General features: G+C 55.4%; 405 protein-coding genes, 12 tRNA genes, 2 pseudogenes and 1 riboswitch (1 of these 420 only partly in view). Of the genes and pseudogenes, 190 read left to right on the top strand and 229 right to left on the bottom strand.

The annotated features are described in order from the left end of the window. The 8 genes from VF709_RS09865 to VF709_RS09830 all read left to right on the top strand — a co-directional run. Nucleotides 1-154: the 3' portion of an ORF6N domain-containing protein gene (locus VF709_RS09865; protein WP_440231430.1), read on the top strand. The gene continues 590 nt to the left of window position 1, outside the view; the window shows 154 of its 744 coding nt (coding positions 591-744); its start codon lies beyond the left edge, outside the window; it ends in the stop codon at nucleotides 152-154. A gap of 2 nt (nucleotides 155-156) precedes the next feature. Then, nucleotides 157-528, top strand: a complete 372-nt coding sequence (locus VF709_RS09860; protein WP_044158718.1) for a hypothetical protein — start codon at nucleotides 157-159, stop codon at nucleotides 526-528. Next, nucleotides 512-769 (top strand): excisionase family protein, encoded by a 258-nt coding sequence (locus VF709_RS09855; RefSeq protein ID WP_013097283.1) that lies wholly within the window; start codon nucleotides 512-514, stop codon nucleotides 767-769. The genes VF709_RS09860 and VF709_RS09855 overlap by 17 nt, the downstream gene beginning before the upstream one ends. Before the next feature lie 44 nt (nucleotides 770-813). Then, nucleotides 814-2106 carry a tyrosine-type recombinase/integrase gene (locus tag VF709_RS09850; protein WP_045347153.1) on the top strand — a complete coding sequence of 431 codons (1293 nt, stop codon included), beginning with the start codon at nucleotides 814-816 and terminating at the stop codon, nucleotides 2104-2106. Between the two features lie 184 nt (nucleotides 2107-2290). Then, nucleotides 2291-3493: a nicotinate phosphoribosyltransferase gene (gene pncB / locus VF709_RS09845; RefSeq protein WP_062729855.1), complete on the top strand. Its 1203-nt coding sequence runs from the start codon at nucleotides 2291-2293 to the stop codon at nucleotides 3491-3493. Between the two features lie 165 nt (nucleotides 3494-3658). Continuing rightward, on the top strand, nucleotides 3659-5059 hold the full coding sequence (asnS, locus tag VF709_RS09840; RefSeq protein WP_029882977.1) for an asparagine--tRNA ligase: 1401 nt from the start codon (nucleotides 3659-3661) through the stop codon (nucleotides 5057-5059). Nucleotides 5060-5664: 605 nt separating this feature from the next. After that, entirely contained in the window at nucleotides 5665-6720 is a 1056-nt protein-coding gene (gene ompF, locus VF709_RS09835) for a porin OmpF (protein ID WP_020689704.1), read from the top strand. Nucleotides 6721-6904: 184 nt separating this feature from the next. After that, on the top strand, nucleotides 6905-8095 hold the full coding sequence (locus VF709_RS09830; RefSeq protein ID WP_029882979.1) for an amino acid aminotransferase: 1191 nt from the start codon (nucleotides 6905-6907) through the stop codon (nucleotides 8093-8095). 57 nt (nucleotides 8096-8152) lie between these two features. On the opposite strand, the gene VF709_RS09825 is transcribed toward VF709_RS09830, so the two are convergent. From VF709_RS09825 to cmoM, 7 genes are all read right to left on the bottom strand, one after another. Further along, nucleotides 8153-8800 (bottom strand): MBL fold metallo-hydrolase, encoded by a 648-nt coding sequence (locus VF709_RS09825; protein ID WP_013097289.1) that lies wholly within the window; start codon nucleotides 8798-8800, stop codon nucleotides 8153-8155. A gap of 20 nt (nucleotides 8801-8820) precedes the next feature. Next, nucleotides 8821-9372 carry a YcbK family protein gene (locus tag VF709_RS09820; protein WP_013097290.1) on the bottom strand — a complete coding sequence of 184 codons (552 nt, stop codon included), beginning with the start codon at nucleotides 9370-9372 and terminating at the stop codon, nucleotides 8821-8823. A 174-nt stretch (nucleotides 9373-9546) separates the two neighbouring features. Continuing rightward, nucleotides 9547-11370: a L,D-transpeptidase gene (gene ldtD, locus VF709_RS09815; protein ID WP_149896595.1), complete on the bottom strand. Its 1824-nt coding sequence runs from the start codon at nucleotides 11368-11370 to the stop codon at nucleotides 9547-9549. A gap of 179 nt (nucleotides 11371-11549) precedes the next feature. Continuing rightward, on the bottom strand, nucleotides 11550-15998 hold the full coding sequence (gene mukB, locus VF709_RS09810) for a chromosome partition protein MukB (RefSeq protein WP_038419030.1): 4449 nt from the start codon (nucleotides 15996-15998) through the stop codon (nucleotides 11550-11552). Continuing rightward, complete coding sequence (gene mukE, locus VF709_RS09805; RefSeq protein ID WP_013097294.1) at nucleotides 15998-16702, bottom strand: chromosome partition protein MukE; 705 nt, start codon at nucleotides 16700-16702, stop codon at nucleotides 15998-16000. Before mukE ends, mukB begins: the two co-directional genes overlap by 1 nt. Further along, nucleotides 16683-18005, bottom strand: coding sequence for a chromosome partition protein MukF (mukF, locus tag VF709_RS09800; RefSeq protein ID WP_013097295.1), 1323 nt, complete (start codon nucleotides 18003-18005; stop codon nucleotides 16683-16685). The genes mukE and mukF overlap by 20 nt, the downstream gene beginning before the upstream one ends. 3 nt (nucleotides 18006-18008) lie before the next feature. After that, nucleotides 18009-18788 carry a tRNA uridine 5-oxyacetic acid(34) methyltransferase CmoM gene (gene cmoM, locus VF709_RS09795; RefSeq protein WP_013097296.1) on the bottom strand — a complete coding sequence of 260 codons (780 nt, stop codon included), beginning with the start codon at nucleotides 18786-18788 and terminating at the stop codon, nucleotides 18009-18011. Nucleotides 18789-18912: 124 nt separating this feature from the next. Between cmoM and elyC the strand changes: the two genes are divergently transcribed. Further along, nucleotides 18913-19692, top strand: coding sequence for an envelope biogenesis factor ElyC (gene elyC / locus VF709_RS09790; protein ID WP_020689709.1), 780 nt, complete (start codon nucleotides 18913-18915; stop codon nucleotides 19690-19692). Here the strand turns inward: elyC and VF709_RS09785 are convergent. The 13 genes from VF709_RS09785 to VF709_RS09725 form a co-directional block, all read right to left on the bottom strand. Next, nucleotides 19669-20562: a YcbJ family phosphotransferase gene (locus VF709_RS09785; RefSeq protein WP_013097298.1), complete on the bottom strand. Its 894-nt coding sequence runs from the start codon at nucleotides 20560-20562 to the stop codon at nucleotides 19669-19671. The two genes, elyC and VF709_RS09785, sit on opposite strands and share 24 nt — an antisense overlap. Before the next feature lie 142 nt (nucleotides 20563-20704). Further along, the gene (gene kdsB, locus VF709_RS09780; protein WP_038419029.1) at nucleotides 20705-21451 is read right to left on the bottom strand and encodes a 3-deoxy-manno-octulosonate cytidylyltransferase; all 747 of its coding nucleotides are present in this window, start codon (nucleotides 21449-21451) and stop codon (nucleotides 20705-20707) included. Continuing rightward, the gene (gene ycaR / locus VF709_RS09775; RefSeq protein WP_013097300.1) at nucleotides 21448-21630 is read right to left on the bottom strand and encodes a protein YcaR; all 183 of its coding nucleotides are present in this window, start codon (nucleotides 21628-21630) and stop codon (nucleotides 21448-21450) included. The genes kdsB and ycaR overlap by 4 nt, the downstream gene beginning before the upstream one ends. Before the next feature lie 45 nt (nucleotides 21631-21675). Next, nucleotides 21676-22905, bottom strand: a complete 1230-nt coding sequence (locus VF709_RS09770) for a winged helix-turn-helix domain-containing protein (protein WP_440231424.1) — start codon at nucleotides 22903-22905, stop codon at nucleotides 21676-21678. Nucleotides 22906-22949: 44 nt separating this feature from the next. Then, complete coding sequence (gene lpxK / locus VF709_RS09765) at nucleotides 22950-23927, bottom strand: tetraacyldisaccharide 4'-kinase (protein ID WP_023621028.1); 978 nt, start codon at nucleotides 23925-23927, stop codon at nucleotides 22950-22952. Beyond that, nucleotides 23924-25672: a lipid A ABC transporter ATP-binding protein/permease MsbA gene (gene msbA / locus VF709_RS09760; RefSeq protein ID WP_038419027.1), complete on the bottom strand. Its 1749-nt coding sequence runs from the start codon at nucleotides 25670-25672 to the stop codon at nucleotides 23924-23926. The genes lpxK and msbA overlap by 4 nt, the downstream gene beginning before the upstream one ends. A 36-nt stretch (nucleotides 25673-25708) precedes the next feature. Next, nucleotides 25709-27973, bottom strand: a complete 2265-nt coding sequence (locus tag VF709_RS09755; RefSeq protein WP_149896594.1) for a ComEC family protein — start codon at nucleotides 27971-27973, stop codon at nucleotides 25709-25711. 214 nt (nucleotides 27974-28187) lie between these two features. Beyond that, complete coding sequence (gene ihfB, locus VF709_RS09750) at nucleotides 28188-28475, bottom strand: integration host factor subunit beta (protein WP_003858233.1); 288 nt, start codon at nucleotides 28473-28475, stop codon at nucleotides 28188-28190. A 170-nt stretch (nucleotides 28476-28645) separates the two neighbouring features. After that, entirely contained in the window at nucleotides 28646-30319 is a 1674-nt protein-coding gene (gene rpsA / locus VF709_RS09745; protein ID WP_008499966.1) for a 30S ribosomal protein S1, read from the bottom strand. Nucleotides 30320-30430: 111 nt separating this feature from the next. Further along, nucleotides 30431-31114, bottom strand: a complete 684-nt coding sequence (cmk, locus tag VF709_RS09740) for a (d)CMP kinase (RefSeq protein WP_149896593.1) — start codon at nucleotides 31112-31114, stop codon at nucleotides 30431-30433. 185 nt (nucleotides 31115-31299) lie between these two features. Next, complete coding sequence (gene aroA, locus VF709_RS09735; protein WP_023621032.1) at nucleotides 31300-32583, bottom strand: 3-phosphoshikimate 1-carboxyvinyltransferase; 1284 nt, start codon at nucleotides 32581-32583, stop codon at nucleotides 31300-31302. A gap of 68 nt (nucleotides 32584-32651) precedes the next feature. Further along, nucleotides 32652-33740: a 3-phosphoserine/phosphohydroxythreonine transaminase gene (gene serC, locus VF709_RS09730; protein ID WP_048972468.1), complete on the bottom strand. Its 1089-nt coding sequence runs from the start codon at nucleotides 33738-33740 to the stop codon at nucleotides 32652-32654. 162 nt (nucleotides 33741-33902) lie between these two features. Next, nucleotides 33903-34595: a DUF421 domain-containing protein gene (locus VF709_RS09725; RefSeq protein ID WP_013097308.1), complete on the bottom strand. Its 693-nt coding sequence runs from the start codon at nucleotides 34593-34595 to the stop codon at nucleotides 33903-33905. Between the two features lie 127 nt (nucleotides 34596-34722). Between VF709_RS09725 and ycaO the strand changes: the two genes are divergently transcribed. The 4 genes from ycaO (at nucleotide 34723) to pflA (ending at nucleotide 41020) form a co-directional block, all read left to right on the top strand. Further along, entirely contained in the window at nucleotides 34723-36483 is a 1761-nt protein-coding gene (ycaO, locus tag VF709_RS09720; RefSeq protein WP_038981416.1) for a 30S ribosomal protein S12 methylthiotransferase accessory factor YcaO, read from the top strand. 406 nt (nucleotides 36484-36889) lie between these two features. Further along, nucleotides 36890-37747 (top strand): formate transporter FocA, encoded by an 858-nt coding sequence (focA, locus tag VF709_RS09715; RefSeq protein ID WP_013097310.1) that lies wholly within the window; start codon nucleotides 36890-36892, stop codon nucleotides 37745-37747. A gap of 51 nt (nucleotides 37748-37798) precedes the next feature. After that, nucleotides 37799-40081, top strand: a complete 2283-nt coding sequence (gene pflB / locus VF709_RS09710) for a formate C-acetyltransferase (RefSeq protein ID WP_013097311.1) — start codon at nucleotides 37799-37801, stop codon at nucleotides 40079-40081. A gap of 198 nt (nucleotides 40082-40279) precedes the next feature. After that, nucleotides 40280-41020, top strand: coding sequence for a pyruvate formate lyase 1-activating protein (gene pflA, locus VF709_RS09705; protein ID WP_149896592.1), 741 nt, complete (start codon nucleotides 40280-40282; stop codon nucleotides 41018-41020). Between the two features lie 36 nt (nucleotides 41021-41056). Here the strand turns inward: pflA and VF709_RS09700 are convergent, their stop codons facing one another. The 10 genes from VF709_RS09700 to lrp all read right to left on the bottom strand — a co-directional run bounded on the left by VF709_RS09700 (nucleotide 41057) and on the right by lrp (nucleotide 55082). After that, nucleotides 41057-41584 (bottom strand): anti-virulence regulator CigR family protein, encoded by a 528-nt coding sequence (locus tag VF709_RS09700; protein WP_149896591.1) that lies wholly within the window; start codon nucleotides 41582-41584, stop codon nucleotides 41057-41059. A gap of 123 nt (nucleotides 41585-41707) precedes the next feature. Beyond that, complete coding sequence (locus VF709_RS09695) at nucleotides 41708-42856, bottom strand: MFS transporter (protein WP_013097314.1); 1149 nt, start codon at nucleotides 42854-42856, stop codon at nucleotides 41708-41710. Nucleotides 42857-43130: 274 nt separating this feature from the next. Further along, nucleotides 43131-43994 (bottom strand): dimethyl sulfoxide reductase anchor subunit family protein, encoded by an 864-nt coding sequence (locus VF709_RS09690; RefSeq protein ID WP_149896590.1) that lies wholly within the window; start codon nucleotides 43992-43994, stop codon nucleotides 43131-43133. Nucleotide 43995: 1 nt separating this feature from the next. Continuing rightward, the gene (gene dmsB, locus VF709_RS09685) at nucleotides 43996-44613 is read right to left on the bottom strand and encodes a dimethylsulfoxide reductase iron-sulfur subunit DmsB (RefSeq protein WP_029882994.1); all 618 of its coding nucleotides are present in this window, start codon (nucleotides 44611-44613) and stop codon (nucleotides 43996-43998) included. A gap of 10 nt (nucleotides 44614-44623) precedes the next feature. Beyond that, nucleotides 44624-47068, bottom strand: a complete 2445-nt coding sequence (gene dmsA / locus VF709_RS09680; RefSeq protein WP_149896589.1) for a dimethylsulfoxide reductase subunit A — start codon at nucleotides 47066-47068, stop codon at nucleotides 44624-44626. A gap of 210 nt (nucleotides 47069-47278) precedes the next feature. Continuing rightward, nucleotides 47279-48571: a serine--tRNA ligase gene (serS, locus tag VF709_RS09675; protein ID WP_008499983.1), complete on the bottom strand. Its 1293-nt coding sequence runs from the start codon at nucleotides 48569-48571 to the stop codon at nucleotides 47279-47281. 92 nt (nucleotides 48572-48663) lie between these two features. After that, nucleotides 48664-50007 (bottom strand): replication-associated recombination protein RarA, encoded by a 1344-nt coding sequence (gene rarA / locus VF709_RS09670; protein WP_038419023.1) that lies wholly within the window; start codon nucleotides 50005-50007, stop codon nucleotides 48664-48666. A 9-nt stretch (nucleotides 50008-50016) separates the two neighbouring features. Next, a complete protein-coding gene (gene lolA / locus VF709_RS09665; protein ID WP_013097319.1) occupies nucleotides 50017-50628 on the bottom strand; it encodes an outer membrane lipoprotein chaperone LolA in 612 nt (203 codons plus the stop codon). Between the two features lie 128 nt (nucleotides 50629-50756). Then, complete coding sequence (locus VF709_RS09660) at nucleotides 50757-54452, bottom strand: DNA translocase FtsK 4TM domain-containing protein (protein WP_149896588.1); 3696 nt, start codon at nucleotides 54450-54452, stop codon at nucleotides 50757-50759. Nucleotides 54453-54587: 135 nt separating this feature from the next. Then, nucleotides 54588-55082, bottom strand: a complete 495-nt coding sequence (gene lrp, locus VF709_RS09655; RefSeq protein WP_000228469.1) for a leucine-responsive transcriptional regulator Lrp — start codon at nucleotides 55080-55082, stop codon at nucleotides 54588-54590. 544 nt (nucleotides 55083-55626) lie between these two features. Between lrp and trxB the strand changes: the two genes are divergently transcribed. The 5 genes from trxB to infA all read left to right on the top strand — a co-directional run bounded on the left by trxB (nucleotide 55627) and on the right by infA (nucleotide 61450). Further along, nucleotides 55627-56595 (top strand): thioredoxin-disulfide reductase, encoded by a 969-nt coding sequence (gene trxB, locus VF709_RS09650; protein ID WP_013097321.1) that lies wholly within the window; start codon nucleotides 55627-55629, stop codon nucleotides 56593-56595. Between the two features lie 114 nt (nucleotides 56596-56709). Beyond that, entirely contained in the window at nucleotides 56710-58476 is a 1767-nt protein-coding gene (gene cydD / locus VF709_RS09645) for a heme ABC transporter permease/ATP-binding protein CydD (protein ID WP_013097322.1), read from the top strand. After that, on the top strand, nucleotides 58476-60197 hold the full coding sequence (gene cydC, locus VF709_RS09640) for a heme ABC transporter ATP-binding protein/permease CydC (protein ID WP_013097323.1): 1722 nt from the start codon (nucleotides 58476-58478) through the stop codon (nucleotides 60195-60197). Before cydD ends, cydC begins: the two co-directional genes overlap by 1 nt. A gap of 45 nt (nucleotides 60198-60242) precedes the next feature. After that, nucleotides 60243-60947, top strand: coding sequence for a leucyl/phenylalanyl-tRNA--protein transferase (gene aat, locus VF709_RS09635; protein ID WP_013097324.1), 705 nt, complete (start codon nucleotides 60243-60245; stop codon nucleotides 60945-60947). A 284-nt stretch (nucleotides 60948-61231) separates the two neighbouring features. Further along, nucleotides 61232-61450 (top strand): translation initiation factor IF-1, encoded by a 219-nt coding sequence (infA, locus tag VF709_RS09630; RefSeq protein WP_002211347.1) that lies wholly within the window; start codon nucleotides 61232-61234, stop codon nucleotides 61448-61450. 287 nt (nucleotides 61451-61737) lie between these two features. Here the strand turns inward: infA and clpA are convergent, their stop codons facing one another. Next, the gene (clpA, locus tag VF709_RS09625) at nucleotides 61738-64017 is read right to left on the bottom strand and encodes an ATP-dependent Clp protease ATP-binding subunit ClpA (protein WP_023622164.1); all 2280 of its coding nucleotides are present in this window, start codon (nucleotides 64015-64017) and stop codon (nucleotides 61738-61740) included. Nucleotides 64018-64044: 27 nt separating this feature from the next. Further along, on the bottom strand, nucleotides 64045-64365 hold the full coding sequence (gene clpS, locus VF709_RS09620) for an ATP-dependent Clp protease adapter ClpS (protein WP_006174393.1): 321 nt from the start codon (nucleotides 64363-64365) through the stop codon (nucleotides 64045-64047). A 267-nt stretch (nucleotides 64366-64632) separates the two neighbouring features. Here clpS and cspD point away from each other — a divergent pair, with 267 nt between their 5' ends. Then, the gene (cspD, locus tag VF709_RS09615) at nucleotides 64633-64854 is read left to right on the top strand and encodes a cold shock-like protein CspD (protein WP_008499993.1); all 222 of its coding nucleotides are present in this window, start codon (nucleotides 64633-64635) and stop codon (nucleotides 64852-64854) included. A gap of 70 nt (nucleotides 64855-64924) precedes the next feature. Here the strand turns inward: cspD and macB are convergent, their stop codons facing one another. Next, nucleotides 64925-66865 (bottom strand): macrolide ABC transporter ATP-binding protein/permease MacB, encoded by a 1941-nt coding sequence (macB, locus tag VF709_RS09610; protein WP_029883000.1) that lies wholly within the window; start codon nucleotides 66863-66865, stop codon nucleotides 64925-64927. After that, nucleotides 66862-67977, bottom strand: coding sequence for a macrolide transporter subunit MacA (gene macA / locus VF709_RS09605; RefSeq protein ID WP_023622163.1), 1116 nt, complete (start codon nucleotides 67975-67977; stop codon nucleotides 66862-66864). The genes macB and macA overlap by 4 nt, the downstream gene beginning before the upstream one ends. Nucleotides 67978-68136: 159 nt before the next feature. On the opposite strand from macA, the gene VF709_RS09600 reads away from it, so the two are divergent. Further along, nucleotides 68137-69093, top strand: coding sequence for a VirK/YbjX family protein (locus tag VF709_RS09600; RefSeq protein ID WP_038419018.1), 957 nt, complete (start codon nucleotides 68137-68139; stop codon nucleotides 69091-69093). On the opposite strand, the gene VF709_RS09595 is transcribed toward VF709_RS09600, so the two are convergent. Continuing rightward, complete coding sequence (locus VF709_RS09595; RefSeq protein ID WP_013097329.1) at nucleotides 69090-70748, bottom strand: ATP-dependent endonuclease; 1659 nt, start codon at nucleotides 70746-70748, stop codon at nucleotides 69090-69092. The two genes, VF709_RS09600 and VF709_RS09595, sit on opposite strands and share 4 nt — an antisense overlap. 371 nt (nucleotides 70749-71119) lie before the next feature. Between VF709_RS09595 and aqpZ the strand changes: the two genes are divergently transcribed. From aqpZ to hcr, 4 genes are all read left to right on the top strand, one after another. After that, nucleotides 71120-71815: an aquaporin Z gene (gene aqpZ, locus VF709_RS09590; protein WP_013097330.1), complete on the top strand. Its 696-nt coding sequence runs from the start codon at nucleotides 71120-71122 to the stop codon at nucleotides 71813-71815. 157 nt (nucleotides 71816-71972) lie between these two features. Beyond that, a complete protein-coding gene (locus tag VF709_RS09585) occupies nucleotides 71973-72872 on the top strand; it encodes a lysine exporter LysO family protein (RefSeq protein WP_013097331.1) in 900 nt (299 codons plus the stop codon). Between the two features lie 144 nt (nucleotides 72873-73016). After that, nucleotides 73017-74669, top strand: a complete 1653-nt coding sequence (gene hcp / locus VF709_RS09580) for a hydroxylamine reductase (RefSeq protein ID WP_149896586.1) — start codon at nucleotides 73017-73019, stop codon at nucleotides 74667-74669. Between the two features lie 10 nt (nucleotides 74670-74679). After that, on the top strand, nucleotides 74680-75648 hold the full coding sequence (gene hcr / locus VF709_RS09575; RefSeq protein ID WP_440231350.1) for an NADH oxidoreductase: 969 nt from the start codon (nucleotides 74680-74682) through the stop codon (nucleotides 75646-75648). A gap of 97 nt (nucleotides 75649-75745) precedes the next feature. On the opposite strand, the gene VF709_RS09570 is transcribed toward hcr, so the two are convergent. Further along, nucleotides 75746-76180 (bottom strand): DoxX family protein, encoded by a 435-nt coding sequence (locus tag VF709_RS09570; RefSeq protein ID WP_149896584.1) that lies wholly within the window; start codon nucleotides 76178-76180, stop codon nucleotides 75746-75748. 152 nt (nucleotides 76181-76332) lie between these two features. On the opposite strand from VF709_RS09570, the gene poxB reads away from it, so the two are divergent. From poxB to VF709_RS09550, 4 genes are all read left to right on the top strand, one after another. Next, on the top strand, nucleotides 76333-78051 hold the full coding sequence (poxB, locus tag VF709_RS09565) for a ubiquinone-dependent pyruvate dehydrogenase (RefSeq protein WP_023343670.1): 1719 nt from the start codon (nucleotides 76333-76335) through the stop codon (nucleotides 78049-78051). 38 nt (nucleotides 78052-78089) lie between these two features. Further along, nucleotides 78090-79091, top strand: a complete 1002-nt coding sequence (gene ltaE / locus VF709_RS09560) for a low-specificity L-threonine aldolase (RefSeq protein ID WP_440231348.1) — start codon at nucleotides 78090-78092, stop codon at nucleotides 79089-79091. Nucleotides 79092-79101: 10 nt separating this feature from the next. Then, entirely contained in the window at nucleotides 79102-80538 is a 1437-nt protein-coding gene (locus VF709_RS09555) for an SDR family oxidoreductase (RefSeq protein WP_149896582.1), read from the top strand. A 92-nt stretch (nucleotides 80539-80630) separates the two neighbouring features. Continuing rightward, nucleotides 80631-81644 (top strand): NAD-dependent epimerase/dehydratase family protein, encoded by a 1014-nt coding sequence (locus VF709_RS09550; protein ID WP_013097338.1) that lies wholly within the window; start codon nucleotides 80631-80633, stop codon nucleotides 81642-81644. A 96-nt stretch (nucleotides 81645-81740) separates the two neighbouring features. Here VF709_RS09550 and VF709_RS09545 read toward each other — a convergent pair whose 3' ends face one another. From VF709_RS09545 to gspC, 15 genes are all read right to left on the bottom strand, one after another. After that, complete coding sequence (locus VF709_RS09545) at nucleotides 81741-83582, bottom strand: glycoside hydrolase family 19 protein (RefSeq protein ID WP_440231346.1); 1842 nt, start codon at nucleotides 83580-83582, stop codon at nucleotides 81741-81743. A gap of 137 nt (nucleotides 83583-83719) precedes the next feature. Continuing rightward, nucleotides 83720-84172: a type III secretion system invasion protein IagB gene (iagB, locus tag VF709_RS09540; RefSeq protein ID WP_029883008.1), complete on the bottom strand. Its 453-nt coding sequence runs from the start codon at nucleotides 84170-84172 to the stop codon at nucleotides 83720-83722. Between the two features lie 136 nt (nucleotides 84173-84308). Then, on the bottom strand, nucleotides 84309-87011 hold the full coding sequence (locus VF709_RS09535; protein ID WP_149896580.1) for a glycosyl hydrolase family 18 protein: 2703 nt from the start codon (nucleotides 87009-87011) through the stop codon (nucleotides 84309-84311). A gap of 264 nt (nucleotides 87012-87275) precedes the next feature. Continuing rightward, nucleotides 87276-88073 carry a prepilin peptidase gene (locus VF709_RS09530; protein WP_013097342.1) on the bottom strand — a complete coding sequence of 266 codons (798 nt, stop codon included), beginning with the start codon at nucleotides 88071-88073 and terminating at the stop codon, nucleotides 87276-87278. After that, a complete protein-coding gene (locus VF709_RS09525) occupies nucleotides 88070-88555 on the bottom strand; it encodes a type II secretion system protein M (RefSeq protein WP_023621352.1) in 486 nt (161 codons plus the stop codon). Before VF709_RS09525 ends, VF709_RS09530 begins: the two co-directional genes overlap by 4 nt. Next, nucleotides 88552-89682, bottom strand: coding sequence for a type II secretion system protein GspL (gene gspL / locus VF709_RS09520; protein ID WP_440231344.1), 1131 nt, complete (start codon nucleotides 89680-89682; stop codon nucleotides 88552-88554). Before gspL ends, VF709_RS09525 begins: the two co-directional genes overlap by 4 nt. A gap of 15 nt (nucleotides 89683-89697) precedes the next feature. Beyond that, nucleotides 89698-90714 (bottom strand): type II secretion system minor pseudopilin GspK, encoded by a 1017-nt coding sequence (gene gspK / locus VF709_RS09515; RefSeq protein WP_013097345.1) that lies wholly within the window; start codon nucleotides 90712-90714, stop codon nucleotides 89698-89700. Further along, entirely contained in the window at nucleotides 90711-91382 is a 672-nt protein-coding gene (gene gspJ / locus VF709_RS09510; protein ID WP_149896578.1) for a type II secretion system minor pseudopilin GspJ, read from the bottom strand. The genes gspK and gspJ overlap by 4 nt, the downstream gene beginning before the upstream one ends. Then, entirely contained in the window at nucleotides 91379-91753 is a 375-nt protein-coding gene (gene gspI, locus VF709_RS09505; RefSeq protein WP_013097347.1) for a type II secretion system minor pseudopilin GspI, read from the bottom strand. Before gspI ends, gspJ begins: the two co-directional genes overlap by 4 nt. Continuing rightward, nucleotides 91746-92231, bottom strand: a complete 486-nt coding sequence (gene gspH / locus VF709_RS09500) for a type II secretion system minor pseudopilin GspH (RefSeq protein WP_020689911.1) — start codon at nucleotides 92229-92231, stop codon at nucleotides 91746-91748. The genes gspI and gspH overlap by 8 nt, the downstream gene beginning before the upstream one ends. After that, nucleotides 92231-92680, bottom strand: coding sequence for a type II secretion system major pseudopilin GspG (gene gspG, locus VF709_RS09495; protein ID WP_013097349.1), 450 nt, complete (start codon nucleotides 92678-92680; stop codon nucleotides 92231-92233). Before gspG ends, gspH begins: the two co-directional genes overlap by 1 nt. 2 nt (nucleotides 92681-92682) lie before the next feature. Further along, the gene (gspF, locus tag VF709_RS09490) at nucleotides 92683-93891 is read right to left on the bottom strand and encodes a type II secretion system inner membrane protein GspF (RefSeq protein ID WP_020689910.1); all 1209 of its coding nucleotides are present in this window, start codon (nucleotides 93889-93891) and stop codon (nucleotides 92683-92685) included. Then, entirely contained in the window at nucleotides 93891-95369 is a 1479-nt protein-coding gene (gene gspE, locus VF709_RS09485) for a type II secretion system ATPase GspE (RefSeq protein ID WP_038419010.1), read from the bottom strand. The genes gspF and gspE overlap by 1 nt, the downstream gene beginning before the upstream one ends. Nucleotides 95370-95382: 13 nt before the next feature. Further along, nucleotides 95383-97311: a type II secretion system secretin GspD gene (gene gspD / locus VF709_RS09480; protein ID WP_187170967.1), complete on the bottom strand. Its 1929-nt coding sequence runs from the start codon at nucleotides 97309-97311 to the stop codon at nucleotides 95383-95385. A gap of 12 nt (nucleotides 97312-97323) precedes the next feature. Continuing rightward, nucleotides 97324-98055 (bottom strand): type II secretion system protein GspC, encoded by a 732-nt coding sequence (gspC, locus tag VF709_RS09475; RefSeq protein WP_040022860.1) that lies wholly within the window; start codon nucleotides 98053-98055, stop codon nucleotides 97324-97326. Between the two features lie 299 nt (nucleotides 98056-98354). On the opposite strand from gspC, the gene VF709_RS09470 reads away from it, so the two are divergent. Both VF709_RS09470 and VF709_RS09465 read left to right on the top strand, forming a co-directional pair. Continuing rightward, complete coding sequence (locus VF709_RS09470; RefSeq protein ID WP_095439961.1) at nucleotides 98355-99908, top strand: ExeA family protein; 1554 nt, start codon at nucleotides 98355-98357, stop codon at nucleotides 99906-99908. After that, nucleotides 99908-100534 carry a hypothetical protein gene (locus VF709_RS09465; protein ID WP_013097356.1) on the top strand — a complete coding sequence of 209 codons (627 nt, stop codon included), beginning with the start codon at nucleotides 99908-99910 and terminating at the stop codon, nucleotides 100532-100534. The genes VF709_RS09470 and VF709_RS09465 overlap by 1 nt, the downstream gene beginning before the upstream one ends. Here VF709_RS09465 and VF709_RS09460 read toward each other — a convergent pair. The 3 genes from VF709_RS09460 to VF709_RS09450 form a co-directional block, all read right to left on the bottom strand. Further along, nucleotides 100531-101154 (bottom strand): helix-turn-helix domain-containing protein, encoded by a 624-nt coding sequence (locus VF709_RS09460; RefSeq protein ID WP_013097357.1) that lies wholly within the window; start codon nucleotides 101152-101154, stop codon nucleotides 100531-100533. The two genes, VF709_RS09465 and VF709_RS09460, sit on opposite strands and share 4 nt — an antisense overlap. Nucleotides 101155-101417: 263 nt before the next feature. Beyond that, nucleotides 101418-102248, bottom strand: coding sequence for an N-acetylmuramoyl-L-alanine amidase (locus VF709_RS09455; protein WP_013097358.1), 831 nt, complete (start codon nucleotides 102246-102248; stop codon nucleotides 101418-101420). Further along, nucleotides 102245-102568: a heavy metal-binding domain-containing protein gene (locus VF709_RS09450; RefSeq protein WP_006174327.1), complete on the bottom strand. Its 324-nt coding sequence runs from the start codon at nucleotides 102566-102568 to the stop codon at nucleotides 102245-102247. Before VF709_RS09450 ends, VF709_RS09455 begins: the two co-directional genes overlap by 4 nt. Nucleotides 102569-102675: 107 nt before the next feature. On the opposite strand from VF709_RS09450, the gene VF709_RS09445 reads away from it, so the two are divergent. The 6 genes from VF709_RS09445 (at nucleotide 102676) to artJ (ending at nucleotide 107179) form a co-directional block, all read left to right on the top strand. Next, nucleotides 102676-103194: a lipoprotein gene (locus VF709_RS09445; protein ID WP_013097359.1), complete on the top strand. Its 519-nt coding sequence runs from the start codon at nucleotides 102676-102678 to the stop codon at nucleotides 103192-103194. 226 nt (nucleotides 103195-103420) lie between these two features. Then, on the top strand, nucleotides 103421-104149 hold the full coding sequence (gene artP, locus VF709_RS09440; protein ID WP_013097360.1) for an arginine ABC transporter ATP-binding protein ArtP: 729 nt from the start codon (nucleotides 103421-103423) through the stop codon (nucleotides 104147-104149). Nucleotides 104150-104169: 20 nt separating this feature from the next. Further along, nucleotides 104170-104901, top strand: coding sequence for an arginine ABC transporter substrate-binding protein ArtI (artI, locus tag VF709_RS09435; protein WP_020689903.1), 732 nt, complete (start codon nucleotides 104170-104172; stop codon nucleotides 104899-104901). Between the two features lie 6 nt (nucleotides 104902-104907). Next, nucleotides 104908-105624 carry an arginine ABC transporter permease ArtQ gene (gene artQ, locus VF709_RS09430; RefSeq protein WP_013097362.1) on the top strand — a complete coding sequence of 239 codons (717 nt, stop codon included), beginning with the start codon at nucleotides 104908-104910 and terminating at the stop codon, nucleotides 105622-105624. Continuing rightward, nucleotides 105624-106292 carry an arginine ABC transporter permease ArtM gene (artM, locus tag VF709_RS09425; protein ID WP_013097363.1) on the top strand — a complete coding sequence of 223 codons (669 nt, stop codon included), beginning with the start codon at nucleotides 105624-105626 and terminating at the stop codon, nucleotides 106290-106292. The genes artQ and artM overlap by 1 nt, the downstream gene beginning before the upstream one ends. 155 nt (nucleotides 106293-106447) lie before the next feature. Continuing rightward, nucleotides 106448-107179, top strand: coding sequence for an arginine ABC transporter substrate-binding protein ArtJ (gene artJ, locus VF709_RS09420; protein ID WP_013097364.1), 732 nt, complete (start codon nucleotides 106448-106450; stop codon nucleotides 107177-107179). Between the two features lie 86 nt (nucleotides 107180-107265). Here the strand turns inward: artJ and VF709_RS09415 are convergent, their stop codons facing one another. The 11 genes from VF709_RS09415 to nfsA form a co-directional block, all read right to left on the bottom strand. Next, nucleotides 107266-108735 (bottom strand): sensor histidine kinase, encoded by a 1470-nt coding sequence (locus VF709_RS09415; RefSeq protein WP_187170966.1) that lies wholly within the window; start codon nucleotides 108733-108735, stop codon nucleotides 107266-107268. Then, nucleotides 108719-109426, bottom strand: coding sequence for a response regulator transcription factor (locus VF709_RS09410; protein ID WP_029883196.1), 708 nt, complete (start codon nucleotides 109424-109426; stop codon nucleotides 108719-108721). The genes VF709_RS09415 and VF709_RS09410 overlap by 17 nt, the downstream gene beginning before the upstream one ends. 105 nt (nucleotides 109427-109531) lie before the next feature. Then, the gene (gene rlmC, locus VF709_RS09405) at nucleotides 109532-110671 is read right to left on the bottom strand and encodes a 23S rRNA (uracil(747)-C(5))-methyltransferase RlmC (protein ID WP_149896574.1); all 1140 of its coding nucleotides are present in this window, start codon (nucleotides 110669-110671) and stop codon (nucleotides 109532-109534) included. Nucleotides 110672-110711: 40 nt separating this feature from the next. Further along, entirely contained in the window at nucleotides 110712-111185 is a 474-nt protein-coding gene (locus tag VF709_RS09400) for a YbjO family protein (RefSeq protein WP_020689898.1), read from the bottom strand. Nucleotides 111186-111250: 65 nt separating this feature from the next. Then, the gene (potI, locus tag VF709_RS09395) at nucleotides 111251-112096 is read right to left on the bottom strand and encodes a putrescine ABC transporter permease PotI (RefSeq protein ID WP_013097369.1); all 846 of its coding nucleotides are present in this window, start codon (nucleotides 112094-112096) and stop codon (nucleotides 111251-111253) included. Then, nucleotides 112093-113046 carry a putrescine ABC transporter permease PotH gene (gene potH, locus VF709_RS09390; protein ID WP_020689896.1) on the bottom strand — a complete coding sequence of 318 codons (954 nt, stop codon included), beginning with the start codon at nucleotides 113044-113046 and terminating at the stop codon, nucleotides 112093-112095. Before potH ends, potI begins: the two co-directional genes overlap by 4 nt. A gap of 10 nt (nucleotides 113047-113056) precedes the next feature. Then, entirely contained in the window at nucleotides 113057-114190 is a 1134-nt protein-coding gene (gene potG, locus VF709_RS09385) for a putrescine ABC transporter ATP-binding subunit PotG (protein ID WP_013097371.1), read from the bottom strand. A 143-nt stretch (nucleotides 114191-114333) separates the two neighbouring features. Next, the gene (gene potF, locus VF709_RS09380; RefSeq protein ID WP_013097372.1) at nucleotides 114334-115446 is read right to left on the bottom strand and encodes a spermidine/putrescine ABC transporter substrate-binding protein PotF; all 1113 of its coding nucleotides are present in this window, start codon (nucleotides 115444-115446) and stop codon (nucleotides 114334-114336) included. Nucleotides 115447-115797: 351 nt separating this feature from the next. Continuing rightward, complete coding sequence (locus VF709_RS09375) at nucleotides 115798-116274, bottom strand: YbjN domain-containing protein (RefSeq protein ID WP_003858385.1); 477 nt, start codon at nucleotides 116272-116274, stop codon at nucleotides 115798-115800. A gap of 63 nt (nucleotides 116275-116337) precedes the next feature. Next, a complete protein-coding gene (gene rimK / locus VF709_RS09370; RefSeq protein ID WP_013097373.1) occupies nucleotides 116338-117240 on the bottom strand; it encodes a 30S ribosomal protein S6--L-glutamate ligase in 903 nt (300 codons plus the stop codon). 51 nt (nucleotides 117241-117291) lie between these two features. Next, nucleotides 117292-118014, bottom strand: coding sequence for a nitroreductase NfsA (gene nfsA, locus VF709_RS09365; protein ID WP_013097374.1), 723 nt, complete (start codon nucleotides 118012-118014; stop codon nucleotides 117292-117294). A gap of 184 nt (nucleotides 118015-118198) precedes the next feature. Here nfsA and VF709_RS09360 point away from each other — a divergent pair, with 184 nt between their 5' ends. Further along, nucleotides 118199-118468: a GrxA family glutaredoxin gene (locus tag VF709_RS09360; protein ID WP_006809455.1), complete on the top strand. Its 270-nt coding sequence runs from the start codon at nucleotides 118199-118201 to the stop codon at nucleotides 118466-118468. A 345-nt stretch (nucleotides 118469-118813) separates the two neighbouring features. Here the strand turns inward: VF709_RS09360 and VF709_RS09355 are convergent, their stop codons facing one another. Further along, nucleotides 118814-119197 (bottom strand): inner membrane protein YbjM, encoded by a 384-nt coding sequence (locus tag VF709_RS09355; RefSeq protein WP_013097375.1) that lies wholly within the window; start codon nucleotides 119195-119197, stop codon nucleotides 118814-118816. Between the two features lie 269 nt (nucleotides 119198-119466). On the opposite strand from VF709_RS09355, the gene VF709_RS09350 reads away from it, so the two are divergent. From VF709_RS09350 to arsC, 4 genes are all read left to right on the top strand, one after another. Beyond that, entirely contained in the window at nucleotides 119467-121152 is a 1686-nt protein-coding gene (locus VF709_RS09350; RefSeq protein ID WP_014831222.1) for an aspartate:alanine antiporter, read from the top strand. Between the two features lie 255 nt (nucleotides 121153-121407). Next, the gene (locus VF709_RS09345; protein WP_038418999.1) at nucleotides 121408-121728 is read left to right on the top strand and encodes a metalloregulator ArsR/SmtB family transcription factor; all 321 of its coding nucleotides are present in this window, start codon (nucleotides 121408-121410) and stop codon (nucleotides 121726-121728) included. A gap of 35 nt (nucleotides 121729-121763) precedes the next feature. Further along, a complete protein-coding gene (locus tag VF709_RS09340) occupies nucleotides 121764-123053 on the top strand; it encodes an arsenic transporter (RefSeq protein ID WP_038418998.1) in 1290 nt (429 codons plus the stop codon). Between the two features lie 12 nt (nucleotides 123054-123065). Next, on the top strand, nucleotides 123066-123497 hold the full coding sequence (arsC, locus tag VF709_RS09335; protein WP_038418997.1) for a glutaredoxin-dependent arsenate reductase: 432 nt from the start codon (nucleotides 123066-123068) through the stop codon (nucleotides 123495-123497). Between the two features lie 15 nt (nucleotides 123498-123512). Here the strand turns inward: arsC and VF709_RS09330 are convergent, their stop codons facing one another. Then, on the bottom strand, nucleotides 123513-124064 hold the full coding sequence (locus tag VF709_RS09330; protein WP_038418995.1) for a TetR/AcrR family transcriptional regulator: 552 nt from the start codon (nucleotides 124062-124064) through the stop codon (nucleotides 123513-123515). Between the two features lie 82 nt (nucleotides 124065-124146). On the opposite strand from VF709_RS09330, the gene VF709_RS09325 reads away from it, so the two are divergent. Both VF709_RS09325 and VF709_RS09320 read left to right on the top strand, forming a co-directional pair. Further along, nucleotides 124147-125361 carry an MFS transporter gene (locus VF709_RS09325; RefSeq protein ID WP_023620242.1) on the top strand — a complete coding sequence of 405 codons (1215 nt, stop codon included), beginning with the start codon at nucleotides 124147-124149 and terminating at the stop codon, nucleotides 125359-125361. After that, nucleotides 125351-126163 (top strand): Cof-type HAD-IIB family hydrolase, encoded by an 813-nt coding sequence (locus VF709_RS09320; protein WP_020689886.1) that lies wholly within the window; start codon nucleotides 125351-125353, stop codon nucleotides 126161-126163. Before VF709_RS09325 ends, VF709_RS09320 begins: the two co-directional genes overlap by 11 nt. A gap of 58 nt (nucleotides 126164-126221) precedes the next feature. On the opposite strand, the gene VF709_RS09315 is transcribed toward VF709_RS09320, so the two are convergent. Beyond that, complete coding sequence (locus tag VF709_RS09315) at nucleotides 126222-127454, bottom strand: MFS transporter (protein WP_013097422.1); 1233 nt, start codon at nucleotides 127452-127454, stop codon at nucleotides 126222-126224. A gap of 167 nt (nucleotides 127455-127621) precedes the next feature. Here VF709_RS09315 and VF709_RS09310 point away from each other — a divergent pair, with 167 nt between their 5' ends. From VF709_RS09310 to deoR, 3 genes are all read left to right on the top strand, one after another. Next, on the top strand, nucleotides 127622-128350 hold the full coding sequence (locus VF709_RS09310; protein WP_440231330.1) for a phosphatase PAP2 family protein: 729 nt from the start codon (nucleotides 127622-127624) through the stop codon (nucleotides 128348-128350). Between the two features lie 7 nt (nucleotides 128351-128357). Then, nucleotides 128358-128966 carry an undecaprenyl-diphosphate phosphatase gene (gene ybjG / locus VF709_RS09305; RefSeq protein WP_020689884.1) on the top strand — a complete coding sequence of 203 codons (609 nt, stop codon included), beginning with the start codon at nucleotides 128358-128360 and terminating at the stop codon, nucleotides 128964-128966. A 67-nt stretch (nucleotides 128967-129033) separates the two neighbouring features. Then, on the top strand, nucleotides 129034-129792 hold the full coding sequence (gene deoR, locus VF709_RS09300) for a DNA-binding transcriptional repressor DeoR (protein ID WP_013097425.1): 759 nt from the start codon (nucleotides 129034-129036) through the stop codon (nucleotides 129790-129792). A gap of 66 nt (nucleotides 129793-129858) precedes the next feature. On the opposite strand, the gene dacC is transcribed toward deoR, so the two are convergent. Beyond that, nucleotides 129859-131064, bottom strand: coding sequence for a serine-type D-Ala-D-Ala carboxypeptidase (dacC, locus tag VF709_RS09295; protein WP_014831210.1), 1206 nt, complete (start codon nucleotides 131062-131064; stop codon nucleotides 129859-129861). A 241-nt stretch (nucleotides 131065-131305) separates the two neighbouring features. On the opposite strand from dacC, the gene VF709_RS09290 reads away from it, so the two are divergent. Further along, nucleotides 131306-131932, top strand: coding sequence for a glutathione S-transferase family protein (locus VF709_RS09290; RefSeq protein ID WP_013097428.1), 627 nt, complete (start codon nucleotides 131306-131308; stop codon nucleotides 131930-131932). Here the strand turns inward: VF709_RS09290 and VF709_RS09285 are convergent, their stop codons facing one another. From VF709_RS09285 to VF709_RS09275, 3 genes are all read right to left on the bottom strand, one after another. Beyond that, nucleotides 131933-133051 carry a PQQ-dependent sugar dehydrogenase gene (locus VF709_RS09285; RefSeq protein ID WP_414759925.1) on the bottom strand — a complete coding sequence of 373 codons (1119 nt, stop codon included), beginning with the start codon at nucleotides 133049-133051 and terminating at the stop codon, nucleotides 131933-131935. A gap of 106 nt (nucleotides 133052-133157) precedes the next feature. Continuing rightward, entirely contained in the window at nucleotides 133158-133541 is a 384-nt protein-coding gene (bssR, locus tag VF709_RS09280; protein ID WP_013097430.1) for a biofilm formation regulator BssR, read from the bottom strand. 371 nt (nucleotides 133542-133912) lie between these two features. Continuing rightward, a complete protein-coding gene (locus tag VF709_RS09275; RefSeq protein ID WP_207771119.1) occupies nucleotides 133913-134134 on the bottom strand; it encodes a DUF2188 domain-containing protein in 222 nt (73 codons plus the stop codon). Between the two features lie 303 nt (nucleotides 134135-134437). Here VF709_RS09275 and VF709_RS09270 point away from each other — a divergent pair, with 303 nt between their 5' ends. Together VF709_RS09270 and VF709_RS09265 are read left to right on the top strand one after the other, a co-directional pair. Beyond that, nucleotides 134438-135433 carry a hypothetical protein gene (locus VF709_RS09270; protein ID WP_440231325.1) on the top strand — a complete coding sequence of 332 codons (996 nt, stop codon included), beginning with the start codon at nucleotides 134438-134440 and terminating at the stop codon, nucleotides 135431-135433. Nucleotides 135434-135702: 269 nt separating this feature from the next. Continuing rightward, nucleotides 135703-136850, top strand: a protein-coding gene (locus VF709_RS09265; protein ID WP_127348419.1) for an IS3 family transposase whose coding sequence is annotated in 2 segments (ribosomal slippage) — nucleotides 135703-135940 and nucleotides 135940-136850 — 1149 coding nt in all. Because the reading frame shifts where the segments join, the coding sequence is not laid out codon by codon here. 466 nt (nucleotides 136851-137316) lie between these two features. Here the strand turns inward: VF709_RS09265 and VF709_RS09260 are convergent. Further along, nucleotides 137317-137982 (bottom strand): hypothetical protein, encoded by a 666-nt coding sequence (locus VF709_RS09260; RefSeq protein WP_335264523.1) that lies wholly within the window; start codon nucleotides 137980-137982, stop codon nucleotides 137317-137319. A 202-nt stretch (nucleotides 137983-138184) separates the two neighbouring features. Further along, complete coding sequence (locus VF709_RS09255; protein ID WP_262820451.1) at nucleotides 138185-138760, bottom strand: recombinase family protein; 576 nt, start codon at nucleotides 138758-138760, stop codon at nucleotides 138185-138187. Between the two features lie 547 nt (nucleotides 138761-139307). Between VF709_RS09255 and VF709_RS09250 the strand changes: the two genes are divergently transcribed. Continuing rightward, nucleotides 139308-140186 carry a retron St85 family effector protein gene (locus VF709_RS09250; RefSeq protein ID WP_262820450.1) on the top strand — a complete coding sequence of 293 codons (879 nt, stop codon included), beginning with the start codon at nucleotides 139308-139310 and terminating at the stop codon, nucleotides 140184-140186. Nucleotides 140187-140499: 313 nt separating this feature from the next. Then, nucleotides 140500-141429, top strand: a complete 930-nt coding sequence (locus tag VF709_RS09245; protein ID WP_262820449.1) for a retron St85 family RNA-directed DNA polymerase — start codon at nucleotides 140500-140502, stop codon at nucleotides 141427-141429. 38 nt (nucleotides 141430-141467) lie between these two features. On the opposite strand, the gene VF709_RS09240 is transcribed toward VF709_RS09245, so the two are convergent. From VF709_RS09240 to VF709_RS09220, 5 genes are all read right to left on the bottom strand, one after another. Continuing rightward, nucleotides 141468-141824: a hypothetical protein gene (locus VF709_RS09240; RefSeq protein ID WP_440231454.1), complete on the bottom strand. Its 357-nt coding sequence runs from the start codon at nucleotides 141822-141824 to the stop codon at nucleotides 141468-141470. Between the two features lie 26 nt (nucleotides 141825-141850). Beyond that, nucleotides 141851-142414: a hypothetical protein gene (locus VF709_RS09235; RefSeq protein WP_440231323.1), complete on the bottom strand. Its 564-nt coding sequence runs from the start codon at nucleotides 142412-142414 to the stop codon at nucleotides 141851-141853. Between the two features lie 728 nt (nucleotides 142415-143142). After that, entirely contained in the window at nucleotides 143143-144657 is a 1515-nt protein-coding gene (locus VF709_RS09230) for a type III restriction endonuclease subunit R (protein WP_440231321.1), read from the bottom strand. 75 nt (nucleotides 144658-144732) lie between these two features. Then, complete coding sequence (locus VF709_RS09225) at nucleotides 144733-145107, bottom strand: hypothetical protein (protein ID WP_335264518.1); 375 nt, start codon at nucleotides 145105-145107, stop codon at nucleotides 144733-144735. 344 nt (nucleotides 145108-145451) lie between these two features. Further along, a complete protein-coding gene (locus VF709_RS09220; protein ID WP_440231319.1) occupies nucleotides 145452-147344 on the bottom strand; it encodes a recombinase family protein in 1893 nt (630 codons plus the stop codon). Nucleotides 147345-147387: 43 nt separating this feature from the next. Between VF709_RS09220 and rimO the strand changes: the two genes are divergently transcribed. After that, the gene (gene rimO, locus VF709_RS09215) at nucleotides 147388-148695 is read left to right on the top strand and encodes a 30S ribosomal protein S12 methylthiotransferase RimO (protein ID WP_139937386.1); all 1308 of its coding nucleotides are present in this window, start codon (nucleotides 147388-147390) and stop codon (nucleotides 148693-148695) included. A 63-nt stretch (nucleotides 148696-148758) separates the two neighbouring features. Here rimO and gsiD read toward each other — a convergent pair whose 3' ends face one another. The 5 genes and pseudogenes from gsiD to iaaA form a co-directional block, all read right to left on the bottom strand. Continuing rightward, nucleotides 148759-149670 carry a glutathione ABC transporter permease GsiD gene (gsiD, locus tag VF709_RS09210; protein ID WP_029882874.1) on the bottom strand — a complete coding sequence of 304 codons (912 nt, stop codon included), beginning with the start codon at nucleotides 149668-149670 and terminating at the stop codon, nucleotides 148759-148761. A 1-nt stretch (nucleotide 149671) separates the two neighbouring features. After that, complete coding sequence (gene gsiC, locus VF709_RS09205; protein WP_047024161.1) at nucleotides 149672-150592, bottom strand: glutathione ABC transporter permease GsiC; 921 nt, start codon at nucleotides 150590-150592, stop codon at nucleotides 149672-149674. A gap of 5 nt (nucleotides 150593-150597) precedes the next feature. Further along, complete coding sequence (gene gsiB / locus VF709_RS09200; protein ID WP_013097435.1) at nucleotides 150598-152136, bottom strand: glutathione ABC transporter substrate-binding protein GsiB; 1539 nt, start codon at nucleotides 152134-152136, stop codon at nucleotides 150598-150600. A 23-nt stretch (nucleotides 152137-152159) separates the two neighbouring features. Beyond that, nucleotides 152160-154031 carry a glutathione ABC transporter ATP-binding protein GsiA gene (gene gsiA, locus VF709_RS09195; RefSeq protein ID WP_038418983.1) on the bottom strand — a complete coding sequence of 624 codons (1872 nt, stop codon included), beginning with the start codon at nucleotides 154029-154031 and terminating at the stop codon, nucleotides 152160-152162. Continuing rightward, a pseudogene (iaaA, locus tag VF709_RS09190) lies at nucleotides 154018-154981 on the bottom strand (beta-aspartyl-peptidase). Before iaaA ends, gsiA begins: the two are co-directional and overlap by 14 nt. 189 nt (nucleotides 154982-155170) lie before the next feature. Here iaaA and moeA point away from each other — a divergent pair. Continuing rightward, nucleotides 155171-156403 carry a molybdopterin molybdotransferase MoeA gene (gene moeA, locus VF709_RS09185; protein ID WP_038418981.1) on the top strand — a complete coding sequence of 411 codons (1233 nt, stop codon included), beginning with the start codon at nucleotides 155171-155173 and terminating at the stop codon, nucleotides 156401-156403. A 1-nt stretch (nucleotide 156404) separates the two neighbouring features. Then, nucleotides 156405-157157 (top strand): molybdopterin-synthase adenylyltransferase MoeB, encoded by a 753-nt coding sequence (moeB, locus tag VF709_RS09180; RefSeq protein WP_038418979.1) that lies wholly within the window; start codon nucleotides 156405-156407, stop codon nucleotides 157155-157157. 87 nt (nucleotides 157158-157244) lie between these two features. Here the strand turns inward: moeB and fsa are convergent, their stop codons facing one another. Then, entirely contained in the window at nucleotides 157245-157907 is a 663-nt protein-coding gene (gene fsa / locus VF709_RS09175) for a fructose-6-phosphate aldolase (RefSeq protein WP_028027952.1), read from the bottom strand. Between the two features lie 128 nt (nucleotides 157908-158035). Here fsa and VF709_RS09170 point away from each other — a divergent pair, with 128 nt between their 5' ends. The 4 genes from VF709_RS09170 to VF709_RS09155 all read left to right on the top strand — a co-directional run bounded on the left by VF709_RS09170 (nucleotide 158036) and on the right by VF709_RS09155 (nucleotide 163761). Next, nucleotides 158036-158935: a glycyl-radical enzyme activating protein gene (locus VF709_RS09170; protein WP_038418977.1), complete on the top strand. Its 900-nt coding sequence runs from the start codon at nucleotides 158036-158038 to the stop codon at nucleotides 158933-158935. Nucleotides 158936-158939: 4 nt separating this feature from the next. Beyond that, a complete protein-coding gene (locus VF709_RS09165; RefSeq protein ID WP_045901360.1) occupies nucleotides 158940-161372 on the top strand; it encodes a formate C-acetyltransferase/glycerol dehydratase family glycyl radical enzyme in 2433 nt (810 codons plus the stop codon). A 165-nt stretch (nucleotides 161373-161537) separates the two neighbouring features. Then, entirely contained in the window at nucleotides 161538-162353 is an 816-nt protein-coding gene (locus tag VF709_RS09160) for a Cof-type HAD-IIB family hydrolase (RefSeq protein WP_029882866.1), read from the top strand. A 151-nt stretch (nucleotides 162354-162504) separates the two neighbouring features. After that, entirely contained in the window at nucleotides 162505-163761 is a 1257-nt protein-coding gene (locus VF709_RS09155) for a DUF1479 domain-containing protein (protein WP_129327607.1), read from the top strand. On the opposite strand, the gene VF709_RS09150 is transcribed toward VF709_RS09155, so the two are convergent. Next, nucleotides 163758-164831, bottom strand: a complete 1074-nt coding sequence (locus VF709_RS09150; protein WP_038984957.1) for a LacI family DNA-binding transcriptional regulator — start codon at nucleotides 164829-164831, stop codon at nucleotides 163758-163760. The genes VF709_RS09155 and VF709_RS09150 overlap by 4 nt on opposite strands. A gap of 286 nt (nucleotides 164832-165117) precedes the next feature. Between VF709_RS09150 and VF709_RS09145 the strand changes: the two genes are divergently transcribed. After that, nucleotides 165118-166419 carry an MFS transporter gene (locus VF709_RS09145; protein WP_023621974.1) on the top strand — a complete coding sequence of 434 codons (1302 nt, stop codon included), beginning with the start codon at nucleotides 165118-165120 and terminating at the stop codon, nucleotides 166417-166419. 17 nt (nucleotides 166420-166436) lie between these two features. Continuing rightward, on the top strand, nucleotides 166437-168800 hold the full coding sequence (locus VF709_RS09140) for a glycoside hydrolase family 31 protein (RefSeq protein WP_058679302.1): 2364 nt from the start codon (nucleotides 166437-166439) through the stop codon (nucleotides 168798-168800). A 92-nt stretch (nucleotides 168801-168892) separates the two neighbouring features. On the opposite strand, the gene VF709_RS09135 is transcribed toward VF709_RS09140, so the two are convergent. After that, a complete protein-coding gene (locus VF709_RS09135; protein WP_013097447.1) occupies nucleotides 168893-170488 on the bottom strand; it encodes an ABC-F family ATPase in 1596 nt (531 codons plus the stop codon). Between the two features lie 221 nt (nucleotides 170489-170709). On the opposite strand from VF709_RS09135, the gene ldtB reads away from it, so the two are divergent. Next, on the top strand, nucleotides 170710-171630 hold the full coding sequence (gene ldtB, locus VF709_RS09130; RefSeq protein ID WP_020689864.1) for a L,D-transpeptidase: 921 nt from the start codon (nucleotides 170710-170712) through the stop codon (nucleotides 171628-171630). A gap of 43 nt (nucleotides 171631-171673) precedes the next feature. Here ldtB and VF709_RS09125 read toward each other — a convergent pair whose 3' ends face one another. From VF709_RS09125 to mntR, 9 genes are all read right to left on the bottom strand, one after another. After that, on the bottom strand, nucleotides 171674-172390 hold the full coding sequence (locus tag VF709_RS09125) for a GntR family transcriptional regulator (protein WP_013097449.1): 717 nt from the start codon (nucleotides 172388-172390) through the stop codon (nucleotides 171674-171676). A gap of 15 nt (nucleotides 172391-172405) precedes the next feature. Beyond that, complete coding sequence (locus VF709_RS09120) at nucleotides 172406-173728, bottom strand: PTS sugar transporter subunit IIC (protein WP_095455632.1); 1323 nt, start codon at nucleotides 173726-173728, stop codon at nucleotides 172406-172408. 51 nt (nucleotides 173729-173779) lie between these two features. Beyond that, entirely contained in the window at nucleotides 173780-175156 is a 1377-nt protein-coding gene (locus VF709_RS09115; protein WP_440231313.1) for a glycoside hydrolase family 1 protein, read from the bottom strand. 148 nt (nucleotides 175157-175304) lie between these two features. Next, the gene (locus VF709_RS09110; RefSeq protein WP_040020693.1) at nucleotides 175305-176345 is read right to left on the bottom strand and encodes an aldo/keto reductase; all 1041 of its coding nucleotides are present in this window, start codon (nucleotides 176343-176345) and stop codon (nucleotides 175305-175307) included. A gap of 106 nt (nucleotides 176346-176451) precedes the next feature. Continuing rightward, nucleotides 176452-177975 (bottom strand): efflux transporter outer membrane subunit, encoded by a 1524-nt coding sequence (locus tag VF709_RS09105; RefSeq protein ID WP_440231312.1) that lies wholly within the window; start codon nucleotides 177973-177975, stop codon nucleotides 176452-176454. Next, the gene (locus tag VF709_RS09100) at nucleotides 177975-179546 is read right to left on the bottom strand and encodes a DHA2 family efflux MFS transporter permease subunit (protein WP_029882858.1); all 1572 of its coding nucleotides are present in this window, start codon (nucleotides 179544-179546) and stop codon (nucleotides 177975-177977) included. Before VF709_RS09100 ends, VF709_RS09105 begins: the two co-directional genes overlap by 1 nt. Continuing rightward, nucleotides 179543-180637, bottom strand: coding sequence for an HlyD family secretion protein (locus VF709_RS09095; RefSeq protein ID WP_038418967.1), 1095 nt, complete (start codon nucleotides 180635-180637; stop codon nucleotides 179543-179545). The genes VF709_RS09100 and VF709_RS09095 overlap by 4 nt, the downstream gene beginning before the upstream one ends. Before the next feature lie 101 nt (nucleotides 180638-180738). Further along, complete coding sequence (locus VF709_RS09090; protein ID WP_038418965.1) at nucleotides 180739-181848, bottom strand: anion transporter; 1110 nt, start codon at nucleotides 181846-181848, stop codon at nucleotides 180739-180741. After that, nucleotides 181845-182318 (bottom strand): manganese-binding transcriptional regulator MntR, encoded by a 474-nt coding sequence (mntR, locus tag VF709_RS09085; RefSeq protein ID WP_013097457.1) that lies wholly within the window; start codon nucleotides 182316-182318, stop codon nucleotides 181845-181847. The genes VF709_RS09090 and mntR overlap by 4 nt, the downstream gene beginning before the upstream one ends. 183 nt (nucleotides 182319-182501) lie before the next feature. Here mntR and mntS point away from each other — a divergent pair, with 183 nt between their 5' ends. Continuing rightward, nucleotides 182502-182630: a manganase accumulation protein MntS gene (gene mntS / locus VF709_RS09080; protein ID WP_013097458.1), complete on the top strand. Its 129-nt coding sequence runs from the start codon at nucleotides 182502-182504 to the stop codon at nucleotides 182628-182630. Between the two features lie 283 nt (nucleotides 182631-182913). Further along, nucleotides 182914-184497: a phosphoethanolamine transferase gene (locus tag VF709_RS09075; RefSeq protein ID WP_187170962.1), complete on the top strand. Its 1584-nt coding sequence runs from the start codon at nucleotides 182914-182916 to the stop codon at nucleotides 184495-184497. A 537-nt stretch (nucleotides 184498-185034) separates the two neighbouring features. On the opposite strand, the gene ompX is transcribed toward VF709_RS09075, so the two are convergent. Beyond that, nucleotides 185035-185553 (bottom strand): outer membrane protein OmpX, encoded by a 519-nt coding sequence (gene ompX / locus VF709_RS09070; protein WP_013097460.1) that lies wholly within the window; start codon nucleotides 185551-185553, stop codon nucleotides 185035-185037. 354 nt (nucleotides 185554-185907) lie between these two features. Between ompX and rhtA the strand changes: the two genes are divergently transcribed. The 6 genes from rhtA to ybiO all read left to right on the top strand — a co-directional run bounded on the left by rhtA (nucleotide 185908) and on the right by ybiO (nucleotide 192518). Further along, complete coding sequence (rhtA, locus tag VF709_RS09065) at nucleotides 185908-186795, top strand: threonine/homoserine exporter RhtA (RefSeq protein ID WP_149896570.1); 888 nt, start codon at nucleotides 185908-185910, stop codon at nucleotides 186793-186795. Between the two features lie 299 nt (nucleotides 186796-187094). Then, nucleotides 187095-187598 carry a DNA starvation/stationary phase protection protein Dps gene (gene dps / locus VF709_RS09060; RefSeq protein WP_013097463.1) on the top strand — a complete coding sequence of 168 codons (504 nt, stop codon included), beginning with the start codon at nucleotides 187095-187097 and terminating at the stop codon, nucleotides 187596-187598. Nucleotides 187599-187959: 361 nt separating this feature from the next. Beyond that, nucleotides 187960-188703: a glutamine ABC transporter substrate-binding protein GlnH gene (glnH, locus tag VF709_RS09055; protein WP_013097464.1), complete on the top strand. Its 744-nt coding sequence runs from the start codon at nucleotides 187960-187962 to the stop codon at nucleotides 188701-188703. Nucleotides 188704-188796: 93 nt separating this feature from the next. Further along, on the top strand, nucleotides 188797-189456 hold the full coding sequence (gene glnP / locus VF709_RS09050) for a glutamine ABC transporter permease GlnP (protein WP_149896569.1): 660 nt from the start codon (nucleotides 188797-188799) through the stop codon (nucleotides 189454-189456). After that, nucleotides 189453-190175: a glutamine ABC transporter ATP-binding protein GlnQ gene (glnQ, locus tag VF709_RS09045; protein ID WP_013097465.1), complete on the top strand. Its 723-nt coding sequence runs from the start codon at nucleotides 189453-189455 to the stop codon at nucleotides 190173-190175. The genes glnP and glnQ overlap by 4 nt, the downstream gene beginning before the upstream one ends. Before the next feature lie 129 nt (nucleotides 190176-190304). Beyond that, nucleotides 190305-192518 carry a mechanosensitive channel protein gene (gene ybiO, locus VF709_RS09040; RefSeq protein ID WP_149896568.1) on the top strand — a complete coding sequence of 738 codons (2214 nt, stop codon included), beginning with the start codon at nucleotides 190305-190307 and terminating at the stop codon, nucleotides 192516-192518. Nucleotides 192519-192563: 45 nt separating this feature from the next. On the opposite strand, the gene rlmF is transcribed toward ybiO, so the two are convergent. Next, nucleotides 192564-193472, bottom strand: a complete 909-nt coding sequence (gene rlmF / locus VF709_RS09035; RefSeq protein WP_128310865.1) for a 23S rRNA (adenine(1618)-N(6))-methyltransferase RlmF — start codon at nucleotides 193470-193472, stop codon at nucleotides 192564-192566. Between the two features lie 243 nt (nucleotides 193473-193715). Between rlmF and mcbA the strand changes: the two genes are divergently transcribed. From mcbA to ybiJ, 3 genes are all read left to right on the top strand, one after another. Beyond that, nucleotides 193716-193982 carry a DUF1471 family periplasmic protein McbA gene (gene mcbA / locus VF709_RS09030; protein WP_013097469.1) on the top strand — a complete coding sequence of 89 codons (267 nt, stop codon included), beginning with the start codon at nucleotides 193716-193718 and terminating at the stop codon, nucleotides 193980-193982. A 117-nt stretch (nucleotides 193983-194099) separates the two neighbouring features. Next, nucleotides 194100-194366: a DksA/TraR family C4-type zinc finger protein gene (locus tag VF709_RS09025; protein ID WP_097533673.1), complete on the top strand. Its 267-nt coding sequence runs from the start codon at nucleotides 194100-194102 to the stop codon at nucleotides 194364-194366. A gap of 285 nt (nucleotides 194367-194651) precedes the next feature. Then, complete coding sequence (gene ybiJ / locus VF709_RS09020) at nucleotides 194652-194912, top strand: DUF1471 family protein YbiJ (protein WP_013097471.1); 261 nt, start codon at nucleotides 194652-194654, stop codon at nucleotides 194910-194912. Nucleotides 194913-195026: 114 nt separating this feature from the next. On the opposite strand, the gene ybiB is transcribed toward ybiJ, so the two are convergent. Beyond that, on the bottom strand, nucleotides 195027-195989 hold the full coding sequence (gene ybiB / locus VF709_RS09015) for a DNA-binding protein YbiB (RefSeq protein WP_148790849.1): 963 nt from the start codon (nucleotides 195987-195989) through the stop codon (nucleotides 195027-195029). 225 nt (nucleotides 195990-196214) lie between these two features. Between ybiB and VF709_RS09010 the strand changes: the two genes are divergently transcribed. The 5 genes from VF709_RS09010 to VF709_RS08990 all read left to right on the top strand — a co-directional run bounded on the left by VF709_RS09010 (nucleotide 196215) and on the right by VF709_RS08990 (nucleotide 201569). Next, nucleotides 196215-196748, top strand: coding sequence for a fimbrial protein (locus tag VF709_RS09010; protein WP_029882477.1), 534 nt, complete (start codon nucleotides 196215-196217; stop codon nucleotides 196746-196748). 61 nt (nucleotides 196749-196809) lie between these two features. Continuing rightward, nucleotides 196810-197484: a fimbrial biogenesis chaperone gene (locus VF709_RS09005; RefSeq protein ID WP_058679309.1), complete on the top strand. Its 675-nt coding sequence runs from the start codon at nucleotides 196810-196812 to the stop codon at nucleotides 197482-197484. A gap of 71 nt (nucleotides 197485-197555) precedes the next feature. Further along, nucleotides 197556-200051 (top strand): fimbria/pilus outer membrane usher protein, encoded by a 2496-nt coding sequence (locus VF709_RS09000; RefSeq protein ID WP_440231306.1) that lies wholly within the window; start codon nucleotides 197556-197558, stop codon nucleotides 200049-200051. Between the two features lie 23 nt (nucleotides 200052-200074). Continuing rightward, nucleotides 200075-201058 (top strand): fimbrial protein, encoded by a 984-nt coding sequence (locus tag VF709_RS08995; protein WP_072200411.1) that lies wholly within the window; start codon nucleotides 200075-200077, stop codon nucleotides 201056-201058. Between the two features lie 10 nt (nucleotides 201059-201068). Continuing rightward, on the top strand, nucleotides 201069-201569 hold the full coding sequence (locus VF709_RS08990) for a fimbrial protein (protein WP_038984985.1): 501 nt from the start codon (nucleotides 201069-201071) through the stop codon (nucleotides 201567-201569). Here VF709_RS08990 and dinG read toward each other — a convergent pair. Both dinG and rhlE read right to left on the bottom strand, forming a co-directional pair. Next, entirely contained in the window at nucleotides 201556-203733 is a 2178-nt protein-coding gene (dinG, locus tag VF709_RS08985; protein WP_047352104.1) for an ATP-dependent DNA helicase DinG, read from the bottom strand. The two genes, VF709_RS08990 and dinG, sit on opposite strands and share 14 nt — an antisense overlap. A gap of 97 nt (nucleotides 203734-203830) precedes the next feature. Continuing rightward, a complete protein-coding gene (gene rhlE / locus VF709_RS08980; protein WP_038418948.1) occupies nucleotides 203831-205183 on the bottom strand; it encodes an ATP-dependent RNA helicase RhlE in 1353 nt (450 codons plus the stop codon). A gap of 207 nt (nucleotides 205184-205390) precedes the next feature. Between rhlE and cecR the strand changes: the two genes are divergently transcribed. From cecR to VF709_RS08955, 5 genes are read left to right on the top strand one after another with little or no spacing between them, the layout of a single operon-like run. After that, on the top strand, nucleotides 205391-206068 hold the full coding sequence (gene cecR, locus VF709_RS08975; RefSeq protein WP_047352103.1) for a transcriptional regulator CecR: 678 nt from the start codon (nucleotides 205391-205393) through the stop codon (nucleotides 206066-206068). Further along, nucleotides 206065-207060, top strand: coding sequence for a secretion protein HlyD (gene hlyD, locus VF709_RS08970; RefSeq protein WP_013097481.1), 996 nt, complete (start codon nucleotides 206065-206067; stop codon nucleotides 207058-207060). The genes cecR and hlyD overlap by 4 nt, the downstream gene beginning before the upstream one ends. Continuing rightward, nucleotides 207053-208792, top strand: a complete 1740-nt coding sequence (locus VF709_RS08965) for an ATP-binding cassette domain-containing protein (protein WP_013097482.1) — start codon at nucleotides 207053-207055, stop codon at nucleotides 208790-208792. The genes hlyD and VF709_RS08965 overlap by 8 nt, the downstream gene beginning before the upstream one ends. Beyond that, a complete protein-coding gene (locus VF709_RS08960) occupies nucleotides 208782-209915 on the top strand; it encodes an ABC transporter permease (protein ID WP_130626488.1) in 1134 nt (377 codons plus the stop codon). Before VF709_RS08965 ends, VF709_RS08960 begins: the two co-directional genes overlap by 11 nt. 9 nt (nucleotides 209916-209924) lie before the next feature. Next, nucleotides 209925-211031, top strand: a complete 1107-nt coding sequence (locus VF709_RS08955; RefSeq protein ID WP_038984991.1) for an ABC transporter permease — start codon at nucleotides 209925-209927, stop codon at nucleotides 211029-211031. On the opposite strand, the gene VF709_RS08950 is transcribed toward VF709_RS08955, so the two are convergent. Continuing rightward, the gene (locus VF709_RS08950; protein ID WP_014831155.1) at nucleotides 210993-211403 is read right to left on the bottom strand and encodes a YbhQ family protein; all 411 of its coding nucleotides are present in this window, start codon (nucleotides 211401-211403) and stop codon (nucleotides 210993-210995) included. The two genes, VF709_RS08955 and VF709_RS08950, sit on opposite strands and share 39 nt — an antisense overlap. 133 nt (nucleotides 211404-211536) lie before the next feature. Here VF709_RS08950 and VF709_RS08945 point away from each other — a divergent pair, with 133 nt between their 5' ends. Genes VF709_RS08945 through VF709_RS08935 form a run of 3 tightly spaced genes read left to right on the top strand, consistent with a single transcriptional unit; the run spans nucleotide 211537 to nucleotide 214495 of the window. Continuing rightward, complete coding sequence (locus VF709_RS08945; RefSeq protein WP_013097486.1) at nucleotides 211537-212298, top strand: endonuclease/exonuclease/phosphatase family protein; 762 nt, start codon at nucleotides 211537-211539, stop codon at nucleotides 212296-212298. After that, on the top strand, nucleotides 212295-213533 hold the full coding sequence (clsB, locus tag VF709_RS08940; RefSeq protein ID WP_149896565.1) for a cardiolipin synthase ClsB: 1239 nt from the start codon (nucleotides 212295-212297) through the stop codon (nucleotides 213531-213533). Before VF709_RS08945 ends, clsB begins: the two co-directional genes overlap by 4 nt. Beyond that, nucleotides 213533-214495, top strand: a complete 963-nt coding sequence (locus VF709_RS08935) for a lysylphosphatidylglycerol synthase domain-containing protein (RefSeq protein WP_013097488.1) — start codon at nucleotides 213533-213535, stop codon at nucleotides 214493-214495. Before clsB ends, VF709_RS08935 begins: the two co-directional genes overlap by 1 nt. Nucleotides 214496-214577: 82 nt before the next feature. On the opposite strand, the gene VF709_RS08930 is transcribed toward VF709_RS08935, so the two are convergent. From VF709_RS08930 to moaA, 6 genes are all read right to left on the bottom strand, one after another. Further along, entirely contained in the window at nucleotides 214578-215285 is a 708-nt protein-coding gene (locus VF709_RS08930) for a Bax inhibitor-1/YccA family protein (protein ID WP_014831151.1), read from the bottom strand. Nucleotides 215286-215343: 58 nt separating this feature from the next. Then, the gene (gene moaE, locus VF709_RS08925) at nucleotides 215344-215796 is read right to left on the bottom strand and encodes a molybdopterin synthase catalytic subunit MoaE (RefSeq protein ID WP_013097490.1); all 453 of its coding nucleotides are present in this window, start codon (nucleotides 215794-215796) and stop codon (nucleotides 215344-215346) included. 1 nt (nucleotide 215797) lies between these two features. After that, nucleotides 215798-216043 (bottom strand): molybdopterin synthase sulfur carrier subunit, encoded by a 246-nt coding sequence (gene moaD / locus VF709_RS08920; protein ID WP_013097491.1) that lies wholly within the window; start codon nucleotides 216041-216043, stop codon nucleotides 215798-215800. Then, nucleotides 216036-216521 carry a cyclic pyranopterin monophosphate synthase MoaC gene (gene moaC, locus VF709_RS08915; protein WP_440231298.1) on the bottom strand — a complete coding sequence of 162 codons (486 nt, stop codon included), beginning with the start codon at nucleotides 216519-216521 and terminating at the stop codon, nucleotides 216036-216038. Before moaC ends, moaD begins: the two co-directional genes overlap by 8 nt. 3 nt (nucleotides 216522-216524) lie before the next feature. After that, nucleotides 216525-217037 (bottom strand): molybdenum cofactor biosynthesis protein B, encoded by a 513-nt coding sequence (gene moaB / locus VF709_RS08910; RefSeq protein WP_013097493.1) that lies wholly within the window; start codon nucleotides 217035-217037, stop codon nucleotides 216525-216527. Nucleotides 217038-217061: 24 nt separating this feature from the next. Then, entirely contained in the window at nucleotides 217062-218051 is a 990-nt protein-coding gene (moaA, locus tag VF709_RS08905) for a GTP 3',8-cyclase MoaA (protein WP_013097494.1), read from the bottom strand. Further along, a riboswitch (molybdenum cofactor riboswitch) is annotated at nucleotides 218039-218173 on the bottom strand. It overlaps the preceding gene by 13 nt. A gap of 226 nt (nucleotides 218174-218399) precedes the next feature. Between moaA and yvcK the strand changes: the two genes are divergently transcribed. Next, nucleotides 218400-219308: a uridine diphosphate-N-acetylglucosamine-binding protein YvcK gene (yvcK, locus tag VF709_RS08900; RefSeq protein ID WP_013097495.1), complete on the top strand. Its 909-nt coding sequence runs from the start codon at nucleotides 218400-218402 to the stop codon at nucleotides 219306-219308. A gap of 74 nt (nucleotides 219309-219382) precedes the next feature. Here yvcK and uvrB read toward each other — a convergent pair whose 3' ends face one another. Then, nucleotides 219383-221398, bottom strand: coding sequence for an excinuclease ABC subunit UvrB (gene uvrB / locus VF709_RS08895; RefSeq protein WP_013097496.1), 2016 nt, complete (start codon nucleotides 221396-221398; stop codon nucleotides 219383-219385). Between the two features lie 751 nt (nucleotides 221399-222149). Between uvrB and VF709_RS08890 the strand changes: the two genes are divergently transcribed. Beyond that, nucleotides 222150-222872: an ABC transporter ATP-binding protein gene (locus VF709_RS08890; RefSeq protein WP_149896564.1), complete on the top strand. Its 723-nt coding sequence runs from the start codon at nucleotides 222150-222152 to the stop codon at nucleotides 222870-222872. Here the strand turns inward: VF709_RS08890 and bioD are convergent. Genes bioD through bioB form a run of 4 tightly spaced genes read right to left on the bottom strand, consistent with a single transcriptional unit; the run spans nucleotide 222835 to nucleotide 226462 of the window. Continuing rightward, nucleotides 222835-223536 (bottom strand): dethiobiotin synthase, encoded by a 702-nt coding sequence (gene bioD / locus VF709_RS08885; RefSeq protein WP_072207891.1) that lies wholly within the window; start codon nucleotides 223534-223536, stop codon nucleotides 222835-222837. The genes VF709_RS08890 and bioD overlap by 38 nt on opposite strands. After that, entirely contained in the window at nucleotides 223529-224284 is a 756-nt protein-coding gene (gene bioC / locus VF709_RS08880; protein WP_038986061.1) for a malonyl-ACP O-methyltransferase BioC, read from the bottom strand. The genes bioD and bioC overlap by 8 nt, the downstream gene beginning before the upstream one ends. Then, on the bottom strand, nucleotides 224268-225425 hold the full coding sequence (bioF, locus tag VF709_RS08875; protein ID WP_440231294.1) for an 8-amino-7-oxononanoate synthase: 1158 nt from the start codon (nucleotides 225423-225425) through the stop codon (nucleotides 224268-224270). Before bioF ends, bioC begins: the two co-directional genes overlap by 17 nt. Further along, nucleotides 225422-226462 (bottom strand): biotin synthase BioB, encoded by a 1041-nt coding sequence (bioB, locus tag VF709_RS08870; RefSeq protein WP_014831141.1) that lies wholly within the window; start codon nucleotides 226460-226462, stop codon nucleotides 225422-225424. The genes bioF and bioB overlap by 4 nt, the downstream gene beginning before the upstream one ends. A gap of 68 nt (nucleotides 226463-226530) precedes the next feature. Here bioB and bioA point away from each other — a divergent pair, with 68 nt between their 5' ends. After that, nucleotides 226531-227838 carry an adenosylmethionine--8-amino-7-oxononanoate transaminase gene (gene bioA, locus VF709_RS08865; protein WP_047024379.1) on the top strand — a complete coding sequence of 436 codons (1308 nt, stop codon included), beginning with the start codon at nucleotides 226531-226533 and terminating at the stop codon, nucleotides 227836-227838. A 48-nt stretch (nucleotides 227839-227886) separates the two neighbouring features. Then, entirely contained in the window at nucleotides 227887-228363 is a 477-nt protein-coding gene (locus tag VF709_RS08860) for a kinase inhibitor (RefSeq protein WP_013097504.1), read from the top strand. 105 nt (nucleotides 228364-228468) lie between these two features. Here VF709_RS08860 and hutH read toward each other — a convergent pair whose 3' ends face one another. The 5 genes from hutH to hutI form a co-directional block, all read right to left on the bottom strand. Next, the gene (gene hutH, locus VF709_RS08855; protein WP_149896562.1) at nucleotides 228469-229989 is read right to left on the bottom strand and encodes a histidine ammonia-lyase; all 1521 of its coding nucleotides are present in this window, start codon (nucleotides 229987-229989) and stop codon (nucleotides 228469-228471) included. Continuing rightward, entirely contained in the window at nucleotides 229986-231674 is a 1689-nt protein-coding gene (hutU, locus tag VF709_RS08850) for a urocanate hydratase (RefSeq protein WP_029882491.1), read from the bottom strand. Before hutU ends, hutH begins: the two co-directional genes overlap by 4 nt. Nucleotides 231675-231801: 127 nt before the next feature. Further along, complete coding sequence (locus tag VF709_RS08845) at nucleotides 231802-232536, bottom strand: histidine utilization repressor (protein WP_013097507.1); 735 nt, start codon at nucleotides 232534-232536, stop codon at nucleotides 231802-231804. A gap of 19 nt (nucleotides 232537-232555) precedes the next feature. Next, the gene (hutG, locus tag VF709_RS08840; protein WP_058683711.1) at nucleotides 232556-233491 is read right to left on the bottom strand and encodes a formimidoylglutamase; all 936 of its coding nucleotides are present in this window, start codon (nucleotides 233489-233491) and stop codon (nucleotides 232556-232558) included. Continuing rightward, nucleotides 233488-234708, bottom strand: a complete 1221-nt coding sequence (hutI, locus tag VF709_RS08835; RefSeq protein WP_097533700.1) for an imidazolonepropionase — start codon at nucleotides 234706-234708, stop codon at nucleotides 233488-233490. Before hutI ends, hutG begins: the two co-directional genes overlap by 4 nt. 224 nt (nucleotides 234709-234932) lie before the next feature. On the opposite strand from hutI, the gene VF709_RS08830 reads away from it, so the two are divergent. After that, nucleotides 234933-236216: a putative acyl-CoA thioester hydrolase gene (locus VF709_RS08830; protein WP_038986074.1), complete on the top strand. Its 1284-nt coding sequence runs from the start codon at nucleotides 234933-234935 to the stop codon at nucleotides 236214-236216. 106 nt (nucleotides 236217-236322) lie between these two features. Here the strand turns inward: VF709_RS08830 and pgl are convergent, their stop codons facing one another. Further along, nucleotides 236323-237318, bottom strand: a complete 996-nt coding sequence (gene pgl, locus VF709_RS08825; protein ID WP_013097511.1) for a 6-phosphogluconolactonase — start codon at nucleotides 237316-237318, stop codon at nucleotides 236323-236325. 140 nt (nucleotides 237319-237458) lie between these two features. Here pgl and VF709_RS08820 point away from each other — a divergent pair, with 140 nt between their 5' ends. Next, a complete protein-coding gene (locus VF709_RS08820) occupies nucleotides 237459-238277 on the top strand; it encodes a pyridoxal phosphatase (protein WP_062934963.1) in 819 nt (272 codons plus the stop codon). On the opposite strand, the gene modC is transcribed toward VF709_RS08820, so the two are convergent. The 4 genes from modC to VF709_RS08800 all read right to left on the bottom strand — a co-directional run bounded on the left by modC (nucleotide 238278) and on the right by VF709_RS08800 (nucleotide 241129). Next, a complete protein-coding gene (gene modC, locus VF709_RS08815) occupies nucleotides 238278-239336 on the bottom strand; it encodes a molybdenum ABC transporter ATP-binding protein ModC (protein WP_029882496.1) in 1059 nt (352 codons plus the stop codon). A gap of 2 nt (nucleotides 239337-239338) precedes the next feature. Beyond that, nucleotides 239339-240028 (bottom strand): molybdate ABC transporter permease subunit, encoded by a 690-nt coding sequence (gene modB, locus VF709_RS08810; protein ID WP_013097514.1) that lies wholly within the window; start codon nucleotides 240026-240028, stop codon nucleotides 239339-239341. Then, nucleotides 240025-240801 (bottom strand): molybdate ABC transporter substrate-binding protein, encoded by a 777-nt coding sequence (gene modA, locus VF709_RS08805; RefSeq protein WP_038418921.1) that lies wholly within the window; start codon nucleotides 240799-240801, stop codon nucleotides 240025-240027. The genes modB and modA overlap by 4 nt, the downstream gene beginning before the upstream one ends. Before the next feature lie 178 nt (nucleotides 240802-240979). Then, nucleotides 240980-241129, bottom strand: a complete 150-nt coding sequence (locus tag VF709_RS08800; protein ID WP_013097516.1) for an AcrZ family multidrug efflux pump-associated protein — start codon at nucleotides 241127-241129, stop codon at nucleotides 240980-240982. Between the two features lie 129 nt (nucleotides 241130-241258). Between VF709_RS08800 and modE the strand changes: the two genes are divergently transcribed. The 7 genes from modE to gpmA all read left to right on the top strand — a co-directional run bounded on the left by modE (nucleotide 241259) and on the right by gpmA (nucleotide 249023). After that, nucleotides 241259-242047, top strand: a complete 789-nt coding sequence (gene modE / locus VF709_RS08795) for a molybdenum-dependent transcriptional regulator (protein WP_013097517.1) — start codon at nucleotides 241259-241261, stop codon at nucleotides 242045-242047. Nucleotides 242048-242114: 67 nt separating this feature from the next. Further along, nucleotides 242115-243587, top strand: a complete 1473-nt coding sequence (modF, locus tag VF709_RS08790) for a molybdate ABC transporter ATP-binding protein ModF (RefSeq protein ID WP_023622344.1) — start codon at nucleotides 242115-242117, stop codon at nucleotides 243585-243587. Between the two features lie 201 nt (nucleotides 243588-243788). Continuing rightward, nucleotides 243789-244805 carry a UDP-glucose 4-epimerase GalE gene (gene galE / locus VF709_RS08785; RefSeq protein ID WP_023622345.1) on the top strand — a complete coding sequence of 339 codons (1017 nt, stop codon included), beginning with the start codon at nucleotides 243789-243791 and terminating at the stop codon, nucleotides 244803-244805. Nucleotides 244806-244814: 9 nt separating this feature from the next. Beyond that, complete coding sequence (gene galT, locus VF709_RS08780; protein ID WP_013097520.1) at nucleotides 244815-245861, top strand: galactose-1-phosphate uridylyltransferase; 1047 nt, start codon at nucleotides 244815-244817, stop codon at nucleotides 245859-245861. Nucleotides 245862-245864: 3 nt separating this feature from the next. Beyond that, a complete protein-coding gene (gene galK / locus VF709_RS08775; protein WP_040020652.1) occupies nucleotides 245865-247013 on the top strand; it encodes a galactokinase in 1149 nt (382 codons plus the stop codon). After that, complete coding sequence (galM, locus tag VF709_RS08770) at nucleotides 247007-248050, top strand: galactose-1-epimerase (RefSeq protein ID WP_149896560.1); 1044 nt, start codon at nucleotides 247007-247009, stop codon at nucleotides 248048-248050. The genes galK and galM overlap by 7 nt, the downstream gene beginning before the upstream one ends. 220 nt (nucleotides 248051-248270) lie before the next feature. Then, nucleotides 248271-249023, top strand: coding sequence for a 2,3-diphosphoglycerate-dependent phosphoglycerate mutase (gpmA, locus tag VF709_RS08765; RefSeq protein ID WP_008501111.1), 753 nt, complete (start codon nucleotides 248271-248273; stop codon nucleotides 249021-249023). A gap of 61 nt (nucleotides 249024-249084) precedes the next feature. Here the strand turns inward: gpmA and aroG are convergent, their stop codons facing one another. Further along, complete coding sequence (aroG, locus tag VF709_RS08760) at nucleotides 249085-250137, bottom strand: 3-deoxy-7-phosphoheptulonate synthase AroG (RefSeq protein WP_013097523.1); 1053 nt, start codon at nucleotides 250135-250137, stop codon at nucleotides 249085-249087. A 304-nt stretch (nucleotides 250138-250441) separates the two neighbouring features. Here aroG and VF709_RS08755 point away from each other — a divergent pair, with 304 nt between their 5' ends. Beyond that, nucleotides 250442-250819, top strand: coding sequence for a YbgS-like family protein (locus VF709_RS08755; RefSeq protein WP_020685076.1), 378 nt, complete (start codon nucleotides 250442-250444; stop codon nucleotides 250817-250819). Between the two features lie 106 nt (nucleotides 250820-250925). Further along, nucleotides 250926-251858 carry a CDF family zinc transporter ZitB gene (gene zitB, locus VF709_RS08750; RefSeq protein ID WP_013097525.1) on the top strand — a complete coding sequence of 311 codons (933 nt, stop codon included), beginning with the start codon at nucleotides 250926-250928 and terminating at the stop codon, nucleotides 251856-251858. Here zitB and pnuC read toward each other — a convergent pair. The 20 genes from pnuC to mngA form a co-directional block, all read right to left on the bottom strand. Next, entirely contained in the window at nucleotides 251855-252574 is a 720-nt protein-coding gene (gene pnuC, locus VF709_RS08745) for a nicotinamide riboside transporter PnuC (protein ID WP_058650392.1), read from the bottom strand. The two genes, zitB and pnuC, sit on opposite strands and share 4 nt — an antisense overlap. A 22-nt stretch (nucleotides 252575-252596) precedes the next feature. Then, nucleotides 252597-253640: a quinolinate synthase NadA gene (gene nadA, locus VF709_RS08740; protein WP_058650391.1), complete on the bottom strand. Its 1044-nt coding sequence runs from the start codon at nucleotides 253638-253640 to the stop codon at nucleotides 252597-252599. Between the two features lie 191 nt (nucleotides 253641-253831). Then, nucleotides 253832-253907, bottom strand: a tRNA-Lys gene (locus tag VF709_RS08735). 22 nt (nucleotides 253908-253929) lie between these two features. Further along, nucleotides 253930-254005: transfer RNA gene (locus tag VF709_RS08730), tRNA-Lys, on the bottom strand. 146 nt (nucleotides 254006-254151) lie between these two features. Then, nucleotides 254152-254227 (bottom strand) — tRNA-Lys (locus VF709_RS08725). A 3-nt stretch (nucleotides 254228-254230) separates the two neighbouring features. Continuing rightward, nucleotides 254231-254306, bottom strand: a tRNA-Val gene (locus tag VF709_RS08720). A 27-nt stretch (nucleotides 254307-254333) separates the two neighbouring features. Beyond that, nucleotides 254334-254409 (bottom strand) — tRNA-Lys (locus tag VF709_RS08715). A gap of 161 nt (nucleotides 254410-254570) precedes the next feature. Continuing rightward, nucleotides 254571-255365, bottom strand: coding sequence for a cell division protein CpoB (gene cpoB / locus VF709_RS08710; RefSeq protein ID WP_013097528.1), 795 nt, complete (start codon nucleotides 255363-255365; stop codon nucleotides 254571-254573). Between the two features lie 9 nt (nucleotides 255366-255374). After that, nucleotides 255375-255896: a peptidoglycan-associated lipoprotein Pal gene (gene pal / locus VF709_RS08705; RefSeq protein ID WP_006177214.1), complete on the bottom strand. Its 522-nt coding sequence runs from the start codon at nucleotides 255894-255896 to the stop codon at nucleotides 255375-255377. A gap of 35 nt (nucleotides 255897-255931) precedes the next feature. Continuing rightward, nucleotides 255932-257224 (bottom strand): Tol-Pal system beta propeller repeat protein TolB, encoded by a 1293-nt coding sequence (gene tolB, locus VF709_RS08700; RefSeq protein WP_013097529.1) that lies wholly within the window; start codon nucleotides 257222-257224, stop codon nucleotides 255932-255934. 130 nt (nucleotides 257225-257354) lie between these two features. Beyond that, a complete protein-coding gene (gene tolA / locus VF709_RS08695) occupies nucleotides 257355-258638 on the bottom strand; it encodes a cell envelope integrity protein TolA (protein ID WP_440231285.1) in 1284 nt (427 codons plus the stop codon). 28 nt (nucleotides 258639-258666) lie between these two features. Then, the gene (tolR, locus tag VF709_RS08690; RefSeq protein WP_003858589.1) at nucleotides 258667-259095 is read right to left on the bottom strand and encodes a colicin uptake protein TolR; all 429 of its coding nucleotides are present in this window, start codon (nucleotides 259093-259095) and stop codon (nucleotides 258667-258669) included. Between the two features lie 3 nt (nucleotides 259096-259098). Further along, the gene (gene tolQ, locus VF709_RS08685; protein ID WP_013097532.1) at nucleotides 259099-259791 is read right to left on the bottom strand and encodes a Tol-Pal system protein TolQ; all 693 of its coding nucleotides are present in this window, start codon (nucleotides 259789-259791) and stop codon (nucleotides 259099-259101) included. Continuing rightward, nucleotides 259788-260192, bottom strand: coding sequence for a tol-pal system-associated acyl-CoA thioesterase (gene ybgC, locus VF709_RS08680; RefSeq protein ID WP_003858593.1), 405 nt, complete (start codon nucleotides 260190-260192; stop codon nucleotides 259788-259790). Before ybgC ends, tolQ begins: the two co-directional genes overlap by 4 nt. 147 nt (nucleotides 260193-260339) lie before the next feature. Then, a complete protein-coding gene (gene ybgE, locus VF709_RS08675; protein WP_013097534.1) occupies nucleotides 260340-260630 on the bottom strand; it encodes a cyd operon protein YbgE in 291 nt (96 codons plus the stop codon). Then, entirely contained in the window at nucleotides 260630-260743 is a 114-nt protein-coding gene (cydX, locus tag VF709_RS08670; protein WP_003858598.1) for a cytochrome bd-I oxidase subunit CydX, read from the bottom strand. The genes ybgE and cydX overlap by 1 nt, the downstream gene beginning before the upstream one ends. 14 nt (nucleotides 260744-260757) lie before the next feature. Further along, the gene (gene cydB, locus VF709_RS08665; protein WP_013097535.1) at nucleotides 260758-261897 is read right to left on the bottom strand and encodes a cytochrome d ubiquinol oxidase subunit II; all 1140 of its coding nucleotides are present in this window, start codon (nucleotides 261895-261897) and stop codon (nucleotides 260758-260760) included. Between the two features lie 15 nt (nucleotides 261898-261912). Next, the gene (gene cydA, locus VF709_RS08660) at nucleotides 261913-263481 is read right to left on the bottom strand and encodes a cytochrome ubiquinol oxidase subunit I (protein WP_013097536.1); all 1569 of its coding nucleotides are present in this window, start codon (nucleotides 263479-263481) and stop codon (nucleotides 261913-261915) included. A gap of 670 nt (nucleotides 263482-264151) precedes the next feature. Continuing rightward, nucleotides 264152-266782: a mannosylglycerate hydrolase gene (mngB, locus tag VF709_RS08655; RefSeq protein ID WP_149896848.1), complete on the bottom strand. Its 2631-nt coding sequence runs from the start codon at nucleotides 266780-266782 to the stop codon at nucleotides 264152-264154. Between the two features lie 23 nt (nucleotides 266783-266805). After that, complete coding sequence (mngA, locus tag VF709_RS08650) at nucleotides 266806-268722, bottom strand: PTS 2-O-a-mannosyl-D-glycerate transporter subunit IIABC (protein WP_062934965.1); 1917 nt, start codon at nucleotides 268720-268722, stop codon at nucleotides 266806-266808. Between the two features lie 171 nt (nucleotides 268723-268893). Here mngA and VF709_RS08645 point away from each other — a divergent pair, with 171 nt between their 5' ends. After that, entirely contained in the window at nucleotides 268894-269610 is a 717-nt protein-coding gene (locus VF709_RS08645; RefSeq protein ID WP_013097539.1) for a GntR family transcriptional regulator, read from the top strand. Nucleotides 269611-269691: 81 nt separating this feature from the next. On the opposite strand, the gene sucD is transcribed toward VF709_RS08645, so the two are convergent. The 8 genes from sucD to sdhC form a co-directional block, all read right to left on the bottom strand. Beyond that, entirely contained in the window at nucleotides 269692-270561 is an 870-nt protein-coding gene (gene sucD / locus VF709_RS08640) for a succinate--CoA ligase subunit alpha (RefSeq protein WP_008501094.1), read from the bottom strand. Next, complete coding sequence (gene sucC / locus VF709_RS08635) at nucleotides 270561-271727, bottom strand: ADP-forming succinate--CoA ligase subunit beta (RefSeq protein ID WP_006809579.1); 1167 nt, start codon at nucleotides 271725-271727, stop codon at nucleotides 270561-270563. Before sucC ends, sucD begins: the two co-directional genes overlap by 1 nt. A gap of 95 nt (nucleotides 271728-271822) precedes the next feature. Continuing rightward, nucleotides 271823-273043, bottom strand: coding sequence for a 2-oxoglutarate dehydrogenase complex dihydrolipoyllysine-residue succinyltransferase (gene odhB / locus VF709_RS08630; protein WP_013097540.1), 1221 nt, complete (start codon nucleotides 273041-273043; stop codon nucleotides 271823-271825). Nucleotides 273044-273057: 14 nt separating this feature from the next. Beyond that, complete coding sequence (gene sucA, locus VF709_RS08625; protein ID WP_040020635.1) at nucleotides 273058-275865, bottom strand: 2-oxoglutarate dehydrogenase E1 component; 2808 nt, start codon at nucleotides 275863-275865, stop codon at nucleotides 273058-273060. Nucleotides 275866-276088: 223 nt separating this feature from the next. Continuing rightward, nucleotides 276089-276805: a succinate dehydrogenase iron-sulfur subunit SdhB gene (gene sdhB, locus VF709_RS08620; RefSeq protein ID WP_008501090.1), complete on the bottom strand. Its 717-nt coding sequence runs from the start codon at nucleotides 276803-276805 to the stop codon at nucleotides 276089-276091. A gap of 15 nt (nucleotides 276806-276820) precedes the next feature. Further along, a complete protein-coding gene (gene sdhA / locus VF709_RS08615) occupies nucleotides 276821-278587 on the bottom strand; it encodes a succinate dehydrogenase flavoprotein subunit (protein WP_440231283.1) in 1767 nt (588 codons plus the stop codon). Beyond that, the gene (gene sdhD, locus VF709_RS08610) at nucleotides 278587-278934 is read right to left on the bottom strand and encodes a succinate dehydrogenase membrane anchor subunit (RefSeq protein WP_008501088.1); all 348 of its coding nucleotides are present in this window, start codon (nucleotides 278932-278934) and stop codon (nucleotides 278587-278589) included. The genes sdhA and sdhD overlap by 1 nt, the downstream gene beginning before the upstream one ends. Further along, the gene (gene sdhC, locus VF709_RS08605) at nucleotides 278928-279332 is read right to left on the bottom strand and encodes a succinate dehydrogenase cytochrome b556 subunit (protein ID WP_020684965.1); all 405 of its coding nucleotides are present in this window, start codon (nucleotides 279330-279332) and stop codon (nucleotides 278928-278930) included. Before sdhC ends, sdhD begins: the two co-directional genes overlap by 7 nt. A gap of 639 nt (nucleotides 279333-279971) precedes the next feature. On the opposite strand from sdhC, the gene VF709_RS08600 reads away from it, so the two are divergent. After that, a complete protein-coding gene (locus VF709_RS08600) occupies nucleotides 279972-281255 on the top strand; it encodes a citrate synthase (RefSeq protein WP_013097545.1) in 1284 nt (427 codons plus the stop codon). Between the two features lie 99 nt (nucleotides 281256-281354). On the opposite strand, the gene nei is transcribed toward VF709_RS08600, so the two are convergent. From nei to VF709_RS08565, 7 genes are all read right to left on the bottom strand, one after another. Then, nucleotides 281355-282146, bottom strand: coding sequence for an endonuclease VIII (nei, locus tag VF709_RS08595; protein ID WP_040020634.1), 792 nt, complete (start codon nucleotides 282144-282146; stop codon nucleotides 281355-281357). Between the two features lie 19 nt (nucleotides 282147-282165). Next, the gene (pxpA, locus tag VF709_RS08590; protein ID WP_020684961.1) at nucleotides 282166-282903 is read right to left on the bottom strand and encodes a 5-oxoprolinase subunit PxpA; all 738 of its coding nucleotides are present in this window, start codon (nucleotides 282901-282903) and stop codon (nucleotides 282166-282168) included. Beyond that, nucleotides 282890-283822, bottom strand: coding sequence for a 5-oxoprolinase subunit PxpC (pxpC, locus tag VF709_RS08585; protein WP_013097548.1), 933 nt, complete (start codon nucleotides 283820-283822; stop codon nucleotides 282890-282892). Before pxpC ends, pxpA begins: the two co-directional genes overlap by 14 nt. Next, nucleotides 283816-284472 carry a 5-oxoprolinase subunit PxpB gene (gene pxpB / locus VF709_RS08580; RefSeq protein ID WP_040020633.1) on the bottom strand — a complete coding sequence of 219 codons (657 nt, stop codon included), beginning with the start codon at nucleotides 284470-284472 and terminating at the stop codon, nucleotides 283816-283818. Before pxpB ends, pxpC begins: the two co-directional genes overlap by 7 nt. A 14-nt stretch (nucleotides 284473-284486) precedes the next feature. Then, nucleotides 284487-285230, bottom strand: a complete 744-nt coding sequence (locus VF709_RS08575) for a type 2 GTP cyclohydrolase I (protein ID WP_023621132.1) — start codon at nucleotides 285228-285230, stop codon at nucleotides 284487-284489. 10 nt (nucleotides 285231-285240) lie between these two features. Then, nucleotides 285241-286653, bottom strand: coding sequence for a deoxyribodipyrimidine photo-lyase (gene phrB / locus VF709_RS08570; RefSeq protein ID WP_040020631.1), 1413 nt, complete (start codon nucleotides 286651-286653; stop codon nucleotides 285241-285243). A 236-nt stretch (nucleotides 286654-286889) separates the two neighbouring features. After that, entirely contained in the window at nucleotides 286890-287096 is a 207-nt protein-coding gene (locus VF709_RS08565) for a YbfA family protein (RefSeq protein ID WP_013097552.1), read from the bottom strand. Nucleotides 287097-287405: 309 nt separating this feature from the next. Here VF709_RS08565 and kdpF point away from each other — a divergent pair, with 309 nt between their 5' ends. The 9 genes from kdpF (at nucleotide 287406) to potE (ending at nucleotide 299339) form a co-directional block, all read left to right on the top strand. Next, nucleotides 287406-287495 (top strand): K(+)-transporting ATPase subunit F, encoded by a 90-nt coding sequence (kdpF, locus tag VF709_RS08560; RefSeq protein WP_014069365.1) that lies wholly within the window; start codon nucleotides 287406-287408, stop codon nucleotides 287493-287495. Further along, a complete protein-coding gene (kdpA, locus tag VF709_RS08555) occupies nucleotides 287495-289174 on the top strand; it encodes a potassium-transporting ATPase subunit KdpA (RefSeq protein ID WP_440231281.1) in 1680 nt (559 codons plus the stop codon). Before kdpF ends, kdpA begins: the two co-directional genes overlap by 1 nt. Nucleotides 289175-289191: 17 nt before the next feature. Beyond that, nucleotides 289192-291240 carry a potassium-transporting ATPase subunit KdpB gene (gene kdpB / locus VF709_RS08550; RefSeq protein WP_029883015.1) on the top strand — a complete coding sequence of 683 codons (2049 nt, stop codon included), beginning with the start codon at nucleotides 289192-289194 and terminating at the stop codon, nucleotides 291238-291240. A gap of 12 nt (nucleotides 291241-291252) precedes the next feature. Continuing rightward, entirely contained in the window at nucleotides 291253-291828 is a 576-nt protein-coding gene (gene kdpC / locus VF709_RS08545; RefSeq protein WP_040020627.1) for a potassium-transporting ATPase subunit KdpC, read from the top strand. After that, complete coding sequence (kdpD, locus tag VF709_RS08540) at nucleotides 291829-294516, top strand: two-component system sensor histidine kinase KdpD (protein ID WP_013097556.1); 2688 nt, start codon at nucleotides 291829-291831, stop codon at nucleotides 294514-294516. After that, on the top strand, nucleotides 294513-295190 hold the full coding sequence (gene kdpE / locus VF709_RS08535; RefSeq protein WP_040020625.1) for a two-component system response regulator KdpE: 678 nt from the start codon (nucleotides 294513-294515) through the stop codon (nucleotides 295188-295190). Before kdpD ends, kdpE begins: the two co-directional genes overlap by 4 nt. 279 nt (nucleotides 295191-295469) lie before the next feature. After that, the gene (speFL, locus tag VF709_RS08530; RefSeq protein WP_003858645.1) at nucleotides 295470-295574 is read left to right on the top strand and encodes a leader peptide SpeFL; all 105 of its coding nucleotides are present in this window, start codon (nucleotides 295470-295472) and stop codon (nucleotides 295572-295574) included. A 256-nt stretch (nucleotides 295575-295830) separates the two neighbouring features. Continuing rightward, entirely contained in the window at nucleotides 295831-298029 is a 2199-nt protein-coding gene (speF, locus tag VF709_RS08525; protein ID WP_013097558.1) for an ornithine decarboxylase SpeF, read from the top strand. Continuing rightward, nucleotides 298026-299339, top strand: a complete 1314-nt coding sequence (gene potE, locus VF709_RS08520; protein ID WP_013097559.1) for a putrescine-ornithine antiporter — start codon at nucleotides 298026-298028, stop codon at nucleotides 299337-299339. Before speF ends, potE begins: the two co-directional genes overlap by 4 nt. A gap of 103 nt (nucleotides 299340-299442) precedes the next feature. Here the strand turns inward: potE and pgm are convergent, their stop codons facing one another. Then, nucleotides 299443-301083, bottom strand: coding sequence for a phosphoglucomutase (alpha-D-glucose-1,6-bisphosphate-dependent) (gene pgm, locus VF709_RS08515; protein ID WP_013097560.1), 1641 nt, complete (start codon nucleotides 301081-301083; stop codon nucleotides 299443-299445). Between the two features lie 24 nt (nucleotides 301084-301107). Then, the gene (gene seqA, locus VF709_RS08510; protein ID WP_020684949.1) at nucleotides 301108-301656 is read right to left on the bottom strand and encodes a replication initiation negative regulator SeqA; all 549 of its coding nucleotides are present in this window, start codon (nucleotides 301654-301656) and stop codon (nucleotides 301108-301110) included. A gap of 183 nt (nucleotides 301657-301839) precedes the next feature. On the opposite strand from seqA, the gene ybfF reads away from it, so the two are divergent. The 4 genes from ybfF to fur all read left to right on the top strand — a co-directional run bounded on the left by ybfF (nucleotide 301840) and on the right by fur (nucleotide 304452). After that, nucleotides 301840-302613, top strand: coding sequence for an esterase (gene ybfF, locus VF709_RS08505; protein WP_013097562.1), 774 nt, complete (start codon nucleotides 301840-301842; stop codon nucleotides 302611-302613). A gap of 128 nt (nucleotides 302614-302741) precedes the next feature. Continuing rightward, entirely contained in the window at nucleotides 302742-303029 is a 288-nt protein-coding gene (gene ybfE, locus VF709_RS08500) for a LexA regulated protein (RefSeq protein ID WP_013097563.1), read from the top strand. A gap of 155 nt (nucleotides 303030-303184) precedes the next feature. Further along, on the top strand, nucleotides 303185-303715 hold the full coding sequence (gene fldA, locus VF709_RS08495) for a flavodoxin FldA (protein ID WP_008501067.1): 531 nt from the start codon (nucleotides 303185-303187) through the stop codon (nucleotides 303713-303715). 290 nt (nucleotides 303716-304005) lie between these two features. Beyond that, nucleotides 304006-304452: a ferric iron uptake transcriptional regulator gene (gene fur, locus VF709_RS08490; protein WP_010428651.1), complete on the top strand. Its 447-nt coding sequence runs from the start codon at nucleotides 304006-304008 to the stop codon at nucleotides 304450-304452. Nucleotides 304453-304558: 106 nt separating this feature from the next. Here fur and chiQ read toward each other — a convergent pair whose 3' ends face one another. The 4 genes from chiQ to nagE form a co-directional block, all read right to left on the bottom strand. Next, nucleotides 304559-304888, bottom strand: coding sequence for a ChiQ/YbfN family lipoprotein (chiQ, locus tag VF709_RS08485; protein WP_062934968.1), 330 nt, complete (start codon nucleotides 304886-304888; stop codon nucleotides 304559-304561). Nucleotides 304889-304932: 44 nt separating this feature from the next. Further along, entirely contained in the window at nucleotides 304933-306330 is a 1398-nt protein-coding gene (chiP, locus tag VF709_RS08480) for a chitoporin ChiP (RefSeq protein WP_038418907.1), read from the bottom strand. Between the two features lie 446 nt (nucleotides 306331-306776). Beyond that, nucleotides 306777-308444, bottom strand: coding sequence for a glutamine--tRNA ligase (glnS, locus tag VF709_RS08475; protein ID WP_013097566.1), 1668 nt, complete (start codon nucleotides 308442-308444; stop codon nucleotides 306777-306779). 169 nt (nucleotides 308445-308613) lie between these two features. After that, nucleotides 308614-310563, bottom strand: a complete 1950-nt coding sequence (gene nagE, locus VF709_RS08470; RefSeq protein ID WP_058650379.1) for a PTS N-acetyl glucosamine transporter subunit IIABC — start codon at nucleotides 310561-310563, stop codon at nucleotides 308614-308616. Nucleotides 310564-310892: 329 nt separating this feature from the next. Between nagE and nagB the strand changes: the two genes are divergently transcribed. The 12 genes from nagB (at nucleotide 310893) to VF709_RS08410 (ending at nucleotide 317758) form a co-directional block, all read left to right on the top strand. After that, nucleotides 310893-311693 carry a glucosamine-6-phosphate deaminase gene (nagB, locus tag VF709_RS08465; protein WP_013097568.1) on the top strand — a complete coding sequence of 267 codons (801 nt, stop codon included), beginning with the start codon at nucleotides 310893-310895 and terminating at the stop codon, nucleotides 311691-311693. Between the two features lie 55 nt (nucleotides 311694-311748). Further along, the gene (nagA, locus tag VF709_RS08460) at nucleotides 311749-312897 is read left to right on the top strand and encodes an N-acetylglucosamine-6-phosphate deacetylase (protein ID WP_149896847.1); all 1149 of its coding nucleotides are present in this window, start codon (nucleotides 311749-311751) and stop codon (nucleotides 312895-312897) included. Between the two features lie 8 nt (nucleotides 312898-312905). Further along, complete coding sequence (gene nagC, locus VF709_RS08455; protein ID WP_440231278.1) at nucleotides 312906-314126, top strand: DNA-binding transcriptional regulator NagC; 1221 nt, start codon at nucleotides 312906-312908, stop codon at nucleotides 314124-314126. Between the two features lie 45 nt (nucleotides 314127-314171). Next, nucleotides 314172-314924: a ribonucleotide monophosphatase NagD gene (gene nagD, locus VF709_RS08450; RefSeq protein ID WP_013097571.1), complete on the top strand. Its 753-nt coding sequence runs from the start codon at nucleotides 314172-314174 to the stop codon at nucleotides 314922-314924. 249 nt (nucleotides 314925-315173) lie between these two features. Continuing rightward, nucleotides 315174-316838: an asparagine synthase B gene (asnB, locus tag VF709_RS08445; RefSeq protein ID WP_013097572.1), complete on the top strand. Its 1665-nt coding sequence runs from the start codon at nucleotides 315174-315176 to the stop codon at nucleotides 316836-316838. 227 nt (nucleotides 316839-317065) lie between these two features. After that, nucleotides 317066-317142, top strand: a tRNA-Met gene (locus VF709_RS08440). 8 nt (nucleotides 317143-317150) lie between these two features. Beyond that, a tRNA-Leu gene (locus tag VF709_RS08435) sits at nucleotides 317151-317235 on the top strand. A gap of 23 nt (nucleotides 317236-317258) precedes the next feature. After that, nucleotides 317259-317333 (top strand) — tRNA-Gln (locus VF709_RS08430). Nucleotides 317334-317365: 32 nt separating this feature from the next. Further along, nucleotides 317366-317440 (top strand) — tRNA-Gln (locus tag VF709_RS08425). A gap of 17 nt (nucleotides 317441-317457) precedes the next feature. Beyond that, a tRNA-Met gene (locus tag VF709_RS08420) sits at nucleotides 317458-317534 on the top strand. 39 nt (nucleotides 317535-317573) lie between these two features. Then, nucleotides 317574-317648: transfer RNA gene (locus VF709_RS08415), tRNA-Gln, on the top strand. A gap of 35 nt (nucleotides 317649-317683) precedes the next feature. Next, nucleotides 317684-317758 (top strand) — tRNA-Gln (locus VF709_RS08410). Between the two features lie 105 nt (nucleotides 317759-317863). Here VF709_RS08410 and ubiF read toward each other — a convergent pair. Then, nucleotides 317864-319039 (bottom strand): 3-demethoxyubiquinol 3-hydroxylase, encoded by a 1176-nt coding sequence (gene ubiF / locus VF709_RS08405; protein ID WP_149896846.1) that lies wholly within the window; start codon nucleotides 319037-319039, stop codon nucleotides 317864-317866. 135 nt (nucleotides 319040-319174) lie between these two features. On the opposite strand from ubiF, the gene miaB reads away from it, so the two are divergent. The 10 genes from miaB (at nucleotide 319175) to rihA (ending at nucleotide 329448) form a co-directional block, all read left to right on the top strand. Next, nucleotides 319175-320599 carry a tRNA (N6-isopentenyl adenosine(37)-C2)-methylthiotransferase MiaB gene (gene miaB, locus VF709_RS08400; protein ID WP_013097574.1) on the top strand — a complete coding sequence of 475 codons (1425 nt, stop codon included), beginning with the start codon at nucleotides 319175-319177 and terminating at the stop codon, nucleotides 320597-320599. A 163-nt stretch (nucleotides 320600-320762) separates the two neighbouring features. Next, nucleotides 320763-321809, top strand: a complete 1047-nt coding sequence (locus VF709_RS08395) for a PhoH family protein (protein ID WP_020684942.1) — start codon at nucleotides 320763-320765, stop codon at nucleotides 321807-321809. Beyond that, nucleotides 321806-322273 (top strand): rRNA maturation RNase YbeY, encoded by a 468-nt coding sequence (ybeY, locus tag VF709_RS08390; protein WP_003858677.1) that lies wholly within the window; start codon nucleotides 321806-321808, stop codon nucleotides 322271-322273. The genes VF709_RS08395 and ybeY overlap by 4 nt, the downstream gene beginning before the upstream one ends. Nucleotides 322274-322362: 89 nt before the next feature. Next, the gene (corC, locus tag VF709_RS08385; protein WP_013097576.1) at nucleotides 322363-323241 is read left to right on the top strand and encodes a CNNM family magnesium/cobalt transport protein CorC; all 879 of its coding nucleotides are present in this window, start codon (nucleotides 322363-322365) and stop codon (nucleotides 323239-323241) included. Nucleotides 323242-323246: 5 nt separating this feature from the next. After that, nucleotides 323247-324785, top strand: coding sequence for an apolipoprotein N-acyltransferase (gene lnt / locus VF709_RS08380; protein WP_058650498.1), 1539 nt, complete (start codon nucleotides 323247-323249; stop codon nucleotides 324783-324785). A 400-nt stretch (nucleotides 324786-325185) separates the two neighbouring features. After that, nucleotides 325186-326091, top strand: coding sequence for an amino acid ABC transporter substrate-binding protein (locus VF709_RS08375; protein WP_014883004.1), 906 nt, complete (start codon nucleotides 325186-325188; stop codon nucleotides 326089-326091). A 155-nt stretch (nucleotides 326092-326246) separates the two neighbouring features. Then, nucleotides 326247-326987, top strand: a complete 741-nt coding sequence (locus tag VF709_RS08370; RefSeq protein ID WP_013097579.1) for an amino acid ABC transporter permease — start codon at nucleotides 326247-326249, stop codon at nucleotides 326985-326987. Further along, nucleotides 326987-327661 carry a glutamate/aspartate ABC transporter permease GltK gene (gene gltK, locus VF709_RS08365; RefSeq protein ID WP_013097580.1) on the top strand — a complete coding sequence of 225 codons (675 nt, stop codon included), beginning with the start codon at nucleotides 326987-326989 and terminating at the stop codon, nucleotides 327659-327661. The genes VF709_RS08370 and gltK overlap by 1 nt, the downstream gene beginning before the upstream one ends. Next, the gene (locus VF709_RS08360) at nucleotides 327661-328386 is read left to right on the top strand and encodes an amino acid ABC transporter ATP-binding protein (protein ID WP_014831084.1); all 726 of its coding nucleotides are present in this window, start codon (nucleotides 327661-327663) and stop codon (nucleotides 328384-328386) included. Before gltK ends, VF709_RS08360 begins: the two co-directional genes overlap by 1 nt. Nucleotides 328387-328506: 120 nt before the next feature. Next, entirely contained in the window at nucleotides 328507-329448 is a 942-nt protein-coding gene (gene rihA / locus VF709_RS08355) for a pyrimidine-specific ribonucleoside hydrolase RihA (RefSeq protein ID WP_139936171.1), read from the top strand. Between the two features lie 149 nt (nucleotides 329449-329597). Here rihA and VF709_RS08350 read toward each other — a convergent pair whose 3' ends face one another. Further along, nucleotides 329598-330080, bottom strand: coding sequence for a zinc ribbon-containing protein (locus tag VF709_RS08350; RefSeq protein WP_014831082.1), 483 nt, complete (start codon nucleotides 330078-330080; stop codon nucleotides 329598-329600). 214 nt (nucleotides 330081-330294) lie between these two features. On the opposite strand from VF709_RS08350, the gene leuS reads away from it, so the two are divergent. The 14 genes from leuS (at nucleotide 330295) to lipA (ending at nucleotide 345255) form a co-directional block, all read left to right on the top strand. Next, entirely contained in the window at nucleotides 330295-332877 is a 2583-nt protein-coding gene (gene leuS / locus VF709_RS08345; RefSeq protein WP_020685667.1) for a leucine--tRNA ligase, read from the top strand. A gap of 14 nt (nucleotides 332878-332891) precedes the next feature. Beyond that, the gene (gene lptE / locus VF709_RS08340; protein ID WP_028028133.1) at nucleotides 332892-333461 is read left to right on the top strand and encodes an LPS assembly lipoprotein LptE; all 570 of its coding nucleotides are present in this window, start codon (nucleotides 332892-332894) and stop codon (nucleotides 333459-333461) included. After that, nucleotides 333461-334492: a DNA polymerase III subunit delta gene (gene holA, locus VF709_RS08335; protein ID WP_440231275.1), complete on the top strand. Its 1032-nt coding sequence runs from the start codon at nucleotides 333461-333463 to the stop codon at nucleotides 334490-334492. Before lptE ends, holA begins: the two co-directional genes overlap by 1 nt. Beyond that, complete coding sequence (nadD, locus tag VF709_RS08330) at nucleotides 334485-335150, top strand: nicotinate-nucleotide adenylyltransferase (RefSeq protein ID WP_020685664.1); 666 nt, start codon at nucleotides 334485-334487, stop codon at nucleotides 335148-335150. Before holA ends, nadD begins: the two co-directional genes overlap by 8 nt. 268 nt (nucleotides 335151-335418) lie before the next feature. Continuing rightward, nucleotides 335419-335736, top strand: coding sequence for a ribosome silencing factor (gene rsfS, locus VF709_RS08325; RefSeq protein WP_003858696.1), 318 nt, complete (start codon nucleotides 335419-335421; stop codon nucleotides 335734-335736). Nucleotides 335737-335739: 3 nt separating this feature from the next. Beyond that, a complete protein-coding gene (gene rlmH / locus VF709_RS08320) occupies nucleotides 335740-336207 on the top strand; it encodes a 23S rRNA (pseudouridine(1915)-N(3))-methyltransferase RlmH (protein WP_003858701.1) in 468 nt (155 codons plus the stop codon). Nucleotides 336208-336235: 28 nt separating this feature from the next. Next, on the top strand, nucleotides 336236-338137 hold the full coding sequence (gene mrdA / locus VF709_RS08315) for a peptidoglycan DD-transpeptidase MrdA (RefSeq protein ID WP_013097589.1): 1902 nt from the start codon (nucleotides 336236-336238) through the stop codon (nucleotides 338135-338137). A 2-nt stretch (nucleotides 338138-338139) separates the two neighbouring features. After that, nucleotides 338140-339252 (top strand): peptidoglycan glycosyltransferase MrdB, encoded by a 1113-nt coding sequence (gene mrdB / locus VF709_RS08310; RefSeq protein ID WP_013097590.1) that lies wholly within the window; start codon nucleotides 338140-338142, stop codon nucleotides 339250-339252. A 16-nt stretch (nucleotides 339253-339268) separates the two neighbouring features. Further along, on the top strand, nucleotides 339269-340381 hold the full coding sequence (gene rlpA, locus VF709_RS08305) for an endolytic peptidoglycan transglycosylase RlpA (protein ID WP_020685663.1): 1113 nt from the start codon (nucleotides 339269-339271) through the stop codon (nucleotides 340379-340381). A 139-nt stretch (nucleotides 340382-340520) separates the two neighbouring features. Continuing rightward, the gene (gene dacA / locus VF709_RS08300) at nucleotides 340521-341732 is read left to right on the top strand and encodes a D-alanyl-D-alanine carboxypeptidase DacA (protein ID WP_013097592.1); all 1212 of its coding nucleotides are present in this window, start codon (nucleotides 340521-340523) and stop codon (nucleotides 341730-341732) included. A 105-nt stretch (nucleotides 341733-341837) separates the two neighbouring features. Continuing rightward, nucleotides 341838-342101: a DUF493 family protein YbeD gene (gene ybeD, locus VF709_RS08295; RefSeq protein WP_003858718.1), complete on the top strand. Its 264-nt coding sequence runs from the start codon at nucleotides 341838-341840 to the stop codon at nucleotides 342099-342101. Nucleotides 342102-342195: 94 nt separating this feature from the next. Beyond that, nucleotides 342196-342837, top strand: coding sequence for a lipoyl(octanoyl) transferase LipB (gene lipB, locus VF709_RS08290; protein ID WP_013097593.1), 642 nt, complete (start codon nucleotides 342196-342198; stop codon nucleotides 342835-342837). A 291-nt stretch (nucleotides 342838-343128) separates the two neighbouring features. Further along, complete coding sequence (locus VF709_RS08285; protein WP_013097594.1) at nucleotides 343129-344082, top strand: YbeF family transcriptional regulator; 954 nt, start codon at nucleotides 343129-343131, stop codon at nucleotides 344080-344082. A 207-nt stretch (nucleotides 344083-344289) separates the two neighbouring features. Then, nucleotides 344290-345255 carry a lipoyl synthase gene (gene lipA, locus VF709_RS08280; protein ID WP_013097595.1) on the top strand — a complete coding sequence of 322 codons (966 nt, stop codon included), beginning with the start codon at nucleotides 344290-344292 and terminating at the stop codon, nucleotides 345253-345255. A gap of 81 nt (nucleotides 345256-345336) precedes the next feature. Here the strand turns inward: lipA and tatE are convergent, their stop codons facing one another. After that, nucleotides 345337-345540 carry a twin-arginine translocase subunit TatE gene (gene tatE / locus VF709_RS08275; protein ID WP_013097596.1) on the bottom strand — a complete coding sequence of 68 codons (204 nt, stop codon included), beginning with the start codon at nucleotides 345538-345540 and terminating at the stop codon, nucleotides 345337-345339. Nucleotides 345541-345665: 125 nt separating this feature from the next. Further along, complete coding sequence (locus tag VF709_RS08270; protein ID WP_058683846.1) at nucleotides 345666-346454, bottom strand: deaminated glutathione amidase; 789 nt, start codon at nucleotides 346452-346454, stop codon at nucleotides 345666-345668. A 67-nt stretch (nucleotides 346455-346521) separates the two neighbouring features. On the opposite strand from VF709_RS08270, the gene crcB reads away from it, so the two are divergent. Beyond that, nucleotides 346522-346905 carry a fluoride efflux transporter CrcB gene (crcB, locus tag VF709_RS08265; protein WP_029882131.1) on the top strand — a complete coding sequence of 128 codons (384 nt, stop codon included), beginning with the start codon at nucleotides 346522-346524 and terminating at the stop codon, nucleotides 346903-346905. Between the two features lie 219 nt (nucleotides 346906-347124). Here crcB and cspE read toward each other — a convergent pair whose 3' ends face one another. Both cspE and pagP read right to left on the bottom strand, forming a co-directional pair. After that, nucleotides 347125-347334, bottom strand: a complete 210-nt coding sequence (gene cspE, locus VF709_RS08260) for a transcription antiterminator/RNA stability regulator CspE (RefSeq protein ID WP_002439184.1) — start codon at nucleotides 347332-347334, stop codon at nucleotides 347125-347127. A gap of 190 nt (nucleotides 347335-347524) precedes the next feature. Beyond that, nucleotides 347525-348142, bottom strand: a complete 618-nt coding sequence (gene pagP, locus VF709_RS08255; RefSeq protein ID WP_155687007.1) for a lipid IV(A) palmitoyltransferase PagP — start codon at nucleotides 348140-348142, stop codon at nucleotides 347525-347527. Between the two features lie 580 nt (nucleotides 348143-348722). Between pagP and dcuC the strand changes: the two genes are divergently transcribed. Next, nucleotides 348723-350090, top strand: a complete 1368-nt coding sequence (gene dcuC / locus VF709_RS08250; RefSeq protein ID WP_020685657.1) for an anaerobic C4-dicarboxylate transporter DcuC — start codon at nucleotides 348723-348725, stop codon at nucleotides 350088-350090. Between the two features lie 93 nt (nucleotides 350091-350183). Beyond that, nucleotides 350184-350993 carry a ribonuclease I gene (gene rna, locus VF709_RS08245; RefSeq protein WP_058683847.1) on the top strand — a complete coding sequence of 270 codons (810 nt, stop codon included), beginning with the start codon at nucleotides 350184-350186 and terminating at the stop codon, nucleotides 350991-350993. On the opposite strand, the gene VF709_RS08240 is transcribed toward rna, so the two are convergent. Beyond that, nucleotides 350987-351604, bottom strand: coding sequence for a flavin reductase family protein (locus VF709_RS08240; protein WP_139937078.1), 618 nt, complete (start codon nucleotides 351602-351604; stop codon nucleotides 350987-350989). The two genes, rna and VF709_RS08240, sit on opposite strands and share 7 nt — an antisense overlap. Nucleotides 351605-351871: 267 nt before the next feature. Here VF709_RS08240 and rnk point away from each other — a divergent pair, with 267 nt between their 5' ends. Continuing rightward, a complete protein-coding gene (gene rnk / locus VF709_RS08235) occupies nucleotides 351872-352282 on the top strand; it encodes a nucleoside diphosphate kinase regulator (RefSeq protein ID WP_013097604.1) in 411 nt (136 codons plus the stop codon). Nucleotides 352283-352389: 107 nt separating this feature from the next. Here rnk and VF709_RS08230 read toward each other — a convergent pair whose 3' ends face one another. After that, nucleotides 352390-353628, bottom strand: a complete 1239-nt coding sequence (locus tag VF709_RS08230) for a zinc-dependent alcohol dehydrogenase (protein WP_139937079.1) — start codon at nucleotides 353626-353628, stop codon at nucleotides 352390-352392. A gap of 180 nt (nucleotides 353629-353808) precedes the next feature. Here VF709_RS08230 and uspG point away from each other — a divergent pair, with 180 nt between their 5' ends. Further along, nucleotides 353809-354237: a universal stress protein UspG gene (gene uspG / locus VF709_RS08225; RefSeq protein ID WP_013097606.1), complete on the top strand. Its 429-nt coding sequence runs from the start codon at nucleotides 353809-353811 to the stop codon at nucleotides 354235-354237. 59 nt (nucleotides 354238-354296) lie between these two features. Here uspG and ahpF read toward each other — a convergent pair whose 3' ends face one another. Further along, the gene (gene ahpF / locus VF709_RS08220; RefSeq protein ID WP_029882129.1) at nucleotides 354297-355862 is read right to left on the bottom strand and encodes an alkyl hydroperoxide reductase subunit F; all 1566 of its coding nucleotides are present in this window, start codon (nucleotides 355860-355862) and stop codon (nucleotides 354297-354299) included. A gap of 187 nt (nucleotides 355863-356049) precedes the next feature. After that, entirely contained in the window at nucleotides 356050-356613 is a 564-nt protein-coding gene (gene ahpC, locus VF709_RS08215) for an alkyl hydroperoxide reductase subunit C (protein ID WP_008501015.1), read from the bottom strand. A gap of 638 nt (nucleotides 356614-357251) precedes the next feature. On the opposite strand from ahpC, the gene citR reads away from it, so the two are divergent. From citR to VF709_RS08200, 3 genes are all read left to right on the top strand, one after another. Continuing rightward, nucleotides 357252-358151 (top strand): DNA-binding transcriptional repressor CitR, encoded by a 900-nt coding sequence (gene citR / locus VF709_RS08210; RefSeq protein WP_038980994.1) that lies wholly within the window; start codon nucleotides 357252-357254, stop codon nucleotides 358149-358151. 171 nt (nucleotides 358152-358322) lie between these two features. Beyond that, nucleotides 358323-359546, top strand: coding sequence for a phosphoadenosine phosphosulfate reductase (locus tag VF709_RS08205; RefSeq protein WP_029882127.1), 1224 nt, complete (start codon nucleotides 358323-358325; stop codon nucleotides 359544-359546). Then, a complete protein-coding gene (locus VF709_RS08200; protein WP_013097610.1) occupies nucleotides 359531-360157 on the top strand; it encodes an IbrB-like domain-containing protein in 627 nt (208 codons plus the stop codon). Before VF709_RS08205 ends, VF709_RS08200 begins: the two co-directional genes overlap by 16 nt. Here the strand turns inward: VF709_RS08200 and VF709_RS08195 are convergent, their stop codons facing one another. Continuing rightward, nucleotides 360158-361318: a pyridoxal phosphate-dependent aminotransferase gene (locus VF709_RS08195; RefSeq protein ID WP_038980997.1), complete on the bottom strand. Its 1161-nt coding sequence runs from the start codon at nucleotides 361316-361318 to the stop codon at nucleotides 360158-360160. It abuts the gene before it with no gap. A gap of 122 nt (nucleotides 361319-361440) precedes the next feature. On the opposite strand from VF709_RS08195, the gene VF709_RS08190 reads away from it, so the two are divergent. The 3 genes from VF709_RS08190 to VF709_RS08180 are packed head-to-tail and all read left to right on the top strand — an operon-like array spanning nucleotide 361441 to nucleotide 363280. Continuing rightward, the gene (locus tag VF709_RS08190) at nucleotides 361441-362055 is read left to right on the top strand and encodes a methylthioribulose 1-phosphate dehydratase (protein WP_013097612.1); all 615 of its coding nucleotides are present in this window, start codon (nucleotides 361441-361443) and stop codon (nucleotides 362053-362055) included. Then, nucleotides 362052-362741 carry an acireductone synthase gene (gene mtnC, locus VF709_RS08185; RefSeq protein WP_038980999.1) on the top strand — a complete coding sequence of 230 codons (690 nt, stop codon included), beginning with the start codon at nucleotides 362052-362054 and terminating at the stop codon, nucleotides 362739-362741. The genes VF709_RS08190 and mtnC overlap by 4 nt, the downstream gene beginning before the upstream one ends. Beyond that, nucleotides 362738-363280, top strand: coding sequence for a 1,2-dihydroxy-3-keto-5-methylthiopentene dioxygenase (locus VF709_RS08180; protein ID WP_029882124.1), 543 nt, complete (start codon nucleotides 362738-362740; stop codon nucleotides 363278-363280). Before mtnC ends, VF709_RS08180 begins: the two co-directional genes overlap by 4 nt. Before the next feature lie 63 nt (nucleotides 363281-363343). On the opposite strand, the gene VF709_RS08175 is transcribed toward VF709_RS08180, so the two are convergent. Both VF709_RS08175 and mtnA read right to left on the bottom strand, forming a co-directional pair. After that, complete coding sequence (locus tag VF709_RS08175; RefSeq protein WP_020685647.1) at nucleotides 363344-363814, bottom strand: SRPBCC family protein; 471 nt, start codon at nucleotides 363812-363814, stop codon at nucleotides 363344-363346. 43 nt (nucleotides 363815-363857) lie between these two features. After that, complete coding sequence (mtnA, locus tag VF709_RS08170) at nucleotides 363858-364874, bottom strand: S-methyl-5-thioribose-1-phosphate isomerase (protein ID WP_038418891.1); 1017 nt, start codon at nucleotides 364872-364874, stop codon at nucleotides 363858-363860. 104 nt (nucleotides 364875-364978) lie between these two features. On the opposite strand from mtnA, the gene mtnK reads away from it, so the two are divergent. After that, complete coding sequence (mtnK, locus tag VF709_RS08165; protein ID WP_057072251.1) at nucleotides 364979-366178, top strand: S-methyl-5-thioribose kinase; 1200 nt, start codon at nucleotides 364979-364981, stop codon at nucleotides 366176-366178. 29 nt (nucleotides 366179-366207) lie between these two features. Here the strand turns inward: mtnK and VF709_RS08160 are convergent, their stop codons facing one another. From VF709_RS08160 to VF709_RS08140, 5 genes are all read right to left on the bottom strand, one after another. Continuing rightward, complete coding sequence (locus VF709_RS08160; RefSeq protein WP_193144466.1) at nucleotides 366208-370365, bottom strand: Ig-like domain-containing protein; 4158 nt, start codon at nucleotides 370363-370365, stop codon at nucleotides 366208-366210. A 131-nt stretch (nucleotides 370366-370496) separates the two neighbouring features. Beyond that, on the bottom strand, nucleotides 370497-371738 hold the full coding sequence (locus VF709_RS08155; RefSeq protein WP_028028043.1) for an LVIVD repeat-containing protein: 1242 nt from the start codon (nucleotides 371736-371738) through the stop codon (nucleotides 370497-370499). Between the two features lie 83 nt (nucleotides 371739-371821). Continuing rightward, entirely contained in the window at nucleotides 371822-372886 is a 1065-nt protein-coding gene (locus VF709_RS08150; RefSeq protein WP_139937083.1) for a sugar ABC transporter substrate-binding protein, read from the bottom strand. A gap of 19 nt (nucleotides 372887-372905) precedes the next feature. After that, nucleotides 372906-373901, bottom strand: a complete 996-nt coding sequence (locus VF709_RS08145) for an ABC transporter permease (protein ID WP_139937084.1) — start codon at nucleotides 373899-373901, stop codon at nucleotides 372906-372908. Further along, on the bottom strand, nucleotides 373898-375400 hold the full coding sequence (locus VF709_RS08140) for a sugar ABC transporter ATP-binding protein (RefSeq protein ID WP_057072254.1): 1503 nt from the start codon (nucleotides 375398-375400) through the stop codon (nucleotides 373898-373900). The genes VF709_RS08145 and VF709_RS08140 overlap by 4 nt, the downstream gene beginning before the upstream one ends. Nucleotides 375401-375559: 159 nt before the next feature. Here VF709_RS08140 and VF709_RS08135 point away from each other — a divergent pair, with 159 nt between their 5' ends. The 4 genes from VF709_RS08135 to VF709_RS08120 all read left to right on the top strand — a co-directional run bounded on the left by VF709_RS08135 (nucleotide 375560) and on the right by VF709_RS08120 (nucleotide 378314). Beyond that, complete coding sequence (locus VF709_RS08135; protein WP_038981009.1) at nucleotides 375560-376648, top strand: oxidoreductase; 1089 nt, start codon at nucleotides 375560-375562, stop codon at nucleotides 376646-376648. A gap of 57 nt (nucleotides 376649-376705) precedes the next feature. Further along, entirely contained in the window at nucleotides 376706-377449 is a 744-nt protein-coding gene (locus VF709_RS08130) for an SDR family NAD(P)-dependent oxidoreductase (protein ID WP_013097624.1), read from the top strand. A 183-nt stretch (nucleotides 377450-377632) separates the two neighbouring features. Beyond that, entirely contained in the window at nucleotides 377633-377929 is a 297-nt protein-coding gene (locus VF709_RS08125; RefSeq protein ID WP_139937085.1) for a type II toxin-antitoxin system RelE family toxin, read from the top strand. After that, complete coding sequence (locus tag VF709_RS08120) at nucleotides 377910-378314, top strand: helix-turn-helix domain-containing protein (RefSeq protein ID WP_023621328.1); 405 nt, start codon at nucleotides 377910-377912, stop codon at nucleotides 378312-378314. The genes VF709_RS08125 and VF709_RS08120 overlap by 20 nt, the downstream gene beginning before the upstream one ends. Here the strand turns inward: VF709_RS08120 and VF709_RS08115 are convergent. Then, nucleotides 378311-378508: a YbdD/YjiX family protein gene (locus VF709_RS08115; protein ID WP_013097627.1), complete on the bottom strand. Its 198-nt coding sequence runs from the start codon at nucleotides 378506-378508 to the stop codon at nucleotides 378311-378313. The genes VF709_RS08120 and VF709_RS08115 overlap by 4 nt on opposite strands. 103 nt (nucleotides 378509-378611) lie before the next feature. Further along, nucleotides 378612-380720, bottom strand: coding sequence for a pyruvate/proton symporter CstA (gene cstA, locus VF709_RS08110; RefSeq protein WP_440231245.1), 2109 nt, complete (start codon nucleotides 380718-380720; stop codon nucleotides 378612-378614). 292 nt (nucleotides 380721-381012) lie between these two features. Here cstA and VF709_RS08105 point away from each other — a divergent pair, with 292 nt between their 5' ends. Beyond that, entirely contained in the window at nucleotides 381013-382125 is a 1113-nt protein-coding gene (locus VF709_RS08105) for a M20 family metallopeptidase (protein ID WP_058650501.1), read from the top strand. A 67-nt stretch (nucleotides 382126-382192) separates the two neighbouring features. On the opposite strand, the gene entH is transcribed toward VF709_RS08105, so the two are convergent. The 5 genes from entH to entC are packed head-to-tail and all read right to left on the bottom strand — an operon-like array spanning nucleotide 382193 to nucleotide 387018. After that, nucleotides 382193-382606: a proofreading thioesterase EntH gene (entH, locus tag VF709_RS08100; protein ID WP_020684615.1), complete on the bottom strand. Its 414-nt coding sequence runs from the start codon at nucleotides 382604-382606 to the stop codon at nucleotides 382193-382195. Next, nucleotides 382606-383358 carry a 2,3-dihydro-2,3-dihydroxybenzoate dehydrogenase EntA gene (gene entA, locus VF709_RS08095; RefSeq protein WP_058650485.1) on the bottom strand — a complete coding sequence of 251 codons (753 nt, stop codon included), beginning with the start codon at nucleotides 383356-383358 and terminating at the stop codon, nucleotides 382606-382608. The genes entH and entA overlap by 1 nt, the downstream gene beginning before the upstream one ends. Next, the gene (locus VF709_RS08090; RefSeq protein WP_020684613.1) at nucleotides 383358-384212 is read right to left on the bottom strand and encodes an isochorismatase; all 855 of its coding nucleotides are present in this window, start codon (nucleotides 384210-384212) and stop codon (nucleotides 383358-383360) included. The genes entA and VF709_RS08090 overlap by 1 nt, the downstream gene beginning before the upstream one ends. A gap of 10 nt (nucleotides 384213-384222) precedes the next feature. Continuing rightward, nucleotides 384223-385833 (bottom strand): (2,3-dihydroxybenzoyl)adenylate synthase EntE, encoded by a 1611-nt coding sequence (gene entE / locus VF709_RS08085; RefSeq protein WP_139937087.1) that lies wholly within the window; start codon nucleotides 385831-385833, stop codon nucleotides 384223-384225. 9 nt (nucleotides 385834-385842) lie between these two features. After that, nucleotides 385843-387018, bottom strand: a complete 1176-nt coding sequence (gene entC / locus VF709_RS08080) for an isochorismate synthase EntC (RefSeq protein ID WP_038418883.1) — start codon at nucleotides 387016-387018, stop codon at nucleotides 385843-385845. Nucleotides 387019-387206: 188 nt separating this feature from the next. Here entC and fepB point away from each other — a divergent pair, with 188 nt between their 5' ends. Further along, nucleotides 387207-388166: a Fe2+-enterobactin ABC transporter substrate-binding protein gene (gene fepB / locus VF709_RS08075; protein WP_058650483.1), complete on the top strand. Its 960-nt coding sequence runs from the start codon at nucleotides 387207-387209 to the stop codon at nucleotides 388164-388166. Nucleotides 388167-388212: 46 nt separating this feature from the next. Here the strand turns inward: fepB and entS are convergent, their stop codons facing one another. Continuing rightward, the gene (gene entS / locus VF709_RS08070) at nucleotides 388213-389460 is read right to left on the bottom strand and encodes an enterobactin transporter EntS (RefSeq protein ID WP_058650482.1); all 1248 of its coding nucleotides are present in this window, start codon (nucleotides 389458-389460) and stop codon (nucleotides 388213-388215) included. A 108-nt stretch (nucleotides 389461-389568) separates the two neighbouring features. On the opposite strand from entS, the gene fepD reads away from it, so the two are divergent. From fepD to fepC, 3 genes are read left to right on the top strand one after another with little or no spacing between them, the layout of a single operon-like run. After that, nucleotides 389569-390576, top strand: a complete 1008-nt coding sequence (gene fepD, locus VF709_RS08065; RefSeq protein ID WP_058650481.1) for a Fe(3+)-siderophore ABC transporter permease — start codon at nucleotides 389569-389571, stop codon at nucleotides 390574-390576. Beyond that, nucleotides 390573-391565 (top strand): iron-enterobactin ABC transporter permease, encoded by a 993-nt coding sequence (fepG, locus tag VF709_RS08060; protein WP_044158800.1) that lies wholly within the window; start codon nucleotides 390573-390575, stop codon nucleotides 391563-391565. Before fepD ends, fepG begins: the two co-directional genes overlap by 4 nt. Then, a complete protein-coding gene (gene fepC, locus VF709_RS08055; protein ID WP_058650480.1) occupies nucleotides 391562-392362 on the top strand; it encodes an iron-enterobactin ABC transporter ATP-binding protein in 801 nt (266 codons plus the stop codon). The genes fepG and fepC overlap by 4 nt, the downstream gene beginning before the upstream one ends. 82 nt (nucleotides 392363-392444) lie before the next feature. On the opposite strand, the gene entF is transcribed toward fepC, so the two are convergent. From entF to fes, 3 genes are read right to left on the bottom strand one after another with little or no spacing between them, the layout of a single operon-like run. Then, a complete protein-coding gene (entF, locus tag VF709_RS08050) occupies nucleotides 392445-396305 on the bottom strand; it encodes an enterobactin non-ribosomal peptide synthetase EntF (RefSeq protein ID WP_440231242.1) in 3861 nt (1286 codons plus the stop codon). Then, on the bottom strand, nucleotides 396302-396514 hold the full coding sequence (locus tag VF709_RS08045; RefSeq protein WP_013097641.1) for an MbtH family protein: 213 nt from the start codon (nucleotides 396512-396514) through the stop codon (nucleotides 396302-396304). The genes entF and VF709_RS08045 overlap by 4 nt, the downstream gene beginning before the upstream one ends. 10 nt (nucleotides 396515-396524) lie before the next feature. Beyond that, on the bottom strand, nucleotides 396525-397802 hold the full coding sequence (gene fes, locus VF709_RS08040) for an enterochelin esterase (RefSeq protein WP_257739785.1): 1278 nt from the start codon (nucleotides 397800-397802) through the stop codon (nucleotides 396525-396527). A gap of 67 nt (nucleotides 397803-397869) precedes the next feature. Between fes and VF709_RS08035 the strand changes: the two genes are divergently transcribed. Then, nucleotides 397870-400110: a TonB-dependent siderophore receptor gene (locus VF709_RS08035; protein ID WP_013097643.1), complete on the top strand. Its 2241-nt coding sequence runs from the start codon at nucleotides 397870-397872 to the stop codon at nucleotides 400108-400110. A gap of 82 nt (nucleotides 400111-400192) precedes the next feature. Further along, on the top strand, nucleotides 400193-400840 hold the full coding sequence (gene entD, locus VF709_RS08030) for an enterobactin synthase subunit EntD (protein ID WP_114519077.1): 648 nt from the start codon (nucleotides 400193-400195) through the stop codon (nucleotides 400838-400840). 92 nt (nucleotides 400841-400932) lie between these two features. Here entD and betT read toward each other — a convergent pair whose 3' ends face one another. Then, entirely contained in the window at nucleotides 400933-402966 is a 2034-nt protein-coding gene (gene betT / locus VF709_RS08025; RefSeq protein ID WP_038981034.1) for a choline BCCT transporter BetT, read from the bottom strand. 128 nt (nucleotides 402967-403094) lie between these two features. Here betT and betI point away from each other — a divergent pair, with 128 nt between their 5' ends. Genes betI through betA form a run of 3 tightly spaced genes read left to right on the top strand, consistent with a single transcriptional unit; the run spans nucleotide 403095 to nucleotide 406846 of the window. Next, nucleotides 403095-403682, top strand: a complete 588-nt coding sequence (betI, locus tag VF709_RS08020; RefSeq protein ID WP_013097647.1) for a transcriptional regulator BetI — start codon at nucleotides 403095-403097, stop codon at nucleotides 403680-403682. Nucleotides 403683-403695: 13 nt separating this feature from the next. Further along, nucleotides 403696-405168: a betaine-aldehyde dehydrogenase gene (betB, locus tag VF709_RS08015; RefSeq protein WP_149896841.1), complete on the top strand. Its 1473-nt coding sequence runs from the start codon at nucleotides 403696-403698 to the stop codon at nucleotides 405166-405168. 13 nt (nucleotides 405169-405181) lie between these two features. Then, on the top strand, nucleotides 405182-406846 hold the full coding sequence (betA, locus tag VF709_RS08010) for a choline dehydrogenase (protein WP_013097649.1): 1665 nt from the start codon (nucleotides 405182-405184) through the stop codon (nucleotides 406844-406846). A gap of 44 nt (nucleotides 406847-406890) precedes the next feature. Here betA and VF709_RS08005 read toward each other — a convergent pair whose 3' ends face one another. The 4 genes from VF709_RS08005 to budA form a co-directional block, all read right to left on the bottom strand. Further along, entirely contained in the window at nucleotides 406891-407364 is a 474-nt protein-coding gene (locus VF709_RS08005; RefSeq protein WP_038418872.1) for a cold-shock protein, read from the bottom strand. Nucleotides 407365-407502: 138 nt separating this feature from the next. Continuing rightward, complete coding sequence (locus VF709_RS08000) at nucleotides 407503-408273, bottom strand: (S)-acetoin forming diacetyl reductase (RefSeq protein WP_013097651.1); 771 nt, start codon at nucleotides 408271-408273, stop codon at nucleotides 407503-407505. A gap of 20 nt (nucleotides 408274-408293) precedes the next feature. Further along, the gene (alsS, locus tag VF709_RS07995; protein ID WP_176601416.1) at nucleotides 408294-410015 is read right to left on the bottom strand and encodes an acetolactate synthase AlsS; all 1722 of its coding nucleotides are present in this window, start codon (nucleotides 410013-410015) and stop codon (nucleotides 408294-408296) included. Further along, complete coding sequence (budA, locus tag VF709_RS07990) at nucleotides 409987-410766, bottom strand: acetolactate decarboxylase (RefSeq protein WP_187170845.1); 780 nt, start codon at nucleotides 410764-410766, stop codon at nucleotides 409987-409989. The genes alsS and budA overlap by 29 nt, the downstream gene beginning before the upstream one ends. 105 nt (nucleotides 410767-410871) lie before the next feature. Here budA and VF709_RS07985 point away from each other — a divergent pair, with 105 nt between their 5' ends. The 3 genes from VF709_RS07985 (at nucleotide 410872) to VF709_RS07975 (ending at nucleotide 412586) form a co-directional block, all read left to right on the top strand. Beyond that, a complete protein-coding gene (locus VF709_RS07985; protein ID WP_038418871.1) occupies nucleotides 410872-411753 on the top strand; it encodes a LysR family transcriptional regulator in 882 nt (293 codons plus the stop codon). Between the two features lie 243 nt (nucleotides 411754-411996). Further along, nucleotides 411997-412104 (top strand): ash family protein, encoded by a 108-nt coding sequence (locus tag VF709_RS07980; protein ID WP_157843337.1) that lies wholly within the window; start codon nucleotides 411997-411999, stop codon nucleotides 412102-412104. Between the two features lie 26 nt (nucleotides 412105-412130). Then, the gene (locus VF709_RS07975) at nucleotides 412131-412586 is read left to right on the top strand and encodes a hypothetical protein (protein WP_038418870.1); all 456 of its coding nucleotides are present in this window, start codon (nucleotides 412131-412133) and stop codon (nucleotides 412584-412586) included. A gap of 314 nt (nucleotides 412587-412900) precedes the next feature. Here the strand turns inward: VF709_RS07975 and VF709_RS07970 are convergent, their stop codons facing one another. From VF709_RS07970 to VF709_RS07930, 9 genes and pseudogenes are all read right to left on the bottom strand, one after another. Beyond that, on the bottom strand, nucleotides 412901-413602 hold the full coding sequence (locus VF709_RS07970; protein ID WP_038418869.1) for an HNH endonuclease: 702 nt from the start codon (nucleotides 413600-413602) through the stop codon (nucleotides 412901-412903). Beyond that, nucleotides 413599-414957, bottom strand: coding sequence for an ATP-binding protein (locus VF709_RS07965; protein WP_038418868.1), 1359 nt, complete (start codon nucleotides 414955-414957; stop codon nucleotides 413599-413601). The genes VF709_RS07970 and VF709_RS07965 overlap by 4 nt, the downstream gene beginning before the upstream one ends. Before the next feature lie 309 nt (nucleotides 414958-415266). Further along, nucleotides 415267-415508, bottom strand: a pseudogene (locus VF709_RS07960) (transposase); the annotation flags it as partial. 722 nt (nucleotides 415509-416230) lie between these two features. Beyond that, on the bottom strand, nucleotides 416231-416617 hold the full coding sequence (locus tag VF709_RS07955; protein WP_440231240.1) for a hypothetical protein: 387 nt from the start codon (nucleotides 416615-416617) through the stop codon (nucleotides 416231-416233). Between the two features lie 13 nt (nucleotides 416618-416630). Further along, on the bottom strand, nucleotides 416631-420815 hold the full coding sequence (locus tag VF709_RS07950) for an RHS repeat-associated core domain-containing protein (protein ID WP_038418865.1): 4185 nt from the start codon (nucleotides 420813-420815) through the stop codon (nucleotides 416631-416633). Nucleotides 420816-420832: 17 nt separating this feature from the next. Beyond that, on the bottom strand, nucleotides 420833-421270 hold the full coding sequence (locus tag VF709_RS07945) for a DcrB-related protein (protein ID WP_038418864.1): 438 nt from the start codon (nucleotides 421268-421270) through the stop codon (nucleotides 420833-420835). Between the two features lie 72 nt (nucleotides 421271-421342). Then, nucleotides 421343-422206: an efflux RND transporter periplasmic adaptor subunit gene (locus VF709_RS07940; RefSeq protein WP_038418863.1), complete on the bottom strand. Its 864-nt coding sequence runs from the start codon at nucleotides 422204-422206 to the stop codon at nucleotides 421343-421345. Beyond that, nucleotides 422203-422418, bottom strand: a complete 216-nt coding sequence (locus VF709_RS07935) for a DUF1656 domain-containing protein (protein ID WP_023620412.1) — start codon at nucleotides 422416-422418, stop codon at nucleotides 422203-422205. Before VF709_RS07935 ends, VF709_RS07940 begins: the two co-directional genes overlap by 4 nt. Beyond that, complete coding sequence (locus tag VF709_RS07930) at nucleotides 422408-424384, bottom strand: FUSC family protein (protein WP_187170838.1); 1977 nt, start codon at nucleotides 424382-424384, stop codon at nucleotides 422408-422410. Before VF709_RS07930 ends, VF709_RS07935 begins: the two co-directional genes overlap by 11 nt. Before the next feature lie 76 nt (nucleotides 424385-424460). Here VF709_RS07930 and VF709_RS07925 point away from each other — a divergent pair, with 76 nt between their 5' ends. Beyond that, nucleotides 424461-425255 (top strand): AraC family transcriptional regulator, encoded by a 795-nt coding sequence (locus VF709_RS07925; protein WP_023620414.1) that lies wholly within the window; start codon nucleotides 424461-424463, stop codon nucleotides 425253-425255. Here the strand turns inward: VF709_RS07925 and VF709_RS07920 are convergent. Next, complete coding sequence (locus VF709_RS07920; RefSeq protein ID WP_149896837.1) at nucleotides 425252-426142, bottom strand: oxidoreductase; 891 nt, start codon at nucleotides 426140-426142, stop codon at nucleotides 425252-425254. The genes VF709_RS07925 and VF709_RS07920 overlap by 4 nt on opposite strands. A 105-nt stretch (nucleotides 426143-426247) precedes the next feature. Here VF709_RS07920 and VF709_RS07915 point away from each other — a divergent pair, with 105 nt between their 5' ends. Next, the gene (locus VF709_RS07915) at nucleotides 426248-427369 is read left to right on the top strand and encodes a YbdK family carboxylate-amine ligase (protein ID WP_013097673.1); all 1122 of its coding nucleotides are present in this window, start codon (nucleotides 426248-426250) and stop codon (nucleotides 427367-427369) included. On the opposite strand, the gene VF709_RS07910 is transcribed toward VF709_RS07915, so the two are convergent. The 3 genes from VF709_RS07910 to VF709_RS07900 all read right to left on the bottom strand — a co-directional run bounded on the left by VF709_RS07910 (nucleotide 427320) and on the right by VF709_RS07900 (nucleotide 434342). Further along, nucleotides 427320-430454 (bottom strand): efflux RND transporter permease subunit, encoded by a 3135-nt coding sequence (locus VF709_RS07910; protein ID WP_149896836.1) that lies wholly within the window; start codon nucleotides 430452-430454, stop codon nucleotides 427320-427322. The genes VF709_RS07915 and VF709_RS07910 overlap by 50 nt on opposite strands. A 9-nt stretch (nucleotides 430455-430463) precedes the next feature. Beyond that, entirely contained in the window at nucleotides 430464-431528 is a 1065-nt protein-coding gene (locus VF709_RS07905) for an efflux RND transporter periplasmic adaptor subunit (RefSeq protein ID WP_038418855.1), read from the bottom strand. Between the two features lie 105 nt (nucleotides 431529-431633). Beyond that, nucleotides 431634-434342: a cation-transporting P-type ATPase gene (locus VF709_RS07900; protein WP_038418853.1), complete on the bottom strand. Its 2709-nt coding sequence runs from the start codon at nucleotides 434340-434342 to the stop codon at nucleotides 431634-431636. Nucleotides 434343-434831: 489 nt separating this feature from the next. On the opposite strand from VF709_RS07900, the gene VF709_RS07895 reads away from it, so the two are divergent. Further along, a complete protein-coding gene (locus tag VF709_RS07895; RefSeq protein ID WP_013097677.1) occupies nucleotides 434832-435080 on the top strand; it encodes a DUF1158 domain-containing protein in 249 nt (82 codons plus the stop codon). Between the two features lie 47 nt (nucleotides 435081-435127). Here the strand turns inward: VF709_RS07895 and VF709_RS07890 are convergent, their stop codons facing one another. Next, on the bottom strand, nucleotides 435128-435469 hold the full coding sequence (locus VF709_RS07890) for a RamA family antibiotic efflux transcriptional regulator (RefSeq protein ID WP_014830972.1): 342 nt from the start codon (nucleotides 435467-435469) through the stop codon (nucleotides 435128-435130). A gap of 32 nt (nucleotides 435470-435501) precedes the next feature. Next, nucleotides 435502-436605, bottom strand: a complete 1104-nt coding sequence (locus tag VF709_RS07885; RefSeq protein WP_048972183.1) for an MBL fold metallo-hydrolase — start codon at nucleotides 436603-436605, stop codon at nucleotides 435502-435504. A 190-nt stretch (nucleotides 436606-436795) separates the two neighbouring features. Here VF709_RS07885 and VF709_RS07880 point away from each other — a divergent pair, with 190 nt between their 5' ends. The 3 genes from VF709_RS07880 (at nucleotide 436796) to nfsB (ending at nucleotide 438518) form a co-directional block, all read left to right on the top strand. Continuing rightward, a complete protein-coding gene (locus tag VF709_RS07880; RefSeq protein ID WP_013097680.1) occupies nucleotides 436796-437386 on the top strand; it encodes a TetR/AcrR family transcriptional regulator in 591 nt (196 codons plus the stop codon). Beyond that, nucleotides 437376-437744: an MmcQ/YjbR family DNA-binding protein gene (locus VF709_RS07875; protein WP_013097681.1), complete on the top strand. Its 369-nt coding sequence runs from the start codon at nucleotides 437376-437378 to the stop codon at nucleotides 437742-437744. Before VF709_RS07880 ends, VF709_RS07875 begins: the two co-directional genes overlap by 11 nt. Nucleotides 437745-437864: 120 nt before the next feature. After that, nucleotides 437865-438518, top strand: coding sequence for an oxygen-insensitive NAD(P)H nitroreductase (nfsB, locus tag VF709_RS07870; protein WP_013097682.1), 654 nt, complete (start codon nucleotides 437865-437867; stop codon nucleotides 438516-438518). Nucleotides 438519-438554: 36 nt separating this feature from the next. Here nfsB and VF709_RS07865 read toward each other — a convergent pair whose 3' ends face one another. The 3 genes from VF709_RS07865 to VF709_RS07855 form a co-directional block, all read right to left on the bottom strand. Then, nucleotides 438555-438842, bottom strand: a complete 288-nt coding sequence (locus VF709_RS07865; RefSeq protein WP_149896835.1) for a helix-turn-helix domain-containing protein — start codon at nucleotides 438840-438842, stop codon at nucleotides 438555-438557. 256 nt (nucleotides 438843-439098) lie between these two features. Then, nucleotides 439099-440133: a hypothetical protein gene (locus tag VF709_RS07860; protein ID WP_044158814.1), complete on the bottom strand. Its 1035-nt coding sequence runs from the start codon at nucleotides 440131-440133 to the stop codon at nucleotides 439099-439101. Beyond that, nucleotides 440130-440999: a helix-turn-helix transcriptional regulator gene (locus tag VF709_RS07855; protein WP_013097685.1), complete on the bottom strand. Its 870-nt coding sequence runs from the start codon at nucleotides 440997-440999 to the stop codon at nucleotides 440130-440132. Before VF709_RS07855 ends, VF709_RS07860 begins: the two co-directional genes overlap by 4 nt. A gap of 107 nt (nucleotides 441000-441106) precedes the next feature. On the opposite strand from VF709_RS07855, the gene VF709_RS07850 reads away from it, so the two are divergent. Together VF709_RS07850 and VF709_RS07845 are read left to right on the top strand one after the other, a co-directional pair. Continuing rightward, nucleotides 441107-442543, top strand: coding sequence for an MFS transporter (locus VF709_RS07850; protein ID WP_149896834.1), 1437 nt, complete (start codon nucleotides 441107-441109; stop codon nucleotides 442541-442543). A 64-nt stretch (nucleotides 442544-442607) separates the two neighbouring features. Beyond that, nucleotides 442608-443852, top strand: a complete 1245-nt coding sequence (locus VF709_RS07845) for a mechanosensitive ion channel family protein (RefSeq protein WP_020689363.1) — start codon at nucleotides 442608-442610, stop codon at nucleotides 443850-443852. Here VF709_RS07845 and VF709_RS07840 read toward each other — a convergent pair whose 3' ends face one another. The 4 genes from VF709_RS07840 to VF709_RS07825 all read right to left on the bottom strand — a co-directional run bounded on the left by VF709_RS07840 (nucleotide 443853) and on the right by VF709_RS07825 (nucleotide 448314). After that, nucleotides 443853-444824, bottom strand: a complete 972-nt coding sequence (locus tag VF709_RS07840) for a LacI family DNA-binding transcriptional regulator (protein WP_023620419.1) — start codon at nucleotides 444822-444824, stop codon at nucleotides 443853-443855. 75 nt (nucleotides 444825-444899) lie between these two features. Further along, nucleotides 444900-446042 carry a Gfo/Idh/MocA family protein gene (locus VF709_RS07835; RefSeq protein WP_095452959.1) on the bottom strand — a complete coding sequence of 381 codons (1143 nt, stop codon included), beginning with the start codon at nucleotides 446040-446042 and terminating at the stop codon, nucleotides 444900-444902. Next, complete coding sequence (locus tag VF709_RS07830) at nucleotides 446035-447060, bottom strand: sugar phosphate isomerase/epimerase family protein (protein ID WP_130626548.1); 1026 nt, start codon at nucleotides 447058-447060, stop codon at nucleotides 446035-446037. The genes VF709_RS07835 and VF709_RS07830 overlap by 8 nt, the downstream gene beginning before the upstream one ends. 15 nt (nucleotides 447061-447075) lie before the next feature. Further along, on the bottom strand, nucleotides 447076-448314 hold the full coding sequence (locus tag VF709_RS07825; protein ID WP_058651677.1) for an MFS transporter: 1239 nt from the start codon (nucleotides 448312-448314) through the stop codon (nucleotides 447076-447078). 204 nt (nucleotides 448315-448518) lie between these two features. Here VF709_RS07825 and VF709_RS07820 point away from each other — a divergent pair, with 204 nt between their 5' ends. Next, on the top strand, nucleotides 448519-448881 hold the full coding sequence (locus VF709_RS07820; protein ID WP_013097692.1) for a type II toxin-antitoxin system RelE/ParE family toxin: 363 nt from the start codon (nucleotides 448519-448521) through the stop codon (nucleotides 448879-448881). Further along, nucleotides 448869-449168, top strand: coding sequence for a helix-turn-helix domain-containing protein (locus VF709_RS07815; RefSeq protein ID WP_149896833.1), 300 nt, complete (start codon nucleotides 448869-448871; stop codon nucleotides 449166-449168). Before VF709_RS07820 ends, VF709_RS07815 begins: the two co-directional genes overlap by 13 nt. A 125-nt stretch (nucleotides 449169-449293) precedes the next feature. On the opposite strand, the gene pheP is transcribed toward VF709_RS07815, so the two are convergent. The 8 genes from pheP to VF709_RS07775 all read right to left on the bottom strand — a co-directional run bounded on the left by pheP (nucleotide 449294) and on the right by VF709_RS07775 (nucleotide 460555). Further along, nucleotides 449294-450682 (bottom strand): phenylalanine transporter, encoded by a 1389-nt coding sequence (gene pheP, locus VF709_RS07810; protein ID WP_013097694.1) that lies wholly within the window; start codon nucleotides 450680-450682, stop codon nucleotides 449294-449296. A gap of 102 nt (nucleotides 450683-450784) precedes the next feature. Next, nucleotides 450785-452758 carry a PhoX family protein gene (locus VF709_RS07805; protein ID WP_149896832.1) on the bottom strand — a complete coding sequence of 658 codons (1974 nt, stop codon included), beginning with the start codon at nucleotides 452756-452758 and terminating at the stop codon, nucleotides 450785-450787. 126 nt (nucleotides 452759-452884) lie between these two features. After that, nucleotides 452885-455068 (bottom strand): TonB-dependent receptor, encoded by a 2184-nt coding sequence (locus VF709_RS07800; protein ID WP_013097696.1) that lies wholly within the window; start codon nucleotides 455066-455068, stop codon nucleotides 452885-452887. Nucleotides 455069-455291: 223 nt separating this feature from the next. After that, nucleotides 455292-455567, bottom strand: coding sequence for a DUF1471 family periplasmic protein YahO (yahO, locus tag VF709_RS07795; protein WP_013097697.1), 276 nt, complete (start codon nucleotides 455565-455567; stop codon nucleotides 455292-455294). Between the two features lie 150 nt (nucleotides 455568-455717). Further along, nucleotides 455718-456749 carry an ABC transporter ATP-binding protein gene (locus VF709_RS07790; RefSeq protein ID WP_149896831.1) on the bottom strand — a complete coding sequence of 344 codons (1032 nt, stop codon included), beginning with the start codon at nucleotides 456747-456749 and terminating at the stop codon, nucleotides 455718-455720. Nucleotide 456750: 1 nt separating this feature from the next. Further along, nucleotides 456751-458325: an ABC transporter permease gene (locus VF709_RS07785; protein ID WP_187170836.1), complete on the bottom strand. Its 1575-nt coding sequence runs from the start codon at nucleotides 458323-458325 to the stop codon at nucleotides 456751-456753. Between the two features lie 24 nt (nucleotides 458326-458349). Next, nucleotides 458350-459366 carry an iron ABC transporter substrate-binding protein gene (locus VF709_RS07780; RefSeq protein WP_038982837.1) on the bottom strand — a complete coding sequence of 339 codons (1017 nt, stop codon included), beginning with the start codon at nucleotides 459364-459366 and terminating at the stop codon, nucleotides 458350-458352. 358 nt (nucleotides 459367-459724) lie between these two features. Continuing rightward, the gene (locus VF709_RS07775; protein WP_038418833.1) at nucleotides 459725-460555 is read right to left on the bottom strand and encodes a CPBP family intramembrane glutamic endopeptidase; all 831 of its coding nucleotides are present in this window, start codon (nucleotides 460553-460555) and stop codon (nucleotides 459725-459727) included. Nucleotides 460556-461373: the final 818 nt, after the last annotated feature.

The raw sequence follows: 461373 nt of genomic DNA, 5'->3' as shown, positions 1-461373 counted from the left end.
GACTCCAGACGGGCTTTTGTCACGTAGGGCTATCGTCGAACTGGAGCCGTTTATGGCCGCGTTTCGCCAGATGATGTCAGAAGCTGAACCGCGCGGCACCCGCTGGTATCACCCTAAAATGGGCCTGTTCCAGGCGATTGGGTGGGAGGGTTAAGAATGCACAAATTCTTCGTGGAGACAAACAACCTGAACACTATCAGCGATTGCCTGCAGCAGCTTGTTAACGCAGAAGAAGCGCAGCTCAGTATTGAAGAGCAACTGGCGAGATCGAACAGCAGTAGTGACTGGAGCACATGGCGCAAAAAGGCAGAGAACGCGCTGCGGCTGATCAAAGGGAAGCGTCGAATCATCACAGCTCGTTTGGCAGTTCTGCGTCATGAGGAAAAAGAGCGCAACCTGGAGCTGCACCAGCAGCACAACGACTTCCTGGTTCAGGCTCTGCGCGAAATCGTAACGCCCTCCTCTTTTGCGCGTTGCGTGCGTCTGGCTAAAGAGAAAATGGAGGAGATCCATGCAAACCAGTGCTGAAATCGTTCTTCTGGTGCCGAATGACTGGGTTAGCGAAAAGGTTCTGATTGCGGTTACCGGGCTCAAGCCCGGAACCATCACCCGCGCCAGAAAAGAATCCTGGATGCTGGGCCGCGAGTACCTGCACATTTCACCAGATGGTAATCCCAAGCCTTCGAGCGAATGCATGTACAACAGGAAAGCCGTTGATCAGTGGATCGAAGCTCAGAAAAAAAATCAACCTGGTGCGAAAACGGCATGAAAAGCAGTACACTCGTCAACGCTCCTGGACGTCAGGAGGGATTAATGGCTAATGCATCATACCCGACAGGCGTTGAAAACCACGGCGGTTCACTCCGCATCTGGTTTCTGTATAAAGGTAAACGTGTCAGGGAAAACCTCGGTGTCCCTGACACTGCAAAGAATCGCAAGATAGCTGGTGAGCTGCGTTCTTCGGTTTGTTTTGCGATAAGAATGGGGAATTTTAACTATGCAGAAAAATTCCCAAACTCACCGAACCTTGCCCGGTTCGGTCAGGATAGAAAGGAAATTACTGTGCTGGAGCTTACCGAAAGATGGTCTGAGCTGAAGAGAATGGAGATCAGCTCTAATACCATGAGTAGGTACGAGTCCATCATAAAAAACATGCTTCCGCGTATCGGCGAAAATAAAATGGTTTCTGCGGTTACCACTGAGGATTTGCTGTATGTCAGGAAGGAGTTGCTGACGGGTTTCCATGTAATGAAGAAGGATCACCGGACACAGGTAAAAGGCCGGAAGTCGTCCACGGTGAACAATTACATGATGTTGATGGCCGAGATCTTCCAGTTTGGAGCTGATAATGGCTACGCAAAGGAGAACCCGTTTAGCGGAATTAACCGTCTCAGGAAGGCAAAAGACGAACCAGATCCACTCACGACAGACGAGTTTATCAGATTCATCCAGGCATGCGGCCACCAGCAGATGCGAAACCTCTGGACCGTTGCCGTTTATACCGGAATGAGACATGGGGAATTATGTGGTCTTGCATGGGAAGATATTGATCTCACCGCGGGCACCATTACGGTTAAGCGTAACCTGACCCAAACGTATGAGTTCACCCTGCCAAAAACCGAGGCAGGAACTGACAGGGTGATTTATCTCATACAACCAGCTATTGATGCCCTGAGGAATCAGGCCCAGTTGACACGCCTTGGCCGGCAGTTCGAGGTTGAAGTGAAGTTACGGGAGTATGGACAATCAGCCATTCAACCCTGCACTTTCGTTTTCAGCCCTCAATGCGTCAAACGTGGACCTCGCACAGGATATCACTACGCGGTTAATTCGATTAATAAAATTTGGGCCCCGATAATCAGGCGCGCCGGTATTCGGTACCGCAACGCGTATCAGTCACGACATACGTATGCGTGCTGGTCATTGTCAGCTGGTGCGAACCCAAACTTTATAGCAACTCAGATGGGGCATACAGATGCTCAGATGGTTTACAAGGTGTATGGAAAGTGGATGTCAGAGAAGAGTGCCGAACAGGTTTCTCTGCTCAACCAGGCGCTTTCAAACTTTGCCCCATCACTGCCCCAAAGCATGAAAGTAGCGCAGTAGATAACATTAAATTCAAGTGGTTAGCAGCACTATTGCTACATTTGTATAACACGGGGCACAAAATGCCCTCGACCATAAAGAGCGCTTATGTTGTGATCGGGGTTCAATAAATCACTAAACAAGGTATACTCCGGAGTTGTTTATTGTACTAAACGCTCCTGTGAGAGGATGCTACTGCGCACCTATGACTCGATTCGCTTCTCCTGTTCTGCATACGTTGCTGGATACCGACGCGTATAAACTGCACATGCAGCAAGCCGTTTTCCACCATTACTATGATGTTGATGTTGCGGCGGAATTCCGCTGCCGTGGCGACGACTTGCTCGGTATCTACGCAGATTCCATTCGTGAACAGGTCGATGCTATGCAGCATCTGACGTTGCAGGACGACGAATACCAGTGGCTTTCCGGCCTGCCTTTCTTTAAAGCAGACTATCTGAACTGGCTGCGCGACTTCCGTTATAAGCCAGAGCAGGTCACCGTCACGAATGATAACGGCAAGCTGGATATTCGCCTTGAAGGCCCATGGCGTGAAGTGATCATGTGGGAAGTTCCGCTGCTGGCCGTGATCAGCGAGCTGGCTCACCGCTACCGTTCGCCGGAAACCGGGGTAACTCAGGCACTGGCCGCGCTGGAAAACAAACTCGCGGGGTTTGCCACCCTGACGGATGGGCTGGATATGTCCCGCTTCCGTCTGATGGACTTTGGCACGCGTCGCCGTTTCTCCCGCGACGTTCAGCAGGCCATTGTTCAGCGTCTGCAGCAAGAGTCGTGGTTCGTGGGCACCAGTAATTACGATCTGGCACGTCGTCTGAACCTGACACCAATGGGTACCCAGGCACACGAATGGTTCCAGGCGCATCAGCAGATCAGCCCTGATCTGGCCAACAGCCAACGCGCCGCACTGGCCGCGTGGCTTGACGAGTATCCGAATCAACTCGGCATCGCCCTGACCGACTGCATCACGATGGATGCGTTCCTGCGTGATTTCGGCCCTGAGTTCGCTGAGCATTACCAGGGGTTACGTCATGACTCCGGGGATCCGGTTGAATGGGGTGAGAAGGCGATCGCGCATTACGAAAAACTCGGCATCGACCCGATGAGCAAGGTGCTGGTCTTCTCCGACAACCTCGATCTCGCGAAAGCGGTTGAACTCTATCGCCATTTCAGTACCCGAGTGAACCTGAGCTTCGGGATTGGCACCCGTTTAACCTGCGACATCCCTCAGGTAAAACCGCTGAATATCGTGATAAAACTGGTGGAATGTAACGGCAAGCCGGTAGCCAAGCTCTCCGATAGCCCGGGTAAAACCATCTGTCATGATAAAGCGTTTGTCCGCGCGTTACGCAAAGCTTTCGATCTCCCTCAGGTCAAAAAAGCCAGTTAAGCGCTTAAGGGAGCCAAATGGCTCCCTACTTCTTATTTATTTCTTAATTCTTCTCTTTTGACTGCGAAATTTACTTGTCTGATAGCGGATGGCAGGTAACATAGATATCCCCCCATTTGGGTGGACAAGTGTTTATTTTTTCCGACTATTAACAGAGAGAATATTATGAGCGTTGTGCCTGTAGCCGACGTACTCCAGGGCCGTGTCGCCGAAGACCTAGAAGTCACCGTGCGCGGATGGGTGCGTACCCGCCGAGATTCTAAAGCTGGCATCTCCTTCCTTGCCGTCTATGACGGTTCCTGCTTTGATCCTGTACAGGCCGTCATTAATAATTCTCTGCCCAATTACAATGATGACGTTCTGCACCTGACAACCGGTTGTTCCGTAATTGTTACCGGCGTGGTTGTCGCATCACCGGGTCAGGGTCAGAGTTTCGAAATTCAGGCCACTGCCGTTGAAGTGACCGGCTGGGTTGAAGATCCTGATACCTACCCGATGGCCGCAAAACGTCACAGCATCGAATATCTGCGTGAAGTGGCTCACCTGCGTCCACGCACCAACCTGATTGGTGCGGTGGCCCGTGTCCGCCACACGCTGGCGCAGGCACTGCATCGCTTCTTCGATGAGCAGGGTTATTTCTGGGTATCTACCCCGCTGATCACCGCCTCTGATACCGAAGGCGCTGGCGAGATGTTCCGCGTTTCTACGCTGGATCTGGAAAACCTGCCGCGCACGCCAGAAGGTAAAGTGGACTTTGACAAAGACTTCTTTGGTAAAGAAGCCTTCCTGACGGTATCCGGCCAGCTCAACGGCGAAACCTACGCCTGTGCGCTGTCTAAAATCTATACCTTCGGCCCAACCTTCCGTGCGGAAAACTCCAACACCAGCCGTCACCTGGCAGAATTCTGGATGCTGGAGCCTGAAGTGGCTTTCGCAGATCTGAACGATGTCGCTGGCCTGGCGGAAGCCATGCTCAAGTACGTCTTCAAAGCGGTACTGGAAGAACGTGCTGATGACATGAAATTCTTCGCTGAGCGTGTCGATAACGAAGCGATTGCACGTCTGGAGCGCTTTGTTTCCTCCGACTTTGCCCAGGTGGATTACACCGATGCGGTCGCTATTCTCGAGAAATGCGGTGAGAAGTTTGAGAACCCGGTTTATTGGGGCGTGGATCTCTCTTCCGAGCATGAGCGTTACCTGGCTGAGAAGCACTTCAAAGCACCGGTTGTTGTGAAAAACTACCCGAAAGACATTAAGGCGTTCTATATGCGCCTTAACGAAGACGGTAAAACCGTTGCCGCAATGGACGTACTGGCGCCGGGCATTGGTGAAATTATCGGTGGTTCCCAGCGTGAAGAGCGTCTGGATGTGCTGGATGCGCGCATGCAAGAGATGGGGCTCAATCCGGCGGATTACAGCTGGTATCGCGATCTGCGCCGTTACGGTACTGTGCCACACTCAGGCTTTGGTCTGGGCTTCGAACGTCTGATCGCCTACGTCACAGGTGTTCAGAACGTACGTGACGTTATTCCGTTCCCACGTACGCCGCGTAATGCCAGCTTCTAAGTAACCAAAATCATAATGGCCAGCATTTGCTGGCCATTATTTTATTCTGCTCTGTCAATTTTCGTCAGCGTAAAGTAAGCACCTTTCAACTTTGACCCCGTCACAACCACTAGTTGTTACGTTTTGTTTCCACGAAATATCTACGAACAAAAAATAAACCCTATTCTTATTGCGATTATTTAATCCTCAAGCAATAGCACAAATTTCAACCAAAATCACAGCCATCCAGAAGTCCTTTTTGGGTCATAAGAAAAAATGAGTCGTTGAAGGTGCGCGTATACGAATTGCCTTTATCTAAATTAATTATAAGGAATTCATATATATAGGAATCTGCCTGCCGTTTAATTCGCCAGGTCTTTCTGAAATTTGAGGTGGTTCACAAAGTTCCGAAAAATACACATTTAGTTACATATAATTTCTTTTTGTTACTCAATCTTGAAAACTGTAGCACTTTCAGGCTAGCGAAACGCTTCTATGAATGGAAAGATGCCTGACAGATACATAAAGACACCAAACTCTCATCAATAGTTCCGGAAATATTTATTGACGGAATTTATTGGCGGCAGTGGCGAGTGTCATAAAAAAACCAATGAGGGTAATAAATAATGATGAAGCGCAATATTCTGGCAGTGGTAGTCCCTGCCCTGCTGGTAGCCGGTGCAGCTAACGCTGCAGAAATCTATAACAAAGACGGCAACAAACTGGATCTGTACGGGAAAGCAGTTGGCCTGCATTACTTCTCTGATAATGACGGCAACGATGGCGACAAAACTTATGCTCGTCTGGGCTTCAAAGGCGAAACCAAAATCAACGACCAGCTGACCGGCTATGGGCAGTGGGAATATAACTTCCAGGGTAACAACTCTGAAGGCGCTGATGCTCAGTCAGGTAACAAAACCCGTCTGGCATTCGCAGGCCTGAAATTTGGTGACGCAGGTTCCTTCGACTACGGTCGTAACTATGGCCTGGTTTATGATGCAATCGGTATCACCGATATGCTGCCTGAGTTCGGTGGTGACACCGGCGTGAGCGATAACTTCTTCTCTGGTCGTACCGGTGGTCTGGCGACTTACCGTAACAGCGGCTTCTTCGGCCTGGTTGATGGTCTGAACTTTGGCGTTCAGTACCTGGGCAAAAATGAGCGTACCGATGCGTTGCGTTCCAACGGTGACGGCTGGGCAACCTCTCTGAGCTATGATTTCGATGGCTTCGGTATCGTCGGTGCTTACGGCGCGGCTGACCGCACCAATGCCCAGCAGAATCTGCAATGGGGTAAAGGCGATAAAGCTGAGCAGTGGGCAACCGGTCTGAAATATGACGCGAATAACATCTACCTGGCAGCACTGTACGGTGAGATGCGTAACGCGGCTCGTCTGGACAATGGTTTCGCTAACAAAACTCAGGACTTCTCTGTTGTAGCTCAGTATCAGTTCGACTTCGGTCTGCGTCCATCCATCGCTTACTACAAATCTAAAGCGAAAGACGTAGAAGGCATCGGTGACGAAGACTACATCAACTACATCGACATCGGCGCGACTTACTACTTCAACAAAAACATGTCCACCTATGTTGACTACCAGATCAACCAGCTGAAAGACGACAACAAGCTGGGCATCAACAACGATGATACCGTTGCTGTAGGTCTGGTTTACCAGTTCTAATCAGTACACCACTTTGTTATATGCTTAATGAACAGGGCTTCGGCCCTGTTTTTTTATGCCTGACAGAAAATAATGGCGACTTTTGAAAAGCCGCACGCTTTTCGTCGCAAACGGTTGGCATTTTGTAAATCTACCGTTAACCTGATAGCGGATTTCACTTCTGTAATCACAATGGAACTTCGTCATGTTTGAGAACATTACCGCCGCTCCTGCCGACCCTATTCTGGGCCTGGCCGATCTGTTTCGTGCCGACGACCGCCCTGGCAAAATCAACCTGGGTATTGGTGTATATAAAGATGAAACCGGCAAAACCCCGGTACTGACCAGCGTAAAAAAAGCTGAGCAGTATCTGCTGGAAAATGAAACCACCAAGAACTACCTCGGTATTGATGGTATCCCTGAGTTTGGTCGTTGCACGCAGGAGCTGCTGTTCGGTAAAGGTAGTACAATTGTGAGCGACAAACGCGCGCGCACAGCACAAACGCCTGGCGGTACCGGCGCACTGCGCGTGGCGGCGGATTTCCTTGCAAAAAATACCGCTGTTAAGCGCGTATGGGTAAGCAACCCAAGCTGGCCGAACCATAAGAGCGTCTTTAACTCTGCGGGTCTGGAAGTGCGCGAATATGCCTACTACGACGCCGCAAATCACGCTCTGGACTTCGACGGTCTACTGGCGAGCCTGAGTGAAGCCCAGGCGGGCGATGTGGTACTGTTCCACGGCTGCTGCCACAACCCAACCGGCATTGATCCGACGCTTGAACAGTGGGAACAACTGGCGAAACTGTCTGTTGAAAAAGGCTGGCTGCCGCTGTTTGACTTCGCTTACCAGGGCTTCGCCCGTGGTCTGGAAGAAGACGCTGAAGGTCTGCGCGCTTTCGCAGCCGTCCATCAGGAGCTGATTGTTGCTAGCTCCTACTCCAAGAACTTTGGCCTGTACAATGAGCGTGTTGGTGCCTGCACGCTGGTCGCAGCAAACGAAGAGACTGCCGATCGTGCGTTCAGCCAGATGAAATCAGTTATCCGCGCTAACTACTCTAACCCACCAGCACACGGTGCCTCTGTCGTTGCCACCATCCTGAGCAACGATGCGCTCCGCGCGATTTGGGAGCAAGAGCTCAACGATATGCGTCAGCGTATTCAGCGCATGCGCCTGCTGTTTGTGAACACCCTGGCAGAGAAAGGTGCAGACCGTGATTTCAGCTTTATTACTAAGCAGAACGGTATGTTCTCTTTCAGTGGCCTGACCAAAGAACAGGTTCTGCGTCTGCGTGAAGAGTTTGGCGTGTACGCCGTGGCCTCTGGCCGCGTGAACGTTGCAGGTATGACCCCTGACAACATGGCGCCACTGTGCGAAGCGATTGTCGCCGTACTGTAATGTAATTAGCGCCCACAAAAAAGCCTGCACTATGCAGGCTTTTTTTATTATCCGGATTTACCAGACAGGCATTTCATCCTGAAGGAAGGGGTTATGCACCCGCTCGTAGCCCAGCGTCGACATCGGGCCGTGTCCAGGGATAAACGTCACGTCATCACCCAGTGGCAATAACTTCTGTTTAATCGACTGGATCAGCTGTCCGTGGTCGCCACGCGGGAAATCGCTGCGTCCTACGCCACCTTTGAAGATCACATCGCCGGAAATCAGCAGACGGGACTGGTCATCAAAGAAGACAATATGGCCTGGCGTATGCCCAGGACAATGCAACACCTGTAAAGTCACATTCCCTACGTTCACACGCTCTCCTTCGTTTAACCAGCGATCGGGCGTCAATGGCTGACACTCATCGAGGCCAAACATGCGGCTTTGGGCTGGCAAACCCTGCAGCCAGAACTCATCTTCTTTTTCCGGACCGATCACCGGCACTCCATAGTGCTGTGCCAGCTCCGCCGCTGCGCCGACATGGTCAAGGTGACCATGCGTCAGTAAAATCTGCATCAGCGTCACACCGCTTTCTGCAACTTCCTGTTTGATCTTCTCAGCGTCACCGCCGGGATCGACAAGCGCGGCCAGTTTGGTTTGCTCACACCAGATCAATGAACAATTCTGGGAGAACGCCGTAACCGGAATAATACGATAGTTCATACTGCTCCTGTGTTTCGTTATTACCAGTGCCGAACTGGACCGGTATCAATATGCACAAAGTTACTACTTGGGTAATATCCTACACCACCTGCGCGCATAGATAACGCAGCTTTGCGAATATTGGCTAACGAAACGCCTTCAATATGGAAATCCATTGCCTGTCCCCTGGTGTGATAGCTTTTTTTCGCTACCCCACGGCTGCGGGCGCGCAATTCATTATTGGTATCAATGGAACGATAACCCGAAATGAGTTGCACCGGCTTGCTGGTACCCAGCAGGCCCTGAAGGCGGAACAACTGGTCAAATAATCCTGGGTCGATGGCTTTTACTTTATTCGCGCGGAAATCACGGAAAAAATGGTTAAGTCTTGCTAATTCATCCTGAATATAGCCTCTGCCATCGAAGAATTCCGCTTTTAGCGACTCACCAGTATGCAGATTGTTGAGCGTTAAAATACGCGGACGAGGTGTCGAGAGGGTGGCAAATGCTGGCGTCGGCAGGATGGCCGCTGCGCCGAGCGCAACGCCACCTAACGCCAGCAGTTTGCGGCGATTAGCGTCAAATTTGTCCATGATAATCAGGTCTACAGGTCAAAGAAATCGTAATATGCTTAGCGCACGAAGGGCACCTTAACTGGCAAAGCCGACGACGTCAAGGCACCCAACCCCAGCAAACACGCGGCTTCCAGCCATATCGCCACGTATTTGCCCTAACTTACGACAACCTATTTTCCCGAACTGCTTCATTTACCTGATTAATTGTTCAGCTTTTGGCAAAATTTGTGCGCCGGATCGCGCCGTGAGATCATAATTGTAAATATCTGTACGATACTGGGTACGTCCATCTTCACCAACAAACGCCGTCAGATAGTAAAGATTGACCGGTATATTGTGTCGAATGTTAACGTAACGGGTGTCCCCCTGCTTGAGGGCATCGGAAATCCGCGTGTCGTTCCAGCCCGCATCCTGCAACAGCATATTCGCCAGTTCCGATGCCTTATTCACACGAACGCAGCCTGAGCTGAGCGCGCGGGCATCTTTCTGGAACAGGTTATGGTTCGGCGTATCATGCAGATAGATAGCGTCCGAACTTGGCATGTTGAATTTATAGCGCCCCAGCGAGTTATGCGCACCCGGTGCCTGCTGGAAACGGAATGGCAGGTTCGACGGTGTAATTGTTGACCAGTCAACCATCCACGGATCGATCGTCTCTTTGCTGTTCCAGCCGCGGATCACCGTATAGTTATGACGCTCCAGATAGCCAGGATCGTTCCAGACCTTAGGCAGAATATCCTTGCGCGCCAGCGTCGGTGGCACGTTCCACGGCGGGTTTACCACCACGTTATTCAGGGCACTGCTCATCATCGGCGTTTTACGGTCAGGACGTCCGACAATCACACGCGACGCCAGCACTTCGCTACCGTTCTGATAATAAACCAGCGAATACGCTGGAATATTCACCATAATCCCGGTCGACAGTGTTCCCGGCAGCAGACGTAAACGCTGGATATTCAGCGCCAGCACCCCAGCACGCTGGGCAGGCGAGACGTTCAGCCAGTCGCGGGTGGATGGACCGATCACCCCGTCTGCGCCCAGCCCCTGCGCGGCCTGGAACTGCTTAACCGCCGCGACCAGTTCGCGATCGTAGGCGGCGGGTTTGTTGCTCTGTGCAACAGCCTTTTTCTCTTTTACCGGGGCCGACGGGCTGACGACCGCGCTTTGCGTATCGTCGCCGGGCAGCGCAATCTTAGGACCGCTTTCGAGAATGCCGGAGCGTTTCATAATTTCGCGGATCGCCGGGACATCGCTGCTCCACTGTCCCGGACGAAGCGTGGTTGTGCCACGCACCTGAGGCCACGGGCGGGAATCGGCAACCAGCTCAAGCAGCGACTGATGCATGGTGGCATACTGCGGATGGGCAGGCGCCAGGCTTGCGATAAAGCGCGGCAGGTCACCGTTGTCCAGCGCCAGTTGCCACTGGTTAATGACCGACAGCGCCGGCGTCGCCAGCTTGTACGGTTTTTGACTGTATAACCAGCGGTTGCCATTGACCGGAATGCCCGCCACGAACTGGAGGTAGCCCATCATGGCATCAGACAGCACCACGTCACGCGCCTGACCGGTAACGGCCGGATCGGTCAGAAGCTCAACCCAGGTGGTGAATTGCGGCTGAAAACCTGCAATGGCGACTTCCGCCAGCTGCTGCTGAAAAGCGCGCACGGCGTCCCGGTTTTCCCACATCGGCTTCATATCACGCGCGGCATAAAGCAGCGTAAGCTGGTTAATGTAGGCAGGCGTGTATCCTGCTGGAAGCCCGGTTAGAAGCTGCTGGCGGAGCGCGCCGGTGTCGATACCTTCGGGTAGCGGTCTGATACCCGCTAAAATGGCCGTCGCCGGAGATTGATCCAGCGGTTGTGACAGCGACGTCGGCTGCGCACCCATCGTCGCGGAACTGTCTGACGGTACAACTTCAGGCTCATCGGCCTGAGCGCTTAACAGTGGAGCAAACATCACCGCCAGACAAAAACTCAACGCTGACAGCTGATGACCACGATTTTTCTTTAGCAACATCCCTTGCCCCCTGTTTTCTCACGACATGCCCATCACACTGGGGCTTTTATTCATTATAGGAAGGCACAAACGCAGTTGCCTTACCTTATGTAAAGAAGTTTAAAGATAACGCAGCCGTAAGCATAAGTTAAGCGTAAAAAAAAGCGGCGCTAATGCGCCGCACTTTGTAACAACACGCTTCAGGAGGCGTCTGCTGTGCCCGGTAAGGACTCCGGCGGCTGCGGAGCAAAGCCACGCAGGCCTACAACATGAACGTGCTCGCTGTTCTGGAACACTTTACGCACCAGTTTATAGGTTGTGCCTTTTTCCGGACTAATATTTTCTGGTGCCGCAATAATGAGCTGCATATCCAGACGTTCGCAGAGCTCAAACAGCGTGGCGATAGAGCGGGCATCCAGACGCGCTGCCTCATCAAGGAACAGCAGACGGCATGGGGAAATATCTTTGCCGCGCAGACGACGCGCTTCATCTTCCCAGCTCTGCACCACCATCACCAGAATCGACATCCCGGTACCGATAGCTTCACCGGTCGACAGCGCCCCGGATTCCGCACGCAGCCAGCCATCTGAACCACGGTTAACCTCAACTTCCATCTCCAGGTAGTTACGGTAATCCAGCAGCTCTTCACCGATGGTTTGCGGCGTACGTTGCCCCATATCAATCTGCGGATTCAGACGCTGATACAGCTTCGCCAGCGCTTCGGAGAAGGTCAGACGGTTGCTGTTAAACAGATCCTGATGCTGTTCATGCTGCTCAGAGAGCACATCCAGCAGCGTAGAGTGCGCTTCACGGACGTTTACATTCAGACGTACGCTGTTCACCTGACCAAACGATACGCTCTGCAGACCCTGGTTCAGCTGGCGAATACGGTTCTGCTCGCGCTGAATGGTCTTGCGGATGATGTTCGCCACGCTACGGGAGCTGATAGCCAGCTTCTGTTCACGGGAGGTCAGCTCTTCCGTCAGGCGCCCCAGTTCAATTTCCATTTGTTCAATGGCTTCGACCGGATCGTCGGTACGGATGATGTCCTGACGAATACGCTCACGCAGATGCTGGTATACCGCCACGAAGAACTGAATTTTACGCTCAGGACGCTTCGGATCTTCAGACATACGCAGCACATCGCGCAGATGTTCGTTATCTGCCACCGCCAGACGCAGCGCACCCAACGCCTTATCCGACATCGATCGCAGTTCATCCGCAGAGAGGTACGCCAGTTCACGACGATGCAGACGGCGTTCAACATTATTATCTTTCACCATGCGCATCACCGCGCACCAGCCTGCCTTCGCAGATACCACCTGCTCGCGCATTTCGTGATAGTCGCGCTCCAGCTTGCGCAGGCGGCGGGTCAGGTTATCCATCTCCGCTTCACAGAAGGTCAGCGCTTTTTCCAGCTGATTACGACGCGCACGGTTATTGCTCAGCTGGGCATGCAGCTCATCACGACGAACACGCGCCCGCTCTTCTGCCCCGCTGTCGGCACGGACGCCGATGTCCTGCAGCTCTTTTTGCAGATCGTTTAACAGCTCTTTCTTGGTATCAAAGGAGCTTTTTAGCGAGGCCAGAACCTGGTTGTACTGGTTCAACTGGGCCGCGTGGCTACGCATCGCTTCACGGGCACGCGTACGTTCCGCTTCAGCCTGCTCAAGGCGCTGGCGTAATTTCTCGTTCAGATCGCTGTTACCGCTCAGCATTTCCGCCGAGTCAGAGTAGCCGAAGTGAGCGCGACGCTGCACCACTTCCGTCAGGGCAAACGCCTGCTGGCGTGCTTCACGCTGCACCTGCTGGGACCAGGCATAATCTTCTTTTAGCTGCTCAAACTGCTCTGGATCGCTCTGAAGCACCGAAACGACCGGCTCCAGCTTCGCCAGCTGATTACCGTGTTGCTGCACGAAGCGCGCAGCCTCCTGCGCTTCATCCAGACGTTCCTGGATTTCATCCACACGGTCAGCGAGCGTATCATCCGCCAGCAGATTCAGACGCGGCAGAATGCGGTTCAGGGCAGCAACGCCCTCTTTCGCCTGTTCAAACTGAACGCGGCTCTGCTGGTTGTCATTTTCATGGCTGGCAATTGCGCGCTCAAGCTCGCCACGGCGGGTGTTGAGCTTGCGAATTTCCGCTTCCGGGTCAGCCTCAAAGGCCACTCCCAGATGGCTACCGATAAAGCGGCTAAATGCCTGATGCAGGCGCTGGGTTTTCTGCACGTCAAACGACAGCGTCGCAAAACGTTCAGACAGCGTTTCACGCTCAGCGTGCAGGCTCTCAATACGGCTTTCACGCGCGGCGCGGCCAAACAGAGGAAGTTCCGGGAAGCGCGAGTAACGCCACTGACGGTCAGCGATTTTCACCACTACCGCTTTTTCCAGCTCGTCAACGCTGAACACGCTGTCATCGAACGATTGCGGATCCCCTTCGATCAGATAGAGATCTTCCGGGCAATCTTCCAGCCCTTCGAGCTGTTCGGCAATCTGAGACAGATCCGGCACCACAATCGCGTTACGCGACGGGCCATACAGCGCGGAGAAATACGGCGCATCGTCCAGACCCACGTCATCATAAATTTCTGACAGCAGTACGCCACCGAAACGCTCCGCCAGCGTATTCAGGCGGGCATCTTCCGCACCGCCCGGCTGGCTTAAGCGTTCAATCTCTTCGTCAACCTCGCGCTTGCGCGCGCCAACTTCATCACGCTCAACAATCGCCTCGCGCTCGCGCTCCAGCAGCTGTTGCAGATATTCGGTCACTTCCTGGCTGGATTCGAACGTTTCACCGCACTGTTCGCTGAGCTGGTTCAGGCTGCTTTGCGCCGCCAGCCAGACGGGTGCGCGTTGCAACAGCGTCTGCGAGCGGGACTGAAGCTGCTCCAGCTCCTGACGCAGCGTCATCCGCTGTTCGCTGGCGCTGGATACTGTATCGGAAAGGGCGGCGATACGGGCTTCAAGCTCCTGGTGCAGAGCCTCAAGATCGTCAATATCATAATGTTTACCCTGACGCTTACAGAACTCGGCCAGCAGACGCTCGGCCTCCTGCTGCTCGCGCAGACGCTGCTCCAGCTCGTTCAGACGCATACGCAGCGGTTGCACCTGCTCAGCCAGATGACGCTGGTTGACGCCGTCGCGCAGCAACTCGCGGGCTACGTCCCACGCTTCGTTTCGCGCCAGCGGGCCGTTAATCGCCACCACCAGCTGATAAGCTTGTTCAAACTGGCTGTGCGCGGTCTGCGCGACGCTCATTTTCTGTTCCAGAGAGAGCAGTTTTTCCGTGGCTTCCTGCTCTTTCGCCTGGAAGGTGTCCAGCCATTCATCGGCGCTGTCCGGCGTCAGGTCAGGCAGATGGCATAGCTCTTTCGCACGCTGCAATGCCTGCAGGGCCTGGTTGTACTGAATCGCTCGCGTCTGCTGCACGTCCAGCGCCTGCTGGTAATCGGCGAGCTGGCTTTTCAGTTCATCCACTTCCAGTTCGGCGGCTTCGGCACGCGCTTCGTTCTCTTCCTGCATGTCGGCAGCTTCGGCCACCACTTCGTTTTGCTCTTCGAGACGAATTTGCAGTTCATCGAGATCGGCTTCGTAGCGCTCGATTTTTTCCTGCTGACGCAGCGCGGTCTGAACCAGGTTCAGATGATCGCTGGCGGCCTGATAATCGGCTTCCAGATCGCCCTCAGCCCCGTTGTGTTCGCCCAGTTCACGGGCCATTTCAACGTGCTTATACTGCTCGGCCACCAGCTGTTTACGGGAGGTGAACAGCTCGCGGCGGTACTCTAATGCCTGATCGAGATGCACGCGGCGCTCGTTGGCGTGACGCATATAATCCGCCGCCACATAGTTGGTGGCTTCACTGATCAGGTGTTTAAACAGATCGCGGTCAGACTGGGTAACGCGAATCGCTTCCAGCGTCATGCGGTTTTCACGCAGCGCGGCTTCCATGTCCTGGAAGGCCTTACGCACTCCGCTGTTTTCCGGCAACAGGTAGTCGCGCAGGGAGCGGGTAATGGCGCTGGAGATCCCACCGTACAGGGAGGCTTCAATCAGACGGTAATATTTGCTGCGGTCGGATGCGGTACGCAGACGACGCGCCACCACCCCCAGATCGAACATCAGGGAGTGGTAATCGGTAATTGAGTTGAACTGCTTGAACTGCACGCCTTCGATAGCTTCGAGCTTGTCTTTCAGCTCCTGCAGCGTCAGTACGCGCGCCTGGCGCTCATTGAGCGTTTCCGTCAGCAGCGCCGTTGGCTGCATTGAGGTTGGCAGCCCCTGAATCGCGAACGGTTTGATATCCACTTTTCGATCGCGACCGGCGACCTGCTGCAGACGCACGCCCACCACCACTCGCTGGTGACGGGAGTTGATCACATCCAGCACCGAATAACAGACGCCAGCTTTGAGCTTACCGTGCAGGCCTTTATCGCGGGAGCCGCTTGTCGCGCCCGCTTCGGTGGTGTTACGGAAGTGCAGCAGCGTCAAATCAGGGATCAGCGCCGTCACAAAGGCCGCCATGGTGGTGGATTTACCCGCACCGTTACCGCCGGAGAGCGTTGTCACCAGCTCATCGAGATCAAAGGTTCGGGCAAAAAAGCCGTTCCAGTTAATCAGCGTTAGTGAGCGAAATTTACCGCGTTCAATCATTACTCTTCCTCCCCGCTATCCGGCTGATTGTCTTCAGGCTCGTCATTGAGCTGCAAATGGTTTTCCACCGGCATCGCCTCACCGTCGCGGATCATGCGAAGCTGCGCTTCACGCGCGTCGTCGCCCGCACGCACGTCGGCACCGAAGCGGAAAACAGATTCCGTAATGCGGAATTTGCTGCTGTCGTGGCCCATAAACCAGACCATCCCCAGACGACGCAGACGGTTCAGAGAAGAGCGAACTTTTTCCTGCAATTTCTGACGATCGAGATCCGACCCTGTTGAACGGTTGTTCACAAGCTTCAGTAGCTTGCTTTCGTCTGCCAGCGTCAACAGCTCATCGTAAAGCTCCTGCTGGGTGAAGATCCCTTCATTTGCCAGACGTTCCGGGCTGAGGTAGAGGTAGCACAGAATTTTGCCGACCATCATATCCAGCTCGGAAAGCACGGAGCGCGGAATAAGCGTGGTGGAACGCGGACGCAGGTAGAAGAAACCTTCCGGCGCGCGGATAAGCTCAACGTTATAGCGTGCGTAAAACTCTTCCAGATACTCCTGGAAGTCCATCAAAAAGGCGTGATTATCCAGCTCGTCGAGGCCAATATGACGACCGGCACGCAGCTGGCTGTCCAGCGCCGGAAATAACGGATTCGCCAGCGCCTGTGCCAGCTTTAATGGCATCACTTGTTCAATATTTGTCAATGACATGCGCCTGTACCTTGGCTCCGTAATCGTTAATCGGCTGCCACTTCGGCGGCAGTCCGGTGAAATCTGCTTGCGCGATACCCAGGCGAACCGCCTGGTCTACCACAATGCGGGCAACGTCGAAGTGGCGCGCGCGAGGATATTGCGCCAGATAGTCGCGCACCACGAGACCAAGATCCAGCGGTACCTGTCTGGTTTTGTAGACAGCGAGCTGTTCTTCGATCATGGCCGCAAGTTGCTCACGAATTTCGTTGAATTCTTCGTACTCCAGATCCGGTGGCAGCTCACCGGTTACCTCTTCATCACGCAGCGCCATCTCTTCGTCACGCATATCGAGCAGACGATCGGCATTGGCATAGGTTAGCGCCCACGGCGCATCGAAGTAGGTTTGAACAGACTGACGCAGACGCTGAGCAAAGACGCGGTTTTTATCCATATCGATAGCGGTACGGATAAATTTATGTACATGACGATCGTAACCGATCCACAGGTCAATCGATTGCTGGCCCCAGCTAATGATGCGATCGAGCTTGCTCTGCAAATCAAAGACCAGACGGTCGATAAAATGCAGATCGTCATGTGCCATGGTCGCATCTTGAATGCGCAGCAGGTTGGCCTGGAGCTTATCGCCTGCGGCTTCCAGCGTATCCTGCAGTTCACGCAGCGTGCCGGAAGTTTCCGACAGCAGCAGTTCACAGCTGGAGATGGCCGCACGCCAGTCTTTATTCAGCAGCTGCGCGATATCATCTTTCACCTGCTGCTGCTGTTCGTCCATCAGACGTTGGGTCAGATCGATACTGTCAAAAATCTCCGCTACCGAATATTTCAGCGGCGCGTAGACGTTGCGGTGCCAGTGGAATTCATCACCGTTTTCATCCGCGGCATCGGCTGCACGCTTGAGTTCACCCGCCACAATCGAGAGCTGCATGGAAAGACGCAGCGTGGAAAACTCACGCTGGCGGATGTAGTAATCGGTAATGCCGATGCCCAGTGGCGTCAGTCGATAAATGGCGTTACCTTCCGCCTGCTCGCTGGTAAAGCGGTTCAGCAGACGTTGACGCACCATATCGTTGATTGCGTTGTTGGCACGCACGCTAATGGTTTCGCTGGTTTGCTCAAACGCATCACTCACATGGCGGAACGCATCCACCAGTTCACCCTCGCTCATTTCGCCATCGAGCCGTTCGCCGTTCAACGTGGCAACCGCCAGCAGGAAAGAGAGTCTGTCTACCGGCAGCGAGATGGAGAAATCATTTTTCCTGGCCCAGGCAACCAGTTCGGGGACTGTCTGGGAAAATTCACTCATAGGTTATCCTTGCATCTGCGGCTTGTGCGCGGTGACGTGAATATAGCGGCCAAGACTGATAAACGGTTCCTGACGGCAATACCGCGTTTCTAATTCTGTTAAGGTGTCAAAACAGTCACGCTGTTTGTGTTTTTCACGCAGATAATCATGAAACACCCTGACGCCCGTCTTCCCGGTTATCTGCCAGCCAATCTCTTCCAGCCAGCCGTAAACCTGCTGGGGATCGCGCGGATAGTCCGGGGAAAGCGTGCGCTTTTTCTTTTTCGGCATTCCGACCTGAACATAGTCGAAGTTGCCCGCAACCATGTTGTGCATCAGGAAGCCGTTAGCATTGTAGAACATCAGCGACAGCGTACCGCCCGGGCGTAGCATCGACCACAGGGTTTGTAACACGCTTAACGGATCGGCTACCCATTCCAGCACCGCATGAAACAATATCAGATCAACCTGGGTTTCCAAATGCTGTGCGATGTCCTGAGCGGCGCATTGTACAAAATGCATGTTGTCGCTCACACCTTTCTCCTCTGCTGCACGCGTGGCACGCGCAACCATCTCAGCAGAAAGATCGCAAAGTGTGACGTGATGACCGCGCTCAGCCATTTTTATGGCCGTCTGCCCTTCACCGCCTCCGGCGTCAAGCACGCGCAACGTTTGACCGCCATACGTGGCCAGAATGGTGTCCAGATCCTGCCAGAGGATCGTCTGACGTAACTGCCCTTTTGTGGTGCCGTATATGTTGCGCGAAAACTTTTCCGCGATGTCATCAAAATTGCGATCCCGCATTGGGAGAGTTCCACTCGCTAACTGCAAAACCGCTATTTTGTCACACCCGCGCGGAGAATGAACCTCTCTGGTGTAATATCACGGGTATTCGCCTGCTATATGGTTAAAAAAGGAACCAAAAAGGATGCTTTTTACCCTGAAGAAATACATTGGAGGCATGATGCTTCCCCTTCCGCTACTGCTGCTCATCATCGCGCTGGGGCTGGGGCTGGTGTGGTTTAGTCGCTTTCAGAAAAGTGGCAAAACGCTGATCACCTTCGGCTGGCTGGTACTGCTGCTGCTGAGCCTGCAACCCGTCGCAGACAAACTGTTACGTCCCATCGAAAACACCTACCCAACCTGGCAGGGAAACCAGAAGGTCGAGTACATCGTGGTGCTGGGCGGTGGGTATACCTGGGATCCAAACTGGGCCCCCAGCTCTAACCTGATCAATAACAGCCTGCCGCGCCTGAACGAAGGTATTCGCCTGTGGCTGGCTAATCCGGGATCGAAAATGATCTTCACTGGCGCGCCAGCCAAAACCAACCCGGTCAGCACGGCTGAAGCCGGCGCCAGGGTGGCGGAATCCCTCGGTGTGCCGCGCTCCGCTATTATCACGCTGGACAGTCCGAAAGATACCGAAGAAGAAGCCGCGGCGGTGAAACAGGCTATTGGCGATGTTCCGTTCTTACTGGTTACATCTGCTTCGCATCTGCCAAGGGCAATGATTTTCTTCGAAAAACAAGGTCTGCACCCGCTTCCCGCGCCGGCGAACCAGATGGCCATCAACGCCCCGCTAAACCCATGGGAACGGGTGATCCCGTCCCCGATGTGGTTGATGCATAGCGATCGCGTCGGCTATGAGACGCTGGGACGCGTCTGGCAGTGGCTGAAAGGCTCCTCAGGCGAGCCAGGGCAGGAGTGATTTTGTCGCAAGGTCAAAGTTGGCGCGGTTGAAACGTCCGGTATTCACCAACTGCGCCACTTCATCCCACAATAAATAAAGCCAGCGCCGCCAGAGAAACGCCTCCGCAACGGGCGCGCGCTGCAGATAGTGCCACAGCAAGCCTTCAGCGGCCGCGCTATCGCTGAGCCTGAACAGGTCATACTCGCGCGGAGCCCAGAGCATGACCCCTGGCCCCAGCATCGCCAGAAGCTGATCGCTACGAGAATCTTTAAGCATGCTACGCAGGGTAAAATTACCGTGTATCAACACGCAGTTGTCGTTAAAGCCCTCAAACAGCGCCGGTAAACACTCCCGGGTGCGGAACAGGATACGTTTATCCTGCATGGTCAAGCCGGTGTTGTTGAACTGATTAAGCGTTCCCCACAGCACCTCCACCCGCTGGCGATACCACAGCGGCCAGAGATTTTCCTGAGTGCTGTCGACGGGTCCCACAAGGCCACGGCTATCCTGCCGGTGCCAGGCCAGCAGAGCCTCCACAATCTGGTCTTTCAGCTGTTCCCAGCGCTCCGGTGTACGCGCCGGGGCTTCAACGGATACTCCGCGTAAACGCTCAATCAGCAGAACATCCGGACCGGGGTGCTCTTCATGCGTCATCACCCCATAAACCGTCGGCATACGCACGGTTCCTTGCCGCGCGAGCATTGAAATTTTCCAGGCGAGCTGCCTGGCTACACCCGGCGAGGTAAAGCTTCGGGCCATCAGCGGCATTGGGTTTCCCTGACTGTCGTACAACGACCAGAGCGCGGTATCTGCCTTTTCACTTACACATTCCACCCGGCTTAACTTCTCGCCAAGCAGGTGACTCAGTTCGGCACGCAGCTGTTCCATATGAGATTACCCCCATTAAGACTACTGCTTTTATAATGAGCGCGCAGGACGCAGATGTCACCCTTCGGAGATCAATTATGGAAAAGATAAGAGAAAATAAACGGCGGAGTGCATCCCTCCCAAAAGAGGGATGCCGCAAGGATTAACGCAATTCAGCGCGAACGCGCTCAAGATCTTCTGGGGTGTCTACGCCTGTACCAGGCACCTCTTCGGCGACGGCAACGTGGATCTTTTCGCCGTACCAGAGCACACGAAGCTGTTCCAGCATTTCAATATGCTCCAGCGGACTCGGTGTCCAGGTTACATACCGGCGAATAAAGCCCGCGCGATAGCCGTAGATGCCAATATGGCGCAGGAAGGTATCGCCAATGGTCTCTTTGGACACCGCAAAGCGATCGCGATCCCACGGGATGGTGGCACGGGAGAAATAGAGCGCATAGCCCTCCGCATCCGTCACAACCTTCACCGCGTTCGGGTTGAACGCTTCTTCCGCGTGGTGGATAGGTACCGCGAGAGTTGCCATGCCAACCTGACGCTGCGCCAGGTTTTCCGCCACCTGACGAATAATCGCCGCCGGGATCATCGGCTCGTCGCCCTGCACGTTAACGATTACCGTATCGTCGCTGAATGCGCATTTCTCAACCACTTCAGCCAGTCGTTCAGTACCAGACTGGTGATCGGCGCGGGTAATGCATACTTCCCCGCCTGCGGCTTCAACCGCACGCGCAACATCAGGATGATCGGTGGCCACGATAATACGGTCAGCGCCGGACTCACGGGCGCGTTCAAGGACATGCACAATCATTGGCTTGCCGTTGATATCTACCAGCGGCTTACCCGGCAGGCGCGTTGAGGCGTAACGGGCAGGAATAATGACAACAAAGCTCATGGTTTGCTCTCTTCAGCCACCAGGGAGCGGGCTTCGTTTTCCAGCAGTACCGGAATCCCGTCACGCAGCGGGAAAGCCAGGCTGTCCGGTTTGCAAATCAGCTCTTGTTTGTCCTGGCTATAGTAGAGTTTGCCGTTGCACACCGGGCAGGCAATAATTTCAAGTAAACGGTGATCCATAGTTCCTCCGTATGGGTAATCGCTAAAGCTTATCACATTCCCTTTTCAGGGCGTGCCTGTTTCCCAGCCACTTCGACAGGATGTAAAGAGCCCGTCAGGCACCCGGCCCAGCGTCACTTCGCAGGCCTTCTGCCAGCAGGCGAAATCATTGATGGCGGATGTTAACCCTTTTTCCAGGGTCACGGTTATCCTGACGCCCTCTTCCAGATACAGCGCAATGACCTCTAGCGTGCCGGTTTTACGGTGCATTTTGGCATCCATGCGCCCTACCAGTTGTCCCTTGTGCAGCAGGGGCAAAACAAAGTAACCGTACTGGCGCTTTGGCGCGGGAGTGTAGCACTCCAGCCGGTAGCTGAAATCAAACAGCTGCTCGGCCCGTTTTCTGTCCCAGACCACCGGATCAAAAGGTGACAGCACCGCGCTATGGGTTGCCTGAAGTTTACCTGCTTCAGCTTGTGGCAGCAGCGCGAGTAAATCCGCATGCAGCCACATATCGCCCAACTTCTCTACAGAGACCGGGATAACCCGCTGTTCACGCTGCCAGTTATCCAGCAACGGTTTCAGCGCGGGCTGTCGGAGACGGTAATAATCGGCCAGCCATTGCGGACGGAAAATACCCAGACTGCGGGCGCTGTTTTCAAGCATGACGGCTTCGGCTGCCTCCTGTGTGAGCAGGTCGCGCTCGTCGTCCCAGTGAGGCATCACCCGCTGCGTCAGGTCGTACACCCGTTGAAAATTACGCCGCTCGACTACCATCACCTTGCCTGATGTAAACACCCCTTCGAGATGACGCTTGTGCGGCTTCCATTCCCACCAGCCGCTTGCCCCTTTTCGCGGATGTTCAAAATCCGCGGAACGTACTGGCCCCTTTTCCGCGATATGGGCAATGAGTTGCTCAATCTCAGCCGCATGCTCGTGCATCCACGCCTGCCGGTATTTCCAGCCCATTTTTTCCGGGGCGAGCATACGGTGGCGAACCAGGGCAAAATCGCTGCGGGGCAGGAAACAGGCTTCATGTGCCCAGTATTCCATCAGCTCTCCCTTGCTGAGCGCATCATCGAGCCACTGAGGCGGATAATTGCCCAGCCGGCTGAACAGCACCAGGTAGGGGCTACGAGCCACAATGTTGATGGTGTCGATTTGCAACAACGACATGCGTTGCACGGTAGTGAGGATATCGGCAGGCTGCGCGCGGCGACGGGGCTTTTTAAGAAGTCCTTGCGCGGCAAGGTGCAAGTTACGTGCGGCTGAAAGCGAGAGTTGCGGTAAAGACATGCGTTTTCCTGTCAGTCAAAGCGCCACCAGAACCGCGTAAGCTCTTAATGCACCAACGCAATCAGTTCCTGGAGCAAGTGTTCCGGCTGCTCGCCGCTGAGTTCAGCGTCAACCGGCAGATACCACCAGTTTTCTTTCGCAAAAGCGCGGCATTTCACCGCATCTTTTTCGGTCATGATTAATGTCTGACCGGATGTTGTCAACGCGTCTACCTGCTCCGCCACCAGCGCCTGGTGATCGGCCAGCGGAACACGTTTATCAAGGCGGGCACCACACTGTTCCAGCGTTGCGAAGAAACGCGGAGGATGACCAATACCTGCCATCGCGACCAGCGCGGGTAGCCGGGAAACGGCCTGTCGTTCACCGGTCAACAGGTTAATTGCCATGCCTGGCTGGAGTTGCATCGGGATCTCCCCCGGCTGTGCCGCACCGCCGTTAACAATCACCGCATCCACGGACTTCAGGCGCGAAGCGCGTTCACGCATGGGGCCTGCAGGCAGCCACCAGCCGTTGCCAAAACGGCGGACGCCATCAATGACCACAATCTCTTTATCACGCGCCAGCGCGTAATGCTGCAGACCGTCATCGGTAATAATTATTTGCACGTCGTGTTCGGCAAGCAGCGCCTGAACAGCATCACTACGCACCGGAGAGACTGCGACAGGCGCGCCAGTACGCTGATAAATCAATACCGGCTCATCCCCCGCCTCGGCGGTCGTCGTGTCCGGCGTCAGGAGCAGTGGATAGTGCGCCGCTTTGCCGCCGTAACCTCGCGACACCACGCCGGGGCGGATGCCGCGCTTTTGCAGTTGCTCAACCAGCCAGATGACCACAGGGGTTTTACCGTTCCCCCCTGCCGTGAGGTTACCCACCACGACAACCGGCACCGGCGCACGCCACGCCCGCTTTAGCCCCAGACGGTAAAGCAGACGAATAATGCCGCTCACCAGACCATACAGCCAGGAGAGCGGCAGAAGCAGCAGCCACAGCGGGGACTCACCGGACCAGATGCGGGCAATCATTCGCCGAACTGCATCTTATGGAGCTGAGCGTAAACACCACGCTGTGCCAGTAAATCGGTATGGCTACCGCGTTCTACAATGACCCCATCCTCCACAACGACGATTTCGTCAGCCTGTTCAATCGTTGACAGGCGGTGCGCAATCACCAGTGATGTACGGTTCTTTTGCAGTTCATCCAGCGCAGACTGAATTGCACGTTCAGATTCTGTATCCAAAGCAGAGGTTGCTTCGTCAAGGATCAGAATAGGGCTGTTACGCAGCAGTGCACGGGCGATGGCGATACGCTGGCGTTGACCACCGGAGAGCAGAACCCCATTCTCACCGATGATGGTATCCAGGCCGTTGTCCATCTTGTTAATAAAGTCCATGGCATAGGCCATGCGAGCGGCTTCTTCAATCTGATCGCGGCTGTACTCTTCAGTGCGCGCATAGGCAATGTTGTTCGCAACAGTATCGTTGAACAGATGCACGTTCTGAGACACCAGCGCAACCTGGTTACGCAGCGACTGCAGGGTGTATTCCCGCAGGTCGTGACCGTCTAACAAAATTTCACCCTGATCGATGTCGTAGAAACGGGTAATCAGGCTGGCAATCGTCGATTTACCCGAACCAGAACGGCCGACCAGCGCAACGGTTTTGCCTGCCGGAATGGTCAGGTTGATGTTACGTAATGCTGGAACTTCACGGCCAGGGTAAGTGAAGGTCACGTTGCGGAATTCGACATCGCCCTTTGCGCGCTCAATGACGCGAGTACCTTCGTCTTTCTCTTGCTCAGAATCCAGGATGCTGAACAGCGTCTGGCATGCTGCCATCCCGCGCTGGAACTGGGCGTTAACGTTGGTCAGCGACTTCAGCGGACGCATCAGCGCAATCATGGAAGAGAACACAACGGTGATGGTCCCCGCCGTCAGCGTTTCCATTACGCTCGGGAAGCTCGCCGCATACAGGACGAATGCCAGAGCCAGAGAGGCAATCAGCTGAATAATGGGATCAGAGATTGAAGAGGCCGAGACCATTTTCATCCCCTGCAGACGCATTTTGTTGCTGACTTTATCGAAGCGTTTTGTTTCGACCTCCTGCCCGCCGAAAATCAACACCTCTTTATGTCCTTTCAGCATCTGCTCAGCGCTGGTGGTCACCTGCCCCATCGTATTCTGCATATTCTTACTGATATTGCGAAAACGCTTTGAGACGACGCGGATCGCGACAGAAACAACCGGCGCCAGCACGATGAGGATCAGCGACAGCTGCCAGCTGTAATAGAACATCATCACGAACAGACCGATAATTGACGCACCTTCACGCACAACGGTAATCAGTGCGCTGGAGGAAGAAGATGCCACCTGCTCTGAGTCATAGGTGATACGTGACAGCAACGTACCTGTCGATTGTTTGTCAAAGAAGGCCACCGGCATGCCCATCATGTGGCTGAACAGCCGACGGCGCATTGTCATGACCACTTTTCCTGACACCCAGGAGATGCAATAACTGGAAATATAGCTGGTGATACCGCGTAAGATCATCAGTCCGATCACCACCAGAGGCATCCATAGCAACACTGAGCGATCCGTTTTACCAAAACCGTCATCCAGTAACGGTTTGAGGAGCGATAACATAAAAGTATCGCTGGCTGCGTTGAGAACTAACGCTATACCCGCCACGATTAAACCTGCTTTAAAAGGTGCAATCATCGGCCAGAGTCGGCGGAAGGTTTGCCACGTGGAGAGATCTTTGTCGTTATGCATTCAAAAAACCAGCATCTGTTGAAATAGCCGCATATTCTACCCGTTATCGACGGGCGCGCCAAACCACTGATGATACCAACGCGGTAAATATTGCTCCCGCAACCGGCGGATTTGCCAGGCATGTTGCGAAAACGTCACCGATATTTGGCCCGAATGTGGGGTATCGTGCCAGACATAGCCCTCTTTTCGATAACGCTTCACCACCTTCACTGACGGGAATCGCCACGCATTGTAACGGGCCGCAGAATCCAGCGCGATATCGCCTCCCACCCGTTGTACCAGCGGCAACGATGAGGAGGTATTACTGCCATGGTGCGGCACCTGTATCACCGTTGACGTCAGATAACGCCAGTAATGGCTAAGCATAGCCTGTTCCGCTTGCGCTTCAATGTCCCCTGTCAGCAAAACACTCTGCTCACCGTCATCAATTTTAACCACGCAGGAGCGATTGTTACCCTGGGCAGTGGATCCAGCCGGTGGCCAGTGAACGGTCAATGTTAGCCCCTGCCATTTCCACTGCTGCCCGCGAAAGCAGGAAAGATGCTGCGCCCACCCCAGCGGGCTGCGTACCCATAAGCCGGGCCATGCCGCCTGCAGCGATGCCAGACCACCTGCATGGTCCAGGTGCTCGTGACTGAGAATAACGCCCTCTGGTTGCAGGTGATGCCAGCGTAACCAAGGAATGATCAACTGCTGCGCACTGTCTCCCCCAGGCCAGCCGGGACCGGTGTCGTATAGAAGCGCTTTACCCTGCCGCTCAATAACCATTGATAGCCCCTGCCCCACATCCAGCATATGCAACGTCCAGCTATCGGTTTTCTCCGTTCGCATGAATGGGGATGCCAGCACGACAGTTCCTGTCAGACACACCGCCGGCATGCTTTTCCAGGAGCGAAAACGCCAGCCGATAATGGCCAGCCAGGGCAGTAATGTCAGGTACTGCCAGCGCTCATCGACGTCCTGCCAGCCATCAGGCAGACGCTGCAGCAGCCAGAACAAACCGGCCAGGGACTTATCTGCCGCAAACCATACGCCAGTTTCCAGAGAGACCAGCGGGAGCAGGTGCAGTAGCATACCGAGCAGGATCAGCGGAACCGAGATAAAGGTCACCAGCGGAACGGCAAAGAGATTGGCCACCAGCGAAGAGACGCTGAAGCCATGGAACATCGACACCTGCAAAGGCAGGAGCAGCAGCAACATCCCAACCTGCAGATAGAGTAAATTTACCAGGGGTCGCACCCGGCGAGTCCAGCGCCAGCTGGGGAGTGGCAGCCACTGAAACCAGAAAATCAACGCCGCGACAGCAAACGCTGACAACGCCAGGCTTTGAGAAAGCACCGCCAGCGGATCAACGATGAGTATCGCTGCAATACAGCTACACCAGACCTGCCATGCAGACCACTGACGCGCGCCGATCCGCAGAGCGGCCAGCACCGCAAGCGCGATGACCGTGCGTAATGCAGGCGGCTGCAGACCCGTCAGCCATGCGTAGAAGGCCGCAAAAAACAGTCCCGCAAGCAGTGGCATCTGCCAGCGGATCCACTGACACGGCAATAAAAACTGTAAACCCCTGGCAAGCAACCAGACGATGGAGGCCGCCAGTGCAATGTGCAAACCCGAGATCGCCATCAGATGCGACGTGCCGGTCTCACGCATCAGTGTTTTTATTTCCCGGGGCACATCCAGGCGCTCGCCCATCCCCAACCCCAGGATCACCGCTCCCCAACGATAGGCTGAAAGCGTGTCGTGCAGCGATGACAGATAGTGGGCACGCAAGCTACAGCGTTCATCAATGATTTCTGCCCGTGTAAAACGTCCGCTCAACGTTTGATGCCGGGCAAAAGCATTTCGCTGAGGATCATATCCCCCGTCGTTCAGTTCACCGTGTACAGGCCTGAGCCTGAGCGTCATGGCCCAGCGCTGACCCGCGCAGGCCTTTTGCGGCAGGTAATTGCCATACAACACTATGCCCGTCGATGCCCACCAGCGTTTGCCATTAAGTGCAACGAGTTTCCCCTGATGGACTGTTGCGCCATCGGTGGCGGTGATCTCTACCTCAGCCTTGACTGCACCGGTGGTTAGATGCTGCATCGGCCAGACGCTTTCCTGCGCTGCCAGAATGCCCCACGCGCAAAATAACAACCCCATACCGATACACTTCACACTGAAGCTTCGCTGTAAGCCCAGCACCAACCCACCGGCAACCATGATCCATACAGTATGCCGTGCAGGTAGTTCAGGTAACCAGAGTAGCGGCACTATCGCCAGAATGGCGCACAGACTTAGTGTGGGAATTCCCATTACGACCTCCCTGTTTCAGGGCGGCAGTATGTAAGAAGAGGAAGAGAGGCGTCAGTTGAATAAAATGCAGGTTACAGCGCGCACTGCACTGTTTTTGTCGGTTTGCAGAAAACGACACGGGGATTGCGGCACAGCTTCAGAATAAAAACGATAAGTACAAAAAAAGCACCCGGAGGTGCTTTCTTTTGAACCCAGTTTAACCTGATGGCTAAACTCAGTTGCCGTAAATATTGGCGCGATCGCGCAGTTCTTTACCCGGCTTAAAGTGTGGAACGTACTTACCTTCCAGCTCGACTTTATCGCCAGTCTTCGGGTTACGCCCGGTACGTGGAGCACGATAGTGCAGAGAAAAACTACCGAAACCGCGGATTTCAATGCGCTCGCCCTGGGCAAGAGTGGTGGCCATATGCTCCAGCATCTCTTTTACGGCATCTTCCACTGCTTTAGCTGGGATATGCGGTTGCTGACTGGCAAGTCTTTCAATCAATTCTGACTTGGTCATGATTCCTCCGGTTCCTTTCAAACCAATTAGCTGAACAGCTCATTAAACAAGGGCGGCCGTAGCCGCCCTTTGTTATTGATTACAGGACGAATCCTGCAATCTGTCAAGTTTGCTCCTCATCCTTCGCGCGATAAATGCGTTACCGCTCAAAGGATGCTGAGGACTTGATATTACTCGCCTTTAGCTGCTTTGAAAGCTTCAGCCATTGCGTTATTAGAGAAGTTTGCATCTTCCTGTTTGTTAACAGTAGCGATTGCATCTTTCTCGTCAGCTTCGTCTTTCGCACGAACAGACAGGCTGATTGCACGGTTCTTACGGTCAACACCGGTGAACTTAGCTTCAACATCGTCGCCAACGTTCAGAACCAGAGTGGCATCTTCAACGCGGTCACGTGAAGCTTCAGAAGCGCGCAGGTAACCTTCAACGCCGTCAGCCAGTTCTACGGTTGCGCCTTTAGCGTCAACTGCAGTCACTTTACCGTTTACGATTGCGCCTTTCTTGTTCAGTGCAACCCAGTTGTTGAACGGATCTTCTGCGAGCTGTTTAACGCCCAGAGAGATACGCTCACGCTCTGCGTCAACCTGCAGAACAACTGCTGCGATTTCGTCGCCTTTTTTGTATTCACGAACTGCTTCTTCGCCTGCAACGTTCCAGGAGATGTCAGACAGGTGAACCAGGCCGTCGATGCCGCCGTCCAGGCCGATGAAGATACCGAAGTCAGTGATAGACTTGATTTTACCTTCAACACGGTCGCCCTTGTTGTGGGTTTCCGCGAACTGCTGCCATGGGTTGTTTTTGCACTGCTTCAGGCCCAGGGAGATACGACGACGTTCTTCGTCGATATCCAGAACCATAACTTCCACTACGTCACCAACGTTAACAACTTTGGATGGGTGGATGTTTTTGTTGGTCCAGTCCATTTCGGAAACGTGTACCAGACCTTCAACGCCTTCTTCGATTTCAACGAAGCAGCCGTAGTCAGTCAGGTTGGTCACGCGGCCAGTCAGTTTGGTACCTTCTGGGTAACGCTTAGCGATAGCTACCCATGGATCTTCGCCCAGCTGTTTCAGGCCGAGGGATACACGAGTACGCTCGCGGTCGAACTTCAGCACTTTAACAGTGATTTCGTCGCCCACGTTCACGATTTCGCTTGGGTGCTTAACGCGTTTCCACGCCATGTCGGTGATGTGCAGCAGGCCATCAACGCCGCCCAGGTCAACGAATGCGCCGTAGTCAGTGAGGTTCTTAACGATACCTTTGACTTCCATGCCTTCCTGCAGGTTTTCCAGCAGCTGATCGCGTTCTGCGCTGTTTTCGGATTCGATAACGGCACGACGGGAAACAACAACGTTGTTACGCTTCTGGTCCAGCTTGATTACTTTGAACTCAAGCTCTTTGCCTTCGAGGTGCAGGGTGTCACGGACTGGACGAACGTCTACCAGAGAACCTGGCAGGAACGCACGAATACCATTCAGCTCAACAGTGAAGCCACCTTTAACTTTGCCGTTGATAACACCGACCACAGTTTCAGCTTCTTCGTAAGCTTTCTCCAGCGTGATCCATGCTTCGTGACGTTTAGCTTTTTCACGAGACAGCAGGGTTTCGCCGAAGCCGTCTTCTACTGCGTCCAGAGCAACGTCAACTTCGTCACCTACCTGGATTTCCAACTCGCCCTGGGCGTTTTTGAACTGCTCTGCCGGAATGGCGGACTCAGATTTCAGACCGGCGTCAACCAGTACTACGTCTTTGTCGATAGCAACAACAACACCGCGAACGATGGAACCCGGACGGGTTTCGATTTCTTTTAAGGATTCTTCAAACAGTTGAGCAAAAGATTCAGTCATGTTTAATCTTCAGGTTAATATTAACGTCCACCTGGCTCCGTGCCGGATGGGGTTGTTTCACATACCCGCCGTCAATCCATTGCAGCGGGGGTACTGCTAAATCGGTCGCAATTACGCGAGTGCCAGTTTTTGGCGCGCATATTGTAGCGCTTTTTCAATCACTTGCTCAATAGTTAAACTGGTGGAATCCAGAACTAATGCATCTTGTGCAGGAACAAGTGGGGCGACGGCGCGGTTACGGTCGCGATCATCGCGCTCTTTTATCTCGGATAAAAGGCGATCAAAGTTAACACTAAACCCCTTCTCCTGCAACTGAAGCATGCGGCGTTGAGCCCGTTCTTCCGAGGAGGCGTCAAGGAAAATTTTCACTGGCGCATCAGGGAAAACCACCGTTCCCATATCTCGCCCGTCAGCGATCAGGCCGGGTGCTTCACGGAAAGCACGCTGACGGCGTAACAGGGCCTCACGAACGCGCGGGAAAGCCGCCACCTGAGAGGCCGCGTTAGCAACCTCCTGCGTACGAATTTCGCCGCTCACATCTTCCCCTTCCAGGATCACTTCGAGGTTGCCATCGGTCGAGACAAAACGCACATCCAGATGCGCAGCCAGCGGAACCAGCGCCTCTTCAGACGCAACATTCACATGGTGATGCAGCGCTGCCAGCGCCAGCACGCGATAGATAGCTCCCGAATCTAAAAGATGCCATTGCAATGCTTCCGCCATCGCCTTGCACAGAGTTCCTTTCCCTGCGCCACTAGGCCCATCAATGGTGATTACCGGGGCAACTGCCGTCATCTTTTTCTCCTTAATAAAGGCATACCGTTAACATGAACGCCGCGCATTATACGCGCCAACGTGCGCAACTGTTACCTTTGCGTGCAAATTACGGAATTAATGAAGCAGAGTGTAGAAGAAATGTGCGGGAACAAACGTCAGAAAACGTAAGGAAATGCCGCATCGGGTGATGCGGCATCTTGTCATCAGGCCAGTGTACTGATGCTGGCCAGCTGTTCGAAATAGTCCGGGAAGGTTTTCGCCGTACATTTCGGATCGAGGATCGTGACAGGTGTATCGGACAAGGCCACCAGCGAGAAGCACATCGCCATACGGTGATCGTTGTAAGTTCCGATTTCCGCGAACTGCAGTTTTGCCGGAGGCGTTACGCGAATGTAGTCTTCGCCCTCTTCCACTTCGGCACCCACTTTACGCAACTCGGTGGCCATCGCGAACAGACGGTCGGTTTCTTTCACGCGCCAGTTGTAGATGTTACGCAGCGTCGTGGTACCTTTTGCAAAGAGCGCAGCGGTGGCAATGGTCATTGCCGCGTCAGGAATGTGGTTCATGTCCATATCGATGGCGTTGAGTTCACCACGTGTACAGGCGATGAAATCCTCCCCCCAGGTCACTACCGCACCCATTTTCTCCAGCACATCAGCAAAACGAATATCGCCCTGCACGCTGTTACGGCCAATACCGGTCACTTTCACCGTACCGCCTTTAATAGCACCTGCCGCCAGGAAGTAAGACGCAGATGAGGCGTCACCTTCAACCAGATAGTTACCCGGAGACTGATACTGCTGCGCACCGCGAACCACGAAGCGCTGATACGCTTGGTTTTCCACCTCCACACCAAAGGTTTTCATCAGATGCAGGGTGATATCAATGTACGGCTTAGACACCAGGTCGCCCTTGATGGTGATGACCGTATCCTGCGGTGCCAGCGGTGCAGTCATCAGCAGTGCCGTCAGGAACTGGCTGGAGACGCTGCCGTCCACCTCGACGTTGCCGCCGGTAAAGCCACCGCGAAGGCGCAGTGGTGGGTAATTTTCTTGCTCCAGATAGTCAATCTGGGCACCGCCCTGACGAAGGGCATCCACCAGATGGCCGATCGGACGCTCTTTCATGCGCGGTTCGCCGGTGAGAACAATATTGTTGCTGCCCAGGCACAGAGCTGCCGCCAGTGGGCGCATGGCGGTTCCCGCGTTACCCAGAAACAGTTCCAGTTCCTCGGCTGAACGTAGCGCACCGCCATTCCCCGTCACTTCACAGCGGGTACGGTCGTCAGACAGCGTGTAGTGAACTCCCAACGCTTTCAGCGCATTGAGCATATGGCGCACGTCATCGCTGTCCAGCAGGTTCGTGAGGACGGTGGTGCCGTTTGCCAGAGCTGCCAGCAGCAGAGCGCGGTTCGAGACACTTTTTGAACCAGGCAGATTGATGGTGCCATCTACCCGCGCGATAGGTTGTAACGTCAGGGATTCCATGAAACTTAACTCTCAACTCAACATAATAAAAACCCCGCAGCAGGGCTACGGGGGTGAAAACAGCGCAATCAACCGTGGCGACGTTCGAAGTCAATCATGAAATCGGTCAGGGCTTTAACGCCTTCCAGCGGCATGGCGTTATAGATGGAGGCGCGCATGCCGCCTACCACACGGTGACCTTTCAGCGCATGCAGACCTGCGGCGAAGGACTCTTCCAGGAAAACTTTATCCAGGTTGCTGTCCGCCAGCTGGAATGGCACGTTCATGCGGGAACGATTGGCTTTCGCCACATCGTTACGATAAAAATCACTCTTATCAATGACGCCGTACAGCAGTTCAGCTTTCTGCTGATTGATCTTGTCCATCTGCGCCACGCCGCCGTTTTGCTTCAGCCATTTAAAGACCAGGCCGGAGAGATACCAGGCAAACGTCGGTGGGGTGTTGAACATGGAGTCGTTATCGTTCAGCACAGTGTAATCAAGAATCGACGGGCAGGATTTATGCGCTTTACCCAGCAGATCGTCACGTACGATGACGATAGTCAGGCCTGCAGGGCCGATATTTTTCTGCGCACCCGCATAGATGACACCGTAGCGGCTGACGTCAATCGGCGCAGAGAGAATGGTGGAGGAGAAGTCAGCGGCAACCACCACGTCTTTACCGAAGTCCGGCGTCTCGTCGATGGCAATCCCGTCAATGGTTTCGTTCGGGCAGTAGTGCAGATACGCGGCGTTGTCAGAGAGCTGCCACTCGCTCATTGGCTTCACGGCACGCAGGCCATCAACGGTCACTTTGGCGTCGATGACGTTTGGCGTGCAATACTTGTGCGCCTCCTTCACCGCGCTGGCAGCCCAGTAGCCAGCGTCAACATAGTCTGCCGTGGTTTTGTCACCCAGAATATTCAGCGGTACGCCAGCAAACTGGCCGCGTCCACCACCGTGGCAGAACAATACTTTGTAGTTCGAGGGAATGTTCAGCAGATCGCGAAAATCCTTTTCTGCCTCTTCCGCCACCTGAATAAACTCTTTACCTCGGTGGCTGATTTCCATCACCGACGTACCCAGACCGTTCCAGTCACAAAGTTCCTGTTGAGCCTGTTTAAGCACGTCTGCCGGTAACATTGCCGGACCTGAACTGAAATTAAAGACTTGAGCCATTTCCCCTCACCACGCTAAAAGCCATAAGTTATAACTGTGGATATCGGTTTTATCATTCAGTGACACGCGCCGCAATGTCTAAAACTTATGACCGGTGAAATGTGCCCTTCGTCACACAATACAATCTGTCGCCTCGCTGTCACAAAACCGACAAAATGGCTGTCAGACAAGGCGTTTGGCCCGGCTAACCTTCGACCATTCCGGATTTGTACAACGGGGACATAATTGATGATCGCCCACGTGCATGGCAACAACATGGCTACATCTTACACAGGCATATTCGCCGGATTCCGGTACCGTTTTAAACCGCTCGATCAACATATCCGGCAGAATACAGAGCCCTGGCTTAACCTCGTCGTCAGGATAGTAATACACGCTGATTTGCCCATTCGTTTCCATTATCGCCAGACGCACTTGCCCAAGCTGCTCCACGCTGTTCAGCCGCAACTCCATAAAGAACTCAAATTCGGTCATATTGGCGCTTTGGACATTTTCCCAGGCCAGCTGTCCGTTCTCAACGATAACGACGGGTTTCCCTTCAAGCATGTCTTCCAGCTTTTCGCTTTTCGACATCAGCCACATGACCAGCCGGTAAAGCAGCGCCAGCGTGACGAAGACAATAAACACCGGCACCATTGGCACATCATCGTAAAAAGCGACATCCCCCGCCGCTGAACCCAGCGTCAGAATGATCAGCACCTCAAACAGCGACATCTGCCGTACGCCACGCCGACCGGTGATTTTAAGAAACAGGAAGACCAGGACGAAGGTATACAGACTACGCAGCGCCACTTCGCCTAAAAATTCGGGTGGGACTTTATCAAACGCCATCCTTTGCAGATCGAATGCTTTCATTTTTTTATGCCTTAACAGTCAGTTACTGACAGTAAGCATAGCCCAGTCTTTTATTTTCGCCGGAGATAGCACCCGTCACGCAAAACCCGTATCATTGCGCGCTTTACGTACGATAAAAGTGAACGCCATGACTCAAACGTTTATCCCCGGCAAAGACGCCGCCCTGGAAGATTCCATCGCTCGCTTCCAGCAGAAACTGACCGACCTGGGCTTTAATATCGAAGAAGCCTCCTGGCTTAATCCAGTGCCTCACGTCTGGTCCGTGCATATTCGCGATAAAGACTGTGCACTGTGCTTTACCAACGGTAAAGGCGCGACGAAAAAAGCGGCGCTGGCTTCTGCGCTGGGTGAGTATTTTGAACGTCTGTCGACCAATTACTTCTTCGCCGATTTCTGGCTGGGTGAAACCATTGCTAACGGCCCGTTTGTTCACTATCCCAATGAAAAATGGTTCCCGTTGACCGAAGACGATGAACTGCCGGAAGGCATTCTGGATGCGCGTCTGCGTGCGTTCTACGATCCAGAAAATGAACTGACCGCCAGCATGCTGATCGATCTGCAGTCGGGTAATGAAGAGCGTGGGATCTGCGCCCTGCCGTTCACCCGTCAGTCTGATGAACAGACCGTGTACATCCCGATGAACATTGTCGGTAACCTGTATGTGTCTAACGGCATGTCCGCCGGTAATACCCGCAATGAAGCGCGTGTGCAGGGGCTGTCAGAAGTGTTTGAGCGCCACATTAAAAACCGCATCATTGCTGAATCCATCAGTCTGCCTGAAATTCCGGCCGACGTGCTGGCGCGCTATCCGGGCGTGGTGGAATCCATTGCTAAGCTGGAGGCAGAAGGCTTCCCTATCTTTGCGTATGATGGCTCGCTGGGCGGTAAATACCCGGTTATCTGCGTTGTGCTGTTTAACCCGACGAACGGCACCTGCTTCGCCTCCTTCGGCGCGCATCCTGACTTCGGCGTGGCGCTGGAGCGTACCGTCACCGAGCTGCTGCAGGGCCGTAGCCTGAAAGATCTCGATGTATTTACTCCACCAACCTTTGACGACGAAGAAGTGGCCGAGCATACCAACCTCGAAACCCACTTCATCGACTCCAGCGGTTTGATCTCCTGGGATATGTTCAAGCAGGACGCAGACTATCCATTCGTCGACTGGAGCTTTGCCGGTACGACCGAAGAAGAGTTCGCTACCCTGATGGCCATCTTCAACGCGGAAGATAAAGAAGTCTACATTGCTGACTACGAACACCTGGGTGTTTACGCCTGCCGTATTCTGGTGCCGGGCATGTCCGATATCTATCCGGCTGAAGATCTGTGGCTGGCAAACAACAGCATGGGTGCGCACCTGCGTGAAACGCTGCTGGCCCTGCCGGGCAGCGAGTGGGAAAAAGAGGATTATCTGAACCTGATCGCCCAGCTGGACGACGAAGGCCATGATGACTTCACGCGCGTACGTGAACTGCTGGGTCTGGCTACCGGTAAAGACAACGGCTGGTATACCCTGCGCATCGGCGAGCTGAAAGCGATGCTGGCGCTGGCTGGCGGCGATCTGGATCAGGCCCTGGCCTGGACCGAGTGGACCATGGAATTCAATCAGTCAGTGTTCTCTGCCGAGCGCACCAACTACTACCGCTGCCTGCAAACCCTCCTGCTTCTTGCGCAGGAAGAGGATCGTGAGCCACTGCAGTACCTGAATGCCTTCGTGCGCATGTACGGTGCCGAGGCGGTAGAAGCCGCCAGCGCGGCCCTGAGCGGCGAAGCGCCATTCTACGGACTGCAGGCGGTCGACAGCGATCTGAAAGCCTTCCCTGCGCATCAGTCGCTGTTGAAGGCCTATGAAAAGCTGCAGAAAGCAAAAGCCGCTTACTGGTCAAAATAAGCGCATATAACATTATCAGCAGTAGGCGTATTTAATCGTCTGGGCTATATTACGGGGCAATTTCATTGCCCCGTTTTTTATTTTTTTCGGCAATGAACGTTGAATGTAATAATAAAGTTAAATATGGGTAAATATAATAATATTTACCTGGGCTTTACTGTTACTTTTTATGGCAAATACTCCATATTAATTAACTGTTTCAGAGGTGGCCGACCGAAAAAATTCAACTCTTTTCATAACTTTTAAAATTTATTTTTATACGGATAATCAAAAACTTACACCGCATTTGTCGTAAAACCATACACACTGCGGGCCTATAAGCCAGGCGAGATATGATCTATATCAATTTCTCTTCTATAATGCTTTGTTAGTATCTCGTCGCCGACTTAATAAAGAGAGAGTTAGTGTGAAAGCTGACAACCCTTTTGATCTTTTACTCCCTGCTGCGATGGCCAAAGTGGCCGAAGAAGCAGGTGTCTATAAAGCAACGAAACACCCGATGAAGACGTTCTATCTGGCGATCACGGCTGGTGTGTTCATCTCTATCGCGTTCGTCTTCTACATCACCGCCACCACCGGTACTGCCGCGATGCCTTACGGCATGGCCAAACTGATTGGCGGCATTTGCTTCTCACTGGGTCTGATTCTGTGCGTTATCTGCGGCGCCGACCTCTTCACCTCAACGGTGCTGATTGTCGTAGCAAAAGCCAGCGGAAGAATTACCTGGGGTCAACTGGCGCGCAACTGGCTTAACGTCTATGTTGGTAACCTGATTGGCTGTCTGCTCTTTGTTTTGTTGATGTGGCTCTCTGGCGAGTATATGACCGCCAACGGTGGCTGGGGACTGAACGTCCTGCAGACCGCGGACCACAAAATGCACCACACATTTATCGAAGCGGTTGCACTTGGCATCCTCGCGAACCTGATGGTCTGTCTGGCGGTATGGATGAGTTACTCCGGCCGTAGCCTGATGGACAAAGCCATGATTATGGTTCTGCCGGTTGCGATGTTTGTTGCCAGCGGCTTCGAGCACAGTATCGCGAACATGTTTATGATCCCAATGGGTATTGTAATCCGCAACTTTGCGAGCCCGGAGTTCTGGACTGCAGTTGGTTCAACCCCGGAAAGTTTCTCTCACCTGACTATTATGAATTTCATTACTGATAACCTGATCCCTGTCACTATCGGGAACATTATCGGTGGGGGTCTGTTAGTTGGGTTGACATACTGGGTCATTTACCTGCGTGGCGACGATCATCATTGATGGTTATCTCAGGCAGTAAATAAAAAATCCACTTAAGAAGGTAGGTGTTACATGTCCGAGCTTAATGAAAAGTTAGCCACAGCCTGGGAAGGTTTTGCAAAAGGTGACTGGCAGAATGAAGTAAACGTACGTGACTTCATTCAGAAAAACTATACCCCGTATGAAGGTGACGAATCCTTCCTGGCTGGCGCAACTGAAGCGACCACCAAGCTGTGGGACAGCGTAATGGAAGGCGTAAAACTGGAAAACCGCACTCACGCGCCAGTTGATTTTGACACCTCCGTTGCTTCCACCATCACTTCTCACGATGCTGGTTACATCAACAAAGCCCTTGAGAAAATCGTTGGTCTGCAGACTGAAGCACCACTGAAACGTGCGATCATCCCGTTCGGTGGTATCAAAATGGTTGAAGGTTCCTGCAAAGCGTACAACCGCGAGCTGGACCCAATGCTGAAAAAAATCTTCACCGAATACCGTAAAACCCACAACCAGGGTGTATTCGATGTTTACACCAAAGACATTCTGAACTGCCGTAAATCCGGTGTTCTGACTGGTCTGCCAGATGCCTACGGCCGTGGCCGTATCATCGGTGACTACCGTCGCGTTGCGCTGTACGGTATCGACTTCCTGATGAAAGACAAATACGCGCAGTTCGTTTCCCTGCAGTCCGATCTGGAAAACGGCGTAAACCTGGAAGCCACCATCCGTCTGCGTGAAGAGATCGCTGAACAGCACCGTGCGCTGGGTCAGATCAAAGAGATGGCTGCTAAATATGGCTGCGATATCTCTGGTCCTGCAACTAACGCTCAGGAAGCTATCCAGTGGACCTACTTCGGCTACCTGGCCGCAGTTAAGTCTCAGAACGGTGCAGCAATGTCCTTCGGTCGCGTATCCACCTTCCTGGATGCGTACATCGAACGTGACCTGAAAGCAGGTAAAATCACCGAGCAAGACGCTCAGGAAATGATTGACCACCTGGTCATGAAACTGCGTATGGTTCGCTTCCTGCGTACCCCAGAGTATGATGAACTGTTCTCTGGTGACCCAATCTGGGCAACCGAATCTATCGGTGGTATGGGTGTAGATGGCCGTACTCTGGTTACTAAAAACAGCTTCCGCTTCCTGAACACCCTGTACACCATGGGTCCTTCTCCGGAGCCGAACATTACCGTTCTGTGGTCTGAAAAACTGCCTCTGAACTTCAAGAAATTCGCCGCTAAAGTGTCCATCGACACCTCTTCTCTGCAGTATGAGAACGATGACCTGATGCGTCCGGACTTCAACAACGACGACTACGCTATCGCATGCTGCGTAAGCCCAATGGTTGTTGGTAAACAAATGCAGTTCTTCGGTGCGCGTGCAAACCTGGCGAAAACCATGCTGTACGCTATCAACGGCGGCGTTGATGAAAAACTGAAAATGCAGGTTGGTCCTAAGTCTGAACCAATCAAAGGCGATGTGCTGAACTATGACGAAGTCATGGATCGCATGGATCACTTCATGGACTGGCTGGCGAAACAGTACGTTACTGCACTGAACGTTATCCACTACATGCACGACAAGTACAGCTACGAAGCCTCTCTGATGGCGCTGCATGACCGTGACGTTATCCGTACCATGGCGTGTGGTATCGCAGGTCTGTCCGTTGCTGCTGACTCCCTGTCTGCTATCAAATATGCGAAAGTTAAACCAATTCGTGACGAAGACGGTCTGGCTATCGACTTCGAAATCGAAGGCGAATATCCGCAGTTTGGTAACAACGACGCTCGCGTTGATGACATGGCGGTTGACCTGGTTGAACGTTTCATGAAGAAAATTCAGAAACTGACTACTTACCGTAACGCTATCCCGACTCAGTCTGTTCTGACCATCACCTCTAACGTTGTGTATGGTAAGAAAACCGGTAACACCCCAGACGGTCGTCGTGCTGGCGCGCCATTTGGCCCAGGTGCTAACCCAATGCACGGTCGTGACCAGAAAGGTGCGGTTGCCTCTCTGACTTCCGTTGCAAAACTGCCGTTTGCTTACGCGAAAGATGGTATCTCTTACACCTTCTCTATCGTGCCAAACGCGCTGGGTAAAGACGACGAAGTGCGTAAAACCAACCTCGCGGGTCTGATGGATGGTTACTTCCACCACGAAGCGTCCATCGAAGGTGGTCAGCACCTGAACGTGAACGTCATGAACCGTGAAATGCTGCTCGACGCGATGGAACACCCTGAGAAATATCCTCAGCTGACCATCCGTGTATCTGGCTACGCAGTACGCTTTAACTCCCTGACTAAAGAACAGCAGCAGGACGTTATCACCCGTACTTTCACTCAGTCCATGTAACTGGAATTGACTGAAATCACGCGTTAAAAAGCGTACAATAAAGGCTCCACGTCAGTGGGGCCTTTTTCTTCCCCACCCCAGTCTCTTTTGGCCGCTATCTATACTGAATGGATAACAGCCAAAACAGACTCGACATAGCCTTTGAGCTGTGCATCAACACAGGCCCCGGGATGGGCCAAATTCGGAGATATCACCGCAATGTCAATTATTGGTCGCATTCACTCCTTTGAATCCTGTGGCACTGTTGATGGCCCGGGCATCCGTTTTATCACCTTTTTCCAGGGCTGCCTGATGCGCTGCCTGTACTGCCACAACCGTGACACATGGGATACGCACGGCGGCAAAGAAGTGACCGTTGAAGATCTGATGAAAGAGGTGGTGACTTACCGCCACTTTATGAACGCGTCCGGCGGGGGCGTCACCGCATCCGGTGGTGAAGCCATTCTTCAGGCGGAATTTGTGCGCGACTGGTTTCGCGCCTGCCACAAAGAAGGCATACACACCTGCCTCGACACGAACGGGTTTGTGCGCCGCTACGATCCGGTCATCGATGAATTGCTTGAAGTCACCGACCTGGTCATGCTCGATCTCAAACAGATGAATGATGAGATCCATCAGAACCTGGTTGGCGTATCCAACCACCGTACGCTGGAGTTCGCCAAATATATTTCAGCCAAGGGCATCAAAACCTGGATCCGCTATGTCGTCGTTCCAGGCTGGTCTGATGATGATGATTCCGCACATCGCCTGGGCGAATTTACCCGCGATATGGGCAACGTCGAGAAAATTGAGCTTCTGCCCTACCATGAGCTGGGTAAACATAAATGGGTGGCGATGGGTGAAGAATATAAGCTTGATGGCGTTAAGCCGCCGAAGAAAGAGACGATGGAGCGCGTGAAAGGTATTCTGGAACAATACGGACACAAGGCCATGTATTAAAGAAGAGGCCCGGTGAGAACCGGGCCTTTTTGTATTTTATTTAAAGACACCATTAATAATGGAAGTCACAATCGCAGTACTCAGCGCAACCAGGACCAGATCGTCACCGACCACGCGCCATTCATAGCCAGGATAGTTAGGGAGCTGGCCCAGCATGGAGGCTGGCACGGTTTTCTTCGCAATACCTGGAGGCAGTGGTTTGCCGCGTGCGAGGTTTTTAGCGATGCCCGGAGGCAGCGATTCATACCCCGTTAATCCATAGTTCACTGCCAGATGGCGAGCATGATCGAAGCTCACGCGAGCATCGACATCATCGCTGACGCTTTTATTCGATTTACCCGGGTTGTCCAGACTACTTTTTTTATTGCCATGAGTATCGGACATTCCGTTGCCATGATTGCCGGAATTCCCGTTGCCGTGATTACCGCCATTACCTTGTCCGCCACTATTACCGTGACCACCACCGCCATTCCCGTTTCCAGGGTTAGCCATGACAGGTGCTGTAGCAAACGTTAAAGACAACACTACTGCCAGTGCGGTAGTGGTTAAACGACGTGTAGCCATGATTGCTGCCTTTTAGTGTTAGAACTCACCTGAATTATCGCCTGGCGTGATAAACAAACAATGCGTAAAATTCTTATATGTGATGGGGACAAAAAAGCCAGTCAATGACTGGCTTTTAATTCATCAGGCATGCGCCACTGGCGTGGGATGTTCGCCCGCTTTGCGCAGCAGCATTAAGAGATAAATAAACGACACGCTGGCAATCATGATAAACAGCAAATTGTCGGAATAATTCTGCATCAGCATCGCGGTGAATGTCGGCCCCAGCAAACTCCCAATGGTATAGCTTAATAACAGCGCCTGGTTCATTGCCACCAGTTGGTGATGTTCTACTTTTTCACAGGCCCAGGCCATTGCGACCGGATAAAGTGTGAAGCCTGCCGCTCCCAGAATAAACAGCGCTGGCGCCATCGCGGCATTGCTGAGCATGGCAAGGCAACCCATGATCACCACGAAGACCTGAACGCGCAACACCAGCAGACGCCCAAAACGGTCTGCCAGACGGCCAATCGGCCACTGTCCGACGATGCCCGCGCTGACCATTACCGCCATCCAGAAGCCGATCCCGGAATCACTGACGCCCTGATGGTTCAGGTAGAGCGGCATCAGACCATAAAGCGACCCCAGAACAATCCCGGAGATGATACAGCCGTTCACGCCCAGACGCGCCTGTCGCAGTCTCAGCATCGGCCAGACGTGGGTCGCTTCCTGATGCTCACTGTTCTGATTCACAATGCGTGTAAAGAGCAGCGGCAGGATCGCCGCCAGGACCATGCCCGTTACCCACGGCAGAACGCTCATCAGGTCGGTCGGCAGTTTGCTGACCATTAATTGCCCAAGCACGGTTCCGACGTAATAGACCATCATATACGCTGCCAGCAGACGTCCCCGGTTGCGCGAGGTACCGCTGCACATCAGCGCACTTTCCACCACGACCCAAATCATCGCGCAGCCTACGCCAGCGATAAAGCGCCAGATCATCCAGCTCCAGAAGCCGACCATCAGGCCCAGCCCGGCACATCCGGCAGCGAAAATCAGCGAGGCCAGATAATAGCTACGGTTAAAGCCAACGCGTTTAATCAGGCTCCCCGTCATTAGGGTGCCCAGCAGGTTCCCCGTGAAAAAGGACGAGCTGACCATACCCACCTGCCAGGTTGGTAAGTTTTCATGGGCAAGCCATAGCGGGACGAGCGTATTCAACACTGCGATCGCTAGGGTCAACAAAAGCAGGCCACAGAGCAACAGGAGCACTGGCCGGGTATAGATGGTCATGGATTAAAAACCGTGAGGAAGTTCAGATTTCGTGCGCATCATGCCACTGGCAAAAACAAAGTCAATCCACCGATTCAGGCATCACGCACGATATGTGCCATGTCGATTTAAAAAACTCATCCTGCTAATGCAAAGTCTGCTACTGATATTAATTATCTGGTTGTTTTTATTTATTTCAGGGGATTTTTAATACCAAACATCAGTCGAAAAATTTCATGATGGAAAAAAGAAAAGCCGGGCGCTATGTCCCGGCTTTTTATAACGAAAAATCAAATCAGCTGGCGATAGCCATGCCTACCGTCATATGCAGGCCGTAAAACACACCGCGACCGATCAACTCCCCTGCCAGCACCAGCACAAAGGCCACTGACAGTAACGGCAGTGCAGGCTGATAACCTTTAAGCTGAGGGGCAATCCAGCATACCAGCGCAACAGCCAGCAACACCACTCGCCAGGCCATCAGAGAACCGTACTCCGGCACCAGGGCTGAGGCCTGCTGAATAGAGCTGTGAATGGTTGCCAGCTCAGCGCCCTGCATCAGCGCAACCATCGTGCTCACCACCAGCGCCAACAGCGAAACGGCGGGAAGCAGACGCATCGCCCAGCCGTCCACACCCGCCACGCGCAGCAGCAGGTAGCCCAGCAGCGGCCCGCCGATAAACATCGTCAGGAAGAAACTCATTGGCGTCCAGACACTATACCAGGTGGGAACGGTATCGATGGTGTTATAAACCCGCACCATCATCCACACGAAGACCACGCCCAGCACCATTGTCACGATCAGCCACACGTTGCGCAGCCCCACAGGAAGCTTTTTCAGGGCTGCCAGCAGCCAACCCAGCCCACCGACGGCAAAGAAGATCGCCCCGCTGGCAATTTCGTTACTCAGTGAGGATGCCCCCACGCGATTGAGAGAGTTGAACGCGCGCATTGGCGAGCCGAGGTGCAGCGTAGAGGCAATAAAACCGATCCCCATCAACACCCACAGACCAAACATACTCAGCACCACGCGCTGCTGCTGTTCAGCTTTCAAATCGCCTTTCAGTAACGCCAGCGCGAGCACAATAAAGCCCCCCGCCACGCACTGCCCAAAGACCGTGAAGCTCATCAGCGGCCATTCATGCCATCCACTTCCCATCTCACACCTCCTTCGGGTTTGCCAGATAGCCGGTGGTATCTCCCGTCGGGCGGCTGTTGGCGTTAGGTTTAATCACAATGCTCGGCTTGGTGAAGTGCGCGGACGGCAGTGGCGCGACGGCCGCAAGCTGGCCGTGTTTTTTACGCAGCTCGTCAATCGGGCCGAAGTCCAGCGCGCGCAGCGGACAGGACTCCACGCAAATCGGCTTTTTGCCTTCCGCCACGCGGTCATGGCAGCCGTCGCACTTGGTCATGTGGCCTTTGGCAGCGTTGTACTGCGGCGCACCGTACGGACAGGCCATATGGCAGTAGCGGCAGCCGATGCAGACATCCTCATTCACCACCACAAACCCGTCGTCACGCTTGTGCATTGCCCCGCTCGGGCACACTTTGGTGCAGGCCGGATCTTCACAGTGGTTACAGGCAATCGACAGGTAATAGGCAAAGACGTTCTGATGCCAGACGCCGTTATCCTCCTGCCAGTCGCCGCCCGCGTATTCGTAGATCCGGCGGAAGCTGACGTCCGGGGTCAGGTCTTTATAATCCTTGCAGGCCAGCTCGCAGGTTTTGCACCCGGTGCAACGGCTGGAATCAATAAAAAATCCATACTGGGTTGTCATCGGTTACTCCTTACACCTTCTCAACCTGAACAAGGTTTGTGTGGGACGGGTTGCCTTTCGCCAGCGGCGATGGGCGCTGCGTGGTCAGTACGTTAATACTGCCAGCCTGGTCGATGCGGTTTGCATCCGGGCTGTACCACGCGCCTTCCCCCAGCGCGACAACACCAGGCATCATGCGGGGCGTCACTTTGGCTTCGATATGCACCTCGCCGCGATCGTTAAAGATACGCACACGATCGCCATTGCTGATGCCTCGCGCTTTCGCATCCGTCGGGTTAATCCACATCTCCTGGCGGCAGGCGGCTTTCAGCACATCAACGTTGCCGTAAGTGGAGTGAACGCGCGCTTTGTAGTGGAATCCGGTCAGTTGCAGCGGGAATTTTGCGGTCAGCGGATCGTTATAATTTTCAAACCCGGGCGTGTAGATCGGCAGGGGATCGATAACATCCCCTTCCGGCAATTCCCAGGTTGCGGCAATGTTTGCCAGCTCTTCGGAGTAAATCTCGATTTTGCCCGATGGCGTGGTCAGCGGATTCGCCTGCGGATCGTCGCGGAAGGCTTTGTACGCCACGTGGTGCCCTTGCGGATCGCGCTGTTTATAGATGCCCTGCTTGCGGAAGGTATCGAAATCCGGCAGGTCAGGGATCGCTTTACGGGAAAGTTCATGCAGATGACGCATCCACTCTTCCTGAGTGCGGCCTTCTGTGAACTGTTGTTCGACACCAAGACGTTTCGCCAGCTCAGAGGTCATCTCATAGATGGTTTTGCACTCGAAACGCGGTTTGATGGCCCGGTCGGTGAAGATCACGTAGGACATGTTGCCGCAGGAGGCATCCAGCGCGAAATCCATCTGCTCCGAGGCAGTGCAATCCGGCAGCAGAATATCCGCATATTTCGCCGATGAGGTCATGTGGCAGTCGATCACCACAATCATCTCGCACTTCTTGTCATCCTGCAGGATTTCGTGGGTGCGGTTGATCTCCGAGTGCTGGTTAATAAGGCAGTTACCGGCGTAGTTCCAGATCATCTTGATCGGCACATCCAGCTTGTCTTTGCCCCGTACGCCATCGCGCAGGGCGGTCATCTCCGGCCCGCGCTCAATGGCGTCGGTCCACATAAACATGGAGATACTTGTCTGAACCGGGTTTTCCAGGGTTGGCATCCGTTCAAACGGCAGCGAATAGGAACCTTCGCGCGCGCCACTATTCCCACCATTAATACCCACGTTACCGGTCAGAATGGACAGCATCGAAATAGCACGAGTGGCGATTTCGCCATTCGCGTGACGCTGTGGCCCCCAGCCCTGGCTGATATAGGCCGGTTTCGCTGAACCGATTTCACGCGCCAGCTGGACAATACGTTCCGCCGGTATCCCGGTGATTTTTGATGCCCACTCCGGGGTCTTCGCCACGCCGTCACTGCCCTGGCCCAGAATATACGCCTTGTAATGCCCGTTGGCAGGCGCACTGGCGGGCAGGGTTTTCTCGTCATAGCCGACGCAGTATTTATCGAGGAATGGCTGATCGACAAGGTCCTCGGTGATCATGACCCACGCCAGCGCGCTGACCAGCGCCGCATCGGTACCCGGGCGAATAGGGATCCACTCATCTTCCCGGCCTGCCCCCGTATCGGTATAACGCGGATCAATGATGATCATCCGGGCGTTAGATTTGGCGCGAGCCTGTTCAAGGTAATAGGTTACCCCACCGCCGCTCATCCGCGTTTCACCAGGGTTGTTACCGAAAAGCACCACCAGTTTACTGTTTTCGATATCGGACGGGCTGTTACCGTCTGCCCAGCCACCGTAGGTGTAGTTCAGGCCGGCAGCAATCTGTGCAGAAGAGTAGTCACCGTAGTGATTGAGATAACCGCCGCAGCAGTTCATCAAGCGCGCCACCAGCGTTTTGCCCGGTGGCCAGGAGCGGGTCAGCGTTCCCCCGAGCGTTCCGGTGCCGTAGTTCAGGTAGATGGATTCGTTACCGTACTCTTTTATCAGACGCTGCATATTGCTGGCGATGATATCGTAAGCTTCATCCCAGCTGATGCGCTCGAACTTCCCTTCCCCGCGCTTACCGACGCGTTTCATCGGGTACTTCAGACGGTCCGGGTTATAAACCCGGCGGCGCATTGAGCGGCCACGCAGACAGGCGCGAACCTGATGCAAGCCGTCGTAGTTATCGTCACCGGTATTGTCGGTTTCGACGTATTTGATCTCGCCATCCACCACATGCATACGTAATGGACAACGGCTACCACAGTTTACGGTACAGGCGCTCCACACCACGTTTTCCGGGGCCGTAGCCGGGGACAACGCATCCGCCGCCGACGCCAGTCGGCTAAAAGGGAGAGTGAAGGCACTGCTGGCAACGGCGAGACCGCCAATTGCCGTGGTTTTCATCAACCCACGGCGAGTGACCTCGGCAGCCATTAACGCTTCAGGCGCTTTGATTTTCATAAAGACTCACTTTGGTTGCTCACAAAGAATAAGGGGCGGAATTAACCGCGATATAGTTTTATATATAACGAGCTAATGCATTATGCGTGTTTTATGCTGGCTTTCATTCGCAGGAGTATTACTACTTTAGAGGGAGGGGGTATTGCGTCGTATCAAACCGAGGGTATAAAAAAAGCGCCAAAAGGCGCTTTTTTGTTGTTAGGCAAAGAATTAGCCGATGTACTGCTGGCCTTTCATGTATGGGCGCAGAACTTCAGGGATCTCAATACGCCCGTCTGCCTGCTGATAGTTTTCCAGCACGGCAACCAGCGTACGGCCAACAGCCAGACCAGAGCCGTTCAGGGTATGCACCAGACGGGTTTTCTTGTCGGACTTGCTGCGGCAGCGTGCCTGCATACGACGCGCCTGGAAATCCCAGACGTTAGAGCAGGAGGAGATTTCACGGTAGGTGTTCTGCGCAGGTACCCACACTTCCAGATCGAAGGTTTTGCAGGCGCCAAAGCCCATATCACCGGTGCACAGCGCCATACGACGGTACGGCAGACCGAGCAGCTCCAGCACTTTCTCCGCGTGGCCGGTCATCTCTTCCAGCGCGTCCATGGACTCTTCCGGACGAACGATCTGTACCATTTCAACTTTATCGAACTGGTGCATACGGATCAGACCACGCGTGTCACGGCCGTAAGAACCCGCTTCAGAGCGGAAGCACGGAGAGTGCGCCGTCAGTTTGATTGGCAGGTCGTCTTCGTCGATGATCTCATCACGCACGAGGTTGGTCAGCGGCACTTCCGCGGTTGGGATCAGCGCGTAGTTGCTGCTGTCGGCTTCCTCGTCCAGCGGACGGGTATGGAACAGATCGCCGGCAAATTTCGGCAGTTGTCCGGTACCGTACAGAGTATCGTGGTTAACCAGATATGGAACGTAGGTTTCGCTGTAACCGTGCTGCTCGGTGTGCAGATCCAGCATGAACTGTGCCAGCGCACGGTGCAGATGAGCAATCTGACCTTTCATCACCACGAAGCGAGAACCGGTCAGCTTCACGGCTGCCGCAAAGTCCAGGCCCGCGTGCATTTCGCCCAGAGTAACGTGATCGCGAACCTCGAAGTCGAACTCACGAGGCGTACCCCAGCGTTTCACTTCAACGTTGTCGTTTTCGTCTTTACCGACAGGAACGCTGTCGTCAGGAATGTTCGGGATAGCCAGGGCGATATCACGAATTTCGGCCTGAAGAACGTCCAGCTCAGCTTTCGCCTGGTCCAGCTCTTCACCCAGTTTGTTCACTTCCAGGCGTAATGGCTCAATATCTTCCCCGCGCGCTTTCGCCTGGCCGATGGACTTCGATCGAGAGTTACGCTCTGCCTGCAGATTTTCAGTTTGTACCTGCAGAACTTTACGACGCTCTTCAAGAGCGCGCAGCTTATCTACATCCAGCTTAAAGCCCCGGCGTGCCAGTTTTTCAGCGACTGCGTCTGGCTCATTACGCAGCAGATTGGGATCGAGCATGCTTATCCTGTGCTTATCGAATTAAAATAGGAAAATGTGGCCACAGCCTGCAGCCACAGGGATACAATGCCAACATTACCGCAACGACTGAACTAACGGTAGCGTTTTATAGGGCTATTTTGATCCTGTCCGGCGAGCCAGGCGAGCTTTTCGCCAATCTTGCCTTCAAGACCTCTGTTTGTGGGGTGATAATAGCGGGTTTGTGCCATTTCCTGCGGGAAATACTCCTCTCCGGCCGCGTAAGCGTTGGGTTCATCGTGAGCGTAACGATACTCCTGCCCGTACCCCATCTCTTTCATCAGTTTCGTTGGCGCATTACGCAGATGCACCGGCACATCGTAGTCCGGGCGCTCACGCGCATCCGACATGGCCGCTTTGAATGCGGTATAGACGGCATTACTTTTCGGCGCGCAGGCCAGATAGACAATCGCCTGAGCAATAGCGCGCTCACCTTCTGCCGGCCCGACGCGAGTAAAACAATCCCAGGCCGAAAGCGCCACCTGCATGGCGCGCGGATCGGCATTGCCAACATCTTCTGAGGCAATCGCCAGACAGCGACGCGCGACGTACAGCGGATCGCCACCGGCAGTGATAATGCGAGCGTACCAGTAAAGCGCGGCATCCGGCGCGCTGCCGCGTACCGACTTATGCAGCGCCGAGATCAGATCGTAAAAGCGATCGCCTTTGTTATCAAAACGGGCGCTACGCTCACCGGCAATTTCGGTCAACAGTTCCGGTTTTAATACCCGTTTGCCGGCGTCGTCGACTTCGGCCATATCGGCCATCATTTCCAGGGTATTCAGCGCCCGCCGCGCATCGCCGTTAACCAGTTCCGCAATTGCCCGACGCGTGTCGTCAGGCAGGACAATGTCCTGTCCGCCATAGCCGCGGGCTTTGTCGTCCATCGCCTGGGTGAGAACTTTTTCAATATCCTCGATGGTGAGCGATTTAAGCAGGTAGACGCGCGCCCGGGAAAGCAGTGCCGAGTTGAGTTCAAATGACGGGTTTTCGGTGGTGGCACCGATGAAGAAGATGGTGCCATCTTCGATGTGCGGCAGGAATGCATCCTGCTGACTTTTATTAAAGCGATGGACTTCGTCCACAAAGAGGATGGTTCGTCGCCCGGCGTTACGGTTCTGACGCGCGCGCTCAATTGCCTCGCGGATCTCCTTCACACCGGATGTGACGGCCGAGATGCGCTCGACGTCCGCGTTAGCGTAGCGGGCGATCACTTCAGCAAGTGTGGTTTTACCGGTACCGGGTGGTCCCCAGAGGATCATCGAGTGCAGATGCCCGGCTTCAATGGCCCGCGGCAACGGCTTCCCCGCAGCCAGCAGGTGCTGCTGGCCAATATACTGAGCTAAATTTTCTGGCCGCATACGCGCGGCCAGAGGTTGAAACGCATTATCTGAAAAATCGAGCGACAGGTTGCCCACTCATGCCTCTTACTTACGTTGGTCGTCCACCGTTACGCCCTGCGGCGGGGTAAAGGTAAATTTAGATGCATCGACAGCGCCATTTTGCTGAGATTTGAGCTGATAGCTGCTGCGCTGATCGTCCTGCTCAACGGCGCCGAACTGATTGATGGTACCGTTGGTGCTTACATTGATGGTGAACTGCTTCAGGTTGCCGTTGCTGCCTTTTGGCGTCAGGACAAACTCATCACCGTTCTGCTTAATATTATACTGCTGCCAGTCGCTGGCCTGGTTACGGGCAATCAGCATAAAGGGCGTGTTGCTGGTCGCATCTTTCAGCCAGGTGGCGGTTGCCTGCTCAACAAACGGGTTGAAGAACCACAGGGTTTTGCCGTCAGAGACCAGGATGCTCTCATCAGGCTGAGTCATGTGCCAGTTGAAAAGATTTGGGCGTTTTACCCACAGATCGCCCTGGCCTTCCTGCACCGCATTACCGCTGCCGTCAGTCACTTTTTGCGTGAAGCTGGCGTGGAAGCTGCTCACTTTATCCAGGCGGCTTTTAAGGTCGCTGGCCGCATCAGCCCAGACGCTGCTGGCGACAAAACTGGTGAGTAATGCACAGGCGATTGCGATTTTTTTCATTGTTGTTCCTTAAAATACGTCATCCCGAAATGGGGTTTCCGTTTTCTATTCTGGACCTGCCCGCAGGCAGGTGACAGAAGAAAATGCTTAAATTTGGCTGATTTACCCTTCTTTGCACACGCTGAAGATCAATCAAACGGCGGCGGAGCCAGCACCTCACGGTTACCGTTATGCCCCTGCTCACTGACAATGCCCTGGGCTTCCATCTGCTCAATGATGCGCGCCGCGCGGTTGTAGCCAATACGGAACTGACGCTGAACGCCGGAGATCGAGGCTTTGCGTTTTTCGGTAACAAAATTAACCGCCTGGTCGAATAACGGATCCAGCTCTTCGCCGCCGTCAAAACCACCGCCGCCGCCTTCGCTTTCGCTGTCGGAGGTAATGCCGTCAACGTATTGTGGACGACCGCGCGCTTTCCAGTCCTGCACCACGGCATGCACTTCCTGGTCGCGAACGAATGCGCCGTGAACGCGCACCGGAGAGGTGGAGTTCGGGCCGGAGTAGAGCATATCCCCCATCCCCAGCAGCGATTCAGCACCGCCCTGATCAAGGATGGTACGCGAGTCAATTTTGCTTGATACGGTAAAGGCGATACGGGTCGGAATGTTGGCTTTAATCAGACCCGTAATGACGTCCACAGAAGGACGCTGCGTCGCCAGGACGAGGTGAATACCGGCCGCACGCGCTTTCTGTGCCAGACGGGCAATCAGCTCTTCCACTTTCTTACCGACGGTCATCATCAGGTCGGCGAACTCATCCACCAGCACGACGATGTAAGGCAGTTTTTCCAGCACCGGATGTTGGGCATCCATGCTATCGCCCGGTTTCCAGTATGGATCGGGAATTGGACGACCCATCCGCGCCGCCTCGGCGATTTTCTCGTTATAACCGGCAAGGTTACGCACGCCCAGAGCCGACATCAGCTTATAACGGCGCTCCATCTCGTTGACGCTCCAGCGCAGGGCGTTGGCCGCGTCTTTCATGTCGGTCACAACTTCCGTCAGCAGATGCGGGATCCCCTCATAGACCGACAGTTCCAGCATTTTCGGATCGATCATGATGAAACGGACATCTTCCGGCTGCGCTTTGTAGAGCATGCTGAGGATCATGGCGTTCACACCTACCGACTTACCGGAACCGGTTGTACCCGCGACCAGCAGGTGAGGCATTTTCGCCAGATCGGCTACCACCGGCTCACCCGCGATATCTTTACCCAGCACCACGGTCAGTGGTGAAGGGTTGTCGCGGAATTTGGTGTTGTCCAGCACTTCACGCAGGTAAACGGTCTGACGTTTTTTGTTCGGCAACTCAAGACCGACATAAGGTTTACCAGGAATGACTTCAACCACACGAACCGCAACGGTCGACAGAGAACGCGCCAGGTCGCGGGACAGGTTTGAAATACGCGCAGCTTTAACGCCAGGCGCCAGGTTGAGTTCGAAACGGGTAATGACAGGGCCTGGAGAGTAGTTGACCACGTCCGCTTTAATGCGGAAGTCAGCCAGACGCGCTTCTACCAGACGGGCCATTTGCTCCAGCGCGAAGGTATCGACCGGCTCAACTTCTGCTGGCGGCGGCGTTAACAGATCCAGCGACGGCAGAGGCGTGCTCGGACGTTGCAACGGACGGCTGTCACCGTTACGCATCAGCAGCGGATGAATGAGACTTTCCTGCGGCTGTGCCTGAGGCTGCTGGAATTGTGGCTGCTGTGGCTGCTGTGGCTGCGCATAAGATTGTGGCGCAGGCTGCTGCGGCTGGGCGTAAGCCTGTGGCGCTGGGGCCGGCTGCTGACGCACCGGCTCGGCTTCCGGCATGACGCTCGGCGTGAACAGCGGTTCGCTCGGACCATCATCCACCAGATCTTTCATCGGTGAGAATTCGAAATCCGACAGCGAGAACGGGTTCGCACCAGCAGGTTGCTCACCTGAATAGCGTTGCTGCTGGGTGGCCGCAAACTGGCGTGCTAATTCTGCCTCTGCTGCATCATCATCGTCCGCCTGAGCAGGATGATCGTGCTGATACTCCTCGCCATAGCGCTGATGCTGCTGTGCGGCGAACTGACGCGCCAGTTCGTCCTGCTGCATTTCATCTGCATCATCGTCGTAATCAGATTCACGGGCTTTCTCCTCAGCCATACGCTGAGAAGGCAGTTTAATGCCATAGGATGCCAGCTCGCGGCGGGTTGGCACACGCACGCGGTTAGGACGCGGCAACTGCGGGCCAATCCCCTCTTTTACCTGAGGACGTGGTGTTCCACCTGTCGCCAGGCTAAAGACCGGCGCCGCAGCCGAAGCGGCTGCGGTGGCCTGTTTCACACTCTCTGCCACTGGTGCAACCGCAGGCGTTGGAGTAACCGGCGGTGGGGAGACAGAAGGTGTATTCACAACAGGCTCCTGCACCGGCTCAGGAACAGGCTGATACCATGCTGCCAGTTGCTCGCGCTCACGGGCACGGCGCTCTTCAACCTCTTCGAAATAGTACATTGGCGGACGAGACGGTTTGACCTCTTCCACAACCTCAGGTTCTGGTTGAGGAGCGACATAAGGCTCAGCAGGCGGAACAGGCTCAGGGACATACTCCTGATACGGTTGCGCGACGGGCTGCTCGTCGTACGGGTACCCCTGCGGCTCATGAACGGGCTCAGGCTGATAAGGTTGCTGCCACGGTTCCTGCTGGACCGGCGCATAGCTTTCTGGCTCTGGTGCGATAACCGGCTCTGGCGTATGCACGCCAGGCGCCGTTTGCCACTCTACCTGAGGCTGTTGAATAGCGGACTCGGGAGCGGGAACCGACGCAGACGGCATAACGGCTTCCGCTGGTGCTGCATAAGCCTGCGCCGCCGTGGTCGCGGCTGCCGCGGCGGCAACCGGTGCGGTAACAGAGTGACCGTTTAGCAGTGGATCGTATTCATCAAAATCGCCCGGCGTGGCGCGACTGCCAGAGAAAAGCACATCATCAGGATCGACGGCGGCACCGGCTGAACGGTACTCAACATGATCGTCTTCGTCCATGCGTTTACCGGAGAAGAGCGCCGCATCGGTTTTACGGCCCAGCGGGTTGGCAAATTTCTCGGCGACGCGCTGACGGCGTGCCAGTGCTCCACGCAAAATACGTGCACGACGAGATTCACGACGCTGTACTGGCGCATCGTCTTCCTCTTCGTACTCATCTTCATATTCGTCTTCATCGACCCATGTGTCGTCACGACGGGTACGGTTGCTGGCAAAGGTCAGAATAGTGAGGACAAAACTGCCGATCTTCTCGGCAATGCTCACCCACGACCAGCCGGTGAACAGCGTTAATCCTGCCGCCCAGATACACAGCAATGCCAGGGTACCGCCGCTGCTGTGAAGCATAGGCTGTAACGCAGAGCTCAGCAGGCTACCGATGACCCCGCCAGAGGCGAAATACCAGATGTCATCGGCGTTGATGGCTGCCAGCCCGCAGGAGGTGAGGATCAACGCCAGTGCGCCTATCAGGCGCAGCGAAACCGCGAAATAGTCGATGTAGTCGTCGTTCTGACGATGGCGCCAGGCAAACCAGCATCCGCCAATAATAATGACGGGAATGGTATAGGCCATCACACCGAAAATGAAAAACAGGGTGTCCGCAAGCCAGGCACCGGGAACGCCGCCTAAATTATGGATAGGCTCATGCCATGCAGTTTGTGACCAGCTGGGATCTGAGGGGTTGAAACTGAGTAAGGCTGCCATCAGCCAGACGGCAAAAAGGGCAATAACAATCAGCAACGCCTCAAGGAGCCGACGTCCGCTGCTTAGCTTCGATAATGTGACTTCTTTGTCTTCAGTGTATTCCTGGCTCAAGAAAGGCTCTCCAGGTATCAGGCATATCCTGCCTGTTTGCTAAAACGGACAACAGCGCCGGGACACCCCGGCACTGTTGCTGTATGGATTAACAGGAGTGTAATCAAACTACACTGATTTTGCACCTGTTCCGTGTTAGCGCGTCTTAATAACCAGACGATTGCTCTGTTTGACCTCTTCCATCACCACATAGGTACGGGTGTCGTTCACGCCTGGCAGACGCAGCAGGGTTTCACCCAGCAGCTTACGGTAGGCGGACATATCTGGTACGCGGGTTTTCAACAGGTAGTCGAAATCGCCAGAAACCAGATGACACTCTTGAATTTCTTCAAGTTTTTGTACAGCGGCGTTAAATTGCTCAAACACATCCGGTGCACCACGATTCAGAGTAATCTCAACAAATACCAGAAGTGAGGCATCCAGATAATGCGGGTTCAGCAGAGCCGTATAGCCCTGAATAAAACCCTGTCTTTCCAGTCGGCGCACACGCTCAAGGCACGGCGTCGGGGAAAGTCCCACACGTTTTGAAAGCTCGACGTTGGAAATACGCCCATCCTTTTGCAATTCATTAAGAATGTTACGATCGATACGGTCGAGATCTTTGCCAGGGCGCTTCTTGCTATCTACCATTATTATTGTCTCTCTGTATTCCTTCCCTACTCCTGCCTGGACCCTGTGCACATCACTGTTCAGAGCCTGTACCCGTTAGTCATCACATCGCCTGGTTATCTATTAGACGCGATGCGGATTCGGGTTCTGTTGGTAAGAAGACCGTTGCCCGAAGGCAGTCACCGACATCACGTATGGCGTCTGTCCACGCCATGCGTAGATTTCACTGACCCGGTAAAAATGGCATTTACGTGCATGCCTATGCGGCACACGGTTAACGCGGTTTTTTTTCTTCCTTGAATGTTTTCGCAAAAGCGCAGGGGATTGTCAAAGCAAAACATCGATTTTTAGTACAACATGCCGGATATTCATTTCGGTGGGGTATTAATCCTCATTTTATTGCCTTATAAACAAGCGAATTTAAGAAGTAAGCCTGATGTTATAGCGCTCAATTTATCGTCATCGCCTATCGTACAGATTGAGATCAACATTGCTGTGCTCTTTTTTTACGGCAACAAATTCCCTACAATCCAGCCAACTGTCTGCCAACAACAATGGGGATCTCATGGGCACGGCCAAACACAGTAAGCTGCTAATTCTTGGTTCTGGACCTGCGGGATATACCGCGGCGGTCTATGCTGCGCGCGCTAACCTGCAACCGGTTTTGATTACCGGTATGGAAAAAGGCGGTCAGCTGACCACCACCACTGAAGTGGAAAACTGGCCAGGCGACCCTAACGACCTGACCGGGCCGCTGCTGATGGAGCGTATGCACGAGCATGCGGCTAAATTCGAAACCGAAATTCTGTTCGACCATATTAACAAGGTCGATTTGCAGAACCGTCCGTTCCGCCTGACGGGCGACAGCGGCGAGTACACCTGCGATGCGCTGATCATCGCAACGGGCGCTTCTGCCCGCTACCTCGGCCTGCCGTCAGAAGAGGCGTTCAAAGGTCGCGGCGTTTCTGCCTGCGCAACCTGCGACGGTTTCTTCTACCGCAACCAGAAAGTCGCGGTCATCGGCGGCGGTAACACTGCCGTAGAAGAGGCGCTCTATCTGGCGAACATCGCTTCTGAAGTGCACCTGATCCACCGTCGCGATACCTTCCGCGCCGAGAAGATCCTGATCAAACGTCTGATGGATAAAGTGGCGAGCGGCAACATTGTGCTGCACACCAACCGTACGCTGGAAGAAGTGACGGGCGATCAGATGGGCGTTGCCGGTCTGCGTATTCGTGATACCCAGAACACCGACAACGTCGAAACGCTGGAAGTGGCGGGCCTGTTTGTGGCTATCGGTCACAGCCCGAACACGGCGATCTTCGAGGGGCAACTGGAGCTGGAAAACGGCTACATCAAAGTGCAGTCCGGTATTCACGGCAACGCGACCCAGACCAGTATCCCGGGTGTGTTCGCTGCTGGTGACGTAATGGACCATATTTACCGTCAGGCGATCACCTCCGCAGGCACCGGTTGCATGGCCGCGCTGGACGCTGAACGCTACCTTGATGGGCTGGCTGAACAAGGTAAATAATCTTTACAAGTCAGTAACAAACGTAAATAAAGGCGGCGATAAGTCGCCTTTATTGTCTCCTCGTTGTAACATTGCGCTGCCCACTTTCTAATAACATCACCTGCAAAGCACGCAATGGAAAAAACCCGTCAACAAGAGTTAACACGCTGGCTAAAACAGCAGAGCGTTCTTTCCCGCCGCTGGCTCATGATTTCCCGTCTTCTGGGACTGATCAGTGGTCTGTTGATTGTTGCCCAGGCATGGCTGCTGGCCCGCATTCTCAATCATATGATCATGGAGAACATTCCGCGTGAAGCGCTTCTGCTGCCCTTCATCGTCCTGATCCTGGTTTTCATTCTGCGCGCCTGGGTTGTCTGGCTGCGCGAACGCGTTGGTTTTCACGCGGGGCAGCATATTCGCTACGAAATTCGCCGACAGGTGCTTGATCGTCTTCAGGAAGCCGGGCCCGCATGGATCCAGGGAAAACCAGCCGGAAGCTGGGCAACGTTAATCCTTGAACAGATTGACGATATGCACGACTACTACGCCCGCTACCTTCCGCAGATGGCGCTGGCCGTCTGCGTCCCGCTGCTGATTGTGATAACCATTTTCCCTGTCAACTGGGTAGCTGCGCTGATCCTGCTGGGTACCGCCCCGCTGATCCCCCTGTTTATGGCGATGGTGGGGATGGGAGCGGCCGATGCGAACCGCCGTAACTTCCTTGCGTTGGGTCGCCTGAGCGGCCATTTCCTTGACCGTCTGCGCGGCATGGAGACGTTACGCATTTTTGGCCGGGGTGAAGCCGAAACGGAAAACATTCGCCTGGCGTCGCAGGATTTCCGTCAGCGCACGATGGAAGTGTTACGTCTGGCGTTTCTGTCGTCTGGCGTACTGGAATTCTTTACCTCGCTCTCTATCGCCCTCGTGGCGGTCTATTTTGGTTTCTCGTATCTCGGCGCGCTGGATTTTGGTCATTACGGCACGGCGGTAACGCTGTCGGCCGGTTTCCTGGCGCTTATTCTGGCTCCGGAATTTTTCCAGCCGCTTCGCGATCTTGGCACCTTCTACCATGCCAAAGCGCAGGCCGTTGGCGCGGCTGACAGCCTGAAAACGTTCCTGGAGACGCCGCTGGCGCATCCGGAGCGGGGAGAGGTAACGCTGAACGCCAATGAACCCGTGACCATTGAAGCACGTGATTTCTCTATCCTGTCACCGGAAGGGAAAGTGCTGGCTGGCCCACTGAACTTTACCTTACCCGCCGGGCAACGGGTGGTGCTGGTAGGGACCAGTGGTTCAGGGAAAAGCTCGCTGATTAATGCGTTATCCGGTTTTATGGCTTATACCGGCTCACTGCGCATCAACAAAACCGAACTGCGCGATCTCGATCCGAACGCCTGGCGAAAACAGCTCAGTTGGGTGGGGCAAAACCCGCAGCTGCCAGCCCCGACGCTGCGGGAAAACGTCCTGCTGGCTCGCCCGGATGCACGTGAAGACGAGTTGCAATCTGTTCTCGACCGCGCCTGGGTCAGCGAGTTTCTGCCGCTGCTTCCGCATGGCGTCGATACCGTTGTCGGCGATCAGTCTGCCGGGTTATCCGTGGGCCAGGCGCAACGCGTGGCGGTCGCCCGCGCGTTGCTTAATCCATGCCAGTTAATGCTGCTGGACGAGCCGGCGGCCAGCCTGGATGCGCACAGTGAACAGCGCGTGATGGCGGCCCTGAACGCCGCCTCGCGGCAGCAAACCACCCTGATGGTCACTCATCAGCTGGAAGGCATTGCCGACTGGGACCAGATCTGGGTCATGGAAAACGGTCGTATTGTTGAGCAAGGCGATTACGCCTCTCTCGTTACCGCGCAGGGCCCCTTCGCTGCCCTGCTGGCGAATCGTCAGGAGGACATCTGATGCGTGCCCTGCTTCCCTATCTCGCGCTCTATAAACGCCACAAATGGATGCTGACGCTGGGCATCGTGTTGGCCATTGTGACCCTGCTTGCCAGCATCGGCCTGCTCACACTTTCCGGCTGGTTCTTGTCTGCCTCTGCCGTGGCGGGGGTTGCCGGGCTCTACAGCTTCAACTACATGCTTCCGGCGGCGGGCGTCCGCGGCACTGCCATTACCCGTACGGCAGGACGGTACTTCGAGCGACTGGTCAGCCATGACGCGACATTCCGCGTGCTGCAACATCTGCGCATTTACACCTTCAGTAAACTGCTGCCCCTCTCCCCTGCCGGACTGGCGCGTTTTCGTCAGGGGGAATTGCTCAACCGTGTGGTTGCGGATGTCGACACCCTGGATCACCTCTACCTGCGCGTGATTTCACCGATTGTCGGCGCGTTTGTGGTGATTGTGGTAGTCACGCTGGGTCTGTCGGTGCTGGATGTCCCTGTTGCGCTGACGCTGGGCGGGATCATGCTTTTGACGCTCATTATCCTGCCGCCGCTATTTTACCGCGCGGGTAAATCCACCGGAGAGAACCTGACGCGTCTGCGCGGGGAGTACCGCCAGCAGCTCACCTCCTGGTTACAGGGGCAGGCCGAACTGACGATATTTGGCGCCAGCGAGCGCTACCGTGCGCGAATGGAGAACACAGAACTGAACTGGCATGAAGCCCAGCGCCGTCAGTCTGAGCTTACCGCGTTCTCTCAGGCGCTTATGATGTTAATCGGGGGTGTCGCGGTCATCGCCATGCTCTGGATGGCGTCCGGTGGCGTTGGCAATAACGCACAGCCGGGCCCTCTGATTGCCTTGTTCGTATTCTGTGCCCTGGCGGCCTTTGAAGCGCTGGCGCCGGTGACGGGTGCCTTCCAGCATCTCGGCCAGGTCATCGCCTCCGCCCTGCGCATCACGGAGATTGCGGAGCAGGATCCGGAGGTGAAGTTCACCGCAGAGCAAACGGCCACGCCTGAGCAGGTTGCCCTGACACTCAATAACGTCACCTTCGCCTATGACAAGCAGGCACAGAATGCGCTGGAAGGCATTAGCCTCGCTGTGGATGCGGGTCAGCGGATTGCGATCCTCGGCCGTACCGGCTGCGGCAAATCCACGCTTTTGCAACTGTTAACGCGAGCCTGGGATCCACAGCAAGGTCAGATTCAGTTTAACGGAACTCCGCTGGCAGACTTCAGCGAACAGGCGCTGCGCAAAACCGTCAGCGTGGTTCCGCAGCGCGTTCATCTCTTCAGCGCCACGCTGCGCGATAACCTGCAGCTGGCTGCACCGGAGGCCACTGATGACGTACTCCGCGCCATGCTGGAGCAGGTCGGGCTGCATAAGCTGCTTGAAGACGATGGCCTGAACAGCTGGCTGGGTGAAGGCGGTCGTCAACTCTCTGGCGGTGAGCTGCGTCGTCTGGCGATTGCGCGCGCGCTGCTGCATGATGCGCCGCTGATGTTGCTCGACGAGCCCACAGAAGGGCTTGATGCGACAACTGAAAGCCAGATCCTTGATTTACTTGCGAATGTTATGGCCGGTAAAACCGTCCTGATGGTGACACACCGCCTGCGTGGACTGGCAAGTTTTGATCGGATAATTGTGATGGACAACGGACACATTATTGAGCAAGGTAGTCACGCAGAGCTGTTGACGAAACAGGGTCGCTACTACCAGTTTAAACAGCGTCTGTAGACTATATTTGTAGCGTCCTCACTCGCGTACTGGAGTTTTGCTGTCATGCGCCTGGTCCAGCTTTCTCGTCATAACATTGCGTTCCCGTCGCCAGAGGGAGCGCTGCGTGAACCCAATGGGCTGCTGGCACTTGGCGGCGATCTCAGCCCTGCCCGGCTCCTGATGGCCTACCAGCGCGGCATATTCCCGTGGTTTTCACCTGGTGACCCTATTTTATGGTGGTCTCCCGATCCGCGCGCCGTGCTCTGGCCCACGCAGTTTCACCTGAGCCGCAGCATGAAGCGTTTCCACGCAAAATCACCGTACCGGGTCACATTGAATCACGCCTTCGGTCAGGTGATAGAAGGGTGTGCGGAAGACCGTCATGAGGGGACATGGATCACCCGCGATATCATCACTGCCTATCATCAACTGCACGAGCTTGGCTACGCCCACTCCATTGAGGTGTGGGAAGGTGGCGAACTTGTTGGCGGTATGTACGGCGTCGCGCAGGGGACGTTGTTCTGCGGTGAGTCGATGTTCTCCCGGGCGGTAAACGCCTCGAAAACGGCCCTGCTGGTTTTCTGCCAGGAGTTTGCTCAGCGCGGCGGGCAGTTGCTGGATTGTCAGGTTCTGAACGAGCATACCGCCTCCCTCGGTGCGGTTGAAATCTCCCGCCGCCACTACATTGAGCACCTGGATAACTGCCGTCAGGAGAAGCTGCCGCGCGATTTTTGGGTACCGCGGACACTCTTTATGCCCAATGTCTAAATGTTTTCCGCATATTTTTTATGAGGGTGTTATAATTATGCCGCAGAGTAGCTTCTGCCTGTTGCCCCGCCGCCGTTTGGGACCTTCGCTTCAGATAACGTCCTGACGTTTATCCTGTTGTATCCCCTTTACGAATGCGCTTTCCGTTCGGTTGTACCGTGACGCTTGGGCAATGCGCCGAAACTGTTTTGCTGCGTTTTAAACGCGCAATTCTTTACTTAATTGATGAATTTCGGCATTATCTTGCCGGTTCAAAACTTGGTAGTGATACCCCAGAGGATTAGATGGCCAAAGAAGACAATATTGAAATGCAGGGTACCGTACTTGATACGTTGCCTAACACCATGTTTCGCGTAGAGCTGGAAAACGGTCACGTGGTAACTGCGCACATCTCCGGTAAAATGCGCAAAAACTATATCCGCATTTTGACGGGCGACAAAGTGACTGTTGAACTGACCCCGTACGACCTGAGCAAAGGCCGCATTGTCTTCCGTAGTCGCTAATTGTTTTCGCCTGTAATGGCAGATGAATATTAAAAAAGGCCGGGATAATCCCGGCCTTTTTTTATTCATGGCTTCAGTGTTGGTGTATTGTCTTCCACGGTTGTACAGAGGCGCCAATTTATGGCTGTGGATTTATCCAGAACCAACATCGAACGAAACTGGAAAGCGCCTCGCAAAATTCCTCTGCAGGCTGTTGCCCTCACCCCGCCCCTCTCCCACGGGGAGAGGGAGAAAAGCAGGCATAAAAAAACCGGGCTGATGCCCGGTTTTTAACACACATATTACACTCAGTGAGCCGCTTCCGGCTTGTGCTTCGCCGCACTCTGGAAATCGTACGTCAGTTCGTTCTTCGCCTGATCCAGTGCCACCGTCACCTGGCCGCCGTCCACCAGCGAGCCAAACAGCAGTTCGTTCGCCAGCGGTTTCTTCAGGTTGTCCTGAATCACACGCGCCATCGGACGGGCACCCATCGCACGGTCGTAGCCTTTCTCAGCCAGCCAGTTGCGGGCCTCCTGGCTCACTTCCAGCGACACGCCTTTCTGATCAAGCTGAACCTGCAGTTCGACGATGAACTTGTCTACCACCTGATGGATCACCTCGGTAGACAGGTGATCGAACCAGATAATGTTGTCCAGACGGTTGCGGAACTCCGGCGTAAAGATCTTCTTGATCTCTTCCATCGCATCGGTGCTGTTATCCTGGTGGATCAGGCCGATGGATTTACGCTCGGTTTCACGTACCCCGGCGTTGGTGGTCATCACCAGCACCACGTTACGGAAGTCCGCCTTGCGCCCGTTGTTGTCGGTCAGCGTCCCGTTGTCCATCACCTGCAGCAGGATGTTGAACACGTCCGGGTGCGCTTTCTCGATTTCATCGAGCAGCAGTACCGCATGTGGATGCTTGATCACCGCGTCGGTGAGCAGACCGCCCTGGTCAAAGCCCACGTATCCCGGAGGCGCACCAATCAGACGGCTGACGGTGTGACGCTCCATATACTCGGACATATCAAAGCGCAGCAGTTCAATGCCCAGCGCTTTGGAGAGCTGCACCGTTACTTCGGTTTTCCCGACACCGGTTGGACCGGCGAACAGGAACGAACCGACAGGCTTATGCTCATGCCCCAGTCCGGCACGGGCCATCTTGATCGCTTCGGTTAAGGCCTCAATGGCTTTATCCTGACCAAAGACCAGCATCTTCAGACGATTGCCAAGGGTACGCAGCGTGTCGCGATCGCTCTGAGAAACGCTCTTCTCAGGGATGCGCGCGATACGAGCCACTACGGACTCAATATCCGCCACGTTGACGGTTTTCTTACGCTTGCTGGCTGGCATAAGACGCGCACGCGCCCCTGCCTCGTCAATCACGTCAATCGCCTTATCCGGCAGATGACGATCGTTGATGTATTTCACCGCCAGCTCCACCGCCGCACGCACCGCTTTCGCGGTGTAACGCACGTCATGGTGCGCTTCATACTTCGGTTTCAGGCCGTTGATGATCTGCACCGTTTCCTCGACGGACGGTTCAGTGACATCGATTTTCTGGAAGCGACGCGCCAGGGCACGATCCTTCTCAAAGATGTTGCTGAACTCCTGGTAAGTGGTCGAGCCAATCACCCGGATCTTGCCGCTGGAGAGCAGCGGTTTGATCAGGTTAGCGGCGTCCACCTGCCCACCCGAAGCGGCACCCGCACCGATGATGGTATGAATTTCATCGATAAACAGGATGCTGTTGGTATCCTGCTCCAGCTGTTTTAACAGCGCCTTGAAGCGTTTTTCAAAATCACCACGGTATTTGGTGCCCGCCAGCAAAGAGCCGATATCCAGCGAGTAGATGGTGCAATCGGCAATTACTTCCGGTACGTCGCCCTGCACAATGCGCCAGGCGAGACCTTCGGCAATCGCGGTTTTACCCACGCCCGATTCCCCCACCAGCAGCGGGTTATTTTTGCGGCGACGGCACAGCACCTGAATCGCGCGCTCCAGCTCTTTATCGCGACCAATCAGCGGGTCGATACCGCCAACGCGAGCAAGCTGATTAAGGTTGGTGGTGAAGTTTTCCATACGATCCTCCCCGCCTGCTTGCTCTTCATTGTTATTGACCTGATTGCTGGGATCCGATGCCTGGTTAGGCTCGTCTTTGCGCGTGCCGTGGGAAATAAAGTTAACCACATCGAGTCGGCTGACTTCGTGTTTGCGCAGCAGGTAGGCCGCCTGCGACTCCTGCTCGCTGAAGATGGCGACCAGGACGTTTGCGCCCGTCACTTCGCTACGTCCGGAAGACTGGACGTGGAATACCGCGCGCTGCAGCACACGCTGGAAGCTGAGCGTCGGCTGTGTGTCGCGCTCTTCTTCACTGGCTGGCAGCACCGGTGTCGTTTGTTCGATGAAGGCTTCGAGTTCCTGACGTAGCGCCACCAGATCCACGGAGCAGGCTTCCAGCGCTTCGCGGGCAGATGGGTTGCTAAGCAGTGCGAGCAGTAAATGCTCGACGGTCATAAACTCATGTCGGTGCTCACGCGCTCTGGCGAAAGCCATATTTAAACTGAGTTCCAGTTCTTGATTGAGCATAGGCACCTCCCCCAATTTTATGCCTTATCAGGCCTTTTCCAGCGTACACAGCAACGGATGCTCGTTCTCCCTCGCATAGTCGTTCACCATCGCCACTTTGGTTTCCGCCACCTCGGCGGTAAAGATGCCGCAGATAGCTTTGCCACGATAATGAACGGTAAGCATCAGTTGCGTTGCACGTTCTACATCATAAGAAAAGAACTTTTGTAGCACGTCAATAACAAATTCCATCGGCGTGTAATCATCGTTCATTAACATAACTTTATACATAGATGGCGGTTTTAGCGCGTCACGCACTTTGTCTTCCGCCAGCTGGTCAAAATCCAGCCAGTCGTTGGTCTTACCCATTTTGCATAACCACTTTGAATCTACCTCAGATGTTAGATAACAATCATCTATTACTGTCATCCGCGATGTCTGTCACAAACTGTTGCAATAGCGTTAACTGCTTCAAACTTTGGTTGATTATTGTCCCATCTCCAGCGCCAAACGCTTGACGATGTCTTTCGATTCTCTAAATTGTACAAGCGTGAGATGGCGAGGTTTTGAACAGCCCCCACTCCACCACCGGTTCATTCCATCTTAACTTATAAGATTTACGAAGGATGTCGAAGCATGGAAATGGGTACTGTTAAGTGGTTCAACAACGCCAAAGGGTTTGGCTTCATCTGCCCCGAAGGCGGCGGCGAGGATATATTCGCTCACTATTCCACCATTCAGATGGATGGTTACAGAACGCTCAAAGCCGGGCAGTCCGTCCGGTTCGATGTACATCAGGGACCAAAAGGCAATCACGCAAGCCTTATCGTACCGATTGAAGCAGAAACGGTTGCTTAGCTCTCTGTTTTATTGTGTACATCCCGCAGTCAAAATGCCAGCCCGATCGGCTGGCATTTTTATTTTCGGGTTATTCCCGAGCCAGCGCATCCACCGGATCCAGCCGCGCCGCGTTGCGGGCCGGCAGCCAGCCAAACAAGATGCCGGTAAAGGTCGAGCATAAAAATGCGGTAAGAATGGCCACCGGTGAAAACCCAATCTCCCAGCCGGGTAAGAAAATCTGCAGGGCAAAGGCGATCATCATCGACAGCGCAATCCCCATGGCGCCGCCCACCAGACACACCAGCACCGCTTCAATCAAAAATTGCTGCAGCACGTCGCTGGCTCTGGCCCCAACCGCCATGCGAATACCAATTTCCCGGGTACGTTCCGTCACCGAGACCAGCATGATATTCATCACCCCGATACCGCCAACGACCAGCGAAATCACCGCCACCAGCGTGAGGAACAGCTGAAGAGTACGTGTGGTCTTTTCCGCCGTTTTCAAGAGGCCGTCCATATTCCAGGTGAAGAAATCCTTCTTCCCGTGACGCAGGGTTAACAGCCGCTCAAGCTGCTGTTCGGCCAGCGCGCTGTCATAGCCCTCCTTCACGCGAACAGTGATGGAGTTCAGCCATGACTGCCCCATAATCCGCCCGGAAATGGTGCTGTACGGTAGCCAGACCCGCAGGATCTTGCTGCTGCCAAACATGGACTGCTTCTCTTCCGCCACGCCAATCACGGTGGCTGGCATGTTCCCTACGAGGATCACTTCGCCCACGACGTTGGTTTTATTGGGGAAGAGCTGTCTGCGCGAGTTCGCGTCCAGTACCACCACCTGCGCCCTGCCCGCCAGCTGTTCGGCGTTGAAGGTCGCCCCTTCGCTGAAGGTCATGCCGTAGACGTTAAAATAATCTCCGCTGACGCCGTTCGCGCTGGCGGCAACGTCCACGTTACCCACGCGCAGGCGAAGGTTTTGCGACACGGCAGGCGTCGCCGAATTGACCCACGGCTGTTTCTGAATGGCCGCCAGGTCGTCGTATTTCAACGCCTGCTGATACTGCGGTTCGTCATCACCAAAGTCTTTCCCGGGATAGACGTCAATGGTGTTGGTCCCGATAGCGCGGATATCCGCCAGCACCAGCTGTTTGGCTGCATCGCCCACCACCACAATCGACACCACCGATGCAATACCGATGATGATCCCAAGCATGGTCAGCAGGGTGCGCATTTTATTGGCCGCCATCGCCAGCCAGGCCATGGTCAGCGCCTCGCGAAAACCGCTGGAAAACTGTCCCCAGCCGGTTGCAGCAGGCAAGGCTTCTTTTGGCGCGGCCGCTCTGGACGCACGCGGTGGCGGGTTGCTCACCAGCTCGCCGTCGTGGATCTCGATAATGCGCTCAGCCTGCGCCGCCACCTGCGGATCGTGAGTCACGATAATGACCGTGTGCCCCTGATCGCGAAGCTGATGGAGGATCGCCATCACCTCTTCACCGGAATGGCTGTCGAGCGCTCCGGTGGGTTCATCGGCCAGGATCACCTGCCCGCCGTTCATCAGCGCACGGGCAATACTCACGCGCTGCTGCTGACCGCCAGAAAGCTGCGAGGGCTGATACTCTACCCGCTCCGCCAGACCAAGACGCGTTAACAGCGCCTGCGCGCGCGCAAGGCGTTTCTTGCGCTCCACGCCTGCATAGACCGCCGGGACCTCCACGTTCTGCGCCGCACTCAGGTGAGAGAGCAGATGGTAACGCTGAAAGATAAAGCCGAAGTGTTCCCGACGCAGCTTTGCCAGCGCGTCGCCGTCCAGAGTGGAAACGTCCGTTCCGGCCACGCGGTAGGTACCGCTGGTCGGTTTATCCAGACAGCCAAGAATGTTCATCAGCGTCGATTTACCGGAACCCGACGCGCCAACAATCGCCACCATCTCGCCCGCTTCCACGCGCAGGGAGATGCCCTTCAGCACCTCCACCGGACCATCGCCCGACGGATAGCTGCGACGAATATCAGTCAGCTCAAGCAACGCCGTCATTTCGCCGCTCCGGGCAGGGTTTCGCTGGTGACCACCTCGTCACCCTCTTCCAGCCCTTTCACCACCACCACGTCGGTATCGTTGCGTGCGCCAATCACCACTTCACGCTCGCGCGTTTCGCCGTTGCGTAACACCTTCACCTTATAGCGGTTATCCCCGGCGGATTCCCCCAGCGCAGAGAGCGGAACGGTCAGCACGTTTTTTACGCCGGTCAGCTGAATATGGACCTGCGCGGTCATATCCAGACGCAGCACGCCCTGCGGGTTGGGGACTTCAAAACGGGCATAGTAGAAGATCGCGTCGTTCACTTTTTCCGGCGTAGGCAGAATGTCCTTCAGCACGCCTTCATAGCGCGTCTGCGGATCGCCCAGTACGGTGAACCAGGCGTTCTGCCCCGGCTTAAGATGGATAACATCCGCCTCGGAAACCTGCGCTTTCACCAGCATAGTGCTCATATCCGCCAGCGTCAGAATGTTCGGCGCCTGTTGGGCGGCAATCACCGTCTGACCCTGAAGCGTGGTGATCTGGGTCACTTCCCCGGCCATGGGCGCCACAATCTTCGTATAATCGAGGTTGGTTTTCGCCGTATCCAGCGAGGCTTGGTTGCGCTTGATTTGCGCGTCAATGGTGCCAATCTGCGCCTGTTTCACCGCCAGTTCGGTGGCGGCCGTGTCGAGATCCTGTTTCGAGATCGCCTGCGTTTTGGCCAGCGCCTGCTGACGCGTCAGGGTCACCTGGGCAAGATTACGTTCCGCCAGCGCCTGCGCACGCTGCGCGCGCAGCTCCATCAGCGTGGCTTCCACTTCCCGGATCTGGTTTTCAGCCTGTTCCGGGTCGATAACGCCGAGCAGTTGCCCCTTTTTCACCTTATCGCCAATCTCAACGGACAGCGTTTTTAACTGCCCGCTAACCTGTGCGCCCACGTCAACCTTGCGCAGCGCATCAAGTTTGCCGGTCGCCAGTACGTTTTGCTGCAATTCACCCGGACGGACGATCAGCGTTTGATACTGCGGAACCGGCGCGTTGAGCACTTGCCATAACCAGTATCCGGCCGCTATCACCACTATCGCCAGCAGCAGAAACCACTTTCTGCGTTTTCCCTTAAGGTTCATAAATATTCCAAATAATTATTCTGGCTTACATCAACGTCGATTCTATCTAAACCACTCCTCAACGAAACCCCTGAATTCAGGAAATGCCTGGATTTGTTGACACAACGTTGACAAAGGGCCTGCTGAAATAACGCCATTCCATAAGAAGCAGGATCTCACATGTCTTCCATCGTCGATACACCGTATTCCACTCTGTCGCAGCCTAAATCCGGCTGGCAGCTGTTTAAAAGCCTGGTCACTGGCACCATTACGCCGGGCCTGGCATGGCAAAATCCCGCCTATCGACGTAAGTTTGCGCTTCGCACGCTGGCCACACCGCTCAGCACCGCACGTCTGCTCTCAAGCCTGGCAAAGCAGCCCCGTTTGATGCAAATGCTGCAGGTCCAGCCTGGCCTGCCCTGTCGCCTGCATCGCCCTTGGCTGACCGTGAATATGGATCGCCCGCATGCGCTGGAAGCCCTGAACTGGCACTACCAGACCATGAGTCACCACCTGCCAGCCGCGCTGCTCAAAGGCTATCTTTCTAAGCAGGGCGTGACGCTCCTGACCTTAACCGGTAAGGATGAACAGCAGTTTACCGTTCGGTTGTGCGCCGATGCGTTCCTGGATAAAGAGGGAGAAGCTACCCTCTTTTTCAGTGACCATCAGGATACCGTGCTGGCGGAAATAACGTTTACGCTGTGCCCGTTTGAAGGCAAAAGCACGCTCTTTATCGGCGGCCTGCAGGGGGCGAAAGCCCACGTTCCGCATGAGCTGATCCAGAAGGCAACCAAGGCGTGCCATGGCCTTTTCCCGAAACGTCTGCTGGTTGAAGCTGTCATGACGCTTGGCAGCGCCTTTCCGGTGGAGCAGATTGTGGCGGTGAGTAATGCCACCCACATCTATCGCAGCTGGCGGTATCGCAAGAAAAAAGAGGGGAAATTGCTGGCGGATTACGACAGCTTCTGGATCTCCCTCGGCGGACACAAACAGGATAACGGTAACTTTGAACTGCCGCTTGCCATGCCGCGTAAGTCCATGGAAGAGATTGCCAGTAAAAAACGCGCAGAATATCGCCGCCGCTATGAGCTACTGGATAGCCTGACGGAGCAGGTCACCCAGGCAACCCGGCGTTAATCGGCTTTCCCGCGTGCCAGCCACAGGACGCGGGAGAACATTTTACGCAGCAGCGTAGGCACCGATTCGATCCCTCTCCGCCCTGCTTCTGTTGCCACTTCAATGGCTAAATCCGGTTTTGAAGAGCGGTGGATCGCTTTGGCGATCACGCGCCGCATGTTCATCGGCACATCGACCGGCACCATCGCTATCCTGTGGAACACGTCATCGAACCCCTGGCGGTACATAAAGTGCTCCATGTCCATGGCGGGCAGCATGGTTAAATGATCCCGCTCTTCTTCTCGCTCATCGTTCAACAAGCTGCGCACGGTGGATGCGTATTTTTTACCCGCCTCATCGCCGTCGACCAGTACGTGCCATTCTATGCCCATCCGCCGGGCGAATTTGATCAGCGGCTTTAATCCTGACTGCGCAAACTCGATGACCTTAATCCCCTCCGCATCAAAATGGTGGCCGCACTGGCGCGCCAACTCGTTGATGACCCAGGTCTCGGTTTCCCCCTCCACCAGAAGCCAGCAGCGGGCAAAAAGCGACGAGGCGCGATTAAAGCGGATATGAAACGCAATACGGCGACCATCCTCGGCATTCATCCCTCCCGGCCCCAGCCGGTAAGCAGAAACGCGCGATGATTCACGCACCAGGCGGCAAACATACTCGACCGGCGTCAGCGACAACAACTCGCCGGAATTGGTGGTGGTAATGCGCTGAAGCGGCAGCAGATTCAGCAGGTGCCAGGCAACGGAGAGCATGATGGGGTGCAGACGTGTTTCCGGATCTTCCACCAGCAGCAGCGGACGCGCATCGCGATCCAGACGGACGGTTCCCTTGGCCTGCAGAAGGGTGGAAAATAGCCCCAGCAAAATCACCCGATGAGTGCGTCCGCCGGGCCGGTCGATCATCCGGTTAATGATATCGAGATAGCGCCAGCTTCGTTGCTCATCATGGGACCGACGGCGCATCAGACGATGGCGCGACTGCGAGGTTCCCTGCTCGGAAAAATAGTGCTCCAGCAGTTGCACCATGGCAGAGAGCCCCTGGCGGATTTGCCCATCGGTGAGATTTTGCGGACGCGAAACCAGCTCGCGTGCCAGGAAATCAAGCTCGCGGGCGGTGACTTCTACTTCCGGCATATGCGGCACGGTACCATTACGGATACGCCGCATAAAACGCGCATCGCGCAAGCGTAGCACCGGCATCAAACGAATCAGATGCCGGGCCAGCTCGTCGATATTGTCCAGCGGGATGGGGTTGCCTTTCTGGTCGAGAAATTCACGCAGGGTCAGCACCCCTTCATTCTCTGACATCTCGCCTTCCAGACGATAAAAAATACGGTGGAAGCCATCGTCGCTCTGAACCCAGCACGGTGACATCGGGCGGAAGCGACGCACCCGGTGACGCCCCGGCTCGGATTCGCGGAACGTCAGAATGATATGGAGATGCTTCTCACGGCCGTTGACATCGCCGGGTGGAAACCAGAAATCATCATGAACGAAGTGATACAAATCGCCCTCGGGCGAAAGCAGCAGCGTCAGCGCGTCCAGCAGGCTGGACTTACCCCAGGCGTTCTCGCCGATGAGGACGTTATTCTGCTCCAGCTGGAGTGACAGACGGTTTATACCGCGAAACCCGACAATTTCCACACGTTCGAGAAGCATACATCCCCCGAGAAATGATCACTTTTTCCTTTAAGTTATCAGCAGTATAGCGGGAGGATGCCGCACAGAACACTGTCAGGCCTCCTGATTATTTTGTCTCAGCACGAAAAATTCAGAATTTACGTGCAAGGTTTCATTTGAAATAGTCTCAATAGCACCACAAACTATCGCCCGCAAATTGGACTATGATCTATTCACCTCCAGTTTGAACAAGGATTGACATCACATTGCCTTAAATCAAATTATCCGAATTTATTTAAGTGGCGAAGGGGTGTTGTTGGTTTCTAAAATAATGGCTCTTTGAGTCGTCATCCCTTTATGGCGATATATCCCGCGCGCGGGAAAGCGTGCGGTAGTTAATTGAGGTGGTTATGTTCAGAAAATTAGCAGCAGAATGCTTTGGTACATTCTGGCTGGTGTTTGGTGGCTGCGGTAGTGCCGTTCTGGCAGCAGCATTTCCGGAACTCGGCATTGGTTTTGTCGGCGTCGCGCTGGCATTTGGTTTAACGGTATTAACCATGGCCTTCGCCGTAGGACATATTTCCGGTGGTCATTTTAACCCGGCCGTGACATTAGGCTTATGGGCTGGTGGTCGCTTCCCGGCCAAAGAGGTCATTGGCTATATTGTCGCTCAGGTTGTGGGCGGTATTATTGCTGCCGCGGTGCTGTACGTGATTGCCAGCGGTAAAGCCGGCTTTGACGCCGCAGCCAGCGGTTTTGCTTCCAACGGCTTCGGTGAGCACTCGCCTGGCGGCTACTCTATGCTCTCTGCCATTGTGATTGAAATTGTGCTGACCGCCGGCTTCCTGCTGGTGATCCACGGCGCGACCGACAAATACGCCCCTGCGGGCTTCGCGCCTATCGCCATTGGTCTGGCACTGACGCTTATTCACCTGATCTCCATTCCGGTGACCAACACCTCGGTGAACCCGGCGCGCAGCACCGCCGTCGCCATCTTCCAGGGCGGTTGGGCACTTGAGCAGCTGTGGCTGTTCTGGGTAATGCCGATCGTCGGCGGTATTCTGGGCGGCGTGCTGTATCGCACCCTGCTGGAAAAACGCGATTAATCTTTCCCTCCCTCTCCCTGTGGGAGAGGGCCAGTGTGAGGGCAACAGGCCGGGTAAGGCGCAGCCGCCACCCGGCTTTCTTTTGCCGCTTTACTGAACAGCCTTTATTGGGTAGTGTCTCTGGCGCTCAACAGCTACTCACAAGGACCGGTTGTTCATGTTCTCAGGACTCCTCATTATTCTGCTGCCCCTGATTGTGGGCTATCTTATCCCGCTGCATCAGGCATCGGCATTACGGCTTATCAACCGTTTTCTCAGCTGGATTGTTTACGTCATTCTGTTCTTTATGGGGATTAGCCTGGCCTTTCTGGATAACCTGGCGACCAATCTGCTTTCCATCCTGCATTATTCTGCTGTCACTGTTGTGGTTATTTTGCTCTGCAATATCGCCGCCTTATTCTGGCTTGAGCGCACTATTCCGTGGAAAAACCATCACCATCAGGAAAAACTGCCTTCCCGAATTGCGATGGCGCTGGAATCATTAAAACTGTGCGGCGTCGTGGTGCTCGGTTTTGTCCTTGGGCTCACCGGATGGCCTTTTTTGCAGCACGCCACCGAAGCCAGCGAATATACCCTGATCTTCCTGCTGTTCCTTATTGGTATCCAGCTACGCAATAATGGCATGACCCTGAAACAGATTGTCCTGAATCGTCGGGGAATGATTGTTGCCGTTATTGTGGTCGCCAGTTCAATGGTAGCAGGCGTCATTAACGCCTTGATTCTCGACCTGCCGCTCAAAACCGGCCTGGCCATGGCCTCCGGATTTGGCTGGTATTCCCTCTCCGGTATTCTGCTAACCGAGTCGTTTGGCCCTGTTATTGGCAGCGCCGCCTTCTTTAACGACCTGGCGCGGGAGTTAATCGCCATCATGCTGATCCCGGGCCTGGTTCGCCGCAGCCGCTCTACCGCGCTGGGTCTGAGCGGGGCGACGTCGATGGACTTTACCCTGCCGGTATTACAACGCTCTGGCGGGCTGGAAATGGTGCCCGCCGCCATCGTACACGGCTTTATTCTGAGCCTGCTGGTGCCTGTTCTGATGGCCTTTTTCTCCGCCTGATACCTCTCTGGCGGTAGGGTTCCTGCCGCCAAAATTGCGCTAAATCAATCTCCCTCTACTTTGTCAAAAAAAGCCCTTTTCACCGCCCGGACACAGGCATAACCTTAAACATGTATATCAAATATAACTTTAACAGGTGTGATTATGTTTTGTGTGCAATGTGAACAAACTATCCGTACCCCGGCAGGCAATGGCTGTTCTTACGCGCAGGGTATGTGCGGTAAAACCGCAGAAACATCAGACCTGCAGGATCTGCTGATTGCTGCCCTGCAGGGACTTTCCGCCTGGGCATTCAAAGCCCGCGAGTACGGTATTGTCGACCACTACGTAGACAGCTTTGCGCCGCGCGCCTTTTTCTCCACGCTGACTAACGTTAACTTTGATTCGCCGCGCATTGTCGGGTACGCCCGTGAAGCGATTGCCCTGCGCGAAGCGCTGAAAGCGCAGTGCCTGAATGCCGATGCCAGCGCCCGCGTGGACAACCCGATGTCAGAACTGCAACTGGTGAGTGACGACCTGGGCGAATTACAGCGTCAGGCCGCAGAATTTACCCCGAACAAAGACAAAGCGTCGATTGGCGAGAACATTCTCGGCCTGCGCCTGCTGTGCCTGTACGGCCTGAAAGGTGCCGCAGCCTATATGGAGCACGCGCACGTGCTTGGCCAGTACGATAACGACATCTACGCGCAGTACCACAAAATCATGGCGTGGCTGGGCACCTGGCCTGCCGATATGAATGCGCTGCTTGAGTGCTCTATGGAAATCGGCCAGATGAACTTCAAAGTGATGAGCATTCTGGATGCCGGTGAAACCAGCACCTACGGTCATCCAACGCCAACGCAGGTCAATGTGAAAGCGACCGAAGGCAAATGTATTCTCATTTCCGGCCACGACCTGAAAGATCTCTACAACCTGCTGAAGCAGACCGAAGGCACCGGCGTTAACGTCTATACCCACGGCGAAATGCTGCCCGCACACGGCTACCCGGAACTGCGTAAATTCAAACATCTGATCGGGAACTACGGCAGCGGCTGGCAGAATCAGCAGGTTGAGTTCGCCCGCTTCCCGGGCCCAATTGTGATGACCTCTAACTGCATCATCGACCCGACCGTCGGCGCGTATGATGACCGCATCTGGACCCGCAGCATCGTCGGCTGGCCGGGCGTGAGCCACCTTGAAGGTGACGATTTCGGTCCGGTGATCGCCCAGGCGCAGCAGATGGCGGGCTTCCCGTACAGCGAAATTCCGCACCTAATCACTGTCGGTTTTGGTCGCGAAACGCTGCTCGGCGCCGCAGATTCGCTGATTGACCTCGTCAGCCGTGAAAAACTGCGCCACATCTTCCTGATTGGCGGCTGTGACGGCGCGCGCGGTGAGCGTAACTACTTCACCGATTTCGCCACCCGCGTGCCGGAAGATTGCCTGATCCTGACGCTGGCCTGCGGTAAATACCGTTTCAACAAGCTGGACTTCGGTAACATTGAAGGGCTGCCGCGTCTGGTGGATGCTGGTCAGTGTAACGATGCCTATTCAGCCATCATTCTGGCGGTCACGCTGGCGGAGAAACTGGGCTGCGGCGTGAACGATCTGCCGCTGTCGCTGGTGCTCTCCTGGTTCGAGCAGAAAGCGATTGTGATCCTGCTGACCCTGCTCTCTCTGGGCGTAACCAATATCGTCACCGGCCCAACCGCGCCAGGCTTCCTGACGCCGGACCTGCTGGCCGTGCTGAACGAGAAATTCGGTCTGCGTTCCGTGACCACCGTAGAAGAAGATATGCAGCAACTGCTGAGCGCGTAAGGAGTATTTCATGACCATGCCAACCTCACAATGTCCGTGGCGGATGCAGGTTCACCACATCCAGCAGGAGACGCCGGATGTGTGGACGCTGTCGCTGCTGTGCCATGACTACTACCCGTACCGTGCCGGTCAGTATGCGCTGGTCAGTGTCCGCAACGCGGCGGACACATTGCGCGCCTATACGATCTCCTCGACGCCGGGCGTGAGCGAATACATTACGCTCACTATCCGCCGCATCGATGACGGTGCAGGCTCGCAGTGGCTCACGCGTGACGTCAAGCGCGGGGATTACATCTGGCTGTCTGACGCTCAGGGGGAATTTACCTGTGACGACAAAAGCGAAGATAAATTCCTGCTGCTGGCCGCAGGCTGTGGCGTCACGCCGATCATGTCAATGCGTCGCTGGCTGGCCAAAAACCGCCCGCAGGCCGACGTGCAGGTGATCTACAGCGTGCGCTCGCCGGACGATGTGATCTTTGCCGATGAGTGGCGCAACTACCTGGTGACGCTGGTGGCAGAGCACAACGCGACGCACGGTTTTGTCGAGGGACGTCTAAGCCGCGAGCTGCTGCAAAGCGTGCCCGATATAGCGAACCGTACCGTGATGACCTGCGGCCCGGCACCGTATATGGAGATTGTGGAACAGGAAGTGAAAGCCCTGGGCGTAACCCGCTTCTTCAAAGAGCAGTTCTTCACGCCGGTGGCGGAGGCGGCAACCAGCGGGATTCTGTTCACCAAACTGCAACCGGCACAAACCTTCTTTGGCCGAGTGGGCACCACGCTGCTGGAGGCGCTGGAAAGCAATAAGGTGCCGGTGGTAGCTGCCTGTCGCGCGGGCGTATGCGGTTGCTGTAAAACGAAGGTAGTCTCCGGGGAGTACAGCGTGACCAGCACCATGACGCTGACCGATGCAGAAATTGCTGAAGGTTATGTGCTGGCGTGCTCATGTCATCCGCAGGGGGACCTGGTCCTTGCATAAACGATAAACGTTAAATGTTCGATCGTAGGCCCGGTAAGCGTCAGCGCCACCGGGCTTTTTGTCGGGTGGCACTACGTTTACCCGACCTACAACAACCCTATCGCCACGCAGGACCTTTCCCTACCGCGTACCGCCCTGCCCCTAAAAACGCCACCGCCAGCGAGCCGATAAAGAAATACACCAGGCTCTCAATGGCCCACGCACCAACGGCATCGAGTGCAAAGGTTTTGCCCATGCCCACCATCAGCCATGCCACAATCATGGTAAACGCCAGCACCAGCGCCGCCGGGCGCGTAAAGAGGCCGACAATGATCAGGATCGGTGCCACCACTTCGCCAATCAATACGCCGTAAGCAATAAACCCCGGCAGCCCTTTTTCCACCAGCAGGCCGCTGATAAAGCCCACACCGCCAAATAACTTGTGTAATCCGTGAAACAACATCAGCCCACCGACGGCAAGTCGTAACAAGAGTTTGCCGAGATCGTCGCACGTTAGCTTTTCGTTTACAGCAATTAACAATGATTTAACCATCTGAAATGATTCCCGTTTTCACCCAATCTGTCGCCAGATTATGCCGAATCATTGCCGGTGAAAACCACCCTGAAATGAGGGGTATTGTGCAGGCAATACAGTGACTTTCTTCTAAGCTTGTAAGCGATATCACAAAAAGGAGACGGACAACCATGAAACAAACCGTGGCTGCATACATAGCGAAGACCCTTGAACAGGCAGGTGTAAAACGTATCTGGGGCGTAACCGGCGATTCACTGAACGGGCTGAGCGACAGCCTCAACAAGATGAAAACCATTGAATGGATGCCGACCCGTCATGAGGAGGTCGCCGCCTTTGCCGCCGGGGCCGAAGCACAGCTCACCGGGGAACTGGCCGTCTGCGCCGGGTCGTGTGGCCCAGGGAACCTGCACCTGATTAACGGGCTGTTCGACTGTCACCGCAATCACGTGCCGGTGCTGGCAATTGCCGCCCATATTCCCTCATCTGAAATCGGCAGTGGCTATTTTCAGGAGACGCATCCGCAGGAGCTGTTCCGTGAATGCAGCCACTATTGCGAGCTGGTGTCCTCGCCGGAGCAGATCCCGCAGGTTCTGGCGATAGCCATGCGCAAGGCGGTGCTGAACCGGGGTGTTTCTGTGGTCGTGATCCCGGGTGATGTGGCGCTCAAGGCTGCGCCCGAAGGGGCCAGCACCCACTGGTATCACGCCCCCCAGCCGGTCGTTACCCCAGCGGAAGAGGAGCTGAAAAAACTGGCGCAACTGCTGCGTTACGCCAGCAATATCGCCCTGATGTGCGGCAGCGGCTGTGCTGGCGCGCACAAGGAACTCCTTGAATTTGCAGGTAAGCTAAAAGCCCCAATTGTTCATGCCCTGCGCGGCAAAGAGCACGTTGAGTACGATAACCCTTACGACGTGGGCATGACCGGGCTGATCGGTTTTTCGTCCGGCTTCCATACCATGATGAATGCCGACACGCTGATCCTGCTCGGTACCCAGTTCCCCTATCGCGCGTTCTACCCGACGGATGCCAAAATCATTCAGATCGATATTAACCCGGCCAGCATCGGTGCACACAGCAAGGTCGATATGGCGCTGGTGGGCGACATTAAATCCACCCTTGCCGCCCTGCTGCCGCTGCTGGAAGAGAAAACGGATCGTAAATTCCTCGACAAAGCCCTGAGCGATTACCGCGATGCGCGTAAGGGGCTGGACGATCTCGCCAAACCGAGCGACAAAGCGATCCACCCGCAGTATCTCGCGCAGCAGATCAGCCACTTCGCGGACGACGATGCCATCTTTACCTGCGACGTCGGCACGCCAACCGTCTGGGCGGCACGCTACCTGAAGATGAACGGCAAACGCCGCCTGCTCGGCTCGTTCAACCACGGCTCGATGGCCAACGCCATGCCGCAGGCGCTGGGCGCCAAAGCCACCGCCCCGGAGCGTCAGGTGGTGGCGATGTGCGGTGACGGCGGATTCAGCATGCTGATGGGCGATTTCCTGTCGGTGGTGCAGATGAAGTTGCCGCTGAAAATCGTGGTCTTCAATAACAGCGTGCTGGGCTTTGTGGCGATGGAGATGAAGGCCGGGGGCTATCTGACGGACGGCACCGAACTGCACGACACCAACTTTGCCCGCATTGCCGAAGCCTGCGGCATAACCGGTATCCGCGTGGAGAAAGCCTCCGAGGTGGATGAAGCCCTGCAACGGGCGTTTTCCATCGACGGCCCGGTGCTGGTGGATGTGGTGGTCGCCAAAGAGGAGCTGGCCATCCCGCCGCAGATCAAGCTGGAGCAGGCCAAAGGCTTCAGCCTCTACATGCTGCGGGCGATCATCAGCGGCCGCGGCGATGAAGTGATCGAACTGGCAAAAACTAACTGGCTCAGGTAAAACATTTCGCATGACCTCTTAAAATAAAGGGATGTGAAATGATTGATTTACGCAGTGATACCGTTACCCGTCCGAGTCGCGCCATGCTCGAAGAGATGATGGCCGCCCCGGTCGGGGACGACGTCTACGGTGACGATCCAACGGTCAACGAACTGCAGCGCTATGCCGCAGAACTCAGCGGTAAAGAGGCCGCCCTGTTCCTGCCCACCGGAACGCAGGCCAACCTGGTGGCGCTGCTCAGCCACTGCGAACGCGGTGAAGAGTACATCGTCGGCCAGGGAGCGCATAACTACCTGTACGAAGCGGGCGGCGCGGCGGTGCTCGGCAGCATTCAGCCGCAGCCGATCGACGCCGCACCGGACGGCACTCTCCCGCTCGACAAGGTCGCCGCAAAAATCAAAGCCGACGACATCCACTTCGCCCGCACCAAATTACTCAGCCTTGAAAACACCCACAACGGCAAAGTCCTGCCGAGCGAGTACCTCAAAGCGGCGTGGGAATTTACCCGCGAGCGCAGGCTCGGCCTGCACGTGGACGGCGCACGAATCTTTAACGCCGTGGTAGCCTACGGCTGCGAGCTGAACGAGATTACGCAGTATTGTGACTCGTTCACCATCTGCCTCTCAAAAGGGCTGGGCACCCCCGTGGGTTCTCTGCTGGTGGGCGATGCGGACTACATCAAACGCGCCAACCGCTGGCGCAAGATGGCCGGCGGCGGCATGCGCCAGGCCGGTATTCTGGCCGCAGCGGGTCTGTATGCCCTTAAAAACAACGTGGCACGTCTGCAGGACGATCACGACAACGCCGCGTGGATGGCCGGGCAACTGCGTGAAATTGGCGCCGACGTGATGCGACACGACACCAACATGCTGTTTGTTCGCGTGGGTGATGAGCACGCCGCTGCGCTTGGGGAGTTCATGAAAGCGCGTGGCGTACTGATCAACGCGTCACCCGTTGTGCGTCTGGTGATGCATCTCGACGTCAGCCGCGAGCAGCTGTTGGACGTCGTGAAACACTGGCAGGCGTTTTTACAGCGTTAAGGAGCAGAACGTGCCGCAACGTATTCTGGTGCTCGGTGCCAGCGGGTATATCGGTCAGCATCTGACCACGGCGTTAAGCCAGCAGGGGCATCAGGTGCTGGCGGCGGCACGCAACACGGAACGCCTGCAAAAACTAAACCTGCCAGGCGTCACCTGCCACAACGTCGACCTTAACTGGCCAGAGTCGCTGCCCGCGCTGCTGGAAGAGGTCGACACGCTGTATTACCTGGTGCACAGCATGGGCGAAGGCGGCGATTTTATCGCCCACGAACGTCAGGTGGCCCTGAACGTCCGCGATGCCCTGCGGCAAACGCCGGTTAAGCAGGTGATTTTTTTAAGCTCGCTCCAGGCGCCCGAAAATGAGCAGTCAGACCACCTGCGCGCCCGTCAGCTTACCGCGGACACCTTGCGCAGTGCGGATATCCCCGTCACCGAACTGCGGGCGGGGATCATCGTCGGCGCGGGCTCTGCCGCCTTCGAAGTGATGCGCGATATGGTGTACAACCTGCCGGTACTCACCCCACCGCGCTGGGTGCGGTCGCGCACCACGCCGATTGCCCTGGAAAACCTGCTGCATTACCTGGTGGCGCTGCTGGACCATCCCGCCGAACAGCACCGCGTGCTTGAGGCCGCGGGGCCGGAGGTGTTGAGCTATCAGCAACAGTTCGAGCATTTTATGCGCGTCAGCGGCCGCCGACGCTGGCTCATCCCCGTTCCCTTCCCGACCCGCTGGATCTCCGTGTGGTTTTTAAACGTTATTACCTCGGTGCCGCCGACGACAGCGAAAGCGCTGATCCAGGGGCTGAAGCACGATCTGCTGGCGGACGATGGCGAACTGCGCGCATTAATTCCACAGACGCTGATCCGTTTTGACGACGCGGTACGCCATACCCTGAAAGAAGAAGAGAAGCTGGTGAACTCCAGCGACTGGGGCTACGACGCGCAGGCGTTTGCCCGCTGGCGGCCGGAGTACGGTTATTACCCGAAACAGGCGGGCTGCACGGTGAAAACCTCGGCCAGCCTGGCATCGCTGTGGGAGGTGGTGAACCAGATCGGCGGCAAAGAGCGTTATTTCTTCGGCAATATTCTCTGGCAGACACGCGGAGCGATGGATCTGCTGGTGGGCCACCGGCTGGCGAAAGGCCGCCCTGCGCAGCCGTACCTCAAAGTGGGTGATACGGTCGACAGCTGGAAAGTCATCATCGTCGAACCGGAAAAACAGCTGGCGCTGCTGTTCGGCATGAAAGCGCCAGGGCTGGGACGGCTCTGCTTCACGCTGAAAGACAAAGGCGATTGCCGTGAACTGGACGTCCGCGCCTGGTGGCACCCACATGGGATGCCCGGTCTGTTCTACTGGTTACTGATGATCCCCGCACATCTGTTTATCTTCCGCGGGATGGCAAAACGGATTGCGCAACTGGCAGAACAAAAAACGGAAAAGAACTAAATAAAACTCGCTTTCTTTCACCTTTCCCATTGCAACCCGCCGTAATTCACGAAAGAATGCGCACGAAATTCTTTTCAACACAGTGGATTGTTATGAAGGTACTGGTTACCGGGGCGACCAGCGGCTTAGGCCGAAATGCGGTCGAATTTCTGCGCAACAAAGGCATTAGCGTCAGGGCTACCGGTCGCAACGAGGCGATGGGTAAGCTGCTGCAAAAAATGGGCGCAGAGTTTGTCCATGCCGATCTGACGGAGCTGGTCTCCTCTCAGGCGAAAGTGATGCTCGCCGGAATCGACACCCTGTGGCACTGCTCCAGTTTTACCTCTCCGTGGGGAACCCAGGAAGCCTTTGATCTCGCCAACGTGCGCGCCACGCGCCGTCTGGGCGAGTGGGCTGTTGCCTGGGGCGTGCGTAACTTTATTCATATCTCCTCTCCGTCGCTCTACTTCGACTATCACCACCACCGGGATATCCAGGAAACGTTCCGTCCGGCCCGTTTTGCCTGTGAGTTTGCCCGCAGCAAGGCGGCCAGCGAAGAGGTGATCGACCTGCTGGCGCAGTCGAACCCGCATACGCGCTTTACGATCCTGCGTCCGCAAAGTCTTTTCGGACCGCACGATAAAGTGTTTATTCCACGCCTGGCGCAGATGATGCACCACTACGGCAGCGTGCTGCTGCCGCGCGGCGGTGATGCGCTGGTGGACATGACTTATTACGAAAATGCCGTGTACGCCATGTGGCTGGCGAGCCAGCCAGACAGCGATAAACTGGCGTCCGGTCGCGCCTATAACATTACCAACGGCGAACCCTGCCGCCTTCGCACCATTGTGCAGCGCCTGATCGACGAGCTGCACATCGACTGCCGCATTCGCTCGGTGCCTTATCCTATGCTGGATATGATTGCCCGCAGCATGGAGCGTTTTGGCAGCAAAACCGCCAAAGAGCCTGCGCTGACGCATTACGGCGTGTCGAAGCTGAATTTTGATTTCACGCTGGATATTTCGCGCGCGGAGAATGAGCTGGGGTATAAGCCGATTGTGACCCTGGATGAAGGGATTGTGCGCACCGCAGCGTGGCTGCGGGACCATGGGAAGTTGCATCGGTAGTTAATTGGGTGCGGCCTGATGCCCTCACCCCGGCCCTCTCCCACAGGGAGAGGGTATAAACACGAAAACGGCAACCCGAAGGTTGCCGTTTTGCTTTTACAGAGCCGTCCAGGCCTCAGACCATGCCAGACCTGCGCCTGGTTCATAGTACATTGGTGCGTTGTTACACCAGCCGCTGTACGGGAACGGTTTGCACTGGAACAGTTTACCGTGGTTATTCACGATATCGCCTGCGCTGTACTTGCTGTTCGCGCTCCACGCCGGGTAAGAGCCGGAAGTGCCTTCGTCCTGAGACGGGGTGGCTGCTTTGGCTTTTACGTTCAGCAGGTATGTGGTGGTGCTGCTCAGCTCGCCGTCGCTGACGGTCAGGCTGATTTCATACTGCTGCGCCGTCGCGGCTTCAGGCGCGTTGAAGGTCACCACCGCTTTATCGTCGCCGGTAACGGTCTGGCCGTCCTGGGAACGCCAGGTGTAGGTTAGCTTGTTGCCATCTTCGTCGGTAGAGCCTTCTGCGCTCAGGGAGACCTGCGCACCGGCTTCAACCGCACCGATCGGACCGGCAATCTGCGCCACAGGCGCATGGTTTACCACCGCCGGGATGTCGTCTGGCACAGGTGCCGGGGTTTCATCCGGTGTTGGTGTCGGCGCTGGCGTCTCATCTTCAGACGGAGCTGGAGCAGGAGCCGGTGTTTCATCCGGTACGACCGCGGAACCGTCGTCGTTAACGATATTCACGTTAAAGAACTTCTGTACACACTTGGTGTAGTCGCCGTCTTTGAACGCGCTGAATGGCGTCTGGTAACCCACCAGCTGGCAAGCGTAGGTCTTGCCGTCAGGGGTATCCGCGCTCCATCCCCAGTCCTGTTCCCAGTAGATCTTCAGGGCGCCTGCGCCACCTTCATCGAACTGCTTCATGTTGGCACAGCCAAGCACTTCGTCAGCCGGTACAGGGACTTTCAGGTAGTTAGCGAACTCTTTGTAGTATTTGATACGGTTCTGAGACTGGGCAATTTCAGTCGGGCCACCGCACTCTACGCCGCCGTTGATGATCTGGGTGGTCACGCCAAAGCCAGGGACAAGGCCGTTGGCTTTATCGTGGTCGTTCGGCTGCCAGGTGCCGTCGATAACCTGAAGCATGCTTGGTTTTGGCGGCTGTGGATAGGCGAAGAAGAAAATGGCGCTCGCCAGGTTCAGCCAGGTGTCGGCCACCAGCTCAGGTTTGTCGAGCAGCGTGCGGACATCGCCGTACATTGCTTCAGAGAATGGACCGTAGTTGTAGTTGTAGGACAACTGCTTAGCGCCGCGGCCAAAGTAGCTCAGGAAGTCGCCATCTTTGTCTTTACCGCACGGCCAGGTCTGACCCTGCCAGACGTCCGGGTTACACTCCCCGTTATAGCCGCCCTTCTGGCCTTCGCTCCAGCCCATCTCGCGCACATAGACCAGTGCCTGACGCCATTCCGGCTCCGGACGCCAGCTTTCGTGGCCGCCGGTTTCCTGTGCGAAGTGAGCAAACATGGTTGCCAGCTCTTTACGGCAGATAGCTTCGATGTCGCGGCCATCGTTGTAGGTATCACACAGCGCCGGGAATTTACCCACGGCTTTCAGTAAGTTACTGTAGCTGTAATCCTTCGCGCGCAGCGGGAACAGGTATTCCCAGTCGCTCTCTTTAAGGATCCCTTCAACGCGTTTCACGTTTACCGGGTTAGCTGCACGGCCTGGCTCAATCTGCTCGACCTGAGCGTTGTCCAGCGTACGGATGGTATCCTTCACGGATTTCATCAGTGGGAAATCGGTGAGCTCTTTTTCCTTTTTAGCCAGATCGCTGGCTTTCATGGTGTAAGGCACACTGCTTTCCGCCTTCAGCATGGTGGCCTGAGCAATCACCGGCGCTACGCAGGCACCGGCAATAAGCACGCTCAGTAATGTCCTTTTATTCATCTCGGTTATTCCTGTTAATTTCGATAAAGTTAAATAAATCTAAATTCATTTATTAATCCGTTAATAAATAAACTTCAGACAGCTGCTTTTCATTTTCTGAAGAATACGGGTGGGTACTCTTCAAAAAACAAAAAAACTCACCAGTTGGTTCTGTCGCGGGCGGCTAATTTTAACTGCTGATACTTTTTCCAGACCTTATGGGCATAGACCATGCGCTTAGGGTAGTTTTCTTTTTTAAGCCCGGCGTTATACGCACCTACCGCTTCCCAGTTGTATCCATAAACCTTAATCATGCCTGACAAAATAGAGGCGCCGACCATAATGGAGGTGCAGGGCTCTGTCATCAGACGGTTTTCATTAATGCCTTTGCGTTCAAGTTCAGGAAAGTGCGAGCTGTTGATTTGCATTAATCCGACATCGCGCGTTCCGTCATGATTGATGCCAATGGCGTACGGGTTCATTCCCGATTCCACATTCGCGATGGCATAAAGTAAAAACGGATCAATATGATAATAATGCGCCGCTTTATTCCAGCAATTTGCAAATGCGCTATGACTTAATATCAATAACAAAAACAGAAACCTTTTCATTCTTCACCTGCGTGGCCGTTTTTATTCTCCTCAAACACGTCCTGTTAAATTAGTGGAAGGTACTGGCCACACCCGAAGCGGGGTGTGACCAGTGATTGTGGGCTGATATCACACCCACAATTTCAAGCTCAGAAGATTATTTGCAGTCTGCTGACGCGCCTTCTTTCACCCATACATCGCTGTTGCCTGGTTTGTCACCTTTTGTCCACCATTTCGCGCGGTACTCGAAACCTTGATAGGTTGTCTTGTCACCACCGTTGTAGACCATGTCGGAGCGCCAGTTCATTTTCACCTGGCTGACCAGTTCCCATGCATCGGCGTTAAAGCCAGGTTTGTTGCCCTGAGTCCAGTACTTCGCTTTCCATACCAGATTATCGGAGCTGACCATGTCGCCGTTGTTGTAGATTTTGCTGGATTCCCATGCCGCGTATTTGCTGGCATTGGCATCTACCGGGTTATCGCAGCTGCCGGTTGCAGTGCCTTCATCAGATGGGGTGTTACCTTCATCGGATGGCGTGTTGCCTTCGTCAGACGGGGTATTGTCTTCATCAGGCACAACCGGGGTGGCTTTCGGCGTTACGGTAACCTGTACGTTAGACTGTACGCTGGTTTTACCGTCGCTTACGACAACGCTCAGGGTGTAGGTTGAGTCAGTTGTAACGTCCGGCGCGGTGATCTGTACGCTGGAGGTATCAGTACCGGTCGCGTGCATATCAGATGGTACGCTCCAGGCGTAGGTCAGTGCATCACCGTCTGGATCCGCTGCCTGCACGTTCAGGGCGTAGGTCTGACCGGCTTCCAGAGTGACGTTCTGCATCTGGTTAACCACAGGGGCCTGGTTGGCTTTCGGCGCTTTGTTCACAACCTGTACGTCAGCGGTGCTGCTCAGACCTTTTGGATCGGTCACGGTCAGACGGAATGCCAGGGTCTGGTTGCTGGTCACAGCGCCAACGGAGAAGGTCGCCTTCGCTTTGGTGCTGTTGGTCAGGGTAACGCTTGGGCCAGAGATCTGGGTCCATTTGTAGGTCAGCGCATCGCCATCAGGATCGGTGGAGGCAGAGCCATCCAGAGTCACGGTCGCAGGGCCGGTCACGGTTTGATCCGCCGCAGAAGCAACCGGCGCATGGTTGGTCACTACCGGATCTGGCGTGGAGCTGCCCAGCAGGCTTTCGTTCATCGCGTTCAGGATATCGCCGTTATCGGAGTCGATAGACCACGCGAACAGGCCGCCCAGGTTTTTCGCCAGAACGTACTTACCTTTTGCGGTTGCGGAACGGGCATCTTCATAAGAGATCAGCTCGCCGGTGGATTTGTTGAAGACGTATGGCGCTTCAGCGTCTGCGTCATAGCCATATTCCCAGCCTGGCTTGCCTTTGTACTCGTTCACAATCTGACGATAGTCAACAACGCCTGGTTCCCAGGTGCCTTTCACGCCGTCAGTCGCGGTACCGGTGAACGGGTTGTTGCCGGTATAGCCGTGAACGCCAGTCCAGCCACGACCGTACATGCCGGTACCCACCACGATTTTGCCTGGCTGTACGCCCTGCTCCAGCAGCGCGTCAACGCCATTTTCGGTGGTGTAGTTGGTGTCCGGACGCCATGCTGGTGCATGCAGCGCAGCCTGGTGGCCCAGATCGGTCATGCTCCACGCGCCGTAGAAGTCGTAGCTCATCAGGAAGATGTGATCGAGGTACTGCTGCGCCGTGGTGTAATCCACGTCTTCAATCTTATCTTTACCGGCACCGATGGCGCTGGTCAGTTCATAGGTGCGTCCGGTTTCAGCGGACAGTTCGTTCAGCATGGTACGCAGATCGCGAATCACGGCAGTATAGGTTGCCTTATCCTGCTGCGGGTTACCCAGTGATTCGTTCACACCGCCGCCGCCCGGGAATTCCCAGTCGATATCCACGCCGTCGAAGAATTTCCAGGTTTTCAGGAAGTCTTTAACAGAGGCCACGAAACGTGCACGGATCGCGGAATCATTCATGTGATAGAACGGATCGGACATGGTCCAGCCGCCAATGGATGGCAGAATTTTCAGGTCAGGATGGGCTTTTTTCAGCGCCATCAACTGGCCGAAGTTACCTTTGTACGGGTCGTCCCAGTTAGATACGCCGGACTGTGGTTTCTGCAGCGCAGCCCACGGGTCGTGGATCGCCACGGTGTAGTCAGGACGGCCAGCACAGGCTTTCTGCAGGTTGGCGAAGCTGTTGCCGTTTTCAACGGTTTTCAGGCCGTCGTTGATGCCGTCGCCGCCACAGATTGGAATGAAGCCGTACAGGATGTGGTTCAGGTTAGCGGCAGGGATTTTATCGACCGGGAAGTTACGGCCATAAACGCCCCACTCAGGGAAGTAGGCGGCAACCACTTTATCGGTATGTTTTGCGAAGGTTTTGTTGTTTTCCTGCAGAGGCGCATTCAGCGGCAGGAGGTGGCTACCGTCAGTATCCGCCACGATGATCAGCTTGCTTGCGCTTTTGGTACAGCCGCTGTTGTTACAGAGTTCAACCTGCTCCTGGTAGCGACCGCCTTTTTTCACTTTAAAGGTGGCAGAACCGGATGCACCGGCAGCACCGGACCAGACGGTCTTGCCATCCAGCAGCACTTTACCGGAGGTCGGCGCGTCGCCGCTCCAGACGTTCCACTCGACTTTTACGTCGACACCGTCGTTATGAACCTTAACAAGATTACCGTAGTCCACTACGGCCTGGTCCACTTCAACGATGGCAAATTTATCGTTACCGCTGCTGATTGAAGGCGTACCTGGCGCTGCGGCGAACGCAGAGCCGGAAACGGCTGCGACAAAGAGTGCCAGATAGGTTGGCTTCATAAATTTCATTATTAATTCCTGATAATCTTATTTTTGATAAATGAAAAGGACCATGTATTCCATATAACATGGGCGAGTACTGAATAAGCTATTTAATTAAAACCACAAACCCAATTTAATTTTACTAACCATGTATAGTGCTAATATACCCTCCATAAAAAGACATGAGCGGCAATCCTTACAGCTTATGTTTCTTACAATACTCCGGGAATTAGTTGACGTCCTTTTATTCCCTCAGCGAAAAAATTTCAAAAAAAAACTTGACCACGTAAATCAGAATGTGAATTGCAAGGTCTGCAGAATAAAAATAACCAAACCGGCGAGTGACAACAGAGGGCCAAACGGAATAACGCTATTTTCTTTAACCGCTTTATAAAAAACAAAATACAGTGCGATACCGCTTAATGCCGCCGCGAGCAATAACGAAGGTAACGCCTGCCAGCCGCACCACGCGCCCAGCGCAGCCAGCAGCTTAAAATCACCGTAGCCCAATCCCTCGCGTCCTGTTGTCAGGCGAAAGGCCCAGTAGAGAAGCCACAGCGACAGGTAGCCCGCCGCTGCGCCAAACAGGGCATCCGACAACGGTAAGGTATGAAAAAGCGCATGATTCAGCAGGCCCGCCCACAGCAGCGGCTGCGTCAGGCAGTCCGGCAGCAGCATGTGTTTTGCGTCTATCGCCGCCAGCGGCAGCAGTCCACACCAGAGCACCCATAGCGACATCAATGCAGCCGCAGACGGGGCGTACGCCGCCGTCAGGGCAAAAAACAGGGCACTGGAAAGTTCAAGCAACAGCAGACGCAGCGGGATCGCGGTCTGGCAGCAGCGGCAGCGCCCACGCAGGCAACACCAGCTCAGAACCGGGATATTTTCCCACCAGGCGAGCGTGTGGGAGCATGCGGGACAGTGGGAGGCCGGAAACAGCAGGTTTCCGGCGCCCTCCTCCTCTTTAATGAGCGGGGGAATGCGTTCGACCACCACCCCCAGAAAGCTGCCGATAATGCCGCCAAGCGTGCCGCTGAGCAGGCAAAGGGCGGGCATCTGGCTGCCCTGAAGCAGCGTCAGCGAGTTCATGCCACTTTCGCCCAGGAGAGCTTAATCTGGGCCTTTACGTCGCTAAGGTGATCAACCGGCGTGAGATCCATTTTCTCCAGACGAACCCCGGTGGTTAAATTCACCTCCCGAAGCCAGTTTTTCAGTTCATAGACGTTGACCCGATCAATATTAAACGTCAGGGTTTGCCCGTCCTGCTGGATATTACTCAGCGCAACGTGGATCTCTTTGGCGCTCTCTTCCACCACGCTTCTCGGGTTACTGGTTTTTAATACTTTCGCCTGAAGGTGATTTTTATTAATTTCTGCACGCATCCAGTTCAGGGTCTGTTTCTGTTTTTGCAGCGTGCTTTTCTCATTTTTAATAATATTATCCAGCGGGGTCATTACACCGTACCAGATAATGGCGCAACAGAGCGCCGAGCCACAGAGTTTAATCAGCGTTCGTTCGCGCGGGCTGTAACGCAAATAGCGTGCTTTTAATTGTCCAATTTTCTCTTTCATTTATATTTCCCTGTGATGATAGCGGTATAAGGCGCTTCACTGGAGACCGGCTGGAGCGTAAAGTCGAAGGTATCACTCGCCTTATTGACGAACGCCTGCAACGCCGTGGGATCCATCGAACGGATGTTCAGCGTGAGCTGATTCTGGGTGTCGTCGTATCCCACTTCACTCAGTTCGACCGCCGGGAGCGATTGCTTGACCTGCTCCAGTGCGTCCAGTTGAAGAAAGATCCCTTTCTTCTCTTTCTTGATGTTCTGCCCGAAGTGGTACTTCAGGTTGGTGGTCTGGCGCAGCGTGGGGAAATAGTGCTGGGCCAATTCCACCATCTGCTGCTGGGCCAGGTTTTCCTGGTTAGAGAGCATCCAGGCCATGCCGATGCGAGGGCCAACCAGCAGCCCGAGACTCAGCACCGCCATGGCGGCAAGGGCCGGTTTCGCATAACGGAAACCGGTCTGTGCACCCGTGGTGCTAAAAACGCCGTGCAGCAGGTTTGCTTTGCAGCTTTTCCACTGCGGCTGGATCAGCACCAGCGGATGCTGCCAGGCCCGTTGCTCATCCACCTGCACGTCCGCTGGCGCATCGCCGTAACAGACGAGGTTACCGGCGCACTGCTGGCTCAACAGCAGCGGCAACAGGGCAGCGTCGGTTTCACAGGCGCCAAACGGCGAATAGCGCATCCAGTAGCCGCTGTCGGTGGAGACCAGCGTGCTGCCGCCTTCGGTTACCGGCAGAAGGATCGCATCGGGCAGCACCTGCACCACCGTCAGCCCGGCATCGGCACAGCGGTCCAGCCAGTACTGCAGACGCCCCGCATCAAAGGCCACCGCGTCCACTTCCCGCCCCTTCTTGTTGAGCACCGTCCAGTGAAGCGTGTCCACATCGCCAATCAGCGTCTCTTCAGCCAGCCAGGAGAACTCAACGCTGCCTTTTTTGGGCAACGTGAAGCGACGGAAGATCATTTCGCTGGCCGGCAGTAGCAGGCAGACGCGTGCGGCTAACGCGTGACCGGCAAGCGCCGCCAGTGACGCCCCGCCCTGACGCTGTTCCACCTGGTCGCTACCGGACTCGCACCACATTATGTTCCCGTCCTCATGCGTGTCGGGACGAATAAAAAGCACCTGTTTCATAGAATTCGTCTTGTGTTATTCAACCATTCGGTAGCGACGTTGCCAGGTAATCACCTTCCCGGCTTCATTATCAACATGAAGCTGGCTGACGACGCGCAGCGTTAAATCATCGGTATTGCCGGTACTGTTGACCCGGAAATAGTGACTGTTTACCGCAAGAAACGCCTGAACCTGCTTGAGGGCGTCTTTGGTCTGCGGATAATTTGTCTCAAGCTCTTTCTGGAATGCCTCCATCGACTCCCAGCCCTCTTCCGGGCGCGAGGCGATCAGACGGGCGGCCTCGTCCTCGCTCAGCGAGCCGATAAACAGGGCTGCCAATAGCGGTGCCTGTTCTTCGGTCAGGGTGTTGACATCCACCTTGCTGGCGGTGTCGGGTAAGGCGCACAGCACTTTACTGACCTTGCCGTAGGCCGCCACCGGAAACGCGGGCAGCAGCTTTAGCTCGCCCGGGGTGCGCATCATCTGATTCGCAGGCAGCCGCGCGGGCTCAACGCCGGCCCAGGCATCTGTCTCCAGCCCCTCTTTTGCCGTTGTGGTATCACCGTCGAGATAGTCCATCAGTTGCTGGTAAATCTCTTCTGCGTCACCGGCGGAAATGCCGCTGTCGGTCAGAAGCTGTTCAACGATGCGCGCTTTGACCGGTTTTTCCGGCAGCGCCCCTGCGGTCTGTACCGCGGGGGTTGGATCGGCCGCCAGCAGGTTATTGACGTTAAAGCAGGTCTGGGCATCCTCAATCTGGCTCACCACGGTGTAGTGTTCACCCTCTGTCTCCACCGGCTCTGTCCACTCCCCTTTGGGCGACAGCCCCTGGCTGTCACCGCTGGCGTAGGTCTGAAGCAGACCTTCAATGGTTTTTTGCTGGCTCTGAATGGCCCAGCGCAGCTGCTGCTGACTCACCTGATAACGGGTTTTCTGCAGATTGCGGCAGAACTGCTGGCTGATTTTGGCCGCCAGCGCCGACATCATGACCAGCAAAATTAGCACCACCAGCAGCGCGACACCGCGCTGTTTTCGAACCGATTTTCCGCTCATTTGTTCTCTCCTGACGGAGCGGGCACCGGCTGCGGTTGTGGCTGCGCTGGCGTGGCCGCATCCCCCGATGGCGCAGGCGTTTGTTCTGCTGGAGCCGCCGGGGCGACCGGCATATCACCCGGCGTGGTAAATACCCAGCGCCAGGTATCGCCGTTCTCCATGGTCAGCAGAAGTTCTACGCCGTCCGGCTGATGCGCCGTGTCGGTCCATTTGTTCTGCCAGCCCTCTTTCCAGAAGCGCCACGTCATCTCTTTGACATCGCTGAGGATCGGCACCTCTTCTGGCTTCACATCGGCAGGGCTGTCGATAACCGGCCAGATATCGCGCCACAGTTTTTTGTCCTCAAGCCGCCAGCGCACGCGCTCCAGCTGGACCTGACCGCTCACGCCGTTCAGCGTGGTCAACTCCAGCGCATCGTCGTGCTGGACAAATACGTCAGGCTCGTTGCGTGGCGCGCGTGCCTGAAGCTGAAAGAAATCCCGCTCCAGCAGGTTATAGGCGCGCTGAAGCTGGTTGAGTTGAGTCGCCGCCACGTCGGTGGCGTTCGAGTTGCGCATCGCCCCGTCCAGAATTTGCCAGGCAAGCGTGCTGATAACCGCGAAGATGGTTAGCGCAATCATGATCTCCAGCAGCGTAAAGCCCTGCTGACGCTGAATGTGCTTGCTCATTTCACCTCTCCGGGTTCCGGTATCTGCAGGCTCAACACCGGTTTGTCTTCATCATCTTCGGCGTACACCTGCACTTCATCGGCAAAGCGATTTTCGGCGGTTTTCACCCGCTGCTTGCGCCAGATCCAGCTTCGCCCCCCCATGATTTCTGTCCCTGTCTGCAGGGCATCCGGGAACGGCGTGTTGCTCAGCTTTGCTTCCGCCAGCTGGTTTTCCGCCACCCAGCTCGCCTGCAGCGAATCGCCCAGGCCATGGGTAAAGCGCACGTTCAGCGAGACGGAGTTCATCAGCGCCAGCGCGGCGGTGGAGAAGATGACCAGAGCGACCATCACTTCCAGCAGGGTCATCCCCTGTTCTTTGCGTTTAGTCATCGTTCTCTACCGAAACCGGTGATGCCCCCTGCGACACCACGCGAAAACGCTGTTTTTTATCGAAACTCTGCAGGGACAGCGTGAAGCGGCTTATCTCCCCGTCCGGCAAAAAGACAATCTGCGGCGTGGCGTCGGTTGTGGCAGCAATGCGCTGCGGTGACAGCGACACGTGCATCTCTTCCGGGAACTGGCCGTGGGTGACAATGCGCCCGGCGGTTAAGGGTTCCCAGTGTCGTTCGCCCTCTTTTTCGGCCCAGGTCACCAGCTGATATTCTGAGGTGGTGATCACCAGCCCAACGATATTTCCGTCCATTACCGCACGGTCTGAACCATATTCAACGAGGGCTTTTAACTGCTGACCGAAAATATCCGCGCCGCTGCGCGAGGGGATTGTCGACACCACCATCATGGCGCAGGAGGCAAATATCACCAGCGCCAGAATAATTTCCAGTAAGGTAAACCCACGTTGCTTATTCATTACTTCTCTTTTTTATCTAAAGACCAGTTGGTAATATCATCCGCGGTATTCGCTTCGGCATCCGGGCCCGCAGAGAAAACATCCACTGCGCCATGTTCGCCCGGGCTAACCAGAATATAATCATTGCCCCACGGATCTTCCGGCAGGCGGCGAATATAGCCATCATCACGGTAGTTTTTCGGGATTGGCGCGATATCAGGTTTGGTGACCAGCGCCTGCAAACCCTGCTCCGTCGTGGGGTAACGGTGGTTATCCAGCTTGTACATATCCAGCGAACCTTCCAGCGCCACAATATCGCTGGTTGCTTTCTGGGCATCGGCTTTTTCTTTATTCCCCATTAAATTTGGTACCACCATACTGGCGAGCACACCGAGAATAACGATCACCACCATTAATTCGAGCAAGGTAAAACCGGCCTGACCTTTCAGGCTATTTCGTTTTAAAGACATATTTAACCCACCATATTATTGAGCTGAAGAAGCGGTTGTAATATTGACAGCACGATAAATAAAACCACTGTCGCCATTGTCACCACCAATGCCGGTTCAAATACCGACAGCGTTAACGTAATTCGATGCTGTAATGCCGATTCCTGGTTTTCCGCGGCGCGATCCATCAATGAACCTAATTCCCCGCTCTCTTCGCCGGAGGCAATCATGTACAGCATGGTCGGCGGAAAGAGTTTCGCCTGGTCCAGCGCGTTATACAGAGAAGCGCCCTGACGTACGGTATCTGCCGCCTGCTCCAGCACCTGCCGGGCATAGAGGTTTTCGATCCCGTCCATCGCGATATACATCCCCTCCAGCAGCGGGACGCTACTGGCCTGCAGAATGCTGAGCGTACGGATATAGCGGGCGCTGTTGATGGCACAAACCAGCTTTTTAATCGGCGAGCCATTCACCAGCCAGCTGTGCCAGCGAAAGCGGTTCGTGGTTTTCTTCACCCACGTCTTAAAGCCCACGATTGCGCCGAACAGCCCCCCGGCAATGTAGATCCCGTACGCCTGCAGAAAATCGCTCACCGCAATCAGCGTGCGGGTGGTGATCGGCAGTTGCTGTTTCATGTGCACGAACTGCTCGATGACCTGCGGCACCACCGCCACCAGCAGGATGCTGATCACCGCCACGGCAACCACCGTCAGGGTGATCGGGTAGACCATCGCCTGCGTCAGCTTGCTTTTCATCTTCTGGCGCTGCTCGTTGTACTCCGCCAGCTTCTCCAGCACATCGCCGAGGTGGCCGGTTTTTTCCCCGGCCATCACCAGCGTGCAGTACAGCTTGTCAAAGGTGCGCGGGAACTGGCTGAAGGCATCAAACAGCGTATGGCCTTCCACCACTTTCTCGCGGATCTCCGTCACCATAGCCGCCAGCTTTTTGTCTTCCGTCTGCTTTGAAATGGCCTTCAGGGCGCTTTCCAGCGGCAGCGACGCGTTAACCAGTGTTGACAGCTGACGGGTGAACATCGACAGCACCGGCACAGAGAGTCTGGCGCCGGTTTTGGCTTTAGCGCTGGCCGCATTTTCACGGGTTTCGGTGATGGTGAGCGGCATCAGCTTCTGCTCACGCAGCGACTGGCGCACCTGCTTAGGTCCTTCCGCCTGCAGCGTGCCGCGCTGGGTTTTCCCGGCGGCATCGGTCGCGGTCCACGCGTAGAAAGCCATTATTCATCGCCTCCACGCTCGGCGGTCACGCGCATCACCTCTTCAAGGGACGTGATACCGCTGATGACCTTCATCAGCCCGTTTTCGCGCAGGCTGTAGGCCTGCCTGAACAGTTCGGTCTCAATGGACATCTCATCTTTGTCTTCATGAATGGCGCGACGCATGGCGCTGTCGACCACCAGAAACTCGTGAATGCCCGCGCGTCCCTGATACCCGCTCTGGCGGCACTGGTCGCAACCAACGGCGCGATAGATGGCCTTTGGTGGCTTATCCATAAAGCTAAACAGCGCTTTTTCATTGTCATCCAGCGGACTGGTGGTACGGCAGTGCGGACACAGCCGACGCACCAGACGCTGGGCAATGACGCCGAGTAGCGACGAACCAATTAAAAAGGACTCCAGCCCCATATCCCGCAGACGGGTGATGGCCCCCGCCGCACTGTTGGTGTGCAGCGTAGACATGACCAGGTGACCGGTGAGCGACGCCTGCACCGCGATTTGCGCGGTTTCACCGTCACGAATTTCCCCGATCATCACCACGTCCGGATCCTGACGCAAAATGGCGCGCAGGCCGCGGGCAAAGGTCATGTCCACGCGCGGGTTGACCTGCGTCTGCCCCACCCCTTCCAGCTCGTACTCAATCGGATCTTCGACGGTCAGAATGTTGCGTTCATGTCCGTTCAGGGCCGACAGAATGGCATACAGGGTGGTACTTTTACCGGAGCCTGTCGGCCCGGTGACCAGGATGATGCCGTGCGGGCGGTTAATCAGCCCTTTCAGTTTTTCCAGCTCTTCATCAATGAGTCCGAGCTTGTTGATATCCGGTTTCAGGTTGCTCTTGTCGAGCAGACGCATGACCACGCGCTCGCCGTACTGCGACGGAATGGTCGAGACACGCACGTCAATCGCCTTGCGGCCAATGCGCAGGGAGATACGGCCATCCTGCGGCAGACGTTTTTCGGCAATGTCGAGTTTCGACATGACCTTAATACGCGAGACCAGCAGCGGGGCCAGTTTACGTGCGGGCTGGAGCACCGGGCGCAGCACGCCGTCAACGCGAAAACGGATGCTCAGCGTGCGCTCAAAGGTTTCGATATGGATATCCGATGCACCGTCTTTCACCGCTTCGCCGAGAATGGCGTTGATCAGGCGGATCACCGGCGAGTTTTCGTCGTTATCCAGCAGATCTTCGTTGTCCGGGATCTCCTCGGTTAACGCCATCAGATCGATATCCGCATCCATATCGTCCACCAGCTGCTGCGAAACGCCGCTGTTCTGCTGCCAGATTTTAGCCAGCATCTCATCAAACGCCTCCGCGCTCAGCGTCTGGGGCACAAAGGCGCGCCCCAGTACCCGGCGCATCTCCAGCAGCGCAAACGCGGGGACGTCGTCACGGATATAGACCGTGTCGTTCCAGAAAAGGATGCCGTTCTCCTTCGCAAAGCCGCTGGTGCAAAGCTGTTTCGTCAGTTCATCCACGCGTCACCTCCCCTTACTCTTTGAAGGGGTTGCGCGTGGTGGCAGGTGCGCTCACGCCGACCGGCATGGAGTGATCCTGCTTTGGATAGGCAGGCAGGACGGCGTTATCGGTGTTCTCAACGATGCCGAGCTTTTTCTCCTCCAGACGCTGCTGTTGACGGGCGCGGATCTGGTCGTATTTCTCCTTCGTCGCCGCGCTGTAGTTGTCGTCATCACGCAGGACGGTGGTATGGATAAAGACCATCAGATTGCGCTTCGACGTATCCTCCGAGGTATAGCGGAACAGCTGTCCCACCAGCGGCAGATCGCCGAGCAGCGGCACTTTCGACACGTTCTGTTTGCTGACGTTTTCCATCAGACCGCCCAGCACCACCGTCTGGCCACTGTGGACCATCACTTCGTTGTTGATGGTACGGGTGTTGAAGGTTGGGCCGAGGCTGGCGTCTTCGGTGGCGCTGGCGTCAACGCTGGAGACCTCCTGCTCGATCTTCAGGTGGATCATGTCCCCGTCGTTGATCTGCGGAACAATCTTCAGCTTGGTACCGACGGTTTTACGCTCAACCGAGTTAAAGACGTTGTCGCCGCTGGTGGTCTGAGAACCCGACAGCACCGGCACATCCTGACCCACGTTGAACGACGCTTCTTTGTTATCCAGCGTCACCACGCTTGGCGTGGAGAGAATATCGTTCTTGCCGCTGGTGGAGAGCGCGGTCAGCAGTGCGCCATAGTCACCGTTGAAGAAACCGGTCGCCAGGCCAGTAAAGGAGGCCCCTTTGATCGTGCCGTTTTTGACCTGGCTAATGGGCAGACCGGTTGAACCGAACTGCACGCCGCCGTGTTTGCCGGTCCACTGCACGCCGAGATCCATGCCGTTACCGTCCTGCACTTCCGCAATGATGGCTTCCACCAGCACCTGCGGACGACGAATATCCAGCTTGTCGATCACCTTCTCCAGCGAGTTCATGACGTTTGGCTGAGCGGTGATCACCAGCGAGTTGGTGGACTCATCGGCGGTGATATTCAGCTCGCTATTGGTTGTGGCGGTTTTGCTTTTCGCGGTACCGGCTTTGTCTTTCAGCTGCTCACCGATACCGGTCAGCACCGGCACCACTTTCGAGGCGTTGGCGTATTTCAGGTAGAAGACGCGGGTATTGCCCTCGTTGTTCTGTTCGCGGTCGAGCTGGCCAATCAGCGAGCGGGTACGCGCGCGGGCATCTTCGGTACCGCTGATCACCAGGCTGTTGGTTTCATCATCGGCCACCACTTTGGTCGCCAGCTGTGGCGCGTTCTGCCCTTTCTGCTCTTCATTGTTGAGGTTGTTCAACATATCGGAGAGCTCTTTCGCCGAGGCATAGCGCAACGGTACGATTTCGCGACGCTGCATACCGGAACGGTCCACGCGCTCAACCAGATCCACCAGGCGATTCACCACCGCGGCTTTCCCGGTTAACAGCAGCACGTTAGAGGGTTCAAAATGGACCACGTTGCCGATCCCCGAGGCATCGTTCAGCTGGCGCAGCAGCGGGGCCAGCTCGCGTACCGGCACGTTCTCCATGCGCACTACGCGGGTGATGATCTCATCCCCTTTGCCCGGGTTTTTACTGTCGGCCACCGGCACCCCGGCGGTACGCGCCACGCTTGAACGCACCACTTTGATCATGCCGTTATCCATTGGGATCACCGACAGACCGTAGAGATCCAGCACGCTCAGGAAGAACTGATAATATTCCTCTTCCGACAGCACGTTATAGGTTCTCACCGACACCGTGCCCTGAACGGACGGATCGACGAGAATCGTTTTATTCAGATTGCGACTTACCGTATCGATAAATTCGCGAATATCGGTATTTTTAAAACTGGCGCTAAAGTTGGCTGCAAACAGCGAACCGGAATATAACGACAATGCGGTCAGCGCCACGCACGCCCATGGAAATTTCTTCATGATTTACACTTGTTAATTGTTTAGAACATTAACCCGAATATTTTCAAGGTGAGCGTGCCGTCTGACGACGACCTCCGCTTCTTTCATTTTCGACCAGTTGGCGATAATATTTTTCGCCTGCGCTTCTTTCGTCATATCGACGTCATTCACTTTCACCACCACATCACCCTGTTTCAGTCCTGTTTCACTGTAAAAAGGCGAAGCATTGCGTGGATTAATGTTAAAGCCTTCCAGTTGGCCTTTATCGATTAACGGCTTTAACACCAGATAATCATCGAGATGCAGACTGTCCGCGCCGGCATCTTTTTTCGATTTCGTCACCGGGCTATTGCCTGCATCGCCCTTAAAATAAGGCGGCTGTTTGAGGGCGAGCGTTTGCTTCGTGCCTTCATACTGAACAACCACGTTATCTTTATTAATTTCATCCACATATGCGTCATCGAACCCCACCAGCGGCTCCCCTTCCCGGTAGCTCTGCTGCCCGGCGGGGGTCTTAATCACGGCGAACGACAGCCACGACTCATCGCTGCGGATGATGCCTTCAATTTCTGCAGACAGCGGCGCTTTTACCGCCGCCGGAACGTCGGCCTGACGGACCGCAGCCGTAAAAAGACCAAACGTTTTGTCACTGTTACGCGGTTTTAGCGGCGTTTTATCAGCATTCGCTAACTTATTCGTAACCTTTTTATAATCTTTAAAAACGACATAACCCTGCTGGCTGCAAAAAATTAGCATGACTAGCATTATGCAGGGCGTCATTAGCCTGGAAAGGAATGCGTTCCTCATTATTATCGGGCCTTTTAGCAAAGCAGGAATTCGCAGCGGTATGCTGCATAACTTAGTGAGCAAATAGTAATAAGCGTGACCAGTGCAAACCACCGGCTTCGCTATTAACTTTAATGAAGAAAATGATTGACCGGAAAAAAAGGGAGTGTTAGATGCGGCCTGACAGGTTATTTTTACTCTGGTGTTAAATTGACCATGACAGGGGCTTACCGTACTTTTCGCCCATTGCTATTAAAGAGAAGAGACGGTAAGTCGTTATGTATCAGAGCCATTTTAAATTCAGTACCCCGCCGTTCAGAAATATCACCCGCAAGTCGGGCGATTTTCTGGTGCCTTATCATCAGGATGTGTTTAATCTTCTGAAAGAGAAAAGCCAGCAGGCAGGGATCACCGGGCTCTTTTACCACGACAGCGAACTGCTGGGGCAGTTCAGCGATGCCCTCAAAGCCAACAGCAAATCGGTGCTCTGCATTAATGCCTTTCCGAAGCTGAGCGCCAGTAGCCTGCTCTTCAAACTCAACCCGGTAGCGAAAGAGAAGAACAAGCTCCAGGCGGTTGACGCTATTATTCGCCTGTGGCGCGATGCGAAGTCGACCCATAAGGTGCTGGTCATTTCCCAGGCGCAGGCGATGAAGGCCAGCGGCTATGACGTGCTGGGCATACTGCTTACCCGTGCGCAGGAGCTGGATGTTCGCCTGTCGATTGTGCTGATGGGCACGGCCGACCAGGAAGTGATGCTGAAAGCCTCTGCCCTGCAGGAATATGTGCTGACCTGCCACACCCTGCGCAACCTGACCTGCCGCGAGTTCCTGAGCTACGTTGACGCCCAGTGCCACGAGCACGGCGCGGATGTCTCTCCGCTGACGCCCGCTCGCGTGAAAAAAATCCACGCCCTGACCAAAGGCAACATCAGCAAGCTGAACGAACTGGCTCATCTTTCCATGCTGGCCGCCTGGACCGAACGGGCGCCAAACGTTGGACCGCGTCATTTGCGTCTCGCCACCGGTGAAGCCCTGCCAGCGCCTAAGCGTGGTAAAACGCTGGCCTCCATCGGGTTGTTCGCGTCCGTCCTGTTCGCCGCCTGCGGCTGGATGATAACCTCGTCCATTACGGCAAAACTGCCGGTGGCGCTGCCAGTACCGGCCAGCTGGAAACAGCAGGTAAAAACGCCAGACGCGCCGGTACTGCCGGTTATCGAACAGGAGGTGGTGAATCAGCCCGATGCCATGCACCAGCTTTATGCCATGTGGGGCTATGACGCCTCTGCCGACGATGCCCTGTGCCAGAATGCCGCAAAAGTGAACCTGATGTGTAAACAGGGTAATGCCTCCCTGGACACGCTGGCTAATGACGGTTACCCGTGGGTGAGCGAGATTAAAACAGGCGATCACATTAATTACGCCGTCGTGGCGCGTGCCGGGAAAAATTCCCTCGATCTGCTGATGAACAACCGCACCTGGCAGGTGAGCCGCACGTGGTATAACCAGCACGCAACGGGCAATTACACCCTTCTGCACCGCCTGACCCCGTCAGGTAAAGACGAAATCACCGCCGCCAGCGACAGTAAAGATCTTGAGTGGCTGGATCAGCAGCTGAGCGTGGCGCTGGGCGAAAACGAAACGCACGATAAAAACTGGACGGCGGAACTGATGAAGCGCACCCGCGAATTCCAGGAAAAAATGCACCTCCGCGTCGACGGTATTCCGGGTGAAGACACTCTGATGCAGCTGATGCGCGAAACCCATACCACGCCGAGCGTGTTGATCCAGACAACCCAGGCTAACCCGACTACGCAAGAGAAGCACGCATAATGTCTACCATCTGCCTCGCTGCCCAGCGCAGCTATACCACCGGGGAACCGGTCTGGTTCTCATGGCGTTTGCCGTCATTCAGTAAAATTATCAGCGTGCTGACGCTCTGGTGTCTGGGGCTGTGCGCGCTGATCGTCGCAGGCCTGTATGCGCACGTGTACTGGAACCTGCGCCACCCGGCGCCGGTGATAAAAAAGGTGAGCGTCGCGAAGCCAGACACCACCCTTTCTGATATGCATTACGTGTATGTCACCAAACCGTTCCCGCACCCGCAGCCAAAGCCGCAGTCTGTAAAAGTGCAGGAAGATTTACCGCCGATGGACAATATGCCCATTAATAGTGACGAAAATGAGTGGCAGCAGGCACCTGATGGCGCATTGCCGGACAGCCCCGTCACGCATGATACTTCGCGCGATACCTTACCCGGCACCGAAGCGCACGAACAGGCGATGAAACACGCGCAGGCAACGCAGCCGGATGAAGACAATTCATTAAAAACGTTATTTATGCAGGCGCTAAAACAGCAGCAGGATGATATGGCAAAGGGAAAAATGCCCGCACCACCGGTTGACGAAACGCAAAATGCGTCTCCTTCGATAATAAAAGGAGACGCAGGAGGGGATTAATATTTTTCCGGCAGGGTGGTCAGGCTAATCAGTCGCCCTTTCTCGACCACAATATATTGACCTTTTTTCAGGTCTGAGAGAATTTTAATAATGGTGCTGCGTGCCAGGTTGGTGTATTCCTGAATATAATCATAAATATTAATATCTCGCTGATGATCAACAATCAGCTCGTTAATTTCTATCAGGAATTCACGGACGACGGAGTACGCGCTGCGGGCAACTAAAACATCATCCCGCTTGCTGAGCAAACAGATATACCATGCCAGCACTTTGGTCAGTTCAGGCCACAGCCCGTGCTGAGTCATTAACTGCTGGAATTGATCTTTATGTATGGTACGAACCACGGTATTACTGCGCACCACGCCCTGCATATGCGTAGAGTTGTAGAAAATAGCGGAGAGACCAAAGATACATTGTCCCTGTAGCGTAAACATACATAAGTCATCAGAACTGCGGCGGAACTCGACTTCTCCGCTGACGATAATGTGAATATTATCGGAGTTACAGGTTGATATTTTTTGCCATTTTCTTAACGTTTTTTCTTCATACCCGGCCGTTGCAGAAATAATGGCTTCCATTTCATGATGGGGACGTGTTTTTTTACCAAAAATGCTTAACATTATTATACCCAATTAAGATGTTTAAATAAGAAAATTGTCCGGCAAGGTGTTACGTTGCCGTAAAATGTGTTGGTATTCTTTTTGAAATTAAAAAAACCAAAAGAGGACTGTTTCTTTAATTTGATTCATGCTGTGAATCGATGAATCAATCTTAGATGAGGGCGATTTTAAATCAATTTACTTAAAATGAATTGAGAATGTACTTAAGATTAATCTTATGATCATGCTCACAAAAACGAGGCATTCGGGTTAATCCCGAAGGATTACCCCTGCCCGTATTTCTCTAAAAGTGCTTCGGCAATGGCCAGCGTTTCCACATCTGCCACGCCGTTCCACAGCTGCGGCCTGAAGTGCATCTGGAAGACCATAATGATGCGCTTCTGCTGAGCGGGGGTGCTGTTGTCGGGAACCTCGTAACCGTAACGCGCGAGCAAATCAAGTAACGCTGCGGTCTCCACGGCCTGATACCGTGGCCGCCCGTTCATATAGAACGCCACCCGGGACGCGTCGGGCCAGGCGCCAATCCCCTGCTCTGCAAGCTCGCGCCACGGGAACAGCGGACCGGGATCGTCCTTGCGCTGAGGCGCGATATCCGCATGGGCCACCACGTTCTCGGGTTTAATGTGATAGCGGGCAATAATGTCTTTTGCGAGCGGTACCAGGGCCGCAATTTGCGCGGGTTCGAACGGCGAAAAGTGTTTTACTCCGGCCGTTTTTTGCCAGCCGCGATTCTCAAGCTCAATGCCAACCGACGTATCATTAATACGGTTGGTGCCGCGCCAGAAGCTGATACCCGCATGCCAGGCCAGTTCGTTCTCGGGAACCAGCTGCCAGATGCGCGGTTTACCGTCCGGCGCGGGCGGCTTCGCCGGGATCAAATAGTGGGAGCTGACGTTCTTGTCCGTCAGCGTGGCCAGCGAACTGTCAAAGTCATCCGCCGTATAGTGGATAACCAGCACCTTGATGCGCGGATAGGCCGCCTGCGCCTGGTGGCGGGTATCCAGTTCATAGGCGCCTTTATCCACAATGCCTTTTTCCGTGGCGCACCCTGCCAGCAACAGCGCCAGCAGGAGTGTTGAAAACGCGCGTTTCATCGACGGGTTTTCACCGCCGTACCGCTTACGCTCACCATCAGCATGCTGGCATCTTTACCGACGGTTTCGTAGTCGATATCAATCCCCACAACCGCATCCGCCCCCAGTGCTTTGGCCTGTTCGCCCAGCTCCTTAAAGGCGATTTCCCGGGCTTTACGCAGCTCTTTTTCATACGCGCCAGAGCGGCCGCCGACGATATCGCGGATACCGGCAAAGAAATCGCGAAAAATGTTGGCCCCCAGAATGGCTTCGCCCGTGACCACACCGCAATACTCGGTAATCGGCTGCCCTTCCAGGGTTGGCGTTGTTGAAAACTGCATGGTTTCTCTCCTTCTTTAGCGTTCAATGCCTTAGCCCATAACTTCACCAGCATTATCGGTTCGTTACGCTATGATTGAAAGGATAGTTAATAAATAAGGAAATCAACATGCGCTACTCTGCTTTAACGCTTTTGGTGCCCTGCGCGCTGGTGCTCAGCGCGTGTACCACCACGGTCACGCCAGCCTTTAAGGATATCGGTACCCGCAGCGGCCCCTGTATAGAGGGCGGCCCGGATACCGTGGCGCAACAGTTCTATGATTATCGCATTCAACACCGCAGCAACGATCTCACCGGCCTGCGTCCGTATCTGAGCGATGGGCTGGCAAAACTGCTGAACGATGCCACGCGCGATCCGCAGCACAACGCGCTGCTGAAATCCGATCCGTTCTCCAGTCGCACGACGTTGCCGGACAGCGCCGAGGTGGCCAGCGCCTCGACCATCCCGAACACCGATGCGCGTAACATCCCCCTGCGCGTGAAGCTGACCCAGGGCACCCAAACCTGGCAGGATGAAGTGCTGATGATCCGCGAAGGCCAGTGCTGGGCGGTGGATGACGTACGCTATATCGGCGGGAGCGTACATGCCCCGGCAGGCACGCTTCGCCAGTCGATTGAGAATCGCTAAACCCACTGTTTCAGAATTGTAAACCCCGAAAAATGTGCGGCATTTCATGCGGAATGCCGACATTTATACTCGCCGACCTTGGGCTTCGCTATTTTGTGCTATGTTTAAGGGGTATTACGGGTTATATTTAACTTTTAACGCAGAAATATTGCATAACTATTCTGTCAACGGTACTATCTGCGGCCTCAATTGCTATAGATTGCCTGGATGAGTAAAGACTGCCCCGATGAGTATTAAACTAAACGGCATTAACTGCTTCTACGGCGCACACCAGGCGCTGTTCGACATCACGCTGGAGTGCCCGGAAGGCGAAACGCTGGTTTTGCTTGGCCCAAGTGGCGCGGGTAAAAGTTCTCTTTTGCGTGTCCTTAATCTGCTTGAAATGCCCCGTTCAGGAACGCTGGCTATCGCCGGTAACCACTTTGATTTTGCGAAAACGCCGTCCGATAAAGCGATTCGTGAACTGCGTCAAAACGTTGGCATGGTCTTCCAGCAATACAACCTCTGGCCGCACCTGACCGTCCTGCAAAACCTGATTGAAGCGCCCTGCCGCGTTCTCGGTTTGAGCAAGGATCAGGCGATGGCGCGTGCTGAAAAGCTGCTGGAGCGTCTGCGCCTTAAGCCCTACAGCGATCGTTATCCGCTGCACCTCTCCGGGGGTCAACAACAGCGTGTGGCGATTGCCCGTGCGCTGATGATGGAGCCAGCGGTACTGCTGTTTGATGAGCCGACCGCTGCGCTGGACCCGGAAATCACCGCCCAGATCGTGAGCATCATTCGTGAGCTGGCGGAAACCAACATTACTCAGGTCATCGTCACCCATGAAGTGGAAGTGGCGCGTAAAACCGCCAGCCGTGTGGTCTACATGGAAAACGGGTATATCGTTGAGCAAGGTGATGCGAGTTGCTTTACCAACCCGCAAACCGATGCCTTCAAAAACTACTTATCTCACTGAGAGTGCCAGGGAAAATGATAATGAAAAAAGTATTGATTGCCGCGCTGCTCGCTAGCGTCAGCCTTTCCGCTACCGCAGCCCAGACCATCCGTTTCGCCACCGAAGCGTCCTATCCTCCGTTTGAATCTATCGATGCCAACAACAAGATTGTGGGCTTCGATGTCGATCTGGCTAACGCGCTGTGTAAAGAGATCGACGCGACCTGTACCTTCAGCAACCAGGCGTTTGACAGCCTGATCCCAAGCCTGAAGTTCCGCCGTATCGACGCCGTGATGGCCGGTATGGACATCACCCCAGAGCGTGAAAAGCAGGTGCTGTTCACCACGCCGTACTATGACAACTCCGCCCTGTTTATTGGTCAGAAAGGGAAATTTACCTCTGTTGACCAGCTGAAAGGCAAAAAAGTGGGCGTACAGAACGGCACCACGCACCAGAAATTCATCATGGATAAACATCCGGAAATCACCACCGTGCCTTACGACAGCTACCAGAACGCGAAGCTGGATCTGCAGAACGGCCGTATCGATGGCGTGTTTGGTGACACCGCGGTAGTGACCGAATGGCTGAAAGCCAACGATAAACTCGCGCCAGTGGGCGACAAAGTGACCGACAAGGACTACTTCGGCACAGGTCTGGGGATTGCCGTTCGTCAGGGCAACACTGAGCTGCAGCAGAAATTTAACGCTGCGCTGGAAAAAGTGAAGAAAGACGGCACCTACGAAACCATCTATAAAAAATGGTTCCAGAAGTAATTCCTGATGAATGAAATTCTTCCTTTAGCAAGCGCCGCCGGGATGACCGTCGGCCTTGCCGTTTGCGCACTGATTATCGGCCTGGTGCTGGCGATGTTCTTTGCGGTATGGGAATCTGCAAAGTGGTTCCCTGTCGCCTGGACCGGCTCCGCGCTGGTCACCGTGCTGCGTGGGCTACCGGAGATTCTGGTGGTCCTGTTTATCTATTTCGGTTCCTCACAGCTGCTGCTCACTCTGTCGGACGGCTTTACCCTCAATCTTGGCGTCGTGCAGATCCCGGTGCAGATGCAGATTGAAAACTTCGACGTCAGCCCGTTCCTCTGTGGCGTCATTGCCCTTTCCCTGCTCTATTCTGCGTACGCGTCGCAAACCCTGCGCGGTGCGCTGAAAGCGGTACCGCAAGGACAATGGGAATCTGGCCAGGCGCTGGGGATGTCGAAAGCGGCGATCTTCTTCCGCCTGGTGATGCCGCAGATGTGGCGTCATGCCCTGCCGGGTTTAGGGAACCAGTGGCTGGTGCTGCTGAAAGATACGGCGCTGGTGAGCCTGATAAGCGTTAACGATTTAATGTTGCAGACCAAAAGCATCGCTACCCGCACCCAGGAGCCGTTTACCTGGTACATTGTGGCGGCGGCTATCTACCTGGTGATCACGTTGCTGAGTCAGTACATCCTTAAGCGTATTGACCTGCGTGCGACGCGCTTTGAACGGAGACCAGGCTGATGCTGGACTATTTACCCGAGCTGATGAAAGGGCTGCACACCAGCCTGACGTTGACCGTGGCGTCCATCATCGTGGCGCTGATCCTGGCGCTGATCTTTACCATCATCCTGACGCTGAAAACGCCGGTGCTGGTGTGGATTGTGCGCGGCTATATCACCCTCTTTACCGGTACGCCGCTGCTGGTGCAGATCTTCCTGATTTACTACGGCCCGGGCCAGTTCCCGTCGCTACAGGAGTATCCGGTTATCTGGCATCTGCTCTCTGAGCCGTGGCTGTGTGCCCTGATCGCCCTTTCACTGAACAGCGCCGCCTACACCACTCAGCTGTTCTACGGAGCGATCCGCGCCATTCCGGAAGGACAATGGCAGTCCTGCGGCGCGCTCGGCATGAGCAAAAAAGATACGCTGGCCATTTTGCTGCCGTACGCCTTTAAGCGTGCCCTCTCCTCTTACTCCAACGAAGTGGTGCTGGTGTTCAAGAGTACCTCGCTGGCCTACACCATCACCCTGATGGAAGTGATGGGCCACGGGCAACTGCTCTATGGACGCACCTACGATGTGATGGTGTTTGGCGCGGCAGGCGTGGTGTATCTGGTGGTTAACGGACTGTTGACGCTGATGATGCGCCTGATCGAGCGTAAAGCGCTGGCATTTGAGCGCAGAAATTAATCACTTAAATGCATAAAACGGTATTGATAAAGCGGGTAACCTGATGGGTTATCCGCTTTTTTTTATTCCACTATAAATATTTAATCATTTATATTGAATATAAATTCATTAAATGGCATTGTACTTTCATAAGACCTACAGACGGGAGTATTACAATGAAAAAGTTAGTTCTGGCCGCATTACTGGCAACGTTTGCCGCAGGCGCAACGGCTGCCGATAAAATCAATTTCGGCGTTTCTGCCACATATCCGCCATTTGAATCGCTGGATGCCAGCAACCAGATCGTGGGTTTTGATATCGATCTGGCAAAAGCGCTGTGCAAACAGATGCAGGCCGACTGTACCTTTACCAACCATGCCTTTGACAGCCTGATCCCGTCCCTGAAATTTAAAAAATACGACGCGGTGATCTCCGGTATGGACATCACGCCAGAGCGTAGCAAGCAGGTGGCCTTCACCGACCCGTACTACGCCAACTCGGCGGTGGTCATCGCGAAGAAAGGGGCTTATAAATCCTTTGATGAGCTGAAAGGCAAACGCATCGGGATGGAAAACGGCACCACGCACCAGAAATACCTCCAGGACAAACATCCTGAAGTGAAAACCGTGGCGTATGACAGCTATCAGAACGCGATTATCGACCTGAAAAATGGCCGTATCGATGGCGTATTTGGTGACACCGCGGTCGTAAACGAATGGCTGAAAACCAACCCGCAGCTCGGTACGGCAACCGAAAAAGTGACCGATCCGCAGTACTTCGGTACGGGTCTGGGCATTGCGGTGCGTCCGGATAACAAAGCGTTGCTGGCAAAACTGAACGGCGCGCTGAAGGCGATTAAAGCTGACGGTACGTATCAGAAAATCAGCGACCAGTGGTTCCCGCAGTAACTTTTTTTGCCGGGTGACGGCTTCGCCTTACCCGGCCTACGGGGGGAGTTGTAGGCCGGGTAAGCGCAGCGCCACCCGGCACTCTCTCACAACGGCACGAAGAACCTGAATCGCGCCCCGCTCACCGACTCCATCAGCCTGATCCCTCCCCCGTGTAGTTCCAGCATCCGTTTGACAATCAACAGCCCTAACCCACCGCGATTCTCCCGCGTTGCCTGCGGATTCAACGCTGAAGGCCGCTGGAACAGATCGTCGCGCAGCGCGGCATCCACACCGGTTCCTGAATCGGCCACCTCAACCTGTAGCTTTTCATTCTCCTGCCATACGGCGAGACGGATCTTGCCGCCGGTGGGGGTATGGCGGATGGCGTTATCCAGCAGATTGGTCACCACGCGCTCTATCATTGAGACATCGGCATACACCAGCGGCAGCGGCCCGGGAACGTCTATCTGGAGCTGAAGCTCGCGCGTGCGCGCCGTGAGCTCAAACTTTTGCGCCACGTCGGAAATAAGCTCTCCCATCGCAAAACGCTCGCGCTGGGGCTTGATGCCGCCGTGCTCAAGACGCGCAAGCTCAAACAACTGCTGTGACAGGTGACGCACCTTTTGCCCCTGACGCAACGCCGTGGCAAGGTATTGCTGATGCTCCTGCGGCGTCAGGGTGGCGGATTTCAGCGACAGCGTTTCCAGATAGCCCAGCAGCGAGGTCAGCGGCGTGCGTAAGTCGTGGGAAATATTGGCGATAAACTCCCGGCGCTGGCGGTCGCTGTCGGCCAGCTGATCCCACTGCTGGGTGATTTTGCGTGCCAGCTCGATAAAATTGTTACGCAGGAGCGCCACTTCATCTTTTGCTGCCACATCCGGCTGTTGGACCGCCAGCGCGCGTATCGCGCTCATGCTGTCATGCTCCAGCCCGGCCACTTCACGCGTCAGCCGTTTAACCGGACGCGTGACCCAGTACCAGATCAGTAAGCCCGCCAGCAGGCCAAACAGCGCCACCCACAGCATCGACCAGAGCACCGTACTCCACAGCGCCTTGTACCAGGCCATGTCCGCCAGCGCGTTCGACTCCTCGCCCTGTAAAATAATATACAGATAGCCTTTAAGCTCGCCGTCCTGACGTAACGGCGTCGCGCTGAACACTTTCTTGTTCTGGCTACGCGGATCGTCGCCAAAAACCGGCATGGCCGCACCGCTGAGGAACTCCTGTACCGGCGCGAGATTGATGCTTTGTCGCTGAATATGGCCCGGCGGGGCGGCATCGGCCAAGATATCGCCATCCGGGGAGACGACGTACAGTTCCACGCTCGGGTTGAAGGTCATCAGCCTGTCAAAGAGCGGTTTCAGCGCGGTACGGTCGACCCTGCCCTGGGCGTTCAGAATTGGTTCGCGCTGCACGATCTGTTGCGCCAGGCCGCCAGAGAGACGCTGAACCATGGCGTTACCATACTGCATGCTGCTGTAGAGCTGGACGGCGCAGGCGACGGCGGCACAGAGCATCATCAATAAAATGAACAGCAGCGTCAGGCGCTGGCTCAGGCTAAAGCGGCGCATCATGGTGCGGCTCCGCAAATTTATAACCTTTGCCCCAGACGGTGCGAATGATCTCCGGCTCGGCAGCGTCTTTTTCAATCTTGATGCGCAGGCGGTTGATATGGGTGTTAACGGTATGCTCGTAACCTTCGTGCTGATAGCCCCACACCTGCTCCAGCAGCGCCAGACGCGAGAAGACCTCGCCAGGATGGCGGGCAAAGAAGTACAGCAGTTCAAACTCGCGCGGGGTGAGATCCACTATCTGGCCGTGAAGCAGCACGCTGCGGGCCAGCGGGTCGATTGTCAGGCCATGCGCCTGAATATTCCCGGCACTCTGCGCCTGCCCCATCGCCTGCTGGCGGCGGAACAGCGCCTTAATGCGCGCAATCAGCTCCTGCACCGAGAACGGCTTTGCCAGATAATCATCCGCGCCGGTTTCCAGGCCGGTGATCCGATCGGTTTCGCTGCTGCGGGCGCTGATAATGATTACCGGCAGGTAGCGGGTCATCTGGCGAATACGACGGCAAATCTCCAGGCCGTCGACGTTGGGGAGCATGAGATCGAGGATCACCGCGTCCCACGGCTGTTTTTCAAGGCACTGTAACGCGTTGCCGCCGTCGGGCTCGTGGGTGATGATGTAGCCTTCATCTTCTAAATTGAGTCGCAGAAGTGCCGCGATATCGTGGTCATCTTCCACCAGCAGGATCTGCTTCATGGGTAAGCCTTATTTCATCTCTTATGACGTAAGCTTACCTGATTTCGCAGGGTTGAAGAGTTCACATTTTGTTGAAGATTTTGCGGATGTCATGCCGGGTGGCGGCTACGCCTTACCCGGGATGCGGGTTAACAACGTCAACACTTCATAATGCGCGGTATGCGGGAACATATCGAAAAGCTGAACGCGTTCAACGCGGTAGCCCGGCAGGTGAGCGATATCTGTCGCCATGGTACGGGCGTTGCAGCTGGAGTAGATAATGTAATCCGGCGCCATCTGGCTCAGATAGTCGCACAGCGCCTTGCCAATGCCCCGGCGCGGCGGGTTGACCAGCACCAGCTCCGGTACGTTGCCCTGCCCGGTCGCGAACTGCGTGGAGTCCAGCGCCTGGAAGTGCAGATTGGTTAATCCGAGCTCAGCGGCAGACTGTTTCGCGCAGGCAATCGCTTCGGCGGCGATCTCAATCCCGGTCAGCTGCATCTCGGGCGTGGCGCAGTGCAGACCAAAGCCCCCGACACCGCAGAACAGATCCCACATATGATGGATGTTTAACGCCCTCACCCAGTCGCGGGCGGTGGCATATAACGCACTCGCCACCGTCGGGTTGGTCTGGAAGAAACTGTGCGGGCGGATCCACAGCGGCACGTCGTTGAACGTTTCCGCCAGTGCATGCTGCCCGGTGAAGAAGATCTCTGTCTCCCCCTCCATAATCGCCATATGCACCGGCTGAATATTGGCGGTAATGACCTTCAGTTGCGGAAGCTGCTCCTGCAGCCACGGCAGCGCCGCGCGCAGTTGTTCCAGCTTGGCTTGCGAGCGCAGCACGAAACGCAGCATCATACCGCCGTCCATCTGGCTCTCGGTCAGGAGGAGATATTTCAGCTCGCCGCGCTTACGGGCGACGTTATAAGGCGTTAACCCCGCGCGGGCAATAAACGGTTTGAGTGCCGCGAAGACCGGCTCAAACGAGGCAGGATAAAGCGGGCAGCCGGTGAGATCTTCCGGCGTGCCGTCGCGATGCAGCATGCCCAGCAGCGGTTTTTCTACGCTGCCGCTGACCACCATTTTGGCTTTATTACGAAAACCCTGCTCCGGGCCGCTGACGGGGGCGCACCACTCGCCCACCGCATGTTCAGCCAGCAGCTGTTGCAGGTCGGCCATTTTGGCGGTGAGTTGTTGAGAGACCGGCTGTTCTATCCACTGACAGGAGCGGCAGCGTCCGGCGTCATAGAGTGCGCACTGCATAGGAAAACCTTAAGAATAACGAGGGCTGCGATTATACACATTATTGCAGGCGGAAGAACCGCCGGCTTGAAGCTGGAGCAAAGAGCAGCAGGAGCACCAGCATATCGGGTAATTTCTGCATGACCAGCGCATGGAAGATCTCACGTTTGGATCCACCGGCAATGCTGAACAGCTCCGGATAGCCATAGCCCAGCGAGGCGGCCCACAGATAGCTGGCGGCGGTCACCTGCGTCAGCAGATAGACCCAGCGCGCCCAGTTGCGCCCTTTAACCAGCGAAAACGCGCAGTAGATTTCGATAAACACCAGCACAAGGCTGCTGAGGAATACCAGCGTGAGGTTCCAGGTTTGCACGCTGCGGTGAATGAACTCACCGATGCCGCGCGCCCCCAGGGTGTTGAGGATCATCAGTACATCAAGACAGCGGATCATAATAATAGCGAGCGCCGCCACCTGCACCAGCGCAGGTACGTTTGGACGAGCGTGCGTAAGACGTGATTTTTTTAATAATCCCAATGTTTTACTTCCCTGAAAAACAGTGCCGCGTCATGCGCGGCACATCACTGGAAATAATAATTCCTTCAGCCGCGTCTTGCACGCTGGATATCGCGCACGCGCTGCTTTTCCGCGCGCGCCATCAAATACCAGGCGATAAATCCGACAATTCCGACCACGCCGAGGATAATCGACGCCAGGGCGTTGATCTCCGGGTTCACCCCCATGCGCACGCTGGAGAAGACCAGCATTGGCAGCGTCGTCGCCCCTGGCCCGGAAACAAAGCTGGCGATCACCAGATCGTCGAGCGACAGGGTAAAGGCCAGCAGCCAGCCGGAGATCACCGCAGGCATAATCATCGGCAGCGTGATGATGAAAAAGACCTTCACCGGCGTGGCACCGAGATCCATCGCCGCCTCTTCAATGGAGCGATCCAGCTCGCGCAGACGCGAGGAGATGACCACCGCCACGTACGCGGTACAGAAGGTCACATGCGCCAGCCAGATGGTGAGCATGCCGCGATCCGCAGGCCAGCCAATGGCATGCGCCAGCGCCACAAACAGCAGCAGCAGCGATAGGCCTGTGATCACGTCCGGCATCACCAGCGGCGCGGTGATCATAAAGGCAAAGCCGTTCGAGCCGCGAAAACGCCCGAAGCGCACCATCACCAGCGCGGCAATCGTGCCCAGCACGCAGGCCATTGTGGCCGCCAGCGCCGCGATGGTCAGGCTCAGCCCCACCGCGCTCATCATCGCATCGTCGTGAAACAGTTCGCTGTACCAGCGCGTCGACCAGCCAGCCCATACGGTGACCAGTTTGGAGCTGTTGAACGAGTAGATCACCAGCATCAGCATCGGCGCATACAGGAAGGTAAAGCCGATCACCAGGATCGCAATTCGCCACGGAGAGCGCACTACCGGTAAGTTGTTCATCCGTGGTCTCCCATCTGTTTCTGCTGATGCTTGTGGAACCACATGATCGGCACGATCAGCAGCAGCAACATCACGATCGCCACCGCGGAGGCTACCGGCCAGTCGCGGTTATTGAAGAACTCCTGCCACAACACGCGGCCAATCATGATGCTGTCCGGGCCGCCGAGCAGTTCCGGGATCACAAACTCCCCAACCGCCGGAATGAACACCAGCATCGACCCGGCGATAATCCCGCCTTTGGTCAGCGGCACAATCACGCTGAAGAAAGTCTTCAGCGGACGGGCGCCCAGATCCAGCGAGGCTTCCACCAGCGAGTAGTCGATACGCGTCAGCGCCGTATAGATCGGCAGCACCATAAACGGCAGGTAGGCATATACAATCCCGATATAGACCGCGAGATTGGTGTGCAGAATAGTCAGCGGCTGATCGATAACCCCTAACCACATCAGGAAGTTATTCAGCACCCCGTTATTTTTCAGGATCCCCATCCACGCGTAGACGCGGATCAGGAACGAGGTCCACGACGGCAGAATCACCAGCAGCAGCAGAATGTTGCGCGTCGAGGGCTTACTGTGCGCCACCGCCCATGCCAGCGGGTAGCCCATCAGCAGACAGCAGAGCGTGGAGATCGCCGCCACCTGCAGTGACTGCAAATAGGCTTCGACATAAAGCGGATCTTCCGTCAGCTGCAGGAAGTTGCCAAGGTTAAGCGTCAGCGTCAGCTGGCCGTCTGCCCAGTCCAGCAGATTGGTGTAAGGCGGGATCGCCCGCGCCATTTCCGCCAGGCTTATCTTGAAAACGATCAGGAACGGCAGCATGAACAGCAGGATCAGCCACACGTAAGGCATGGCAATCACCAGCTTGCGGCCGTGGTTCATCTGCATGCGCGCCAGCCAGTGCGCAAAGCCGCCCGGTTTTTCGACGCGGGCTGGCGGTTCAAGTGTACTCATTGGCCGCTCCTTATACCGTCAGCACGACACAACTGTCCGCATCCCAGCACAGACGCACTTCGTCGCCCCAGGTCGGCAGTCCTTTACGGTAGCGATGTTCGTTTTGCAGCTGGGCGCTGAGCATCTGCCCGCTCTTCAGACGGACGTGGTAAATAGAGAGATCGCCCAGATAGGCAATGTGCACCACTTCGCCCACGGCAAAGTTAAAGCCATCGGCCGGAGGATCTTCACAGAGCATGATTTTCTCCGGTCGCAGGGCGATATAGACCGGCACGTTGTCTACCACGGAGTTATCCGGGTCGACCTTCAGCGGATGCTGCAGCCCCGGCGATTCGATGATCAGCCCGTCTTCTTCACGCGCTTTCAGCAGCCCTTCAAAAACATTCACCGAGCCGATGAACTCCGCGCTGTAGCGGGTAGTCGGGTGTTCATAAATCTCTTCCGGCTCGCCAATCTGCACGAACTTACCGCGGTTCATGATCGCGATACGCCCGGCCATGGTCATGGCCTCTTCCTGGTCGTGGGTGACCATCACGCAGGTCACGCCCACGCGTTCGAGGATATCCACCACTTCGAGCTGCATACGGTCGCGCAGTTTTTTATCCAGAGCCCCCATCGGCTCATCAAGCAGCAGCAGTTTCGGGCGTTTCGCCAGGCTTCGGGCCAGTGCCACGCGCTGACGCTGACCACCAGAGAGCTGGTGCGGTTTACGCTTCGCGAACTCCTGCATGTGCACCAGGCTCAGCATCTCCGCCACACGCGCGGTGATTTCGGCTTTTGGCAGCTTGTCCTGCTTCAGGCCAAACGCAATGTTCTGCTCCACCGTCATATGCGGGAACAGTGCGTAAGACTGGAACATCATGTTAATCGGACGCTGATACGGCGGTACGCTGGAGAGATCCACGCCATCCAGCACAATCTGCCCGGCGGTAGGTTGTTCAAACCCGGCCAGCATGCGCAGCAAGGTTGATTTACCGCAACCAGACGCCCCGAGAAGGGCAAATATTTCGCCTTTGTAGATAGTCAGGCTGACGTCGTCCACGGCATGCTGGCCATCGAAAGATTTGGTGAGGTTACGAATTTCAAGTAGCGGGGTCAGCGCTTTACGGACTTTCGCCTGCGGGCGGGGGATCGCGTCATTCACGGGGTGTTCTCCGGCATAGATCAAAACTGGTGCAAACGCACCGTCAGGGTGCGCATCGCCGGGCGGCGCGAACGCCTGCCCGGCCTACGGGTTGTGTCGGCCCGGTAAGCGATAGCGCCACCGGGCAACGTTACCAAACGCCGTTATTTCCCGCTTTTCACCTTGGTCCACGCACGGGTACGTACGCGGTCAATTTTTGGATCCTGAACTTTCAGGGTGAAGAGCTTGGCAAACACATCCGCTGGCGGATAGATAGCCGGATTATTACGGATCTCTTCGCTAATCAGTGGCAAGGAGGCCTTGTTACCGTTGGCGTAGTAGACATGGTCGCTGATATGAGCAATCACTTCCGGACGCATCAGGTAGTTAAGGAACTGATACGCTTCATCTTTGTTTTTCGCATCGGCAGGCATGGCGAAGACATCAAAGAAGGCCAGCGCCCCCTCTTTCGGAATGAAGTAGGAGACATTCACGCCGTTTTTCGCCTCTTTCGCGCGGTTAGCCGCCTGCCAGACGTCCCCTGCCCAGCCAATTGCCACGCAGATGTCGCCGTTAGCCAGGTCGTTAATGTACTGTGAAGAGTGGAAGTAACGGATATTCGGACGCAGCTTCAGCAACAGATCGGTCGCCGGGCCGGTGTAGTCATCCGCCTTGTTGCTGTTCGGATCTTTGCCGAGATAGTTCAGCACGGTGGCGAAAATCTCTTCCGGGGCATCCAGGAAGGAGACGCCGCAGCTTTTCAACTTGGCGAGGTTCTCCGGCTTCAGCACCACGTCCCAGCTGTCCAGCTTGACGTCCGGGCCCAGCGCCGCTTTGACTTTATCCACGTTGTAGCCAATACCGGTGGTCGCCCACAGATACGGCATGGCGTATTTGTTCTCCGGGTCATGCTTAGAGACCAGCTTCAGCACTTCCGGGTCGAGGTTTTTCCAGTTTGGTAACTTGCTCTTGTCCAGCGGCTGGAAAACGCCTGCGGTCAGCTGACGCTCCAGGAAACTTGCGGACGGTACCACCAGGTCAAAACCGGTGCTGCCTGCCATCAGTTTGCCTTCCAGCACTTCGTTGGAATCAAACACGTCGTAGACCACTTTAATGCCGGTCTCTTTTTCAAAATTAGCCACCGTGTCAGGGGCAATATAGTCAGACCAGTTATAAACATGCAGCGTTTTTTGTTCCGCAGCGAGCGTGCCGGCAGAGACGGCCATCAGAGCACCCGCAACCAGACCCGATAACCATTTTTTATTCAAGGCGATCATAGTGTTATTCCTTCTGAAAGCTCGTTAACAAACGAACTAAAACTGTGCAATCTGGATATATGCAAAAATCATGCATAGTTTGTCGCTCTGCTCAAAATAAAAAGAAACCTCTTTACCCGGCAGGATCCGCTCGCTTTTTTAAGCATCGCAAGAATAACTGTAGCCCGTGTCTCCGGCTATAGCCCAGACGAAAAAACGCCTTTTATCAATTTTTTATGCAGGTTATGTCTACGTGATAAGCCGAAATGGCCTTTGAGGAGGTGAAAAATTCTTTAAAGAAAGGTTAAAAGCAGCAGAATAAATGGCGTTATGCAGCCGCTCTGGCAGCGACTGCGCAAAAGTCAGACAGGCTTAGTGAAGAAAATTGGGAGATGCATCATTATTCTCTGCATCGTCTTCCGCGCTGTACAGCAGATGGTGTGCATTGGCTTCCATCATAACCATTGAAATTTGCTCTTCACTCAAACGCATAAACCAGGCGAACTGCTTGAAGGAGAGCCCCGCGCCGGAGAACAAAGACTGGCAAACGACCAGTTTTGGCAGATTATCATCCTGTATATCGAGGAATGCTTTCACCGTCAAAGAACTGGCGTTGATCGCAGAGAGGTCAGAGGCCAGCGCCAGCAGCGCAGACGGCTTAACTTCTGCCAGCGCAGAGAAGAGGATCACGTCGTTAATGAGATCGATTTTGGCATCAAAAATGCCGTCGAAATTCTGCATGTGAGGCAGATGCAGCGCCTGGCAGGAATCACATTCAAAGAAGGTGATTCCGGCATCATCAAGCCATTGACGTAACGTATCCAGTGTTGGAACGACCTGTAAATCCATCGCGGTGGAGCCTCTTTAGTAAAAACTTCGCATAGGGTACTCAAAAAGTGCGCGGTAATCCATTTAACCACCCGTTTTAAGACAGTAGCCCGGCGTGGCATGGCGCTCAATCCATGCAATCATTTTACCTGCAATATCGACACCGGTGGTTTTTTCTACCCCTTCCAGCCCGGGCGAGGCATTCACTTCCATCACCAGCGGCCCGCGCGTTGCGCGCAGAAGGTCTACGCCTGCCACGTCCAGCCCCAGCGTTTGCGCCGCTTTCACGGCAATCTCCCGCTCGCGCTCGCTGATATCAGCAACCCGCGCAACGCCGCCCCGGTGGAGGTTGGAGCGAAAATCGCCCTCTTTCGCCTGACGCTCAATGGCCGCCACCACCTCATTGCCCACCACGAAACAGCGGATATCGCGCCCTTTGGCCTCTTCAATGTACTCCTGCACCAGAATGTGCGCATTCAGGCCGCGGAAGGCGTCAATCACGCTCTCTGCTGCCTGTCGCGTCTCTGCCAGCACCACGCCAATACCCTGTGTGCCTTCCACCAGCTTGATGACCAGCGGCGCACCGCCCACCATGTCGATCAGATCGCTGGTGTCGTCCGGGGAGTGAGCGATGCCGGTGACCGGAAGATCGATACCCTGGCGGGCGAGCAGCTGCAGCGAGCGCAGCTTATCCCGGGCGCGGGAAATGGCGACAGATTCGTTGAGAGGATAGCTGCCCAGCATTTCAAACTGGCGCAGCGCGGCCGTACCGTAATAGGTGATCTGCGAGCCGATGCGGGGGATCACCGCATCAAAATGCGGTAGCTTGCGGCCTTTGTAATGGATCGAGGAAGCAGCAGGGTCAATGTTCATATAGCAGGACATCGGATCGAGGATCTCAATCTGATGTCCGCGTTTTGCCGCCGCTTCTCGCAGGCGTTTGCATGAATAGAGCGTTCCATCCCGGGACAAAATGGCAATTTTCACCCTGCACCTCTCTAAAGACATGGGAAAAGCCTGCGTATCATACCGAATGGACTAGCGCGTCGCCCAGCCCTGTTTGTGCAGATAATCGAGAATAAACGGGCGATTTTCTTTAATGATGGTACGGCGGATGTGGTCGCTCCAGGTATCGCGGCGGTTATTGCTGCCGCGCGTCATGTAGTAGTGCGCCAGCTCTTCATCGTATTGATTCAGAACATCCTGATCGACCGGCTGGTAGTGGTTTTCATGGACCAGCATCGCCGCAGGCAGGCGCGGCTTGAGATCCGGGTTGTCAGCCGGCCAGCCGAGGCAGAGACCGAACAGGGGCAGGACGTGCTTCGGCAGCTTCAGCAGTTCGGTTACGCTTTCAATATTGTTACGCAGCCCGCCGATATACACGCCGCCTAATCCCAGTGATTCCGCCGCCGTGAAGGCGTTTTGCGCCATCAGCGCGGTATCGACCACACCCAGCAGCAGCTGTTCTGCCAGCCCCAGCTCGGCTTCAGGGCAAATTTGCAGGTGACGGTTAAAGTCAGCGCAGAATACCCAGAACTCGGCGGCCTGGGCTACATGCTTCTGCCCGCCCGTGAGCGTCACCAGCTGCTCGCGCATGGCCTTGTCGGTAATGCGAATAATCGAACTGCACTGCAGAAAGCTGGAGCTCGAGGTGGCTCTGGCGCTGTCGATGATGGCCTCACGCTGCGCCTCGGTAATGGGCTCATCGGTGAAGTGGCGGATAGAACGGTGGGAACGGAGCAGGTCAATTGTTGGCGTCATCGTCTCTCTCTTTGTCTTGCTTAATACGTGTGGCAGCCAGTATAGGCAATGATGCGCGGCATGTAATTGGCGAAACATAGCTCAAGGATATTAAAGCGACAGGCGAAACCTACTTTAATGACGGCAGGTTATCGTGCACTATACGTGTCATTCGCCGTCAGGCTTGTTTTTTGAGGAGAGAGAAATGTTTGCAGTAATTTTTGGTCGTCCAGGATGCCCTTACTGTGTGCGCGCAAAAGAGCTGGCAGAAAAACTGACTGAAGAGCGTGATGACTTTAACTTCCGCTATGTGGATATCCACGCAGAAGGCATCACCAAAGCCGATCTGGAAAAGACCGTGGGTAAACCGGTTGAAACCGTACCGCAGATCTTCCTCGATCAGAAACACATTGGCGGCTGCACCGATTTTGAAGCTTACGCTAAAGAACATCTGGGTCTGTTTGCCGCTCAGTAATCACTAAGCAAACCCCGCGCCCTGACGTGGGGTTTTATCTATTTGCCAGTCATTGCTTTTTACTTCATTCAATAGAATTGAACCATATGATGCATGGATTAGCCTGTTAATCCAGCGCGCGTCTTGCGTTTTGCCCTACGATAAATAATGCAATTCCTTGATATTAATGCCGATTGTAGGCCGGGTAAGCGCAGCGCCACCCGGCAAGAAAGACGGCTTAAGGGCATTGGGCGCACTACGCGGGATGCTGTCAGTCACGACTGGAAAAGGTAGGTATGGACTGGAATACCGGGCAATCCGTACACAGTACCGTATTTGACGACAATATCTGCGGCAACGGCGTTCTCATTCTTTTTTATTATGTAACCGTTGATGCCGTATCAGAGTGCGAAGAAACAGGAAAAACAGCGCACCGAGCGCGCACCAGAATACGCCGCTCAGCAGCCAGGCCAGCTCCTGCCAGAGGCTTCGTGTGGACACAAAAAGCAACCGCATCAGCACCAGGCACAGCGGTGCCGCCAGCATTGCCCCTAACAGCGGCTTAACAACCTCGCCTTCGCGCGAGAGAAAACTCGCGGCCACGCCAGGCAGAATGAAAAAGAGCAGTCCCAGTTCCGGATGCCCGGAGGCTCTGAATGCCCCCTTAACATTAAACGCTAATGACATACAGACAACGGTGAACAGTAAGAAACAGCTTATCGCCCCTGCCCATTTTCCTTTAATGTTCAAATTATCCTCCTGACTTCTCTATCAAATAAAGTTTCGTCGCGTGGACACCCGATCGGATAAAGTTATGCGGCAATCCTTGCCAAAACCCGCATACGGTTATGCGATAATGAGTAGCCGTTGGTAGCTAATGCGATTAAACTATCCAGCTGCTATTGTCTTAGGGAATTTTTTGGCCGCAGGGAGTGTAGAAGTATTCCCTGGCACTGAAAACAGTAGCCCAAAATGTCCTTTCATTCAACAACTTACTGGTAAACAAGAAGTTAGCCTCCGTGAATATAAACGTCGCAGACTTGTTAAATGGGAATTACATCCTGTTATTATTTGTGGTACTGGCGCTGGGCCTTTGCCTGGGTAAATTGCGCCTGGGTTCAGTACAACTTGGTAATTCCATTGGCGTTTTAGTCGTCTCCTTATTATTAGGTCAGCAGCATTTCAGCATTAACACAGACGCGCTTAACTTAGGTTTTATGCTGTTTATTTTTTGTGTTGGTGTGGAAGCGGGTCCTAACTTTTTTTCCATTTTCTTCCGCGACGGCAAAAATTATCTGATGCTGGCGCTGGTGATGGTCGGCAGTGCGCTGCTGATCGCGTTAGGGCTGGGTAAACTGTTTGGCTGGGATATCGGGTTAACGGCCGGTATGCTGGCAGGCTCCATGACCTCGACACCGGTTCTGGTGGGTGCAGGCGATACCCTGCGCCATTCTGGTATGGCCGGGTCACAGCTTTCTACCGCACTCGATCACCTGAGCCTGGGCTATGCCCTGACCTATCTGATTGGTCTGGTGAGCCTGATTGTGGGCGCGCGCTACCTGCCGAAACTGCAGCATCAGGATCTGCAGACCAGCGCCCAGCAAATCGCCCGCGAGCGTGGTCTGGACACGGACTCCAAACGAAAAGTTTATCTTCCGGTGATCCGCGCTTATCGCGTCGGGCCAGAGCTGGTCGCCTGGGCGGACGGTAAAAATCTGCGCGAGCTGGGGATTTACCGCCAGACAGGTTGCTATATCGAACGTATCCGCCGTAACGGCATTCTGGCGAACCCGGACGGCGATGCGGTGCTGCAGATGGGCGACGACATCGCGCTGGTGGGTTACCCGGATGCCCACGCGCGGCTGGACCCAAGCTTCCGTAACGGTAAAGAGGTATTCGACCGCGACCTGCTCGACATGCGTATCGTCACCGAAGAGATCGTGGTGAAAAACCACAACGCCGTCGGCCGTCGTCTGGCGCAGCTGAAGCTGACCGACCACGGATGCTTCCTGAACCGCGTGATCCGCAGCCAGATTGAGATGCCTATCGACGATAATGTCGTCCTGAATAAAGGTGACGTGTTGCAGGTCAGCGGCGACGCACGCCGCGTGAAAACCGTCGCCGACCGCATCGGCTTTATCTCCATTCACAGCCAGGTCACCGACCTGCTGGCTTTCTGCGCCTTCTTTATTGTTGGCCTGATGATTGGGATGATTACTTTCCAGTTCAGCAACTTTAGCTTTGGCATTGGTAACGCCGCCGGGCTGCTGTTTGCCGGGATCATGCTGGGCTTCCTGCGAGCGAACCACCCAACCTTCGGTTACATTCCACAGGGCGCGCTGAACATGGTGAAAGAGTTCGGTCTGATGGTCTTTATGGCGGGTGTCGGCTTAAGCGCCGGTAGCGGCATTGGCCACAGCCTGGGCGCCGTCGGCTGGCAAATGTTGGTTTCCGGACTTATCGTCAGCCTGGTACCGGTGGTGATCTGTTTCCTGTTCGGCGCCTACGTGCTGCGCATGAACCGCGCCCTGCTCTTCGGGGCGATGATGGGTGCGCGTACCTGTGCGCCAGCAATGGAAATCATCAGTGATACCGCCCGCAGCAACATCCCGGCGCTGGGCTATGCAGGAACCTACGCTATCGCTAACGTACTGCTTACGCTGGCAGGTACGCTGATCATCATCATCTGGCCTGGACTCGGATAAATCTTAACTTTGCGCGTTACGAAAAAATTTTCGTTACGCGCAGAACTTTTTTATCAGGGGGCAGTCATAACTAGTGCCACTGCTTTTCTTTGATGTCCCCAATTTGTGGAGCCCATCAACCCCGCCGTTTTGGTTCAAGGTTGATGGGTTTTTTGTTGCCTGAAATTCTCTGCTCCATCATCCCCCCTCTTCCCTCCCCCGCCTCAAACATATATGATTAAACAAATATGTATTAACTATCCGCAGGGTTCAACCATGCTCCACCCGCTCCAGCTTTTCAAAACCCTCTCCGACGAAACGCGGCTCTCCATCGTCATGCTTCTGCGTGAAGCCGGTGAGCTATGCGTCTGCGATCTCTGCTCCGCAACCACGGAGTCACAGCCGAAAGTCTCGCGCCATATGGCCTTACTTCGCGAATCCGGGCTGGTTATCGACCGTCGTGAGGGGAAGTGGGTCTATTACCGTTTGTCTCCGAACATGCCTGCGTGGGCAGCTACCGTCATCGATAACAGCTGGAACTGCCTGCGGGATGAAACGCGTGCAAGGCTAAAGAATAGCCTTCCTGGGTCATGTTAAACACATTCATAAAAACAGATATAACGGAGTAAACGATGTTTCTGGCAGGGGCAATTTTTCTGTTTACGCTGGTACTGGTCATCTGGCAGCCCAAAGGGCTCAGTATCGGCTGGAGCGCGACGATTGGCGCAGTGCTGGCGCTGGCCAGCGGCGTGATCCACCTTAACGATATTCCGGTGGTGTGGAATATCGTCTGGAATGCCACGGCGACGTTTATCGCCGTTATTATCATCAGCCTGCTGCTGGATGAGTCCGGCTTTTTCGAGTGGGCGGCGCTGCATGTCGCCCGCTGGGGAAACGGTCGGGGGCGTTTGCTCTTTACTTATATCGTGCTGCTGGGTGCGGCCGTTGCGGCGCTGTTTGCCAATGACGGTGCAGCGTTGATCCTGACACCTATCGTCATCGCCATGCTGCTGGCGCTGGGGTTCAGCAAGCAGGCCACGCTGGCGTTTGTGATGGCGGCAGGTTTTATCGCCGATACCGCCAGCCTGCCGCTGATTGTCTCGAACCTGGTTAACATTGTGTCGGCAGACTTCTTTAAGCTGGGGTTCAGCGAATACGCCTCGGTGATGATCCCGGTTGATATCGCCGCGATTGCTGCCACGCTGGTGATGCTGCATCTGTTCTTTCGCAAGGAAATTCCACCGGAATATGATCTTGCGAAACTCCGGGAGCCCGCCCGGGCCATTGACGATCTCCCGACGTTCAGAACAGGCTGGATAGTGCTACTGCTTCTTCTCGTCGGCTTCTTTGTGCTTGAGCCTCTCGGCATTCCGGTCAGCGCCATTGCAACAGCTGGCGCGCTGATTTTATTCGCCGTTGCAAAACGCGGACACGCGATTAATACCGCAAAAGTGCTGCGCGGCGCACCGTGGCAGATCGTCATCTTCTCACTGGGGATGTATCTGGTGGTCTACGGTTTGCGTAACGCCGGGCTAACCGAATACCTTTCAGGCGTGCTGAATGCGCTGTCCACCCACGGTTTATGGGTAACTACCCTCGGAACCGGGTTCATCACCGCCTTCCTGTCATCCATAATGAACAATATGCCCACGGTGCTGATTGGCGCGCTCTCTATTGATGGCAGCACGGCAACAGGATTGATTAAAGAAGCGATGATTTACGCCAACGTGATTGGCTGCGATCTGGGGCCAAAAATCACGCCTATCGGTAGTCTCGCCACCCTGCTCTGGCTCCACGTGCTGGCGCAAAAAAACATGACCATTACCTGGGGCTACTATTTCCGGACGGGCATCATAATGACGCTGCCGGTTCTGTTTGTGACGCTCGCCGCGCTGGCGTTACGTCTCTCCTTCACACTGTAATGAGCCACTGATATGACCAATATCACCATTTACCACAATCCCGCCTGCGGCACCTCGCGCAACACGCTGGAGATGATCCGCAACAGCGGCACCGAGCCAGAGATCATTCTCTATCTGGAAAATCCGCCGTCACGCGATGAACTGATCAAACTGATTGCCGAGATGGGCATTTCGGTGCGGGCGCTGCTGCGTACAAACGTGGAGCCCTATGAGCAACTGGGCCTGGCCGAAGAGACGTTCACTGACGACCAGCTTATCGGTTTTATGCTGCAACACCCGATCCTGATTAACCGTCCGATTGTGGTGACGCCGCTGGGCACCCGTCTGTGCCGCCCGTCTGAAGTGGTCCTCGATATTCTGCCGGATGCGCAGAAAGGGGCATTTACGAAAGAGGACGGTGAAGCCGTCGTGGATGTCAGCGGGAAAAAAATCACTCAGAAATAGAGGCGGGCCTGCAGGCTAGCGGTCCCCCTCGCCTGCAATCCTTCCCACCATCGCCCGGATCTCCTCACGCGTTAGCGGCGCTCTGTCGGTGACAAAATGCAGCGTCATTCCTTCGATAAAGGCGTCCAGCGCGCGGGTGGTGACCGGGTCAAACCACTGCTCAAGCGTCGTCTGGCTCATCTGCATCCAGTCCTGCATTACCGTTTTCAGCGCCGCGCTGCGGTGCATAAAAGTGTAGAGCTGGTACATCAGCGCCATGTTGTGCGGCGTCGTCACCTGCGAGCTGTGGATCAGCGTGGTGATAGATTCACACGCCATCTCCGGGCTGGTTACCCCCGCGAAGAAATCACGGTACTGCTGCGACATCTGCCGGGTATACCACGTGAAAGCCTCTTCCAGCAGCGACTCCATGCCGTCGAAATAGTAGGTCATCGACCCCAGCGGAACCCCGGCACAGCTGGCGATTTTACGGTGCGTGACGGCATGAATACCGTGCTCAGCAATGGTGTCCAGCGTCGCCTGCAGGATCTTCTCCCGGCGATGCGGGTCGTTTGGTGGTCTGCTCATACATGCCTCATCTGATTTGTGTACAAATGTACACAAACTTGCTAGTGTTGTCGCTACTGTTGTGCTTCTGGTGCTTATCTCAATGACTCTGACCTCATCCCGTAAGGCCCTGCGGTTGCGCATGTGGGCGCTTTTCATGTTCTTCTTTATTCCGGGTCTGCTGATGGCGTCCTGGGCCACGCGTACCCCGGCGATCCGCGATATTTTGTCGGTCTCCACCGCTGAGATGGGCATTGTGCTGTTTGGCCTGTCGATAGGCTCAATGAGCGGTATTCTCTGCTCGGCGTGGCTGGTGAAGCGCTTTGGTACCCGGGCGGTGATCCGCACCACCATGTGCTGCGCAATACTGGGGATGCTGGTGCTCAGCGTGGCGCTGTGGTATGCCTCGCCGGTCATGTTTGCCCTGGGTCTGTTGATCTTTGGCGGCAGTTTTGGCGCGGCGGAAGTGGCCATTAACGTTGAAGGGGCTGCGGTCGAGCGCGAGATGAATAAAACCGTGCTGCCAATGATGCATGGCTTTTACAGCCTTGGCACGCTGGCCGGTGCGGGCGTGGGCATGGCGCTGACGGCCTCCGGCGTGAGCGCGAATCTGCATATCCTGCTGGCCGCGCTGATCTCTGTTGTGCCGGTGCTGACCGGCATCCGCGCCATTCCGGACGGCACGGGCAAAAACACCTCTGATGAACATAAAACGGCGGAAAAAGGGCTGCCGTTCTACCGTGATTTCCAGCTGATGCTGATCGGCGTGGTGGTGCTGGCGATGGCGTTTGCTGAAGGCTCCGCCAACGACTGGCTGCCGCTGCTGATGGTAGACGGACATGGGTTTAGCCCGACCTCTGGCTCGCTGATCTACGCCGGGTTTACGCTGGGGATGACCGTCGGACGCTTTACCGGCGGCTGGTTTATTGACCGCTACAGCCGCGTGGCGGTGGTGCGCGCCAGCGCCCTGCTCGGCGGGCTGGGCATTGCGATGATCATCTTCGTGGATGTGGACTGGATTGCCGGCGTATCGGTGATCCTCTGGGGACTGGGTGCCTCACTTGGCTTCCCGTTGACCATCTCCGCCGCCAGCGATACCGGCCCGGACGCCCCGACGCGCGTCAGCGTGGTGGCGACCACAGGCTATCTGGCCTTCCTGGTCGGGCCGCCGCTGCTGGGCTTCCTGGGTGAGCACTACGGGCTGCGCAGCGCCATGCTGGTGGTGTTAGGGTTGGTCATGATTGCGGCGCTGGTGGCGCGCGCCGTGGCGAAGCCGGAAAAAGAACAAACGACACTGGAGAAGGGATATGAGCGTTAAACTGATTGCAGTCGACATGGATGGCACCTTCCTGAGCGACGCGAAAACCTACAATCGCGAACGTTTTCTGGCGCAGTATGCGCGTATGAAGGAGCAAGGTATTCGCTTTGTGGTGGCCAGCGGTAACCAGTATTACCAGCTGATCTCCTTCTTCCCGGAGATTGCGCATGAGATTGCGTTTGTCGCCGAAAACGGCGGCTGGGTGGTCAGCGCCGGGGAAGATGTTTTTAACGGTGAACTGTCGAAAACGCACTTCGACACCGTTGCTGCCGTGCTAAACGACGTTCCCGGCATTGAGATTATCGCCTGCGGCAAAGGCAGTGCCTATACGCTCAAAGCCTATGACGATGAGTTCAAAGCTATCGCCGCGAAGTACTATCATCGCCTCGAAATGGTAAGTGATTTCGACAACCTGAACGATATTTTCTTCAAGTTCGGACTCAACGTTTCTGATGATGAAATCCCGCGCATACAGGCCATGCTGCACGAAAAACTCAACGACATTATGGTGCCCGTCACGACCGGCCACGGCAGTATTGACCTGATTATCCCCGGCGTGCATAAAGCCAACGGCCTGCGGATCCTGCAACAGCGCTGGGGCATTGACGACAGCGAGGTGGTGGCTTTCGGTGACAGCGGGAACGATGTGGAGATGCTGCGCCAGTCAGGCTTCAGCTTTGCGATGGCGAATGCCAGACCGCATATTAAGGCAGCGGCGCGGTTTGAAGCGCCGCATAATAACGAGGAAGGCGTACTGAATGTGATTGATAAGGTGCTCAACAGAGAAGCACCGTTTAATTGATTCCGTGCGCTCTGGTGCCCTCACCCTGCCCCTCTCCCACCGGGAGAGGGAATAAGAATTATGGCTGCAGGGCGTTCCCGACGCGTTTGTCTTTCAGGAACATCACCATCAGGATAACCCACAGCACGCCGTTGGCGAGGTTAAACAGGCTGAACAGACCGTTGCCGCCGAGCGCATAAGCGTGCTTGCTCACCTCGATCCCGACGGTAAAAATCAGCATCTGCAGCATCCCCATCGCCGCCGAAACGGTGCCTTTACTCATCTCGCTGGCAAACAGCGTCAGACGCACCAGCCCGGCATTCGCCACGCCAATACCGAAGGCGTAAATACTCAACCCCGCCGTCATCCACAGATAGGCATGAGATGATACCACCGTCGCCACCGCGGCCACGGTAAGGCCCGCCGCAATCGGCCAGCCGCCCATGATGATGAGCGAGCGCACCGTGCGTCGTGATGTCAGACGCGCCAGCACCAGGTTACCGATAATCAGTGCGCCAAAAATCGGCACCTGCAGCAGCCCGTACTCGTAGCTACTGAGCTGTTCACCGCTGATGATAATGACCGGTGACTGGGCGATCCACGCCAGCAGCGGCAGGCTAACAAAGCCCGTCGCCAGCGCGCCTGCCACAAAGCGGCCGTTTTTCAGCACCGCTTTATAATCCCGTCCCAGCTCTTTCAGCGACAGCGTCTCACCCAGTCGGGTGGCCGTTTCCGGCATTGCGCGGTGCAGGCCAAAGAACGCGATGGCGGCCAGCACGGCGAAGAGCACAAACATGCCTTCCCACGGTGCCACATGCACCCACGCGGCGCCCACCAGCGGCCCCAGCAACGGAGCAATCAGCGCCACGTTCGCCATCAGCGCGGTGATTTTGATACACACCGCCTCCTCAAAGGACTCCTGAATGGCGGCATACCCCACGGCACCGATAAAGCACAGGCTTACCCCCTGCAGGAAACGCAGCAGGGTGAACTGTTCAATGTTTTGCGCCAGCAGCGTGGCGAGACAGGTCACGATAAACCACACCACGCCCGTCAGCATCACCGGACGGCGGCCAATACGATCCGACAGCGGCCCTAACAGCCACTGTAAAAACATGCCGCCAGCCAGATAGGCGGTCATAGAGGTCGGCACCCATTCAATACCTGCGTTGTATTGCGCCACCACGGCCAGCATGCCGGGCTGAATCATATCGTTGCCGATATAGGTAGAGAATTCGTAAAGCACCAGACACAGAGGGAAAAGTAACGCCTGACGACCCAGACGTGTACCCGAAGAAGAACGGTTTAACATGCAATCTCTTTATGATGAAAAAATCGCGATGAGTGTAATGAATTGCCGCTGTCTGAGATAGCAAATTATCCAGAAGAAACAGAAATAAAGCATTTATCGTCGTTGTTTAAGGTTTCCTTAAGTTGACACCAATATGATAGCCATATTTCACGCTGCCAACCAACTCTATGACCCGCATATCCCCTCGTTCAGAATTGTCTAAGTTACAGACAAATAAGACAAAACAACTTTACCGCCTGCCTGTGCGCTTTTATGGTTATCAGCTTTTAGTGCTGATCGCCCTTGCCGTGGTGTTTACCTGGCTTTCTCGTGGCGAAACGCTTGATAAATGGATCACTGGCTTTTGGTATGACGCGGCAACAAACCGTTTCCCGCTGCAGAAAAACCCGATGCTGGATCTGCTGAACCACCGGCTGGCGAAGTACATCGCCATTGCCATGGCGGTGGGTGCGTTGTTTTACGGTGCCTGGAAGCGCAATGCGAGACTGGTCACTGCCGCACTGCTGATGGGGCTTGGCACGCTGGTGGTTGGCGTACTGAAAAGCCTGAGCCATCACAGCTGCCCGTGGGATCTGGTGGAGTATGGCGGTAAGGCCGTCTCTTACCCCCTGTTCAGTTCCGCTCCGGCAGACAGCGGTCCTGGCCGCTGCTTCCCCGGCGGCCATGCGTCCAGCGGCTTTATGGTGATGGGGCTGTTCTTTGCCTTCTGGCGCGAACGTCCGCGTCTCGCCTGGAGCTTTGTGGCCTTCGGCGTGGTGTTAGGTCTGGCGATGGGCTTTGGCCAGGTCATGCGCGGGGCGCATTTTTTCTCTCACAACCTGTGGGCTGGGTGGTGGGTCTGGTTTTCCCAGGTAGCGGTCTACGGCCTCGTTTCTGCCTGGTTTGCTAAAGAGTAAAAACGCTATGTTAGAGAATCTGAATTACCAGCTGTTTTATCTGATCAACGCCACCCCGGCCTCGCCTGAGTGGATGATCGATTTGGCCACTTTCCTGGCAAAAGATCTGATCAGTATTGTGCCTGTGCTGGCGGCCATCCTCTGGCTGTGGGGACCGCGCAGCCAGGTCAACGCGCAGCGTCAGCTGGTGATCAAAGTGGCGATGACGCTGGGGGTCAGCGTGCTGGTCAGCTATGTTCTGGGTCTCGCCTTCCCGCACGATCGTCCTTTTGTCGAACACGTCGGCTATACCTTCCTGCACCACGCGCCGGATGACTCGTTCCCAAGCGATCACGGTACGGTGATCTTTGCTTTTGCGCTGGCCTTCCTGTTCTGGCATCGCCTGTGGTCAGGTGCGCTGCTGATGGCCATTGCGGTCGCCATTGCCTGGTCTCGCGTGTATCTGGGCGTACACTGGCCGCTGGATATGGTAGGCGGCTTCCTGGTGGGGCTGATCGGCTGCGTCAGCGCGGCGATCCTGTGGAACCTCTTCGGGCTGGCGCTGTATCGCGGACTCTCGTCTCTCTATCGCACCCTTTTCGCTATCCCGATCCGCAAAGGCTGGATACGTGACTAACCCCGGTATGACAGGTTACACTTGAGCCCCCGCCCTGCGGGGGCTCACTTTTTCATCCTGAGGATCTATGGAAACACGCCGCGATGACCGCATAGCTCAGTTGATACAGGCGCTGAAGCGCAGTGATAAGCTTCATCTTAAGGAAGCCGCTACCCTCCTCGGCGTTTCAGAGATGACCATTCGCCGTGACCTGAACAGCGAGAGCGCGCCCGTCGTGCTGCTGGGCGGCTATATTGTGCTGGAGCCACGTAGCGCCAGTCATTATCTGATCAGCGATCAAAAGACGCGCCTGGTTGAAGAGAAACGCAAAGCCGCCCGTCTGGCGGCCTCTCTGGTGCAACCGCACCAGACGCTGTTTTTTGACTGCGGCACCACCACGCCGTGGATAATCGAAGCCATCGACAGCAGCATCCCCTTTACCGCCGTGTGCTACTCGCTGAACACCTTCCTGGCCCTTCAGGAGAAACCCGAGTGCCGGGTGATCCTCTGCGGCGGTGAGTTCCACGCCAGCAACGCCATTTTTAAGCCGCTCAATCTTCAGGACACGCTCAGCAATTTGTGCCCGGATATCGCGTTTTACTCCGCGGCGGGTGTGAGTACCCGTCAGGGGGCAACCTGTTTTAACCTGGAAGAGCTGCCGGTAAAACACTGGGCATTAAGCGCCGCGCAGTACCATGTGCTGGTGGTGGATCACAGCAAGTTCGGCAAGGTGCGTCCGGCACGGATGGGCGAGCTGGCACAGTTCAATGCCATCGTCAGCGATTGCCGCCCGGATGAAGAATACGTGACCTACGCGAAGGCGCAGCAGGTGAAGTTAATGTATTGAGAGGGGTGCGGTCTGATGCCTCACCCCGGCCCTCTCCCACCGGGAGAGGGTGAAAAGCGGGAAGACTTAACTAAACCAGCTGCCAAACCAGCTATGGAATTTCATCATCACGAAGTCCCACATCCGGCTGAAGAAGCCGCCCTCTTCGACCGCTTCCATCACAATCAGCGGACGCTGTTCAATCGACTTACCGTTTAACTGGAAATCAATCGTCCCGACCACCTGGCCTTTTTTCAGCGGCGCGGTGAGCTGCGGATCGGTCAGGGTATAGCTCGCTTTCAGGTTTTTCAGCTGACCACGTGGAATGGTCACCGACCCGGCTTCACCGGCCCCCAGGTTCACTTCACTCTTGTCACCAAACCAGACGCGCTGGCTGACGAACGTGGCATCCGGTTTAATCGGCGTCACGGTTTCAAAGAAGCGGAAGCCCCAGGTCAGCAGTTTTTCTGACTCGTTAAAACGAATACGGTCGGTTTTGGTGCCCAACACCACCGAGATCAGACGCATGTCACCCTGGGTCGCGGAGGCCACCAGGTTATAACCCGCCCCGGCCGTGGTGCCGGTTTTCATCCCGTCAACGTTGACGTTGCTGCTCCACAGCAGACGGTTGCGGTTCGGCTGGCGGATTTTATTAAAGGTAAACTCTTTCTCTTTGTGGATGGCATATTCGTCCGGCACATCGTGGATGAGCGCCTTGCCGAGCAGCGCCATATCGCGCGCGGTACTGAACTGGCCCGGCGCATCCAGACCGTGGACGGTTTTAAAGGTGGTGTTGGTCAGACCCAGCTTTTGCGCATAGCCGTTCATCAGGCCAATAAACGAGTCCTGGCTTCCCGCAACATAATCTGCCAGGGCGATACAGGCATCGTTGCCGGACTGGATAATCACCCCTTTATTCAGATCGGAAACGGAAACCTGATCGCCCGGTTTCAGGAACATTACCGATGACCCGCGCAGCGCCGGGTTGCCGGTCGCCCAGGCATCCTTCCCGATGGTGACCATATCGTCGAGCTTGATCTTACCCGCCTTCAACGCCTGGCCAACCACGTAGCTGGTCATGATTTTGGTCAGGCTGGCCGGGTCGAGTTTCTCATCCGCATTGCCTTCCGCCAGCACTTTACCGCTGGAGTAATCCATCAGGATCCAGGCACGCGCATCTACCGGCGGCGCTTCGGGCGCAGCCTGCTCAGCCGCATAGAGAGTTGGTGCAAACAGGAAAAGGAGCGCGGAGCCTGCCGCCAGGCTGCGCAGAGAAGTCATTTTTCGCGTCATAAATGCCACCCGAGTGTCCATTCAAAAATTACGTCACATCACCGTGTCGCAAGAAGCGATGAGTAATAGCGCACTAAAACGGTTAATGAAACCCAACGAGGGTAAAGTTATTAAAGTTTATGCAATAACATTCAGATACGCTTTGATTAAGGCGATTTTTTTCTCTTCTGTTGCGTAATTGTTAGGTTTATCTCACCATGGCGAAAAGCTGACTCGGATTCACATCTTATCGGGAGTAATTATGATTACGCTGTGGGGAAGGAATAATTCGACCAACGTCAAAAAAGTGCTCTGGACGCTGGAGGAGTTGGATTTACCGTTTAACCAGATAATGGCGGGTTTGCAGTATGGGGTTAATAAAGACGCCGACTACCTGGCGATGAACCCGAACGGCCTGGTGCCGCTGCTGCGCGATGATGAGACGGACGCCACGCTGTGGGAATCCAACACCATTGTCCGCTACCTGGCCGCCCAGTATGGACAAGGCCGTCTGTGGGTAGAAAATCCGGCCCGCCGCGCGCAGGGAGAAAAATGGATGGACTGGGCCAACCAGACGCTCTCCCCCACGCACCGCGTGATCCTGATGGGGCTGGTCAGAACCCCCGAAGCCGAGCGCGACTATCCCGCCATTCATGCGGCGCAGGACGCCTGTGAAAATCTGTTTGCGATGATGGACGATGAGCTGGCGAAACACGCCTGGTTCTCGGGTGCCGACTTCGGCGTGGGCGACATTGCCGTTGCGCCATTTGTCTGGAACCTGACCAACCTCGGTCTGACGTGGACGCCGCGCCCTCACCTGGCGCGCTGGCTTAAACAGCTGAGCGAACGCCCGGCCTACCGTAACGTGGTGATGATTCCGGTAAGCTGATCACCTCCCGGACGGGCTGACTTTCAGCAACTGCCCGTCCGTTTCATCGGTCAGAACATACAGATAGCCGTCCGGACCGACGCGCACATCGCGGATGCGCTGTTTCCGGTCGCCCAGGATCCGCCCGTCCTCGGTCACCGTGTTGCCGTTCACGCTCAGCACGATCACATCCTTCTCTTTCAGCGCCCCGATAAACAGCTTGTTTTTCCACTGCGGGAACACGTCACTGTTATAAAACGCCATTCCGCTCACGGCGGGTGAGACTTTCCAGACAAACAGCGGTTTTTCGGTTCCTTCAACGTGTTCACCTTTCGCCTCAGGAATTTTTAATCCGCTGTAGTTGATACCGTGGGTCGCCAGCGGCCAGCCATAGTTTTTCCCTTTCTCCGGGATGTTGATCTCATCCCCGCCACGCGGGCCATGTTCATTAAGCCACAGCGTGTCGCTCCACGGGTTCATCGCCATCCCTTGCGGGTTACGAATGCCATAAGACCAGATTTCCGGCCGCGCACCGGCGGTGTTCACAAAGGGGTTATCCGGCGGGACTTTGCCATCCTCCGTCAGGCGCACCACTTTCCCCTGGAGTTTATCCAGATCCTGCGCCGTCGGGCGCTGGTTGTTTTCACCCAGCGCAATAAACAGATAGCCTTTGCCATCAAATACCAGCCTTCCGCCAAAGTGGTGACCGGTGGAGAGTTTCGGCATCTGACGGAACACCACCTGGAACGCCTCAAGGCGGGAAAGATCGTCGCTTAAGCGCCCGTAACCCACCGCCGTTCCGGCTTTGCCGTCAGCGCCTGCCTCGGCGTAGCTCAGCCAGACGCGGCGCGAGGTGGCAAAATCCGGCGCCAGCACCACGTCCAGCAGTCCTCCCTGTCCGTTGTCCCAGACTTTGGGCCCCCCTGTTATCGGGTCTGACAGCCCTTTCCCGGCCTGCCAGTGTTTCAACTGGCCGCCCTTCAACGTCACGAGCAGCCCTTTGTTATCCGGCAGGAACGCCAGCGACCAGGGGTGTTCGAGTTTGTTCTGCAATACCTCAACCTTAACCGCATCAGGTGCAGCAAGGAGCGAAAACGGAAATAACAACGCAGGCAGGAAAATCAGCGAGGATCGGTGCATAACGCGCTCCTTTATCGGCATATGGCATAAAGATTAGCCACTACGTCCAGGCACGTTATCACTTTTACAAAAGCTTAATCAGAAGGGGGAGTTGCCTCCCCCGGAATCAGTGCTGTTCAAGCTTCGCGTGCTCGTTCAGACACATGATGCATAGAGAGAGCGTTGTCAGGCAGTTTTCAAGCTTCTCCGCGTTTACAGCGATAAAAGTCGGGCAGTCATGGCGTCCGTTCATCAAACAAACCCCGGCAATGGAGAGCACCTCGGCGGCGCGGCGCAGCGCAATACATTCGCTTTCGGCGTATTCCGCTTTCAGGATGGGTGCTTTTTCACGCATGAAATTGCAAAGTTCAAAGAAATTATCACGCAGATGTTCGCTTTCGCTGACTGACATATACCCTTTCGCCTTCCTCAGCTGCAGATATGCGGCAAGGTCGATTCGGGCGTTGATCAGCTTGTTCAGCAGATCGCGTTTCAGTCTGTCAACGGACATGCTCATTCCTCCTCTGTCAGCCCCTGTGCACAGTCAGAATAAGGTTATTTTTTGTACAGTTTAATGCCTGAGATCAATTATTCTTAACTGATTAACATTCTTTACAATGTTACAACCTGCGCGGGCATCATCTGCACTGCAAAGAGTGTATTAATCCCCCGCGATACGCTGTAAAATCCCGCCCTGATAACTCCATAATTGATGAATTTTTAACCTATGAGCAATGTTACGCACCCGCCGAAAATCGGCTTTGTCTCCCTGGGCTGCCCTAATAATCAAGAAATAAAATCCGCCTGATAAAGACCCATTCACCGTTATCTATTGAAAAGACGAAAAAAAGAGGCTCTTAGCCTCTTTTTTCATAAGGAGCATCAACCTTTAGGAGGGAAAGGATCCTTTCCATGTGAGTCGCTATCTCGAATCTGTCCGTTAGGGCGATGTATGACTAATTCGCTCCCCTGATTTCGAGAAATAACTCGCCCAGCATCTATAGCTTCTTGCTGAGTACGGTGAGTTGAAGTCACTTTTCCGTTACCTGCACCTCTGACAGCCCATTGTCCGTTGTGAGGCACTACATGTTGGTTTTTACCCATAATGTCACTCGCCACATGAAATACACCATATGGTGCCATAATTAATGGTAGACACTATATGTAGCGTTGCACTTGCTTAAAATCACATTTTATAATACTCACAAATTACATTTGTACCGTTCAACACATCTATGTTGATATCTAAACCTTTTGTAGTATCAGTGCCACCTCGTCCCACCTTGGTTCATTTTTGCACACATCACCTATAACCTTAGACTTCGTACGCCATTGAAAGAACCTTACAAGGGGTGTATATTCCCACAAGCTGTTCATCCAAACAGTACGCAAAGATAAGGAAATGTAATGGCAGATAATTCAGAATCTTTTGCAACAATAGAACAAATTACTTCACGCCCTAATTTTTCTTCTGATTTAGAAATTACTGTTAAAAACTTTCGTTCTCTTGTAGGACGCTATCATCTTAGTGAGAGTGTGAAATGCCAGGTAAAAACCGAGCATGGGAACTGTGGTCAAAAACATCAGCATGGATATCTTGGTGTTGATGATACTGGACATGAAGGTTTAATCGGAGGCATTTGTGGAGATAAGTACTTCGGTGGGCATACGCAATATATACAGGAAAGGAAACGTATTGATGCTGAGCTTGACAGGCGTGAGAGCATAGAGAAACTAATTTCTTATAAAGATAATTTTTTATCGTTATCTTCTACGTACGCTAATTTATTTAAAGAAACTCAAAACATAAAAAATAAAATCAATTATTTATATAAGGGCTTCCCCGACATAGTACTTACTTATTTTTATCAAGCCCAAAGAACACAAAATTGGGATTTATATATTGATGTATTGCGTCATACCCGTGGTGAAAAGGGAATGACGAGTAATTGGTATATTGAAAAACTCTGTACTTTTCCACCTTTGCCATCTCAACAAGAAATTACAAGTTTGATAGTGAAAATTGAGAACTTGCAATCAATTTTCAACGAGGCATGTTCAACAAAAATTGATGAACTTGGAACGCCAAAATTGAAAAACTACGTGAAAAGTATTTCTGAATTTTCAGAATTAGAAATTTCCTTTAATAAATACCGCAAAAATACTGAAGACTTTGTAAAAAAAGAAAATATCTATAATCTATATTATGCCTGTGCAAATACAAAGGACAAACATAGTACTGTCAAAACAATTTTATACATCATGAAGGATTCCAATCCAACTGAAGCATCAGTTAGAAAAAAATGTGATGAAATTGAAACTATAACAAGGAAAAGATTTGACAATTGTGAAATACGGTACAACAAAAAAGTAATGAAGTTTAAGAAGAATAGCTTAGGTTAATTAAAAAGCCCCAGTTGGGGCTTTTTAATTTTTCATCAACCATAACCAATAGAACTTGTAGTAATTGGCCCAATGGCACTTGTATGTTCAATCACCTGTACTCACATTCCCTACCCTATAACTGCCTATAACTGCCTATAACAGCCTCTGAGGTTTTTGATCTTACCAAATGGTGGATGTGCATAGACAACATCGTAGCGTTCATTTGAATCGCCACGGGTTTAACAGACACCTCAGAGTCATTTAAGATGGCTTAAAGAGAGGTGCCCATGAGCGGTAAGCGTTATCCAGAAGAGTTTAAAATCGAAGCAGTCAAACAGGTTGTTGATCGTGGACATTCTGTTTCCAGCGTTGCAACACGTCTCGATATCACCACCCACAGCCTTTACGCCTGGATAAAGAAGTACGGTCCGGAATCTTCCACTAATAAAGAACAGTCAGATGCTCAGGCCGAGATCCGCCGTCTCCAGAAAGAGCTGAAGCGGGTTACCGACGAACGGGACATATTAAAAAAAGCCGCGGCGTACTTCGCAAAGCAGTCCGACTGAGGTACGCCTTTATCCGTGACAACACCTGTTGCTGGCCTGTTCGCCTGCTCTGTCGGGTGCTGGATGTTCATCCCAGTGGCTTTTACGCCTGGCTTCAGCAGCCGCATTCACAACGCCATCAGGCAGACCTGAGACTAACAGGACAGATTAAACAGTTCTGGCTGGAATCGGGATGCGTCTATGGTTATCGCAAGATCCATCTGGATCTGCGGGACAGCGGGCAACAGTGCGGAGTGAACCGGGTCTGGCGGCTGATGAAACGTGTCGGGATAAAGGCTCAGGTCGGATACCGGAGCCCGCGGGCACGTAAAGGCGAGGCCAGTATCGTGTCGCCCAACAGGCTCCAGCGGCAGTTCAATCCGGATGCTCCGGATGAGCGTTGGGTAACGGACATAACCTACATCAGGACCCACGAAGGCTGGCTGTATCTTGCCGTGGTTGTTGATCTGTTCTCACGCAAAATTATCGGCTGGTCCATGCAATCCCGGATGACAAAGGACATTGTCCTGAACGCACTGCTGATGGCTGTATGGCGGCGTAATCCCCAAAAACAGGTGCTGGTTCACTCGGATCAGGGCAGTCAGTACACAAGCCATGAGTGGCAGTCGTTCCTGAAATCACACGGCCTGGAGGGCAGCATGAGCCGTCGTGGTAACTGCCACGATAATGCGGTTGCAGAAAGCTTTTTCCAGTTATTGAAACGCGAGCGGATAAAGAAAAAGATCTACGGAACGCGGGAAGAAGCCCGCAGCGATATTTTTGATTACATCGAAATGTTTTATAACAGTAAGCGTCGGCATGGTTCCAGCGATCAGATGCCACCAACTGAATATGAAAACCAGTATTATCAACGGCTCGGAAGTGTCTAAATTATCAGTGGCGATTCAATTAGTTGAGTACTGGAGAGCGTCACCAACGATCCATTCAGCGTCTGGAAGTACCCTTTGCCCAATCATGACGTATTCGGGATTCAGTTCTACACATGTAATTTGTTCTGGTCGGTTACGTTGGTACTGATCGAATGATAGCAGCCCTATTCACGCACAAAGCTCAATGCAACGTCCAGTGCATCCTGCATCAATGATGAAATCCCATGAGGGCATTTCGGGAGTGAAGAAAGTACCAATTGCACCAACGGCACAGTTCTCAGGATGAATTCTTTTTATCGTATATGAGTGGCTTATCTGCGTAGACAAGATCCAGTACTTGTTGAGGTAGTTTTGTTTCTTTTTCACTTAGTTCTGCCATAAAAATACCCGCATAAGTTAATATGCAGGTATTTACTTAAACAAACATATATATTTTACAAGAAAATAAATTATATCAGATAAATTATTATGGATATTTAACACCTAAGTAGCCACTCATCTTTTTGGTTTCTAACCGGACAGTATCCATAGCAATAATCATTTCTCGAAAATCTGACTGGTAATGATATTGAACCACAGGAAAATCACTATCGAAGACCATTTTTTCATTATGAACTTGCTTGAAGTCATTAGCAAATGAAATTGTTTTTTCTATATTTTCTTTGACAGTAACAAACATTATCAAGATCTTATAATGTGGCATATCCGATACTTCATATTCGTTGAGCTTCTCAGATGCCTGAACTAATTGGTTAAAATGATAGTTGTATATAGAATCGGAAATATAAACTTCTCTTTTAAAAATCAAAGAATGGAAGTTTCTTTCGAAATCGTTAAAAACCTGATCTAACTCACAAATGGTATAATAAAGATAAGAAACAATAGTTCTTCTTTTTAAATCAAGTTCTTCTTTCTTCTCACGTGTATCTTTTCGTGATATATAGATTGAAACAATTACTGCCAACATCCCACCTACAAATGATAAAACACCACTCATAGCCTGAACTGAATCAGTAAAGCTACTTTCAATAACAAAAATACTATTATTATTAATTATATAGATCAATGCAAGCAAAAGAATGATAACAATAACCATAAGAAGATGCAGAGAGTGTTTTTTAATCTTTTCCATGACATTAACCCAAACGGAAATTATGTATAATCTTATATGAAATACAGGGCGAGTTAGCTCCCGTCAATCAATGTTATCAGTACTTTTAATATATTTCTAGACAAATCATTAGAGATTAAAAAATACCAAACATTAAAAGATATCGAAAGGATTTGAATGTCAATTAACAATTAGCTCACATCCTTTGCCCCCTTCTGCTATATCAGTTCTCAATACTGCCAGTACTGGCAAGTATTTCTTTCTTCACGCGAAACACAGTGGCCCTCCCACAATCGCACAACTTTGCGATCTCATCCGGTGTGTTCTTCCCTGCTTGAAGCATCTCAGTTATTTTACTGTGCAATTGTTTGTTCTTTTGCTTGCCTTTGTACTTCTTAGCCTCTTTAGCAAGGGCAATTCCTTCGTTGCGACGAGATGCGATCATACCCCGCTCAAATTCTGCAACGGCTCCCATCATGGTGAGGATCAGGCGGGATTGTGGGGAGTTGTCGAAGCTCATTGAGTTTGCGAGGAACTGAACAGTAATCCCACGAGCCACGAGGTTATCAATCATTTCCAATAAATCGCGGGTATTACGAGCAAGTCGATCAATAGAATGAGTAATGAGCGTATCACCTTCGCGGAGGTGTGAAAGCAGATTCAATAGTTCAGGCCGTTCGCTGGTGGACTTTCCTGATTCTTTCTCGGTGACGATTTTGTCACAAACAGGTTCCAGTACTGCTAACTGACGTTCAAGATTCTGATCCTTCGTTGAGACTCTTGCATAACCAAAAATCATTTTCCTGCCCTCACTACCAATTTGTATCATTTGAATTAACTTAATGATACAGTATCATTTAAATGCATTCAATATCTAAATGATACTAAACGAGACGCAAAAGCGGAGTATCACAAGGGACTACCCAAAAGAGATTTTCAATCGTTCAGATTTTAGGCGATACCGAGTTAGTGAAAAGTTCGGTACTGAGATCTGAGTACACGGCATTTTGTCGGCGGGGTTGAACCTGATTAGGCGAACGAGATTTTAAATCAGGCGGAAAAAAACTGACTGTACTTTTATCTCAGTAAACGATCCCTTTAACTTTTCCCTAAACAAAGAGTAGATCTGTCCTCAGTTTTTCGACCTCTAAACGAGCAGTAATTCTAACGGCAAGACAAAGTACTATTCCAAGGCCTCACGCATGACATTTCCCACTGATATATGACGATTTTATGTTATAGAGGTCTAACTAAACTATGAAATTTATGATGCGGTAACACTATTTCTATAATAAGATAAGAAGTTACTTACGTGGAGTGCCATTGTTAGGAATAAAAGAACAAAGATGAAAGTTCCCAAGCAAAGCATCATCAACAGATTCCCCGATCTACATATTCATCAAACTATCGATGAAATTAGGGAGTTATTGATAAACGGATTTGATGATTCCCAAAAAACGATTTTTTTATGCGGAAAAGATAAGTCCGACAAGAAAAGTCTTCGGTATAAATTTTCTACCTTTCTCTCTCAAGAGAAAGGTATAACTCTTACCTATCCAGAAGATTTATTCGAAGACCTTCTTGAAGGGCAAGGGAAAAATAGCCTCCTTTCGCTTGAAACACAACTAGCAAACTCTGTTGATCTGATAGTCCTAATACCTGAAAGCCCAGGTTCTTTTGCTGAACTAGGTGCATTTTCTATGGATAAAGCCTTAGCACAAAAAATGCTTGTGATGAGAATGGGAGAGTTCAAATCAGGAAAAAGCTTTATAAATCATGGACCTGTCAGGCTTGTTCGAGCACATGGTGGAGAAATTTATGATATCCCCAAAAATTTTGATGAAAAGAACCCAAAACATGTAAAAGCAGTACTTGGAAAAATTAAGGAAACACTCCCAAGCGGAAGAAAAAAGAAAGAACTAGATAATATTTTATTATATTCAAAGCATGTTCTTCTTTTAATTTATCTCTTTGATGATTTGAATTTACTTTCAGTTTACAAAACCATGGAACTTATCATGAAAAGAAAGTTTGATCATCGAGATAATATTGCCTGTAAAGCGGCGACACACGCTCTCATAAGGGCAGGAATGATTAACCAACAAGAAGGATTGTTTACCATAACTCAAGTTGGTTATGATTCAATAATCAATAGTTTCCATTTAAAATCATCTCTGGCAGAGCTACGAACAAAAATCATGAATAAACAATATGCTAGACACTGATGAGGATTCATCATAGAATTTTGAGGTGTGCTAGTTTTTAAGCAGGTGGCTTGCTGGTCCGCTAGTTGAGTCACAATGGATGGAGAGTCTCTCCGTTCCCGCAGTTCATCACAGAGATAGCGTGATGATCGAGTCCCCCAATTCCCGCCCGCCGTGATTTGGGGGACTCGTACATCCGCCTTACGGAAGGATTATGAGCATCCATACCTTGTTCAGGTATGTCTGCTCATTCTCCTTCCCCGCTGTAGTCGTTAAAAACTAGCACACACTTTTTAACCAGAACGAAACTGCCTCTCCACTATGATGAAATAAAATGAATAATCATCAAGGAAAGTACACTCAGCAACTGCTATCCCTTCCAATTCTTGAGAATTTGGATGACTTATCACAGTCACTCAGACTCCCTAAAGAAGTTATATCTAAGTTTAGTGTCAATAATGATAGATACTACCACCGTATTGAAATGAAGAAAAAAACTGGTGGTATTCGTCACATTGAAAGCCCACTAAAAGAATTAAAAGCAATACAAAGATGGGTATTAAGATATATTTTAGACAAATTATCTCCTTCAGTATATGCGAAAGGTTTTGTCAGAAATAAATCTATTCTTGACAATGCTAAGCCACATGAAGGGAATCAATATGTATTAAATCTTGACTTACAAGATTTCTTTACAAACATCCAAGCTTCTCATATATATACTTTATTTAAAAATATCGGATATAACAATAACATAGCTTTCATACTTACATCCTTTTGTACAAAAGGAGGCTATTTACCCCAGGGGGCTCCAACTTCTCCTGCTTTATCTAATCTTGTTTGTTTAAGACTTGATCACCGTATATCTACATATTGTAAAAAACGTGCTTTGACATATACACGTTACGCTGATGACCTTTGCATATCAGGAAATAAGATACTAATCTTACAGAAAGCATCTTACTTAATAAAAGATATCATTTGTGACGAAGGGTTTACTATAAACGTCAAAAAAGAAAAGTTTTTAGGTCCAAAAGTACGAAGAGAAGTTACAGGTTTAACTGTCACCCCTAAGATCACGATCAGTAAAAAGAATTATTGTCTCTACAGAAAAAGAATCTATGATCTTGTAAGAACAGAAATTCCAAACAAGCATGAAATAATAAAAGGAATTTTATCTTTTGTAAGAAGCATCGATAAAGATAAAGGAAAAAAACTTTCTGTATTCTATCAGAGTCAAATTACTATCATTGCAGATAGTTAAAATCAATGAGGCCAAATTGATGGCCTCATTACTTATGTTCAGTTGAGGCGATTTAGTACCATATACTTTGGATGGCACATGCTGCCGCGTTCCTGTAACCAGTAGTAATCAAGATCTGCAACACGCACGTCTAATCCCGAATCCACACGGTTGATCTGTAATCGCAGCCCTACAGTATTCTTGTACGATAAACCAGATTTAACATTATACTGGTACTTAACTCCGCGTTCTTCTTCAAATAACCTGAGATAAGGGGTGATTTGCTTCTGTATTTCTTTCAAACAAATAACTTCATTACCGACAATAAAGGGTTTTTCTGTTTTCCCATCGGGAATAGTAGCCGCAAGTGTAGTTAATGGAATTACCGTTAACAGTACTGATAATATTCTTATCATCATTTCTTCCCCCTGATACAAGATTACTATTTCGAGCAAATCTGTGTAATTGTTCCATTATGGTTAAAATCAACGAGAATTACTTTTATGGTACTATCATTAAGCACCGATACAAAATAGTTACTTGATGAATTCCCATACTTGCGTGATCCATCTGCTGCGATTTCATTAAATTTAGCAGTATCAGTAATATCTTTATCACCTGGAATTGGCATTCGACTGATCAACTTATCATCTGAGATTGTATATTCAACTAAAATACTTTTATCTGAATAGTAACCAGAATTATGTTTTGTTCCTTGTCGAGTTTGGGTTATCGCATCAAATTTATCGCATTTATAAATATCGACTTTTTTCGTTTCCGTGCTGCCAGTCGTTGAAGCCTTAGCATTAATATCAGTACTTTTATCTTGTGAAACAACACCGGAACCAATTCCTATTGAGACAACAAAAACAATAAAGCTCATGACTAACGCTGCAATCGAAATACGGAACTTTCCCCGACCTTTATTTCTGGAATAGTTTGAAACTTTCCTGAAAGTAAGTACTGCAAGGGTCACACAAATGATGAAAACAACAATCCCGGCCATAAAATCCCTCAAAGGTTGTGTATCAAAGGTAATCAGAATATCACTTCACAACAAATAGATCGATAAAAACGATCGATAAATCAATTTTCGATCGATAAAAACTATCAAAATCTATTAATCGCAAGCAAATCAATAGGTAAAAACGATCAGACGTTGGTCAGTACTTCGAAAGCATCTGAAGTCCTTGGGCTTGACATTTAAACGCCCTCAGAAAGCCGCTAAGGCTGTTTGATTGCTTATGGATTGGGAGTACCTGCATTTAGTTAAAATTTCGTTCCGGGGCTTCCTGTGCGTTTTGTCGGAAACACCATCATGGAAAGGGATTGATCGTATCGGGTTCGCTTCGCTCAGAGCAGTACTGACAGGGCTTTTCCATTAGCTGAAACAGCAGATACCCCACTAAGTACTCAAAGGAATTATTAGTACAATAAGTAATGAAATAACAATCAGTTATGTACTTACTGACAGAATAAAAAACGCGATTGGTTCGCTCTGCCAGTGACTGAAAGGAACGAAGCAGTAGAACCGAATCCAGCGAACAGTACACGCAAAGCGGGTGCTGTTTAAATGTTTTATCTATATAAACAATGGGATAACTATCAAGTACTCACTACGTGAGCACTCTCACTAACTACCCGAAACAGTTCGCTTGCTTCGCCGCTCCTGCTTTCAGGCAGTTAATTCGCTTTCGCTCTTTGGTTGATGTCCCTTTTTTATCTAAGTGTATATTATAAGGGGTTATTTTTGGACATGCTGCTGCTTTTCATGTCGGTGTTTCGGACTGAATTTGCGTCTCTTTTGTGTACTGCTTTCTGGTATCTGCCCCACATAGCCGTAGTATCGTCAGTACTGAGATCCGCGTTGACAGTACTTGCAAGAAATGCTTTGAATGCCACTAACTCAAGCCCCGGATTCTCCTTTTTCCAGCGACTGAAACGCTTCGATTTTGTATCACTCAATGCAGGCAGTCTCTTAGCGTTTGTGGCTCCCTTTGGCCTTCCCGGCACACCCGGTTCCACGTTTTCCAGCACTCCCGGAATATGTTCAATATTTGTACTCAATGATTCAGCCTGCCATTTATCGAACACATAGACAATCTGAGTTTCGGTACTGTTAAACTGACGTGATATCCCTCTTAAAGCGAACTGGTGAAGGTTTTCGTACTCTCTCGCCTGATGGATGTCTTCACCTGTAATCTTTAATAGCAACTCACACAGTTTCGCTTCTGTGTCGTCAGGACGCATACAGGCTAACCAGATGCATGTATGTTGATCTTTGTAGTCGTTATGCCCCCTCGCATCAGGGCTTATTCTGTAAGCCTTGTGCAGCTTCAGCTTGTCGGTATTGTTGTTCGTCCAGTAGTATTCCTGACCTTCGAGTATTTCAGAGAGGTAAGCATAAACACGCTGGAGTTGACCGGGATTTCTTTCCTTCCATGCCTTTGATAATTTTATATTTTCTGAGAAATAGTATACTTTGAGGCGTTCAGTTAAAGGTACTTTTCGTTGTTGCAGATCATCCAGACTGATTTCTTCAAACATCCCTTGATTTGCCTTATAAATCAATGAATTTTCGAAGTTTGCCCCCATGAAAGTAACAGGTAATCCGAGATACTTACTGAGATCTTTCCATCCAAGAATGCTCAATTGCACTTTCTCTGGATCGACAAAGTAATCGTTGTTCATGATGAAAATATCATTCTCAGCTATAACAGAAAGCTCTTGGGCGATTTTGTTCATTAAATCCCCTTTTACTGCTTTCTTTTTCGCTGTTAAGTACTGTCTTTTTTCTTCATCGACAACCTCATGTTCTTGCATAAGATCATGATATATAATATTTTTGATTCGCTGATTATCGTCATTAACATTTTTGAATGAATGAAAATTAGTCACATCATCAAGCCAAATCTGCCAACCTTCTAACATTTCAACTGGTATTCTAAAAAATGTTTTATCACTAATTATAAGAACCCGCTCAACTGGTGCTTTGAGGAAATCCAGTACTGTATTAATGACATTTTTACTCCTGGGCATTAAATCGCTAATCAGTAATTTGCAGTTGTTAAAATTTTTAGCTGTATCTGTAGCGAGTTTCTGTGTATTTTGTACGATAATAAACTTTTCAGCACTGCCTTTTGTGTTAAGTACTTTATTGATATTCTCACATAATTGATATGTTTTACCTGACCCACACTCAGCAGATACGTACTTAAACTTGTTATAAATAGGTGTAGGATTAATCATTTCTACACGCTCCATATTGATTAATTTAGAAAGGCCGATTCGTTCCAGTGAGTCGGCCTTTCGTCGTTTTAGTTATTAGTATTTAGGAGTTGCGACAACTACAAGACCATGCTTATCAACAAGTGAAAGAAGTTGGTTCACCGCCTCAAAAGCTACAGGAAGTTTCATAATTAATGTCGAATACATCGCAAATTTTACTTCGTTATTTTCTATATCGACTTCTGTTATATTGCCGCTTTCTACATTTAGGCCGCGATAACGTATTTTATCGTCCTTTAGGTAAATGGTGTGAATCCTCTCATTTCCCTGATATTCATCCAGAACCTGTATGTAGGCTTTTGTACTACTTTGCTTACGTCGAACCCTAACGCTAAAAGCAGCTAACTCATTGAATAGATGCTTTATTTCATTAACAATTGCGGAAGGTATCTTACTATTTTTCTTTGACATATCGTTACTCCTCTAAATTAAAAGTCATCTCATGGTTAACCTCCTAGGGGTGCTGTTAATGTTTGATTGGCTATATGTTAACGGGCAAAATTGCCCCAATCAAGAAAAAGTTGCAACTTTTTCTTGACAATCTCATTACCATTCAAGTCAAAAAATCATATATCATTTAGGCACTATCTTTGTACTTTCTAACTGATACATTCTTCGATGGTTTCAAGAGTATCTTTGTACTTTCTTAGTAGTACACTTATTAAAAATTTCGAGAGTTCTCAGTTTTGATGCGGCCATTGCCGACTTAAAAAAACATCCTATGATGAACCTGCAACACTACAAGTTCTTTGGCTTCATACCTTATAACGCTCTATGAAGTCTTTACGCGACAATCCAGTCGCTTCCAATGCTGCGGTTATTGCCTTCGAAACCCGGCCATTCATCGCAATGCTATAAGTTATCCCCTCATACTCAACATTCGCACGTTCATACTGTCCGGTATTAGGCCAGAATGATGCCCCTCGAATATCACTATAACCAACGACTCCTAACATAGTGTTGGCAGTCTCGAAAAGCTTTAGATAACTCTGTTTGATGCTATCCAGTTGCTCTACTGCCTTCTGAAAGAGCGGGTTACTAACAAAATTTGAAGAGTCTCCACCTTCAATTTCTTTTGCATCATTAGTGGAATACTCGATAGTAAAAGCCCAAAAAGGTTTTCTGTTGACTCCACCAAACACTAGCCATTCATCTTTATGATGACACTTTATCTTTATAGTTATACATCCATCTGCTTTTTCAACAATAATACTTTCGATTATAGAGCTAATAATTTTCCTTATTTTGTTTCTGTCAGCATCCTCCATATTTGTAAACACCGACCACTGAATAAGCATCAGGAAATCAGTAATATCTACTTCTAAAGATCCTTTACCTTTCAATGAATGTAAGCGTTCTTTCAACTTATCAACTTCCAGAACAGTCTTTTTACGTTCTAAATCAAAAGTATTTAATTGAACTGCTAGTGCACTAACATCAGGAGCAATAGCTATTGCCTGAGCCATGTTTGCTATGCGAGACTCCAGATCAGTTATCAATATTTCTTTTCTACTAATTTCTTCTTCTATAGCAGTAGTGTCAATACCATCCTTACGACTCTTGTCCATGTAACCGATCAGGAGTGAAATCATTGTACAGTGTTCAACTAATTGAGCTGATATGGACCAGCCAGAACAGTTTTTCTGTAGGTGAACCCCATTCGTACAGATGTAGCGAGCACTACCATGATTCATGAAGGAATGCATCGTTCCTCCACATTTACTACACCGCAACACCTGTAGCCCTGACAACAATTTGATTTCTTCTGTTTTGTCTTTCTTAGCTTTGTAGTTGTTTTGTTGCTTACGTTCAGCCAGCGTTAAAAACTCTGCTTCATCTTTACACAACCACGGATAGTAGTTATCAAGTTTGTAAGTAGCACCACCGACATTGATAGTCCTTTCCCCAATCAACGCACGATTATCACGCATTTTCTTTAAAACTTGATAATCCCACTCCTTACCCTTTAAACCGTTAGGATATTTTTCATCGAGATAACGCTTTACTGTATAGATGCCATTCCCATCTAAAAACATGTCTATAGCTTCGCGGGCGATACTCCAGTAAACCGGATGTTCTTTAACCGCTTCATATTGCGAACCTGAATCATCTATCCAAAACGGATGGCGACCAACTGACTTAATGTTTACTGGCAATCCTGCTTGATGACGTTCGACCAAAGCAACAACATTGCCTATAGTCCTGTTTGATTTCGTTTCTGATTCTTCATTGGCACGGCTGAACAGCAGTAGTGAAATCATTAATTCTGTTGGATTTTTGTTTACAGAATCAAGTGTATATACCCGCTTATCCATGCCTGTGACGAGTGTCAAACCTAACTCTAACAATTCAATAAACAGTTTCTGTGCAGTAGTTACATTCTGTCTTGTAATGCGGTCCAGATTTTCCACGTATAGCCAGGAATCAGAGGCAATAGCTCCTTGTTTAACTGCATCTATAAAATCCCCTAATTTTCCTGTGTTGGTATTCTTGCCACGAAAAGCACTGACGCCAGGATCTTCGATCTCAACCATTTCCAGCCCAGCTTCAGCCGCATATACTTTCGCGGCTGCAAGCTGCCTGTTTCTGGTTGTACCTTTGTCCTGGCGATCTGTTGACCACCTGATGTAGCTATAAAGTTGCGGCATCTATATAATCCCCGGCAATGTGAGCAACTGATTGTACAAAAAAATGTCTAAGATTGGATTTATATCATTAGGGTGCCCGAAAAACCTGGTGGATTCTGAACGCATCCTGACCGAACTTCGCACCGAGGGCTACGACGTGGTGCCAAGCTACGACAACGCCGACATGGTGATCGTGAACACCTGCGGGTTTATCGACAGCGCGGTTCAGGAATCCCTGGAAGCCATTGGTGAAGCCCTGACGGAAAACGGCAAAGTGATTGTGACCGGCTGCCTGGGCGCAAAAGAGGACCAGATCCGTGAAGTGCACCCGAAGGTGCTGGAGATCACCGGTCCACACAGCTACGAGCAGGTGCTGGAACATGTTCATCACTACGTACCCAAGCCTAAGCACAACCCGTTCCTGAGCCTGGTGCCGGAACAGGGGGTGAAGCTGACGCCGCGTCACTACGCTTACCTGAAAATTTCCGAAGGCTGCAACCATCGCTGCACCTTCTGCATTATCCCGTCCATGCGTGGCGATCTGGTGAGCCGCCCAATTGGTGAAGTGCTGGCAGAAGCCAAACGTCTGGCCGATGCGGGCGTGAAGGAGCTGCTGGTGATCTCCCAGGATACCTCCGCCTACGGCGTGGATGTGAAGCACCGTTCCGGTTTCCACAACGGCGAGCCGGTGAAAACCAGCATGGTCGGCCTGTGCGAACAGCTCGCTAAACTGGGCATCTGGACGCGTCTGCACTACGTTTACCCTTATCCGCACGTTGACGACGTCATCCCGCTGATGGCCGAAGGCAAAATCCTGCCGTACCTGGATATCCCGCTGCAGCACGCCAGCCCGCGTATCCTGAAGCTGATGAAACGCCCAGGCTCCGTTGACCGCCAGCTGGCGCGCATCAAGCAGTGGCGTGAAATCTGCCCGGATCTGACCCTGCGTTCGACCTTCATCGTTGGCTTCCCGGGTGAAACCGAAGAAGACTTCCAGATGCTGCTCGACTTCCTGAAAGAGGCCCGTCTGGACCGCGTAGGCTGCTTCAAGTACAGCCCGGTTGAAGGCGCAACCGCTAACGAGCTGGCGGATCAGGTGCCGGAAGAGGTAAAAGAAGAGCGCTGGAACCGCTTCATGCAACTGCAACAGCAGATCTCTGCTGAACGTTTGCAGGAGAAAGTGGGCCGCGAAATTATGGTCATCATCGACGAAGTTGACGAAGAAGGCGCGATTGGCCGCAGCATGGCGGATGCCCCTGAAATCGACGGCGCGGTGTACCTGAACGGGGAAACCAACGTCAAGCCGGGTGACATCATTCGCGTGAAAGTGGAAAACGCCGACGAGTATGACCTGTGGGGGAGCCGGGTTTAAACACCCAGCGCCTGTTTTGTAGGCCGGGTAAGGCGTAGCCGCCACCCGGCACATTCCACTGCCCTACCCCTTAATCCTCGGATCCAGCGCATCGCGCAGCCCATCCCCCAGCAGGTTGAACGCCAGCACGGTCAGGAAAATCGCCAGACTCGGGAATATCGCCACGTGCGGCGCAATCACCATATCTGCCCTCGCCTCGTTGAGCATCGCGCCCCACTCCGGCGTCGGTGGCTGGGCCCCTAATCCCAGAAACGACAGGCTGGCGGCGGAAATTATCGACACGCCAATACGCATCGTAAAATAGACAACAATCGACGACACCGTACCCGGCAAAATATGGCTGAACAGGATGTTGGCGTCGCTGGCCCCCATACTGCGGGCGGATTCAATAAAGGTCTGCTGCTTCAGTACCAGCGTATTGCCGCGCACCAGGCGGGCAAACGCCGGGATCGAAAAGACCGCGACGGCGATGATGACGTTTGCCATGCCGCTGCCCATAATGGCGACAACCGCAATTGCCAGCAAAATGCCGGGGAAGGCAAACAGCACGTCGCAAATGCGCATAATGATCCGGTCCCACCAGCCCTCGTAATACCCTGCCACCAGGCCCAGAACGGTACCGATGACCGCACCGATAAGCACCGCAAACACCCCGGCGGCGAGCGATATCTGCGCGCCCATCAGCACGCGGCTAAAAATATCGCGCCCCAGAGAGTCCACGCCGAACCAGTGCATCATCGACGGTCCGTCATTCAGACGGTCGTAATCAAAGTAGTTTTCCGCATCATACGGTGCCACCCACGGCGCAATGGCGGCCACCACAATCAGTAGCAGTACAAACAGCCCCGCCGTCATGGCAACAGGCTGGCGACGAAAGCGCCGCCAGAATTCAAACCATGGGGTGCGGATATGGTCCGGCTTCAGCCCCGGCATAGCGTTTACAATGGCCTGACGACGCCAGTTCAACAATCGCATCTTACTTATACCTGATGGCCGGATTAATGGCGGCGTACAGCACATCCACCACTAAATTGATAAGAATAAATTCCAGCGAGAAGAGCAGAACTTCCGCCTGAATGACCGGATAGTCGCGCATCTCGACCGAATCCACCAGCAGGCGCCCCAGCCCCGGCCAGTTGAAGACCTTTTCCACCACGATAGAGCCCCCCAGCAGGAAGCCGAACTGCAGCCCCATCATGGTCACCACCGGGATCATCGCGTTACGAAAACCGTGCTTGAGGATGACCCACTTCTCGCTCACCCCTTTCGCCCGTGCGGTACGGATGTAATCTTCACTCAACACGTCAACGAACGACGCGCGTGTGAAGCGCGCCATCACCGCGGAGACGGCCGCGCCCAGCGTCATGGACGGCAGGATGTAGTGCTTCCAGGTATCGGCCCCGACGGTGGGCAACCAGCCCAGTTCCACGGAGAAAATCTGCATCAGGAGCATCCCCAGCGCAAAAGCCGGGAAAGAGATCCCGGTCACCGCCAGCGCCATGCCGACCTTGTCCGGCCAGCGGTTGCGCCAGACGGCAGCGACAATCCCGGCGCCAAGCCCAAACACCATCGCCCAGCACATGCTGGCAATCGTTAACCAGAACGTAGGCATAAAGCGGCTGGCAATCTCTTCCGATACCGGGCGACGCGACACCATCGAGATACCAAAATCGCCCTGCAGCACGTTGCAAATATAATGGAGAAACTGCATGTACAGAGGCTGGTCGAGACCAAGCTGTTTGCGCACCAGTTCAATGACGGTGGCATCCGCCTCTGGCCCGGCCACCAGACGCGCCGGATCGCCCGGCAGCAGATGGACAAACAAAAACACCAGTACCGCCACAATCAGCAGCGTCGGGATAAGCCCCAGCAGGCGTTTACAAACATAATTGAGCATGAGTGTTATTTTAAATCCGCATCGTCAAAGCTAAAGCCCGTATCCGGCATGATGTAAAACCCGGTCAACGCTTTGTTATGCGCCGAAACCAGTTTTTCCACCACCAGCGGTACCCACGGCGACTCTTTCCAGATGATATCCTGTGCGTCTTTGTAGAGGCGCGCTTTCTCATCCGGTTTGGTGGTTTTCAGCGCATCGGCAAGATCTTTATCCACCTGTGGGTTGCTGTAGAATGCCGTGTTGAACAGGGTCGGCGGCCAGTTCTGCGAGGCGAACAGCGGCGACAGCGCCCAGTCAGCCTCACCGGTAGAGGCCGACCAGCCGGTGTAGAACATCCGCACGCCGCTCTCTTTCTGCCCTTTCCCTTCCACTTCTGCTGCACGCTGCCCGGCATCCATCGCGGTGACCTGCACCTTAATACCGACCTGCGCCAGCTGCTGCTGGGTAAACTGCAGCACCTTCTGCGCGGTACTGTGATTATGGGATGACCATAGCGTGGTGCTAAAGCCGTTCGGGAAGCCCGCCTCTTTTAACAGTTCACGGGCTTTCGCCGGATCGTATGGCCACGGCTGATAGCTTTGCGCATAGGCAATAGCCGGTGGCAGCACGCCGGTGGCCGGGGTGGCGAAGCCCGCGAAGGCCACTTTCACCAGCGCCTGACGGTTAATCGCGTAGTTGATGGCCTCGCGCACTTTGGGATTATCAAACGGCTTTTGCGTCACGTTCATGCTGATGTAACGCTGCATAATGGACGGACTGGCCACCAGCTCCAGCTTGCTGTTCTTCTGCAGGATCGCCGCCTGCTCGTACGGGATCGGGAAGGCAAACTGCGCTTCGCCGGTTTGCAGCATCGCCGCGCGGGTGTTGTTATCCACCACCGGACGCCAGGTGATGGTGTCGAGCTTCGGCAGCCCCTGCTGCCAGTAGCCGGCGAATTTCTTTACCTTTACAAAGTCCGTCTGGTTCCAGGTCACCAGCTCATACGGGCCGGTACCGACCGGATGGAACCCAATCTCTTTCCCGTATTTTTTTAGCGCGGCAGGGGAGATCATCGCCGTCGCCGGATGCGCCAGAATATTAATAAAGGCCGAGAACGGCTCTTTCAGGGTAATTTTTACCGTTGTCGGATCGACCGCCTCGGTGCTGGCGATATTTTTATAGAGGTTATAGCGCTTGAGGCTGTTTTCCGGGTTGCTGGCGCGGTCGAGGTTAACCTTCACCGCCTCCGCGTTGAAATCGGTGCCATCCTGGAACTTCACGCCGGTTCTGAGCTTAATGGTATAGACCAGCCCGTCATCCGAGACGGTGTACCCCTCTGCCAGCACATTTTTCAGCTTCATCTCTCTGTCCAGGCCAAACAACCCCTGGTAGAACGACTTGGCGACCGCCTGCGACAGCGTATCGTTGGCGTCATAGGGATCAAGGGTGGTGAAATTGGAGCCGACGGCAACCACCACATCTTTGGCAGCGAACGCGGGAGAGGCGGCCAGGGCTGCCGTCACGCTCGCGGCTAACAGCCATGTACGAGCAACAAATTTAACCATTGTGTTCTCCTGCCTGTTGTACGTTATAACCGCGAAAATGCATTGTCCTGACGCGGAGGGGCAACAAAATGGCCGGGGCCCACTTCACGCAGCGTGACCCGCTCCATGACCTCACCCCGTTTACGAATATTGCTCGGCATCTCATCCTGCAGCAGCACGCGCTGCCCGTGACGGTGTTCGGGATCGGCAACCGGTACTGCAGACATCAGCTTACGGGTGTACGGGTGCTGCGGGTTCTCAAACACCGCCCGCCGCGGACCAATCTCGACGATTTGCCCCAGATACATCACCGCCACGCGATGGCTGATGCGCTCCACCACCGCCATGTCGTGGGAAATAAAGAGAAAGGCAATCCCCAGATCCCGCTGTAAGTCGAGCAATAAATTGATGATTTGCGCGCGGATAGAGACATCCAGCGCCGAGACAGATTCGTCTGCGATCACCACTTTTGGGTTGAGGGCCAGCGCGCGGGCAATACAAATTCGCTGCCGCTGACCGCCGGAAAACTCATGCGGGTAACGCCAGGCATGTTCCGGCTTCAGACCCACGCGCTCCAGCAGCCACGCCACCCGACGCTGTGCGGCTTCGCCGTCGAGCAGGTTATGCACCCGCAGCGGCTCCATAATCGAATACCCCACCGTATGGCGCGGGTCCAGAGACGCATACGGATCCTGAAAAATAAACTGGATATTCCGCCTCACCGTCTGAAGCTTACTGTCAGGAAGGGTGTCGATACGTTCGCCGTTAAAGGTAATACTCCCTTCCTGCGACTCAACCAGCCGAAGTAACGCGCGTCCGGTGGTGGATTTGCCGCAGCCCGACTCCCCCACCAGCGCCAGCGTTTCGCCTGGCCATAAATCAAAACTGACATTTTCAACCGCGTGCACTTCACGCTTTACACGGTTGAAAATGCCGCTGCGCAGAGGAAAACGGGTCACCAGATCCCGCACCTCAAGAATGGGCTTGCCGGGTACCACGGTGTCCTGCTCGGTTTCCTCTTCCTGGCGGCCCGCCGCCTCAAGGGAAATCAGCGGGAAACGGCGCGGAAGATCGCTGCCGTTCATCGCTCCCAGACGCGGAACCGCCGCCAGCAGCGCTTTGGTGTATGGGTGGGCGGGCGCATGGAAAATCTGCTCTACCGTGCCGGTTTCTACCGCCCTGCCCTGGTGCATCACCAGCACGCGATCGGCAATATCCGCGACCACGCCCATATCGTGGGTGATAAACATCACCCCCATCTCCATCTCCTGCTGCAGCACTTTGATAAGCTGCAGGATCTGCGCCTGAATGGTGACATCCAGCGCTGTCGTCGGCTCGTCCGCAATCAATACCGCCGGACGGCACGAGAGCGCCATGGCAATCATCACCCGCTGACGCATCCCGCCAGAGAGCTGATGCGGATAGCGGCCGAGTATGGACTGCGACTCCGGGATACGTACCAGCTCCAGCATCCGTTTGGCTTCCAGAAGTGCTTCATCGCCGCTCAGCCCCTGATGCAGGCGGATGGATTCGGCAATTTGCTCTCCAACCGGGAAGACCGGGTTCAGCGAGGTCATCGGCTCCTGGAAGATCATCGCGATATCCGCCCCGCGCACGCCCTGCATCTGTGCTGCGCTCAGCTCATTTAAATCTATGACCTGACGATTGCGACGGCGCAGAAGCATCTTCTCGCTGCTGATTTGCCCGCCCGTCTGTTCCAGCAGGCGCATCAGCGCCAGCGCGGTGACCGATTTCCCGGAGCCGGACTCCCCCACAATCGCCAGCGTTTCGCCGCGATTGAGTGAGAACGATAAATTCTCTACTGCGGGGATGAACTGCCGCTCCTCCTGAAACGCAATATTCAGCTGATGGACAGCCAGCACTTCGCGGTTATCCAGCTCTTCACTGTGCGGCACGCGTTGCCCCCTTATTCACGATAGATCCCGGTGCTGGGTTCATCACCGGCATAGCCCCAGGCGCGGTACATCCCTTCGCTGTTGAACGGCAGGGCTACGTTACCCTCACGGTCCACCGCAATGAGTCCACCCTCACCGCCCAGCGCGGGCAACTTTTCCATTACCACACGCTCGCAGGCCTCACTCAGGCTGAGCCCGCCGTAATCCATCAGGGCGGTAATGTCGTATGCGGCGAGCGCGCGAATAAACACTTCGCCGGTCCCGGTGCAGGAGACCGCCGCCGTGGCGTTATTGGCATAGCACCCGGCGCCCGGCAGCGGACTGTCGCCAACCCGGCCCGGTAGCTTGTTGGTCATGCCACCGGTTGAGGTGGCCGCCGCCAGATTACCAGCCTTATCAAGCGCCACTGCGCCAACCGTGCCCATTTTGGTGGTTTCATTGAGCGGTGAGGAGTGGTCCAGCTGGGTCATGCCCGCCGTACGGGCTGCCAGCAGCTGCTGGTAGCGCTCGTCAGTGGAAAAAAGATCCGGCGATACCCGCTCCATCCCGTGTGCGAAGGCAAAGTTCTCCGCCCCAACGCCCGTCAGCAGCACATGAGGACTCTCTTCCATCACCAGTCGCGCCGCCAGAATCGGGTTGCGCAAATGGCTCACGCCCGCCACGGCCCCTGCTTTCAGAGTGACGCCATCCATCACGCAGGCATCCAGCTCGTGCGTCTCGTCACGCGTATACACGGAACCTATCCCCGCATTGAACAGCGGACACTCTTCCAGCAGACGTACCGCTTCGGTCACCACATCCAGCGCGCTTTCGCCCGCCTCCAGCATTCGCTGGCCCGTTTCGACAATGGCGTAGAGCGCATCAATGTAGCGCTTCTCCTGCTCAGGACTGAGCTGTGCACGGGTAATAGCCCCGGCGCCGCCATGAATTGCGATTACCGCATTAACCATTTCGCCTCACCTGTCAGCCTGCATGGCGGCTTTTTCTATAAATATCATTATCGTTGATGATTCTTCAGATAATTTTTGAATATAGAAAGACGCAACTGCGATGTAAAGGGTACTCATGGTGGGTCATACAGTTAGCCGCACTTTTCTGCCATAATGAGCGCTTTCGTTGTTACTGTGCTGGAGCCCACCATGGATTTTACCGCCGGACTGATGCCGCTTGAGACGGCACTCACGCAGATGCTTGACCGACTTCCCCCGCTGCACGACGTAGAGACGCTGCCGCTGGCGCGCTGTTTTGGTCGTATTGCCGCACGCGACATCATTTCCCCGCTTAACGTGCCGGGGTTTGATAACTCAGCGATGGACGGTTACGCGGTACGCCTGGCGGATCTCCAGACGGGTCAGGCGCTGCCTGTCGCAGGAAAAGCCTTCGCCGGTCAACCGTTTGACGGAGAATGGCCTGTGGGCACTTGCGTGCGCATCATGACCGGCGCGCCGGTTCCTGCAGGCTGCGATGCGGTAGTGATGCAGGAAGAGACCGAACAGACCGCTGACGGCGTGCGCTTTACCGCCAGCGTCAAAGCAGGCCAGAACATCCGCCGCACCGGCGAAGATATTGCTCTTGGCGCAACGGTATTCGCTGCGGGGCAGAAGCTGACGGTAGGTGAACTGCCGGTGCTGGCCTCGCTCGGTATCGCGGACATTGAGGTGATCCGTCAGGTGCGCGTCGCGCTCTTTTCTACCGGTGACGAATTGCAGCTTCCGGGCCAGCCGCTGCAGGACGGGCAGATTTACGACACCAACCGTCTGGCGGTACACCTGATGCTGGAGCAGTTGGGCTGTGAAGTGATCAACCTTGGCATTATTCCTGATGACCCGGAAAAACTGCGCGCCGCCTTTATTGAGGCAGACAACGCGGCCGACGTGGTGATCAGCTCCGGCGGTGTTTCGGTGGGTGAAGCGGATTACACCAAAACCATCCTGGAAGAGCTGGGTGAAATCGCCTTCTGGAAGCTGGCCATCAAGCCGGGCAAACCGTTCGCTTTTGGCAAGCTTCAGCACAGCTGGTTCTGCGGCCTGCCGGGTAACCCGGTCTCTGCCGCCCTGACCTTCTACCAGCTGGTGATCCCGCTGCTGGCGAAGCTTTCGGGTAACCGTGCCAGTCCGCTGCCGGTACGCCAGCGCGTGCGTGCCGCTACGCGCCTTAAGAAATCCCCCGGTCGTCTTGATTTCCAGCGCGGTATTCTGACGCGCAACGCGGAGGGCGAGCTGGAGGTGAGCACCACCGGCCATCAGGGCTCGCACATTTTCAGCTCCTTCAGCCAGGGCAACTGCTTTATCGTGCTGGAGCGCGAGCGTGGCAATGTGGAAGCAGGCGAATGGGTTGAGGTGGAGCGCTTTAACCACCTGTTCGGAGGCTAAGATGGCGGCGGAACTGAGCGATGAAGAGATGATGCGCTATAACCGCCAGATTGTGCTGCGCGGTTTTGATTTTGAAGGCCAGGAAGCGCTCAAGGCGGCCAGCGTGTTGGTCGTCGGCCTGGGCGGTCTGGGCTGCGCCGCCGCGCAATACCTCGCCGCGGCGGGTGTGGGCAAGATGACGCTGCTGGACTTTGATACCGTGTCGGTGTCAAATCTGCAGCGCCAGACGCTGCACAGCGATGCGACACTCGGCCAGCCGAAGGTGGACTCTGCCCGCGCAGCGTTAACGCGCATCAACCCCCACGTTCAGTTCACTCCGATTAACGCGATGCTGGATGACGAGGCGTTATACGCGCAAATCGCAAAGCACGATCTGGTGCTGGACTGTACTGATAACGTTGCCATCCGCAACCAGCTAAACGCCGGCTGTTTTACCCACAAAACGCCGCTGGTTTCTGGCGCGGCAATCCGCATGGAAGGACAGATCAGCGTCTTCACCTATGCTGAAGGCGAACCGTGCTATCGTTGTCTGAGCCGCCTGTTCGGTGAGAATGCGCTCACCTGCGTCGAGGCGGGCGTAATGGCGCCGTTAGTCGGCGTGATCGGGTCACTACAGGCGATGGAAGCGATCAAAGTGCTGACCCGTTACGGTACGCCAGCGGCGGGGAAAATTGTGATGTATGACGCAATGACCTGCCAGTTCCGCGAGATGAAGCTGATGCGTAGTCCGGGGTGTGAGGTGTGCAGCCAGTAAAAAAAGTCGGGTGGCGGCTTCGCCTTACCCGACCTACAACGGCGCGAACGTAGGCCGGGTAAGCGCCAGCGCCACCAGGCAACAGCGTCAGAGAGCCGTCCGTCCAAACGCCCCCTGCCAGTCCTGCTCAAACTTCACGATCGCCGCATCCACCGCCGGAGAGGTAATAAACTGCTGCGCCACGTCCAGCGGTAGCGTAATGGACTCACAGCCGGCCAGCAGGCAATCCAGCGCCTGACGCGGGGTTTTGAAGCTCGCCGCCAGCACTTTTGATTGCGGGGCATGCAGCGTCAGCAACTGCTGTAATTCCACAACGGTCTGGATCCCGTCTCCGCCCTGCGCATCCACGCGGTTAACGTAAGGCGCGACATACTCTGCCCCCGCCAGCGCGGACAACATCCCCTGTGCGGCACCATATACCGCGGTCCCCAGCGTCGGGATCCCTTCTGCTTTCAGCATTTTGATCGCCGCCAGCCCTTCCGCCGTCACCGGCACTTTCACCACCAGGTCGTTAATGATGGAACGTAGCTTACGCGCATCGTCCACCATGCCTTCGGCGGTCGTGGCCATCACCTGCGCGAACAGACGGCCTTTGCCACCCAGCGCGTCGTGCAGTTCTGGCAGCAGAACCTCAAGCGGCGTTTTGCCTGCCGCCACAATGCTGGGGTTGGTGGTCACGCCCGCCAGCGGGAAGATGCGTGCGAGCTTTTTCACTGCCGCAACGTCAGAAGTGTCGAGATAAAGTTCCATGATGTCGCCCTCAATTTTAGCCTGCACTTACCCTATCACGACAAAACCTGCTCAGGAGTTGACCTGCATCAAGATAACTTTCATTCGAAAGTAATTTAATCTTCATATGCAATATGAGAGGCAAAATCATGATCTTCAATATTCAGCGTTACTCTACCCACGATGGCCCCGGGATCCGTACCGTGGTGTTCCTGAAAGGCTGCTCGCTGGGCTGTCGCTGGTGCCAGAACCCGGAAAGCCGGGCCCGCACGCGGGACGTGCTGTTTGATGCACGTCTGTGCCTGGACGGCTGCGATCTGTGCCAGCAGGCGGCACCGGGCTGTATCGAACGTGCGCTGAACGGTCTGGTCATCCACCGAGAGAAACTAGACGAACAGACGCTTAACGCCCTTACCGACTGCTGCCCGACACAGGCGCTCACCGTGTGTGGTGAAGAACGTCAGGCGGAGGAGATCATGGCGACCGTCCTGCGCGATAAGCCGTTTTATGACCGCAGCGGCGGCGGAATCACCCTCTCAGGCGGCGAGCCGTTTATGAACCCCGATCTGGCACTGGCGCTGTTTAAAGCCAGCCATGATCAGGGTATTCATACCGCCGTCGAAACCTGCCTTCACGTGCCGTGGCACTACATCGCGCCTTCACTACCGTATGTCGATCTGTTCCTCGCCGACCTGAAGCATGTGGATGCAGAGGTGTTCAAACAGTGGACGGACGGCTCGGCAAAACGCATCCTGGACAACCTGAAACGCCTGGCGGCGGCCGGGAAAAAAATCATCATTCGCGTGCCGCTGATCCCGGGCTTTAACGCCGATGAAGCCTCTGTTACCGCCATTACCAATTTCGCCGCCGACGAATTGAACGTTCGCGACATTCACTTTCTGCCGTATCACACGCTGGGCATGAACAAATACACCCTGCTCGGCCAACCTTACTCTGCCCCTGACAAACCGCTGGATAACCCTGCGCTACTGGACTTTGCACAGCAGTATGCCTGCCAGAAAGGGTTAACCGCGACCTTACGAGGATAAAACGATGACTACCCTGAATCTCAACACCCTCAGCGAGCGCATTAAAGCGCACAAAATGGCCCTGGTGCATATCGTGAAGCCGCCGGTCTGTACCGAGCGCGCGCAGCACTACACTGAAATGTACCAGCAGCATATGGATAAACCGATCCCGGTGCGTCGCGCGCTGGCGCTGGCACATCATCTCGCGCAGCGCACCATCTGGATCAAACACGATGAGCTGATCGTTGGTAACCAGGCAAGCGAAGTGCGCGCCGCGCCGATCTTCCCGGAATATACCGTCTCCTGGATTGAGAAAGAGATTGACGATCTGGCGGACCGTCCCGGCGCAGGCTTTGCGGTCAGCGAAGAGAATAAGCGCGTTCTGCATGAGATCTGCCCGTGGTGGCGCGGCCAGACGGTACAGGATCGCTGTTACGGCATGTTCACCGACGAGCAGAAAAGCCTGCTGGAAACCGGCATTATCAAAGCCGAAGGCAACATGACCTCCGGCGATGCCCACCTGGCGGTAAACTTCCCGCTGGTGCTGGAAAAAGGGCTCGACGGCCTGCGCGCTAAAGTGGCCGAGCGCCGCTCGCGCATCAACCTGACGGTGCTGGACGACCTGCACGGCGATCAGTTCCTGAAAGCGATTGATATCGTGCTGGAGGCGGTAAGTCTGCATATCGAACGTTTTGCAGCCCTGGCGCGTGAAATGGCGGCTACCGAATCCCGCGTCAGCCGCCGCGACGAGCTGCTGGCGATAGCGGAAAACTGTGACGCGATTGCCCATGAACCGCCAAAAACCTTCTGGCAGGCGCTGCAGCTGTGCTACTTCATTCAGCTTATCCTGCAGATTGAGTCCAACGGCCACTCCGTGTCGTTCGCCCGCATGGATCAATATCTCTACCCGTACTACCGTCGCGACGTAGAGCTGAACCAGAGCCTCGACCGCGAGCACGCCATCGAGCTGCTCCACAGCTGCTGGCTGAAGTTGCTGGAAGTGAACAAGATCCGCTCCGGCTCGCACTCCAAAGCCTCCGCAGGCAGCCCGCTGTACCAGAACGTCACCATCGGCGGTCAGAAGCTGGTCAACGGTGAGCCAATGGACGCCGTCAACCCGCTCTCTTACGCGATTCTGGAGTCCTGCGGTCGTCTGCGCTCCACCCAGCCAAACCTGAGCGTGCGTTATCACGCAGGGATGAGCAACGACTTCCTCGACGCCTGCGTGCAGGTGATCCGCTGCGGCTTCGGCATGCCAGCGTTCAACAACGATGAAATCGTGATCCCGGAATTCATCAAGCTCGGCGTAGAAAAAGAAGATGCGTACGACTATGCCGCCATCGGCTGCATCGAAACCGCCGTTGGCGGCAAATGGGGCTACCGCTGCACCGGCATGAGCTTTATCAACTTCGCCCGCGTGATGCTCGCCGCGCTGGAAGGCGGCCGCGATGCCACCAGCGGGAAAGTGTTCCTGCCGCAGGAGAAAGCACTCTCTGCCGGTAACTTCGGCAATTTCGACGAGGTGATGACGGCCTGGGATACCCAGATCCGCTATTACACCCGTAAATCCATCGAGATTGAGTATGTCGTAGACACCATGCTGGAAGAGAATGTCCACGATATCCTCTGCTCGGCGCTGGTGGATGACTGCATCGAGCGGGCGAAAAGCATCAAGCAGGGCGGCGCGAAGTATGACTGGGTCTCCGGTCTGCAGGTAGGTATTGCCAACCTCGGTAACAGCCTGGCGGCGGTGAAGAAACTGGTGTTCGAGCAGGGCGTCATCGGTCAGCAGCAGCTGGCGGCGGCGCTGGCGGATGACTTCGACGGGCTGACGCACGAGCAGCTGCGTCAGCGTCTGATCAACGGTGCGCCGAAGTACGGCAACGATGACGACAGTGTGGACATGCTGCTGACCCGTGCTTATCAGACCTACATTGACGAGCTGAAGCAGTATCATAACCCGCGTTACGGCCGTGGCCCCATTGGCGGTAACTACTACGCGGGCACATCCTCCATCTCCGCAAACGTGCCGTTTGGTGCAGCGACAATGGCGACTCCGGACGGACGCAAAGCGCACACCCCGCTGGCGGAAGGCGCCAGTCCGGCCTCCGGTACCGACCACCTCGGTCCAACGGCGGTAATCGGCTCCGTGGGTAAACTGCCAACCGAAGCGATTCTTGGCGGCGTGCTGTTAAACCAGAAGCTGAACCCGTCAACGCTGGAAAACGACAGCGACCGTCAAAAGCTGATGGTGCTGCTGCGTACCTTCTTCGAGGTGCATAAAGGCTGGCATATTCAGTACAACATCGTTTCACGCGAAACACTGCTGGACGCGAAGAAACACCCGGACCAGTACCGTGACCTGGTGGTACGCGTCGCAGGCTACTCGGCGTTCTTCACCGCCCTGTCGCCGGATGCACAGGACGATATCATTGCGCGTACGGAGCATACGCTGTAAAAAAACGCCCGGTGGCGCTGCGCTTACCGGGCCTACAATTCTCCCCGTAGGCCGGGTAAGGCGAAGCCGCCACCCGGCTTTTCTACTTTCATTCGAAATTAAATTTGTGCTCTCCGTCACCTTGTTATTAGAATGTTTCAAAACGCAGTGACCCAGGAGCACAGTATGACCGTTAAAGTTATCGTCACCGATATGGACGGAACTTTCCTTGATGATGCCAAGCAGTACGATCGTGACCGCTTTCAGGCACAGTTTGAGCAGCTTAAAGCCCGTAATATTGAATTTGTTGTCGCCAGCGGTAACCAGTATTACCAGCTCATCTCCTTCTTCCCGGAACTGAAAGATCAGATCTCCTTCGTGGCGGAAAACGGTGCGCTGGTCTTCGATCACGGTGAACAAATTTTCCACGGCGAGCTGACGCGTCATGAGTCGCAAATCGTTATTGGCGAACTGCTGAAAGACAAAGGGCTGAACTTTGTGGCCTGCGGTCTCGACAGCGCTTACGTCAGCGACCAGGCCCCGGAGGCGTTCGTGGCGCTGATGTCAAAGCACTATCACCGCTTAAAGCGTATCAGCGACTACCGCGACATTAACGACGTGTTGTTTAAGTTCTCCCTGAACCTGCCGGACAGCGATATCCCGAATCTGGTCGATAAACTGCATGTCTCCCTGGACGGCATTATGAAGCCTGTCACCAGCGGCTTTGGTTTTGTCGATTTGATTATCCCCGGCCTGCACAAAGCCAATGGCATCAGCCGTCTGCTGAAACGCTGGAAAGTCTCCCCGCAGGAGTGCGTGGGTATTGGCGACAGCGGCAATGACGCAGAGATGCTGAAGCTGGTGAAATACTCCTTTGCAATGGGCAACGCAGCCGAAAGCATCAGAGACGTAAGCCGCTACAGCACCGACGACAACAACCACCAGGGCGCGCTGAACGTTATTCAGGCGGTGCTGGATCACCACTCCCCGTTCGACGCCTGATTCCCTTCCTGCCGGAGCCGCGCTCCGGCCCCCATCACTCTTTTTCCATCCTGTGCTACCCGTCAACTTTTTAAACTTGCATTAACCAATTTTTAACTTAAAGTATCACTTGTAGACACTTTTACTTTCGAATGAAAGATGCGAGGCAGTTATGACGTTTACCAGTGAAACTTTGCCGGCGGATCACAAAGCCGCAATCCGTGAGATGAAGCGCGAGCTACGGGCGCAAATCGGCGATGTGCAGGCGGTGTTCGATAAGCTCAGCGATACCATCGCGACCCGCGTGGCGGAAATTAACGCCCTGAAAAACAAAGGCGAGCCCGTCTGGCCGGTGATCCCGTTTGCGGATGTGAAAGATGGCACCATCACATCCGCGCAGCGCGAGGCGATCAAACGCCGGGGTTGCGCGGTAATAAAAGGTCATTTCCCGCGCGAGCAGGCGCTGGCATGGGATCAGTCGATGCTCGATTACCTCGATCTCAACCAGTTTGATGAAGTCTATAAAGGACCCGGCGATAACTTCTTTGGTACCTTAACGGCGTCTCGCCCGGAGATTTACCCTATCTACTGGTCACAGGCGCAAATGCAGGCGCGCCAGAGTGAAGAGATGGCGCAGGTGCAGTCGTTTCTGAACCGTCTGTGGACATTCGAGAGCAACGGCAAACAGTGGTTCGACCCGGACGTCAGCGTGATTTACCCGGATCGCATCCGCCGTCGTCCACCGGGCACCACCTCGAAAGGGCTGGGCGCGCATACCGATTCCGGTGCGCTGGAGCGCTGGCTGCTGCCCGCCTATCAGCAGGTTTTCGCCCGCGTCTTTGATGGCAACGTAGAGAAATACGATCCGTGGAATGCTGCGCACCGTACTGAAGTGGAAGAGTACACCGTGGATAACACCACCAAATGTTCGGTATTCCGCACCTTCCAGGGCTGGACGGCGCTGTCGGACATGATCCCGGGCCAGGGGCTGCTGCACGTGGTGCCAATCCCGGAAGCGATGGCTTATATTCTCCTGCGTCCGCTGCTGGATGACGTGCCGGAGGACGAACTGTGCGGCGTCGCGCCGGGGCGCGTTCTGCCGGTGTCAGAGAAATGGCACCCGCTGCTTATCGAAGCGCTCACCAGCATTCCGGCACTGGAGGCGGGCGATTCGGTGTGGTGGCACTGCGATGTGATCCACTCCGTCGCGCCGGTTGAGGATCAACAGGGCTGGGGCAACGTGATGTACATTCCTGCCGCGCCGATGTGCGAGAAGAACCTCGCCTACGCGAAGAAGGTGAAAGCGGCGCTGGAAACCGGGGCATCGCCGGGTGATTTCCCGCGCGAGGATTATGAAGAAACCTGGCAGGATCGCTTTACCGTGGCCGATCTCAATATCCACGGCAAGCGTGCGCTGGGCATGGCTTAACTGTCGTACAGCCCTTCCCGCTCAACGGCGGTGCGTCGTTTCCCCTGACGTATCCGCCGGACCGATTCCCGTACGGTCAGGGTGCCGTTAAGCAATAGCGTGCCTGACGGCGCCTCCGGGCGCATCAGCCGCTGCTGGAGCATATGTACCGCTTCGGTGCCCAGCTCATCACGTGGAACATGTACCGCGGTTAACGGTACATCCTGAATGGCCGCCAGATTGAAGCCGTCAATGCTCATCACCGAAATATCCTGCGGCACGCGTAACCCCTGTTTTTGCAGGGCGCTGATGGTGCCCGCCGCCATAAAGTCACCACCCACCAGAAACGCAGTCGGCAAGTCTTTCCCCTGCATGCGGCTCAGCCAGTCGGTGACCAGCTGCTCTGTTTCGCGAGCGCTGAAGCTCGGCGCCACCAGCAAATCGCGTTTATCGTTGAACTTCAGGTTGTGTGACTGCCATGCATCGCGGATCCCCGCAAGGCGCAGCTCCATGGTGTAACGCCGCAGGCACAACACATTCATCACCTCACGGTGTCCCATTTCAAACAGATAGTCCGCCGCCCGCTCGCCAATGGCCCGATGGTCCGGCGCGACGGCAGGCAGGCGCATATGCCGGTCGCGGCAGTTAATCAGCATGCAGGGTTTACCGACATCCACTGCCAGGTCGTGGATATGCGGATCGTCAATCCCGAGGAGGATGGCGGCCTGGGTGTCCGGCTCGTTCATTCGCGCCAGAAACAGCTGGGCGTCGCTGTCGTTCTCCTCCAGCGCGCAGTAACGCAGGCGAACATCGTACGAGGCCAGGCCTTTGCTTACGCTCTGGATCACACGGTAGTAAAAGATGTCAGACCGCTCGTCAAAGGCGCGCTGTGGGGCGAAGACAACGAGACTGTTGAGCAGCAAACGGCCCGCAGCCATTCCGTCCAGCACCCCCAGCTCGCGCGCGCATGCCAGCACCTTCGCACGTGCTTTTTCACTGGTATTCGCCTTCCCGGCAAGGACCCGCGAAACGGTGCTGATGGAGAGCTGAGTCCGGGCAGCGATTTCGGTGATTTTTAGCCTTTTGTCCATTTTGTGATCTGGCTCCATTTGCGAAATGACAAAATTTTCATAGCGTGGATATCAGGCAATAGCTGATGTCAAAGCCATGATGCCAAATGATGTCGCTCAGTTATGAGAAATTTTGCACAAAATCCACTATTGCCCTCTCATTTTCTCCCTTAAGGTGAACTTGTCACACAACTTCCATACTAGTTGTATAGCAACTTGAAGCGGTAAAACAGATAACAATCAACGTCATAAACCTGTGTGACACCTGAACTTCCGTCCCCTTACCGTCCGTCTTGTGGAGAGTAAAATGAGTCAGGACATTAATAACACCGTTGCGGCAAGCAAAACCCGTCGCGTCATTAAAAACCTGCGCTGGTATGTGCTGGTGCTGTTCTTACTTGGCGTCACCGTTAACTACATCACCCGAAACTCACTCGGCATCCTCGCCCCGGAACTGAAAGAGAGCCTCGGGATCACCACCGAGCAGTACTCCTGGATCGTCGGGGCATTCCAGATCGCCTACACCATTTTCCAGCCTCTGTGCGGCTGGCTGATCGACGTGATCGGCCTGAAGATTGGCTTTATGATTTGCGCCGGGATCTGGGCGCTGATGTGTATTTTCCACGCGGGTGCCGGGAGCTGGCTGCACCTTGCCATCCTGCGCTTCTTTATGGGGGCTTCTGAAGCCGCCGCCACGCCCGCAAACGCCAAAACCATTGGTGAATGGTTCCCGAAATCGGAACGTCCTGTGGCAGCCGGCTGGGCCGGTGTGGGCTTCTCCATTGGCGCGATGCTGGCTCCGCCTATCATCTACTTCGCGCACGCCTCGTTTGGCTGGCAGGGCGCGTTTATGTTCACCGGCGTGCTGGCGCTGCTGTGGGTGATCCTGTGGTGGGCGTTCTACCACAATCCTGAGCAGCACCCGAACCTGAGCAAAGACGAGCTGGCGTTTATCAAGCAGGATAACGAACCGCCTGCGGTAAAACTGCCCTTCCTGACCGCGCTGAAAACCGTCTCAAAAAATAAACGTTTTTACGGTATCGCCATCCCGGCCTTTATGGCGGAACCGGCCTGGGCAGTGCTGAGTTTCTGGGTGCCGCTGTATCTCGCCAAAGAGCACGGCATGGATCTGAAGCAGATCGCGATGTTTGCCTGGCTGCCGTTCCTGGCCGCCGATCTCGGCAGCGTGGCAAGCGGTTACCTCACCCGTCTGTATACCCGCCTGTTTGGCTGCTCCCGCGTCAACTCCGTGGTGGCAAGCTCCGTCACCGGCGCGTTCCTGATGATCTCTCTGGCCGTCGTCGCCATTACCCGCGACCCGTACATCACCATCGTGCTGATCTCCATCGGCGGTTTCGGGCATCAGATCATCTCCTGCATGCTCAGCGCCCTGGTGGTGGAGTCGTTCGATAAAGGCCAGATGGCGACCGTTAACGGTATGCGCGGCTCGGCGGCGTGGATCGCCAGCTTCCTGTTCTCGCTATTGATTGGTGTGACCGCCGACAAAATCGGCTTCAACCCGCTCTTTATTGCCATGGGTTTCTTTGACCTGATTGGCGCTGTTTTCCTGGTGGCATTTATTGCTGAACGTCGCGCCAAGCGCGCCTGATAGTGGATGTATTGCATATGAAAACCCTGAAAAACTGGACCGTCGATAAGCAGTCGGCCAACCATCTGGAACTGCTGGTGGATAACCAGCACCGCCTGTGCCTGTATGTGCTGGAAGAGAACCTGTTCCGCGTACTGATCAAACGTAAAGGTGAACTGGCGCTGGACCGCACCTGGAGCATCGCTCCGGAAGAAGATGTGCCGTGGGAAGGCCGTCGTCGCGACGATCTGAGCGGCTTCACCTGCCCTGCCTGGACGCTAAGCCAGCAGGATGAGGGGCTGACAATTGCTACCGAACAGCTGCGTGTGACCGTTCATCAGCCGCTGTGGCTGGAGTGGCATTATCGCAATGACGCTGGTGAGTGGCAGCCGCTGGTCAATGACCGTCCGACCAGCGCCTATCTGCTGAACGCTCACGGCGACGGGGTGGCACACTACCTGAGCCGTCGCAAGGACGAGCGTTTTTACGGCCTGGGTGAGAAAGCGGGCGACCTGCAGCGCAACGGTAAGCGCTTCGAGATGCGCAACCTCGACGCCATGGGCTACAACGCGGCCAGCACCGACCCGCTGTACAAACACATCCCGTTTACCCTTACCCGCCGCGATGACGTGAGTTACGGCCTGTTCTACGACAACCTGAGCAGCTGCTGGCTGGATCTGGGCAACGAGATTGATAACTACCACACCGCTTACCGTCGCTGGCAGGCGGAAGCGGGTGATATCGATTACTACCTCTTTACCGGCAAACGGGTGCTGGATGTCACCAAAGCCTTTGTGCGCCTGACCGGGAAAACGCTGTTCGGGCCGAAATGGAGCCTGGGCTACAGCGGGTCGACCATGCACTATACCGACGCGCCGGACGCACAAAACCAACTGATGAACTTTATTCGCCTGTGCGAAGAGCATGCGATCCCGTGCGACTCGTTCCAGCTCTCATCGGGTTATACCTCGATCAACGGCAAGCGCTATGTCTTTAACTGGAACTACGACAAAGTGCCGCAACCGAAGGTGATGACCCAGGCATTCCACGACGCGGGGCTGCGGCTGGCGGCAAATATCAAGCCGTGCCTGCTGCAGGACCACCCGCGCTATAGCGAAGTGGCGGAAAACGGCCTGTTCATTCGTGATTCAGAAACCGACGCACCAGAACGCTCCAGCTTCTGGGATGACGAAGGTTCCCACCTCGACTTTACCAACCCGCAGACGGTGAAATGGTGGCAGGAAGGAGTCACCACGCAGCTGCTGGAGATGGGGATCGACTCCACCTGGAACGATAACAACGAATACGAAGTGTGGGACGGCGAAGCGCGCTGCCATGGTTTTGGCAAGGAGATCGCCATCAAACACATCCGCCCGGTGATGCCGCTGCTGATGATGCGCGCCTCGCTGGAAGCGCAGCAGCGGTTTGCCCCGGAAAAGCGCCCGTATCTGATCTCCCGTTCCGGCTGCGCCGGGATGCAACGTTACGTTCAGACCTGGAGCGGCGATAACCGCACCAACTGGGAAACCCTGCGCTATAACATCCGCATGGGGCTGGGTATGAGCCTGTCCGGGCTGTTTAACGTTGGTCATGACGTGGGCGGTTTTTCTGGCGACAAACCCGACGCCGAGCTGTTTGTCCGCTGGGTGCAGAACGGCGTGATGCACCCGCGCTTTACCATTCACTCGTGGAACGATGACCACACGGTGAACGAGCCGTGGATGTATCCGGGCGTCACCCCCGCTATTCGCGGTGCCATTGAGCTGCGCTATCGTCTGCTGCCGTATCTCTACACCCTGCTCTGGCAGGCGCATGCCGATGACGAACCGATGCTGCGCCCAACCTTCCTCGACCACGAACACGATGCGCAGACCTTTGAAGAGTGCGACGAGTTCCTGCTGGGCCGGGACCTGCTGGTGGCAAGCGTGGTGGAGGCCGGACAGCGAGAGCGCCGTCTCTGGCTGCCGGATAACGAAACCGGCTGGTACGATTTTTACACCCACGCGTGGTACGCGGGCGGGCAGTGGATCGCTCTGGATGCACCGCTGGAAAAACTGCCGCTGCTGGTGCGCGCCGGTGCCGGTCTGCCGCTCAGCGAACGCATCACTCACGTCAGCGCGGAAAAAGACGACACCCGCGAGCTGAAGCTGTTCCCGGTCAAAGGCGTGGGCACCAGCACCGGTCTGCTGTTTGAAGATGACGGTGAAAGCTGGGGCTATCAGAACGGCAATGCGCTGTGGGTAGAGTGGGAAATGGTGTGCGATGGGGCAACCATCAATTTGAAGATCACTGCGCGCGGAGATTATCGTCCGGCGTGGAAAGCACTGAAGGTGTCATTACCGGCGGGGGAAAAACGCAGGCTGCTTGTGAATGGGATTGAAGGGAGTGAGTGGGTGATGTAGTGCGGCCTGATGCCCTCACCCTAACCCTCTCCCACGGGGAGAGGGAACAGAACGTAGGCCGGGTAAGGCGAAGCCGCCACCCGGCTTTTTTTTTAGTTCTCGATACCTTTGCTGCGCAGATAATCTTCATAGTTACCGGTGAAGTCCACCACGCGCTCTGGCGTAATTTCAATCACGCGGGTTGCCAGCGAGCTGACGAACTCACGGTCGTGAGAAACGAAGATCAGGGTGCCCTGATACATCTCCAGCGCCATGTTCAGCGATTCAATAGATTCCATATCCAGGTGGTTGGTCGGTTCGTCCATCACCAGAATGTTCGGTTTTTCCATCATCAGCTTGCCGAACAGCATGCGGCCCTTCTCTCCACCGGAGAGCACTTTGGCAGGCTTCTTGATGTCGTCCTGGCTGAACAGCAGACGCCCCAGAATACTGCGCACCGCCTGCTCATCGTCGCCTTCCTGCTTCCACTGGCTCATCCAGTCGAAGACGGTCAGGTCGTTTTCAAATTCATATTCATGATCCTGCGCGTAATAACCAATTTGCGCGTTTTCGGACCATTTCACGCTCCCGTTGTCCGGCTGCAGTTCGCCGACCAGGGTTTTCAGCATGGTGGATTTACCCACGCCGTTGGCACCCAGAATGGCGATCTTCTCGCCCACTTCCAGCAGCAGGTTGAAGTTTTTAAACAGCGGGCCTTCATCAAAACCTTTGGTAAGGGCTTCCACTTCCAGCGCGTTACGGAACAGTTTCTTGTCCTGCTCGAAACGGATGAACGGGTTCTGACGGCTGGAAGCTTTAACTTCTTCCAGTTTGATTTTGTCAATCTGGCGGGCACGCGATGTTGCCTGACGGGATTTAGAGGCGTTGGCGCTAAAGCGGCTGACGAAGGATTGCAGGTCCGCAATCTGCGCTTTCTTCTTGGCGTTATCCGCCAGCAGACGTTCACGCGCCTGGGTGGCCGCCGTCATGTATTCGTCGTAGTTGCCCGGGTACACACGCAGCTCACCGTAATCCAGATCCGCCATGTGCGTACACACCATGTTCAGGAAGTGACGGTCGTGCGAGATGATGATCATGGTGCTGTCACGGTCGTTGAGCGTCTGCTCCAGCCAGCGGATGGTGTCGATGTCCAGGTTGTTCGTCGGTTCATCGAGCAGCAGAATGTCCGGGTTAGAGAACAGTGCCTGCGCCAGCAGCACACGCAGCTTCCAGCCGGGTGCCACTTCGCTCATTGGGCCGTAATGCTGTTCGACCGGAATGCCCACGCCCAGCAGCAGCTCGCCCGCACGCGCTTCTGCAGAATAACCGTCCATTTCGCCGTATTGCGTCTCCAGATCGGCCACTTTGTAGCCATCTTCTTCGCTCATTTCGGCCAGCGCGTAGATACGGTCGCGCTCCTGCTTCACTTCCCACAGCTCCGCGTGCCCCATGATCACGGTGTCGAGCACGGTGAACTCTTCAAAGGCGAACTGATCCTGACGCAGTTTACCGATGCGCTCGTTGGGATCGAGCGACACGTTGCCGAGCGTCGGCTCCAGGTCACCGCCGAGGATCTTCATAAAGGTGGATTTACCGCTACCGTTGGCACCAATCAGGCCGTAACGGTTGCCGCCGCCAAATTTGACGGAAATGTTTTCGAACAGCGGCTTACTGCCAAACTGCATAGTGACGTTGCTGGTAACTAACACGGGGAGATTCCTGCGAAAAGTGTGATAAACACGGCATTATGCCACAATTCCGAATTGAGATCCTGTGTTGCGACGCTCCGCTAAACTTTAACAAAATCGAAAAAAATGTGATTTCGTACACATCTGAATTCCCTGTTAGCGGGAATGCACATATAATGCGCTCCCATCACAGATTCAGACTTATCAACTCACGCCTGAATGGCTTAGATACCTCGCACAACATGAACATGAAATTAACAACGCTTTTTGCGGCGGCGTTAGCCGTAGTAGGTTTTTGCAAAACCGCTTCTGCGGTGACTTATCCGCTGCCGACAGACGGTAGCCGTCTGGTGGGTCAAAACCAGGTGGTGACGGTGCCTGAGGGTAACACTCAGCCGCTGGAGTATTTTGCAGCACAGTACCAGCTGGGCCTGTCTAACATGCTGGAAGCGAACCCGGGCGTTGACCCATACCTGCCAAAAGCAGGTACCGTTCTCAACATCCCTCAGCAGCTGATCCTGCCGGATACCGTTCATGAAGGTATCGTGATTAACAGCGCGGAGATGCGTCTGTATTACTATCCGAAAGGCACCAACACGGTAATCGTGCTGCCAATCGGTATCGGTCAGTTGGGTAAAGATACCCCGCTGAACTGGACCACCAAAGTTGAACGTAAGAAAGCAGGCCCAACCTGGACCCCAACGGCGAAAATGCACGCGGAATACATCGCGGCAGGTGAACCGCTGCCAGCCGTGGTTCCGGCAGGCCCGGATAACCCAATGGGTCTGTACGCCCTGTACATCGGCCGCCTGTACGCCATCCACGGTACCAACGCTAACTTCGGTATCGGCCTGCGCGTAAGCCACGGCTGCGTGCGTCTGCGTAACGACGACATCAAATTCCTGTTCGAAAACGTGCCGGTAGGTACCCGCGTCCAGTTCATCAACGAACCGGTTAAAGCGACCTCTGAGCCGGATGGCAGCCGTTACATTGAAGTGCACAACCCGCTGTCCACCAGCGAAGACCAGATCAACAATAACGAAATCGTGCCGATTACGCTGACCAGCGCGGTGCAGTCCGTGACCTCTCAGCCGGACGTGGAAACGACTATCGTTGACCAGGCTGTGCAGAACCGTTCCGGTATGCCGGTGCGTTTGAACTAATCGCGATACAGCGAAAAAAGCGGGCTTCGATGCCCGCTTTTTTTTATCCGTTATTCACGATCACAATCCCGCCGTGGTCGTAACGATAATGACAGTGCGCATACTCCAGCGGCGTGCCATCTTCCAGATAAATCACCTGCTCCACCTCCAGCACCGGGTCGCTCTCCTCGCAGACCAGATGCTGCATATCCAGCGCATTCGGCTTTAGCGCCCGCACCACGCGGTACGATCCCATAATTTTCAGCCCCAGCGTCTCCTGCACATAGCGAAACACCGAGCTTTCAAGATGACTTTTGTTCAGGCCGGGCACCAGGTTGAGCGGCATTACGGTCGCGTCCAGCGACATGGGCTCACCATTAAGCAAACGCAGACGAATGAAGTCATAGACCGGCGTATCGGCATTGATCATCAGCGAGGCCTGCTCTTTTTCGTTCGGGAAGCGCAGTTCAAAATGCACCACCTGGCTAGTTACCGTGCCCAGATGCTCCCAGGTTTTGGTCGCGCCAAAGTAGTCGCTGCCGGAGAGATCCCACTGCGACAGCTGAAGGAAGTTTTTGCGGATGAACGTCCCCTGCCCCTGACGGGTATATACCAGCCCTTCAACGATCAGCTGACGCATGGCCTGCTGAATGGTCATCCGGCTGGTATTGAACTCCGCCGCCAGCGCAAACTGGTCCGGCAGCGGTTCATTGGCGGCATACTGCTGGCTGATGATGCGTTTTTTGATTTCACGCGCTATGGTGATGTACTTCGCCGCCATCGTCCTTCCTTCTGTTTAATGTTCTATCCCGCTGTTTTTCAACGCCACTCGCTCGGCAATTTTGAGGAAAGGCAGGTAGAAGAATACACCAAATACGATGATTGCCAACTGCACCACCACCGCCCGCCAGTCCCCCGCCGTTGCCAGCCAGGCGCTCAGAATTGGCGGCGTGGTCCACGGGATCATCACCACGCAGCGCGACATTAATCCCAGCGTGGTGCAGAGCCAGGCGAAGTAAATGCCAATGGCGGGCAACAGGACAAACGGAATCATTAAAGGCAGGTTAAACACAATCGGCAGGCCGAAAATCACCGGCTCGTTGATATTGAACAGACCCGGCGCCAGCGACAGACGTGCCACCTGTTTCGCCGATTGTTGCCGCGAGAAGATAAAGATGGCGATCAGCAGTGAAATGGTGCTACCGGTACCGCCCACCATGCCAAAGGTCGGCACGAAGATGTTATTGATGATGTGCGGGATCGGCTGGCCGTTGGCAAAGGCCAGCATGTTCTCATTGGTATTAATCAACAGGAACGGCTCCAGCACCACGCTGTTAACTACCGACTGATGAATACCCAGCGTGAAGAGGAAGTTACCAAAGCTGTAGATAAAAATCGTCCCCGGCAGGCTGGTATTGATGAGCCGCAGCGGCTGCTGGATAAAGGTGGTGATCAGGTGAATCAGATCCGTATGCAATACATTCGCCAGCAGCGCGGCCAGAACGGCAAACAGTGAGAGCGTCAGGATGGTCGGGATCAGGGCGGTAAACGATTTACTGACCGCCGGCGGCACGTTTTCCCCCAGTGATATTTGCAGCGCCTTAAGCCGCGAGATGGCGATAAACAGCTCCGTGGAGAGCAAGCCAATCAGCACCCCGGCGAAAATCCCGGTCGAGCCAATGTTGGCGAAGGTCAGCACCTGGGTGACATTCACCGTGGTGTCGCTGCCGACGGGCGTGAGCTGCAGACGCATCGGCATCATGATAATAAAGCTGCTGACAGCGATAACCACTGCCGAGACCGGATTGTCGAAATCCTTGTTGCGCGCCAGCGACCAGGCAATCATCGGCGCCAGCAGCAGCGCGGCGATATTCAGCGTGCCATTGATGATCGCCTCGCCCCATACCTTGAAGTGCGTGAGCGTGTCGCCGTCAAAAATCCATGGGAACACCACATTGTTCACCAGCACCGCCAGTCCGGCGAGGATGAAAATCGGCATCACCGTGGCGAAGGCATCGCGCAGGGAGCGAAGATGCACCTGGTTTGCCAGGCGCGCTGAGAACTCAACAAATTTATCGACAAAGGACTGCATATGCGGTGTAATTTTTGTTTCAGACATAGCGGATAGTTCCCATCAATCAGTCACAAAAACGGCCCGGCAGCGTACGGCTTACATCTCGCGTCCGTTGGTATGGATAACCTGTTTTAACCACGCGTAGCTCTTCTTCGGCACGCGTTTCAGGTCTTTAAGGTCGTGGTTTTCACGGTTGACGTAGACCACGCCGTAGCGCTTACGCATGTCGCCCTGGGAGCTCAGAATGTCGATCAGACCCCAGCCGAGATACCCCATCACCTCAGCGCCATCCTCGAACATGGCGGCTTTCATGGCCTCGATATGCGCCCGGTGATAGTCGATGCGGTAGGTATCCTCAATCGGGTTCACGCCATCCCAGGATTCAATCACGCCAATGCCGTTTTCAATCGGGAACACCGGCATGCGCCAGTCGTTGGCGTAGTGGGTGATGATGGTGCGAAAACCGAGCGGATCGATCTGCCAGTTCCATTCGGTGGCTTTCAGGTACGGGTTATTTTTATCGCCGTACAGCAGGTAATTGTTCACCGGGGTTCCCTGCGGAATGGCATCGCTGTCCAGCGTTTTACTGGCGTAGTAGCTGAAGGCCATAAAGTCGTTTTGGGTTCTTGCGAACAGCGCCAGATCCTCGGCACGGTAGATATCGCCAAACCCTTCCTGCTCCACCACCGCCATCACCGCCGGGCTATAGCCCTGACCAGCAAAGACGCGCAGCAGGTTCTGGTTGAGGAATTCGTCGTACTGCTGGGCGCAGAAGATATCGCGCGGTTTGCAGGTGGCCGGGTAAACCAGTTGGTGTGCCAGCATACCGCCCATCAGCTGACCCGGTTTTGTCTGGTGCAGGTATTCGGTCAGCGTCATGTGCGCCACCATGGTATGATGCTGCAACTCGTACAGCTCGCGCAGGGTTTTCTCACCTTTCATGTAGCCGGAAATACGAAACGCTTCCGGCATATGGAAGATGTTCTGTTCGTTGAAGGTCAGCCAATACTTCACACGGTCGCCGAAGCAGTCGATCATCTTTTTGCCATAGCGGATAAAGGCATCCATGACGCGACGATCGTTAAAGCCGTTGTACTCCTGCGCCAGCGCCAGCGGCATATCGAAGTGATAGAGGCAGATCATCGGCTCGATACCGCGGGCGATGAGATCGTTAATAAAGCGGTCGTAAAAGGCGATGCCCTCATCGTTGAACTCGCCGTCGCCCTGCGGACAGACCCGGCTCCAGGAGATTTGAAAGCGGTAGCAGTTCATGCCCAGATCCTGCATCAGGTCGAAATCTTCCCGGTAGCGGTGGTAGGAATCGGTCGCCACTTTCCAGTCGGAGATGTTTTCCCCCGCTTCGCGAATGTCGTACACCGACATCCCCTTCCCGCCCTCATTCCATGCCCCTTCCGTCTGCATGCTGGATGCCGAGTTGCCCCATAAAAAGTTGGCTGGCAGTGATTGATTCATGGTCTCTCCCTATATGACTAGTCATTTAAATTTCATGACTAGTCATATAGGCGAAGATGTAAAAGCGATCAAAGAGGAGGATCGAATTTTGTGAGCAGAGCGGGGAAAAAAAGCCCCGGCAAGCGACGCGCCGCCGGGGAAAGGAGGGTTATTGCTGTGCGAGCTGATTACGACGATATTCCCCCTGCCGCTCCAGCATCCAGCCCGGATATTCGCGCGGCAGTGCGCTGACGGCATCAAGCTGTTTCAGCTCGTCTTCGCTTAAACGGATCCCGGTTGCGGCGATGTTGTCATCCAGTTGATCGACGCGTTTGGCACCAATAATGACGCTGGTCACCACCTTCTGATGCAGCAGCCACGCCAGGGCGATTTGCGCGACGGAGACGCCTTTGCTTTCGGCAATAGTGCGCATCACATCCACACAATCGAAGGCGCGCTCTTTTTCCACCGGCGGGAAGTCAAACTCCAGACGACGGCCACCGGCTTCACTTTGCCCGTCGCGGCCATATTTCCCGCTCAAGAGGCCACCCGCCAGCGGGCTCCAGACCATCAGCCCGACGCCTTCGCTCTGCATCATTGGCACCAGTTCGCGCTCCAGATCACGTCCGGCGATGGTGTAATAGGCCTGCAGCGACGCGAAACGGGCCAGACCCAGCCGCTCGGAAATGCCCAGCGCTTTGGCAATCTGCCATGCGGCCCAGTTAGAGACACCGATGTAGCGCACGTGGCCGTGCTGCACCAGGTTATCCAGAGCATAAAGCATCTCTTCCATCGGCGTTGCGGGGTCGAAACCGTGAAGCTGGTAGAGATCGATATGGTCGAGCTGCATACGGCGCAGGCTCTCTTTCACGCTGCTGATAATGTGATAGCGTGAGCTGCCGCGTGAGTTCACCCCCGCCGTGCCCGTTTCGCCAAACACTTTGGTGGCCACCACCACGTTTTCGCGCGGAATTTTCAGGTTCTTGAGTGCCTGGCCGGTGATCTCCTCCGAGCGGCCTTCGGAATAGACGTTCGCGGTGTCGATGAAGTTGATCCCGGCATCCAGCGCACGGCCCACCAGCTGCTCGGCTTCACTTTGCTGCAGCTGGCCAATCTTGCCCCACATGCCACCTTCACCGCCGAAGGTCATGGTGCCAAGGCACAGTTCAGAAACAAACAGACCGGTATTGCCCAGTTTTTGATAACGCATAAGATAGTCCTCACATGTCGTTTGATGGGTGCCTGATAGTTATACCCGCGCCCTGGCCAACGCGAATGTGGCGTTCCTGTCCGTTTCTTGCCCAATCCTCTGAATATTATCCGCGCGGGGCATCGCCAAAGACGGCGTAATCCGGTAACTGCACCTGCTGATAGGGCTCCCAGCCGCCGCCAAGCGCCTTATAGAGCGCCACCAGATCGAGCGCGCTTTGCACCTGCGCCTGGGCACGCTGCTGCTCGGCCTGTGCCAGCTGACGTTGGGCGTCGAGCACGTCGATAAAGCTGGCAATCCCCTGTCGGTAGCTATCGCTGGCCAGGTCGAAGGCGTTTTGCAGCGCATCGATGGTCTTCGCCAGACCCGCTTCACGCTGCTGATCGGTGCGGTAACTCACCAGCGCATTCTCAACATCCCCCAGCGCGGTCAGTACCGTCTGGCGATAATCCAGCACCGCCGCCCCCTGTTGCGCACGCGCCACTTTCACGCTGGAGACCAGTCTTCCGCCCTGGAAGATGGGAATGGAGACCTGCGGACCAAAACTGTAGAAGTGGCTGCTCCAGTCGGTGAGCCAGTTGGATTCGCTGTTACGCAGGCCAAACTGCCCGGAAAGAGTAAAGCTCGGGAACAGCTCGGCCACCGACACGCCAATTTGCGCTGTGGCGGCATGGAGATTCGCTTCCGCTTCTCGCACGTCCGGACGACGTCGCGCCAGCGTGGATGGAATACCCGTTTGCACGATATCCGGCAGCGCAGGCATCGGCTGGGCGGACTGCAGTTCCGCATCCAACGCCCCCGGCGGCTTGCCGAGCAGGATCGCCAGGCCGTTCATCGCCTGCCGCTCCTGCGCCTGATATTGCGGCAGTTGTGCTTCAAGGTTGCCCAGTTGCGCCCGCGCATTTTCTACGTCCATCTGCGGAGACAGCCCGCCCCGCTGGCGACTTTCGGTCAGATCCAGCGTTTGCTGCGCACTTTTAATCTGGGTGTTCAGCGTGGCAATAATGCTCTGCGCCCCGCGCAGCTGGAGCCAGGCGCGCGCCACTTCGGCTTCAAGGGAGACCAGCGCGTCGTTACGCTGCTCAATAGCGGCTTTCTGCTGCGCTTCAGCAGCTTCAACCTGACGGCGAACTTTACCCCAGAGGTCAATCTCCCACTGGGCGTCGAAGCTGCCCTGGTAGAGGTTGATCGGCTGCGTCAGCGGTCCTAACGCACCCCTGAGTTCCGGATCGACGTTATCAAGCTGGTCGTAGACCCCATGAGACTTCAACTCACCTTCCAGGCCGAGCTGCTGGCGCGTCGCCTGCAGATTGCCGTTGACCGACGGATAAAACGCCCCGCCCGCCTGGTTAATCTGTTCACGCGCACCAGCGATGCGCAGCACCGTTTGTTGCAGGGACAAATTCCCGGCGATGGCGCGTTCAATCAGACTGTCGAGTTGCGGCGAGCCGAACGTTTTCCACCAGCGCGGGTTAGTCGCAGCGGAGGTGGTTTGTGATTTCACCGTGCTGTCGCCTTTATCGTTCCAGTGCGTGACGGCAGGCGGTGCAGGCGGCTGGTAATACGGCCCCACGGCGCAACCTGCCAACAGCATCATTATCATCAGGGGGTGTAAACGTCTGTGTATCATCAATGTGCTCCTGCACTCCCCTCGCTCTTAACCGGCGAGAGCAACAAACAAAACGGAATCAGGACCAGCGCAACAACGCTCAGAATGGTGAACACGTCGATATAGGCCAGGAAGCGCGACTGCTCAATCATGGTCTGGTACATGCGCCCGGTGGCAATGCCGGTCGGGTCGCCGACCTGAGTGGTAAAGTTCTGGATCGCCTGCGCGCTTTCGCGGATCGCCTGCTGGAACTGCTCGTTAAACGGCGAGGCGTGGTACGCAAGGTGCGCGCTGTGGGCCTGCGAGCGCTCGGTGATGGCCGCCGTGGAAAGCGATATGCCAATCGAGCCCGCAACGTTACGGAACATGGTGAACAGCGCTGCGGCATCCGCGTTCAGCCGCCTTGGGATAGAAATAAACGCAATGGTGGTCAGCGGGACAAACAGGAACCCCAGCCCAATCGACTGGGCGCTGCGGAACAGCACCAGCGTTTCGAAGTCAATATCCGGGGTGAGCGTGCGCGACCAGAAGAACGACACAGCCAGACAGGTAAAGCCAAAGGCGATGATCCAGCGCGTCTGCACCACCGGCATCAGCTTCAGGACCAGCGGGATGGTCAAGACAATCAACACTGCGCCGGGCGACAGCACCAGCCCGGACCAGGTGGCGGTATAGCCCAGATCCTGCTGCGCCAGCTGCGGGATCACCACCGAGCTGCCGTAAAGGATCATCGCCATCCCCGCCATCAGCAGGCTGGAGATGGTAAAGTTGCGGTCCTTCATGCAGTGCAGATCAACAACCGGTTTTTTGGCATACATCAGCCAGTAAATGGCGCCAATGATGCCGACCAACGTTAACACCGCAAAGGTGCGAATAAAGTTCGAGTAGAACCAGTCATCATCCTCGCCCCGGTCGAGCATCACCTGCAGACAGCCGAGGCCAAGCGCGATCAGGCCGATCCCCGTCCAGTCGATAGTCAGCTTCTCTTTGGCTTTACTCTCCCAGGGTGGATCTTCCAGCAGCTGGTAGATCGCCAGCACCGTCACTATCCCCACCGGGATGTTGATAAAGAACACCCAGCGCCAGGAGTAGTTGTCAGTGATCCAGCCCCCGAGCGTCGGGCCGAGTACCGGCGCAACGATAATGGCGATGGAGGAGAGACCAAACGCTTTGCCCCTGTCTTCCGGTTTAAAGTAGTCAAGCAGCACCGACTGCTGCGTGGGCTGCAGGCCGCCGCCAAAAAAGCCCTGCATCACACGGAACAAGATGATTTGCCACAGCTCGGTGGCGATCCCGCACAGGAACGAGCAGACGGTAAACATCACGATGCAAATCAGGAAGAACTGCTTGCGGCCAAACACCCGGCTGAGAAACGCCGAGATGGGCAGGACGATGCCGTTAGCCACCAGGTAGCTGGTTAATACCCATGTGGACTCGTCATAGCTGGACGAGAGCGAGCCCGCCACGTGCGGCAGCGCCACGTTGACGATGGTGGTGTCGAGGATCTCCATAAACACCGCCAGCGTAACGACAATCGCCACCGCCCACGGATTGCTGGCGGGCTTCCAGTTGTCGTGGCTGTGATCCGTCATTCCACGGTGACCTTCGGTTCTACCGACAGCCCCAGCGGCAGCGGTTTGTTCGGATCCAGCCCTTTATCAATCACAATTTTCACCGGCACGCGCTGGACAATTTTAACAAAGTTGCCGGTGGCGTTTTCCGACGGGAACGCCGAGAAACGCGAGCCGCTGCCCTGCTGGATACTGTCGACATGGCCTTCAAGCGCCATATCTGGCCAGGCATCGACTGAAACCTCCACCTTATCGCCTGGCTTCATGCGCTCAAGCTGAGACTCTTTAAAGTTGGCCACCACCCAGACGTTGGGTGAGACCAGCGAGAACAGCGCCGTGCCCGCCTGTACCAGCGTACCCGGCTGCACGTTGCGCTTAGTGACAAACCCGTCGAACGGGGCGCGAACTTCGGTGTAAGAGAGGTTGAGGTTAGCGGTTTCCAGCTGCGCTTTAGCCTGATCGACCTGGCGCTCACGCGCTTCGACGTTGGTCTCCTGCTGGCGGATCTGCAGCTGTACCTGCTCCGCCACTTCCAGCTGGGCCTGCGCGCTTGCCAGAGCGGCCTGTGCACTACGCAGCTGGGCGTTGGCGGAATCAATGCTTTGTTGGGTGGTGGCACGCGGATCGACCCCGCGCTGGCGGCGATACTCCGCCTGCGCGTTGGCGAGGTCTGCCTGCGCTTTCAGCACCTGCGCTTTGGCTTCGTCGCGCTGGGCGGGGTATTGCACTTTTGAGAGCGCCAGCTGTGCCTGGGCCTGATGCAGCTGCGCAATAGCCAGGCCAAGCTGGGCCTGAGCCTGATCGCGCTGGGCGGTGGTATCACGCGGATCGATAACCACCAGCAGATCGCCCTTTTTCACGCGCTGGTTATCACGCACATGTAGCGCCGTGACATAACCCGCCGTTTTAGGGGCAATCGTCACCACATCGCCGTCGGTAAAGGCGTCGTCAGTTGTCTCTTCGTTACGGGTTAAAAACCACCAGACCAGCGCCACGATGACCATTACCACCACGACAATGCCGAGGATAATTAACGGTTTTTTGCCCGGACGCTTACGCTCATTATTGTTTTTGTCCTGCTCGTCAGCAGGCGTGTTTTGATCTTCAGCCATAGTTCAGCAACGGTCCTGTCAGTGAGCGGCATCACACTATGCCGTTCACTAAAGCTAGGACGTTGCTATACGTTTGCCAGGAAAAACTGACAAATTGCGCACTATATGAGAAGGAATAATCCGAAACCGATCGCCGCAGCCCAGAGCAGCATGGGGATCGACCAGAGATGGAAACGCCACCAGATGCGGCGATCGTTCGCCATCCGCAGGGCAATCAGGTTGGCCAGCGAGCCGGGCAGCAGACCAAACCCGCCGATGTTAACCGCCCAGGCCAGAAGCGTGTCCGGCGGAACGTAGTTGAGCAGTAAAATGGTAGAAGGCACGTTGCTGATGACCTGCGAGAGGCCAATCGCCGTCAGCCACAGCCCCGGCTGAGACAGACCGCTGACGCTATGCAGCACGTGTTGCAGCACCGGGAGCTGGATAAGCAGATGCACGTCGATGAACATCACCATAAAGACCAGCAACAGCGTCCAGTCCACGCTCACCAGCACGCGTCGCGCCAGCACGACAAAACCAGCCGCCACGAGCAGCACGCCCGCCAGTTCATACCGCAGCTCCAGCGCAAACAGAAAGACGATATACAGCCCCAGGCAACTCCAGACCAGACGAGGCTGCCACTGCGGGCCGGTTGTGCCGCTGTGGTATTGCAGTTTTTTATCCGGGAAGGCAAACCAGCAGACCGCCAGCAGCGACGCCATCATCACCAGCGCCAGCGGCGCCATCTGCCAGGTAAAGGCGGCGAACGATAACCCTGAACGTCCCCAGAGCAGAATGTTTTGCGGGTTGCCAATAGGGGTTAACAGCGAGCCCGCGTTGACGGCCAGCGCTTCAAAGATGATCAGCCGGCTCACCGGGATCTCGCACAGCTTACGCAGGGTGAGCGTCAGCGGCACGATGATAAACAGCGCCACATCGTTGGTGAGAAAGGTCGACAGCACCGCGGCGGAGAACACCATAAACAACGACAGCCTGCGTTCGGTGGCAAACCGGCGCACCATTTTGCGCCCCAGCACGTCGAAGTAGCCGCTCAGCTCCACCCCTTTGGTGAGCATCATTAACCCGCTCAGGGTAATAATGGTGCGCCAGTCAATCGCCGCAGGCCAGGCCTTGGGCGCAAATGGTACAAAAAGGCTTAAACCTGCACCAATAATCAATAAGAGATGAAAGAAGCGATCGCGCGTGAGGGCCTGCAGTCCAGGGATTTTCATTCAGCGGAGGAACCATATTTAAGCGTAAACTCACGAAACTTCACCAGCGTCTCTTCGCTGACATGGTGTTCCATTCCTTCCGCATCCCGACGGGCAATCTCCGGGCTTACGCCCAGCACCAGCAAGAAGTTCTCCACCAGCTGGTGGCGCTCGCGGCTCTCCTGCGCCAGCTTCTCCCCTTCCGGCGTCAGAAAGACGCCGCGCCACGGGATCATTTCGATTAAGCCGACGGAGGCCAGACGTTTTAACATCTTCGCAACGGTTGGCTGCGAAACCCCCAGCCTGGCCGCCATATCAACCTGACGTGCTTCCCCGACCTCGCGAATCAGATCGGAAATCAGCTCAACATAATCATCAATCAGTTCACGTCGGTGGGCTTCACGCACCTGACGAAAACCTTCAACGTGCTCTTCCACATTCACCAGTTGCGTCGTTTTTCTGATTGTTGGCTTACCTGCGCGACGGTTCATTGTACTTCCTCAGTGGGGTGACGCTTCCAGCGCCCGGTATCGAGAGCGCACATTGTAAACCATACCTCTACAAGCACAAAAAATTAACGAAATAGCCATAGCTATACAATATAGCCTGTGCTATATCTGTATGTAATGCAGTCACCCTTCACGGATCGAAGGGATCAAAAATCAGGAGGTCTTATGAACGAATTCAAGAGGTGTATGACCGTGTTTACTCACTCCCCCTTCAGGGTGCGCTTAATGCTGTTGAACATGCTGTGCGATATGTTTAACAACAAGCCGCATCAGGACGACAAACCTTCCCACTAAGCGGCGTTGCGGTACGCCGCTTCATTTTGCCGTCATATTCCCGATGTAAACTGGCCTCCGGCCGCCCTATTCCCGGTTTTTTTTACGGATTTGCAATCCTCTTCGCAAAACATCTGCTTAGCAACGGTTGATATTATTTAGCGCTCGCACTATCTTCTTGCAGCCCTGCACAATTTGCGGCTCGCTGAAGCGGACCCTCATTCCCTCTCCACGCACTGTCAGGCAGGTTATGACCCTTGACGCCAGGGTGAGCACATGGCGTTTTTATGCATGATAGTGACCTATGAATTTAACCCTGATAGACACCGTTGTTACCCGCAGTCGGGCCTTAAGTCCGTGGACGGCATTCTACTTTTTACAATCCTTGCTGATTAACTTTGCGCTGGGTTACCCCTTCAGCCTGCTGTATGCCGTTGCGTTTACCTGCATTCTGCATTTGCTGTGGCGTACCGCGCCGCGCGCGCAAAAAACGTTAGTGGGCATCTGCTCCCTGATTGCAGCGCTCTATTTCCCGTTTGGTCAGGCTTACGGTTCGCCAAACTTTAATACCCTGCTGGCGCTACACTCGACCAACATGGAAGAGTCGACAGAGATCCTGACGATCTTCCCGTGGTACAGCTATGTGGTCGGCCTCTTTATTTTTGCGCTTGGCGTTATAGCGGTGCGTCGTAAACCCGAAGAGAAAAAAGCGTGGGGAAAAATAGAGACGCTGTGCCTGGCATTCAGCGTAGTGACCTTCTTTGTCACCCCCGTGCAAAACCTGGCCTGGGGCGGCGTGTTCAAGCTGAAGGATACCGGCTATCCGGTGTTCCGCTTTGTAAAAGACGTTGTCGTCAATAACCAGGAAGTTTTCGACGAGCAGGCGCGCATGGCTGAGCTCTCCAATATGAAAGACACCTGGAACGTGCTGGCGGTGAAGCCGAAGTACCATACCTATGTGGTCGTCATCGGCGAAAGCGCACGCCGCGATGCGATGGGCGCGTTCGGCGGACACTGGGATAACACGCCGTTCGCCAGCGCCGTCAACGGTACCCTGTTTACCGATTATATTGCGGCCAGCGGCTCGACGCAGAAATCGCTCGGCCTGACCCTGAACCGCGTTGTCGACGGCAAACCACAGTATCAGGATAACTTTGTCACGCTGGCAAACCGTGCCGGTTTTCAGACGTGGTGGTTCTCTAATCAGGGGCAAATTGGCGAATACGATACCGCCATTGCCAGCATCGCGAAGCGTGCCGATGAAGTGCAGTTCCTGAAAAACGGGGATTTTGAAGCCGATAAAAATACCAAAGACGAAGCATTGCTCAAGATGACGGCACAGGTTTTTGCCACGCAGCGTACGCAGCCACAGCTGATCGTCCTGCACCTGATGGGTTCGCACCCTCAGGCCTGTGACCGCACGCAGGGGAAATACGCCGAGTTTGTGCAATCTAAAGAGACCTCTTGCTATCTGTATACCATGACGCAAACCGACGAACTGCTCAGCAAGCTGTACGATCAGCTACGTAATACGGGTGAGAGTTTCTCGATGGTTTATTTCTCGGATCACGGGCTGGCGTTTAAAGAGCGCGGTAAAGAGGTGCAGTATCTGGCGCACGACGATAAATTCCAGCAGAACTTCCAGGTACCGTTTATGGTGCTGTCGAGTGATGACAAGAAGCATCGTATTATCACCGCGCGCCGCTCGGCCAATGATTTCCTGACGTTCTTCTCGCAGTGGACGGGGATTTCAGCAGAGCAGATCAAAAATGCTTACCCGTTTATCTCAAACAAGAAAGCTCCCCCAGTGTACGTTACCAACTTCAAGTTACAGAAAGTTGACTATAACCATTTGGGTACGGATATTTTCGATATAAAGAGTAAGTAAGCTGTGCGGTTTTGTGCGGTCTGATGCCTTCACCCACGGGAGAGGGATCCCCACACAAAAAGCGTCTACGGACGGCCCCCTCTCCTCTTAGGGGAGAGGGCTGGGGTGAGGGGGAACATACAGCTCTGGTGGTCATTCCGTTCACTTTATGTTCCTTGCTACTCTGTAACAACATGACCCGTGAACGTGCCAGGGTGGCTCAGTCGCCACCACCCTGGCAACCCGGGCTCCCGGCGGTAAATCGCCGCTTCGCGGTACCTTCGGCTTATTCCTTCCGGCTTATCGGGGACGGGCGGATGTAACGTCCCTGTAAAGCCGCCCTCTCGGCGCATCCATGCGCCTCGCCCCGACCTGCAGGAAACGCCTCAGCGATTTACAGCCGGACCAGGGCATCGCTGAATGCCCTCAGTCATTCTGAAGGCAGCGTTATTGTTTCTGTTTGTGAATGACTGGGGAACCCTCAGCCCACAGGGATAGAGAAAAAGGTTAAAAAAAATCCGCCACATGGGCGGATTTTTTACTGGCTCACCGAAGTGATTAGAAGCGGTAACCTACGCCCGCGATCCAGGTGCCAACGTCAACGTTGCGGATACGGCTCTGCTCATAGGAGAAGTCCAGAGCAACGTCTTCGATTGGGTTGAACTGCAGACCCGCGCCATAGGAGAAGCCGTAGTCGCTGTTGCTTGCAGTGCGGTTCAGACCCTGGTTTTCGGTCTGCTGGAATTTACCGTAGCCAACACCTACAACACCGTAGATGCTTGCCCAGTCGTTGATACGGTAAGCTGGACCAGCGGTGATGCCGTAGTACTGGCCTTTGTTGTATGCGCCGTTTTCAGAACGATCTTTCTCGGTGTAGGTGAAAGAACCGATCACGCCCAGTGGGTTGTTATCCTGCTCGTAACGATACTTCAGGTTGAAACCGTTAGCTTTGTTCATTACGCCCTGCATATCGCTCTGAGCGTAACCACCGGTAACAGTGGAAGTAGCAGCTACAGCGGTACCTGCGGAAACAGCCAGTACAGCGGCCAGTGCTGAAAGACATGCAATTTTTTTCATAACCACCTCAAATGTGCTTCAAGTAAATCCGTAAGTTTTAAATATATCAAAAAAATTTGCGAAACTCTTTGTGATTCGTGATGTCTAACGGGACCTTTCCTGTAACAGAACGTTTCCAGCATCAGTTATCTTGTTCAAATCACAAAGGATTTCTGTTGCTAAATACTCATACTGCGCGTCAACGCCGTTACATTCATCCAGATTATTCCTAATCTGACAGGCGATAAAACCAGCAACGCTTATCCATTTTACGGATTTTCCCTGGTTTTTTTTCAACAGTAGCTCAACCGTTGCGCCATATTTCAATTACACTGCGGCTTTTACCCTATTTGACAAAAATTGACAGGAGAAAGGATGCCAGGGATATCCCGCACGTCATCGGTCTGGATGCCGGTTGCTGTAATTCTGATTGCGATGCTGTCCATACAGAGTGGCGCGTCCCTCGCGAAATCGCTCTTTCCACTGGTAGGCGCACCGGGCGTCACCGCCCTGCGTATCGCTTTGGGTACCCTGATCCTCGTGGTCATTTTTAAACCCTGGCGGTTGCACGTCAAAAAAGAGCAGCGCCTCCCGCTGCTCTTCTACGGGCTGGCGCTGGGGGCCATGAACTATATGTTCTATCTCTCTATCCAGACCATTCCGCTGGGGATTGCCGTCGCGCTGGAATTTACCGGCCCGCTGGCGGTGGCCCTTTTCTCCTCCCGACGGCCTGTCGATTTTATCTGGGTGGTGTTAGCGGTTCTGGGGTTGTGGTTCCTCTTACCGCTTGGCCAGAGCGTCTCTGAAATCGACCTGACGGGTGCCGCGCTGGCTCTGGGTGCCGGTGCCTGCTGGGCGGTGTATATCCTCACGGGTCAGCGCGCTGGCGAAGAGCACGGCCCGGCGACCGTCGCGCTGGGCTCGCTCATTGCCGCCATCATCTTTGTTCCGCTGGGTATGGCTCAGGCGACAGACTCTATCTGGCAGTGGTCAGTAATGCCGGTGGGTTTTGCTGTCGCCATCCTCTCAACGGCTCTGCCCTATTCACTGGAGATGATTGCCCTCACGCGGCTGCCGACGCGCATCTTCGGTACCCTGATGAGCATGGAGCCTGCACTGGCCGCCATCTCCGGTATGGTATTCCTCGGGGAAACCCTCACATTTACCCAGACGCTGGCGCTGTGCTCCATTATTGCGGCGTCGATGGGGTCAACGCTCACCATGCGCCCTGAGCCAAAAGTTGAGAAAGTGGACATCCGCTAATACCGTATATTCTGCATGGCCTCGGTGCCATGCAGAATAAAGGCCAGTTCTGTATTATTTATAATTTCTTACATTCTTCGTCATCGAAAAGTCATATTTCCCTCGCCCTTAATGGGAAATAGAGAATTAAGATTGATCTGTGTCAATTTTAAAAAATACCATACAGTTCAAGCAGTTAATAATTCAACTCCCTTCTTGCTATTAAACCAATAGGCACAGCCAAACCGCAGGAAAAAAATCCGGTGCTATACTTAGTTCCGTAATTACCTGGGACATAAACATCAAGAGGATATGAGATTATGAGTACCGCTAAACTGGTGAAAACGAAAGCGTCTAATCTGCTTTATACCCGTAACGATGTATCGGACAGCGACAAAAAAGCAACGATTGAGTTGCTGAATCGCCAGGTGATCCAGTTCATCGATCTTTCGCTGATCACCAAACAGGCCCACTGGAATATGCGCGGTGCAAACTTTATTGCCGTTCATGAAATGCTGGATGGCTTCCGCACAGCACTGGTCACCCACCTGGACACCATGGCCGAACGCGCCGTGCAGTTAGGCGGTGTGGCGTTGGGTACCACGCAGGTGATTAACAGCAAAACGCCACTGAAAAGCTATCCGCTGGATATTCACACCGTTCAGGATCACCTAAAAGAGCTGGCAGACCGTTATGCGATTGTGGCTAACGACGTGCGTAAAGCGATTAGCCAGGCTAAAGACGAAGATACTGCGGATATCTTCACCGCCGCGTCTCGCGACCTGGATCAATTCCTGTGGTTTATCGAATCTAACATCGAATAATCCATACGAATTTTCTATCAAACCCTCGCCTCCGGTGAGGGTTTTGCACATTTATGGTGCACACTTTTCCACTGAGACGCTGCAAAAGTGAAAGAAATGTAATAATCACCTCACACAACCGTTAACGGAAGATTGTTTTTTCATCATTATTTGCGCTAAATATCTCCCCGTCAGTTGAGCCAAACGACGCGCACCAAAACGGTGCTCCACCTTGGTGCAATCAGACATCATTGCCACGTTTATTGTGCAATGCATGACATCCTCCCCTTTGCAAAACAACAGCTTGTAAAGTTGGCACGATTTTTTCATTGTGCCTGTCGTTCTCGCAGGGGATCGCCCCGTGGATATAAAAGGAAATGCTATGAAGTCTGTATTAAAAGTTTCACTGGCTGCACTTACCCTGGCTTTTGCGGTCTCTTCTCAGGCCGCCGATAAACTGGTTGTAGCCACCGACACGGCGTTTGTTCCGTTTGAATTCAAACAGGGTGATAAATACGTTGGTTTTGATGTGGATCTGTGGGCCGCAATCGCAAAAGAACTCAAACTGGATTACACCCTGAAGCCAATGGACTTCAGCGGTATCATCCCGGCACTGCAAACCAAAAACGTAGACCTGGCCCTGGCAGGCATCACCATTACTGATGAGCGTAAAAAAGCGATCGACTTCTCTGACGGCTACTACAAAAGCGGCCTGCTGGTGATGGTCAAAGCTGACAATAACGACGTTAAAAGCGTGAAAGATCTCGACGGTAAAGTGGTGGCGGTGAAGAGCGGCACCGGCTCCGTTGATTACGCGAAAGCGAACATCAAAACCAAAGATCTGCGCCAGTTCCCGAACATCGATAACGCCTATATGGAACTTGGCACCAACCGTGCTGACGCGGTTCTGCACGATACGCCTAACATCCTCTATTTCATCAAAACCGCAGGTAACGGTAAGTTCAAAGCGGTCGGTGAGTCTCTGGAAGCACAGCAGTACGGTATTGCCTTCCCGAAAGGCAGCGACGACCTGCGTACGAAAGTTAACGGCGCGCTGAAAACCCTGAAAGAGAACGGCACGTATAACGAAATCTACAAAAAATGGTTCGGTACCGAGCCTAAATAATTTTACCTGAATTCAGGTTTGTAACGCCCGGTGACGCTCACGCTTACCGGGCCTACGTTTTTCGTTTTTCACCACGGTATACAGGAATACATCATGCAGTTTGACTGGAGCGCCATCTGGCCTGCCATTCCTCTCTTGCTTGAAGGCGCTAAAATGACCCTGTGGATTTCGATCCTCGGTCTGGTTGGCGGGTTGATTATCGGTCTTGTCGCCGGTTTCGCCCGCACCTACGGTGGCTGGATTGCAAACCACATCGCACTGGTTTTCATCGAAGTGATCCGCGGCACGCCTATTGTCGTACAGGTCATGTTCATCTACTTCGCCCTGCCAATGGCCTTCACCGACCTGCGCATCGACCCGTTCAGCGCCGCCGTCGTGACCATTATGATCAACTCAGGTGCCTACATCGCGGAAATTACGCGCGGTGCGGTGCTGTCGATTCATAAAGGTTTCAGTGAAGCGGGTCTGGCGTTAGGCCTTTCGCGTCGCGAAACCATCCGTCACGTAATTCTGCCTCTGGCGCTGCGCCGCATGCTGCCGCCGCTGGGCAACCAGTGGATCATCAGTATCAAAGACACGTCGCTGTTCATCGTTATCGGCGTTGCTGAACTGACCCGCCAGGGCCAGGAGATCATTGCTGGCAACTTCCGTGCGCTGGAAATCTGGAGTGCGGTAGCCGTTGTCTACCTGATTATCACTCTGGTTCTGAGCTTCGTTCTGCGTCGTCTTGAAAGAAGGATGAAAATCCTGTGATTGAATTTAAAAACGTATCCAAGCACTTTGGTCCAACCCAGGTGCTGCACAATATCGATCTGAGCATCAAACAGGGTGAAGTGGTTGTCATTATCGGGCCCTCTGGCTCCGGTAAATCCACGCTGCTGCGCTGCATCAATAAGCTGGAAGAGATCACCAGTGGCGATCTGATCGTCGATGGTCTGAAAGTGAATGATCCGAAAGTGGATGACCGTCTGATTCGTCAGGAAGCGGGCATGGTGTTCCAGCAGTTTTACCTGTTCCCGCACCTGACGGCGCTGGAAAACGTGATGTTTGGCCCGCTGCGCGTACGCGGTGCCAACAAAGCGGCGGCGGAAGCGCTGGCTAAAGATCTGCTGGCGAAAGTGGGCCTCGCAGAACGTGCTCACCACTACCCTTCTGAACTTTCCGGTGGACAACAGCAGCGTGTGGCTATCGCCCGCGCGCTGGCGGTTAAACCGAAAATGATGCTGTTTGATGAGCCAACCTCCGCACTCGACCCGGAGCTGCGCCACGAGGTGCTGAAAGTCATGCAGGATCTGGCCGAAGAGGGCATGACGATGGTGATCGTGACCCACGAAATCGGCTTCGCCGAGAAAGTGGCGTCCCGCCTTATCTTCATTGATAAAGGCCGTATCGCAGAAGACGGTAACCCGCAGGCGCTGATTGCAAACCCGCCAAGCCAGCGTTTGCAGGAGTTTCTGCAGCACGTCTCCTGATTGCCAGACCTCTGAAATACAAAGCCGGGCATGCCCGGCTTTTTTACGCCAGATTGTTCCCAAAACACGCCCTCCGCTCTCTGCCCTCTATACTTATCATTTTGTTCGACATTTTCACCGGAGGGCACCGTGCCGTGGATCCTGCTGTTGTTGCTTAGCTTGTTTAGTGCGCCATCGATAGCCGTTGCTATCCCCGGCGTCACCACCGGAACGGCCACTGCGCAGCAAAAAACGCCTCCACCGGAACCGGATGCAGAAGAGAAAAAAGCCGCCTACAGTGCCCTTGCCGATGTGCTGGAAAACGACACCTCCCGGCAAGAGTTAGTCGATCAGCTGAGAAAAATTGCCGCCACACCGCCCCAGGAGCCCGTTCCAACCATCACCCCGCCGCCGGTAGAAGAGCAAAAGACGGTGCTGGAAAATGTGACCGAGGTTAGCCGCCACTATGCCGATGCCCTCTCCTCGCGCTTTGCCCAGCTCTATCGCAACCTGATGGGCTCTTCGCACAAGCCCTTTAACCCCCGGACGTTTACCGCGGCTGCCACGCAATTTTTACTGCTGGCGGCCGCCGTCTTCATTTTTTACTGGCTGGTGCGCCTGTGCGCGTGGCCCCTGTACCGAAAAATGGGGCAATGGGGTCGCAAGAAGAATCAGCAGAAAAGCAGCTGGTTGCATCTGCCGCTGATGATCGCCGCCGCGTTTATCATTGATTTACTGCTGCTGGCGCTGACGTTGTTTACAGGGCAATTGCTGGCCGACAGGCTGAATACCGGCAACAAAACTATCGCCTTCCAGCAGGCGCTGTTTCTGAATGCCTTCGCCGTAATTGAGTTCTTTAAGGCGCTGCTGCGGCTGATATTTTGCCCACGCGTGCCAGATCTTCGCCCTTTCACTATTCGGGATAGCAGCGCCAGATACTGGGCGCTGCGTCTGAGCGTGCTCAGCGGGTTGATTGGTTATGGTCTGCTGGTGGCCGTGCCAATTATCTCCAACCAGGTGAACGTCCAGTCTGGTGCGCTGGCGAATGTGCTGATTATGATCTGCATTACCGTCTGGGCGCTCTACCTCATCTTCCATAACAAAAAGACGATCACCGAGAGCTTGCTGCATCTGGCCGACCGTTCCCTTTCGTTCTTTAGCCTCTTTATTCGCGCTTTTGCCCTGGTGTGGCACTGGCTGGCCAGCGCTTACTTCATTGTGCTGTGCTTCTTCTCGCTGTTCGATCCCGGCAACAGCCTGAAATTTATGATGGGAGCCACGTTTAAAAGCCTGGCCATTATTGGCGTCGCGGCCTTTGTTTCCGGCCTGCTCTCTCGCTGGCTATCGAAAACCATTACCTTGTCTGCTCAGGTCCAGCGCAATTACCCGGAGCTGCAAAAACGGGTGAACGGCTGGCTCTCGGTTTCACTGAAGGTGGCGCGCATTCTCACCGTCTGTGTGGCGATTATGCTGCTGCTCAATGCCTGGGGACTGTTCGATTTCTGGAACTGGCTGCACAACGGCGCGGGGGAAAAGACCGTTGATATTTTAATTCGTATCGCGCTGATCCTGTTCTTCTCTGCCGTAGGCTGGACGCTGCTGGCCAGCCTGATTGAGAACCGCCTGGTCTCTGACATTCACGGCAGGCCGCTGCCAAGCGCGCGTGCCCGCACCTTGCTCACCCTGTTCCGCAACGCGCTGGCGGTTATCATCAGTACCATCACGATTATGATTGTGCTTTCGGAAATCGGCGTGAATATCGCGCCACTACTGGCCGGTGCGGGTGCGCTGGGTCTGGCTATCTCCTTCGGCTCGCAGACGCTGGTGAAGGACATTATCACCGGTATCTTTATTCAGTTTGAAAACGGCATGAACACCGGGGATCTGGTGACCATCGGGCCGCTGACCGGCACCGTTGAGCGAATGTCGATTCGATCCGTCGGCGTGCGCCAGGACACCGGGGCGTACCATATTATTCCGTGGTCATCGATTACCACCTTCGCCAACTTCGTCCGGGGTATTGGCTCGGTGGTGGCAAATTACGATGTCGATCGTCATGAAGATGCCGATAAAGCCAAACAGGCGCTGCGGGACGCGGTAGATGAGATGATGGCCATGGAGGATATTCGCGGCCTGGTGATTGGCGAGCCGTCGTTTGCCGGTATTGTCGGGCTGACCAACACCGCCTTTACCCTGCGCGTGTCGTTCACCACCCAGCCGCTCAAACAGTGGACGGTACGTTTTGCCCTCGACAGCATGGTGAAAAAACACTTTGATCTGGCGGATGTGCGTATGCCGGTGCAGACGTATCAGGTGCTGCCGCCGCCTGCCTCGCCGCTCCCTCCGCAGGAGCCGACGCTGTAACCGAGCCGGGTGGCGGCTTCGCCTTACCCGGCTTACGACGGCGTGCTATTTGCGACGTTTGTTATCGTCCATAAACGTCCAGGCGATAAAGCGGCTCTGTTTTTGTCCCTGCGCCATCTCTTTTTTCACCACCTTCACGGCACCGGCTTCGGTCAGCGCGCGGTAGAGCTGCGGCAGGTTATCGCCGCGCGAAACCAGGGTGGTAAACCATTTCACCTGGCGGGCAAACTGTTTACTTTCCGCGATCATGCGCAGGATAAACGCCACCTCGCCCCCTTCGCACCACAGCTCCTGCTGCTGGCCGCCGAAGTTGAGCGCGCCATCTTCAGCCTGACCCAGATTGCGACGCTTACGTTCGCTCCCGGCGCGGGCGGCAGCCGCTGAATCATGGAATGGCGGGTTGCAGAGGGTGGCGTCGTAGTGCTCGTTCTTGTGGATAATGCCATTGAAAATAGAGGCGGCATCTTTCTGACGGCGTAAGCGAATAGACCGACTTAAGCCAGGATTGGCATTAATGATCGCCTGCGCGCTGGCAAACGCCTCAGCGCCAATTTCGCTCCCGGTAAAGCGCCAGTGATATTCATGCACGCCGATGAGTGGATAAATCAGGTTCGCGCCGGTCCCAATATCCAGAACCGTGGCCTGCTGAGGAATAACGCCGCCACGATCGTCAGCCAGAAGATCGGCAAGATAGTGGAGATAATCGGCACGCCCCGGCACGGGCGGGCAGAGAAAACCTTCCGGGATATCCCAGTGCGTAACGCCGTAAAAATGCGCCAGCAGGGCTTTATTCAGCATTTTTACCGCCTGCGGGTCGGCAAAGTTGACCGAAGGCTCACCGGCTGGGGTCTGCACGATGTAGTCCTGCAGCGGAGGGCAGCTCTGGCATAACGCCTTCATGTCATAGCGGCTGCGGTGGCGATTTCGCGGGTGTAATCCCGGCTTGGAAGTCATGGCATTCTCCTTTAAACAGCGGCGTAAGATACCCTGTGCGGGAGCAACGGTAAATATCTCTCTGCTGTGCGCAAAAAAACGCCATAAATCAGTGACCTTTATGTCGCTGATCTGTCAGCGAATTGTCAATTTATATCGTTCAAAAAATAAGCAGATCATCATCAAATTTTTGCGCTAAATCACACTCGTCAGGCTTCTAAACTTAAAGGGAATCACCTGTTGTTTCCCCCTGAGGATGTGATTATGAAAAAATACCTGACTCTTGTTGTTATCGCTGGCGCGCTGGCGAGTGCGTCATTTTCTGCCATGGCCGTTCAGTCACTGACCGAAAGTACCGATACCAGCCAGCTGCGCCCCGCAGGCACCGTCTCGGTAAGCCGTGCAAGTAACCTTGACGATCTGCAAAACAAGCTGGCCGAAAAAGCGCGCGAAGAAGGTGCGAAAGGCTTCGTGGTGAATTCCGCTGGCGGCGATAACCATATGTATGGCACAGCAACCATCTATAAATAAGTTCCCCTTCCGAGAACCACTGCATCTGGCTGACAGATGCAGTTCTCAACCCCCGTCTTGACTGTACGTTTTTTGACCCCACATTAATAAGATACACACCGAACGTGAGGATAAGCCATGGCTTCCGGATGGGCGAATGATGACGCCGTTAACGAACAGATCAACAGTACCATTGAAGATGCCGTTGCCCGTGCTCGCGGTGAAATTCCGCGCGGGGAAAGTTTAACGGAATGTGAAGAGTGCGGAGAAACGATTCCGGAAGCGCGCCGTAAAGCCATGCCCGGCGTACGGTTATGCGTCTCCTGCCAGCAGAATAAAGATTCAAAAAATAAATCAAATTCAGGATATAATCGCAGAGGATCGAAAGACAGCCAGTTACGTTGACTTTCCTTTACCGAAGTTCACCGCGCAAGCGATTTCCTTTACGCTCACGATTTTTTAACAGGCGCGTAGCAAAATGTGCCATGAATCATGCGTCTGTAAACCGGAGCGACAAGAACTGTAAATTGCCCTTCTGAATTTATTAATATTCAATAAGTTATTTGTCATTCAATTTTTTTGAGCAACCACGTCAATTCTCTTCGATTTTATCTGCCGAAAAAAAACGTGATACTTATCACATCGAAGGAACATCGTCCCCTTAACAGAAAAACCTGCGAGAGATTAATTATGAAAACCATCAAATATGCTGTTGCTGCTGTTGCCCTGTCCGCTCTGTCTTTTGGCGCTTTCGCTGTAGAGCCCGTTTCTTCTGCTCAGGCACAGAACATGAATAAAGTAGGTGTGGTGAGTGCTGATGGCGCAACCACGCTGGACGGTCTGGAAGCCAAACTGGCTGAAAAAGCCGCTGCGGCCGGTGCAAGCGGATACACCATCACCTCCGCTAACGGCAATAACAAGCTGAGCGGTACCGCGGTTATCTACAAATAATCGACTGAATTAATGCTCCACCCTCACCATACCCTCTGGTGAGCTGCTCCAACCCTCATTGACCCTGTTGTTACCCTTGCTTGCCCGTCCGCCACTGGACGGGCTTTTTTTTGCCTAAAACGCCTGTTCCACACGGGCTAACCCCGCCTGGACAGACTCCACTTCTCCGGTTGCCAGCAGGCAGCAGGCCAACTGCAGCTTAAGGGCGTGCGGAACAGGGACATTGCCGGCAAGGCACTGCTCAATCCAGTGCGCAGTCGTGTGCGGATCTTTTGCCTCCGGCAACACCACATCCACATTCTCTTCACCCCGCTCCAGCACGGGTCGCGTGCCGGCGGCATCAATCAGCACCAGCTGCGGGCAGCGCTGCGGATTGGCATAAACTTCCCCTTCGGTGCCGTGCATCAGCAGCGCCCTGCCGCCGATATCTTCAAAGAACTTGCCCACCCGCGTGACATACTCCGGGTGCGATACGCTGGAGAGGCGCAGGGCATCCGCTTCACCAAACGGCGTCGCCAGTTTCGCCAGGGTGTGCGCACTGTTGCGCACGCCCATGCGCCAGCGCATATCCAGCTGTTTTTCCAGCGGCGGACAGAGCGCCTTGACCGGAATAAAGACCGGCTGATGACCATCCAGCTTTGCCTGTGCCTGTCCGGCGTGCAGGGTCGGCTCGATACCTAACATGCCGAAAATGGTCTCCGTCAGGACGCGAGTCGGATCTTCGCTAACGCCATGAACAACCACCGGGAACCCGAGCTTATGCAGCAGAATAGCCAGCAGTGGCGTCAGATTCGCCTGTTTGCGCGCGCCGTTGTAGGTAGGGATGACAATCGGCATCGGTCTGGCTACCGGTGGCGTTAAGCGCAGCGTTTGCGCCTGCATCGCGTCATAGAAACCGCGCATCTCCGCTTCGCCTTCACCTTTAATGCGTAGCGCAATCAGGATACCGCCCATCTCCAGATCGGGCACGTCGCCGTTAAGCATATGGGTATACAGCGCACGGGCCGTTTCCTGATCCAGGTCGCGGGCATGATTTTTTCCCCGCCCTACCTCTTTGATAATTTTACGATAGTCCACGACATCTCTCCTTGCGGCTCTTTGCAGATACTATAGCCCTGATAAATGCCTGGCGGGTAATCATTTTCCTTTCTCTCCCGCCCCCCTGACAAACGCCCTTCGAGGGTAAAAATGGTCTGAAGATAAATTGAACGAAAAATAGTTCTCAGCGATAGTTCATGCCGAATTAATCAGCCACGTGATGATTAATACCTGAAGTGCCATACTTTCATTCAGAGGATTTAAATGAAAAAAATGATTATTGCGGGGATCGCCGCCGGGATGGCGTGTGCTTCCGTTTCTGTATTTGCGTCCAGTGGTGAAGGTCAAATTAATTTCACAGGTGAGATTATTGATTCTGCATGTACTGTGGTAAACGGTTTAAGCAATCCGCTTAATGTTTCATTAGGTAAGGTTTCTAAATCTGCATTTACCGGAAGTGGTTCGACGACCTCGACAACCCGCTTTAGTATTCAGTTAAAAGATTGTCCTGAAACGGTTACCAGCGCCTCGGTGACATTCGGCGGGACGCCTGACAGTAACAACAAAGATATTCTTGCTGTGACATCAGGAACCGGTTCGGCGTCAGGAGTGGGTGTTCAGTTGCTGGATAAAACGGAAAATCCACTGAGCTTATATACGGCCTCTGCTGCGTATACGCTCACGCCAGGTACCACAACAAACGATCTGCAGTTTGGCGCACGTTATATCCAGACCGGAGGAACGGTGTCTGCCGGACTGGCGAATGCCGCTTCTACCTTCACTATCGTTTACAACTAATAAAACAGATATTAGCTACCCCAGTGGCTAATATCTGTTATTGCTTTATTACGGTGTCACTATGCGAAAATATCTTCTGGCCTCCTCTTTTTTATTGATTGCCTCCGTTGCCCATGCGGGTATTACCATTGGCGGCACGCGCGTGGTCTACCCAGAAAGTAAAAAAGAATCCTCTATTGGGATCACCAACCCGGACAATCTCGATTATCTGGTACAGTCATGGGTCGAAACGGAAGATAACGCACGTGAGAAAGCGCCGTTCCTGATCACGCCGCCGCTGTTTCGCCTTGATGCGAAGCAAGAGAACGTTCTGCGCATCATCAGAACCGGGGGAAACTTACCTGCCGATCGCGAATCGCTGTTCTGGTTGAATATTAAATCCATCCCCTCTTCTGCGCGCAATGAGAGCGTTAATACGCTGCAGATTGCGATTAAAACCCGCATTAAGCTGCTTTATCGCCCGTCAGGTATTACCGGAAAACCGGAAGATGTCGCCACGCAATTATCCTGGCACACCCGGGGAAACCAGCTGATTGTCGAAAACCCCACGCCGTTTTATATGAATTTCCAGGAAATAACGCTCGACGGTAAAAAGGTCGATAAAGCCACCTATGCCGGCCCAAAAAGTGAAACCCATTTCGCGATACCAGGAAATATTACAGCACACACCGTGACCTGGAAAATCATCAATGATTACGGCGGTATTAGCCAGTCCTATAGCGCACAGATTAAATAACGTCTGGAATAGCGAATATTATTATGAGCTGGGACTACTCCACCGAACCACCCAAACAGCACGGACGCTCAATGCTTATTGCATTGGGCTGCACGCTGTTGGGTGTGTGCGTGCAAAAAGTGCTGGCCGATGATTATTTCAACCCGGCGCTACTGGATATTGATAACCCAGGCCAGGGTAAAACCGACCTCAGTATTTATGAGATTGGTCCCGGTCAGGCTCCCGGTAAATATCACGTTGACGTTTATGTCAACAATAATAAAGTGGCAAGCAAAGAGATTGAGTTCACGCTGAAGAAAGACGCCAGCGGTAAATCAACCCTGCAGCCGTGCCTTAGCGCCGCCCAGTTAAAAAGCTTCGGTATTAATACCGAAAAATTCGGGCAGGACGATAAGGCGCAGTGCATTGACCTGAGCGTGATCCCCTCCGCCAGCGCAACGTTTCATGTTAATCCGCAGCAGCTGCTGTTAAGCATTCCCCAGACCGCAATTACTCATGTACCGCGTGATTACGTCGACCCGCAGGAGTATGACGAGGGAATTAACGCCCTGCTGCTCAATTACAGCTTCACCGCCGGGGAAAACCGCGGCAAAGGTGAGAACGGTAGCGATCAGCGCAGCGAGTTTCTTAACCTGCGTCCGGGTCTTAACCTCGGGGCGTGGCGTTTTCGTAACTACTCCACCTGGAGCAAAACCAGCGGTGACGGTGACGCAGAGAGCCAGTTTTCTTCGGTCTATACCTACGCCCAGCGCGATATTATCGCCCTTGGCGGGAACGTCACATTCGGCCAAAGCTCTTCCCCTTCCGACGTGTTTGACAGCATCTCTTACACCGGGGCGCAGATCGCCTCGGATGACGACATGCTCCCGGACAGCATGAAGGGCTTTGCGCCGGTAATACGCGGTACGGCGCACAGTAACGCCCAGGTTATCGTTCGCCAGAATGGTTACGTCATTTACCAGAACTATGTCGCTCCCGGCGCGTTCGAGATTAACGATCTCTACCCCACCGGCGGAAGCGGCGATTTGAACGTCACCGTGAAAGAGACGGACGGCAGCGAACAGCATTTTGTGGTGCCTTATGCGTCGGTGCCGGTGTTGCAGCGTGAAGGCCGCTTTAAATACAGCCTCACCGCGGGGCGCTATCGCAGCTATGACAACGACGTCGAAAAAAACCCGTTTATGCAGGGTACGGCAATCTACGGATTGCCTTACGGCTTTACGGTCTACGGCGGCGTGCAGGCAAGCCAGTATTACGATGCGCTGGCGCTGGGGGTCGGCAAGAATATCGGCGATCTCGGGGCCTTTTCGGTGGATGTCACCGACGCCAAATCAGAGATGCAGGATCAGGACCCCACTCGCGGGCGCTCCTGGCGCATCCGCTACAGCAAAGATTTCGCCACCACCGGTACCCATTTTTCCATTGCTGGCTATCGCTATAACAGCAAGGGGTTCTACACCCTGCAGGACACGCTGGATTCCCATACCCGTAATGACGACTGGGAAACGTCGGACACGCGCCGCAGCCGCGAGGAGGCGACTGTCGACCAGTCCCTGGGCGGGGCGTTTGGTTCCCTGACGTTAAGCCTGGTCAAAGAGAACTACTGGAATTCAAGCCAGGGGATGACCTCACTGAACCTCGGCTACAACAACTCCTGGCACGGCATCAGCTACGGTCTCAGTTACGGACTGGATAAAAACACGCGTGACAGCGGGGATGATAATAATGAGAAAACCAGCGAGCAGACGATCGCGTTTAACGTCTCCGTTCCGCTCGATCGCTGGCTCAGCAACACCTGGGTGAACTACAACCTGAACAGCACGAAGCACGAAACAACCCAAAGCGTGGGTCTGAACGGCACGGCGCTGGCCGGTAATAACCTCAGTTGGGGGGTTCAGCAGGGCCATAGTCAGAGCAGCGGGGACAGCACCAGTCTGAATGCCGATTATAAAGGCACCTACGGCGAAGTGAGTGCCGGGTATTCCCAGGATAACCAGCAACAACAGCTCAATGTCGGTCTTCAGGGCAGCATGATCGCCCATGCGCACGGCATCACCCTTGGTCAGCCGATGGGTGAGACCGCTGCGCTGATCGAAGCGCCGGGCGCAGACGACACCAATGTCACCAATCAGACAGGCATCAACACCGATTATCGCGGCTATGCCATTGTGCCGTACGTTTCGCCATACCGTCACAACACCCTCGCGCTGAACACCGAAACCTTGCCGGAAAATGCCGATATCGACCAGGCCGCCAAAACGGTGACGCCAACGCGCGGCGCCATCGTGCGAGCACATTATGAAACGCACGTAGGCAGTCGGGTGTTGATGACACTAAAACACGCGGATGGTCGCCCGATCCCCTTTGGCGCAACGGCATCTCAGGCCCATCAGTACGGTGAATTTATCGTAGGCGACGGCGGGCAGGTGTACCTCACCGGTATGCACGAGGCAGGTACGGTTAACGTCAGCTGGGGGAAAGCCGCCGACAGCCATTGCAAGGCAACTTATCACCTGCCCACCAAAGCCGACGGCCCTGTTCTTAACGTCACGGCGCAGTGTGTATGACCCTTCCCGAGGAAAAAATGAACATGTGTAGATATGTCTTCGCACTGCTGGTTTTACTCACGAGCGCGTGTCTGGTGCCGCATGCCCAGGCGGCAACCTCCTGTGACAGCGCCGATCTGCCTTATACCCTTGATGCGGGCACGCTTTCTGTACCCACAACACTCGATATTGGCGGCGTCATCCCGGGTTCGGCAAAGACCCATACCGTTAACGGCAGCTGTACCGGCACGATGACGAATCACACCCTAATTTCCTGCTATTACGGAACGGGAACGGAAGTGCCTGGCATGCCGGGCGTGTACACCACCAATGTTGACGGCATCGGCATTGAGCTTCTGAACAGCAGCGGGCAGATCGTTCGCGGCAAAGGGTACTCATGCGATACAACCGCCACGCCCATTGGGACGGTCAGCAGCGACAGCGGACAAACATTTTCTTTCAGCTACACCCAGCGGTTAATCAAAACGGCATCACATATCGGTAGCGGTACCCTTTCGCTCGCGCAGGATCCCTATGGATTCGGGGTTTATAACTCTGTGGGGATTTCTGGTGCACGTAATACCAGCCACTATTCCGCCACGGTCAGCGAAAGAACGGCGACCTGTTCTATTGATCCGCTAAATCTGACGGTGACCCTCGGCAATTTCCCGGTGTCGCAATTTACCCACGTGGGCAGCTATACCGCCTGGAAGTATTTCAACATCACCGCTACCTGTACCGAAGAGGTTAATCTTACGGCCTCGGTAACCAGCGCAAATGGCATCAACAGCCAGTATGCAGATGTCCTGAACCTGACGCCCGGCAGCGACAGCGCCACGGGCGTGGGGGTGAGAATGCTGCTTGACGGTGTCGATCTTAAATACGACTACCCAATCCCGGTGGGTGGAAGAGCCGAGCCAGGCGTTCCGGATGTGATCCCCTTCGCGGTGCAGTATTACCAGACGGATGCCAGCGTCACGGCGGGGAAAGCCAATACGATTGCCACCATCGATCTTGAATACCAGTAACGGAGCGAAGATGAAAACGTTATCCCTTTTGCTCGCTCTGACGAGCCTCTCTGCGGGCGCGACCGACGTCACGCTCAATATCGAAGGGAATATTTACGACACCACCTGCCAGGTAGACAGCGCCAGCCAGAACATGGTGGTGGATCTGGGACAGGCCGTCGCCAGTGATTTTAAGGATATCGGCGACACCGGCCCGTGGAAAAACTTCGATTTAAAGCTCACCAATTGTCCGCCCACCCTGACGGTTGCCACCATCAGCGTTGACGGCCCCCGCGATACGGACCACCCCTTTAAATTCGCCAATAGTGGCACCGCCAAAGGGGTGGCATTAGAGCTGGCCGATCGTCTGGATTACATCGTGCTTGCCCCCGAAGCCCGCTTTAGCGTGGTGATTGACGCCGGTACCCACACCGCCGATTTTCCCATGGCGGCACGCTATTACGCTACCGCCCTGCCTGTGACGGCGGGTACCTTCAACAGCGTTGTTCAGGCCACCTTTACTTACCAGTAGGACCGCGCCCCTTAGCACGGATGCTTTTCCGACGCCCGGCAGTCTGTTTTGCCGGGCGTTTTTTTATTTCAGGCACCTCCGGCTGTTCTATCGGGAACACCGGCAGGGCATTCAGCAGGCGCTGACCATAGTTTTTGGTGAGCAGACGCTTGTCGTAGATCACCACTTCGCCCCAGCAGCCGTGGCTACGAATCAGACGACCCACCTGCTGAATCAGGTTAAACGACGCCGCCGGAAGACTTTGTACCTCAAACGGATAGCGGTTGAGGCTTTTCAGCCATTCTCCTTCGGTGATCACCACCGGGCTGTCGATGGGTGGGAAGGCGATTTTATGAATATGCACCTGGGTCAGATAGTCGCCCTTCAGATCCAGACCTTCCGCAAAAGACTGTAACCCCACCAGCACGCTGCGCTCGCCGTTATCGATGCGCTGGCGGTGGAGCTCTACCAGCCGATAGCGCGGCTGATCGCCCTGCACCAGCAGCAGTAAACGCAGATCGGTAACATGTTCCAGAAAGCGCTGCATGGCGCGTCCGCTGGCAAACAGCACCAGCATGCCGGGGTATTTTTTACTCTCCAGCTGTTCGCGGAAATAGGCGGCCATTTCGGCAATATGCTGCTCTTCGTTATCGATAAGCGGCTCATAGCGCATACGCGGGATCACCAGCTTGCCCTGCTCGCAGTGGTTAAACGGCGAGTCCAGCGCCACGAAACGGTCCCCCGTTTTTTCTTTCAGGCCGCTCATCTCCTGCAGCCGCGAGAAGCTGTTCAGGGAACGCAAGGTCGCTGACGTTACCACCACGTGCGGCACGCTGCGCCAGATCAGCTTTTCCAGCTGATCGGCCACGCGAATGCCCACGCAGTGGAAAAAGAGGTGCACCTGCCCGTCTCTCACTTCGCGGGTGGCCCATTTGGTGACCGGCGCGCCGGACGCCTGCGCCATTGAGGCCAGCCGCCAGAGTTTGCTTTGCGCTTCAAACATGCCCAGCGCACGGTTCATTTGCAGCAGAATACGGTGCAAACGCACCACGTCATGGGTGCCGGTCTTTTCACTGAGATCGTTTAAGAACATCTCGGCCAGGCCGCGCAGCTTTTCCAGATGCTTCGCCAGCTGCTGGCAAATCTCCATCACCTCGTCCGGCAGCTCCCCCATGGCAAAACGGTGCTCTGCCTCCTGAGTCGCCGGGAGATACAGATTCAGAATGTTGTTCAGGGATGCGATAAGGCCGTAGACCTCGTCACAGTGTTCGCTCAGACGCTCGGGCACCGCCAGCGGCGGCGTAGTTTTAGGACGGAACTGCTCCATGCAGGTGGCCACCAGCTTGCAGAACAGATCGAGCTGCAGGCGGAACCACGGGGCCGTGATTTCAGCACTCATCTCCAGCGCATCCCGGGCTACGTCAGGCAAATGGTGGCCTTCATCAAGCACCAGCAGCAGGTTTTTCGGCTCCGGCAGCACCGCCTCGCTCTCCAGCGCCGCCATCACCAGCGCATGATTGGCGACCACCACTTCCGCTTCCTGGATCTCCCGCCGGGCGACAAAAAACGGGCACTCGCGGTAGTAGTGACAGTTACGGTTGAGGCAGCTGGCTTTATCGGTGCTGAGCCTGCGCCATAAATCATCGCCGATGGCCTGGCTGGTGTGATCGCGCAAACCGTCCCACCTGTAGCTGTCGAGATCGGCTTTCAGCTTCGCGCACTGTTCCTGCTCCGCCTTGTTGTTTGGCGTCAGTTCGTCATCAAGAAACGCCAGCAGATCCTGCTGGGTGGGCTCACTGCTGGCGAGCGCCGCCAGGTTACGCGGGCAGACATAACGTCCGCGGCCAAAGGCGGCGGTAAAACGCAGCTCGGGGATAATTTTGCGCAGCAGCGGCAGGTCTTTGCTGAAGATCTGATCCTGTAGCGCCACGTTAGCGGTGCTGACCACCAGCGTCTTTTGTTCTTCCCGCGCAATAGCGATGCCCGGGATTAAATAAGAGAGGGTTTTACCGACCCCGGTTGGTGCTTCAATCGCCAGATGTCGCCCGTCGTCACCGGCGAGCGTTTTTGCCACATCGGCAATCATCTGCCGCTGTGGTGCCCGGGGGATAAAGTCGGGGATCTGCTGCTGGAGTGCCTTATACCAGGCACCAATCTGCGCTTTCAGCGCCGCGGTTAAAGCCATCGGAAAACCTGAAATACTGTATAAACAGCCACTATTGTGGCACTTTATTTTCGTCGCCGCAAAAAGAAAAGCCCGGCTTTACGGCCGGGCTTCCAGATTACTGTGGGTTAGCCGGTTTACGCGGACGGCGACGGCGCTGCCCTTCTCCTGCCGGTTTCCCTTCGCCGTCGCGGCGAGGCGGTTTATTGCCCGACTTAGGCGCACCGCCTTCGGCACGGCGTGGCTGCTGCTGACCACGGCCGCCGCCCTGACCGCGTCCACCGCCGCCACGCTGCTGGCGACCATTCTGAATTGGCTCCGCTTTAATGGACGGATCCACTTCGTACCCCGGCGTTTCAATACGCGGGATCTCTTTCTTCAGCAGACGTTCGATATCGCGCAGCAGTTTGTGTTCATCCACGCAGACCAGCGAGAGCGCTTCGCCAGTGGCCGCCGCACGACCGGTACGGCCGATACGGTGAACATAGTCTTCCGGCACGTTTGGCAGCTCGTAGTTCACCACGTGCGGCAGCTCTTCAATGTCCAGACCACGGGCAGCGATGTCGGTGGCCACCAGCACGCGGATATCACCGGATTTAAAGTCCGCCAGCGCACGGGTACGCGCCCCCTGGCTCTTGTTACCGTGGATAGCCGCACTGCGAATACCGTCTTTGTTCAGCTGTTCCGCCAGGTGGTTTGCACCGTGCTTGGTACGGGTAAAGACCAGCACCTGCTGCCAGTTACCCTGACCAATCATCTGGGAGAGCAGTTCCCGCTTACGCTTTTTATCAACGAAGTGCACGTGCTGGGTCACCTGCTCAGAGGCGGTGTTGCGGCGCGCCACTTCAACTTCCAGCGGGTTATGCAGCAACTTTTCAGCCAGCGCTTTAATCTCGTCGGAGAAGGTCGCGGAGAACAGCAGGTTCTGACGGCGCGGCGGGAGCTTAGCCAGCACGCGGCGAATATCGTGGATAAAGCCCATGTCGAGCATGCGGTCGGCTTCGTCCAGCACCAGAATTTCGACGTTATCTAGCTTCACGGCGTTCTGATGTTCCAGATCCAGCAGACGGCCCGGCGTTGCCACCAGCACGTCCACGCCGCCGCGCAGTTTCATCATCTGTGGGTTAATGCTCACACCGCCGAAAACCACCAGCGAACGAATGTTGAGATAGCGGCTGTAATCACGCACGTTCTCGCCAATCTGCGCCGCCAGCTCGCGGGTTGGGGTGAGGATCAGCGCACGAACCGGGCGACGCCCCTTCGCGTGCGGCTGATTTTTTACCAGCAGCTCTAACAGTGGCAGGGTGAAGCCTGCGGTTTTACCGGTCCCGGTCTGGGCACTGGCCATCAGGTCACGGCCCTGCAGAACGGCAGGGATCGCCTGCTGCTGGATTGGGGTTGGCTCAACGTAGCCCTGCTCTGCGATCGCGCGCAGAATTTCCGGGTTCAGGCCAAGGGAATCAAAAGACATAAAAACTCCGAACCGCCCCGACCATCACAGGTGTAGTTTTCAGGGAGATATAACGAATAGGGGAGGACAAAAACCACAATGTCGCGAAGGGGCGGAGTGTAGCAGCTTTTGTGACGTGGCGCATAAAATATCCCTCCACCTTCCCTCGACGATTTCGCTAATCAGGCATAATCTTAATCAATCGATTGATTAATTTTTAATGCCGCTATGAATACAACCCCGACAACCTCTAAAGGCGAACAGGCCAAAAGCCAGCTTATTGCTGCCGCGCTGGCGCAGTTTGGTGAGTATGGCTTACACGCCACCACCCGGGATATCGCGGCGCAGGCCGGGCAAAACATTGCGGCTATCCCCTACTATTTTGGCTCAAAAGAGGATTTATACCGCGCCTGTGCCCAGTGGATCGCCGATTTTATTGGCACGCAATTTCACCCGCACGTGGAGGAAGCCACCGCGCTGCTCAGCCAGCCGTCGCCCGATCGTGACGCCATCCGCCAGCTGATCCTCAACGCCTGTCACAACATGATCCGCCTGCTGACGCACGACGACACGCTGAACCTGAGTCGATTTATCTCCCGTGAACAGCTCTTCCCCACTGCCGCCTACCAGCTGGTGCATGACCAGGTGATTGCCCCGATGCACACGCACCTGACCCGGCTGATCGCGGCCTATACCGGGCAAAACGCCAACGATACCGCTACGATTTTGCATACCCACGCCCTGCTGGGTGAGATTCTGGCCTTCCGTCTGGGGCGAGAAACGATTCTGTTACGCACCGGCTGGACACAATTTGATGAGGATAAAGCCGCGCAGATTAGCCAGGTTATCACCTGTCATCTGGATCTGATCCTGCAAGGCTTAACGCAAAGGAGCCTGAAGTCATGAAAAAACCTGTCGCCATCATTCTGGTGGTTGTTGTTTTGCTTGCCGCAGGCGTCGGTGGCTGGCTGTGGTATCAAAGCCATCAGGATCGCGGCCTGACGCTGTACGGTAACGTTGATATTCGCACCGTAAACATGAGCTTCCGCGTCGGGGGGCGGCTGGCGTCGCTTAACGTGGATGAGGGCGACACCATCAAAACCGGGCAGACGCTGGGGATGCTTGATAAAGCGCCCTACGAGAACGCGCTGATGCAGGCAAAAGCCGGCGTTTCCGTCGCCCAGGCGCAATATGATCTGATGCTGGCCGGTTATCGTGACGAAGAGATTGCCCAGGCTGCTGCCGCAGTCAAACAGGCGCAGGCGGCCTATGACTATGCGCAGAATTTCTATGCCCGCCAGCAGGGGCTGTGGAAAAGCCGCACTATTTCGGCCAACGATCTGGAAAACGCCCGTTCATCACGCGATCAGGCTCAGGCAACGCTGAAATCCGCACAGGACAAACTGAGTCAGTACCACACCGGTAACCGCCCGCAGGATATCGCCCAGGCCAAAGCCAGCCTTGAACAGGCGCAGGCCCAGCTGGCCCAGGCGGAACTCGATCTGCACGACACCACGCTGGTGGCACCGTCTGATGGCACGCTGATGACCCGCGCCGTGGAGCCCGGCAGCATGCTCAACGCCGGAAGCACCGTTTTAACCCTGTCGCTCACCCGTCCGGTATGGGTGCGCGCCTACATTGATGAACCAAACCTCGGCCAGATGCAGCCGGGTCGCGAACTGTTGCTCTATACCGACGGCCGTCCCGATAAGCCGTATCACGGCAAAGTGGGCTTTGTTTCACCCACCGCTGAGTTCACGCCAAAAACGGTGGAAACGCCGGATCTGCGTACCGACCTGGTGTATCGCCTGCGCATTATCGTCACCGATGCGGACGACGCGCTGCGCCAGGGCATGCCAGTCACCGTAAAAGTGAACAGCGGGGAACGACATGAATGACGCGGTTATCCGGCTCGACAATCTGGTCAAACGCTTCGCGGGCATGGAAAAACCGGCCGTCGCGCCGCTGAACTGTACCATCCAGAAAGGCTATGTGACCGGGCTGGTTGGCCCGGACGGCGCAGGCAAAACCACGTTGATGCGGATGCTGGCAGGCCTGCTTAAGCCCGATGAAGGGGCGGCCAGCGTGCTCGGGCTCGATCCGATTAAAGATGACGGTGCACTCCACGCCATGCTCGGCTATATGCCGCAGAAGTTTGGTCTCTATGAAGACCTGACGGTGATGGAAAACCTTAATCTGTACGCCGATCTGCGTAGCGTGACCGGTGAAACCCGTCAGCAGACTTTCGCCCGTCTGCTGTCCTTCACCTCCCTCGGTCCCTTCACCGATCGTCTGGCGGGCAAGCTCTCCGGCGGGATGAAGCAAAAGCTGGGGCTGGCCTGTACCCTGGTCGGCGAGCCGAAAGTGCTGCTGCTGGATGAGCCCGGCGTGGGCGTGGACCCCATTTCACGCCGCGAGCTGTGGCAGATGGTGCACGAGCTGGCCGGTGACGGAATGCTGATCCTCTGGAGCACCTCCTATCTGGATGAAGCCGAGCAGTGTCGCGATGTGCTGCTGATGAACGAAGGCGAGCTGCTTTATCAGGGAGAACCGACGAAGCTGACCCAAAGCATGGCCGGACGCAGTTTCCTGATGCACAGCCCGCAGGAGTCGAACCGCAAACTGCTGCAACGGGTGCTGAAGCTGCCCCAGGTCAGCGACGGGATGATTCAGGGCCGTTCGGTGCGCGTGATCCTGACCAAAGAGGCGACCGAAGCGGATATTCGTCACGCGCCGGGCATGCCTGACATTGAGATGGAAGAGACGGCTCCCCGCTTTGAAGACGCGTTTATCGATCTGCTGGGCGGTGCGGGTACTTCGGAATCGCCGCTCGGGGCGATCCTGCACACGGTAGAAGGTACGCCGGGTGAGACGGTGATCGAAGCCAAATCCCTGACCAAAAAATTCGGTGATTTCGCCGCCACCGATAACGTCAATTTCGCGGTGAAGCGCGGTGAAATTTTTGGCCTGCTCGGGCCAAACGGCGCGGGGAAATCCACCACCTTTAAGATGATGTGTGGCCTGCTGGTGCCTACGTCCGGCAAAGCGCTGGTACTGGATATGGATTTGAAAGTCAGCTCCGGCAAGGCGCGCCAGCATCTGGGGTATATGGCGCAGAAGTTCTCGCTGTACGGCAACCTGACGGTCGAGCAGAACCTGCGCTTTTTCTCCGGAGTTTACGGCCTGCGAGGGCGAGCCCAGGACGAGAAAATCCACCGCATGAGCGAGGCGTTTGGCCTGACAGCTATCGCTTCCCACGCCACGGATGAGTTGCCCCTGGGCTTCAAACAGCGGCTGGCGCTGGCCTGCTCGCTGATGCACGAGCCCGATATTCTGTTTCTGGATGAACCCACGTCAGGTGTTGATCCCCTCACCCGCCGCGAGTTCTGGCTGCACATCAACAGTATGGTGGAGAAAGGGGTAACGGTGATGGTAACCACCCACTTTATGGACGAGGCGGAGTATTGCGATCGCATCGGGCTGGTCTATCGCGGCAAGCTGATTGCCCACGGCACGCCGGATGACCTGAAAGCCCAGGCCGCAGACGACGAGGTGCCGGACCCGACCATGGAGCAGGCGTTTATCACCCTCATCCACGACTGGGATAAGGAGAATGCCGATGCGCAATAACGCGATTTCCTGGCGCCGGGTGCGCGCGCTGTGCATCAAAGAGACGCGTCAGATCGTGCGTGACCCCAGCAGCTGGCTGATTGCGGTGGTTATCCCGCTTCTGCTGCTGTTTATCTTCGGCTATGGGATCAACCTCGACTCCAGCAAGCTGCGGGTCGGGATATTACTGGAGCAGCAGAGCGAAGAGGCGCTGGATTTCACCCACGCCATGACCGGCTCGCCCTACATTGACGCCACCATCAGCGACAACCGGCAAGCGCTTATTCAGAAGATGCAGGCCGGGAAAATCCGCGGTCTGGTGGTGATCCCGGTCGATTTTGCCACCAACATGGCGCGGGCAGATACCGCTGCACCGATCCAGGTGATCACTGACGGCAGCGAGCCGAATACCGCCAACTTTGTCCAGGGCTACGTGGAGGGGATCTGGCAGCTCTGGCAGATGCAGCGCGCCGAAGACCGGGGCGAAACGTTCGAACCGCTGATCGACATACAGATGCGCTACTGGTTTAACCCTGCCGCCATCAGCCAGCATTTTATTATCCCGGGTGCGGTCACCATCATTATGACGGTGATTGGCGCAATCCTGACCTCGCTGGTGATTGCCCGCGAGTGGGAGCGCGGCACCATGGAGGCGCTGCTTTCAACCGAAGTGACGCGCCTTGAGCTGCTGCTGTGTAAGCTTATCCCCTACTACTTCCTCGGCATGCTGGCGATGCTGCTCTGTATGCTGGTCTCGGTGTTTATCCTCGGGGTGCCGTACCGCGGCTCACTGGTGCTGCTCTTTTTCATTACCAGCCTCTTCCTGCTGAGCACGTTGGGCATGGGGCTGCTCATCTCCACCGTCACCCGCAACCAGTTTAACGCCGCGCAGGTGGCGCTGAACGCCGCCTTTTTACCGTCGATTATGCTGTCCGGGTTTATCTTCCAGATAGACAGCATGCCCGCGGTGATCCGTGCCGTGACCTACATAATTCCGGCGCGCTATTTCGTCAGCACGCTGCAAAGCCTGTTCCTGGCGGGGAATATTCCGGGAGTGCTGATTATCAATACCCTGTTTTTGCTGGCGTCGGCGGCGATGTTTATTGGGCTGACGTGGATGAAAACCAAACGGCGTCTGGATTAAGGAGCGAACATGTTTCACCGTTTATGGACGTTAATACGCAAAGAGCTGCAATCGCTGCTGCGCGAGCCGCAAACCCGCGCCATTCTGGTGTTGCCGGTGCTCATCCAGGTGTTTCTGTTCCCTTTTGCCGCCACGCTTGAGGTGACCAACGCCACCATCGCGATTTACAACGAAGACAACGGTAAACATTCCGTCGAGTTGACCCAGCGCTTTGCCCGGGCGAAGGCTTTTACCCATATCCTGCTGCTGAAAAGCCCACAGGCGATCCAGCCCACCATCGATACCCAGAAAGCGCTGCTGCTGGTGCGTTTTCCGGCTGATTTTTCCCGCAATCTGGACACCTTCCAGCCCGCGCCCATGCAGTTGATCCTCGACGGGCGTAACTCCAACAGCGCGCAGATTGCCGCGAATTATCTGCAACAGGTGGTGAAGGATTATCAGCAGGAGTTGATGGAGGGGAAACCGAAGCCCAACAACAGCGAGCTGGTGGTACGTAACTGGTACAACCCAAACCTGGACTACAAATGGTTTGTGGTGCCGTCGCTGATCGCCATGATCACCACCATTGGGGTGATGATCGTCACCTCCCTGTCCGTCGCCCGCGAACGCGAGCAAGGTACGCTCGATCAGCTGCTGGTCTCCCCGCTGGCGACCTGGCAAATCTTCGTCGGTAAAGCGGTTCCCGCCCTGATTGTTGCCACGTTCCAGGCCACCATCGTGCTGGGCGTGGGGATCTGGGCCTACCAGATCCCGTTCGCCGGGTCGCTGGCGCTGTTCTACTTCACGATGCTGATCTACGGGCTGTCGCTGGTCGGGTTTGGCCTGCTGATTTCCGCGCTCTGCTCCACGCAGCAGCAGGCGTTTATTGGCGTGTTTGTCTTTATGATGCCGGCCATCCTGCTCTCCGGGTATGTTTCGCCGGTTGAGAATATGCCGGTGTGGTTACAGGATCTGACGTGGATAAACCCGATTCGTCACTTTACGGATATCACCAAGCAAATTTATCTGAAGGATGCGAGTCTGGATATTATCTGGGGAAGTTTGTGGCCGCTACTGGTCATAGCGGCCACGACGGGGTCAGTGGCGTACGCGATGTTTAGACGCAACATTGCGTAGCTTTTTCTCTTTGGCCAGCAAAGAGACCACCGCAGGCCCTGCAAGAATGGCCAGACCGGCCAGCGCCAGCAGCAGGTTGTTTTGCAGCACGCGGGACAGCAGCCACAGCACAATCATTGCGGCACCAAAGTACCAGGTGGTGGTGAGCTCTTCGAGCACATCACCCACCTCGCGCCAGCGCGCTTCATGATGGCGCTGCAGGAACAACATCGACAGCACGGTGACGCCATAGAGGACGCATAGTCCTAAGCCAACACGCACCAGCGTGCCGCTCATCCAGCCCATCACCAGTACGGCCACGACCAGTAAATGCAACATTATCTGCCAGCAACTTAGACCCGTTGCGACACGAACACGTTGTTGCCACTTCATGGCTTCTCTCCTGAAGGATTTTTCTCTGCTTAATCAGACTACCGCACTTTACGGAAAATTCCGTAACACCGCATCTTTTTGTGACGACGACTACACTTTATTTTCATTGGGATAGTCACTCAGGAAGGAGCTTATGACCAAAAAAATGCAGCATTTCTCGCTTAAAGTGCTGACGATAAACATTCATAAAGGCTTCACAGCATTTAATCGCCGCTTCATTTTACCGGAGCTGCGCGACGCGGTTCGCACCGTCAGCGCGGACATTGTCTGCCTGCAGGAAGTGATGGGCGCGCACGAGGTCCATCCGATGCACTTCGAAAACTGGCCCGACACGCCCCACTACGAATTTCTGGCCGACACCATGTGGAGTGATTACGCTTACGGCCGCAATGCGGTCTATCCTGAAGGGCATCACGGAAATGCGGTGTTGTCGCGTTATCCCATTGAACATTACGAGAACCGGGACGTCTCCGTCGGCGAAAGCGAAAAGCGTGGGCTGCTGTATTGCCGTATCGCCCCGCCGGATCTCGATTTTCCGGTGCACGTTGGCTGTGTGCATCTCGGTCTGCGGGAAGCGCATCGCCAGGCACAGCTGCAGATGCTGGCCGAGTGGACTAACGCCCTGCCCGAAGGAGAGCCAGTGGTCATTGCCGGGGATTTCAACGACTGGCGGCAGCGGGCTAACCACCCTTTGAAAGTGGAGGCCGGGCTGGAGGAAATTTTCACCCGCGCGCACGGCAGACCTGCGCGCACGTTTCCGGTGCGCTTCCCGTTGCTGAGGCTTGACCGCATTTATGTGAAAAACGCCCATGCCAGCAGCCCGACCGCGCTGGCGTTGCTTAACTGGCGCCACCTTTCCGACCATGCCCCGCTGAGCGCGGAGATCCACTTATGAAATGTACCTGGCAGGAAGGCAACCGGATCACGCTGCTGGTCAACGGGGACGAATATTACCCCGCCGTTTTTGATGCGATAGACCGCGCGCAGCATAAAGTGATCCTCGAGACCTTTATCTGGTTTGAAGATGATGTGGGCAAACAGTTGCACAGCGTGCTGCTGCGCGCCGCCCAGCGCGGCGTCAAAATTGAAGCGCTGCTGGATGGCTATGGCTCGCCCGATCTTAGCGATGCGTTCGTGAATGAACTCACTGCCGCAGGCGTTGTGTTCCGCTACTACGATCCCGGCCCTCGCCTGTTCGGCATGCGTACCAATCTCTTTCGCCGGATGCACCGCAAAATCGTCGTCGTTGATGAGACGGTGGCGTTTGTCGGTGGCATTAACTACTCCGCCGAGCATATGTCTGACTACGGCCCGGAGGCCAAGCAGGATTACGCCATCCGCATCGAAGGGCCTGTGGTTCAGGACATTTTGCTGTTTGAACTGGAAAACTTACCCGGCAAAGAGGCCGCCCGACGCTGGTGGAAGCGCCGCCATCGTCCGGAAGAGAACCGGAAGCCCGGCGAAGCGCAGGCGTTGTTCGTCTGGCGGGATAACGGCGAGCACCGGGACGATATTGAGCGCCACTACCTGAAAATGCTGGCGAATGCCAAACGCGAAGTGATCATCGCCAACGCCTACTTCTTCCCGGGCTACCGGCTGCTGCACGCCATGCGCAGTGCCGCCCGACGCGGCGTCCGCGTGAAGCTGATTGTGCAGGGCGAGCCGGATATGCCCATCGTCAAAGTCGGCGCGCGGCTGCTCTATAACTACCTGCTCAAAGGCGGAGTGCAAATCTACGAATACCGTCGCCGACCGCTGCACGGCAAAGTCGCGCTGATGGACGATCACTGGGCGACCGTCGGCTCCAGTAACCTCGATCCGCTGAGCCTGTCACTCAACCTGGAAGCGAACCTGATCATTCACGATCGTCAGTTTAACCAGACCCTGCGGGATAACCTGCAGGGTCTGATCATCAACGACTGCGTGCGCGTGGACGAGTCCATGGTGCCAAAACGCACCTGGTGGAATCTGGGGATCAGCGTAGTGGTGTTCCACTTCCTGCGCCATTTCCCGGCGATGGTGGGCTGGCTGCCGGCGCATACCCCAAAACTTGCGCTGGTGGATCCGCCTGTTCAACCCGAAATGGAAACCCAGGACCGCATTGAGGCGGAAGATGGAGGGAAAACCTGATGTCTAAATCGCATCCACGCTGGCGAATGGCGAAAAAGATCCTGACCTGGCTGTTTTTTATTGCCGTTGCGGTGCTGCTGGTGGTTTACGCGCAAAAGGTGGACTGGGAAGAGGTGTGGAAAGTCATCCGCAACTACAACCGGATGGTGCTGCTGGGAGCGGTTGGGCTGGTGATTGTCAGCTATCTGATGTACGGCTGCTATGACCTGCTGGGCCGCGCCTACTGCGGCCACAAGCTGGCAAAACGCCAGGTCATGCTGGTGTCGTTTATCTGCTACGCCTTTAACCTGACGCTCAGCACCTGGGTCGGGGGGATTGGCATGCGCTATCGCCTGTACTCGCGCCTGGGACTGCCCGGTGGGACTATCACGCGTATATTTTCGCTGAGCATCACCACCAACTGGCTGGGTTATATTCTGCTGGGTGGGGTGATCTTTACCATCGGCGTGGTGCAGTTGCCCGCACACTGGTATATCGATGAAGCCACGCTGCGGATTTTAGGTTTCGCGCTCCTGCTCATTATCGCCCTGTATCTCTGGGCCTGCGCCTTTGCCAGACGCCGCCATATGACCATCAAAGGGCAAAAGCTGGTTTTACCTTCATGGAAATTTGCCGTGCTGCAGATGGCGGTTTCCAGCGCCAACTGGATGGCGATGGGGGCAATTATCTGGCTGCTCATTGGCGAAGATGTGAACTATTTCTTCGTGCTGGGGGTGCTGCTGGTGAGCAGTATTGCCGGGGTGATCGTACATATTCCGGCCGGGATTGGGGTGCTGGAAGCGGTATTTATCGCCCTGCTTGCCGGAGAACATGTTTCTCATGGGACGATTATCGCCGCCCTGCTCGCCTACCGCATGCTCTATTACTTCCTGCCGCTGGCGCTGGCCACGGTCTGTTATCTGGTGCTTGAGAGCCGGGCGAAGAAGCTGAGAGCGAAGAACGAGAAGGCGATGGCAAAATAGGCGCAGCGGTCTGATGCCCTCACCCCGGCCCTCTCCCACAGGGAGAGGGAGAAAACCGCACCGTTAGGGTGAGGGGCAGTATTTAACGACGGTTGCCGAAAATACGCAGCAGCATCAGGAACAGGTTGATGAAGTCCAGATACAGCGTCAGGGCGCCCAGAATTGAGTATTTACGCAGGTTGGAACTGTCACGCACGTCAATCTGCTCACCGATGTTTTTCAGCTTCTGGGTGTCGTAGGCGGTTAAGCCAACGAAAATCACCACCCCGATATAGGTCACCGCCCACATCAGCGCGTCGCTCTTCAGCCACAGGTTTACCAGCGACGCCAGCACAATCCCGATCAACCCCATGAATAGCATGTTGCCAAGACCGCTGAGGTCACGTTTGGTGGTGTAACCGTACAAGCTCATCACACCAAACATCCCGCCGGTGACCACAAAGGTGCTGGCGATGGAGGAATAGGTATAGACGATGAAAATGCTGGAAAGCGTCAGCCCCGTCAGTGCCGAATAGAGCATAAACAGGGTGGTCGCCATCCCGGCACTCAGCTTCTGTACCAGACCGGAGAGCACAAACACCAGTGCCAGTTGCGCAATGATCAGCCCAAAGAAGGTGATTTTGCTGGAAAAGATAAACATCATCAGTTCAGGGGTATTGGCCGCATACCACGCGATAAATGCGGTAAGCAGTAAGCCTACCGTCATCCAGCCATAAACCTGAGCCATATACGTCTGCAGGCCACTACGGGTCTGCTGTACTATCGAATCGGAACGCGGAAATCGGTCCATGATTCACTCCTGATTAAGTAGACACACACGTTAAGACTAACACATCCACATAAACCTGTTACCAACGGCTGGCGGCCTGTTTGTCGCTGTCGCGCGATTCAACCCACCGCTCCCCCTCCGGCGTCGCTTCACGTTTCCAGAACGGGGCTTTGGTTTTCAGATAATCCATGATGAACTCCCCGGCGGCAAACGCGCTGCCGCGATGGGCGCTGGTCACCCCCACGAAAACGATCTCCTCGCCCGGCCACATCTCACCGATGCGGTGGATAACTGTCACACGCCCGAGCGGCCAGCGGCCTCGCGCCTCTTCGACGATCGCAGCCAGAGATTTCTCGGTCATGCCCGGATAGTGTTCCAGCGTCAGCGCTTTTACGCTGTCGCCAAGGTTATGGTTACGCACTTTACCGGTGAAGGTCACAACAGCACCGTCTTCATCGCGCTCTGCCAGCCAGTGATATTCCGTACCGACATTAAAGCGCTCAGGGCTAACCAGAATTCGCGTATCAGCCATCTTAACCCCCCGTCACCGGTGGGAAGAAGGCCACTTCATCACCTGCCGCCAGCGGATGGGTAAACTCCACCAGCGTCTGGTTGACGGCGGCCAGAAGCTTCCCTTCATCCAGCGCCAGCGCCCAACGGTCGCTTTGCGCCGCCAGATGCGCACGCAGTGCGGCAACGTCTTTAAACGTCGCTTCCAGCGTCAGGCTGTCGGTATTCACCAGTTCACGCACCTGGGCAAAAAAGAGCACCTTAATCATGGCTGTCCACCTTAAAATCACCGGATTTGCCGCCGCTTTTCGCCAGCAGACGAACCGTGCCAATCACCATATCTTTCTGCACCGCTTTGCACATATCGTAGATGGTCAGCGCGGCAACGGACGCCGCCGTCAGCGCTTCCATCTCCACGCCCGTTTTACCGGTTAAACGACACAGCGATTCGATGCGCACGCGGTTGTGCTCTGGCTGGGCCTGAAGATTGACCTCCACCTTGCTGAGCATCAGCGGGTGGCAGAGCGGAATTAAGTCCCAGGTACGTTTCGCCGCCTGGATCCCGGCGATGCGGGCAGTGGCAAAGACATCACCCTTATGGTGGCTGCCGTCGATAATCATCGCCAGGGTGCCTGGCAGCATGGTAACGAACGCTTCGGCACGCGCCTCGCGGACCGTTTCGGCCTTGGCAGAAACGTCCACCATATGCGCTTCGCCAGCGGCGTTAATGTGGGTCAGTTGCGACATAGCTTATTTCTTTAAATGGGGATGAAAATTACACGGACGGGTACGGGCATCCAGCTGCGGGGCGATAATGTTATCCCACGCGGTGCGGCAGGCTTTGGTCGAGCCCGGCATGGCGAATATCAGTGTGTTGTTCGCCATGCCCGCCACCGCACGTGACTGCAGCGTCGAGGTACCAATCTCTTCAAACGACAGCATGCGAAACACTTCGCCGAAGCCTTCTACCTCGCGGTCGAACAGCGGGATAAGCGCCTCTGGCGCCTGGTCGCCTGCGGTAAAACCGGTGCCGCCGGTGATCAACACCACCTGCACTTCATCGCTGGCAATCCACTGGGAGACCTGTGCGCGTATGGCATAGCGGTTCTCTTTGACGATCGCTTTATCGACGATCTTATGCCCGGCGTCATGGGCGGCTTCGCGCAGCCAGTGGCCGGAGGTGTCATCCTCTTCGCCACGACGGTCGGAAACGGTAAGGATGGCAATACGTGTCGGGATAAATTCCGCGCTGACCTGACTCATCTTCTGGTTCCTTCTTAAGCCTGATTACCCGCCAATGTATGACAGGTTCTGAGTAATGCCGGTGTTGCCCTGATGCAGGAAGTGGGTCTGTTTTTTATGCGTCAGCGCCTCAGAAATACGCGCTTCCAACGCGGTCTGTTGCGCATCGTCTTCCAGCAGATCGCGAAGGTTAACGCCGCCATCCCCGAACAGACAGAGATGCAGTTTGCCCACCGAGGAGACGCGCAGGCGGTTACAGCTGGCGCAGAAATCTTTCTCGTAAGGCATGATAAGCCCAATCTCCCCTTCGTAATCCGGGTGACAAAAGACCTGCGCCGGGCCGTCGCTGCGCTGGCGGATCTGGTGGATCCAGCCGCGTTTAAGCAGCTCATCGCGCAACACCATGCCGGAGATGTGATGGCGGCGGAACAGCTCGCTGCCCTCGCCCGTCTCCATGAGTTCAATAAACCGCAGTTGAATGGGGCGGGATTTGATCCACGCCAGGAAGGTATCCAGCTGATGATGGTTTACATCACGCATCAGTACGGTGTTGACTTTGACCTTATCGAACCCGGCGGTAAACGCGGCATCAATACCGTCCATCACCTGCTGGAATTTATCCTGGCCGGTAATGGCATGAAACTGACGGGCATCCAGGCTGTCCACGCTGACGTTAATGGCCGTTAAGCCCGCATCACGCCAGGTTGCGACATCGCGCGCCATGCGGTAGCCATTGGTGGTCACCGCAATCTGACGGATGCGTTCGTTTTCACGCACGGCGGCAATAATGTCGGGGAAGTCACGGCGCAGCGAAGGTTCTCCGCCGGTCAGACGCACTTTTTCCGTGCCGAGTGCCGAGAACGCGCGCGTAACGCGGCGAACTTCATCCACGGAGAGAAAGCCGTTATTGGTGACGCTGCCCGGTTTGTAGCCGTCGGGCAGACAGTAGGTGCAACGGAAGTTGCACACATCGGTAATCGACAGACGTAAGTAGTAAAACTTACGCGCGAAAGCATCAGTAAGTTGTGAAGCCATGTACACCTTTCCAGATACGGGAGGCACAGTCATTTCTTTCTGTACCCTGGTGGCATAGTTGCCACGGCCAGGGCGCCATATCTTTCGACACAGGCACCAGGGCTAGAGTGTATGTTTTCAAATTTGAAAACGTGGTTATGGCGATAGTAGCGCGTAAATCACCCTTTCGCCATTACCGCTTAACGCTATATAAACATGTATATAGCGACCTGATCGTGCATTTTCGTTACAGAATACGCCAAAACAGCAGATTCGCATTGATATACGTCATTTTGCCCTGGCTGAGGCATCGTCTTTTAGGGGTAGTTAGGTTACTGTTACGCAGATCGAACGTGATAAGGAATAGGTATGCGCAATCGCACTTTTGCGGATCTTGACCGGGTGGTGGCACTGGGTGGAGGCCATGGTCTGGGCCGGGTGATGTCCTCTTTGTCATCCCTTGGCTCAAGACTGACAGGGATAGTAACAACAACGGATAACGGCGGATCGACGGGGCGGATCCGACGCGCAGAAGGCGGCATTGCCTGGGGCGATATGCGTAACTGCCTGAACCAGTTAATTACCGAACCGAGCGTCGCCTCGGCGATGTTTGAGTACCGTTTTGGCGGTAACGGGGAACTTTCCGGGCATAACCTTGGAAATTTGATGCTTAAAGCGCTGGATCACCTGAGCGTGCGCCCGCTGGAAGCGATCAATCTCATCCGCAATCTGCTCAAAGTGGATGCGTTCCTAATCCCGATGTCTGAACAACCGGTCGATTTAATGGCCATCGACGTGGAAGGCCATGAAGTGTACGGCGAAGTGAATATTGATCAGCTTACGCTGCCGCCGAAAGAGCTGATGACTTACCCGGCCGTTCCCGCCACGCGCGAAGCGGTTGAGGCCATCGCCGAGGCGGATTTGATCCTGATTGGCCCGGGCAGTTTTTACACCAGCCTGATGCCGATTTTACTGGTGAAAGAGCTGGCGCAGGCCCTGCGCAGAACGCCCGCCCCGATGGTGTACATCGGTAATTTAGGTCGCGAATTGAGTCCGGCAGCGGCCAGCCTGTCGCTGGCGGATAAACTGGAGCTGATGGAGCAGTACGTCGGTAAAAAAATCATCGACGGTGTTGTGGTCGGGCCGAAAGTGGATGTGACGGGCATTGGCGATCGCGTGGTGGTGCAGGAGCCGCTGGAGGCCAGCGATATCAAATACCGTCATGACCGTCACTTGTTGCGTGACGCGCTGGAGAAGGCGATTCAGGAGTTGGGTTAGGCTCGTTTTGTGCGGCCTGATGCCCTCATCCTGGCCCTCTCCCACAGGGAGAGGGCGAAAACACGCTGCTTTACCTAAGATGCGGCGATGAAAAGATCCCGCAGCTGATGCAGCTGGTCGCGAATTTGCGCTGCCTCTTCGAACTCCAGGTTCTGGGCGTGCTGCATCATCTGCGCTTCCAGCTCGTGGATTTTCTGCTGCAGCGCTTTCGGCGTCAGCGCGACGGTATCTTCCTCCACCACGGAACGCGCCTTGCCGCGTCCTTTCGCTTTGGTCTTCGCAATGTTCTGACCCAGGGCCAGAATATCCACCACCTTCTTGTTCAGACCCTGCGGCGTAATGCCATGCTCTTCGTTGTAGCGCTGCTGTTTCTCGCGACGGCGTTCCGTTTCGCCAATCGCTTTCGCCATCGACGGGGTGATTTTATCGCCGTAGAGAATCGCTTTACCGTTGACGTTACGCGCGGCGCGGCCAATGGTCTGGATCAGCGAGCGCTCAGAACGCAGGAAGCCCTCTTTGTCGGCGTCGAGGATTGCCACCAGCGAGACTTCCGGCATATCCAGACCCTCTCGCAACAGGTTGATCCCCACCAGCACGTCAAACTCGCCCAGACGCAGGTCGCGGATAATTTCCATACGCTCCACGGTATCGATATCCGAGTGTAGATAACGCACCTTCTCGCCGTGTTCTTCCAGATATTCGGTCAGGTCTTCCGCCATACGTTTGGTCAACGTGGTGACCAGCACGCGCTCGTTGATTGCCGAACGGGCGCGGATCTCGGAGAGCAGATCGTCCACCTGAGTCGCAACCGGACGGACTTCGATCACCGGATCCAGCAGCCCTGTCGGACGAACCACCTGGTCAACCACCTCATCGCCCGATTTCTCCAGCTCGTAGTTGCCCGGCGTCGCCGAAACGTAAATGGTTTGCGGTGCCAGCGCTTCAAACTCTTCAAACTTCATCGGACGGTTGTCCAGCGCCGACGGCAGACGGAAGCCGTACTCAACCAGCGTCTCTTTACGCGCGCGGTCACCGCGATACATCCCGCCGATCTGCGGGATCGTGACGTGGGATTCGTCGATCACCAGTAACCCGTCCGCCGGAAGGTAGTCAAACAACGTCGGCGGCGGCTCGCCCGGCCCACGGCCAGAGAGGAAACGGGAGTAGTTTTCGATGCCGGAGCAGTAGCCCAGCTCGTTCATCATCTCCAGATCGAACTGGGTACGCTGGCTCAGGCGTTGCTCTTCCAGCAGCTTATTGTTCGCCAGCAGCACCTTACGGCGTTCCGCCAGCTCCTCTTTGATCTCTTCCATCGCCTGCACAATACGCTCGCGTGGCGTTACGTAGTGCGTTTTCGGGTAGATGGTGTAACGCTGAATAACGGACTCGACGTGGCCGGTGAGCGGGTCGAACAGCGACAGGCGTTCCACCTCTTCGTCAAACAGCTCAACGCGCAGGGCAATGTCGTCCGATTCCGCCGGGAAGATGTCGATAACCTCGCCGCGCACGCGGAACGTACCGCGCTGGAACGCCTGGTCGTTACGGGTGTACTGCAGCTCCGCCAGTCGGCGCAAAATCGCGCGCTGATCGATGATCATCCCCTGCGTCAGGTGCAGCATCATCTTGAGGTAGAGATCCGGGTCGCCCAGACCGTAGATGGCAGACACCGATGCGACCACCACCACATCACGACGCTCCAGCAGCGCCTTCGTCGCCGAGAGACGCATCTGCTCAATGTGTTCGTTCACCGAGGCATCTTTCTCGATGAAAGTGTCAGAGCTCGGCACATAGGCTTCTGGCTGGTAGTAATCGTAATACGAGACGAAATACTCGACGGCATTCTCCGGGAAGAACTCTTTCATCTCGCCATACAGCTGCGCCGCCAGCGTTTTGTTGGGCGCCAGCACCATGGTGGGGCGTTGCAGATCCGCAATGACGTTGGCGATGGTGAAGGTTTTACCCGAACCGGTCACCCCCAGCAACGTCTGGTGTGCCAGCCCATCTTCCAGCCCCTCTTCAAGACGACGGATCGCCTCAGGCTGGTCGCCAGAAGGACGGAAAGCAGAATTCAGTTTGAACGGTTTACTCATGGGCGACAACCTGGTGATGTAAAAAGCGGCAGGTGAGTAATTTTACTCGTTGTGGCCAGGAATGCCAGTAAAAAACACTGGATGTAAAACCAGTAGCGTGTCACGATATTTAGCATAGCACCCGAAGGATTAGCGTATTCCCGGTCAAAATTTCGACTGAGACGACATAAAACACCAGCCCTACCCGGTTATCCCCAGAACATTTTCATTTTTAACATTTGTCAAGCCAGGTAATGGTAGTTTTATGGTAACCGGTGACACTTTTATGACGGCAATTGATTTTATCTAACCAGTTAAATCTTAAAGGATATTTTCCAGAGCCGCGTTTCGCGTCAATTTGGGCGTAACCCGCGTCTTCTCTCGCTTATCGCGTGTTTTCTAACTCTAATGCACATGGTTATCCACAGGAATAGTGGATAACTGCGTCCAGCCCATACAGACTGCCGCTCAGCAAATTCCCGGTTTTTCCCACGAGGCGGTGACAAAAAATTTTTATCGTTAATTTTTGCCAATCAACCGTTGCGTTATTCATAACCAACCAATGAGATCTTGCTCACAATTCAGCCATTTCAGTCCCTGCACCACCGCTAACAGTTCTGGCACTGAGACAGTGCAATCAGCTTATCGATCCGTCGTTTTGCGACGGCATTATCCTAAAAAAGCCTCTTTTTTAATCAGTTCAACGGTTCTGGCAGGAGATTTGCAGATTCATTAACGAGCCTCACCCACATACATTTTTAAGGAGAGAAAGATGTTGAGTCTGCGTGCAGTCAATCAGTTTTACGGAAACCAACATACGCTATGGAATGTCGATTTGGATTTACCGCAGGGCTTATGCACAGGGGTGATTGGCCTGCCCGGCATGGGAAAAACCACCCTCATCAACTGCATCACCGGCGCGTTACCGGTGCAGAGCGGCACCATCATCTGGCACGAAGCCGGTGCCCCGCCCTGTGATTTACTGCGTCAGGCACCGGATCAACGCGCGCTGCCGGGGATTGGCTACGTGCCTCAGGACCGACGGATTTTTTCGCAACTGACTATTGAGGAAAACTTGCACATCGCCATGCGGGCGACAGGGGCAACGGACACGCGCGCAAAAAGCGATGTCTATGACCTGTTCCCGCAGCTGTGGGCGCTGCGACAGATTCGGGCGAACGGGCTCTCCCCGGACGATCAGTATCAGCTGGCGCTGGCTAACGCGCTGGTCAACCGACCGCGGGTATTGATTCTGGATGAGCCGCTGCAGGGCGCAGGGTACAGCTTTGCTCAGAAGCTGGGCCATCTGCTGGCGAGGCTTAATCGTGAGCTGGGGATGACGGTGTTATTAGCCGAGCAGCAACTGTCGTTTATCCGCCGGGTAGTGGATCGCTTCTGTATGCTGTATCGCGGGCGTAACGTGGCCCAGGGCCACGTTACCGAGCTGGATGACGAGCTTATTGCCCACTGGATGTCGCGGGAAGCAAGGCACTGAGGTCGAGGTAATGTCCGGTGTCGGCGTGCTCAGCACCGTCCGCAAGCCATGGGATCTCCCCAAGGAACGGCGCGGGAAGCACTTGCCTGAGCGTGGCCAGATACTCCTGATGACGCTTACCGGGTGCGACCACGTCGTTGGCTATCCAGCCCGCCAGACGCAGCCCGGCCTGCTGAACGGCCTGTGCCGTTAACATGGCGTGGTTGATACAGCCGAGCTTCACCCCGACCACGAGGATCACCGGAAGCTGCTCGCGCTGGACCCAGTCCGCAAACGTCAGTTCGTCCGACAGCGGCGTAAACCACCCTCCTGCGCCTTCCACCAGCACCCAGTCAGCCTGGCGCTCCAGTGCGCGCAGGCCGTCCGAGAGCACGGAAAACGCGATGGGGCGGCCTTCGTCGGCGCTGATAATGTGCGGCGACGTCGGCTCGGCAAAGGTATAAGGATTCACCGCCGCATAGTCCAGCGGCAGCGTGCTGTTACGCTGCAGCGCCAGCGCGTCGGTGTTGCGTAACCCCTGTGCCGTCATCTCACTTCCGGAGGCGACGGGCTTGTACCCGGCGGTGGTTTTGCCCTGCAGACGAGCCGCCTGCAACAGCGCGGAACTGGCCACCGTTTTACCCACTTCGGTATCCGTTCCGGTGACAAAATAACGTTCAGTCACGTTCGATAATCCCATGAAAGAGTTGATAAGAGAGCGGGAAAGTGCCCCGCCGCTGTGGCCAGGCCAGCTCCAGGCGCTGCAACTGCCCGCGCGTGAGCGGTTTTCTCTCGCGCCCGGCATGCAGATGCGTAGCGCCAATGCCCTTCAGCGAGCGCATGGCGCTGAACGCATCGCTAAAGTTCAGCGTGATGGTCTGCACCTGGCTGCGAAAGCGCCAGCCCGTCAGCGCGTCCGTCACCTGTTCATACGCTAAAAAGCGGTTGGCGTGCGGCTGTTCGTCTACCGCTTTCCATGCCTGATTCAGCTCGGGCAGCGAGCTTTCCAGCAGGGTGGTAAAGGCCACCTTTCCGCCCGGACGCGCCACGCGATACAGCTCGTTTAACGCCTGCGAAAGGCTACTGCACCACTGTACCGCCAGGTGACTCCACACCAGATCGAACTGCGCATCCGGCAGCGGAAGCGACTCAATATCGCCAGTCAGATAGCGGTCAGCCGCCTGTTGCTGTCGCGCCTCGTCCAGCATCTGCTCAGAGAGATCGAGTGCGGTGACGTGGCTTCCGGCGTCGCGCCAGTAGCGGCTGTTGCCGCCGGGGCCGCATCCGGCATCCAGTACGTACCGGAAACGACGCGCACCGAGTAGCTCAAGCAGCCCCTGAGCGCTCTGACGCTGAAGCTCATCATGCTGAGAATAACTGCGTGCAGCCCGGCCAAACGCCGCGGCAATGGCCTGTTTATTGACTGGCGACATGGAGAGCCTCCAGCAGTGCATCGATATCTTCTGCTTTGTGCGCCGCCGTCAGCGTCAAACGCAGACGCGCCGTACCCGGCGGCACGGTGGGCGGACGGATGGCCGTGACCCACATTCCCCGTTCGCGCAGCGTCTGTGCCAGCGTGAGCGCACGGCTGTTTTCCCCCACGATAACGGGCTGGATGGCGCTCTGCGAATCGGTGCTTTGGAAAGGAAGCCGATCCAGACCCTGACGGAAACGCTGAATCTGTTCTGCCAGACGCGCGCGCCGTTCAGCCCCCTCTTCACCGCGGATCACCTCCAGCGAGGCAGAGAGCGCCACCGCCTGCGCAGGCGGCATACTGGTGCTGTAAATCAGATGTCGGGCGAACTGCAACAGATAATCGGCGACGGACTCGCTGCACAGCACGGCGGCCCCGCTCACGCCAACGCCTTTGCCAAAGGTGACGATCAGCAGTTCCGGCTTCACGCCTTGCTGACTGGCGCTACCGCGACCGTCCTCACCCATCACGCCAATACCGTGGGCATCATCCACCAGCAGCCAGGCGTTTTGCTGTTTCGCAACGTCAGACAGCGCACGAAGCGGCGCGCTGTCGCCATCCATGCTAAACACCCCTTCCGTCACCACCAGCTGTTGTCCGGCACAGGGTTTATCCAGCAGCGTGGCGAGCGAAAGCGCATCGTTGTGGGCAAAGCGCCGCAGCTGTGCCGGGCTGAGACTCGCCGCCTCCAGCAAAGAGGCGTGGCTTAAGCGGTCCGCGGCGATACGATCGTCCTTGCCCATCAGCGCGGCAATCACCGCCTGATTGGCGGCAAAGCCGGAGATGAACAGCAGCGCGCGCGGATAGCCCAGCCAGTCGGCAAGGGTCTCTTCCAGCGCCTGATGCGCTGTCGTATAGCCGCTGACGTGCCCCGCCCCCCCGCTGCCCACGCCGTAGTGTTCCGCTCCCTGCTGCCAGGCGCGGACAATCGCCGGATGCTGGCTCAGGCCGAGATAATCATTGCTGGAAAAATTACAGTACTGCCGCCGGGCGTGGGTCAGAAAACGGCCTGCACCGTTTTCCACTACCCTGCGAACGCGAAAAGCATCCCGCGCCCGGCGCTCTTCCAGCGCGGATTGAATACGAGCCTGCCAGGTCATACGGATGCCGCGTTGTAGAACTGTTCGGTATCGGCGTTGAAAATCTGCTGCTCCAGCTGCTGCTGTTGCTCGTTATCTCCCGCCAGCACCTCGGTCTGATGCGGGTTCAGCCCCAGCTTGCGGAACAGCTGGACGTCTTTGTCCTCTTCCGGGTTCGGCGTGGTCAGCAGCTTGCAGCCGTAGAAGATGGAGTTAGCGCCAGCCATAAAGCACATCGCCTGCGTCTGCTCGTTCATCTGTTCGCGGCCCGCAGAAAGGCGGACGTATGAGGTTGGCATCATGATGCGCGCGACCGCGATGGTGCGGATAAAATCAAACGCATCGACATCCTCGTTATCCGCCAGTGGCGTGCCTTTGACCTTCACCAGCATGTTGATTGGCACGCTTTCCGGCGGGGTCGGCAGGTTCGCCAGTTGCAGCAGCAGACCGGCGCGATCTTTCACCGTCTCGCCCAGCCCCACAATCCCGCCCGAGCACACTTTGATGCCCGCTTCGCGCACTTTGTCCAGCGTATCCAGACGCTCCTGATAGGTACGGGTGGTGATGATGTTGCCGTAAAACTCTGGCGAGGTGTCGAGGTTGTGGTTGTAATAATCCAGCCCTGCAGCAGACAGGCGCTGCGCCTGCTCTTCGTTCAGCGTGCCGAGGGTCATGCAGGCTTCCAGCCCCATCTCTTTGACCCCTTTTACCATCTGCTCCAGGTACGGCATGTCGCGATCGTGCGGGTTTTTCCATGCCGCCCCCATGCAGAAACGGGTAGAGCCCGCGTTTTTCGCCTTACGCGCGGAGTCGAGCACCTGCTCCACTTCCATCAGACGTTCGGATTCCAGCCCGGTTTTATAGCGCGCGCTCTGCGGGCAATATTTGCAATCTTCCGGGCAGGCACCGGTCTTGATCGACAGCAGCGTACTGACCTGAACATGGCGCGGATCGAAGTGCTGACGATGCACCTGTTGGGCTTCGAACATCAGCTCCAGGAAAGGTTTATTGAATAATTCAGTGACTTGCGACATCGTCCAGCGTGCGTGGTGAGCCATGGGGCTTCTCCAAAGGGTTTTGTTAATTTTCGGTTCGGTTTATACTCGTAAACCTAAAACTTTTCAAAATGGTTTACAAGTCGATTATGACCCAGGACGATCTCGCCTTCGACCAGCAGCATATCTGGCACCCTTACACCTCCATGACCCGCCCGCTTCCGGTCTACCCAGTGGCCTCGGCCCACGGCTGCGAACTGCACCTTGCCAGCGGCGAGCCGCTTGTTGACGGTATGTCATCCTGGTGGGCGGCCATTCACGGGTACAACCACCCGCGTCTGAATGCCGCGATGAAAGCGCAGATCGAGCAGATGTCGCACGTGATGTTTGGCGGCATTACCCATCAACCGGCGGTTGATCTCTGCCGTCGTCTGGTGGCGATGACGCCCGATGCGCTGGAGTGCGTGTTCCTTGCCGACTCCGGCTCGGTGGCGGTGGAAGTGGCGATGAAAATGGCGCTGCAGTACTGGCATGCCAGGGGGGAATCCCGTCAGCGATTCCTGACCTTCCGCAACGGCTACCACGGCGATACCTTTGGCGCGATGTCGGTGTGCGATCCGGATAACTCCATGCACAGCCTGTGGAAGGGGTACCTGCCGGAAAACCTGTTTGCCCCGGCCCCGCAGAGCCGTTTCGACGGCGAGTGGAATGAAATGGACATGGTCGGCTTTGCGCGGCTGATGGCTGCCCACCGCCATGAGATTGCCGCCGTGATCCTCGAACCGATTGTTCAGGGTGCTGGTGGGATGCGCATGTACCATCCCGAGTGGTTAAAACGCATTCGTAAAATGTGTGACCGCGAGGGCATCCTGCTGATTGCCGATGAGATCGCCACCGGATTTGGCCGCACGGGTAAGCTGTTTGCCTGCGAACATGCGGATATCACACCGGATATCCTGTGCCTGGGGAAAGCGCTGACCGGCGGCACCATGACGCTCTCCGCCACCCTCACTACCCGTCAGGTGGCCGACACCATCAGCGACGGCGAAGCGGGCTGCTTTATGCATGGCCCGACTTTTATGGGCAATCCGCTGGCCTGCGCGGTGGCAAACGAAAGTCTCGCGATCCTGCAAAACGGCGAGTGGCAAACGCAGGTTGCGGCGATTGAGGCGCAGCTGAAAGAAGAGCTCAGTGCCGCCTCGGGGGCGAACTTCGTGGCGGACGTACGCGTGCTGGGTGCCATCGGCGTGATTGAGACCACCCATCCGGTGAATATGGCGGCATTGCAGCGCTTCTTTGTAGAGCGGGGTGTCTGGGTGCGGCCTTTCGGCAAACTTATCTACCTGATGCCACCGTATATCATCACGGCTGAACAGCTACGCACGTTAACCGCCGCGGTGGTTGAAGCCGTTAACATTCCGGCGCATTTCACGATTTGACCCTATGCGTTACACTTCCTGAACGAGTGAATAACGAGGGCAAACCGTATGAAAATCATCAGTAAAGATCTGCGCGACGGCGAAAAACTGCCTGAACGCCACGTCTTCAACGGGATGGGGTATCAGGGAGATAATATCTCTCCGCACCTGGCATGGGACGATGTGCCGGCGGGCACCAAAAGCTTTGTGGTCACCTGCTACGACCCGGATGCGCCAACCGGCTCCGGCTGGTGGCACTGGGTTGTGGCCAACCTGCCCGCCGATACGCGCGTTCTGCCGCAGGGTTCCGGCTCCGACCTGGTCGCCCTGCCGGAAGGCGCCATTCAGACGCGCACCGATTTTGGGAAAGCCGGTTACGGTGGCGCGGCGCCGCCTAAAGGAGAAACGCACCGCTATATCTTCACGGTTCACGCGCTGGATGTAGAGAAGATTGAGGTCGACGAAGGGGCGAGCGGCGCGATGGTAGGGTTTAATGTGCATTTCCATTCGCTGGAGAGCGCGTCGATTACGGCGATGTATTCGTAATTGTGCGGGGTGATGCCCTCACCCCGGCCCTCTCCCACAGGGAGAGGGAGAAAACCTGACAATTCCCTCTCCCTGTGGGAGAGGGTTAGGGTGAGGGGGAAAAAATCACAACACCGGCGGCAGCAACCCCACCAGACGCCCCTCTTCCAGAAGCTGCATCGCCTTATCAATATCCGGCGCAAAGAAGCGGTCATCATCGTAATGCGATACGTACTCACGCAGCGCATGACGTGCCTGCTCCAGCAGCGGGCTGGACTTCAGCCCTTCACGCAGATCGATCCCCTGACACGCCGCCAGCCATTCCACTGCCAGCACGCCACGGGTATTGGCGGCCATCTCCCACAGACGACGTCCGGCTGCCGGAGCCATTGAGACGTGGTCTTCCTGGTTGGCAGAGGTTGGCAGGCTGTCCACGCTGTGCGGATGCGACAGCGCTTTGTTTTCGCTCGCCAGCGCTGCGGCCGTCACCTGGGCAATCATAAAGCCTGAATTCACCCCGCCGTTGCGCACCAGGAACGGTGGCAGCTGGGACATATGCTTATCCATCATCAGCGCAATGCGCCGCTCGGACAACGCGCCCACTTCGGCAATCGCCAGCGCGATGTTATCCGCCGCCATCGCCACGGGCTCGGCGTGGAAGTTACCACCGGAGACCACTTCGTTTTCCTGGGCGAACACCAGCGGGTTATCGGACACCGCATTGGCTTCCACCAGCAGCACTTCTGCGGCCTGGCGCAGCTGCGTCAGACACGCGCCCATCACCTGCGGCTGACAGCGCAGCGAGTACGGATCCTGTACCTTGTCACAGTTATGGTGCGAATCAGCAATCTCACTGGTCTCCGTCAGCAGATGGCGATACATTGCGGCAGCGTCAATTTGCCCGCGCTGGCCACGTACGTCATGAATACGCGCGTCAAACGGACGACGCGAGCCCAGCACCGCCTCCGTGGTCAGCGCACCGCACACCACGGCCGAGGCGAACAGATCTTCGGCTTCAAACAGACCGCGCAGCGCAAAGGCCGTGGAGGCCTGCGTGCCGTTAAGCAGCGCCAGCCCCTCTTTTGCCGCAAGGGTGATTGGCGCTAATCCGGCCTTTTTCAGCGCCTCTTTTGCCGGGAGCCACTCTCCCTGCCAGCGCGCCTGACCTTCCCCCAACAACAGCAGCGACATATGCGCCAGCGGGGCGAGATCGCCGGAGGCGCCAACGGAGCCTTTGGCGGGGATCCACGGATAGACTTCCGCGTTCACCAGCGCTATCAGGGCCTGGATCACGCTCAGACGAATGCCGGAAAAGCCGCGCGCCAGACTGTTAATTTTGAGCACCATCATCAGACGGACAATCTCGTCGTCCAGCGGCTGGCCAACGCCTGCGGCATGGGAAAGCACCAGCGAACGCTGGAGATTTTCCAGATCGTGCGTGGCAATGCGCGTCTGCGCCAGCAGACCAAAACCGGTGTTGATACCGTAGGCGGTACGCCCTTCGGCAATAATGGCTTCAACGCAGGCCACGCTGTCGTTAATGGCGGCATGGGCGCTTTCATCCAGCGAAAGCGTGACCGGCTGACGCCAGACGTGACGCAGCTGTTTGAGCGTGAGCGAGCCGGGAGTGAGTGTTAACGCGTTCATTCATGCTTTCCTTGTGTGGCAGGGATCATCGGCAGGTTAAGTCCCTGCTCTGTGGCACATTCAATAGCAATCTCGTAACCCGCATCTGCGTGACGCATCACGCCGGTTGCCGGGTCGTTGTGCAGCACGCGTGCGATACGCGCGGCGGCTTCATCCGTTCCGTCACAGACGATAACCATCCCGGAATGCTGGGAGAAGCCCATCCCCACGCCGCCACCGTGGTGCAGCGATACCCAGGTCGCGCCGCTGGCGGTGTTGAGTAAGGCATTCAGCAGCGGCCAGTCGGAGACCGCGTCGGAGCCGTCGCGCATGGCTTCGGTTTCACGGTTCGGGCTGGCGACGGAGCCAGAATCCAGATGGTCGCGACCAATCACAATCGGGGCTGACACTTCGCCGCTACGCACCATTTCGTTAAAAGCCAGACCCAGCTTTTGCCGCCACTCCAGCCCAACCCAGCAGATACGCGCCGGCAAGCCCTGGAAGTTAATGCGCTCGCGGGCCATATCCAGCCAGTGGTGCAGGTGTTCATCGTCCGCGACAATTTCCTTCACTTTGGCATCGGTTTTGTAGATATCTTCCGGGTCGCCGGACAGGGCCACCCAGCGGAACGGACCGATACCGCGGCAGAACAGCGGACGAATATAGGCAGGGACAAATCCCGGAAAATCAAAGGCGTTGCTGACGCCCATCTCTTTTGCCATCTGGCGGATGTTGTTGCCGTAATCGAAGGTCGGAATGCCCATCTCGCTGAACGCCAGCATGGCGGAGACGTGTTCTGCCATCGAACGCTTAGCGGCCAGTACCGTGCCTTCAGGATCGGTTTCGGCTTTTTGCTGGTAGGCTTCCCACGTCCAGCCTTTTGGCAGATAACCGTGCAGCGGATCGTGGGCGCTGGTCTGGTCGGTGACGAGGTCAGGGCGAACGCCACGGGCCACGAGTTCCGGCAGGATCTCTGCCGCGTTGCCGCACAACGCTATCGATACCGCTTTACCTTCCGCGGTGTATTTTTTGATACGCGCCAGCGCGTCATCGAGGCTGTCGGCCTGTTCGTCAACATAGCGGGTACGCAGACGGAAATCGATGCGGCTCTGCTGGCACTCAATGTTCAGCGAGCAGGCGCCAGCCAGCGTCGCGGCCAGCGGCTGTGCACCGCCCATGCCACCCAGACCCGCGGTCAGTACCCAGCGGCCTTTCAGCGAGCCGTTGTAGTGCTGACGACCGGCTTCGACGAAGGTTTCATAGGTGCCCTGCACAATCCCCTGGCTGCCAATGTAGATCCAGCTACCCGCGGTCATCTGGCCATACATCGCCAGCCCTTTGGCATCCAGTTCGTTAAAGTGTTCCCAGGTCGCCCAGTGTGGGACCAGGTTGGAGTTGGCAATCAAAACGCGCGGCGCGTTTTTGTGGGTTTTAAACACGCCGACCGGCTTGCCGGATTGCACCAGCAGGGTTTCGTCGTGTTCCAGTTCGGTCAGGGCCTTAACAATGGCGTCATAGCACTCCCAGTTGCGCGCGGCGCGGCCAATGCCGCCGTACACCACCAGTTCGTGGGGGTTTTCCGCAACCTCAGGATCAAGGTTGTTCATCAACATGCGCAGTGGTGCTTCGGTGAGCCAGCTTTTGGCGGTAAGGGTGGTGCCGCGCGCGGCGCGGACATCCTGCTGACGGTATTTACCTGACGACATTGTGTGCTCCTCATACGGGACAGATGATGCATTTAGATATACTTGTATAGACAAGCACACACAAGGTCAGATTTAACAAAAATGATACAATTTTGTTATATTGCGTTAGCTATCACGCTTTTAAAACTTATGACATAAAGTGGCCCTGCAACCGATAGCGGCTACCGGGGAACAGCAGTCTTGCATGCGACACAATCTGCGCGGATGACCAGGTGCGGCGGCGGATCAGCAGGCAGGGATCGTGCTCTTTGATACGCAGCAGCTCGCACTCCTGCGGCGTCGCGCGCACCGCTTCCACAATGTGCTCCCCTTCCGTCAGCGGTGCGACAAGCGAGAGAAAGGCATGCGGCGTGGTTTGAGTGTAATCCTGGTCCAGATAGTCCGGTATCCGTTCGGCGTTTACGCAGCGATCCTCAATCTGCACCGGCACGTCATTTTCGAAATGCACCATTACGGAATGGAAGATCCGGGTTCCCTCCTTGACGTTCAGTACCGCAGCCTGCTCGGCACTGGCCTGCGTCTCTTCAAGCACCAGCACTTCGCAGTGGTGCTGATGGTTTCGCGACGCTATCTCGTCCGCAATGCTGCGGATTTCAAACAGCGCCGATTGTCCTTTCGGCTCCGCCACAAACGTCCCGACCCCCTGCAGGCGCACCAGCAGGCCTTCGTCGGTTAGCTCGCGTAACGCCCGATTGATGGTCATCCGGCTAAAACCAAACTGCGCCACCAGATCGGCTTCAGAGGGAATGCGGTCATGCGGCCGCCAGACGCCGGTGGCGATTTTTTCGCTGATCGTCTGCTTCACCTTTTCGTAGAAAGGCGCGGGAGAGCCGGACGGCGGCTGAGGTGAGCGTGAGAACATCGTGACTCCTTAAATATTGTTATGCCCACCAGTGAGCAATTTGCCAGGCCAGACGGGCGGCAAGCTTCGCCCCCTGTCCGTCCCGATCGTAGTGAGGGTTAAATTCTACCAGATCGGCGGCCTGCAGTTTTCCGCTACGGCAAATGCGCTCGATCGCGGGCAGGAGATCCCGCGCAGGCACGCCTAACGCCGCGGGGGCTGACACGGCGGGCATCTCGGCTGCGGGCAGAACGTCCAGATCAATGGTGAGGTAAACACGATCGGCCTGCGCCAGCACCTGTTCCAGGGCTGATAGCGCATCCAGGTGGAAATGCAGATCGTCCACCAGCGTGGCGTTAAGCCGTTCAGCCTCGTCAAACAGCGCCTGGGTGTTCGCCGCGCGGCTGACGCCAAAACAGGCGTACTGAAATTCCCGCGCGTGGTCAGCACAGTAGTTCGCCAGCTGACGAAACGGGGTGCCGGAGGTGGCCCGTTCGGCCTTGCGCAAATCAAGATGCGCATCCAGGTTGATGACCGCCACGCGCTCATTCGGGAACGCCTCAAGAATACCACGGCCGTGGGCCCAGGCGGTCTCGTGTCCGCCGCCCAACACCAGCGTACGCATGCCAGCCTGCTGACAGGTGACCACGGCATCGCTCAGTGCCTGTTGGCCCTCTTCCAGTTGGTCATCCTCAACGTAAACCGACCCCATGTCCACCAGCCGTTCGTGGCCGGAATGCGTTGCCATGTTCGCCAGCGCCTTACGCAGCACGTCGGGAGCCTGCGCCGCACCCTGCCTGCCCTGATTACGCCTTACTCCTTCATCACAGGCAAAGCCTATCAGCGCAATCGCGGATGAAACCGGGGTAAATTGAGACGGCTGGCGTATGGTCTGAAAAATACGTTTTGCGTTGCTGGCCTCGGCGCTGTCGTCGCGCCCCTGCCAGACGGTCTCTGCAACGGGCTGCCAACTCATACTGCCTCCCCCCGGAAAATGCGTTGATACAGCGGATTGCGTCCCGGCTCGTAAACCATTTCTACCGGATGGTCTGCATCCCAGACGATAAAATCAGCCATAAAACCGGCCTTTAACTGCCCGTGCGTTGTTCCACGCCCCAGCGCCTGCGCGGCGTGCCGCGTGACGCCAGCCCAGGCCTCTTCAGGCGTCAGGCCAAACTGTACGCAGGCCATGTTCATGGCCAGATGAATGCTCGCGAACGGGCTGGTGCCGGGGTTGTAATCCGTGGCGACCGCCATCGGTACGCCCTGCGCCCGGAGCTGTTCAACCGGTGGACGCTGACGCTCCTGAAGAAAATAGAACGCGCCGGGCAGCAGTACCGCAACCGTGCCGCTTTGCGCCATGGCCTGAACACCCTTTTCATCCAGGTATTCGATATGATCGGCAGATAACCCTTTAAATCGGCTGACCAGCGCCGCACCGCCCAGGTTAGAAAGTTGCTCCACGTGCCCTTTCACCGGAATACCCCGTGCGCGGGCGGCCAGGAAAAGCCGCTCGGTTTGTGCTGGCGTGAAGCCGACGTTTTCACAAAAAACATCCACCGCTTCGAACAGCCCTTTTTGCCACAGTTCGGGCATGATCTGCTCGCACACCAGGGTAAGGTACGCGTCTGGATCGTGGCGGTATTCCGCCGGAACCGCATGTGCCGCCAGCAGGGTTGGGCTGATCTCAACCGGATTACTCAGGCTGAGCTGGCGTGCGACCTGCAGCATTTTCTCTTCAGCCGCGGCGTTAAGACCGTAGCCGGATTTGATTTCCAGGGTGGTCACCCCTTCATTCATTAACCGCTCCAGCCGCTGCTGCGCCAGTGTAAGCAAATTTTCCGGCGAACTGTCGCGGGTTGCCGAGACGGTGGCGTTAATTCCGCCCCCCTGTGCGCTGATGGTCTGGTAGGAGACACCGTTGAGACGCTGCTCCCACTCCGCCGCGCGATTGCCGCCAAACACCAGGTGGGTATGGCAGTCGATAAGACCCGGCGTGACCAGGCGTCCACCGAGATCGACGCATTTATCATGCCCGGAAGAGAGGTCTGCTTCAGGAATAACGGCCAGAAGGGTTTGACCGCGCACCACAAGGGCATGATGCGCTTGCAGGCCATAAGATTCTTCACCAGGAACCATTGTCGCCAGTCGCGCATTTCGCCATATCACATCGTCAGGATGAAGTTGCAGCATAAGCCTTTCACTTGTCATGGGTTGTATAGACATTTATTTTCATCTGCTGGCTGCTGTCAACCGCCTTAATGAAAATGTTATTTATTTGTGACGACTTTCCCGCCCCCTGCGGGCGAAAAATGCAACTTTTCCCCTTTTTATCTTCCCGTTTCGCTCAACTTAGTATAAAAAAGCAGGCTATTTCGTCTATCTCGTTTAAGACTTGCATACCCAGGAGCTTCACCTTGAACATTTCCAGGATTTCCCGTCTGGCGTTGGCACTCGCCTTTGGCGTGACATTATCCGCATGCAGTTCAACGCCACCGGATCAGCGACCTTCTGAGCAGGTCGCGCCAGGCACCGCGTCCCGTCCGATTTTGTCCGCTGATGAAGCGAAAAACTTCGATCGCGCGCACTACTTCTCCGCGATGGATCCAAACGCTGCGCCGTGGACGCCGTCTTCTATTAACCTGCCGAAGCAGCCAAACTTTGTTGTGGGTCCGGCAGGGGCGCAGGGCGTGACGCATACCTCTATTCAGGCTGCGGTTGACGCTGCCATCACCAAACACAGCGCATCTCGCCAGTACATCGCGATCATGCCAGGTGAATATGAAGGTACCGTTTACATTCCGGCAGCACCGGGCAGCATCACCCTTTACGGTCTGGGCGAAAAAGCCATCGACGTTAAAATTGGTCTGGCGATTGATTCCGAGATTGACAGCACCACCTGGCGTCACCTGGTCAACCCGGCGGGTAAATACATGCCGGGCAAACCGGCCTGGTATATGTTTGATAACTGCCAGAGCAAGCGTGCCGCTACCATTGGCGTGATGTGTTCTGCGGTCGTCTGGTCTCAGAACAACGGTCTGCAACTGCAGAACCTGACCATTCAGAACACCCTGGGCGACAGCGTTGATGCGGGTAACCACCAGGCCGTGGCGCTGCGTAGCGATGGCGACAAAGTGCAGATCAACAACGTGAACATTCTGGGTCGTCAGAACACCTTCTTCGTGACCAACAGCGGCGTACAGAACACCCTGCAGAATAACCGTCTGACCCGTACGCTGGTGACCAACAGCTACATCGAAGGTGATGTGGATATGGTCTCCGGTCGTGGCGCGGTGGTATTTGATAACACCGATTTCCGCGTCGTGAACTCACGTACCCAGCAGGAAGGTTATGTCTTTGCGCCAGCGACACAGTCTAATCTGTTCTACGGTTTCCTCGCCGTCAACAGCCGCTTCAACGCCTCCGGTGACGGCGTGGCGCAGCTGGGTCGCTCCCTGGACGTGGACTCTGCAACCAACGGTCAGGTTGTGATCCGCGACAGCGTTATCAACGAAGGTTTCAACGTGGCAAAACCATGGGCTGACGCCGCCATCTCCAAACGTCCATTCTCCGGCAATACCGGTTCCGTGGACGATAAAGGAAACGTGCAGCGTAACCTGAACGACGCTAACTTCAACCGCATGTGGGAATACAACAACCGCGGTCTGGGTAGCAAAGTGGTTGCTGAGCCGAAGCAGTAATCTGTTTTGCCGGGTGGCGGCTTCGCCTTACCCGGCCTGTCCGTTACTGCAGTACCACCGGGCATAAAAAAACCTCGCGTTCGCGAGGTTTTTTGTTTTAAGCCGCTTAGTGAGCGTTTACCACTACCCACATTGGCCCCTGGCCTACCGCATAGCGCCCTTTCTCTTCCAGCAAGCCCTGCTCGCCTTTGATTTCGTACAGGGCGATGTGGTGAGACTTCTGCCCCGCTGCAATCAGGTATTTACCGCTGTGATCGATATTAAAGCCACGCGGCTGCGTTTCCGTCGGCTGGAAGCCTTCTACTGCCAGCACGCTGCCGTCTTCCGAGACGCTAAAGATGGTGATCAGGCTGGAAGTACGGTCACAGGCGTAGAGATGGCGACCATCCGGCGTAATGTGAATATCCGCCGCCCAGCGGGTATCCGAGAAGTCAGACGGCATCATATCCAGCGTCTGCACGCACTCAATCTGCCCGTTAGGATCTTTCAGTTCCCAGACGTCCACTGAACTGTTCAGCTCGTTGACCACGTAGGCGTACTGCTGGTTTGGATGGAAGACCATATGACGCGGGCCTGCCCCCTCTACGGTGGTCACTTCAGCCGGATTCTGCGCCACCAGGTGACCATCGTCGCTCAGGGTAAACAGGCAGATACGATCCTGCTTCAGCGCCGGTACCCACAGCGTGCGGTTATCCGGAGAGATGTTCGCCGAGTGGCAGCCTTCCAGCCCTTCCACCACATCCACGGTTTCGACCGGAATGCCCTCTTCCAGACGCGTCACGCTGACACAGCCCGCGTTATAGGAGCCGCTGAAAACAAAGTTGCCCTGGCGATCGGTTGAGATGTGAGTTGGGCTACCCGGCAATGGCGCTTCCGCAGTGTAAGTCAGCGCGCCGTCATCCGGAGAGATGCGGTAGGCCAGCACGCGAAACTCCGGGCGCACACCCACGTACAAGAAACGTTTATCCGGGCTGATCGCCATTGGTTGTACCTGACCAGGCACATCAACAACCTGCACCAGCGTGAGGGTCCCCTCGGCATTTAAACGCCAGACGTGGATCTGCTGGCTTTCAGGACTGGCGGTATAAACGGTTTGTTTCATGAATATTCACTCCTCACTGCGCATGAAAGTAGGTAACTTTTGACGGTGAATGCTGAATTGTCGACGGGAATTTTGACGCGTTCGCCTCTCGGTGTACCATCCCATCAGATCGTAAATTCAATATTAACCCGGAAAAACAAATGACCTCGCGTGTGATTGCTCTGGATTTAGACGGTACCTTACTGACGCCGCAAAAAACCCTTCTCCCCTCCTCCCTTCAAGCGCTTAAACGCGCGCAGGAAGTGGGATATCAACTCCTTATCGTAACGGGTCGACATCACGTTGCCATTCACCCTTTTTATCAGGCACTGGCGTTAGATACACCTGCAATTTGTTGTAATGGCACTTATTTGTATGATTATCAAGCAAAAAAGGTTTTAGAATCCGACCCGCTGCCGGTTCCCCAGGCATTGCAGTTAATTGATCTGCTGGATGTACATGCGATCCACGGCCTGATGTATGTCGATAATGCGATGGTCTATGAGCGCCCGACCGGCCACGTAATCCGCACCACCAACTGGGCTCAGTCTCTGCCAGAAGCGCAGCGTCCGGTCTTTACCCAGGTCTCTTCCCTGCGCCAGGCGGCTCAGGATGTTGAGGCTATCTGGAAATTCGCGTTAACCGATGAAGATACCACCAAACTGAATACCTTCGCGAAACACGTTGAACAGGCGCTGGGTCTGGAGTGCGAATGGTCCTGGCATGACCAGGTGGATATTGCCCGTAAAGGCAACAGCAAAGGTAAACGCCTGACGCAGTTCGTGGAGTCTCAGGGGTGGTCAATGCAGGATGTAATCGCCTTTGGCGATAACTACAACGACATCAGCATGCTGGAAGCCGCCGGAACGGGCGTGGCAATGGGCAATGCCGATGACGCGGTGAAAGCGCGCGCTAACGTGGTGATTGGCGATAACACCACCGACAGCATCGCGCAGTACATTTATACCCACCTGCTGTAATCAGGTGGTAATGGAGACGCTCTTGATTTGCGCGTAAAGCCACAGGCCAGGTTTGATCCCTAACTCATCCCTGGCCCACGGACTGATCCGTGCCCAGAGCGTCCTGCTCCCCACCTCAAGCTGCACCTCTACCTGACCGTTATCATCAAAACACTCGGCGACCTTCGCGCGCAGGATATTACGGATACTGGTCTGCAGCGGAGGCTGTAAAACCAGAGAGACATCCGACGCCTGAATACGAATACGCAGCGCCGACTGCAGGGGCTTGTCGATTTTATTCACCCACAGGTGCTGGTCGCCCAATGCCAGGGCGGTCATCGCGTAATGCGGGTGGTGCTCCAGCACGCTCACCTTCAGGATACTGCTCTGCTGCTCCCGGGGCAGCCACGGGTGCATGACGCTACTGCCCCAGACCTCTTCAAGATTGCCAAACGCCTTTACGCTGCCGTTTTCCAGCACCAGTACGTTATCCGCCAGATGTAGAATTTCATCCAGGGAGTGGCTGACGTACAGCATCGGGATCTTGATTTCACGCGCCAGGCGCTGGAGATACGGCAGGAGTTCACGTTTACGCGGAATATCCAGCGAGGCCAGCGGCTCATCAAGCAGCAGGAGTTCGGGGGCGGTGAGCAACGCGCGCCCTATCGCCACCCGCTGTTTCTCACCGCCGGAGAGCGAGGAAGGCAACCGGTCAAGCAGTGGCTCAATGCCCAGCAGCGCCACCAGCTTGTCAAACTGCGCGGCCATGCTTTTGGCCATGCCGTAACGCAGATTCCCGCGCACGCTGTAGTGCGGGAATAACCGCGCATCCTGAAACACATAGCCAATACGCCGTTTATCCGGCGTCAGGTAAATCTTGTTTTCAACGTCATTCAGGACGCGATTATTCAGCACAATGCGCCCTGCCTGAGGACGTGTCAGGCCACCGATCGCATTAATGAGCGAGGTTTTCCCGGCGCCGGAGACCCCAAAGATGGCGGTGATGCCGGTGGCAGGCAGCGTCTCGTCCAGTGTAAGGGTGTGGTTTCCCAGCGTCTGGGTGAAATGGAGTTCCAGCATAACTATTTCCCCATCCGCTCGCGGCTGAGTCGCGCCAGCCATTCAGAGACCAGCAGCGATATCAGCGCCAGCACAATTGAGATAACGCACAGACGCGCCGCAGCACCTTCGCCACCCGGCGTCTGTATCAGCGTATACATGGCCGAAGGGATCGTCCGCGTTTCACCGGGGATGTTCGAAACAAAGGTAATGGTGGCACCGAATTCACCCAGCGAACGGGCAAAGGCCAGTACCGTACCGACAATAATGCCCGGCAGCGTGAGCGGTAGCGTAATGGTGAAAAAGACGCGCCAGCGCCCGGCACCCAGCGTGCGGGCGGCCTGTTCCAGTTTGATATCCACCCCTTCCAGCGCCAGGCGGATGGCCCTCACCATCAGCGGAAATGACATCACCGCCGCGGCCAGCACCGCACCGCGCCAGCTAAAGGCAAAGGTCAGCCCGAACCAGTCGTACAGCCATTGGCCGATAAACCCGCGTCGGCCCATGGATACAAGCAGCAGATATCCCACCACGACGGGCGGCAATACCAGCGGAAGATGGAGAACGCTGTCAAGTAGCGCTTTGCCGGGAAACTTACAGCGCACCAGCAACCAGGCAAAGAAGATCCCAAAGGGCAAACTTAGCGCAACCGCCAGGGAAGAGACTTTCAGGCTCAGCAGTACAGCCTGCCATTCAGGATCGGTCAATATCATTCGTGAGTCGTAAATCCATAACGTTTAAAGATTGCGGACGCTTCCGGCCCCTTCAGGTACGCCTGGAAGGCCGTCACGGTCGCATTTTTATGTCCATCAACAATCGCAACAGGATATTCCACTTTCTTGTGGGCGTCTTCCGGGAACGTGCCAACCACTTTGACCCCCTTGCTGGCAACGGCATCCGAGCCGTAGACAATGCCCAGCGGAGCCTCATTGCGCTCCACCAGCGCCAGCGCACCGCGTACGTCTTCTGCCGGCGCCAGATCTGATGACAGTGTCTGCCACGCGCCCAGTTTCTGCAGGGCCTCTTTCGCGTAAATCCCAGCCGGTACATGGTCCGGATCGCCCACTGCCAGCCGGCCACCGTTCAGAAGACGCGTCCAGTGAGTCTCTTTGTTGATGGTGATGTCACCCTGCGGACTGGCTTTTGGCGCGACCACGACAAGGCTATTCCCCAGCAGCGTTTCGCGGGTTGTGGTATCCACGGCTTTCTTATCAACGGCGTAATCCATCCATTTCTGATCGGCAGAGATGAACAGATCGGCCGGTGCCCCCGCTTCTATCTGGCGCGCCAGTGTAGAAGAAGACGCAAAAGAGGAGACGACGTCGACGTTCTTCTCTTTTTTATACGCTGCAGCAATATCCTGCATCGCATTCGTCAGCGACGCCGCCGCAAAAACCGTAATTTTACCTTCGTCGGCCAGCGCGTGTCCGGTCAGCGAAAGTGCCAGCGTTGCCCCTGCGAAAAAGCGTAACCCTGTACGTGCCATCTGTAGCTCCTGTGAGTTTCGTTATATACGCAATAATATAACGACAACGCCGGAGATATCCCAGCATTAAATCGTACCAATCAAGAGGTACAATTACCGGATGCTTTAAATCATATCGGCGATGACGAAAAATACTTGAGAGCAAAACGCCCGGGCAAGCCGGGCGTTTTGTGGGGAATCAGTGCTGCTTTTTAGCGCGGTCTCTGTGACCAATGTTCGAAAAGACGTTGAACACTTCACCCAGGCCGTAGATGGCACCGAGGATGATGGCCATCACTACTGGTACCATGATCACGGCGAATACCAGACTTTTCAACAACTCTAACATGGTTTTCTCCAGATATTGTGGACGGCTTATTCTACCCTGAAAAGTAAGAAAAACATCCCCTTTTGTGCGGTCCCCTTTGCGCCCTGTGCCATTTGGTTCACAATAGCCCTTTTGTCAGGACACTCCGTTATGCAGGCTGAAATTCTCCTTACCCTACGACTTCAGCAGAAGCTTTTCGCCGATCCGCGACGTATCGCCCTGCTTAAACAAATAGAACAAACGGGTTCAATAAGCCAGGGGGCAAAGAACGCGGGCATTAGTTATAAAAGCGCCTGGGACGCGATCAACGACATGAATACCCTGAGCGAGCAGATGCTGGTTGAGCGAGCCACGGGCGGCAAAGGGGGCGGTGGCGCCGTGCTGACCCGCTACGGCCAGCGTCTGATTCAGCTTTATGACCTGCTGGCCCAGATCCAGCAGAAAGCGTTCGATGTGCTAAGTGACGATGATAACCTCCCGCTGGACAGCCTGTTAGCCGCCATTTCTCGCTTCTCACTCCAGACCAGCGCCCGCAACCAGTGGTTTGGCACGGTCACCGCGCGCGATAACGGGCAGGTGCAGCAACATATCGAGATCCTGCTTGCCGACGGTACGACCCGCCTGAAAGCCGCGATTACCGCCCAAAGCGGAGAGCGTCTGGGGCTGGATGAAGGCAAGGAGGTGCTGGTGTTGCTGAAAGCGCCGTGGGTCGCAGTGACGCGCGATGCCGAACGCGCCAAAGCGGCAGACAACCAGCTGCAGGGCACCATCCAGCGCATTGAACGTGGTGAAGCGCAGTGTGAGGTCCTGATGACCCTGCCGGACGGCCAGGTGCTGTGCGCGACGGTTGCCCTGAGCGAGGCGCACGAATTAGAAGAAGGTGCTGTAGTCACCGCATATTTCAACGCAGACCGGGTAATTATCGCCACATTGTGCTGAGCGGATTGACAGGCGTGTCGACAGTGAGTATCCCTGACATCTGATGCTGCAAAAAATGGGATAAATCATGTCATCATTGCATATTTCGCAAGGTACGTTTCGTCTTGGCGATACCCGAACGCTGACGCTGCCAGATTTAACACTCCATGCGGGTGAAAGCTGGGCATTTGTGGGCACCAACGGAAGCGGCAAGTCCGCGCTGGCCCGGGCGCTGGCCGGAGAGCTCACCCTGCTTAAAGGCGAACGCCAGAGCCATTTTACGCGTACGACGCGCCTGTCGTTTGAACAACTGCAGAAGCTGGTGAGCGATGAATGGCAGCGTAACAACACGGACCTCCTCAGCCCGGGCGAAGAAGACACGGGCCGCACAACGGCAGAAATTATTCAGGATGAAGTCAACAATCCTGCCCGTTGTCAGCAGCTGGCGGAGCAGTTTGGCATCACCGCCCTTCTCAACCGCCGCTTCAAATACCTTTCTACCGGCGAGACGCGTAAAACGCTGCTCTGCCAGGCGCTGATGAGTGAACCTGAGCTGTTAATCCTGGATGAGCCGTTCGACGGTCTGGACGTGCAGTCCCGCGCCCAGCTGGCGGACCTGCTGGCCTCGCTTAACCAGCAGGGCTACACCCTTGTGCTGGTGCTTAACCGTTTTGATGAAATCCCGGATTTTGTGCAGAACGCCGGGGTGCTGGCGGACTGCAGCCTTACCGAAACCGGCGAAAAATCGGTACTGCTGAAACAGGCGTTGATTGCCCAACTGGCGCACAGCGAAAAGCTCGACGGCATTACCCTGCCCGAACCCGACGCCCCTTCGGTACGTCTCGCTTTAGATCCCAATCAGCCGCGGATTGTGCTGCGTGACGGGGTGGTCTCTTATGACGATCGTCCGATCCTGAATCATCTCAGCTGGACGGTTAATCCGGGCGAACACTGGCAGATTGTCGGCCCCAACGGCGCGGGGAAATCGACGCTGCTGAGTCTGATCACCGGCGATCACCCGCAGGGCTACAGTAACGATTTGACCCTGTTTGGCCGCCGTCGCGGAAGCGGTGAAACCATCTGGGATATCAAAAAGCATATCGGCTATGTCAGCAGCAGCCTGCATCTGGATTACCGGGTCAGCACCACCGTACGCAATGTGATCCTCTCCGGGTACTTTGATTCCATCGGTATTTATCAGGCGGTATCGGACAAACAGCACAAGCTGGCCCAGCAGTGGCTGGATATTCTGGGGATGGACAACCGGGTCGCTGATGCGCCGTTTCACAGTCTGTCCTGGGGGCAGCAGCGTCTGGCATTGATCGTCCGGGCGCTGGTGAAACACCCGACCCTGCTGATCCTCGATGAGCCGCTTCAGGGGCTGGATCCGCTGAACCGCCAGTTGATCCGTCGCTTTGTGGATGTGCTGATTGGCGAAGGTGAGACCCAGTTACTGTTTGTCTCACATCATGCTGAAGACGCACCGGCCTGCATCACGCACCGTCTGGAGTTTATCCCGGACGGTGAGCACTATCGTTACCTGCTGAGCAAAATCGATTAACTTCCGGAGGGCACCGCCCTCCGCTTTTCAGATAACCTGCAGTGATACTTCTTTATCTCTTTGATCTACAATGCGACTGGATCAAAAAAAAGCGGGTTTGAAAAACAGTGTAAACGATTCCACTAATTTATCCCATGTCACACTTTTCACGTCTCTGTTATGCTATGGTTATTACATACCATAAGCCTAATGGAGCGAAATATGCGAGTTCTGGTAACAGGTGGTAGCGGTTACATAGGAAGTCATACCTGTGTGCAACTGCTGCAAAACGGTCATGATGTCATCATCCTCGACAACCTGTGCAATAGTAAGCGCAGCGTGCTGCCTGTGATTGAACGTCTTGGCGGAAAACAGCCGACTTTCGTCGAAGGTGACATCCGCAATGAAGCGTTGATGACCGAGATCCTCCACGACCATGCCATTGAAACGGTGATCCACTTCGCTGGCCTGAAAGCGGTCGGTGAGTCGGTCGCGAAGCCGCTTGAGTATTACGACAACAACGTCAACGGTACCCTGCGTCTTATTTCCGCCATGCGCGCGGCGAACGTCAAAAACTTCATCTTTAGCTCATCCGCCACCGTCTACGGCGATCAGCCCAAAATTCCTTACGTTGAAAGCTTCCCCACCGGTACGCCACAAAGCCCGTACGGCAAAAGCAAACTGATGGTGGAACAGATCCTGACCGACCTGCAAAAAGCACAGCCGGAGTGGAGCATCGCCCTGCTGCGCTACTTCAACCCGGTCGGCGCCCATCCGTCAGGCGATATGGGTGAAGATCCGCAGGGTATTCCGAATAACCTGATGCCGTATATCGCACAGGTGGCGGTGGGCCGCCGCGAGTCGCTGGCAGTATTCGGCAATGACTACCCAACCGAAGATGGCACCGGCGTGCGTGATTACATCCACGTTATGGATCTGGCCGACGGCCACGTGGCAGCAATGCAGCAGTTGGCCGACAAACCGGGCGTGCATATTTACAACCTCGGCGCCGGTATTGGCAGCAGCGTGCTGGATGTGGTTAACGCCTTCAGCAAAGCCTGCGGTAAGCCGGTCAACTATCACTTCGCCCCCCGCCGCGAAGGAGACCTCCCGGCATACTGGGCTGATGCAACCAAAGCCGATAAAGAGCTTAACTGGCGTGTTACCCGCACGCTGGATGAAATGGCACAGGATACCTGGCACTGGCAGTCTCGCCACCCACAAGGTTATCCGGACTAAGGATCCGTCATGACTTCATTCAATCCCGTCGATCATCCGCATCGTCGTTTTAACCCGCTTAGCGGGCAATGGATTTTGGTGTCTCCGCATCGCGCCAAGCGCCCCTGGCAGGGGGCGCAAGAGACGCCTGCAAAACAGACGCTGCCACAGCACGACCCGGACTGCTTCCTGTGTCCGGGCAACACCCGCGTAACGGGAGATAAAAACCCGGACTACAAAGGCACCTTCGTTTTCACCAACGATTTTGCCGCGCTCATGACCGACACGCCGGACGCGCCGCAGAGCGATGATCCGCTGATGCGTTGTGAAAGCGCCCGGGGAACCAGCCGCGTGATCTGCTTCTCGCCCGATCACAGCAAAACGCTACCGGAGCTTAGCGTTGATGCGCTGAAAGAGGTGGTGAGCACCTGGCAGGCACAAACTGCGGAGCTGGGCCAGACTTATCCGTGGGTGCAGGTATTCGAAAATAAAGGCGCCGCGATGGGCTGCTCTAACCCGCATCCACACGGGCAGATCTGGGCGAACAGTTTCCTGCCCAACGAAGCCGAACGAGAAGATCGCCTGCAAAAAGCCTATTACGCGGAAAACGGCTCCCCGATGCTGGTGGACTACACCCGGCGTGAACTGGCCGACGGTAGCCGTACTGTGGTCGAAACGGAACACTGGCTGGCCGTTGTACCGTACTGGGCGGCGTGGCCCTTTGAAACGCTGCTGCTGCCTAAAGCACATGTTCAGCGCATTACGGATCTCAGCGACGCACAGCGTGACGATCTTGCGCTGGCGCTGAAAAAGCTGACCAGCCGTTACGACAATCTGTTCCAGTGCTCCTTCCCGTACTCAATGGGCTGGCACGGCGCACCGTTTAACGGCGAAGAGAATCAACACTGGCAATTGCATGCCCATTTCTATCCGCCGCTGCTGCGTTCTGCGACGGTGCGTAAATTTATGGTGGGCTATGAAATGCTGGCGGAAACCCAGCGTGACCTGACGGCAGAACAGGCCGCAGAACGCCTGCGTGCCGTTAGCGATGTCCATTATCGCGAATCAGGAGTCTAATAAATGAGTCTGAAAGATAAAACACAATCCCTGTTTGCTGAAAAATTTGGCTACCCTGCCACCCACGTTATCCAGGCACCTGGCCGCGTAAACCTGATTGGTGAACACACCGACTACAACGACGGTTTTGTTCTGCCCTGTGCCATTGATTACCAGACGGTGATCGCCTGCGCAAAGCGCGATGACCACAAAGTGCGCGTGATTGCGGCGGATTACGGTAATGAGGTGGACGAGTTTTCCCTCGATGCCCCGATTGTTATCCACGACAGCCAGCAGTGGTCCAACTATGTGCGCGGCGTGGTGAAACATCTGCAAAAGCGTAACAAGAATTTTGGCGGTGCAGATCTCGTCATCAGCGGCAACGTGCCACAAGGGGCCGGTTTAAGCTCGTCGGCATCCCTGGAAGTGGCGGTGGGAACCGTCTTCCAGCAGCTGTACCATCTGCCGCTGGACGGGGCGCAAATCGCACTGAACGGCCAGGAAGCGGAGAATCAGTTTGTGGGCTGCAACTGCGGCATCATGGACCAGCTTATCTCCGCGCTGGGCAAAAAAGAGCATGCGTTACTGATTGACTGCCGAACGCTTGGAACCAAAGCCGTTCCCCTGCCAAAGGGTGCCGCGGTCGTGATTATCAACAGCAACTTTAAACGTACGCTGGTGGGCAGCGAGTACAACACCCGCCGCGAGCAGTGCGAAACCGGCGCACGCTTCTTCCAGCAGCCGGCCCTGCGCGACGTGACGCTTGATGAATTCAACAAAGTGGCGCACGAGCTGGATCCGGTAGTGGCAAAACGCGTTCGTCATGTGTTGACCGAAAACGCCCGAACCGTTGAAGCCGCTTCCGCGCTGGCAAAAGGAGACCTGAAACGTATGGGGGAACTGATGGCAGAGTCCCACGCCTCCATGCGCGATGACTTCGAAATCACCGTTCCGCAAATCGACACCCTGGTGGAGATTGTCAAAGCGGTCATCGGCGATAAAGGCGGTGTACGCATGACGGGCGGTGGTTTTGGTGGCTGCATCGTCGCTCTGGTGCCGGAAGATCTCGTCCCGGCCGTCCAGTCGGCGGTGGAGAAACAGTACGAAGCCAAAACGGGCATTAAAGAAACGTTCTATGTTTGTAAAGCATCACAAGGAGCCGGACAGTGCTAAACGAAACGCCAACCCTCGCACCGGATGGTCTGCCGTATCGCCTGTTAACCCTGCGCAACAGCGCGGGGATGGTTGTTACGCTCATGGACTGGGGTGCCACCCTACTTTCCGCCCGCGTACCAATGCCAGACGGCAGCGTGCGCGAAACCCTTCTCGGCTGCGCCTCGCCTGAGCAGTATATCAACCAGGCCGCCTATCTTGGCGCGTCCGTCGGGCGCTATGCGAACCGCATTGCGAAAAGTCGTTTTGAGCTCGACGGTGTTCGCTACACGTTGCTGCCAAGCCAGGGTGAGAACCAGCTGCATGGTGGACCGGAAGGATTTGACAAACGCCGCTGGAAAATTGTCCAGCAAAACGACCGGGAAGTGCTGTTTTCACTTGACTCGCTGGATGGCGACCAGGGATTCCCGGGTAACCTTACCGCGTTTGCACGCTTTACGCTGACCGACGACAACCGTATCGCCATTGAATACCGTGCGACGGCCGATAAGCCGTGTCCGGTCAACCTGACCAACCACGCCTACTTCAATCTGGACGGTAATCAGTGCGATGTGCGTAACCATAAGCTGCAGATCCTTGCGGATGCCTATTTGCCGGTGGACGAGATGGGCATTCCGTATCAGGGGCTGAAGCCCGTGGAAGGTACCAGCTTTGACTTCCGCAACGCAAAATCTATCGCCCAGGATTTCCTGAGCGATGACGATCAGCGCAAGGTGAAAGGTTACGACCACGCGTTCCTGCTGCAGGCACAAGGCGATGTGAAACAGCCTGCTGCACAGGTCTGGTCTGCGGATGAAAAACTGCAGATGACGGTCTACACCAGCGCCCCTGCCCTGCAATTCTACTCAGGTAACTATCTTGGCGGGACAACCGCACGTGAGCACGGCGAGTACAGCGACTGGCAAGGTCTGGCGCTGGAAAGCGAGTTCCTGCCGGACAGCCCGAACCATCCCGAATGGCCACAGCCGGACTGTGTGCTGCGCCCGGGTGAAGAGTACGTCAGCGTCACCGAGTATCATTTTACTCCGCACGCTTAACCTCCGGCCGCAACATCGTCAGCCCTCCCCCGGAGGGCTTTTTTCTGCACGCCTTGCTGAAAATAGCGCCAATCGCAGACAAAATCATAACCCTGGATTCACAAGCACCTTACACTCAGAGACTATTTTCGCTATGGTTAGGGTTAAGCGTTGCTGCTGGCACGGCCACGGCAATATAATGAGAATTGTTATCATTCTAAAAATGCTTGAGGAGTAAGAGATGGCTATTACTAAGCTGGTTCTGGTGCGCCACGGCGAAAGCCAGTGGAACAACGAAAACCGCTTCACCGGTTGGTACGACGTTGATCTGTCTGAGAAAGGCGTAAGCGAAGCAAAAGCAGCAGGTAAACTGCTGAAAGAAGAAGGCTTCAGCTTTGATTTTGCTTACACCTCTGTGCTGAAACGTGCCATCCACACCCTGTGGAACGTGCTGGACGAGCTGGATCAGGCCTGGCTGCCGGTTGAGAAATCCTGGAAACTGAACGAGCGTCACTACGGTGCGCTGCAGGGTCTTAACAAAGCCGAAACCGCTGAGAAGTACGGTGACGAGCAGGTTAAACAGTGGCGTCGCGGCTTCGCGGTAACCCCACCAGAGCTGACCAAAGATGACGAGCGCTATCCGGGCCACGACCCGCGTTACGCGAAACTGACCGACGCTGAGCTGCCAACCACCGAGAGCCTGGCGCTGACCATTGACCGCGTTGTTCCTTACTGGAACGAAACCATTCTGCCACGCCTGAAAAGCGGTGAGCGCGTGATCATCGCCGCTCACGGTAACTCCCTGCGCGCGCTGGTGAAATACCTGGACAATATGGGTGAAGACGAGATCCTCGAACTGAACATCCCGACTGGCGTACCGCTGGTGTATGAGTTCGACGAAAACTTCAAGCCAATCAAACACTACTATCTGGGTAACGCGGATGAGATCGCAGCGAAAGCCGCGGCTGTTGCGAACCAGGGTAAAGCGAAGTAATTTTCGCCGGACATAAAAAAAGCGCGGAGCCTTCCGCGCTTTTTTATTTGTGCCGGAAGAATCAACCGCGACGGGCTTTTACCGCATTCGCCAGCTGACGCAGGATGGCGTCGGTATCTTCCCAGCCAATGCAGGCATCCGTCACGCTCTTGCCATAGACCAGCGGCTCGCTGCCTTCGAGGTTCTGGTTACCCTCAACCAGATGGCTTTCAATCATCACCCCTATCACCGCTTTCTCGCCGCCAGCAATCTGCTGACAAACATCTGCGCCGACTTCCATCTGCTTTTTAAACTGCTTGCTGGAGTTGGCGTGGCTGAAGTCGATCATCACCTGAGGCGGCAGCCCCGCTTTTTCCAGCCCGACCTTCACCTCTGCGACATGTTTTGCGCTGTAGTTAGGCTCTTTACCGCCGCGCAGAATGATATGGCAGTCACCGTTACCGCTGGTGTTAACAATGGCAGAGTGACCCCATTTGGTCACGGACAGGAAGCAGTGTGGTGCCCCTGCCGCATTGATGGCGTCAATAGCGACTTTGATGGTGCCATCGGTACCGTTTTTAAAACCCACCGGGCAAGAGAGGCCGGACGCCAGTTCACGGTGAACCTGAGATTCAGTGGTACGCGCGCCAATGGCGCCCCAGCTCATCAGGTCTGCCAGATATTGTGGCGTAATCATATCCAGGAACTCACCGGCGGCTGGCAGGCCACTGTCGTTAATCTCCAGCAAAAGCTTGCGCGCAATACGCAGGCCGTCGTTAATCTGGAAGCTGTTGTCCATATGCGGATCGTTAATCAGCCCTTTCCAGCCAACGGTGGTGCGCGGCTTTTCAAAGTACACGCGCATCACAATTTCCAGCTCATCTTTAAGCTCTTCGCGCAGCTTAAGCAGTCTCGCGGCATACTCTTTTGCCGCGGCAGGATCGTGGATTGAGCACGGGCCAATCACCACCAGAAGACGATCGTCATTACCTTTCAGGATCTTATGGATCGCTTTACGAGCATGAGAAACCGTGTTTGCGGCATTTTCAGTGGCGGGGAATTTCTCAAGGAGTGCTACAGGAGGTAATAACTCATTGATCTCTTTAATGCGTAAATCGTCGTTCTGATAATTCATCTTCTTTCCAGCTCTGCCATATCTTTAGTAATGAAAGCAATCCTTTCAATCTATCTTGTCGACCAGGAAGTGTAAACACGGTTTTACACTTCACGCAGATAATTCCTGGAATTCGCCTAAAAATCGCCACAAAATAGCGAAAAACGAGATCTAACCTAAGCTTTTTAACTGTAACAACCATTTTTGCTTTATTAAACGCGATTCCCTACTGACGTAAGTCCGTCTGGCGGGATCTTTCGCCTCTGAAAAAGATGCACTGTTGGAGAATGTTATCCAGCGTAACGACAAGAACAGGAGCACCATGATGAAAATGACGAAACTGGCAACTCTCTTCCTGACGGCAACCCTTACCCTGGCAAGCGGCAGCGTCCTTGCGGCTGAAACGAGCTCATCGGGTAACGGCGATGCTAACGCGGCTGCGTCAGCAGGCCAGGTGGCCCCTGATGCCAAACAGAATGTCGCCCCGAACAATGTCGATAACAGCCAAATTAATAACGGGAACACGAATACCGGCGGCACGATGCTGCACCCTGATGGTACCGACTCCGGCACCATGAATCATGACAATATGAGCAAGGATGAGGTTCACAAAAACACAATGTGTAAAGACGGCCGTTGCCCGGACGCGAATGACAAAGTGGGCGATGATGCCAATACCAAAACGGATGGTACAACCCAGTAACCGGTTATTGATTTAACTGCGAAAGGAGAGCTCAGGCTCTCCTTTCTTTTTGAGTAACTTATTAAAAACGCTACACTAATAACAATAACGAATCAGGAAAGATAACATGGCACACACGCATTCCCACGCCTCCGGCGACGACAACGCTAAACGCCTGCTGCTGGCCTTCGGCGTTACCGCCACCTTCATGATTATTGAGGTGATCGGTGGTTTGATCTCCGGCTCCCTGGCGCTGCTGGCTGACGCCGGACATATGCTTACCGATGCAGCAGCGCTGCTTTTTGCCCTCCTGGCCGTACAGTTTGCCCGTCGTCCTCCTAATGCACGCCATACGTTCGGCTGGCTGAGGCTGACGACGCTTGCCGCGTTTGTTAATGCGATTGCGCTGGTGGTCATTACCCTTCTTATCGTCTGGGAGGCCATTCAGCGCTTCAGACACCCTCAGCCGGTCGCCGGGATGACAATGATGGCGATCGCCGTGGCGGGGCTGCTTGCCAATCTTCTGGCCTTCTGGATTTTGCATCGCGGCAGTGGTGAAAAGAACCTTAACGTACGCGCCGCGGCTCTGCATGTGATGGGAGATTTACTGGGCTCGGTGGGAGCCATAGTTGCCGCACTGGTGATCCTCTACACCGGCTGGACGCCTGTCGACCCTATTCTTTCTGTACTGGTCTCGTGTCTGGTGTTACGCAGCGCCTGGCGGCTATTGAAGGAGAGCGTCAATGAGTTGCTGGAGGGGGCCCCCGCCTCTGTGGATATCGCCGAGTTAAAGCGTAATCTGCATCGTTCAGTTCCTGAAGTACGTAACGTCCACCACGTGCATGTCTGGCTGGTGGGCGAGAAACCGGTTATGACGTTGCACGTCCAGGTGATCCCGCCGCACGACCACGATGCGCTGCTCGAACGCATCCAGCACTTTCTTGAACATCACTATGAAATTGGTCACGCGACCATCCAGATGGAGTACCAGCCCTGTAACGGGCCGGATTGCCACCTGAATGAGGCGCAGTCCGACCATTCACATCATCATCACCATTAATTGGAGAGCGCGTGAGAGCCTCGCTCACGCGCGCTGTTAATCCACATCCGGCTTCCGTTCAGGGCAATGAAGGTCAACAGCAGATATTCAAGTGACATCGCATAGACGCCCTGCAGGGCGAAAATCACCACGCTGATGACATTGATGATGACCCACAGCAGCCAGTTCTCAACGTATTTACGGGTCATCAGGATCATCGCCGCAATGGACAGCACCATCATGCAGGAATCCCAGAACGGGAAAGCATCCGGCTGAAGCACAGGCATTGTCACCTGTAACCCGATGCCGGACATGGCCGCCACAGCAATGCGGGTCAGGAAAGCAAATACCGGGTTGATGTAGACCGTCATTAAACCAATGGCGACCACACACGCGACAAACCAGGCGATGGCTTTCGGCAAGGGTAACCAGCGGATCTGCAGCTCGGCCTCCTGCTGGCTGTTCTGCCGCGACCACGCGTACCACCCGTAGATATTGGCCGCAAAAAAGAACAGCTGCAAAAGCAAGCTTGCGTAGAGCTGGATCTGGAAGAAGATAATCGCAAACAGCGTAACGTTAATGAGCCCGAACGCGTAATTGCTTATCTTCTCCAGGCTTGCGAGCCAGATACAGAGTAATCCCGCCAGCGTGCCAACGGCCTCAATCCATGACAGGTCATAGCCACCTGCACCAATCGGTATATGAACCAGAATGTTTTGTGTGCTAAAAAAATCCATCTTTTCCCCGGGACGTAGTGAATTAAGTACGTAGTGTAGCCGCAAAATCCAGCATGCGGTTAAGTGGAACTAACGCGCCTTCACGCAGAGCGGCATCCACATGGATTTCATGCGCCGCACCGCCGGTTTCTAACCCTTCGGCAATCGCTTTCAGGCCGTTCATCGCCATCCACGGACAGTGCGCACAGCTGCGGCACGTGGCCCCCTCGCCTGCGGTTGGCGCTTCGAGGAGCTCTTTCTCCGGCACGGCCTGCTGCATCTTGTAGAAGATACCGCGATCGGTCGCCACGATAAGCTGCTTATGCGGCAACGTTCTGGCAGCATTAATAAGCTGGCTGGTTGAACCCACGGCATCGGCCATGTCGACAATCGACTGCGGTGATTCAGGATGAACAAGAATAGCGGCGTCAGGGTAAAGCGCCTTCATGCGGGCCAGTGCCTGCGTCTTGAACTCGTCATGAACGATGCAGGCGCCCTGCCAGCAGAGCACGTCTGCCCCGGTCTGCTTCTGGACGTAGCTTCCCAGATGGCGGTCGGGTGCCCAGATAATTTTCTCACCCAGGCTGTCCAGGTGCTCAATCAGTTCAACGGCGATGCTCGACGTAACAACCCAGTCTGCGCGCGCTTTCACTGCTGCCGACGTATTAGCGTACACCACCACGGTCCGGTCAGGATGGGCATCGCAGAAGGCCGAGAATTCGTCAATCGGACAGCCGAGATCCAGTGAACACTCCGCGTTCAGCGTTGGCATCAGGATGGTTTTTTCAGGGCTAAGGATTTTTGCCGTTTCCCCCATAAAACGCACCCCCGCAACCAGGAGCGTGGAAGCAGGATGTTTTGCACCAAAGCGCGCCATCTCCAGAGAGTCAGAAATACAGCCTCCGGTCTCTTCCGCCAGCTGCTGGATTTCCGGGTCGGTGTAGTAATGTGCCACCATCACGGCATCTCGCTCTTTGAGAAGACGCTTGATTTTCTCACGGTAGAACTGCTTTTCATCCATGTTCAGCGGAACAGGCTTCGGCGGGAAGGGATAGATTGCGGCTTCAGGATCAAACATCACGCTCATTATGGCTTCTCGTTTTACTGGCTTAACAATATTGCCTTTCTTTTGCCTGACATAGCAAAACGCAGGGCAATTGTGTTTTGTATACTAAACAAGATAGCGAATCTGGAGTGAAAAGTCACCGGGAATAGATGTGCGGAGCATTTGTTGTATTGCAGATAGCAAAAAAGCGCCTTTAGGGCGCTTTTTAACATTGGTGGGTCGTGCAGGATTCGAACCTGCGACCAATTGATTAAAAGTCAACTGCTCTACCAACTGAGCTAACGACCCCTTGCGGGATTTTTCTTCGAAGTGGTGGGTCGTGCAGGATTCGAACCTGCGACCAATTGATTAAAAGTCAACTGCTCTACCAACTGAGCTAACGACCCATTCGGGTGCTGACTTCGAAGATTTTACTCGGTTCCACGTTTGAAGTGGTGGGTCGTGCAGGATGACTCGGCTTCGCCTCGCCCTTCGGGCCGTTGCTAAAGCAACGTTATCCTTCACGTTTAATATCTGAGTAAGACATTAAAATTGGTGGGTCGTGCAGGATTCGAACCTGCGACCAATTGATTAAAAGTCAACTGCTCTACCAACTGAGCTAACGACCCGAGTGGTGGGTGATGACGGGCTCGAACCGCCGACCCCCTCCGTGTAAAGGAGATGCTCTACCAACTGAGCTAATCACCCACTCTGTACTGCCGGAACTGCTTTAAGTGGTGGGTCGTGCAGGATTCGAACCTGCGACCAATTGATTAAAAGTCAACTGCTCTACCAACTGAGCTAACGACCCACTTTTACGCTGCTTTCACGTTGTTTGATATCCCGTGGCAACGGCGGCATATATTACTGATTTAAGAATTCTGCGCAACAAAAATTTCGATGAAGATCACTTAACTGCTTAGTAATCATGCTGCACGACCAGAAATAACGCGATTTCTGGTCATGCGATAATCATCCCATCGAACTCAGACGTTTTTGCGCCTGTTTGGCCCCTTCCGTGCCCGGGAATTTTGCAACCACCTGCTGATAAACCGCTTTGGCTTTCGCAGTGTCACCTTTGTCCTGCATGATCACGCCGACCTTAAACATCGCATCAGGCGCTTTTGGCGATTTCGGGTAATTTTTCACCACAGAAGCGAAATAAAACGCCGCATCGTCTTTTTTACCCTTGTTGTAATTCAACTGACCCAGCCAGTAATTTGCGTTTGGCTGGTAAGTGGAATCCGGGTACTTCTTAACGAAGTTCTGAAACGCAACGATAGCATCATCCTGGCGCGATTTATCCTGTACCAGTGCAATGGCCGCGTTGTAATCCGTATTCGCGTCACCGCTCTGCACAGGCGCCCCTGTCGCAGCAGAGGCATCGGCTGAAGGCGCTGGCGCGTCTGTGGCCGCTCCGCTTTGATCGCCCGCTGCTGGTTGCGCTGCTGCCCCCCCGCTGCTCAGGCTATCAATCTGCAGCAAGATCTGCTTTTGACGTTCCACAACCTGGTTAAGCTGATACTGGCTCTCCTGAATCTGACCACGGAGGGAGTCGATATCAGTTTGGTTATCGGAAAGTTGTTGCTGGAGTTGGGTTAAAAGCTGACTGTGAGCGTTAGAGATACGCTCGAGTTGAGTGACCCGGTCTTCCACCGAGCCTGAGCCGACACTACTGATTGGTGCCTGAGCAAAAGCGGCCCAGGGGGCCGCTATTCCAACCAGTAACGACAGACTCAACAGATGATGTCTGAAGTTACTGCTCATGCAATTCTCTTAGTAAACCAGTACGGCACGACGGTTTTTGGCGTACGCCGCTTCGTCATGACCCAGTACTGCAGGTTTTTCTTTACCGTAAGAAACGATGGAGATCTGGTCAGCAGAAACGCCTTTACCCTGCAGGTACATTTTAACAGCGTTAGCACGACGTTCACCCAGGGAGATGTTGTACTCTGGTGTACCACGTTCGTCCGCGTGACCTTCTACGGTGACTTTGTAAGACGGGTTGCTACGCAGGAAGTTAGCGTGAGCATCCAGCATCGCAGCGAAGTCAGAACGGATGTCGTATTTATCCAGATCGAAGTAAACGATGTTGTTCTGCTGCAGCTGCTGCATCTGAAGACGCGCTTGCTCTTCAGAGGACATGTTGCCATTGCCGTTCGCGTCCATACCGGTGCCGGCACCCATCATGCCTTCGCCGCTCTGGTCATTGCTGGCGTTCTTGTTAGAAGAACACGCTGCGATTGCCATTACAGGCAGAGCGATCATCAGCCCCTTCAGCACTTTGTTCAGTTGCATTTCTATGATTCCTTTAGTAATCAATTAATTATTATTTACAGATACGGCGACCAGGCAGGGGATTTTACCTGTCCATCAGTTGCCGGAATACGCGCTTTGAAACGCCCATCTGTAGAAACCAGATTCAGCACAGATCCCATCCCCTGAGAAGAGCTGTAGATTACCATAGTGCCGTTAGGTGCCAGACTTGGCGTTTCATCCAGGAACGTTGACGACAGAACTTGGACGCCACCCGCTACCAGATCTTGTTTGGCAATGTGCTGCTGCCCACCGTTGGAGCTGACCATTACCATAAATTTACCGTCGCTGCTCACATCTGCGTTCTGGTTCTGAGAGCCTTCCCAGGTGATACGCTGCGGAGCACCGCCGTTGATGTTCACTTTATAGATTTGCGGACGGCCTGCCTGGTCAGAGGTAAACGCCAGGTTCTGGCTGTCCGGGAACCATGATGGTTCCGTGTTGTTGCTGCGACCATCCGTCACCTGACGGATCTGACCAGAACCAATGTCCATCACGTACAGGTTCAGGCTACCGGTTTTGGACAGCGCAAAGGCCAGCTTAGAGCCGTCCGGCGAGAACGAAGGCGCACCGTTGTGACGCGGGAACGACGCCACCTGACGAACAGCACCGTTAGCCAGCGTCTGGATAACCAGCGCAGAACGACCGCTTTCGAAGGTCACGTAGGCCAGTTTAGATCCGTCCGGAGACCAGGCTGGAGACATCAGTGGCTGAGAAGAGCGTTTCACCAGGAACTGGTTGTAACCGTCGTAGTCAGAGACGCGCAGCTCATACGGGAACTGGCCGCCGTTGGTCTGTACCACATAGGCGATACGGGTACGGAACGCACCTTTAATACCGGTCAGTTTTTCGAATACCGCATCGCTGGCAGCGTGAGCCGCATAGCGCAGGTACTGTTTAGTGACCTTATAAGAGTTCTGAGCCAGAACGGTACCCGGTGCACCACCGGTATCCACCAGCTGCCAGGCCACGTTGTAAGAGCCGTCCGGGTTAGGGGTAACCTGACCCACAACCACGGCATCAATGCCCAGTGCAGACCACGCGGCAGGTTGAACTTCCTGCGCGCTACCCGGCTGCTGAGGCAGACGAGAACGATCTAACGGGTTGAATTTACCGCTGTTACGCAGGTCAGCTGCCACGATGCCACCGGCATCTTCAGGCGCCGCACCAGGGCCAGCCCACTGGAATGGAACTACACCGATTGGGCGTGCCGAGTCCACCCCCTGGGTGATCTCGATACGTACTTCTGCGTGCAGTACAGCTGCCCACAGCATTAAGAAACTAAATGCTACACGTAATGCCTGCTTCATCATATCTCCCTTATCTGGGTAACCTTACCCACGATAATTTAGCAGAATGTTAACAAACCCAAATAGACAAAACTACTAAACCCTGGTTACGACAATAGACTGTTTTCCATACTTCCGTAAGGAGAGTCGATTACAGCTTAAAGTCCAGTTTGGCATCTTTTATCTTTTCATAAACAGCCTCACTAGGCGGTTTAGGAATGTTCGCCGATCTTGCTGCGGCCAATGCTGCCTGACAAAGCGCAGGATCGCCCCCTTCAGACGTCACATTTTTCAACCGGCCGTCTGGCGCAAGGTTGATATGCAGCACGCACTGTTTACCCTGATAAAGGCCTGCATCAAACAGGCGACTCTGAATAGCCACCTGAATCTGCTTAGCGTAAGCGCTGATATCCGCCCCCGTCGCTCCACCGTTGGCACCCGAAGTACCGCTGTCTTTAGACGGCTGACCACTCCCCTTCGCCCCACCGCCTGTTTTCGGCGCATTCTTACCGGAACTGAGATCGCCCAGCAGATCGTCAACGCCCGCAGCGGCCGCGGCTTTCTCTGCAGCAGCCTTTTTCGCTGCAGCTTTTTCAGCATCCGCTTTTTTATCGGCAGCAGCCTTCTCAGCTGCAGCTTTTTTGTCGGCAGCCGCTTTCTCGGCGGCAGCTTTCTTCTCCGCAGCCGCTTTTTCAGCAGCGGCGGCTTTTTCTGCGGCAGCTTTCTCGGCAGCAGCGGCTTTCTTCGCAGCCTCGGCAGCCGCTTTCTTCTCGGCTTCCTGAGCCGCTTTTTTCGCGGCTTCGGCTTCCGCTTTCTTCTGAGCATCAGCAGCGGCTTTTTTCGCGGCTTCTGCTTCCGCTTTCTTCTGAGCATCAGCGGCGGCTTTCTTCGCGGCTTCCGCTTCCGCTTTCTTCTGGGCGTCGGCAGCGGCTTTCTTCGCCGCTTCTGCCGCTAATTTCGCCTGGGCATCTGCCTGTGCTTTGGCATCCGCTGCGGCTTTCGCTGCCGCCTCTTCCGCCTGCTTTTGCTGTTCCTGGGCTTTCTTCGCGGCCTCTTCGGCTTGCTTCTGCTGTTGTGCCTGCTCTTTCGCGGCTTCCTGCGCCTGCAAACGTTCTTTCTCAAGCTGCTTCAGACGTTCCTGCTCGGCGGCCTGCTTTTCACGCAGTTCCTCCGCTTGCTGTTGCGCCTGTTTTTCTCGCTGCTCTTCAGCCCGTTTTGCACTCGCCTGCTGCTGTTGCTGACGGTTATAGTTCTGCACGACCGCACCGGGATCCACCATGACGGCGTCGATAGAAGAACCGCCACCGCCGCCTGATGCATCAATATGCTCGTCGAACGAACTCCAGATCAGCCCTGCAAAAAGGATCACATGCAGCACTGCGGAGACGATTATCGCTCGCTTAAGCTTGTCGTTCTGTTCGGTTGCCTTTGACACTATCGGTTCCCAAAAACTACGCGGATGATCAAATAGGCTGAGTCATTAAGCCGACAGACTTAACACCCGCACTATGTAGCAAGTTCAGCGCTTTAATAATTTCATCGTAAGGCACGTCTTTCGCACCACCGATTAAGAAGACCGTTTTCGGATTAGACTCCAGGCGTCGTTGCGCTTCAGCAATCACCTGCTCCGGCGGTAGCTGATCCATACGATCTTTCTCTACCACGACGCTGTATTGCCCTACGCCGGAAACCTCAATGATGACCGGAGGATCGTCATTGGTGCTTACCGCCTGTGATTCTGTCGCATCCGGCAGATCAACTTCCACGCTCTGGGTAATGATGGGCGCTGTCGCCATAAAGATCAGCAGCAACACCAGCAGTACGTCCAACAGCGGAACGATATTGATTTCGGACTTGAGCTCGCGACGACCTCGTCCACGCGATCTGGCCATGGTTTACCCCTTGTTGCTCTCGGTGCTGGTAAACGCCTGACGGTGCAGAATCGCGGTGAACTCTTCCATGAAGTTGTCGTAGTTCAGTTCCAGTTTATTCACGCGCTGGTTCAGACGGTTGTAAGCCATAACCGCCGGGATTGCCGCAAACAGACCGATAGCGGTTGCAATCAGTGCTTCTGCAATACCCGGTGCAACCATCTGCAACGTCGCCTGCTTCACTGCGCCCAGCGCGATAAAGGCGTGCATGATCCCCCACACCGTACCAAACAGGCCGATATACGGGCTGATGGAACCCACCGTTCCCAGGAAGGGAATGTGTGTTTCGAGATTTTCCAGCTCGCGGTTCATGGAGATACGCATCGCACGCGAGGCCCCTTCCACCACCGCTTCAGGTGCATGGCTGTTCGCGCGATGCAGACGGGCAAACTCTTTGAATCCGCTGTAGAAAATTTGTTCGGAGCCAGCGAGACTATCGCGACGACCCTGACTTTCCTGATACAGACGGGACAGTTCGATACCCGACCAGAACTTATCTTCAAACGCTTCCGCTTCACGGCCAGCCGCATTGAGAATACGCGTTCTCTGGATGATGATGGCCCAGGATGCGATTGAAAAACCAATCAAAATCAGCATGATAAGTTTAACCAGAAGGCTTGCCTTCAGGAACAAATCAAGGATATTCATGTCAGTCACTGCTTAAACTCCGCGACAATAGACTTAGGAAGCGCACGAGGCTTCATTATGGTTGGATCAACACAGACAATCAGTACTTCAGCTGAGTTCAGTACGGTGTTCTCTGCATTGACTATCCGCTGCGTGAAAACCAGCGAGGTTCCGCGCATTGATGTAATTTCAGTTTGGACTTCGAGCATATCGTCGAGTCTGGCAGGCGCAAAATACTCAAGCGTCATCTTGCGTACCACGAAGGCAACTCGCTCAGCCAACAGTACCTGTTGACTAAAGTGATGATGGCGCAGCATCTCTGTGCGTGCCCGTTCATAAAAAGCAACGTAGCTGGCGTGGTAAACCACACCACCGGCATCGGTATCTTCGTAATAGACACGAACCGGCCATCGAAACAGCGTTGTATTCACTTTACATCCCGGTAATGCAACAAAAGTTTATGCTTTAAACTTCGCTACTATACGCGCGGGAATGATGGTTTGGAATGGGAGAAAGTAAACGGAGAGTAAATTTTTATGGGCTCGGGTAAGCCCATATGGTTAACGGACATTTCTTATTCAGAAGAAGAAGAAAATCAATCCAGCAAGCAGCACGATATCGGCAATAAGCGGGCAGAAAATGCCCTGCCAGTGAATCGCTTTCGGACGAAAGCCTACGCCGTGGATCACACCGGCGCACACCGCCCACATAATGAGAAAGCCGTGCCAGATTTCAAGCTCGCTGGTCTTCGCTGCAAAACGCGAAGGGTCCCAGAAGATACACCCTGCCAGCAGTAATGCCATCACTAAAGAAAGCGCCCGTAACGGGCGCTTATCCATTACCGCATATAACGTTGCGATAATCTTCATTAGTGTTTTTCTTCACCCGCTTTGGTCGCTTCAACGTGCTCAAGCGCCAGGGCAGTGATGACACCAAAAGCACAGGCAAGAAGCGTCCCTAAAATCCATGCGAAATACCACATATTCAGCTCCTTACTTAGTACATAGAGTGGGTGTTGCTTTCGATATGTTCTTTAGTGATACGACCGAACATTTTCCAGTAACACCAGATGGTGTAGGCCAGAACAATCGGAACGAACACGCAAGCAACATAAGTCATTAAGTTCAGCGTCATATGGCTGGAGGTTGCATCCCACATGGTCAGGCTAGCATTCAGCATGGTGCTGGATGGCATCACGAATGGGAACATAGCGATACCTGCAGTCAGGATGATGCACGCCAGCGTCAGTGATGAGAACACGAACGCCAGAGCGCCTTTTTCCAGACGAGACGTCAGAACCGTCAGCAGCGGCAGCAACACACCCAACGCCGGAATAGCCCACAGCACAGGCATCGCGTTGAAGTTCACCAGCCATGCACCGGCCTCACGCGCCACTTCTTTGGTCAGCGGGTTAGACGGCGCGACGTGGTTAATCGCAGACGTCACCACGTAACCATCAATACCGTAGACCACCCAAACACCTGCCAGCGCGAAGCAGACCAGTGTGATCAGGGCAGCAACCTGAGCCGTTGCACGAGAACGCAGATGCAGCTCACCAACAGTACGCATCTGCAGATAGGTTGCGCCCTGGGTGATGATCATCGCCACACTGACTACGCCTGCCAGCAGACCAAACGGATTCAGCAGCTGGAAGAAATTACCGGTGTAGTAAAGACGCATGTACTCGTCCATGTGGAACGGTACACCCTGCAGCAGGTTACCGAATGCCACACCAATCACCAGCGGTGGAACGAAGCTACCAATGAAGATGCCCCAGTCCCACATGTTACGCCAGCGGGTGTCTTCAATCTTGGAACGGTAGTCAAAACCGACCGGACGGAAGAATAAAGACGCCAGAACCAGAATCATCGCCACGTAGAAACCGGAGAACGCAGCCGCGTAAACCATCGGCCAGGCAGCGAACAGCGCGCCGCCTGCGGTGATCAGCCACACCTGGTTACCGTCCCAGTGCGGGGCGATGGAGTTGATCATGATTCGACGCTCGGTGTCATTACGACCGAGGAAACGGGTGAGCATCCCCACCCCCATGTCGAAACCATCCGTGACAGCAAAACCGATCAGCAGAACACCGATCAACAGCCACCAGATAAAACGCAATACTTCATAATCGATCATTTGATGACTCCTGTCTTAGCGTGCCGGCTGAGTAGTCACACCGGACTGCTCGTAGTGATAGCGACCGGTTTTCAGGCTGCTTGGGCCAAGGCGCGCGAACTTGAACATCAGGAACAGTTCAGCTACCAGGAACAGGGTGTAGAGACCACAGATCAGCAGCATTGAGAAGATCAGATCGCCTGCTGTCAGCGAGGAGTTGGCCACCGCCGTTGGCAGCACCTCACCAATCGCCCATGGCTGACGTCCATACTCCGCAACAAACCAGCCGGACTCAATTGCGATCCACGGCAGCGGGATAGCATACAGCGCCGTACGCAGCAGCCATTTTTTCTCGCCGATGCGGTTACGAATCACAGACCAGAAGGACGCCGCAATGATCAGCAGCATGATGATGCCGCAGCCTACCATGATGCGGAATGCAAAGTAGAGTGGCGCTACGCGTGGAATAGAGTCTTTGGTTGCCATCTGGATCTGCGCTTCCGTCGCGTCGGAGACGTTCGGGGTATAGCGTTTCAGCAGCAGACCGTAGCCCAGATCTTTCTTCACGTCGTTGAATTGGTCACGAACGGCCTGGTCGGTAGAACCGGCACGCAGCTGTTCCAGCAGAGCGTAGGCTTTCATACCGTTACGGATACGGCCTTCGTGCTGCTCCATTAGCTCTTTCAGCCCCGTCACCTGTTTGTCAACAGAACGGGTGGCGATGATACCCAGCGCATAAGGAATTTGAATGGCGAAGCGGTTTTCCTGGGCGTCCTGGTCCGGAATACCGAACAGGGTAAAGGCAGCCGGGGCCGGTTGGGTTTCCCATTCAGCTTCGATTGCGGCGAGCTTGGTTTTCTGTACGTCACCCATTTCATAACCGGATTCATCACCCAGCACGATAACGGAGAGGATGGCAGCCATACCGAAGCTTGCAGCGATAGCAAAGGAACGTTTAGCGAAGGCGAAGTCACGACCACGCAGCATATAGTAGGAGCTGATGCCCAGAATGAACATCGCGCCGCACACATAGCCAGAGGCCACGGTGTGGACGAATTTAACCTGAGCAACCGGGTTCAGGACCAGCTCGGCAAAGCTGACCATCTCCATACGCATGGTTTCGAAGTTGAAATCAGACGCAATCGGGTTCTGCATCCAGCCGTTTGCCACCAGGATCCACAGCGCGGACAGGTTAGACCCTAATGCCACCAGCCAGGTCACCGCCATATGCTGGACTTTGCCCAGACGGTCCCAGCCGAAGAAGAACAGACCTACAAAGGTGGATTCGAGGAAGAAGGCCATCAGACCTTCAATGGCCAGCGGCGCACCGAAGATATCCCCTACATAGTGGGAATAATATGACCAGTTAGTCCCGAACTGGAACTCCATGGTCAAACCGGTAGCCACGCCCAGTGCGAAGTTGATACCAAACAACTTGCCCCAGAACTTGGTCATATCTTTATAAATCTGTTTGCCGGACAGAACGTATACCGTTTCCATGATGGCCAGCAGGAACGCCATACCGAGCGTCAGCGGCACAAACAGGAAGTGGTACATCGCGGTCAAGGCAAACTGTAAGCGCGACAGTTCGACTACGTCTAACATTATGACTCCTTGCTCATCGCATGAAGACTCCGAGAGTGAACCCCAGGAAAAGGATCCACACGCATGCCCCAATACAAAGTTATCTGCTCCCCTTCTTCGTTGCCTATTCTCTACAGAATGAAAAAGCAGTGATGAAAGGTTACAAATACGTTAATAAAAAACTCAAATTGGTCCCGCAAATATAATACGCTGCAAAACCCTTACAATAAACAGGTTTTTATTGAATCATATTTACGTTTTTCGACGGCGATCAATTTATAGCAAAATTACCACTTTTCGACCATTTTGATCGGGGACAATTTAGCGCTTTTAAGCACCTTTTTCCAAGGATTAAACTTTGATTTAAATCAAAAACAACGACCGATGTTAACTATGTTTAAACGCGGTAAGAATGGTAAAAACCATGTTAACGATATGTGCATACAAAGCTGTGATTGGTTATCGAAGAAGGGAAAAAATATAAACAGTAGTGATTTTAATTAACGCAAAAGAAAAACACCTTTTCGACGCGGGGCAATCCTTAAAGCGTAGTCGGGCCAGGTTATTTTTCCAGAGTTTGACTGCAACCCTTCGAAATTACATTTAATTTACTTTTCGCGCTCTATAAGTTAACACCGTAGCGTGACTATTTAATGAAAAAAGGCTGCACTTAGCAGCCTTTTTTCGTTTTTCAGGCAAGAAGAATGCTAAAGGTTCGTGACTGCCCCGGTCTGAACGTGCCGGTAATCCCCTGCTCTTCACGATCATCCAGTAACCGTTCATTCAGGTCCGTTTCGCCGCACCGTTTCAACGCCGGGTTAACGGATAACGTCGTCTCGCAGACGCTGGACTCCGAAGGGTTGAACAGGCGAAGAATAAGTTCATCCCGATCTTCCGCTTTTTTGAGCGCGCTGAGCACGCATCCCGTCGGGGAAAGCGCCAGCAGACTGTAACTTTCCGGCGTGGTGAACGACGCACGGTTTAATTTCATCGCATCCCAGGGGATCTTGTTATAGCACTGCACCGGCGTTAACCACGCCTTAGCCTGCTGCGTGACGCCCGAGCTTTCAGGGGTACCACTGAAACTGAACAGGCTAAAACGGCAGGTTAACGGACCACGCATCTGGGAATCCGGGACGGGCATCTTAATCCCCGAAGGTCTGCCAGGGCGCAACAGCAAATCTTCTTTTCCGAGTAACCCCACGCCGCGCAGCAGAGTCAGCGCAAAGGCTTTTTTGGTATCGCCCACCACTTCAAATTCACGTAGTCCTTCTGTAAACAGCGCAAGCCCGTTTCGCTTTTCCTGCAGCACGGCATAGTTGAGCAAATTCCAGACAGGAACGGGCGCTTCTTTCCAGCCCTCTTCCTGCCAGCGTTGCATCGCAGCGTCCTGCACGGGGCGAGTAATGGTGCCAAACTGCGTATCCGCGAGCACGTGCTGAGTCGTAAACGGTGTGGGGATCAGCACCCGAACGCGGTGGTCATCCGCCTGGTTATCCAGACGCACCGCCACATCAATACGTCTGCTGTTGTGGCTGAGCGTAATGTCAAATGCCACCTCAAGAGAACCCTTTCGCTGACGTGCAGCGCGTTCAGAGAGGTTTGCCGGTACAGCAATACGGTGGCGGATCACCGCCCTGCTCTGCCAGGCTTCGTGTATGACGTCAACCTGATGCTCGCCCTGTGCCGAAGTGAGCCTCCACTCTTCCCGTGAAGGCGAGTAGTCGTACTCATCGCCATCATCCGAACTCTCTTCAATCTCCAGTACCCGGTCGTAAATCAGGCCGGTTTCTTTGTCGCGCAGACGCAGCGTACCGTCGTCGTTTATATCAATCTGCCAGAAAGCATTTTCGATTAAAGCACCGGTGTTTTGCGCCGGAGAGAGCACCTTTCCGGCTACGTGCGGTTCAATAAACAGCGTACGGTAGCCCATCGACGGCAGGATCTGGCTGAGCTGGATATCAAACTCCATAAACGGTTCGTAGTTGCCGTAATGGACAATCTGCCGGTCAATGAGACCAGGGTCGAGCTCGCGCGCGCTGCGAATGAAATACGGGATCTCGTTGCCTTTCTCATCACGCAGACGAAACTGGCTGGCGCGCAGCCGAATCGTGGTGTTCATCACCTCTTCACGCGGCCAGGGCATCAGGTTGAACATCACCAGCTTATCGGCGTCGGATTGCGGCATGTTGTCGACAATCTTGCGCATATAGAAGCGCACCAGGCTGTCAGCCATGTCCTCCGCCAGCTCAAAGCGGGAGACAATCTCGCGATGCACCTTGTCGCTGCAGCAGCAGCCGATGCTGTCGTGGGCGTGATTTTTGAGGATCTCTTTCCACATTTTCTCCAGCAGACCGTGGTGATAGTCGAAGCCGAGAGTCCAGGCAAGCGTCGCCAGCGGCTCAAGCACGTTGACGATTTTATTCTCGATACGCGCATGGGCGATTTTAATGTCCATGCGCGTGGAGCCGATTGTCCGGTGCACGCGCATGTATTTCCCGTCGATAAACTCCCCTTTCAGCGTCGCCAGTTCATCGCGCCGCGCCTCAATATGATCAAACACCTCCTCGAAGCGGCTCATCACAAACTGACGTTGCGGATAGATTTCACGAAGCTTCTCCATCACCGCAAAGAGGTTCTGCTGCAGCGGCATCTGGTCGTGTCCGTTGGGCAGCAAAATCTCTTTGGTGATGGAGGCGTTTTCCAGGACCTCGAAATAACTGTCGAGCCGTTTTCGTAGCCCGGCCTCATCCTCAGGTAAGTACTTACCAATCGCATAGCCCAGCGGCAGCACCTGTGCCGTCACTTCACTGCCGTCCTGGCTCTGCCAGAGAAATTCCGTTTTATCGGTACCGTGTCGTTCAGAACAGCCGCGCCAGAACATCGTGCGGGTAATGCCAAAGCCGTTATAAATATGCGGAAGCTGGCCTGACATCCCAAACGAATCCGGCAGATAACCGATCATCATCGGCTCGCCGAACGCCATACAGTCGCGAATACCGTACATCAGGTTGCGGACAATCGACTCGCCGCTGACGATCGTGGTATCGGTCTGGGTATACCACGGGCCGATAATCAGTTTTCCGCGCTCGACAAGTGCCTTCACCCGCGAGCGGTTTTCGGGCTTGACGGCAAAGTAATCCTCCAGCACTGCCGTCTGTCCGTCGAGAACGTAATATTTATAGGCCTCGTCCTGCTCCAGACGGGTCAGGATCTCTTCCATATTATTGACCAGAAGAATACGCGACTCTTCGGTGGTGAAGTACCACTCACGGTCCCAGTGCATATGCGGCGTGATATGAACGCGAGATACAGCTTTCATCTTCGTTTCCTGTGTTGTGCGTTTTACGGTATGGCGTCTTCAGTGATGTATTTGCCCGTTTTGACCGCCTGACGTCGCCAGAGCAGCAGAATAAATGTGGAGATAGCGGTCCCCACCAGCGCCGCGCCAAACCAGCCTGCCGCTGCAACCACACCGCTCAGCCCTGCATCATGAAGTAAAAAGAGCGAGAAAATGCCTGCGCCCGGCGTGGACAGGCCGATCCCCATCGCGCCAACAATCGCCCCTGTCACCATGGAGCCCAGCACAAATGAGCCAATGACGCGGAAGGGATCTTCAATCGCCATCGGTATCGCCCCTTCGGTAATGCCCGCGAGGCCAAGCAGCCACGTTGATTTGCCGGTTTCAATTTCAAACGGTTTAAACAATCTCGGCGCCAGCATCGTTGACGCCGTTACGGTAAAGGCCGAGACCATCTTGACGGAGGCGAAAATCGCATAGGGGCCATATACCCCGTTGGCCATTGCCCCGAGGCAGAACGCGTAGGAGGCTTTGTTGACCGGCCCGCCCAAATCGAACGAACACATAAAGCCAAGGATCGCGCCCAGGAGCAGCGCATTCGCGCCAGAAAGACCATTAAGCCAGGCGGTGAGCGCGTTGTTTATCCAGGCCACCGGTTCGCCGATCACAAACAGCATCAGGCTGCCTGCGCCCAGTACGCCAATAACCGGATAAAGATAAAAGGTTAAGAAGCCGTTGAAGCGGCTACTGAGACGAATATGATTTTTTACCCAGCGCATCAGGTATCCCGCAATCAGCCCGCCTGCGATGGCACCCAGAAAACCGGAACCAATCATATTGGCAGCCAGACCGGCAGCGAAACCCGGCGTCAGCGCCGGTTTATCCGCCAGTGAGTAAGCGGTATACGCCGCCAGAACGGGAACCATCAGCATGCCAAGCATGCCGCCGCCAAGCTTGCGGTACATCCACAGCCACGAATTTTCCTGATCGAATAAGTGCTGCAGCCCCAGAATTTGCGCCAGCAATACCGACACGGCCAGCACCGTACCACCGGCGACAATCAACGGCACCGCAAAGGAGATGCCGCTCAGGAGCGCCTGCTTGAGCTCGGTTTTGACACTCTTTTTTGTTTCAGTATCGACGGGCGCATGCCGCGCAGCGTCGGCAGGCTTTAACGCCATCGCGCGTTCTATTAACGCTTCAGCATGGCGTAGTGGCTCCGCAACGGGTACGGAAACGGTGGGGATCCCCGCAAAGCGTTCACTCTCTTTGATCGCCACTTCTGCGGCAAAGATACATGCTCTGGCCTCCTGCAGTTGCTGCGAGGTGAGGCGTCCCTCAATACCGTTCGCCCCCTGCTTTTCCACCACCACGTTGACGCCCATCCTGCGTCCCGCTTTTTCCAGGTACTCCGCTGCCATATAGGTGTGGGCAATCCCGGCCGGGCAGGCGGTAACGCAGACAATAGTCGGGGCACTCTCCTGGATGGCGTCGGCCTGTTCCCCGGGTGCGGCGTCCAGCGCGGTCAGCACACCTTCTGCCGTGGTCGCCGCCATTACGCGGGCCCTGAGATCGTCATCCGCCAGGCGAGACGTGAGCGCCGTTAACACCTCAATATGCGTTGATCCGGCTTCCGCCGGAGGGATCGCGAGCAGGAAAATGAGCGTGACCTCTTCCGGCCCGTCCACCCCTTCCCATTCCAGCGGCTCGCACAGCGTTGCGACGGCAAATGCCGCCTCTTTTACCGTGGCCGATTTGCCATGGGGGACAGCCAGCCCCTCACCCAGCGCGGTTGGGCCAAGCGATTCCCGTTGAAAAACGTCCACCAGAAAAGCCTCGGCGTCAGTGATTTTGCCCAGCGCCTCCAGCCGCATCGCGAGCTGACGTATTGCCTCATCACGGCGGGTAAACTGCGCCTGAACGCAGACAGCACGCGGATCGGTCAGGGTCGTCAGGTTCATAGAGATCCTCACAGTTGCATCGTTATAGTCTGCGGAGGATTGTGGCAGAGCGGATAATACATTTATGTAATCATTTTCACTAACATCAACATTTGTATTTAAGTTGTATTATTTACAAATCATTAGTTGAATGCATAATTCTCAGAAAAGGTATTAATCAGGCGCAATAAAATGGGCAATAAACCGCGATACCGGCAGATAGCGGATGTCTTCCGCGAAAAAATTAACGCCGGAGAATTAAAACCGGGTGACGCGCTACCAACGGAATCCAGCCTTCAGGAGGCGTTTAGCGTCAGCCGCGTCACCGTCCGGCAGGCCCTGAAACTGCTTGCCGACGAACAGATCATCGAAAGCATCCAGGGCAGTGGTTCATATGTAAAAGAGGAGCGGGTCAATTACGACATTTACCAGCTCACCGGCTTTTACGAAAAACTGGCGGATCGCAACGTTGATACGCACAGCGACGTTAAAATTTTTGAAGTGGTAAAAGCCGATACAAGACTCGCGGCTACGCTGGCAATTGGCGAGGATGATAAGGTCTGGCACGTCAAGCGCGTACGCTTCATCAAGCAGAAGCCGGTAAACCTGGAAGAAACCTGGATGCCGCTGGCGATGTTCCCCGACCTCACCTGGGAAGTGATGGAAAAGTCGAAATACCACTACGTTGAACAGATCAAAAAGCTGGTCATCGATCGCAGTGAACAGGAGCTGGTGCCGGTCATGCCCTCAGAAGAGGCAATTGCCGCGCTGGCGCTCGATCCGGCAAAACCGATCCTGGAAAAAGTCTCCCGCGGTTTCCTGAAAGATGGCCGGGTTTTCGAATACAGCCGCAACGTGTTCAATACCGACGATTACAAATTCACCCTCGTGGCGAAACGCAGGCAATAAAAAAGGCCGCTTTACAGCGGCCAACCATGTCGAAACGGACATTTTTTATTTCAACGCGCCCCTTTCAGGGCCAGAGAGGACTTACTTAATGATGGATTTCAGTGCTTCGCCGATATCCGCCAGGCTGCGAACGGTCTTCACGCCTGCGGCTTCCAGCGCTGCGAATTTCTCATCAGCCGTACCTTTACCACCGGCGATAATCGCGCCTGCGTGACCCATACGCTTACCTTTCGGCGCCGTCACACCCGCGATGTAACCGACTACTGGCTTGGTTACGTGTTCTTTGATGTAAGCAGCCGCTTCTTCTTCCGCGCTACCACCGATCTCACCGATCATGACGATCGCTTCGGTCTGTGGATCTTCCTGGAATAGCTTCAGGATGTCGATGAAGTTAGAGCCTGGGATTGGGTCACCGCCGATGCCCACACAGGTGGACTGGCCGAAGCCGTAGTCGGTGGTCTGCTTAACCGCTTCATAGGTCAGCGTACCGGAACGGGAAACGATACCCACTTTGCCCGGCTTGTGAATGTGACCTGGCATGATGCCGATTTTGCATTCGCCTGGGGTGATCACGCCTGGGCAGTTCGGGCCGATCATGCGCACGCCCGCTTCGTCCAGCTTCACTTTCACGGTCAGCATATCCAGCGTCGGGATACCTTCAGTGATGGTGATGATCAGTTTGATGCCTGCGTCGATCGCTTCCAGAATGGAGTCTTTGCAGAACGGTGCCGGAACGTAGATAACGGTCGCGGTTGCGCCCGTCGCTTCTACGGCTTCACGCACGGTGTTGAACACCGGCAGGCCCAGGTGTGTGGTGCCACCTTTACCTGGTGTTACACCGCCAACCATCTGCGTACCGTAGGCAATCGCCTGCTCGGAGTGGAAAGTCCCCTGGCTACCGGTGAAGCCCTGGCAGATAACCTTGGTATCTTTATTGATTAAAACTGACATTATTTCCCCTCCACTGCGGCAACAACCTGCTGAGCTGCATCCGTCAGACTTTTCGCTGCAATAATATTCAGGCCGCTGTCAGCCAGTTTTTTCGCGCCGAGTTCAGCGTTGTTACCTTCAAGACGCACAACAACCGGAACGTTAACGCCCACTTCTTCTACCGCGCCGATGATGCCGTCTGCGATCAGGTCGCAACGTACGATACCGCCGAAGATGTTCACCAGAACGGCTTTCACGTTGTCGTCAGAGAGAATGATTTTGAACGCTTCGGTTACGCGCTCTTTGGTTGCGCCACCGCCTACGTCGAGGAAGTTCGCTGGCTCGCCGCCGTGCAGCTTAACGATGTCCATGGTGCCCATCGCCAGGCCCGCACCGTTAACCATGCAGCCGATGTTGCCATCCAGCGCCACGTAGTTCAGTTCCCACTGAGCAGCCTGTGCTTCACGCGGGTCTTCCTGAGACTGGTCACGCATTTCGCGCAGATCTGGCTGGCGGAACAGGGCATTGCCGTCAGCACCCAGTTTGCCATCGAGGCAGATCAGATCGCCCTGAGTGGTGATCACCAGCGGGTTGATCTCGATCAGCGCCAGATCGCGCTCCAGGAAGATGGTCGCCAGACCCATGAAGATCTTGGTGAACTGCTGAACCAGCTTGCCTTCCAGACCCAGTTTGAACGCCAGCTCACGGCCCTGGTAAGGCATTGGACCTGCCAGTGGATCGATAGCCACTTTATGGATCAGGTGTGGCGTCTCTTCTGCCACTTTTTCGATTTCCACGCCGCCTTCGGTAGACGCCATGAACACCACGCGACGCGAGCTACGGTCTACCACCGCGCCCAGATACAGCTCTTTCGCGATGTCGGTTGCCGCTTCAACCAGGATCTGGTTGACTGGCTGGCCGTTCGCATCTGTCTGGTAAGTGACCAGACGCTTGCCGAGCCAATGTTCAGCAAATGCACGAATTTCTTCTTTGCTCTTAACAACCTTCACACCGCCCGCTTTACCACGGCCACCAGCGTGAACCTGACATTTAACTACCCACGGGCCGGAACCGATTTTAGATGCGGCTTCTTCTGCTTCACGCGGGGTAGTACAGGCATAACCCACCGGAGCCGGTAAGCCATACCGGGCAAACAGCTGTTTGGCCTGATATTCATGTAAGTTCATGTGTTCTATCCATCCTTCAGGGTAATCGTTATCTTCAAACCTGCAGGCCGGTGCAAGGCGTATCCGGCCTACAGGGCAGGTGATGCTAAAAGGGACTAGACGTCCAGCAGCAGACGCGTTGGATCTTCCAGCAGCTCTTTAATCGCTACCAGGAAGCCCACGGACTCGCGGCCGTCGATCAGACGGTGATCGTAAGAGAGCGCCAGATACATCATTGGCAGGATCTCCACTTTACCGTCTACCGCCATCGGACGATCTTTAATGGCGTGCATACCCAGGATCGCGCTCTGCGGCGGGTTGATGATCGGGGTAGACATCAGCGAGCCAAACACGCCGCCGTTGGTAATGGTGAAGTTACCGCCGGTCAGGTCGTCTACGGTCAGCTTGCCGTCGCGGCCTTTCACGGCCAGCTCTTTAATATTTTTCTCGATGTCGGCCATACCCAGGGTATCCACATCACGCAGAACCGGAGTCACCAGACCACGTGGCGTAGACACCGCCATGCTGACGTCGAAATAGTTGTGGTAAACCACGTCATCGCCATCGATGGACGCGTTCACTTCCGGGTAGCGTTTCAGCGCTTCAACAACCGCTTTCACGTAGAAGGACATAAAGCCCAGACGGATACCGTGACGTTTTTCGAACGCGTCACCGTACTGCTTACGCAGGTCCATGATTGGCTTCATGTTCACTTCGTTGAAGGTGGTCAGCATCGCGGTGGAGTTTTTCGCTTCCAGCAGACGCTCTGCCACACGCTTACGCAGGCGAGTCATTGGCACACGTTTTTCACTGCGCGCACCCAGAGCAGGCTGTGCTGCTGGTGCTGCCACAGGGGCTTTCGCTTCTGCCTGAGCAGGCGCTTTCGCCAGGTGTTTGTCGATGTCTTCACGGGTCAGACGACCGCCTACACCGGTACCTTTGATGGCTGCCGGGTCAAGGCTGTGTTCAGCCAGCAGGCGACGGATCGCCGGGCTGAGCGCGTCGTTGGTCTGTTCTTCCAGAGAAGCCTGCTGGCGCTGAGCCGGCGTAGAAGCTTTCTCTTCAGACTTCGCGCTGGACTCTTTGCCCGCGCTGTTGCCTTCACGCAGGCGACCCAGGATCTGGCGAGAGGTTACGGTGGTGCCTTCGTCTTCCAGCACCGCGTCCAGAACGCCATCCGCCGAAGCCGGTACTTCCAGTACCACTTTGTCAGTTTCGATTTCTACCAGCACTTCATCGCGCTTAACGGCATCGCCTGGTTTTTTATGCCAGGTAGCGACGGTCGCATCTGCTACAGATTCAGGCAGGTCGGGAACAAGAATATCTACGCTACTCATTATGTATCCTTTAATTAATCGACGTTCAGCGCGTCATTGACCAGATCTTGTTGCTGCTTCTGGTGAACGGACATATACCCTACCGCCGGAGAGGCGGAGGCCGGGCGACCTGCATAACGCAGGGCAGACCCAAATGGAATCACTTCACGGAAATGATGCTGGCTGCAGTACCATGCGCCCTGGTTGAGCGGCTCTTCCTGGCACCAGACAAAATCATGCACGTGAGCGTACGGTTTCAGCGCTTCCTGCACCGCCTGGTGCGGGAATGGATAAAGCTGTTCGATACGCACGATGGCGACATCTTTCTGATCGTTCTTACGGCGCTGTTCCAGCAGGTCGTAATAAACCTTACCAGAACACATCACCACACGCTTCACAGCCTGCGGATCCAGTTCATCAATCTCACCGATGGCAGGCAGGAAGGTGCCATTCGCCAGCTCATCCAGGCTGGACACCGCCAGTGGGTGACGCAGCAGGGATTTTGGTGACATGACCACCAGCGGACGGCGCATACCGCGCAGCGCCTGACGACGCAGCATGTGGTAAACCTGAGCCGGGGTGGACGGTACGCAAACCTGCATATTCTGCTCAGCGCAGAGCTGCAGATAACGTTCCAGGCGCGCGGAGGAGTGCTCAGGACCCTGGCCTTCATAACCATGTGGCAGGAGCATCACCAGGCCACACATACGGCCCCATTTCTGTTCGCCAGAAGAGATGAACTGGTCGATAACCACCTGAGCACCGTTGGCGAAGTCACCGAACTGCGCTTCCCAGATGGTCAGCGTACGCGGCTCTGCGGTAGCGTAACCGTATTCGAAGGCCAGCACCGCTTCTTCAGAGAGCACGGAGTCCCAGACCTTGAACTGGCCCTGACCGTTGTGCACGTGCTGCAGCGGGGTGTAGGTTGAACCGTTAGACTGGTTGTGAACTACCGCGTGACGGTGGAAGAAGGTGCCACGGCCCGCATCTTCACCGGACAGACGAACAGGAATACCTTCGTCAACCAGCGTCGCGTAAGCCAGCGTTTCTGCACCGCCCCAGTCGAACAGCTTCTCACCTGCCGCCATAGACTGACGGTCGGCATAAATTTTTGCCACGCGAGACTGCATCTCGATGGCGTCTGGCACGGTGCTGATGCGTTTAGCCAGCTCCTGCAGGCGCTTCATCTCGACCTTGTTCGGGTAACTCTCATCCCACTCGTGGTTGAGGTACGGCGACCAGGTAAAGGAGTGCATGTTCATCGGACGCAGCTCTTTCACCACGCACTCACCCGCATCCAGCGCGTCGCGGTAGAGGTTGACCATTTCGGTCGCATCTTCCAGCGTCGCCACTTTTTCGCTTTCCAGCTTGTCAGCGTAGATTTTGCGCGGCGTCGGGTGTTTTTTGATTTTCTGGTACATCAACGGCTGGGTTGCACTTGGCTCGTCGGCTTCGTTGTGGCCGTGACGGCGGTAGCAGAACAGGTCGATGAACACATCGCGTTTGAAGGTGTTACGGAAGTCCAGCGCCAGACGGGTCACGAAGGCGACCGCTTCCGGGTCATCCGCGTTCACGTGGAAGATTGGCGCCTGTACCATCTTGCCGATGTCGGTGCAGTAAGGGGTTGAACGCGCATCCAGTGGGTTAGACGTTGTGAAGCCCACCTGGTTGTTGATGACGATACGAACGGTACCGCCCACTTCATAACCACGCGCTTTGGACATGTTCAGGGTTTCCTGAACCACGCCCTGCCCTGTGACCGCCGCATCACCGTGAATGGTGATTGGCAGCACTTTGTTGCTGCTTGGCTCGTCCAGACGATCCAGACGCGCACGCACGGAACCGATAACTACCGGGCTGACGATCTCCAGATGCGACGGGTTAAACGCCAGCGCCAGGTGAACCAGACCGCCTTCGGTTTCGATATCAGACGAGAAGCCCATGTGGTACTTCACGTCACCGGTGCCGAGATGTTCTTTATGTTTGCCCGCGAATTCGTCGAACAGGTCCTGCGGTTTTTTACCCAGCACGTTGACCAGCACGTTCAGACGACCACGGTGCGCCATGCCCAGTACCACTTCACGGGTACCGCTCTTGCCTGCATGACGAATCAGCTCTTTCAGCATTGGCACTAACGCATCGCCGCCTTCCAGCGAGAAGCGTTTTGCACCCGGGAACTTCGCGCCCAGATAGCGCTCAAGCCCTTCCGCTGCGGTCAGTTCGTTCAGGAAGCGTTTTTTCTCTTCAGAAGAGAACGTCGCGTGGCCCGCCACGGACTCAATGCGCTGCTGGATCCAGCGTTTCTCTTCGGTAGAGGTGATATGCATGTATTCCGCGCCGATGGAGCCGCAGTAGGTTTGCTTGAGGGCGTCGATCAGATCGCCCAGCTTCATCGTGTCTTTACCAATGGCAAAAGAACCTACGTTAAAGCTTTCCTGGAAATCGGCCTCGGTCAGATCGTGATACGCCGGATCGAGATCCGCCACACGGTCTTGTTTCCACAGTCCCAGCGGATCGAGATTCGCATGCTGGTGACCGCGGAAGCGATAAGCGTTAATAAGCTGCAGGACTTTAACCTGCTTCGCGTTGGTGTCAGGGTCGGAAATCGCAGAAGAGTAACGTGAGGCATCCTTCGCCAGACGACGGAAATAATCACGTGTTTTGGAATGGAATTGATCCGGTTTGACTCCCGTGCCAGGCAACTGCTGGAACATGGAACGCCAGTTTGCGTCCACTGAGTCAGGATCGGTTAAGAAGTCTTCATAGAGCTGTTCTATCCAGCTCTGGTTGGCACCAGAGAGGTAAGAAGAGTCCAGCCAGGCTTTCATTGCGCCGTTCTGCATCGTGATCCCTTAAGCATTTTTATGCTTACTTTCGCCGTAGAAACTACCACGCACACCGCGTGTACGTGCCGGGGTTCACCTGCGAGCTCTTTTACTTTGGCCCGCGAAGGAACCTTTAGAAACTGTCTAGACTTCAGGGCAGTTTTTAAAGGTTTCTGCAATCTATCCCCTCTCCCTTTGGGAGAGGGTTAGGGTGAGGGGGAACAGCGCCCCCTCTCACTACTTACGCACTGCGCTGCAGCAGCATCGACTTAATATGGCCGATGGCGCGCGTCGGGTTCAGCCCCTTCGGACACACACTGACGCAGTTCATGATGCTATGGCAGCGGAATACGCTGAAAGCGTCACTTAAACCTTCCAGACGACTATCGGTTTCGGTGTCGCGGCTATCGATCAGGAAGCGATAGGCAGCCAGCAGACCGGCCGGGCCGATGAACTTGTCCGGGTTCCACCAGAACGACGGGCACGACGTTGAACAACATGCACAGAGAATACACTCATACAAGCCGTCGAGTTTTTCACGCTGCTCAGGAGACTGTAAATGCTCACGAGCGGGTGGATTTTGCCCATTATTCAATAAGTAAGGCTTAATCTTCTCATATTGTGCATAGAATTGCCCCATGTCTACCACCAAATCACGCACGACCGGCAGGCCTGGCAGAGGACGGATAACAATTTTCTGGCCCGGGCGCTGCAACGCGGAAATTGGCGTGATGCAGGCCAGACCATTTTTGCCGTTCATGTTGACGCCGTCAGAGCCACACACCCCTTCACGGCAGGAGCGACGGAACGACAGTGTCGGATCTTTTTCTTTCAGCTGGATTAACGCATCCAGCAGCATCATGTCACGACCTTCTTCCGCTTCCAGCGTGTAATCCTGCATGCGCGGAGCGTCATCTACATCCGGGTTATAACGATAAACTGAGAATTCGAGTTTCATTGTCCTGTCTCCGCATTAGTAAGTACGAATCTTCGGCGGGAACGCCGGACGCAGTTTCGGTTCCATGTTCACCTGACGGCGCGTCATGGTTTCCGACTCTGGCAGATACAGGGAATGGCACAGCCAGTTTTCATCGTCACGATCCGGGAAGTCGAAGCGGCTATGCGCGCCACGGCTTTCGGTACGGAAGTTGGCCGACATCGCGGTTGCGAACGCGGTTTCCATCAGGTTATCCAGCTCAAGACACTCAACGCGCTGGGTGTTGAACTCGCTGGAAGTATCATCCAGACGGGCGTTTTTCAGGCGCTCGCGGATCGCTTTCAGCTGCTCAAGACCTTTCGCCATCGCGTCACCTTCACGGAATACCGAGAAGTTGTGCTGCATACATTCCTGCAGCGCTTTGCGGATTTCCACCGGATCTTCACCGTTACGGTTACCGTTCCAGCGGTTCAGACGCTCAAGCGATGCATCAATTTCGTCGTCAGTGGCGTCACGCAGCGCGCCCTGTTCGGCAATGGATTCCTGCAGGTACAGACCCACCGCACGACCAAACACCACCAGGTCCAGCAGGGAGTTCCCCCCCAGACGGTTGGCACCGTGTACGGACACACAGGCAATTTCGCCTACCGCGAACAGGCCAGGGATGACCACATCTTCGCCCTGCTCGTTCACGGTCAATGCCTGACCGGTCACTTTGGTCGGAATACCGCCCATCATGTAGTGGCAGGTAGGGATAACCGGAATTGGCTCTTTCACCGGGTCGACGTGGGCGAAGGTACGGGACAGTTCCAGAATACCCGGCAGACGGGATTCCAGTACCTCTTTACCCAGGTGGTCGAGTTTCAGCTTGGCGTGTGGACCCCATGGGCCATCACAGCCGCGACCTTCACGGATTTCGATCATGATGGAACGCGCCACCACGTCACGACCCGCCAGGTCTTTCGCATTCGGGGCATAACGTTCCATGAAACGTTCGCCGTGTTTGTTCAGCAGGTAACCGCCTTCACCACGGCAGCCTTCTGTCACCAGAACACCCGCACCGGCGATACCGGTTGGGTGGAACTGCCACATCTCCATATCCTGCACCGGCACGCCAGCGCGGATAGCCATCCCAACGCCATCACCGGTATTGATGTGGGCGTTAGTGGTGGACTGGTAAATACGCCCTGCACCGCCGGTTGCCAGCACGGTTGCGCGCGCTTTGAAGTAGACCACTTCACCGGTTTCAATGCACAGCGCAGTACAACCAACAATCGCGCCATCGGCGTTTTTCACCAGATCCAGCGCATACCACTCGGAGAAGATAGTAGTGTGGTTTTTCAGGTTCTGCTGATACAGAGTATGCAGTAGCGCGTGACCGGTACGGTCAGCCGCTGCCGCGGTACGTGCCGCCTGCTCGCCGCCGAAGTTTTTCGACTGGCCGCCAAACGGACGTTGATAGATGGTGCCATTTTCCAGACGGGAGAACGGCAGACCCATATGATCCAGCTCCAGAATCGCTTCCGGGCCAGTCTTACACATATATTCGATGGCATCCTGGTCGCCGATGTAGTCGGACCCTTTTACCGTGTCGTACATGTGCCATTCCCAGTTATCTTCATGGGAGTTACCCAGCGCAACGGTAATACCGCCCTGCGCAGATACCGTGTGGGAACGGGTCGGGAATACTTTAGAGAGCAGCGCACAGGTCTGGCCGCTCTGGGAAATTTGCAGCGCGGCGCGCATACCTGCGCCACCCGCACCAATCACAACAGCATCAAATTCTCTGACTGGCAGTTTCATTACACACCCCACACCACAACGAATCCATAAATAACGTAAACCACCAGTGCAACGACAATGGCCAGCTGCAGAGGAAGGCGAATCGCCAGCGGTTTAACGTAATCGGTCAACACCTGCCACATGCCAATCCAGGCATGAATAAGAATGGAGAACAGCGCCAGCAGGGTGAACACTTTGGTGAAGGCAGATCCGAAGAACCCACTCCAGATTTCCCACGTCAGCGTGCCGCTGGTCGCGAAGAAACCGATCATATAGATGATGTAGAGGGTGAGAACGATGGCGGTAGCACGGACCAGAATGAAGTCATGTACGCCGTTGCGTCCTAATGCGGAGGCGTTGCTTACCATACGAGAACTCCTGCGAGAAGTGAAAGCACGACTGTAATCACAAATGAAATGTTAGCGGAACGTTTCCCGGCTTCGAAAGTCTCTTCCAGGTAACCAAAGTCCATCAGCATATGGCGAACACCCACCACAACGTGGTACGCCAGTGCGGTCAGAATGCCCCACATGATGAATTTCACGAAGAAGCTGTTCATGATGGCAGAGGCCTGGAGGAATCCTTCAGGAGAAGAGAGGCTGGTGCCCAGTAACCACAGCAGAATGCCTACCGCCACAAACGTAATCACACCCGATACACGGTGCAGAATGGACGCTATTGCTGTTACGGGGAACCGGATCGTTTTGAGATCCAGATTGACAGGTCTTTGTTTTTTCACATTTCTTATCATGAATAACGCCCACATGCTGTTCTTATTGTTTCCTTCCTCCGGACTGCGATGCGGGTCAGACAGCGTTCCTTTTCTATAACTGCGCGTCATGCAAAACATTGCTTCCAAATGCTAAAACGACACGTTACAACGCTGGGTGGCTCGGGATTGCAGGGTGTTCCGGAGACCTGGCGGCAGTATAGGCCGTTCACAAAATCATTACAATTAACCTACATACAGTTTGTCGGGTTTTCTCTGGAACAGTGATCAGGGTCACGATAACAACATCTTTTTAATTTTTAATCATCTGATTTGACAAATGTTAAACAATATTGTTACAAACGTCATCAGAAAAGGCATATAATGCGCAAAAGTTATGAGGTCTCTCTTTCACCTGACAAATAGTTATGTAACAGTGTGATGGTATTGACCGAAGTTATCAGGACAGTTATTAGTGATATACAGGTTTGAAAAATTCGGACTGCAAAAACGCTGATTTGCTGTTGTTTCACTGATATTTCATTCGTTTACCTGCAAGGCGCCATAGCTCTGTACCCTGGTTTGTCCTCGTGAGCTGAGCGGTAAGCCAAATAACAATCTGGTAACGGTGATTAACAGCTGAAAGCAAATCCGGTAAAGCGCAGTCTTAAGCATAAGGCGCTAAGGAGACCGTAAATGGCTGATACAAAGGCAAAACTCACCCTCAACGGTGGTGATGCTATTGAACTGGATGTGCTAAAAGGCACGCTCGGTCAGGATGTTATTGATATCCGTACGCTGGGTTCCAAAGGAGTGTTCACCTTTGACCCTGGATTTACCTCTACCGCATCTTGCGAATCCAAAATCACCTACATTGACGGTGACGAAGGTATCCTGCTCCATCGCGGCTTCCCCATCGATCAGTTAGCCACCGAATCCAACTATCTGGAAGTGTGCTACATCCTGCTGAACGGCGAAAAGCCGACGCAGGCTCAGTATGATGAATTCAAAACCACCGTCACCCGTCACACCATGATCCATGAGCAGATTACCCGTCTGTTCCATGCGTTCCGTCGTGACTCTCACCCGATGGCGGTGATGTGCGGGATTACCGGTGCGCTGGCGGCGTTCTACCACGACTCCCTTGACGTGAATAACCCACGCCACCGCGATATCGCAGCGTTCCGCCTGCTGTCCAAAATGCCAACCATGGCAGCGATGTGTTACAAATACTCCATCGGTCAGCCGTTCGTGTATCCACGTAACGACCTCTCCTATGCCGGTAACTTCCTGCGCATGATGTTCTCCACGCCGTGCGAAGAGTACGAAGTGAACCCGGTGCTGGAACGCGCGATGGACCGTATTCTGATCCTGCACGCTGACCACGAACAGAACGCCTCTACCTCCACCGTCCGTACCGCAGGCTCTTCAGGCGCGAACCCGTTCGCCTGTATCGCTGCAGGCATCGCCTCCCTGTGGGGACCGGCGCACGGCGGCGCAAACGAAGCTGCACTGAAGATGCTGGAAGAGATCAGCACCGTTGAGCACATTCCTGAATTCGTGCGCCGCGCGAAAGACAAGAATGACTCCTTCCGTCTGATGGGCTTCGGTCACCGTGTGTACAAAAACTACGACCCACGTGCAACCGTGATGCGTGAAACCTGCCACGAAGTGCTGAAAGAGCTGGGCACCAAAGACGATCTGCTGGAAGTGGCGATGGAGCTGGAACACATCGCGCTGAACGACCCGTACTTCATCGAGAAGAAACTCTACCCGAACGTAGACTTCTACTCTGGCATTATTCTGAAAGCGATGGGCATTCCGTCATCCATGTTCACCGTAATCTTTGCCATGGCGCGTACCGTGGGCTGGATTGCGCACTGGAACGAAATGCACAGCGAAGGCATGAAAATCGCCCGTCCTCGTCAGCTGTATACCGGCTACGAGCAGCGTGATTTTAAGTCTGATCTTAAGCGCTAAAAGACGTGGGTGCGGCCTGATGCCCTCACCCCGGCCCTCTCCCACCGGGAGAGGGTGAAAACATTAAAAACGGTAACCTGAGGGTTACCGTTTTATTTTTTACCTCTGGCACCCGGGACACCAGTAAAACGGTCGTGAAGAGAGCGTTGTCTTCTCAATCACCCCACCGCACCGCTCGCACCTCTTCCCCGCCCGATGAAACACCTTAAAGCGGAACAGCGCCCCGTGATGCTTGTTGTCATCTACCACGCCGCGGGTGTTATACGATAGCCGTGGAATATCCAGCAGCGCGTGAGAGAGCGCTTCCAGCTGTTCATCGCTCAACTGCGACGCTTTATGCTGCGCCGCCAGCCCGACCTCCCAGAGAATTTCGACGCGAAGGTAATTGCCTAATCCGGCCAGGAACGCCTGATCGAGCAGTAGCCCGGAAAATTGCCGGTTGCGGAATTTAGGGGATAACAGGCGGGCTTTGACATCGTTCGCCGTCAGACGCATATCCAGCACGTCCGGCCCGACCCGCTGTAAGAACGGGTGCGTAAGCAGTTGCTCCGGCGTTAACATTTCGATATCAGACGCGCTATACAGCAAAATCGCTTTATCCGCGGTTTGCAGCCTGACGCGCAGCACTCGGGTGGTTTGCGGCTGCTCGTTGGCGTTAACCACCCGCCAGACGCCGTAAAGCTGGTTGTGGCTGTATAACGTCAGGTTATGGGAAAAATGCGTGAGTAACGCCTTTCCCCGTGTTTCGATGTGGGTCACCGTTTGTCCCACCAGCGGTGCTTCAAACGGCTTCAGTTGAGGAAAAGCAAACCAGACGTCCGTCAGGGGTTTGCCTTTTATCGCCGCCTCGAGGCTATCCGCAGCGCGGCGGATCTCCGGGCCTTCTGGCATCTCTTTATCCTTATGATTTTCAGGCGCTGACGAGGATCCCCTGCTCTGCAAACGCCGCCCGTAAGCGGCGGGCAAACTGCAGCGCGTGCTCGCCATCACCGTGTAAGCATACTGTGTCAGCCTGAACGCTGGCCGTTGTACCTTCGACCGTTGTTACTGTTCCCTCGCGCACCATCTGAAGGGTCTGCGCCAGCGCCAGAGACTCATCGGTGATCAGCGCGTTGGGCCGGGAACGGGGAACCAGGGTTCCGTCGGGCTGATAGCCTCGGTCGGCAAACACTTCCTGGCGGGTGGTTAACCCCAGACGCTGACCGGCGCGAATCAGCTCGCTCCCCGCCAGGCCAACCAGGATCAGTTGTGGGTTGCAATCGAACACCGCCCGGGCGATGGCCTCTGCCAGCGCGGGGTCGTTCGCCGCCTGATTATAGAGCATGCCGTGCGGCTTCACGTGGCGCAGCGCGCCCTGCTGCGAACGCACAATCGCCTCGAGCGCGCCAATCTGGTAAAGCGTCTGGGCGTAGACCGTCTCGGGCGGGAGATCCATCGCCGTGCGGCCAAAATTCTCCCGGTCAGGGAAGCTCGGATGCGCCCCTATCGCAACACCATTTTTGATGGCATTGCGCACGCTCGCCAGCATCGTTTGGGCATCACCCGCGTGAAAACCGCAGGCGATATTCACCGAGGTGACCAGGGTCATCAGTTCAGCGTCGGCGCTGCCGCCCTCGCCCAGATCGGCGTTTAAATCAATCTTTACCATCAAGCCTCCACGCCAGTTGTTCCAGATAACGCTGCTGGTCCTGCCGCGCCTTCAGCGCCTCCTCCAGGGAGCATTGCACGAAGTGAATCGGCTGTCCGAGAGGGATTTGCGCCAGATGGTAGCGATCGGCCTCAATAATGCAGGCGATGCGCGGGTAACCGCCCGTGGTCTGTGCATCGTTCATCAACACAATCGGTTGACCGTTACCCGGTACCTGAATGACGCCGGGCAACAGACCGTGTGAAAGCAGCTCGCGGTCCGTCGTACGGGTCAGCGGCTGCCCCTGAAGACGATACCCCATGCGGTTACTCTGCGGGCTAATCTTCCAAGGCGAGCGCCAGAAAGACTCCTGAGACACCTCATCAAATTCCTGATACTCCGGCCCCGGCAGGGCGCGGATCTGGTTTCCCCACAGGAGCTGTTTTACACCCTGCGCGGTTGAAAAGTGCCGCGTTGACGGTTTTATCGCCAGACGATCGCCATCGCGCAACAAACGTCCTTCGTGGCCGCCAATTCCGGCTTTCTGATCGGTACTGGATGAGCCCAGCACCTCCGGCACGTCAATCCCACCGGCAACGGCAAGATAACTGCGAACCCCATGCTGAGGACGCTTAAGCGTTAAACGCTGTCCGGCTTTTGCCCGCAGCCGCCAGCCGGTCCAGACCGCTTTGCCATCAAGCGTGGCATCGCACCCGGCGCCGGTTAACGCAAACCAGGTCTCCTGACTAAATTCAATGACACACTGCCCCAGCGTAATTTCGAGCGCAGCCGTATTGCCGGGATTGCCCACCAGCACGTTGGCAATCTCCAGTGCTGGTCTGTCCAGCGCGCCACAATAGCTCACGCCAGACTGGCGCATGCCAAAGCGACCCGCATCCTGAACAGAGGTGTAAAGCCCGGCGCGAATAAGCGTTAACATACCCCCTCCTTCTGCGGGATAAAGCGAAGGGTGTCGCCAGGACGCAGGAGGACCGGCGAATCCAGGTCCGGCTCAAATAACGGCATCGACGTGTGTCCGATGAGCTGCCAGCCCCCCGGCGACGTCAGCGGATAAATGCCCGTCTGTTCGCCGCCAATCGCAACGGTACCCGCCGGCACGCTCAGACGCGGCTCAGCGCGACGTGGCGTATGCAGTGCCGAAGGGAGTCCGCCCAGATACGGGAAGCCCGGCTGGAATCCCAAAAACCAGACCACATAATCAACAGAGGCGTGCAGCTCAACGACCTGTTTTTCGGTTAGCCCACTGTGTTCAGCCACCACGCCAAGATCGGGTCCCCCTGTGCCCCCATACACCACCGGGATCTCAATCGTGCGGGATTCCGGCTCCAGCGCTTCGCTCTCCTCCCACCAGCGCTGTAAACGTTCAATGGCATCCAGTGCCAGCGTATGCGGATTACGCAGCACCACGGTGATGTTATTCATCCCCGGGATCGCTTCAACCACCTCCGGCACATCCACCAGACGCTGCGTTAACCGCCAGATACGCTTTTGGGTAGCAAGGGTGACGGGCGGCTCCAGCTCCAGCACCACCGCCGTTTCCCCCAGAAGATAACAACGCGCTCGCTGCACTCAGGTACCTCTCATCAGGCCGGGTTAGGGATATCAATAAAGGTGACATCCAGATCGGTATTTTCGGTCAGCCATTCGCTCAGGGCGCGAATGCCGCCGCGCTCGGTGGCGTGGTGACCTGCCGCGTAAAAATGCAGCCCCTGTTCACGGGCTGAATGGATGGTCTGCTCTGAGACTTCCCCGGTAATAAAGGCATCAACACCAAAACGCGCGGCGCTGTCGATAAAGCCCTGACCGCCACCGGTGCACCAGGCGACACGCTTCACCGTATCCGGGCCGGTATCGCCGCTCCACAGCGGACGGCGGCCCAGACGAGCTTCAATCCAGGAGGCCAGCTCAAGACCCGGTACCGGCATCGACAGCTCGCCCCACGGTACCAGCGGCTCAATTTCACCCATCACGGTGATCCCTAACAGCTGCGCGAGCTGGACGTTGTTGCCAAGCTCGGGATGAGCGTCCAGCGGCAGGTGATAGCCATAGAGGTTGATATCATTTGCCAGCAACGTTTTCAGACGGTTGCGCTTCATGCCGCGAACGATCGGTGATTCGTTCTTCCAGAAATAGCCGTGATGGACGATGACCGCATCGGCCTCCTGACGCACGGCTTCATCCAGCAACGCCTGACTGGCGGTCACACCGGTGATAATTTTTTGCACCGTGTCGCGCCCTTCAACCTGTAACCCGTTCGGGCCGTAGTCGCTGAAGGCACTGCTGTTCAGTTTTTCGTTGATCAGACTTTCCAGTTCGGTATTTTTCATCATGACTCTCTTACGCTTTGCGGGCCGCTTCGTACGCCGCCAGCGTGGCGACGCGCGCCTGTTTATGTTCAACAATCGGACGAGGATAATCGAGCGTTACGCCCTGTTTGTCCGCCCATGCCCACGGGTCGTGGATCGCCTTAGCGGGAACCGCTTTCAGCGCAGGCAACCAGTGGCGGATAAACGTCCCGTCCGCATCAAATTTTTGTCCCTGCGTGGTGGGATTAAAAATCCGGAAGTAAGGTGCCGCATCGGTTCCGGTCGAGGCCGCCCATTGCCAGCCGCCGTTATTCGCCGCGAGATCGCCATCGATCAGCTGAGAAATAAAATACCGCTCCCCGACACGCCAGTCGATAAGCAGATCTTTCACCAGGAAGCTGGCGGTAATCATCCGCAGGCGGTTGTGCATCCATCCGGTTTCATTCAGCTGGCGCATCGCGGCGTCCACAATCGGGTAGCCGGTTTCACCCTTTTGCCAGGCCTGCAGCAGCATCTCGTTTTGCTGCCACTGCACATTTTCGGTCCAGCGAATGAAAGGACGATGTTTACATAATTCAGGGTGATACGTCATCAGATGACGGTAGAATTCGCGCCAGATAAGCTCGTTAAGCCATACCGAGCCAGCGCCCCCCTCCAGCGCCTGGGGCTGCTCTGCCAGAAGACGGTGTAAACACTGGCGCGGAGAAAGCACGCCCAGCGCTAAACAGGCCGACAACCGGCTGGTACCTTCAATGGCGGGGAAATCCCGGCGTGCCTCGTAAGCGGCCGCCCCCGTTTTGCAGAACTGGCGCAGCTGCGCGATTGCCGCTTTTTCATCAGCCGGGAATAAAGAGTGGTCATACGCCTGTTGCGGATAGTCAAACGTCAGTTCAGGCAGGTCGTTTACACACTCCCCTCGCGCAGACGGCGCGGCAACACACTCCGGCAACGCCTCTTTCAGCCGTTTGATAAATGCATTTTTAAACGGCGTAAAGACCTTATACATCTCGCGACTGCCGGTCATCACGCTGCCCGGCGCCAGCATGACGCTGTCATCAAATCCCTGACACTCTACATTCCCGAGGATGCGCTCAAGCTCGCGATCGCGCTGCTGTTCATTGAATTCGTACTGGTAGTTGTAAAAAAGATGCGTAACGTCGTTCTGCTGACACACCTCCTGTACCGCGCTGAGCTGAGCGGTAAAATCGCTGACCTCTTTGTAAATCAACGGAATGCCTTTTTCCGCCAGCGAACGTTGCAGGGCATTCAGATGCGAACAGAGATAAGCGGCTTGTCGGGGGGCCATATCATGCTGCTGCCACTGTCCGGGAGTAGCGATAAACAGTGCCAGCACGCGGGCGTGTTCAGAGCGACAGGCTGCCGCCAGGGCGATGTTGTCATGCAGGCGCAGATCCGCGCGAAACCAAACCAGATGGGTGGGCATAAAACTCCAGGCAATTGTCCATTATGTCCGTAAGGGCATGCCGTAAAACGAAAAAGGCACGCATTGAACTACTTTGCCATGAAGTGTAGACAGGATGAAATAAGGTAGTGGCTGTTGATGACTCAGAATAAGAAGATATGCCTGAAAACCACCCAACGAACCGCGAATCCGGAGGGACAAAAAAAACCGCCACATTGCTGTAGGCGGTTTGTTTATTGCTGTGTGTAGTCTTTTTATTAGTAGAAATCACAGGTCGCTTTTTCGGCCTGATCCATCCATACCGGCTTCTCGCTGGTTTTTGCCCAGACGCGGTGCAGATAGCTGTAAAAACGTGCGCGATCTTTCCAGAACAACATCACCGGCAGGGCCAGCACGCCAGCCACTACGGCGAAAGCGCGACGCATGAACACGATATGAGCCGGATACTCTTTATAAAGATCCATATTTTTCTCCCCTGTAGTTGGCCGGAAACTGACTCCGGAAAATTCAAAAACTGTGACCTGGCTAAAATAATATCGCTTTGTTTGTAATTTTACTACTCATCCGACCACTTATTTTTAGCCGTTTAGCCAAAATTTACATTCACACCGTAATTAAGTTACAAAAAAGTTAACGATTTACTTATCAATAGTTAAATTGTGGGCTTTGCCATTTTTATACTTTTTTTACACCCCTCGTCCTGATTTTTGCGAAATCTTTGCGCCATAAATCCTACCGTTAGCACAAATACAAATGTCACCCGGAGGTGGATTGTGAGTGCAGGCCTTATTGCTGGCATCGTGCTGGTGTTCCTGTTATTGGGCTATCTGGTTTATGCCCTGATTAATGCGGAGGCATTCTGATGGCTGCTCAGGCGTTTTTGCTTATTGCCAGTTTTTTAGGGGTGTTGTTCCTGCTGGCAAGACCGCTGGGAACAGTGCTGGCAAGGATGATTAACAACGTGGCGCTGCCGGTGGCAGGTCGCGTAGAAAAAGGGATCTGGCGCGTTCTGGGCATTCGGGAGGGGGAAATGAACTGGCGCCAGTATCTGATGGCGATCCTGCTACTGAATATTGTCGGCCTCATCGTCCTCTTCAGCATGCTGATGCTGCAGGGGAGCTTACCGCTCAATCCACAGCAGTTGCCGGGTCTGTCCTGGCATCTGGCGCTGAACACGGCAGTCAGCTTTGTCACTAACACCAACTGGCAGCCCTATGCCGGGGAAACCACGCTGAGCTACTTTAGCCAGATGGCCGGGTTAACCGTGCAAAACTTCCTCTCTGCTGCCACCGGTATTGCGGTGATCTTCGCGCTCACGCGTGCCTTTGCGCGTCAAAATATCAGCACGCTGGGCAACGCATGGGTCGATCTGACACGCATCACGCTGTGGATACTGCTCCCTGTTGCCCTCATTATCGCGCTGTTCTTTATTCAGCAAGGTACCCTGCAAAACCTGCTGCCTTACGCGCCGTATACCTCTCTGGAAGGGGCAAAACAGCTTTTGCCGATGGGGCCGGTGGCCTCGCAGGAAGCCATTAAGATGCTCGGGACTAACGGCGGTGGCTTCTTCAACGCCAACTCGTCGCATCCGTTTGAAAACCCAACAGCGCTGACCAACTTTGTCGAAATGCTGGCGATCTTCCTGATCCCCGCCGCGCTCTGTTTTGCCTTTGGCGATGTGGTCAACGACCGCCGTCAGGGACGCACCCTTCTGTGGACCATGTCTCTGATCTTCGTGGTCTGCGTCGCGCTGGTGATGTGGGCGGAATGGAAAGGTAATCCGCATTTCCTGACGCTGGGCGCTGACAGCGCGATCAACATGGAAGGGAAAGAGAGTCGCTTTGGCATCCTGTCCAGCAGTTTGTTTGCCGTGGTTACCACCGCAGCCTCGTGCGGGGCGGTTAACGCCATGCATGACTCCTTTACGGCGCTGGGTGGCATGATCCCAATGTGGCTGATGCAGATTGGCGAAGTGGTGTTTGGCGGCGTGGGCTCTGGTCTTTACGGCATGCTGCTGTTTGTGCTGCTGGCGGTGTTTATTGCCGGTCTGATGATTGGCCGTACGCCGGAATACCTGGGCAAAAAAATCGACGTCCGGGAAATGAAATTAACCGCGCTGGCCATTCTGGTCACGCCTGCCCTCGTGCTGCTCGGCACCGCGCTGGCACTGATGACCGAAGCCGGGCGCAGCGGCATCTTTAACCCGGGTATCCATGGCTTTAGTGAAGTGCTCTACGCCGTCTCGTCTGCGGCGAACAACAACGGCAGCGCCTTTGCAGGCTTAAGTTCCAACTCGCCTTTCTGGAACTGTCTGCTGGCATTCTGCATGTTTGTCGGCCGCTTCGGCGTGATTGTGCCGGTGATGGCCATCGCCGGATCGCTGGTGAATAAAAAAATCCAACCAACCACCACCGGCACATTACCGACACACGGTGCGCTGTTTATTGGCCTGCTGACCGGCACCGTGTTGCTGGTAGGCGCCCTGACCTTTATCCCCGCCCTCGCGTTAGGCCCGGTCGCGGAAACCCTCTCTTTACGCTGATTTTGCGGAGAATTGTCATGAGTCGTAAACAACTGGCCCTGTTCGAACCGTCGTTAGTTCGACAGGCCCTCATGGATGCGGTGAAAAAGCTGAGCCCGCGCGTACAGTGGCACAACCCGGTGATGTTTATCGTCTGGGCAGGCAGCGTGCTGACTACCGTCCTGGCGATTGCCATGGGAACGGGTCACCTCCCGGGCAACGCGATGTTCACCGGAGCCATCAGCCTGTGGCTGTGGTTTACCGTGCTGTTTGCCAACTTTGCCGAGGCGCTGGCGGAAGGCCGCAGTAAAGCGCAGGCCAACAGCCTGAAAGGGGTAAAAAAGACCGCCTTCGCACGTAAATTACGTGAGCCAAAATACGGCGCGCAGATGGACCACGTGCCGGCAGATGAGCTGCGTAAAGGCGATGTGGTGCTGGTGGAAGCCGGTGACATCATCCCCTGTGATGGCGAAGTCATTGAAGGGGGCGCCTCGGTAGACGAGAGCGCCATTACCGGGGAATCCGCGCCGGTCATTCGTGAATCTGGCGGTGACTTCGCCTCGGTCACGGGCGGGACGCGTATTCTCTCCGACTGGCTGGTGATCCAGTGCAGCGTCAACCCAGGCGAAACCTTCCTCGACCGGATGATCGCCATGGTTGAGGGCGCGCAGCGTCGTAAAACACCCAACGAAATTGCCCTCACCATTCTGCTGGTGGCGCTGACCATCGTCTTCCTGTTGGCTACCGCCACGCTGTGGCCCTTCTCCAGCTACGCGGGCACCGCGGTCAGCATCACCGTGCTGGTGGCGCTGCTGGTCTGCCTGATCCCAACCACCATCGGCGGCCTGCTCTCCGCTATTGGTGTGGCGGGTATGAGCCGCATGCTGGGCGCGAACGTTATCGCCACCAGCGGACGCGCCGTAGAGGCCGCCGGTGACGTGGATGTGCTGCTGCTGGATAAAACCGGGACCATCACCCTCGGCAACCGCCAGGCCTCCGAGTTTTTACCTGCCCCGGGCGTGGATGAAAAAACGCTGGCCGATGCCGCCCAGCTCTCGTCTCTTGCCGATGAAACGCCGGAAGGCCGCAGCATCGTTATTCTGGCGAAACAGCGCTTTAATCTGCGCCAGCGTGATGTGCAGAGCCTGCACGCCACTTTTGTCCCCTTTACGGCACAAACCCGAATGAGCGGTATCAACATTCAGGAGCGCATGATCCGCAAAGGTTCCGTTGATGCCATTCGTCGCCACATTGAAGCCAACAACGGCCATTTTCCACCGGAAGTGGACAATCTGGTTGAGAGCGTTGCCCGCCAGGGGGCCACACCGCTGGTCGTAGCCGAAGGGGCGAATGTGCTGGGGGTGATTGCGCTGAAGGACATCGTCAAAGGCGGCATTAAAGAGCGTTTCGCCCAGTTGCGTAAAATGGGGATTAAAACGGTGATGATCACCGGGGATAACCGGCTGACTGCCGCCGCGATTGCCGCAGAAGCGGGCGTGGATGATTTCCTCTCGGAAGCCACACCGGAAGCCAAGCTGGCGTTGATCCGTCAGTACCAGGCGGAAGGTCGTCTGGTCGCGATGACCGGTGACGGCACCAACGACGCCCCTGCCCTCGCACAGGCCGACGTGGCGGTGGCGATGAACTCCGGTACCCAGGCAGCAAAAGAGGCGGGCAACATGGTCGACCTTGACTCTAACCCGACCAAGCTGATTGAAGTGGTGCATATCGGTAAACAGATGCTGATGACGCGCGGGTCATTAACCACGTTCAGTATCGCCAATGACGTGGCGAAGTATTTCGCCATTATTCCCGCGGCGTTCGCGGCCACCTATCCGCAGCTAAACGCGCTGAACGTGATGCATCTGCACTCCCCGTCTTCGGCCATTCTCAGTGCGGTGATTTTCAACGCCCTGATTATTGTCTTCCTGATCCCGCTGGCGCTGAAAGGGGTGAGCTATAAACCGCTGACGGCTGCTGCCATGCTGCGCCGTAACCTGTGGATTTACGGGCTGGGCGGGCTGCTGGTGCCCTTTATCGGGATTAAAGCTATCGACCTGCTGTTAACGCTGTTCGGGCTGGTTTAAAAGGTGAATCAAATGACGATGTTACGTCCCGCTATACTTCTGTTTATTCTGCTGTCTCTCATTACCGGTGGGCTTTACCCGCTGCTGACCACCGCGTTGGGCCAGTGGTGGTTCAAGGATCAGGCCAATGGCTCGCTGATCATACAGCAGGGTGAAAACCGCGGCTCCCGCCTGATTGGTCAAAACTTTACGGATGCCCGGTACTTTCAGGGACGCCCTTCCGCTACCGCCGATAGCCCGTATAATCCGATGGCATCCGGCGGGAGCAACCTGGCGGGCAGTAATCCTGAACTGGATAAAGCCATCGCTGAGCGTGTGGCGGCCCTGCGCAGCGCCAACCCGCAGGCCAGCCGGGAGATTCCAGTGGAAATGGTGACCGCCTCCGCCAGTGGGCTGGACTACAGCCTGACGCCTGAAGCGGTGGCCTGGCAGATACCGCGCGTCGCCGCTGCCCGTCATCTGAGCGTCGAGCAGGTCAGCCAGCTGGTGGCAGCGCACACGCAAAAGCCGCTGGTCAGTTTCATTGGCATGCCGGTAGTAAATATTGTTGAGCTGAATCTGGCGCTGGACGCGCTAAGGAATAACTAAATGACCGACGAGCCCTTGCGCCCGGATCCTGACAGGCTGCTCGAACAGACAGCTGAAGCCCATCGCGGCAAGCTGAAAATTTTCTTCGGCGCGTGCGCGGGCGTCGGGAAAACCTTCGCCATGCTGACAGAAGCTCAGCGGCTTCGGGCTCAGGGGCTCGATATTCTGATCGGCGTGGTGGAAACCCATGGCCGTAAAGAGACCGCGGCGTTGTTAAAGGGGCTGGCCACGCAGCCTCCTCGCCGTATCAGCCATCGTGGCAGGCTGGTGACGGAGTTTGATCTCGACGCCGCCCTCGCCCGCCGCCCCGCCCTTATTCTGATGGACGAACTGGCGCACAGCAATGCGCCAGGCTCGCGCCACCCCAAACGCTGGCAGGACGTAGAAGAGTTACTTGAAGCCGGGATTGACGTCTTCACCACGGTGAATGTTCAGCATCTTGAAAGCCTGAACGACGTGGTCAGCGGCGTGACCGGCATTCAGGTGCGCGAAACGGTGCCGGATCCGTTCTTTGACTCCGCTGATGAAGTGGTGCTGGTGGATCTGCCGCCAGACGATCTGCGCCAGCGCCTGCATGAAGGGAAAGTCTATATTGCAGGCCAGGCCGAACGCGCTATCGAACACTTCTTTCGTAAAGGCAACCTGATTGCCCTGCGCGAACTGGCCCTGCGCCGCACCGCCGATCGCGTGGATGACCAGATGCGTGCCTGGCGCGATCTGCAAGGACAGGAACGCGTCTGGCATACGCGGGATGCCATCCTGCTGTGCATTGGTCACGGTAGCGGCAATGAAAAGCTTGTCCGTACCGCCGCCCGGCTGGCTGCGAAATTTGGCAGCGTCTGGCACGCGGTGTATGTCGAAACGCCGCAGCTTCACGCCCTGCCAGAAAACCAGCGTCGCGCGATCCTGAGTTCGCTGCGCCTGGCCCAGGAGCTGGGGGCGGAAACCGCGACCCTCTCCGATCCGCAGGAAGATAAAGCCATTCTGCGCTACGCGCGTGAGCACAACCTGGGCAAAATTGTCATTGGCCGTCGCCAGCACCGGCGCTGGTTTAGCCGCGAATCGTTTGCCGACAAGCTGGCCCGGCGTGCACCCGACCTGGATCTGGTGGTCGTGGCGCTGGACGACAAACCCACGCCGTTACCCAACCGTGCGCCAGACAGCCGCACGTTCACCGATAAATGGCGCATCCAGCTTCGCGGTTGCCTTATCGCCGTCGTGCTTTGCGCCCTGATTACCTTTATTGCCAGCCAGTGGCTGATTGCGTTTGATGCCGCCAACCTGGTGATGATCTACCTGCTCGGCGTGGTGGTGGTGGCGCTCTTTTACGGGCGCTGGCCGTCAGTCCTGGCAACGGTGATTAACGTCATCAGCTTCGATCTCTTCTTTATCGACCCGCGCGGAACGCTTGCCGTCTCGGATGTACAGTATGTCCTCACGTTTGCCGTCATGCTCACCGTCGGGCTGGTGATCGGGAATCTGACGGCAGGCGTTCGCTATCAGGCGCGTATCGCCCGCTATCGCGAACAGCGCACCCGACATTTATACGAGATGTCTAAATCGCTGGCGGTAGGCCGCACGCCGCTGGATATCGTCCAGACCAGCGAGCAGTTTATCCGCTCGACATTTAACGCCAGCAACCTGATTTTACTCCCGGATGAGCACGGTAAGCTGCGCCCGCTGACGTCGGCCACGGGCATGACGCCGTGGGATGAGGCCATTGCACGCTGGAGCTTCGATAAAGGGTTACCGGCAGGCGCAGGAACAGACACCCTCCCCGGCGTGCCGTATCAGATCCTGCCACTGCGCAGCGCGGATAAAAATCAGGGGCTGGTCATCGTCGAGCCTTCTAATCTGCGCCAGCTGATGATCCCCGAGCAGCAGAGGCTGCTCGAGACCTTTACGTTGCTGGTTGCCAGCGCCCTGGAGCGGCTGGCGCTGACGGCCAGCGAAGAACAGGCCCGGCTGGCAAGCGAGCGCGAAAGCATTCGCAACTCGCTGCTGGCGGCGCTCTCACACGATCTTCGCACGCCTCTCACCGTGCTGTTTGGCCAGTCGGAAATTCTGACCCTGGATCTGGCGGCGGAAGGTTCAAAACACGCCCTGCAGGCCAGCGAGATCCGCCAGCACGTGCTGAACACCACGCGGCTGGTGAATAACCTGCTCGATATGGCGCGGATACAGTCTGGCGGGTTCAACCTCAAAAAAGAGTGGCTCACGCTTGAGGAAGTGGTAGGAAGCGCGCTGAAAATGCTGGAGCCCGGTCTCGGCGGACGGCATATCGCCCTGAACATGCCCGATCCCCTGACATTAATTCACGTTGATGGTCCGCTGTTTGAGCGGGTGTTAATTAATCTGCTGGAAAATGCGGGTAAATATGCCGGAGCACACGCGCAAATTGGGGTGAATGCTTCGGTGGAAGATCACACCCTGCGGCTCGACGTCTGGGACACCGGGCCCGGTATTCCTGCCGGGCAGGAAAAAGCGATATTCGAAAAATTCTCACGGGGCAATAAAGAGTCTGCCATTCCGGGGGTTGGGCTGGGTCTGGCGATCTGCCAGGCCATTATTGACGTCCATGGCGGCACCATTTCGGCGGAGAACCGCCCGGAAGGAGGCGCACGTTTTTGTGTTACACTTCCTCTGGACACCCCGCCAGAACTTGATGAATTACCAGAGGATTTGTGATCAACGTCCTGATTGTAGAAGATGAACTCGCCATTAGCCGGTTTCTGCGCGCTGCGCTGGAAGGTGACGGTCTGCGCGTTCATGATGCCGGTACGCTCCAGCGCGGGTTGATTGAAGCCGCTACCCGCAAGCCGGACCTGGTGATCCTCGATCTCGGTTTGCCGGATGGCGACGGTATCGATTTTATTCGCGAGGTGCGCCAGTGGAGCCAGATGCCCATTCTGGTGCTCTCCGCACGCACCGAAGAGTCGGATAAAATCGCCGCGCTGGATGCCGGGGCGGACGACTATCTTATTAAACCTTTTGGGATTGGTGAGTTACAGGCTCGCCTTCGTGTGGCGCTGCGTCGCCACGGTGCCGCCACGCCTGCCGACCCGACGTACACTTTCGGTGATGTGCAGGTCGATCTCGCTTCGCGACGTATTGTGCGCGGTGAAGAGGAGATCCATCTCACGCCGATAGAGTTCCGCCTGCTTGCGGTTTTGCTCAACAACCACGGTAAGGTGCTGACCCAACGTCAGCTGCTGGCTCAGGTGTGGGGACCCAACGCCGTGGAACATAGTCACTATTTACGCATATATATGGGCCACCTGCGCCAGAAACTTGAAACCGACCCCGCACGTCCTCGCCATTTATTAACTGAAACCGGTATCGGTTATCGGTTTATGCTTTGAATAACTATTCAATTTTATTTCCAATAAAAACAAACCCACCCACATAATTCCGTTTAAATAAGCCATAAGCGATAATTTTGGCTTATTTTCGCTCATTCAAAACAGAAACAACACAATCCGTTAACGCACCATCAACAAACCAGTGTTTTGATCTGCGATATTCATCTAAAACGAATAATTATTTCTTATTTGATCGGTTAAGGGTGATCTGATTCACAGTTAATCGCTTTTTCCTGGATAAAATGACCATGCTTTCAATTACTGAAAGGAAAATGAAACATGGAAAACAATAATCGCTTGATGCCCCATATAAGGCGGACAACACATATCATGATGTTTGCCCACCGAAACTGCTTTGACTTCCATCTCTTTAATGCCCGGTAGTCCTTCGACTTCTGGCGCACCCGCTTGCAGGTTAACCTGAAAAAACTCTATTTTACAGGCCGTTGCCTGTGAAGGCGTGCGTTCATTCAATTTAATTCAGACTTATCCGCAGCCGGGCGGACTGAATCTCATTCATTAAAAAGCAACTTACTGATTTTTTATCAGCGGCCACACTTTGCTTTTTTTTCCGGACATTATCGATTTCTTTCTTGCGAGAAATCGAGGGACGAATATTGCCTTAAATAAAGAGAGAAAGATGAAAAGTTTAAAAATTGCAACCAGCCGTGCATGCCCTGATTGCTTTACCACTCACCGTGAACTGGTAGATGTCAGCACCTCTGATTATATTGACGTGGCCGCCATTGTTCTGGCCGTGAGCGATATTTCCAGTGGCACTCTGGAAGAAATAGAAGCTACCGGGTTTGGTATTCCCGTATTCATTGCGACACATAAAGAAGAGTTCATTCCGGCTGAATATTTATCGCGCATCCACGGTGTGTTTGAGTGTTCAGAGACCAGTAACGACTTTTACGGACGTCAACTGGAAGCGGCCGCGCAGAAGTACGAAACCCAGCTACGCCCCCCGTTTTTCCGCGCACTGGTCGACTACGTGAATCAGGGCAACAGCGCATTCGATTGTCCGGGGCATCAGGGTGGGCAATTTTTCCGCCGTCATCCTGCCGGTAATCAATTTGTCGATTTCTTCGGCGAAACGCTTTTCCGCTCCGATCTGTGCAACGCCGACGTGGCCATGGGGGATCTGCTGATTCATGAAGGCGCGCCGTGCATTGCCCAGCAACACGCGGCGAAAGTGTTTAATGCGGATAAAACCTACTTTGTGCTGAACGGTACCTCATCATCTAACAAAGTGGTGCTAAACGCCCTGCTCACCCCCGGCGACCTGGTGCTGTTCGATCGTAATAACCATAAATCCAACCACCACGGAGCCCTGCTTCAGGCGGGTGCCACGCCGGTCTATCTGGAAACGGCGCGCAACCCGTACGGCTTTATTGGTGGCATTGATGCCCACTGCTTTGAGGAGAGCTACCTGCGCGAGCTGGTATCGGAAGTGGCGCCGGGTCGTGCGCGTGACGAACGTCCGTTCCGTCTGGCGGTGATCCAGCTGGGCACCTACGATGGCACCATTTATAACGCCCGCCAGGTCGTCGATAAAATTGGTCACCTGTGCGACTACATCCTGTTCGATTCTGCCTGGGTGGGCTACGAGCAATTTATTCCGATGATGGCCGACTGCTCTCCGCTGCTGCTGGAGCTGAACGAAAACGATCCGGGGATCCTGGTTACCCAGTCAGTCCATAAACAGCAGGCGGGTTTTTCGCAGACCTCGCAAATTCACAAGAAAGACCGCCATATTAAAGGCCAACCGCGCTATGTGCCGCACAAGCGCCTGAATAACGCCTTTATGATGCACGCCTCCACCAGCCCGTTCTATCCCCTGTTTGCCGCGCTGGATATCAACGCCCGCATGCACGAGGGGCAGAGTGGCCGCAATATGTGGATGGACTGCGTGGTTACCGGCATTGAAGCACGCAAGCTGATCCTGGAGAACTGCCAGTTTATTCGCCCGTTCGTGCCGGAGCTGGTAGATGGCCGTCCGTGGGAAAGCTGGGACACGGCTGAAATTGCCACCGACCTGCGCTTCTTCCACTTTGTGCCGGGGGAAAACTGGCACGCTTTTGAAGGGTATGCCGAGCATCAATACTTTATCGACCCGTGCAAACTGCTGTTGACTACGCCGGGCATCAACGCCCGTACCGGCGAGTATGAGGATTTCGGCGTGCCCGCCACCATCCTGGCTAACTTCCTGCGTGAAAACAGCATCGTGCCGGAGAAATGCGATCTCAACTCGATCCTGTTCCTGCTGACCCCTGCAGAAGATATGGGCAAGCTGCAGCAGTTGGTGGCACAGCTGGTGCGTTTCGAAAAACTGCTTCAGACCGATGCGCCATTAAAAGAGGTGCTTCCGTCTATCTGTAAGCAATACCCGGAACGCTACGCCGGTTATACCCTGCGCCAGATATGCCAGGAGATGCATGAACTGTACGCCCGCCATAACGTGAAACAGCTGCAAAAAGAGATGTTCCGCAAGTCTCACTTCCCTCGCGTGATGATGAACCCGCAGGACGCAAACTATGCGTATCTGCGTGGTGAGGTTGAACTGGTCTCCCTGCGTGATGCGGAAGGCCGCATTGCCGCCGAAGGCGCCCTGCCTTACCCACCAGGCGTGCTGTGCGTGGTTCCGGGTGAAGTCTGGGGAGGCTCCGTCCTGCGCTACTTTGCCGCGCTGGAAGAGGGTATCAACCTTTTACCGGGCTTCGCACCGGAACTACAGGGTGTGTACGTCGAGGAGTGTGACGGACGCAAACAGGTTCGCTGTAACGTCATCAAACAACCCGCCGCTCAGCCCGCGCTGCTGAAAGGAGAAAAATTATGAGTAAGTCCAACAAGATGGGCGTGGTGCAGCTGACCATCCTCACCATGGTTAACATGATGGGGTCAGGGATTATTATGCTGCCCACCAAACTTGCAGAGGTGGGTACCATTTCGATTATCTCCTGGCTGGTAACCGCGGTCGGCTCCATGGCGCTGGCATGGGCATTTGCCAAATGCGGAATGTTCAGCCGTAAGTCAGGCGGGATGGGCGGCTACGCCGAATACGCCTTCGGCAAATCTGGCAACTTTATGGCTAACTACACCTATGGCGTGTCGCTGCTGATCGCCAACGTGGCGATTGCCATTTCCGCCGTGGGTTACGGTACGGAGCTGTTTGGTGCCACGCTCAGCCCGGTGCAAATTGGTTTGGCCACCATCGGCGTATTGTGGATCTGCACCGTGGCCAACTTTGGCGGCGCGCGCATCACGGGTCAGTTAAGTAGCATCACCGTCTGGGGCGTGATTATCCCGGTTGTCGGGCTGTGCATCATCGGCTGGTTCTGGTTCAGTCCGACCCTGTACGCGAACTCCTGGAACCCGCACCATGTGCCGTTCTTTTCCGCTGTGGGGTCCTCTATCGCCATGACGCTGTGGGCCTTCCTCGGTCTGGAATCCGCCTGCGCAAACGCGGAAGTGGTAGAGAACCCGGAAAAGAACGTCCCGATTGCCGTTCTTGGCGGAACGCTGGGCGCGGCGGTGATCTATATCGTCTCCACTAACGTTATTGCCGGTATCGTACCGAACATGGATTTGGCTAACTCCACGGCGCCGTTTGGGCTGGCCTTCGCGCAGATGTTCACCCCGGAAGTCGGGAAAGTGATCATGGGGCTGATGGTCATGTCCTGTTGCGGTTCACTCCTCGGCTGGCAGTTCACCATCGCGCAGGTGTTTAAATCTTCGGCTGACGAAGGTTACTTCCCGAAAATCTTCTCCCGGGTGACCAAAGCCGATGCGCCGGTGCAGGGCATGCTGGCGATTGTCATCTTCCAGAGCGGGTTATCGCTGATGACCATTAGCCCGTCGCTGAACAGCCAGTTCAACGTGCTGGTCAACCTGGCGGTGGTGACAAATATCATTCCATATATTCTGTCGATGGCGGCGCTGGTGATCATTCAGAAGGTGGCGAAAGTCGATCCCCGTAAAGCACGGGCGGCCAATATTGTGGCGCTGATTGGGGCGATTTACAGCTTCTATGCGCTCTACTCATCCGGCCAGGAGGCGATGCTTTATGGTGCGATGGTGACCTTTATGGGCTGGACGCTGTACGGGCTGGTCTCACCGCGGTTTGAATTGAAGAATAAACATAGTTAGGTAAAAGCAAAACGGCAACCCAGGGGTTGCCGTTTTTCGTGTTTTCACCCTCTCCCTGTGGGAGAGGGCCGGGGTGAGGGCATCAGCCCGCACCAAACACCACTTACGCGTTTTTCAGCACTTCGCTGACAATCTCTACCGCTTCTTTCTCAATCTGCTGGCGATGCTCAGCGCCGAGGAAGCTTTCACAATAGATTTTGTACGCATCTTCCGTACCGGATGGACGCGCGGCGAACCAGCCATTTTCGGTCATCACCTTCAGCCCCCCGATAGAGGCACCGTTACCCGGCGCTGCCGTCAGACGGGCCGTGATGGGATCACCGGCCAGCGTGCTGGCACTGACCATCTCCGGAGAGAGTTTAGACAGGGCTGCTTTCTGTGCGGAGGTCGCGCTTGCCTGGATACGGTTGTAGCTCGGTGCACCAAAGCGCGCCGCCAGCTCGTCGTAGTGTTCCTGCGGGTTCTTGCCGGTGACCGCGGTGATCTCCGCCGCCAGCAGACACATGATGATACCGTCTTTGTCGGTTGACCATGGTGTGCCGTCGAAACGCAGGAAGGATGCCCCCGCGCTCTCTTCACCACCAAAGCCGAAGCTGCCGTCATGCAGACCGTCAACAAACCATTTAAAGCCCACCGGCACTTCCACCAGCTTGCGACCCAGCGCGTCGACCACGCGGTCGATCATCGCAGAAGAGACCAGCGTTTTACCCACAGCCACCTCTTTGCCCCACTGTGGACGATGCTGAAACAGGTAGTTGATTGCCACAGCCAGGTAGTGGTTTGGGTTCATCAGCCCGGCCGGGGTAACGATACCGTGGCGGTCATAATCCGGGTCGTTGGCGAAGGCCAGATCGAATTTGTCACGCAGTGCCAGCAGGCCTGCCATCGCGCACTCAGAGGAGCAGTCCATACGGATCGCGCCGTCTTTATCAAGGTGCATAAAGCGGAAGGTCTGATCGACGTGATCGTTAACGATGGTCAGATCCAGCTTGTAGTGCTCTGCAATGCGTTTCCAGTATTCAATACCGGAGCCGCCCAGCGGATCCACACCCAGCTTCAGGCCGGCTTTCTGGATAGCCGCCATATCGACGATATCCGCCAGCCCTTCCACGAACGGCTGCACCAGATCCTGCTCTTTCACGTGGCCGGACGCCATGGCCGCATCCAGAGAAATACGCTTAACGCCTTTCAGGCCATCAGCCAGTAAGGCGTTGGCGCGGTCTTCCACCACTTTGGTGACGTTGGTATCTGCCGGGCCACCGTTAGGTGGGTTGTATTTGATACCACCGTCTTCCGGCGGGTTGTGAGAAGGCGTGATAACGATACCGTCAGCCTGTGGGCCACCTTTTTTGTTGTGCACAAGGATAGCGTTAGAGACGGCAGGCGTTGGGGTGAAACCGTTATTTTCCTGCACAATTACATCAACGCCGTTCGCCGCCAGAACTTCCAGCACGGAAATGAATGCCGGTTCAGACAGGGCGTGAGTATCTTTCCCCACGTAGCACGGACCGGTAACACCGTTTTTGGCGCGCTCTTCCGCGATGGCCTGAGCAATGGCCAGAATGTGCGGTTCGTTAAAGCTATGGCGTGCCGCGCTACCGCGATGGCCTGATGTCCCAAACTTCACTGCGTGTTCTGCGTTGCCCACGACCGGTTTCAGCACATAATACTGCGCGGTCAGCTGAGCGACGTTAATCAAATCGCTTTGTTGTGCAGGTTGGCCTGCACGGCTGTGATTTGCCATTACCGGGTCCTTCTGATGCAAGGGTTAAATTGTACCGCAAACCTTTTCAATCAATTCCGCCGGGAACTGCATGGACTGCATGATGTGTTCAACCATGCTGCACTTGCGGCCCGTATTGGTATTGGTGATGACCCAGTACGGTGTGCCAGGGACATGTTTAGGTTTGGTCTGGTTGCCATTTTGCAGCAGCGTCTGCTCGTCGCCCGCGAAATAGACGCGCGTGCGACCGTGCAGCGACTCAGTCGCTTCAGCAAACGCCTTGTTATCCAGTGAATAAAGTGTAGACAGCACCAGCATGAAGCGGTTGACCGCTTTTTTCTGCTCTGCATATTCATCAGACAGCAGCAGCTCGCGCATCGCACGTACTTTGTCTTTCACCTGCACGACGGCAGGTTTTGCTTGTGCAACAACACTCGGCTGAGACACGACATCTTTAGTGGCTGGGGTAGCAGACGGTGAGGCGGCGGAAATTTTAAGCATGCGCCGTAAAATGTCGGACGCGCTCTCCCCGATATGCCGCGTTTGGCTGGCAATAAACTGATAGAGTTCGTCATCAACTTCGATTGTTTTCATCTTAATCCAGTGCGATATCTTATCTGAATACAAGTCGTTGAGATTATAAAGTCAAATCCCAACAGCGGATAGCGTCAAACCAGGTTGGCGGCAAAAGTCAGATTAAACTGGAACCTTGCAGCCGGGCGGCAGAATGGTCAACATAATACCCTAACCTGTCACACCTAAAAAAAGAACTTTGCCATGAAATTGAATACCCGAGCGCAATCTGCACAATCGCCGAACACGAATCCTCCCATCGTACTGGTTCACGGGCTGTTTGGCAGCCTGGATAACCTGGGCGTGCTGGCACGCGATTTGGTTACCGATCACGATATTTTGCAGGTGGATATGCGAAATCATGGCCTTTCCGGGCGTTCAGAAGAGATGACCTATGCGGCCATGGCGCAGGATCTGCTGGATACGCTGGATGCCAACAATCTCGAGAAAGTGACGTTGATCGGGCATTCAATGGGCGGCAAAGCGGTCATGGCCCTGACGGCTCTGGCACCAGAAAGAATAAGTGGCCTGGTGGTCATAGATGTCGCCCCGGTGGATTACAACGTCCGTCGCCATGATGAGATTTTCGCCGCCATCAACGCGGTGACCAACGCTGGCGTCTCGACGCGCCAACAGGCAGCTGTCGTTATGCGTGAGCATCTGGATGAAGAAGGGGTTATCCAGTTTCTGCTGAAATCGTTCGTTGACGGCCAGTGGCGGTTCAACGTGCCGGTGCTATGGGAGCAGTACGATAACATCGTTGGTTGGGAAACCGTACCGGCATGGCCGCACCCTACCCTCTTCATTCGTGGCGGCAATTCGCCCTACGTTACCGACGCCTGTCGCGATACCCTGCTGGCGCAATTCCCGCAGGCACGCGCTCATGTCATAGCTGGCGCCGGACATTGGGTTCATGCGGAAAAACCAGACGCCGTCTTACGCGCCATTCGCCGCTATCTGACTGATACGGCAAATTGATTAAAAAGAGAGCGACTGGAAGGCTGCGGGCTTCCAGTCGTTGGCGTGCCGTTTTTGGTGATGTATGATGGCGCGCTTATCGCCCAGGCATTAGCAGGGCGGCGTGTTTCCCCCGAAGTCTCAGAATCATGGCCAAAGAACAAACGGACCGTACGACACTAGATCTGTTCGCGAATGAGCGTCGACCGGGACGACCAAAAACGAATCCGCTTTCGCGCGACGAACAGCTGCGTATTAATAAACGCAACCAGCTTAAACGCGATAAAAATCGTGGGCTTAAGCGTGTCGAACTGAAGCTCAACGCCGACGCTGTCGATGCGTTAAACGAACTGGCTGACGCGCGTAATATCAGCCGCAGCGAGCTGATCGAAGAGATGTTACTCACCCAACTCGAGACCATGCGCAGTAAGGCATAAGTCCGAAAAATCCCTTTATTACCCTTTTCATGTAGCACAGAGTGCAGTCCTGCGCGATAGCTGTTTCCGCAGGGTTGCCTGTTCTGCTATTATTGCCTTTATCCGTGGACAAATTGCGCCACCATACCATTAAGTATCAAGAGGTTATTTTACTCATGGCAATTATCGGCATTTTCTTCGGCAGTGATACCGGCAATACCGAAAATATCGCAAAAAACATTCAGAAACAGCTCGGTAAAGACGTTGCCGATGTGCACGACATCGCCAAGAGCAGCAAAGAAGATCTCGAAGGCTATGACATCCTGCTGCTGGGTATTCCGACCTGGTATTACGGTGAAGCCCAGTGTGACTGGGATGATTTCTTCCCAACGCTGGAAGAGGTGGATTTCAACGGCAAGCTGGTTGCCCTGTTTGGCTGCGGCGACCAGGAAGACTATGCAGAGTACTTCTGTGATGCGCTGGGCACCATCCGCGACATTATTGAGCCAAACGGTGCCGTTATTGTAGGTCACTGGCCTACCGCTGGTTACCACTTCGAAGCGTCTAAAGGTCTGGCAGACGACGATCACTTCGTGGGTCTGGCGATTGACGAAGACCGTCAGCCAGAACTGACCGCCGAGCGCGTTGAAAAATGGGTTAAGCAGATCCGTGAAGAGCTGCACCTGGACGATATTCTCAACGCCTGATGATTCTTGCGGCGCAACGGTGGTTGCGCCCATAAACCAGGTCAAACCGATTAAATTAATTGCTACAATCTTTTAACTTTTTCGCCCAGACCTGTACAATGACCCCCTGATAAAACGTGGCTTTCACAATGCAAGTTTGTTGGTGATACCACGTTTTTATAAGCATACTTTACCTGAGACTTGCAGTTTTCATTTAGCCATGGCAGTTCTATAATGAGACGCATTATCCCGGGTGCAATTTCTGTCACTTCCTACAGAAGTGAATCGTTTAGCAACAGGACAGATTCCGCATGACTGACAACAATACCGCATTAAAGAAGGCTGGCCTGAAAGTTACGCTTCCTCGGTTAAAAATCCTTGAAGTGCTTCAGGGTCCAGACAATCACCATGTCAGTGCGGAAGACCTTTATAAGCGTCTTATCGACATGGGCGAAGAGATTGGGCTGGCAACCGTCTATCGTGTGCTGAACCAGTTTGATGACGCGGGCATTGTCACCCGTCATAATTTCGAAGGCGGTAAATCTGTATTCGAACTGACTCAACAGCATCACCACGATCACCTGATCTGCCTGGATTGCGGCAAGGTCATTGAATTCAGCGATGATTCCATTGAATCTCGCCAGCGTGAAATCGCCGCACGTCACGGTATCCGCCTGACGAACCACAGCCTGTACCTGTATGGTCACTGCGCTGAAGGCGATTGCCGCGAAGACGATCACGCGCACGACGCGAAATAAACACGTTTCATACTCTGAGCCAGCCGCAAGGTTGGCTTTTTTTTTGCCTGCGGTCTGGCAAAAAAAAGCCCGGCAGCGCAGCGCTACCGGGCATGATAACAGCGGGTTAATGGCTGTTGTTGCTGCGAATCTCTTTCCAGATCTGATCGCAACGCTTCGCGACTTCCTGATCGTTACCGGTTTTACGCGCCTGGATACAGGCCTGATAATCCATTACACGAATATTCTCCTGGGTTGCGAACTGTTCATGCGCTTTCTCTTTTTTCAGCACATTCAGCACGCTCTGACAGGCTTCGATCTTCTCCGGCGAACCTTCCGCCGTATTGATACACGCGCTGTAGGCTTCTTTCAGACGGGAGTCCTCTTTCGAGGCCTGATTCTGCGCACAAGCCACCAGTCCCGATGCCAGCAACGCGACGATTACAATCTTTTTCATATGTAGTCTCCGGTCCGGCGGGAATTACCCCGCCGGACGAGTCATCAGAAGATGGTGAACGGTGCGATAACCATGAATTTCACGTCGCGTTCATCCTGGAAGATGTTGCCGTAACCGCCCGCGTAGCTCGGGATATCGGAGTGGTTGTCGTATTGTGTAAAGTGCAGTTTGAACATGGTCCCTTTGGCGCGACCATCCTGCAGGGTGTAGATCGCATCCAGGCTGTAAGCGGATTCTTTGAGACGATAGTTTGGATCGTAGTATGCGTCTGGCGTTGCCATATCAGCAGGCTTCGCATCCCATGCGTAGGCGTAAGATGCCCCCACCGCCCAGCCTGGCAGGTTCCAGTTTTTCAGATCATACATTGCGCCGAAGAAGACTGCTTTTTCGCCATCGGCGTTGAAGTCGGAACGGTTATCCCACCAGATATCCAGACGACCGTTTGAAGATGCATAGGTTGGGGTCATACGCTGCAGGAAGTAGCCTTGCTGCCCTTCCGCTTTTACCCACGTTCCTTCAAGACGCAAATCTACCTGACCGACTTTGTAGCCGAAGGTCAGCGCCTGCAACCACGCCGTGCCGTCATAAATATCATTCACGCCACCATCACTGACTTTATCTCGCGTACCGTAGAACTGGTAGCTGGTACTCAGCGGGCTACCCGCGATGTCAAATTTATAACTGGCCTTAGCAAAATACTGATCGATATAACCTTCCGCCTGACCAAATGCCGCTTCAAGCACTAAATCATTTTTAAAGTCGTACTTCGCGCCCAGCGAGTGAAGATAATCCACTTTGGTCTTTTTATCGTTCTGGTAGAACTTGTCCATTTCGATATGCCACGGCGCTTTATACTCGTTGGTCCACATATACGAGAAGCTTAACGCACCCGCGTCACCGTAATCAAAATTGGCGCCCGCTTCTGCCCCCTGATAGGTACCTGGCATAAAGCTCCAGTGCGGAGCTAATAGGGTTTGACCAGTTGGCTGAATATAACCACCGCGCGCCCATACCGGGCCGTATTTAAATTTCGCAGCAGCTTTATACAGGCTGATACCGCTTTTATCTCCGGACCAGTCTTCTTTATACGCTTTATTACTGGAGGAGAAGGCAATTTCGTTCGGGTGGCCGCTGTCACCATTTTCCGCCATTTCAATTGCCGTGAAGGCGGCAATATCCAGGCCGAACATATCGGCAGCGTAACCAGACTGGAAATCCAGATTGGCGTTCCAGGTAGAGTGAGAAAGGTTCGTTTTATATTTATCTTCCGTGACATCTTTACGGTCACGTTCACGCTGCCAGTAATAAATACCGCCCGTGAGGGTTGAATCATCGATGAAGCCTGCTGCTTTAGCGTCTGGCGTCACCACCAGGCCTGACATTGCTGTCACACCGGCAATAGCCAGCGCCAGCGCACTACGTTTGCCACTGAACGTACGCATAGATTATTCCTCTTTGACGAATTAAAACGCCTAAAACGGCGAAAAATATAAAAGACCTGATGGTCAGGGGTAGTCGGAAATACCCTCGAATAACTACCGTCTTTAGGTTATTTTTCGCGACGCGAATTATCAATGCTTTTCGGTGGCTAAAACTCAGGATTATGACGAAGAGCACATAATTGGTAGTGCTTTGTAACATTTAACGGGATGCCAGTACTGGCAGGGGAAAAGGCCGATTTTCAATAAGTAACGCGTTAAATGATATTCTTTTTACGGTGCGTCAGACTTTTGAAAGGGGATAAACTTTTTTTTAAAAAAATAAGTAGCACCACATTGACCTGTTATTTTTATAAACGCTATTTAGCTACTGCTTTAAAGGCATGATCACTCTATAAAAAAACGCCGCATTACGCGGCGTTTGTTTCTCATTGACCAGCGCGGCGTTATTATTCGCCGATCTTCGTCCAGGTATCACGCAGACCAACCGTACGGTTAAATACCGGTTTTTCAGCGGTGCTGTGACGGCTGTCCAGGCAGAAGTAACCTTCACGTTCAAACTGGAAGGCTTTACCCGCCTCAGCCGCTTTCAGGGATGGCTCAGCGTAACCCTGTTTGATGACCAGCGATTCCGGGTTGATGGTCGCCAGGAAGTCTTCTGCTGCGCCTGGGTTAGGCACGCTGAACAGACGATCGTACAGACGAATCTCTACCGGCAGCGCGTGTGATGCACTGACCCAGTGGATCACGCCTTTCACCTTACGGCCGTCCGCTGGATCTTTGCTCAGGGTCTCGGCATCGTATGTGCAGAAGATCGTGGTGATGTTGCCTTCCGCATCTTTTTCTACGCGCTCAGCCTTGATCACATAGGCGTTACGCAGACGCACCTCTTTACCGAGCACCAGTCGCTTGTACTGCTTGTTCGCTTCTTCGCGGAAGTCAGCACGATCGATCCAGATTTCACCACTGAACGGTACGTCACGGCTGCCCATCTCCGGTTTGTTCGGATGGTTAGGCATCGAGACCATTTCGCTCGCACCCTGCGGATAGTTTTCGATAACCAGTTTTACCGGGTCGATAACGGCCATCGCGCGCGGCGCGTTTTCGTTCAGATCTTCACGAATGCAGGATTCCAGAGACGCCATCTCAATGGTGTTATCCTGCTTGGTCACGCCAATGCGTTTGCAGAACTCACGGATTGACGCCGCGGTATATCCGCGACGGCGCAGACCAGAGATGGTCGGCATACGTGGGTCGTCCCAGCCTTCAACGTGCTTATCGGTCACCAGCAGGTTCAGCTTACGCTTGGACATCACGGTGTATTCCAGATTCAGACGAGAGAACTCGTACTGACGCGGATGCACCGGAATCGTGATGTTATCCAGCACCCAGTCGTACAGACGACGGTTGTCCTGGAATTCCAGCGTACACAGCGAGTGGGTGATGCCTTCCAGCGCATCGCTGATGCAGTGGGTGAAGTCGTACATCGGGTAGATGCACCACTTATTACCGGTCTGGTGATGTTCAGCGAATTTAATGCGGTACAGCACCGGGTCGCGCATTACGATAAACGGTGATGCCATATCGATTTTGGCACGCAGGCACGCTTTACCTTCCTCGAAGCCACCAGCACGCATTTTTTCAAACAGCGCCAGGTTCTCTTCCACGCTGCGATCGCGGAACGGGCTGTTTTTACCCGGTGCCGTCAGCGTGCCGCGGTATTCACGGATTTCATCCGCAGAGAGCTCGTCAACATAGGCCAGACCTTTATTGATCAGCTCAACGGCATAGGCATACAGCTGATCGAAATAGTCAGAGGAGTAGCAGATATCGCCAGACCAGTTGAAGCCCAGCCATTGCACGTCGTTCTTAATGGACTCAACGTATTCAATGTCTTCTTTTACTGGGTTGGTGTCATCGAAACGCAGGTTGCACTGCCCCTGGTAATCCTGTGCGATACCAAAGTTCAGGCAGATCGATTTGGCGTGACCAATGTGCAGGTAGCCATTAGGCTCCGGCGGGAAACGCGTATGCACCGTGGTGTGCTTACCACTGGCCAGATCTTCATCGATGATCTGACGAATAAAGTTACTCGGGCGGGCTTCTGCCTCACTCATCGTGGATTCCTCAAAGCGTAAACAACGTATAACGGCATATGATCTTATAAGCCGGACGTAGTGACAACCCTTAAAACGTCCCGGAAGAAAATAATGGGGGCATTTGCTGCAAAAAAAAGCGGCGGAGGATCTCCCCCGCCGCTTAAGGCATGACTCTACTCAGGAGCGATTACTTGCCTTTAATCTCATACAGTGGCGTTTGCCCCGCAACCACCTGACCTTTCGCCTGAAGCACCAGGCCGCTGAAGTCGTCGATGTTGCTGCATACCACCGGGCTTACCATCGAACGGGCATTGGCGTTCAGGAAGTCCAGATCCATTTCCAGAATCGGCTGGCCTGCAACCACTTCTGCGCCCTCTTCTACAAGGCGAGTAAAGCCCTGGCCGTTCAGCGCAACGGTATCAATACCCATATGAACCACGATCTCCGCGCCTTTTTCGGTTTCGAGGCAGAACGCGTGGTTGGTGTTAAAGATTTTCACGATGGTGCCCGCCGCAGGAGACACAACGGTTTTCTCCGTTGGTTTCACCGCAACACCGTCACCGACCGCTTTGCTGGCAAACGCTTCGTCAGGTACCTGCTCAAGCGCGACCACCTCACCCGTAACCGGTGAAACCAGCGCGGCGATAGTAGCGGCGTTTGGTACAGCCTGCGGTTTAGCAACCGGAGCGTCAGCTACAGGCGCGCTATCCGTTGAGGCAGCAGCGACCGGTCCACGGGCAACCACTTTTTTCATTTCATCGCCGATAGATTCGGCTTTCGCACCCACAATAACCTGGATGGTTTGTTTGTTCAGTTTCACCACACCAGACGCGCCCAGGCGTTTGCACATGGCATCGCTTACGCGCGCAGAGTCGCCAACGGTCAGACGCAGACGGGTGATACAGGCATCAATGGCTTTCAGGTTGTCGGTACCGCCTACCGCGGCGATATAGCTGGTTGCCAGCTGGGTCAACCCTTCTTCGGTATTGCTGTTTGCTTCACTGGTTACGACGTCATCTTTAGTATCTTCGCGACCCGGCGTTTTGAGGTTAAACATACGAATAACCGCGCTGAACAAGAGGAAGTAGACAACGAAGAACACCAGGCCCATCACAACCAGCATCCAGACGTTTTTGCTGGCTGCCGGCAGGTTGTACATCAACACGTAGTCGATCGCACCGGCTGAGAAGGAGAAGCCCGCGTGAATGCCCAGCAGAGTGGCCACAAACAGGCTGATACCGGTAAGCACCGCGTGCATGAGGTACAGCAGCGGAGCCAGGAACATGAACAGGAATTCCAGTGGCTCAGTAACACCGGTCAGGAACGCCGTTACCGCAACGGAGAGCAGCATGCCGCCAACCATTGGGCGACGCGCTTTTGGCGCGGCCAGATACATTGCCAGCGCAGCGCCCGGCAGACCAAACATCATGATTGGGAAGAAACCGGACATGAACATGCCCGCGGTGCCGTCACCCGCGTAGAAGCGGTTGATATCACCGTGGAATACGGTACCTGCCGCGTTGGTGAACTCACCAATCTGGAACCATGCGATGGTGTTCAGAACCTGATGCAGGCCGGTTGGGATCAGCAGACGGTTGATGAAACCGAAGATACCTGCACCCATTGCGCCCGCAGACACGATCCACTCACCGCCTGCATGAATGGCATGCTGTACCGGTGGCCAGACATAACCAAAGATAGCGGCCAGAATCAGACAGAAAAAGCCTGTCGCAATCGGAACAAAGCGTTTTCCGCCAAAGAAGCTCAGGAAATCTGGCAGTTTGATACCCGCCCAACGGTTGTACACTGCACCGCCGACCAGACCGGTAATAATACCCGCCAGAACACCCATGTTGATTTCAGGGTTGATGGTTACCATCGCTTTGGTCAGGATGAAATAACCGACTGCCCCTGCCAGCGCCGCGGCACCCGCGCTGTCTTTAGACCAGCTGGACGCCACGCCGATGGCGAAAATCAGCGCCAGGTTGTCAAATATCGCACCACCCGCTTGCGCGATAAACGGCACGTTAAGAAGATCGGGTTGCCCGAATCGCAACAGCAGTGCTGCAACCGGTAGCACGGCGATAGGGAGCTGCAAAGCCCTACCGAGGCGCTGGAAAAAACCTAAAATATTCATCCTATTCCCCCTACGAGACCCTTGTTAAGGCTCGTGCATTAACTATGTTTTTTATTGTGTCACGAACTAGAAATACAGTTGATGATTCACTGGCATTGTGAGTGTGTGAAAAATTAATTCGTATCGCAAATTAAAAGCGTACTTTTTGTGATTTTTGTCACCAAATATCGTTTATCACCCTCCCTTTCACTGGCTAACATCGAAAACTTATTTTATCATTCGAAAAATCAAGACGGATTGATCCGGCCTGAAAGGTTCCAGGTTACGCTTAAGTATCAGGTCCCGATACCCATCCGCCCACTCTTCTACTTAAACTCTTGAGGTGAACAATGAGACTGATTCCCCTGGCAACTGCTGAACAAGTCGGTAAATGGGCCGCTCGCCATATCGTTAACCGTATCAACGCCTTCAAACCAACCGCCGATCGTCCTTTCGTACTTGGCCTCCCTACCGGCGGCACACCGCTGACCGCATATAAAGCACTGGTAGAGATGCACAAAGCAGGCCAGGTTAGCTTCAAACACGTTGTCACCTTCAACATGGATGAATATGTCGGCTTACCGAAGGATCACCCGGAAAGCTACCATAGCTTCATGCACCGTAATTTCTTTGATCACGTTGATATTCCAGCTGAAAACATTAACCTGCTGAATGGAAACGCGCCTGATATTGACGCAGAATGCCGTCAGTATGAAGAAAAAATCCGTTCTTACGGTAAAATCCACCTGTTTATGGGCGGTGTGGGTAACGATGGTCATATCGCGTTTAACGAACCCGCGTCGTCACTGGCGTCCCGTACCCGTATTAAAACGCTGACCCATGACACGCGCGTGGCAAACTCCCGCTTCTTTGATGGCGATGTGAACCAGGTTCCTAAATATGCCCTGACCGTCGGTGTCGGCACGCTGCTGGATGCCGAAGAAGTGATGATTCTGGTCCTGGGCAGCGTGAAGGCGCAGGCGCTCCAGGCTGCCGTTGAAGGCAACGTAAACCACATGTGGACCATCAGCTGCCTGCAGCTGCATCCAAAATCCGTCATCGTTTGTGACGAACCGTCCACGATGGAACTGAAGGTGAAGACGCTGAAATACTTCAACGAGTTAGAAGCTGAGAACATCAAAGGTCTGTAATTGAATAACCGCCTCTTCATGAAGAGGCGGCCGCTTTTTTTAACCGGGGGTCGTTATGTACGCTTTAACCCACGGTCGGATTTATACCGGCCATGAAATTCTGGATGACCATGCGATTGTTATCGCTAATGGCCTGATTGAACGTGTTTGTCCGCTGGCAGAGCTGCCGCCGGAGATTGAACAGCGCTCACTCAATGGAGCAGTAATCTCCCCCGGTTTTATCGACGTACAGCTGAACGGCTGCGGCGGTGTGCAGTTTAACGACACCGCAGACGCCGTCACCGTCGAAACGCTGGAAATCATGCAGAAAGCGAACGAGAAATCGGGCTGCACCAGCTATCTGCCAACCCTCATCACCAGCAGCGATGAGCTGATGAAACAGGGTATCCGCGTTATGCGTGAATACCTGGCGAAACACCCAAATCAGGCTCTGGGTCTGCACCTTGAAGGGCCATGGCTGAATATGGTGAAGAAAGGGACGCATAATCCGGATTACGTGCGTAAGCCTGATGCCGAACTGGTCGACTGTATGTGTGCCAATGCGGATGTGATCACCAAAGTGACGCTGGCACCTGAAATGACCGGTACTGACGTGATCAGCAAACTGGCCGCCGCCGGGATTGTCGTGTCAGCGGGCCATTCAAACGCCACGCTGAAAGAGGCAAAAGCCGGTTTCCGTGCGGGTATTACCTTTGCGACACACCTGTATAACGCCATGCCGTATATCACGGGTCGTGAACCGGGGCTGGTCGGGGCGATTCTGGATGAGCCAGACGTTTACTGCGGCATCATCGCGGACGGTTTACACGTCGATTACACCAACATTCGCAACGCCAAGCGGCTGAAAGGTGACAAGCTTTGCCTGGTGACGGATGCCACCGCACCGGCAGGTGCAAATATTGAGCAGTTCATTTTTGCCGGTAAAACAATATACTACCGCAACGGACTGTGTGTGGATGAAAACGGTACGTTGAGCGGCTCCTCCCTGACCATGATTGAAGGCGTGCGTAACCTGGTCGAGCATTGCGGCATTGCGCTTGAAGAAGTGCTGCGCATGGCAACCCTTTATCCTGCGCGTGCCATCGGCGTGGATAAACAGCTTGGCGGAATTGCACCAGGCATGGTTGCAAACCTGACGGCATTCACACACGATTATAAAATTATTAAGACCATCGTTAATGGTAACGAGGTCGTCACTGAGTAAGTAAAAGTATGACACCAGGCGGACAAGCTCAAATCGGTAATGTCGATCTCGTTAAACAGCTTAACAGCGCGGCGGTATATCGCCTGATTGACCAACACGGGCCAATCTCACGTATTCAGATAGCCGAACAAAGCCAGCTTGCTCCCGCCAGCGTGACAAAAATTACACGTCAGCTTATTGAGCGCGGCCTGATCAAAGAAGTCGATCAGCAGGCCTCCACCGGAGGCCGCCGCGCAATTTCCATCATCACCGAAACCCGCAATTTTCAGGCCATTGGCGTTCGTCTTGGTCGCCATGACACCACCCTGACGCTTTACGATCTGAGCAGTAAAGCCATTGCCGAAGAGCACTACCCTCTTCCGGAGCGCACCCAGGAGACACTGGAGCACGCGCTGCTCAATACCATCGCGCACTTTATCGAAAGCTGTCAGCGCAAGATCCGCGAGCTCATCGCCATTTCGGTGATCCTGCCCGGGCTGGTTGATCCGGAAAGCGGTGTCATTCGTTATATGCCACATATCCCGGTCGAGAACTGGGCGCTGGTGGAGGCGCTGGAAAAGCGCTTTAAAGTGACCTGCTTTGTGGGTCACGACATCCGCTCGCTGGCGCTGGCCGAGCACTACTTTGGTGCGAGTCAGGACTGTGAAGACTCTATTCTGGTGCGTGTTCACCGCGGTACCGGGGCGGGCATTATCTCCAACGGACGTATCTTTATTGGCCGTAACGGCAATGTGGGCGAGATTGGTCATATCCAGGTGGAACCGCTTGGCGAGCGCTGCCACTGCGGTAATTTTGGCTGTCTTGAAACGGTTGCCGCCAACGCGGCCATTGAGCATCGCGTCCGTCATCTGCTGGAACAAGGCTACCAGAGCCGCGTGACGCTGGATGATTGTAAAATCGGCGCCATCTGCAAAGCCGCCAATAAAGGCGATGCGCTGGCCTGCGAAGTGATCGAACAGGTCGGGCGCCACCTCGGCAAAACCATTGCCATTGCCATCAACCTTTTTAATCCACAAAAAGTGGTGATTGCAGGTGAAATCGTCGAGGCGGAAAAAGTGTTACTGCCCGCGATTGGTGGCTGCATTAACACCCAGGCGTTGAAAGCGTTTCGTCAGAATTTACCGGTCGTGCGTTCGACGCTGGATCACCGCTCTGCGATTGGCGCGTTTGCGCTGGTCAAACGCGCCATGCTCAACGGGATCCTGTTGCAGCATTTGCTGGAAAGCTAATCGGGACTTATAGTAACGCCTTCTTTTTTTGATGTCGGATTGTTCATGACCATTAAGAATGTAATTTGTGATATTGACGGCGTGCTGATGCACGACAACGTCGCCGTGCCAGGTGCTGCGGAGTTTCTACACCGCATCATCGACAAAGGAATGCCGCTGGTTCTTCTCACGAACTACCCTTCCCAAACCGGTCAGGATCTGGCGAACCGTTTTGCTACGGCGGGCATCAACGTACCGGACAGCGTGTTTTATACCTCCGCAATGGCGACGGCAGATTTTTTGAAGCGTCAGGAAGGGAAAAAAGCCTACGTGGTCGGTGAAGGTGCGCTGATCCACGAGCTATATAAAGCAGGCTTTACCATTACCGATGTGAACCCGGACTTTGTGATCGTCGGCGAAACGCGCTCGTTTAACTGGGAGATGATGCATAAGGCCGCCTACTTTGTCGCCAGCGGCGCGCGCTTTATCGCCACCAACCCGGATACGCACGGCCGTGGTTTCTATCCGGCCTGCGGCGCACTGTGCGCCGGTATCGAAAAAATCTCCGGTCGTAAGCCGTTTGTGGTCGGTAAACCTAGCCCGTGGATCATTCGTGCCGCGCTGAACACGATGCAGGCCCACTCTGAAGAGACGGTGATTGTCGGTGATAACCTGCGCACCGATATTCTGGCCGGTTTCCAGGCGGGTCTGGAGACCATTCTGGTGCTCTCCGGTGTCTCTCAACTTGATGACATTGATTCGATGCCGTTCCGGCCGAGCTGGATCTACCCCTCCGTCGACGAAATTGACATTATCTGATTCAGAACCACGCCTCAGGGCGTGGTTTTTCATTTATAGCCCCGTCCAATAAAATCATATCTAACAAAAACGCCAGTTCATTGCATAATCATCAATAAAACTGTTCATGGCATACTCTTTTTTCAACATTCCGCAATCACCATTGCACTATTTTCGTTTAACCCGGTAAAACCCTTGCGCGCTCTTCTCCTTTGCGGCATTTTCATAAGCAAGCAACATTACAAAGCAACAGGGTTAACGGAGAAGGTTATGTGTTCAATTTTTGGCGTACTGGATATTAAAACTGACGCGGGCGAACTGCGTAAAAAAGCACTCGAGCTGTCCCGCCTGATGCGCCATCGCGGCCCGGACTGGTCCGGTATTTACGCCAGTGACAAAGCAATTCTGGCTCATGAACGTCTGTCGATTGTAGACGTCAACGCCGGTGCACAGCCGCTGTATAACGAGAAAAAAACACACGCGCTGGCTGTAAACGGTGAAATCTATAACCATCAGGCGCTGCGTGCCGAGTATGGCGATCGCTACGCCTTCCAGACTGGCTCTGACTGTGAAGTCATTCTGGCGCTGTATCAGGAGAAAGGCCCTGAGTTCCTGGACGACCTGCAGGGTATGTTTGCGTTCGCCCTGTACGACAGCGAAAAAGACGCTTATCTGATTGGCCGCGACCACATTGGTATCATTCCGCTGTATATGGGCCATGATGAACACGGCAACTTCTATGTTGCGTCTGAAATGAAAGCGCTGGTGCCGGTATGCCGCACCATTAAAGAGTTCCCGGCAGGTAGCTATCTGTGGAGCAAAGATGGCGAAATCCGTCAGTACTACCAGCGCGACTGGTTTGACTATGACGCGGTAAAAGACAACGTGACTGACAAAGCCGAGCTGCGTCAGGCGCTGGAAGATTCCGTTAAAAGCCACCTGATGTCAGACGTGCCTTACGGTGTGCTGCTCTCCGGCGGGCTGGACTCCTCCGTTATTTCAGCCATCACCAAGAAATTTGCGGCGCGTCGTGTTGAAGATCAAGAGCGTTCAGAAGCCTGGTGGCCGCAGCTGCACTCCTTTGCCGTAGGGCTGGAAGGTGCACCGGATCTGAAAGCCGCGCAGGACGTGGCGAACCACCTCGGCACCGTGCACCATGAAATTCATTTCACCGTGCAGGAAGGTCTGGATGCGATCCGCGACGTGATCTATCACATTGAAACCTATGATGTGACGACCATTCGTGCATCCACCCCTATGTATCTGATGTCCCGTAAGATTAAAGCAATGGGCATCAAGATGGTGTTGTCAGGTGAAGGTTCTGATGAAGTGTTTGGCGGCTACCTGTACTTCCATAAGGCGCCGAACGCGAAAGAGCTGCATGAAGAGACCGTACGTAAACTGCAGGCGCTGCACATGTTTGACTGCGCACGTGCTAACAAAGCGATGTCCGCATGGGGTGTTGAAGCGCGCGTTCCGTTCCTGGATAAAAAATTCCTCGACGTGGCCATGCGCATTAACCCGCAGGACAAAATGTGCGGCAACGGTAAAATGGAAAAACATATCCTGCGTGAATGTTTTGAATCCTACCTGCCGGCGAGCGTGGCATGGCGTCAGAAAGAGCAGTTCTCGGATGGCGTTGGCTACAGCTGGATCGACACCCTGAAAGAGGTGGCGGCGAAACAGGTTTCAGACCAACAACTGGAAACAGCAAGCTTCCGCTTCCCGTACAACACGCCAGGCTCTAAAGAAGCGTATCTGTACCGTGAGATCTTCGAAGAGCTGTTCCCGGTACCGAGTGCTGCTGAGTGTGTGCCAGGCGGTCCTTCAGTGGCCTGCTCTTCAGCGAAAGCCATTGAATGGGATGAATCTTTCAAAGCGATGAACGATCCATCAGGACGTGCGGTAGGCGTTCACCAGTCTGCCTATAAATAAACACGTATTTGAACATCAGGCCCTGCGGGGCCTGTTTTTATTTGCCTTACATTTCACCGTCTAAAATCGATTAATAACCAATAATTGCCGAATATTCGGTCACGCTGTTCGCAACCTAACCAAACAGTCACATTCCGGCCATTTTCGTTGAAAAAGGTGTTGACGCTGCAAGGGTCTATACGCATAATGCGCCCCGCAACGCCGATAAGGTAACGCGAAAAAAAGATGGCTACGTAGCTCAGTTGGTTAGAGCACATCACTCATAATGATGGGGTCACAGGTTCGAATCCCGTCGTAGCCACCATCTTTTTTGCGGGAGTGGCGAAATTGGTAGACGCACCAGATTTAGGTTCTGGCGCCGCAAGGTGTGCGAGTTCAAGTCTCGCCTCCCGCACCATTCCCAGGTAAGCGTTGCACGGATGGGGTATCGCCAAGCGGTAAGGCACCGGTTTTTGATACCGGCATTCCCTGGTTCGAATCCAGGTACCCCAGCCATATTTCTTCGATCATGCGGTTCTCCGCGGTATTGGGGTATCGCCAAGCGGTAAGGCACCGGTTTTTGATACCGGCATTCCCTGGTTCGAATCCAGGTACCCCAGCCATCGAAGAACGCAGTACTGGCTACGTAGCTCAGTTGGTTAGAGCACATCACTCATAATGATGGGGTCACAGGTTCGAATCCCGTCGTAGCCACCATATTAAGATTATCGATCTGTTTCGGTAATAAAAAATTGTTGGGGTATCGCCAAGCGGTAAGGCACCGGATTCTGATTCCGGCATTCCGAGGTTCGAATCCTCGTACCCCAGCCAATTTAAAAGTCGTTAAGCAGTACGTTTAACGCAATTGGGGTGTCGCCAAGCGGTAAGGCTCTGGTTTCTGATACCAGCATTCCGGGGTTCGAATCCCTGCACCCCAGCCACTTAAAACAAACAAGCCCGCTCTGCGGGCTTTTTTGTTTTTGTACAGAATTGTGCGGCCTGATGCCCTCACCCTGGCCCTCTCCCACAGGGAGAGGGAATAAAGATTAGAGTCCCAGAGCGTATTTAAGCGCCTGACGCTTCAAGCCGCCGGCGCGTTCCGCCGCCATCAATCCAATGTTTCGCAGAATACGCACCGGGGCCAGATCATTGCTGAAACCGGCATAGAACAGATCCATCCCCGACTGCATGATGAAGTTATCCGCCATACGTCGCGTCTGGTAGCGCTTGAGTATGTGATGGCTTGACCAGGCCTCCGCATGCGCACGTGCATTGCCCAGCACATCCAGTAAAGCGTCAACGTCACGATACCCGAGGTTCACGCCCTGCCCCGCCAGAGGATGAATGGTGTGCGCCGCATCGCCCACCAGCGCCAGCCCTTCACGGGCATACTGCAGCGCATGGCGACGTGTAAGAGGAAACGCCCCTGCGGCAACCGGCGTGATATGTCCCAGACGGGCCGGGAAGTGTTGCAGAATTTCACGCTGCAACTGCTCCATTGAAAGCCCCTGTAGCTGGCGAATGCGCGCCGGTTTGTCGTACCACACCAGCGATGCCCAGTTATCGAACAGCGGTAAAAAGGCATGCGGACCATTCGGAGTAAAGTGCTGCCAGGTACTCTCTCCCGGCGCATTTTCACACTGAACGGTGATCAGCATACAGGACTGCTCATACTGCCAGGCATGAACACCGATGCCCGCCATCTGTCTGACCTGCGAGTGAGCACCGTCAGCCCCAATGACCAGCTTCACAGCCAGTTCATCGCCGCTGTCGAGCGTCAGCGTGTAGCCGCTATTGTGATGATGCAGCGCCTTCAGCGACGCAGGAACACGCAGCGTCACCTTCGGATGCGCCTCCAGCGCCTGCCAGAGCGCCCGCTGGAGGACGTTGTTTTCCACCATATAGCCCAGACGCGGCAGCTTCAGCTCGGCGGCATCAAACGCGACGTGGGCATTTTCCCATTCCCAGGTTTCAAGGCGACTGTAAGGGTGAGCCCGCATATCGAGCACCGCCTCCCAGACGCCCAGCCCGCGAAGCAAATCAACAGAGGCCGCGCTGATGGCGGAAATGCGGACATCCGGCTTTGCCGTCGGGTCAAACTCAGCAGGTGCCGCCTGCTCAATAACCGTTACCTCAAATCCCTGCTGCGCCAGCCCCAGCGCCAGCGCGCCGCCGACCATACCGCCGCCGACAACGGCAATTTCGGTGTGTTGGAGTGTCATGGTCACTTTTCCTTATTGGAGAATCCCTTAAGTTTACCGGATTTTTGCAGTCCTGAGACGCATAACCTTCATACTGGTCACAACCCCACCAAAGCATTACAATACACGGCTTGCAATCCTGAGCTGAGCAAGTCGATGACTAAAAAACTCCATATAAAAACCTGGGGCTGTCAGATGAACGAATACGATTCATCCAAGATGGCCGATCTGCTGGATACCACCCACGGATACCAGCTGACTGAAAATGCGAAAGAAGCCGATGTGCTGCTGCTGAATACCTGCTCAATTCGTGAAAAAGCGCAGGAAAAAGTCTTTCACGTTTTAGGTCGCTGGAAACTTCTCAAACGAAAAAATCCGGACCTGATCATCGGTGTGGGTGGTTGCGTCGCGTCGCAGGAAGGTAAGCTGATTCGTCAGAGAGCCCCCTATGTGGATATTGTCTTTGGCCCCCAGACCCTGCACCGCCTGCCGGAAATGATCAACAAGGTGCGCGGCGATCGTAGTCCGGTCGTTGATGTCAGCTTCCCGGAGATCGAAAAATTTGACCGTCTGCCCGAGCCGCGTGCGGATGGCCCGACCGCATTCGTCTCAATCATGGAAGGCTGCAACAAATACTGCACTTATTGCGTGGTGCCTTATACCCGTGGTGAGGAAGTGAGCCGCCCGGCAGACGATATTCTGTTTGAAATCGCGCAGCTTGCCGCACAGGGCGTACGCGAGGTGAACCTGCTGGGGCAGAACGTTAACGCCTGGCGTGGTGAGAACTACGACGGCACCACCGGCAGCTTTGCTGAACTGCTGCGCCTGGTGGCCGCGATTGACGGTATCGACCGTATTCGCTTTACCACCAGCCATCCAATGGAATTCACCGACGATATTATCGACGTTTACCGCGATACGCCGGAGCTGGTGAGCTTCCTGCATTTGCCGATTCAGTGCGGCTCTGACCGCGTGCTGAACCTGATGGGGCGTCCGCATACGGTGCTGGAGTACAAATCCACCATTCGTAAGCTGCGTGAAGCGCGTCCGGATATCCAGATAAGTTCCGACTTTATCGTTGGCTTCCCTGGTGAAACCGCTGACGACTTCGAGCGCACCATGAAGCTCATCGGCGAAGTGAATTTTGACGTTAGCTACAGCTTTATTTTCTCTGCGCGCCCTGGCACACCGGCGGCCGATATGGTTGACGATGTCCCGGAAGAAGAGAAAAAACAGCGTCTGTATATTCTGCAGGAGCGTATCAACCAGCAGGCCAACGCCTGGAGCCGCCGCATGCTCGGCACCGTGCAGCGTATTCTGGTGGAAGGCACCTCCCGTAAGAGCATCATGGAACTCTCAGGCCGTACCGAAAACAACCGCGTGGTGAATTTCGAAGGCACCCCGGACATGATCGGTAAATTTGTGGACGTCGAGATTGTGGAAGTGCTGACCAACTCGCTGCGCGGAAAACTGGTGCGCACCGAAGATGAGATGGGGCTGCGCATTGCGCAATCTCCTGAATCCGTCATTTCCCGCACGCGTAAAGAAAACGATTCTGGCGTTCGGGTTTACCAGCCATAATCCTTCAGGCCTGCCTTCCCGGCAGGCCTTGTATTTCCTCTCAACGTCCCCAATATCTTCCGCAACGCTTGCGCCTTTTTTCCATGGCGTGAATAATTTCGGTAATGACCGTTTTATTACGCCTGAGGGCGCCGGGCCAGTTAACCAATCAAAGAGGAACAGTTTGAACATAGACACGCTTGAAATTAGCCTAACGCCCGCAGACAACGCTCGCCTGCTGAGCCTGTGCGGGCCGTTTGATGACAACATCAAACAACTGGAGCGACGTCTGGGTATCGAAATCAATCGTCGCGATAATCATTTCAAACTCACCGGACGCCCTATCTGCGTCAATGCGGCTGCGGACATCCTGCGTAACCTGTATGTTGATACCGCCCCGATGCGTGGCGAAATTCAGGATATCGAACCGGAACAAATTCACCTCGCCATTAAAGAGGCGCGCGTGCTTGAGCAGAGCGCAGAAAGCGTGCCGGACTATGGCAAAGCCATCAATATCAAGACCAAACGTGGCGTCATCAAGCCGCGTACACCGAACCAGGCGCAGTACATTGCCAACATTCTCGACCATGACATCACCTTCGGCGTGGGTCCGGCGGGTACAGGTAAAACCTATCTGGCCGTCGCCGCTGCGGTTGATGCGCTGGAGCGCCAGGAGATCCGCCGTATTCTGCTGACCCGCCCGGCGGTTGAAGCAGGTGAAAAACTCGGCTTCCTGCCGGGGGACCTGAGTCAGAAGGTGGATCCTTATCTGCGCCCACTGTACGACGCGCTGTTCGAAATGCTGGGCTTTGAGAAAGTTGAGAAGCTTATTGAGCGTAACGTGATTGAAGTCGCCCCGCTGGCCTACATGCGTGGCCGTACCCTTAACGATGCGTTCATTATTCTGGATGAGAGCCAGAACACCACCATCGAACAGATGAAGATGTTCCTGACGCGTATCGGCTTCAACTCGAAAGCGGTTATCACCGGTGACGTCACCCAGATTGACCTGCCGCGCAGCACCAAATCGGGCCTGCGCCACGCCATCGAAGTGCTGGCTGAGGTGGACGAAATCAGCTTTAACTTCTTCCACAGTGAAGACGTGGTACGCCACCCGGTGGTTGCGCGTATCGTTAACGCCTATGAAGCCTGGGAAGAGGCCGATCAGAAGCGTAAGGCCGAACTGGCCGCAGAACGTAAGCGCGAAGCGCAGGAGCAAGAACAGAAATGAGTCAGGTGATCCTCGATTTACAGCTGGCCTGTGAAGATAATTCCGGCATGCCAGAAGAGGCGCAGTTTCAGAAATGGCTGGATGCTGTTATCCCCCAGTTTCAGGAAGAGTCAGAAGTCACGATTCGCCTGGTGGATGAAGCAGAAAGCCATGAGCTTAACCTGACCTACCGCGGGAAAGATAAGCCAACCAACGTGCTCTCTTTCCCGTTCGAAGCCCCACCGGGTATTGAAATGCCGCTGCTCGGCGATCTGATCATCTGCCGTCAGGTGGTGGAACAGGAAGCCAAAGAGCAGCAAAAGCCGCTCGAGGCCCACTGGGCGCATATGGTTGTCCATGGAAGCCTGCACCTGCTGGGCTACGATCATATTGAAGATGACGAAGCGGAAGAGATGGAGTCCCTTGAGACAGAGATAATGCTTGCTCTGGGCTATGAGGATCCGTACATTGCCGAGAAAGAATAGTCAGACAACCGACTGACTAACATGCCGCCGCGTAAGGAAATAGCGCGGCGGTAAACATTGAACTGACGAGAGAACCCTTAACAAACGCCATGAGCGACGACAATTCACACAGTAGCGACACGACAAACAGTAAAAAGGGATTTTTCTCCCTCATTCTGAGCCAGCTTTTCCATGGTGAGCCCAAAAACCGTGATGAACTGCTGGAGCTGATTCGTGATTCCGGGCAAAACGATCTTATCGACGAAGATACGCGCGAAATGCTCGAAGGGGTAATGGACATCGCCGACCAGCGCGTTCGCGATATCATGATCCCCCGCTCGCAAATGATTACCCTGAAACGTAACCAGAGCCTCGATGAATGCCTCGATGTGATTATCGAATCCGCTCACTCCCGTTTCCCGGTCATCAGCGAAGACAAAGATCACATCGAAGGGATTTTGATGGCCAAAGATCTGCTGCCGTTTATGCGCAGCGATGCCGAAGCCTTCAGCATGGAAAAAGTGTTACGCCAGGCCGTGGTTGTGCCGGAAAGTAAACGTGTGGATCGGATGCTGAAAGAGTTTCGCTCCCAGCGTTACCACATGGCGATTGTGATTGATGAATTTGGCGGCGTGTCAGGCCTTGTCACGATCGAGGATATTCTTGAGCTGATCGTGGGCGAGATCGAAGACGAGTATGACGAAGAAGAAGATATCGACTTCCGTCAGCTTAGCCGCCATACGTGGACCGTTCGCGCTCTGGCCTCCATTGAGGATTTCAACGACGCCTTCGGCACCCACTTCAGCGATGAAGAGGTGGATACCATTGGTGGGCTGGTGATGCAGGCCTTTGGTCATCTTCCTGCCCGCGGCGAAACCGTTGACATCGATGGTTACCAGTTCAAAGTGGCGATGGCCGACAGCCGACGTATTATACAGGTTCATGTCAGAACGCCGGACGACTCACCGGTGCCAAAACTGGAAGATTAATGTAAATGGCATTTGCCCCACTGCTTGAACGCCAGCGCGTCCGTTTGCTGCTGGCGCTGTTACTTGGAGCCAGCGGTACGCTGGCTTTTTCTCCTTACGATATCTGGCCTGCAGCCATTCTCTCCCTGATGGGGTTACAGGGGTTAACCCTGAATCGTCGTCCCGTTCAAGCTGCAGCCATTGGCTACTTCTGGGGGCTGGGGCTGTTTGGATCCGGCATCAACTGGGTCTACGTCAGCATCGCCCAGTTTGGGGGTATGCCGGGGCCGGTTAACGTCTTCCTTGTGGTTCTGCTGGCCGCCTATCTCTCGCTCTACACCGGTCTGTTTGCGGGCATTCTTTCCCGCCTGTGGCCTAAAACCAGTTGGCTGCGCGTTGCCATTGCGGCTCCCGTGGTCTGGCAGATCACCGAGTTTCTGCGCGGCTGGGTGCTGACCGGCTTCCCGTGGCTGCAGTTTGGCTACAGCCAGATTGACGGCCCGCTGAAAGGTCTGGCGCCAGTAATGGGCGTTGAAGCCATTAACTTCCTGCTGATGGTGGTGAGCGGCCTGCTGGTGCTGGCGCTGGTCACGCGTAACTGGAAACCGCTGGTGGTGGCGCTGGTTCTTTTCGCTCTACCCTTCCCGCTGCGTTATATCCAGTGGTATACCTTGATGCCAGAGCGCGCCACACAGGTATCGATGGTGCAGGGAAATATTCCGCAGGCGATGAAGTGGGATGAAAAAGAGTTGCTGAACACGCTGAAAATTTACGCCAACGCCACTGAAGAGGTGATGGGTAAATCACAGCTGATCATCTGGCCTGAATCTGCCATTCCGGATCTGGAAATTAACCAGCAGCCGTTTCTCAACATGATGAACGATCTGCTGCGCGCGCGCGGCAGTACGCTGATCACCGGGATTGTGGATGCGCGTCTGAATCAGCAGAACCGCTACGATACCTACAACACCATCATTACGCTCGGCAAAGACAGCGAGTACAGCTACACCTCGACTGACCGGTATAACAAGAATCACCTTGTTCCGTTTGGCGAGTTTGTTCCGCTGGAATCGATACTGCGTCCGCTGGCACCGTTCTTTGACCTGCCAATGTCCTCCTTCAGTCGGGGGCCGTATGTGCAGCCGCAGCTGCATGCACACGGCTTTGCCCTGACGGCGGCCATTTGCTACGAGATCATCCTCGGTGAACAGGTGCGCGACAACTTCCGTCCGGATACGGACTTCCTGCTGACCATCTCTAATGATGCCTGGTTCGGTAAGTCGATTGGTCCGTGGCAGCACTTCCAGATGGCGCGGATGCGTTCACTGGAGCTGGCGCGTCCGCTGTTGCGCAGCACCAACAATGGCATCACCGCCGTGATTGGACCGCGGGGAGAAATTCAGGCCATGCTCCCGCAGTTTACGCGCGACGTGTTGACGGCTAAAGTCACGCCGACAAGCGGCCTGACGCCATATGCCCGCACCGGCAACTGGCCGCTGTGGATCCTGACCGCCCTGTTTGGCTTTGGGGCTGTGCTGATGAGCCTTCGTCAGCGTCGTCGCTAATCTTACCTTCTGTTGCCGGGTGGCGCTGACGCTTACCCGACCTACATTTCGCTTCGTCGGTCGGGTAAGGCGTAGCCGCCACCCGACAGTTCCCTCCCAAATTTCAATTCTGGCACGCCTATTGCTTTGTTTATTCAGGTAAACGCAGTTTGGCTTCGTGTGCAACCTTGTCGCACCAGCATAGATCGCCGGTAGCACCGAAACGGTGCAACGAGAGATTTCTGCCTCGGAATGGTGCGGCGCGCTTCGCAAAAATAAACAATAACGCAGCAAAATCTTTACATTAAGCCAGACTAAATGTTAACAAGCTTGCATAACACTGCACTCGCATAGCGCGAGATATAACAACATCACAATGGGTATCAATGCGTCACTGACGCTGATAAGAAAGGAGTTGGGTATGCAATTACGTAAACTGGCCACAGCAATGCTGGTAATGGGGATGTCCGCAGGCGTCGTTCACGCTGAAGACGCGCCGGCAGCCGGCAGCACTCTCGACAAGATTGCCAAAAACGGCGTGATCGTGGTCGGCCACCGTGAATCTTCTGTCCCGTTCTCTTACTACGACAACACGCAAAAAGTCGTGGGCTATTCACAGGACTACTCTAACGCCATCGTTGAGGCCGTGAAGAAAAAGCTGAACAAACCCGACCTGCAGGTAAAACTGATTCCAATCACCTCGCAGAACCGTATCCCACTGCTGCAAAACGGCACCTTCGATTTTGAGTGTGGCTCAACCACCAACAACCTTGAGCGTCAGAAACAGGCCGCCTTCTCCGACACCATCTTTGTGGTGGGGACCCGTCTACTGACCAAAAAAGGCGGTGACATCAAAGATTTTGCTGACCTGAAAGGCAAAGCCGTTGTTGTGACCTCCGGGACAACCTCAGAAGTGTTGCTGCACAAGCTGAACGACGAGAAGAAAATGGATATGCGCATCATCAGCGCGAAAGACCATGGTGACTCCTTCCGTACGCTGGAAAGTGGCCGTGCCGTCGCGTTTATGATGGATGATGCTCTGCTGGCTGGCGAACGTGCAAAAGCGAAGAAACCGGACAACTGGGATATCGTTGGTACCGCCCAGTCGAAAGAAGCCTACGGCTGTATGCTGCGTAAAGACGATCCGCAGTTTAAGAAGCTGATCGATGACACCATCGCCCAGGTGCAAACCTCCGGTGAAGCGGAAAAATGGTTCGACAAATGGTTCAAGAACCCAATTCCCCCCAAAAATCTCAACATGAACTTTGAACTGTCTGACGACATGAAAGCACTGTTCAAATCACCAAATGACAAGGCTCTTAACTAATTAGAACTACAGGGGCGGGATCTCCTGCCCTCTCGATTGTCGGGAAGCATGGACAGACTATACGTTGAGTGGTCGTTCCCCACTCAGCGCGAAAAATGAGCTTCTCACCAATCTTCGAGGGTAGCGCTGCTACCCTTTTTTTTCTGGAGTTTATTATGTCAATAGACTGGAACTGGGGCATATTTCTGCAACAAGCCCCGTTCGGCAACACAACCTATCTTGGCTGGCTGTGGAGCGGTTTTCAGGTTACCGTTGCGTTATCGATAACGGCGTGGATTATTGCGTTCCTTGTCGGTTCACTGTTCGGTATTCTGCGCACCGTCCCTAACCGTTTTCTCTCTTCTATCGGCACGCTGTATGTGGAACTGTTCCGTAACGTTCCGCTGATCGTGCAGTTCTTTACCTGGTATCTGGTCGTTCCTGAACTGCTGCCGGAAAATATTGGCATGTGGTTCAAGTCGGAACTGGATCCTAACGTACAGTTCTTTGTCTCCTCGATGATGTGTCTGGGGCTGTTTACCGCCGCACGCGTGTGCGAGCAGGTACGCGCCGCTATTCAGTCGCTGCCGCGTGGACAAAAGAACGCGGGTCTGGCGATGGGGTTAACGCTGCCGCAAACCTACCGCTACGTCCTGCTGCCTAACGCCTACCGCGTCATTGTTCCACCGATGACCTCAGAGATGATGAACCTGGTCAAAAACTCGGCCATCGCCTCCACGATCGGTCTGGTCGATATGGCGGCGCAGGCGGGTAAACTGCTGGATTATTCCGCCCACGCGTGGGAATCCTTCACGGCAATTACGCTCGCGTATGTTCTGATTAACGCTTTCATCATGCTGGTGATGAACCTGGTTGAACGCAAAATTCGCCTGCCGGGCAATCTGGGGGGCAAATAATGTACGAATTTGACTGGAGTTCCATTGTTCCTTCCATGCCGTACCTGCTGGATGGCCTGGTGATCACCTTAAAAATCACGGCGATCGCCATCATCGTCGGTATCGTCTGGGGCACCCTGCTGGCGGTAATGCGCCTGTCGAGCTTCAAACCGCTCGCCTGGTTTGCCACTGCCTACGTTAACGTTTTCCGTTCTATTCCGCTGGTAATGGTGCTGCTGTGGTTTTACCTGATTGTTCCCGGATTCCTGCAAAACGTTCTGGGACTGTCACCGAAAACCGATATCCGCCTGATTTCCGCGATGGTTGCGTTCTCCATGTTTGAGGCCGCTTACTATTCCGAGATCATCCGTGCGGGCATACAGAGTATCTCACGCGGGCAGTCCAGCGCGGCGCTGGCGCTGGGGATGACCCACTGGCAGTCCATGCAACTCATTATTTTGCCGCAGGCGTTTCGCGCCATGGTTCCCCTCCTGCTGACCCAGGGCATCGTGCTGTTCCAGGATACCTCTCTGGTATATGTCCTGAGCCTGGCAGACTTCTTCCGTACTGCGTCCACCATCGGTGAGCGCGATGGTACGCAGGTTGAGATGGTGCTCTTCGCAGGTGCGGTCTATTTTGTGATTAGTTTAAGCGCGTCGCTGTTGGTCAGTTGGCTGAAGAAAAGGACGGTATAATGATTTCCCTGAAAAATGTTTCTAAATGGTATGGGCACTTTCAGGTGCTGACCGACTGCTCCACCGAAGTCAAAAAAGGTGATGTGGTGGTAGTGTGCGGGCCGTCCGGTTCCGGTAAATCGACGCTGATCAAAACGGTTAATGGTCTGGAGCCTGTGCAGCAGGGTGAAATTGTTGTTAACGGCACCAAAGTGAACGACAAGAAAACCAACCTTGCCCAGCTTCGCTCCCACGTGGGGATGGTGTTCCAGCATTTTGAACTGTTCCCTCACCTCTCCATCATCGAGAACCTGACGCTGGCGCAGGTGAAAGTGCTTAAGCGTGACAAAAAAGCGGCGCGTGAGAAAGGGCTGAAGCTTTTGGATCGCGTGGGGCTTTCTGCGCACGCCGATAAGTTCCCGGCACAGCTTTCCGGCGGCCAACAGCAGCGTGTGGCGATTGCTCGCGCGCTGTGTATGGATCCGGTGGCAATGCTGTTCGACGAACCGACCTCCGCACTCGATCCCGAAATGATCAACGAAGTGCTGGACGTCATGGTTGAACTGGCCCACGAAGGGATGACCATGATGGTGGTGACCCACGAAATGGGCTTCGCCCGCAAAGTGGCAAACCGCGTGATCTTTATGGATGAAGGCAAGATCGTTGAAGACTCGCCGAAAGAAGAGTTCTTCGCCAACCCGAAATCCGAACGCGCTAAAGACTTCCTGGCTAAAATCCTGCATTAATCTTCTCAGTGCGCAATCTTCGGATTGCGCACTGTCTCACGCTTTCAATCTCTGCTTCTCGTCGGCGTCACATTGCAGCGTTAACCTTGTCACAAAATAACGCTACGTATGGAGAACGCTATGGCACAGCCTATTATTTTCGATTGCGATCCGGGTCATGATGACGCGATTGCCCTCGTCCTTGCACTTGCCTCCCCTGAACTTGAAGTCAAAGCTATCACCTCATCTGCCGGCAACCAGACGCCGGAGAAAACCCTGCGCAACGTCCTGCGTATGCTGACCTTGCTAAAGCGCACCGATATTCCTGTGGCCGGTGGCGCGGTCAAACCGCTGATGCGTGAACTGATCATTGCCGACAACGTACACGGAGAAAGCGGCCTGGACGGCCCGGCGCTGCCGGAACCGGGTTTCGCCCCGCAATCCTGTACCGCCGTGGAGCTGATGGCAAAGGTACTACGCGAGAGTGCTGAACCCGTCACGCTGGTAGCAACGGGCCCGCAAACCAACGTTGCGCTGCTGCTGAACAGCCATCCTGAACTGCACAGCAAAATTGCCCGTATCGTGATTATGGGCGGAGCCATGGGGCTGGGTAACTGGACGCCTGCGGCGGAGTTCAACATCTTTGTTGACCCGGAAGCGGCGGAGATCGTCTTCCAGTCGGGCTTGCCGATTGTGATGGCCGGGCTGGATGTTACCCACCGGGCGCAGATTATGGCGAATGACATCGAGCGTTTTCGTGCGATTGGCAACCCGGTTGCCACGACCGTGGCCGAGCTGCTCGACTTCTTTATGGAATATCACAAAGCCGAGAAATGGGGATTCCACGGCGCGCCGCTGCATGACCCGTGCACCATTGCCTGGCTGCTGAAGCCTGAGATGTTTACCACGGTAGAGCGCTGGGTTGGTGTGGAGACCCAGGGGAAATACACCCAGGGGATGACGGTAGTGGATTACTATTCGCTGACGGGCAATAAACCGAATACCACGCTAATGGTGGATATCGATCGGCAGGCGTTTGTGGATTTGCTGGCGGAGAGGCTCGCATACTATAGTGCGGCCTGATGCCCTCACCCCAACCCTCTCCCACGGGGAGAGGGAGCAAACACTAAAAACGGCAACGTGGTTGCCGTTTTGCTTTTACCTTTTGCGGCCTGATTCCCTCTTCCCGGCCCTCTCCCACAGGGAGAGGGCGCAAACAGTTTTGCTTTTATTTAGGGCTCAAACGGCCGACGCTGGAACTGATCGTGCCCGCACTTCGGACAGAGTGACAGCACCTCCGGTGTATAAACGGCAATATGGTGATGGCATTTCTCACAGACCAGATTTCCCAGCCCCACCACTTCGCCGCTGTGATACACGCCGTGATGATTCAGATCCTGAAAGACTTCACGCCACTCCAGCTGTGTTTTATCGGTAATATCCGCCAGCTCCTGCCAGAGGCTCTCCTTGATCACCCGCATAAATACGCTGTCGGTCACCTCGTCCTGGCTCTCCTGGTAACTGCGCGCGAACTCTTCGAGGTCACGACGCACGGCGCGCGTCACCTCTTCCACTTCGGTTCGCGTTAACTCACCCGTTTGCGTCACGCGCGCACGCGCCTGTTCCACCAGCGCGTCGATATCTCGCTCGCCGTTACGCAGCCGTTCCGTCAGTGTTGCCACCAGTTCGCGGTAAAATTGAGCAACCTTGTTCATCATTTTGCCTCCCGGGTAAGTAACTATTTCTAATAATAGACCTTATTTCATCGCCGCTTTGTCAGGTGAACCACAGACCCGGTAAATTCCTGCAAAGCGCATTTGTGCGAAAGGCTGTTTTGACGCGGGCGTTTGGGCTATGCTATGCGGATCTGAAATACCACATCCATTGGCTACATTTGTAGCTGTATTGAAAACAGGACCACTGGCTGCCATGCAAGAGCAATACCGCCCGGAAGAGATAGAATCAAAAGTCCAGCAACACTGGGACGAGAAGCGTACCTTTGAAGTAACCGAAGACGAGAGCAAAGAGAAGTATTACTGCCTGTCGATGCTTCCCTATCCTTCTGGTCGACTACACATGGGCCACGTGCGTAACTACACCATCGGTGATGTGATTGCACGCTACCAGCGTATGCTGGGCAAAAACGTGCTGCAGCCAATCGGCTGGGATGCATTCGGTCTGCCTGCAGAAGGCGCGGCGGTCAAAAACAATACGGCGCCAGCGCCGTGGACGTACGACAACATCGCGTACATGAAAAACCAGCTCAAAATGCTGGGCTTTGGCTATGACTGGAGCCGCGAGCTGGCGACCTGTACCCCGGAATACTATCGCTGGGAACAGAAGTTCTTCACCGAGCTGTACAAAAAAGGCCTGGTCTATAAGAAGACGTCCGCCGTTAACTGGTGCCCGAACGACCAGACCGTTCTCGCGAACGAACAGGTTATCGACGGCTGCTGCTGGCGCTGCGACACTAAAGTTGAGCGTAAAGAGATCCCACAGTGGTTTATCAAAATCACCGCTTACGCTGACGAACTGCTGAACGATCTGGACACGCTGGACCACTGGCCGGATACCGTTAAGACCATGCAGCGCAACTGGATCGGCCGTTCTGAAGGCGTGGAGATCACCTTCAACGTTGAGAACTACGATCAGACTCTGACCGTCTACACCACCCGTCCTGATACCTTCATGGGCGCGACCTATCTGGCCGTGGCCGCAGGTCACCCGCTGGCGCAGAAAGCTGCCGAAAATAACCCAGAGCTGGCTACCTTTATCGACGAATGCCGCAACACGAAAGTGGCAGAAGCCGACATGGCGACCATGGAGAAGAAAGGCGTTGCCACGGGCTTCTATGCGAAGCACCCACTGACTGGCGAAGCGATTCCGGTCTGGGCAGCAAACTTCGTGCTGATGGAATACGGTACCGGTGCCGTGATGGCTGTTCCGGGTCACGACCAGCGCGACTATGAATTTGCCACCAAATACAACCTGCCGATCAAAGCCGTTATTCTGGCGGCTGACGGCTCTGAACCTGACCTGTCTGAGCAAGCACTGACGGAAAAAGGCACGCTGTTTAACTCTGGTGAGTTCAGCGGCCTGAGCTTCGAAGAGGGTTTCAACGCCATCGCCGACAAACTGGCATCGCTGGGTGTGGGCGAGCGTAAAGTGAACTACCGCCTGCGCGACTGGGGCGTTTCCCGTCAGCGTTACTGGGGTGCGCCAATCCCGATGGTCACGCTGGAAGACGGCACCGTAATGCCAACCCCGGAAGATCAACTCCCGGTGATCCTGCCGGAAGATGTGGTCATGGATGGCATCACCAGCCCGATCAAAGCCGATCCTGAGTGGGCAAAAACCACCGTTAACGGTCAGCCTGCGCTGCGTGAAACCGACACCTTTGACACCTTTATGGAGTCTTCCTGGTACTACGCCCGCTACACCTGCCCGCAGTATCAGGAAGGGATGCTGGATTCCGACGCGGCAAACTACTGGCTGCCGGTAGACATCTACATCGGTGGTATTGAACATGCCATCATGCACCTGCTCTACTTCCGCTTCTTCCACAAGCTGATGCGTGACGCAGGCATGGTGAACTCTGACGAGCCAGCGAAACAGCTGCTGTGTCAGGGCATGGTACTGGCAGATGCGTTCTACTATGTGGGTGCGAACGGCGAACGTAACTGGGTCTCTCCGGTTGATGCGATTGTTGAGCGCGACGAGAAAGGCCGTATCGTGAAGGCGAAAGACGCCGAAGGTCATGAACTGGTGTATACCGGCATGAGCAAGATGTCCAAGTCCAAAAACAACGGCATCGACCCGCAGGTGATGGTTGAGCGCTACGGCGCGGATACCGTGCGTCTGTTCATGATGTTTGCCTCACCGGCAGACATGACCCTGGAGTGGCAGGAGTCCGGTGTTGAAGGGGCGAACCGCTTCCTGAAGCGCGTCTGGAAACTGGTTTACGAACACACCGCTCAGGGCGACGCACCGGCACTGAACGTTGCTGCCCTGACTGAAGATCAGCAGGCGCTGCGTCGTGATGTTCATAAAACGATTGCAAAAGTGACCGATGATATTGGTCGTCGTCAGACCTTCAATACCGCAATTGCGGCTATTATGGAACTGATGAACAAGCTGGCGAAAGCACCGCAGGAAGGCGAGCAGGATCGTGCCTTAATGCGTGAAGCGCTGTTGGCCGTCGTGCGCATGTTGAACCCGTTCACCCCGCATGTCAGCTTCACCCTGTGGCAGGAGCTGAAAGGCGAAGGCGATATCGACAACGCGCCGTGGCCGGTTGCTGATGAATCCGCCATGGTGGAAAACACCACGCTGGTGGTAGTACAGGTCAACGGTAAAGTACGCGGTAAAATTACCGTCGCCGTTGATGCAACCGAAGAACAGGTTCGTGAGCGTGCTGGCCAGGAACATCTGGTGGCGAAATATCTTGAGGGCGTTACCGTACGTAAAGTGATCTACGTACCAGGTAAACTGCTGAATCTGGTCGTTGGCTAAGCGCGGGAGGAAACGTGCGACAACTGGCAACAATACTCTTATCTCTGGCGGTGCTGGTCACCGCGGGGTGTGGCTGGCACCTGCGCAATACCACGGCGGTGCCCGCTGAGATGAAAACGATGATTTTCGACTCAGGGGATCCGAATGGTCCACTCAGCCGGGCAGTGCGTAACCAGCTGCGTTTGAACGATGTTCAACTGATCGAAAAAGGCACCCTGCGCCAGGATGTACCGTCATTACGTATCTTAAGCTCATCGCTGGCTAAAGATACCGCGTCGATCTTCCAGGATGGACGTACTGCGGAATATCAGATGGTGCTGACGGTGAACGCGGCAGTATTGATCCCGGGTAAAGACATTTTCCCTATCAATACCAAAGTGTACCGCTCGTTCTTTGATAACCCGCAAACGGCGCTGGCAAAAGATGCTGAGCAGCAGATTATCATTAACGAAATGTACGACAAGGCCGCAGAACAGCTGATCCGTAAGCTGCCAGGCATTGCCGCAACGACAAGACAGGGTTCTGACATCATCGACAAACCGGATGCCAACACGCCTCCTGTTTCTACCTCCATGGGTAACTGATGATCAGGCTGTATCCTGAACAACTCCGCGCGCAGCTCAATGAAGGGCTGCGCGCGGCGTATATGCTACTGGGTAACGACCCGCTCTTGCTTCAGGAAAGCCTGGATGCCGTGCGACATGCCGCCGCCGCTCAGGGCTTTGATGAACACCACACCGTCCAGTTGGATAACAATACCGACTGGAATGCCCTCTTCTCCCTTTGCCAGGCGATGAGTCTCTTTGCATCACGCCAGACCATCCAGATCCTGCTGCCAGAGAATGGTCCGAACGCGGCCATCAATGAACAGCTGGCGACGCTGGTCAGCCTGTTGCACAGCGATCTGCTGTTAATCGTGCGTGGCAACAAGCTCACCAAAGCGCAGGAAAACGCCGCGTGGTTTACCCAACTCGCCACTCATGCCGTGCTGGTCACCTGCCAGACGCCTGAGCAGGCCCATTTGCCGAAATGGGTGGCGGCAAGAGCGAAGCAGAATAACCTGCAACTGGACGACGCAGCGAATCAGCTGCTGTGCTACTGCTATGAAGGCAACCTGCTGGCGTTGGCCCAGGCGCTGGACCGGCTCGCCCTCCTCTGGCCCGATGGCAAGCTGACTCTGCCGCGCGTGGAGCAGGCGGTTAACGACGCCGCACACTTCACGCCGTTCCACTGGGTTGATGCGCTGCTGATGGCAAAGAGCAAGCGCGCCCTGCATATTTTGCAGCAGCTACGCCTTGAGGGTAGCGAACCGGTTATATTTCTGCGTACGCTGCAGCGTGAACTGCTGCTGCTCATCACGCTCAAGCGCCAGTCTGCTCATACGCCATTGCGTTCGTTGTTCGACAAACACCGTGTCTGGCAAAACCGTCGGGCGATGACCACCGAGGCCATTAATCGTCTGAGCCATGAACAGCTGCGCCAGGCGGTACAGCTTTTGATGCGCGCAGAGCTCACGTTAAAACAAGATTACGGCCAGTCCGTCTGGGCGGAACTGGAAAGCCTTTCTCTGCTGCTCTGCCACAAGGCGCTGGCAGATGTATTTATCGATGGATAGCATGCACTCTCTACAGGCCCTGTACGGTGGCACCTTTGACCCGGTCCATTACGGTCATCTGAAACCGGTTGAAATTCTGGCGAATCTGATTGGTCTTCAGCGCGTGATTATCATGCCCAATAACGTTCCGCCACATCGGCCTCAGCCTGAGGCCACCAGCGAGCAGCGAAAAGAGATGCTCGCCCTGGCCATTGCGGATAAACCGCTCTTCAGCCTGGACGAGCGTGAACTCCGTCGCGACACCCCGTCCTGGACCTCGCAAACGCTACAGGAGTGGCGGGCCGAACAGGGGCCGGACAAACCGCTGGCCTTTATCATCGGCCAGGATTCTCTGCTCAACTTCCCCACCTGGCACCAGTATGAAACCATTCTGGAGAACAGCCATCTCCTCGTCTGCCGCCGTCCGGGCTATCCGCTGACCATGCGTGAAGAGCAGTATCAGCAGTGGCTGGAGGCTCATCTGACCGACAATGTGGAAGATCTGCATAATCAACCTGCCGGGAAGATCTATCTGGCGGAGACGCCGTGGTTTGATATTTCTGCGACAATCATTCGCGACCGGCTTCAGCACGGTTTAGCCTGTGACGATCTCCTGCCATCGTCAGTGCTGGACTATATCCACGCGCACGGGTTGTATCAGAAAAGCGCAGACGCATAATCCGGGCGCACAAAAAGCGCCTTATTGATTATCCTGCCTTGACAGAGTAAGCCATACTGTTATCCTCCGCTGCCAGACTTTCCCGCCGCTCATTGCTTTACAGAAATTGTTTTACAAAAATGGCGATGCAATCTCCGGCGGAGGGTGGGATGATACCCGCCTTCAAAAGCCCGGCCGGTGACATTTGTCCCGACAGGGGCGTCAGTTCAGGTATACTGTCTGGCTACGAATTCATAGTTGCACAATCTCATTCACCCAGGGGGAAAACTTGCAGGGTAAAGCACTCCAGGATTTTGTTATCGACAAAATTGATGACCTGAAAGGTCAGGACATCATCGCTATCGACGTTAAGGGTAAATCCAGCATCACCGACTGCATGATCATCTGCACCGGTACGTCTACTCGCCATGTGGTTTCAATTGCCGATCATGTTGTGCAGGAATCACGTGCAGCAGGGCTATTACCGCTCGGTGTTGAAGGTGAAGCGACCGCTGACTGGGTGGTTGTCGATCTTGGCGATGTGATTGTCCACGTCATGCAGGAAGAGAGCCGTCGCCTGTATGAGCTGGAAAAACTCTGGGGTTAATGCGTGAAGTTGCAGCTGGTCGCCGTCGGCACCAAAATGCCGGACTGGGTACAAACCGGTTTTACTGAATATCTGCGTCGTTTCCCTAAAGATATGCCGTTCGAGCTGGTGGAGATCCCCGCCGGAAAGCGCGGCAAGAACGCGGATATTAAACGCATTCTTGATAAAGAGGGAGAACTGATGCTGGCTGCCGCAGGCAAAAACCGCATCGTGACCCTCGATATTCCAGGCAAGCCTTGGGATACGCCGCAGCTGGCGCACGAACTGGAGCGCTGGAAGCAGGATGGTCGTGACGTCAGTCTGTTGATTGGCGGGCCTGAAGGGTTGTCCCCTGCCTGTAAAGCGGCGGCAGAACAAAGTTGGTCTCTCTCCGCGCTGACGCTTCCCCACCCGCTCGTTCGGGTACTGGTGGCAGAAAGCCTGTACCGCGCGTGGAGCATTACTACCAACCACCCCTATCACCGCGAGTAATGACTGACCAGGGTAGATTAAGCAGCGGATGAAACTACAGAATTCTTTTCGCGACTATACGGCTGAGTCCGCGCTGTTTGTGCGCCGGGCGCTGGTCGCCTTTACGGGGATTTTGCTGCTTACCGGTGTGCTGATCGCCAACCTTTATAATCTGCAAATTGTCCGCTATACCGATTACCAGACGCGCTCAAACGAAAACCGCATCAAGCTGGTGCCTATCGCCCCCAGCCGCGGCATTATTTACGACCGTAACGGCACCCCGCTGGCCTTAAACCGCACCATCTACCAGATTGAGATGATGCCGGAAAAAGTCGACAACGTGCAGGATACGCTGGAAGCATTGCGAAGCGTTGTCGATCTTAACGATGACGATATCGCTGCGTTCAAGAAAGAGCGCGCCCGTTCTCACCGTTTTACCTCCATTCCGGTTAAAACCAACCTGACGGAAGTCCAGGTCGCCCGCTTTGCCGTCAACCAGTACCGTTTCCCCGGTGTGGAAGTGAAAGGCTACAAGCGTCGCTACTACCCTTACGGTTCCGCACTGACGCACGTAATCGGCTACGTCTCCAAGATCAACGACAAAGACGTTGAGCGTCTCGATAAAGACGGCAAGCTGGCAAACTACGCCGCGACGCACGATATCGGTAAGCTGGGAATTGAACGCTATTACGAAGATGTCCTGCACGGGCAGACCGGCTATGAAGAGGTGGAAGTTAACAACCGTGGCCGCGTTATTCGTCAGCTGAAAGAGGTGCCGCCGCAGGCAGGACATGACGTCTACCTGACGCTCGACCTGAAACTCCAGCAGTATATTGAAACCTTACTGGCGGGCAGCCGTGCGGCAGTTGTCGTGACCGATCCGCGTACCGGCGGCATACTGGCGATGGTCTCCATGCCAAGCTACGACCCTAACCTCTTTGTCGATGGGATTTCCAGTAAGGACTACTCCGGCCTGCTTAATGACCCGAACACGCCGCTGGTCAACCGCGCCACGCAGGGGGTCTATCCGCCGGCGTCCACGGTGAAACCTTACGTCGCCGTCTCGGCGCTGAGCGCGGGTGTCATCAACCGCAACACCAGCCTGTTTGACCCGGGCTGGTGGCAGTTACCGGGTTCAGAGAAACGCTATCGCGACTGGAAAAAATGGGGCCACGGTCATCTGAACGTGACAAAATCGCTGGAAGAGTCTGCGGATACCTTCTTCTATCAGGTGGCCTACGACATGGGTATTGACCGCCTGTCAGAGTGGATGAGCAAATTTGGCTACGGCCATTACACCGGGGTCGATCTCGCCGAAGAACGCTCCGGCAACATGCCAACCCGCGAGTGGAAGCTAAAGCGCTTTAAGAAGCCGTGGTATCAGGGTGATACCATTCCGGTGGGTATCGGCCAGGGTTACTGGACCGCAACCCCGCTGCAGATGAACAAAGCGATGATGATCCTCATCAACGACGGGGTGGTGAAAGTCCCGCACCTGCTGCAAAGTACCGTTGAAGAGGGCAAAAAAGTGCCGTGGATCCAACCGCATGAACCGCCAGTGGGGGATATTCACTCCGGCTTCTGGGAGATCGCCAAAGACGGGATGTACGGGGTGGCAAACCGCCCGAACGGTACCGCGCATAAATATTTCGCCGGAGCGCCGTATAAAGTGGCCGCCAAATCCGGTACGGCGCAGGTCTTCGGCCTGAAGGCCAACGAAACCTATAACGCGCACCGCATTGCCGAACGACTGCGTGACCATAAGCTCATGACGGCATTTGCACCCTATGATAACCCGCAGGTGGCGGTGGCAATGATTCTGGAAAACGGTGGCGCAGGGCCAGCCGTGGGTACCATCATGCGCCAAATCCTCGACCACATCATGCTGGGTGATAACAACACCGAACTGCCGGCTGAAAACCCGGCGGCCGCTGCGGCGGAGGACCAATAATCATGACGGATAATCCAAATAAAAAATCGCTGTGGGATAAAATCCACATCGACCCAGCCATGCTGCTGATCCTGCTGGCTCTGCTGGTCTACAGCGCTCTGGTTATCTGGAGCGCCAGCGGCCAGGACATCGGCATGATGGAGCGCAAGATTGGCCAGATCGCGATGGGGCTGGTCATTATGGTCGTCATGGCGCAGATCCCGCCACGCGTCTACGAAGGCTGGGCCCCCTATCTCTACATCTTCTGTATTATTTTGCTGGTTGCGGTAGATGCCTTTGGGGCCATCTCCAAAGGCGCACAGCGCTGGCTGGATCTGGGTGTAGTTCGTTTCCAGCCCTCGGAAATTGCCAAAATCGCCGTTCCACTGATGGTGGCACGCTTTATCAACCGCGACGTCTGTCCGCCATCACTGAAAAACACGGCCATCGCGCTGGTATTGATTTTCCTGCCAACGTTGCTGGTAGCGGCGCAGCCTGACCTTGGTACCTCGATCCTCATCGCCCTCTCCGGCCTGTTTGTTCTCTTCTTGTCGGGCCTGAGCTGGCGTCTGATTGGTATTGCGGTGGTGCTGGTTGCCGCGTTCATCCCTATTCTCTGGTTCTTCCTGATGCATGATTATCAGCGCCAGCGCGTGATGATGCTGCTCGATCCGGAAACCGATCCGCTGGGTGCGGGCTATCACATTATTCAGTCCAAGATCGCGATTGGCTCCGGAGGCCTGCGCGGTAAAGGATGGCTGCACGGCACCCAGTCGCAGCTGGAGTTCTTACCAGAGCGCCATACCGACTTTATCTTTGCGGTCCTGGCGGAAGAGCTTGGGCTGGTCGGCATCTTGATCTTACTCGCGCTGTATGTACTGTTAATCATGCGCGGGTTGTGGATTGCCGCGCGCGCGCAAACCACCTTTGGCCGCGTCATGGCGGGCGGGTTAATGTTGATTTTATTCGTTTATGTCTTCGTAAATATTGGTATGGTGAGTGGTATTCTGCCGGTTGTAGGCGTTCCGCTTCCGCTGGTGAGTTACGGAGGCTCGGCACTGATCGTGTTGATGGCCGGGTTTGGTATCGTGATGTCGATCCATACCCACAGAAAAATGTTGTCAAAAAGCGTATAAAAATAAGGGGATCGGAATGCGTAAGCAGTGGCTGGGGATCTGCATTGCGGCAAGTTTACTTGCGGCGTGCACAAGTGATGATGGTCAGCAACAGGCAACCGTCGCGCCGCCGCAGCCTGCGGTGTGTAATGGCCCAATCGTTGAAATCAGCGGCGCCGATCCCGTTTATGAACCGCTCAACGCCAGCGCGAATCAGGATTATGAGCGCGACGGCAAAAGCTACAAAATCGTTCAGGACCCTTCCCGTTTCAGCCAGGCGGGTTTCGCCGCCATTTATGATGCGGAACCCGGGAGCAACCTGACGGCATCAGGAGAAGCGTTCGACCCGACGCAACTTACTGCGGCACACCCGACGCTGCCTATCCCAAGCTACGCGCGTATCACCAACCTGGCGAATGGCCGTATGATCGTGGTCCGCATTAACGATCGCGGTCCGTACGGTAACGACCGTGTGATTTCGCTGTCGCGCGCCTCCGCCGACCGCCTGAACACCTCGAACAATACCAAGGTTCGTATCGACCCCATTATCGTGGCACCGGATGGCTCGCTCTCCGGGCCGGGTACCGCGTGTACGACAGTGGCGAAACAGACCTACGCCCTTCCCGATCGTCCGAATCTTGACGGTGGCATGGGGAGCGTCTCATCGCCGGCCGAGCCTTCTCAGCCAGCAGGCGAAGTGCGTCCTATCAGCAACGACACGTTGCAAAGCGATGACAGCACTGGCGCACCGGTAAAGAGTAGCGGTTTCCTGGGGGCTCCAACGACCCTGGCCTCCGGCGTGCTCGAAGGCAGTGAGCCTACCCCAGCGCCTGTTGCCGCCCCCGTCGCGCAGCAGCCAGCCCCCGTCACCGCTCCGGCAACGACCCAGAGCGCAGCGGTAGCAGCGCCTGCTGCCGCTTCCAGCGGCGGCTTTGTCGTTCAGGTGGGCGCCGTCAGCGATCAGGCCCGCGCGCAGCAATATCAACAGCGCCTGAGCCAGCAGTTTGGCGTTCCAGGTCGCGTTGAGCAAAACGGGGCGGTGTGGCGTATTCAGATGGGACCGTTTGCCAGCAAATCGCAGGCAGCGACCCTGCAGCAGCGTCTGCAAAATGAAGCGCAACTCCAGTCATTTATCGCTGTAGCGAAATAATGTATCGGCGGCATCCGAATTGTCAGTTTGTGTAAAAGTCATTCACAAACTCATGCTTAAAGTCGGATGCCTGCCTGAATAGCATTTGCTATAGTAAGGCACTTTTTTTAATTCCATCACGGATGTCGTAGTTCTGACCATGAAGACCACTTTTTCTGCTCGTTTTGTGCAGCGCATGGCGCTGACCACGGCCCTTTGCGCTGCTGCGCTCTCCGCAGCTCACGCCGATGACCTGAACATCAAGACCATGATCCCTGGCGTTCCGCAAATCGATGCGGAATCCTACATCCTGATCGATTACAACTCTGGCAAAGTTCTGGCAGAACAGAATGCCGATGCCCGCCGCGATCCGGCCAGCCTGACGAAAATGATGACCAGCTACGTTATCGGCCAGGCGATGAAGGCAGGTAAATTTAAAGAAACAGACCTGGTCACCATCGGTAACGATGCGTGGGCAACCGGGAACCCGGTCTTTAAAGGCTCCTCTTTAATGTTCCTGAAACCGGGTATGCAGGTTCCTGTCTCTCAGCTGATTCGTGGTATCAACCTGCAGTCCGGTAACGACGCCTGTGTCGCCATGGCCGATTTCGCTGCGGGCAGCCAGGATGCGTTTGTGGGCCTGATGAACAGCTACGTTTCTGCGCTGGGCCTGAAAAACAGCCACTTCCAGACCGTTCACGGCCTGGATGCGGAGGGTCAGTACAGCTCTGCGCGCGATATGGCGCTGATTGGCCAGGCGCTGATCCGCGATGTACCGAACGAATACGCCATCTATAAAGAGAAAGAGTTTACCTTCAACGGTATTCGCCAGACCAACCGTAACGGCCTGCTGTGGGATAACAGCCTGAACGTTGACGGCATCAAAACCGGTCATACCGACAAAGCGGGTTACAACCTGGTCGCCTCTGCTACCGAAGGTCAGATGCGCCTGATCTCTGCCGTGATGGGCGGTCGTACCTTTAAAGGCCGTGAGACAGAAAGCAAAAAACTGCTGACCTGGGGCTTCCGTTTCTTCGAAACCGTGAACCCGCTGAAAGCAGGCAAAGAGTTTGCCTCTGAGCCGGTCTGGTTCGGTGATAACGATCGCGCCTCCCTGGGCGTGGACAAAGATCTGTACCTGACCATTCCACGCGGACGCATGAAAGACCTGAAAGCCAGCTACGTGCTGAACACCACCGAGCTGCATGCACCGCTGCAGAAAAACCAGGTTGTAGGCACCATTAACTTCCAGCTGGATGGCAAAACTATCGATCAGCGCCCGCTGGTTGTCCTGCAGGAAATTCCTGAAGGCAATTTCTTCGGCAAAATCATTGATTACATTAAATTGATGTTCCATCACTGGTTTGGCTAAAAATCGAACACTTGAAAGTGTGATTTTGATCCCCATATACTAAGTATCCTGATAACTCCCACCTGACGTGGGAGTTATTCTTTTTGACGTTACGCCGGAGCTGACATGAAAACCAAACTTAACGAACTGCTTGAATTCCCTACCCCATTTACTTACAAAGTAATGGGTCTGGCGAAACCTGAGCTGGTTGATCAGGTGGTTGAAGTGGTACAGCGCCATGCGCCGGGTGACTACTCTCCGTCAGTAAAACCAAGCAGCAAGGGCAACTACCACTCGGTATCTATTACCATTACCGCAACACACATTGAGCAGGTTGAGACGCTGTACGAAGAGCTCGGCAATATCGAAATTGTTCGTATGGTGCTGTAGTCCCTCTGCGGTTACCCGGTTTGCCGGGTAACCCCTCTCCCCGCTGTGATATACTCCCCCTCATCTTTTGTCCCTCGTCTTCGGAGACGTCGTTTTGTATCAGGATAAAATTCTTGTCCGTCATCTCGGGCTGCAACCTTATGAGCCTGTCTCCCAGGCTATGCATGACTTCACCGACTCACGTGATGACACCACCCCTGATGAAATCTGGCTGGTAGAACACCTGCCAGTGTTTACGCAGGGGCAAGCGGGAAAAGCGGAACATTTATTGATGACGGGCGATATCCCGGTTATTCAGAGCGACCGCGGCGGGCAGGTTACGTACCATGGCCCAGGGCAACAGGTGATGTACGTTCTCCTGAACCTCAAACGCAGAAAGCTGGGCGTACGTGAACTGGTCACTCTGCTTGAGCAAACGGTCGTCAACACGCTGGCGGAATACGGTATTGATGCACATCCGCGGGCCGACGCACCGGGAGTCTACGTGGGCGAGATGAAGATCTGCTCGCTGGGGCTGCGTATCCGTAAAGGCTGCTCGTTTCACGGGCTGGCTTTGAACATTAATATGGACTTGAAGCCCTTCCAGCGCATCAATCCCTGCGGCTATGCCGGGATGGAAATGACGCAAATGTGCCAGTGGGTTGATACGGCAACAACAGAAAATATCCGTCCTGTGCTTTTAGCTAATATGTTAGCACTACTTAACAATCCCCCGCACGAATATATCACTGCTTAATATATTATACATCGTGGCTCGATAATTTGACGGGCCACGATTTAATTGCCGCTTTTACACTTTACAATAATCCGCAGATTCTATATTTTCGAAGCGCTCGAATATTACCGATCCATATTATTTAGCCTCCCGTCAGCGCTGCGTGCAGGACCTAAGTAACTTGCGTGATAATCACTCAACTGGTTGTTTTTGATAAACAAGTGAAACAAAACCAACACTTTACGAATCTCTACAAGCATAATAAATAAATTCAACTATCATTCATGTTGTGAATGTGTACGGAGTAAAAGCGTGGAGTATAATAATTTACCAGCCAAACGCCTGAATGAACCCGGTGGCGAAGACAAGCCGCAAATTTTTCGGACTTTACGTAATATTGATCTCAATTTATTGACTATTTTTGAGGCGGTATATGTCCATAAGGGTATCGTTAACGCTGCGAAAATTCTTAATCTCACGCCCTCTGCAATAAGCCAGTCAATTCAAAAGCTGCGCGCTATATTTCCGGACCCGTTATTTATTCGTAAGGGACAGGGTGTCACCCCCACGGCTTACGCCACGCATCTGCATGAGTACATCAGCCAGGGGCTGGAGTCGATTCTGGGCGCGCTGGATTTAACCGGAAGCTACGACAAACAACGAACCATCACCATCGGCTGCTCTCCCTCTGTGGGGGTGTTGGTTATGCCTGCCATTTACCAGGCCGTAAAAGAGCATGCGCCGCAGCTGCTGCTGCGTAATGTACCGATCAGCGAACCTGACGTGCAGCTTGCCCAGTTCCAGACCGATTTAATTATCGACAGCGGCAGCTTCAGCGCCCGCGCGTTGGGGCAAAATGTCCTCTATGCCGACAACCTGGTGCTGGTCTGTCGCCAGCAGCATCCGGTGCTCAGCGAGCCGCTCACCATAGAAAATCTGCGTAACTACGATCACTCGTCATTTATGACGGAAGGACAGTCACATCATGCGCTGCGCCAGCGTATCGATGACATTTTCCCGGAGCGCCAGATAAGCTTCAGCAGTTACAATATGTTCACTACCGCGTCCCTGATTGGCAGCAGTGACATGCTCTGCATCATGCCTTCGCGCCTGTATCATCTGCTGCGGAAATGCTGGCCGCTGGAGAGCATTCCGCTCAGCCAATTGAATGCAGAATCTATTGAGATTTCACTGCATTACAATAAGCTCAGTCTGCGCGATCCGGTACTTGAAAATGTGATCCGCATCATCCGCCAGGCCTTCTGACAGGTTGACACAGCACAAGCCCCTGCCGCACGCAGGGCAAAAGGCACAAAACAACAACTATTTTACAAATTGGCGACCTGGCAGGCTGCTTTAACGACCGTTTCAATGATATACTGCCTGTCGTTCGTTCAAAAATAGTTGATAAATACAACATTCCCTTGAATTGAAACGCTTTCCTTCGATATTCGCAACTGGAACACGCACGCTATGAGTAAACCCATTGTGATGGAACGCGGTGTTAAATACCGCGATGCCGATAAAATGGCCCTTATCCCGGTTAAAAACGTGGCTACAGAGCGCGAGGCGCTGTTAAGAAAACCGGAATGGATGAAAATCAAACTTCCGGCCGACTCTTCGCGTATCCAGGGGATCAAAGCGGCGATGCGTAAGAATGGCCTTCACTCTGTATGTGAAGAAGCCTCTTGCCCGAACCTTGCTGAGTGTTTCAACCACGGCACCGCGACGTTTATGATTCTGGGTGCTATCTGTACCCGCCGTTGCCCGTTCTGCGATGTTGCTCATGGCCGCCCGGTAGCGCCGGATGCAAACGAACCTCAAAAACTGGCGCAGACCATCGCTGATATGGCGCTGCGTTATGTGGTCATTACCTCCGTTGACCGTGATGACCTGCGTGATGGGGGTGCTCAGCACTTTGCTGACTGCATTACTGCCATTCGCGAGAAAAGCCCGAACATTAAGATTGAGACGCTGGTGCCGGATTTCCGTGGTCGTATGGACCGCGCGCTGGATATCCTGACTGCAACGCCACCAGACGTCTTTAACCACAACCTGGAGAACGTACCGCGTCTCTACCGTCAGGTGCGTCCGGGTGCTGACTACAACTGGTCCCTGAAGCTGCTGGAGCGTTTTAAAGAAGCGCATCCACATATCCCTACCAAGTCAGGTCTGATGGTCGGCCTTGGTGAGACCAATGACGAAATCATCGAAGTGATGCGCGATCTGCGTCGCCACGGCGTGACCATGCTGACGCTGGGCCAGTATCTGCAGCCAAGCCGTCATCACCTGCCGGTGCAGCGCTACGTTAGCCCGGATGAATTTGATGAGATGAAAGCGGAAGCGATGGCGATGGGCTTCACCCATGCTGCCTGCGGTCCGTTTGTGCGCTCCTCTTACCATGCCGATATGCAGGCAAAAGGCGAAGAAGTTAAATAACCCTGTAATATTCACTTACAGGAATACAAAAAAACCGGCCTGTTGAGCCGGTTTTTTTTCGCAAGCCTTAAGGCATTGCCGTTACTCTTTGTGAGAGAGCTTTTCAGCCGGAACGGTATCCTCGGCGCTTTTCTTCGCTGCCGCGTCATCGTCGTTCATCGCTTTCTTAAAGCCTTTGATGGCGGCACCCAGGTCACCACCCAGCGTGCGTAACTTCTTGGTACCAAACAGCAGGACGACCAGTGCGGCAACCACCAGCAGTTTGGTAATACTAATCTCACCCATAGATACCTTCTTTACTTAAAACAGGCTGCATTCAGCGTCAAAACCGGATCATATTAACGGTCATTTGGCGCGTGCACACAATAGCAACCTGTAACAAGGTGAATCAAGCATTGTTGAAAAAAACATCACAATAATTGCGGTGGCGCAAAACGTCGGTTGCGAAGAACAGGTAATTGCTGCCGTGCAAGCGCTATCCTTTCCGAAATTATCTCCGCCATCAGTAAAACCGGACCTTCCGCTGCGGCGGCAATCGTGACGCCCAGCGGGTCAATCACTCTACTCTGCCCGATATTTTTATTGCCGCACTCCCCTGCCGCGACCACATAACAGGTGGTATCCAGCGCGCGCGCCGTAAGCAACGTGGCCCAGTGATGCTCTTTCAGCGGCCCTTTAACCCACGCGGCAGGCAGAACAAGCACATCCGCTCCCTGTAATGCCAGGCTCAACGCCAGCTCAGGAAAGCGCAAATCGTAGCAGGTCATCAGCCCAATGTTTAAACCATCAACCGCGATCAGGGGCGGAACGCACTCCCCCGGGTCAACCAGGCGCGACTCCTGGATACTGAACGCATCATAGAGATGAAGCTTGGCATAGCTGGCGATGATGACGCCGCCACGGATGGCTACCAGTGTGTTAACTGCCCGGCCGGGCGTAGACGGCACATGGAGCGTCAAAATTGTGGTCATGTCATTACCCGCACTCTCGGCCAGTAATTGCTGTAAAAACGCGCCATCCAGCGGCTGCGCGGATTTCACCGATAAATCCGGGTCGTTATCATCGCGAGCCAGCAAGGCTTCCGGCAGCACCAGCAACGACGCCCCCTTCTGTTGTGCCTGCATCATCAGCGAGACACATTGCGCCGCATTCTCATGCCAGCGAGGCGTGACCGCAAACTGCCCTACCGCAACATACATATTTGTCCCCTAATCATAAACAGCGTTAAACTCGCCACTCTTACACATCAAATAGCAGGTATTTACAGTGTTACAACTCCTTTTAGCTGTTTTTATTGGTGGGGGGACGGGGAGCGTTGCGCGGTGGTTCCTGAGTATGCGGTTTAATCCACTGCATCAGGCGATTCCAATGGGAACACTGGCCGCAAACCTGATTGGTGCGTTTATCATTGGCATGGGTCTGGCCTGGTTTAACCGTATGACGCACATCGATCCCATGTGGAAAGTATTGATTACCACCGGGTTCTGCGGCGGTTTAACCACCTTCTCCACCTTTTCTGCGGAAACGGTGTTTTTGTTTCAGGAAGGCCGTATCGGCTGGGCGTTGCTGAACGTTGCGATAAATATGCTCGGCTCTTTTGCGATGACCGGGATCGCATTCTGGCTATTTTCTTCCGCCAGCCCCCACTAACTGCCGAAGCGTTAATGTTGGCTTAATTTTTCTCTGTCACTCTGGTGCCAATGCAGAACGAGGGTGACAGAATGAAAGAGAGTTTGATGAGCGCAGGCGTGGTGTTGTTGAGCGTGCTGATCGTTGCCAGCTTCCTGAAGATGTATCTGCTTGGCTGATGCAAAACGAAAAAAACCCGCTCAGTGAGCGGGTTTTGAAATTCTTGCTGACGCGTCTGAATTACAGAGCGATTACGTTAGCAGCAGAAGGGCCTTTGGCACCGTTAGTGATTTCGAACTCTACACGCTGACCTTCAGCCAGAGTTTTGAAACCATTAGACTGGATTGCAGAGAAGTGTACGAACACGTCTTTGCTGCCATCTTCAGGAGTAATGAAACCGAATCCTTTGGACTCATTAAACCACTTAACGTTACCTTTAATCTTAGACATCAAAATTACCTTTACATTAAAAAACGACACAAATGCTGTGTCGGTTACCAGTACAACAATTGTGGGACCTTTTGTCCAGCGGATCTTTGATAAAAAGTGACTAAAGTCGCGTTAATTTTCGCTGGCGGATTTTTATCCCATATGAATCAACGACTGCGCATTTTTTCACCGCTTTGTCAGCTTTTTTCAGTTAAAACTGAAAACGCATCCAGGCGAAGTAAACGTTACCGTTGTTGTACGTACCGGGAATGTAGGTCATCTGGAACGTTGCAGGGCCATAACCAATTGAGGCCAGCGGCAGCAGAACCGGAATGGGGATATAGTTCCAGTTGTCGCGTGCAGTCACCCCGGCGGTATAGCCCAGGCCAACGTGGAAGTTGTCGTCAGCTAACGGACGCCAGGTTTTCTCCCAGCCATAGCCACCGATCGGTTCCCATTTGTTAAAGGAGTCTTTAAAGGCCATCAGATAAATACCGTGCCAGTTGCCCTTTTCGTCCCAGCGCGACTGACCAAAACCTGCCCCCCACGGGCGCTCGTTATATTTGTCGGTCTTTTCTTTGTCATAGGCAAAGCGTGCATGCCAGGTGATGGCCGGCACGTAGAGATCATAGTGCTCTGGCGCATTCCAGGTCTGCGAAACATTATCCGTAAAGGTGGAGAACCAGCCCTTATCCGTCGCGTTCTCTTCAGCCTGTGCCACAGAAGAGAGCGTTAACTGTGCAAAAATAAACAGAAAAATGAAGAAAAATTTATTACGTACGATCACAATGCAATTACCATTCTTAGTATTCGAGGCAAAGTTTACCATACAATAGTTGAATGGAGCCTTAACGACATCGGCATTACTCCTAATTAATCAGCCACTTTGAGAGAATATTCTGAGAGCGGCACGGCGGCGTGTTGAATAATCATCTCACGGGCGCGTTCAAACCTTTTTTAATAATGCCTACCGGTAAAAATAACCCTGCATTTAATATGGCTTTCAGGACAAACATAACGCCCTGTCTGCAAGGTATAAAGATTATCATTAGCCTCTACAGCCAGTGTTTTCGTGCTGCTCAGCCCCTTTCTCACGAAACGCTGTACGGACCCACTCACCAACGCGCACCGGCAGGAAAAGTCTTTCCCCTCTTATTCAGGAACGTGTTAATATAGAATCAATAAATTAACAACTTATTAGCATTTAAATGACATGCTCCACTGTTGTCACCGGTCAATACCCATATGTCATTATTGCCATCACCATGGCAAAAATATCGCTAACATCTGCTTTAGTAGTATATTTATTGATTTTAATCAGCAAGGACTGGCCATTAATTCGGCACATTCTCATCCTTCTTTTTTATTGATTATTTGTGCTCTCGGGCAGCAAGGATACAGGGGAAATCATGCTTACGTTTTTCGAGCTCCTTATCGGAGTCGTCGTCATTGTCGGTGTAGCACGCTACATCATTAAGGGGTATTCCGCCACAGGCGTGTTATTTGTCGGCGGCCTGGCCTTGCTGATCGTTAGCGCCCTGATGGGTCACCAGGTCTTACCCGCCAGCGCAGCCAGCACCGGGTATACCGCCACAGACATTGTTGAATACATTAAAATTCTGCTCATGAGCCGCGGTGGCGATCTGGGCATGATGATCATGATGCTGTGCGGTTTTGCCGCATACATGACCCATATTGGTGCCAACGATATGGTCGTGAAGCTGGCCTCCAGACCGCTGCAGTACATCAACTCCCCGTATCTGCTGATGGTGGCAGCCTACTTCCTCGCCTGTCTGATGTCGCTGGCCGTGTCGTCAGCCACTGGCCTTGGGGTGTTGTTAATGGCTACCCTGTTCCCGGTGATGGTTAACGTCGGCATTAGCCGTGGTGCAGCGGCGGCTATCTGCGCCTCTCCGGCGGCCATTATTCTCTCCCCTACCTCTGGCGACGTCGTACTGGCGGCGAAAGCCGCAGAAATGTCACTCATCGATTTCGCCTTTAAAACCACGCTGCCGATTTCCATTGTGGCTATCGTGGGCATGGGCATCGCGCATTTCTTCTGGCAGCGTTATCTCGATAAAAAAGAGCACATCAGCCACGAAATGATGGACGTGAATGAAATCACCACCACCGCCCCGGCGTTCTATTCCATTCTGCCGTTCACGCCTATCATCGGCGTGCTGATTTTTGACGGCAAATGGGGACCACAGCTGCACATCATTACCATTCTGGTTATCTGTATGCTGCTGGCCGCCATGCTGGAATTTATTCGCGGTTTCAACACTCAGAAGGTATTTTCTGGCCTGGAAGTGGCGTATCGCGGTATGGCCGATGCGTTTGCAGGCGTCGTGATGCTGTTGGTGGCGGCAGGCGTCTTCGCGCAGGGTCTGAGCACTATCGGCTTTATTCAGAGCCTCATCTCCATCGCCACGTCGTTCGGCTCTGCCAGCATTATCCTGATGCTGGTACTGGTGGTGCTGACCATGCTGGCAGCTATGACCACCGGTTCAGGCAACGCGCCGTTCTACGCCTTCGTTGAGATGATCCCAAAACTGGCACATTCTTCCGGTATTAACCCGGCTTACCTCTCCATTCCCATGCTTCAGGCGTCTAACCTCGGTCGTACCATTTCGCCGGTATCAGGTGTCGTAGTCGCGGTCGCCGGGATGGCAAAAATCTCGCCGTTCGAAGTGGTAAAACGCACGTCGGTCCCGGTGCTTGTGGGCCTGATCATCGTGATTATCGCAACCGAAGTGCTGGTTCCTGGCGCAGCCTGAGTAAAATGACCGATATCCAAAAAGCGCCTGCGGGCGCTTTTTGTGCTTTAATAACTTCCAGAAATCTATCGCGTTAACCCATCAGGAAATCACATGTTCAGGAAGGATATCATTATCCCGTCTGGCGCCATGGCGCTTGCACTCTGTGTCTTCTCCGCGCAGGCGGATCCGCTCAAAGCCACGCAGTATGGCGATTTCGATCGCTACGTTCTGGCGCTTTCCTGGCAAACCGGGTTCTGCCAGAGCATGGCTGAACGTAACCGTAACGAACCCGAAGAGTGCCGTCTGCAAAAAGAGAGCAATAACAAGACCGATTATCTGACCGTACACGGATTATGGCCTGGCCTGCCAAAATCCATCGCCGCACGCGGCGTGGATGAACGCCGCTGGATGCGTTTTGGCTGCGCGACCCGCCCAATCCCGAACATGCCGGAAGCCAAAGCCAGCCGCAAATGCTCAGCCGCCGAAACCGGGCTATCACTGTCGGGTGCCGCAAAGCTGAACAGCGTCATGCCCGGGGCTGGCGGTAACTCCTGCCTGGAACGCTATGAGTACGCCAAACACGGCGTCTGCTTCGGCTTTGATCCTGACGCCTATTTCGGCACCATGGTGCGGATGAATCAGGAGATAAAAAACAGCGCGGTGGGTAAATTCCTGGCGGATAACTACGGTAAAACGGTAAGCCGTAAAGATTTTGATAACGCCGTGGCGAAAAGCTGGAGCAAAGACAACGTCAAAGCGTTCAAACTGACCTGCAATGGTAATCCGGCCTACCTGACCGAAATGCAGATCTCGCTTAAGGCCAGCACCATTAATAACCCGCTGTCTGCCGGCTCTTTTGCGCCACAGCCACATCCGGGTAACTGTGGCAAACAGTTTGTTATCGATAAAGTGGGTTACTGATCCACAATCGGGCGCACCATATCGAAGCGGTGTTCATCACTGATGCCATAATAGGCCGTCGGCCCACCCGCACGCAGGATGGGCTGCGCTTTCGCCGTCTGGTAGCTCCCCTCTTCCAGCAGCGATTCGGCAATATGAATCCCCACCACTTCGCCCAGCACCAGCCAGGTGTCTACCGGCGTGCCGTCGGCGCCGGTCAGCTGAATACACTGCGACAGGCGGCACTCAAAGTTCACCGGACTCTCGGCCACGCGTGGCGCCTTTACAAGCTGGCTTGCCGCTGGCGTCAATCCGGAAAAAGAGAACTCGTCTTGATCGTGAGGCAGCGTAGCGGAGGTGAGATTCATCGCCTCAGCCAGATCGCGCGTGGCAAGGTTCCAGACAAACTCACCCGTTTCGTTAATATTACGCACGCTGTCTTTCCAGCCGTTGCTGGAAAAGCCAATAATCGGTGGGCGGTAGTTAAAGCAGTTAAAGAAGCTATACGGTGCCAGGTTGATCTGTCCTGCCTGGTCGCAGGAGGAGATCCAGCCAATCGGACGCGGACCAATAATGGCATTCAGCGGGTCATGCGGCAGGCCATGCCCCTGTGACGGTTGATAAAAGTACATAGCGCTCTCTTAATGAGGGTCAGACGCGAACTGCGTTTACCCACTATCCTGATTCAGAACGTTCAGCGTAACGCAATCCGCCAGAAATACAGACTGAATAAATTTCAGCGAAAATTCATATGGCCCATGAATGTGACCTCTATCACTTCAAAGTTGCGTGCGCAGACAGTATCATCGGGAGAGTTAAACCCTCGCTGCCAGACGGCGAGGGTTTTCTTTTGGATTGGTTTCTGCGTTACACGCAGCATTAACGACATGGAGTAAAAAATGTCCAGACCCACCATCATTATCAATGAACTTGACGCAGAACGTATTGACCGACTTCTGGAAAAACCAGAATTCGCCTCGCTCCCGGTTGCCGATGCCCTGAATGAAGAGCTCGACCGGGCGCAGATGTGTACCCCGGAGTCCATGCCGCATGACGTGGTCACCATGAACAGCCAGGTCAAATTCCGCAACCTGACAACGGGCGAAGAGTTAACCCGCACGCTGGTCTACCCGGCGCAAATGACCGACAGCAGCGCTCAGCTTTCCGTGCTGGCACCGGTCGGCGCGGCCCTGCTGGGCCTGCGTACGGGGGATACCATTCACTGGGAATTACCGGGCGGTGCCTCGACCCATCTGGAAGTGCTGGCGTTGCTCTACCAGCCAGAAGCGGCAGGCGATTACCTGCGTTAATCCCATCTGAACAAGCGCGACCCGCGTTGCACAGAGGATGCCTGCGCATCCTCTTTCCGCAGATTCACCTGGACGTCCTATATCGTGCCGCAGGTAAGGGAACCGTCTTAAACCACCCCACCCGGAAACGCATTCACCAGCCCTTTAACCTGCTGTTCCGCCGCTTCCGGCGTTTCTGCACCGGGCACCAGAATCACCTTCCGGCACGCCTCCTCCCGTTTTTCAAAGATCCGGTAGGCGCGTTCGGCATCGTCCAGCGGCAGATAGTGGGTGACAATCTCCTCCGGCGTCAGCAGCCCCTTTTCGATCAGCGGTAACAACTCGCCAAGCCAGGCGTGGACGTGGGTCTGGCCCATCTTAAAACTGAGCCCCTTATCGAAGGCATCACCAAACAGGAAGCCATGGATAAAGCCCGCATACACGCCGGGCACGCTCACCACCCCGCCCCGTCGAACAGCAGCAATACACTGACGCAGCGCTTTACCGCTGCTGCCCTCAATTTTAAGGTTGCTGAGGATGGTTTCCGTGGTGCTGCCTTTGGCTTCAAACCCCACGGCATCAATGACGGCATCCACGCCGCGCTGGCCTGCGGTTTGCTCAATGATTTTTTCCGCTGCGTCGTTGTCTTCATCAAAGTTGATGGGGATGGCGCCGTAGCGCTCTCCGGCAAAACGCAGACGATACGGGTGATGGTCAACCACAAAGATCTGTTCGGCACCTAACAGCCGCGCGCAGGCGATGGTCAGTAACCCCACCGGCCCTGCACCAAAAACGGCGACGCTGGAGCCTTTTTCAATCTGGGCATTTTTCGCCGCCTGCCAGGCGGTAGGCAAGATATCGGAGAGGAACAGCGCTTTATCATCGGAGAGCAACTGAGGCACTTTGAACGGCCCGACGTTACCTTTGGGCACCCGAACGTATTCCGCTTGTCCACCGGGCACGCCGCCATAAAGATGGCTGTAGCCAAACAGCGCGGCGGGCGCGGGAATTTGCTTTTTATTCAGCGCGGCGCCCTGCCCGGCGTTGGTGCTCTCGCAGGCCGCGTACTGCTGCAGGCGGCAAAAGAAGCAGTCACCACAGGCGATGACAAACGGGATCACCACCCGGTCGCCTTTTTGCAGCGTCTTCACTTCCCTGCCCGTCTCCACCACTTCGCCCATGAACTCGTGGCCAAAAATATCGCCGTGTTCAACTTTGGGGATCTTCCCGCGGTAGAGATGCAGATCCGATCCGCAGATCGCCGTGGCCGTTACGCGCAGGATAATATCGTCAGGTTGTTCAATAACAGGATCGGGGACATTCTCGACACGAACATGATGTGGACCGTGGTACGTGAGTGCTTTCATGCGACCTCCGAAAGGATCCGGGTAAGTATTTAAGGGTAGCGTTCCCTGACGAACTGCCCGGGATTAGCGGGCTTTTGAGATTTATCCTGGGAAAAACAGAAAAGTGCCGCAGCGCTTACAAAAACCATATTCATTTTATGGTTGAATGAGTCCAGCGTTTATAAACAAGGAGAAACGGGTATGTATCAGAGAATTATTATGCCGGTTGATGTTTTTGAGATGGAGCTGAGCGACAAGGCCGTACGCCATGCGGAATTTCTGGCGCAGCAGGACGGGATTATTCATCTTCTACACGTGCTGCCGGGTTCTGCCAGCCTGAGTCTGCATCGCTTTGCCGCCGATGTACGCCGCTTTGAAGAGCATCTGCAGCATGAGGCGGAAAATCGCCTGCAAACGATGGTTGGGCACTTCACCATCGACCCTTCCCGCATTAAAACGCATGTCCGGTTTGGCAGCGTGCGCGATGCCGTTAACGAGCTGGCGAGCGAGCTGAACGCCGACGTGGTGGTTATCGGTTCACGCAATCCGTCCATTACCACGCATCTGCTGGGTTCAAACGCCTCCAGCGTTATCCGTCACACCCACATTCCGGTGATGGTCGTGAGATAAAAAAAGAGGCCACCTTCTGGTGGCCTCTCCTGGTGCAGGTGCAGTCTTACTGACTTTTATTATGCTGTTTTGGTGCGAATCAGGTAGTCGAACGCGCTCAGAGACGCTTTCGCCCCTTCACCGGTCGCGATGATGATCTGCTTGTACGGCACGGTAGTACAGTCGCCCGCCGCAAATACGCCCTTCACGCTGGTTTCACATTTGGCATCGATGATAATCTCGCCCATGCGGTTACGCTCAATGGCGCCTTCCAGCCAGGTGGTGTTTGGCAGCAGACCAATCTGCACGAAGATCCCCGAAAGCGGAACGCTGTGCACATCGCCACTGACGCGGTCGCGGTACTCCAGACCGGTGACTTTACTGCCGTCGCCCTTCACTTCCGTGGTCTGCGCATTCAGCACGATGTCGACGTTTTTCAGGCTGCGTACTTTATCCTGCAGTACCTGGTCTGCCTTCATCTCTGGTGCAAATTCCAGCAGGGTAACGTGTTCAACAATGCCCGCCAGGTCGATAGCCGCTTCGACACCGGAGTTACCGCCGCCAATCACCGCCACGCGTTTGCCTTTAAACAGCGGACCATCGCAGTGTGGGCAGTAGGTCACGCCTTTGGTGCGATACTGATCTTCACCCGGCACGTTCATGTTGCGCCATTTGGCACCGGTGGCAATGATAATACTGCGGGCTTTCAGCACCGCGCCGGAAGCGGTTTCAATCTGGTGTAAGCCACCTTCGACTGCGGCAGGAACCAGCTTGCTGGCACTCTGGCTGTCGATTACATCCACTGCGTAATCATTGACGTGCGCTTTAAGTGCGCCAGCCAGTTTCTGGCCTTCGGTCTTCGGCACAGAGATGTAGTTTTCGATATCCACGGTATCCAGCACCTGGCCGCCAAAGCGTTCGCCCATCAGACCGGTACGAATACCTTTACGTGCGGAATAGACCGCTGCCGCGGCGCCCGCCGGGCCAGAGCCGACAATCAGTACATCATACGCATCGCGCTTGTTCAGCTCTTCTGCGGCACGTTTTTCGGCGCCGGTATCCACTTTGGCCACAATCTCGGACAAGGTCATACGGCCCTGGCCAAACTCCTGACCATTCAGGAACACTGCCGGAACCCCCATCACGTTGCGATCGGTGATTTCGTTCTGGAAAGTGCCGCCATCAATTGCGGTGTGTTTAATACGCGGGTTCAGGACTGACATCAGGTTCAGCGCCTGCACCACGTCCGGGCAGTTGTGGCAGGAGAGCGAATAGTAAGTTTCAAAGGTGAAATCCCCGTCGATATCGCGGATCTGCTCCAGCAGCGCCTGCGCCTCTTTCGACGGATGCCCACCGGTCCACAGCAGAGCCAGCACCAGTGAGGTAAATTCGTGGCCCAGCGGTGAGCCGGCAAAACGCGGCCCCTGATCAGAGCCCGGGTTGGTGATCAGGAAAGATGGCTTACGCACCGCCAGATCGTTCGCTTCTTTGAAGGTCACTTTCGGTGACAGTTCGGCGATCTCCGCCAGCAGTTCCTTGATTTCTGCCGATTTAGCGCTGTCGTCCAGCGTGGCAATCAGCTCAACAGGTTTGGTCAGTTTCTCAAGGTATGCCTTGAGCTGGGTTTTCATTGTAGTGTCGAGCATTGTTCTTCCCTCTCTAAAAACGTCATCATGCAAGCTGCCTTATACGGGCGGCCTGAATGCAACTTGCATCATGGTGCTGGAATGAAATGGGCGCGGGGGGCGCCCATGGGTTGCCGGGTGGCACGTCGTTTACCCGGCCTACGATACTGTAGGCCTGTGCAAGCGCAGCGCCGCCAGCTTTACAGACTTAGATCTTGCCGACCAGGTCCAGAGATGGAGCCAGCGTCGCTTCGCCTTCTTTCCATTTCGCCGGGCACACTTCGCCTGGGTGAGACGCCACGTACTGAGCTGCTTTCACTTTACGCAGCAGGTCAGATGCATCACGGCCGATACCTTCAGCGGTAACTTCGATAGCCTGGATAATGCCCTGCGGGTCAACAACGAAGGTCGCACGGTCTGCCAGGCCTTCATCTTCACGCATGTTGTCGAAGTTACGGGTCAGGGCGCCAGTCGGGTCACCGATCATCGCGTATTTGATTTTCGCGATGGTTTCAGAGCTGCTGTGCCACGCTTTGTGGGTGAAGTGGGTGTCGGTAGAGACAGAGTACACGTCTACGCCCAGCTTCTGCAGTTCATCGTAGTGATCGGCCACGTCACCCAGTTCGGTCGGGCAAACGAAAGTGAAGTCAGCCGGATAGAAGAAGAACACGCTCCAGCGGCCTTCGGTATCTTTCTCAGTCACTTCAATGAATTCGCCGTTTTTGAACGCCTGGTTTTTGAAAGGTTTAATTTTGGTGTTAATCAAAGACATCTGTACTTCCTCCGTGTTTTCGTTGAGATGTAAGGTAACGAACTTTCGCTACATGGGCTAATGCGTTTGCTTTATCAAATCAATCAGCCATACCTAACAACCCGAACAAGACAACGTTGTGAACCCAATGAATAAAAGCCCGAAAGTAAAAAGGCCGCCCTGGTGGGCGGCCCTGATACCTGAACTTTCCACAGGAACTTTCAGTGCCAGTGAGACTGGCGTTGCGTTGCGCTCTACATACCTTTATATCAAGGTCGTTACAGCCCCCCGATTACAGCACTCGTGTCGGGACAGGGCAATGGATTGAAGGGATAATCATATCTATGGCTGTGATAGGTTTTACCAAACTAAGCATTCCCCATCGCCGCTAATGCTCACGCCAGTAAAAATAAAAATGAGTGATAATTACTTGTCCATATATAAATCTGACTATTTTTATTCAGTTCCGTTTTCTATTTTAAAGGTAAAAATATCTTAACCATTATTGAAGTTCTATTTCATTAATCTACGTTCGTGATATATTAAGTTGGTTTTCAATCATAATTAAGCGAACTAACCATCAAGGATGGTAAATGGTTACGTTCCTTCTATAGTTATCAGTGATGTGATAACGCAACGCAGCACACTCAGGATGAAACATGGCAAATCTTTACGACTTAAAAAAATTCGATCTCAATCTGCTGGTCATTTTCGAATGCATCTACCAACACCTGAGCATCAGCAAGGCAGCAGAAACGCTCTACATAACGCCTTCCGCGGTCAGTCAATCCCTGCAGCGGCTGCGTAACCAGCTGAACGATCCGCTGTTTATCCGTTCGGGAAAAGGGATCACTCCCACTACCGTCGGGGCAAATTTGCATCATCATCTTGAGCAAAACCTCAATCAGCTTGAGCAGACCATCAACATCATGCATGGCTCATCGCTCAAAAAGAATTTTGTCATCTACTGCCCGCAGGTTCTGACAACTGACAATCTGCTCAGCCCCATGAAGCTATTGATGCGAGAGCACAATTATGAAATAGAGCTTCATGACATGCTGCTGTCCGCGGATTCCGCAGAAGACCTGCTTGCCTACCGCAAAGCAGACTTAATTTTCTCCATTGCGCCTATCAACAATCGCTCAATGGTGTGCGTTCCCTATGTTAATTACCGAATGATTCTGGTGTGCAGCCAGGATCACCCCCGCCTACAGGAGACCGCTACCCTGGAAGAGCTGCAGAAAGAGAAGTTTACGATCTTCCTGAGCGATGAAGCGGGTGTGAAACACTATCAGTCAAAGACTGAGGAAGTGCATGCCGACAGGACAATCGGTTTTCGCTGCGACTCTCTCTTTTCAATCATAAACATGATCAGCGCATCGCATTTAGTGGGATATATCCCGGAAGTCCTGTATGAAAAATACCGTGACGTATTGCGACTGAAAAAAGTGGACGCCCCCTTCATGCTGCCACAAATGGAAGTCTTCATGGTTTATAACCGCTCAGCGCTTAACAGCTCGGTTTTCTCGAGGTTTGTTGAGCAGATTACGCAAAAATAAATCCGAATGGCTGTGATATTTACAGCCATTTCTCTCTTCAAAATATAACCCTCATTTATAGATAATAAAAAATCTGCCTTTTTTGATTTACCTGCCTTTATTTTCACTACTATTATTCTCTCTCCTGCATTGACATGAACGTCCGGTATTTATTTCCAGGAGGAGTTGCCTTTGTCAATTTATAAGCATCCACTTAATCAAAATGTCCTTGACGCTGCGACAGAGCGTATAACATGGACGCTTGAGAATCTGCCAAGGGTCTGTGTTTCATTTTCTGGCGGAAAAGATTCCACCATTATGTTCCATTTAACGGCCCGACAAGCCCGAAAAATGGGAAAGAAAATCTGTCTGTTATTTATCGACTGGGAAGCGCAGTTCACCTGTACCATTCAGCATGTGAATAACATGATCGCACAATACGCCGATGTGATTGAAAAATGCTGGTGGGTAGCGCTCCCGTTGACCACGCAAAATTCACTTTCACAGTTCCAGCCCGAATGGCAGTGCTGGGAGCCGGGTAAAAACTGGGTACGCACGCCCCCTGAAGAGGCGGTAACCGATCCAGATTACTTCTCGTTCTACCAGCCCGGCATGACCTTCGAGGCTTTTGTTCGTGAATTTTCCGACTGGTTTGCCAAAAGGCGCCCGGCAGCAATGATGATCGGCATTCGTGCCGATGAATCCTACAATCGCTTTTTGACGATCGCTAACGCACGAAAGCAGCGCTTTGCCGATGACAAACCCTGGACCACCGTCGCCCCCGGCGGGCACGCCTGGTATGTCTATCCGCTTTATGACTGGAAAACCGCCGATATCTGGACCTGGTTTGCGAAAACGGGCGGGTGCTATAACCCGCTTTACGACCTGATGTTTCAGGCTGGCGTGCCGCCGCGCTATATGCGCATCTGTGAACCCTTTGGCCCGGAGCAGCGTCAGGGATTGTGGCTCTATCATGTTGTAGAGCCCGAACGCTGGGCGGCGATGTGTGAGCGGGTAAACGGCGTGCACAGTGGCGGGGTCTACGCGGGGCAGGACAATCATTTCTATGGCCACCGCAAAATTCTGAAACCCGACGCGCTCAGCTGGCGGGAATACGCCATGCTGCTTCTCGACAGCATGCCGCACACCACCGCAGAACATTACCGCAATAAAATCGCGATCTATTTGCACTGGTATCAGAAGAGAGGCATGGCCGATATTCCCGACACCCAGGAGGGCGATATCGGCGCCAAAGATATCCCGTCCTGGCGACGCGTGTGCAAGGTATTACTCAACAATGACTACTGGTGCCGGGCGCTGTCATTCAGTCCGAACAAACCCAGGCATTACCAGCGTTACAGCGAACGGATGAAATCAAAACGCAAGGAGTGGGGGATCTTATGCAGCAGCAATTAATTAACGAGATGAAAAATTATCTTCAGTCTCTTCCCGAAGATAAACGCATTGAAGCCATTAACGCCTTTCGCCAGGCTATCCATGAAAATAGCCCTTTTCGCGAACAGCCTGTCGACTGCGTACTGTGGATCAAACAGGACGAGATTACCGCGAACGATTACAACCCCAACAACGTTGCCCCGCCGGAAAAACGGCTGCTCTGTAAATCCCTGGAGATGGACGGTTTTACCCAACCCATTGTGGTGACAGAAAGTGAGGCCCGGCATTATGAAATTGTCGACGGCTTCCATCGCCATGAAATTGGGTCCAACCGGGCGGTATTAAAACGCCAGCTTAAAGGCTATCTGCCTGTTACCTGTCTGCGTAAAGAGCGGCAGAAAAAGTTCGACCGGATAGCGGCCACCATTCGTCACAATCGGGCGCGCGGCCGCCATCAAATTAATGCGATGTCCGATATCGTCCGCGAGCTGGTGCAGCTTGGCTGGGACGACGAGAGAATCAGTCAGGAACTGGGAATGGATAGCGACGAGGTATTACGCCTCAAGCAAATCAACGGTCTGCTGGAACTCTTTGCAGACCGCCGTTACTCAGAAGCCTGGACGGTCAAATAATCAGAGCGCGTTAAGACGCTCTGCCGCCGCCAGCAGCGTCGATTCCTGTTTCGCAAAGCAGAGACGAATCAGCTTATGCGGGAAGGGATCGGCGCAAAAGACGGATAACGGGATCGCCGCCACGCCCACCTCTTTGGTCAGCCACTGGCAAAAATTGACGTCGTCCAGATCGGAAATGGCGCTGTAATCGGCCAGCAGGAAATAGGTGCCTTCACACGGCAGGATCTCCAGACGGCTCTGACTCAGGGCATTCACAAACCGATCCCGACGAGCGCGGTAAAATTCGGGCAGCTCACGGTAATGCTCAGGCTCAGCGCGCAGCATATCGGCCAGCGCCAGCTGGGCAGGCGTGTTCACCGCAAACGTCAGGTACTGGTGCACTTTACGCAACTCCGCGCTGATGGCCGCCGGTGCCACGCAGTACCCCACCTTCCAGCCGGTCATATGATAGGTTTTACCGAATGACGACACCGCCACAGCGCGCTCGCGAAGCTGCGGATGGGCCAGCACGCTGACATGCCCTTCCCCGGCAAAGCAGATGTGCTCATACACTTCGTCGCTAAGAACATAAATTTCACGTTCCGCAATGGCCTGCCACAGCGCGGCGAAATCGCTCTTCTGCCACACCGTCGCCGACGGGTTGTGTGGTGTATTCAGAATGACCAGCCGGGTGTTGTCGCTCAGCAGCGCAGCAAACGCCTGCCAGTCGGGGCGAAAATGCGGCGGCTGTAATGCCACGCGCTTCACCACGCCGCCGGACAGTTCGATGGCAGGCGCATAGCTGTCGTAGCTTGGGTCAAAGCAGATAACCTCATCGCCCGCGCGAACCAGCGCGGTGATGGCCGCATACAGCGCTTCAGTCGCACCTGCCGTCACCGTAATGTCGCTGTTGGCATCCGGTTGATAGCCATAGCATTCCGCCGTTTTATCCGCAATGGCGTCACGCAATGCCTGCACACCGGTCATCGGCGCATACTGATTCGCCCCCTGGGCAACGTGCCAGGCCAGACGCTCCTGCAAATAGCCTGGACCATCAAAATCCGGGAACCCCTGCGAGAGGTTAATGGCGTTGTGCTTCTGGGCCAGAGCGCTCATCTGCGTAAAGATAGTGGTGCCCAGGTTGGGAAGTTTGCTTTGCGGAATCAATGCGTTATTGCTCATTGTGGGGTGCCTGCTTGTAATACTTATGTTGCTGCCACTATAACACGATGTTAGTCTTTGGCAATCAAGACGCTTAGACGTCTAAACAATATGAATATTCCTGACCGAGAGGGTAAAAGGAAATGACAGACAACCTGCAACTCACGCAACTGGTCGAAGCCTGCCGCTGGATTGGCGCCAAAGGCTGGGCCCCCGCCACCGGCGGTAACATGTCGGTACGTCAGGATGAAAACCTGTGCTGGCTCAGTGAATCCGGCAAAGACAAAGGCAGCCTCACGCCGGATGATTTTCTGCAGGTGGAGATCGCCACCAATCGCGCCCCCTCTGGCCGTAAACCTTCGGCCGAAACCGGGTTACACACGCTTATCTATCGCCTGTTCCCGGAGGCCAACGCCGTACTGCACGTCCACACGGTGAACGCCACGGTGCTCTCGCGGCTGGTGAAAGAGGCGGAGTTGCACATCAGCGGCTTTGAAATGCAAAAATCCCTCACCGGGCAGACCACGCATCTGGCTACGGTTGCCATTCCGGTATTCGATAACGACCAGGATATAGACGCCCTCGCTTCGCGAATCGCCCATTACGCGCAGGAGCGCCCGCTTAATTATGGTTTTCTTCTGCGCGGCCATGGCTTAACCTGCTGGGGACGTGATGTGGCCGAAGCCCGCCGTCATCTGGAAGGATTAGAATTCTTATTTGAATGCGAAATGCGTTTACGACAACTGGAGAAGATATGATTCGCGCGATTGTGACGGATATTGAGGGAACCACCAGCGATATCCGTTTTGTCCATGATGTTTTGTTCCCTTATGCGCGTGAGCGTCTGGCGGCCTTCGTCACCGCCCAGCAGTACGCAGAGCCGGTCAAATCGATTCTGGACAACCTGCGCGATGAAATCGACGCTCCGCACGCCAGCGTCAGCGATCTTATCGATACCCTCTTCACCTTTATGGATGAAGACCGTAAATCGACGGCGCTGAAGGCCCTGCAGGGAATTATCTGGCACGACGGTTACGTCAACGGCGACTTTACCGGCCATCTCTACCCGGACGTGCTGCCCGCGCTGGAAAAATGGAAAGCGCAAGGCATTGATCTCTATGTTTATTCCTCTGGCTCCGTCGCTGCGCAGAAACTGTTATTTGGCTACAGCGATGAAGGTGATATTACTCATCTGTTCAGCGGCTACTTTGATACCCATATTGGTGCCAAGCGTGAGGTGCAGTCTTATCAGAATATTGCGGCGCAGACGGGCATCGCCCCGTCGCAGATCCTGTTTCTGTCGGATATCCATCAGGAGCTGGACGCCGCTGAACAGGCCGGTTTTCGCACCCTGCAGCTGATTCGCGGTGATGATGACGGTGCAAGCCACCATCATCAGGTTCACCAGTTCGACGAGATTAACCCGGAGCAGATCCCTTCATGAGCGCATTAACCATTTATTCCGATAAAGACGCCAGTAAGCACCTGTGGCACAGCACCGACGCCGCCGAGATCGCCCAACAGCTCAACGCCAAAGGCGTGCGTTTTGAACGCTGGGCGGCTGACCGTGATTTAGGTCGCGACCCTGCCCCAGAAGTGGTCATTGACGCTTACCAGCATGCCATCGACAAGCTGGTCGCGGAGAAAGGCTATCAGAGCTGGGATGTGATCAGCCTGCGCGCCGACAACCCGCAAAAAGAAGCGCTGCGCGCCAAATTCCTCAACGAGCACACCCACGGCGAAGATGAAGTGCGCTTTTTCGTGGAAGGCGCGGGATTGTTCTGCCTGCACATTGACGATGAGGTGTATCAGGTGCTGTGCGAGAAAAACGACCTGATTTCGGTGCCAGCAGGCACACCGCACTGGTTTGATATGGGCTCAGAGCCAAACTTTACGGCCATCCGTATATTCGATAATCCGGAGGGCTGGGTGGCGCAGTTTACCGGTGATGCGATTGCGGATGCGTATCCGCGTCTGGCATAGATGAAAATTGCTCCCTCTCCCTTTGGGAGAGGGCTGGGGTGAGGGCATCAGGCCGCTTTATCTTCAATGCTTCAATCCCTTCACATACCCCACCAGCTGATCCAGCACGATCCCCCAGCCTTCATGGAAGCCCATCTGTTCATGCTGCTCACGGATTTCTTTCGTGGGATGGCGCGCAATCGCCGTATAGCGGGTTTTGCCCTCCCCAAGATCTTCCAGCAACAAAATCGCCGTCATAAACGGCTTTTCGGCTGGTTTCCACCCTTCGGTATAGCCGTCGGTAAAGACCAGCTTTTTACCGGGATCGATTTCCAGGAAAACACCTTTATTGTCCATTTTTTGCCCGTCCACGTCGAAAACGGTATTGAACCGTCCACCCACGCGCAGGTCGAGGTCGCATTCGGTCACTTTATGGGGGGCAGGAATAAAGAAGTTTTTGATGTGCTCTGGCGTCGTCCAGCAGAGCCACAGCAGGTCGCGCGGTGCATCCACCACGCGTTCCAGTTTTAAGTCTGTTTCGGGATCGAGCGTCACGATGTTGTCCTCTCAGGGGAACCCCTTACAAGGATAGCCGGACTCAGGCGAATTTCCCCTTTGCTACCGCTTCCGGCGTGACCACGCCCGTATCCAGTACCCAGCCGCTAATCAGCGAGGCTGGGGTGACGTCAAACGCCGGGTTGTAAACCTGCGCATTTTCCGGTGCCCACTGTACCGCGCCGAAGCTTCCCGCCACGCCCGTTACTTCACTGGCCGCGCGCTGCTCAATCGGGATCGCCTCACCGTTCGGGCACGCCGGGTCGAGGGTGGTTTGCGGGGCGGCGACATAGAACGGAATGCCGTGAAATTTCGCCAGCACCGCCAGGGAATAGGTACCGATTTTGTTCGCCACATCGCCGTTGGCGGCAATACGATCTGCCCCCACCCACACGGCATCCACCTCCCCTTTTGCCATCAGGCTGGCGGCCATGGAGTCGGTAATCAGCTGATACGGCACGCCCAGCTCGCCGAGCTCCCACGCGGTCAGCCTGCCGCCCTGCAGCAGCGGACGGGTTTCATCCACCCAGACGTTGCTGACGTTGCCCTCCTGATGTGCGCGAGCAATAACACCCAGCGCAGTGCCGACGCCTGCAGTCGCCAGACCGCCAGTGTTACAGTGGGTCAGCAGGCGGCTACCGGGCTTCACCAGCGCGCTGCCCGCTGTCGCAATGGCGTCACAAAGCTGCCTGTCTTCGTCAATCAGTCGCAGAGCTTCCGTCACCAGCGCCGGAACGAAATCTTCCTGCCAGAGCGCCTGCTTCATGCGGTCGAGATTGTTCATCAGGTTGACCGCCGTTGGGCGTGCAGCGCGCAGCGTTTCCAGCGCCAGCGCCAGCTCGTCGCGGCTTTTCCCCTTTTCCGCCAGCAGCGCCAGCAGCAGACTTGCAGAGAGACCAATCAGCGGCGCACCGCGCACCCTAAGGGCGTGAATATGCCCCACCAGCGCCTCGACCGTTGAGGCGTCAAGCCAGCGTTTCTCCTGCGGAAGGGCCTGTTGGTCGAGAATAAAGAGCTGATTATCCGCCACCCGCAGGCTGGTCGTCTGTAATGTCTGCATGTCGTTAATTCCCTGTTGCGTTGTTGTAGCACATTGTGTCAGGATGAAATCCAGATGTATAGACGTCTAAATGTCTTTATTCGCAAATCAGTGAGGAGCAGGCAATGTCGCAATACCGTACCTTTACCGCCCAGGACGCCGTGGAGTATGCCAGGCAGTTTGGCGGCCTTGATAATCCATCATCACTGGTAGAGGCGCAGGAAGTGGGCGACGGCAACCTCAATCTGGTCTTCAAAATTTTCGATGCTCAGGGCGTGAGCCGCATCATCGTAAAACAGGCGCTGCCATACGTTCGCTGCGTCGGTGAGTCCTGGCCGCTGACGCTGGACCGCGCCCGTCTTGAGGCGCAAACGCTGGTGGAGCATTACAAGCACAGCCCGCAGCATACCGTGAAAATTCATCATTTTGACCCGGAACTGGCGGTCATGGTGATGGAAGATCTCTCCGACCATCGCATCTGGCGCGGGGAGCTGATTAAGAATAACGCCTACCCGCAGGCTGCGCGTCAACTGGGAGAGTATCTGGCGCACACGCTGTTCCACACCAGCGATTTTTACCTGCACCCGCACCAGAAAAAAGCGCAGGTTGCCCAGTTCATTAACCCGGAGATGTGCGAGATCACTGAAGATCTGTTCTTTAACGATCCGTACCAGATCCACGAGCGCAACAACTATCCGGCTGAGCTGGAAAACGATGTCGCCGCCCTGCGCGATGACACCCAGTTGAAAATTGCCGTGGCCTCCCTGAAGCATCGCTTCTTCTCCCACGCCGAAGCGCTATTGCACGGGGATATCCACAGCGGATCGATTTTCGTGGCCGAGGGTAGCCTGAAAGCGATCGACGCCGAATTCGGTTACTTTGGCCCGATTGGGTTTGACGTGGGCACCGCCATCGGCAACCTGCTGCTGAACTTCTGTGGCCTGCCGGGGCATTTAGGCATCCGCGATGCCGCTGCCGCCCGGGAACAGCGTCTGATCGACATTCAGGCGTTATGGAATACCTTTGCGGAGCGCTTCCAGGCGCTGGCGCACGAGAAAACCCGGGATGCCGCGCTGAGTGCGCCGGGCTATGCCTCTGAATTTTTGAAAAAGGTCTGGCGAGATACCATTGGTTTCTGCGGAACGGAGCTGATTCGCCGCAGTGTGGGGCTGTCTCACGTCGCGGACATCGATACCATTCAGGACGACGCGATGCGTCACGAATGTCTGCGCCACGCCATCACGCTGGGTAAAGCGCTGATTGTGATTGCCGATCGCATCGACAGCGTGGAAGAGCTGGTGGCAAGAGTGCGCCAGTACAGTTAAAAAAACCTCCCTTTCGGGAGGTTTTTGCATCAGTTTTTGGTGAGCGTGGTGGTCACGGTGTAATCGAGAGACCACGACGAATGCCAGTCTTTACCGGCAAACTTGATATTCCCCCGGTAAACCCCGCTCGGGAGATCCGGGTTATCGGCCTCAACATACTTAAGGCTGGCGCTATAGCCTGTGGTTTCCCAACTGCTACACAGAACCGCCACATTGAACGGACGGGTGGAGCAATCCGATCTGCGCTGCGCGCGAATCTTCACGTCCCGGGTATTGCCTTGTTCGTCCTTCATCGGCACGACAAGCGTACTGTAACCTTCTGCGGTCCATACCAGGGACGTCGGCCCCTGCGTACTTCCCGTTGCCACAAACCCAAGCGAAGGGAAGCCAAATATTGCGCCCGTACTGAATGCGCTTGTCGAACCGGTGACGCTCCACATGGCTGAATAGCTGGCAATAAACACAACCGTTTGATCGGTTTTAGTGGTGTTATTACTCTCTGCACTCACCTTTGCCGTACCGGTATCCGGGCCACTCAGCTTCACGGTCGCCACGCCGCTGCCATTGGTCACACTGGTTTGCGCTGAAAGGGTATTAAGCGTGGTGTTCCAGTTGACCGTCGCATTTTTGACGGCATTACCGTTTACGTCTTTCACCACTGCGGTGTAAGTAATGCGGTCGGTGTTGACTACCGCGTGGTCAGAACTGGCCTTGAGGCTCTCAACCCTGGCGGTGGTCGCATCGCCAATAAATGTTACCGGCTCCGCGTTTATCGCCGCCGTTGAACCGACAACTGTTGCGCTAACCGTTGCCGTTCCGGCCGTTGTCGTTGACGCCGTTACAACCGCCTGACCCGCTTCGTTGGTTTTTGTGCTGGCGCTGGCAAGTTTCACGCTGCTGTTATCTACACGCCACGCCACATCCACACCGCTAAGCGGGTTATGGTTGGCGTCTTCGACGGTGGCGGTCCAGCGTATGGTCGCGTTCCCGTCAGCCACCGCCTCTTTTTTATCCGCACTCAGGCTCGTAAATTGCGCTGTCGCCGGATTACCGGTCACGGAGAGAGTAAGCGTCTGATCGCTACCATTCACCGTCGCGGTAACCGTCATGTTGCCCGCTTTGCGCGATGAGAAGCGCGTTTCAGCCTGCCCTTGCGCATTGGTCATTGCTGAAACGGGCGTCAGGGTCACATCAGCCGCATTACTGCTGCTCCAGTTAACGGCAACGCCTGGTACAGGGTTCTGATGGCTGTCCACCACGGTTGCGGTTAACAGTACGGTATCGCTGTCAGCCACAATGCCGGTCGTTTTATCCGCCGTGAGGGTAGCCAGCTTTGCCGTGGTGGTGTCACCGGTGAAGGTCAGTTTTGTCACGCGTAACGTGTTACTGCCGAACGTGGCCTGAAGAGAATATTCCCCCGCGGTTTCAGAACGTAAGGTCACGCTCGCCTCACCCGATGCATTCGTCACGCTGCTCGTATCGGACAACGTCGCGCCGGAAGGGCTCACCGCCCAGCCAACCTTCGCTCCGTCAACCGGGTTATCATTGGCATCCACAACGGTAGTGCGCACGGTGATACCGTCGGTGCCATTGGCCACCGCCGTCAGACTGTCGGCGGCCATCTCCGTCATTTTTGCAGTCGTGAGATCGGCCGTAAAGGTTGCGCTGTCAGCACGAACGGGTGCGCTTTCAGCGGTCTGAGCCGTGATGACAACGCTGCCTGATTTCAGCGAGGTAACCACCAGCGAGACATTGCCCTGCGCATCCGTCCGCGTACTGCTGGCGGCGAGCTTAACGTCTGGGTTATCTGCCGACCAGTTAACCTCTACGCCCGAAATGGCGTTACCCTGCAGATCGCGCACCTGCGCCGTCCAGGTAATACTGTCGCTGCCGTTGGCCACGGCCTGTTGCTTATCGGCCACTACGGCGGCGATACGCTGCGTGCTGGTGTCTGCGACAAACGTTACGGCTTCCGCTTTCACCGCATTCTGCTGATTTACATCAGCATAAACCCAGGCAACGCCCGTTTTTGCTGACGACAGCGACAGCGTTGCGTTTCCGGCAGCGTCGGTAACCGAGGTTTTGCTTCCTGCGGTCGTGCCATCTTCCCGCTTCACCGTCCAGTTAACCGTCACGCCTTCAAGCGGATGATTGCTGTTATCTGCGACCTGCGCGGTATACGTTACGCTGTCGCTGTTATTGGCAACAATGCGGGTTTTATCGACATTGACCGATCTCACCTGTGCGCTGGCGCTGTCCGCAACAAATTTTAGCGTCGGGGTAGAGAGCGGGTTACCGTCCGCCAGTTGCGCACTCACTGTCGTCGAAACCACGTCACGGCTAATGAGCTGAATGCTGGCCTGCCCTTGTTCATTGGTGAGGGTGCGTTCAGCAGACAGCTGAACCGCAGCGTTATCCGCTGTCCATTTCACCTCTTGCCCCGAAACGGGATTGCCGGACCGATCGACAACGCTTGCCACTACGACAATTGGCGTTACGCCGTCTGCCGGTGCGCTTACGGTCGACGGACTGAGTGATGCAAGTTCCACAACCTCGGACACCGCCTCTTCAGTCACAGAGGCGGTAGCAAGCTTAATATTGCCGTCGATGAACGTCTGAATGGTGAGGGTGGCAGGCGCGGTTCCGCTGATAAGCGTTGCGCTGTATACGCCGCTGCTCGTTTCGCGAAACGCGCTTATTTGCGGTGCGACAGGCGCCGCGGTGCCTGTAACGGCATTTTTCAGGGTGATCGATGCGCCAAGACGCTCCGATAACCCGGTTGCAGCCTCGCCGGATGCGGTTTTTAGCGCCAATGTTAATACCGACTGACTGGTGCCATCCGCCGGTAAGCGGGACGGAGACGCCGTCAGGCTGGGCTGCAGCGTGGTCACGTCCATGCCGTTTACGTTCACCGTCATCCGCGCGGTATCAGAAGCGTTACCGTGCTTATCCCAGGCCGTTGCGGTTAACGTATACGCGTTGGAACCGCCATTTTTCCAGGCTGGAAGCGTAATTACCACCTGGGCCGGATCGGCACCCGGTGTGATTTTGCCGCCGTTACGTATCAAATTGTCACCCTGCCAGTCGATGCGTTCGAGCCCGTATTTCGTTTTAACCTTCGCGGTTACGGTCTGGCGGGCATTTTCATTCCCGGCAATGTTTTCTGGCAGTGCGAGCGAAATCAGCTCCTGCTTACGGTAATCCAGGACAATATTGTTATTACGATCGACCAGCTCCTGACGTGACCCCAGCAGCGTACGGCGTGCCCCCACCTGGTCCGCATCAAGCTGCGTGCGCAGCGGCACGCCCGGCGCCCAGTTGACCGCAAGGTTAAACTGCGTATCCGATGCCTCGCCCTTACCCATTTTTTGGTTTACACCCAGGGTAACCAGCGGAACGGGTGTGTAGCTCAGTCCAACGGTTACGGCGTAAGGATCTTTCTGACGATCGTCCTCATCATCACCGAAAAGCCCGACGTGCTGACCATAGTATTGTTCGTAGACGAGGTTCGCCCCAAGCTGCGGATACGCGGGGAGATACCCGGTTGCACGCAGGTCAAAGCCGTTCGCCACGCGCTCGTCATAATCGCGATACCGGGACGAAGACATCCAGTCGCTTAAACGGTAGTAGCCGTTGGCTGAAAGACGCAGATAGTCCCAGCCTAGCTCGGCTCCAACACCAAGGCGCTGATGCTGATTCGCCGAAACCTGGCGATCGTAAAAGGTATTCACGCCCCACATCCATGCGGTATTAAATTCACGGTAGCCAAACCCGACATTAACGATATTTCTGTCGTCGTGACGACGTCCCCCCAATTGGGTGAACACCAGCGACGTTTTTTGCTCGTATAAAGGGATAAGCAGATCTAACTCCGCGTCCTGAATGGAAAAATGCTCATCAGTACCGATATTCAGACGCGTGGTACCAAATTGATTTAACCAGTACTCAATTTCCTGCGTGGCGGTATTTGTTGCCTGGGACGTAATTGCGCTGGCGACAGAACGGCCACTGCCGCTCTCCAGCAGTGACCCCGCCTGCACGGCGGTTTGTGCCACTACCCGCTCGGTGGTTTGCGGCTCGGCTACCTTATCCTGCGCGGCGACGGGCGTCGCGCCCAGCGAAAATAACGACGGCGGAAGGAGTTGCAGTGCTATTTGCAACCAGGCTGCACATTTTTTCAGGCTCATTAAATTCATCCTTGAATAAAAAAGAGCCATAGTACGTATCAGGACTTAAAGATAAAGTCGGCGCGTTTATTTTAAGAATCTATAAATATAAGCATTCACCTTATAAATATATTTCAGCCCCCCTTTCCCCTTCAGCCCAAATATTCAATCACCGACAACCCGCCGTTATAATCCGTGCTGTAAATAATTCCCTGCGCATCCACAAAAACATCACACGACTGGATCACCTGCGGGCGATTCGGGCGTGTATCCATCATCCTTTCAGGTGCAGCAGGTACCAGCGCCCCCGTTTCCACCGGGCGGTAGGGATTCGAAATGTCATACGCACGCACCCCTGCATTCTGAAAGGTGGCGAAGATCAGCGTGGAGCTGACAAAGCTTCCCGGCCGGTTCTCATGCAGATTATGCGGGCCGAAATGCGCGCCTTTCGCCACGTAGTCTCTTTCATCCGGCTGCGGGAAGGTGGAGATACTTACCGGGTTCGACGGCTCGCGGATATCAAACAGCCAGATGAACTTCTCGCCGTCCTCCTGGTTGTCGAGCACCGCTTCGTCGAGCACCACCAGCAGATCGCGGTCCGGCAGCGGCAGCGCGGTATGCGTCCCGCCACCAAACGGCGGGCTCCAGTTGCGGTGGCTAATCAGCTTCGGCTGAGTGCGATCTTTGACATCCAGCAGCGTTAAACCACCGTCACGCCAGCTGCCGTATGCCGTATCCCCGGCAATAATGGCATGATGCAGCGCGTAGCGTTTGCCTTCCGGCCACTCTGGCCGTTCACCTGCGGCCTGGTTCATCCCCGGCAGCCACCAGCGCCCTGCCACTTCGGGCTTACGCGGATCGGCCAGGTCGATGGTCAGGAAGATATAGTCGGTAAAGCCGTCGATCAGCGCCGACACATAGGCCCAGCGACCGCCGACGTACCAGATGCGGTGGATACCAATGCCATTTAACGACAGAAAGCCGATTTCACGCGGCCTGTCCGGCGTGGAGATATCAAATACGCGCAGCCCGGCGCTCCAGCCTTTGTCCTGCACGTCGCTGACGGTCTCCCCCACCTGACGGGTGTAGTAGACCTTTTCATCGGCGAAGCGGGCATCGGCAAACAGATCCCGGGCGTTAATCACCAGTAGCAAATCGTCGTGTGCCTGCAAATGCACATTCCAGGTGCCGGGCGGCGCAGGTACATAACCCGCCGCTTTCGGGTTTTTCGGGTCGCGCACGTCAACAATCGAAAAGCCCTGCGACACCATATGGCCAATATACGCATAACCGCGGTGCACCATCAGCTGTACGCCGTCCGGGCGACCGCCCTGGTCGCTATGGCCAATCAGCCGCATATTGCGGCTGTATTCAGGGGTGGGTAATGTTGTCACCTTTAGCTCCTTTCGCCGGGTGGCGGCTGCGCCTTACCCGGCCTACCACACCGTAGGCCCGGTAAGCGCAGCGCCACCGGGCACTATTTTGACTTCGCTTCCAGCGTCGCAAACCACGGCGCAATAAAGTCTTCGGTCTGTCCCCAGCCCGGAATGATTTTCCCCAGCGACGCCACATTCACCGCACCCGGCTGGGCGGTCAGCAGCGCCTGCGGGATCGCCGCTGCTTTAAAATCATAGGTTGCAGGCGTCGGCTCCCCGGCAATCTTGTTGGCGATCAGACGCACGTTAGTTGCCCCAATCAGCTTCGGATCCACCGCCACGCTCACTGCCCACGGGCTTCTCGGCTCGCGCATCAGCTGTAAATCCTGGTTGGATATGTCGATGCTGTAGAGCTTAATTTCAGTGCGGCCATTCTCCTTCAGGGCTTTATACGCCCCCTGGCTGAAGGCGTCCCAGGTGCCCCAGATAGCGTCGATTTTACCTTTCGGGTATTTCGCCAGAATTGCGCCGACCTTGTTGGCGGTATCGCCCTGTACGTCCGACGACACCGCGCCAATAGACTCCAGCTCTTTGATATTCGGGTACTGTTTCTGCAGTTCCTTATACGCCGCCTGACGACGCTCCATCGGCGGGAAACCGGCGACCCACAGCTTGACGATATTGGCCTTGCCGTTGAAATCTTTCGCCAGCTGGCCGAAGGAGAGATTCGTCAGGGAGGCATCGTCCTGCTGGGTGACCGTCACGCCTGGGATCTCGCCGTTGACGGCGGTATCAAACACCGAAACCTTAATCCCGGCATCCACCGCCTTCTTCACCAGCGCGGTCGCATACGGATCACGCCCCTGAGAGAGAATAATCCCGTCATATTTCTGGCTGATCGCCTGATTCACAAAGTCCTGGAATTTTGCGTCGTCACCGTTGCTTAAAAAGGTGCTGACCTTAAAGCCAAGTTTTTTCCCTTCCTGAATCGCCCCGGCGACAAACTGCGTGGTGTTGTCATCCGAGCCAAGGTTGCGGATCACCGCAATGCGAATGGGGCCGTCGTGGTTGGCAATGGCCGCCGGAACCGGTGCAGGCGTAGCCGCAAAGCCCGGCAGAGAGGTGAGTAACCCAAGAGCCACCAAAGAGAGTGCAATCTTTTTCATTTTTTATCCCGTTGTGTTGTCAGCGTTTTTGTATGTAAGTAATCGCCAGCGCCACGGCAAGCACCAGCCCTTTTATAATGTCCATGGCGTAATACGGTACGGAGAGCATCACCAGCCCGTTCGACAGCACGCCCAGAATGACCGCCCCCACCAGCGTTCCCAGCGCGTTCGGCTTGCCTGACCCGGCCAGCGAAAAGCCGATCCACGCTGCCGCCACCGCGTCCATCAGATACCCGCCACCCGCATTCACCTGCGACGACCCAATGCGCGAGGCCAGCAAAATCCCACCCAGTCCGGCCAGCAACGAGGCAAGCACGTAGGCCGCGACCTTGTAACGCGTGGTGCGAATGCCTGAAAGGCGCGCCGCCTCCGGGTTGCCGCCGATGGCATACATGCGCCGGCCGTGGGTGGTCAGTGACAATCCCAGCTGTGCCAGCAGGGTCACCGCCAGCATGATGATGACGATGGTCGGCACCTGCCCCAGCAGGCCGAACGCCGCCGGAATGGTTCCTTCCGCCATTTCACCGCTCGGCAGCACCATGTTCTCGGTAATTGACCCGCCGTAGCTGTAGGTCATCGCCACGCCCTGTATCACGAACAGGCTGGCAAGCGTCGCGAGCATGTCCGGAATACGCAGAATGACGATCAGAAAGGCGTTAAACAGCCCGACCAGGGTACAGAGCGCGAGGGTGATCAGGATCGACTCGGTGGTGCCGAAGCCGTGCCAGACGAAGAGCGAAATCACCAGCGCATTCGCCAGCGACGCCGTGGAGCCAACGGAGAGATCGAACCCGCCAACGGTCAGCGAAATCGACACGCCGATGGCGATCACCGTGACGATGGCGATCGAGCGCAGAATGTTGATGATGTTGTTCGGGTCGAGGAAGCTGTCCGACGCCAGGCCAAAAACCACCACCAGCGCCACCACGGTGAGTAACATGCCCCACCGGTAGAGAAAATCGAAAATCTGTTGACGGCCAGGCGCCGCCGCGGTCACTGAAAGGGCTTTGCTCACGACGCCGTTCCTCCGGTTGAATAATAAAGTAGTGTCTCTTCCCGCGCCTCGGCCCCGGGGATTTCCGCCACGATGCGTCCGTCCCAGAGCACGCAGATGCGATCGCACAGCCCCACCAGCTCGGCAAACTCGCCCGAAGCGTAAATCACCCCTTTGCCCTCGCGGGCCAGGCCGTCAATCAGTTGAAACAGATCGGTCTTCGCTTTGACGTCAACGCCCTTGGTCGGCTCGTCGAATATCAGCACGCTGGCGTCATTGCGCAGCCATTTGCCAATGGCAACCTTCTGCTGGTTACCGCCAGAAAGCCGACGTAAAACCTGCCCCGGCCCGCGTGTTCGCACGCCGACGCGGGCAATCACCTCTTCCGCCCAGCGCCACGCCTGACGATGGCCAAAGAGACTCCAGCGCGAAAAGCTGTTATCTGCCGTCACGGCCAGGTTCATGCTCACCGGCTCGTCGATGAAAATCCCCTCCTTGCGTCGCTCCTCCGGTACCAGCGCCAGCCCGCGCAGCACAGAATCGGCCGGATCGCGCGGTTTCCAGGGCTGATGATTGAGCTCGCCACGCTCCACCCGGCTTTTGCTGGCACCAAACAGCGCCTTGCAGAGTTCGGTTTTGCCTGCGCCCGCCAGCCCGGCAATGCCGAGGATTTCGCCTTTACGCAGATGCAGGGAGATATCTTTCAGCAACGCGTCGTCGTGCAGCCCCTCCACCCGCAGCAGCGTCTCGTCGCGATGCACAGGGCGGGCTGGCGGGTAGATATCGCTTAGTTCGTGGCCGAGCATCTTCTCGACGATCGCTTCGCCGCTGAGCTCCGCCATCGGGCCGGTCTCAATCAGCTTGCCATCGCGCAACACCGTTAAGGTGTCACAGATGGCTTTCAGCTCATGAATGCGGTGCGAGATAAATACCACGCCAATGCCCTGCTGCTTTAAACGCCGCACCACCGCGAACAGGCGTTCACTGTCGTGGGCATCCAGCGGTGCGGTAGGTTCATCGAGGATCAAAAAACGGCAGTGATGCGACAGCGCCCGCGCCAGCAGGATCTGCTGTTTTTCAGCCAACGAACAGCTGTCGATGGAACGGCGAACGTCCAGCGCAACGTCGAGCTGCGCCAGCGCCTGCTTCGCCTGTTGACGAATAGCACGCCAGCGGTAGCGATGTCCCGGCTGCGCCAGCTGGTCGAGCATGATGTTTTCAGCGATGCTCAGCCCCGGAACCAGCGCCACGTCCACTTCCTGCTGCACAAGGTGGATCCCCAGCCGTTTGGCATCGAGCGGTTCGCGGATCGTCACCGGCTGGTTATTAATGCAGATCTCCCCCTCATAGCGATCGTGCGTTCCACACAGCACCGCCATCAGCGTCGATTTCCCCGCGCCGTTAGCCCCGGTCAATGCATGCACCGATCCGCCGTTCAGGGTAAAATCCACGCGCGACAGTGCCTGAAAGCCGGAAAAGGCCAGGCTGATACCGCGCATCTCAAGGCGACTGGAAACCATCCGCGTAGGATCCTCATTAATAGTTTGATTTATTGAATTTTTCACAGCTCCGGTTGACTGACAACGACAGAAAAGGCATAAGATAAAGCCAAATATTATTAGCCATCCGGATGTCCAGACATAACATCGGGTTAGCGCTTGCTAAAAAAGGACAACACCATGAGCAACACCGATATCCGCGTCGTTCCCGGCCCGGCGAACTACTTTTCTCATCCCGGAAGCCTTGCGCATCTGCATGACTTCTTCACCCCGGAGCAGCTTTCCCGCGCGGTGTGGATCTACGGCGAACGCGCGCTTGAAGGCGCTCTTCCCTACCTGCCGGAGAGCTTTGCGGCCCCCGGCGCAAAACACCTGTTGTTCAAAGGCCACTGCAGCGAGCGTGACGTCACCCATCTGGTGAATGAATCCGGCAGCGAGGCGGCCGTGGTGATTGGCGTTGGCGGCGGAGCGGTGATGGATACGGTCAAAGCCGTGGCGCGTCGTTTGGGCGTTCCGTTCGTGGGTATCCCGACCATCGCCGCTACCTGTGCGGCATGGACGCCGCTCTCCGTCTGGTACAACGATGCCGGGCAGGCGCTGCAGTTTGAAATTTTCGATGATGCCAACTTCCTGGTGCTGGTGGAGCCGCAAATCATCCTTAACGCCCCGGCGGAATACCTGCTGGCTGGTATCGGCGATACCCTGGCGAAGTGGTATGAAGCGGTTGTACTCGCACCGCAGCCTGAACACCTGCCGCTGACCGTACGTCTGGGGATTAACGGCGCGCTGGCTATCCGCGACGTGCTGCTGGAACGCAGCGAGGACGCGCTGGCTGACCAGCAGCGCGGCGAAGCAACGCAGGCATTCAGGGATGTGGTGGATGCCATTATTGCCGGTGGCGGCATGGTCGGTGGGCTCGGCGAACGTTATACGCGCGTGGCGGCGGCACATGCGGTGCATAACGGCTTAACCGTCCTGCCGCAGACGGAAAAATACCTGCACGGCACCAAAGTGGCCTACGGCATTCTGGTGCAAAGCGCCCTGCTCGGTCAGGACGACGTGTTGGCGCAGCTTGTCACCGCGTATCAGCGCTTTAACCTGCCGACCCGGCTTCGCGAGCTGGAGGTGGATATCAACAACCGTGACGAACTGGACAAGGTCATCAATCACACCCTGCGCCCGGTGGAGTCGATTCACTATTTGCCCGTGGCGCTCACGCCTGACGTTCTGCGCGCGGCATTCGAGAAAGTGGAATCCTTCAGCCGTTAAACGCGCCGAGCGACTATACCTAATGATGATTCTCACCACTCTCGCAACGAGGTCATCATGCAGATCGATTTAACAGGTAAGAAAGCGCTGGTTACCGGTGCCAGCCGGGGATTGGGCCGTGCTATCGCGCTGTCGCTGGCACGCGCCGGTGCCGATGTGGTTATCACGTATGAAAAGTCCGTCGATAAAGCCCAGGCCGTGGTCGATGAGATAAGCGCGCTGGGGCGGCACAGTGAGGCGGTTCAGGCCGACAGCGCCAGTGCAGAGGCTATTCAGGACGCGGTCACCCATGCGGCGCGCACCCTCGGCGGGCTGGACATTCTGGTCAATAACGCCGGTATCGCCCGCGGCGGCCCGCTGGAGTCCATGACGCTGGCGGATATCGATGCCCTGATTAACGTCAATATTCGCGGCGTGGTGATCGCCACTCAGGAAGCGCTGGTACACATGTCTGACGGCGGACGCATTATCAATATCGGTAGCTGTCTGGCAAACCGCGTGGCGATGCCGGGTATCTCCGTCTACTCCATGACCAAATCCGCGCTTAACTCTTTCACGCGCGGTCTGGCGCGGGATCTGGGGCCCCGCGGTATTACCGTGAACCTGGTGCATCCCGGCCCGACCAACAGCGATATGAACCCGGAGGACGGCGAACAGGCAGAAGCCCAGCGTCAGATGATTGCCGTCGGTCATTACGGGCAACCGGAAGATATCGCGGCGGCGGTCACCTTCCTCGCCAGCCCGGCCGCCGGACAGATCTCCGGTACGGGGCTGGATGTGGACGGCGGTTTGAACGCCTGATCGCACATTTTCTGCAAGCCTCTGTCGCCCGGCAGAGGCGTTTTCGCACCGCCTCGACGGTTTGCGTTTTTCCGCTTACCTGCATTTGTTCTCCGCTCTACAGTAGCCCATAAGAAATTCGGAATTTATCTAATAGTCTTATTATTTCCTTATACTTTGTGTGGGCGTACAGTGGAGGTACGGATGAAGATTGTCTGGTCCAATGGGGCAAAGAAGGCATTTTTAAAGATTGACGAGCGATATCAGCGTCGCATTGAGTTGAAGCTTGTTGAGCTGGATGACCGCTCGGCTCCCCGGCCCGATATCAAAAAAATATCGGCGACAGAAGATCACTACCGGCTACGCGTTGGCGATTACCGCATCGTCTATACGCTTCGGGACGAACCCGATAACCATTGTTATGTTTTGGCCATTAAGCGCAGAACATCAACAACTTACCTGCACGAGGAGAAAGCCACCTATGGCTGTTCAGCTAATTAAGGACGATAACGGAAAAACGCAGTACGTGGTTATTCCCTATGATGAATATTTTCGTATGTGCCTGCAGATGGCGGAAATCGACGACGAAACCGACGACGATCTGGAGGATATTGAAGTCGAACACGATGAGCTGGATGACGTTGAACTTCCAGGTGAGGTTTGCAGCATCATGACCTGGCAGAACGTCAGCCTGCAGGCCGCCTGGCGCATCCTGCGCGGCATGTCCCAGCAGGAGGTGGCAGAGAAACTCGGCATCAGCCAGTCTGCCGTATCACAGCTGGAAGCGCTGGACTCCCGTCCGCAAAAGCGCACCCGTGAAAAGCTGGCGGCGATCTACGGCTGTAAACAGGAACAGATCAGCCTCTATTTACCGAAAGAGGGTTAACAGCACTTCGCCCCGCCCTTGCCGCCGTAACGGGCGTCCTGACGATCGCGGAAAAATTCGTCGTAGGTCATTGGCGTCTGGTCCGGATGGTTGACGCGCATATGCTCGACGTAGTTGTCGTAGTCCGGCACGCCAATCATCATTTTGGCAGCCTGGCCTAAGTATTTACCTGCTTTGGAAAGGGTGTCGAACATAAGTCATTTCTCGTTTGTTTCCCTCACCCCGGCCCTCTCCCAAAGGGAGAGGGAGGATAAGAAATGTAGGCCGGGTAAGCGCTAGCGCCACCCGGCACACAGGTTAATGCGCCCCTTTGGCCTGGGTGACAATCTCTTCCAGGTTCTCAGGCATCGGTTCATACGGTGTCTCTTTCGCTGTCGGCTTGTCTTCTTTCAGCGCCGCCAGCGCGGTCTTCAGAGAATACAACGCCAGTACCACGACCACCACCATAAAGAAGATGGTCAGCCCGGCATCCAGACGGTTGTTAAACACCAGCTGCGACAGCTGTGATTCCGTATACTGCGCCGGGATTTTACCGCTGTCGATCATCGCCTGGAACTTATTGGCAATCGCCAGGAAGCCCACTTTATTGTCCGGGCTGAAGGCTTTCTGCCAGCCCGCCGTCAGGGTACAAATCAGCAGCCAGGAAGTAGGCAGCAGCGCCACCCAGGCATAACGCTGGCGCTTCATCTTGAAAAGCACCACCGCACACAGCATCAGCGCCATCCCTGCCAGCATCTGGTTAGCGATACCGAACAGCGGCCACAGCGTGTTAATACCGCCAAGCGGATCCACCACGCCCTGATGCAGGAAGTACCCCCACGCCAGCACGCACAAGGCCGTTGCCAGCAGGTTCGCCGGGAGCGAATCGGTACGCTTCAGGTTCGGGGAGATCACGCCCAGCAGATCCTGCAGCATAAAGCGCGCCGCACGCGTCCCCGCATCCACCGCCGTCAGAATAAACAGCGCTTCAAAGAGAATGGCGAAGTGATACCAGAACGAGACATCCATCAGCCCGCCCAGCGCACCGTGAAGAATGTAGGCCATGCCCACCGCCAGCGTAGGCGCGCCACCCGCGCGGGAGATAATCGACTGCTCGCCCACTTCACTGGCGATACTCGTCAACGTATCCGGGGTAATGGCAAAGCCCCAGCCGCTTACCACCTGTGCTGCGGATGCCACCACGTCGGCGGTGCCCGCCGGAGCCAGAACCGCCATTGGGCTGTTCATCGCGAAGTAGACGCCCGGGTCGATAATGCAGGCAGAGACCAGCGCCATGATCGCCACGAAGGACTCCATCAGCATGCCGCCGTAGCCAATCAGGCAAGCCTGATTTTCATTCGCCAGCATCTTCGGCGTGGTCCCGGAGGCAATCAGCGCGTGGAAGCCAGACACCGCACCACAGGCGATGGTGATAAACAGGAACGGGAACAGGTTACCGGTCCAGACCGGGCCCGTACCATCAACGAATTTGGTTAACGCTGGCATGGTCAGCGTCGGGCGCATGATCAAAATACCGATAGCCAGCCCGACGATGGTGCCAATTTTCAGGAACGTGGAAAGGTAATCACGCGGGGCCAGCAGCAGCCATACCGGCAGCACTGCCGCCACAAACCCGTACCCCACCAGCATCCAGGTCAGCTGTACGCCGGTAAAGTCGAAGAACGGTGCCCAGGTTGGGCTCTCTGCCACCCAGCCGCCGGAGATAATGGCGAACACCAGCAGCACCAGACCAATCACCGACACCTCACCAATGCGTCCCGGACGCAGGTAGCGAATGTAGATCCCCATAAAAATGGCCAGCGGAATGGTGAACGCGACGGTGTACGTCCCCCACGGACTGTGGGTCAGCGCTTTCACCACAATCATCGCCAGCACCGCAAGGATGATCACCATGATCATAAAGGTCGCCACCAGCGCAATCACCCCGGCCGTCGCGCCCATCTCCTCTTTCACCAGCTCGCCAAGCGAACGGCCGTCGCGACGGGTGGAGACGAACAGCACCATAAAGTCCTGTACGGCCCCCGCCAGCACCACGCCGGCAAGGATCCAGATCATCCCTGGCAGATAGCCCATCTGCGCCGCCAGCACCGGCCCCACCAGCGGGCCTGCCCCGGCAATCGCCGCAAAGTGGTGACCGAACAGCACTTTCTTATCGGTCGGAACGTAATCCAGCCCGTCGTTATGACGAACGGCGGGCGTCATGCGCGTGCCATCAACCGCCAGCACCGTTTTGGCGATATAGCGACCATAAAAACGATACGCGATCAGATAAATGCAGACGGAGGCAACGACAATCCAGAGCGCATTGATCTGTTCCCCCCGGTTGAGGGCGATATAGCCCAGGGCAAAAGCTCCCACAACGGAAAGCAGTGCCCATGTAAGGTATTTCCCTGATGAGTTGTTCATAGTTGTTGTCCGTTGTTGTGGAACAGTGAGATGTTACATTTTGTTTCTAGAACAACGCGTAAAATTTAACAACTTTGAAACGCAATAATGCGTGGTCAAACCAGAGATTTACACCACAGTGTTAAGTCGATCACTTTCAGGCTGAAACAACCCCGTCGCTGTCATCGGTCACACTTCTGCGTTTTTCGTCCTGGCTCAACCTTACGGGATGATTTGTATCATTTTTTTTACGCTCAACCTCGCCAGAATGACCCTGCGCGATCGCGCGCTTACCGCTTACAAGGAAAAGGAAATGAATCTGGATCGCTACATTGAAGAGCTGAAAAGCCTGGTGAACGTGGACTGCGGCACCCAGACCATCGCGGGCGTTGCTGCCGTGGCTGGCATTTTAGAATCACTCTGGCAACGCGAAGGCTGGCATACCGGGCAGGTAAACCTGGGCGAGAAGGTTGGCCCGGGCCTCTTCGTCAGCAACAAGCCGCAGGCAGAGCAGTTCGACGTGCTGCTGGTCGGCCATCTTGATACCGTTTTTGCCCCCGGCACCGTGGCCGAACGCCCGATGAGCGAGGACGATACGCGTCTCTACGGCCCCGGCGTGTCTGATATGAAAAGCGGACTGCTCAATATTCTGTGGGCAATGCGCGAGCTAGATCCTGCGGATAAAGATCGCCTGGCAATCGCGGTCGCGATGAATCCGGACGAAGAAACGGGCTCGGTATACTCCCACGAATGGATCGGTGCACTGGCACAACGCTCCCGCTGCGTGCTGGTGTGCGAAGCTGCCCGTGCTGATGGCTCTCTGGTGAAAGCCCGTAAAGGTATGGCGGGCTATCACCTTACCTTCAAGGGCGTGGCGGCACACGCGGGTAACGACCCGGAAAAAGGCCGTTCGGCAATCACTGCGCTGGCAAACAGCATCGTTGCCCTGAATGCGCTGAGCGACGGGTCGCGCGGCACCACGCTCAACGTAGGGGTGATTAGCGGCGGCAGCGCGGCAAACGTGGTGGCGGACCACGCCGTGGCCGAGCTCGACGTTCGCTTCTGGGAAAACGACGAGTACGACCGGGTGAATCAGGCGCTGGAAGCCTTATGTGAAAAAGGCTTTTTAGACGGCGTGACGACGACGCTGACGCGGGTCAATCACAAACCGGCGATGGCAGCAAGCGTTGCGACTCAGGCACTGATGCAGCAGGTTGAAGCGGCAGGTAAAGCGGAAGGCATCGCCATTACCTGGCAGGCGGTTGGCGGCGGCAGCGATGCCAACCACACCGCTGCGCTGGGTATCCCCACGCTTGACGGCTTAGGGCCGATTGGCGCGGGCTTCCACAGCCCGGCGGAGTGGCTGGACAAAGCGTCCATTGCGCCGCGAATTCGGTTACTTAAACGCGTCGTCTCAATGCTCTAATTTTGTACTACACCGTCCCCTCTCCCTGTTGGAGAGGGTTAGGGTGAGGGCAACAGCCCGCACAAAATTACCCCAGCACCATCGTACTCAACCGGCAGGTACAGCACCGCCGTCCCTGCTCGTCGAACACCACAATCTCCCAGCTCTGGCTGGATCGACCCAGATGCAGCGGCTGACACACGCCGCGCACGGTCCCCTGCGCTACCGCACGATGATGGGTGGCATTCAGCTCCGTTCCCACCACGTTCTGCCCGTCGCGGGTCATCAGAAAACCGGCCATCGAGCCCAGCGTTTCCGCCAGCGCCGCCGACGCGCCACCGTGCAGCAGGCCAAACGGCTGATGGGTGCGCGCATCCACCGGCATTTCCGCTTCCAGCGTATCGTCGCCAAGGCGGGTATAAACGATGCCCAGATGCGCCACCAGCGTGTTCTGGCTGGTGGCGTTCAGCGCATCTAACGATAAATGGCGTTTCCAGATCATTACGCCCCCAGCGTGGAGCCGCCGTCCACCACGATATCCTGCAGGGTGATATGGCTGGCAGCATCGGAGGCCAGGAACAGGATCGTGCTGGCAATCTCCTGAGGACGGGCAATTTTCCCGAGCGGGATCCCCAGCTTAAACTGCTCGCCAAAACCGCGAATGCGCTGCTGCTCCGCATCGTCGCAGGTCCACAGGGTGCGCTGCATATCGGTATCCGTTGACCCCGGCGACACCAGATTACAGCGCACGCCGCTGCCCGCCAGCTCCAGCCCGACGGTGAGGGCCAGGCTTTTCAGCGCCGCTTTCGAGGCGCCATAGGCACTCATCCCGATGCGCGGCGTGTGGGCCGCGTCGGACGCCACGGTGACAATCGCCCCGCTCTGCTGACGACGGAACTGGCCCATCGTCTGTTGAAAGAGGTTAAACGCCCCACCAACGTTGACCGCAAACGTCTGCTGCCAGTCCTCCTGCGAAAGCTGGTCCGTGGCGCCCATGCGCAAAATGCCGGCGGCGTTGACCAGTACGTCCAGACGTTCCTCTACGGCGAGCAAGCGCCCGCAGACATCGCTCACCTGCGCCGCGTCAGATACGTCCAGCGTTTCGGTAGCAAACGGATAATTCCCCTGCGGGAAGGCCAGATCGAATCCGGTCACCTTCGCGCCCGCGTCGGCAAAGGCCAGCGCCGTCGCATAACCAATCCCCTTACCCGCCCCTGTCACCCAGACGGTTTTGCTGGTGAAATCAAAAACCATTACTGCACCTCGCGGGAGAGTAGCGCCCACCAGGCGTCGAGGGTCGGATTTTTTGCCAGCATCACGAAATCGATATCGCCGTGGACTTTACGCCAGCGTGCGGCGAGTGCCATCATGCGCACCGAATCCAGGCCGTAGTCGATCAGGTTTTCATCATCCATCGGTTCGTCGGTTTCATCGAGTAATGGCAGGATGAGCTCACGCAGCGCCGCTTTTGAGGCCGGAACCGACGGCAACAGGTCATCGGTCATCACCACGCGGCCGGAACGCCCCGCCACATAGTTGAGCGACATCAGGTGCTCTTCGCGGGTGAAATCTGCCAGCGCGTCGGCAATAAAGAAGGGTTTGATGTCGCGCATAAACGCATCGGTGGCGGTGGTCATGCAGCCGATGTGGGCATACACGCCGGTGATCAGCAGCTGATTGCGGCCTGTCTCTTTCAGCATCAGCTCCAGCGGCGAGCGATGAAACGCGCTGTAGCGCCACTTCACCAGCACGGTGTCCGCTTCATCCGGGGTCAGTTCAGCGACGATGCGCTGCTGCTCCGGGGAGCGGGTCAGGCCCGGGCCCCACATGTCATTCAGCAGGGCGCGGTCTTCGTCGCTCTGCTCTTTCGGCTGAGCGGTGTAGTAAACCGGAATGTTGTGCGCTTTACAGTACGCGCGCAGCCTGGCGATGTTCGCCACCACCTGCTGCATCATCGCGCTGTTTTCGCCCCAGAAGTTCAGGAAATACTCCTGCATATCGTGGATCAGCAGCGCGGCACGTTCAGGCTCAAACGCCCAGTTCACTTTGCTTGTCGGCAACTCTGCGGCAGTTGGCAGCGCATAAGCGGTTAATTTTGGAATAGCCATACTCTGTTCCTCAGGCCCGGGCGCGTTCAGCGATCCACAGGCGCAACTGTTTCTTATCGACTTTGCCGACCGGCGTTAACGGCAGCGCATCCACGCTCTCCACGCGATCCGGCAGTTTGAATTCGGCAACGCCCTGCTCGCGCAGGAAGCGTCGCACCTCAACCGCGCGCAGCGGCTGTTTCACCACCAGAAACGCGCAGCTTTTCTCGCCCAACAGGCTGTCCTCCATACTCACCAGCGCGGCGTGGATCACCGCCTCATGGCGCAGCAGCAGGTTTTCGATCTCTTCAGCGGCGATCTTCTCCCCGCCGCGGTTGATCTGATCTTTCTCGCGCCCCTGCACGGTGATGTACCCCTGCTCGTCGATGGCAATCAGATCGCCGGAGCAGTAAAACCCGTTGGCATCAAAGGCGCTGGCGTTGTGTTCCGGGCTGTTGAAATAGCCGCGGAAGGTGTACGGCCCACGGGTCATCAGACGCCCTGTTTCGCCACGCGGCAGCGGGTTGCCTTGCTCGTCCGCCACCCACACTTCGTCATCCGGGCACATCGGACGGCCCTGGGTGTGGATGATGCGCTCCGGGGTATCGTCGAGAGCGGTGTAATTCACCAGCCCTTCCGCCATGCCGAACACCTGCTGTAGCTGGCAGCCAATTTCCGCCGGAATACGCGAGGCGAGCGTGGCGGAGAGGCGTGCGCCCCCCACCTGCAGCAGCTTCAGCGATTTAAGCTGCGCATTGCCCGCGCCGTCGGCAATCGCCTGCAACCACAGGCTGACCGCCGGGGGTACCAGCGAGGTGACGTTAATTTGATGGCGTTCAATCAGCGGGAAGCAGATCGTGGCGCTCGGATCGTGCGCCAGCACCACGCAACCACCAGCCATGAATACCCCTAACGAACCCGGGGAACTCATGGCGTAGTTATGGGCCGCCGGTAGCGCATTCAGATAGCGGGTATCCGCAGTAATACCGCAAATTTCGTTGCTGCGACGGATGCTGTAGTCGTAATCGTTATGCGTACGCGGGATCAGTTTTGGCGTGCCGGTACTGCCGCCTGAAAGCTGGAAGAACGCCACTTCGTCGGCAGGCGTGGGGTTGGGGATGAAATGGGCCGCCGGGTGGGCGATGGCCGCCTCCAGGGCATGTGCGCCGTTATCGCCACGTAGCAGGACAACACGCACTGAGCGATGTTCATCCACAAAACGGTTCAGGAAATCATCGCCTGCAAACAGGGCGTGCTCGCGGTCGGCAATCAGCAGCGCGGGTTTGATCTGTGCGGCGTAGGCGTTCAGCTCGTTACGTTGGTGGCTGAAAAGCGCGTTCACCGGAGCCACACCCACCTGCAGAAGCGCGAAAAAGGTGATGTAAAACTCAGCCACGTTGCCGAGCTGAACCAGCGCGGTCTCGCCACGACGCACGCCCTGCTCCTGCAGGACGGAGGCCAGGTTATTCACCGCCTGGTTGAACGCGCGCCAGGTCAGGTGACGTTCACCGTCAATAATGGCGACGGTATCTTTCTCCGCGTGGTCGGTCAGAATGTGGGTCAGCGGCAGATCCTGCCAGTAGCCTTTTTCACGGTAGCGCCGGGCAAACTCCTCAGGCCAACGGGTAAAGGGGATGGTCATGATGATTCCTCAGTGCAAACCAAAAACGTTGAGCATGGTGGAGAGCTTCACCCCGGTTTCGCGCCACTCGCCCACCGGGGAGGAGGCTGGCACAATGCCCGCACCGGCAAACAGGCGAACGCGATTTTTAAGCAGACGCGCGCAGCGGATGGTCACCACCCACTCGCCGTTGCCTTCGCTATCACACCAGCCAACGATGCCGCCAAACAGTTCGCGGTCGAACGGCTCCAGCCCGGCAATCAGTTCTTTTGCCGCCTGATGCGGGAAACCGCTCAGCGCAGGCGTCGGGTGCAGCAGACAGGCCAGGGTCAGGGCGTTCTCATTTTCACGGGCCTCCCCTTCCACCGGCGTCGCCAGATGCCAGAGCGTTGGGGTGGTGATCAGCTGCGGGGAAGCTGGCATGCTGAGATGATGGCTGCGCGGTGCCAGAATGGCTTTCATCGCCTGGGTCACCAGATCGTGCTCGTGGCGATCCTTCTCGGAGGCCAGCAGCTTATTACCCGCCTCGCGATCCAGCACGTCATCCGGCTGACGACGCGCAGAGCCCGCCAGCGGCAGAGAGCTAAAGTGTGTCCCCTCTTTACGCAGCAGCAGTTCCGGGCTCGCGCCCAGCAGCACGCCGCCATCTTCCAGTGGCACATGGAAGTTGAAGCTGGCCGGATTCTGGGCGATCAGTCGCTCCATCAGCGCGCCGCTATCAATCGTTTTATCCGTCGCAATATCAATCAGCCGCGACAGCACCACTTTGTTCACCTGTGGCGTGGCGGTGAGCGCTGCCGCACGGGCAACCATCTCTTCAAACACGGGCTGCGGCGGGATCTCAGTGCGGGTTTCCACGCTCAACGCCTGGGAAGCGGAAAAATAGCGCGCGGACTGCTGACGCGCCGGGCGCGAAAAGGTCTGCCAGTGCTGCGGAATAAACAGGGATGAGGGCTTGCGGGTATCGAACGGGATGGCTCCCACCATCACGGGATGGGCAATGCCACTGGCCTTCGCGTTGCGGAAAGCCTGAGCCAGTTTCTGCTGGAAGGCCCCCGACGGGTTATCACCGCCCTCGGCGGGTTCAGAGAAACGGGAAAAACAGCCTGACGTGGTAAAACTGCGGTAAGGCGACATAAAGAAAAAGCTGTCTGATGGCAGCGTGGTCGCGGTGTGCTGAACTTCCTCAGCCAGGGACGTATCCATATCATCCTCCATAAAATGATAAAAGAAGCAATAATGATTATCATTTATATTTTCGTTGGCTAACCTAATCCCACATCGCGCCGGTGTCAACCGCAGAGCGAACATCTTGTGCGAGTATCGCTTGCATCCCCTCGCCGCAATCATGAAAATGAGAAGCATTAACTTCAAAGAGAACAGGATGCCGCGTTGTGAAATTCCCCGCCGTTTGCCGTAATGCCCTTCTTTTAACGGGATGTTTTGTTTTAGGACTAACCTCAGCCATCGCCGCCGACTGGCCGCGTCAGATAACCGACAGCCGCGGCGTGCATACCCTGGAGAGCAAACCCACGCGCATTGTCTCCACCAGCGTGACCCTGACCGGCTCATTGCTGGCGATTGACGCTCCGGTAGTGGCCAGCGGGGCGACCACGCCCAATAACCGCGTGGCGGATGCGCAGGGCTTTTTACGTCAGTGGGGTGATATTGCGAAACAGCGCAACGTGGCGCGCCTGTACATTGGCGAGCCGAGTGCGGAAGCGGTGGCGGCGCAGATGCCGGATCTGATTCTGATTAGCGCGACCGGCGGAGATTCGGCCCTGGCGTTGTACGATCAGCTCTCCGCCATCGCGCCGACGCTCATCATCAACTACGACGACAAAAGCTGGCAGGAACTGCTGAAGCAGTTAGGCACGATAACCGGACAGGAAAAACAGGCCGCCGAACGCATTGCAGCATTCGATAAACAACTCGCGCAGGTGAAACAGCAGATGACGCTGCCGCCGCAGCCGGTGAACGCCATTGTGTACACTGCCGCCGCGCACAGCGCTAACCTGTGGACCGCGGAGTCTGCCCAGGGCCAGCTGTTGCACCAGTTAGGCTTTACCCTGGCCGAACTGCCTGCCGGGCTGCACACCTCAAAAAGTCAGGGCAAACGTCACGACATCATCCAGTTAGGCGGTGAAAATCTGGCTACCGGGCTGAACGGTGAAGGCCTGTTCCTGTTTGCCGGCGATCAAAAAGACGTCGAGGCGATTTACGCCAACCCGCTGCTGGCTCACCTGCCTGCGGTGAAGAATAAACGCGTATGGGCACTGGGAACGGAGACGTTCCGCCTGGATTATTACAGCGCGATGCTGGTGTTAGAGAGATTAAATGCATTGTTTAAGTAGGCATTTTCCCTCCCTCTCCCCGTGGGAGAGGGGCGGGGTGAGGGCATCAGGCCGCACCGTCGTTCAATACAACCTCCTGCCTGAACCGGCGCAATTCTGCTAATACCATTAACAGGATCCCACCTACAACGGCTAACGCAAACCCGCTGGTGCTCGCCGAAGCCACCGGTGTCATGACGGCCCCCAGCCCACCGAGGATCGCCGCGCCAATGGCATCGCCCGTCACGTTTTGCGCGGTCCACAGGCCGTTGATGCGCCCGAGCATTCCCTCCGGCGTCTGGGTCTGGATCAGGGTGTACTGCAACAGAGAACTGATGGCGCTCAGCCAGCCGAAGAGCACCAGACACAGCACACCCAGCGCCCAGACCGGCATCAGGCTGAAGAACCCCATCGCGATAAACGACGCCAGCGTCGTCAACAGCATAATCAACCCCGGACGCGCGCTCTGCGCCAGCCTGCCGCTGGTTAGCGCACCACACGCCGCGCCGAGCGGAATGGCGGCGTACAGCACGCCAATCTCTGAGGCGCTCATCTGCCACTCTCCCGCCAGCGCCGGGTACAGCACGCGTACGGCGCTCGCCATCGTCAGCAGACCACCGAGCAGCGCAATACCACCAATCAGCGGGTTGCTGAACAGAAACCGGATCGCCGCCATCAGCGATTTCAGCGGATGCTCACGCGGCTGCGGTGGCGGTGGCAGAAGCGGCAGACGCAGCAGGGTTAAGGTGGTGATAAACGTCCCCGCCGCCGCGAGGCCGTAGTTCCACGCCACGTTACCGGTGGCCAGCAGCAGGCCGCCCACCATCGGCGATATCACCGAGCCAAGACGGACGGTGAGCATGGTAATTGCCCCCGCCTGCATCAGATTCTCGCGCCCTACCAGCGCGGGCGTGGCGGCCAGCAGCGCCGTCACGCCTAACGAAGCAAAGAAACCATCCCACAGCCCGAGGGCGTAAATGGCGAGTAAGGAGGGTTCTGGCAGCATTGCGTTCAGGCACAATCCGACAAACCCCACCCCGCAGGTGCCGCGCGCCAGCAGGATCAGCTTCTTGCGTTCGTACCTGTCGGCCAGCACGCCGCCGATCATCAGACCGATAAACATCGCCCCGCCGGTTAAGGTGACCGACAGCCCGACCAGCCAGCTTGAGTGCGTCAACGTCTGGATCTGTACCGGGACGGCAACGCCGAGCAGGCCAAGGGACAAAATGGAGATAAAACGCGCGATAAACACGGCGCGATACGCCGGATGCGTCTTCAGCAGGCTGAGGTTAATCAGCCAGGATTTTTGATTCATGACAAGACCTTGAGTCTATTTCTACCCATTCCATGGGCGCACATGCTAACATAGCCAAATAAGATAGATAACGATAATCACTATCATTATCAAATCATGGATGTTGCTATGTCGTTTTCCTCTTCTTCTGCGGTGCGCGCGGTTGCCGTGCCCGTGTTATTGCTGCTGTTAATCCTTGCGATGGCGCTCAGTCTGCTGGTTGGTGCGAAACCGCTGCCCGCCTCCGTGATTGTTGATGCGCTCTTTGGTACCTGTCAGAGCGCCGACTGCACCATCGTGCTGGATGCCCGCCTGCCCCGAACCCTGGCCGGATTACTTGCCGGTGGCGCACTGGGGCTTACGGGGGCACTTATGCAAACCCTCACCCGCAACCCGCTGGCTGACCCCGGCATTCTTGGCGTGAATAGCGGTGCCAGCTTTGCCATTGTGCTTGGTGCGGCGCTGTTCGGGTTTACCTCTCCCTCAGAACAACTGGTTATGGCCTTTTGCGGCGCGCTGGCGGCCTCGCTGATTGTCGCCTTTACCGGCAGCCAGGGCGGCGGGCAGCTTAGCCCGGTACGCCTGACGCTGGCGGGCGTGGCGCTTGCCGCCGTGCTGGAAGGGTTATCTAACGGCATCGCCCTGCTTAACCCGGACGTTTACGATCAGCTCCGCTTCTGGCAGGCCGGTTCGCTGGATATCCGCACGCTGGAGACGCTTAAGGTGGTGGTCATCCCGGTGATGATTGCCGCCGCCGTGGCACTCGGTTTAAGCCGGGCGCTGAACAGCCTGAGCCTTGGCAGCGACACCGCTACCGCGCTCGGCAACCGCGTGGCGCGAACCCAGTTGACGGGATTAGTGGTCATCACCGTGCTGTGCGGCAGCGCGACGGCGGTGGTCGGCCCGATTGCCTTTATCGGGCTGATGATGCCGCATCTGTCGCGCTGGCTGGTGGGGGCCGATCACCGCTGGTCGCTGCCGGTGACGCTGCTGGCCACCCCGGCCCTGCTCTTGTTCGCTGATGTTGTCGGGCGTCTTCTGGTTCCCGGCGAACTGCGCGTTTCGGTGGTAAGCGCCTTTATCGGCGCGCCGGTCCTGATCTTCCTGGTACGACGTAAACGCGGAGGTGACGCATGATGGCCCCCTCTCGTCGTTTGATCCTCAGCGTTTCGCTTCTGGTTATCGCCATTCTGATGCTGGCGATCGCAAGCCTGTGCAGCGGCGCGGTGACGCTCGATCTGGCCCAGGTGTTTAACGCGCTCACCGGCAGCGCCCCGCGCGCTGTCACGATGGTGGTGACGGAGTGGCGACTGCCGCGCGTGGCAATGGCGATGCTGGTGGGTGCCGCGCTTGGCGTCAGCGGCGCGATTTTCCAGTCGCTGATGCGCAATCCGCTCGGCAGCCCGGATGTAATGGGTCTCAACACCGGTGCCTGGAGCGGCGTGCTGGTCGCGATGGTGCTGTTTGGTCAGCATCTGACGGCCATCACCGTGACGGCGATGACCGGCGGGATACTGACCGCGCTGGTGATCTGGCTGCTTGCCTGGCGCAACGGTATCGACACTTTCCGCCTGATCATTATCGGTATCGGCGTGCGTGCCATGCTGATGGCGTTCAATACCTGGCTGCTCTTGCAGGCTTCGCTGGAAACGGCGCTGTCGGCCGGGCTGTGGTATGCCGGTTCCCTCAACGGCCTGACCTGGGGCAAAGTCTGGCCAGCCGCGCCATTGATTCTGCTGATGTTTATCGCCGCGCTGCTGCTGGTGCGGCGCATGCGGCTGCTGGAAATGGGTGACGACAGCGCCTGTGCGCTGGGGGTCGGCGTTGAGCGTTCGCGTCTGATGCTGATGCTGGTCGCCGTGTTGCTCACCGCGGCCTCCACCGCGATTGCCGGACCCATCTCCTTTATCGCCCTTGTCGCCCCGCACATTGCGCGTCGTCTTAGCGGTACGGCCCGCTGGGGCTTAACCCAGGCGGCGCTGTGCGGCTCAATGTTACTGTTGGCCGCCGATCTCTGCGCCCAGCGGCTGTTTATGCCTTATCAACTTCCGGTGGGCGTTGTCACCGTCAGCCTTGGCGGGATTTACCTCATCGTCTTGCTCGTTCAGGAGTCACGCAAGAAATGACCGATTCAACCACCCGCTTGCGCGGCGAAAGCCTTACTCTCAGTTACGGCAAAAAAATCGTTGCCCATGACTTAACCGTCAACATTCCTGACGGCCATTTCACGGCGATTATCGGCCCGAACGGCTGCGGCAAGTCGACCCTGTTGCGCACCCTCAGTCGCCTGATGACGCCGGTTGAAGGCCACGTATTCCTCGACGGCGAGCAGATCCAGCGCTTTGCCAGTAAAGAGGTGGCCAGGCGCATCGGGCTGCTGGCGCAAAACGCCACCACGCCGGGAGACATCACGGTGCAGGAGCTGGTCTCACGCGGACGCTATCCGCACCAGCCGCTGTTTACCCGCTGGCGCAAGGAAGATGAAGACGCGGTGAACCGCGCGATGCAGGCAACGGGCATTACGGACCTCGCCCGGCAGAGCGTGGACACGCTTTCCGGCGGCCAGCGTCAACGGGCGTGGATCGCGATGGTGCTGGCGCAGGAGACCTCCATTATGCTGCTGGATGAACCGACGACCTGGCTTGATATCAGCCATCAGATCGATCTGCTCGAGTTGCTGAGCGAGCTCAACCGCACGCAAGGTTACACCCTGGCGGCGGTGCTGCATGATTTGAATCAGGCCTGCCGCTATGCCACGCATTTAATTGCACTGCGCGACGGCGAAATTGTGGCGCAGGGCGCGCCGAAGGAGATTGTGACGCCAGCGCTTATCGAGCGGATCTACGGCATGCGCTGCATGATTATTGACGACCCGGTGGCGGGCACGCCGCTGGTGGTGCCGCTTGGAAAGCATGCGCGCTGATGCCCTCACCCCGGCCCTCTCCCACAGGGAGAGGGCGCAAACCATCCCCCTCGCCGTGGGTGAGGGTTAGGGTGAGGGGAAATCACTCCCCCAACATCTTCTGCAACACCGGCCCAATCTTCTCAAACGCCTGCGGCGAAATGATGTCCACATGGGCGCAATCCTGGCTGTATACCTCCAGTTCATTTACCCACGGCGACCACGCCACCTGCGGATCTATCGTTCGCGTGCGCTCGGCAACAAACAGCGTTGCTTTCCCGTCAAACCGCGAGCTGTGCGCCGTGGTGAGCAGCCGCACCGCGTCGGCGTAGTTACCTTCAATGGCGTTGAATAGCGCGCTGGAGCCCTGCCCCTGCTGGGCGGCGATAAACGCCTGTCGCTCGCGCTCAATTTCGGCCAGCACCGCCGGGTCGAGTCCGTTGGCCTCTTTTTCCGCCCAGTTCTGGGTTTCCGGTGGCCAGGTATCCAGCAGACCCAGGAAGGCGACGGTTTCGCCCTGTTCACGCAGACGCGCAGCAATCCCCTGCGCCAGCGTGCCGCCAAGCGAGTAGCCGAACAGGTAATACGGCCCATGGGGCTGCCGGCCACGTAACGTAGTCAGATGATGTTCAATCACCCCATCCAGATCCGCACACTGCTGCATCGGCCCCTCCGGGCGCGGCGACTGAATTCCGGTAATGGACCAGCGCGGGCTAAGGTAGCGCGCCAGCACGCTGAACTGCCAGGCAAAACCGGAAGCCGGATGGAAGCAGAACAGCGTCGGGCCGTCGCTTTCGCGCAGCGGCAGCAAGGTTTCATAACCCAGACGCTGTGCCTGCTCGTCGCTTATCGGCGAATCCAGCAGAGCACTCAGCCTGCTGACCGTAGAGGCGACCATTATCTGCCCCGGCGTCACCTTGCGAGCGAACGTACGGCTGAGTTGTGCGGCCAGGCGCATCGCCAGCAGCGAGTGGCCGCCGAGGGCAAAGAAATCGGCTTCGATGTCGTTCACCGCACAGCCCAGCAAAGACGCAAACGCCTGCGAGACGGCAATTTCGGTTGCACTTTCCGGTGCGCGTCCGCTGGTTTTGCTGGTCAGCTCCGGCAGCGGCAGCGCCTTGCGATCCAGTTTGCCGTTTGCGCTTAACGGCAGCGCGCTGATTTGCAGTAACACCACCGGCACCATATGCGGCGGCAATTGCGATCTGAGTGAGGCAAGCAGCGCGTCGCGATCCAGCGGTAAACCGGATTCAGAAACCACATATCCCACCAGCTGACGGGCATCGCCGCCCGTGGCCGCCGCCTGGTTGAACACGCAGGCGTGCGCCACCGCCTGAGCCACGTCGGGCAGCGACAGCATCGCCCGGTCGATTTCGCCAAGCTCGATGCGCTGGCCGCGAATTTTCAGCTGGTCGTCGCTGCGGCCTAAATACTCCACCGCGCCGTTGTCCAGCCAGCGGGCGACGTCACCGGTACGGTACATCCGCTCGCCCGGCGCGAACGGATCGGCAATAAAGCGGCTGGCGGTGAGATCCGGACGCCCCAGATACCCCTGCGCCAGCTGAATACCGGTGAGATAGAGATCGCCCGCCACGCCAAACGGCACCGGGCGCATCATCGCATCCAGGATCCGCAACCCGGTGTTCCATACCGGGAAACCGATCGGCACGCTGTTACCTGCAACTGCCGCCAGCTCTGGTCCAAATGCCGGATACCAGCTAACGTCCACCGCCGCTTCCGTCGGGCCGTAGAGGTTATGCAGCGGCACGTGGGTGAGCCGCTCCCATTCGCGACAAAGTTCCGTCGGCAGTGCTTCCCCGCTGCAGAATACCTGCCTGAGGCTTTTACAGCAGTCGGCGTTTTCCGGCGTCAGCGAGGCGACAAACGCCGCCAGCATCGACGGCACAAAGTGGGTGGTGGTAACGCCATAGTGCGCAAAGAATTGCTGCATGGCCTGAGGATCACGGTGCGCGTCCGGCTCGGCCATCACCAGCTTCGTCCCGGCGATAAACGGCCACCAGAACTCCCAGACCGACACGTCAAAGCTGCACGGCGTTTTTTGTGCCACCACGTCACACGCCGTCAGCGGGTAGTGATCCTGCATCCATTTCAGACGGTTAACGATGGCGGTATGCCCGACCATTACCCCTTTCGGACGCCCTGTCGAGCCCGACGTAAAGATGATGTACGCCGTCTGCTCCGGCTTCGCCAGCCGCAGCGGTTCAGCCTCCGCAGCCGGTAATAGTGTGTTGTAACTAAACGTCCCAATGGACAGATCGCTAAAGCGCGGACGCTGTTCGTCGGTGGTGATAAGCAGCGACGGCTTCGCGTCCTCCAGCATCATCCGCAGACGATCGTCCGGGTAGCCGGTATCCAGCGGCAACCACGCGGCCCCCGCTTCCACAATGCCATGCAGCGCTAACGTCAGGAATACCGAGCGCGGCAGCGCCACCGCCACGCTGTCGCCCGGTTTCACGCCGCGCTCACGCAACAGATGCGCCAGTGCCACCACCTGCTCGCGCATCTGGCGATAGCTGAGCTCGATGTGCGCATCCGCCAGTGCGGGCGCGTCCGGCGTTTTGCTCGCCTGTTCCGCCACCAGTTCCGCAAGCGTGGTGGACGGTAGCGCCAGCCCGGTATCGTTGATGCGTGTAAGCTGCTGGTATTCCTGCTCTGAGACCGTTTCAACCTCGCCGCAGCGCAGGTCCGGGTTAGCGGCAAATTGCGTCAACATCGCATTCAGGCGCGCCACGTGACGGGCCAGCGTGGTTTCATCGTAGCGCTGTTTATTGGCGAGGATCTCAATGCTCAGCCCCCCCTGCTCGTCCGGGAACAATGCCAGCTCCAGATCGTTCACCGGGCCGGTGGCCAGCGTGTGGGTGGTGGCCTCCACGCCGTCGATGTCCAGTTGATAATCGAATACCTTGACATTGAGCACCGGGCCGAACAGGGCTTCATCACCCGCGGCACGCCCGCTGTCGCGCACGATCTGCTCGGCGTCGTAGCGCTGGTGGCGACGCATTTTTTTCAGCTGGTTTGCCAGGCGCTGCGCCAGTTCCGGCAGGCTCTCGTGCGGATGAATGTTCACCGCCAGCGGCAGCACGTTGAGCACCGGGCCGGTCGCGGTCAGCGCAGCGGAGCCCATGCGGCGCATAAAGATAAACCCGGCGGCGTAGTCCAGCCGTCCGGTGAGACGGCCCAGCCACAGCGCCACCAGCGCAAGCGCCAGATCGGTGCGCTGTACCTGTCCTGCGGCCTGCGCAAGCTGGCTGAAGGCGCGGCCATCGGCGGCGATTTTCAGGCGCAGGATGTCGGTGGTGGCGGCACGCCCCGGCAGCGTCGCAGAGGAAAGCGAGACCGGAGAAGGAAGCTGTTTGCGCTGCTCAGCCCAGAAAGCACCGTCGCGCTGATACGCCTCGCTGTCGCGGTAGCGCTGATACTCCTCCACCACCCCGGCGAACGGCGTAAACGGGGAGTCAGGCGTGGGCTCGCCCCTCTTCCACGCGGCATAAATCGCGGCGATCTGGCGGGTAATCGCCGGGAAGCTGAAGCCATCGACCACTAAATGGTGATAGCGCTGATACCAGTACCAGTGTTGCGGACCGATCTGAATCAGCAGGTGAAACGCCAGGGGCTGACCGCTGTCGACACGAAGGTTCTGATTAAGGTCGGCGTCCATCAGCGCCACGGCGGCGTCATGGGAACCGGCATTCACGATTTCCGGTTCAGGCAGCGTCATTGATGCATCCACCCACTGCCACACCTCACCGTTATCCTCGGTGAAGCGCATGCGCAGCGTGTCGGCCTGCATCATGCCTTCGGCAATGGCTTTTGCCAGCAGCGGTGCGTCAATATCGCCTTTCAGTTCGGTGTAGTGTGCCACGCTCCAGGCGTTCGGCAGGCTGGAAAGCTGCTCCGCCATCCAGATGCCCGGCTGGGCGGCAACAAGCGGCAGACGGTTCATGCATGCTCCCCCGCATAATTAGAGGGGCTGAGCGTCTGCCAGTGTTCGGCCAGCCACTGCTGGCATGCGTCCTGCGATTGCGCTTCGCATACCACGCGCCAGCCTGCGGGCAATTCGCACTGCTGCGGCCACAGGCTGTACTGCCCCTGATCGTTACGCAAAATAGCAAACTGCCCCTGCGGATTATCGAAAGGATTGCTGAATTCCATACAGACTCCGTTAGTGAATAAGCGGCTGCCAGAGGGTCATCAGCCCCTGCGTCAGCCCACCGCGCCAGCAAAGCGCGTCGTGTCCGCCGTCAACCTGACGCCAGTAAACCTGCTGCTGTGTGTGCAGTTCGTCGTAAATGGCCTGATTCGCGCGGTAAATCAGCGGCTCGTTGCGCCCGGCCTCAAGGACGATGCGCAGGCCGCGTGCGGTTTTTTCACCCGCTTTCAGTTGCGCGATAAGCAGCCCTTCCTGCTGCCCGCCGCGATGCGGCCACCAGTAAGAGCCGGACTGGCTCAGCACGCAGCCAAAACGCTGCGGCCAGTTTAGTGCGGCATAAAGCGAGGAGAGACCGCCGAAGCTCTGGCCTGCGACCACCGTACGGTCTGCGCGGTCGCTGAATGGCGTGCGTTGTTTTACAAGAGGGAGAAGTTCTTCCTGCACCGCCAGCCAGAAATCGGGGTTGCAGGGCAATTCGTTATTGCGATGCGCCATATCTATCACATCGATTAAAACGTAGACGGCAGGCGGCAGTTTGCGTCCGAGGGTAAGCGCCGTCAGCGCTGGCCAGACGGGCATGCTCTCGGCCCAGAACTGGCCGTCGAGCAGCACCGCCAGCGGGCGTTCCGGATCGTCATCGCCGGTGGTAAATATCCAGACGCGACGACGATTGCCCAGCCGCTTGCTCTGCCAGTCAATGCAGACCGGCTGCCGGTATGGCGTATTGGGGCGATCCCAGCCGGGCTGCACCGGAGCGTCGGGCATCTCCAGCGCAGAGACATCATGCCCTCGCCCGCCTCGCCAGCTCTGGGTATTAAGCGGGTCGGACATTGCCTGCGGCAGCAGCTTGCGCCAGCCTTCGCGCAGCGCCAGGCGATCCGGCTGCTCACCGTGAAACACATCGGGCGCAAAATCGTCTGTATTCTCTGAAGGGATAAAGCAGTAGCTGCCGCGCCACTGGGGGCTGAACTCGCCCTGCCATTGCCAGACGTCGGTATCCGGGATGCGTTCGAGGGATTGTGGGCGGGCATTTTTATGGTGATCGGTTACGCCGGTGATATACAGCCAGACGCGTTTCACCGCCGAGGTGTGTTGCGTTCCCGCCGGATCGCGCCACCAGAAGGTGACCCGATATTTCCCCTGTTCACGCACCCATTCCGGGCCGTTTTTCGACTGCCACCAGGCTTCACTTCCCGTTGTTAACACCGTCACCCTTCTAACCTCATGTTTAACAGTCTTTTTTGTTTCAGGACAAATTTTATTGATAATATTATTGATAACTATTTGCATTTGCAATAGCGTAATGCCCGCGCTGTGGAAAGCGCGTTCATAAGAAACCATAAAAGCGGGACATCCAATGAATAAGAAGATTCACTCTCTGGCCTTGCTGGTCAATTTAGGGATTTATGGCGTCGCGCTGCCTGCCATGGCAGACGACAATACCGCCTCCGCGCAGCATGAAGACACCATGGTGATCACCGCCGCCGAGCAGAATTTGCAGGCGCCGGGGGTTTCCACCATTACCGCCGATGAGATCCGTAAAAATCCGCCCGCGCGTGACGTGTCTGAAATCATCCGCACCATGCCGGGCGTTAACCTGACCGGTAACTCCACCAGCGGCCAGCGCGGTAACAACCGCCAGATTGATATCCGCGGTATGGGCCCGGAAAACACCCTGATCCTGATCGACGGCAAGCCGGTGACCAGCCGCAACTCGATTCGTCTGGGCTGGCGCGGCGAGCGCGACACCCGCGGTGATACCGGCTGGGTGCCGCCTGAGATGATCGAGCGTATTGAAGTGATCCGTGGCCCGGCCGCCGCGCGTTACGGCAACGGTGCGGCAGGCGGCGTGGTGAACATCATCACCAAAAAATTCGACGACCAGTGGCACGGCTCCTGGAACACCTATCTGAACGCGCCTGAACACAAGGATGAAGGTTCCACAAAACGCACCAACTTCAGCCTGAGCGGCCCACTGGGCGGCGACTTCAGCTTCCGCATGTACGGTAACCTCGACAAAACCCAGGCCGATGCGTGGGACATCAACCAGGGCCATCAGTCCGAGCGTACAGGCGCCTATGCCAACACCCTGCCTGCAGGCCGTGAAGGGGTAGAAAACAAAGACATCAATGGCGTGGTGCGTTGGGACTTTGCGCCAATGCAGTCTCTGGAGTTTGAAGCGGGCTACAGCCGCCAGAACAACCTCTACGCCGGGGATACCCAGAACACCAACAACGACAATGCGCTGGTGAAGAAGAACTACGGTAAAGAGACCAACCGTATCTATCGTCAGAACTTCGCCGTCACGTGGAACGGCGGCTGGGATAACGGCATTACCACCAGCAACTGGGCACAGTACGAACACACCCGCAACTCACGTCTGGGTGAAGGGCTGGCCGGAGGAACCGAAGGGCTGTTCAACAGCGATAAATTCACCGATACCGACCTGGCCGACGTCATGCTGCACAGTGAGATCAACCTGCCGATTGATTTCATCGTCAACCAGAACCTGACGCTGGGCACCGAGTGGAACCAGCAGCGCATGAAGGATTCCACCTCCTTCTCGCAAACCCTGCAGGGCGGGACCATTCCAGGGATGAGCGACGATCGCAGCCCGTATACCTCCGCAGAGATTTTCTCCCTGTTTGCGGAAAACAATATGGAGCTGACCGACAGCACCATGCTGACCCCGGCGCTGCGCTTCGACCATCACACCATCGTGGGTAACAACTGGAGCCCGTCCCTGAACCTGTCGCAGGGTTTGGGGGATGATTTCACCCTGAAGATGGGTATTGCGCGTGCTTACAAAGCACCGAGCCTGTACCAGACCAACCCGAACTACCTGTTATACAGCAAGGGCCAGGGCTGCTACGCAAGCTCCGACGGCGTGGGCTGCTACATGATGGGTAACGACGATTTGAAAGCCGAAACCAGCATCAACAAAGAGATTGGTCTGGAGTGGAAACGCGACGGCTGGCTGGCGGGCGTGACCTGGTTCCGCAACGACTATCGCAACAAGATTGAAGCGGGCTATGCGCCAATCGGCCAGACCTCCACCAGCAAAGTCACCACCGATATCTACCAGTGGGAGAACGTGCCGAAAGCGGTGGTTGAAGGCCTGGAAGGTTCCCTGAACGTGCCGGTCAGCGATACCATCAACTGGACCAACAACATCACCTACATGTTGCAGAGCAAGAACAAGGAGACCGGCGACCGTCTGTCGATCATCCCGGAGTACACGCTGAACTCTACCCTGAGCTGGCAGGTGCATCAGGATGTGTCGCTCCAGTCGACCTTCACCTGGTACGGCAAGCAGCAGCCGAAGAAGTACAACTACAAAGGTCAGCCGGTGACCGGGTCAGAGAAAGACGAGGTCAGCCCGTATAGCATCCTTGGCCTGAGCGCGACGTGGGACGTGACCAAAAACGTCAGCCTGACCGGCGGCGTGGATAACGTCTTCGACAAACGTCAGTGGCGTGCGGGTAATGCCCAGACCACCGGGAATACCTCGACGGGTGCCTATATGTACGGCGCGGGGGCTTATACCTATAATGAGCCAGGCCGCACGTGGTATATGAGCGTGAATACCCGATTCTGATACAGGCAGTGACTTCCCCCCTCTCCCTGTGGGAGAGGGCCGGGGTGAGGGCAACAGGCCGCACAATTCTGAAGGGAAAACCATGCACACAACCCACAGCACGTTCGTTCTCGCCAGCCTCACCGTTCACCGCATCACCTTCGCCCCCACCACCTTCACCGACGCCGATCTCCTCTGGCTCCCCCATCACGCACAGCTGGCTGACGCCGGACGCAAACGCAAAGCCGAGCATCTGGCGGGCCGCATCGCCGCCGCGCATGCCTTACCTGGCCACGCCGTTCCCGGCATCGGCCCCAGCGGCGAACCGCTCTGGCCGCACGGGGTTTCGGGTAGCATCACTCACAGCGGCACGCAGGCGATGGCGGTTGTGGTTCACCATCCTCATGCCCTTGTAGGTATCGATACAGAGGCGATCCTTTCCGAGCGTGAAGCCCATGAAATCCAGGACGGTATTATCAATGCGAAGGAAGCGGCGTGTTTAACGTGTTCAGGCTACCCTTTTGCACAGGCGCTGACGCTCGCGTTTAGCGCGAAAGAAAGTTTGTTTAAAGCGCTGTTTCCGCAGGTAAAGATTTACATGGGTTTTGACTGTGCGAGAGTCGCAGCGTTAGATGATAAAACCCTTGTGCTGGTGCTTTCACACCCGGCTGGAGAATATGCGGAGGGCACACGTTTCACCCTCTTCTGGCACAAAAGGGATGACAGCTTGTTGACGCTGCTACAAGCCTGATGGCGCTTCGCTTATCAGGCCTACAAAGTTGACTCGCGGTAGGCCGGGTAAGGCGAAGCCGCCACCCGGCATCAATTTAGAATGCGATTCGCTTACACATCCGGGAACATCACGCTATTCCCCGGCGCTTCCCGGTGCAGATGGATAAAGTTCAGGTGCCGTTCATACTGGTCCAGAATATCCGTAATCACCTGCTCCTTGCTATAGTCCATCAAATCATTCCCCTGGCTGCCTTCCAGCAGGAAGGTCTCCAGCCGGTAGTAGGTCGATTTGCCGCTGCGGGCGCGGTAGGTAAACCCGGGCACCGAATACTGCTGCGGCCAGATCTGATAGACAAAGTTCTGCTCGTCGCCCATATGCACCAGCAGATCCAGATGCCCCAGGGTCTCGCCCTCTTCCGGCGGCAGGTTTTTCAGCTCCACGTAGGCACCGCGTAATCGCAACTCCTGCGCCACCTCTTCCATTGCCGGGAAGCAGACCGTCTCCATCATCTGGCTGGTGTAGCGCGTGCCCGGGTAGTTCATCAGGCGCGAGAGACGCTTCTTCCAGCTCAGTCTGTCCTGGGCGCCCATCGGACGCGGCGCGGTATCGCGGCTGGCGCTGACGCGGCGGTAGTCTTCCACCTTGAGCGATTTATACAGCCCGGCCATCACAAAGAAGATCACAAAGCTGAACGGCAGCCCCATGATCACCGTGGTGTTCTGCAGGGCGGAAATCCCGTTGGTCATCAGCATGCCGAGCGTCAGCAGGCCGATGGCGACCGACCAGAAGATACGCAGCCAGTTTGGTGCATCGCTGTTGATGTCCTTCAGCTTCGAGGTGAAGTTCCCCAGCACCAGCGCACCGGAATCCGCCGAGGTGACGTAAAACAGCAGGCCGGTAATGGTGGCAACGGAGGCGCTAAAGGTGAACGCCGGATATTGCGCCAGCAGGCTGTAGAATCCGCGCTCCGGGTGCGCCATCGCCTCCTGCGCAAACGCCGCGTCGCCGTGGATGATCTCATGCAGCGCACTGTTGCCAAAGACCGATAGCCACAGCAGGGTAAAGGTGAACGGAATGATCAGCGTGCCCATCACAAACTGGCGGATAGTGCGACCACGTGAAATACGCGCCAGGAACAGGCCGACAAACGGCGACCACGCCACCCACCACGCCCAGAAGAACAGCGTCCAGTTGTTCATCCACTCCACCGGGCGGTCAAAGGCGAAGCTGTTCAGCGTCATGCCCATAAAGCGGTTCACGTAATCGCCCACGTTCAGCACTAAGGCATTGAGCAGGAAAGAGGTGTCGCCCACAAACAGCACAAACAAAATCAGCCCCAGCGCCAGCGCGACGTTCAGCTCGGAGAGCACGCGGATCCCCTTATCCACGCCGGCAGTGACCGAGATGGTGGCGATAATCACCGACAGCGCGATCAGCGCGGCTTTCGCCGCCAGCGAATCCGGGATATCAAACAGCACGCTCAGCCCGTAGTTGAGCTGCACCACGCCGATCCCGAGCGTAGTGGCGATACCGAAGATGGTGCCGATCACCGCCGCAATATCGACGCTGTGCCCTATCGGGCCGTTAATCTTTTTACCGAAAATGGGGTACAGCGCAGAGCGAATGGTGAGGGGTAAATTATAACGATAGCTAAAGTATCCGAGCGCCATGCCCATCAGGGCGTACATCGACCAGCCGGTCAGTCCGTAGTGGAACAGCGTCCAGACCATCGCCTGGCGCGCGGCCTCCATCGTCTGCCCTGCCCCTTCCGGCGGCTGCATATATTGCGTGACCGGTTCGGCCACGGAGAAGAACATCAGGTCGATGCCGATACCGGCGGCAAACAGCATCGCCGCCCAGCTTAACAGACTAAACTCGGGTTTTGACTGCTCGGGCCCGAGCTTCACCGAACCAAAGCGCGAACAGGCAATGCAGACAACAAAGACAATATAGAGCGTCGCCGCCAGCAAATAGTACCAGCCGAAGGTCTTCGACACCCAGTTCAGGGTGCGCCCAATCCACTCGGCAGAGAAGTCGCTAAAGAAGATCGTCATCAGGGAAAACAACAAAATCAGTCCTGCGGATGTATAAAAAACAACCGGATTGATTTTGTCCTTTTCTCTGTCTTGCGAAAGATCTGTCATCCAGTATCCCCACTGTTTTTGTAACTATTAAAATCCAAATCCGCAACAATTAAGACACATTTTATATTGAACGTCCAATCAAAAACCGCTTTAATGGTTAACCAACGCTGATGAATGGAGTGGCAAAAATGCCCAAAGTGGGGATGCAGCCGATCCGGCGCAGGCAACTGATCAACGCCACGCTGGAAGCAATAAATGAAGTGGGAATGCATGACGCAACCATCGCGCAGATCGCCCGTCGGGCGGGTGTCTCAACCGGGATCATCAGTCACTACTTCAAAGATAAAAATGGCCTGCTGGAAGCGACCATGCGCGACATCACCGGCCAGCTGCGCGACGCGGTTCTGAGCCGCCTGCATGCCCTGCCGGATGGCAGCGCAGAGCAACGATTGCAGGCGATTGTCGGCGGCAACTTTGATGAAACCCAGATCAGCAGCGCGGCAATGAAAGCCTGGCTGGCCTTCTGGGCGAGCAGCATGCATCAGCCGATGCTCTACCGGTTGCAACAGGTAAGCAGCCGCCGTTTGCTTTCCAACCTGGTGTACGAATTCCGCCGCGAACTGCCGCGTGAACAGGCGCAGGAGGCGGGTTACGGGCTTGCAGCGCTGATCGACGGGCTGTGGCTGCGCGCCGCGCTAAGCGGCAAACCGCTGGATAAAAACGTAGCCCAGTCGCTCACCAGCCACTTTATCAGCCAGCATTTACCGACCGAATAACCGAGGAGAATTTATGTCCCGAATGGCAGAACAGCAGCTTTATATCAATGGTGGTTATACATCCGCCACCAGCGGTCGCACCTTCGAGACCATTAACCCGGCTAACGGCGACGTTCTGGCGACCGTACAGGCCGCCGGGCGCGAAGATGTCGATCGCGCCGTCCAGAGTGCCCGGCAAGGGCAAAAAATCTGGGCGGCAATGACCGCCATGGAGCGCTCGCGCATTCTGCGTCGCGCCGTCGATATCCTGCGCGAGCGGAACGACGAACTGGCGAAGCTGGAAACCCTCGACACCGGTAAAGCGTATTCGGAAACCTCAACCGTGGATATCGTCACCGGTGCGGACGTGCTGGAGTACTACGCGGGGCTGATCCCGGCGCTGGAAGGCAGCCAGATCCCACTGCGCGATACCTCTTTCGTCTACACCCGTCGCGAGCCGCTGGGCGTGGTGGCGGGTATTGGCGCGTGGAACTACCCGATCCAGATCGCCCTGTGGAAATCCGCCCCGGCGCTGGCGGCGGGCAACGCGATGATCTTCAAGCCGAGCGAAGTCACCCCACTCACCGCCCTGAAGCTTGCGGAAATCTACACCGAAGCGGGCCTGCCGGACGGCGTGTTTAACGTTCTGCCGGGCGTAGGCGCGGAGACCGGCCAGTACCTGACCGAACACCCGGGCATCGCGAAAGTCTCCTTCACCGGCGGCGTCGCCAGCGGCAAAAAGGTGATGGCGAACTCGGCGGCCTCGTCCCTGAAAGAGGTGACGATGGAGCTGGGCGGCAAATCCCCGCTGATTGTGTTTGACGACGCGGATCTCGATCTCGCTGCCGACATCGCGATGATGGCCAACTTCTTCAGCTCCGGCCAGGTCTGCACCAACGGCACCCGCGTGTTCGTTCCCGCGAAGTTCAAGGCCGCGTTTGAGCAGAAAATCGTTGAACGCGTGGGCCGCATCCGCGCGGGCGATCTGTTCGATGAAAGCACCAACTTTGGGCCGCTGGTCAGCTTCCCGCACCGCGACAATGTGCTGCGCTATATCGCCAAAGGCAAAGAGGAAGGCGCGCGCGTGCTGTGCGGCGGTGACGTGCTGAAGGGCGAAGGCTTTGACAACGGCGCGTGGGTCGCCCCGACCGTGTTCACCGACTGCACCGACGAGATGACCATTGTGCGCGAAGAGATCTTCGGGCCGGTGATGTCCATTCTCACCTACGAAACCGATGAAGAAGCCATTCGCCGCGCCAACGATACCGACTACGGGCTGGCGGCAGGCATCGTGACGGCCGATCTGAACCGGGCCCATCGCGCTATTCATAAGCTTGAGGCGGGTATTTGCTGGATCAACACCTGGGGTGAATCCCCGGCAGAGATGCCGGTTGGCGGCTACAAACACTCCGGTATCGGCCGCGAAAACGGCGTGATGACGCTCCAGAGTTACACCCAGGTGAAGTCCATCCAGGTTGAGATGGGTAAATTCCAGTCCATATTTTAACCGGGAGTTTTTTTTGCAATTTGACTACATCATTATTGGTGCCGGCTCTGCCGGCAACGTTCTGGCAACACGACTGACTGAAGATCCGAATACAACCGTTCTGCTGCTTGAAGCGGGCGGCCCGGATTACCGCTTTGACTTCCGCACCCAGATGCCTGCCGCACTGGCATTCCCGCTGCAGGGCAAGCGCTACAACTGGGCGTACGAAACCGAGCCAGAGCCCTATATGAATAACCGCCGCATGGAATGCGGACGCGGTAAAGGGTTGGGCGGGTCATCGCTCATCAACGGCATGTGCTACGTGCGCGGCAACGCGATGGATCTGGACAACTGGGCAAAAGAGCCAGGTCTGGACCACTGGAGCTACCTCAACTGCCTGCCCTACTACCGTAAGGCTGAAACCCGCGACGTGGGTCCAAACGACTACCACGGCGGCGACGGCCCGGTGAGCGTCACCACCTCCAAACCGGGCGTGAACCCGCTGTTTGAGGCAATGGTGGAAGCGGGCGTACAGGCGGGCTACCCGCGCACGGACGATCTCAACGGCTATCAGCAGGAAGGCTTCGGCCCGATGGACAGAACGGTTACGCCACAGGGCCGACGCGCCAGCACCGCGCGCGGCTATCTGGATCAGGCGAAGCAGCGCCCGAACCTGACCATCCGCACCCATGCCATGACCGATCGCATTCTCTTTGACGGCAAGCGCGCCGTGGGCGTTGAGTGGCTGGAAGGCGAAAGCACCATCCCGTCCAAAGCATCGGCAAACAAAGAGGTGCTGCTGTGCGCCGGGGCGATTGCCTCTCCGCAGATCCTGCAACGCTCCGGCGTGGGCAACGCGGAACTGCTGAAGCAGTTTGATATTCCGCTGGTGCATGACCTGCCCGGCGTGGGCGAAAACCTGCAGGATCACCTGGAGATGTATCTCCAGTACGAATGCAAAGAGCCGGTCTCCCTCTACCCTGCCCTGCAGTGGTGGAACCAGCCGAAGATTGGCGCCGAGTGGCTGTTTGGCGGCACCGGCGTGGGGGCGAGCAACCACTTCGAGGCGGGTGGGTTTATCCGCAGCCGTGAGGAGTTCGAGTGGCCGAATATTCAGTATCACTTCCTGCCGGTGGCGATTAACTACAACGGCTCCAACGCGGTGAAAGAGCACGGCTTCCAGTGTCACGTTGGGTCGATGCGCTCACCAAGCCGCGGGCATGTGCGTATTAAATCGCGCGATCCGCACCAGCATCCGGCGATCCTGTTCAACTATATGTCCCACGAGCAGGACTGGCAGGAGTTCCGCGATGCGATCCGCATCACCCGCGAGATCATGCATCAGCCCGCGCTGGACAAATACCGTGGCCGCGAAATCAGCCCGGGGGTTGAGTGCCAGACCGACGAACAGCTGGACGAGTTTGTGCGCAACCACGCCGAAACCGCCTTCCACCCGTGTGGAAGCTGCAAAATGGGCTATGACGAGATGGCGGTAGTCGATGGCGAAGGCCGCGTTCACGGGCTGGAAGGGTTACGCGTGGTGGATGCGTCGATCATGCCGCAGATCATCACCGGCAACCTGAACGCCACCACAATTATGATCGGTGAGAAAATTGCTGATGCCATTCGCGGGCGCGAGCCGCTGGCGAAAAGTACAGCGGCGTATTACGTGGCGAACGGAGCGCCGGTAAGACGCTGAGTTGCCTGATGCCGGGTAAGGCGTAGCCGCCACCCGGCAACAGATTACTTCAGCAGCTTAACCGTGGCATCGATATCGATTTCATCTTCGGTAAAGATCAGCGTGGTGTTCTGGAAGGTGGTGATCGCCAGCTTCTTCACCGTGCGCATTTCGCCCGGCTTTTTGTCGGTTTTCGGTTTGATGTTATTCATCAGCAGCCCGACAGACAGCACCGTGTTCTCTTTGTCGATGCCCGTATCCGCAGGCTCTTCTTCGCTAAACACCACGAAGGATTTGATGGAGGTGAGCTTCACGCGCTCGCCTGCAATATAGAGGTGCTTACTTTCCGGGATCACCTTCACCGCATAGGCGGAAAGGCCTTTGTTATTGGTGGTTGGCTCAAAAGTCACCGCCGCATCTTTCTTGATCAGATCAGGGTTGGCGACCTTAATCACATGAAAATAGCGGTTGTCACCGTTTTCATCTTTGATAAATCCAAAGCCTTTATCTTTAAACCACGTTGTGATTGTACCGTTCATCGCTGTTACCGCCTGTCAAATCGTCATGACTAAAGTTTTGCAGCGCGCAGTGTAATGCACAATGGCGGAGGAGACAAAAAAAAGCCCCTGCACGGGGGCAGGGGAAAACTCATGTCAGAGCTTATTAGTATTACGTTTTTAGTTGAACACCATCCCACCATCGATTAACAGCGACTGGCCGGTCATGTAGTCGGAATCTGGCCCGGCGAGATACGAAACGCAGGCGGCGACATCTTCCGGTTCGGACAGGCGGCCAAGCGTAATACGTTTGGCAAAGGTTTCGGTGCCATAGCCAAGCGGTTTACCTGCCGCCTCTGACACCTGGCGGTCAATCTCCGCCCACATTGGCGTTTTCACGATGCCCGGGCAGTAGGCGTTAACGGTGATCCCCAGCGGCGCGAGATCCCGTGCTGCGGTCTGGGTTAAGCCACGAACCGCGAATTTACTGGAGCTGTATACCGCCAGTTCGGGGTTACCGGTATGGCCCGCCTGGGAGCAGGCATTGATGATCTTGCCGCCGTGTCCCTCTTTGCGAAACGCGTCAATCGCGGCCTGCATGCCCCAGATCACCCCTTTGACGTTGATGTTGTAGACCTTGTCGACAATCTCCGGCGTGATGGATTCGATGGGCGTAGACGGCGCAATCCCGGCATTATTCACAATCACGTTGAAACCGCCCAGCGCGGTGCGGGCTTTCTCAACTGCCGCAAACACCTGGTCGCGGTCAGAGACATCCACCTTCACGGCGATGGCATTACCGCCGTTACGGATGATTTCATCGGCAACGGCTCGCGCCGTCTCATCGTTATAGTCGGCGATAGCGACAGCAAAGCCATCTTTCACCAGGCGCAGCGCAATCGCTTTACCAATCCCCTGGCCTGAGCCGGTTACGAGAGCAACTTTTTGCATTTCTCTGTCCTTATAGTGAGTCACAAAATCTGGCTGAGATGGAGCTGGCCCATCAGCAGCGGGTTATCGCTGTAGTCAACGGGAATGGCCACCACGGCCGGGCCATTCACATCCATCGCCGCACGCAGCGTCGGTTCAAGGGCATCGGCGCTCTCCACGGCAAAGCCCCTGGCGCCAAAGGCATCGGCATAGGCTTTGAAATCGACCGGGCCGAACTCCACGCCGGAAAGGCGCTGGTATTTTTTCTCTTCCTGAATGGCGACCATGTTGTAGCCGTTATCCACCCAGATGATGTGCAGCACGTTGGCATTAAGACGCACGGCGGTTTCCAGCTCCATGCTTGACTGCAGGAAGCCGCCGTCGCCGGACACCGAGACCACTTTGCGCCCGGGATTGACCAGCCACGCGCCAATAGCCCACGGCAGCGCAACGCCCATGGTCTGCTGACCGTTGGAGATCATCACCTGACGCGCCCGGAAGCTGTAGAGGTAGCGGGCGATCCAGATGTGGAAGCTGCCCATGTCGACGGTCAGGGTCACGTCGTTATTCACGATGTCCTGCATGGCCCGCACGATACGCAGCGGATGCAGGGCAAACTGGTTGAGCGAGGCACCGCGGCGATCGAGCAGATCGCGCTGATGCTGGCGATCGACCAGGATCTCTGACGCACGCTGGCTCAGCTCCAGCTTGTGATCGATCCGGTTAGCGAGCAGGTTCAGCGTTTCAGCGATATCCCCCACCAGCTCCAGATCCGGTACATAATTGCGTTCTTCATAGGCCGGCAGCACGTCAATGTGTACCAGCGTGGCGTCGCCGCTGTTCCACATGGAAGGCTCATACTCCACCGGGCTGTAGCCGATGCAGATAATCAGATCCGCCAGATGCAGCAGCCTGTCGCCCGCCTGGTTATTGAACAGACCGACGCGTCCGGCAAAGCGAGTGAAGTGCTCCTGGTTCACCGCCCCGGCGGCCTGATAGGTGCTGGTGACCGGAATACGGCTTTTCTCCAGCAGCTTACGCAGCGCCGCGCTGTTGGCAGGCTGGCTCGCCATCAGCCCCAGCAGGATCACCGGGTTTTTGGCTTTGTCGATGAGCTTCGCCACATCGTTAATGGCCGATTCGGGAGCCGGGCCCATCAGCGCCGGGCCGCTGGCCGGTAAAATCGCGCCCGTGGCGGGCTGGTCAACAATATCCTGCGGCAGGCTGACGAACGCGCCCCCCGGCCTGCCGTGCTCGGCGGCACGAAACGCATTCGATACCACTTCAGCAATCGCATCCGGAGAGCTGACTTCCACTGCGTATTTGGTGACCGGGCTGAACATGGCAACCGTGTCCATGCTCTGGTGCACCAGTTTGGCTTTATCCGCCCGCTTCACCGCTCCGCCCAGCGCCACCACCGGGTCGCCTTCGCTGTTGGCGGTGGCAATGCCGGTGATCAGGTTGGAACAGCCCGGCCCGGAGGTAACCAGCGCCACCCCTGCCTTGCCGGTCAGACGCCCTACCGCCGCCGCCATGAACGCCGCATTCGCCTCGTGGCGTACCGGGATGATTTCGATGGACGAATCCAGCAGGGAGTCAAAGACTTTGTCGATTTTCGCCCCCGGGATCCCGAACACCTGCTTCACGCCCTGCGCTTCCAGCTGGCCGACAACCATATCGGCGCCGTGCGCCCACTGACGTGACTGTTTCTCACTGTTCACGGTAGTTCTCCTGTTAGTTTTCGACGGAACGGATCGCTGCATCAAGGTTGCTGGGGTGAAGGTTGGCCTGTAAAAACGCGCTGTCGGCGGGCAGATCAATCATTAGCTTGTGTATTTCGCCAAAGGTGAGCACGCCGCTCTCCAGCTGGTAATCCAGCAGATGTCCCCCGCCCTGACGGTCGTCGGTAATGAAATGTTCGTGATAGCCGGCCACGTTGATGCCCTGCATATGCTGCGGCGTGCGGAACCCAACCAGCACCCCTTCGCGCTGGTTAAAGCGGAACACCGGCTGGTCGTCCAGCACGTCGGTCATCGCGCGGTATGGCGGCGTCTGACGCGGTACGGTACGGGTGTGGGCGTGGCGGAAGTTGCCGTCGATGCGCAGCGCGCAGAACAGGTTATCCGAGGGAATTTGCTGGTCGATCACGTCGTGGATCTGCTGACGGCTGACCGGCGCATCAAAAATTTTGCGGTACTGCGGCTGGAACCAGGTCATCACCGCGAACGGCGTTTTCTGCTCTGGCTTCGCGGCGCGTGCACTGCCGTCGGCGCGCAGCTGGTACACATGGCTGCTGAAGGCAATCATTTCGCCGTCCAGCTCGTTGAAGGTGCCCAGACCAAAATCACCGTGTGCCAGCAGATCGGCGATGGTGGTGTCCCCCTCGTAGACGCCGCTTAGCAGGGCGCTCATTAGCGATGTCTGATAGATCACGCTGTCAGGATGCTTAGCGGAGAACCCGCGCAGGGTCTCGCATAAGCTCGCCTCACAGTCGCAGGCAGATGAGTGCATCATCATGCTCGTCCTCTTCAACTTTATTTATAAAGGTTAAATAAATGTTGACCCGATTCAGCAGAGAGTTCCAATATAGAATCCATGCTGGTTTGAGACGTTTTTGATATGGAACTTCGTTATCTGCGGTATTTTGTCGCGGTTGCACGCGAGCGACACTTCACCAGGGCGGCCAAAGCGCTGGGTATTTCACAGCCTCCTCTGAGTCAGCAGATCAAACGGCTCGAAGAGGAAGTGGGCACGCCGCTGTTCAGGCGTCTGACGAGAGGTGTGGAGCTAACCGAAGCGGGAGAAGCCTTCTACGAGGACGCCTGTAAGATCCTGGCGCTGAGCGACGCCGCGCTGGAGAAAGCCCGCGGCATCGCGCGCGGTCTGAACGGTAACCTGTCGATTGGCATCACCAGTTCAGATGCTTTTCATCCCAAAATTTTCGCGCTCATTCGTCAGTTTCAGGTACAGAACATGGCGGTGCAGGTACACCAGGTGGAGGCCAATATGTCTTCGCTGACGGCGATGCTGGCGGAGGGGGAACTGGATATCGCCTTCGTGCGGCTGCCGTGCGAGAGCAGCAAGGCATTCGAGTTAAAAATCCTCGACCGGGAGCCGATGGTGGTGGCGCTGCATCGCGACCATCCGCTCGCAACAAGCGGCGCTCTGGCGCTGGAGCAGCTCCGGGATACGCCAGTGGTGTTGTTCCCGCAGGAAGTCGCGCCCGGCCTGTTCGACCGGGTTTACAGCTGTTGCGAACGGGCCGGAATAGACGTACAGCACGCGCTGCAGTCGTCTCAACTCTCGTCCTCCCTGAGCATGGTCTCTGCAGGCGGCGGATTCGCGCTGGTGCCGAAGTCAATGGCGGCCATTTCTCCGCCGAATGTCACCTACCACGCGCTGAACTCACCGGAGCTTTATACCGATATCGCGCTCTGCTGGCGGCGCTTTGAACGCTCGCGGACGGTGAAGCGGTTCTTGACGATGATAAGCGAGGAGTAGCGGCCGGTTTGGTTGGTGGTTTTTGTAGGCCGGATAAGGCGTAGCCGCCATCCGGCAATGCCCTTCTGGAAGCCGCCTCGCAAACCTGCAAGCGACCTTATGTAATTCATGGGCATCCCTTTTCATCCCTTCTTCGCGGTCGTAAAGTACTTGCGTTGCGGCACATCCGCAACCGGGCGTAGGAACCCGTTAGCATAAAGCGATATTTTTTGTCGCGACAGCGCATATCCCGTTAGAATCACGGTGGCGCTGACGGAGCAGTCGAAAGGCTGGCCGTTTTTCTTTATGCACGGTATTCCTACCTCCGTCAGCGCTACCCCCTCTGAGCGTAGGAACTCATCGGGCGGTTAACATTTTTTGCATAAAGAGGATGCCTTATGGCTACTATCCCTGGATTTTCTTACGCGCTTACTGAAGAAAGCGCTGTTTATCACCTTCTCCACGTACAACTTCCCGATTCTGCGGATCTCTTTGAGCTGGCAGACGCCTGCACTGCGTATGTTAGCGTGCTGGTGGAAACCGACGACGCGGTGACGTTTGCCACACTCTGTGAGCGATTGCTGGCTGTGCTGAAGCGGCTGCGGGAATGCTGCGATGATGAACTTCCGCAGTATCTTGTTGAACAGTTGATCGCAGGGGAAAAGATTACCTCCTGCGTGCCGGACTGCTGGCAGGAAACGACGTTGCAGGTGGATTATGCCGTGGCGTTAACGCTGGCGGTGATGGGCGGGACACTGCCTGCGAGCGTGGTGAAAGAACTCGTCGGGCTACTGCATGATATGGTCTGGCTGTTGGCGGATTTTGTGAAGGAGCCGTATATTTCGGCGCACTGAGGCGGGGGATGGGAGGCCGAGGTTCTGCTAGGTAAAAGCAGGGTTTCGGCCTTACGCAAAGTACAATGTTGTCTGTTGAATGTCCGTTAAGAGCGAAAATCGGACGTTCAAAACGGTGATAAAAAATTGTGGCGAGAAAAATAGGGCAGGATCGTCTATCGATGTGGGGTCAATACATTACTGACTGACGGTTTTATATAATACTGGGGGAGAGGCAGGTTAGACGCAATAAATTAAAAAAATGAGTCCCTCATTAGATTAGATGAGACTCATTTATTGATCGTTTTTATTCCGCAAAAGATTGTTTAAAAAATTTATTGTGATATAATTCCGTCAATAGGAATATTTTTTGTTATCTCAGTGATAACGTCTTCCTCTTCTGGGGTGAGGTTCTGTCGGATATAGGTCAAATTCTGTAACCTTGATTCGATCATATATGTCGAATTAATACCAAATACTCTCTCCATCACTGTCGCTTTGCTTTTATACCTATTAATTTTCACTGCAGTACCATCATCTTCGATTCGAAAATGTTGATTTATATTCTCAAAATATGGATGGACAATAGAGAATGACATAGCATCATAGTCATCTGAAGGTTCATCACAAAAATCCAGTGAGCCCTTAAAATCTCTGCCATTACAGATAGAACATGCCAAAATTAAGTTTTGGGGTTCAAAAGTAAAACGACCATAGCGTCCATGGGCTGCTTTCTTGGGAAGAATGTGGTCTATATGTATATTTCTACTAAACCTTTTTTCATTTTCACCAAAAAGAAAGAATGATCGACCACAATAATAGCAGTAATTTTCTTGCATTTTGATTAGATGTTTTTTTATTTCTTTTTTAAATTTTGTTCTTTTACTTATATCACCATCTTCGAAACCAATATCATCTTTGAGAGATTTATCCCAACTATCAGCTCCAATTGTATTAAATCTTATCACTACATCCCTATCCTCATCAGGAATGGAATAAAAAGAACCAGGTTTAACAAATTTATAGTGTAGGTTCATAATTCACCCTTGATTTTATTTTTTGCTTTCGTTATAAACTCATTAAGAGGATCATTGCCTGGTAGGGCGTATCTTTCTAACCTACTAATTGCTTCATGCAATTTTAAATCATTTCTATCATCTTTATTCTTTATAAGAGATGTAACAGTCCTTAAATCCGCTTCAAATGCAACGTTGCCTCTGGTTAAAACTCCAAAAACACCATACAAAATCATATCGGATGACCAACCTGTAGGGCTTGCGTCGAAAGGGGTAATGGAAATCACATCTTTTCTATTTGAAATCAATACATTAGATTTATCTATAGGTAAGCTTGTAACTAATAAATGCGAATGCGATGCAACTATAACGTGGCACCCCTTAAACGGCTTTATAATTTTACTTATCAAATCCATATATTTTATTTGCCAAGAAGGATGAAGACTAATTTCAGGCTCATCAATAATCACAAGTGAGTTATCATTCAATTGAGACACTAAGGTGGCTATATTTCTAATAAGATTAAATTGGCCTGAACTTAGGTTTAACAAATCATCTTGTGATATCTCGCTAAACTCAGATACACTTAATATTTTTAGATCAATCAGTGATATTAAGACTTTCATGTTATTAATATTTGTTTGATTATCTTTATACTTCTCAACTAATTTTATTTGAAGATCAAGAGTGTCATGAGAATTCGCTCGACCCCGATCTAAAACAGAGGTTATAAAATCCAATTCATCTGTATCATTGATTAAATTGAAGATTCTAATATTTTTCTTTGTTTCTTTGGTTGAGATAAATCCTTTTATAAGCTCTTTATAGCTTCTGGTTTCTTCTTGAATCGATATGTATTTTTTAAATTCCCAACCAAATGATAGTTTAAAAATAAAACTTGTTGGAAGCCCCATCAAATTCAAACATTTTAGAATTAGCTCCTCTCTATTATCATCCTTGCATATTAAATAAAAACACTTAAGCAAATCTTCTCTGTATTTACCAATATATATTGTATTACTTGTTGTTTTCAGCCCTGCATAAAAGTAACTTTCCTCACCATCCCAATTGTTTTTTTGATATGGAAACTTGTCGTTAATGCTTAGAGAATATGCAACCACTTTTTGTGGCCATTTACTTTGCTTTGTAATTCCCGTCGTGACAACTTTCATACCTGACCATATGGTAATGTCACTCTGATCCTTTCTATAAAACTGAACAATAGATTTTAATAACTCACTTTTACCTGAACCATTTTCTCCAATTAACAATGTAATAAAATTATCCTTTGAAAAGGTTTTAGCATCTGTAATGGTAACGTGTGAGTCATTAAATACATTATGGCTGGCGTAGGATATTGAAGCTATTTTCCCCATTATATTAATCCTTTTATCTTAAATTTAACCAATCAGAATCTATCGGAATCGCTACTACGATTTAACTTGCCATAACAGTATATCGAGTAATTGTTATTTGAATAGTGCTGTAAGTACTAATATTGTCTAAAAAAATCATTATGACCTTCACCTAAGATTAGATACAACTTTTAGTTAGTTATGTCGGTTGGTTGAACCTGACCCCGAAGCGGAAAGAGCTGCAGTTGACCTGTAGTGCAAAACAGACCAGCCTCTCGCTGGCTCCGTAACGTGCCTGCAGGTCCCGGCCCCATTCACGCAGGCGCGTCAGCGCAACTTCTTTTTTGCAAGTACATCCTGAAGCATGGCTTTGTCGAGGCTGAGATTATCTTCCTCAAGCTGCCGCATATGCTTCAGCTCAGAAGGGGAAATTCCGACGTTTTTTTTCGTCAGGTGTAAAATATGGCATCGGAGATGCCCAGCTTACGGCAGACTTCGGGTACGCTCGTATCCATTTCGGCATTTTTCAGGGCAAAGACAATCTGCTCTTCGGTGAGTCGTGTCTTTTTCATCGGCACCACCTCCGCTCAGGGAAGTAGTCATCATGCCGAACTTCTGTTTCTAAATGGAGCTGATTTTGGGTATGGGTCAGCCCATCGACGTGGCAACGTTGCCAATTAAAAGCAGTGAGAAATGCGAAACGTCTGCTTTTGGCACAAAGCGGACATTTCTTTCACAGTCACCTCATAAAGTGTTCGCACACATTAAATGAGCGCCTTCATCACGAGCATATGAATACTGCACTCCATCAATGTTTCTACATTATCAACCCACCAACCATCACCTATAATGTTTCCTGTCTGAAAACAAGGGGCAAGGATGCACGTAGTCTCAAGAGCGCCTTTCGACGCAGCCACCAGACAATTTCCTAATCAAGCACCCGCTCTGGACGATCTTTACCGGGTACTAAAAAAGGAACACTATCCATCACCAGACGACATGCTAAAGTACTTTCCCAGCCTGGATCGGATGAAATCCGGGAAAAATGGTGGTCATTGATTTACCGCTGGCATCGATTAAATGCATATCCTGAGCGAGTAGATCATCAAGATAAAAAGGTTGTTAGAACCAGGAAATGTCACCACTGCTCTAGTCACGAAGATGTTACCTCGTGTCAGGGAGATCCAGGTTTCATTCGGTTGTAAATATAAGTACGGCAGAGCCCGGCATCCTGCAGCAGGCGGTAGTCCTGCCACAGGAATGGGTCTGCCCTATCGGATAGACATAATTAATTTTATAAAAATGCTGTTTCGCCACTACCAATTTTCTTCACTTCAAGCCCTTTAAATTTGATACCAATCCCATGTTCCTGATCCAAATCGGTCGAGAACATGAACCCAAATTCATTGTCCTCATCTGGGGAAAGGTAAACTTTCAGCAAAATCAAGTCCTTTGCATCCGTACCATATATACGCTTGCTATATACATGGGTTTCAGTTGCGATTTTCTCGAAAAAATCTTTCTGTTTCTTAATAAGAAAATCGATGTCTTTTTTCATTTTTTCATCGACCGAATCAGATTCAAGGTTTATGCACTGGACGAGAGAAGGACCAAATACCGATAATACTAAATCGACTGAAACACCTTCATCGTCTTCATAAAAATCCAGTTCAAGTGACATTGCGCCTCCTATTTTATTTGCAATTCAATGATTTGGCGGTTTTCTTAGCTTCAACAGACTCGTACTTAACTCCATGATGTTTTTCGAATTGGCTTACAGACCCTGAGTGCGGGAAAGACGCTTCATGCGCGCTAGTTTTGACAAGCTGCATTGTGGAAGTATTCGTCACAGGGTCGTAATCATTCAAATGGTGCCAAGTATAATTTTCCGGATGTGATTTTCCAGTGATATTACCTGAAGCATTTGCATATCCTGCAATTTCATTAGCTGCCTTGAAATCACCATATCTGCTGCCGGTCATCTTAATTTTAACGATACTTTCTCCATGTGGATATAAAGCATCACTGCCTGAAAAATCTACCCCTGGGTACCGTGAAAGACCAGTAGGATCAATCCACCCCAACGGATTCGGCGCATACTGATAAAGGTTCCACCCGCCATTCAACCCTATCGGATCCTGCACAATAAACCGCCCGACCTGCGGGTCGTAGTAGCGGAACAGGTTATAGTGCAGCCCCGTTTCACCGTCAGCGTACTGCCCTGCATAGCGAAGCGGTTGATGCGCCATCGCTGTGCGATTCACAACCCGTGAAAACCCTTCGCTCTGATGGCGTACCTCGCCAAAGCTGCCGTACTGGCCGCTCCAGCGCACCGCACCATGCTCGTCGGTGACCTCCAGCGGCGCGCCGTTCAGGTCGGTGTTAAACCAGTAAATCTCACCGCTGCTCTGGTCACGGAGATGATCCACCCGCGCCAGTGGGCTCCAGGCTTCATTCGGGTCATAAATATACGTACTGCACAGCCCGCTCTCCTGCTGCTCCTGCAACAGGCGGTAACCCTGCCACAGGAAGCGCGTTTCGGTGGTGCCGTGCGCGGTGGTGACGATTTTGCGGGTACGGCGGCCCAGCGCGTCGTAGTGATAGTGCGCCTCAAACCGCCCTTCCGGCCCGGTTCCGCGGGCGGATACCAGCCGGTTCTCGGCGTCATACGCATAATGCTGTTCATACAGCCCGTTGCGGCGGCTGACCAGGTTGCCCCAGTGGTCGTATTTCATAAACAGCGCCTGCCAGTGCTGCAGGCGGTTATCCGTGACCGGTACCGCATCATCATTGGCGGCGAGGTTATCCGCGGCGTCATAGCTGAACTGCGCGCGGCTGTGCCCCTGTCGGGCCTCGTAGTGCTTCAGCAGACGCCCTTCGGCGTCGTAGCCGTAATCCACCTCACCGCGCAGGGTGTCGCTGACACCAGAAAGCTCACCGCGTGCGGTGTAGCGATACAGGCGTTCCAGTATCGCCTGCTCCGGCAGGGTCACGTCCGTACTTAACTCACTGCGCTGCAGGGTACGTCTGCCAAGGCTGTCATACTGACGGAGCTGCTCGCGCGCGCCCTGGGTGCGGCGCACCTCGCGGTGCAGGCGGTCGCGGGTGAACTCGGTCACCAGCTGCTGCCCGAAGCGGATGGCGCTGACATGGCCGGAGCCATAGTGCAGCCAGGCCAGCTTTTGCTCGCCGGGCAGCGTCAGGCCGGTCAGGTTGCTCAGGGCATCCCATTCATAGCCCACTGCGCCGTTAATGCCGGATTCGCTCAGCACGCGCCCGGCGGCATCGTGGCGGTAAGCAATCTCATCGCTTTCGATACCCAGCGCAACGCCTTCGGCTGTTGGCGTGCGGCGGATGCGGGTGATCTGGCCGCTCAGGTCACGGACGTAGCGGTACTCCGCGTGGCGCTGAGTGCGCCCGATCAGCAGCCCGCTGTCGTCATAGCTGAACTGCTGGACGCGACGGGCGATGCCGCCGTCGGCGACAGGTCGGCCGTTTTCTTCGAGCGCGCAGAGGAACCCTCGCGCATCCCATTCCATATGGCGCACGGTCTCGTCCGGGCGCGTTTCGCTGAGCGGGCGGCCCACGGCGTCATAGGTGAAGCGGTATTCCGCCCCGTTGCCGTTATCGAGTCGCAGCAGGTTACCGCGCGGGTCGTAGCGCCACTGGCGCACGCGGCCAATACGGTCGGTAAGGCTGACCGGGAGACCGAGCGCGTTATAGGCCCAGCTTACCTCGCTTTCCAGCGGGTCGCGCCAGCCCGTGAGCTGGCCGCGTTCGTTCCACACCAGCGACTCGCGGCTGCCGTCCGGATGGATCACGGCACTCAGCAACCCGGCGTTGTTCCACTCCCGACGCGTGATATTCCCTTCCGCATCCTCGCTGGCAATCAGCTGCCCGAAACGGTCGTAACTGAAACGGGTCACGCTGCCGGAGCAATCGGTGCGCTGCGTCAGCAGCCCCTGGATGTTCCAGACCAGACGTACCACGCCGCCGAGGGCATCGGTGATGCTCTCAGGCAGGTTCTCTTCCTCATCGGGATAGTGATACGCGATGGCGTTACCGGCCGGATCCGTTTCCGACTGCAGACGACCGCGAAGGTCGTACATCGCCTGCGATGAAGTACCGTCCGGGTAGACCGTCCGGGTGATGCGGTCGGTCAGACGATACCAGTAATATTCTGTGCGACGGCCTGCCGGGTCCGTCTCACTGGTCATGCGGCCATACTTATCCCAGGTACTGCAGCGCATCGCACCGCCGGGCAGAATGACATCGCTGAGCTCGCCGTCGCGGTAGACAAACGTCGTCTGGCGGCCGTCGTAATCCGTGAAGCGCGCGACGTTGTCGTCGTCGTCAATCAGCCAGTTCGCCTGCGCACCATCATCACGAATGGCGCGACGGATGCCGTTTTCAAAATCGTATTCGAACGTCAGCTGTTCGCCGCCGCTGTGGCGGAAACCGACCACGCGCGGCAGACCGTCAATCTCCCGCCAGCGGTATTCGCTCAGCAGGCCATTGGCGTCCTCGTGGGCGCTCATCAGCCCGTCCTGCCAGCGGAAGCGTCGGCGCACGCTACCGCCCCGGCCGGTCACACAGACCAGCTGGCGCTGTTCATCATAAGCGTAACTGACCAGGCAAATCTCGTCATCCAGCCAGGCGCTGGCGAGCCTGCCACGGTCGTAGCGGCAGACCACGCGCTGGCCCGCGCTGTCGGTCAGGGCATGCAGGGTATTATCCGCATTCCACTCGAAGAGAATATCGTTGCCGCAAGGTTCTGAGATGCGCTGAAGCAGTGACGGTGCGTCATCTTTCAGCGCTGCGTAGTGCCAGCGCTCGCCACTGACGTCATACACCGACCAGCTGTCGTCATGGTGATGTTCAAGCCAGTTTTTTTCGCTCTCGCAGTAGGTGCGCATCCCTTTCGGCACGTTCGGGAAGGCAACGTAATCGCCGGACGGCGCACGCCACACCAGCCCGTCCTGATAGGGCTCCAGTCGGCTTTCCCAGAACAGGCTCCAGCCGCGGCCCAGCACGCTGTCGCCGGGGTTGCCGCTGCGCCAGTAGCGCTGCCAGCGCACCGGCAAGCGTGACGGCAGAACGAAATCGAGCTCATCATCCCCGCTGAGAAATTTCTGTCCGCTGACGATATCCACCGGACGGGCGATGATCCCCGCGGCCGCTACGCCGGTCATCAGCGTGCCGGCGCGGCAGGCGATACGGGCCAGCTTATTGATCCCAGGGATTTTGCCCAGCAGCTTAGAGAGCGCCCCGACTTTGCCGGCCGCACCGCCCCACCCGCCGAGAAGCCCGGCGAACAGCAGGGTAAGATCGGAGACTTTATAGAGCCACTCGGGCACTTCAGACTGAATGGGCAGGGTTTGCTGCGGATCGCCGCCGATGAAGACGTTGTCCGAGCCGGTCATCACCTTCGCGTCGCAGGTGGTGCGATCCCCGATGCGGGACGCAGGCTGGCTGTTAATCGAGACGCGCTTAGAGCCTTCGGCCATCTGCTGCGAGCCGTCGTCCGAGCACTTCACCGCGCTGTCCGTCGCGATGGCGGCGGGTTTGCTGTTGATAAACACATTGGGCGAGCCGGAGGTGATGACGCCTTTCTTCGTCATACTGGATGCCCCGGCGTCGGCGATACTGTCCCGGGCGGCGGTCGCCAGCTCCCCGGTGTAATACCCCACGGCCAGGCTTGCGCCGACGAGCAGCACACCCACGCCAAGGCAGGATGCGCCGAGACCGGCAATAAACATCGCCCCTGCCAGAATGCCCCCGGCGGCGGCAATCAGGCCACCGACAATCGTTCCGGCAATCATCCCGGCCAGCGCACCGGAGTGGCCGATATCATCACCAACGCGTGCAGCTTCAAACATAACGACTATCCCTGGTGTTAATGGTGGAAGCGAAAGCTCCTGAGAAGATCGCCGAACAGCGCGCAGTCCGTATCGCCCAGCGTACGGGTGCAGGTCATGGTGAACACCAGAATGTTATCGCCCTCGGCATTAAACACGGCCTGCTGCTGCCAGATGCGTTTCCCGTCGCGCAGATAGCTGGCGTGGATAATTTCACCCTGCAAAAGGCCGTCGCCGAGCGTTGCGGCACTGCGTTCACCCTGCTTCCAGCCCTTGAGATGTTTTTCCATCAGGGCGAGCTGGCGATCGATATACGCGGCAAGCGCTTCGCCGGAGTTGAGGGTATCACGGGAGATGTTGAATGCTGGCGCATCCGCTGCAGGCGGCGCGAAGACATTGACGGTACGATCCTGATAGCCCTCAGGAAAAGCGATCATTCCTTCATTAAACAGGCACTGCGAAGATTGTTCTGACATTGAGCGGGTCCCACCACATTTTTTCAGAAGCGGTAAGTTTCGCATATGTGTTTAAGGCTGACTATCCCCAGATTATTGTCCCACCGCCACGCTCGCCGACAGGCCCGCCACCAGCTCAACCCCCTTCGGTAAGGTGTCGATATGAATGCGCACCGGCACGCGCTGCGCCAGCCGCACCCAGCTGAAGGTGGGCTCCACGTCGGGCAGACCCAGCCCGCCGGTCTCGTCGTTGTTATCGCCAATCCCATGACCGATGCTCTCCACGTGCCCCGTGAGGACAGGGTCATAACCCATCAGCGCCACCTGCGCGCTATCCCCCACGCGGATATGGCGCAGTTTGGTCTCTTCAAAATACCCCACCACCCAAAAGCTGTGGGCATCAACGATGGTCACCTTTGTCTCCCCCGCTGTCGCATAATCGCCAGGGCGAAGCCGCAGATGCGTGACGTATCCCGAGACTGGCGAGCGAACGGTGGCGTGAGCCAGATTAAGCTCGGCCAGCGCCAGCGCGGCAAGTGCGCCATGATAATTGGCCACCGCGACGTTCGCTGCACTGCCAGTTTGCTGCAAATCCTCGCGGGAGATGGCATCCTTAATCTGCGTGCGTCGCCGGGCGGCATCCTGGCGCATCAGCATCTCATGGCGTTTTGACTCCACATCCGCCTGCGCGCTGGCCACCGCCAGTTTGAGCCAGCGCGGATCGATGCTGTAGAGCACATCGCCCTGGTTTACCCACTGATTATCCCGCACCGCCACGCTGATAACCGGCCCGGAGACGTCCGGCGCTATCTGCACCACATCCGCCCGCACGCGTCCGTCGCGGGTCCACGGGGTCTGGGCGTAATGTTTCCACAAGATAAACGCCAGACACGTTGCCGCCGCAACGGCGCTTAGCGTCAGCGCATAACGGCCCAGCAGAGAAAGTAATGCTTTCATATCAATAACCCCAACGCGGTTAACCCCTGCATGAGCAGGTAAAAGGTGACGATCCAGGTTGAAACATCCATCAGCGGACGACACGGCAAACGGCGGTAAAGCCTGCTGAGAGAGAAAAGCGGTATGAGAAGCAGCGTGCAGACCAGCGCCACAAGCGCCACCATCAGTAACCCGGGGATCAATACGCCCCCGATATTGAGATCATTGACCATCGTCCGGCCCCCGTAATGCGCAGTGGAGATCCACCAGCCTGCCGATAACCTGCCGCGTTTGTTCATCAGCCGCAGGCAAACGGCAGCCAATGGCGGCGGCGAGGCGTTCACGTAAGGCGGCGGTGTCTGACGTCGTCAGTTGATAAAGCAGCGCGTTGATCTCCGGCGGCGTGTCAGTACGGCGGAGGTGTCGCACCGAGAGGCCAATCCGCAGCGCGTGCAGCAGTCGGTTAAGCGCCTGTTCGGTAGCGTGCCCACTGCGCGGCAAACGCGGCAGTAACAGGGCCGCCCTGTCGATCATCAGATTGATCCAGTGGGTTTCATCGCTCTGCATTTTTCCTTTCACGCTGCGGCGGATATCGCGCTGGCACAACCTCAGCAGCCGGTTGATGGCGGCATCGGCCTGCACGGTTTGCAGCAGGCTCATGCTGATGACGGCAAAACCGGTCGCGAAAAAGAGAGCAATGGCGGTGTTTAGCGCCGCGGCGAAATCGCCGCTGTAGCGCGCGCTTAGCTCCGATAGCACCGGCAACGTGAGGGTGATCCCCATTGCCATAAAGGTGGTGGGTGGGCGCGCCTGCAGCGACCCGGCCAGCAGATACGCTGGCGCAAGCACCGCCACCAGCACGGCGAAATCACTCACCTGTGGAAGTAGCGCAAAGCTGTAGAGCAGGCTTATCACTACGCCCCAGATGCTGCCGATGATGTATTTCACGAGGTGCGGTGCCGGGGTGTCGAAGCTGCCGAACAGCGTGCAGCAGACACCGAGGATCGAAACTGCCGTGCCGCCGTCGGGCCAGGCGGAGTAAATCCAGACCAGACAACCGCTCAGGATGATGACGAACGCCCCCAGCGCCGTGCGCGCGGCGGTAAGCGGATCGCGGTGGAAGACGTAGCCTTTGATCGCGCTGCTCTGTACGCGATCGGACGCAAACTGGCTGTGGTGGATCGCATCTGAAAGACGATCGCACTGTTGCAAAAGAAGCACGGCCTCCGTCAGATAACGGGTAAAACTTGCCCGCTCCGCCTCTTTCAGGCTCCGCGCCCGAGAAGCATCGCGGTCAACGACCTGCTGGCAACGCTTAATGAGGGCGTCTGACAGCTGTTTTCGTTGTTCTTCATCGTCACAGGCAAGCCAGGCCTGGACATCGTCCAGCACGATTTGCAGTTCAGCGGGCATTGTCGCCGTCAGGGGTAAGCGGTCACGCAGTTCACAGTTCACCATAATCAACCGCGCCAGCCGGTCATGAATGGCTTTTCGGGCCTGGCGTACCGGAACGGCAAGGGCGAAATCGTACGGGATATGATGGCTCATTCCCTGCAGGAACTGCAGCGACAGCGCAAAATGCAGGGGCGACGTCACCGTACCGGGTTTGCCCGCTAACGTGTCGGCTACCCGCTCGCGTGCGGTGCGCAGCGTCTGCGATAAGGCGCTGTTGAACTGCGCGGAGATACGCGCAGGCAATACATAGCGGTGAATCACCGCCGCGCAGAAGATACCAATCGCAATCTCCTGCACCCGAACGACGGCGATGTTAAAAATCGCACCGGGCTCAGAGACCGCCGGGAAACCAATCAGGCTCGCGGTGTAACCTGCCAGCACAAAGGCATAGGCCCGGGGCGTGCGTTCCAGCAGGGATAACCAGAGACAGAACGTGATCCACCCCGTCAGCACCACGCTGCAAACCATCGGCATATTTGCGAAAGTGGGCACGATCAGCACGGTGGCACAGGCCCCCGTTACGGTTCCGGCCAGACGGTAAAGGCTCCTGCTGAGCGATGCCCCCACCGACGTCTGCGACACAATGTAAACGGTAATAATGGCCCATGAGGGGCGGTCGAGACCGATCGACAGCGCAATGTAATACGCCAGCATCGCGGCGGCAAATGTCCTTGCGGAATAGAGCAGCGCCCGGGCATCGCTTTGCAGCGCGGCTGGTAAATAACGAGAGATGAGGATGTTCATGCCGGGATTATTACCGGCTTGTCAGCGCGCTTAAATACTCTATTCTGTCAAAAAATACCTAAATATTGCCATAAACATGAAACCTCAACTTGCTAATACGCTCTATGACCCTGACGCCACAGCCTCTCCTGCCGTGGCGCGTCATCTGGACTTCGTGGACTACGCTGCAGAAGTGCCGGTACACACCCACCGCAAGGGGCAGCTGATTATTGCCCGCTATGGCGCGGTCAGCTGTTATGCAGAAAACGATATCTGGATCGTGCCACCAGACTGCGCGGTCTGGATCCCCGGCGGCATTCCGCATAGCGCCAAAGCGACCTGGAACGCCCATCTCAACTATCTGTTTATTGAGCCCGGTGCCGCGGCGCTCCCGGCGCGATGCTGCATCCTGGCGATTTCGCCGTTGATTAAGGAACTGGTTGACCGCTTAACCCGCGAGGAGGTTGATTATCCGCCGGACAGCCACGCGGCAAGACTCACCCGGGTAACGCTTGATGAACTGGCCAGCATGCCGCAGCAAAAGCTGAGCCTGCCGGTTTCGGCGCATCCCAAAATACGCGCGATGGCCGACGCGCTGGTCAGCCACCCTGAGGACAGAAGCACCCTGAAAGACTGGGCCAAACGGCTGGCGCTCAGCGAACGTTCCTTTGCGCGTCTGATGCAGCGCGAGACCGGGCTGAGCTTTGGGCGATGGCGGCAGCAGCTGCACCTGATTATCGCCCTGCAGGAGCTGGCGAGCGGTGCCCCGGTGCAGAATGTGGCAACAAAACTCGGGTATGAATCCGTGAATGCGTTTATCACCATGTTTCGCAAAGCGATGGGCACCACGCCCGCGCACTACTTTGCCGAACGGAAAAACAGCGGCCGTTAGCCCGGCCCCTCGCTCCCCGCCGCCAGCAGCGGCACTATCACATCGCTGATGGGCACCGGAATACCGTGCGCGCGGCCATAGCGCTGGATCACGCCGTTGCGGATATCCCACTCCAGTGGGCGGTTGGCCTGACGGTCGGCAAGGATCGAGGTGCCTAAATCGGCCGGGGCGCGCTGGAAGTTCGCCAGGATCTCCTGCGCAACGTCATCATTGAGCGCTGCCCCCTCGGCACGGGCGACAGTAAGGCCTTCGCGCAGATACGCCAGCCCCAGCGCGCTGATATCCTCGCGCGAAAACATCCCGGCACGACGGTTGGCCAGCACCATCAGCCCGGCCACCGCGTTTTGCAGCAGCTTGCGCCAGGCGACAGTGGCGAAATCAGCCGACAACTCAACCGCACAGCGTGTGCCCTGCAACGCGTCTACCACCCGTTTTGCCTGCGGAACGTCCGGCAGCGTCAGGCGCGGTTTGGCGCGCAGCCAGACGGAGGCATCCGGCTCACGCTGCGCCGGGAACCAGACCACCGACGGCAGCACCGTTGCGCCATTAACCCACGGCTCCAATTGGGCTTTCTGCTCCACGCCGTTTTGCAGGGCGCAGACCACCGTGTTTTCATCGCACAGGGTGCGCAGCCACCCGGCGCTGTCGGCGTTCTGCGTCGTTTTTACCGCCACAAAAACCAGATCGGCGGGACGCGTGACGACGGACGGGTCGGTTAATACCGGACCCGGCACGACCGTTTCACCTTCGTCGTCGCGCAGACGCAGTTCAGGATGTGCGGTGCGTCCGCACAACTGCGGCGTGCGGCCAGCGTCATGTAGCACCGCGGCGATAGTGGTACCAATTGCACCAGGACCAATCAGCGCAATCACTGGATTGTCAGACATGGTTAACTCCCCTTTTCGCTAAGCCTGCTAACAGTTATACCACTGTAAAAAGTGAGCGCCACGTCGTTGTCTATACTCAACACACGACAGACAACGGAGTGCGCCATGCCTTTACCCGATTTCAAATCCTCTGAACCCTATACCCTTGGCATCGAACTCGAGCTGCAGGTGGTTAACCCACCGGGATACGATCTGAGCCAGGACTCTTCCGCGCTTATCGCCGCCGTTAAAGACGACATCAAAGGCGGTGAAGTTAAACACGATATCACCGAAAGCATGCTTGAGATTGCCACCGGCGTGTGCCAGAACATCGATCAGGCGGCGGCACAGTTCTCCATGATGCAGCAGAGCATTTTGCGGGCGGCGGCGGAGCAGCATATTCAGATCTGCGGCGGCGGGACGCACCCGTTCCAGAAGTGGCAGCGGCAGGAGGTGTGCGATGACGAGCGCTACAACATCACGCTGGAGCGCTTTGGCTATCTGATTTTACAGGCGACGGTGTTTGGCCAGCACGTGCATGTCGGGTGCCGGACCGGCGATGACGCGATTTATCTGCTGCATGGCCTGTCACGCTTTGTCCCGCACTTTATCGCCCTGGCCGCCGCATCACCCTACATGCAGGGCACGGACACGAAGTTTGCCTCCTCGCGACTCAATATCTTTTCCGGGTTCCCGGATAACGGGCAGATGCCGTGGGTCAACAACTGGCAGGAGTTCGAGGGGCTGTTTCGCCGCCTGAGCTCAACCAGCATGATCGACAGCATTAAAGATCTGCACTGGGACATTCGCCCCAGCCCGCATTTTGGCACCGTTGAGGTGCGGGTGATGGATACGCCGCTGACGCTCGGCCATGCGATCAATATCGCCGGGCTGATCCAGGCGACATCCCACTGGCTGCTGACCACCCGGCCGTATAAGCATCAGGAGAGGGATTTTCTGCTATATCGCTTTAACCGTTTTCAGGCGTGTCGCTACGGGCTTGAGGGCATACTGACGGACGTGCATACCGGCGAGCATAAGACGGTGGCGGAAGATCTTGCCTGGCTGCTGGAGCAGGTTGCGCCATCGGCCGAGAAACTCGGCGCGACGAGCGCGATTAAGGAACTTGCCCTGCTGTTAAAGCAGGGCAAGAGCGAGGCGCAGCGCATGCGGGACTTTATCGCCGACGGCGGCTCGCTTATTTCTCTGGTTCAGAAGCACTGCGAGCTGTGGGCGACGAGTCCGTAAGGCCGTGCCCCCACTCGCGCAGGCGCTGGAACAGCACAAACAGTGCGGGGATGAACAGGATCCCCACTACGGTCGCCACCAGCATACCGCTGAATACCGTAGTACCAATGATGCGACGACTTTGGGCACCCGCCCCGGTCGCCAGCATCATTGGCAGGACGCCAATGATGAACGATACCGCCGTCATCATTACCGCACGGAAGCGGCGTGATGCCCCCTCGCGAGCCGCATCGACAATTGCTATCCCCTCCATGCGCCGCGCGCGGGCAAACTCGACGATAAGGATCGCGTTCTTGGCAGCAAGGGCTATCAGCAACACCAGGCCAATCTGCACATACACGTCGTTGGCGTAGCCGGCTATCCACAGCCAGACCAGCGCCCCGCCGATGGCGAACAGCACCGAAAGCATTACACTCGCCGGAAGCGTCCAGCTCTCGTACTGGGCGACGAGGAACAGCCACGCCATCACCACCGCCGCCAGCACGATCCAGATTGCCTGATTGCCGGTCTGCTGCTCCTGGTACGACATGCCGCTCCAGGCGTAGTCGTACCCGGCGGGCAGGCTCTGCGCCAGAATGTCGCCCATCGCCGCCATCGCAGTGCTGCTGCTCACCCCTTCCGCCGCGGAACCGCTCACCGACACCGACGGAAACTGGTTGTACTGCTGCAGGAACGGCGCACCAACGGTGGGCGTGATGGTCACGAGATTACTCAGGCGCACCCGCTCACCGTTGTTGCTGCGCACAAACAGCTCGCTGATTTGCCCGGCGCGCTCGCGCCACTGCATCTCATTTTGCATCACCACGTGGTAGACGCGGTTGTTGACGCTGAAATCGCCGGCACGCGTGCCGCCAAATGCGGTCTGCAGGCTGCTGAAGATGCGTGACACCGGTACGTCGAGACGCGCCGCGCGCTCGCGGTCAACGGTCAGCGTCAGCTGCGGCACGTTGCTGCTCCAGGTGGTGAATACGCGGCTCAGCTGCGGATGCTGGTTGGCTTTCACCAGCACCTCGCGGGTGATGCGCTCCAGCTCCGCCGGACTCTGCCCCGCCTGCGCCTGAATACGCAGGTCGAAGCCGGAAGCATTGCCCAGCCCCGGCAGCGTCGGCGGGGCAAAGGTCATGATGGTTGCTTCCGGCAGCGCCAGCAGCTGGCGCTGAAGGGTACCCATCACTTCATCCAGCGGCGGACGCTCGCTCCAGTCCTTCAGCATGATGGAGATAAACCCGCCGTTGGAGGCGCTGGTGCCGTTGAGGATGTTAAACCCGGAGACCTGAATCACGTCTTCCACCGCCGGATGTTTAGCAATTAATTCGCGTGCCGTAGCCATCACCGCCTCGGTGCGCTCCAGCGATGCCGCTTCCGGCAGCTGAACGCTGGCGAAGAAGTAGCCCTGATCTTCCTGCGGCAGGAAGCCTTTAGGCATCGACATAAAGCTGAACACCACCACAGCCGCCGCGCCTGCGGTGGCCAGCAGTGCCAGCCACGGACGAAGGGTGAATATACTCACCATGCGGGAGTAGAGGCTACGCGTGGCCTCCAGCCCCCGGTTGAAGCCGCGGAAAATCGCCGCGGGCTGCACCGGACGCGGACGCAGCAGCAGCGCACACAGCGCGGGCGTCAGCGTCAGCGCCACCAGGCTTGAGAGCGTTACGGCGGTGGAGAGCGTGACCGCAAACTGGCGGTACAGCTCGCCGACAATCCCCGGCAGCAGCGCCACCGGCACGAATACCGCCAGCAGCACCAGCGTCGTCGCGATCACCGGCCCGGCAATCTGGCGCAGCGCCAGCGCGGTCGCCGCCGTCCGGCTCTGCCCTTCCGACATCAGCGTTTCGACGCTCTCCACTACCACGATGGCGTCATCCACCACCATGGTCAGCGCCAGAATAATGGCGAACAGGCTGAGCGTGTTGGCGGAATAGCCAAGCGTGTAGAGCACCGCAAAGGTGCCCACCAGCGACACCGGAATGGCAAGGGCGACAATCAGCGTGGCGCGCCAGCTCTGCAGAAACAGGGAAACGACCACAACCACCGCCAGCATCGTCAGCGCCAGAGAGACGCCAATCTCTTTAATGGTGGCAGCCACGAAGGTGGTGGTGTCGAATTTCACCTCATAAACCAGGTCGTCCGGGAAGCGCGTCGAGAGACGCTCCAGCTCTGCACGCACCGCCCCGGCGACGCGCAGGGCGTTAGCAGACGGAGTGGGGTAAATGCCGAGGTAGGCGGAGTCATGTCCGTTCAACTGCGCGCCGGAGCTGTAGCTGCGCGAGCCAAGTTCGATGGTGGCAACGTCCTGCAGGCGCACCAGTTGCCCCATCTCGCCCGCGCGGATGATGATGTTGGCAAACTCTTCTGCCTGGTTCAGTCGCCCCAGCCCGTTGATGGTCAGGGTCTGCTGCTGGCCGTTAAAGACCGGTGGTGTACCGACCTGGCCTGCCGCGCCCTGCACGTTCTGCTCGCGCAGCGCCTGCGCCACGTCGTCGGTGGTGACGTTGAGCGCGTTCATGCGATCGGGCCGCAGCCAGATGCGCATGCTGTAGTCGCGCGCGCCAAACATCTGCACCTGCCCGACGCCGGGCAAACGGGACAGCGCCTCGCGCACCTGAGTGCTGGCGTAGTTGCTGACAAACAGCGGCGTATGGGTGTTTTCCGGTGAGTAAAGACTTACCCCCATCATCAGGTTGGTGGCGCGCTTGCGCACCTGCACGCCGTTTTGCTGTGCCTCGGCCGGTAGCTGTGCCGTGGCCTGCGACACGCGGTTTTGCACGTCGATGGCGGCCAGATCCGGGTCTGTCCCGGCAGCAAACGTGATGTTCAGGCTGTAGGTGCCTTCATCCGAACTGGTGGACTCCATATACAGCATGTGGTCCACGCCGTTAAGCTGGGTCTCCAGCGGCGTGGCGATGGCCTCGGCCACGTCAGCCGCGCTGGCCCCCGGCCATGACGCTGACACATTCACGACCGGCGGCGTGATCTGCGGATACTGCTCCACCGGGATCAGCTTCAGCGCGATAGCCCCCAACAGGGTAATGACCAGCGCAATCACCATCGCAAAGCGCGGGCGTTTGATGAAAAACGTCAGCATGATGGCTCCTTAATTCAGTATCTGGACGGCAGCGCCGGGCTGAACACGCTGCACGCCGTCAGCGATCGCTCGCTCACCAGGCTGTACGCCAGAGGCGATCTGGAACTGCTGCCCGATCTGTCCGGCGACCGTCAGCGGACGTTTTTCCGCCTTGCCGTCGGCGTTGACCACCCAGGCGAAGAAACCGTCGTCATTCTGCTGTACGGCAGCGGCGGGTAGCGTCATAACCGGCGTTGCGCTGGCGGGCCGCAGAAAAACATTCACATTGCCGCCGGGCAGCAGCTGATGGCGTGGATTGGCGAATTCGGCGCGCAGCATCACGCTGGCGGTGCGCGGGTCGATGCGGTTGTCCACCGACGTCAGCTCGCCGACGATACGCTGGCCGTTGTTGTCAATTAACGCCTGCCAGGCCTGCTTCATGGCGCGGAGATCGTTATGCTTGCCGACTTTAGCGGCAAACGCGCCCTCTTCCAGCGCAAAAGCAATGCGGATCGGATCCAGCTGCACCACATCCACCAGTACGCCGCTTGCGGGGTTGACCAGGCTGCCGACGTGGAAGTTGCTGTGCCCCACGCGCCCGGCAATCGGTGATGTGATGCGCGTGTACCCCAGCGTCACGTTGCGGGTTTCCAGCCGGGCTTTCGCCTGTTCCAGCGCAGCGCGGGCAACATCGCGCTGCATACGGGCGTTATCCACATCGTGGCGGCTGATGGCGTTGTTGTTGCCCAGGCTTTCAAAACGGGAGAGCTGCTGCTGCGCCTGCCGCAGCGTCGCTTCAGCGCTTGTCACCTCGGCCTGGGCCAGACGCACGGCAGCACGCGGCTCGGCATCATCCAGTTCGAACAGCACGTCGCCTTTTTTCACATATTGCCCGTCGCGGAAGTTGATTTTGGTTATCACGCCTTCCGTGCGTGCGCGCAGCTCAACGGTGTGAATCGCCTCGATGCGGCCCGGGATCTGGCGCTCAGCAGCGTGGGTAGTTTGTTCCACGGTGGCAACGCGAACAGGAATGGCGGCGGCAAAGGCAGGTGGCAGGGTGAAGGTAAACAGTGCGAACAGGAGTGGGAATTTCATGGGAGTACCTCAGGGTTGTTGCCCTCACCCCGGCCCTCTCCCAACGGGAGAGGGAGGTCAGGGTCCCCTCTCCCTGTGGGAGAGGGTTAGGGTGAGGGCAAAAGGTTATGCAGCCTTACGGAACCTGCGGGTGAGTCGCTTCTCGATTTCGACGACGAAGAACATCACGCCCGCTACCGCAAGCGTTACGAACCAGTAGCGCAGCGGCAGCGCTTCCGTCCCGAACAGCATCTGCATAAACGGCAGGTAGATAATGGCCGCCTGGAGCAGGAACAGCACGCCGGTCACCAGCCAGATCCCTTTGTTTGCCAGCAGGCCGCGGTTCAGGGAGAACCCTTCGGTGTTGCGGCAGTTAATCATGTACACCCACTGGGCGCAGACCAGCATCTGCAGCAGCACGGTGCGGATGAACTCCGCGCTGTGACCGCGCGGGGCCAGCAGGGCTTCCAGCGCAAAGGCGGCGATGGCAATCATGGTGCCCACAAAGGCCACGCGCCACACGGCGTACGCGTCCATCACGTGCTGCCCGGTCTGACGTGGCGGACGGCGCATGATGTTGCGCTCGGCGGCTTCAAACGCCAGGCCGAAGGAGAGCGTGGCGGAGGTTGCCATGTTCATCCACAGAATCAGTACCGGCGTCAGCGGAATGATGTTCCCCGCCAGCAGCGCAATCACAATCAGCAGCCCCTGCGCCAGGTTAGTTGGCATGATGAACAGAATGGTTTTCTTCAGGTTGTCGTAGACACGACGCCCCTCTTTTACCGCGCTGGCAATGGTGGCGAAGTTATCGTCCGTCAGGACCATGTCCGCCGCCTCTTTGGTCACTTCCGTGCCTTTGATGCCCATCGCAATACCCACGTCCGCCTGACGCAGCGCCGGGGCATCGTTCACGCCGTCGCCGGTCATGCCGACGATTTCGCCTTTATCCTGCAGCGCTTTCACCAGGCGCAGCTTATGCTCCGGGCTGGTACGGGCGAAGATGTCATACTTCACCGCCGCGTCCGCCAGCTCGGTGTCATCCATCTTCTCCAGCTGGTAGCCGGTCACCGCCTGCTCGCTGTTGGTGATCCCCAGCATCTGGCCAATGCTCATTGCCGTCTGCGGGTGATCGCCGGTGATCATCTTCACGCGGATCCCCGCCTGCTGGCAGGCGTTAATGGCGTCAATGGCTTCCGGGCGCGGTGGATCCATCATCCCGGCGATACCGAGGAAGATCAGACCGTGGCTGAGATCGTCATGCGTCAGCGCCTGCTCGCCGTTTGCCGGTTTGAACGCTGCGGCCACCATACGCAGTCCCTGGCGCGCATAGCGCTCCATCTCGCTTTCCCAGTACGCGCGGTCAAACGCCTGCGCACCGTTGCGGGTCTGCTGCTGTGCGCAGAGGGCGAAAATCACATCCGGCGCGCCGGTGATCAGGATTTGCTCCTCACTGCCAATCTGGTAGTGGGTGCTCATGTACTTGTACTGCGAGTCGAACGGGATTTTGTTAATCAACGTGGTCATCACCGGCGCGAGGTGGGCTTTCGCCGCCAGCACCTTCAGCGCGCCTTCGGTCGGCCCACCGGTGATGCCCCACAGGCCGCGCTCGTCCTGAATCAGCTGGCTGTCATTGCACAGGTCGATGGTGCGCAGGTACTGCTCCAGCACGGTGTCCGGCTGGATCTGCATCGGCTCGTCGCTGCCTTCCAGGTAAATGTTGCCCACCGGCTCGTAGCTGTTGCCGTCCACGCGGTAGCAGGCGTCAGCGGTGATGATGGCCTTCACCGTCATTTCGTTCATGGTCAGGGTGCCGGTTTTATCCGAGCAGACCACGGTCATCGCCCCCAGGGTTTCAACCGTTGGCAGCTTGCGGATAATCGCCCGCTTGCGCGCCATCGCCTGCACACCCAGCGAGAGGATAATGGAGATAATCGCCGGCAGACCTTCCGGTACGGACGCCACCGCCAGGCTAATCAGCGAGAGCAGCAGCTCGCCCATTGGGATCTCGCGGAACACCAGGCTGAAGATAAACAGCGCCGCCATCATCGCCAGAATAATGGCGAAGATAGCCTTGCCCAGCTTGTCCATCTGTACCAGCAGCGGCGTGCGGTGTTTTTCAATCCCGTCCATCATCTGGTTGATGTGGCCAAGCTCGGTCTCCTGCCCGGTGGCAATCACCACGCCGATCCCCCCACCCGCGCTTACGGTGGTGCCCGAGAAGACCAGGTTAGTGCGATCGCCCAGCGGCAGTTCACCGGTCAGCGGGTTGGTGTGTTTATCTACCACCGTTGATTCGCCGGTGAGAATCGCCTCTTCCACGCGTAAATTATGTGCTTCGATTAAGCGCATATCTGCGGGAATACGATCCCCCGCCCGTAAAACAATAATATCCCCCGGAACTATTTCAGTTGTGGGTATTGTTTCATGGTTGCCATCGCGAATAACACGCGCCTCGCTGGAGAGCATATTACGAATACTCTTCAACGATTTTTCCGCGTTGCTTTCCTGAATATGACCAATTAACGCATTGATCACCGCCACGCCTAAAATAACCAGCGTATCAACCCAGTGGCCCATTATTGCCGTTAATACGGCTGCGGCCAGCAGGACATAAATCAGAACATCATTAAAATGGGCTAAAAAACGCAGCCAGGCGGGTTTACCTTTTTTCTCCGGCAGCGCATTCGGGCCATGTTTTTGCAAACGCGCCTGCGCCTCTGCACGCTCCAGACCCCTGGCCTGGCTCTGGGTGTGCGCAAGCACCTGCTCTACGGTCTGCTGGTATGCCAGCCCGCCGGAAGGCGGCACGTTCGGGGACAATTTTTTTTCGGTCATCGTATTTTTCCTTCAATATCCGGTGAACTGAAGCCTGAATTCCTTTCGGGCTAAAATAAATTCATTTTAAAGTCTTGCGAGTAAAATTGATCTACCGCAATATAATGACTTCTCGGTTATTCAAAACTGCATAAAACTATTTCGATGAGCCAATTTTTACAAAATATTTCTAAACCAACTTTAAACGAGGAGGAACCATGTTTGGTATTTATCGCGGACGCCGTCTGGCGTTATACATTATCGCAGCCATTGTTATTGCAACGTTAATTGGCTATAGCACCTATTCCTTTGTAAAATTATTTTCGTAATGCAGACATTAATTGACATAACGCGATATTCTTTTAATCGCACATGAGAATTTATTTTTATTTTACGAATAAGAAGCTGATAAGTGGTGATTATTTCAGTGAAACCGGGTGGGCGGGTTTATATTGCTTTACGTTCCGGGATGCCGGACAATGACATTTTTAACTGACGATTAACATTACGATGAAACACCCGTTAGAATCGCTGCTCACTGCGGGCGGCATTTTATTGCTGGCCCTGCTTTCGTGCCTGCTGCTACCGGCACCCTCTCTCGGGCTGGTGCTGGCGCAGAAGCTGGTTCAGACCTTCCACATGGTCGACCTTAACCAGCTCTACACCATTTTGTTCTGCGTGTGGTTCTTACTGCTCGGCGCCATCGAATTCTTCGTGCTGCGTTTCGTCTGGCGCCGCTGGTTTTCACTGGCGTCGTAAGCGTGATGCAGGCCCGGTCAGGCGAAACCGCCACCGGGCAAAACAGATCAGTGTGCCCTGCTGTGGTTCTCTTTACGATACGCCCCAGGCGGCTGGTTGAACGTGCGGGTGAAGATGCGGGTGAAAGTCTGCTGCGAGTCAAACCCGTAACGCAGGCAGATGTCGTACACCCGGGCGTCTGATTCGCGCAGATCCCGCGCCGCCAGCAGCAGCTTGCGTTCACGGATATAGCGCCCCAGACTCTCCCCTTTGTATTGCATAAACAGCCGCTGCAGGTGCCATTTCGAGTAACCCGCATGGCGGGCAATCTCTTCGATACGTAATGGCTGGTGCAGGTTATCGTCGATCCACTCGACGATAGTGTCGATGACTTGAGCGGAAATGGTCATACTGCTCTCCCCTTCAGCTTCCTGATTGATCATTATTCCCACCACTCACGAAATGTTTGCGTGGGATCACTCACCCGGACAGGCTCGCCCAGCGCGGGTGTCAACAGCCGATAATTTTTGTCCTTGCTGGCTTTTGCCAGTTGGATCAGCGGATCGTTCCAGGTATGTTTCGCCAGCACGAAGCGCCCGTTATGTCCCGGCACCACGGCTTTCGCGTTCAGATCCACCGAGGCCTGCGCCGTCTCTTCCGGGAGCATATGGATGTACTTCCAGTCCTGGTCGTACTGACCGTTTTCCATAATGGCTAAATCCACTTCGCCAAACTGCTCGCCGATGGCCTTAAAATGCGGCCCGTAACCTGAATCGCCGCTGTAATAAATCTTCTGTTCGGGCGTAACGAACATAAAACTGCCCCACAGGGTTTGATTGCGCTTGATGCCGCGCCCGGAGAAGTGACGCGCGGGCAGTACATGTACCGTCAGCGCCTCGCTGATGCGCACCGACTGGTTCCAGTCGCGCTCTTCAATAATCTCCGGCTTCATTCCCCAGTAACGCAGGTGCGATCCCACGCCCAGCGGAGTGACCACGCGTTTCACCTTTGGCAGCAGCGCCGTGATGGTGGCGTAATCCAGGTGATCGTAGTGATCGTGCGAAATGATCAGCAGGTCGATCTCCGGCATGCTGATCGCCTGCCAGGGATACTCCCCGGCGAAGGCTTTGTTGAGGAATGAAAACGGCGCAGCGTAATTCCCGAGAACGGGGTCGATAAGGATCCGTTTCCCCGCCAGTTGCATATACCAGGAGGAGTGACCGAGCCACACCAGCGTCTCCTGCTCCAGCGGCAGGCTTGCGAGATCGGTTTTCACCAGCGGCAGCGGCTGTGCAGGACGGGCGTTTTCAGTCTTTTTGGTCAGGAACTCCCACATCGCCACCAGCATATTTTTGTCGCCGTTATAGCCTGGCGTGGGCAACGTATTGTGGAATTTGCCGTCGCGATACTGCGGCGAGGCCTCCACTTCCGTGAGCTGCGCACCCTGCGGTGGCTGGCCAAATCCGGCATTCAGAACAAACGGTAAACTCGCGGCTGAAGCAATAATCATGACAAACACCACGCAGATGAAGAGGGACTTTTTCATATCCTGACCCGAAAACGCGCCCCATCCGATGGTTTGCGCGGGCTGAACTTGATTATGAGTGAGTAAGCACTCATTATAGATATGATGATAAAGTCGTCAAGACGTTTTCGATCTTTGACATTCCGCGTTGCAGCGGGTCAAAGCACGTGTTTCAATCAGGGTTTTTACAATTGACAGGAGGAAAAATTTAGTGGCACGTCCGAAGAGTGAAGATAAAAAACAGGCCTTACTGGACGCCGCAACCGCGGCATTTGCGCAGTCAGGTATTGCCGCCTCAACGGCGTTAATTGCCCGTAAAGCGGGCGTCGCCGAAGGTACCCTGTTCCGCTACTTTGCTACCAAAGACGATCTGCTGAATGCCCTCTACCTGCACCTCAAGCAGGACCTCTGTCAGTCAATGCTCTCTAATCTGGACCGCAGCCTTACCACACCGAAAGAGCATACGCGAAACATCTGGAACAGCTATGTGGACTGGGGGATTCGTAACCCCGTTGCGCATGCGGCAATCCGCCAGATAGGCGTGAGTGAAAAGCTGAGCGCCGAAACGGAACTGGCGGTGAAAGAGATGTTCCCGGAGCTGCATGAACTCTGCCGCCGCTCGGTGCGCCAGGTGTTTATGTCCGATGAGTTTAAAACCTTTGGCGATGCGCTTTTCTTATCGCTTGCCGAATCCACAATGGAATTTGCCACCCGCGATCCTTCTCGCGCCGTCGATTTTAAAGCGCTCGGGTTTGAGGTTATGTGGCGCGGGCTTGCCCAGGAAGAGAGCGATGGACAGTAAATCCCTGCAGGAGCACGCCAAACGCGTGGCGCTGGAGCTGCCTTTCACCGAACACTGCTGGCCGTTTGGACCGGAATACGATGTGTTTAAGATAGGCGGAAAAATTTTTATGCTGATGGGCACCGTACATGGACGGCCCCACGTCAGCCTGAAGTCAGACCCGGAAAAATCGCTGTTAAACCAGCAGATTTATCGCGGGGTGGAACCGGGCTATCACCTCAATAAAAAACACTGGATTTCCCTCTACGGTACCGACGACGTTACGCCAGAGCTGGTGACCGATCTCATCAATGACTCGTGGAATCTGGTGGTGGATAAGCTGCCGAAAAAAGACCAGAAGTGGATCAGACCGGTTTGATTGTTCGTCTGAGACGAACAGTATAAGCGCTCGAATCGCACTTATCTTTTTCCGCGTCTCGCTGTAATCTGCTCTCCTTTCGCGCCCGCGTGCGGGCGAATTTCATTACCAGGAGTTGTTATGGATATTATTTCTGTCGCCCTGAAACGCCACTCCACCAAGGCGTTCGACCCCGCTAAAAAACTGACCGCAGACGAAGCGGAAAAGATCAAAACCCTGCTGCAATACAGCCCGTCCAGCACCAACTCTCAGCCGTGGCACTTTATTGTCGCCAGCACCGAGGAAGGTAAAGCTCGCGTGGCGAAATCTGCCGCAGGCACTTACGTCTTCAACGAGCGCAAAATGCTGGACGCTTCTCACGTGGTGGTGTTCTGCGCAAAAACCGCGATGGACGATGCCTGGCTGGAACGCGTGGTGGATCAGGAAGAGGCCGATGGCCGTTTCAACACGCCAGAAGCCAAAGCGGCGAACCATAAAGGTCGTACCTACTTCGCTGACATGCACCGTGTGGATCTGAAAGATGACGACCAGTGGATGGCGAAACAGGTTTATCTGAACGTGGGTAACTTCCTGCTGGGCGTGGCTGCGCTGGGCCTGGATGCGGTACCGATTGAAGGCTTCGACGCCGCGATCCTCGACGAAGAGTTCGGCCTGAAAGAGAAAGGTTTCACCAGCCTGGTGGTGGTGCCGGTTGGGCATCACAGCGTGGAAGATTTCAACGCCACGCTGCCAAAATCTCGCCTGCCGCTGAGCACGATTGTGACTGAGTGCTAATCAGTACTGGCACGCTGGATCCCGGCGTGCCAGCTATTAATAAAGCGTGATCTGCGGATGCTTTACCCCACACACCAACGCATAACGCGTTAAGGTATCCAGACTGGCACGTGTGATATTTGCTTCCATTCGGGAAACCGTTGGCGCGCTAACCCCCATCCTTTCAGCCACCTGCGCACGCGTCAGTCCGGCCTGGTTTCGCCATTGCGCCAGCATGTCACGCAGACGCGCTTTACGCTCTTCCGCATCAAAAGATGCTTGTACCTTTGAATCACTTAATAACTCTGCTCTTAATTCGTCCCAGTTAATAATCTTCTTGCTCATCTAACATCTCCTGTTAGTAGACATAATTCCCCGACTATGGAGCAACCCAACTGTTCTTATTTCAAACAAGCCATGTGGCAATGGCTTGTTATCAGGCTCACTCAATGCCGTTGGATGAGTACGCAGTTTATGACGACATTAACATATAAGGCAATTTGCATTAAAGGCTAATCTCACCTTTCGTGATTTACCTTACACGTTTGCGCCAGGATCAACCGAGTCCACGTCGATTCCCTGAATCCTTCTCGCAAAAAACTTACCTGGCCGGGTTACCCGCGTGCCAGATTCGTTCTGCATAGCGCCCAATCACCGCCAGCGACGCCGCGAGGAGCAGGAAGAACACCACTTTATTCATGCCGTCCCAGAAGTATTCGAAGTAGCGGGTGTAGAGGTTAATGGCGAGGAAGGTCAGGCCAAAACCGCGCAGCATGCCGTCGTCGGTTTTAAGGCTGATGTAAATGCATAGCACCGCCGCCACGGCGAACAGCAGCGCCCACGGCAGCAGCGAAGCCTGCGTAACGCCATACCAGTTATCGATATCGTAGTTGCCGAAAATCGACATGATCCACAGGGCGACAAACAGATACGTGAGCCCCATCGCTTTGCTGGTCGTGTATAGATGGCGCGCCTGCAGCCTTCCGCGCAACAGCCAGCACAGTGCCAGCAGCGCACCGCCGAAGAAGATAAAGCGTACCGGGTAGTTCATTCCCAGCCAGTAGGCGCCCCAGCCGGACATATAGCCCGTCTCCGCACCAAACCAGTTACCGAGTGAGAGCAGGAAAAACAGCCACACCAGGCCGGAGCGACCAAAGAAGCCCACCAGCCCGTAAACCGCACATCCCGCCAGGAACAGCGGTGCGATATGGCCGCTGCCGTTATCCAGCCGCTCCCCGAGTTGCCAGAGCGCGATGGCGGTAAAGAGCACGCCGAGAAAAAGCATGGCTTCAGTGCTGTAATGCCACTGCGTTTCCCGACGCTGTCGGCTGAAGCCCCACAGATAAAACAGCACGGCAACCAGCGCAGGCAGCCCGATGCGGGCGATGGAGGAGAAAGAGAAGAATGCAATAATGCGCGCCATCAGTTCACTGTCGGAGAACAGGCTGCCGATAGCAATAATCACGCAGGCCAGCGCCGTCCAGAAGGCATAGCGGCTGAGCCGCTGCCAATCCATGGTGACGCGTGTCAAGGTGCCCGCCAGACGCTGATGTTCGTCAGCGCTTAATGTGCCTTCCTGCTGCCACTCGTTGAGCGCGCGGCGCAAAAGCCGCTCCTGTTTTCGGGTTACCTTCATTTTGCCTGCTCCGCCAGCCATTCCATCGCCCTCTCCCCCGCGTCATCCACCGGCAGATAGACCAGCAGCCGCGATCCATTACGCGGTGCAGAGTACCAGTACATCTGCTGCAGGGTAAACTCGCCCAGCTCAGGATGGGTAAACAGCTTGAGCTGGTTCTCCACCCCGCGCACGTCATTGCGCTGATGCCACAGGGTTTTAAATTCTTCAGACACAGCAAAGAAACGCGCCAGTTTCGCTTCCCACAGCGGATCGCCCCGGTGCTCGGCCATCGCCGCGCGGAAATAGGAGACAAAGATCGGCAGCACGTCGTCACGCTTGCCAAGCCGCGCACGCCATGCGGGATGGGTGAGGAAAAGATAAATACAGTTGCGATCTTCCGGCGGGATCGCATTGAAATCGACGCCCATTAAGTGCCCGAAGCTGTCGTTCCACGCCACGATATCGAAGTTGGGTTTCTGGATGCTGGCGGGTTTCGGCATGAGGGTATCAAGCAGGCGACGCGTGCCCTCGCTGATCCCCTCGCAGCCCGTCGCCTGTGGCGCTTCACCCGGCGGCAATCCGGCCAGCACAAACAGATGGCGCGTCTCGGTCGGGGTGCATTGCAGCGCTTTTGCCACTGCCGCCATCACGGTGCTGGAGGGATTAACATCTCTGCCCTGCTCCAGCCACGTGTACCAGGTCACGCCCACGTCAGCCAGCAAAGCCACCTCTTCACGGCGCAGCCCCGGCGTGCGGCGGCGGCCGCTGCGCGGCAATCCAAGACGCTGTGGATCAAGGCTCTCACGCCGGGCGCGTAAAAATGCCCCCAGCTGTTTTCGCGTGTCGTCCTTGAGTGAGACAACAGGTTCAGACATCAGCGCCATAACTCCCCCTGCATGGTAGTGCCAGTACCAGTATAAGCAAGAACTGGTACCCGTTTATCAGATCGTTGATGCTACGACCATCTGTTGAATGACGCAATGGAGTTACCATGAATACGTCAGTTGTTTCACCGGGTCGCGCAGGCCTGATATTGCTGTTAACCGGCCAGATGCTGCCGCTGATTGATACCTCGATCACCAACGTGGCGCTGGACGCTATCACCCACTCCTTGCACGCCACCGCCACCGAACTGGAGCTGATTGTCGCGCTCTACGGCGTGGCCTTCGCCGTCTGCCTTGCCCTTGGCAGCAAGCTCGGGGATAACCTCGGGCGCCGTCGTCTGTTTATGTGGGGCGTGGCAAGTTTTGGCCTGGCGTCGCTGCTGTGCGGAATGGCGGGAACCATTGAGCAACTGCTTGCCGCGCGCATCATTCAGGGCGCAGGAGCGGCGCTGATCGTGCCGCAAATCCTCGCCACGCTGCACGTGACGCTAAAAGGCACGGCCCATGCGAAAGCGATCAGCCTGTTTGGCGGTATCGGCGGCATTGCGTTTATCGTCGGGCAGATGGGCGGCGGCTGGTTGGTGTCGGCGGATATCGCCGGGCTGGGCTGGCGTAACGCCTTCTTTATCAACGTGCCCATCTGTCTGGTGGTTCTGGGCTTGAGTCGTCGCTATGTGCCGGAAACCCGTCGCGAAACCGCGTCGCGCATTGACTGGACGGGCACCGTCCTGCTGGCCGTCATTCTCTGCTGCCTGCTGTTTCCGATGGCCCTCGGCCCTCAGTGGCACTGGTCCTGGCCGCTGAAGGCCGCACTGATGGCGATTATCCCGCTGGGGTATCTGATGGTCTTAAATGCCCGTAAAAAAGAGCGTGAGGATGCCCATCCGCTGATCCCGCCGCGTCTGATGCAGCTTCGCAGCATCCGCTTTGGCGTGCTGATTGCGCTGCTCTTTTTCAGCGTCTGGTCCGGGTTTATGTTCTGTATGGCGCTGACCATGCAAACCGGTCTGGGAATGGCACCGTGGCAGTCGGGGAACAGTTTTATCGCCCTGGGGGTGACCTATTTTATATCGGCATGGTTTGCCCCGCGTCTGATTGCCCGCTACAGCACCAGCTCGATTCTGCTGACCGGGCTGGCGATTCAGATTATCGGCCTGCTGGCGCTGATTGCCACCTTCCGTCTCTGGGGCATGGACAACACGGCGCTGACGCTGGCACCGGCAACCGGGCTGGTTGGCTATGGGCAGGCGCTGATCGTCAACAGCTTCTACCGCATCGGGATGCGCGACATTCAGCCAGACGATGCCGGGGCGGCCAGCGCGATTTTAAGTACGCTGCAGCAGGCCGCCCTGGGGCTTGGCCCGGCGATTTTTGGTGCGATCCTGCTGCACGCGCTGCAAAACCACCACGGCGATTACACCCAGGCGATTAACGTCTTCCTCGCCGTGGAAACCGGCATGATGATCCTGCTGGGGCTGGCAACGTTACGTATGCGCCATCGTCTGTGCCTGCCGGTGGTGAAAACCTGCCACGCCACCAAATAAGCCGCGAATTTGCATAATAGATCCGCAGCCGCCATTATGGGGCTGCATCAATACAGGAGACGTTATGCAGGAATTAATTGCTCAGGTTGAAGAGTTAGGGATTGAAATTAATCACACCACCTCGTTAGTGATTATCTTTGGTATTATTTTTCTTACCGCCATCATTGTTCATTTTATTCTGCACAAAGTGGTGCTCCGCGCTTTCGAGAAACGCGCGCAGGCCAGCAGCCATTTATGGTTGCAGATCATTACGCAGAACAAGTTATTTCACCGCCTGGCGTTTACCCTTCAGGGGATAATCGTCAACGTTCAGGCGGTACTGTGGCTGCAAAAAGGCAGCGAAGCAGCGGAAATGCTCACCACCTGCGCGAAGCTGTGGGTGATGGTGTATGCCCTGCTCTCTTTCTTCTCGCTGCTGGACGTGATTTTTAATCTGTCGCAGAAAATGGCGACCGCCTCACAGCTGCCGCTGAAGGGGATCTTCCAGGGGATCAAGCTGGTGAGCGCCATTCTGGTGGGGATCTTAATTATCTCCCTGCTGATCGGCCAGTCACCCGCCATTCTGATAAGCGGCCTGGGGGCCATGGCGGCGGTACTCATGCTGGTGTTTAAAGACCCCATTCTGGGGCTGGTCGCCGGTATTCAGCTCTCCGCTAACGATATGCTCAAGCTCGGCGACTGGCTGGAGATGCCGAAATACGGCGCTAACGGCACGGTGACGGACATTGGTCTCACCACGGTTAAAGTCCGCAACTTCGATAACACCATCACCACCATTCCGACGTGGGCGCTGGTCTCCGACGCGTTCATCAACTGGAGCGGCATGTCTGCCTCCGGCGGGCGACGCATTAAGCGCAGCCTGAATATCGACACCACCAGCATTCACTTCCTCGACGAGCAGGAGCAGCAGAAGCTGATTCAGGCGAAACTGCTGAAGCCTTATCTGGCCGCGCGTCATGAGGAAATAAACCTGTGGAATCAGCAAAACGGTGAAGGGGAATCGGTATTAAACCTGCGCAAGATGACCAATATCGGCACCTTCCGCGCCTACCTGAATGAATATCTGCGTAACCACCCGCGTATTCGTAAAGATATGACGCTGATGGTGCGCCAGCTGGCGCCTGACGCAAATGGTCTGCCGATTGAAATATATGCCTTCACCAACACGGTGGTCTGGGCGGAATATGAAGAGATTCAGGCTGACATCTTCGACCATATTTTTGCCGTGGTGGATGAATTTGGTCTGCGTATTCATCAGTCCCCCACCGGGAACGATATTCGCTCCCTGGCGGGCGGCATCGCACAATAATCAGGTACTGGCGCGGGAAATAAAGCGCCAGTCCAGCATCACCCTCTCCGTGGGCGCATCCGGGTTGTCGATTTTATTCAACAGCAGATCGACTGCCTTGCGCCCGATATCCCGCGAAGGCTGTTCAATGGTGGTCAGCGAGATCATCTCCGCCAGCTCCGTACCGTCAAACCCTACCACCGCGATATCCTCCGGCACGCGCAGCCCCGCCTGCTGTATGGCCCGCAGCGCCCCTGCCGCAAGGGTATCGGACACGGCAAATACCGCGTCCGGCGGGTTGTCCTTCAGCAGATTTTGCATCGCCGCCATGCCCGCGCTGGAGCTGAGATCGCGGGCATATTCCACCGCCTGATAATCCAGATCCCGCAGGTGGAGCACGCTTTTGTAGCCGCGTTCGCGCAGGCGGGCATATTTGTAGCTGAGATCGTGATTGATCATCGCGATACGTTTGCGTCCGCCGTCGGCAAGCTGGCTGATGGCATGCTGTGACGCATCCACATCATTAATGCCCACGCAGGAGACCGTTCCGGCATCGGCGTATTCGGCGCACTGCACCCACGGCGCGGAGCCGATCAGGGCGGCGAGTTCAGGCAATTTTGAGAAGGCATCCATGGTGATAATGCCGTCGACGATTTTGCCCGACAGCAGGCTTAACCCCGAGCGGGAGCGTTCGATATCAGACCCGGAATTGCACAGCAAAATACGGTAGCCGTTCTTCTCGGCTTCCTCTTCAATGCCCTTCACCACTTCGGCACAGAACGGGTTGGCGATATTCGAGACCATCACCAGGATCATATAGCTGCGCGCGGTGCGCAGCTGGCGTGCCAGCAGGTTGGGCTGGTAATTGCTCTCTTTAATGGCCTGCAGGACGCGCTCGCGGTTTTTCGCCTTCACGGTATCGCTGTTGTTAAGCACGCGCGAGACCGTTGCCACGGACACTCCGGCAAGCTGAGCGATTTTCTGAATTGACATAGCGACGGCACTTCCTGCGGTTAACGTTTTATGCAGGCTACCATAAATTCGTTGCCCGGCGAACCGGGCAACGCGTTACGCTTGCACACGAACCCAGCGCTGCTGCTGATGGCTTTTCACAATGGCATCAATGATATACATCACGTTCGCCCCGTCGTGGAACGTCGCAAACTCGGGCCGTTCGGGCATCACGCCGGCCTGCACGGCACGGTAAAACTGCGCCATCATGTTTTTAAACGCATCGGGCCAGCCTTCGATGTGCCCGCCGGGGAAGTGAGCGCTATCGGCCACATCGCGGTTCATCAGACCTGGATCGTCACTGAGCGTCTGATTGGCCTGTGCGCGGTGGCCAATCCACAGCTGTTGCGGCACCTCCTGATCCCATGCCACCGATCGTTCGCTGCCGTTGATTTCAAACGTCAGACGGTTTTTGCGCCCGGCGCTCACCTGCGAAACGCTAAAGCAGCCTTTGCTGCCGTCGTCAAAGCGGAACAGGACTGAGCCAACGTCTTCGGTGGTGACCCGCTTGTCTTCATACTGCGCGTTTTCGTCATGAGTGAAGGTGTGATTGCCTGCCACGTTTGCCTTGCGCGTCGGCCAGACGATGGATAAATCGGCCATCACCTCGATGATGCGCCGCCCGGTAACAAACTGCACCGTGTCGCACCAGTGCGAGCCGATATCCGCCACCGCGCGCGACGCACCACCCAGGGCCGCATCCACCCGCCAGTTGTAGTCCGTTTCCAGCAGCATCCAGTCCTGCAGATAGCTGCCGTGCGCGGCGAAGATCCGCCCGATGCTACCCGCCCTCATCATGCTTGCGGCCTGGCGCACCATGGCAAACTGGCGATAGACAAAGCTGACGCCGTGGACCACCCGTGCCTGCTCCGCCAGCGCTACCAGCTCACGCGCTTCGTCCCGGGTCATGCACAGCGGCTTCTCGGAAAAGACGTGTTTTCCCGCGCGCAGGATCTGGCGATTAATCTCCGCGTGCAGATGGTTTGGCGTGCAGTTGTGCACCACGTGTAAATCCGGATGTGCAAGCAACGCCTCCACGCTGTCGAAGGCGTGCGGCACGTTAAGCTGACGCGCTTTTGCCTGCGCCTCGGCAAACGTACCGTCGCAGAGCGCCACCACCTGCACAAACCCGAGACGCCGAAGCGCCTCGATATGCGCCGGGCCGATAAACCCGCTGCCGATAATGCCGACGTTAATCATCGTTACCCCCTGCGGCAAAATCATCAAACGCGCGCCCGGAGACCGGAATGATGTGGCGGCGGATAAACTCGCTGCCTTCCCTCGCGCCGGTATCACCATCCTTCAGGCAGCACTCCCACTCCAGCACCGCCCAGCCGTCGTAGTCGTACTGGGTCAACTTGCTGAAGATGCCTTTGAAGTCGATCTGCCCGTCCCCCAGTGAGCGGAACCGCCCGGCCCGGTTGAGCCACGGCTGGTAGCCACCGTAGACGCCGCTGCGCCCGTTGGGGCGAAACTCGGCATCCTTCACGTGAAACGCTTTAATACGCGCATGGTAGATGTCGATAAAGGTCAGGTAGTCCATCTGCTGGAGCAGCATATGGCTTGGGTCGTAGAGAATGTTGCAGCGCGGGTGGTTATCAACAAGCGCCAGAAAACGCTCAAAGGTCACTCCATCATGCAGATCTTCCCCCGGATGCAGCTCAAAGCAGACGTTCACGCCCTGCTCGTCAAAGGCGTCCAGAATCGGGTGCCAGCGGGTTGCCAGTTCCTGGAACGCCGCCTGAAAACGCTGCTCATTGTGCGGCGGCCACGGGTAGAAAAACGGCCATGCCAGCGAGCCGGAGAAGGTGGCGTGCGCCTTCAGGCCTAATCTCGCCGAGGCCACAGCGGCCTGTTTCAGTTTTTCTGTGGCCCATGCCTGCCGGGCGGCGTCATTGCCGCGTACGGCTGCAGGGGCGAAGTGGTCAAACGCGTCACTGTACACCGGGTTTACCGCCACAAGCTGGCCTTCCAGATGGGTCGACAGCTCGCTGATCACCAGCCCGTGCTCCGACAGCGTGCCGGTGATGTCATCACAATAGGTCTGGCTTTCAGCCGCTTTCTGCACATCAAAAATAGCCGGATGGTTACAGGGGATCTGCACCGCCTTATAGCCCATCGCTGCCGCCCAGCCCGCCAGCCCGTCGAGCGTGTTGAACGGTGCATTCACACCAATAAATTGCGACAGAAAAATACCCGGTCCCTTAATCGTTCTCATACCACCTCCAGAACATTACGCCTTGTCATCGTCATACTTAAACGTGAGAAGGAAAATCAGCGCGATCGCCGCGGCAGCCACCGCCGGGATCCACCAGAACGTGACCCACGCCTGCGGAACGGCCTGCCCGGCCACCAGGCGGTTATAGAGCGCGCCGGATATCTGCGAGCCAAGCAGCATGCCGATGCCGTAGGTGAACATCACGATCATGCTCTGCGCCTGACCTTTGACCTTTTCGCCTGCGACCCGGTCGGTATAGATAAAGCCGACGACAAAGAAGAAATCGTAGCAGACGCCGTGCAACAGAATGCCGAGATAGAGCAGGATGCGCCCCTCTTCACTCACGCCCAGCGCAAACATGGCGTAGCGCACAAACCACGCCAGCATGCCGATCAGCAACATGATTTTCACGCCCAGGCGGCGGAACAGCAGCGGAATGACCAGCATGAAGACGATCTCAGACATCTGCCCGAACGACATGGCGGTACTGACATCCGCAATACCCGCATCCGCCAGATACGAAGCGGTGTAGGCGTAGTAGGTCCCCAGCGGGACGGAGATCAGCATCGCGCAGACGGAAAAGACGAAAAAGTGGCGGGTTTTAAGCAGCGCAAAGGCATCCGCGCAGAAGAGATCGCGAACCTGCACCGGCAGCCCTTTCGCGGGAGCAGGCGTGTGCGGTAGCGTCAGGCTGTAGAGAGCCAGCAGCACGGAGCTGACTGCCGCCACCTGGAAGATGGTGACGCTTGCCGCCACGCCGGTGACGCCGATGAAAATGCCCGCCACAATCCAGCCGATAGTGCCAAACACGCGCACCACCGGGAAGGTTTTATCCACGTTCGCCAGGCTGTGAAAGGCGATATTGTTGGTCAGCGCCAGCGTCGGCATATAGCAGAGCGTGTAACCAAACAGCAGGCCGATCAGCAGCGCACCGTTTTCCGCAATCAGCGCGCCCGGCACGAACCAGAGGATTGCCGCCCCGGCCAGATGCATCACCGCCATCACCTTTTGCGAAGCGAAGAAGCGATCCACCAGCATGCCGAGCACAAACGGCGACAGAATAGAGGCGATAGGCCCGGCGGAGAACGCATCGCCAATCAGCAACGACATGTTGTGCTGGGTCATCACCAGACCCAGCGTGACCGACCAGCTTCCCCAGATAAAAAACTGCAGAAACATCATCAGCGACAGACGCGGCACCAGCAGCCGGTGCGGTGCTATCGCCTTTCCACTACTTTCAGTTGTTGACACCATGATAAGCCTCACCCTCAAAAGTAATCGATTACAAAACAGTTCAAACAAAAAAGTAATCGATTACAAAATAAAGATCCTGTGGACGTAGAAGATTTGGGAGGAGGGTCACGATAAAGAGGCTTGCCTGATAAACAGATGTGTTCTGATTGGAATTATAGCCAATAGGCTATAAAATAATAAGGCGAGGAAGCTACAGGAGAAACGATGTGGAACGTCGAGACAACAGACAGATTTGATGAATGGTTCTTTGAACAAACAACAGCGTTAAAAGAAGATGTGCTGGCAGCAATGCATATTCTTTCTGAGTTTGGTCCGCAACTTGGGCGGCCGTTTGTAGACACCGTGAAGGCTTCAGCCTTTGGGAACATGAAAGAGTTACGAATTCAGCACAGAGGAAATCCCATCAGGGCCTTTTTTGCTTTTGATCCTGACCGCAAAGCAATTGTGCTCTGTGCCGGGGACAAAACCGGTTGCAACCAAAAACGGTTTTATAAAGAGATGATAGCGCTGGCTGACGTTGAGTATCACAGACATCTGGCGAATAAGGAGGCCATATGGCAACGCTAAAAGAACTTATGGCACAACAGAGCGCGGAAAGTCAGGAGCGCATTGCGGCGAAAGTTGAAGTAATGCGCAGAATTGTTGCGCTGAACCAACTGCGGGAAGAGCTCAATATTTCGCAGATAGAACTGGCTGTGGCAATGGGGGTAAAACAACCCACGGTGGCGAAAATCGAACAGCCGGGAAACGACCCCCGACTTTCAACGCTCAAACGCTATGTGAGTGCGCTTGGAGGGGAGCTAAGCATCGATGTGACGTTACCAAACGGGAAACGGATAGCGTTTGAGATTTAATAGTGCAACATGTAGGCCCGGTAAGCGCAGCGCCACCGGGCGTGAAGGCAGGTGCGGTCTGGTTTGGTGCGGTCTGTTGCCCTCACCCCGGACCGAACACCCACAGGGAGAGGGAGAAAAACGGGCTACTTTTTGCGTGAGAGCTTAAACGCGATAAACAGGAACACCACCCACACCGGCAGCAGCATGGCGGACAGACGCATGTCGTCGATGGTGCACATCAGCACCAGGATCATCGCCAGGAACGCGATACAGATATAGTTCCCCGCCGGATAGAGCAGCGCCTTAAACTGCGTCTCACGCCCCTTGCGGCGCATCGCGGCGCGAAAACGCAGGTGCGCCAGGCAGATCATGATCCAGTTCAGCAGCAGCGTGGCGACAACCAGCGCCATCAACAGACCAAAGGCGGATTTCGGCAGCAGGTAGTTGATCAGCACCACCAGCGACGTAATGGCCCCGGAAAGCAGCAGAGAGTTGACCGGCACGCCGCGGCGGCTGACGCGGGTGAGGAATTTCGGCGCATTCCCCTGCACCGAAAGGCCAAACAGCATGCGGCTGTTGGAGTAAACCCCGCTGTTATAGACCGACAGCGACGCCACCAGAATGACGAAGTTCAGCGCCGACGCCACCACGTTGCTGTTCAGATCGTGGAAAATCATCACAAACGGACTGCTGTCGGACTTCACTTCCACCCACGGGTAGAGCGCCAGCAGTACCACCAGCGAGCCGATGTAGAACAGCAGAATACGGTACACCACCTGGTTAACCGCTTTTGGAATGCTTTTATGCGGATCGCGCGCTTCGGCCGCGGTGATCCCAATCAGCTCCAGCCCGCCGAACGAGAACATAATCACCGCCAGCGACAGGATCAGCCCCTTCCAGCCCGTCGCCAGGAAGCCGCCGTGCTGCCAGAGGTTGTCGAGAGTGGCCCGCTCGCCGCCGTGGCCTGAGAACAGCAGCCACAGGCCAAAGCCGATCATGCCGATAATCGCCAGCACCTTGATCAGCGCGAACCAGAACTCGGTTTCACCATACAGGCGCACGTTCACGAGGTTAACGGCGTTGATGATAATAAAGAAGGCCGCAGCCCAGACCCACGTTGGCACCTCGGGCAGCCAGTACTGCATATAGATGCCTGCGGCGGTCAGTTCGGCCATTCCCACCAGCACAAACATCACCCAGTAGTTCCAGCCGGAGAGGAAGCCTGCGAACGGGCCCCAGTATTTATAGGCAAAGTGAGCGAACGAGCCTGACACCGGCTCTTCGACGACCATCTCGCCGAGCTGGCGCATGATCAGGAAGGCGATAACCCCGGCGATACCGTACCCCAGCAGGACCGCCGGGCCAGCCATCTGAATGGCGGGGCCGATACCCAGGAACAGCCCGGTACCGATCGCGCCGCCAAGGGCAATTAACTGAATATGTCGATTTTGCAAACCACGTTGCAGCGTCGGGTTCTGTTCCGACGAAGCTTCAGCGCTACCGTTGCCTGAAGCGGATGACGCGTCTTTCACGTCCTACCCCTGTCTCTTTTTTAGAAGGGGCACGTTTTAACACTTCATGCTGGTGGTAGCAAGTTTAACGCCGGGCCACTGCGTGCACCCGGCGGATAAACGTCACGAACCGATGATCCCACCGTCCGCTTTGGTGATAACCACCGTCGACGAACGCGGACGTCCGTTCGGGTTCGCGTCTGGCCAGTTGGAAACAGCACGCGGATTGGCCGGGTCGGTAATATCATCCCCGCCCTCTCCCGGATGCTGAATGTTAATAAACAGCGTGCGGTTGTCCGGCGTAAACGCAATCCCGGTGATTTCACACCCGCGTGGGCCGGTCAGGAAACGGCGATACTCATTGGTGCCCGGAATGGTAGCCACCATCTGGTTATTGCCCATCCCTTCGTACGCTTTCTTATTAATGGTGCTGGAAGAGACATCGGTCTGGATCCACAGCACGCCCTGGTGATCGAACGACAGGCCATCCGGGCTGCCGAATGCTGCACCCTGCATGGAGCCTTTGGCCTTCGGATCGTCGCTGTCGGTACGCCCGGCCATCACCAGAATATCCCACTTAAAGCGAGCGGCGGCCGGATCGGCTCCCTCTTCGTGCCAGTGCATAATATGACCAAACACGTTGTTGGCACGCGGGTTGGCGGCATCGACCGGCGCTTTGCCCTCCTTCCCGCGATCGCTGTTGTTGGTGAGCGTACAGTAGACGCTGCCGCTGGCGTGCGGATCGACCGCAATCCACTCCGGACGATCCATTTTCGTCGCCCCCACCACGTCGGCCGCCAGACGGGTTTTGATCAGCAGATCGCCCTGGCTTTCGAAACCGTTGCTTTTATCCAGGCCATTCTGCCCGAAGATCAGCGGCAGCCAGTCGCCGCTCCCCTCCTCGTTGAACCGGGCAACGTACAGCGTGCCGGACGTCAGCAGCTGCATATTGGCTTCACGGTTTGCAGGATCGTATTTTTTGTCCGAGACGAATTTATAGATGTACTCAAACTTCTGGTCGTCCCCCATATAGACCACCACGCGGTTATCGGCGGCGAGCGTGACGGCGGCGCCTTCATGCTTGAAGCGGCCCAGAGCGGTGTGCTTGCGCGGCGTGGAGGTGGGATCGTAGGGATCAATCTCCACCACCCAGCCGAAACGGTTGGGTTCGTTAGGGGTTTTATCGACGCTGAATCGGTCATCCACCTCGTTCCAGCGGTAGGATTCATCGCTGTCGCTGATGCCGTAGCGTTTTTCCAGCGGATTAAGATCGGCTTTTTTGACAAAAATATCCGACCAGTTCTCCTCGCAGGTGAGATAGGTGCCCCACGGCGTATGGCCGTTGGCGCAGTTTTGCATGGTGCCCAGCACGCGTTCCCCCTGCGGGTCAGCGGCGGTTTTCATTAAGTCCTGATGCCGCGCCGGGCCGGTAAGCTGCATCGGCGTATTGACGGTAATGCGGCGGGCATACGAAGACGGGCGAACCACCTGCCAGTCGCTGCCCGATTTTTTCACTTCCACCACCGACACGCCCATCGCGTTCTGCCCCTTGCGGGCCTTGTCGAGATTCCAGTTGGCCGTGCCGTCGGTAAACAGCATCCCGTTATCGATGTACTCATGATTCAGCGCCAGCAGGCCATGTTCCGGGTTTTGTTTCCCTTGCGGCAGGCTAAACCACGCCATCCCGTCGTGGTGCATGCCCGCCTGCACGGCCTGTTCGTCGGTGGTGTTGCTGGCATCCTGTTTAAACGCCGGCATGTTGTTCTTGATCCCCGTCGGGTCACCCCAGCGATAAAACGGACGGGCGATATAGCCTTCCGGCACCCTGACCGTATCTTCCGTGGATACGTCGATGCTGGTAAAGCCCAGGGAAACCGCTTTTGCCAGTGCAGAAGGCTTTGATACTGCGGCAATGGCGCTTTCAGGTTTGATCAGAAAAGGGAATGAAGCGGCAGCACCCGCCACGGCGCCCATCTGTAAAAAACGGCGGCGGGAGAGGAATACCTCCGCAACCTCGGAGAATATCGGGTTAGCGCTGCGGTTAGTGATATCGTCGCGATGTTCTTTTTTAAATACGGATTTGAGGGGTCTGCCCATAGCGGCTTCCTGTCATTGGCCAAGAGGTAAAGGTCTGGAGGCCAGTGTAAGAAGCTTTTATTACAATTTTATAACAAGGTACGGAAGGATGGGGGCATCCCTGCCCCGGATAACGAGGTGGAACGCTTAGAACTCGTAGCCAACCGAGACCTTAAAGGTACGCGGTTCGCCCTGCGTGATGTAGGTGCCGGAATCATCAACGCTGGACCAGTAGTTTTCGTTGGTCACGTTGTCGATGCCCGCGCGCACCGTCATCTGGTTTTCATTGTGGTTCACCGCGAAGCGATAGCGCATGCCCAGATCCAGCGTGGTATAGCTGTCGAGCTTTTTGCTGTTCGCGAGGTCGGCGTACTGCGTGCCGGAGTGGTTGACGCGGGCGGTAGCCGTCAGGCCCTCAATCGGTTTGATGTCGTACTCTGCGCCCAGCACGGCGTAGAAGTTCGGGACACCAATGGCATCGTTGCCCTGATTCACGCCGTTTTTGGTTTTGGTCAGCTCGGCCTGCAGCCAGGTGGCGCTGGCGTTCAGGCGCATCCCGAGCATTGGCTCGCCGAAGACGTTCAGCTCTACGCCACGGTTACGCTGCTCAGCGTCCAGGCCGTAGTGACCGCTGTCGTCGAGGATCGCCGACGGCATTTTGATCTCAAACAGCGCCAGGGAGCCGCCCACGCGACCAAAGTCCGCCTTCACGCCCACTTCATTCTGCTTAGAGTGAACGATACCGGTGCTCTGGCCGTAGTTGGTGGCCGTGTTGGGCGCGGTTTTACCCGGTTGCAGTGCTTCGGTGTGGTTAGCGTAAAGCGAAATTTCCTCCCACGGTTTATAAACCACACCGTAGGTTGGCATCCAGCGGCTGCCGTCAAAACCGTCCGCGTCGTTTTCCGCACCGGTAATTTTGTTGTACCCGCGGATGACCACTTTCTGATGACGTGCACCAGCGGTAAACAGCAGCTTGTTATCCAGCACGCCCAGGGTATCGCTCAGCAGCCAGCCCTGAGTGCGGGTGCGCCCGCTGGTCAGCGGATCGCTGTATTTGCCGCCAGAGCCGTTGAAATTGGAGCTGTCCGGCATCGCGACGCCGGTGTTGTGGTAAATGTTGGTGGTTGGGTTATCCGCCGTCGCCGACATTTTCCAGGCGATTTTTTCGTTTTTGGTCATCGCGGAATACCCCACGTTGACCTTGTGCGAGACAAAGCCGGTAGTGAAGTGACCGCGTATCCCCGCCATACCGCTGACGGAATCGCTGATACGGTTGGTATCAAGACGGCTGACCGTGGCCTTACCGCTCTTGTCCACCAGCTTCGGTGCACTGTAGATCCCCTCTTCGTGCGCGTGCTGCGCGCCGAGACCGGTATAGGCCGTCCAGTTGTCAGTGATGTCGTACTCGCTGCGCCACATCCCGAACTCGTTTTCAATGTCGCTGTAGGCCCATTTCTGCGAGAAGTTACGATCGTTTTTCGGCGGCTCAGGCACAAAGTCCACGGCGGAAATGTTGACGCTGGTCGGGCTGCCGTGGAAGGTTTTCTTCTGATAGCCCAGATCCAGCGAGGTGCGGAAATTGTCGCCTTTGTAATCCAGACCGGTGGAGAGCAGCGTGGTGCGGCGGCGGTCGTTCGGCACACCGGTTTCCCCTTCCCGGTGAACCAGGTTCACGCGCGCGCCGAACTGGTCGTTGTCGCCAAAGCGTCGGCCTGCATCGAGCGTGGTGCCAATCTGTGAGTCAGAGGTGTAGTCCACGCCCACTTTCGCCTGCGGGACGTCGCCCGCATGTTTTGGCTCAAGGTTGATCATCCCGCCCACGCCGGAGCTTGCCGCGCCGTTCATCAGCGAGTTTGCCCCTTTGAAAATTTCAATGCGATCGACCATCTGGGCATCCACCACCTGACGCGGCAGCACGCCGGACAGGCCGCCAAAGGTCATGTCATCGCCGTCAAACTTCAGGCCACGAATACGGAAGGTTTCGGCGCTGTTACCGTAACCCTGAACAAACTGCACGCCCGCATCGTTGGCAACCACATCAGCAATGGTTTTCGCCTGCTGATCTTCCACCAGCTTCGAGGTGTAGCTGATGATATTAAACGGCACGTCCATGGCATTCTGCTGGCCGAGCATCCCCAGACGGCCGCCGTTTGCCACCTGTCCATCCAGGAAGGCGGGCACCAGCTGGTCGCCGCCGGGAGTGAAATCAGGCCCGGTGGCAGACTGGACGACCATGGTGTCTTCTGGCTTTGCCTCTGCCGCCAGGGCAGCGTGGGTCACTGCGCCAACGGCGAGCGCCAGCAGTGTTTTATGCATTCTGGTGTTGTTCATAATGGACTCATTAAATGTGCGCGCAAAAATGGCCCGTTGTCGGGCCTTAGAAAAGTTTATGTGTAATGCAAATGAGAACTATACGCATTATATCTGCGTTAGCAAGTGTAACCGCGCGTTTCGGCCTGAGGACAGGGGGTTAAATGAAGCCGGGGAAGAGAGAGATGTTACAGAGGGAAAGCGTGACGCACAGCCACCCCGGATCCGGGATGGCTGCAGGACATTATTTTTTCTTGTAAATATCGGCCGTGCCGTGAATTTTGTTGTTGGTATTACCTGACGTGAGCACCAGTACGTCGGCACCTTCTTTATCTGCTTTTTCAATCAATTCTTTCTTTGCATCATCAATAGAGACTTCATTTGAAGTACTTACCGTACCGATTTTTTCATACTGCGATTCGACTTTCTCGAATTCATTTTTCGTCAGCAGTTCAGCCGCAAAGGTATTGGTGGTAAACAGAAACGCCGTTCCCAGCAAAATAGCAGTCGTCTTTTTCATAACCTTTTTTCCTTGAGATTAATCAGCAACTACGAAAAACCTCACACATGATGGTGAGGTTTTATGAGCATGGTAGAGAATCTCAGGAAATGCCACACGTTAAGGAAAATTCTTTTATAACAACCCGTTGGATTAAATTACTAACGAACATTAAGAATATTCAAAAACGCGCGCCGTACCAGCAATATCAATACGCACCACCGCCCCCGGGTGCCATCCAGGCTGACTGACGGTTTTCAGGGTAATCGGCTCCGTTTGTCCGGCTAACGCCAGCGTCAGCGTGGAGAGCTGGCCGGTGAAATCCACATCAACAATCGATACCGGGCTTTCGTGCGCCGCGCATGCCGTCACGTGCAGTTGCTCAGGGCGCAACATCACTCTGCCCTGCCCCGTCGCCTGGGCGTTATCCGTGGGCACCTCGCCCAGCGCGCAGAGCGCATAGCCGCTGGCGAGCTGAGCAGGCAGGATCACCGCATCCCCCAGGAACAGCGCCGTCTCTTCATCCACGGGCTGGCTATAGACCTGATAAGGCGTGCCGACCTGAGTGAAACGCCCGGATCGCATGACCGCCACCTGCGTGGCAAAGGACAACGCTTCGTTTTGATCGTGAGTCACCAGGATCGAGGCCACGCCCGCTTCCGCCAGCAGGTCAGCCGTGGCCTTACGCGTCATGGCGCGCAGGCCGGTATCCAGCGCCGAGAAGGGTTCATCCAGCAGCATCAGGGAAGGACGCTGTGCCAGCGCGCGGGCAAGCGCCACGCGCTGCTGCTGGCCGCCGGAAATCTCATGCGGCCAGTGCGTGGCGAGTTGTCTGTCAAGCGAGACCATCTCCATCAGTGCTTCCACGCGCTGGCGCTTTTCGTGGCGGATACCGTCTAATCCCCAGGCAATGTTGTCTGCCACATTAAGATGCGGGAAGAGCGCCCCCTCCTGAGGAACAAAGCCAATTTTACGCAGATGCGCGGGAATAAAATTGTTCTGATCGAACAGGATTCGGCCCTGCATCACGATCCGTCCGCTATCCGGCGTTTCGAACCCGGCAAGGATACGCAGCAGCGTGGTTTTACCCGACCCTGACGGCCCGACAATCGCCATCCGGCTTCCCGGCGCGACGCTCAGGTTTAAGCTGTCGAGCACCTGCGCATCGGAAAACGATTTAGAAATGGACGTTAATTCAAGCATCTCATAGCCCTGCAATTTTTTTGGACTGCATATAAAGAATGGCGGTCAGCGGAAGTGAAATCAAAATCATCAGCATGGCGTAAGGCGCAGCGGCAACATAATCGATCTCGCTGGTCAGCGCCCAGAAACCGGTGGACAGCGTGCGCGTTCCCAGCGGGGAGAGCAGCAGCGTCGCCGTCAGTTCGTTACTGACGCCAAGGAAGACCAGCGCCGCCCCTGCCGCCGCACCGGGCGCGGCCAAGCGCATGGTGACGCTCCACAATGCCTTCGCGGGCGTGCTGCCCAGACTGCGCGCCACGTTTTCGAGCTCCACCGGCGCCTGGGCAATCCCGGCCCGCAGGTTAATGAGCGCACGGGGCATAAACATCAGCAGATAAGCCAGGAACAGCGTAATTTCGGTCTGATAAATCGGACGTGCATAGTGAATGGTGACCGTGACCAGCGCGAGGGCGGTGACGATCCCCGGCAGAGAACTGGTGATGTAAATGCACCCTTCCAGCATCCGGAAGATGCGGTGCGGATAACGGATACCGAGCCAGGCGATGGGAATGACACAGGCGGTGGTCAGCAGCGCGCCGCCCACGCCGAGCATCAGCGTCTGGCGCAGCGAGTGCCAGAGATCGGCGCTCATCCAGTTCTGTACGCCGCCAAGCCATATCCAGCGACACAGCACAATGAGCGGTACGCCCAGCGCCAGCACAATCAGCACGAGGAAAAACAGCTGGCCCAACGCCGCAGCAACAGGCTTTAGCGGCCAGCGCGTCTGTTCACGTGCCGCCCCTGCGCCGATGCGCGCATAACGGGCTTTCCCGCGGGTGACCCCTTCCAGCAGCAAGATGGCCAGACAGCATAGCGCCAGCACACCCGCCAGCATATTTGCCGCCGGGCCACTGAATGTCGACTGGAACTGGTCGTAAATGGCGGTGGTGAAGGTATCAAAGCGGATCATCACGTACAGGCCATATTCCGCCAGCAGATGCAGGGCCACCAGCAGCGCGCCGCCGCAAATCGCGAGCTTAAGCTGCGGTAACACCACGCGAAAAAAGACCCGCCACGGCGGCGTGCCGAGCGAAGCGGCAACATCTTCAAGCGTTGGATCCAGACGACGCAGCACCGCCGCCACGGGCATATAGATAAACGGGTAGTAGGCTAACACGGAGAGAAACACGCCCGCAGAAAGCCCATGCATGGAAGGCACCACACTCACCCAGGCGTAGCTTTGCACGAACGCGGGGATGGCCAATGGGGCCACCGCCAGCGCAGACCAGATCCCCCGCCCGGCCAGCTGAGTACGTTCCGTCAGCCAGGCTATCGCCACGCCGGTGACGATACAGAGTGGCACCGCTAAGGCCGTCAGCCACAGCGTGTTGCTGAGCAGCTCAGCAACACGCGGGCGAAACACCAACGCCTTAATGGTTTCCCAGCCCGTCTCAATGCCTATGGCAATGATAAAGCCCAAAGGCAGAAGCGCCATTAATGAAAACAGGACAGCTAACGCAACCATCGGCAGCGCAGGACGCCTGCGGGCAGGCTCCCGCACTCTGTTTTTGCCGATGTCGAGACTCAGACCAGACATAGGACGTTCACTTTACTCTCAGGATCACAGCAGGCCAGCTTGCGTCATCAGCGCGATGACTTTTTTACTGTTAAGCGTGGAAGGTTCCACTTTCGGTGCATCCAGCTCGTTCAGCGGCACCAGTTTCGGGTTAGAGGCCGCATTCACGCCCACCGCATATTCAAAGGCGTTATTGGTGCGCAGGCTATCCTGCCCTTCTTTGCCGGTGATGTATTTAATGAAGGCCTGTGCCTGCGCTTTGTGTTTGCTGGACGCCAGCACGCCGCCGCCGGAGAGGCTAACAAAGGCGCCCGGATCCTGGTGTTTGAAGTAGTAGAGTTTGGTGTTTTTGCTGTTTTCACCCGTTTTGGACTGATCGACAAAACGGTAGTAGTGATAAATCACCCCGCCATCAATCTGACCGGCGTTAACGGCTTTCATCACGGTGCTGTTGCCTTTATAGGCAACGAAATTGGCTTTCATCGCTTTGAGCCACTCAAGGGTGGCCTGCTCGCCTTTCAGAGCCAGCATTGCGCTGACGATCGCCTGGAAATCGGCTCCTGACGGAGAGGCAGCCCAGCGGCCTTTCCACTCGGGTTTAGCCAGATCCATCAGCGATTTTGGCAGCTGCTGCTCGCTCAGTTTTTCCGGGTTATAGACAAACACCGTGCTGCGAGCGGCAATCCCGATCCAGCGACCGTGTGCCGGACGATACTCCACCGGTACCTGCTTTAATGTCTCTGCATCTAATGGCGCAAACAGTTTGGCGTTATCAACCAGCACCATTGACGGCGAGTTTTCAGTTAAAAATACATCCGCAGGCGATGCGCTGCCTTCCTGCACCAGCTGGTTGCCCAGCTCGCTGTCATCGCCATTACGCAGAGTGACCTTAATACCCGTTTCTTTGGTAAAACCGTCTACCCACGACTTCACCAGATTTTCATGCTGCGCGTTATAAACAACGATACCTTCGTTGTTATCAGCGGCAACCGATTGAGTTGAAAGGAAAAGTGATGAAGACAACAGGGCAAGCGAGAAGCATGACAGCAGGCGAGAATTCATGAACATATCCTTAATAGACCAACGTGATAAACAACAAAGGGCTGTGTGGGACAGGATTAAAGCATACAACAACGCTAATGATAATTACTATCAATCGAGTTTAGGCGTAAAAGTGTAAAATTCGTTTTTAGCAGATTTTAGAATGATAAAAACCCAAATTTTAATGCGAGATAATTTTTAGATTAAGAAAACCTTAAGCCTGCCAACAATGAAATTCATTAGCCTTCTATTTATTCTGACGCGAAGGTAAATGTGTTATTCATGCCCCCGGCATATATAAAAAAAGCCCCGATGCTTCGGGGCTTTTTATGCTTATCCGGAGGCAGCCAAATATATAAGGCCACTATTTTAAAAAGCATCACACAGACGCGTGAGGGGCATACATCGGATAGGTGAAGAACAATAAATGCACACAGTTCAGCCCAAAATGGAAGAACGTTGCAACCCAGAGCCTGCCGCTCCACATCCACGCCAGGCCGTAAATAATACCGGAGAGGCTGGCAAAAATAATCAGCAGTAAACCGCCGCTATAATGCATTAGCCCAAAAATGAGTGAGGCAATCAATAGCGCTACAACAGGATGCACAACCCGGGACAAGCGCTGCTGCAGATAGCCTCTGAACAAGGCTTCCTCGGCCAAAGAGACGAAGAAAATATTCGCAAGGGCAAATTGAGCAAACCATTCTGGCGCATGCGGCTCAATTCTCAGCCCGCCCAACGCAACAGCCAGAAGTAACAGCGCGGGTATCGCCAATACCAATATTCCCCAGCCTACCTTGCCAGCTTTATAAAGGGGTTTTGCTACGAATAACGTTGGCATGCACGTAATTAAAAAGAACGGCACCACTGCCTTGTCCATATTAAAGTACATACTGAACGGCATGCTTTGCGGACCAACAACGACAGCGTCCAGTACCTTCGGGTTATGGAAGCCAGGGATCGCATGCAAAACCAGGGCAACGGCGATGACTACGCACAGGCCTTCGACCAGATAAGTATATTTATTATTTTTATTACGTAGCCATTCAACAACAGACCAGCCAATAACGATTAATGCAATCACCAGCAGCGCCGGGGCGTCAAGAATGCTCTGTTTCCAGCCGAGAAATGCCGTTAACCCCAGCATCAGGTAAGCCAGGCTTTTATTCAGGGAAAGTGCGGCAAGCGAAGTTGCGAGTAGATACCACATAAATGTCCTTCATGATTGGCATGTACAACAGTGAAATGAATGTCGTGCCAGAGGCATCCCACGGGGAAGCCATAAATAGGGTGCCGACTACCGGAATCGAACGGATGACCTACGGATTACACGTCAGTTGCTCTACCTACTGAGCTAAGTCGGCGTTGGTCCGCCACCGGAGCCTCGAACCCCGTACTACAACATCCTGGTTGTCGCTCTTCCCGATGAGCTAGTGGCGGTATGGTGGCCCTGACTGGAACTACGCCAATGACCGGTCGATGGCGGAACAAACGTTCTGACCGACAGGCTACAGAGCCGGGTTCAGAATGATACACATCTGGAATTAACCACGCAAATCAGACGGTTAAAAGCAGGCACAGAGTGAAGGATCGGTAGCGGTTGGTCGGTCTGGGGAAGAGTGGGCTGGATTAAGCGCTGACCCCTGTAGGATTGAATATTAGATACTAATTGTCTGAATTTAATAGGAATTAGCTCATTCAATAATATAACATACCCCCACATATACCCCCATATTCATCCGCATCAATCCCACGCAAAAAGAAACAACGAACATTGTGTGCATGAATTTACTGGAGCAACAAAAAAGCAACAAATTAATCGTTGAGACTTTGTTCACCATACAGACAGAAAACACGCATATATACTCAGAAAACGTTGTTCCAGTCGTTCCAGTTGTTCCAAATCTTGCAATTTATTGAATTTAAACAAATCATAACTCAAAAAGTGGAACAACTCGGGGCAAAAAAAGTTGTTCCAGATGGCGTTTTTGGTACAACTCGGGCGGTGAATTTGAAGCATGAATGGCG

The sequence above is a fragment of the Enterobacter sp. Lyrl_3 genome (assembly GCF_051948675.1).
GTDB lineage: Bacteria > Pseudomonadota > Gammaproteobacteria > Enterobacterales > Enterobacteriaceae > Enterobacter > Enterobacter cloacae.
Note: the sequence above shows the minus strand (reverse complement) of the source record. Positions and strands in the feature narration are given on the sequence as shown.

Excerpts from the sequence above, each read along its gene's own strand:
- VF709_RS09860 (WP_044158718.1), top strand. The coding sequence starts at position 157 with ATGCACAAATTCTTCGTGGAGACAAACAACCTGAACACTATCAGCGAT.
- VF709_RS09855 (WP_013097283.1), top strand. The coding sequence starts at position 512 with ATGCAAACCAGTGCTGAAATCGTTCTTCTGGTGCCGAATGACTGGGTT.
- VF709_RS09850 (WP_045347153.1), top strand. The coding sequence starts at position 814 with ATGGCTAATGCATCATACCCGACAGGCGTTGAAAACCACGGCGGTTCA.
- pncB (WP_062729855.1), top strand. The coding sequence starts at position 2,291 with ATGACTCGATTCGCTTCTCCTGTTCTGCATACGTTGCTGGATACCGAC.
- asnS (WP_029882977.1), top strand. The coding sequence starts at position 3,659 with ATGAGCGTTGTGCCTGTAGCCGACGTACTCCAGGGCCGTGTCGCCGAA.
- ompF (WP_020689704.1), top strand. The coding sequence starts at position 5,665 with ATGATGAAGCGCAATATTCTGGCAGTGGTAGTCCCTGCCCTGCTGGTA.
- VF709_RS09830 (WP_029882979.1), top strand. The coding sequence starts at position 6,905 with ATGTTTGAGAACATTACCGCCGCTCCTGCCGACCCTATTCTGGGCCTG.
- VF709_RS09825 (WP_013097289.1), bottom strand. The coding sequence starts at position 8,800 with ATGAACTATCGTATTATTCCGGTTACGGCGTTCTCCCAGAATTGTTCA.
- VF709_RS09820 (WP_013097290.1), bottom strand. The coding sequence starts at position 9,372 with ATGGACAAATTTGACGCTAATCGCCGCAAACTGCTGGCGTTAGGTGGC.
- ldtD (WP_149896595.1), bottom strand. The coding sequence starts at position 11,370 with ATGTTGCTAAAGAAAAATCGTGGTCATCAGCTGTCAGCGTTGAGTTTT.
- mukB (WP_038419030.1), bottom strand. The coding sequence starts at position 15,998 with ATGATTGAACGCGGTAAATTTCGCTCACTAACGCTGATTAACTGGAAC.
- mukE (WP_013097294.1), bottom strand. The coding sequence starts at position 16,702 with ATGTCATTGACAAATATTGAACAAGTGATGCCATTAAAGCTGGCACAG.
- mukF (WP_013097295.1), bottom strand. The coding sequence starts at position 18,005 with ATGAGTGAATTTTCCCAGACAGTCCCCGAACTGGTTGCCTGGGCCAGG.
- cmoM (WP_013097296.1), bottom strand. The coding sequence starts at position 18,788 with ATGCGGGATCGCAATTTTGATGACATCGCGGAAAAGTTTTCGCGCAAC.
- elyC (WP_020689709.1), top strand. The coding sequence starts at position 18,913 with ATGCTTTTTACCCTGAAGAAATACATTGGAGGCATGATGCTTCCCCTT.
- VF709_RS09785 (WP_013097298.1), bottom strand. The coding sequence starts at position 20,562 with ATGGAACAGCTGCGTGCCGAACTGAGTCACCTGCTTGGCGAGAAGTTA.
- kdsB (WP_038419029.1), bottom strand. The coding sequence starts at position 21,451 with ATGAGCTTTGTTGTCATTATTCCTGCCCGTTACGCCTCAACGCGCCTG.
- ycaR (WP_013097300.1), bottom strand. The coding sequence starts at position 21,630 with ATGGATCACCGTTTACTTGAAATTATTGCCTGCCCGGTGTGCAACGGC.
- VF709_RS09770 (WP_440231424.1), bottom strand. The coding sequence starts at position 22,905 with ATGTCTTTACCGCAACTCTCGCTTTCAGCCGCACGTAACTTGCACCTT.
- lpxK (WP_023621028.1), bottom strand. The coding sequence starts at position 23,927 with ATGATTGCCCGCATCTGGTCCGGTGAGTCCCCGCTGTGGCTGCTGCTT.
- msbA (WP_038419027.1), bottom strand. The coding sequence starts at position 25,672 with ATGCATAACGACAAAGATCTCTCCACGTGGCAAACCTTCCGCCGACTC.
- VF709_RS09755 (WP_149896594.1), bottom strand. The coding sequence starts at position 27,973 with ATGGGAATTCCCACACTAAGTCTGTGCGCCATTCTGGCGATAGTGCCG.
- ihfB (WP_003858233.1), bottom strand. The coding sequence starts at position 28,475 with ATGACCAAGTCAGAATTGATTGAAAGACTTGCCAGTCAGCAACCGCAT.
- rpsA (WP_008499966.1), bottom strand. The coding sequence starts at position 30,319 with ATGACTGAATCTTTTGCTCAACTGTTTGAAGAATCCTTAAAAGAAATC.
- cmk (WP_149896593.1), bottom strand. The coding sequence starts at position 31,114 with ATGACGGCAGTTGCCCCGGTAATCACCATTGATGGGCCTAGTGGCGCA.
- aroA (WP_023621032.1), bottom strand. The coding sequence starts at position 32,583 with ATGGAATCCCTGACGTTACAACCTATCGCGCGGGTAGATGGCACCATC.
- serC (WP_048972468.1), bottom strand. The coding sequence starts at position 33,740 with ATGGCTCAAGTCTTTAATTTCAGTTCAGGTCCGGCAATGTTACCGGCA.
- VF709_RS09725 (WP_013097308.1), bottom strand. The coding sequence starts at position 34,595 with ATGAAAGCATTCGATCTGCAAAGGATGGCGTTTGATAAAGTCCCACCC.
- ycaO (WP_038981416.1), top strand. The coding sequence starts at position 34,723 with ATGACTCAAACGTTTATCCCCGGCAAAGACGCCGCCCTGGAAGATTCC.
- pflB (WP_013097311.1), top strand. The coding sequence starts at position 37,799 with ATGTCCGAGCTTAATGAAAAGTTAGCCACAGCCTGGGAAGGTTTTGCA.
- pflA (WP_149896592.1), top strand. The coding sequence starts at position 40,280 with ATGTCAATTATTGGTCGCATTCACTCCTTTGAATCCTGTGGCACTGTT.
- VF709_RS09700 (WP_149896591.1), bottom strand. The coding sequence starts at position 41,584 with ATGGCTACACGTCGTTTAACCACTACCGCACTGGCAGTAGTGTTGTCT.
- VF709_RS09695 (WP_013097314.1), bottom strand. The coding sequence starts at position 42,856 with ATGACCATCTATACCCGGCCAGTGCTCCTGTTGCTCTGTGGCCTGCTT.
- VF709_RS09690 (WP_149896590.1), bottom strand. The coding sequence starts at position 43,994 with ATGGGAAGTGGATGGCATGAATGGCCGCTGATGAGCTTCACGGTCTTT.
- dmsB (WP_029882994.1), bottom strand. The coding sequence starts at position 44,613 with ATGACAACCCAGTATGGATTTTTTATTGATTCCAGCCGTTGCACCGGG.
- dmsA (WP_149896589.1), bottom strand. The coding sequence starts at position 47,068 with ATGAAAATCAAAGCGCCTGAAGCGTTAATGGCTGCCGAGGTCACTCGC.
- serS (WP_008499983.1), bottom strand. The coding sequence starts at position 48,571 with ATGCTCGATCCCAATCTGCTGCGTAATGAGCCAGACGCAGTCGCTGAA.
- lolA (WP_013097319.1), bottom strand. The coding sequence starts at position 50,628 with ATGAAAAAAATCGCAATCGCCTGTGCATTACTCACCAGTTTTGTCGCC.
- lrp (WP_000228469.1), bottom strand. The coding sequence starts at position 55,082 with ATGGTAGATAGCAAGAAGCGCCCTGGCAAAGATCTCGACCGTATCGAT.
- trxB (WP_013097321.1), top strand. The coding sequence starts at position 55,627 with ATGGGCACGGCCAAACACAGTAAGCTGCTAATTCTTGGTTCTGGACCT.
- cydD (WP_013097322.1), top strand. The coding sequence starts at position 56,710 with ATGGAAAAAACCCGTCAACAAGAGTTAACACGCTGGCTAAAACAGCAG.
- cydC (WP_013097323.1), top strand. The coding sequence starts at position 58,476 with ATGCGTGCCCTGCTTCCCTATCTCGCGCTCTATAAACGCCACAAATGG.
- aat (WP_013097324.1), top strand. The coding sequence starts at position 60,243 with ATGCGCCTGGTCCAGCTTTCTCGTCATAACATTGCGTTCCCGTCGCCA.
- infA (WP_002211347.1), top strand. The coding sequence starts at position 61,232 with ATGGCCAAAGAAGACAATATTGAAATGCAGGGTACCGTACTTGATACG.
- clpA (WP_023622164.1), bottom strand. The coding sequence starts at position 64,017 with ATGCTCAATCAAGAACTGGAACTCAGTTTAAATATGGCTTTCGCCAGA.
- clpS (WP_006174393.1), bottom strand. The coding sequence starts at position 64,365 with ATGGGTAAGACCAACGACTGGCTGGATTTTGACCAGCTGGCGGAAGAC.
- cspD (WP_008499993.1), top strand. The coding sequence starts at position 64,633 with ATGGAAATGGGTACTGTTAAGTGGTTCAACAACGCCAAAGGGTTTGGC.
- macB (WP_029883000.1), bottom strand. The coding sequence starts at position 66,865 with ATGACGGCGTTGCTTGAGCTGACTGATATTCGTCGCAGCTATCCGTCG.
- macA (WP_023622163.1), bottom strand. The coding sequence starts at position 67,977 with ATGAACCTTAAGGGAAAACGCAGAAAGTGGTTTCTGCTGCTGGCGATA.
- VF709_RS09600 (WP_038419018.1), top strand. The coding sequence starts at position 68,137 with ATGTCTTCCATCGTCGATACACCGTATTCCACTCTGTCGCAGCCTAAA.
- VF709_RS09595 (WP_013097329.1), bottom strand. The coding sequence starts at position 70,748 with ATGCTTCTCGAACGTGTGGAAATTGTCGGGTTTCGCGGTATAAACCGT.
- aqpZ (WP_013097330.1), top strand. The coding sequence starts at position 71,120 with ATGTTCAGAAAATTAGCAGCAGAATGCTTTGGTACATTCTGGCTGGTG.
- VF709_RS09585 (WP_013097331.1), top strand. The coding sequence starts at position 71,973 with ATGTTCTCAGGACTCCTCATTATTCTGCTGCCCCTGATTGTGGGCTAT.
- hcp (WP_149896586.1), top strand. The coding sequence starts at position 73,017 with ATGTTTTGTGTGCAATGTGAACAAACTATCCGTACCCCGGCAGGCAAT.
- hcr (WP_440231350.1), top strand. The coding sequence starts at position 74,680 with ATGACCATGCCAACCTCACAATGTCCGTGGCGGATGCAGGTTCACCAC.
- VF709_RS09570 (WP_149896584.1), bottom strand. The coding sequence starts at position 76,180 with ATGGTTAAATCATTGTTAATTGCTGTAAACGAAAAGCTAACGTGCGAC.
- poxB (WP_023343670.1), top strand. The coding sequence starts at position 76,333 with ATGAAACAAACCGTGGCTGCATACATAGCGAAGACCCTTGAACAGGCA.
- ltaE (WP_440231348.1), top strand. The coding sequence starts at position 78,090 with ATGATTGATTTACGCAGTGATACCGTTACCCGTCCGAGTCGCGCCATG.
- VF709_RS09550 (WP_013097338.1), top strand. The coding sequence starts at position 80,631 with ATGAAGGTACTGGTTACCGGGGCGACCAGCGGCTTAGGCCGAAATGCG.
- VF709_RS09545 (WP_440231346.1), bottom strand. The coding sequence starts at position 83,582 with ATGAATAAAAGGACATTACTGAGCGTGCTTATTGCCGGTGCCTGCGTA.
- iagB (WP_029883008.1), bottom strand. The coding sequence starts at position 84,172 with ATGAAAAGGTTTCTGTTTTTGTTATTGATATTAAGTCATAGCGCATTT.
- VF709_RS09535 (WP_149896580.1), bottom strand. The coding sequence starts at position 87,011 with ATGAAATTTATGAAGCCAACCTATCTGGCACTCTTTGTCGCAGCCGTT.
- VF709_RS09530 (WP_013097342.1), bottom strand. The coding sequence starts at position 88,073 with ATGAACTCGCTGACGCTGCTTCAGGGCAGCCAGATGCCCGCCCTTTGC.
- VF709_RS09525 (WP_023621352.1), bottom strand. The coding sequence starts at position 88,555 with ATGAAAGAGAAAATTGGACAATTAAAAGCACGCTATTTGCGTTACAGC.
- gspL (WP_440231344.1), bottom strand. The coding sequence starts at position 89,682 with ATGAAACAGGTGCTTTTTATTCGTCCCGACACGCATGAGGACGGGAAC.
- gspK (WP_013097345.1), bottom strand. The coding sequence starts at position 90,714 with ATGAGCGGAAAATCGGTTCGAAAACAGCGCGGTGTCGCGCTGCTGGTG.
- gspJ (WP_149896578.1), bottom strand. The coding sequence starts at position 91,382 with ATGAGCAAGCACATTCAGCGTCAGCAGGGCTTTACGCTGCTGGAGATC.
- gspI (WP_013097347.1), bottom strand. The coding sequence starts at position 91,753 with ATGACTAAACGCAAAGAACAGGGGATGACCCTGCTGGAAGTGATGGTC.
- gspH (WP_020689911.1), bottom strand. The coding sequence starts at position 92,231 with ATGAATAAGCAACGTGGGTTTACCTTACTGGAAATTATTCTGGCGCTG.
- gspG (WP_013097349.1), bottom strand. The coding sequence starts at position 92,680 with ATGTCTTTAAAACGAAATAGCCTGAAAGGTCAGGCCGGTTTTACCTTG.
- gspF (WP_020689910.1), bottom strand. The coding sequence starts at position 93,891 with ATGGCTTTCTACGCGTGGACCGCGACCGATGCCGCCGGGAAAACCCAG.
- gspD (WP_187170967.1), bottom strand. The coding sequence starts at position 97,311 with ATGAAGAAATTTCCATGGGCGTGCGTGGCGCTGACCGCATTGTCGTTA.
- gspC (WP_040022860.1), bottom strand. The coding sequence starts at position 98,055 with ATGCTAGTCATGCTAATTTTTTGCAGCCAGCAGGGTTATGTCGTTTTT.
- VF709_RS09470 (WP_095439961.1), top strand. The coding sequence starts at position 98,355 with ATGTATCAGAGCCATTTTAAATTCAGTACCCCGCCGTTCAGAAATATC.
- VF709_RS09465 (WP_013097356.1), top strand. The coding sequence starts at position 99,908 with ATGTCTACCATCTGCCTCGCTGCCCAGCGCAGCTATACCACCGGGGAA.
- VF709_RS09460 (WP_013097357.1), bottom strand. The coding sequence starts at position 101,154 with ATGTTAAGCATTTTTGGTAAAAAAACACGTCCCCATCATGAAATGGAA.
- VF709_RS09455 (WP_013097358.1), bottom strand. The coding sequence starts at position 102,248 with ATGAAACGCGCGTTTTCAACACTCCTGCTGGCGCTGTTGCTGGCAGGG.
- VF709_RS09450 (WP_006174327.1), bottom strand. The coding sequence starts at position 102,568 with ATGCAGTTTTCAACAACGCCAACCCTGGAAGGGCAGCCGATTACCGAG.
- VF709_RS09445 (WP_013097359.1), top strand. The coding sequence starts at position 102,676 with ATGCGCTACTCTGCTTTAACGCTTTTGGTGCCCTGCGCGCTGGTGCTC.
- artP (WP_013097360.1), top strand. The coding sequence starts at position 103,421 with ATGAGTATTAAACTAAACGGCATTAACTGCTTCTACGGCGCACACCAG.
- artI (WP_020689903.1), top strand. The coding sequence starts at position 104,170 with ATGAAAAAAGTATTGATTGCCGCGCTGCTCGCTAGCGTCAGCCTTTCC.
- artQ (WP_013097362.1), top strand. The coding sequence starts at position 104,908 with ATGAATGAAATTCTTCCTTTAGCAAGCGCCGCCGGGATGACCGTCGGC.
- artM (WP_013097363.1), top strand. The coding sequence starts at position 105,624 with ATGCTGGACTATTTACCCGAGCTGATGAAAGGGCTGCACACCAGCCTG.
- artJ (WP_013097364.1), top strand. The coding sequence starts at position 106,448 with ATGAAAAAGTTAGTTCTGGCCGCATTACTGGCAACGTTTGCCGCAGGC.
- VF709_RS09415 (WP_187170966.1), bottom strand. The coding sequence starts at position 108,735 with ATGATGCGCCGCTTTAGCCTGAGCCAGCGCCTGACGCTGCTGTTCATT.
- VF709_RS09410 (WP_029883196.1), bottom strand. The coding sequence starts at position 109,426 with ATGAAGCAGATCCTGCTGGTGGAAGATGACCACGATATCGCGGCACTT.
- rlmC (WP_149896574.1), bottom strand. The coding sequence starts at position 110,671 with ATGCAGTGCGCACTCTATGACGCCGGACGCTGCCGCTCCTGTCAGTGG.
- potI (WP_013097369.1), bottom strand. The coding sequence starts at position 112,096 with ATGAACAACTTACCGGTAGTGCGCTCTCCGTGGCGAATTGCGATCCTG.
- potH (WP_020689896.1), bottom strand. The coding sequence starts at position 113,046 with ATGAGTACACTTGAACCGCCAGCCCGCGTCGAAAAACCGGGCGGCTTT.
- potF (WP_013097372.1), bottom strand. The coding sequence starts at position 115,446 with ATGATCGCCTTGAATAAAAAATGGTTATCGGGTCTGGTTGCGGGTGCT.
- VF709_RS09375 (WP_003858385.1), bottom strand. The coding sequence starts at position 116,274 with ATGGATTTACAGGTCGTTCCAACACTGGATACGTTACGTCAATGGCTT.
- nfsA (WP_013097374.1), bottom strand. The coding sequence starts at position 118,014 with ATGACGCCAACAATTGACCTGCTCCGTTCCCACCGTTCTATCCGCCAC.
- VF709_RS09360 (WP_006809455.1), top strand. The coding sequence starts at position 118,199 with ATGTTTGCAGTAATTTTTGGTCGTCCAGGATGCCCTTACTGTGTGCGC.
- VF709_RS09345 (WP_038418999.1), top strand. The coding sequence starts at position 121,408 with ATGCTCCACCCGCTCCAGCTTTTCAAAACCCTCTCCGACGAAACGCGG.
- VF709_RS09340 (WP_038418998.1), top strand. The coding sequence starts at position 121,764 with ATGTTTCTGGCAGGGGCAATTTTTCTGTTTACGCTGGTACTGGTCATC.
- arsC (WP_038418997.1), top strand. The coding sequence starts at position 123,066 with ATGACCAATATCACCATTTACCACAATCCCGCCTGCGGCACCTCGCGC.
- VF709_RS09330 (WP_038418995.1), bottom strand. The coding sequence starts at position 124,064 with ATGAGCAGACCACCAAACGACCCGCATCGCCGGGAGAAGATCCTGCAG.
- VF709_RS09325 (WP_023620242.1), top strand. The coding sequence starts at position 124,147 with ATGACTCTGACCTCATCCCGTAAGGCCCTGCGGTTGCGCATGTGGGCG.
- VF709_RS09320 (WP_020689886.1), top strand. The coding sequence starts at position 125,351 with ATGAGCGTTAAACTGATTGCAGTCGACATGGATGGCACCTTCCTGAGC.
- VF709_RS09315 (WP_013097422.1), bottom strand. The coding sequence starts at position 127,454 with ATGTTAAACCGTTCTTCTTCGGGTACACGTCTGGGTCGTCAGGCGTTA.
- VF709_RS09310 (WP_440231330.1), top strand. The coding sequence starts at position 127,622 with ATGACCCGCATATCCCCTCGTTCAGAATTGTCTAAGTTACAGACAAAT.
- ybjG (WP_020689884.1), top strand. The coding sequence starts at position 128,358 with ATGTTAGAGAATCTGAATTACCAGCTGTTTTATCTGATCAACGCCACC.
- deoR (WP_013097425.1), top strand. The coding sequence starts at position 129,034 with ATGGAAACACGCCGCGATGACCGCATAGCTCAGTTGATACAGGCGCTG.
- dacC (WP_014831210.1), bottom strand. The coding sequence starts at position 131,064 with ATGACGCGAAAAATGACTTCTCTGCGCAGCCTGGCGGCAGGCTCCGCG.
- VF709_RS09290 (WP_013097428.1), top strand. The coding sequence starts at position 131,306 with ATGATTACGCTGTGGGGAAGGAATAATTCGACCAACGTCAAAAAAGTG.
- VF709_RS09285 (WP_414759925.1), bottom strand. The coding sequence starts at position 133,051 with ATGCACCGATCCTCGCTGATTTTCCTGCCTGCGTTGTTATTTCCGTTT.
- bssR (WP_013097430.1), bottom strand. The coding sequence starts at position 133,541 with ATGTCCGTTGACAGACTGAAACGCGATCTGCTGAACAAGCTGATCAAC.
- VF709_RS09275 (WP_207771119.1), bottom strand. The coding sequence starts at position 134,134 with ATGGGTAAAAACCAACATGTAGTGCCTCACAACGGACAATGGGCTGTC.
- VF709_RS09270 (WP_440231325.1), top strand. The coding sequence starts at position 134,438 with ATGGCAGATAATTCAGAATCTTTTGCAACAATAGAACAAATTACTTCA.
- VF709_RS09260 (WP_335264523.1), bottom strand. The coding sequence starts at position 137,982 with ATGGAAAAGATTAAAAAACACTCTCTGCATCTTCTTATGGTTATTGTT.
- VF709_RS09255 (WP_262820451.1), bottom strand. The coding sequence starts at position 138,760 with ATGATTTTTGGTTATGCAAGAGTCTCAACGAAGGATCAGAATCTTGAA.
- VF709_RS09250 (WP_262820450.1), top strand. The coding sequence starts at position 139,308 with ATGAAAGTTCCCAAGCAAAGCATCATCAACAGATTCCCCGATCTACAT.
- VF709_RS09245 (WP_262820449.1), top strand. The coding sequence starts at position 140,500 with ATGAATAATCATCAAGGAAAGTACACTCAGCAACTGCTATCCCTTCCA.
- VF709_RS09240 (WP_440231454.1), bottom strand. The coding sequence starts at position 141,824 with ATGATAAGAATATTATCAGTACTGTTAACGGTAATTCCATTAACTACA.
- VF709_RS09235 (WP_440231323.1), bottom strand. The coding sequence starts at position 142,414 with ATGGCCGGGATTGTTGTTTTCATCATTTGTGTGACCCTTGCAGTACTT.
- VF709_RS09230 (WP_440231321.1), bottom strand. The coding sequence starts at position 144,657 with ATGATTAATCCTACACCTATTTATAACAAGTTTAAGTACGTATCTGCT.
- VF709_RS09225 (WP_335264518.1), bottom strand. The coding sequence starts at position 145,107 with ATGTCAAAGAAAAATAGTAAGATACCTTCCGCAATTGTTAATGAAATA.
- VF709_RS09220 (WP_440231319.1), bottom strand. The coding sequence starts at position 147,344 with ATGCCGCAACTTTATAGCTACATCAGGTGGTCAACAGATCGCCAGGAC.
- rimO (WP_139937386.1), top strand. The coding sequence starts at position 147,388 with ATGTCTAAGATTGGATTTATATCATTAGGGTGCCCGAAAAACCTGGTG.
- gsiD (WP_029882874.1), bottom strand. The coding sequence starts at position 149,670 with ATGCGATTGTTGAACTGGCGTCGTCAGGCCATTGTAAACGCTATGCCG.
- gsiC (WP_047024161.1), bottom strand. The coding sequence starts at position 150,592 with ATGCTCAATTATGTTTGTAAACGCCTGCTGGGGCTTATCCCGACGCTG.
- gsiB (WP_013097435.1), bottom strand. The coding sequence starts at position 152,136 with ATGGTTAAATTTGTTGCTCGTACATGGCTGTTAGCCGCGAGCGTGACG.
- moeA (WP_038418981.1), top strand. The coding sequence starts at position 155,171 with ATGGATTTTACCGCCGGACTGATGCCGCTTGAGACGGCACTCACGCAG.
- moeB (WP_038418979.1), top strand. The coding sequence starts at position 156,405 with ATGGCGGCGGAACTGAGCGATGAAGAGATGATGCGCTATAACCGCCAG.
- fsa (WP_028027952.1), bottom strand. The coding sequence starts at position 157,907 with ATGGAACTTTATCTCGACACTTCTGACGTTGCGGCAGTGAAAAAGCTC.
- VF709_RS09170 (WP_038418977.1), top strand. The coding sequence starts at position 158,036 with ATGATCTTCAATATTCAGCGTTACTCTACCCACGATGGCCCCGGGATC.
- VF709_RS09165 (WP_045901360.1), top strand. The coding sequence starts at position 158,940 with ATGACTACCCTGAATCTCAACACCCTCAGCGAGCGCATTAAAGCGCAC.
- VF709_RS09160 (WP_029882866.1), top strand. The coding sequence starts at position 161,538 with ATGACCGTTAAAGTTATCGTCACCGATATGGACGGAACTTTCCTTGAT.
- VF709_RS09155 (WP_129327607.1), top strand. The coding sequence starts at position 162,505 with ATGACGTTTACCAGTGAAACTTTGCCGGCGGATCACAAAGCCGCAATC.
- VF709_RS09150 (WP_038984957.1), bottom strand. The coding sequence starts at position 164,831 with ATGGACAAAAGGCTAAAAATCACCGAAATCGCTGCCCGGACTCAGCTC.
- VF709_RS09145 (WP_023621974.1), top strand. The coding sequence starts at position 165,118 with ATGAGTCAGGACATTAATAACACCGTTGCGGCAAGCAAAACCCGTCGC.
- VF709_RS09140 (WP_058679302.1), top strand. The coding sequence starts at position 166,437 with ATGAAAACCCTGAAAAACTGGACCGTCGATAAGCAGTCGGCCAACCAT.
- ldtB (WP_020689864.1), top strand. The coding sequence starts at position 170,710 with ATGAACATGAAATTAACAACGCTTTTTGCGGCGGCGTTAGCCGTAGTA.
- VF709_RS09125 (WP_013097449.1), bottom strand. The coding sequence starts at position 172,390 with ATGGCGGCGAAGTACATCACCATAGCGCGTGAAATCAAAAAACGCATC.
- VF709_RS09120 (WP_095455632.1), bottom strand. The coding sequence starts at position 173,728 with ATGTCTGAAACAAAAATTACACCGCATATGCAGTCCTTTGTCGATAAA.
- VF709_RS09115 (WP_440231313.1), bottom strand. The coding sequence starts at position 175,156 with ATGAATCAATCACTGCCAGCCAACTTTTTATGGGGCAACTCGGCATCC.
- VF709_RS09110 (WP_040020693.1), bottom strand. The coding sequence starts at position 176,345 with ATGCGTTATCAAAAACTGGGCAATACCGGTCTGTTTGTTTCTGAACTG.
- VF709_RS09105 (WP_440231312.1), bottom strand. The coding sequence starts at position 177,975 with ATGATACACAGACGTTTACACCCCCTGATGATAATGATGCTGTTGGCA.
- VF709_RS09100 (WP_029882858.1), bottom strand. The coding sequence starts at position 179,546 with ATGACGGATCACAGCCACGACAACTGGAAGCCCGCCAGCAATCCGTGG.
- VF709_RS09095 (WP_038418967.1), bottom strand. The coding sequence starts at position 180,637 with ATGGCTGAAGATCAAAACACGCCTGCTGACGAGCAGGACAAAAACAAT.
- VF709_RS09090 (WP_038418965.1), bottom strand. The coding sequence starts at position 181,848 with ATGAAAATCCCTGGACTGCAGGCCCTCACGCGCGATCGCTTCTTTCAT.
- mntR (WP_013097457.1), bottom strand. The coding sequence starts at position 182,318 with ATGAACCGTCGCGCAGGTAAGCCAACAATCAGAAAAACGACGCAACTG.
- mntS (WP_013097458.1), top strand. The coding sequence starts at position 182,502 with ATGAACGAATTCAAGAGGTGTATGACCGTGTTTACTCACTCCCCCTTC.
- VF709_RS09075 (WP_187170962.1), top strand. The coding sequence starts at position 182,914 with ATGAATTTAACCCTGATAGACACCGTTGTTACCCGCAGTCGGGCCTTA.
- ompX (WP_013097460.1), bottom strand. The coding sequence starts at position 185,553 with ATGAAAAAAATTGCATGTCTTTCAGCACTGGCCGCTGTACTGGCTGTT.
- rhtA (WP_149896570.1), top strand. The coding sequence starts at position 185,908 with ATGCCAGGGATATCCCGCACGTCATCGGTCTGGATGCCGGTTGCTGTA.
- dps (WP_013097463.1), top strand. The coding sequence starts at position 187,095 with ATGAGTACCGCTAAACTGGTGAAAACGAAAGCGTCTAATCTGCTTTAT.
- glnH (WP_013097464.1), top strand. The coding sequence starts at position 187,960 with ATGAAGTCTGTATTAAAAGTTTCACTGGCTGCACTTACCCTGGCTTTT.
- glnP (WP_149896569.1), top strand. The coding sequence starts at position 188,797 with ATGCAGTTTGACTGGAGCGCCATCTGGCCTGCCATTCCTCTCTTGCTT.
- rlmF (WP_128310865.1), bottom strand. The coding sequence starts at position 193,472 with ATGACTTCCAAGCCGGGATTACACCCGCGAAATCGCCACCGCAGCCGC.
- mcbA (WP_013097469.1), top strand. The coding sequence starts at position 193,716 with ATGAAAAAATACCTGACTCTTGTTGTTATCGCTGGCGCGCTGGCGAGT.
- VF709_RS09025 (WP_097533673.1), top strand. The coding sequence starts at position 194,100 with ATGGCTTCCGGATGGGCGAATGATGACGCCGTTAACGAACAGATCAAC.
- ybiJ (WP_013097471.1), top strand. The coding sequence starts at position 194,652 with ATGAAAACCATCAAATATGCTGTTGCTGCTGTTGCCCTGTCCGCTCTG.
- VF709_RS09010 (WP_029882477.1), top strand. The coding sequence starts at position 196,215 with ATGAAAAAAATGATTATTGCGGGGATCGCCGCCGGGATGGCGTGTGCT.
- VF709_RS09005 (WP_058679309.1), top strand. The coding sequence starts at position 196,810 with ATGCGAAAATATCTTCTGGCCTCCTCTTTTTTATTGATTGCCTCCGTT.
- VF709_RS09000 (WP_440231306.1), top strand. The coding sequence starts at position 197,556 with ATGCTTATTGCATTGGGCTGCACGCTGTTGGGTGTGTGCGTGCAAAAA.
- VF709_RS08995 (WP_072200411.1), top strand. The coding sequence starts at position 200,075 with ATGTGTAGATATGTCTTCGCACTGCTGGTTTTACTCACGAGCGCGTGT.
- VF709_RS08990 (WP_038984985.1), top strand. The coding sequence starts at position 201,069 with ATGAAAACGTTATCCCTTTTGCTCGCTCTGACGAGCCTCTCTGCGGGC.
- dinG (WP_047352104.1), bottom strand. The coding sequence starts at position 203,733 with ATGGCTTTAACCGCGGCGCTGAAAGCGCAGATTGGTGCCTGGTATAAG.
- rhlE (WP_038418948.1), bottom strand. The coding sequence starts at position 205,183 with ATGTCTTTTGATTCCCTTGGCCTGAACCCGGAAATTCTGCGCGCGATC.
- cecR (WP_047352103.1), top strand. The coding sequence starts at position 205,391 with ATGAATACAACCCCGACAACCTCTAAAGGCGAACAGGCCAAAAGCCAG.
- hlyD (WP_013097481.1), top strand. The coding sequence starts at position 206,065 with ATGAAAAAACCTGTCGCCATCATTCTGGTGGTTGTTGTTTTGCTTGCC.
- VF709_RS08965 (WP_013097482.1), top strand. The coding sequence starts at position 207,053 with ATGAATGACGCGGTTATCCGGCTCGACAATCTGGTCAAACGCTTCGCG.
- VF709_RS08960 (WP_130626488.1), top strand. The coding sequence starts at position 208,782 with ATGCGCAATAACGCGATTTCCTGGCGCCGGGTGCGCGCGCTGTGCATC.
- VF709_RS08955 (WP_038984991.1), top strand. The coding sequence starts at position 209,925 with ATGTTTCACCGTTTATGGACGTTAATACGCAAAGAGCTGCAATCGCTG.
- VF709_RS08950 (WP_014831155.1), bottom strand. The coding sequence starts at position 211,403 with ATGAAGTGGCAACAACGTGTTCGTGTCGCAACGGGTCTAAGTTGCTGG.
- VF709_RS08945 (WP_013097486.1), top strand. The coding sequence starts at position 211,537 with ATGACCAAAAAAATGCAGCATTTCTCGCTTAAAGTGCTGACGATAAAC.
- clsB (WP_149896565.1), top strand. The coding sequence starts at position 212,295 with ATGAAATGTACCTGGCAGGAAGGCAACCGGATCACGCTGCTGGTCAAC.
- VF709_RS08935 (WP_013097488.1), top strand. The coding sequence starts at position 213,533 with ATGTCTAAATCGCATCCACGCTGGCGAATGGCGAAAAAGATCCTGACC.
- VF709_RS08930 (WP_014831151.1), bottom strand. The coding sequence starts at position 215,285 with ATGGACCGATTTCCGCGTTCCGATTCGATAGTACAGCAGACCCGTAGT.
- moaE (WP_013097490.1), bottom strand. The coding sequence starts at position 215,796 with ATGGCTGATACGCGAATTCTGGTTAGCCCTGAGCGCTTTAATGTCGGT.
- moaD (WP_013097491.1), bottom strand. The coding sequence starts at position 216,043 with ATGATTAAGGTGCTCTTTTTTGCCCAGGTGCGTGAACTGGTGAATACC.
- moaC (WP_440231298.1), bottom strand. The coding sequence starts at position 216,521 with ATGTCGCAACTGACCCACATTAACGCCGCTGGCGAAGCGCATATGGTG.
- moaB (WP_013097493.1), bottom strand. The coding sequence starts at position 217,037 with ATGAGTCAGGTCAGCGCGGAATTTATCCCGACACGTATTGCCATCCTT.
- moaA (WP_013097494.1), bottom strand. The coding sequence starts at position 218,051 with ATGGCTTCACAACTTACTGATGCTTTCGCGCGTAAGTTTTACTACTTA.
- yvcK (WP_013097495.1), top strand. The coding sequence starts at position 218,400 with ATGCGCAATCGCACTTTTGCGGATCTTGACCGGGTGGTGGCACTGGGT.
- uvrB (WP_013097496.1), bottom strand. The coding sequence starts at position 221,398 with ATGAGTAAACCGTTCAAACTGAATTCTGCTTTCCGTCCTTCTGGCGAC.
- VF709_RS08890 (WP_149896564.1), top strand. The coding sequence starts at position 222,150 with ATGTTGAGTCTGCGTGCAGTCAATCAGTTTTACGGAAACCAACATACG.
- bioC (WP_038986061.1), bottom strand. The coding sequence starts at position 224,284 with ATGTCGCCAGTCAATAAACAGGCCATTGCCGCGGCGTTTGGCCGGGCT.
- bioF (WP_440231294.1), bottom strand. The coding sequence starts at position 225,425 with ATGACCTGGCAGGCTCGTATTCAATCCGCGCTGGAAGAGCGCCGGGCG.
- bioB (WP_014831141.1), bottom strand. The coding sequence starts at position 226,462 with ATGGCTCACCACGCACGCTGGACGATGTCGCAAGTCACTGAATTATTC.
- bioA (WP_047024379.1), top strand. The coding sequence starts at position 226,531 with ATGGTTTACAAGTCGATTATGACCCAGGACGATCTCGCCTTCGACCAG.
- VF709_RS08860 (WP_013097504.1), top strand. The coding sequence starts at position 227,887 with ATGAAAATCATCAGTAAAGATCTGCGCGACGGCGAAAAACTGCCTGAA.
- hutH (WP_149896562.1), bottom strand. The coding sequence starts at position 229,989 with ATGAACGCGTTAACACTCACTCCCGGCTCGCTCACGCTCAAACAGCTG.
- hutU (WP_029882491.1), bottom strand. The coding sequence starts at position 231,674 with ATGTCGTCAGGTAAATACCGTCAGCAGGATGTCCGCGCCGCGCGCGGC.
- VF709_RS08845 (WP_013097507.1), bottom strand. The coding sequence starts at position 232,536 with ATGTTCTCACGCTCACCTCAGCCGCCGTCCGGCTCTCCCGCGCCTTTC.
- hutG (WP_058683711.1), bottom strand. The coding sequence starts at position 233,491 with ATGAGTTGGCAGCCCGTTGCAGAGACCGTCTGGCAGGGGCGCGACGAC.
- hutI (WP_097533700.1), bottom strand. The coding sequence starts at position 234,708 with ATGCTGCAACTTCATCCTGACGATGTGATATGGCGAAATGCGCGACTG.
- pgl (WP_013097511.1), bottom strand. The coding sequence starts at position 237,318 with ATGAAACAAACCGTTTATACCGCCAGTCCTGAAAGCCAGCAGATCCAC.
- VF709_RS08820 (WP_062934963.1), top strand. The coding sequence starts at position 237,459 with ATGACCTCGCGTGTGATTGCTCTGGATTTAGACGGTACCTTACTGACG.
- modC (WP_029882496.1), bottom strand. The coding sequence starts at position 239,336 with ATGCTGGAACTCCATTTCACCCAGACGCTGGGAAACCACACCCTTACA.
- modB (WP_013097514.1), bottom strand. The coding sequence starts at position 240,028 with ATGATATTGACCGATCCTGAATGGCAGGCTGTACTGCTGAGCCTGAAA.
- modA (WP_038418921.1), bottom strand. The coding sequence starts at position 240,801 with ATGGCACGTACAGGGTTACGCTTTTTCGCAGGGGCAACGCTGGCACTT.
- VF709_RS08800 (WP_013097516.1), bottom strand. The coding sequence starts at position 241,129 with ATGTTAGAGTTGTTGAAAAGTCTGGTATTCGCCGTGATCATGGTACCA.
- modE (WP_013097517.1), top strand. The coding sequence starts at position 241,259 with ATGCAGGCTGAAATTCTCCTTACCCTACGACTTCAGCAGAAGCTTTTC.
- modF (WP_023622344.1), top strand. The coding sequence starts at position 242,115 with ATGTCATCATTGCATATTTCGCAAGGTACGTTTCGTCTTGGCGATACC.
- galE (WP_023622345.1), top strand. The coding sequence starts at position 243,789 with ATGCGAGTTCTGGTAACAGGTGGTAGCGGTTACATAGGAAGTCATACC.
- galT (WP_013097520.1), top strand. The coding sequence starts at position 244,815 with ATGACTTCATTCAATCCCGTCGATCATCCGCATCGTCGTTTTAACCCG.
- galK (WP_040020652.1), top strand. The coding sequence starts at position 245,865 with ATGAGTCTGAAAGATAAAACACAATCCCTGTTTGCTGAAAAATTTGGC.
- gpmA (WP_008501111.1), top strand. The coding sequence starts at position 248,271 with ATGGCTATTACTAAGCTGGTTCTGGTGCGCCACGGCGAAAGCCAGTGG.
- aroG (WP_013097523.1), bottom strand. The coding sequence starts at position 250,137 with ATGAATTATCAGAACGACGATTTACGCATTAAAGAGATCAATGAGTTA.
- VF709_RS08755 (WP_020685076.1), top strand. The coding sequence starts at position 250,442 with ATGAAAATGACGAAACTGGCAACTCTCTTCCTGACGGCAACCCTTACC.
- zitB (WP_013097525.1), top strand. The coding sequence starts at position 250,926 with ATGGCACACACGCATTCCCACGCCTCCGGCGACGACAACGCTAAACGC.
- pnuC (WP_058650392.1), bottom strand. The coding sequence starts at position 252,574 with ATGGATTTTTTTAGCACACAAAACATTCTGGTTCATATACCGATTGGT.
- nadA (WP_058650391.1), bottom strand. The coding sequence starts at position 253,640 with ATGAGCGTGATGTTTGATCCTGAAGCCGCAATCTATCCCTTCCCGCCG.
- cpoB (WP_013097528.1), bottom strand. The coding sequence starts at position 255,365 with ATGAGCAGTAACTTCAGACATCATCTGTTGAGTCTGTCGTTACTGGTT.
- pal (WP_006177214.1), bottom strand. The coding sequence starts at position 255,896 with ATGCAACTGAACAAAGTGCTGAAGGGGCTGATGATCGCTCTGCCTGTA.
- tolB (WP_013097529.1), bottom strand. The coding sequence starts at position 257,224 with ATGAAGCAGGCATTACGTGTAGCATTTAGTTTCTTAATGCTGTGGGCA.
- tolR (WP_003858589.1), bottom strand. The coding sequence starts at position 259,095 with ATGGCCAGATCGCGTGGACGAGGTCGTCGCGAGCTCAAGTCCGAAATC.
- ybgE (WP_013097534.1), bottom strand. The coding sequence starts at position 260,630 with ATGAAGATTATCGCAACGTTATATGCGGTAATGGATAAGCGCCCGTTA.
- cydX (WP_003858598.1), bottom strand. The coding sequence starts at position 260,743 with ATGTGGTATTTCGCATGGATTTTAGGGACGCTTCTTGCCTGTGCTTTT.
- cydB (WP_013097535.1), bottom strand. The coding sequence starts at position 261,897 with ATGATCGATTATGAAGTATTGCGTTTTATCTGGTGGCTGTTGATCGGT.
- cydA (WP_013097536.1), bottom strand. The coding sequence starts at position 263,481 with ATGTTAGACGTAGTCGAACTGTCGCGCTTACAGTTTGCCTTGACCGCG.
- mngB (WP_149896848.1), bottom strand. The coding sequence starts at position 266,782 with ATGAAAGCTGTATCTCGCGTTCATATCACGCCGCATATGCACTGGGAC.
- mngA (WP_062934965.1), bottom strand. The coding sequence starts at position 268,722 with ATGAACCTGACGACCCTGACCGATCCGCGTGCTGTCTGCGTTCAGGCG.
- VF709_RS08645 (WP_013097539.1), top strand. The coding sequence starts at position 268,894 with ATGGGCAATAAACCGCGATACCGGCAGATAGCGGATGTCTTCCGCGAA.
- sucD (WP_008501094.1), bottom strand. The coding sequence starts at position 270,561 with ATGTCAGTTTTAATCAATAAAGATACCAAGGTTATCTGCCAGGGCTTC.
- sucC (WP_006809579.1), bottom strand. The coding sequence starts at position 271,727 with ATGAACTTACATGAATATCAGGCCAAACAGCTGTTTGCCCGGTATGGC.
- odhB (WP_013097540.1), bottom strand. The coding sequence starts at position 273,043 with ATGAGTAGCGTAGATATTCTTGTTCCCGACCTGCCTGAATCTGTAGCA.
- sucA (WP_040020635.1), bottom strand. The coding sequence starts at position 275,865 with ATGCAGAACGGCGCAATGAAAGCCTGGCTGGACTCTTCTTACCTCTCT.
- sdhB (WP_008501090.1), bottom strand. The coding sequence starts at position 276,805 with ATGAAACTCGAATTCTCAGTTTATCGTTATAACCCGGATGTAGATGAC.
- sdhA (WP_440231283.1), bottom strand. The coding sequence starts at position 278,587 with ATGAAACTGCCAGTCAGAGAATTTGATGCTGTTGTGATTGGTGCGGGT.
- sdhD (WP_008501088.1), bottom strand. The coding sequence starts at position 278,934 with ATGGTAAGCAACGCCTCCGCATTAGGACGCAACGGCGTACATGACTTC.
- sdhC (WP_020684965.1), bottom strand. The coding sequence starts at position 279,332 with ATGTGGGCGTTATTCATGATAAGAAATGTGAAAAAACAAAGACCTGTC.
- VF709_RS08600 (WP_013097545.1), top strand. The coding sequence starts at position 279,972 with ATGGCTGATACAAAGGCAAAACTCACCCTCAACGGTGGTGATGCTATT.
- nei (WP_040020634.1), bottom strand. The coding sequence starts at position 282,146 with ATGCCAGAAGGCCCGGAGATCCGCCGCGCTGCGGATAGCCTCGAGGCG.
- pxpA (WP_020684961.1), bottom strand. The coding sequence starts at position 282,903 with ATGGTAAAGATTGATTTAAACGCCGATCTGGGCGAGGGCGGCAGCGCC.
- pxpC (WP_013097548.1), bottom strand. The coding sequence starts at position 283,822 with ATGTTAACGCTTATTCGCGCCGGGCTTTACACCTCTGTTCAGGATGCG.
- VF709_RS08575 (WP_023621132.1), bottom strand. The coding sequence starts at position 285,230 with ATGAAAAATACCGAACTGGAAAGTCTGATCAACGAAAAACTGAACAGC.
- phrB (WP_040020631.1), bottom strand. The coding sequence starts at position 286,653 with ATGCCCACCCATCTGGTTTGGTTTCGCGCGGATCTGCGCCTGCATGAC.
- VF709_RS08565 (WP_013097552.1), bottom strand. The coding sequence starts at position 287,096 with ATGGATCTTTATAAAGAGTATCCGGCTCATATCGTGTTCATGCGTCGC.
- kdpA (WP_440231281.1), top strand. The coding sequence starts at position 287,495 with ATGGCTGCTCAGGCGTTTTTGCTTATTGCCAGTTTTTTAGGGGTGTTG.
- kdpB (WP_029883015.1), top strand. The coding sequence starts at position 289,192 with ATGAGTCGTAAACAACTGGCCCTGTTCGAACCGTCGTTAGTTCGACAG.
- kdpC (WP_040020627.1), top strand. The coding sequence starts at position 291,253 with ATGACGATGTTACGTCCCGCTATACTTCTGTTTATTCTGCTGTCTCTC.
- kdpD (WP_013097556.1), top strand. The coding sequence starts at position 291,829 with ATGACCGACGAGCCCTTGCGCCCGGATCCTGACAGGCTGCTCGAACAG.
- speFL (WP_003858645.1), top strand. The coding sequence starts at position 295,470 with ATGGAAAACAATAATCGCTTGATGCCCCATATAAGGCGGACAACACAT.
- speF (WP_013097558.1), top strand. The coding sequence starts at position 295,831 with ATGAAAAGTTTAAAAATTGCAACCAGCCGTGCATGCCCTGATTGCTTT.
- potE (WP_013097559.1), top strand. The coding sequence starts at position 298,026 with ATGAGTAAGTCCAACAAGATGGGCGTGGTGCAGCTGACCATCCTCACC.
- pgm (WP_013097560.1), bottom strand. The coding sequence starts at position 301,083 with ATGGCAAATCACAGCCGTGCAGGCCAACCTGCACAACAAAGCGATTTG.
- seqA (WP_020684949.1), bottom strand. The coding sequence starts at position 301,656 with ATGAAAACAATCGAAGTTGATGACGAACTCTATCAGTTTATTGCCAGC.
- ybfF (WP_013097562.1), top strand. The coding sequence starts at position 301,840 with ATGAAATTGAATACCCGAGCGCAATCTGCACAATCGCCGAACACGAAT.
- ybfE (WP_013097563.1), top strand. The coding sequence starts at position 302,742 with ATGGCCAAAGAACAAACGGACCGTACGACACTAGATCTGTTCGCGAAT.
- fldA (WP_008501067.1), top strand. The coding sequence starts at position 303,185 with ATGGCAATTATCGGCATTTTCTTCGGCAGTGATACCGGCAATACCGAA.
- fur (WP_010428651.1), top strand. The coding sequence starts at position 304,006 with ATGACTGACAACAATACCGCATTAAAGAAGGCTGGCCTGAAAGTTACG.
- chiQ (WP_062934968.1), bottom strand. The coding sequence starts at position 304,888 with ATGAAAAAGATTGTAATCGTCGCGTTGCTGGCATCGGGACTGGTGGCT.
- chiP (WP_038418907.1), bottom strand. The coding sequence starts at position 306,330 with ATGCGTACGTTCAGTGGCAAACGTAGTGCGCTGGCGCTGGCTATTGCC.
- glnS (WP_013097566.1), bottom strand. The coding sequence starts at position 308,444 with ATGAGTGAGGCAGAAGCCCGCCCGAGTAACTTTATTCGTCAGATCATC.
- nagE (WP_058650379.1), bottom strand. The coding sequence starts at position 310,563 with ATGAATATTTTAGGTTTTTTCCAGCGCCTCGGTAGGGCTTTGCAGCTC.
- nagB (WP_013097568.1), top strand. The coding sequence starts at position 310,893 with ATGAGACTGATTCCCCTGGCAACTGCTGAACAAGTCGGTAAATGGGCC.
- nagA (WP_149896847.1), top strand. The coding sequence starts at position 311,749 with ATGTACGCTTTAACCCACGGTCGGATTTATACCGGCCATGAAATTCTG.
- nagC (WP_440231278.1), top strand. The coding sequence starts at position 312,906 with ATGACACCAGGCGGACAAGCTCAAATCGGTAATGTCGATCTCGTTAAA.
- nagD (WP_013097571.1), top strand. The coding sequence starts at position 314,172 with ATGACCATTAAGAATGTAATTTGTGATATTGACGGCGTGCTGATGCAC.
- asnB (WP_013097572.1), top strand. The coding sequence starts at position 315,174 with ATGTGTTCAATTTTTGGCGTACTGGATATTAAAACTGACGCGGGCGAA.
- ubiF (WP_149896846.1), bottom strand. The coding sequence starts at position 319,039 with ATGACACTCCAACACACCGAAATTGCCGTTGTCGGCGGCGGTATGGTC.
- miaB (WP_013097574.1), top strand. The coding sequence starts at position 319,175 with ATGACTAAAAAACTCCATATAAAAACCTGGGGCTGTCAGATGAACGAA.
- ybeY (WP_003858677.1), top strand. The coding sequence starts at position 321,806 with ATGAGTCAGGTGATCCTCGATTTACAGCTGGCCTGTGAAGATAATTCC.
- corC (WP_013097576.1), top strand. The coding sequence starts at position 322,363 with ATGAGCGACGACAATTCACACAGTAGCGACACGACAAACAGTAAAAAG.
- lnt (WP_058650498.1), top strand. The coding sequence starts at position 323,247 with ATGGCATTTGCCCCACTGCTTGAACGCCAGCGCGTCCGTTTGCTGCTG.
- VF709_RS08375 (WP_014883004.1), top strand. The coding sequence starts at position 325,186 with ATGCAATTACGTAAACTGGCCACAGCAATGCTGGTAATGGGGATGTCC.
- VF709_RS08370 (WP_013097579.1), top strand. The coding sequence starts at position 326,247 with ATGTCAATAGACTGGAACTGGGGCATATTTCTGCAACAAGCCCCGTTC.
- gltK (WP_013097580.1), top strand. The coding sequence starts at position 326,987 with ATGTACGAATTTGACTGGAGTTCCATTGTTCCTTCCATGCCGTACCTG.
- VF709_RS08360 (WP_014831084.1), top strand. The coding sequence starts at position 327,661 with ATGATTTCCCTGAAAAATGTTTCTAAATGGTATGGGCACTTTCAGGTG.
- rihA (WP_139936171.1), top strand. The coding sequence starts at position 328,507 with ATGGCACAGCCTATTATTTTCGATTGCGATCCGGGTCATGATGACGCG.
- VF709_RS08350 (WP_014831082.1), bottom strand. The coding sequence starts at position 330,080 with ATGAACAAGGTTGCTCAATTTTACCGCGAACTGGTGGCAACACTGACG.
- leuS (WP_020685667.1), top strand. The coding sequence starts at position 330,295 with ATGCAAGAGCAATACCGCCCGGAAGAGATAGAATCAAAAGTCCAGCAA.
- holA (WP_440231275.1), top strand. The coding sequence starts at position 333,461 with ATGATCAGGCTGTATCCTGAACAACTCCGCGCGCAGCTCAATGAAGGG.
- nadD (WP_020685664.1), top strand. The coding sequence starts at position 334,485 with ATGGATAGCATGCACTCTCTACAGGCCCTGTACGGTGGCACCTTTGAC.
- mrdA (WP_013097589.1), top strand. The coding sequence starts at position 336,236 with ATGAAACTACAGAATTCTTTTCGCGACTATACGGCTGAGTCCGCGCTG.
- mrdB (WP_013097590.1), top strand. The coding sequence starts at position 338,140 with ATGACGGATAATCCAAATAAAAAATCGCTGTGGGATAAAATCCACATC.
- rlpA (WP_020685663.1), top strand. The coding sequence starts at position 339,269 with ATGCGTAAGCAGTGGCTGGGGATCTGCATTGCGGCAAGTTTACTTGCG.
- dacA (WP_013097592.1), top strand. The coding sequence starts at position 340,521 with ATGAAGACCACTTTTTCTGCTCGTTTTGTGCAGCGCATGGCGCTGACC.
- ybeD (WP_003858718.1), top strand. The coding sequence starts at position 341,838 with ATGAAAACCAAACTTAACGAACTGCTTGAATTCCCTACCCCATTTACT.
- lipA (WP_013097595.1), top strand. The coding sequence starts at position 344,290 with ATGAGTAAACCCATTGTGATGGAACGCGGTGTTAAATACCGCGATGCC.
- tatE (WP_013097596.1), bottom strand. The coding sequence starts at position 345,540 with ATGGGTGAGATTAGTATTACCAAACTGCTGGTGGTTGCCGCACTGGTC.
- VF709_RS08270 (WP_058683846.1), bottom strand. The coding sequence starts at position 346,454 with ATGTATGTTGCGGTAGGGCAGTTTGCGGTCACGCCTCGCTGGCATGAG.
- cspE (WP_002439184.1), bottom strand. The coding sequence starts at position 347,334 with ATGTCTAAGATTAAAGGTAACGTTAAGTGGTTTAATGAGTCCAAAGGA.
- pagP (WP_155687007.1), bottom strand. The coding sequence starts at position 348,142 with ATGGTAAACTTTGCCTCGAATACTAAGAATGGTAATTGCATTGTGATC.
- dcuC (WP_020685657.1), top strand. The coding sequence starts at position 348,723 with ATGCTTACGTTTTTCGAGCTCCTTATCGGAGTCGTCGTCATTGTCGGT.
- rna (WP_058683847.1), top strand. The coding sequence starts at position 350,184 with ATGTTCAGGAAGGATATCATTATCCCGTCTGGCGCCATGGCGCTTGCA.
- VF709_RS08240 (WP_139937078.1), bottom strand. The coding sequence starts at position 351,604 with ATGTACTTTTATCAACCGTCACAGGGGCATGGCCTGCCGCATGACCCG.
- rnk (WP_013097604.1), top strand. The coding sequence starts at position 351,872 with ATGTCCAGACCCACCATCATTATCAATGAACTTGACGCAGAACGTATT.
- VF709_RS08230 (WP_139937079.1), bottom strand. The coding sequence starts at position 353,628 with ATGAAAGCACTCACGTACCACGGTCCACATCATGTTCGTGTCGAGAAT.
- uspG (WP_013097606.1), top strand. The coding sequence starts at position 353,809 with ATGTATCAGAGAATTATTATGCCGGTTGATGTTTTTGAGATGGAGCTG.
- ahpF (WP_029882129.1), bottom strand. The coding sequence starts at position 355,862 with ATGCTCGACACTACAATGAAAACCCAGCTCAAGGCATACCTTGAGAAA.
- ahpC (WP_008501015.1), bottom strand. The coding sequence starts at position 356,613 with ATGTCTTTGATTAACACCAAAATTAAACCTTTCAAAAACCAGGCGTTC.
- citR (WP_038980994.1), top strand. The coding sequence starts at position 357,252 with ATGGCAAATCTTTACGACTTAAAAAAATTCGATCTCAATCTGCTGGTC.
- VF709_RS08200 (WP_013097610.1), top strand. The coding sequence starts at position 359,531 with ATGCAGCAGCAATTAATTAACGAGATGAAAAATTATCTTCAGTCTCTT.
- VF709_RS08195 (WP_038980997.1), bottom strand. The coding sequence starts at position 361,318 with ATGAGCAATAACGCATTGATTCCGCAAAGCAAACTTCCCAACCTGGGC.
- VF709_RS08190 (WP_013097612.1), top strand. The coding sequence starts at position 361,441 with ATGACAGACAACCTGCAACTCACGCAACTGGTCGAAGCCTGCCGCTGG.
- mtnC (WP_038980999.1), top strand. The coding sequence starts at position 362,052 with ATGATTCGCGCGATTGTGACGGATATTGAGGGAACCACCAGCGATATC.
- VF709_RS08180 (WP_029882124.1), top strand. The coding sequence starts at position 362,738 with ATGAGCGCATTAACCATTTATTCCGATAAAGACGCCAGTAAGCACCTG.
- mtnA (WP_038418891.1), bottom strand. The coding sequence starts at position 364,874 with ATGCAGACATTACAGACGACCAGCCTGCGGGTGGCGGATAATCAGCTC.
- mtnK (WP_057072251.1), top strand. The coding sequence starts at position 364,979 with ATGTCGCAATACCGTACCTTTACCGCCCAGGACGCCGTGGAGTATGCC.
- VF709_RS08160 (WP_193144466.1), bottom strand. The coding sequence starts at position 370,365 with ATGAGCCTGAAAAAATGTGCAGCCTGGTTGCAAATAGCACTGCAACTC.
- VF709_RS08150 (WP_139937083.1), bottom strand. The coding sequence starts at position 372,886 with ATGAAAAAGATTGCACTCTCTTTGGTGGCTCTTGGGTTACTCACCTCT.
- VF709_RS08140 (WP_057072254.1), bottom strand. The coding sequence starts at position 375,400 with ATGGTTTCCAGTCGCCTTGAGATGCGCGGTATCAGCCTGGCCTTTTCC.
- VF709_RS08135 (WP_038981009.1), top strand. The coding sequence starts at position 375,560 with ATGAGCAACACCGATATCCGCGTCGTTCCCGGCCCGGCGAACTACTTT.
- VF709_RS08130 (WP_013097624.1), top strand. The coding sequence starts at position 376,706 with ATGCAGATCGATTTAACAGGTAAGAAAGCGCTGGTTACCGGTGCCAGC.
- VF709_RS08125 (WP_139937085.1), top strand. The coding sequence starts at position 377,633 with ATGAAGATTGTCTGGTCCAATGGGGCAAAGAAGGCATTTTTAAAGATT.
- VF709_RS08120 (WP_023621328.1), top strand. The coding sequence starts at position 377,910 with ATGGCTGTTCAGCTAATTAAGGACGATAACGGAAAAACGCAGTACGTG.
- VF709_RS08115 (WP_013097627.1), bottom strand. The coding sequence starts at position 378,508 with ATGTTCGACACCCTTTCCAAAGCAGGTAAATACTTAGGCCAGGCTGCC.
- cstA (WP_440231245.1), bottom strand. The coding sequence starts at position 380,720 with ATGAACAACTCATCAGGGAAATACCTTACATGGGCACTGCTTTCCGTT.
- VF709_RS08105 (WP_058650501.1), top strand. The coding sequence starts at position 381,013 with ATGAATCTGGATCGCTACATTGAAGAGCTGAAAAGCCTGGTGAACGTG.
- entH (WP_020684615.1), bottom strand. The coding sequence starts at position 382,606 with ATGATCTGGAAACGCCATTTATCGTTAGATGCGCTGAACGCCACCAGC.
- entA (WP_058650485.1), bottom strand. The coding sequence starts at position 383,358 with ATGGTTTTTGATTTCACCAGCAAAACCGTCTGGGTGACAGGGGCGGGT.
- VF709_RS08090 (WP_020684613.1), bottom strand. The coding sequence starts at position 384,212 with ATGGCTATTCCAAAATTAACCGCTTATGCGCTGCCAACTGCCGCAGAG.
- entE (WP_139937087.1), bottom strand. The coding sequence starts at position 385,833 with ATGACCATCCCCTTTACCCGTTGGCCTGAGGAGTTTGCCCGGCGCTAC.
- entC (WP_038418883.1), bottom strand. The coding sequence starts at position 387,018 with ATGGATACGTCCCTGGCTGAGGAAGTTCAGCACACCGCGACCACGCTG.
- entS (WP_058650482.1), bottom strand. The coding sequence starts at position 389,460 with ATGAATCAAAAATCCTGGCTGATTAACCTCAGCCTGCTGAAGACGCAT.
- fepD (WP_058650481.1), top strand. The coding sequence starts at position 389,569 with ATGTCGTTTTCCTCTTCTTCTGCGGTGCGCGCGGTTGCCGTGCCCGTG.
- fepG (WP_044158800.1), top strand. The coding sequence starts at position 390,573 with ATGATGGCCCCCTCTCGTCGTTTGATCCTCAGCGTTTCGCTTCTGGTT.
- fepC (WP_058650480.1), top strand. The coding sequence starts at position 391,562 with ATGACCGATTCAACCACCCGCTTGCGCGGCGAAAGCCTTACTCTCAGT.
- entF (WP_440231242.1), bottom strand. The coding sequence starts at position 396,305 with ATGAACCGTCTGCCGCTTGTTGCCGCCCAGCCGGGCATCTGGATGGCG.
- VF709_RS08045 (WP_013097641.1), bottom strand. The coding sequence starts at position 396,514 with ATGGAATTCAGCAATCCTTTCGATAATCCGCAGGGGCAGTTTGCTATT.
- fes (WP_257739785.1), bottom strand. The coding sequence starts at position 397,802 with ATGCAAATAGTTATCAATAATATTATCAATAAAATTTGTCCTGAAACA.
- VF709_RS08035 (WP_013097643.1), top strand. The coding sequence starts at position 397,870 with ATGAATAAGAAGATTCACTCTCTGGCCTTGCTGGTCAATTTAGGGATT.
- entD (WP_114519077.1), top strand. The coding sequence starts at position 400,193 with ATGCACACAACCCACAGCACGTTCGTTCTCGCCAGCCTCACCGTTCAC.
- betT (WP_038981034.1), bottom strand. The coding sequence starts at position 402,966 with ATGACAGATCTTTCGCAAGACAGAGAAAAGGACAAAATCAATCCGGTT.
- betI (WP_013097647.1), top strand. The coding sequence starts at position 403,095 with ATGCCCAAAGTGGGGATGCAGCCGATCCGGCGCAGGCAACTGATCAAC.
- betB (WP_149896841.1), top strand. The coding sequence starts at position 403,696 with ATGTCCCGAATGGCAGAACAGCAGCTTTATATCAATGGTGGTTATACA.
- VF709_RS08005 (WP_038418872.1), bottom strand. The coding sequence starts at position 407,364 with ATGAACGGTACAATCACAACGTGGTTTAAAGATAAAGGCTTTGGATTT.
- VF709_RS08000 (WP_013097651.1), bottom strand. The coding sequence starts at position 408,273 with ATGCAAAAAGTTGCTCTCGTAACCGGCTCAGGCCAGGGGATTGGTAAA.
- alsS (WP_176601416.1), bottom strand. The coding sequence starts at position 410,015 with ATGCAGCGATCCGTTCCGTCGAAAACTAACAGGAGAACTACCGTGAAC.
- budA (WP_187170845.1), bottom strand. The coding sequence starts at position 410,766 with ATGATGCACTCATCTGCCTGCGACTGTGAGGCGAGCTTATGCGAGACC.
- VF709_RS07985 (WP_038418871.1), top strand. The coding sequence starts at position 410,872 with ATGGAACTTCGTTATCTGCGGTATTTTGTCGCGGTTGCACGCGAGCGA.
- VF709_RS07975 (WP_038418870.1), top strand. The coding sequence starts at position 412,131 with ATGGCTACTATCCCTGGATTTTCTTACGCGCTTACTGAAGAAAGCGCT.
- VF709_RS07970 (WP_038418869.1), bottom strand. The coding sequence starts at position 413,602 with ATGAACCTACACTATAAATTTGTTAAACCTGGTTCTTTTTATTCCATT.
- VF709_RS07965 (WP_038418868.1), bottom strand. The coding sequence starts at position 414,957 with ATGGGGAAAATAGCTTCAATATCCTACGCCAGCCATAATGTATTTAAT.
- VF709_RS07955 (WP_440231240.1), bottom strand. The coding sequence starts at position 416,617 with ATGTCACTTGAACTGGATTTTTATGAAGACGATGAAGGTGTTTCAGTC.
- VF709_RS07950 (WP_038418865.1), bottom strand. The coding sequence starts at position 420,815 with ATGTTTGAAGCTGCACGCGTTGGTGATGATATCGGCCACTCCGGTGCG.
- VF709_RS07945 (WP_038418864.1), bottom strand. The coding sequence starts at position 421,270 with ATGTCAGAACAATCTTCGCAGTGCCTGTTTAATGAAGGAATGATCGCT.
- VF709_RS07940 (WP_038418863.1), bottom strand. The coding sequence starts at position 422,206 with ATGAAAGCATTACTTTCTCTGCTGGGCCGTTATGCGCTGACGCTAAGC.
- VF709_RS07935 (WP_023620412.1), bottom strand. The coding sequence starts at position 422,418 with ATGGTCAATGATCTCAATATCGGGGGCGTATTGATCCCCGGGTTACTG.
- VF709_RS07930 (WP_187170838.1), bottom strand. The coding sequence starts at position 424,384 with ATGAACATCCTCATCTCTCGTTATTTACCAGCCGCGCTGCAAAGCGAT.
- VF709_RS07925 (WP_023620414.1), top strand. The coding sequence starts at position 424,461 with ATGAAACCTCAACTTGCTAATACGCTCTATGACCCTGACGCCACAGCC.
- VF709_RS07920 (WP_149896837.1), bottom strand. The coding sequence starts at position 426,142 with ATGTCTGACAATCCAGTGATTGCGCTGATTGGTCCTGGTGCAATTGGT.
- VF709_RS07915 (WP_013097673.1), top strand. The coding sequence starts at position 426,248 with ATGCCTTTACCCGATTTCAAATCCTCTGAACCCTATACCCTTGGCATC.
- VF709_RS07910 (WP_149896836.1), bottom strand. The coding sequence starts at position 430,454 with ATGCTGACGTTTTTCATCAAACGCCCGCGCTTTGCGATGGTGATTGCG.
- VF709_RS07905 (WP_038418855.1), bottom strand. The coding sequence starts at position 431,528 with ATGAAATTCCCACTCCTGTTCGCACTGTTTACCTTCACCCTGCCACCT.
- VF709_RS07900 (WP_038418853.1), bottom strand. The coding sequence starts at position 434,342 with ATGACCGAAAAAAAATTGTCCCCGAACGTGCCGCCTTCCGGCGGGCTG.
- VF709_RS07895 (WP_013097677.1), top strand. The coding sequence starts at position 434,832 with ATGAAACACCCGTTAGAATCGCTGCTCACTGCGGGCGGCATTTTATTG.
- VF709_RS07890 (WP_014830972.1), bottom strand. The coding sequence starts at position 435,469 with ATGACCATTTCCGCTCAAGTCATCGACACTATCGTCGAGTGGATCGAC.
- VF709_RS07885 (WP_048972183.1), bottom strand. The coding sequence starts at position 436,605 with ATGAAAAAGTCCCTCTTCATCTGCGTGGTGTTTGTCATGATTATTGCT.
- VF709_RS07875 (WP_013097681.1), top strand. The coding sequence starts at position 437,376 with ATGGACAGTAAATCCCTGCAGGAGCACGCCAAACGCGTGGCGCTGGAG.
- nfsB (WP_013097682.1), top strand. The coding sequence starts at position 437,865 with ATGGATATTATTTCTGTCGCCCTGAAACGCCACTCCACCAAGGCGTTC.
- VF709_RS07865 (WP_149896835.1), bottom strand. The coding sequence starts at position 438,842 with ATGAGCAAGAAGATTATTAACTGGGACGAATTAAGAGCAGAGTTATTA.
- VF709_RS07860 (WP_044158814.1), bottom strand. The coding sequence starts at position 440,133 with ATGAAGGTAACCCGAAAACAGGAGCGGCTTTTGCGCCGCGCGCTCAAC.
- VF709_RS07855 (WP_013097685.1), bottom strand. The coding sequence starts at position 440,999 with ATGGCGCTGATGTCTGAACCTGTTGTCTCACTCAAGGACGACACGCGA.
- VF709_RS07850 (WP_149896834.1), top strand. The coding sequence starts at position 441,107 with ATGAATACGTCAGTTGTTTCACCGGGTCGCGCAGGCCTGATATTGCTG.
- VF709_RS07845 (WP_020689363.1), top strand. The coding sequence starts at position 442,608 with ATGCAGGAATTAATTGCTCAGGTTGAAGAGTTAGGGATTGAAATTAAT.
- VF709_RS07840 (WP_023620419.1), bottom strand. The coding sequence starts at position 444,824 with ATGTCAATTCAGAAAATCGCTCAGCTTGCCGGAGTGTCCGTGGCAACG.
- VF709_RS07835 (WP_095452959.1), bottom strand. The coding sequence starts at position 446,042 with ATGATTAACGTCGGCATTATCGGCAGCGGGTTTATCGGCCCGGCGCAT.
- VF709_RS07830 (WP_130626548.1), bottom strand. The coding sequence starts at position 447,060 with ATGAGAACGATTAAGGGACCGGGTATTTTTCTGTCGCAATTTATTGGT.
- VF709_RS07825 (WP_058651677.1), bottom strand. The coding sequence starts at position 448,314 with ATGGTGTCAACAACTGAAAGTAGTGGAAAGGCGATAGCACCGCACCGG.
- VF709_RS07820 (WP_013097692.1), top strand. The coding sequence starts at position 448,519 with ATGTGGAACGTCGAGACAACAGACAGATTTGATGAATGGTTCTTTGAA.
- VF709_RS07815 (WP_149896833.1), top strand. The coding sequence starts at position 448,869 with ATGGCAACGCTAAAAGAACTTATGGCACAACAGAGCGCGGAAAGTCAG.
- VF709_RS07805 (WP_149896832.1), bottom strand. The coding sequence starts at position 452,758 with ATGGGCAGACCCCTCAAATCCGTATTTAAAAAAGAACATCGCGACGAT.
- VF709_RS07800 (WP_013097696.1), bottom strand. The coding sequence starts at position 455,068 with ATGAACAACACCAGAATGCATAAAACACTGCTGGCGCTCGCCGTTGGC.
- yahO (WP_013097697.1), bottom strand. The coding sequence starts at position 455,567 with ATGAAAAAGACGACTGCTATTTTGCTGGGAACGGCGTTTCTGTTTACC.
- VF709_RS07790 (WP_149896831.1), bottom strand. The coding sequence starts at position 456,749 with ATGCTTGAATTAACGTCCATTTCTAAATCGTTTTCCGATGCGCAGGTG.
- VF709_RS07785 (WP_187170836.1), bottom strand. The coding sequence starts at position 458,325 with ATGTCTGGTCTGAGTCTCGACATCGGCAAAAACAGAGTGCGGGAGCCT.
- VF709_RS07780 (WP_038982837.1), bottom strand. The coding sequence starts at position 459,366 with ATGAATTCTCGCCTGCTGTCATGCTTCTCGCTTGCCCTGTTGTCTTCA.
- VF709_RS07775 (WP_038418833.1), bottom strand. The coding sequence starts at position 460,555 with ATGTGGTATCTACTCGCAACTTCGCTTGCCGCACTTTCCCTGAATAAA.